This window comes from Streptomyces aurantiacus (genome assembly GCF_027107535.1).
GTDB lineage: Bacteria > Actinomycetota > Actinomycetes > Streptomycetales > Streptomycetaceae > Streptomyces.
The window spans coordinates 9,099,611-9,539,225 of sequence record NZ_CP114283.1 but is presented as its reverse complement, the minus strand read 5'-3'; the positions used below and the strand labels follow the sequence as shown (position 1 = coordinate 9,539,225).

General features: G+C 70.5%; 392 protein-coding genes, 18 tRNA genes, 3 rRNA genes, 1 other RNA gene, 6 pseudogenes and 2 riboswitches (1 of these 422 only partly in view). Of the genes and pseudogenes, 221 read left to right on the top strand and 199 right to left on the bottom strand.

Annotated features, from left to right (window positions below; translation table 11 throughout):
* On the bottom strand, window positions 1-813 hold an 813-nt coding region (locus tag O1Q96_RS44145), incomplete at its 3' end, for a chromosomal replication initiator protein DnaA (protein ID WP_483409990.1).
* A 419-nt stretch (window positions 814-1,232) separates the two neighbouring features.
* On the opposite strand from O1Q96_RS44145, the gene rpmH reads away from it, so the two are divergent.
* The 9 genes from rpmH (at window position 1,233) to O1Q96_RS44100 (ending at window position 8,280) form a co-directional block, all read left to right on the top strand.
* Complete coding sequence (gene rpmH, locus O1Q96_RS44140; protein WP_006381191.1) at window positions 1,233-1,370, top strand: 50S ribosomal protein L34; 138 nt, start codon at window positions 1,233-1,235, stop codon at window positions 1,368-1,370.
* An 18-nt stretch (window positions 1,371-1,388) separates the two neighbouring features.
* Window positions 1,389-1,760, top strand: coding sequence for a ribonuclease P protein component (rnpA, locus tag O1Q96_RS44135; RefSeq protein WP_217457118.1), 372 nt, complete (start codon window positions 1,389-1,391; stop codon window positions 1,758-1,760).
* Entirely contained in the window at window positions 1,757-2,122 is a 366-nt protein-coding gene (gene yidD / locus O1Q96_RS44130; RefSeq protein WP_269253426.1) for a membrane protein insertion efficiency factor YidD, read from the top strand. The genes rnpA and yidD overlap by 4 nt, the downstream gene beginning before the upstream one ends.
* 3 nt (window positions 2,123-2,125) lie before the next feature.
* Window positions 2,126-3,412, top strand: a complete 1,287-nt coding sequence (yidC, locus tag O1Q96_RS44125; protein WP_217457120.1) for a membrane protein insertase YidC — start codon at window positions 2,126-2,128, stop codon at window positions 3,410-3,412.
* 15 nt (window positions 3,413-3,427) lie between these two features.
* Window positions 3,428-3,940, top strand: coding sequence for a Jag family protein (locus O1Q96_RS44120; RefSeq protein WP_221348954.1), 513 nt, complete (start codon window positions 3,428-3,430; stop codon window positions 3,938-3,940).
* 139 nt (window positions 3,941-4,079) lie between these two features.
* Window positions 4,080-4,796, top strand: coding sequence for a 16S rRNA (guanine(527)-N(7))-methyltransferase RsmG (rsmG, locus tag O1Q96_RS44115; protein WP_269253425.1), 717 nt, complete (start codon window positions 4,080-4,082; stop codon window positions 4,794-4,796).
* A 374-nt stretch (window positions 4,797-5,170) separates the two neighbouring features.
* The gene (locus O1Q96_RS44110) at window positions 5,171-6,244 is read left to right on the top strand and encodes a ParA family protein (RefSeq protein ID WP_269253966.1); all 1,074 of its coding nucleotides are present in this window, start codon (window positions 5,171-5,173) and stop codon (window positions 6,242-6,244) included.
* Window positions 6,241-7,338: a ParB/RepB/Spo0J family partition protein gene (locus O1Q96_RS44105; RefSeq protein WP_269253424.1), complete on the top strand. Its 1,098-nt coding sequence runs from the start codon at window positions 6,241-6,243 to the stop codon at window positions 7,336-7,338. The genes O1Q96_RS44110 and O1Q96_RS44105 overlap by 4 nt, the downstream gene beginning before the upstream one ends.
* Before the next feature lie 324 nt (window positions 7,339-7,662).
* Window positions 7,663-8,280 (top strand): GNAT family N-acetyltransferase, encoded by a 618-nt coding sequence (locus O1Q96_RS44100; protein WP_217457124.1) that lies wholly within the window; start codon window positions 7,663-7,665, stop codon window positions 8,278-8,280.
* 131 nt (window positions 8,281-8,411) lie between these two features.
* Here O1Q96_RS44100 and trxA read toward each other — a convergent pair whose 3' ends face one another.
* The 7 genes from trxA to O1Q96_RS44065 all read right to left on the bottom strand — a co-directional run bounded on the left by trxA (window position 8,412) and on the right by O1Q96_RS44065 (window position 18,161).
* A complete protein-coding gene (trxA, locus tag O1Q96_RS44095; RefSeq protein ID WP_122616554.1) occupies window positions 8,412-8,744 on the bottom strand; it encodes a thioredoxin in 333 nt (110 codons plus the stop codon).
* 44 nt (window positions 8,745-8,788) lie between these two features.
* Window positions 8,789-9,757, bottom strand: a complete 969-nt coding sequence (gene trxB, locus O1Q96_RS44090; RefSeq protein ID WP_269253423.1) for a thioredoxin-disulfide reductase — start codon at window positions 9,755-9,757, stop codon at window positions 8,789-8,791.
* 193 nt (window positions 9,758-9,950) lie between these two features.
* The gene (locus tag O1Q96_RS44085) at window positions 9,951-10,910 is read right to left on the bottom strand and encodes an anti-sigma factor family protein (RefSeq protein ID WP_269253422.1); all 960 of its coding nucleotides are present in this window, start codon (window positions 10,908-10,910) and stop codon (window positions 9,951-9,953) included.
* Complete coding sequence (sigM, locus tag O1Q96_RS44080) at window positions 10,907-11,620, bottom strand: RNA polymerase sigma factor SigM (protein WP_269253421.1); 714 nt, start codon at window positions 11,618-11,620, stop codon at window positions 10,907-10,909. The genes O1Q96_RS44085 and sigM overlap by 4 nt, the downstream gene beginning before the upstream one ends.
* 26 nt (window positions 11,621-11,646) lie before the next feature.
* Window positions 11,647-13,374: a protein kinase family protein gene (locus O1Q96_RS44075; protein WP_269253420.1), complete on the bottom strand. Its 1,728-nt coding sequence runs from the start codon at window positions 13,372-13,374 to the stop codon at window positions 11,647-11,649.
* A 118-nt stretch (window positions 13,375-13,492) separates the two neighbouring features.
* On the bottom strand, window positions 13,493-15,706 hold the full coding sequence (gene murJ, locus O1Q96_RS44070) for a murein biosynthesis integral membrane protein MurJ (protein ID WP_269253419.1): 2,214 nt from the start codon (window positions 15,704-15,706) through the stop codon (window positions 13,493-13,495).
* Between the two features lie 46 nt (window positions 15,707-15,752).
* Window positions 15,753-18,161 (bottom strand): DUF6049 family protein, encoded by a 2,409-nt coding sequence (locus tag O1Q96_RS44065; protein ID WP_269253418.1) that lies wholly within the window; start codon window positions 18,159-18,161, stop codon window positions 15,753-15,755.
* Window positions 18,162-18,395: 234 nt separating this feature from the next.
* Between O1Q96_RS44065 and O1Q96_RS44060 the strand changes: the two genes are divergently transcribed.
* Window positions 18,396-19,862 carry a CCA tRNA nucleotidyltransferase gene (locus O1Q96_RS44060; protein ID WP_269253417.1) on the top strand — a complete coding sequence of 489 codons (1,467 nt, stop codon included), beginning with the start codon at window positions 18,396-18,398 and terminating at the stop codon, window positions 19,860-19,862.
* Window positions 19,863-19,975: 113 nt separating this feature from the next.
* Here the strand turns inward: O1Q96_RS44060 and O1Q96_RS44055 are convergent, their stop codons facing one another.
* The 4 genes from O1Q96_RS44055 to O1Q96_RS44040 form a co-directional block, all read right to left on the bottom strand.
* Window positions 19,976-20,431, bottom strand: coding sequence for an LppU/SCO3897 family protein (locus tag O1Q96_RS44055; RefSeq protein WP_269253416.1), 456 nt, complete (start codon window positions 20,429-20,431; stop codon window positions 19,976-19,978).
* Window positions 20,432-20,545: 114 nt separating this feature from the next.
* The gene (locus tag O1Q96_RS44050) at window positions 20,546-21,811 is read right to left on the bottom strand and encodes an MFS transporter (protein ID WP_269253415.1); all 1,266 of its coding nucleotides are present in this window, start codon (window positions 21,809-21,811) and stop codon (window positions 20,546-20,548) included.
* 78 nt (window positions 21,812-21,889) lie between these two features.
* Window positions 21,890-22,972 carry an inositol-3-phosphate synthase gene (locus O1Q96_RS44045; RefSeq protein WP_269253414.1) on the bottom strand — a complete coding sequence of 361 codons (1,083 nt, stop codon included), beginning with the start codon at window positions 22,970-22,972 and terminating at the stop codon, window positions 21,890-21,892.
* 44 nt (window positions 22,973-23,016) lie between these two features.
* Entirely contained in the window at window positions 23,017-23,700 is a 684-nt protein-coding gene (locus O1Q96_RS44040; protein ID WP_269253413.1) for a PadR family transcriptional regulator, read from the bottom strand.
* A gap of 374 nt (window positions 23,701-24,074) precedes the next feature.
* Between O1Q96_RS44040 and O1Q96_RS44035 the strand changes: the two genes are divergently transcribed.
* Together O1Q96_RS44035 and O1Q96_RS44030 are read left to right on the top strand one after the other, a co-directional pair.
* On the top strand, window positions 24,075-26,792 hold the full coding sequence (locus O1Q96_RS44035) for a transglycosylase domain-containing protein (RefSeq protein ID WP_269253412.1): 2,718 nt from the start codon (window positions 24,075-24,077) through the stop codon (window positions 26,790-26,792).
* A 198-nt stretch (window positions 26,793-26,990) separates the two neighbouring features.
* On the top strand, window positions 26,991-28,508 hold the full coding sequence (locus tag O1Q96_RS44030) for a glycosyltransferase family 87 protein (protein WP_269253411.1): 1,518 nt from the start codon (window positions 26,991-26,993) through the stop codon (window positions 28,506-28,508).
* Window positions 28,509-28,605: 97 nt separating this feature from the next.
* Here O1Q96_RS44030 and O1Q96_RS44025 read toward each other — a convergent pair whose 3' ends face one another.
* From O1Q96_RS44025 to O1Q96_RS44015, 3 genes are all read right to left on the bottom strand, one after another.
* Complete coding sequence (locus tag O1Q96_RS44025; RefSeq protein WP_217457137.1) at window positions 28,606-29,637, bottom strand: alanine racemase; 1,032 nt, start codon at window positions 29,635-29,637, stop codon at window positions 28,606-28,608.
* A 65-nt stretch (window positions 29,638-29,702) separates the two neighbouring features.
* Window positions 29,703-30,824, bottom strand: a complete 1,122-nt coding sequence (femX, locus tag O1Q96_RS44020) for a peptidoglycan bridge formation glycyltransferase FemX (protein ID WP_269253410.1) — start codon at window positions 30,822-30,824, stop codon at window positions 29,703-29,705.
* A gap of 197 nt (window positions 30,825-31,021) precedes the next feature.
* Window positions 31,022-31,336, bottom strand: coding sequence for a hypothetical protein (locus tag O1Q96_RS44015; RefSeq protein ID WP_269253409.1), 315 nt, complete (start codon window positions 31,334-31,336; stop codon window positions 31,022-31,024).
* A 274-nt stretch (window positions 31,337-31,610) separates the two neighbouring features.
* Between O1Q96_RS44015 and rpsF the strand changes: the two genes are divergently transcribed.
* From rpsF to rplI, 4 genes are all read left to right on the top strand, one after another.
* On the top strand, window positions 31,611-31,901 hold the full coding sequence (gene rpsF / locus O1Q96_RS44010) for a 30S ribosomal protein S6 (protein ID WP_028804085.1): 291 nt from the start codon (window positions 31,611-31,613) through the stop codon (window positions 31,899-31,901).
* An 81-nt stretch (window positions 31,902-31,982) separates the two neighbouring features.
* Complete coding sequence (locus tag O1Q96_RS44005) at window positions 31,983-32,600, top strand: single-stranded DNA-binding protein (protein ID WP_269253408.1); 618 nt, start codon at window positions 31,983-31,985, stop codon at window positions 32,598-32,600.
* 57 nt (window positions 32,601-32,657) lie between these two features.
* Window positions 32,658-32,894, top strand: coding sequence for a 30S ribosomal protein S18 (gene rpsR / locus O1Q96_RS44000; RefSeq protein WP_003949403.1), 237 nt, complete (start codon window positions 32,658-32,660; stop codon window positions 32,892-32,894).
* 18 nt (window positions 32,895-32,912) lie between these two features.
* Window positions 32,913-33,359 (top strand): 50S ribosomal protein L9, encoded by a 447-nt coding sequence (gene rplI, locus O1Q96_RS43995; protein WP_266760569.1) that lies wholly within the window; start codon window positions 32,913-32,915, stop codon window positions 33,357-33,359.
* A gap of 294 nt (window positions 33,360-33,653) precedes the next feature.
* Here the strand turns inward: rplI and O1Q96_RS43990 are convergent, their stop codons facing one another.
* Entirely contained in the window at window positions 33,654-34,991 is a 1,338-nt protein-coding gene (locus O1Q96_RS43990; RefSeq protein WP_269253407.1) for an MATE family efflux transporter, read from the bottom strand.
* A 459-nt stretch (window positions 34,992-35,450) separates the two neighbouring features.
* Here O1Q96_RS43990 and dnaB point away from each other — a divergent pair, with 459 nt between their 5' ends.
* Together dnaB and O1Q96_RS43980 are read left to right on the top strand one after the other, a co-directional pair.
* Entirely contained in the window at window positions 35,451-36,926 is a 1,476-nt protein-coding gene (gene dnaB / locus O1Q96_RS43985) for a replicative DNA helicase (RefSeq protein WP_217457143.1), read from the top strand.
* Between the two features lie 58 nt (window positions 36,927-36,984).
* The gene (locus O1Q96_RS43980) at window positions 36,985-38,373 is read left to right on the top strand and encodes a serine hydrolase domain-containing protein (protein ID WP_269253406.1); all 1,389 of its coding nucleotides are present in this window, start codon (window positions 36,985-36,987) and stop codon (window positions 38,371-38,373) included.
* Between the two features lie 110 nt (window positions 38,374-38,483).
* On the opposite strand, the gene O1Q96_RS43975 is transcribed toward O1Q96_RS43980, so the two are convergent.
* Window positions 38,484-38,936 carry a GNAT family N-acetyltransferase gene (locus O1Q96_RS43975; protein ID WP_269253405.1) on the bottom strand — a complete coding sequence of 151 codons (453 nt, stop codon included), beginning with the start codon at window positions 38,934-38,936 and terminating at the stop codon, window positions 38,484-38,486.
* A gap of 146 nt (window positions 38,937-39,082) precedes the next feature.
* Window positions 39,083-39,547 (bottom strand): MarR family winged helix-turn-helix transcriptional regulator, encoded by a 465-nt coding sequence (locus O1Q96_RS43970; protein ID WP_269253404.1) that lies wholly within the window; start codon window positions 39,545-39,547, stop codon window positions 39,083-39,085.
* A 139-nt stretch (window positions 39,548-39,686) separates the two neighbouring features.
* Between O1Q96_RS43970 and O1Q96_RS43965 the strand changes: the two genes are divergently transcribed.
* Window positions 39,687-40,898 (top strand): MFS transporter, encoded by a 1,212-nt coding sequence (locus O1Q96_RS43965; protein ID WP_269253403.1) that lies wholly within the window; start codon window positions 39,687-39,689, stop codon window positions 40,896-40,898.
* A 170-nt stretch (window positions 40,899-41,068) separates the two neighbouring features.
* Window positions 41,069-41,488 carry a GlcG/HbpS family heme-binding protein gene (locus tag O1Q96_RS43960; protein WP_269253402.1) on the top strand — a complete coding sequence of 140 codons (420 nt, stop codon included), beginning with the start codon at window positions 41,069-41,071 and terminating at the stop codon, window positions 41,486-41,488.
* 181 nt (window positions 41,489-41,669) lie between these two features.
* Here the strand turns inward: O1Q96_RS43960 and O1Q96_RS43955 are convergent, their stop codons facing one another.
* Window positions 41,670-42,536, bottom strand: a complete 867-nt coding sequence (locus tag O1Q96_RS43955; protein WP_269253401.1) for a GNAT family N-acetyltransferase — start codon at window positions 42,534-42,536, stop codon at window positions 41,670-41,672.
* 5 nt (window positions 42,537-42,541) lie between these two features.
* Entirely contained in the window at window positions 42,542-43,078 is a 537-nt protein-coding gene (locus tag O1Q96_RS43950) for a DUF2269 family protein (protein ID WP_269253400.1), read from the bottom strand.
* Between the two features lie 76 nt (window positions 43,079-43,154).
* On the opposite strand from O1Q96_RS43950, the gene O1Q96_RS43945 reads away from it, so the two are divergent.
* Window positions 43,155-43,787: an HAD family hydrolase gene (locus tag O1Q96_RS43945; RefSeq protein ID WP_269253399.1), complete on the top strand. Its 633-nt coding sequence runs from the start codon at window positions 43,155-43,157 to the stop codon at window positions 43,785-43,787.
* 397 nt (window positions 43,788-44,184) lie between these two features.
* Window positions 44,185-45,675: a globin domain-containing protein gene (locus tag O1Q96_RS43940; protein WP_269253398.1), complete on the top strand. Its 1,491-nt coding sequence runs from the start codon at window positions 44,185-44,187 to the stop codon at window positions 45,673-45,675.
* A gap of 128 nt (window positions 45,676-45,803) precedes the next feature.
* Here the strand turns inward: O1Q96_RS43940 and O1Q96_RS43935 are convergent, their stop codons facing one another.
* The 5 genes from O1Q96_RS43935 to O1Q96_RS43915 all read right to left on the bottom strand — a co-directional run bounded on the left by O1Q96_RS43935 (window position 45,804) and on the right by O1Q96_RS43915 (window position 49,488).
* Window positions 45,804-46,286: an NUDIX domain-containing protein gene (locus O1Q96_RS43935; protein WP_269253397.1), complete on the bottom strand. Its 483-nt coding sequence runs from the start codon at window positions 46,284-46,286 to the stop codon at window positions 45,804-45,806.
* A 66-nt stretch (window positions 46,287-46,352) separates the two neighbouring features.
* Complete coding sequence (locus tag O1Q96_RS43930; RefSeq protein ID WP_269253396.1) at window positions 46,353-47,258, bottom strand: LysR family transcriptional regulator; 906 nt, start codon at window positions 47,256-47,258, stop codon at window positions 46,353-46,355.
* Between the two features lie 215 nt (window positions 47,259-47,473).
* A complete protein-coding gene (locus tag O1Q96_RS43925) occupies window positions 47,474-48,613 on the bottom strand; it encodes a cystathionine gamma-lyase (RefSeq protein WP_269253395.1) in 1,140 nt (379 codons plus the stop codon).
* On the bottom strand, window positions 48,610-49,101 hold the full coding sequence (locus tag O1Q96_RS43920) for a low molecular weight protein-tyrosine-phosphatase (RefSeq protein ID WP_269253394.1): 492 nt from the start codon (window positions 49,099-49,101) through the stop codon (window positions 48,610-48,612). The genes O1Q96_RS43925 and O1Q96_RS43920 overlap by 4 nt, the downstream gene beginning before the upstream one ends.
* Window positions 49,102-49,110: 9 nt before the next feature.
* Window positions 49,111-49,488 carry a phage holin family protein gene (locus O1Q96_RS43915; RefSeq protein ID WP_217457157.1) on the bottom strand — a complete coding sequence of 126 codons (378 nt, stop codon included), beginning with the start codon at window positions 49,486-49,488 and terminating at the stop codon, window positions 49,111-49,113.
* 60 nt (window positions 49,489-49,548) lie between these two features.
* Here O1Q96_RS43915 and O1Q96_RS43910 point away from each other — a divergent pair, with 60 nt between their 5' ends.
* The 4 genes from O1Q96_RS43910 (at window position 49,549) to O1Q96_RS43895 (ending at window position 51,903) form a co-directional block, all read left to right on the top strand.
* The gene (locus tag O1Q96_RS43910; protein ID WP_055610299.1) at window positions 49,549-49,866 is read left to right on the top strand and encodes a cupin domain-containing protein; all 318 of its coding nucleotides are present in this window, start codon (window positions 49,549-49,551) and stop codon (window positions 49,864-49,866) included.
* A 173-nt stretch (window positions 49,867-50,039) separates the two neighbouring features.
* A complete protein-coding gene (locus O1Q96_RS43905) occupies window positions 50,040-50,252 on the top strand; it encodes a DUF5326 family protein (RefSeq protein WP_269253393.1) in 213 nt (70 codons plus the stop codon).
* 397 nt (window positions 50,253-50,649) lie between these two features.
* Window positions 50,650-51,363 carry an IclR family transcriptional regulator gene (locus tag O1Q96_RS43900; protein ID WP_419587095.1) on the top strand — a complete coding sequence of 238 codons (714 nt, stop codon included), beginning with the start codon at window positions 50,650-50,652 and terminating at the stop codon, window positions 51,361-51,363.
* A 99-nt stretch (window positions 51,364-51,462) separates the two neighbouring features.
* Window positions 51,463-51,903 (top strand): SsgA family sporulation/cell division regulator, encoded by a 441-nt coding sequence (locus O1Q96_RS43895; RefSeq protein WP_217457159.1) that lies wholly within the window; start codon window positions 51,463-51,465, stop codon window positions 51,901-51,903.
* Window positions 51,904-51,954: 51 nt separating this feature from the next.
* Here the strand turns inward: O1Q96_RS43895 and O1Q96_RS43890 are convergent, their stop codons facing one another.
* On the bottom strand, window positions 51,955-53,421 hold the full coding sequence (locus O1Q96_RS43890) for a YibE/F family protein (RefSeq protein ID WP_269253391.1): 1,467 nt from the start codon (window positions 53,419-53,421) through the stop codon (window positions 51,955-51,957).
* A gap of 221 nt (window positions 53,422-53,642) precedes the next feature.
* Here O1Q96_RS43890 and thiC point away from each other — a divergent pair, with 221 nt between their 5' ends.
* Entirely contained in the window at window positions 53,643-55,517 is a 1,875-nt protein-coding gene (thiC, locus tag O1Q96_RS43885) for a phosphomethylpyrimidine synthase ThiC (RefSeq protein WP_269253390.1), read from the top strand.
* 713 nt (window positions 55,518-56,230) lie between these two features.
* A complete protein-coding gene (locus O1Q96_RS43880; protein WP_331276099.1) occupies window positions 56,231-56,485 on the top strand; it encodes a DUF397 domain-containing protein in 255 nt (84 codons plus the stop codon).
* 82 nt (window positions 56,486-56,567) lie between these two features.
* On the opposite strand, the gene O1Q96_RS43875 is transcribed toward O1Q96_RS43880, so the two are convergent.
* From O1Q96_RS43875 to O1Q96_RS43860, 4 genes are all read right to left on the bottom strand, one after another.
* Window positions 56,568-57,494: a helix-turn-helix domain-containing protein gene (locus O1Q96_RS43875; RefSeq protein WP_269253389.1), complete on the bottom strand. Its 927-nt coding sequence runs from the start codon at window positions 57,492-57,494 to the stop codon at window positions 56,568-56,570.
* Between the two features lie 382 nt (window positions 57,495-57,876).
* A complete protein-coding gene (locus O1Q96_RS43870; RefSeq protein WP_269253388.1) occupies window positions 57,877-58,749 on the bottom strand; it encodes a hypothetical protein in 873 nt (290 codons plus the stop codon).
* A 183-nt stretch (window positions 58,750-58,932) separates the two neighbouring features.
* Entirely contained in the window at window positions 58,933-60,123 is a 1,191-nt protein-coding gene (locus tag O1Q96_RS43865; RefSeq protein ID WP_269253387.1) for a metallophosphoesterase, read from the bottom strand.
* Between the two features lie 191 nt (window positions 60,124-60,314).
* The gene (locus O1Q96_RS43860; RefSeq protein ID WP_269253386.1) at window positions 60,315-61,427 is read right to left on the bottom strand and encodes a LacI family DNA-binding transcriptional regulator; all 1,113 of its coding nucleotides are present in this window, start codon (window positions 61,425-61,427) and stop codon (window positions 60,315-60,317) included.
* 433 nt (window positions 61,428-61,860) lie between these two features.
* Here O1Q96_RS43860 and hisC point away from each other — a divergent pair, with 433 nt between their 5' ends.
* The 6 genes from hisC (at window position 61,861) to O1Q96_RS43830 (ending at window position 72,289) form a co-directional block, all read left to right on the top strand.
* Window positions 61,861-62,943, top strand: coding sequence for a histidinol-phosphate transaminase (gene hisC / locus O1Q96_RS43855; protein ID WP_269253385.1), 1,083 nt, complete (start codon window positions 61,861-61,863; stop codon window positions 62,941-62,943).
* Window positions 62,944-63,254: 311 nt separating this feature from the next.
* Window positions 63,255-64,760, top strand: a complete 1,506-nt coding sequence (locus tag O1Q96_RS43850) for a cytochrome ubiquinol oxidase subunit I (RefSeq protein ID WP_269253384.1) — start codon at window positions 63,255-63,257, stop codon at window positions 64,758-64,760.
* Between the two features lie 20 nt (window positions 64,761-64,780).
* Complete coding sequence (cydB, locus tag O1Q96_RS43845; RefSeq protein ID WP_269253383.1) at window positions 64,781-65,785, top strand: cytochrome d ubiquinol oxidase subunit II; 1,005 nt, start codon at window positions 64,781-64,783, stop codon at window positions 65,783-65,785.
* A 101-nt stretch (window positions 65,786-65,886) separates the two neighbouring features.
* Window positions 65,887-69,381 (top strand): thiol reductant ABC exporter subunit CydD, encoded by a 3,495-nt coding sequence (cydD, locus tag O1Q96_RS43840; protein WP_269253382.1) that lies wholly within the window; start codon window positions 65,887-65,889, stop codon window positions 69,379-69,381.
* Window positions 69,382-69,479: 98 nt separating this feature from the next.
* Window positions 69,480-71,060, top strand: a complete 1,581-nt coding sequence (locus O1Q96_RS43835) for a GAF domain-containing sensor histidine kinase (protein WP_269253381.1) — start codon at window positions 69,480-69,482, stop codon at window positions 71,058-71,060.
* A 158-nt stretch (window positions 71,061-71,218) separates the two neighbouring features.
* Entirely contained in the window at window positions 71,219-72,289 is a 1,071-nt protein-coding gene (locus O1Q96_RS43830; RefSeq protein ID WP_269253380.1) for a M23 family metallopeptidase, read from the top strand.
* Window positions 72,290-72,311: 22 nt separating this feature from the next.
* On the opposite strand, the gene O1Q96_RS43825 is transcribed toward O1Q96_RS43830, so the two are convergent.
* The 7 genes from O1Q96_RS43825 to O1Q96_RS43795 all read right to left on the bottom strand — a co-directional run bounded on the left by O1Q96_RS43825 (window position 72,312) and on the right by O1Q96_RS43795 (window position 79,898).
* Window positions 72,312-73,181 (bottom strand): Cof-type HAD-IIB family hydrolase, encoded by an 870-nt coding sequence (locus O1Q96_RS43825; protein WP_269253379.1) that lies wholly within the window; start codon window positions 73,179-73,181, stop codon window positions 72,312-72,314.
* A 265-nt stretch (window positions 73,182-73,446) separates the two neighbouring features.
* On the bottom strand, window positions 73,447-74,358 hold the full coding sequence (locus tag O1Q96_RS43820) for an LLM class flavin-dependent oxidoreductase (RefSeq protein ID WP_269253378.1): 912 nt from the start codon (window positions 74,356-74,358) through the stop codon (window positions 73,447-73,449).
* A 283-nt stretch (window positions 74,359-74,641) separates the two neighbouring features.
* Window positions 74,642-75,190: an RNA 2'-phosphotransferase gene (locus O1Q96_RS43815; RefSeq protein WP_269253964.1), complete on the bottom strand. Its 549-nt coding sequence runs from the start codon at window positions 75,188-75,190 to the stop codon at window positions 74,642-74,644.
* 221 nt (window positions 75,191-75,411) lie between these two features.
* Window positions 75,412-76,356 (bottom strand): MerR family transcriptional regulator, encoded by a 945-nt coding sequence (locus tag O1Q96_RS43810; RefSeq protein ID WP_269253377.1) that lies wholly within the window; start codon window positions 76,354-76,356, stop codon window positions 75,412-75,414.
* A 43-nt stretch (window positions 76,357-76,399) separates the two neighbouring features.
* On the bottom strand, window positions 76,400-77,302 hold the full coding sequence (locus O1Q96_RS43805) for a metal-dependent hydrolase (RefSeq protein ID WP_269253376.1): 903 nt from the start codon (window positions 77,300-77,302) through the stop codon (window positions 76,400-76,402).
* The gene (locus O1Q96_RS43800; RefSeq protein ID WP_269253375.1) at window positions 77,299-79,053 is read right to left on the bottom strand and encodes an SDR family oxidoreductase; all 1,755 of its coding nucleotides are present in this window, start codon (window positions 79,051-79,053) and stop codon (window positions 77,299-77,301) included. The genes O1Q96_RS43805 and O1Q96_RS43800 overlap by 4 nt, the downstream gene beginning before the upstream one ends.
* Window positions 79,050-79,898, bottom strand: coding sequence for a M24 family metallopeptidase (locus O1Q96_RS43795; protein ID WP_269253374.1), 849 nt, complete (start codon window positions 79,896-79,898; stop codon window positions 79,050-79,052). The genes O1Q96_RS43800 and O1Q96_RS43795 overlap by 4 nt, the downstream gene beginning before the upstream one ends.
* Window positions 79,899-80,183: 285 nt before the next feature.
* Here O1Q96_RS43795 and O1Q96_RS43790 point away from each other — a divergent pair, with 285 nt between their 5' ends.
* The 6 genes from O1Q96_RS43790 to O1Q96_RS43765 all read left to right on the top strand — a co-directional run bounded on the left by O1Q96_RS43790 (window position 80,184) and on the right by O1Q96_RS43765 (window position 84,665).
* A complete protein-coding gene (locus O1Q96_RS43790; protein WP_269253963.1) occupies window positions 80,184-81,197 on the top strand; it encodes an ABC transporter ATP-binding protein in 1,014 nt (337 codons plus the stop codon).
* On the top strand, window positions 81,187-82,116 hold the full coding sequence (locus O1Q96_RS43785) for an ABC transporter permease subunit (protein ID WP_269253373.1): 930 nt from the start codon (window positions 81,187-81,189) through the stop codon (window positions 82,114-82,116). Before O1Q96_RS43790 ends, O1Q96_RS43785 begins: the two co-directional genes overlap by 11 nt.
* A 49-nt stretch (window positions 82,117-82,165) precedes the next feature.
* Complete coding sequence (locus O1Q96_RS43780) at window positions 82,166-83,077, top strand: ABC transporter ATP-binding protein (protein WP_269253372.1); 912 nt, start codon at window positions 82,166-82,168, stop codon at window positions 83,075-83,077.
* Window positions 83,078-83,090: 13 nt separating this feature from the next.
* Window positions 83,091-83,810, top strand: coding sequence for an ABC transporter permease (locus O1Q96_RS43775; RefSeq protein WP_269253371.1), 720 nt, complete (start codon window positions 83,091-83,093; stop codon window positions 83,808-83,810).
* 146 nt (window positions 83,811-83,956) lie between these two features.
* Window positions 83,957-84,214, top strand: coding sequence for an SGM_3592 family protein (locus O1Q96_RS43770; protein ID WP_269253370.1), 258 nt, complete (start codon window positions 83,957-83,959; stop codon window positions 84,212-84,214).
* A gap of 365 nt (window positions 84,215-84,579) precedes the next feature.
* A tRNA-Ser gene (locus tag O1Q96_RS43765) sits at window positions 84,580-84,665 on the top strand.
* Window positions 84,666-84,933: 268 nt separating this feature from the next.
* Here the strand turns inward: O1Q96_RS43765 and O1Q96_RS43760 are convergent.
* The 9 genes from O1Q96_RS43760 to O1Q96_RS43720 form a co-directional block, all read right to left on the bottom strand.
* Entirely contained in the window at window positions 84,934-85,761 is an 828-nt protein-coding gene (locus tag O1Q96_RS43760; protein WP_269253962.1) for an HAD family hydrolase, read from the bottom strand.
* A 41-nt stretch (window positions 85,762-85,802) separates the two neighbouring features.
* Window positions 85,803-87,080, bottom strand: coding sequence for a serine--tRNA ligase (gene serS / locus O1Q96_RS43755; RefSeq protein ID WP_269253369.1), 1,278 nt, complete (start codon window positions 87,078-87,080; stop codon window positions 85,803-85,805).
* A gap of 528 nt (window positions 87,081-87,608) precedes the next feature.
* Window positions 87,609-88,541: a prephenate dehydratase gene (gene pheA / locus O1Q96_RS43750; RefSeq protein WP_269253368.1), complete on the bottom strand. Its 933-nt coding sequence runs from the start codon at window positions 88,539-88,541 to the stop codon at window positions 87,609-87,611.
* Between the two features lie 69 nt (window positions 88,542-88,610).
* Window positions 88,611-89,984, bottom strand: a complete 1,374-nt coding sequence (gene efeB / locus O1Q96_RS43745; RefSeq protein ID WP_269253367.1) for an iron uptake transporter deferrochelatase/peroxidase subunit — start codon at window positions 89,982-89,984, stop codon at window positions 88,611-88,613.
* Window positions 89,985-89,992: 8 nt separating this feature from the next.
* Complete coding sequence (locus tag O1Q96_RS43740) at window positions 89,993-91,963, bottom strand: copper resistance CopC/CopD family protein (protein ID WP_269253366.1); 1,971 nt, start codon at window positions 91,961-91,963, stop codon at window positions 89,993-89,995.
* Between the two features lie 14 nt (window positions 91,964-91,977).
* Complete coding sequence (locus O1Q96_RS43735) at window positions 91,978-92,499, bottom strand: copper chaperone PCu(A)C (RefSeq protein WP_269253365.1); 522 nt, start codon at window positions 92,497-92,499, stop codon at window positions 91,978-91,980.
* Complete coding sequence (locus O1Q96_RS43730) at window positions 92,496-93,170, bottom strand: SCO family protein (protein WP_269253364.1); 675 nt, start codon at window positions 93,168-93,170, stop codon at window positions 92,496-92,498. Before O1Q96_RS43730 ends, O1Q96_RS43735 begins: the two co-directional genes overlap by 4 nt.
* 116 nt (window positions 93,171-93,286) lie before the next feature.
* Window positions 93,287-94,027 carry a YcnI family copper-binding membrane protein gene (locus tag O1Q96_RS43725; protein ID WP_269253363.1) on the bottom strand — a complete coding sequence of 247 codons (741 nt, stop codon included), beginning with the start codon at window positions 94,025-94,027 and terminating at the stop codon, window positions 93,287-93,289.
* Between the two features lie 128 nt (window positions 94,028-94,155).
* A complete protein-coding gene (locus tag O1Q96_RS43720; RefSeq protein WP_269253362.1) occupies window positions 94,156-94,977 on the bottom strand; it encodes a hypothetical protein in 822 nt (273 codons plus the stop codon).
* A 225-nt stretch (window positions 94,978-95,202) separates the two neighbouring features.
* Here O1Q96_RS43720 and O1Q96_RS43715 point away from each other — a divergent pair, with 225 nt between their 5' ends.
* Together O1Q96_RS43715 and O1Q96_RS43710 are read left to right on the top strand one after the other, a co-directional pair.
* A complete protein-coding gene (locus tag O1Q96_RS43715) occupies window positions 95,203-95,658 on the top strand; it encodes an ATP-binding protein (protein WP_269253361.1) in 456 nt (151 codons plus the stop codon).
* Between the two features lie 241 nt (window positions 95,659-95,899).
* Complete coding sequence (locus O1Q96_RS43710; RefSeq protein WP_269253360.1) at window positions 95,900-96,739, top strand: triphosphoribosyl-dephospho-CoA synthase; 840 nt, start codon at window positions 95,900-95,902, stop codon at window positions 96,737-96,739.
* Here the strand turns inward: O1Q96_RS43710 and O1Q96_RS43705 are convergent.
* The 4 genes from O1Q96_RS43705 to O1Q96_RS43690 form a co-directional block, all read right to left on the bottom strand.
* Window positions 96,714-98,006 (bottom strand): MFS transporter, encoded by a 1,293-nt coding sequence (locus tag O1Q96_RS43705; RefSeq protein WP_269253359.1) that lies wholly within the window; start codon window positions 98,004-98,006, stop codon window positions 96,714-96,716. The two genes, O1Q96_RS43710 and O1Q96_RS43705, sit on opposite strands and share 26 nt — an antisense overlap.
* A gap of 173 nt (window positions 98,007-98,179) precedes the next feature.
* The gene (gene pdxR, locus O1Q96_RS43700; protein WP_269253358.1) at window positions 98,180-99,547 is read right to left on the bottom strand and encodes a MocR-like pyridoxine biosynthesis transcription factor PdxR; all 1,368 of its coding nucleotides are present in this window, start codon (window positions 99,545-99,547) and stop codon (window positions 98,180-98,182) included.
* A gap of 126 nt (window positions 99,548-99,673) precedes the next feature.
* Complete coding sequence (locus O1Q96_RS43695) at window positions 99,674-101,161, bottom strand: aminopeptidase P family protein (RefSeq protein WP_269253357.1); 1,488 nt, start codon at window positions 101,159-101,161, stop codon at window positions 99,674-99,676.
* A 110-nt stretch (window positions 101,162-101,271) separates the two neighbouring features.
* The gene (locus O1Q96_RS43690; protein ID WP_269253356.1) at window positions 101,272-102,783 is read right to left on the bottom strand and encodes a PP2C family protein-serine/threonine phosphatase; all 1,512 of its coding nucleotides are present in this window, start codon (window positions 102,781-102,783) and stop codon (window positions 101,272-101,274) included.
* A gap of 462 nt (window positions 102,784-103,245) precedes the next feature.
* Here O1Q96_RS43690 and O1Q96_RS43685 point away from each other — a divergent pair, with 462 nt between their 5' ends.
* Both O1Q96_RS43685 and O1Q96_RS43680 read left to right on the top strand, forming a co-directional pair.
* The gene (locus O1Q96_RS43685; RefSeq protein WP_269253355.1) at window positions 103,246-103,911 is read left to right on the top strand and encodes a bifunctional DNA primase/polymerase; all 666 of its coding nucleotides are present in this window, start codon (window positions 103,246-103,248) and stop codon (window positions 103,909-103,911) included.
* 55 nt (window positions 103,912-103,966) lie between these two features.
* The gene (locus O1Q96_RS43680; protein ID WP_269253354.1) at window positions 103,967-104,671 is read left to right on the top strand and encodes a hypothetical protein; all 705 of its coding nucleotides are present in this window, start codon (window positions 103,967-103,969) and stop codon (window positions 104,669-104,671) included.
* Between the two features lie 243 nt (window positions 104,672-104,914).
* On the opposite strand, the gene O1Q96_RS43675 is transcribed toward O1Q96_RS43680, so the two are convergent.
* The 3 genes from O1Q96_RS43675 to O1Q96_RS43665 all read right to left on the bottom strand — a co-directional run bounded on the left by O1Q96_RS43675 (window position 104,915) and on the right by O1Q96_RS43665 (window position 107,698).
* Window positions 104,915-105,904, bottom strand: a complete 990-nt coding sequence (locus tag O1Q96_RS43675; protein WP_269253353.1) for a DUF5926 family protein — start codon at window positions 105,902-105,904, stop codon at window positions 104,915-104,917.
* Window positions 105,905-106,120: 216 nt separating this feature from the next.
* Complete coding sequence (locus O1Q96_RS43670) at window positions 106,121-106,750, bottom strand: ATP-binding protein (RefSeq protein ID WP_269253352.1); 630 nt, start codon at window positions 106,748-106,750, stop codon at window positions 106,121-106,123.
* Window positions 106,751-106,885: 135 nt separating this feature from the next.
* Entirely contained in the window at window positions 106,886-107,698 is an 813-nt protein-coding gene (locus O1Q96_RS43665; protein ID WP_269253351.1) for a glycerophosphodiester phosphodiesterase, read from the bottom strand.
* Between the two features lie 277 nt (window positions 107,699-107,975).
* On the opposite strand from O1Q96_RS43665, the gene O1Q96_RS43660 reads away from it, so the two are divergent.
* Complete coding sequence (locus tag O1Q96_RS43660; protein ID WP_269253350.1) at window positions 107,976-109,454, top strand: S1C family serine protease; 1,479 nt, start codon at window positions 107,976-107,978, stop codon at window positions 109,452-109,454.
* Window positions 109,455-109,585: 131 nt separating this feature from the next.
* Here the strand turns inward: O1Q96_RS43660 and O1Q96_RS43655 are convergent.
* Window positions 109,586-109,741, bottom strand: a pseudogene (locus O1Q96_RS43655) (NUDIX hydrolase); the annotation flags it as partial.
* 349 nt (window positions 109,742-110,090) lie between these two features.
* Here O1Q96_RS43655 and O1Q96_RS43650 point away from each other — a divergent pair.
* The 7 genes and pseudogenes from O1Q96_RS43650 (at window position 110,091) to O1Q96_RS43625 (ending at window position 115,259) form a co-directional block, all read left to right on the top strand.
* A complete protein-coding gene (locus O1Q96_RS43650) occupies window positions 110,091-110,858 on the top strand; it encodes a GAF and ANTAR domain-containing protein (RefSeq protein ID WP_269253349.1) in 768 nt (255 codons plus the stop codon).
* Window positions 110,859-110,900: 42 nt separating this feature from the next.
* Window positions 110,901-111,638: a GAF and ANTAR domain-containing protein gene (locus O1Q96_RS43645; RefSeq protein WP_269253348.1), complete on the top strand. Its 738-nt coding sequence runs from the start codon at window positions 110,901-110,903 to the stop codon at window positions 111,636-111,638.
* A 273-nt stretch (window positions 111,639-111,911) separates the two neighbouring features.
* A pseudogene (locus tag O1Q96_RS43640) lies at window positions 111,912-113,081 on the top strand (PP2C family protein-serine/threonine phosphatase); the annotation flags it as partial.
* A 111-nt stretch (window positions 113,082-113,192) separates the two neighbouring features.
* On the top strand, window positions 113,193-113,480 hold the full coding sequence (locus O1Q96_RS43635; protein ID WP_269253961.1) for an ANTAR domain-containing protein: 288 nt from the start codon (window positions 113,193-113,195) through the stop codon (window positions 113,478-113,480).
* Between the two features lie 202 nt (window positions 113,481-113,682).
* Window positions 113,683-113,769: transfer RNA gene (locus tag O1Q96_RS43630), tRNA-Ser, on the top strand.
* Window positions 113,770-114,124: 355 nt separating this feature from the next.
* Window positions 114,125-114,571, top strand: coding sequence for a UTRA domain-containing protein (locus tag O1Q96_RS44720; RefSeq protein WP_419587032.1), 447 nt, complete (start codon window positions 114,125-114,127; stop codon window positions 114,569-114,571).
* A 25-nt stretch (window positions 114,572-114,596) separates the two neighbouring features.
* Window positions 114,597-115,259 carry a histone deacetylase gene (locus O1Q96_RS43625; protein WP_419587031.1) on the top strand — a complete coding sequence of 221 codons (663 nt, stop codon included), beginning with the start codon at window positions 114,597-114,599 and terminating at the stop codon, window positions 115,257-115,259.
* 896 nt (window positions 115,260-116,155) lie between these two features.
* On the opposite strand, the pseudogene O1Q96_RS43620 reads toward O1Q96_RS43625, so the two are convergent.
* Window positions 116,156-116,964 (bottom strand): annotated as a pseudogene (locus O1Q96_RS43620) (IS5 family transposase).
* Between the two features lie 142 nt (window positions 116,965-117,106).
* On the opposite strand from O1Q96_RS43620, the gene O1Q96_RS43615 reads away from it, so the two are divergent.
* Window positions 117,107-118,021, top strand: a complete 915-nt coding sequence (locus O1Q96_RS43615) for a transposase (RefSeq protein ID WP_269253347.1) — start codon at window positions 117,107-117,109, stop codon at window positions 118,019-118,021.
* A 362-nt stretch (window positions 118,022-118,383) separates the two neighbouring features.
* On the opposite strand, the gene O1Q96_RS43610 is transcribed toward O1Q96_RS43615, so the two are convergent.
* The gene (locus O1Q96_RS43610) at window positions 118,384-119,250 is read right to left on the bottom strand and encodes a bifunctional DNA primase/polymerase (protein ID WP_269253346.1); all 867 of its coding nucleotides are present in this window, start codon (window positions 119,248-119,250) and stop codon (window positions 118,384-118,386) included.
* 431 nt (window positions 119,251-119,681) lie between these two features.
* Between O1Q96_RS43610 and O1Q96_RS43605 the strand changes: the two genes are divergently transcribed.
* From O1Q96_RS43605 to O1Q96_RS43565, 9 genes are all read left to right on the top strand, one after another.
* The gene (locus tag O1Q96_RS43605) at window positions 119,682-119,993 is read left to right on the top strand and encodes a hypothetical protein (RefSeq protein WP_217457224.1); all 312 of its coding nucleotides are present in this window, start codon (window positions 119,682-119,684) and stop codon (window positions 119,991-119,993) included.
* A 365-nt stretch (window positions 119,994-120,358) separates the two neighbouring features.
* Window positions 120,359-121,609, top strand: coding sequence for an acyl-CoA dehydrogenase family protein (locus O1Q96_RS43600; protein ID WP_269253345.1), 1,251 nt, complete (start codon window positions 120,359-120,361; stop codon window positions 121,607-121,609).
* A 38-nt stretch (window positions 121,610-121,647) separates the two neighbouring features.
* Entirely contained in the window at window positions 121,648-122,697 is a 1,050-nt protein-coding gene (locus O1Q96_RS43595; RefSeq protein WP_269253344.1) for a bifunctional MaoC family dehydratase N-terminal/OB-fold nucleic acid binding domain-containing protein, read from the top strand.
* 1 nt (window position 122,698) lies between these two features.
* Window positions 122,699-123,763 carry an acyl-CoA dehydrogenase family protein gene (locus O1Q96_RS43590; RefSeq protein ID WP_269253343.1) on the top strand — a complete coding sequence of 355 codons (1,065 nt, stop codon included), beginning with the start codon at window positions 122,699-122,701 and terminating at the stop codon, window positions 123,761-123,763.
* A 17-nt stretch (window positions 123,764-123,780) separates the two neighbouring features.
* Window positions 123,781-124,233 carry a MaoC family dehydratase gene (locus O1Q96_RS43585; RefSeq protein ID WP_269253959.1) on the top strand — a complete coding sequence of 151 codons (453 nt, stop codon included), beginning with the start codon at window positions 123,781-123,783 and terminating at the stop codon, window positions 124,231-124,233.
* Window positions 124,230-125,402 carry a lipid-transfer protein gene (locus O1Q96_RS43580; protein WP_269253342.1) on the top strand — a complete coding sequence of 391 codons (1,173 nt, stop codon included), beginning with the start codon at window positions 124,230-124,232 and terminating at the stop codon, window positions 125,400-125,402. The genes O1Q96_RS43585 and O1Q96_RS43580 overlap by 4 nt, the downstream gene beginning before the upstream one ends.
* A gap of 72 nt (window positions 125,403-125,474) precedes the next feature.
* Complete coding sequence (locus O1Q96_RS43575; protein WP_269253341.1) at window positions 125,475-126,350, top strand: glycoside hydrolase domain-containing protein; 876 nt, start codon at window positions 125,475-125,477, stop codon at window positions 126,348-126,350.
* Between the two features lie 472 nt (window positions 126,351-126,822).
* Complete coding sequence (locus O1Q96_RS43570; protein ID WP_269253340.1) at window positions 126,823-127,368, top strand: SigE family RNA polymerase sigma factor; 546 nt, start codon at window positions 126,823-126,825, stop codon at window positions 127,366-127,368.
* Between the two features lie 153 nt (window positions 127,369-127,521).
* Window positions 127,522-129,180: a long-chain fatty acid--CoA ligase gene (locus O1Q96_RS43565; RefSeq protein WP_269253339.1), complete on the top strand. Its 1,659-nt coding sequence runs from the start codon at window positions 127,522-127,524 to the stop codon at window positions 129,178-129,180.
* Between the two features lie 128 nt (window positions 129,181-129,308).
* Here O1Q96_RS43565 and O1Q96_RS43560 read toward each other — a convergent pair whose 3' ends face one another.
* Window positions 129,309-133,967 carry a PAS domain-containing protein gene (locus O1Q96_RS43560; protein ID WP_269253338.1) on the bottom strand — a complete coding sequence of 1,553 codons (4,659 nt, stop codon included), beginning with the start codon at window positions 133,965-133,967 and terminating at the stop codon, window positions 129,309-129,311.
* 235 nt (window positions 133,968-134,202) lie between these two features.
* Entirely contained in the window at window positions 134,203-134,658 is a 456-nt protein-coding gene (locus tag O1Q96_RS43555) for an SSI family serine proteinase inhibitor (protein WP_269253337.1), read from the bottom strand.
* Window positions 134,659-134,882: 224 nt separating this feature from the next.
* On the opposite strand from O1Q96_RS43555, the gene O1Q96_RS43550 reads away from it, so the two are divergent.
* Together O1Q96_RS43550 and O1Q96_RS43545 are read left to right on the top strand one after the other, a co-directional pair.
* A tRNA-Ser gene (locus O1Q96_RS43550) sits at window positions 134,883-134,973 on the top strand.
* 239 nt (window positions 134,974-135,212) lie between these two features.
* Window positions 135,213-135,285, top strand: a tRNA-Arg gene (locus tag O1Q96_RS43545).
* Between the two features lie 303 nt (window positions 135,286-135,588).
* Here the strand turns inward: O1Q96_RS43545 and O1Q96_RS43540 are convergent.
* Window positions 135,589-136,116 (bottom strand): MarR family winged helix-turn-helix transcriptional regulator, encoded by a 528-nt coding sequence (locus tag O1Q96_RS43540; RefSeq protein ID WP_331276119.1) that lies wholly within the window; start codon window positions 136,114-136,116, stop codon window positions 135,589-135,591.
* A gap of 300 nt (window positions 136,117-136,416) precedes the next feature.
* Between O1Q96_RS43540 and O1Q96_RS43535 the strand changes: the two genes are divergently transcribed.
* The 3 genes from O1Q96_RS43535 to O1Q96_RS43525 all read left to right on the top strand — a co-directional run bounded on the left by O1Q96_RS43535 (window position 136,417) and on the right by O1Q96_RS43525 (window position 138,861).
* The gene (locus O1Q96_RS43535; protein WP_269253336.1) at window positions 136,417-136,872 is read left to right on the top strand and encodes an HGxxPAAW family protein; all 456 of its coding nucleotides are present in this window, start codon (window positions 136,417-136,419) and stop codon (window positions 136,870-136,872) included.
* Window positions 136,872-137,777: a DUF2797 domain-containing protein gene (locus O1Q96_RS43530; RefSeq protein ID WP_269253335.1), complete on the top strand. Its 906-nt coding sequence runs from the start codon at window positions 136,872-136,874 to the stop codon at window positions 137,775-137,777. The genes O1Q96_RS43535 and O1Q96_RS43530 overlap by 1 nt, the downstream gene beginning before the upstream one ends.
* Before the next feature lie 178 nt (window positions 137,778-137,955).
* On the top strand, window positions 137,956-138,861 hold the full coding sequence (locus O1Q96_RS43525) for an amidohydrolase family protein (protein ID WP_269253334.1): 906 nt from the start codon (window positions 137,956-137,958) through the stop codon (window positions 138,859-138,861).
* Between the two features lie 97 nt (window positions 138,862-138,958).
* On the opposite strand, the gene O1Q96_RS43520 is transcribed toward O1Q96_RS43525, so the two are convergent.
* The gene (locus O1Q96_RS43520) at window positions 138,959-140,221 is read right to left on the bottom strand and encodes an outer membrane protein assembly factor BamB family protein (protein WP_269253333.1); all 1,263 of its coding nucleotides are present in this window, start codon (window positions 140,219-140,221) and stop codon (window positions 138,959-138,961) included.
* A gap of 239 nt (window positions 140,222-140,460) precedes the next feature.
* On the opposite strand from O1Q96_RS43520, the gene O1Q96_RS43515 reads away from it, so the two are divergent.
* The 6 genes from O1Q96_RS43515 (at window position 140,461) to O1Q96_RS43490 (ending at window position 149,053) form a co-directional block, all read left to right on the top strand.
* The gene (locus O1Q96_RS43515; protein ID WP_254644338.1) at window positions 140,461-141,201 is read left to right on the top strand and encodes a response regulator transcription factor; all 741 of its coding nucleotides are present in this window, start codon (window positions 140,461-140,463) and stop codon (window positions 141,199-141,201) included.
* Window positions 141,198-142,814 carry a sensor histidine kinase gene (locus O1Q96_RS43510; protein ID WP_269253332.1) on the top strand — a complete coding sequence of 539 codons (1,617 nt, stop codon included), beginning with the start codon at window positions 141,198-141,200 and terminating at the stop codon, window positions 142,812-142,814. The genes O1Q96_RS43515 and O1Q96_RS43510 overlap by 4 nt, the downstream gene beginning before the upstream one ends.
* 14 nt (window positions 142,815-142,828) lie before the next feature.
* Entirely contained in the window at window positions 142,829-144,337 is a 1,509-nt protein-coding gene (locus O1Q96_RS43505) for a bifunctional glycosyltransferase family 2/GtrA family protein (protein ID WP_269253331.1), read from the top strand.
* The gene (locus tag O1Q96_RS43500; RefSeq protein WP_269253330.1) at window positions 144,334-146,571 is read left to right on the top strand and encodes an ArnT family glycosyltransferase; all 2,238 of its coding nucleotides are present in this window, start codon (window positions 144,334-144,336) and stop codon (window positions 146,569-146,571) included. The genes O1Q96_RS43505 and O1Q96_RS43500 overlap by 4 nt, the downstream gene beginning before the upstream one ends.
* A gap of 147 nt (window positions 146,572-146,718) precedes the next feature.
* Window positions 146,719-148,203, top strand: a complete 1,485-nt coding sequence (locus O1Q96_RS43495) for an MFS transporter (protein ID WP_269253329.1) — start codon at window positions 146,719-146,721, stop codon at window positions 148,201-148,203.
* 76 nt (window positions 148,204-148,279) lie between these two features.
* Entirely contained in the window at window positions 148,280-149,053 is a 774-nt protein-coding gene (locus tag O1Q96_RS43490) for a TetR/AcrR family transcriptional regulator (RefSeq protein ID WP_269253328.1), read from the top strand.
* A gap of 7 nt (window positions 149,054-149,060) precedes the next feature.
* Here O1Q96_RS43490 and O1Q96_RS43485 read toward each other — a convergent pair whose 3' ends face one another.
* The 4 genes from O1Q96_RS43485 to O1Q96_RS43470 all read right to left on the bottom strand — a co-directional run bounded on the left by O1Q96_RS43485 (window position 149,061) and on the right by O1Q96_RS43470 (window position 153,569).
* The gene (locus O1Q96_RS43485) at window positions 149,061-149,531 is read right to left on the bottom strand and encodes a PPOX class F420-dependent oxidoreductase (RefSeq protein ID WP_269253327.1); all 471 of its coding nucleotides are present in this window, start codon (window positions 149,529-149,531) and stop codon (window positions 149,061-149,063) included.
* A gap of 48 nt (window positions 149,532-149,579) precedes the next feature.
* A complete protein-coding gene (locus tag O1Q96_RS43480) occupies window positions 149,580-150,404 on the bottom strand; it encodes a YceI family protein (RefSeq protein ID WP_269253326.1) in 825 nt (274 codons plus the stop codon).
* Between the two features lie 103 nt (window positions 150,405-150,507).
* Complete coding sequence (locus tag O1Q96_RS43475; RefSeq protein ID WP_483409993.1) at window positions 150,508-152,997, bottom strand: MFS transporter; 2,490 nt, start codon at window positions 152,995-152,997, stop codon at window positions 150,508-150,510.
* Window positions 152,998-153,095: 98 nt separating this feature from the next.
* The gene (locus O1Q96_RS43470) at window positions 153,096-153,569 is read right to left on the bottom strand and encodes a MarR family winged helix-turn-helix transcriptional regulator (RefSeq protein WP_217457269.1); all 474 of its coding nucleotides are present in this window, start codon (window positions 153,567-153,569) and stop codon (window positions 153,096-153,098) included.
* Window positions 153,570-154,031: 462 nt separating this feature from the next.
* Here O1Q96_RS43470 and O1Q96_RS43465 point away from each other — a divergent pair, with 462 nt between their 5' ends.
* Window positions 154,032-154,223: a hypothetical protein gene (locus O1Q96_RS43465; protein ID WP_217457270.1), complete on the top strand. Its 192-nt coding sequence runs from the start codon at window positions 154,032-154,034 to the stop codon at window positions 154,221-154,223.
* Between the two features lie 21 nt (window positions 154,224-154,244).
* On the opposite strand, the gene O1Q96_RS43460 is transcribed toward O1Q96_RS43465, so the two are convergent.
* The 9 genes from O1Q96_RS43460 to O1Q96_RS43420 form a co-directional block, all read right to left on the bottom strand.
* On the bottom strand, window positions 154,245-155,057 hold the full coding sequence (locus tag O1Q96_RS43460; protein ID WP_269253324.1) for a hypothetical protein: 813 nt from the start codon (window positions 155,055-155,057) through the stop codon (window positions 154,245-154,247).
* Between the two features lie 91 nt (window positions 155,058-155,148).
* On the bottom strand, window positions 155,149-156,048 hold the full coding sequence (locus O1Q96_RS43455) for an RNA polymerase sigma factor SigF (RefSeq protein ID WP_217457272.1): 900 nt from the start codon (window positions 156,046-156,048) through the stop codon (window positions 155,149-155,151).
* 244 nt (window positions 156,049-156,292) lie between these two features.
* Window positions 156,293-157,159, bottom strand: a complete 867-nt coding sequence (locus O1Q96_RS43450; protein WP_269253323.1) for an RNA polymerase sigma factor SigF — start codon at window positions 157,157-157,159, stop codon at window positions 156,293-156,295.
* Between the two features lie 249 nt (window positions 157,160-157,408).
* Window positions 157,409-157,702, bottom strand: coding sequence for a Dabb family protein (locus O1Q96_RS43445; protein WP_269253957.1), 294 nt, complete (start codon window positions 157,700-157,702; stop codon window positions 157,409-157,411).
* A 179-nt stretch (window positions 157,703-157,881) separates the two neighbouring features.
* Window positions 157,882-158,061 carry a hypothetical protein gene (locus O1Q96_RS43440; protein ID WP_217457275.1) on the bottom strand — a complete coding sequence of 60 codons (180 nt, stop codon included), beginning with the start codon at window positions 158,059-158,061 and terminating at the stop codon, window positions 157,882-157,884.
* 171 nt (window positions 158,062-158,232) lie between these two features.
* Window positions 158,233-158,317: transfer RNA gene (locus O1Q96_RS43435), tRNA-Ser, on the bottom strand.
* A 121-nt stretch (window positions 158,318-158,438) separates the two neighbouring features.
* Entirely contained in the window at window positions 158,439-158,870 is a 432-nt protein-coding gene (gene tadA / locus O1Q96_RS43430) for a tRNA adenosine(34) deaminase TadA (RefSeq protein ID WP_269253322.1), read from the bottom strand.
* A gap of 56 nt (window positions 158,871-158,926) precedes the next feature.
* A complete protein-coding gene (locus O1Q96_RS43425) occupies window positions 158,927-159,481 on the bottom strand; it encodes a tRNA adenosine deaminase-associated protein (RefSeq protein ID WP_269253321.1) in 555 nt (184 codons plus the stop codon).
* 357 nt (window positions 159,482-159,838) lie between these two features.
* Window positions 159,839-160,021 carry a hypothetical protein gene (locus O1Q96_RS43420; protein ID WP_217457278.1) on the bottom strand — a complete coding sequence of 61 codons (183 nt, stop codon included), beginning with the start codon at window positions 160,019-160,021 and terminating at the stop codon, window positions 159,839-159,841.
* A 150-nt stretch (window positions 160,022-160,171) separates the two neighbouring features.
* Here O1Q96_RS43420 and upp point away from each other — a divergent pair, with 150 nt between their 5' ends.
* Complete coding sequence (upp, locus tag O1Q96_RS43415; protein ID WP_217457279.1) at window positions 160,172-160,807, top strand: uracil phosphoribosyltransferase; 636 nt, start codon at window positions 160,172-160,174, stop codon at window positions 160,805-160,807.
* Window positions 160,808-160,831: 24 nt separating this feature from the next.
* Here the strand turns inward: upp and O1Q96_RS43410 are convergent, their stop codons facing one another.
* Both O1Q96_RS43410 and O1Q96_RS43405 read right to left on the bottom strand, forming a co-directional pair.
* A complete protein-coding gene (locus tag O1Q96_RS43410) occupies window positions 160,832-161,473 on the bottom strand; it encodes a LytR C-terminal domain-containing protein (protein ID WP_269253320.1) in 642 nt (213 codons plus the stop codon).
* A gap of 283 nt (window positions 161,474-161,756) precedes the next feature.
* A complete protein-coding gene (locus O1Q96_RS43405; RefSeq protein WP_003955420.1) occupies window positions 161,757-162,053 on the bottom strand; it encodes a type II toxin-antitoxin system VapB family antitoxin in 297 nt (98 codons plus the stop codon).
* Window positions 162,054-162,226: 173 nt separating this feature from the next.
* On the opposite strand from O1Q96_RS43405, the gene O1Q96_RS43400 reads away from it, so the two are divergent.
* Complete coding sequence (locus O1Q96_RS43400; RefSeq protein ID WP_269253319.1) at window positions 162,227-163,882, top strand: helicase HerA-like domain-containing protein; 1,656 nt, start codon at window positions 162,227-162,229, stop codon at window positions 163,880-163,882.
* A 55-nt stretch (window positions 163,883-163,937) separates the two neighbouring features.
* Here O1Q96_RS43400 and O1Q96_RS43395 read toward each other — a convergent pair whose 3' ends face one another.
* The 4 genes from O1Q96_RS43395 to O1Q96_RS43380 all read right to left on the bottom strand — a co-directional run bounded on the left by O1Q96_RS43395 (window position 163,938) and on the right by O1Q96_RS43380 (window position 166,116).
* Complete coding sequence (locus tag O1Q96_RS43395; protein WP_269253318.1) at window positions 163,938-164,096, bottom strand: hypothetical protein; 159 nt, start codon at window positions 164,094-164,096, stop codon at window positions 163,938-163,940.
* 59 nt (window positions 164,097-164,155) lie between these two features.
* A complete protein-coding gene (locus O1Q96_RS43390) occupies window positions 164,156-164,512 on the bottom strand; it encodes a hypothetical protein (protein WP_269253317.1) in 357 nt (118 codons plus the stop codon).
* 257 nt (window positions 164,513-164,769) lie between these two features.
* On the bottom strand, window positions 164,770-165,363 hold the full coding sequence (locus O1Q96_RS43385) for an HhH-GPD-type base excision DNA repair protein (protein ID WP_269253316.1): 594 nt from the start codon (window positions 165,361-165,363) through the stop codon (window positions 164,770-164,772).
* 24 nt (window positions 165,364-165,387) lie between these two features.
* On the bottom strand, window positions 165,388-166,116 hold the full coding sequence (locus O1Q96_RS43380) for a siderophore-interacting protein (protein WP_269253315.1): 729 nt from the start codon (window positions 166,114-166,116) through the stop codon (window positions 165,388-165,390).
* 78 nt (window positions 166,117-166,194) lie between these two features.
* On the opposite strand from O1Q96_RS43380, the gene O1Q96_RS43375 reads away from it, so the two are divergent.
* The 5 genes from O1Q96_RS43375 to O1Q96_RS43355 all read left to right on the top strand — a co-directional run bounded on the left by O1Q96_RS43375 (window position 166,195) and on the right by O1Q96_RS43355 (window position 172,791).
* Complete coding sequence (locus O1Q96_RS43375; protein WP_269253314.1) at window positions 166,195-168,489, top strand: penicillin acylase family protein; 2,295 nt, start codon at window positions 166,195-166,197, stop codon at window positions 168,487-168,489.
* Entirely contained in the window at window positions 168,401-169,090 is a 690-nt protein-coding gene (locus O1Q96_RS43370; RefSeq protein ID WP_269253313.1) for a GNAT family N-acetyltransferase, read from the top strand. Before O1Q96_RS43375 ends, O1Q96_RS43370 begins: the two co-directional genes overlap by 89 nt.
* 152 nt (window positions 169,091-169,242) lie before the next feature.
* Window positions 169,243-169,722, top strand: a complete 480-nt coding sequence (locus tag O1Q96_RS43365; protein WP_269253956.1) for a cupin domain-containing protein — start codon at window positions 169,243-169,245, stop codon at window positions 169,720-169,722.
* Complete coding sequence (locus tag O1Q96_RS43360) at window positions 169,719-170,594, top strand: SDR family NAD(P)-dependent oxidoreductase (RefSeq protein WP_419587030.1); 876 nt, start codon at window positions 169,719-169,721, stop codon at window positions 170,592-170,594. The genes O1Q96_RS43365 and O1Q96_RS43360 overlap by 4 nt, the downstream gene beginning before the upstream one ends.
* Before the next feature lie 238 nt (window positions 170,595-170,832).
* Window positions 170,833-172,791 (top strand): copper resistance CopC/CopD family protein, encoded by a 1,959-nt coding sequence (locus tag O1Q96_RS43355; RefSeq protein ID WP_269253311.1) that lies wholly within the window; start codon window positions 170,833-170,835, stop codon window positions 172,789-172,791.
* A gap of 126 nt (window positions 172,792-172,917) precedes the next feature.
* Here O1Q96_RS43355 and O1Q96_RS43350 read toward each other — a convergent pair whose 3' ends face one another.
* Window positions 172,918-173,352, bottom strand: a complete 435-nt coding sequence (locus tag O1Q96_RS43350) for a MarR family winged helix-turn-helix transcriptional regulator (protein WP_269253310.1) — start codon at window positions 173,350-173,352, stop codon at window positions 172,918-172,920.
* Between the two features lie 102 nt (window positions 173,353-173,454).
* Between O1Q96_RS43350 and O1Q96_RS43345 the strand changes: the two genes are divergently transcribed.
* The gene (locus O1Q96_RS43345; protein ID WP_419587029.1) at window positions 173,455-173,922 is read left to right on the top strand and encodes a PaaI family thioesterase; all 468 of its coding nucleotides are present in this window, start codon (window positions 173,455-173,457) and stop codon (window positions 173,920-173,922) included.
* Window positions 173,923-173,965: 43 nt separating this feature from the next.
* On the opposite strand, the gene O1Q96_RS43340 is transcribed toward O1Q96_RS43345, so the two are convergent.
* The 3 genes from O1Q96_RS43340 to O1Q96_RS43330 form a co-directional block, all read right to left on the bottom strand.
* Entirely contained in the window at window positions 173,966-174,586 is a 621-nt protein-coding gene (locus tag O1Q96_RS43340) for a mycothiol-dependent nitroreductase Rv2466c family protein (RefSeq protein WP_269253309.1), read from the bottom strand.
* Between the two features lie 289 nt (window positions 174,587-174,875).
* Window positions 174,876-176,111 (bottom strand): SWIM zinc finger family protein, encoded by a 1,236-nt coding sequence (locus O1Q96_RS43335; protein ID WP_269253308.1) that lies wholly within the window; start codon window positions 176,109-176,111, stop codon window positions 174,876-174,878.
* Window positions 176,108-178,981 (bottom strand): DEAD/DEAH box helicase, encoded by a 2,874-nt coding sequence (locus O1Q96_RS43330; RefSeq protein ID WP_269253954.1) that lies wholly within the window; start codon window positions 178,979-178,981, stop codon window positions 176,108-176,110. The genes O1Q96_RS43335 and O1Q96_RS43330 overlap by 4 nt, the downstream gene beginning before the upstream one ends.
* 557 nt (window positions 178,982-179,538) lie before the next feature.
* Between O1Q96_RS43330 and O1Q96_RS43325 the strand changes: the two are divergent.
* Window positions 179,539-179,787: pseudogene (locus O1Q96_RS43325) on the top strand (DNA-binding protein); the annotation flags it as partial.
* A 217-nt stretch (window positions 179,788-180,004) separates the two neighbouring features.
* On the opposite strand, the gene O1Q96_RS43320 reads toward O1Q96_RS43325, so the two are convergent.
* A tRNA-Ser gene (locus O1Q96_RS43320) sits at window positions 180,005-180,092 on the bottom strand.
* 72 nt (window positions 180,093-180,164) lie between these two features.
* Between O1Q96_RS43320 and ffs the strand changes: the two genes are divergently transcribed.
* From ffs to O1Q96_RS43290, 6 genes are all read left to right on the top strand, one after another.
* Window positions 180,165-180,259: signal recognition particle sRNA small type (ffs, locus tag O1Q96_RS43315), an RNA gene on the top strand.
* Between the two features lie 110 nt (window positions 180,260-180,369).
* Window positions 180,370-182,805, top strand: coding sequence for a DNA polymerase III subunit gamma and tau (locus O1Q96_RS43310; RefSeq protein ID WP_269253307.1), 2,436 nt, complete (start codon window positions 180,370-180,372; stop codon window positions 182,803-182,805).
* Between the two features lie 167 nt (window positions 182,806-182,972).
* Entirely contained in the window at window positions 182,973-184,232 is a 1,260-nt protein-coding gene (gene purD / locus O1Q96_RS43305) for a phosphoribosylamine--glycine ligase (protein WP_269253306.1), read from the top strand.
* 316 nt (window positions 184,233-184,548) lie between these two features.
* Complete coding sequence (locus O1Q96_RS43300; protein ID WP_269253305.1) at window positions 184,549-186,429, top strand: M48 family metallopeptidase; 1,881 nt, start codon at window positions 184,549-184,551, stop codon at window positions 186,427-186,429.
* A 262-nt stretch (window positions 186,430-186,691) separates the two neighbouring features.
* Window positions 186,692-188,212, top strand: a complete 1,521-nt coding sequence (locus O1Q96_RS43295) for a N,N-dimethylformamidase beta subunit family domain-containing protein (RefSeq protein WP_269253304.1) — start codon at window positions 186,692-186,694, stop codon at window positions 188,210-188,212.
* Between the two features lie 96 nt (window positions 188,213-188,308).
* The gene (locus O1Q96_RS43290) at window positions 188,309-189,208 is read left to right on the top strand and encodes a phosphoribosylaminoimidazolesuccinocarboxamide synthase (protein ID WP_269253303.1); all 900 of its coding nucleotides are present in this window, start codon (window positions 188,309-188,311) and stop codon (window positions 189,206-189,208) included.
* A 65-nt stretch (window positions 189,209-189,273) separates the two neighbouring features.
* Here O1Q96_RS43290 and O1Q96_RS43285 read toward each other — a convergent pair.
* The 8 genes from O1Q96_RS43285 to O1Q96_RS43250 form a co-directional block, all read right to left on the bottom strand.
* A tRNA-Gly gene (locus O1Q96_RS43285) sits at window positions 189,274-189,346 on the bottom strand.
* A 23-nt stretch (window positions 189,347-189,369) separates the two neighbouring features.
* Window positions 189,370-189,990 carry a response regulator transcription factor gene (locus tag O1Q96_RS43280; protein WP_269253302.1) on the bottom strand — a complete coding sequence of 207 codons (621 nt, stop codon included), beginning with the start codon at window positions 189,988-189,990 and terminating at the stop codon, window positions 189,370-189,372.
* Window positions 189,987-191,405 (bottom strand): sensor histidine kinase, encoded by a 1,419-nt coding sequence (locus O1Q96_RS43275; RefSeq protein ID WP_269253301.1) that lies wholly within the window; start codon window positions 191,403-191,405, stop codon window positions 189,987-189,989. The genes O1Q96_RS43280 and O1Q96_RS43275 overlap by 4 nt, the downstream gene beginning before the upstream one ends.
* Window positions 191,406-191,478: 73 nt before the next feature.
* The gene (locus O1Q96_RS43270) at window positions 191,479-192,291 is read right to left on the bottom strand and encodes an ABC transporter permease (RefSeq protein ID WP_269253300.1); all 813 of its coding nucleotides are present in this window, start codon (window positions 192,289-192,291) and stop codon (window positions 191,479-191,481) included.
* A complete protein-coding gene (locus O1Q96_RS43265) occupies window positions 192,288-193,373 on the bottom strand; it encodes an ABC transporter ATP-binding protein (RefSeq protein ID WP_269253299.1) in 1,086 nt (361 codons plus the stop codon). The genes O1Q96_RS43270 and O1Q96_RS43265 overlap by 4 nt, the downstream gene beginning before the upstream one ends.
* Before the next feature lie 153 nt (window positions 193,374-193,526).
* Window positions 193,527-193,602: transfer RNA gene (locus O1Q96_RS43260), tRNA-Gly, on the bottom strand.
* Between the two features lie 79 nt (window positions 193,603-193,681).
* Window positions 193,682-193,753: transfer RNA gene (locus O1Q96_RS43255), tRNA-Gly, on the bottom strand.
* 235 nt (window positions 193,754-193,988) lie between these two features.
* Window positions 193,989-194,306 (bottom strand): histone-like nucleoid-structuring protein Lsr2, encoded by a 318-nt coding sequence (locus O1Q96_RS43250; protein WP_217453079.1) that lies wholly within the window; start codon window positions 194,304-194,306, stop codon window positions 193,989-193,991.
* A 360-nt stretch (window positions 194,307-194,666) separates the two neighbouring features.
* On the opposite strand from O1Q96_RS43250, the gene purS reads away from it, so the two are divergent.
* From purS to purM, 10 genes are all read left to right on the top strand, one after another.
* Window positions 194,667-194,930, top strand: coding sequence for a phosphoribosylformylglycinamidine synthase subunit PurS (gene purS, locus O1Q96_RS43245; protein ID WP_009313473.1), 264 nt, complete (start codon window positions 194,667-194,669; stop codon window positions 194,928-194,930).
* Window positions 194,927-195,631, top strand: coding sequence for a phosphoribosylformylglycinamidine synthase subunit PurQ (purQ, locus tag O1Q96_RS43240; protein WP_269253298.1), 705 nt, complete (start codon window positions 194,927-194,929; stop codon window positions 195,629-195,631). Before purS ends, purQ begins: the two co-directional genes overlap by 4 nt.
* On the top strand, window positions 195,628-197,904 hold the full coding sequence (purL, locus tag O1Q96_RS43235; protein WP_269253297.1) for a phosphoribosylformylglycinamidine synthase subunit PurL: 2,277 nt from the start codon (window positions 195,628-195,630) through the stop codon (window positions 197,902-197,904). The genes purQ and purL overlap by 4 nt, the downstream gene beginning before the upstream one ends.
* A gap of 148 nt (window positions 197,905-198,052) precedes the next feature.
* On the top strand, window positions 198,053-198,544 hold the full coding sequence (locus tag O1Q96_RS43230) for an ArsR/SmtB family transcription factor (RefSeq protein WP_269253296.1): 492 nt from the start codon (window positions 198,053-198,055) through the stop codon (window positions 198,542-198,544).
* 33 nt (window positions 198,545-198,577) lie between these two features.
* A complete protein-coding gene (locus tag O1Q96_RS43225) occupies window positions 198,578-199,501 on the top strand; it encodes a M23 family metallopeptidase (protein WP_269253295.1) in 924 nt (307 codons plus the stop codon).
* 136 nt (window positions 199,502-199,637) lie between these two features.
* Window positions 199,638-201,035, top strand: a complete 1,398-nt coding sequence (locus O1Q96_RS43220; protein WP_269253294.1) for a hypothetical protein — start codon at window positions 199,638-199,640, stop codon at window positions 201,033-201,035.
* A 10-nt stretch (window positions 201,036-201,045) separates the two neighbouring features.
* Entirely contained in the window at window positions 201,046-201,843 is a 798-nt protein-coding gene (locus O1Q96_RS43215) for a maleylpyruvate isomerase family mycothiol-dependent enzyme (protein ID WP_269253293.1), read from the top strand.
* A gap of 86 nt (window positions 201,844-201,929) precedes the next feature.
* Window positions 201,930-202,787: an META domain-containing protein gene (locus tag O1Q96_RS43210; protein ID WP_269253292.1), complete on the top strand. Its 858-nt coding sequence runs from the start codon at window positions 201,930-201,932 to the stop codon at window positions 202,785-202,787.
* 83 nt (window positions 202,788-202,870) lie between these two features.
* A complete protein-coding gene (purF, locus tag O1Q96_RS43205; protein ID WP_217453087.1) occupies window positions 202,871-204,397 on the top strand; it encodes an amidophosphoribosyltransferase in 1,527 nt (508 codons plus the stop codon).
* A gap of 52 nt (window positions 204,398-204,449) precedes the next feature.
* The gene (purM, locus tag O1Q96_RS43200; RefSeq protein ID WP_269253291.1) at window positions 204,450-205,520 is read left to right on the top strand and encodes a phosphoribosylformylglycinamidine cyclo-ligase; all 1,071 of its coding nucleotides are present in this window, start codon (window positions 204,450-204,452) and stop codon (window positions 205,518-205,520) included.
* A 222-nt stretch (window positions 205,521-205,742) separates the two neighbouring features.
* Here purM and O1Q96_RS43195 read toward each other — a convergent pair whose 3' ends face one another.
* Together O1Q96_RS43195 and O1Q96_RS43190 are read right to left on the bottom strand one after the other, a co-directional pair.
* Entirely contained in the window at window positions 205,743-205,994 is a 252-nt protein-coding gene (locus tag O1Q96_RS43195; protein ID WP_055613827.1) for a DUF3073 domain-containing protein, read from the bottom strand.
* 301 nt (window positions 205,995-206,295) lie between these two features.
* Entirely contained in the window at window positions 206,296-207,390 is a 1,095-nt protein-coding gene (locus tag O1Q96_RS43190) for a Leu/Phe/Val dehydrogenase (RefSeq protein WP_269253290.1), read from the bottom strand.
* Window positions 207,391-207,623: 233 nt separating this feature from the next.
* On the opposite strand from O1Q96_RS43190, the gene O1Q96_RS43185 reads away from it, so the two are divergent.
* Window positions 207,624-208,490 (top strand): DUF8083 family protein, encoded by an 867-nt coding sequence (locus O1Q96_RS43185; RefSeq protein ID WP_269253289.1) that lies wholly within the window; start codon window positions 207,624-207,626, stop codon window positions 208,488-208,490.
* 489 nt (window positions 208,491-208,979) lie between these two features.
* Window positions 208,980-209,186: a developmental transcriptional regulator BldC gene (bldC, locus tag O1Q96_RS43180; RefSeq protein WP_027749187.1), complete on the top strand. Its 207-nt coding sequence runs from the start codon at window positions 208,980-208,982 to the stop codon at window positions 209,184-209,186.
* A 463-nt stretch (window positions 209,187-209,649) separates the two neighbouring features.
* On the opposite strand, the gene O1Q96_RS43175 is transcribed toward bldC, so the two are convergent.
* The 3 genes from O1Q96_RS43175 to hrpA form a co-directional block, all read right to left on the bottom strand.
* Window positions 209,650-209,841, bottom strand: coding sequence for a DUF6274 family protein (locus tag O1Q96_RS43175; protein WP_269253288.1), 192 nt, complete (start codon window positions 209,839-209,841; stop codon window positions 209,650-209,652).
* A gap of 337 nt (window positions 209,842-210,178) precedes the next feature.
* Window positions 210,179-210,253, bottom strand: a tRNA-Asp gene (locus O1Q96_RS43170).
* Window positions 210,254-210,346: 93 nt separating this feature from the next.
* Entirely contained in the window at window positions 210,347-214,348 is a 4,002-nt protein-coding gene (gene hrpA / locus O1Q96_RS43165; RefSeq protein ID WP_269253287.1) for an ATP-dependent RNA helicase HrpA, read from the bottom strand.
* Between the two features lie 113 nt (window positions 214,349-214,461).
* Here hrpA and O1Q96_RS43160 point away from each other — a divergent pair, with 113 nt between their 5' ends.
* On the top strand, window positions 214,462-215,571 hold the full coding sequence (locus O1Q96_RS43160) for an ABC-2 transporter permease (protein WP_269253286.1): 1,110 nt from the start codon (window positions 214,462-214,464) through the stop codon (window positions 215,569-215,571).
* Between the two features lie 117 nt (window positions 215,572-215,688).
* Here the strand turns inward: O1Q96_RS43160 and O1Q96_RS43155 are convergent.
* The 4 genes from O1Q96_RS43155 to O1Q96_RS43140 form a co-directional block, all read right to left on the bottom strand.
* Window positions 215,689-215,765: transfer RNA gene (locus tag O1Q96_RS43155), tRNA-Phe, on the bottom strand.
* A gap of 27 nt (window positions 215,766-215,792) precedes the next feature.
* A tRNA-Asp gene (locus O1Q96_RS43150) sits at window positions 215,793-215,867 on the bottom strand.
* A gap of 49 nt (window positions 215,868-215,916) precedes the next feature.
* Window positions 215,917-215,989, bottom strand: a tRNA-Glu gene (locus O1Q96_RS43145).
* 80 nt (window positions 215,990-216,069) lie between these two features.
* The gene (locus O1Q96_RS43140; protein ID WP_269253285.1) at window positions 216,070-217,623 is read right to left on the bottom strand and encodes a metallophosphoesterase family protein; all 1,554 of its coding nucleotides are present in this window, start codon (window positions 217,621-217,623) and stop codon (window positions 216,070-216,072) included.
* Window positions 217,624-217,735: 112 nt separating this feature from the next.
* Here O1Q96_RS43140 and O1Q96_RS43135 point away from each other — a divergent pair, with 112 nt between their 5' ends.
* From O1Q96_RS43135 to O1Q96_RS43115, 5 genes are all read left to right on the top strand, one after another.
* Window positions 217,736-218,086, top strand: a complete 351-nt coding sequence (locus tag O1Q96_RS43135; protein ID WP_067435541.1) for a metallopeptidase family protein — start codon at window positions 217,736-217,738, stop codon at window positions 218,084-218,086.
* Between the two features lie 201 nt (window positions 218,087-218,287).
* Entirely contained in the window at window positions 218,288-218,806 is a 519-nt protein-coding gene (locus tag O1Q96_RS43130; protein ID WP_269253284.1) for a hypothetical protein, read from the top strand.
* Window positions 218,807-219,059: 253 nt separating this feature from the next.
* A complete protein-coding gene (locus tag O1Q96_RS43125; protein ID WP_269253283.1) occupies window positions 219,060-221,267 on the top strand; it encodes a DEAD/DEAH box helicase in 2,208 nt (735 codons plus the stop codon).
* A 190-nt stretch (window positions 221,268-221,457) separates the two neighbouring features.
* On the top strand, window positions 221,458-222,999 hold the full coding sequence (locus O1Q96_RS43120) for an amino acid permease (RefSeq protein ID WP_269253282.1): 1,542 nt from the start codon (window positions 221,458-221,460) through the stop codon (window positions 222,997-222,999).
* A 144-nt stretch (window positions 223,000-223,143) separates the two neighbouring features.
* Window positions 223,144-223,216 (top strand) — tRNA-Lys (locus O1Q96_RS43115).
* A 50-nt stretch (window positions 223,217-223,266) separates the two neighbouring features.
* Here the strand turns inward: O1Q96_RS43115 and O1Q96_RS43110 are convergent.
* Entirely contained in the window at window positions 223,267-223,530 is a 264-nt protein-coding gene (locus O1Q96_RS43110; RefSeq protein ID WP_269253281.1) for a GntR family transcriptional regulator, read from the bottom strand.
* 74 nt (window positions 223,531-223,604) lie between these two features.
* A complete protein-coding gene (locus O1Q96_RS43105) occupies window positions 223,605-223,880 on the bottom strand; it encodes a GntR family transcriptional regulator (protein ID WP_269253280.1) in 276 nt (91 codons plus the stop codon).
* Between the two features lie 173 nt (window positions 223,881-224,053).
* Between O1Q96_RS43105 and O1Q96_RS43100 the strand changes: the two genes are divergently transcribed.
* Together O1Q96_RS43100 and O1Q96_RS43095 are read left to right on the top strand one after the other, a co-directional pair.
* The gene (locus O1Q96_RS43100; protein ID WP_269253279.1) at window positions 224,054-224,398 is read left to right on the top strand and encodes a hypothetical protein; all 345 of its coding nucleotides are present in this window, start codon (window positions 224,054-224,056) and stop codon (window positions 224,396-224,398) included.
* A complete protein-coding gene (locus tag O1Q96_RS43095) occupies window positions 224,398-224,721 on the top strand; it encodes a hypothetical protein (RefSeq protein WP_269253278.1) in 324 nt (107 codons plus the stop codon). The genes O1Q96_RS43100 and O1Q96_RS43095 overlap by 1 nt, the downstream gene beginning before the upstream one ends.
* Window positions 224,722-224,783: 62 nt before the next feature.
* On the opposite strand, the gene O1Q96_RS43090 is transcribed toward O1Q96_RS43095, so the two are convergent.
* The 3 genes from O1Q96_RS43090 to O1Q96_RS43080 all read right to left on the bottom strand — a co-directional run bounded on the left by O1Q96_RS43090 (window position 224,784) and on the right by O1Q96_RS43080 (window position 226,590).
* Window positions 224,784-225,191, bottom strand: a complete 408-nt coding sequence (locus O1Q96_RS43090) for a RipA family octameric membrane protein (RefSeq protein ID WP_269253277.1) — start codon at window positions 225,189-225,191, stop codon at window positions 224,784-224,786.
* Between the two features lie 82 nt (window positions 225,192-225,273).
* Window positions 225,274-225,903, bottom strand: coding sequence for a GTP cyclohydrolase II (locus tag O1Q96_RS43085; protein WP_269253276.1), 630 nt, complete (start codon window positions 225,901-225,903; stop codon window positions 225,274-225,276).
* Window positions 225,904-226,074: 171 nt separating this feature from the next.
* A complete protein-coding gene (locus tag O1Q96_RS43080) occupies window positions 226,075-226,590 on the bottom strand; it encodes a MarR family winged helix-turn-helix transcriptional regulator (protein WP_269253275.1) in 516 nt (171 codons plus the stop codon).
* Window positions 226,591-226,673: 83 nt separating this feature from the next.
* Here O1Q96_RS43080 and O1Q96_RS43075 point away from each other — a divergent pair, with 83 nt between their 5' ends.
* The 5 genes from O1Q96_RS43075 to O1Q96_RS43055 all read left to right on the top strand — a co-directional run bounded on the left by O1Q96_RS43075 (window position 226,674) and on the right by O1Q96_RS43055 (window position 231,858).
* Window positions 226,674-227,813, top strand: a complete 1,140-nt coding sequence (locus O1Q96_RS43075) for a dihydrofolate reductase family protein (protein ID WP_269253274.1) — start codon at window positions 226,674-226,676, stop codon at window positions 227,811-227,813.
* Window positions 227,814-227,914: 101 nt separating this feature from the next.
* A tRNA-Met gene (locus O1Q96_RS43070) sits at window positions 227,915-227,988 on the top strand.
* Between the two features lie 206 nt (window positions 227,989-228,194).
* A complete protein-coding gene (locus tag O1Q96_RS43065; protein WP_269253273.1) occupies window positions 228,195-229,322 on the top strand; it encodes a PP2C family protein-serine/threonine phosphatase in 1,128 nt (375 codons plus the stop codon).
* A gap of 306 nt (window positions 229,323-229,628) precedes the next feature.
* A riboswitch (cyclic di-AMP (ydaO/yuaA leader) is annotated at window positions 229,629-229,786 on the top strand.
* An 11-nt stretch (window positions 229,787-229,797) separates the two neighbouring features.
* The gene (locus O1Q96_RS43060) at window positions 229,798-230,847 is read left to right on the top strand and encodes a M23 family metallopeptidase (protein ID WP_269253272.1); all 1,050 of its coding nucleotides are present in this window, start codon (window positions 229,798-229,800) and stop codon (window positions 230,845-230,847) included.
* Window positions 230,848-230,913: 66 nt separating this feature from the next.
* Window positions 230,914-231,858, top strand: coding sequence for an aldo/keto reductase (locus tag O1Q96_RS43055; protein WP_269253271.1), 945 nt, complete (start codon window positions 230,914-230,916; stop codon window positions 231,856-231,858).
* Between the two features lie 113 nt (window positions 231,859-231,971).
* Here the strand turns inward: O1Q96_RS43055 and O1Q96_RS43050 are convergent, their stop codons facing one another.
* The 4 genes from O1Q96_RS43050 to O1Q96_RS43035 form a co-directional block, all read right to left on the bottom strand.
* Window positions 231,972-233,336, bottom strand: a complete 1,365-nt coding sequence (locus O1Q96_RS43050) for a PrsW family intramembrane metalloprotease (RefSeq protein WP_269253270.1) — start codon at window positions 233,334-233,336, stop codon at window positions 231,972-231,974.
* A 179-nt stretch (window positions 233,337-233,515) separates the two neighbouring features.
* A complete protein-coding gene (trmB, locus tag O1Q96_RS43045; RefSeq protein ID WP_269253269.1) occupies window positions 233,516-234,400 on the bottom strand; it encodes a tRNA (guanosine(46)-N7)-methyltransferase TrmB in 885 nt (294 codons plus the stop codon).
* A 340-nt stretch (window positions 234,401-234,740) separates the two neighbouring features.
* Window positions 234,741-235,952, bottom strand: a complete 1,212-nt coding sequence (gene lhgO, locus O1Q96_RS43040; protein WP_269253268.1) for an L-2-hydroxyglutarate oxidase — start codon at window positions 235,950-235,952, stop codon at window positions 234,741-234,743.
* A gap of 197 nt (window positions 235,953-236,149) precedes the next feature.
* A complete protein-coding gene (locus O1Q96_RS43035) occupies window positions 236,150-237,574 on the bottom strand; it encodes an NsdA family TPR-like regulatory protein (RefSeq protein WP_269253267.1) in 1,425 nt (474 codons plus the stop codon).
* Between the two features lie 773 nt (window positions 237,575-238,347).
* Between O1Q96_RS43035 and O1Q96_RS43030 the strand changes: the two genes are divergently transcribed.
* The gene (locus O1Q96_RS43030; protein WP_269253266.1) at window positions 238,348-240,441 is read left to right on the top strand and encodes an asparagine synthase-related protein; all 2,094 of its coding nucleotides are present in this window, start codon (window positions 238,348-238,350) and stop codon (window positions 240,439-240,441) included.
* Between the two features lie 216 nt (window positions 240,442-240,657).
* The gene (locus O1Q96_RS43025; protein WP_269253265.1) at window positions 240,658-244,473 is read left to right on the top strand and encodes an AfsR/SARP family transcriptional regulator; all 3,816 of its coding nucleotides are present in this window, start codon (window positions 240,658-240,660) and stop codon (window positions 244,471-244,473) included.
* 37 nt (window positions 244,474-244,510) lie between these two features.
* On the opposite strand, the gene O1Q96_RS43020 is transcribed toward O1Q96_RS43025, so the two are convergent.
* Both O1Q96_RS43020 and O1Q96_RS43015 read right to left on the bottom strand, forming a co-directional pair.
* Window positions 244,511-246,502: a sigma-70 family RNA polymerase sigma factor gene (locus tag O1Q96_RS43020; protein WP_269253264.1), complete on the bottom strand. Its 1,992-nt coding sequence runs from the start codon at window positions 246,500-246,502 to the stop codon at window positions 244,511-244,513.
* Between the two features lie 390 nt (window positions 246,503-246,892).
* Complete coding sequence (locus tag O1Q96_RS43015; RefSeq protein ID WP_269253263.1) at window positions 246,893-247,672, bottom strand: TetR/AcrR family transcriptional regulator; 780 nt, start codon at window positions 247,670-247,672, stop codon at window positions 246,893-246,895.
* A 378-nt stretch (window positions 247,673-248,050) separates the two neighbouring features.
* On the opposite strand from O1Q96_RS43015, the gene O1Q96_RS43010 reads away from it, so the two are divergent.
* The 3 genes from O1Q96_RS43010 (at window position 248,051) to O1Q96_RS43000 (ending at window position 252,091) form a co-directional block, all read left to right on the top strand.
* Entirely contained in the window at window positions 248,051-249,415 is a 1,365-nt protein-coding gene (locus O1Q96_RS43010; protein ID WP_269253262.1) for an NAD(P)/FAD-dependent oxidoreductase, read from the top strand.
* 124 nt (window positions 249,416-249,539) lie between these two features.
* Window positions 249,540-251,204 carry an ATP-binding SpoIIE family protein phosphatase gene (locus O1Q96_RS43005; protein WP_269253261.1) on the top strand — a complete coding sequence of 555 codons (1,665 nt, stop codon included), beginning with the start codon at window positions 249,540-249,542 and terminating at the stop codon, window positions 251,202-251,204.
* A gap of 56 nt (window positions 251,205-251,260) precedes the next feature.
* Window positions 251,261-252,091, top strand: a complete 831-nt coding sequence (locus tag O1Q96_RS43000; RefSeq protein WP_269253260.1) for a class I SAM-dependent methyltransferase — start codon at window positions 251,261-251,263, stop codon at window positions 252,089-252,091.
* Window positions 252,092-252,169: 78 nt separating this feature from the next.
* On the opposite strand, the gene O1Q96_RS42995 is transcribed toward O1Q96_RS43000, so the two are convergent.
* On the bottom strand, window positions 252,170-253,429 hold the full coding sequence (locus O1Q96_RS42995; RefSeq protein WP_269253953.1) for an MFS transporter: 1,260 nt from the start codon (window positions 253,427-253,429) through the stop codon (window positions 252,170-252,172).
* 159 nt (window positions 253,430-253,588) lie between these two features.
* Here O1Q96_RS42995 and O1Q96_RS42990 point away from each other — a divergent pair, with 159 nt between their 5' ends.
* The 4 genes from O1Q96_RS42990 to rrf all read left to right on the top strand — a co-directional run bounded on the left by O1Q96_RS42990 (window position 253,589) and on the right by rrf (window position 260,059).
* Window positions 253,589-254,137 (top strand): MarR family winged helix-turn-helix transcriptional regulator, encoded by a 549-nt coding sequence (locus tag O1Q96_RS42990; protein ID WP_269253259.1) that lies wholly within the window; start codon window positions 253,589-253,591, stop codon window positions 254,135-254,137.
* Window positions 254,138-254,875: 738 nt separating this feature from the next.
* Window positions 254,876-256,403 (top strand): 16S ribosomal RNA (locus tag O1Q96_RS42985).
* A gap of 315 nt (window positions 256,404-256,718) precedes the next feature.
* Window positions 256,719-259,842 (top strand): 23S ribosomal RNA (locus O1Q96_RS42980).
* 100 nt (window positions 259,843-259,942) lie between these two features.
* A 5S ribosomal RNA gene (rrf, locus tag O1Q96_RS42975) occupies window positions 259,943-260,059 on the top strand.
* Together the 16S, 23S and 5S rRNA genes form the textbook arrangement of a ribosomal RNA operon.
* Before the next feature lie 76 nt (window positions 260,060-260,135).
* Here rrf and O1Q96_RS42970 read toward each other — a convergent pair.
* From O1Q96_RS42970 to O1Q96_RS42930, 9 genes are all read right to left on the bottom strand, one after another.
* Window positions 260,136-260,807 (bottom strand): response regulator, encoded by a 672-nt coding sequence (locus tag O1Q96_RS42970; protein ID WP_269253258.1) that lies wholly within the window; start codon window positions 260,805-260,807, stop codon window positions 260,136-260,138.
* Complete coding sequence (locus O1Q96_RS42965; protein ID WP_269253257.1) at window positions 260,804-262,096, bottom strand: sensor histidine kinase; 1,293 nt, start codon at window positions 262,094-262,096, stop codon at window positions 260,804-260,806. Before O1Q96_RS42965 ends, O1Q96_RS42970 begins: the two co-directional genes overlap by 4 nt.
* A 144-nt stretch (window positions 262,097-262,240) precedes the next feature.
* Complete coding sequence (locus O1Q96_RS42960) at window positions 262,241-263,809, bottom strand: type IV secretory system conjugative DNA transfer family protein (RefSeq protein ID WP_269253256.1); 1,569 nt, start codon at window positions 263,807-263,809, stop codon at window positions 262,241-262,243.
* A gap of 14 nt (window positions 263,810-263,823) precedes the next feature.
* The gene (locus tag O1Q96_RS42955) at window positions 263,824-265,248 is read right to left on the bottom strand and encodes an ATP-binding protein (protein ID WP_269253255.1); all 1,425 of its coding nucleotides are present in this window, start codon (window positions 265,246-265,248) and stop codon (window positions 263,824-263,826) included.
* Window positions 265,249-265,254: 6 nt separating this feature from the next.
* Complete coding sequence (locus O1Q96_RS42950) at window positions 265,255-266,823, bottom strand: SCO6880 family protein (protein ID WP_269253254.1); 1,569 nt, start codon at window positions 266,821-266,823, stop codon at window positions 265,255-265,257.
* Window positions 266,820-268,142 carry a hypothetical protein gene (locus tag O1Q96_RS42945; protein WP_269253253.1) on the bottom strand — a complete coding sequence of 441 codons (1,323 nt, stop codon included), beginning with the start codon at window positions 268,140-268,142 and terminating at the stop codon, window positions 266,820-266,822. Before O1Q96_RS42945 ends, O1Q96_RS42950 begins: the two co-directional genes overlap by 4 nt.
* Window positions 268,132-268,974 carry a DUF8175 domain-containg protein gene (locus O1Q96_RS42940; protein ID WP_269253252.1) on the bottom strand — a complete coding sequence of 281 codons (843 nt, stop codon included), beginning with the start codon at window positions 268,972-268,974 and terminating at the stop codon, window positions 268,132-268,134. The genes O1Q96_RS42945 and O1Q96_RS42940 overlap by 11 nt, the downstream gene beginning before the upstream one ends.
* Before the next feature lie 193 nt (window positions 268,975-269,167).
* Entirely contained in the window at window positions 269,168-269,476 is a 309-nt protein-coding gene (locus O1Q96_RS42935; protein ID WP_217452740.1) for a hypothetical protein, read from the bottom strand.
* Between the two features lie 671 nt (window positions 269,477-270,147).
* A complete protein-coding gene (locus O1Q96_RS42930; protein ID WP_269253251.1) occupies window positions 270,148-271,476 on the bottom strand; it encodes a S53 family peptidase in 1,329 nt (442 codons plus the stop codon).
* 293 nt (window positions 271,477-271,769) lie between these two features.
* On the opposite strand from O1Q96_RS42930, the gene O1Q96_RS42925 reads away from it, so the two are divergent.
* Window positions 271,770-272,138 (top strand): ArsR/SmtB family transcription factor, encoded by a 369-nt coding sequence (locus O1Q96_RS42925; RefSeq protein ID WP_269253250.1) that lies wholly within the window; start codon window positions 271,770-271,772, stop codon window positions 272,136-272,138.
* A gap of 11 nt (window positions 272,139-272,149) precedes the next feature.
* On the top strand, window positions 272,150-272,794 hold the full coding sequence (locus tag O1Q96_RS42920; protein WP_269253249.1) for an SRPBCC family protein: 645 nt from the start codon (window positions 272,150-272,152) through the stop codon (window positions 272,792-272,794).
* A 6-nt stretch (window positions 272,795-272,800) separates the two neighbouring features.
* Here the strand turns inward: O1Q96_RS42920 and O1Q96_RS42915 are convergent, their stop codons facing one another.
* The 3 genes from O1Q96_RS42915 to O1Q96_RS42905 are packed head-to-tail and all read right to left on the bottom strand — an operon-like array spanning window position 272,801 to window position 274,111.
* Window positions 272,801-273,070, bottom strand: coding sequence for a DUF397 domain-containing protein (locus tag O1Q96_RS42915; protein ID WP_269253248.1), 270 nt, complete (start codon window positions 273,068-273,070; stop codon window positions 272,801-272,803).
* A complete protein-coding gene (locus O1Q96_RS42910; protein WP_269253247.1) occupies window positions 273,063-273,254 on the bottom strand; it encodes a DUF397 domain-containing protein in 192 nt (63 codons plus the stop codon). Before O1Q96_RS42910 ends, O1Q96_RS42915 begins: the two co-directional genes overlap by 8 nt.
* An 11-nt stretch (window positions 273,255-273,265) precedes the next feature.
* A complete protein-coding gene (locus O1Q96_RS42905; protein ID WP_269253246.1) occupies window positions 273,266-274,111 on the bottom strand; it encodes a helix-turn-helix domain-containing protein in 846 nt (281 codons plus the stop codon).
* A 314-nt stretch (window positions 274,112-274,425) separates the two neighbouring features.
* Between O1Q96_RS42905 and O1Q96_RS42900 the strand changes: the two genes are divergently transcribed.
* The 4 genes from O1Q96_RS42900 (at window position 274,426) to O1Q96_RS42885 (ending at window position 278,901) form a co-directional block, all read left to right on the top strand.
* Window positions 274,426-275,187 carry a trypsin-like peptidase domain-containing protein gene (locus O1Q96_RS42900; RefSeq protein WP_269253245.1) on the top strand — a complete coding sequence of 254 codons (762 nt, stop codon included), beginning with the start codon at window positions 274,426-274,428 and terminating at the stop codon, window positions 275,185-275,187.
* Window positions 275,188-275,209: 22 nt separating this feature from the next.
* The gene (locus O1Q96_RS42895; protein ID WP_269253244.1) at window positions 275,210-276,955 is read left to right on the top strand and encodes a serine/threonine-protein kinase; all 1,746 of its coding nucleotides are present in this window, start codon (window positions 275,210-275,212) and stop codon (window positions 276,953-276,955) included.
* A 36-nt stretch (window positions 276,956-276,991) separates the two neighbouring features.
* Complete coding sequence (locus tag O1Q96_RS42890; protein WP_269253243.1) at window positions 276,992-277,999, top strand: C40 family peptidase; 1,008 nt, start codon at window positions 276,992-276,994, stop codon at window positions 277,997-277,999.
* A 182-nt stretch (window positions 278,000-278,181) separates the two neighbouring features.
* Window positions 278,182-278,901, top strand: a complete 720-nt coding sequence (locus tag O1Q96_RS42885) for a phosphatase PAP2 family protein (RefSeq protein ID WP_269253242.1) — start codon at window positions 278,182-278,184, stop codon at window positions 278,899-278,901.
* Window positions 278,902-278,991: 90 nt separating this feature from the next.
* On the opposite strand, the gene O1Q96_RS42880 is transcribed toward O1Q96_RS42885, so the two are convergent.
* On the bottom strand, window positions 278,992-280,545 hold the full coding sequence (locus O1Q96_RS42880) for an FAD-binding oxidoreductase (protein ID WP_269253241.1): 1,554 nt from the start codon (window positions 280,543-280,545) through the stop codon (window positions 278,992-278,994).
* 550 nt (window positions 280,546-281,095) lie between these two features.
* Here O1Q96_RS42880 and pstS point away from each other — a divergent pair.
* From pstS to pstB, 4 genes are all read left to right on the top strand, one after another.
* A complete protein-coding gene (pstS, locus tag O1Q96_RS42875) occupies window positions 281,096-282,223 on the top strand; it encodes a phosphate ABC transporter substrate-binding protein PstS (protein ID WP_269253240.1) in 1,128 nt (375 codons plus the stop codon).
* A 103-nt stretch (window positions 282,224-282,326) separates the two neighbouring features.
* Window positions 282,327-283,331: a phosphate ABC transporter permease subunit PstC gene (gene pstC / locus O1Q96_RS42870; RefSeq protein WP_269253239.1), complete on the top strand. Its 1,005-nt coding sequence runs from the start codon at window positions 282,327-282,329 to the stop codon at window positions 283,329-283,331.
* On the top strand, window positions 283,328-284,386 hold the full coding sequence (pstA, locus tag O1Q96_RS42865; protein WP_269253238.1) for a phosphate ABC transporter permease PstA: 1,059 nt from the start codon (window positions 283,328-283,330) through the stop codon (window positions 284,384-284,386). The genes pstC and pstA overlap by 4 nt, the downstream gene beginning before the upstream one ends.
* A 49-nt stretch (window positions 284,387-284,435) precedes the next feature.
* Window positions 284,436-285,212, top strand: a complete 777-nt coding sequence (gene pstB / locus O1Q96_RS42860) for a phosphate ABC transporter ATP-binding protein PstB (RefSeq protein ID WP_269253237.1) — start codon at window positions 284,436-284,438, stop codon at window positions 285,210-285,212.
* A gap of 139 nt (window positions 285,213-285,351) precedes the next feature.
* Here pstB and O1Q96_RS42855 read toward each other — a convergent pair whose 3' ends face one another.
* Window positions 285,352-286,350 carry an inorganic phosphate transporter gene (locus O1Q96_RS42855; RefSeq protein ID WP_269253236.1) on the bottom strand — a complete coding sequence of 333 codons (999 nt, stop codon included), beginning with the start codon at window positions 286,348-286,350 and terminating at the stop codon, window positions 285,352-285,354.
* A 7-nt stretch (window positions 286,351-286,357) separates the two neighbouring features.
* Entirely contained in the window at window positions 286,358-286,978 is a 621-nt protein-coding gene (locus tag O1Q96_RS42850) for a DUF47 domain-containing protein (protein ID WP_151483040.1), read from the bottom strand.
* A 203-nt stretch (window positions 286,979-287,181) separates the two neighbouring features.
* Between O1Q96_RS42850 and O1Q96_RS42845 the strand changes: the two genes are divergently transcribed.
* On the top strand, window positions 287,182-287,553 hold the full coding sequence (locus O1Q96_RS42845; protein ID WP_217452723.1) for a metal-sensitive transcriptional regulator: 372 nt from the start codon (window positions 287,182-287,184) through the stop codon (window positions 287,551-287,553).
* Window positions 287,554-287,657: 104 nt separating this feature from the next.
* On the opposite strand, the gene O1Q96_RS42840 is transcribed toward O1Q96_RS42845, so the two are convergent.
* Both O1Q96_RS42840 and O1Q96_RS42835 read right to left on the bottom strand, forming a co-directional pair.
* Complete coding sequence (locus tag O1Q96_RS42840) at window positions 287,658-287,852, bottom strand: hypothetical protein (protein ID WP_217452722.1); 195 nt, start codon at window positions 287,850-287,852, stop codon at window positions 287,658-287,660.
* Window positions 287,853-288,021: 169 nt separating this feature from the next.
* Window positions 288,022-288,861, bottom strand: a complete 840-nt coding sequence (locus tag O1Q96_RS42835) for an SCO4651 family lipoprotein (protein WP_269253235.1) — start codon at window positions 288,859-288,861, stop codon at window positions 288,022-288,024.
* 131 nt (window positions 288,862-288,992) lie between these two features.
* On the opposite strand from O1Q96_RS42835, the gene O1Q96_RS42830 reads away from it, so the two are divergent.
* The gene (locus O1Q96_RS42830) at window positions 288,993-289,160 is read left to right on the top strand and encodes a hypothetical protein (protein WP_269253234.1); all 168 of its coding nucleotides are present in this window, start codon (window positions 288,993-288,995) and stop codon (window positions 289,158-289,160) included.
* Window positions 289,161-289,208: 48 nt separating this feature from the next.
* Here O1Q96_RS42830 and O1Q96_RS42825 read toward each other — a convergent pair whose 3' ends face one another.
* The 7 genes from O1Q96_RS42825 to O1Q96_RS42795 all read right to left on the bottom strand — a co-directional run bounded on the left by O1Q96_RS42825 (window position 289,209) and on the right by O1Q96_RS42795 (window position 296,567).
* Window positions 289,209-289,622 carry an NUDIX hydrolase gene (locus tag O1Q96_RS42825; protein WP_269253233.1) on the bottom strand — a complete coding sequence of 138 codons (414 nt, stop codon included), beginning with the start codon at window positions 289,620-289,622 and terminating at the stop codon, window positions 289,209-289,211.
* Window positions 289,623-289,666: 44 nt separating this feature from the next.
* Complete coding sequence (locus O1Q96_RS42820; RefSeq protein ID WP_269253232.1) at window positions 289,667-290,770, bottom strand: CHAD domain-containing protein; 1,104 nt, start codon at window positions 290,768-290,770, stop codon at window positions 289,667-289,669.
* A complete protein-coding gene (locus O1Q96_RS42815) occupies window positions 290,751-292,982 on the bottom strand; it encodes an RNA degradosome polyphosphate kinase (protein ID WP_269253231.1) in 2,232 nt (743 codons plus the stop codon). Before O1Q96_RS42815 ends, O1Q96_RS42820 begins: the two co-directional genes overlap by 20 nt.
* Before the next feature lie 297 nt (window positions 292,983-293,279).
* Complete coding sequence (locus O1Q96_RS42810) at window positions 293,280-294,152, bottom strand: hypothetical protein (protein WP_269253230.1); 873 nt, start codon at window positions 294,150-294,152, stop codon at window positions 293,280-293,282.
* Window positions 294,149-295,171: a hypothetical protein gene (locus tag O1Q96_RS42805; RefSeq protein ID WP_269253229.1), complete on the bottom strand. Its 1,023-nt coding sequence runs from the start codon at window positions 295,169-295,171 to the stop codon at window positions 294,149-294,151. Before O1Q96_RS42805 ends, O1Q96_RS42810 begins: the two co-directional genes overlap by 4 nt.
* The gene (locus tag O1Q96_RS42800) at window positions 295,168-296,181 is read right to left on the bottom strand and encodes an ABC transporter ATP-binding protein (RefSeq protein ID WP_269253228.1); all 1,014 of its coding nucleotides are present in this window, start codon (window positions 296,179-296,181) and stop codon (window positions 295,168-295,170) included. Before O1Q96_RS42800 ends, O1Q96_RS42805 begins: the two co-directional genes overlap by 4 nt.
* A complete protein-coding gene (locus tag O1Q96_RS42795) occupies window positions 296,178-296,567 on the bottom strand; it encodes a GntR family transcriptional regulator (protein WP_269253227.1) in 390 nt (129 codons plus the stop codon). The genes O1Q96_RS42800 and O1Q96_RS42795 overlap by 4 nt, the downstream gene beginning before the upstream one ends.
* A gap of 135 nt (window positions 296,568-296,702) precedes the next feature.
* On the opposite strand from O1Q96_RS42795, the gene O1Q96_RS42790 reads away from it, so the two are divergent.
* The 6 genes from O1Q96_RS42790 (at window position 296,703) to O1Q96_RS42765 (ending at window position 301,486) form a co-directional block, all read left to right on the top strand.
* Window positions 296,703-297,251 (top strand): RNA polymerase sigma factor, encoded by a 549-nt coding sequence (locus tag O1Q96_RS42790; protein ID WP_217452713.1) that lies wholly within the window; start codon window positions 296,703-296,705, stop codon window positions 297,249-297,251.
* 32 nt (window positions 297,252-297,283) lie between these two features.
* The gene (locus tag O1Q96_RS42785) at window positions 297,284-298,141 is read left to right on the top strand and encodes a cupin domain-containing protein (protein ID WP_269253952.1); all 858 of its coding nucleotides are present in this window, start codon (window positions 297,284-297,286) and stop codon (window positions 298,139-298,141) included.
* A complete protein-coding gene (locus O1Q96_RS42780; RefSeq protein WP_269253226.1) occupies window positions 298,141-298,317 on the top strand; it encodes a hypothetical protein in 177 nt (58 codons plus the stop codon). The genes O1Q96_RS42785 and O1Q96_RS42780 overlap by 1 nt, the downstream gene beginning before the upstream one ends.
* 84 nt (window positions 298,318-298,401) lie before the next feature.
* Window positions 298,402-299,280 carry an ABC transporter ATP-binding protein gene (locus O1Q96_RS42775; protein WP_269253225.1) on the top strand — a complete coding sequence of 293 codons (879 nt, stop codon included), beginning with the start codon at window positions 298,402-298,404 and terminating at the stop codon, window positions 299,278-299,280.
* A complete protein-coding gene (locus O1Q96_RS42770; protein WP_269253224.1) occupies window positions 299,277-300,818 on the top strand; it encodes an ABC transporter permease in 1,542 nt (513 codons plus the stop codon). The genes O1Q96_RS42775 and O1Q96_RS42770 overlap by 4 nt, the downstream gene beginning before the upstream one ends.
* 5 nt (window positions 300,819-300,823) lie before the next feature.
* Entirely contained in the window at window positions 300,824-301,486 is a 663-nt protein-coding gene (locus O1Q96_RS42765; RefSeq protein ID WP_269253223.1) for an ABC transporter, read from the top strand.
* A 121-nt stretch (window positions 301,487-301,607) separates the two neighbouring features.
* On the opposite strand, the gene mshD is transcribed toward O1Q96_RS42765, so the two are convergent.
* A complete protein-coding gene (gene mshD, locus O1Q96_RS42760; RefSeq protein ID WP_269253222.1) occupies window positions 301,608-302,585 on the bottom strand; it encodes a mycothiol synthase in 978 nt (325 codons plus the stop codon).
* A 214-nt stretch (window positions 302,586-302,799) separates the two neighbouring features.
* Here mshD and O1Q96_RS42755 point away from each other — a divergent pair, with 214 nt between their 5' ends.
* The 4 genes from O1Q96_RS42755 to O1Q96_RS42740 all read left to right on the top strand — a co-directional run bounded on the left by O1Q96_RS42755 (window position 302,800) and on the right by O1Q96_RS42740 (window position 308,212).
* Window positions 302,800-304,611 (top strand): bifunctional metallophosphatase/5'-nucleotidase, encoded by a 1,812-nt coding sequence (locus O1Q96_RS42755; protein WP_269253221.1) that lies wholly within the window; start codon window positions 302,800-302,802, stop codon window positions 304,609-304,611.
* A gap of 91 nt (window positions 304,612-304,702) precedes the next feature.
* Entirely contained in the window at window positions 304,703-305,947 is a 1,245-nt protein-coding gene (locus tag O1Q96_RS42750) for an LmeA family phospholipid-binding protein (RefSeq protein ID WP_269253220.1), read from the top strand.
* Between the two features lie 217 nt (window positions 305,948-306,164).
* Window positions 306,165-306,296, top strand: a complete 132-nt coding sequence (locus tag O1Q96_RS42745) for a hypothetical protein (protein WP_269253219.1) — start codon at window positions 306,165-306,167, stop codon at window positions 306,294-306,296.
* Window positions 306,297-306,415: 119 nt separating this feature from the next.
* Window positions 306,416-308,212 carry an ABC transporter ATP-binding protein gene (locus O1Q96_RS42740; RefSeq protein WP_269253218.1) on the top strand — a complete coding sequence of 599 codons (1,797 nt, stop codon included), beginning with the start codon at window positions 306,416-306,418 and terminating at the stop codon, window positions 308,210-308,212.
* A gap of 2 nt (window positions 308,213-308,214) precedes the next feature.
* Here the strand turns inward: O1Q96_RS42740 and O1Q96_RS42735 are convergent, their stop codons facing one another.
* Together O1Q96_RS42735 and O1Q96_RS42730 are read right to left on the bottom strand one after the other, a co-directional pair.
* Window positions 308,215-310,299 (bottom strand): pectinesterase family protein, encoded by a 2,085-nt coding sequence (locus O1Q96_RS42735; protein WP_269253217.1) that lies wholly within the window; start codon window positions 310,297-310,299, stop codon window positions 308,215-308,217.
* Between the two features lie 156 nt (window positions 310,300-310,455).
* A complete protein-coding gene (locus tag O1Q96_RS42730) occupies window positions 310,456-311,280 on the bottom strand; it encodes an intradiol ring-cleavage dioxygenase (RefSeq protein WP_269253216.1) in 825 nt (274 codons plus the stop codon).
* 241 nt (window positions 311,281-311,521) lie between these two features.
* On the opposite strand from O1Q96_RS42730, the gene O1Q96_RS42725 reads away from it, so the two are divergent.
* Both O1Q96_RS42725 and O1Q96_RS42720 read left to right on the top strand, forming a co-directional pair.
* On the top strand, window positions 311,522-312,199 hold the full coding sequence (locus tag O1Q96_RS42725; RefSeq protein WP_269253215.1) for an RNA polymerase sigma factor: 678 nt from the start codon (window positions 311,522-311,524) through the stop codon (window positions 312,197-312,199).
* On the top strand, window positions 312,196-313,302 hold the full coding sequence (locus O1Q96_RS42720) for a CU044_5270 family protein (protein ID WP_269253214.1): 1,107 nt from the start codon (window positions 312,196-312,198) through the stop codon (window positions 313,300-313,302). Before O1Q96_RS42725 ends, O1Q96_RS42720 begins: the two co-directional genes overlap by 4 nt.
* A gap of 81 nt (window positions 313,303-313,383) precedes the next feature.
* On the opposite strand, the gene O1Q96_RS42715 is transcribed toward O1Q96_RS42720, so the two are convergent.
* The 5 genes from O1Q96_RS42715 to O1Q96_RS42695 form a co-directional block, all read right to left on the bottom strand.
* A complete protein-coding gene (locus O1Q96_RS42715) occupies window positions 313,384-314,022 on the bottom strand; it encodes a hypothetical protein (RefSeq protein WP_269253213.1) in 639 nt (212 codons plus the stop codon).
* Between the two features lie 111 nt (window positions 314,023-314,133).
* On the bottom strand, window positions 314,134-315,573 hold the full coding sequence (locus O1Q96_RS42710; RefSeq protein WP_269253212.1) for a sensor histidine kinase: 1,440 nt from the start codon (window positions 315,571-315,573) through the stop codon (window positions 314,134-314,136).
* Window positions 315,570-316,301, bottom strand: a complete 732-nt coding sequence (locus O1Q96_RS42705) for a response regulator transcription factor (RefSeq protein ID WP_269253211.1) — start codon at window positions 316,299-316,301, stop codon at window positions 315,570-315,572. The genes O1Q96_RS42710 and O1Q96_RS42705 overlap by 4 nt, the downstream gene beginning before the upstream one ends.
* A gap of 105 nt (window positions 316,302-316,406) precedes the next feature.
* On the bottom strand, window positions 316,407-316,595 hold the full coding sequence (locus O1Q96_RS42700; protein WP_269253210.1) for a hypothetical protein: 189 nt from the start codon (window positions 316,593-316,595) through the stop codon (window positions 316,407-316,409).
* A 35-nt stretch (window positions 316,596-316,630) separates the two neighbouring features.
* Entirely contained in the window at window positions 316,631-317,737 is a 1,107-nt protein-coding gene (locus O1Q96_RS42695) for a S1C family serine protease (RefSeq protein ID WP_269253209.1), read from the bottom strand.
* Window positions 317,738-317,976: 239 nt separating this feature from the next.
* Here O1Q96_RS42695 and O1Q96_RS42690 point away from each other — a divergent pair, with 239 nt between their 5' ends.
* The gene (locus O1Q96_RS42690; protein WP_269253208.1) at window positions 317,977-319,737 is read left to right on the top strand and encodes a trypsin-like serine protease; all 1,761 of its coding nucleotides are present in this window, start codon (window positions 317,977-317,979) and stop codon (window positions 319,735-319,737) included.
* Window positions 319,738-319,834: 97 nt separating this feature from the next.
* Here O1Q96_RS42690 and O1Q96_RS42685 read toward each other — a convergent pair whose 3' ends face one another.
* On the bottom strand, window positions 319,835-320,857 hold the full coding sequence (locus tag O1Q96_RS42685) for a LacI family DNA-binding transcriptional regulator (RefSeq protein WP_217453979.1): 1,023 nt from the start codon (window positions 320,855-320,857) through the stop codon (window positions 319,835-319,837).
* Between the two features lie 23 nt (window positions 320,858-320,880).
* Window positions 320,881-321,699 (bottom strand): winged helix-turn-helix transcriptional regulator, encoded by an 819-nt coding sequence (locus tag O1Q96_RS42680; RefSeq protein WP_269253207.1) that lies wholly within the window; start codon window positions 321,697-321,699, stop codon window positions 320,881-320,883.
* A 278-nt stretch (window positions 321,700-321,977) separates the two neighbouring features.
* Here O1Q96_RS42680 and O1Q96_RS42675 point away from each other — a divergent pair, with 278 nt between their 5' ends.
* From O1Q96_RS42675 to O1Q96_RS42645, 8 genes are all read left to right on the top strand, one after another.
* Window positions 321,978-322,883 (top strand): alpha/beta hydrolase, encoded by a 906-nt coding sequence (locus tag O1Q96_RS42675; protein WP_269253206.1) that lies wholly within the window; start codon window positions 321,978-321,980, stop codon window positions 322,881-322,883.
* A gap of 50 nt (window positions 322,884-322,933) precedes the next feature.
* Window positions 322,934-323,188: a MoaD/ThiS family protein gene (locus O1Q96_RS42670; RefSeq protein WP_217453982.1), complete on the top strand. Its 255-nt coding sequence runs from the start codon at window positions 322,934-322,936 to the stop codon at window positions 323,186-323,188.
* A 7-nt stretch (window positions 323,189-323,195) separates the two neighbouring features.
* The gene (locus tag O1Q96_RS42665; RefSeq protein WP_269253205.1) at window positions 323,196-324,584 is read left to right on the top strand and encodes a hypothetical protein; all 1,389 of its coding nucleotides are present in this window, start codon (window positions 323,196-323,198) and stop codon (window positions 324,582-324,584) included.
* A 126-nt stretch (window positions 324,585-324,710) separates the two neighbouring features.
* Complete coding sequence (locus tag O1Q96_RS42660; RefSeq protein ID WP_269253204.1) at window positions 324,711-325,469, top strand: LmeA family phospholipid-binding protein; 759 nt, start codon at window positions 324,711-324,713, stop codon at window positions 325,467-325,469.
* A 277-nt stretch (window positions 325,470-325,746) separates the two neighbouring features.
* Window positions 325,747-325,827: an Ms5788A family Cys-rich leader peptide gene (locus tag O1Q96_RS44715; RefSeq protein ID WP_356537092.1), complete on the top strand. Its 81-nt coding sequence runs from the start codon at window positions 325,747-325,749 to the stop codon at window positions 325,825-325,827.
* Between the two features lie 162 nt (window positions 325,828-325,989).
* Entirely contained in the window at window positions 325,990-326,829 is an 840-nt protein-coding gene (locus O1Q96_RS42655) for a sulfurtransferase (protein WP_269253203.1), read from the top strand.
* A 37-nt stretch (window positions 326,830-326,866) separates the two neighbouring features.
* Entirely contained in the window at window positions 326,867-327,154 is a 288-nt protein-coding gene (locus O1Q96_RS42650; RefSeq protein ID WP_033324392.1) for a DUF1416 domain-containing protein, read from the top strand.
* A 154-nt stretch (window positions 327,155-327,308) separates the two neighbouring features.
* Window positions 327,309-327,566 (top strand): DUF3099 domain-containing protein, encoded by a 258-nt coding sequence (locus tag O1Q96_RS42645; protein WP_269253202.1) that lies wholly within the window; start codon window positions 327,309-327,311, stop codon window positions 327,564-327,566.
* A gap of 22 nt (window positions 327,567-327,588) precedes the next feature.
* On the opposite strand, the gene O1Q96_RS42640 is transcribed toward O1Q96_RS42645, so the two are convergent.
* Window positions 327,589-327,951, bottom strand: coding sequence for a DsrE family protein (locus tag O1Q96_RS42640; protein WP_269253201.1), 363 nt, complete (start codon window positions 327,949-327,951; stop codon window positions 327,589-327,591).
* 231 nt (window positions 327,952-328,182) lie between these two features.
* Here O1Q96_RS42640 and O1Q96_RS42635 point away from each other — a divergent pair, with 231 nt between their 5' ends.
* Genes O1Q96_RS42635 through ygfZ form a run of 3 tightly spaced genes read left to right on the top strand, consistent with a single transcriptional unit; the run spans window position 328,183 to window position 330,247 of the window.
* Window positions 328,183-328,758 (top strand): heme-binding beta-barrel domain-containing protein, encoded by a 576-nt coding sequence (locus tag O1Q96_RS42635; RefSeq protein WP_269253200.1) that lies wholly within the window; start codon window positions 328,183-328,185, stop codon window positions 328,756-328,758.
* A 15-nt stretch (window positions 328,759-328,773) separates the two neighbouring features.
* Window positions 328,774-329,238: a Fur family transcriptional regulator gene (locus tag O1Q96_RS42630; RefSeq protein ID WP_269253199.1), complete on the top strand. Its 465-nt coding sequence runs from the start codon at window positions 328,774-328,776 to the stop codon at window positions 329,236-329,238.
* Window positions 329,239-329,272: 34 nt separating this feature from the next.
* Window positions 329,273-330,247 carry a CAF17-like 4Fe-4S cluster assembly/insertion protein YgfZ gene (ygfZ, locus tag O1Q96_RS42625; RefSeq protein WP_269253198.1) on the top strand — a complete coding sequence of 325 codons (975 nt, stop codon included), beginning with the start codon at window positions 329,273-329,275 and terminating at the stop codon, window positions 330,245-330,247.
* Window positions 330,248-330,301: 54 nt separating this feature from the next.
* On the opposite strand, the gene dtd is transcribed toward ygfZ, so the two are convergent.
* Complete coding sequence (gene dtd / locus O1Q96_RS42620) at window positions 330,302-330,727, bottom strand: D-aminoacyl-tRNA deacylase (protein WP_269253197.1); 426 nt, start codon at window positions 330,725-330,727, stop codon at window positions 330,302-330,304.
* Window positions 330,728-330,887: 160 nt separating this feature from the next.
* Here dtd and O1Q96_RS42615 point away from each other — a divergent pair, with 160 nt between their 5' ends.
* Both O1Q96_RS42615 and O1Q96_RS42610 read left to right on the top strand, forming a co-directional pair.
* Window positions 330,888-331,553, top strand: a complete 666-nt coding sequence (locus O1Q96_RS42615; protein WP_269253196.1) for an RsiG family protein — start codon at window positions 330,888-330,890, stop codon at window positions 331,551-331,553.
* Window positions 331,554-331,717: 164 nt separating this feature from the next.
* Complete coding sequence (locus O1Q96_RS42610; protein WP_269253195.1) at window positions 331,718-332,974, top strand: GNAT family N-acetyltransferase; 1,257 nt, start codon at window positions 331,718-331,720, stop codon at window positions 332,972-332,974.
* A 288-nt stretch (window positions 332,975-333,262) separates the two neighbouring features.
* Here O1Q96_RS42610 and O1Q96_RS42605 read toward each other — a convergent pair whose 3' ends face one another.
* The gene (locus tag O1Q96_RS42605) at window positions 333,263-333,448 is read right to left on the bottom strand and encodes a hypothetical protein (RefSeq protein ID WP_269253194.1); all 186 of its coding nucleotides are present in this window, start codon (window positions 333,446-333,448) and stop codon (window positions 333,263-333,265) included.
* 204 nt (window positions 333,449-333,652) lie between these two features.
* Between O1Q96_RS42605 and O1Q96_RS42600 the strand changes: the two genes are divergently transcribed.
* On the top strand, window positions 333,653-334,564 hold the full coding sequence (locus tag O1Q96_RS42600) for a winged helix-turn-helix domain-containing protein (RefSeq protein ID WP_269253193.1): 912 nt from the start codon (window positions 333,653-333,655) through the stop codon (window positions 334,562-334,564).
* 150 nt (window positions 334,565-334,714) lie between these two features.
* On the opposite strand, the gene O1Q96_RS42595 is transcribed toward O1Q96_RS42600, so the two are convergent.
* Window positions 334,715-334,903, bottom strand: coding sequence for a hypothetical protein (locus O1Q96_RS42595; protein WP_269253192.1), 189 nt, complete (start codon window positions 334,901-334,903; stop codon window positions 334,715-334,717).
* Window positions 334,904-335,181: 278 nt separating this feature from the next.
* On the opposite strand from O1Q96_RS42595, the gene O1Q96_RS42590 reads away from it, so the two are divergent.
* The gene (locus tag O1Q96_RS42590) at window positions 335,182-336,063 is read left to right on the top strand and encodes a GntR family transcriptional regulator (protein ID WP_269253191.1); all 882 of its coding nucleotides are present in this window, start codon (window positions 335,182-335,184) and stop codon (window positions 336,061-336,063) included.
* The gene (locus tag O1Q96_RS42585) at window positions 336,012-336,806 is read left to right on the top strand and encodes an HAD family hydrolase (RefSeq protein ID WP_269253190.1); all 795 of its coding nucleotides are present in this window, start codon (window positions 336,012-336,014) and stop codon (window positions 336,804-336,806) included. Before O1Q96_RS42590 ends, O1Q96_RS42585 begins: the two co-directional genes overlap by 52 nt.
* On the opposite strand, the gene O1Q96_RS42580 is transcribed toward O1Q96_RS42585, so the two are convergent.
* The gene (locus O1Q96_RS42580; RefSeq protein WP_269253189.1) at window positions 336,782-336,982 is read right to left on the bottom strand and encodes a hypothetical protein; all 201 of its coding nucleotides are present in this window, start codon (window positions 336,980-336,982) and stop codon (window positions 336,782-336,784) included. The genes O1Q96_RS42585 and O1Q96_RS42580 overlap by 25 nt on opposite strands.
* 187 nt (window positions 336,983-337,169) lie before the next feature.
* Between O1Q96_RS42580 and O1Q96_RS42575 the strand changes: the two genes are divergently transcribed.
* The 4 genes from O1Q96_RS42575 (at window position 337,170) to O1Q96_RS42560 (ending at window position 343,606) form a co-directional block, all read left to right on the top strand.
* Window positions 337,170-338,108: a winged helix-turn-helix domain-containing protein gene (locus O1Q96_RS42575; RefSeq protein WP_269253188.1), complete on the top strand. Its 939-nt coding sequence runs from the start codon at window positions 337,170-337,172 to the stop codon at window positions 338,106-338,108.
* A gap of 132 nt (window positions 338,109-338,240) precedes the next feature.
* The gene (locus tag O1Q96_RS42570) at window positions 338,241-340,517 is read left to right on the top strand and encodes a phosphotransferase (RefSeq protein ID WP_419587028.1); all 2,277 of its coding nucleotides are present in this window, start codon (window positions 338,241-338,243) and stop codon (window positions 340,515-340,517) included.
* 196 nt (window positions 340,518-340,713) lie between these two features.
* On the top strand, window positions 340,714-341,325 hold the full coding sequence (locus tag O1Q96_RS42565) for a TetR/AcrR family transcriptional regulator (protein WP_269253950.1): 612 nt from the start codon (window positions 340,714-340,716) through the stop codon (window positions 341,323-341,325).
* A 40-nt stretch (window positions 341,326-341,365) separates the two neighbouring features.
* A complete protein-coding gene (locus tag O1Q96_RS42560) occupies window positions 341,366-343,606 on the top strand; it encodes a HelD family protein (protein WP_269253187.1) in 2,241 nt (746 codons plus the stop codon).
* Between the two features lie 55 nt (window positions 343,607-343,661).
* On the opposite strand, the gene O1Q96_RS42555 is transcribed toward O1Q96_RS42560, so the two are convergent.
* Window positions 343,662-344,522, bottom strand: a complete 861-nt coding sequence (locus tag O1Q96_RS42555) for a nitroreductase/quinone reductase family protein (RefSeq protein ID WP_269253186.1) — start codon at window positions 344,520-344,522, stop codon at window positions 343,662-343,664.
* Between the two features lie 649 nt (window positions 344,523-345,171).
* On the opposite strand from O1Q96_RS42555, the gene O1Q96_RS42550 reads away from it, so the two are divergent.
* The 6 genes from O1Q96_RS42550 to O1Q96_RS42525 all read left to right on the top strand — a co-directional run bounded on the left by O1Q96_RS42550 (window position 345,172) and on the right by O1Q96_RS42525 (window position 347,859).
* Window positions 345,172-345,243: transfer RNA gene (locus O1Q96_RS42550), tRNA-Phe, on the top strand.
* Window positions 345,244-345,255: 12 nt separating this feature from the next.
* A tRNA-Ser gene (locus tag O1Q96_RS42545) sits at window positions 345,256-345,329 on the top strand.
* A 76-nt stretch (window positions 345,330-345,405) separates the two neighbouring features.
* The gene (locus O1Q96_RS42540; protein ID WP_269253185.1) at window positions 345,406-345,801 is read left to right on the top strand and encodes a hypothetical protein; all 396 of its coding nucleotides are present in this window, start codon (window positions 345,406-345,408) and stop codon (window positions 345,799-345,801) included.
* A 264-nt stretch (window positions 345,802-346,065) separates the two neighbouring features.
* Window positions 346,066-346,605 carry a helix-turn-helix domain-containing protein gene (locus O1Q96_RS42535; protein ID WP_269253184.1) on the top strand — a complete coding sequence of 180 codons (540 nt, stop codon included), beginning with the start codon at window positions 346,066-346,068 and terminating at the stop codon, window positions 346,603-346,605.
* A gap of 134 nt (window positions 346,606-346,739) precedes the next feature.
* On the top strand, window positions 346,740-347,357 hold the full coding sequence (locus O1Q96_RS42530) for a hypothetical protein (RefSeq protein ID WP_269253183.1): 618 nt from the start codon (window positions 346,740-346,742) through the stop codon (window positions 347,355-347,357).
* A 163-nt stretch (window positions 347,358-347,520) separates the two neighbouring features.
* Window positions 347,521-347,859, top strand: a complete 339-nt coding sequence (locus tag O1Q96_RS42525) for a DUF2516 family protein (RefSeq protein WP_269253182.1) — start codon at window positions 347,521-347,523, stop codon at window positions 347,857-347,859.
* 248 nt (window positions 347,860-348,107) lie between these two features.
* Here the strand turns inward: O1Q96_RS42525 and O1Q96_RS42520 are convergent, their stop codons facing one another.
* From O1Q96_RS42520 to O1Q96_RS42510, 3 genes are all read right to left on the bottom strand, one after another.
* Window positions 348,108-349,556 carry a PP2C family protein-serine/threonine phosphatase gene (locus O1Q96_RS42520; RefSeq protein ID WP_269253181.1) on the bottom strand — a complete coding sequence of 483 codons (1,449 nt, stop codon included), beginning with the start codon at window positions 349,554-349,556 and terminating at the stop codon, window positions 348,108-348,110.
* A gap of 462 nt (window positions 349,557-350,018) precedes the next feature.
* A complete protein-coding gene (locus tag O1Q96_RS42515; RefSeq protein ID WP_269253180.1) occupies window positions 350,019-351,095 on the bottom strand; it encodes a C40 family peptidase in 1,077 nt (358 codons plus the stop codon).
* Between the two features lie 281 nt (window positions 351,096-351,376).
* Entirely contained in the window at window positions 351,377-352,186 is an 810-nt protein-coding gene (locus O1Q96_RS42510; RefSeq protein ID WP_269253179.1) for a class I SAM-dependent methyltransferase, read from the bottom strand.
* Between the two features lie 319 nt (window positions 352,187-352,505).
* Between O1Q96_RS42510 and mshA the strand changes: the two genes are divergently transcribed.
* The 3 genes from mshA to O1Q96_RS42495 all read left to right on the top strand — a co-directional run bounded on the left by mshA (window position 352,506) and on the right by O1Q96_RS42495 (window position 356,214).
* On the top strand, window positions 352,506-353,843 hold the full coding sequence (gene mshA / locus O1Q96_RS42505; protein ID WP_269253178.1) for a D-inositol-3-phosphate glycosyltransferase: 1,338 nt from the start codon (window positions 352,506-352,508) through the stop codon (window positions 353,841-353,843).
* Window positions 353,836-354,345 (top strand): type III secretion system chaperone family protein, encoded by a 510-nt coding sequence (locus O1Q96_RS42500; RefSeq protein WP_269253177.1) that lies wholly within the window; start codon window positions 353,836-353,838, stop codon window positions 354,343-354,345. Before mshA ends, O1Q96_RS42500 begins: the two co-directional genes overlap by 8 nt.
* Window positions 354,346-354,480: 135 nt before the next feature.
* Entirely contained in the window at window positions 354,481-356,214 is a 1,734-nt protein-coding gene (locus tag O1Q96_RS42495; protein ID WP_269253176.1) for a glycosyl hydrolase family 28-related protein, read from the top strand.
* Here the strand turns inward: O1Q96_RS42495 and O1Q96_RS42490 are convergent.
* Entirely contained in the window at window positions 356,193-356,990 is a 798-nt protein-coding gene (locus O1Q96_RS42490; protein ID WP_269253175.1) for a helix-turn-helix transcriptional regulator, read from the bottom strand. The genes O1Q96_RS42495 and O1Q96_RS42490 overlap by 22 nt on opposite strands.
* Before the next feature lie 49 nt (window positions 356,991-357,039).
* Between O1Q96_RS42490 and O1Q96_RS42485 the strand changes: the two genes are divergently transcribed.
* Window positions 357,040-357,561 (top strand): DUF2000 domain-containing protein, encoded by a 522-nt coding sequence (locus tag O1Q96_RS42485; RefSeq protein ID WP_269253174.1) that lies wholly within the window; start codon window positions 357,040-357,042, stop codon window positions 357,559-357,561.
* 50 nt (window positions 357,562-357,611) lie between these two features.
* On the opposite strand, the gene O1Q96_RS42480 is transcribed toward O1Q96_RS42485, so the two are convergent.
* A complete protein-coding gene (locus O1Q96_RS42480) occupies window positions 357,612-358,865 on the bottom strand; it encodes an MDR family MFS transporter (RefSeq protein ID WP_269253173.1) in 1,254 nt (417 codons plus the stop codon).
* A 254-nt stretch (window positions 358,866-359,119) separates the two neighbouring features.
* Between O1Q96_RS42480 and O1Q96_RS42475 the strand changes: the two genes are divergently transcribed.
* Window positions 359,120-359,881 (top strand): phosphoglyceromutase, encoded by a 762-nt coding sequence (locus tag O1Q96_RS42475; protein WP_269253172.1) that lies wholly within the window; start codon window positions 359,120-359,122, stop codon window positions 359,879-359,881.
* Window positions 359,882-359,959: 78 nt separating this feature from the next.
* On the opposite strand, the pseudogene O1Q96_RS42470 reads toward O1Q96_RS42475, so the two are convergent.
* Together O1Q96_RS42470 and O1Q96_RS42465 are read right to left on the bottom strand one after the other, a co-directional pair.
* A pseudogene (locus O1Q96_RS42470) lies at window positions 359,960-360,253 on the bottom strand (tyrosine-type recombinase/integrase); the annotation flags it as partial.
* A 162-nt stretch (window positions 360,254-360,415) separates the two neighbouring features.
* Window positions 360,416-361,306, bottom strand: a complete 891-nt coding sequence (locus O1Q96_RS42465; protein WP_269253171.1) for a MerR family transcriptional regulator — start codon at window positions 361,304-361,306, stop codon at window positions 360,416-360,418.
* A 710-nt stretch (window positions 361,307-362,016) separates the two neighbouring features.
* On the opposite strand from O1Q96_RS42465, the gene O1Q96_RS42460 reads away from it, so the two are divergent.
* A complete protein-coding gene (locus O1Q96_RS42460; RefSeq protein WP_269253170.1) occupies window positions 362,017-362,598 on the top strand; it encodes a DUF4760 domain-containing protein in 582 nt (193 codons plus the stop codon).
* 120 nt (window positions 362,599-362,718) lie between these two features.
* On the opposite strand, the gene O1Q96_RS42455 is transcribed toward O1Q96_RS42460, so the two are convergent.
* From O1Q96_RS42455 to phoU, 3 genes are all read right to left on the bottom strand, one after another.
* Entirely contained in the window at window positions 362,719-363,264 is a 546-nt protein-coding gene (locus O1Q96_RS42455; protein WP_269253169.1) for an HAD domain-containing protein, read from the bottom strand.
* A 320-nt stretch (window positions 363,265-363,584) separates the two neighbouring features.
* Window positions 363,585-363,737, bottom strand: coding sequence for a hypothetical protein (locus O1Q96_RS42450; protein WP_217454024.1), 153 nt, complete (start codon window positions 363,735-363,737; stop codon window positions 363,585-363,587).
* Window positions 363,738-363,932: 195 nt separating this feature from the next.
* A complete protein-coding gene (phoU, locus tag O1Q96_RS42445; RefSeq protein WP_217454025.1) occupies window positions 363,933-364,610 on the bottom strand; it encodes a phosphate signaling complex protein PhoU in 678 nt (225 codons plus the stop codon).
* 289 nt (window positions 364,611-364,899) lie between these two features.
* On the opposite strand from phoU, the gene phoR reads away from it, so the two are divergent.
* Together phoR and phoP are read left to right on the top strand one after the other, a co-directional pair.
* Window positions 364,900-366,228 carry a two-component system sensor histidine kinase PhoR gene (gene phoR / locus O1Q96_RS42440; RefSeq protein ID WP_269253168.1) on the top strand — a complete coding sequence of 443 codons (1,329 nt, stop codon included), beginning with the start codon at window positions 364,900-364,902 and terminating at the stop codon, window positions 366,226-366,228.
* Window positions 366,225-366,905 (top strand): two-component system response regulator PhoP, encoded by a 681-nt coding sequence (phoP, locus tag O1Q96_RS42435; protein WP_189771758.1) that lies wholly within the window; start codon window positions 366,225-366,227, stop codon window positions 366,903-366,905. Before phoR ends, phoP begins: the two co-directional genes overlap by 4 nt.
* A 125-nt stretch (window positions 366,906-367,030) precedes the next feature.
* Here phoP and O1Q96_RS42430 read toward each other — a convergent pair whose 3' ends face one another.
* Window positions 367,031-367,720 (bottom strand): copper chaperone PCu(A)C domain-containing protein, encoded by a 690-nt coding sequence (locus O1Q96_RS42430; protein ID WP_269253167.1) that lies wholly within the window; start codon window positions 367,718-367,720, stop codon window positions 367,031-367,033.
* Between the two features lie 645 nt (window positions 367,721-368,365).
* Between O1Q96_RS42430 and O1Q96_RS42425 the strand changes: the two genes are divergently transcribed.
* The 6 genes from O1Q96_RS42425 (at window position 368,366) to O1Q96_RS42400 (ending at window position 374,920) form a co-directional block, all read left to right on the top strand.
* Complete coding sequence (locus O1Q96_RS42425; RefSeq protein WP_006380568.1) at window positions 368,366-368,848, top strand: CarD family transcriptional regulator; 483 nt, start codon at window positions 368,366-368,368, stop codon at window positions 368,846-368,848.
* A 352-nt stretch (window positions 368,849-369,200) separates the two neighbouring features.
* Window positions 369,201-369,953 (top strand): 2-C-methyl-D-erythritol 4-phosphate cytidylyltransferase, encoded by a 753-nt coding sequence (gene ispD / locus O1Q96_RS42420; RefSeq protein WP_269253166.1) that lies wholly within the window; start codon window positions 369,201-369,203, stop codon window positions 369,951-369,953.
* Complete coding sequence (ispF, locus tag O1Q96_RS42415; RefSeq protein ID WP_269253165.1) at window positions 369,943-370,467, top strand: 2-C-methyl-D-erythritol 2,4-cyclodiphosphate synthase; 525 nt, start codon at window positions 369,943-369,945, stop codon at window positions 370,465-370,467. Before ispD ends, ispF begins: the two co-directional genes overlap by 11 nt.
* Before the next feature lie 188 nt (window positions 370,468-370,655).
* Window positions 370,656-372,056, top strand: coding sequence for a cysteine--tRNA ligase (gene cysS / locus O1Q96_RS42410; protein WP_269253164.1), 1,401 nt, complete (start codon window positions 370,656-370,658; stop codon window positions 372,054-372,056).
* Window positions 372,057-372,178: 122 nt separating this feature from the next.
* The gene (gene rlmB / locus O1Q96_RS42405) at window positions 372,179-373,135 is read left to right on the top strand and encodes a 23S rRNA (guanosine(2251)-2'-O)-methyltransferase RlmB (RefSeq protein WP_269253163.1); all 957 of its coding nucleotides are present in this window, start codon (window positions 372,179-372,181) and stop codon (window positions 373,133-373,135) included.
* A gap of 135 nt (window positions 373,136-373,270) precedes the next feature.
* Window positions 373,271-374,920: a DoxX family protein gene (locus O1Q96_RS42400; RefSeq protein WP_269253162.1), complete on the top strand. Its 1,650-nt coding sequence runs from the start codon at window positions 373,271-373,273 to the stop codon at window positions 374,918-374,920.
* 93 nt (window positions 374,921-375,013) lie between these two features.
* On the opposite strand, the gene O1Q96_RS42395 is transcribed toward O1Q96_RS42400, so the two are convergent.
* The 3 genes from O1Q96_RS42395 to O1Q96_RS42385 form a co-directional block, all read right to left on the bottom strand.
* A complete protein-coding gene (locus O1Q96_RS42395; protein ID WP_269253161.1) occupies window positions 375,014-375,745 on the bottom strand; it encodes a nucleotidyltransferase family protein in 732 nt (243 codons plus the stop codon).
* Between the two features lie 165 nt (window positions 375,746-375,910).
* Window positions 375,911-376,393, bottom strand: coding sequence for a hypothetical protein (locus tag O1Q96_RS42390; RefSeq protein ID WP_269253160.1), 483 nt, complete (start codon window positions 376,391-376,393; stop codon window positions 375,911-375,913).
* A 229-nt stretch (window positions 376,394-376,622) separates the two neighbouring features.
* Window positions 376,623-377,759, bottom strand: coding sequence for an ABC transporter ATP-binding protein (locus O1Q96_RS42385; protein ID WP_269253159.1), 1,137 nt, complete (start codon window positions 377,757-377,759; stop codon window positions 376,623-376,625).
* Window positions 377,760-378,012: 253 nt separating this feature from the next.
* On the opposite strand from O1Q96_RS42385, the gene O1Q96_RS42380 reads away from it, so the two are divergent.
* Window positions 378,013-378,086, top strand: a tRNA-Thr gene (locus O1Q96_RS42380).
* 26 nt (window positions 378,087-378,112) lie between these two features.
* On the opposite strand, the gene O1Q96_RS42375 is transcribed toward O1Q96_RS42380, so the two are convergent.
* A complete protein-coding gene (locus O1Q96_RS42375; RefSeq protein ID WP_269253158.1) occupies window positions 378,113-378,841 on the bottom strand; it encodes an alpha/beta hydrolase in 729 nt (242 codons plus the stop codon).
* 16 nt (window positions 378,842-378,857) lie between these two features.
* Window positions 378,858-380,324: an NAD(P)/FAD-dependent oxidoreductase gene (locus tag O1Q96_RS42370; protein ID WP_269253157.1), complete on the bottom strand. Its 1,467-nt coding sequence runs from the start codon at window positions 380,322-380,324 to the stop codon at window positions 378,858-378,860.
* Window positions 380,325-380,347: 23 nt separating this feature from the next.
* Between O1Q96_RS42370 and O1Q96_RS42365 the strand changes: the two are divergent.
* Window positions 380,348-381,230 (top strand): annotated as a pseudogene (locus tag O1Q96_RS42365) (aminoglycoside phosphotransferase family protein).
* Between the two features lie 41 nt (window positions 381,231-381,271).
* Window positions 381,272-381,748, top strand: coding sequence for a GNAT family N-acetyltransferase (locus O1Q96_RS42360; RefSeq protein WP_269253156.1), 477 nt, complete (start codon window positions 381,272-381,274; stop codon window positions 381,746-381,748).
* Between the two features lie 98 nt (window positions 381,749-381,846).
* Here the strand turns inward: O1Q96_RS42360 and O1Q96_RS42355 are convergent, their stop codons facing one another.
* Window positions 381,847-382,830: a zinc-binding dehydrogenase gene (locus tag O1Q96_RS42355; protein WP_269253155.1), complete on the bottom strand. Its 984-nt coding sequence runs from the start codon at window positions 382,828-382,830 to the stop codon at window positions 381,847-381,849.
* Window positions 382,831-382,887: 57 nt separating this feature from the next.
* Entirely contained in the window at window positions 382,888-384,060 is a 1,173-nt protein-coding gene (locus O1Q96_RS42350; protein WP_269253154.1) for an NAD(P)-binding protein, read from the bottom strand.
* A gap of 191 nt (window positions 384,061-384,251) precedes the next feature.
* Here O1Q96_RS42350 and O1Q96_RS42345 point away from each other — a divergent pair, with 191 nt between their 5' ends.
* The gene (locus O1Q96_RS42345; protein WP_269253153.1) at window positions 384,252-384,965 is read left to right on the top strand and encodes a pentapeptide repeat-containing protein; all 714 of its coding nucleotides are present in this window, start codon (window positions 384,252-384,254) and stop codon (window positions 384,963-384,965) included.
* Window positions 384,966-385,430: 465 nt separating this feature from the next.
* Here O1Q96_RS42345 and O1Q96_RS42340 read toward each other — a convergent pair whose 3' ends face one another.
* Window positions 385,431-385,931, bottom strand: a complete 501-nt coding sequence (locus O1Q96_RS42340; protein WP_217454126.1) for a hypothetical protein — start codon at window positions 385,929-385,931, stop codon at window positions 385,431-385,433.
* Between the two features lie 37 nt (window positions 385,932-385,968).
* Between O1Q96_RS42340 and O1Q96_RS42335 the strand changes: the two genes are divergently transcribed.
* Window positions 385,969-387,366: a M1 family metallopeptidase gene (locus O1Q96_RS42335; RefSeq protein WP_269253152.1), complete on the top strand. Its 1,398-nt coding sequence runs from the start codon at window positions 385,969-385,971 to the stop codon at window positions 387,364-387,366.
* A gap of 13 nt (window positions 387,367-387,379) precedes the next feature.
* Here the strand turns inward: O1Q96_RS42335 and O1Q96_RS42330 are convergent, their stop codons facing one another.
* Window positions 387,380-387,895 (bottom strand): GNAT family N-acetyltransferase, encoded by a 516-nt coding sequence (locus tag O1Q96_RS42330; protein ID WP_269253151.1) that lies wholly within the window; start codon window positions 387,893-387,895, stop codon window positions 387,380-387,382.
* A 109-nt stretch (window positions 387,896-388,004) separates the two neighbouring features.
* The gene (locus O1Q96_RS42325; protein ID WP_269253150.1) at window positions 388,005-388,580 is read right to left on the bottom strand and encodes a TerD family protein; all 576 of its coding nucleotides are present in this window, start codon (window positions 388,578-388,580) and stop codon (window positions 388,005-388,007) included.
* 279 nt (window positions 388,581-388,859) lie between these two features.
* Here O1Q96_RS42325 and arfB point away from each other — a divergent pair, with 279 nt between their 5' ends.
* A complete protein-coding gene (gene arfB, locus O1Q96_RS42320; RefSeq protein WP_217454041.1) occupies window positions 388,860-389,288 on the top strand; it encodes an alternative ribosome rescue aminoacyl-tRNA hydrolase ArfB in 429 nt (142 codons plus the stop codon).
* Between the two features lie 214 nt (window positions 389,289-389,502).
* Here arfB and O1Q96_RS42315 read toward each other — a convergent pair whose 3' ends face one another.
* Entirely contained in the window at window positions 389,503-390,066 is a 564-nt protein-coding gene (locus O1Q96_RS42315) for a flavin reductase family protein (protein ID WP_269253149.1), read from the bottom strand.
* 325 nt (window positions 390,067-390,391) lie between these two features.
* On the opposite strand from O1Q96_RS42315, the gene cdgB reads away from it, so the two are divergent.
* Both cdgB and O1Q96_RS42305 read left to right on the top strand, forming a co-directional pair.
* Window positions 390,392-392,074, top strand: a complete 1,683-nt coding sequence (gene cdgB / locus O1Q96_RS42310; protein WP_269253148.1) for a diguanylate cyclase CdgB — start codon at window positions 390,392-390,394, stop codon at window positions 392,072-392,074.
* A gap of 118 nt (window positions 392,075-392,192) precedes the next feature.
* A complete protein-coding gene (locus O1Q96_RS42305; protein ID WP_269253147.1) occupies window positions 392,193-393,158 on the top strand; it encodes a carbohydrate-binding protein in 966 nt (321 codons plus the stop codon).
* A 123-nt stretch (window positions 393,159-393,281) separates the two neighbouring features.
* Here the strand turns inward: O1Q96_RS42305 and O1Q96_RS42300 are convergent, their stop codons facing one another.
* The 3 genes from O1Q96_RS42300 to O1Q96_RS42290 all read right to left on the bottom strand — a co-directional run bounded on the left by O1Q96_RS42300 (window position 393,282) and on the right by O1Q96_RS42290 (window position 396,539).
* Window positions 393,282-394,211 (bottom strand): 1-phosphofructokinase family hexose kinase, encoded by a 930-nt coding sequence (locus O1Q96_RS42300; RefSeq protein WP_269253146.1) that lies wholly within the window; start codon window positions 394,209-394,211, stop codon window positions 393,282-393,284.
* 172 nt (window positions 394,212-394,383) lie between these two features.
* Window positions 394,384-395,589, bottom strand: coding sequence for an N-acetylglucosamine-6-phosphate deacetylase (gene nagA, locus O1Q96_RS42295; protein ID WP_269253145.1), 1,206 nt, complete (start codon window positions 395,587-395,589; stop codon window positions 394,384-394,386).
* A complete protein-coding gene (locus O1Q96_RS42290; RefSeq protein ID WP_269253144.1) occupies window positions 395,589-396,539 on the bottom strand; it encodes an ROK family protein in 951 nt (316 codons plus the stop codon). The genes nagA and O1Q96_RS42290 overlap by 1 nt, the downstream gene beginning before the upstream one ends.
* A 140-nt stretch (window positions 396,540-396,679) precedes the next feature.
* Between O1Q96_RS42290 and O1Q96_RS42285 the strand changes: the two genes are divergently transcribed.
* Window positions 396,680-397,945, top strand: a complete 1,266-nt coding sequence (locus O1Q96_RS42285) for an ABC transporter substrate-binding protein (RefSeq protein WP_483409992.1) — start codon at window positions 396,680-396,682, stop codon at window positions 397,943-397,945.
* Between the two features lie 141 nt (window positions 397,946-398,086).
* A complete protein-coding gene (locus O1Q96_RS42280) occupies window positions 398,087-398,326 on the top strand; it encodes a DUF3263 domain-containing protein (protein WP_269253142.1) in 240 nt (79 codons plus the stop codon).
* 99 nt (window positions 398,327-398,425) lie between these two features.
* On the opposite strand, the gene O1Q96_RS42275 is transcribed toward O1Q96_RS42280, so the two are convergent.
* A complete protein-coding gene (locus O1Q96_RS42275; protein ID WP_269253141.1) occupies window positions 398,426-399,181 on the bottom strand; it encodes a helix-turn-helix domain-containing protein in 756 nt (251 codons plus the stop codon).
* Window positions 399,182-399,404: 223 nt separating this feature from the next.
* Between O1Q96_RS42275 and O1Q96_RS42270 the strand changes: the two genes are divergently transcribed.
* The 4 genes from O1Q96_RS42270 to otsB all read left to right on the top strand — a co-directional run bounded on the left by O1Q96_RS42270 (window position 399,405) and on the right by otsB (window position 402,998).
* Window positions 399,405-400,076, top strand: coding sequence for a DUF4097 family beta strand repeat-containing protein (locus O1Q96_RS42270; protein WP_269253140.1), 672 nt, complete (start codon window positions 399,405-399,407; stop codon window positions 400,074-400,076).
* Window positions 400,077-400,165: 89 nt separating this feature from the next.
* Window positions 400,166-401,167, top strand: coding sequence for an ATP-binding cassette domain-containing protein (locus O1Q96_RS42265; RefSeq protein WP_269253139.1), 1,002 nt, complete (start codon window positions 400,166-400,168; stop codon window positions 401,165-401,167).
* On the top strand, window positions 401,164-401,955 hold the full coding sequence (locus O1Q96_RS42260) for an ABC transporter permease (protein ID WP_269253138.1): 792 nt from the start codon (window positions 401,164-401,166) through the stop codon (window positions 401,953-401,955). Before O1Q96_RS42265 ends, O1Q96_RS42260 begins: the two co-directional genes overlap by 4 nt.
* A 191-nt stretch (window positions 401,956-402,146) precedes the next feature.
* Window positions 402,147-402,998, top strand: a complete 852-nt coding sequence (otsB, locus tag O1Q96_RS42255; RefSeq protein WP_269253137.1) for a trehalose-phosphatase — start codon at window positions 402,147-402,149, stop codon at window positions 402,996-402,998.
* A gap of 145 nt (window positions 402,999-403,143) precedes the next feature.
* On the opposite strand, the gene O1Q96_RS42250 is transcribed toward otsB, so the two are convergent.
* Together O1Q96_RS42250 and O1Q96_RS42245 are read right to left on the bottom strand one after the other, a co-directional pair.
* Entirely contained in the window at window positions 403,144-404,559 is a 1,416-nt protein-coding gene (locus O1Q96_RS42250; RefSeq protein WP_269253136.1) for an alpha,alpha-trehalose-phosphate synthase (UDP-forming), read from the bottom strand.
* A gap of 78 nt (window positions 404,560-404,637) precedes the next feature.
* Window positions 404,638-405,612 carry a glucosyl-3-phosphoglycerate synthase gene (locus tag O1Q96_RS42245; RefSeq protein WP_269253135.1) on the bottom strand — a complete coding sequence of 325 codons (975 nt, stop codon included), beginning with the start codon at window positions 405,610-405,612 and terminating at the stop codon, window positions 404,638-404,640.
* 186 nt (window positions 405,613-405,798) lie between these two features.
* Window positions 405,799-405,956, top strand: a riboswitch (SAM riboswitch).
* Between the two features lie 17 nt (window positions 405,957-405,973).
* Between O1Q96_RS42245 and thrC the strand changes: the two genes are divergently transcribed.
* The 8 genes from thrC to O1Q96_RS42205 all read left to right on the top strand — a co-directional run bounded on the left by thrC (window position 405,974) and on the right by O1Q96_RS42205 (window position 414,197).
* Window positions 405,974-407,278 (top strand): threonine synthase, encoded by a 1,305-nt coding sequence (gene thrC, locus O1Q96_RS42240; RefSeq protein ID WP_269253134.1) that lies wholly within the window; start codon window positions 405,974-405,976, stop codon window positions 407,276-407,278.
* Window positions 407,279-407,370: 92 nt separating this feature from the next.
* Window positions 407,371-407,646: a MoaD/ThiS family protein gene (locus O1Q96_RS42235; protein WP_217454057.1), complete on the top strand. Its 276-nt coding sequence runs from the start codon at window positions 407,371-407,373 to the stop codon at window positions 407,644-407,646.
* Between the two features lie 452 nt (window positions 407,647-408,098).
* Window positions 408,099-408,305 (top strand): cold-shock protein, encoded by a 207-nt coding sequence (locus tag O1Q96_RS42230; protein WP_007493268.1) that lies wholly within the window; start codon window positions 408,099-408,101, stop codon window positions 408,303-408,305.
* Between the two features lie 391 nt (window positions 408,306-408,696).
* The gene (gene groL / locus O1Q96_RS42225) at window positions 408,697-410,325 is read left to right on the top strand and encodes a chaperonin GroEL (protein ID WP_217454058.1); all 1,629 of its coding nucleotides are present in this window, start codon (window positions 408,697-408,699) and stop codon (window positions 410,323-410,325) included.
* A 220-nt stretch (window positions 410,326-410,545) separates the two neighbouring features.
* On the top strand, window positions 410,546-411,004 hold the full coding sequence (locus O1Q96_RS42220) for a hypothetical protein (protein ID WP_269253133.1): 459 nt from the start codon (window positions 410,546-410,548) through the stop codon (window positions 411,002-411,004).
* Window positions 411,005-411,257: 253 nt separating this feature from the next.
* The gene (locus tag O1Q96_RS42215; protein WP_269253132.1) at window positions 411,258-411,998 is read left to right on the top strand and encodes a hypothetical protein; all 741 of its coding nucleotides are present in this window, start codon (window positions 411,258-411,260) and stop codon (window positions 411,996-411,998) included.
* 246 nt (window positions 411,999-412,244) lie between these two features.
* Window positions 412,245-413,369 carry an NADH:flavin oxidoreductase gene (locus tag O1Q96_RS42210; protein WP_269253131.1) on the top strand — a complete coding sequence of 375 codons (1,125 nt, stop codon included), beginning with the start codon at window positions 412,245-412,247 and terminating at the stop codon, window positions 413,367-413,369.
* Between the two features lie 210 nt (window positions 413,370-413,579).
* Window positions 413,580-414,197 (top strand): hypothetical protein, encoded by a 618-nt coding sequence (locus O1Q96_RS42205; protein WP_269253130.1) that lies wholly within the window; start codon window positions 413,580-413,582, stop codon window positions 414,195-414,197.
* A gap of 69 nt (window positions 414,198-414,266) precedes the next feature.
* Here the strand turns inward: O1Q96_RS42205 and O1Q96_RS42200 are convergent, their stop codons facing one another.
* The 3 genes from O1Q96_RS42200 to O1Q96_RS42190 form a co-directional block, all read right to left on the bottom strand.
* A complete protein-coding gene (locus O1Q96_RS42200) occupies window positions 414,267-415,232 on the bottom strand; it encodes a helix-turn-helix domain-containing protein (protein ID WP_269253129.1) in 966 nt (321 codons plus the stop codon).
* A 222-nt stretch (window positions 415,233-415,454) separates the two neighbouring features.
* Entirely contained in the window at window positions 415,455-415,664 is a 210-nt protein-coding gene (locus O1Q96_RS42195; RefSeq protein ID WP_269253128.1) for a DUF397 domain-containing protein, read from the bottom strand.
* The gene (locus O1Q96_RS42190) at window positions 415,645-416,487 is read right to left on the bottom strand and encodes a helix-turn-helix domain-containing protein (RefSeq protein ID WP_269253127.1); all 843 of its coding nucleotides are present in this window, start codon (window positions 416,485-416,487) and stop codon (window positions 415,645-415,647) included. Before O1Q96_RS42190 ends, O1Q96_RS42195 begins: the two co-directional genes overlap by 20 nt.
* A 106-nt stretch (window positions 416,488-416,593) precedes the next feature.
* On the opposite strand from O1Q96_RS42190, the gene O1Q96_RS42185 reads away from it, so the two are divergent.
* The gene (locus O1Q96_RS42185; RefSeq protein ID WP_269253126.1) at window positions 416,594-416,824 is read left to right on the top strand and encodes a hypothetical protein; all 231 of its coding nucleotides are present in this window, start codon (window positions 416,594-416,596) and stop codon (window positions 416,822-416,824) included.
* Window positions 416,821-417,021, top strand: a complete 201-nt coding sequence (locus O1Q96_RS42180; protein ID WP_269253125.1) for a hypothetical protein — start codon at window positions 416,821-416,823, stop codon at window positions 417,019-417,021. The genes O1Q96_RS42185 and O1Q96_RS42180 overlap by 4 nt, the downstream gene beginning before the upstream one ends.
* A gap of 48 nt (window positions 417,022-417,069) precedes the next feature.
* Here the strand turns inward: O1Q96_RS42180 and O1Q96_RS42175 are convergent, their stop codons facing one another.
* The 4 genes from O1Q96_RS42175 to O1Q96_RS42160 form a co-directional block, all read right to left on the bottom strand.
* Window positions 417,070-417,669 carry a hypothetical protein gene (locus tag O1Q96_RS42175; RefSeq protein ID WP_269253124.1) on the bottom strand — a complete coding sequence of 200 codons (600 nt, stop codon included), beginning with the start codon at window positions 417,667-417,669 and terminating at the stop codon, window positions 417,070-417,072.
* Window positions 417,666-418,130 (bottom strand): HIT family protein, encoded by a 465-nt coding sequence (locus tag O1Q96_RS42170; RefSeq protein WP_269253123.1) that lies wholly within the window; start codon window positions 418,128-418,130, stop codon window positions 417,666-417,668. The genes O1Q96_RS42175 and O1Q96_RS42170 overlap by 4 nt, the downstream gene beginning before the upstream one ends.
* A 178-nt stretch (window positions 418,131-418,308) precedes the next feature.
* Window positions 418,309-419,298 carry an N-acetylmuramic acid 6-phosphate etherase gene (gene murQ / locus O1Q96_RS42165; RefSeq protein WP_269253122.1) on the bottom strand — a complete coding sequence of 330 codons (990 nt, stop codon included), beginning with the start codon at window positions 419,296-419,298 and terminating at the stop codon, window positions 418,309-418,311.
* A gap of 60 nt (window positions 419,299-419,358) precedes the next feature.
* Window positions 419,359-420,282: a MurR/RpiR family transcriptional regulator gene (locus O1Q96_RS42160; RefSeq protein ID WP_269253121.1), complete on the bottom strand. Its 924-nt coding sequence runs from the start codon at window positions 420,280-420,282 to the stop codon at window positions 419,359-419,361.
* A gap of 322 nt (window positions 420,283-420,604) precedes the next feature.
* Here O1Q96_RS42160 and O1Q96_RS42155 point away from each other — a divergent pair, with 322 nt between their 5' ends.
* Both O1Q96_RS42155 and O1Q96_RS42150 read left to right on the top strand, forming a co-directional pair.
* Window positions 420,605-421,015 carry a hypothetical protein gene (locus O1Q96_RS42155; RefSeq protein WP_269253120.1) on the top strand — a complete coding sequence of 137 codons (411 nt, stop codon included), beginning with the start codon at window positions 420,605-420,607 and terminating at the stop codon, window positions 421,013-421,015.
* Entirely contained in the window at window positions 421,012-421,305 is a 294-nt protein-coding gene (locus O1Q96_RS42150; RefSeq protein WP_269253119.1) for a DUF4031 domain-containing protein, read from the top strand. Before O1Q96_RS42155 ends, O1Q96_RS42150 begins: the two co-directional genes overlap by 4 nt.
* Before the next feature lie 55 nt (window positions 421,306-421,360).
* Here O1Q96_RS42150 and O1Q96_RS42145 read toward each other — a convergent pair whose 3' ends face one another.
* The 5 genes from O1Q96_RS42145 to O1Q96_RS42125 all read right to left on the bottom strand — a co-directional run bounded on the left by O1Q96_RS42145 (window position 421,361) and on the right by O1Q96_RS42125 (window position 425,598).
* On the bottom strand, window positions 421,361-422,494 hold the full coding sequence (locus O1Q96_RS42145; protein ID WP_269253118.1) for a GNAT family N-acetyltransferase: 1,134 nt from the start codon (window positions 422,492-422,494) through the stop codon (window positions 421,361-421,363).
* Between the two features lie 18 nt (window positions 422,495-422,512).
* On the bottom strand, window positions 422,513-423,736 hold the full coding sequence (locus O1Q96_RS42140) for a Cmx/CmrA family chloramphenicol efflux MFS transporter (protein WP_269253948.1): 1,224 nt from the start codon (window positions 423,734-423,736) through the stop codon (window positions 422,513-422,515).
* Between the two features lie 114 nt (window positions 423,737-423,850).
* A complete protein-coding gene (locus tag O1Q96_RS42135) occupies window positions 423,851-424,492 on the bottom strand; it encodes an HD domain-containing protein (protein WP_269253117.1) in 642 nt (213 codons plus the stop codon).
* Window positions 424,493-424,562: 70 nt separating this feature from the next.
* The gene (locus tag O1Q96_RS42130) at window positions 424,563-424,775 is read right to left on the bottom strand and encodes a DUF397 domain-containing protein (protein WP_269253116.1); all 213 of its coding nucleotides are present in this window, start codon (window positions 424,773-424,775) and stop codon (window positions 424,563-424,565) included.
* Window positions 424,735-425,598, bottom strand: coding sequence for a helix-turn-helix domain-containing protein (locus O1Q96_RS42125; RefSeq protein WP_269253115.1), 864 nt, complete (start codon window positions 425,596-425,598; stop codon window positions 424,735-424,737). The genes O1Q96_RS42130 and O1Q96_RS42125 overlap by 41 nt, the downstream gene beginning before the upstream one ends.
* Before the next feature lie 168 nt (window positions 425,599-425,766).
* On the opposite strand from O1Q96_RS42125, the gene O1Q96_RS42120 reads away from it, so the two are divergent.
* Window positions 425,767-426,462 (top strand): copper homeostasis protein CutC, encoded by a 696-nt coding sequence (locus O1Q96_RS42120; RefSeq protein WP_269253114.1) that lies wholly within the window; start codon window positions 425,767-425,769, stop codon window positions 426,460-426,462.
* Between the two features lie 270 nt (window positions 426,463-426,732).
* Here O1Q96_RS42120 and O1Q96_RS42115 read toward each other — a convergent pair whose 3' ends face one another.
* Complete coding sequence (locus O1Q96_RS42115) at window positions 426,733-428,847, bottom strand: HelD family protein (protein WP_419587027.1); 2,115 nt, start codon at window positions 428,845-428,847, stop codon at window positions 426,733-426,735.
* 264 nt (window positions 428,848-429,111) lie between these two features.
* On the opposite strand from O1Q96_RS42115, the gene O1Q96_RS42110 reads away from it, so the two are divergent.
* Window positions 429,112-429,300 carry a hypothetical protein gene (locus O1Q96_RS42110; protein ID WP_269253113.1) on the top strand — a complete coding sequence of 63 codons (189 nt, stop codon included), beginning with the start codon at window positions 429,112-429,114 and terminating at the stop codon, window positions 429,298-429,300.
* Window positions 429,301-429,543: 243 nt separating this feature from the next.
* Here O1Q96_RS42110 and O1Q96_RS42105 read toward each other — a convergent pair whose 3' ends face one another.
* A complete protein-coding gene (locus O1Q96_RS42105; RefSeq protein ID WP_269253112.1) occupies window positions 429,544-431,187 on the bottom strand; it encodes a DNA repair helicase XPB in 1,644 nt (547 codons plus the stop codon).
* Window positions 431,188-431,410: 223 nt separating this feature from the next.
* Between O1Q96_RS42105 and O1Q96_RS42100 the strand changes: the two genes are divergently transcribed.
* Both O1Q96_RS42100 and istB read left to right on the top strand, forming a co-directional pair.
* Complete coding sequence (locus O1Q96_RS42100; protein WP_269253111.1) at window positions 431,411-432,142, top strand: TIGR00645 family protein; 732 nt, start codon at window positions 431,411-431,413, stop codon at window positions 432,140-432,142.
* Entirely contained in the window at window positions 432,066-432,743 is a 678-nt protein-coding gene (gene istB / locus O1Q96_RS42095) for an IS21-like element helper ATPase IstB (RefSeq protein ID WP_269253110.1), read from the top strand. Before O1Q96_RS42100 ends, istB begins: the two co-directional genes overlap by 77 nt.
* On the opposite strand, the gene O1Q96_RS42090 is transcribed toward istB, so the two are convergent.
* Together O1Q96_RS42090 and O1Q96_RS42085 are read right to left on the bottom strand one after the other, a co-directional pair.
* The gene (locus tag O1Q96_RS42090) at window positions 432,721-432,969 is read right to left on the bottom strand and encodes a hypothetical protein (protein WP_254643593.1); all 249 of its coding nucleotides are present in this window, start codon (window positions 432,967-432,969) and stop codon (window positions 432,721-432,723) included. The two genes, istB and O1Q96_RS42090, sit on opposite strands and share 23 nt — an antisense overlap.
* A 449-nt stretch (window positions 432,970-433,418) precedes the next feature.
* Complete coding sequence (locus O1Q96_RS42085; protein WP_269253109.1) at window positions 433,419-436,010, bottom strand: helicase-associated domain-containing protein; 2,592 nt, start codon at window positions 436,008-436,010, stop codon at window positions 433,419-433,421.
* A gap of 142 nt (window positions 436,011-436,152) precedes the next feature.
* On the opposite strand from O1Q96_RS42085, the gene O1Q96_RS42080 reads away from it, so the two are divergent.
* Window positions 436,153-437,142, top strand: coding sequence for a hypothetical protein (locus O1Q96_RS42080; protein ID WP_269253108.1), 990 nt, complete (start codon window positions 436,153-436,155; stop codon window positions 437,140-437,142).
* 509 nt (window positions 437,143-437,651) lie between these two features.
* A complete protein-coding gene (locus O1Q96_RS42075; RefSeq protein WP_269253107.1) occupies window positions 437,652-438,284 on the top strand; it encodes an HAD family hydrolase in 633 nt (210 codons plus the stop codon).
* Here the strand turns inward: O1Q96_RS42075 and O1Q96_RS42070 are convergent.
* On the bottom strand, window positions 438,226-438,537 hold the full coding sequence (locus O1Q96_RS42070) for a hypothetical protein (protein WP_269253106.1): 312 nt from the start codon (window positions 438,535-438,537) through the stop codon (window positions 438,226-438,228). The two genes, O1Q96_RS42075 and O1Q96_RS42070, sit on opposite strands and share 59 nt — an antisense overlap.
* Before the next feature lie 164 nt (window positions 438,538-438,701).
* On the opposite strand from O1Q96_RS42070, the gene O1Q96_RS42065 reads away from it, so the two are divergent.
* Window positions 438,702-439,085, top strand: coding sequence for a cold-shock protein (locus O1Q96_RS42065; protein WP_055610283.1), 384 nt, complete (start codon window positions 438,702-438,704; stop codon window positions 439,083-439,085).
* Window positions 439,086-439,210: 125 nt separating this feature from the next.
* Here the strand turns inward: O1Q96_RS42065 and O1Q96_RS42060 are convergent, their stop codons facing one another.
* Window positions 439,211-439,615: the end of a 1,4-dihydroxy-6-naphtoate synthase gene (locus O1Q96_RS42060; protein ID WP_269253105.1), read on the bottom strand. Its footprint extends 471 nt past the window's final position; the window shows 405 of its 876 coding nt (coding positions 472-876); its start codon lies beyond the right edge, outside the window; the stop codon is at window positions 439,211-439,213.

Here is a 439,615-nt window from a genome sequence, read left to right as displayed (position 1 = left end):
CGGGCCCGGGGCGCCGCTGGAGGCGGGCAGCGCCGAGCCGACGGGACCGCCGCGGTGGACGTGCCCCATGTTCGACGGAGACGGCGGCTGCGGGCGCTCACGGCGGTCCGAGCGCTGGTCGTAGTCGGAGCGCGGCTGGTCGTAGTCCGGCCGCTGCTGTTCGTAGTCGGACCGCTGCTCGTACGGCGACCGGTCCGGCTGCTGCCGGTAGTCCCGGGGCGGGGACGCGTAGGGGTCACGGTCCGGGAAACCGAGCCGCTGCTGCTGCCACCCGTAGTCGTCCTGCGAGGGCCTCGGCCAGCCGCCGGGGGCGGGGCGCTGGTAGTCGGGGTACGCGGGGCGGGCCGTCGGGAGCTGGTCCCCGTGGGGCTGCTGCTGGTCGGGGCGGCCCTGGGAGCGGTCGTCCATGCGGTCGTCCGCCCGGTGCCGGCCATACCCCCGGTAACTGTCACGGCTCTGCGCGGACGGGTGCTCGGGCTCCTCATAACGCGACGGGGACTGCTGCGCGGGCGGCGCCGAGGGCGCGGAGGGCTCCCCCACGGAGTCGTCGACGGTGATCGCGATCCGGATCGGGCGGCCGCACTCGCGGCTCAGCGTCTCACTGACGACCGGCGCCAGGCGCCCTTCGAGGACGCCCTTCGCGAACTCGTTCGGGACGGCGAGCAGTGCGGTGTCCGCCACGAGTGCCAGCGGCTGACAGCGCTTGATCCAGTGCTCGTCCCTGGCCTCCACACCCTGTCCGCGGTCCTCACCGAGAAGTTGCTCCAATACGCGTGGCCACACTGCGGCAAGATCGGCAGGTACGTCAGCCACAGGGCACGCTCTCTCGCGGGTCCCACGAACGTGTGATTCCTGGGACGGATCGGGTTTGGAACTCGGTGGGCGGGTGGGCGAGGCCGCTGGAGCGGCCGGAACGAACGAGATGGAGCGGGGAGAAGGGAACGAACCGGAGTCCGGCCACGGTAGTCAGGGCGACCCGTGCGGTTCAAGTTGTTGTCCCCAGCCTGTGGATAGTGTCTCCCGGACAGCGCTGGTTTGACCGGATGGCGTAGCCGCGCGTACCGTGACCAGGTCGAGTTGTCGATGGCTGCTGCCGCCTGCCTCCGATGGGCACAGATCACGACGAGTGATCGGGAAGCGGTGCACTCGGGCGTAATTACGAGCTACTCGTGGGCGCACGGTGACAGCCAGGACGGCACCCCGCAACTACCGATTTCTTCTGGAGCCCCCGAGTGAGCAAGCGCACCTTCCAGCCGAACAACCGTCGTCGCGCCAAGACCCACGGCTTCCGCCTGCGGATGCGCACCCGTGCCGGTCGAGCGATTCTCGCGAACCGTCGTGGCAAGGGTCGCGCCAGCCTGTCCGCCTGATCATTTACAGGTCATGACGTGCTGCCTACCGAGCATCGGCTGAGGCGGCGCGAGGACTTCGCGACCGCGGTACGCCGAGGACGCCGGGCCGGGCGCCCGCTTCTCGTCGTCCATCTACGTAGCGGTGCAACGGACCCGCACGCGCCTGGGGAGAGCGCTCCCCCGACGCGTGCGGGTTTCGTTGTCAGCAAGGCCGTCGGCGGATCCGTCGTACGCAACAAGGTGAAGCGTCGCCTTCGCCATCTGATGCGTGACCGAGTGGCTCTGCTGACCCCCGGTAGCCTGGTAGTCGTACGAGCGCTGCCCGGTGCGGGTGACGCCGACCATGCACAGCTGGCCCGAGACCTGGACGCCGCCCTGGAGCGGCTACTGGGAGGGGGCGCGCGATGAAGTACCCGCTGCTGGCTCTCATCAAGCTGTACCAGTGGACCATCAGCCCGTTGCTCGGGCCGGTGTGCAAGTACTACCCGTCGTGTTCCCGCTACGGGTACCAGGCCATCGACCGTCACGGTGCGATCAAGGGAACGGCACTCACCGCCTGGCGCATCCTGCGGTGCAATCCGTGGTCGCTGGGCGGTGTGGACCATGTCCCGCCGCGCAAGCGTCCGCGGTGGCACGAAATACTGCGCAACGCCTGGCGTGCACGCAAGGGCGGGAACTCCGCCGCCGAACCGGCCACCGAGGGGCACGGTATGTCCAACCATCCCTCGAGCCCGGCCGCCGAGACCCCGTCCCATGCTCAAGGAGCCTGATTAGTGGACACGATTGCCAGTATTTTCAGCTTCATCACGACACCCGTTTCCTGGGTCATCGTTCAGTTCCACTCGGTGTACGGCGCCATCTTCGGCCCCGACACGGGCTGGGCCTGGGGCTTGTCCATCGTGTCCCTGGTGATCCTGATCCGTATCTGCCTGATCCCGCTCTTCGTGAAGCAGATCAAGGCCACCCGGGCGATGCAGACGCTGCAGCCCGAGATGAAGAAGATCCAGGAGCGCTACAAGAACGACAAGCAGCGCCAGTCCGAAGAGATGATGAAGCTGTACAAGGAGACGGGCACCAACCCGCTTTCCTCGTGCCTTCCCATCCTGGCGCAGTCCCCGTTCTTCTTCGCCCTGTACCACGTGCTCAACAGCATCGCGTCGAACGACACCATCGGCGTGATCAACGACCGGCTGCTGGAGAGCGCGCAGAAGGCGCACATCTTCGGTGCTCCGCTGGCCGCGAAGTTCACGGACAGCGACGCCAAGGTCCAGGCTCTGGGCTCCTCGATCACCGACGTGCGCGTCGTCACGGCGATCATGATCGTCCTGATGTCGTTCTCGCAGTTCTACACGCAGCGTCAGCTGATGACGAAGAACGTCGACACGACGGTGAAGACGCCGTTCATGCAGCAGCAGAAGATGCTGATGTACGTCTTCCCGATCATGTTCGCCGTCTTCGGCATCAACTTCCCCGTCGGTGTCCTCGTCTACTGGCTGACCACCAACGTGTGGACCATGGGCCAGCAGATGTACGTCATCCACAACAATCCGACGCCGGGCTCCAAGGCTCAGGCCTCCTACCTGGACCGTCTGCACAAGCGCGTCACGCAGCACGGCAAGACGCGCGGCCGGGGCGAGAAGGCCATCGTCAAGGCCATCGTCGCCAAGGGCCGCGACCGCAACGACTTCGAGCGCAAGTTCATCAACGGTCTGAGCAAGGCGGGCCTGGCGGCGCAGGCCGACGGGACCGTGGTGAAGAGCGAGGCCTCGACCGTGGTCGAGACCGAGGACGGCACGCCGGGCACGGGCGCGGTTCCCAAGCGCCAGCAGCCCAAGCGCCAGAGCAAGTCCCAGCGACAGTCGGGTACGGCGCAGGGCGGTGCAAAGCCGGCGGGCGAGGCCGCACCGAAGACCTCCCTCACCAAGTCCGACGAGCCGCAGGACGCCAAGCCCGGTCCCAAGCCGGCGGGCGGCAAGTCCGCGTCCGGCGGTACCCGCAGCAAGGCCCAGTCAGGACAGCGCAAGGGTCCGCAGCGGCCCAAGTCCCCGTCCAAGAAGTAAGAAGGAGTCCATCCCGTGACGGAAGGCACCACCTCCGCTGCCCCTGAGGGTGGCGACACCCTGACCCGCCTGGAGCAGGAGGGCGAGATCGCGGCCGACTACCTCGAGGGTCTGCTGGACATCGCCGACCTCGACGGCGACATCGACATGGATGTCGAGGCCGATCGTGCGGCTGTCTCGATCATCAGTGATTCCCACAGCCGCGACCTGCAGAAGCTGGTCGGCCGTGACGGCGAGGTGCTGGAGGCGCTCCAGGAGCTCACGCGCCTGGCCGTGCACCGGGAGACCGGGGACCGCAGCCGGCTCATGCTGGACATCGCGGGCTATCGCGCGAAGAAGCGCGAGGAGCTCTCCGAGCTGGGCGCGAAGGCCGCGGCCGAGGTCAGGAGCTCCGGCGAGCCGGTGAAGATGAAGGCGATGACCCCCTTCGAGCGCAAGGTGGTGCACGACGCCGTCAAGGCCGCCGGCCTGCGCAGCGAGTCGGAGGGCGAGGAGCCGCAGCGCTTCGTCGTCGTGCTCCCCGCCTGATCAAGCACGTCGTACTTCCGGCCCCGTCTGTGTTCGCAGGCGGGGCCGAACTTTGTCAGCCTGATAGTCCCCCATAGTTCCTGATAGTCCTGGAAGTCAGCGCGCAGTGCGCTCAAGCGGTACGGAAGGACGGTTCCCCGTGACGGAGGCAGCGGAGCTCCCCCCTGCGCCCGAGCAGGCCCGGGCGGTATTCGGCGATCGCTTCGCGGACGCAGTTCGTTACGCGGAGCTGCTGGCCGACGCGGGAGTCCAGCGTGGTCTGATCGGACCCCGTGAAGTGCCCCGTCTGTGGGAGCGGCACCTGATGAACTGTGCCGTGCTCTCCGAGGTGGTCCCCGAGGGCGTGACCGTGTGCGATGTGGGGTCCGGTGCCGGGCTGCCCGGTATCCCCCTGGCTCTCGTCCGCCCAGACCTCAAGATCACGCTGCTGGAACCACTCCTGAGGCGCACGAACTTCCTCACCGAGGTTGTCGAACTTCTCGGGCTCGACCATGTCACCGTCGTGCGTGGGCGAGCCGAGGAGGTCCTCGGCACGCTGCCGCCGGTCCACGTGGTGACCGCCCGGGCAGTGGCTCCGCTGGACCGCCTCGCGGCCTGGGGCGTCCCGCTGTTGCGTCCGTACGGAGAGATGCTGCTCCTCAAGGGCGACACCGCAGAGGAAGAGGTCAAGGCTGCCGGAGCCGCTCTGAGTAAGCTCGGTGCCGTGGACACCTCTGTGCTGCACGTCGGCGAGGGCATTGTGGAACCGCTGGCCACCGTGGTGCGGGTGGAGGTCGGTGAGAGTCCCGGTGGCGTCCGCTTCGCGGCCAAGCGGGCTAAGGCGGCGCGTACCGGGCGGACCAGGAAGCGTCGCTGACGGCGTTCCAGCGGAAGCGGACGGTTCTCGGCGTGTGCTGTCGAGTGGGGAAGTCGTTCACTGATCCGTCCTGACGACGAGACGTACTCCACACAAGCTGCCAAAACTATGCATGCCGGAGTGTCGCGCCGTGACGGCTCCGCGGGCTGTGCATCGTGTTTCACGTGAAACGTCGCTCACTGCTGCATGGCATCATCGGCCGCGGACGCGCCGCGGCCGAACCCCGCGACCGTAACCCTCTGGGATCCCTGGGATCCTTCGGCAAAAGACCCTCTCCTCGTGACAGCACGTCCCCCGGAGAGGGCACGGAGTTGTCCACAGAGGTGGATTTCTCCACAGAAGCACGGGCCTCGCTGGTTCACGACCCCGAAGACATGGGAGGCTCTGTTCATTGCGAGCCTGAAGTCGAGGAGAGTGAATCCTTGCGGTCCGACGCCAACATCGCGGGACCGATGACCGATCCGGTCCCCGGTCCCCGAACCGAGTCGATGGGGGAGGATGTTTCACGTGAAACACCGCCCCCGATGGACGACACTCCCATCGGTCGTGCTGCCCAACTGGCGGTAGAGGCTCTAGGTCGAGCCGGCGAGGGCCTGCCACGGCCCGAGCAGACCCGCGTCATGGTGGTCGCCAACCAGAAGGGCGGGGTCGGTAAGACCACGACCACGGTCAACCTTGCGGCCTCTCTCGCGCTGCATGGCGGCCGTGTCCTGGTGGTCGACCTGGACCCTCAGGGGAACGCCTCCACCGCGCTGGGCATCGACCACCACGCCGAAGTCCCTTCCATCTACGACGTGCTGATCGACAGCAAGCCGCTCTCCGAGGTCGTTCAGCCGGTTCCCGATGTCGAGGGACTCTTCTGCGCGCCGGCCACAATCGATCTCGCCGGTGCGGAGATCGAGCTGGTCTCCCTGGTCGCCCGCGAGAGTCGGCTGGAACGGGCGATTCAGGCGTACGAGCAGCCGCTGGACTACATCCTGATCGACTGCCCGCCCTCGCTGGGCCTGCTGACCGTGAACGCACTCGTTGCCGGGGCCGAAGTTCTCATTCCGATCCAGTGCGAGTACTACGCCCTGGAGGGCCTGGGTCAGCTACTGCGTAACGTCGACCTCGTGCGGGGGCACCTCAACCCCGACCTGCACGTGTCGACGATCCTGCTCACCATGTACGACGGCAGGACGCGTCTCGCGTCCCAGGTTGCCGACGAGGTGCGCAGTCACTTCGGTGAAGAAGTACTGCGGACGAGCATTCCACGCTCGGTCCGTATCTCGGAAGCCCCCAGCTACGGACAGACGGTGCTGACCTACGACCCGGGGTCGAGCGGCGCCCTCTCCTATCTTGAGGCGGCGCGGGAAATCGCGTTGCGCGGAGCCGGCGTGGCCTACGACGCGCAGCATGCCCACATGGGCGCACACAACGAACAGAGCATGGTGGAGGGGATCCAGTGAGCGAGCGACGGAGGGGGTTGGGTCGTGGTCTCGGCGCACTGATCCCCGCTGCACCGACAGGGGAGAAGGCAGCACCACCGGCGATGGGTGGGGCATCCACGTCACCGGGAGCCGTACCCGTACTGACTGCGGAGCGTGGGGTGGCGGCGGCCAAGGTGGCCACACTCCCACCGCCCCACGTTTCACCTGAAACGGATGAGCCGAGCGTGTTCGGGGAGGCACCGGCGGCGCCCGTGGGGGCGCACTTCGCCGAGCTGCCTCTCGACTCCATCACGCCGAACCCACGGCAGCCCCGAGAGGTGTTCGACGAGGACGCTCTCGCTGAACTCGTCACCTCCATCAAGGAGGTCGGGCTCCTCCAGCCGGTCGTCGTACGGCAGAGCGGCTCGGGGCGTTACGAGCTCATCATGGGCGAGCGGCGCTGGCGGGCGTGCCGTGAGGCGGGGCTCGAGGCCATTCCGGCGATCGTGCGGGCCACGGACGACGAGAAGCTTCTCCTGGACGCCCTGCTGGAGAACCTTCACCGAGCCCAGCTGAACCCTCTGGAAGAAGCTGCCGCCTACGACCAGCTGCTCCAGGACTTCAACTGCACGCATGATCAGCTGGCGGACCGGATCGGCCGATCGCGCCCTCAGGTCTCCAACACCCTGCGTCTGCTGAAGCTCTCGCCGTCGGTTCAGCGGCGGGTCGCCGCAGGCGTTCTCTCCGCCGGACACGCGCGGGCTCTGCTCTCCGTCGCTGACTCGGAGGAGCAGGACCGGCTGGCTCACCGGATCGTGGCCGAGGGACTCTCGGTGCGGGCCGTCGAGGAGATCGTCACCCTCATGGGTTCGCGGCCGCAGTCGACTCCGCGTTCCAAGGGCCCTCGCGCCGGCTCTCTGCTCTCCCCGGCGTTGAGCGACCTTGCGACGCGTCTCTCGGATCGCTTCGAGACCCGGGTGAAGGTCGACCTCGGTCAGAAGAAGGGAAAGATCACCGTCGAGTTCGCCTCGATGGAAGACCTTGAACGGATCCTCGGCTCGCTCGCACCAGGTGAAGGACCGGTTCTGCAGAAGAGCCTCCTGGACGACGACTCCGAAGAGACGGAGTCCTGAGCATCGGTCGGCCGGTCGAGTCCGACCGCCGACCAGTAGAGCGGGCCGTGTCCCGGTGTGCACCGGGACACGGCCCGCTCTTTGCTTTCGGACGGTATCGATGGAATCGCATCGTGGATACGATGCGTTCGGATATGGCGCATTCACCTGGCAGCACCTTCTGTGGGGAGGCGGGGCCATGCGAACGGTGAGCCGCACCGGGCTGGTGAGCGCGGGCTTGGGGCTCGGGGCGGTCGGCGGGTTCGTCGGCAGCCTGCTCAGGGAACGGAGCGCTCTGACAGCCGCTCGCGACGCCGCGGGCGAAGGAAGCGAGGAACTGCCTTCATGGGGCGTCGGCTCGTACCGCTCACGCTGGACAACCTTCAGGACCTTCCCCAGCGCTGTCGTGCGTGTGTCTTCTGGGAGTTGGACCCAGTCAGGGGCCAGGCCGCGGTAAAGGCAGGCACGCCCGACCTCGAGAAGGAAGCGTGGATCTCCGCCGTCCTGCTGGAGTGGGGATCCTGCGGCCGGGTCGTCTATGTGGACGACGTACCAGTGGGCTTCGTGCTGTACGCACCGCCCGCTTACGTGCCACGCTCGACGGCCTTCTCCACGAGCCCGGTCTCACCTGACGCGGTCCAGTTGATGACAGCGTTCATCATGCCGGGCTTCCAGGGGCAGGGGCTCGGGCGCGTGATGGTCCAGACGGTGGCCAAGGATCTGCTGCGGCGGGGCTTCAAGGCCATCGAAGCCTTCGGTGATGCCAGGTGGAAGGAACCGGCCTGCGTTCTGCCCGCCGACCATCTGCTGGCGGTGGGATTCAAGACCGTCCGGCCGCACCCGACGTACCCACGACTGCGCCTGGAGCTGCGGACAACGCTCTCCTGGAAGGAAGACGTGGAGATGGCGCTCGACCGGCTGCTGGGAGCCGTACAGAAGGAACCAGCGCTGCGTCCGCTGTGAAGTCCGCGTGCTGTCCTACGGAGAACCGTCCGCTCGACTGCTGGGCCTACATGCAGATGGGCCAACCCACGCGGGTTGGCCCATCTGTGTTTCACGTGAAACATCGTCACTCACAAGCGACGGTTTGCCGATCAGTCGGCGATGAAGTCTTCGAGGTCCCGCACGATCGCGGCCTTCGGCTTCGCACCCACGATGGTCTTGGCGACCTCGCCACCCTGGTAGACGTTCAGGGTCGGGATGGACATGACGCCGTACTTGGCGGCCGTACCCGGGTTCTCGTCGATGTTGAGCTTGACGATCTCGATCTTGTCGCCGTACTCGGCGGCGATCGCCTCGAGCGACGGCGCGATCTGGCGGCACGGGCCGCACCAGGCGGCCCAGAAGTCCACCAGTACGGGCTTGTCGCTCTTGAGTACGTCCTGCTCGAAAGAGTCGTCGGTCACGTGCTTCAGGGTGCCGGCCACGGCGGGCTCCTTAACTGGTTGGTGCGGTGGGGCGGACGGGAGGGTCAGACGGTGGTCTTCTCGGGTTCTGCTGGCTCGCCGTCCGCGAGCGCGGACAGGAAGCGCTCTGCGTCGAGGGCGGCGGCGCATCCGGTGCCGGCGGCGGTGATCGCCTGGCGGTAGGTGTGGTCGACGACGTCGCCGGCGCCGAAGACACCTGTCAGGTTCGTCCGGGTCGAGGGGGCCTCGACCTTGAGGTAGCCCTCCTCGTCCAGGTCGAGCTGGCCCTTGAAGAGCTCGGTGCGCGGGTCGTGGCCGATCGCGATGAACAGGCCGGTGACAGGCAGCTCGGACGTCTCACCGGTCTTGAGGTTGCGCAGCTGCAGCCCGGAGAGCTTCTGGTCGCCCTGGACCTCGGCCACCTCGCTGTCCCAGATGAACTTGATCTTCGGGTCGGCGAAAGCGCGCTCCTGCATCGCCTTGGAGGCGCGCAGCGTGTCGCGCCGGTGGACGATGGTCACCGACTTGGCGAAGCGGGAGAGGAAAGTGGCTTCCTCCATCGCGGTGTCGCCACCGCCGATGACGGCGATGTCCTGGTCCTTGAAGAAGAAGCCGTCACAGGTCGCGCACCAGGAGACGCCGCGACCGGAGAGGGCGTCCTCCTTGGGCAGGCCCAGCTTGCGGTGCTGCGAGCCGGTGGTGATGATGACTGCCTTCGCCCGGTGCACGGTGCCCACCGTGTCCGTGACGGTCTTGATCTCACCGCTGAGGTCGACCGCGACGATGTCGTCCGGAATCAGCTCGGCACCGAAGCGCTCGGCCTGCGCCCGCATGTTGTCCATGAGCTCCGGGCCCATGATGCCGTCCTGGAAACCGGGGAAGTTCTCCACGTCGGTCGTGTTCATGAGGGCGCCGCCCGCGGTGACGGCTCCCTCGAACACCAGCGGCTTGAGCGATGCGCGCGCGGTGTAGAGCGCCGCCGTGTATCCGGCGGGCCCGGAGCCGATGATGATCACGTTACGGACGTCGCTCACGGCTTGGTTCCTCGTCTCTGGGGACTGCTTCTACGACCGGGGGAGCCTCTCTCAGAACTCTCACCCCACCCAACGGATCCTAAGGGGCGCGCATTCCCGCTGTGTCCGGGCACACGAAGACAAGTCATCGCACAGGGACAGTACGGCTGGCGCGAAGTGTGTCCGAAGGTGGCCCGCGGCGGAGTCGGCCCGCTCAGCCGCGCGGGTAGGAGCGCTCCAGCAGGATCTTGCCGACGGAGATCGACGGCTTGTTCACACAGGCCGAGTCGACGACATAGGCCGTGACCTGTGTGGCATCGGTGGCGGCGGGCAGCACCACGAGATAGGCCTCGGTGCCCCTGTAGGAGCCTTCCTTGGCAGCGATCGGAGCCACGTCACGGTCGATCCCCTGCTTGATGCAGCCGGGCACGGAATCCGTGGGCTTGGTGAGAATGCTCGGACCCTCAGCCGATGCGGTGCCAAGGGGATGGGAGCTGCGAGGGTCGCCGTCCTTCTTCTCCCCTGTGTTGGCATCGGCGAGGAGATCCTTGACCTGGTTCTCCAGCTTCTTTCCGGCGAAGCTGTGCGCGGAGTCGCTCTGTTTCGGAGAGGCCGTCGCGGAGTCGTTCTCCGCGCTGTCGCTTCCCATCGACTGGATCAGGAGGCCACCGAGCCCCAGGGCGGCGGCAGTGAACATGGCACCCAGGACGACGGTCCTGCGACGGCCCCGGCGGGCCCGGCTCACGCGACCGGGTCCGGTGGCCGCTCGGGAATGTCCGGCGGGGCGGTCCGCCACCGTCGGTGTTTCACGTGAAACATGGCCGTCGGCGTTCATGTCGTCGTGCTCGATGTCGGACGTGGCGCGGGAGGCGCTGACGGACGAGGGGATTGAACCCACGGCATCAGTTCCGGGCGCCGTGGCGTCCAGCAGGGCTTCGGCGGCGAGAGCGGCGTCGATGCGTCCCGCAACGTCATCAGGCATGCGCGGTGGGCCCGGCAGTGTGCCGAGCATGCCGCGGATCTCCTCCAGGGAGTCGTACACGTCGGCACAGAGCGCGCAGGCGTCCAGGTGGCGTCGCACGTCCGCCGTACGAGAAGGCGGCAGCAGGCCTTCGGTGAGGTCGGAGATCTCCGCGACCTCCGGGTGCCCGGCCGTGTCGGTCGTTGATGTCACGCTCGCCCACCTCCGCCCTTCACAGCAGCTGAGTCGCTTGGTCCGTCATGTGGTCCCGCTGCGGGTGGGACGGATGTCCCCTGCGTACGGTTCCTTCCCTCGCCCGACTTCTTGCTCGCTCTGTCGCTCCCGCTGTCGGTGCGCAGGTGCTTGAGGAGGGGGAGGAGTCTGGCTCTTCCCCGCGCGCAGCGGCTCTTGACCGTGCCGGTCGGCACATCGAGCAGGCTGGCTGCCTCCGCCACCGGGTAGCCCTGCATGTCCACCAGAACGAGTGCGGCCCGTTGATCGTGAGGCAGGGTGCCCAGCGCTTCCAGCAGCTCACGGTGCAGATCGTTGCGCTCGGCCGGGGCGGAGGCCGACTCGTGCGGCTCCAGGAGCTGCTCAAGGCGCTCTGTGTCATCCACGGGGGAGGTCTTCCGGGACGCCGCCTTGCGGGCGCGGTCCAGGCAGGCGTTCACCGTGATCCGGTGCAGCCAGGTCGTGACGGCCGACTGGCCACGGAAGGTGTGGGCGGCCCGGTAGGCGGACACGAGGGCGTCCTGGACGGCGTCAGCGGCTTCCTCGCGGTCACCCAGCGTCCGCAGTGCCACGGCCCACAGCCGGTCACGGTGACGCCGCACGAGCTCGCCGAAGGCATCGGGATCACCCTCGACGTGACGGGAGAGGAGGTCTTGATCGCTCGCTTCGCTGAATCCGGCGTCGTCCGCCATCGAACCCCCTCCCCCTCGGTGAGTGCTCAGCCGGTGAACTTCACGTCGGTGACAGCCTGCTTGTATCCGGCGTCACTGAACTGGTCGCCTGGCGCGTACGGCAGCGCAGTGAACCACACCAGCACGTACTGGGTCTTCACTTTCTTGTCGACCTTCACCTTCGCGGTGGTACCGCTCGTCGTCAGGGTCCCGAGCTTCTGCATGGAACTCAGCGACGTCGACGAACTCATCGAGTCCGTCGCGTACAGCGTGACCGTCGTGTGGTCACCGGCGAACCGGAGCCCTATCGAGGCGGCCGAGAGCTCCCGCTTCGAGCCCAGGTCATAGACGATGCCGACGCCCGGCTTGTAGGCCGGGTTCATCGCCGGACCGTCGAGGAAGCTCTTGCTCCGCCAGTACGTCGAGCTGTCGCCGTCGTACGTCTTGGCCACATCCTCCGGCGCCTGCGCCGAACCCTTCGCCACGTACTCCTCGGCGCCTTCGATGGAGATCGTCTTGGCCGGCTTCGCCGCCGCGCCGCCCTTGTCGTTGTCCTCCGTCGTCTGGGTGTTGCCCGTCTCGTCGGACTTCCCGTGGTCCATGAGCGCGTCCGCGAGCTGCCAACTGCCCAGCCCCAGTGCGGCGATCAGAAGCGCGGACACGGTCCACTTGAGCGCCTTGCCCGTGCGGGTCTGCAGAGGGGGGAGCGGTGCCGGCGCCGGCTGGGTCGCGCCCGGGTGGGCCGCGGGACGACCGTAGTTGCCCTGCTGGTACGTCGTGCGCTGGTACTCGGGCGGCGCCGTGAACGCCGGCTCCGGGGGCCGGATGCGGGGCATCTCACCGACCGCCTTCACCAGTTCCTCCGGCGTGGTGCACGCAGGCTCCTGGCGCGACGCGGTCGCGCCGTCGTTGGCGAGGGCGCGCATCGCCAGCTCCGACAGGCCCCGGTGCACACCTGCCCGTACCTGGTCGGGTGCGATGAGGCCGACGCCCTTGGGCAGCCCGGAGAGGCCGTATGCGTCGTCCTCGTACGGCCAGCGCTGGGTGAGCGCGGCGTACAGCAGTGCGCCGATCGCCTCCGTGTCCCTGCGCTGCGGGGTGTCGGAACTGATGCCGCGCAGCGCGGCGTTCACCGCGAGGCCGCGGATGCGCCACTGGCCGGACGAGGTGCGCAGCACGGCGCCGGGGGTCAGCTTCAGGTGAGCCAGCCCCTCGCGATGTGCGGCGGCCATCGCCTGGGACACCTGGCTGACCATCTGGTACGCCTCGTGCACCTCCAGCGGCCCGGCGGCCAGAAGCGCCGTCAGCTCCGTGGCGTCCGGCAGCCATTCGTGCACCACGTAGACGAGGTCGTTCTCCTCGACTGCGTCCAGGACCTGGACGAACCGCGGATCGCCCAGCAGGGCCGACGAACGGGCCGCCGCCAGGACGGAGCGTGCTCGTGGATGGTCGGCGGGCAGCAGGTGCACACCGACGGCGCGGCGGAGTTTCTCGTCCACCGCACGCCAACTGCTGAAACCGTCCAGACGGGTGACGCACTCCTCCAGCCGATAGCGTCTGGCGAGTTTGTGACCGCTGTGCAACTCGGGCGGTGAGGTCCTGCCAGGGCTCTCGTTCGCCCCGCTCCCCTGTTCCTCTTCGCTCTCCGAGCTGTCCGTGTCCCGCTCCCGGTTCTGGGCCACCCCGTCGGCCGTGGACTGGTCCGCCTTCGCGGTCAGCGGCTCATCGCCGCTGTTGTCTGCCACGTCGACGGCAGCCGTGCTCCGTTCCGCCACCGTCGTCCCTGCCTCCCCATCCGTTGCACGCCGTCCGACGCCAAAGCCAATTGTGCCCACAGTCCGTCCCTCTGCACGACACGCGGTCGCGGACGATGGTTGTGCGCCTACCCCGCTCTCAGCGCCCAAGGCGCCCGCGGACCATGCCGACCATTCCGTTCAGCTCCTCGATGTGCATCCGCCGCGCCGCGACGTAGAAGACACCGAGCAGTACGACACCACCGCCGAGCAGGGAGGCGAACGAGCCGCCGACGCCCTGGCCCAGCGTGTGGCCGATTCCGTAGCAGGCCGCGCCGGCGAGCAGCGCGGCCGGTACCGCAGCGATCGCGAGTCGCGCGTATGTACGCAGGACGCGGCCCCCGTCCAGGTCGCCGCCCAGCCGCTTGCGCAGGCGGCTCCACGCGACCCCGACGCCGGTCGCATAGGCGAGACCGTACGACGCGGCCATGCCCGCCACCGCCCAACGCGGGGGGAGCAGGAAGAAGCAGAGCGCCGAAGCCCCGGCGTTGACGGCGGCCACGATGACCGTGTTGTAGAAGGGGGTTCGGGTGTCCTCGTACGCGTAGAAGGCGCGGAGCACCACGTACTGCACGGAGTACGGGATCAGGCCGAGGCCGAAGGCCATCAGCATGTAGCCCATGTTCGTCGCCTCGGTGGTGCCGGAGGCACCGAACATCAGCGTGCACATCGGGATGCCGAGGGCGACGAATCCGAAGGAGATCGGCACGATCGCCACGGCCGTCGTGCGCAGGCCCTGGGAGATGTCGTCGCGGACCGCTCCGCTGTCGCCCTCGTGGGCCGAGCGCGAGAGCCGCGGCAACAGGGCGGCCATCAAGGAGACCGTGATGATGGCCTGCGGGAGGCCCCAGATGAGCTGCGCGTTGGCGTAAGCGGCGAAGCCGGTACCGTCGACCGGTGAGTCGCTGCCCGCCGCGGTGGACAGCTGGGTCACGACGATCGCGCCCGCCTGGTTGGCGAGGACGAAGAGCACGGTCCACTTCGCGAGCCTCGCGGACTTGCCGAGGCCGTGGCCCTTCCAGTCGAAGCGCAACCGCAGCCGGAATCCGGTCTCGCGCAGGTACGGGATCATCGCGAGGGCCTGGACGACGAGGCCGAGCAATACGCCGATGCCGAGCAGCCGCTCGCCTTCCGGCGGGATGGTCGTCACCTTCATGCCGGAACTTGCCGCGGTGCCGTACACCCAGATGAACAGTCCGAGCGTCACGATGATGACGATGTTGTTGAGGACCGGGGTCCACATCATCGCGCCGAACTTTCCGCGCGCGTTGAGGATCTGGCCCATCACCACGTGAATGCCCATGAAGAAGATCGTGGGCAGGAAGTAGCGGGCGAAGGTGACAGCTACGTCGTTGGCCGCTGCCTCGCTCGCGATAGGTGCCGACAGCATGCGGACCAGGAGGGGCGCGGCGAGGACCGCAAGCGCGGTGAGTGCGCCGAGAACCATGACGACGAGGGTCAGCAGCCGGTTGGCAAAGGCCTCGCCGCCGTCGTCGTCGTCCTTCATGGCACGCACCAGCTGCGGTACGAAGACCGAGTTGAGGCCGCCGCCGATGGTCAGGATGTAGATCATCGTCGGCAGTTGGTACGCGACCTGGAAGGTGTCACCGAGGGTGCCGACGCCCAGAGCCGCGACGATCAGAGCGGAGCGGATGAAGCCGGTGAGGCGGGACACCATGGTGCCGGCCGCCATCACCGCGCTCGACTTCAACAGACCTGAAGCGCGGCCTCCGGACTTCTTCGTGGGGGCGGGCGCGGGTGCCGAAGGGGTCGCGGCGGCCGGAGCCGGTTCCGCTGCCGGGGAGGGCACACTGGGCGGCCCGGCGGGCGGATGGACGCCGCCCTGCTGCTGATCCCGGAAGAGATGAGCGAACGCGTCCGGCTCGTGGCGCGCCTCGCCGGCCTGGGTTACCAGGTCGTCCACACCCACGAACTGTGTCGTACGCGGGTCGTCCCCGTACGGCAGGTACTGAGTGGGGCCCTCCGGCTCGGGAGCCGGAGTCTGGGCCCACACGCGGGGATCGGGGGCGTACGGGGACTGGGGCGGCTGGGCGTAGAGCGGCGGCTGCGGCTGGTACGTGCCGGGCGGGGGCGGGGGATGCGCGGCGCGGTCGTAGAGGGCCTCGGCGACGGGGTCCTGGGCGGACAGGTCCTGCGCCCGGTAGGGATCCTGGGCGTAGGCGTCCTGCAGGTACACGTCGGCCGGGGGCTGCGGAGGCACCTCGCCGGGCTCCGGCGGGCCCTGCGGCGGGTCGTCGGGGTAGCCGGAGCTCCCCGCGCCCTGACCGCGGTCACCGTCGTACGGCGCGTTCATGGTTACCCCACCTCATCGTCCCCGGGCCCACCGGCCACGACATCGCTCAACGGTCCACTCTCTCACCCGTCCCGGACGGGTCGGTGTTTTCCGGTGCGGTGTCCGGTGAAGGGTCACTCGGGTGCTCCGGGTCATGTGCGCCCGACTCGGCGGCGGACGTCTTCTCTCGACGGTTCCCCCCGTCGGCACCGGCCTCCGCGCCGTCGGCGGGGACGTACTCCGTTTCGTCGTCCCTGGGGGCGTTCTCCGCTTCCTGCGCGGCCTGGCGGGCGGCTTCCCGCTTGCGCTGCGTGTACATCCGGAATCCGGCGAGCACGAGCAGCAGGACTCCGCCGGCGATGACCAGCATCACGGTGGCCGTGATCTCGGTGACCTTCACGTCGAAGGTGACTTCGGGCCCGTATGCCTGGCCGTCCTTCGTGAACAACTGGGCGACCACCTCGGCCCGGCCGTTGGCGTGCGCGTTCGTGGTGAATTTCACGGACTGGCTGTGTCCGCCGGAGACCGCGACCGTCCGCTCCTGGTAGGAGCCGTCACCGATGCTGAGGCGGCTCGGCTGCGTGGACGTCAGACGCAGCACCAGGTGGTCGACGTCCTGGACGAGGTTGTTCTGCACGGTGACGGGAATCGTGGCGCTGCGGCCCGAGAGCTTCGCGTCGGACTTCTTGATCAGCCCGACGCCCTCGGTGAGCCCGACGAGGTACTGCTCGACACTGTTGCGGTACGTCGCTGCTTCGGCGGCCCGCCCGCGCCAGGAAGTGGACATCGCCCGGTCCATGGCCCGGCCGAACGGGGTGACCACACGGGACTTGTCCGAAAGGATCACCTGGAAGCTGTCGAGCTTCTTCTGCGTGCCCTCGATCTGCTCGAAGGCGGACTGCGGCAGAGCCTGCCTGCGCAGCGAGGAGGGATAGGCGGAGGCCGACGGGATCCGGGTGGTGGCGCCCGCGTCCGGCTTGGCCTTGGTGGCCGCGGACAGGTCGGCGGACTGCGACCAGTTCCCGTCCTCGAGGGCGGTCAGTGCCTGAGCCATCGTCTGGGCCTGGCTGCCGGTCGGCATGCGCTGCGGGGCCACGACGACGCTGCGCTGCTTGTCCGGAGCCTGGCGTGTGAGCATCAGGCTCTGGGCGAGGAAGCGCTGCACGGCGAGTGTGGAGTTGCCGGCCACCGTCATGTCGCCCTGGAACGCCGTCGACAGACGGGCGTCCGTGACCACCGCGGTGGTGCCACCGCCGATCGGCCGGGCCGCCGAGGGCGTGTACGGAAGTGCGCCGGTCTCCTCCAGGCTGTCGCTGCGGGAGAGGACCGTGTCGGCGCCGGCCGAGGTCGCGACCTTGACGATCGACGGGTCGATCGCGCCGTTGACGGGCCAGGCGTAGTCCGTGTCGGGCGTCACATGGAGGATGGACTTCACGGTCGTCCCGGCCACGGTGGTGGCGTCCTTGAGGTGGCTCAGCGACCCGGTCACACTCGTGCCGTTGTGAGCCAGTGACGCCAGGTCCGGGTCGGCGAAGGGGAGAGCGACGACTTCCTCGCCCTGGACCGCCTTCTCCAGTTCGTTGAGCCACTCCTTGGCCACAGCCTGGTGCGTGCCGGCCGTGGTGGTGGTGCTGGAGCCGTTCACCTGGACGCGGTAGCTGCGCGTCATCGCGTCCACGGAGGCCAGCAGGTCCGGGTCGACGACCCAGGTGATGTCGAGGTCCTTGCCGAGGCTGAGGAGCTGCTCCAGGCGGCCGCCGGGGGCGATCTCGGCGGCCAGATCGTCGTCGTCCTTGAAGAGCGGGGTCTGCTGCTCGTTCGAACCCGTCTCGGCCGTCATGTGGGAGCCCGAGACCAGTGGCCAGAGGTAGGTCGTCCTGGTCTTCTTTTCCGCGGGCTCCGGCTGCCACGGCAGGAAGGTCCGTTCGATGCCGAGGATCTGGTCGTACGGAGCGGCGGCGGTCCGGCCGGTGAGTGTGACACCCAGCTGGTAGACGCCGTCGGCGCCCAGGTTCAGCTTGTCGACGGGGATGGAGATGCTGAAGGTCTGCGGGACGCCCGGGGCCAGTTTCGCGAACTTCGCCACGTACTTGCTGCCGGCTTCCGTGCCCGTGTACGGGTTGCTCTTCGCGGCGTCGTCGATCGCCGAGCGACCCTCCAGCTTCGGGCCCACCCGCAGGCCGACGTGCGCGTCCGTGACCGCCTGCTTGCCCTTGTTGACGATCCTGCCGGAGACGGTGAGCGTGTCGCCGTCGGAGGGAACACGCGGGCTGAGCGAATCCAGGGAGACGCCGACCGTGCGGGAGCCGGTGACCTCGGCGGGAGCGCTGGACTCCGCCGCGGACGAGGACGGCGACCAGGGCAGCTGGAGGAGACCGGCCAGAAGAGGCGCCCCGGCGAGCAGTGCTCCCGTGCGCCGCAGCCAGCGGCGGGCAGGTGAGGGACTGGTCCCCTGGAAGTCTGCCGCCTCGGCCACGCGCTCGCCCGTCCCTCGTCGTCGTCAGTGGTCGTCGGATTGTGCGTCCACGCATGGTAACGATGCGCGCTGAGGGTAAGTGCCGCGGTCCGCTCCACAAGATCAGGAGAAGAGACCCTGCTGCCCTGCTATGTGGGCTTATCTACGACAGTGTGCCCACGGGGAGGGCGGACGGGCCTGTGCACGTTTAATGAAGGCGCCCTCGGGCGCCGGGGCCACGTACCCTTTTCTGTTGTGTCGAATGCCAACGAAGACAGTCCCAGTGCGCTGAACCAGGTGCAGAGCCGCGCGGTGAGCGAGCTGCTGCGGGTGTCCCCCGTCGCCGATGACCTCGCCCGCCGATTCCAGGAGGCCGGGTTCTCTCTCGCCCTGGTAGGTGGCTCGGTCCGGGACGCCCTCCTCGGCCGGCTCGGCAACGACCTGGACTTCACGACGGACGCCCGCCCCGAGGACGTACTGAAGATCATGCGGCCCTGGGCCGATTCCCTGTGGGACGTCGGGATCGCCTTCGGCACGGTGGGGGCGCAGAAGGACGCTCGCGTCGGAGACGTGGATCAGAGCTTCCAGATCGAGGTGACGACGTACCGCTCGGAGGCGTACGACCGGACCTCGCGCAAGCCCGAGGTGTCCTACGGCGACTCCATCGAGGAAGACCTGGTCCGCCGTGACTTCACCGTGAACGCGATGGCCGTGGCACTGCCCGAGAAGGTGTTCATCGATCCGCACGGCGGGCTCGACGATCTCGCGGCCCGTGTTCTGCGGACCCCGGGCACTCCCGAGTCGTCCTTCTCCGACGATCCGCTGCGGATGATGCGGGCCGCGCGCTTCGGGGCGCAGCTCGACTTCGAGGTGGCGCCGGACGTCGTCGCGGCGATGAAAGCCATGGCCGACCGTATCGAGATCGTCTCGGCCGAGCGCGTGCGCGACGAGCTGAACAAGCTGATCCTCTCCGCGCACCCGCGCGAGGGGCTGACGCTGCTCGTCGACGCGGGGCTGGCCGACCGGGTGCTGCCCGAGCTGCCCGCACTGCGGCTGGAGAGGGACGAGCACCACCGGCACAAGGACGTCTACGACCACACGCTGATCGTCCTGGAGCAGGCCATGGCGCTGGAGGAGGCCGGTCCGGACCTCACACTGAGGCTGGCCGCGCTGCTGCACGACATCGGCAAGCCGCGCACCCGTCGCTTCGAGCAGGACGGGCGGGTCTCCTTCCACCATCACGAGGTGGTGGGCGCCAAGATGACCAAGAAGCGGATGACGGATCTCAAGTACTCCAACGAGCTCGTGAAGGACGTCTCGCGCCTGGTCGAGCTGCACCTGCGCTTCCACGGCTACGGCACCGGGGAGTGGACGGACTCGGCGGTCCGGCGGTACGTCCGTGACGCGGGTCCGCTCCTCGACCGTCTCCACAAGCTGACCCGCTCGGACTGCACGACGCGCAACAAGCGCAAGGCCGCCACCCTCTCCCGCGCGTACGACGGTCTGGAGGAGCGCATCGCCCAGCTCGAGGAGCAGGAGGAGCTGGACGCGATCCGGCCCGACCTCGACGGCAACCAGATCATGGAGGTCCTGGGCGTCGGTCCCGGCCCGGCGATCGGTCAGGCCTACAAGTTCCTGTTGGAACTGCGACTGGAGAACGGGCCGATGGAGTACGACGCGGCGGTGTCGGCACTCAAGGAGTGGTGGGCGGAGCAGAGCTGAAAACGCGCCGACGTCATGTTTCACGTGAAACATGACGTCGGCGCGATGGTGCTGGATACGCCGAGGGCCCGTTGTTTCACGTGAAACAACGGGCCCTCGGCGTCAGCAAGCTTCTACTTGGAGGAGTACTCCGACAGGCAGAGAGTGAAGTCGCTGCTGCCGCCGGTCTCGGTGTACTCGGCGTACTTGGTGCGGTCGCAGCCCGAGTCGTCGGTCTTCTTCTGCTCGACCTTGTACGCGGCCTTGGAGTTGCCGCAGTCCACGACCTCGAGCTCCGGGTCGGTGGTGCTGTCCGGGTTGCCGATGCTCATGCAGTCGCCGACCTTGGCGCTCTGGGCATCGTCACGGCTCGCGAACCAGCCGGCACCGGCGACTATGAGGGCGATGGCCACGATTCCGAAACGCAGGTACTTCTTGAAGTTGCGCTTCGGCGGCTCGGGCGGGACCGGGGCGTACGGGGCGTTGGGCTGCTGCGGGAAGCCCTGCGGAGGCTGCTGCCCGTACGGGTTCCCCTCGGGCGGCTGCCCCTGAGCGAACGGATTCTGGCCCTGGGGCGGCGGAGTGGTCACTTGGGGGTCCCCCTCGAACTAGGAGCGCGTGGCGCGAAATAAGACGGACGTAAGCTACCGGCCCCCACTGACAACTCTGTACTCCAGGGAGTCTCTGTGGCATTGATGTGACACTTACTGGAGCTCAAAGCGGGCCATAGTCGCAGCAACTGCCCCGTAGATAACGGCCACCGTGACCACAAGGGCCACGGAGCGGCCGTCAGGAGGCAGCATCAGGGCGGCCACCGCCGCGGCGCCGACGAAGGCGACGTTGAACAGGACGTCGTAAACGGCGAAGATCCGGCCACGGAATTCGTCCTCGACGGACGACTGGACCAACGTGTCGGTGGCGATCTTCGCGCCCTGAGTGGTCAGTCCCAGCACGAAGGCCGCGATGAGCAGCGGGACTTCGGCGAACGGGAGGCCCAGCGCCGGTTCCAGGACCGCGGCGGATCCCGCGCAGGCGATGATCCAGCCGCCGGGCCCGAGGCGGCTCGCTCCCGCCGGAGTCAGTACGGCCGCGGCGAAGAAGCCCGCGCCGGAGATGCCCAGGGCCAGACCGAGAAGGGCGACCCCGTCGTCGTCCGGGCCGGACGACAAGGCATACCGGCAGAGCATCAGCACCATGACTGTCAGCGCGCCGTAGCAGAACCGCATCAGGGTCATCGCGGTCAGCGCCCAGGCGGCCTCCCGGCGCGGGGGCTCGGCGAGGTGACGGACGCCCGCCGCCAGACCGCGTGCCGTGCCGATCACCGCTGTCCTCAGCCGTGGTCGCACCGACCGGAGGTCGGGTCCGAGCAGTTCCGGAGCCAGTCGCAGCGAGGCGAGCGCGGCGCACCCGTACAGCGCCGCTCCCACGAGAATCACTGCCGCGTCGGAGTCGGAGGCGACGATGCGTACGAGGAAGGCGAGACCGCCGCCGAGGGTCGCGGCGAGCGTTCCGGCCGTGGGCGACAGGGAGTTGGCCATCACCAGGCGCTCCGGGTCGACGACACGGGGCAGGGCGGCGGAGAGGCCCGCCAGCACGAATCTGTTGACGGCGGTCACGCACAGCGCGGACGCGTAGAACAGCCAGTCCGGCGCTCCGCTCAGCATCAGGAGGGCCGTCAGGGAGGCGAGCAGCGCCCGCAGAAGGTTCCCGTACAGAAAGACCTGCCGGCGTCGCCAGCGGTCCAGGAGAACGCCCGCGAAGGGGCCGACGAGGGAGTACGGCAGGAGCAGGACCGCCATCGCGGAGGCGATCGCGGCCGCCGAGGTCTGTTTCTCCGGGGAGAAGACGACGTACGTGGCGAGAGCGACCTGGTAGACCCCGTCGGCGCCCTGCGACAGCAGCCGTACGGCGAGCAGACGCCGGAAGTTCCGGAAGCGCAGGAGTACGCGCAGGTCACCCACGACAGCCATGGGTTACAGCCTCGCACAGGGAAAGGGTCCCCGGAGCGATGCCCCGGGGACCCTCAACAGCCGTGCGAAGGAGGAGCCTTAGCGCTCGACCTCGCCCTTGATGAACTTCTCGACGTTGGCGTAGGCCTCGTCGTCGAAGTACTGGACCGGCGGGGACTTCATGAAGTAGCTCGACGCGGAGAGGATCGGACCGCCGATGCCGCGGTCCTTGGCGATCTTCGCGGCGCGCAGGGCGTCGATGATGACACCCGCGGAGTTCGGGGAGTCCCAGACCTCGAGCTTGTACTCCAGGTTCAGCGGGACGTCACCGAAGGCGCGGCCCTCGAGGCGCACGTACGCCCACTTGCGGTCGTCGAGCCAGGCCACGTAGTCGGACGGGCCGATGTGGACGTTGTTCTCGCCGAGCTCGCGGTCTCGGATCTGCGAGGTGACGGCCTGCGTCTTCGAGATCTTCTTGGACTCCAGGCGGTCGCGCTCCAACATGTTCTTGAAGTCCATGTTGCCGCCGACGTTGAGCTGCATGGTGCGCTCGAGACGGACACCGCGGTCCTCGAACAGCTTCGCCATCACACGGTGCGTGATGGTGGCGCCGACCTGCGACTTGATGTCGTCACCGACGATCGGGACGCCGGCCTCGGTGAACTTGTCCGCCCACTCCTTGGTGCCGGCGATGAAGACCGGCAGGGCGTTGACGAACGCGACCTTGGCGTCGATGGCGCACTGCGCGTAGAACTTCGCCGCGTCCTCGGAACCGACGGGGAGGTAGCAGACGAGGACGTCGACCGCCTGGTCCTTGAGGACCTTGACGACGTCGACCGGAGCCTCGTCCGACTCCTCGATGGTCTCGCGGTAGTACTTGCCGAGCCCGTCATGGGTGTGGCCGCGCTGGACCGTGACGCCCTTGTTCGGGACGTCGCAGATCTTGATGGTGTTGTTCTCGCTGGCGCCGATGGCGTCCGAGAGGTCGAGGCCGACCTTCTTCGCGTCGACGTCGAAGGCGGCGACGAACTCGACGTCACCCACGTGGTATTCGCCGAACTGGACATGCATCAGGCCCGGCACCTTGGCCGCCGGGTCGGCGTCCTTGTAGTACTCGACGCCCTGAACCAGCGAGGCGGCGCAGTTGCCCACGCCGACGATGGCTACGCGAACCGAACCCATTCCGGTTGCTCCCTGTGTGTACTCGGTGAAGCCCTGAGCGGACTTCACGTGGCAGTGTCGTCGGACGGATCCGGCCCGAGGTCGCCCCCGGGCCGGGGCAGGCCGCCCGACTCCCCAGATGTGTTGTCCTGCTGAGCGGAGCCGTCAGGACCGGGACGCCGATGGTCCCGTCCCGCCCGCTCGCTCTCGATGAGCTCGTTCAGCCAGCGCACTTCGCGCTCCACGGACTCCATTCCGTGGCGCTGGAGCTCAAGGGTGTAGTCGTCGAGGCGCTCCCGGGTGCGCGCCAGCGAGGCACGCATCTTCTCCAGGCGCTCCTCGAGACGGCTGCGGCGTCCTTCGAGGACCCGCATCCGTACGTCCCGTGACGTCTGGCCGAAGAAGGCGAAACGAGCGGCGAAATGTTCGTCCTCGTACGCGTCGGGACCCGTCTGCGAGAGCAGGTCCTCGAAGTGTTCCTTACCTTCGGCCGTCAACCGATAGACGATCTTGGCGCGACGCCCTGCGAGTGGTGCCGCGACGGCGTCCTCGGGGGTGCTCCCCGGCTCCTCGATCAACCAGCCGTTGGTGACCAGCGTCTTGAGGCAGGGGTAGAGCGTCCCGTAGCTGAACGCACGGAACACACCCAGTGACGTATTGAGGCGTTTGCGCAGCTCATAGCCGTGCATCGGGGACTCGCGCAGAAGGCCGAGGACGGCGAACTCGAGGATCCCGGAACGCCGGCTCATCGTCGCCTCCTCTCTGCCGCGGCCCTGCCGTGACGGTCTTTATGCCGAGCTGATGTATCGACTCGATACATCAGCACGATAGATCGGACCTCGTCGTGCGACAAGAGGGGGCACGGTGAACGGCGTCACATCACCGATTCGTAGGAAGCAAGTTGCCTGATTTGGGGTGAACTTCGGCCCTAGGCGGGTTTTGACGGTGCGTAGTCTGTGCGCCATGCAAACCACCGGGAACCGTGTGACGCCTGGGGACGTCCTTGTCCTCGGTGCGGTACGGATGAATGTAAAAACGACCGCATCCGTACTTCGGGGGGACCGGAAACCAGCCGCCGTTTCCAGGCGCGCTCAGGTGCGCCTGCCCGAGGAGTAATCGTTCGATGAGCGAGCACCGTCGCAAACCGCCGCAGCCGCAGGGCGGCGGACGTGCCGCGGCCCGACGCGGCCAGACAGGGTCGTCCTCCGGCCGCCGTGCGGCTCCGCGAGGCGCAACCGAATCTCCTTCCGACTCCTATGACTCGGGGGGTGGGGATCGCCCGTTCGGCAGCCGTGCCGAAGCCCGGCGGGCGACACAGAGAAGCAACAGTGGCGGCGGCCGGCGCAGAGCGGCCGACGGCACGGGGACCGGCGGCCACGGTGGTGGCGGCCGACGAGGCGGACCCGGCGGGCCCACCGGCCCCGGCCGGGGCCGCGGGCGTGGCTCCGCACCGCCGCAGAACCGGATCATCGACTACCCGCGCGCGGGCAGGTACGGGGCGGCGCGATGGGTGCCGTCCTGGAAGCTCGTGACCGGAGTGTTCATCGGCTTCTTCGGCAGCATGATGGCCGTCGCGGGAGTCGCGTACGCGCTGGTGGGCATCCCGGACGTCGCCAAGACGGCGGAGGCGCAGAACAACGTCTACTACTGGGCCGACGGCACACAGATGGTCGCGACCGGTGGTGAGACGAACCGGCAGATCATCGACTACTCCCGGATTCCCACGGAGATGCGCTACGCCGTCATCTCGGCCGAGAACAAGACGTTCGAGAACGACCGGGGTGTCGACCCAGTGGGTATCGGCCGGGCCCTGTTCAACATGGCCAAGGGCGGCGAGACGCAGGGCGGCTCCACGATCACCCAGCAGTACGTGAAGAACGCCATGCTGGAGGACCAGTCGCAGACGATCTCCCGGAAGTTCAAGGAGCTCTTCGTCTCCATCAAGGTCGGCGCCAACGTCGAAAAAGAAGACATCATGGCCGGCTATCTGAACTCGGCCTACTACGGTCGCGGCGCCTACGGAATCCAGGCCGCCGCGCGTACGTACTTCGACAAGGACGCCGAGGACCTCGACCCGAGCCAGTGCGCCTTCCTGGCGGCGGTGCTCAAGGGAGCCACGTACTACGACCCGGCCGGCGCGGAGTCGATCGACCCGTCCGCCACCCCCGCCGCCAACCGCCAGCGTGCGGAGACCCGGTGGCGCTGGATCCTCGACGAGATGGTCAAGGACGGGCACCTGACGCAGGCGAAGCGGTCCGAGTACCCCGACTTCCCCAAGCTGCAGAACCCGCGTTCGAACGCACAGCTGGGCGGGCAGGTCGGTTATCTCGTCGACCTCGCCAAGGCGTACATCGTCAACAACAGCGAGAAGACCGGGATCACCGAAAAGGATCTCCGCGAGGGCGGCTACGAGATCCACACGACCTTCCAGAAGAAGAAGGTCCAGCAGCTCGAAGACGCGGTGAAGAAGGTCCGCAAGGAGAACATCAACGCGAAGGCTCGCCCGACGAAGGACAAACACGTCCAGTTCGGCGGGGCGTCGGTGGACCCGAAGACCGGTGCCATCAGGGCCATCTACGGCGGTGAGGACGCGACCAAGCACTTCACCAACAACGCCGACCAGACCGGTGCCCAGGTCGGTTCGACCTTCAAGCCGTTCGTGCTCGCGGCGGCCATGAAGTGGGGCGTTCTCGACCCCGACCTCGGGCCGGCCCAGGCACAGGACGAGCGGATCAAGGTCTCGCCCAAGAGCCTCTACAGCGGCAAGAACAAGCTCAAGATCCAGGAGTACGACGGGTCGGTCTGGACGGACAAGGACGGGAAGGAGTGGCTGCAGCGGAACGACGGTGACGAGTCGTACAACCCGCCCAGCTTCCAGATCGACCTCCGTGAGGCGATGAGGGTCTCCTCGAACTCCGCTTACGTCCAGCTCGGCATGAACGTGGGCCTCGAGAAGGTCAGGGAGTCCGCCCTGGACGCGGGCATCAAGGAAAGCAGCCTGGCCAGCGCCAACTTCCCGTCGTTCTCCATCGGCACCTCCGACCCCAGCGCGATCCGTATGGCCGGCGCGTACGCCACCTTCGCGGCGAGCGGCAAGCAGAACGAGCCGTACTCGGTCGACGAGATCACCAACGAGGAAGGGCTCGTCTTCAAGCACGACACCAGGACGAAGCAGGCCTTCACTTCGCTGGTCGCCGACAACGTCACCGACGTCCTGAAGACCGTCGTGGACGAGGGCACCGGTACCGCGGCGAAGCTGGACGGCCGGCCGGTCGCGGGCAAGACCGGTACGACCGACGGCAACAAGTCCGCCTGGTTCGTCGGCTACACCCCGCAGCTCTCGACCGCCGTCTCCATGTACCGACTGGACGACGACGAGTCCAACAAGAAGCGCGAGTTCCTCGAGATGTACGGAACGGGTGGCCAGGAGGAGATCCACGGTGCCTCGTTCCCGGCCGAGATCTGGCACGACTACATGGAGGACGCGCTCAAGGGCTCGAAGGTGGAGCCGTTCCCGACGCCTGATCCGATCGGCGAGGTCGTCAACGACGTCCCGATCCCGACGGCGACCCCCACGCCCACGGAGACGGAGGAGGAGAGCGTTTCGCCGACTCCCACGCCCACGGAGTCCGAGACCGCTCCCTCGCCCTCCGCGAGTGAGAGCTGCGGCAACTTCGGCGGCTTCGGGTGCGAGGACACCGGTGGAACCAACACCGGCGGGACCGATGCCGGCGGTACGGAGGGTGGCGTGACCTCCTCACCCTCGCAATCCGAGGAGGAGGGCGACCCCAGAGGCAACGCCAACGGCAACGGCGGCCTCTTCGGAGGTGCCCCGGGCTAGCCGGTCGAGGTTTCCCGGACGCGACGTGGTCGCCGGCTTCGGCCGGCGGCCACGTCGCGTTTCGGCGGCCGGAGAGGCGGCAGAAGGGCCTTTCTCCCGCTCCGGGCAGGCACGAGCGGCGGGCAGCGGGCTGCCTCGGCGGGGGCCCGTCCGGTCCGAGCCGCCCGTCCGGGCGTATTCCCAGGCGCGTACGGCAGGATGTGCGGCATGCCCAGTGCAGAAACGACGCGCGCGAGCGTGCACGAGCCAGATCTGGTGCGGCCGACCAAGGAGGACCCGGTCGCCGCGACCGGCAGCGAACTGTTCGGCGGCCCCCTCGGGCGCCGTGCGCTGCTCGGGACGTCCTGGTGGACTCCCGTGCGGGTCATCGCACTCATCGCGATCGGCGTGTTCGCCCTCGGCATGGTGCAGAAGCTGCCCTGCTACGACGGTGCCTGGTTCTTCGGCGCCAGCTCGCAGTACACACATGCCTGCTACTCCGACATCCCGCACCTCTACCAGGGACGGGGCTTCGCCGACGGGCTCGTGCCGTACTTCGACAAGCTCGAAGGCGACATGGAGTACCTCGAGTACCCGGTGCTGACCGGCGTGTTCATGGAGGTCGCTGCCTGGCTCACGCCGGGCAGCGGCACCATCCAGCACCAGGAGCAGGTCTACTGGATGGTCAACGCCGGAATGCTGATGGCGTGTGCCGCCGTCATCGCCGTCTGCGTGACCCGCACCCACCGGCGGCGGCCCTGGGACGGCCTGCTGGTCGCCCTGGCACCCGCGTTCGCGCTGACCGCCACCATCAACTGGGACCTGCTGGCAGTCGCTCTGACGGCCGCGGCGATGCTGATGTGGGCCCGGAGCCGCCCCCTCGCCTTCGGCGTGCTGCTGGGGCTCGCCACGGCCGCCAAGCTGTATCCCATGCTGCTGCTGGGGCCGCTGCTGGTCCTGTGCTGGCGCGCGGGCAGATGGCGTGAGTTCGGTACCGCACTGCTCGGCGCCGTCGGCTCCTGGCTGGTCGTGAACCTTCCGGTCATGCTGCTGGCGCCCGAGGGCTGGTCGAAGTTCTACACGTTCAGCCAGGAACGCGGTGTCGACTTCGGCTCCTTCTGGCTGATCCTCTCCCAGCGCATGGAGACGCCGCTCGTCACCGACACCGTCAACACGATGGCCACGCTGTTGATGCTGGTCTCCTCCGTGGGCGTCGCCGCACTCGCGCTGACCGCTCCGCGCCGGCCCCGATTCGCCCAGCTGGCGTTCCTGATCGTCGCGGCCTTCATCCTCACCAACAAGGTCTATTCACCGCAGTACGTACTGTGGCTGATTCCCCTGGCCGTGCTGGCCCGCCCCAAGTGGCGGGACTTCCTGATCTGGCAGGCGTGCGAGGTCGCGTACTTCCTCGGGATCTGGATGTACCTCGCGTACACGACCAGCGGCGACGCACACAAGGGACTGCCGCAGGAGGGGTACCAACTGGCCATCGCCGTCCACCTGCTGGGGACGTTGTACCTGTGCGCCGTGATCGTGCGGGACATCTTCATGCCGGAGCGGGACGTGGTGCGTCGCTCCGGCGACGACGATCCGTCGGGCGGTGTGCTGGACCGCGCGGAGGACGTCTTCGTCCTGGGCGCCGCGGCCCATCCGCCACGGCACGCCGCGCACTTCGACGGTCCTTACGTGGAGTGGGGCAGTGGCGACGAACCCGGTAGGAATCCGAGTTCGCTCTGAGCGAACAAACCGTGGGTGAGGTACGTGAAAGGCCGTACACGGAGTCCGTGTACGGCCTTTCACGTGTGTACGGGCGGCGGCTGAGGCGCCCGTGCGGTCAGCGCTCGACGACGCGGTCGAACTGCGTGGTGGTGTGCCGCAGGTGGGCCACCAGCTCCTCACCGACCTTTGGCTCCGGGGCGTCCGAGGGCACGAAGAGGATCGAGACCTGCATGTGCGGGGGCTCCGCGAACCAGCGCTGCTTGCCGCCCCACACGAAGGGTGAGAGGTTCCGGTTGACCGTGGCGAGGCCGGCCCGGGCGACACCCTTGGCGCGCGGCATGACGCCGTGCAGCGCCTTGGGAGCCTCCAGACCCACCCCGTGCGACGTACCGCCCGCCACGACGACCAGCCAGCCGTCCGAGGCCACCTTCTGCTGGCGGTAGCCGAAGCGGTCGCCCTTGGCGACGGCGGAGACGTCCAGAACGGCTCCGCGGTACTGGGTGGCGTCGTGGTCCCCCAGCCACAGCCGCGTGCCGATACGGGCGCGGAACCGGGTCTGCGGGAACTGCTGCTGCAGCCGGGCGAGCTCCTCGGCCTTGAGATGGCTGACGAACATGGTGTGCAACGGCAGGCGTGCCGCGCGCAGCCGGTCCATCCACCCGATGACCTCCTCGACGGCGTCCGAGCCGTCGGTGCGGTCCAGGGGCAGGTGGATCGCGAAGCCCTCGAGCCGCACGTTCTCTATGGCGGCGTGCAGCTGGGGCAGGTCCCGCTCGCTCACCCCGTGCCGCTTCATGGAGGACATGACCTCGATGACGACGCGGGCACCCACGAGGCCGTAGACCCCGTCGACCGACGAAACCGAGCGGATGACGCGGTCGGGCAGCGGGACGGGCTCCTCGCCCCGTCTGAACGGCGTCAGCACCAGCAGGTCGCCGCCGAACCAGTCCTTGATCCGCGCCGCCTCGTAGGTCGTGCCGACGGCCAGGACGTCCGAGCCCAGGCGGGTGGCCTCGTCGGCGAGCCGCTCATGGCCGAAGCCGTAGCCGTTCCCCTTGCAGACGGGCACGAGCCCCGGGAACTGCTCGGACACGTGCTTGTGGTGCGCCCGCCAGCGTGCGGTGTCGACGTAGAGCGTGAGCGCCATGGCCGGACCTGGAACCTTTCTCGTGGCAGCGGTGTATCAGAGGTGTGAACACGGATTCTGGTGCGTCAGCGGCGCGACATGTAGATGTCGAGCGCCTTGTGGAGCAGTTTGTTGAGCGGGAAGTCCCACTCCCCGAGGTATTCGGCTGCCTGCCCTCCGGTACCCACCTTGAACTGGATGAGACCGAAGAGATGGTCCGTCTCGTCGAGCGAGTCGGAGATACCGCGCAGGTCGTAGACGGTCGCGCCGAGCGCGTAGGCGTCGCGCAGCATCCGCCACTGCATCGCGTTCGAGGGCCGGACCTCGCGCCCGATGTTGTCGGAGGCGCCGTAGGAGTACCAGACGTGCCCTCCGACGACCAGCATGGTCGCGGCGGACAGGTTCACACCCTCGTGCCGGGCGAAGTACAGTCGCATGCGGTTGGGGTCCTCGGTGTTGAGAGCCGTCCACATGCGCTGGAAGTACGAGAGCGGTCGGGGCCGGAAGTGGTCGCGCAGAGCCGTGATCTCGTAGAGGCGCTGCCACTCCTCGAGGTCCTGATAGCCGCCCTGTACGACCTCGACGCCGGCCTTCTCGGCCTTCTTGATGTTGCGCCGCCAGAGCTGGTTGAAGCCCTTGTGGACGTCCTCCAGCGACCGGTTGGCCAGCGGCACCTGGTAGACGTAGCGGGGCTGTACGTCGCCGAAGCCCGCCCCGCCGTCCTCGCCCTGCTGCCAGCCCATGCGCCGCAGCTTGTCGGCGACCTCGAAGGCGCGCGGCTCGATGAAGTCGGCCTCGATGTCGCGCAGGCGCTTCACGTCCGGGTCCTGGATGCCCTTCTTGATCGAAGTGGCCTCCCAGCGCCGGATGATCACCGGCGGGCCCATCTTCACGGAGAAGGCACCCTGCTGCTTGAGGTGCGCGAGCATCGGATCCAGCCAGTCGGTCAGATTCGGCGCGAACCAGTTGATGACCGGGCCCTCGGGCAGATAGGCGAGGTAGCGCTTGATCTTGGGCAGCTGGCGGTACAGGACGAGGCCCGCCCCGACCATCTCGCCGGACCTGTTGTCGAACCATCCGAGGCTCTCGGAGCGCCACTCCGCCTTGACGTCTGCCCAGGCGGGGACCTGCATGTGGCTGGCCGCGGGCAGGCTCTGGATGTACGCCAGATGCTGCTCTCGGCTGATGGTCCTCAGGGTCAGGCTCATTCGGGGCGCTCCTCGGGCTGGTGTGTCCCCATGGATACAGGGGCTCCGGCTCTCGCGCCGAAGCCTACTGCGCCCTGCGAGCGCCCCTGTCTGGCCGTATGCATCCCGGGCCCCGACCGACGCGGTCGGGGCACCGCGAGGTGTTGTCCTGCCGGGAGTCGGGAGGCCCGGAAGCCGCCCTCGTCCCGGAGCCGCCGTCAGCCGATGACGCCGCCGAAGAGGCCACCGTGTGCCATGCCGAGGAAGAAGCCCAAGGCAGAGGCACCCAGACCCAGGATCAGCCCGAACCGTTCCCGGGTCGTCTCGGAGACGAACTGCCCGTACGCGCCGGTGACGATCCCCACCAGGCCCGCCCAGGAACTGAGCAGATGCAGGTCGTGGAACATCGCGGACACGAAGGCCGTCACTCCGAGGACCAGCGTCACGGCGAGCAGGGTGTCCTGGAGCGGATGGGGCTTGTGGTCGGTGGCGAAGAGGGAACCGGCGGTGTTCGGTCGCAATGCCTGTGCCATGTGGCACCTCCTGCGGAAGGCGGCGCATCGTAGCGCCATACACACCCGATGTGTACAGATTGAGGGTCAGGAGCCCCGGATTTCAACCGGAAGCGGGTGTGCGGGTAGTCTGTACCGTCTGCACCGGTGTCTGCCCAGGCCACGACACGGTCTCCCGCCTAGTTCGCTGAGCGGCGGCCCGATTGTCAGTGGCTGCCGATACCGTTGCTACGCATCACAACCCTCCTGCCACGGAACGACCGTGGCCGCCGAGTCCAAAGGAGGTGGGTTACACATGCGTCACTACGAAGTGATGGTCATCCTCGACCCCGATCTCGAAGAGCGTGCTGTCTCGCCGCTGATCGAGAACTTCCTCTCCGTCGTCCGTGAGGCGAACGGAAAGGTCGAGAAGGTCGACACCTGGGGCCGTCGTCGTCTCGCGTACGAGATCAAGAAGAAGCCCGAGGGCATCTACTCGGTCATCGACCTGCAGGCCGAGCCTGCGGTCGTGAAGGAACTCGACCGCCAGATGAACCTGAACGAGTCGGTCCTCCGGACCAAGGTCCTCCGTCCCGAGACCCACTGAGCCCTCCAGCTCAGCTGATCTCGGACACCGAGTAGCAGCAGCACCAAGCAGCCAGCAGCAAACCCGCCGAGAGGTTCCCCCATGGCAGGCGAGACCGTCATCACGGTCGTCGGCAATCTTGTCGATGACCCCGAGCTGCGCTTCACCCCGTCCGGTGCGGCGGTCGCGAAGTTCCGTGTCGCGTCCACTCCCCGCACCTTCGACCGTCAGACCAATGAGTGGAAGGACGGCGAAAGCCTGTTCCTGACCTGCTCGGTCTGGCGTCAGGCGGCGGAGAACGTCGCCGAGTCGCTCCAGCGAGGCATGCGCGTCGTCGTGCAGGGCCGGCTGAAGCAGCGGTCCTACGAGGACCGTGAGGGCGTCAAGCGCACGGTCTACGAACTGGACGTCGAGGAAGTCGGCGCCAGCCTGAAGAACGCCACGGCCAAGGTCACCAAGACCACCGGTCGGGGTGGCCAGGGCGGTTACTCCGGCGGTGGTGGCGGCGGTGGCGGTCAGCAGGGCGGCGGCTGGGGCGGAGGCTCCGGCGGCGGTCAGCAGCAGGGTGGCGGCGCTCCCGCCGACGATCCCTGGGCGACCAGCGCTCCTGCCAGCGGCGGCAGCGGCAACCAGGCTGGTGGCGGCGGTGGCGGCTGGGGTGGAAACTCCGGCGGCTCCGGCGGTTCCAGCGGCGGCTACTCGGACGAGCCCCCCTTCTAGGCCTCGTGCCGAAGGTGGGCCGTACCCACACTTCTTGATCAAACAGGAGAGACACACATGGCGAAGCCGCCTGTGCGCAAGCCGAAGAAGAAGGTCTGCGCTTTCTGCAAGGACAAGGTCACGTACGTGGACTACAAGGACACGAACATGCTGCGGAAGTTCATTTCCGACCGCGGCAAGATCCGTGCCCGCCGCGTGACCGGCAACTGCACGCAGCACCAGCGTGACGTCGCCACGGCTGTGAAGAACAGCCGTGAGATGGCGCTGCTGCCCTACACCTCCACCGCGCGATAAGGGAAGGGTGACCGACAAATGAAGATCATCCTTACCCACGAGGTCTCCGGCCTCGGTGCCGCGGGCGACGTCGTCGACGTCAAGGACGGTTACGCTCGCAACTACCTGATCCCGCGGAACTTCGCTATCCGCTGGACCAAGGGTGGCGAGAAGGACGTCGAGCAGATCCGTCGCGCTCGCAAGATCCACGAGATCGCGACGATCGAGCAGGCCAACGAGATCAAGGCCCGCCTCGAAGGCGTCAAGGTCCGTCTGGCCGTCCGCTCCGGCGACGCCGGTCGTCTCTTCGGTTCCGTCACCCAGGCCGACGTCGCTTCGGCGATCAAGGCTTCCGGTGGCCCCGAGGTCGACAAGCGCCGCATCGAGCTGGGCTCGCCGATCAAGACGCTGGGCGCCCACGAGACGTCCGTGCGTCTGCACCCCGAGGTTGCCGCCAAGGTCAACATCGAGGTTGTCGCAGCCTGACCGCTGCGCTCAGCAGAGCTGAGAGAAGGGCCGCACCCCGCGAGGGTGTGGCCCTTCTTCACGTGGCTCGGGCCTTGAGGACGCGGTTCAGGCTTTGAGGTCCTTTGCTCCTTGCTGAGCTCGAATCTGCACGAGGTGTGGACTGGGGAGGTCTCGCTCCAGGCCGACCGTTTCTCCGTTTCACGTGAAACGGGCCGGAGCCCGTCAGTCAGCCAGGCGACGAAGTCCCTCGGTCGGGCGGCTTCTCGTTTCACGTGAAACGAGAAGCCGCACCACCGTTTCACGTGAAACAGTTCAGCGTGTAGCGCCGGTCACGATCCAGCGGCCCGAGCGGGTCCGCAGCCACAAGGTCAGCATGCGCACGGTCATCATGAGGGTCATCGCGCCCCAGACCGCGGTGAGCCCGCCGCCGAATACAGGTACGAGAAGCGCCACTGGAGCGAAGACTGCCAGGGTGACCAACATGGCCCGTGCGAGGTAGGGGCCGTCTCCCGCCCCCATCAGTACGCCGTCGAGGACGAAGACGATGCCGCAGATCGGCTGGGAGAGCGCCACCACGAGAAGAGCGGGCAGCGCTGTGTCCTGGACCGACGAGTCACTGGTGAAGAGCGGGAGGAAGAGCGGGCGGCTTGCGATGACCAGACCCCCGAGTACGACGCCGACGGCGATCCCCCACTCGACCATGCGGCGGCATGCCTCGCGGGCTCCCTGGGCGTCGCCCGCCCCCAGATAGCGCCCGATGATGGCTTGCCCCGCGATGGCGATCGCGTCGAGCGCGAAGGCGAGCAGGCTCCACAGCGACAGAATGATCTGGTGTGCCGCGATGTCGGCGTCTCCGAGGCGCGTGGCGACAGCGGTGGCGATCATCAGGATCGCGCGCAGTGAGAGAGTTCGGACGAGGAGAGGTGCTCCGGCCTGGGCACAAGCGCGTATCCCGGCGAGGTCGGGGCGCAGGGACGCTCTGTGCTTGCGCGCCCCGCGGACGACCACATAGAGGTACGCCGTCGCCATACCGAACTGGGCGATGACGGTGCCCCAGGCGGAGCCGGCGATGCCGAGGTCCGCGCCGTAGACGAGAGCCGCGTTCAGGACGGCGTTGGCGACGAAGCCCGCGATGGCGACATAGAGCGGGGTCCTCGTGTTCTGCAAGCCACGCAGGACGCCGGTGGCAGCGAGGACGACAAGCATCGCGGGGATACCGAGCGTCGAGATACGCAGGTACGTGACGGCGTAGGGGGTAGCGGTGTCCGAGGTCCCGAAGAGTTCCACCAGGGCGGGTGCGGTGGGCAGAACGATGGCGATGACGGCGGCGCCGAGCAGCAGGGCGAGCCAGATGCCGTCCATCCCCTGGCGGATGGCGGCTTGCAGATCTCCCGCGCCGACCCGACGGGCGACGGCGGCCGTGGTGGCGTACGCGAGGAAGACGAAGATGCTGACGGCGGTGGCGAGGAGAGCGGAGGCGACTCCGAGACCGGCGAGTTGCGCGGTGCCGAGATGGCCGACGATGGCCGTGTCGGCCATCAGGAAAAGAGGCTCGGCGATGAGCGCGCCGAAGGCCGGGACAGCCAGCGCGACGATCTCTCGGTCGTGCCGACGCCGGGTGGCCTTGGGGGCCACGGGAGCCTGTGTCATGCACATCAATCTAATCTTCCACAGGTAAGAGATGCAAGGGTCCCATGACCCTTACTGGCAATCTCGTGCGACGGGCCGTCACACGCCATTTCCATCGATCTTGGTCCGACCGGGAAAGTTTTTCTTCTGCACAGCCGGTGGACGGGATAAACGCAGGTCAGGGTAGGTGTGGAAAAGAGGCTGAGTGCTTGTTCACAGTCCTGTCCACCGGGTCGTGCACAGGTTTTGCGGAGTTCTCCACAGCATCAGGGCCGTCGTCCACATGGCCTGTGGATAACCAGATTGGCTGACGGTGCCCGCGGGCCTACCGTGGTGCGGCACCCTCTCCCTCCTCCGTCCTCGGAAACCTCGCAAAACCGACGCGTCAGAACCGGAGTTGGGCGTCTCATTTGTCAGTGTCGTGCCGTAGGAATGAGAGGCACGGCGAGGTCCGCTCGGCGGACGGGAGGAGGTGGCCCGGTGAGTATTTCCGAGCCCTTGGACGATCCGTGGGCCGACAGCGGTCCCAGTGACCGTCTGCCCGCCTCCCGCCAGCGCCGCGACGGGGGCCGGAGCCGGGACGACCAGCACGACCGCGGTTCGGACAACAGTGCCTGGGACGGGGCCGGTTCGTCCTTCGAGCGCGTACCACCGCAGGATCTTGACGCCGAGCAGTCCGTTCTCGGCGGCATGCTGCTTTCGAAGGACGCCATCGCCGACGTCGTGGAAGTCCTCAAGGGCCACGACTTCTACCGTCCGGCACACGAGACCGTCTACGGAGCGATCCTCGACCTCTACGCCAAGGGCGAGCCGGCCGACCCGATCACGGTTGCCGCCGAGCTCACCAAACGTGGCGAGATCACCAAGGTCGGCGGCGCGTCCTATCTGCACACCCTGGTCCAGACGGTCCCGACCGCGGCCAACGCCGAGTACTACGCGGAGATCGTCCACGAGCGCGCCGTCCTGCGCCGCCTGGTCGAGGCCGGCACCCGCATCACGCAGATGGGATACGCGGCCGACGGTGACGTCGACGAGATCGTCAACAGCGCCCAGGCCGAGATCTACGCGGTCACCGAGCAGCGCACGACCGAGGACTATCTGCCGCTCGGCGACATCATGGAGGGCGCGCTCGACGAGATCGAGGCGATCGGTTCGCGGTCGGGGGAGATGACCGGTGTGCCGACCGGCTTCACCGACCTCGACCAGCTCACCAACGGTCTGCATCCCGGACAGATGATCATCATCGCGGCTCGTCCCGCCATGGGTAAGTCGACGCTGGCGCTCGACTTCGCGCGAGCCTGCTCGATCAAGCACAACATGCCGAGCGTGATCTTCTCGCTCGAAATGGGCCGCAACGAAATCGCCATGCGTCTGCTGTCCGCCGAAGCACGCGTGGCGCTGCATCACATGCGCTCCGGCACGATGACCGACGAGGACTGGACCCGGCTCGCCCGCCGGATGCCGGACGTCTCGGCCGCCCCGCTCTTCATCGACGACTCCCCGAACCTGTCGATGATGGAGATCCGTGCCAAGTGCCGCCGTCTCAAGCAGCGCGCCGACCTGAAGCTCGTCGTCATCGACTACCTGCAACTGATGCAGTCCGGTGGCAAGCGCTCCGAGAGCCGGCAGCAGGAGGTCTCGGACATGTCGCGAAACCTGAAGCTGCTGGCGAAGGAGCTGGAGCTGCCCGTCATCGCGCTGTCCCAGCTGAACCGTGGTCCCGAGCAGCGCACCGACAAGAAGCCGATGGTCTCCGACCTGCGTGAATCCGGGTCCATCGAGCAGGACGCGGACATGGTGATCCTGCTGCACCGTGAGGACGCCTACGAGAAGGAGTCGCCGCGCGCGGGCGAGGCGGACATCATCGTGGGCAAGCACCGTAACGGCCCGACGGCCACGATCACGGTCGCCTTCCAGGGCCACTACTCACGCTTCGTGGACATGGCACAGACCTGACCGCCACATGGTGACAAATGCGCTCGACGCGAGCTGTCGGGACAGGTGGACTGGGGTCATGACGACGACACCTGGGGAAGATCTGCTTCCCGCCACGCGCCGAACCCTGCTGCACAGAATCGCCACCGCCCAGGCGGACGGGCGGGCGCCGTCGTTGGTCGCGGCGGTCGTGCGGGGCGGGGACACGGTGTGGCACGGCTCCCGTACCTCCGTGGACGGGCACGGGCCCGACGAGAACGTTCAGTACCGCATCGGCTCCATCACCAAGACGTTCACCGCGGTCCTGGTCATGAGACTGCGTGACGAGGGCGCACTCGACCTGGGCGATCCGCTGGAGAAGCATCTTCCGGGCACCGGCGCGGGGGAGGCGACGATTGCCGAACTCCTCGCACACACAGGCGGGTTGGCCGCGGAGTCTCCCAGCCCCTGGTGGGAACGCACTCCGGGATCGCTGCGCCCCGAACTCGCCGATGTGCTGGGCGAGCACCCGCACCGGCATCCGGTCGGCCGGCGGTTCCACTACTCGAACCCCGGCTACACGTTGCTGGGCGCTCTGGTCGAGGAACTGCGGGACGCCCCGTGGGAAGAGGCCCTGCGGAGCGAGGTGCTCGAACCACTCGGGCTGCACAGGACGAGCGGTCAGCCGCAGGCGCCCCACGCGGGTGGCTGGGCCGTACATCCCTGGGCGGATGTGATGCTTCCCGAGCCGACCGAGGATCTCGGCCGGATGGCACCGGCCGGTCAACTCTGGTCGACGAGTGGCGACTTGGCCCGCTTTGCCGCCTTTCTCGCGAAGGGCGACGACCGGGTACTGGGCGCGGATTCCGTACGGGAGATGCGTACGCCCGCTGCTCCGGCCGAAGCGGCGGAGGTGGCAGCCGGTGCCGCGTATGGCCTGGGAATGCAGATCCAGCACTGGGACGGCCGCACCCTCGTGGGGCACGGCGGCTCCCTCCCGGGCTTCCTCGCCGGGCTCATGATCAGCGTGGAGGACGATCTGGCAGCCGTCGTACTCGCCAACTGCACCTCGGGTCCGCCCGTGTCGACGGTGGCAGCCGACCTCGTCCGTATCGTCGCGGACGCCGAGCCCCGGATTCCCGAGCCGTGGCGGCCGCTGCCCGAAGCCGACCGGTCCGTACTGGAGCTGACCGGGCCGTGGTACTGGGGGACGCACGCCTTCGCGCTGCACCTGACGGCCGGCGGGGATGTCACGCTGGGCCCTCTCGCGGGCAGTGGCCGGCGCTCGCGCTTTCGGGCCCGGGAGGACGGGACCTGGACGGGACTCGACGGCTACTACGCCGGCGAGCTTCTGCGGGCCGTGGAGGGCCCCGACGGGGCGGTGAGCCACCTGGACCTCGGCTCGTTCGTGTTCACGCGCCAGCCGTACGGAGAGGGGGCTCCCGTCCCGGGTGGAGTGGACCCCGAGGGGTGGCGCGGGATCAAGTAGCCGTCTCTCGCGGCGCATGGTGAGGTGCATGACGAGGGGCGTCCTGTTTCACGTGAAACAGGACGCCCCTCGTCATGCCGTGATGGGATCCGTCGTCGGCGAGAAGTGCCTCAGAGCTGCAGTTTGAACCCGACGTGCGAGGGCGTGAAGCCCAGACGCTCGTAGAACCGGTGAGCATCTGTCCGGCTGGCGTCGGAGGTCAGCTGCACCAACTGGCAGCCTTCGCTCCGGGACCGGTCCACGGCCCATTCGATGAAATGGGTCCCCAGGCCGCTGCCCCGTTCGTCGGCATGCACGCGGACGGCTTCGATGATCGAGCGCGTCGCTCCCATGCGGGCCAGTCCCGGGACGATCGTGAGCTGGAGAGTGCCGACGACGCGTCCCGCGCGCACGGCGACGACCACATGCTGGTTCGGATCTCCGCTGAGGCGTTCCAGGGCGGCCAGATACGGGGTCAGGTCGTCCGGCGACTCGCGCTGCGCGCCCAGCGGGTCGTCGGCGAGCATCGCGACGATCGCGGGGATGTCGTCCGCGAGAGCGGGGCGTATTTCAAGATCTCCCATGGCGGACAGCCTATGCAGCACGCACGCGGCGTCGAAGGTGCCCGTCGTGTGCCCCTGCGGGCACGTGCGCCCGCCGTCGGCTTCTTCGCGGGGGTGTGTCCGGCGTGGGGCCCCGCTTGGCGCCGTCGGCTCCTGCGTCGATCCGCCTACGCGGGCGCGGGCAGGCTCGCCGACTCGACAACGCGAACCAGAGGGGCCAGCTCGGGCCTCGTGGCCGCTTCGTCCAGCGCCTCGCGCAGCGCTGCGTCGTTGGTGGGCCGAGCTTCCTCCAGAAGCTCGAGCCCTGCCTCGCTGACGTTCGTGTAGATGCCCCGACGGTCGGTGGGGCACAGGTAGCGCGCAAGCAGGCCGCGGTCCTCGAGCCGTGTCACCAGCCGAGTGGTGGCGCTCTGGCTGAGGACGACCGCGTCAGCGACCTGCTTCATCTGCAGATGGCCGCCGTCGCCGTCGTGCTGCCGGCTGAGGACGTCGAGGAGCGAGTACTCGCGCACGCTCAGGCCGTGCCGGGTCTGCAGGGCCCGTTCGATGTGCGCCTCGATCCTCCCGTGCAGCAGGGAGAGGGTGCACCAACCCTGGGCGAGAGCGGTGAGCGCGGGGTCCGTCGCTGTCATGGCAATTCCTCCGTCCCGGAGCGGCTGACACCAGGATAGAGCACAGCTGCAATATCCTGCGCTTGCGCATAGCCCGCGTATGCAACTATTGTGAACGCACGTAAAGCGCTCCTGCAATCTTCTGGGAAGGTTCTCCCCCATGCCTCTCGCGCTTCTGGCCCTCGCGATCGGGGCCTTCGGAATCGGAACCACCGAGTTCGTGATCATGGGCTTGTTGCCCGAGGTCGCAGGTGACTTCGGTGTCTCCATCCCCACCGCGGGTTTCCTCGTCACGGGCTACGCGCTGGGGGTCATGTTCGGTGCGCCCCTCATGACCGTCCTCGGCACCAAGGTGCCCCGCAAGCGGATGCTGATGCTGCTGATGGGACTGTTCATCGTCGGCAACCTGCTCTCCGCCGTGGCCCCCACGTTCTCCGTCATGCTGATCGGCCGTGTCGTCGCGTCGCTCGCGCACGGGGCCTTCTTCGGCATCGGCTCGGTCGTCGCCGCCGACCTCGTCGCCCCGGACAGGAAGGCCGGCGCCATCGCGATGATGTTCACCGGCCTGACCGTCGCCAACGTCGTCGGCGTTCCGCTGGGCACTCTCATCGGGCAGTCGGCCGGCTGGCGGGTGACCTTCACGGCCGTCGCCGCACTGGGTGTCCTCGGCCTGGCGGGCATCGCCAAACTGGTGCCTGACATGCCGAGGCCGGAAGGCGTACGACTGCGTCACGAACTGGCCGCGTTCAAGAACGTCCAGGTCCTGCTCGCCATGCTGATGACCGTCCTCGGCTTCGGCGGAGTATTCGCAGCGATCACCTACATCGCGCCGATGATGACGCATGTCGCCGGATTCGCCGACGGCTCCGTCACCTGGCTGCTCGTGCTCTTCGGCCTCGGCATGGTCGTCGGAAACCTCGTCGGCGGCAGGTTCGCCGACCGTGCCCTGATGCCGATGCTGTACGTCTCACTGGGCGCTCTCGCGGTCGTACTTGCCCTCTTCACCGTCACGGCGCACAACAAGATCGCTGCGGCCGTGACCATCACTCTGATCGGCGCTCTCGGGTTCGCCTCCGTGCCGCCACTGCAGAAGCGGGTCCTCGACCAGGCACACGGAGCCCCGACGCTCGCCTCCGCCGTGAACATCGGCGCCTTCAACATGGGCAACGCCCTCTCGGCCTGGCTCGGCGGCCTCGTCATCTCGGCCGGTCTGGGCTACACCGCCCCCAACTGGGTCGGCGCTGTCCTCGCCGCCGCGGCCCTGCTGCTCGCGATCCTCTCGGCCGCGCTGGAGCGCCGAGCCGACTCCCCGGCCACCGTCGAGGCGGAGCCGGTGCAGTCCTCGAAGCAGCGTGCCCCCGTTCACAACTGAGTCTCCTGCCCGGCCGTCTCGGCCCTGTGCGGGCCCGGCACCACTGTGGTCACTCCGGCCGTGCGCGGCCGGTCGTGAGCAGGCCGGTCCCTGAGCCCGGGTGCGACGCCGACAGGCGGTCGTCCTGCGCACCGCACCCCCCGGCACCACCCCACAAGGAGAATCCCCTCATGAGCACCACCACCGTTGCCCCGCTGACCATCCAGGACGCCGAGGCTCTCGTCACGGCAGCCCGTCGTGCCGCGGAAGCCGGCGACGCCACGGTCAGCGTCACGGTCCTCGACGCGGGCGGTCACCTGCTCGCCTTCCGGCGTGACGACCGCGCGGTGCTGATCTCGGGCGAGACCAGCACGCGCAAGGCCTACACAGCACTGCAGCTCGACACCCCCACCGCGGACCTCGTCGAAGCCGTCCAGCCCGGCGGGCTCTTCCACACCCTGCCGACCGCGCTCGACCGCCCGCTCCTGTTCATCGCGGGCGGTGTCCCGGTCCACCGCGACGGCCGACTGATCGGCGCGATCGGAGTCGGCGGTGGCGCGCCGGAGCAGGACCACTCCATCGCCACCGCTGCGATCAAGGCCCTCGCATAACGAGGCCCGGCACCTGAGGTACCTCAGGAGAGTCAGAGCAGCGAACCGCCTGCCCCGTACAGGACGGACGGTTCACTGTCGGCCGCTCGGCTCGCCCGCCTGCAGCACCGCTCGCGGGTGACCGCACGGCGCAGAGCCGATTTCAGCAGGCAGCCGTCTGTTCAGTCCGTGGGCCACCGGTTCAGCCCGCGGCCACGGTGAGTGGGGCGAAGCGCCGCGTCCAGTCGCCGGGTAGCTCTCCGATGCCGTACGTCATGACCGCGTTGAAGCTCGTGGAGGTGAGCCCGCGCTCCTTCACCCAGGCCAGCAACTCCTCATGCCGTACGTCGATGTCGGTGCGCAAGGGACCGTCCGTGCGGGCCGCCAGTGAGGCGATGAGTGCCTTGGCCGTCTGCGTGTCCCTGGCGATCAGCGGGCCCACGACGTGGGTGTCCATGTTGGGCCAGGCGGCCGCGTACCCGGTGATCCGTCCGTCCACCTCGGCGACACGCAACTGGTCGGCGAAGGCGGGAAGACGCGTGATCATGTGCGTGCGGTCAGGACCGAAGACCTCTTCGTCGAGCCGCAGAATCGCGGGGAGGTCCTCGGCCGTGGCCGGACGGGTGGGGACCTCGGGCTCCGGGCCGCTGGGAGTGAAGTGGCCGCGGACCATCTCGACCCGGCCGACGGCCTTGAAGCCAAGCTCTTCGTAGAGAGGGCGCCCGTACGGTGTGGCGTGCAGGGTCAGTGAGGTGGTCCCCAAATCGGCCATCACTTGGCGCATGAGTCGGCGCCCGATGCCCTGGCGGGCGTGCCGCTCGGAGACGAGCACCATGCCGATGGCTGCGAGCTCAGGTTGGTCCTGAGGCCCGTAGGCGGTCACGACGCACGCGGCGACGAGTCCTCCGCCGGGGTCGTCGATGCCGTACCCCGTGCCGGCCGTGAGCAACAGGCCCCACTTGTGTTCCTCACGGGGCCAGCTCCGGTCCTCGGAGAGGTCGGCGCAGGCGGACAGATCGCGAGTCGTCAGCCGGCGGATGGACAGGGAAGCGGTGGAAGGAGTCGACACGCAGGTCAGGCTGTCTGACGGGTGCCCTCGACGTCCACCGGTTTGCGGGCGGCCGCACGGATCCTCTGCCCGCGTCGGGTCAACCCCCAGGGCTTGAGGATCGAGATGACCGTCATGAAGAGATAGGCGGACAGTGAGACGGCCGGGCCGAACAGGACGTCACCGGGGTCAGGCAGGGGTCCGCCGGCCGACACCGCGGTGACCGCTGAGTCGACCCCGGGGCGCAGCGCGAAAGCGGTGGCGGTCAGCGTCGCCAGGGTCAGCCAGAACTTGGTGTGGACCCATCGATGCCTGGCCAGCCCCCAGGGAGTGCCCAGGGACAGCAGTAGTCCGCTCAGGAGCGTGAGGAACGCGAGGGGGAGCAGGAGCCAGTCGGCGAAAATCTTCATGGCGCGGACGGAGGCTTCCACGGTCGCCACGGACCCGGTGGTGGACGCGGTGACACCCAGAGCGAGCAGCCCTAGCGTGAGCCCGAGCCAGCACGCGGACGCGGCTGCGTGGACGACGAGAGTGGCCCGGCGTGCGGGGCGGCTTAGTTTCACGTGAAACACCGTGCCTGGCGGGAGCGTCTTGGACGTCTGCCGACGGGAGTAACTCCGCGTACTAGCCTCGGCGTACATGGCGAGACTTCATCTCTTCGATCTGGACGGGACGCTGCTGCACAACTCGTCGGCGCCTGTGGAAATCTCCCGGCAGCTGGGGCTGGCAACCGAGGCCGTGGCGCTCGACGAGGCGATCGGAGCGGGGCTCATAGGCCCGCCGGAGTATGCGACGCAGGTGCACGCCCTCTGGGCGGATCTCACGGAGGCTCATGTGGAGGCTGCCTTCGCGGGTGCCCCGTGGCTGTCGGGCATCGAGGACGTCTGGACGCGGATCAGGCGGAACGGCGACTACTGCGCTGTCGTCTCGCTCTCGCCCTCGTTCTTCGTGGAGGGGCTGACAGGGTGGGGAGCGCACGCGGCGTACGGATCACGCTTCCCGGCGGTGCCGTTCACCGAGCCGGTGGATCCGGCAGGAATTCTGAGTGCGGTTGCCAAGGTGCGGATCGCGGACCGGCTCTGCGAGGAGTTCGGGGTGGGGCGTGCCGACTGTGTCGCATACGGCGACTCGATGTCGGACAGGGATCTGTTCCAGGTGGTCCCGGTGTCCGTGGCGGTCAATGCGGACCGGCATCTGACGGGCCTCGCCACCCACTCCTACGTGGGGCGGGATCTGCGGGACGCCTATGAACTGGTCTGCGCTGCCCGGTAGTCGATGAGAACGACGGGTCGGCCATCGCCCGGTTGCTGACGTGAGGGAGGTGAAAACTAGCGCGGCACACAGTGGTCGGTATGGCAGATCCCGGTTTCTGTCCGGCCGAATTCCGTGCACCCCGCCCGGGCGAACGCAGAGCAATGCAGCCTAACGGGACAGAGAGATCGAAGACCCGCATTTCCGGTTATGTGACCGGGTGGTGAAGCTGAGTGGGATGCTTCGATGGCGACAATGCGCCCGATGCCACGCTCTCGGTGTGCTTGTCGTCCTAGGGGAACCGGGATTCCGCGGTTCGCAGTGGCCACGTCGCCGCCGAGGTGGAACGGGGAGAAGCAAGCAGTCTGCGGGGGAAGAGGCATCTTCCGATCGAGGAGGTGCGCGGACCGACCGAAAGATGTTCGAGGCGAGGCACTCCATGGACGTTCCGGCCACCACATCGGCCGACAACGGCGCTTCTGGTGGCGGTGGGGACGACTGGTTCACGTCGCACACACCGCCGGAGCCGCCCGCGGGTGGCGAGCAGGAGACGGCCGAGGGGCGGCGCCCGGCCACGCTGCGTCCCGTCGGCGGGCCGACGCCGGGAGACGGTGACGCGACACGGCGGCCAACGCCCCCGGGCGCGGAGTCCGCACCGGGCGCCGACCGAGCCGAAGCCGGAAGCACTCGCGCGGGAGGCCGCCACGCGGGCTCTCCGGCCGGAGGCTCCACCGGCGCCGGGCCCGCGCCCGCCGACGCCCTCACCGAGAACCTCGCACGTGCCGACGCGCCCGCCACCCCCGACGCCGTCCTCATCCGCCGCACCATGGCCGAGGTGGGGCCCATGGCCGACAAGGTCACCTCGTACTTCTACGCGTTGCTCTTCGTCCGCCATCCCTACCTGCGTCCGCTGTTCCCCGCCGCGATGGACACCCAGCGGGACCGGCTGCTCAAGGCCCTGCTGACGGCGGCCGAGCACATCGACAACACCGAGGTCCTGGTCGCGTATCTGCAGAACCTCGGCCGCGGCCACCGCAAGTACGGCACTCGCCCCGAGCACTACCCGGCCGTCGGAGAGTGCCTCATCGGCGCGCTCAGCCGGTTCGCCGCGCCTGTCTGGGACAAGGAGACGGAGGCGGCCTGGGTCAGGGCGTACACGACGATCTCGCAGGTCATGATCGATGCCGCCGCAACGGACGAACTGCGTGCCCCGGCCTGGTGGTTGGCCGAGGTGGTCTCGCACGACCTGAGGACCCCGGACATCGCCGTCATCACCGTCCGGCCCGATCAGCCGTACCCCTTCCTCGCAGGGCAGTACACGAGCCTGGAGACCCCCTGGTGGCCGCGTATATGGCGGCACTACTCGTTTGCTTCGGCGCCCCGGTCCGACGGACTGCTGTCGTTCCACGTGAAGGCGGTACCGGCGGGTTGGGTCTCCGGTGCGCTGGTGCACCGAGCCCGCCCCGGTGACACCATCCGGCTGGGCCCGCCGACGGGCTCCATGACCGTCGATCACACCACCGACAGCGGGCTGCTCTGCCTGGGCGGCGGTACCGGCATCGCCCCGATAAAGGCACTGGTCGAGGACGTTGCCGAGTACGGACAGAGGCGCGCCGTGGAGGTCTTCTACGGAGCCCGGACCGATCACGACCTGTACGACCTCGACACCATGCTCCGGCTCCAGCAGAGCCACCCCTGGCTCGCCGTGCGTCCGATAGTCGATCGGCAGGCGCATCTTCAGCTGCCCGACGCGGTACGGGACTACGGCCCGTGGAACGAGTACGACGCCTATCTGTCGGGCCCGCCCGGCATGATCCGCAACGGCGTGCACGCGCTCCGGGACATCGGCATCCCGTCGGAGCGGATCCGTCACGACGCGGTGGAAGAACTCGTCGCGACCAGGGCCTGACCCCGGCGGCACGGAGCTCATGGCCGCCGGCTACGGGCCTGGCCCACGGACGACGGGCACAGGGGCCCGCGGCGACGCTTCACGGGCCGTGTGTGCCCGATTCCGGCCCCAACCCGCAGCCGTGCGTCTCAGCCCAGATCGGGCGCGTGCATAGCCCGTACGCCCTCGATGTTCCCGTCGAGATAGTGCCGCAGTGACAGCGGTACGAGATGGACGGAGGCGATGCCGACGCGGGTGAAGGGGATGCGCACGATCTCGTACTCGCCGCAGGGTTCGTCGATCTCGGGGCCGTGGCGCAGCGAGGGATCCATGGAACCCAGACGGCACACGAAGAAGTGCTGGACCTTCACTCCGCTCGCGCCGCCGCCCTCGCCGATGTGCTCGACGGTGTCGACGAAACAGGGCACGACATCGGTGATCTTGGCGCCGAGCTCCTCGTGCACTTCGCGATGGAGCGCGTCGACGACGGTCGTGTCCTCCGGCTCGACCCCACCGCCGGGCGTCAGCCAGTAGGGATCGAGGCCGGGTTTGGTCCGCTTGATCAGGATCAGGTCATCGCCGTCCAGAAGGACGGCCCGGGCGGTGCGCTTGACCACGGGTCGGACGGTCATGGGAGGAATGTGGCCCGGTTGGTTCCACGTGAAACATCGTGGGGCTGACCAGGGGAAGCATCTTTGTCACGCCCAGTCGGTGGCGGCGCGCAGCAGCCACTCGTGCGCCCGCGCAATATGCGGCATGGCCAGTGTGCCGCTGCGTACCACCAGGAAGTACGTGCGAAGCGGAGGCACCGCGGGTTCGGTCAGCGCCACGACGTCTCCCCGCTCCAGGGCCGGTTCGCACAGGTAGCGCGGCAGCACCGCGAGTCCCGCGCCGGTGGTGGCGCAGGCGAGTACCGCGCGCAGGTCCGGAACGATGACGGTGCCCGACGCGGCGGGCAGGGAGTCGAAGACAGAGGCCCAGTAGCGGGTGATGAACGGCAGCGACTCGTGCACCTCCACGACCGGCAGGTTCTCCAGGGCGGGCGCCCCGCTGCGCGGTGCCCTGGTGGAGCCGATACGGGTGGCCCAGCGGGGAGCGGCGACCAGGACATGCTCCTCGTCGCAGAGCGGAGTCGCGGTGAGCAGGGGACCGCGGGGGCGGGCCGTGCTGATGGCCAGATCATGATGCCCGGAGGAGAGTCCTTCCAGCGTTTCCTCGGCATTGCCGAAGGAGGCCCGCAGGGCGAAGCCCTGGCCGTCGTCATCGATCAGCTCGGTGAGTGCGGGCAGCGCGCGCTCAGCGGTGAACTCCGGGGGTCCGGCGAGGTGGAGCGTGCGGATCGAGGAGTCCTCGTCGAGGCCGGTCTCGGTGATCTCCACCAGGGCGTCGAGATGCGGAGCAGCCTTGTGAGCGAGTTCGTCGCCGATGGTGGTAGGGGTCACCCCGCGGGCTTGGCGCAGGAACAGTGGGCGTCCCAGCTGCCGTTCGAGTGTGCGGATCTGCGAGGTGACGGCAGGCTGGGAGAGGCCGAGCAACGCGGCGGCGCGGGTGAAGGAGCCGGCCCGGTGCACGGTCACGAAGGTCCGCAGCAGGGCCAAATCCATGGCGTTCCTTCCCTCTCCAGCTCCTCGGAAGCCCTCAACTATAAATAAGTCGATAGGTCTCTGTCGCTACCGTGATTGGGCACTGACGCAGAGTCAACTAGCCTTGTTCGCGCGGTTCTTCGCGCGCAGAACCGGGACGGTCCGAGCCACGAGGGGGGAGGCTCGGACCGTCCGCCTTCCGTGACCCGCCTACTGACCGGTCGCTCAGCAGGCGTTCACGACGCCGACCGGTCCAGGGCCCGCAGGACATCCGCCACCAGATCCTGGGGGTCCTCGGCACCGACCGAGAAACGGATGAAGCCCTCCGGGACCGCGTCGCCGCCCCAGCGGCCGCGCCGCTCGGCCGTCGACCGCACCCCGCCGAAGCTCGTCGCATCGTCCACCAGCCGCAGCGCGTCGAGAAAACGGTCGGCACGCGCGCGCGTGGGCAACGTGAACGACACCACGCATCCGAAGCGCCGCATCTGCTGTGAGGCGATCTTGTGAGAGGGATCGCCGGGCAGCCCCGGATAACGGACGCCGAGATCCTCGGACCAGTCCCGCAGTGCCTCGGCGATCACCAGCGCGCTCGCGTTCTGCCGGTCCACACGCAGGTGCAGCGTGGCGAGCGAGCGGTGGGCGAGCCATGCCTCCATGGGCCCGGGGATCGCCCCGACGATCTTGCGCCAGCGCCGTACGGAGGCCATCGTCGCGGCGTCGCCGCCCGAGACGTATCCCAGCAGGACGTCTCCGTGCCCGGTGAGCTGCTTGGTGCCGCTGGCCACGGAGAAGTCGGCCCCCAGCTCCAGGGGTCGCTGCCCGAGCGGTGTCGCCAGGGTGTTGTCGACCGCGACGAGACATCCGCGCGCGTGAGCCGCCGCCACGAGGCGCCGCACGTCGCACACGTCGAGCCCCGGGTTAGAGGGGGTCTCGATCCACAGCAGCTTCGCACCCTCCAGGACGTCGAGCTGGGCGTCACCGCCGGTCGCCGCGGTACGCACCTCGATCCCGTACGCCTCCAACTGCCCGCGTACGAGCGGGAGGACCTGGTAACCGTCGCTGGGCAGCACGACCGTGTCGCCGGCGCTCAGCTGCGAGAAGAGGACGGCAGAGATGGCGGCCATACCGGAGGCGAAGACGAACGTCTCGACGTCGTCCCGCCCGGGGGCCTCCAGCTCGCCGATGGCGCGCTCCAGGTGGGTCCAGGTCGGGTTCTCGTCACGTCCGTAGGTGTACGGCCCCGTGGGATCGCCCGGCAGATGGAAGTGGGCGGCGAAGACCGGGCCCGGCAGGGTCGGTTCGTGCTTGACCGGTGCGGGCAGGCCTGCCCGCACCGCGCGCGTACCGTCGCCGGTTTCCTCGAAGAATTCCGTCATGCCGCCCGTCCCTCCACTCGCTCCCGCACCGCGGCGAGCAGACCGGGGCTCGCCGCCTCCACCATCTCAAGGCACTCCTCGAACCCGCCCATGCCCCCGTAATAGGGATTTGGTACGTCGAGATCGTCGCCCGCGGCGGGGTCGTACGAGCGCAGCAGCCGGACCTTCTCGGCATCGGCCGGGGTGGGCGCGAGGCGCCGCAGGGCCCTGAGGTGCCCGGCGTCGAGAGCTATCACCAGGTCGAGCCGGGAGAACCAGCCGGTGAGGAACTGGCGGGCCGCATGGCCGCTTTCGTAGCCGTTCGTCTCCAGCACGGAGACGGTGCGCGGATCGGCGCCGTCACCCTCGTGCCAGCCTCCCGTGCCCGCGCTGTCGACCTCGACGAGGCCGTCGAGCCCGGCCTCGGCCACCCGCGCGCGGAACACGGATTCGGCCATCGGGGAGCGGCAGATGTTGCCGGTGCAGACGAAGCACACGCGATAGGGCATCGGGGTCGCTCAGTCCGTGTCCGGGAGGACGACGTTCAGCGCCCAGGAGACGACCGAGATGATCAGGCCGCCCAGCACGGCGGTCCAGAAACCCTCGACGTGGAAGCTCAGGTCGAGCTTGTCCGCCAGCCACGAGGTGAGCAGCAGCATCAGGGCGTTGACCACCAGAGTGATCAGACCGAGCGTGAGGATGAACAGCGGGAAGGTGAGGACCTGCACGATGGGCTTGACCAGGACGTTCACCAGCCCGAAGACCAGCGCGACCAGGAGCAGGGTGCCGACTTCCTTGCCCGTGCTGTCACCTGTCAGGGTGATCTTGTCGAGCAGCCACACCGCCACTGCCAGAGCGCCCGCGTTGGCGATCGTCTTGACTACGAAATTCTTCATGTGTCTGATCGTGACAGACGAGATCGAACACGAGCAGCGGTGCAAGGGCGGACAAGGGCGATGAAGGCATTCCGGCTGGACGAACTGGAGGCGGAGCGCGCCGCCAACGACGGCGCCTACCTCCAGTTCCTGCGTGAGAAGAACATGTCGGTCGGCCTGTACGCGCTGGACGCGGGCACGCAGGACCCTCAGCAGCCCCACCGTCAGGACGAGGTCTACTTCGTCGTGAGCGGCCGTGCCGCTATCACGGTCGGCATGGAGACGACTCAGGTGGCACGCGGCAGCGTCGTGTACGTACCCGCGGGAGTGGCTCACAAGTTCCACCACATCAGCGAGGATCTGCGGGTCGTCGTGGTCTTCTCTCCGCCGGAGAGCTGACGTCCGCCTCAGGGTTCCCTAGGGGACCGGTCAGGGGAGGACAAGGGGTGCCAGGCCCCCGCAGGCACCCCTGCCGCACCTAGCATCGAGGGCAGGACACGCAGGACCCGTCAGCTTCCGCGAACGGGCACGGACAGCACTCGGAAACGGGCAGAGAGACAAGGAACAAGGCGATGCAAGAGATCTTCGCGGGGATGCCGTGGTGGATTAAGTGGGTCGCGGTGCCGGTCATCGCCCTGGTCGTGTTCGGCGGCCTGATAGCGAGCGTCGTCGGGTTCGTGATCGGCCTGCTCTTCAAGCTGCTGGTCTTCGTGGCACTGGTCGGTGGGCTGATCTACGTGGGACGGAAGTTCATGTCGAACTCCTCGTCGAGGAGCGACTGGTAGGCGGTGGCGGAAGGGGCAGGCGAATCGCCGCCCCTGGTCGACAGGAGCCGGCCGCGGACGTGCCCGCTCCTCGACCGGGTCATCGGCTCGTGGCAACCGATGGACCACCTGTGCGGCAACCGCCGCCGGTAACCAGGAATCGACGGTTCCCTCGGGCGGGGGAAGTTTTCGACGCATGCCGTCGGCGATCGGTGGCAGACGGTTAAAGTCCGGAATTCGACGCGGGGTTGATCCCCGCGAGCGGCGTTCCGAACCCTCCCGTGTTACCCCCGCACGGGCGGCCCCCCTCGCGCTTCGGGAGTGACCCTTGGCCACGGTTGACACCGCACCTGCAGGACCGCAGGTTCCCACCCCCGAGCCGCACCCCACGACCCTCATCGGATCGGTCCAGCGCGCGATGCGCCTGCTGGAGTCCGTCGCGCGCCACGAGTACGGGGCGCCCGCGAAGCAGTTGGCCCGTGAGGCCGGGCTCGCCCTCCCCACGGCGTACCACCTGCTGCGTACCCTGGCGCACGAGGGCTATCTGCGCCGCGAGAAGGGGCTGTTCTTCCTCGGTGAGGCGGCCGTGCGCCTGAGCAGCAGCAGCGCCCAGCAGAAACGTCGCAGCACGGTCGCCGACGCGCTGGGGCGTTGGCGCGATTCGATCGGTGTACCCGTGTACTACGCGGTCTACGCCGCCGGTGAGATCGAGGTCCAGTGTGTCGCCGACACTCCGGCCAATCCGGCGGTCGAGGAGTGGGCGGACTTCCGTGAGACAGGGCACGCGCATGCGATCGGCCAGTGTCTGCTGTCCCAGCTCGACGCCGAGTCGCGCAGGGACCACCTCGACCGCTACCCCATTCAGTCCATCACGCCGTATACGGTGCGTGACGATCACACCCTGATGCGGCGCCTCGAATCGACGCGACGCATGCAGCCCGTGATCGAGCGTCAGGAGTACGCGCTGGGCACGGTCTGCGCCGCGATCCCCATCACAGTGGGCAGTACAGCGGCCACGATGGCCATCTCCATGCCGTCCCACCAGGCCGACCGGCTGATGCCGGCGGCGCGGCGATTGCAGGGCGAGATCGGCAGGCTGCTGGGGACGCTTTCGCTGTCTATCAGCATCTGAAAACTCACTCCTTGTGATCTGGTGTGTACGTTCAGCAAGATGCCTGCAGTGTCAGGTGGATGATTCCCGGCCAGTCGACGGCAAACGACGGGGTAGGCGATGCGCGAGTCGGTAGTACAGGCAGAGGTCATGATGAGCTTCGTCGTCTCGGAGGAGCTCTCCTTCCGTATCCCGGTGGAGCTGCGTTACGAGACCTGTGATCCCTATGCCGTGCGGCTGACCTTCCACCTGCCCGGTGACGCCCCGGTGACCTGGGCCTTCGGCAGGGAGCTGTTGATCGACGGCGTGGGCCGCCCCTGCGGGGACGGGGACGTGCACATCACCCCCGCCGACGCGGAGGGGTTCGGCGATGTCCTGATCCGGCTTCAGGTGGGGGCCGACCAGGCTCTGTTCCGTTGCGGTACGGCGCCGCTGCTGGCGTTCCTCGACCGTACGGACCGGGTGGTCCCGCTGGGGCAGGAGCGCTCGCTCGCCGACTTCGACACCCATCTCGACGAGGCACTGGACCGCATCCTGGCGGAGGAACAGAGCGCGGGATGACGCGAGGACGGTCCGGAGTGATGTGACGCCCCGCGCCGTACGCCGTCCGGTTCAGTGCTTGCGGCGGCGGCCGCTCCCGCGCAGGGGTGCCCTTGAACCGGCCTGAGGCTGCGGCTGCGGCTGCGGTTGCTGCTGTGCCGGGGCGCCGTCGCCCGGGCGGTCCGCCGCGACCACCAGGGCCGCCAGAGCTGTCGTGACAGGCACCGAGGCGACCAGTCCGATCGAGCCGACGAGTGTGCGCACGATCTCCTCGGCCACCAGCTCGCTGTTGGCCACCGTCCCCACGCTGCTCTCCGCGATGGAGAACAGCAGCAGCAGAGGGAGCGCCGCGCCCGCATAGGCGAGGACGAGGGTGTTGACGACGGAAGCGATGTGGTCGCGGCCGATGCGGATGCCCGCCCGGTACAGCCCTCGCCAGCCCATCGTGGGATTGGCCGCATGCAGCTCCCAGACCGCCGAGGTCTGCGTGACGGTGACGTCGTCGAGCACTCCGAGCGAACCGATGATGATTCCCGCGAGCAGCAGACCGCTCATGTCGATGGACGGGTACAGACCGTGGATCAGACCGGTGTTGTCGTCCGTGTTGCCGGTCAGCGCGGCCCAGTCGATGAACAGTGAGCCGAGCAGCCCGATCAGCACCAGGGAAAGCAGTGTGCCGAGTACGGCCACCGACGTCCGCGCTGAGAGCCCGTGGCACATGTAGAGCGCGATCAGCATGATTGCGCTCGCCCCGACCACCGCCACGACCAGCGGGTTCGAGCCCTGCAGGATCGCGGGGAGGATGAAGAACGTCAGGATCAGGAAACTGACGGCCAGCGCGATCAGTGCCATGACACCGCGCATCCGGCCCACCACGACCACAGCGAGGGCGAAGATGCCGGCGAGCAGTGTCATCGGGAGTTTGCGGTTCACGTCGGTGACCGAGTACTGAAGCTCCTTGGGGGCGTCGGGCGCGTACGCCACGATCACCTCCTGGTCCTGCTTCAACTGCCGGGAGGAGTCCGGCTGGACGATCTCCGTGAAGGTACGGCCCTTGTCCTTCCCGGTGTCGACCCGGACCGTCGCCTTCTTGCAGGTGCCCGACGCCTGTTGCTGTGCCGAAGAACCCTCGGCCGTCGAGGTGTCACCGGTCGGAGTCTCGCCCGAGGCGTTCACGGACTTGCAGTCGACCTCGTCGACCTTGGTCACCGTGGCCTGCTGGGTCTGCCGGTCGAAGCCGACACCCGTGCGCTCGTGTCCGGGGGCGCCGCCGGGCCAGAGCACCACGAGGCCCACGACGACCGCCGCGGCGAAAGGAATCAGCACCGCGGCGATGACCTTGCGCAGGTGCATGGAGACGGGGGCCGCGGGGCCATGACTGTGCGAGTGACCGTGCCCGCCGCCGGGCGGGCCGTCGTCGCCGCCCCCTCCGGGGCCGTGGGGTCCGTGTCCGGGTCCGCCCCCGTGACCATGGCCGTCGTGGCCGTGTCCGTGGGGGGGTTCGGACGGCGGAAGTGGGGGCTGCTGCGTCGTGGTCACCGACCGATCATCGCAAGAACGCGAGGGGCCCACTGTTCACCGCGCCCATTGTGACGCTAGCGTGGAAGCACCTTTGCACACGCGGGAGCTCGGAGCACCGGGCTGAGAGGGCGCTGACCTCCGTATCCGCGATGTTTCACGTGGAACATCGCCGGGACGGGAAACGCTGCGTCGACCGCCGAACCTGTTACCGGGTAATGCCGGCGTAGGGAGTAGGTCTCATGACCAACAAGGACGTACGCACGCCTGCCTCCAGCCAGACGATCGGGGCACCCGCCCCGGCCGACAGCACCGAGGTGTCCGCTTCGCCCGAGAACGAGGGGGCAGCAGCCCCGCCCGAGAACGGCGAAGCCGGCAAGTCCATCGGCTGGCACAAGGCGTACGTCGAGGGTTCGCGCCCCGACCTGCGGGTGCCGGTCCGGCAGGTGCACCTCACCAACGGGCAGTCGGTCACCCTGTACGACACCTCCGGCCCGTACACGGATCCGGTCGTCGAGACCGACGTCCGCAGGGGGCTGGCACCCCTGCGCGACAACTGGATCATCACGCGCGGCGACACCGAGGAGTACGCGGGCCGCCCTGTGCGTCCCGAGGACGACGGGATCAAGCACACCTCACCGCGCGGAGGGCTGCGCAACCTCGACGCCGTCTTTCCCGGGCGCCCACGCCTGCCTCGCCGAAGCCGTGACGGGCAGGCTGTGACGCAACTCGCGTACGCGAGGCGGGGGGAGGTCACGCCGGAGATGGAGTACGTGGCCATCCGGGAGAACGTTTCCCCCGAGGTCGTCCGCGAGGAGATCGCGGCGGGCCGGGCCGTTCTGCCGGCCAACGTCAACCATCCGGAGATCGAGCCGATGATCATCGGCAAGCGGTTCCTGGTGAAGGTCAACGCCAACATCGGCAATTCCGCCGTCACCTCCTCCATCGAGGAGGAGGTCGAGAAGATGACCTGGGCGACGCGCTGGGGCGCCGACACGGTCATGGATCTGTCCACCGGCCGCAACATTCACACCACCAGGGAGTGGGTACTGCGGAACTCCCCCGTGCCCATCGGCACGGTGCCCCTGTACCAGGCGCTGGAGAAGGTCGACGGGCGCGCCGAGGAGCTCACCTGGGAGATCTACAAGGACACGGTCATCGAGCAGGCCGAGCAGGGCGTGGACTACATGACCGTCCACGCTGGGGTGCGTCTTCCGTACGTCCCGCTGACCGCGAACCGCAAGACCGGCATCGTCTCGCGCGGCGGCTCGATCATGGCGGCGTGGTGTCTGGCGCACCACAAGGAGTCGTTCCTGTACGAGCACTTCGAGGAGCTCTGCGAGGTCCTCGCCGCGTACGACGTCACGTACTCGCTCGGTGACGGCCTGCGGCCCGGCTCGATCGCGGATGCCAACGACGCCGCGCAGTTCGCGGAGCTGAAAACGCTCGGGGAACTCAACCGGATCGCGAAGCGGTTCAACGTGCAGACCATGATCGAGGGCCCGGGGCACGTCCCGATGCACAAGATCAAGGAGAACATCGATCTTCAGCAGGAGATCTGCGACGAAGCTCCGTTCTACACGCTGGGCCCGCTGACCACGGACGTCGCGCCGGCGTACGACCACATCACCTCGGGCATCGGTGCCGCGATGATCGCGTGGTGGGGCACTGCGATGCTCTGCTACGTCACGCCCAAGGAGCACCTGGGCCTGCCCAACCGGGACGACGTCAAGACAGGGGTCATCACCTACAAGATCGCGGCTCACGCGGCGGACCTCGCCAAGGGGCATCCGGGCGCGCAGGACTGGGACGACGCCCTGTCGGACGCCCGTTTCGAGTTCCGCTGGGAGGACCAGTTCAACCTGGCCCTGGACCCGGACACGGCCCGGGAGTTCCATGACGAGACGCTCCCGGCCGAGCCGGCCAAGACGGCGCACTTCTGCTCCATGTGCGGGCCGAAGTTCTGCTCGATGAAGATCAGTCACAGCATCAACGAGCAGTTCGGTGGAGACGCGGTCAAGGGAGCTTCGCCCGAAGAGGTCGCCGACGGGATGCTCCAGAAGTCGAAGGAGTTCGCCGCCGCGGGCAACCGGGTCTACCTGCCCATGGCCGACTGAGCAGGGGCGGACGCGCCGGCCGCGTTCCCAGGGCCCCGGTCATGACGGCCGGGGCCCGCCCGGAGTACGGCACGAGAGTCCGACGACGGAAGGCACGACAGTCCCACTGCCGCCTCGCTTTGGCGCTGCCGCTCATGAGCTTCGCGGGCAGGAATGGTCAGAGGCAGTCACCTTTGGCCGACCGAACGGCCCTCGTGCTTCGGAGCCGAGGCCCTGGGCAGTGCAATCCAGGACCTCGGTGATCCGGCCCGGTGCCGACGCGCGGATGAGGCCAGTGGTGAGCGAGTGACGCTATTGCTTTTCGAACCACCAGATCAACAGGGAGACTGCTCCGGCCCCAAGAGCCGTGCAAGCTCCCTTGAATACGTTGGCGCCTGCTGAGCGCGCCCACAGCTTCCAGTTCCTTGAGCTGGTCGTGTGCGGTGTGTAGCCCTCCGGGATGGAGTCTGTAGACTCCATGACAGAGCTCCTTTCGGTTTCGCAGACGAGGGTGCTTGGCGAGGGAGTCCGTGACCTGAAGCTTGCCGGCCGGGTCGAGGGCTCCCTTTTGCTGTGTTCATTTTGAACAAGCGCGGTTTCTTTTCGGCCAGCCGTTTGCGCAACGCGGCTGGCCTTTTATTGCGTTTATGATGCATATACCTCCATTTATTGGCATGTGATGGGCGCCGGTGTGCGTCTTGGCAGCCCTGGCGGCGACGCCCATACTGATTTGGATGCCGAAATACCTCGGCATCGCCACTTTTCGTAGGCGAAGACGTGGGGGCTGCATGGAACTCGATGGTGCTGAACTGCGGTGGCGAAAGAGCTCGGCGAGTAACCAGGGAAACTGTGTCGAGGTGGCTTTCGCCGATCACGTGGCCGTGCGGGATTCGCACGACCCCGAAGGGGTGTTATTGGGGTTCAGTGCATATGCCTGGCATTCTTTCCTCGGCGTGGTGAAGGATTCTGGCCCGGAAGCCATTTCCTAGCCGCTCCGACTCCGCCGCTGCAGCTGTTCCTGTTTTACGGCCAGTGACGTTCCGTAACATGCTCCCCAGCTTTTGTTCCGTGTCACTCCTGGCCGAAGAGGAACTCTCGTGTCACCCCAGTGGCAACCCCCCTCTCCACTTCCCAGAAGATGTCGAGATAGTCTGTCGGGCGGCGCTGTGACGTGCGGCCCAAGGCTTTTTCGCTAAGAATTGCCTCACCCTCGGGGTTCTCCAGATAGACGACCATCTCGTCATCGTCGTCAGGGAACTCGAAAAGGGCGTACGGTGATCCGAAGCGTGGGTAGATTCCTGCGCTGAAGGGCACAGTGAATACCGTTACGTTGGTCATTTCATTGATCGTCAGCAGCTTTTCGAACTGCTTGTGCATCGTCTCCAGTGAGCCGACGGTCCTTCGGATCACGGCCTCATCCAGGATGAAAAAGGACTCGGGTCCGTCGGACTGGATGAGGCGGTCCTGGCGCTCCAGGCGGAGCTGTACGAGCTGCTCGGTCTTTTCCGTGCCGAAGTTCAGCCGGTTGAGGACCGTGCGCATGTACTCCTCGGTCTGCAGCAGACCGGGCACCAGGTTCGGTTCGAAGTTCCTGATGATCGACGCGGAGCTTTCGTACCCGAGGTAGGTCTCGAAGTCCTGGGTCACCCAGGCGCGGTACTGGTCCCACCACGGCGGCCGACGCGCGGCCCGTGCCATGTCGGTGAGAGCCTTGACCTGTGCCTGGTCCGTGATCCCGTAGTGCCCCAGCAGCACCCGCACGTCGGTCACCGACACGCCGACGGTGCCGGCCTCGATCCGAATCACCTTTGAGGGTGACCAGTCGAGTTGCTCCGCGACCTCCCGTTGCTTCAGCCCCGCGCTCTCCCTCGCCTTCTTCAGGCGATCACGCAGTCGTGCACGCTGGAATCCGGGCTCTTCCTGTGGCACCGAGGTCTCCGTCCTGACGCGGTTGGCGTTGTAGGTCAGTAGGCTAACGGCCTCGAGGCGGTCGGACACGCCGCTCAGGGCTGCTCGGCGGAGTGCGAAGACACTGCCTGCCGATGACCCGACGGCCTGGCCCCTGTCAGCCACGAGGCCTGCGGCCCGCTGACCTAACGCTGCCATCCTGCCTGCCTGGGTGCGAAGTGCATCGTGATGGATTGCCACATGGCATATAGCATCCTTCGCTCCCCTGGAGAAAACAAGCCCACCTGCGAATCTGTGTAGGTGGGACTATTTATGGTGCTCAGCCATCAGAAGTGGCCTATTGCTCTTTACGTGATGATTGGCAACGTAAGAGACGTGGGCAGCCTTGTCTGGTGACATCGCTGAACGGAATGTAAAAAGAAAAGATCGACGACGGAATTCCGTCGTCGATCAGTCTTGGCAGGCAGGGCCCCTATTCGGGAGCGTGCTCCGGTCCCCCGAAGTCCGGACTGCTGAAGTCCGGGCTCGAGAAACTGGGGCGGGGGCCCGCTGCCGGGCCGCCGTCAGGGCTGCTGAAGCCCGGGCGGTTGTAGCCGAGGTGCGGTATTCGGCTGGTCGGTGCCGCGGGCTTGGCACGGCCGAGGGCCGCCGTACCCGGGTCCGCGAGTGCGTCCCTGAGGAACGGCAGGATGCCGCGCTCCAGGAGGGCGTCGTGCCAGGCGTCCCTGGCCAGGGACGCCTCCTCGCTGCGCTCGCCGTTGGCACCGGCCTGCAGCGAGCTGGAGCCGTTGCGCAGTGCGGCGAGCAGAAGACCGACCGCGGCCACCAGGATCGTGGCCGCGGTGATGGCGCCGAAGACCCACCCCGTGGTGAGGAGGGTCTGAGCGATGCCCGGTTCGGGGTCGAGCATCTTCAATATGTAGCCGACGAGCAGGAATATCGCCGCGGCCGTACCGGCGAGGACGGGGGCGAGCACGGCGGCGACCGCGGCGGCACCCGCCCCGGCGGTCTCGGCGACCTCTCCCATGGTGGTGGCGAGCCCGACAGCGCCCGTGGCCGGATCCGTGGTGCTGGTGGACCCTTCGCGGACGGGAGGGGTGGACGGCGCCGGCTGGCGCAGTTCCTCGCGGACCTTCACGTAGTGCTGGTACTCGGTCGCCGCGGCCGCCGTGATGATCGCGGTGGCGTTGAGCGCCATCGTGCGCAGCTGCTCGGGGTTGAGCCGCTGACCGACAGCGGCGAGTTCCGGACGGTGTGGGGCGGAGCGCAGCGCCTCGTCGAGGATCCGCTCGTACTCTTGGCGGTCCTCGCTCAGCAGGTGCTGCGGAACGCTGTTCATGTGCATCCCCCGATGCTCCGTAGGGCTTGGGGCTCGGCATGCTGACGAGCCGTCGGGCAGAAACGGAGGGGAGCCTGCTACGGATAAGCCGATGGTAGAGCGGCGACGGCACACGGTGACAGGGGGTTTCCAGAAATTGCCCCTGGGTTGCACGTGTCCTCCGTCGGAGGACGCCTGCCCGCTGAACGCTCAGCTATCCAGAGGAAGTTGCTGGACGAGTAGCTTTCCGGCCATGGTCACACCGCCGTCCATGGCGATCGCGAGCTTGTCGGCGTACACGTGCGGTTCGTCGACCACGGGAGTCGAGGGGGTGTCGCCGTCCTCCGATCCGACTTCGCCCCGGAGGTACGGAATGGGGCTGTGACCATGGACGATGCGTGAACCGCCGTACGTCTCCAGCAGGGAGCGCACCGCCTGGGCGCCGCCGTCGTCGCGGAACGCGAAGCGCTTGGTGAACTTGCGGAACAGGTCCCAGCACTCGTCCGCGTCGTTGCGGGTGAGGGTTTCGCGGATGGTGTCGTTGACCGCTTCGATGGAGTCGCCGTAGTCGAGATAGGCGGTCGTGTCGGAGTGCACGAGGAGATGCCCGTCCGCCATCTCCATGGCGTCGAGGCGGGCCATCCACTGCAGATGGTGGTCCTCGAGGCGGTCCATGTCGGACTTCTGGCCGCCGTTGAGCAGCCAGGCGGCCTGGAAGGTGGCGGTCCCCGCGCCGGAGTTGACAGGGGTGTCCCCGAACCGCTTGGCGCCGAGCAGGAGCAGCTCGTGGTTGCCCATGAGCGCCTTGCAGTAGCCGCCGGCCGCCGCTGCCTCCGCGGACAGCCGCATCACGAGGTCGATGACGCCGATGCCGTCGGGTCCGCGGTCGGTGAAGTCGCCGAGGAACCACAGACGCGAGGTCCCGGCGACCCAGCGGGCTTCGGCGTCGATGAGCCCCTTCTCGCGCAGCGCGGCCACGAGTTCGTCGATGTACCCGTGCACGTCACCGACGACGTACAGCGGCCCCGGTCCCTCGTCGGGCTGAGGGACCTGGCCCGCTTCGGGGTCGACCGGCACCTGCAGCGTGTCACCGCGGTTGATCACCGGCAGATCGCGCTCCGTCGGGGTGTAGCCCTCCGGCTCCCGGGCCGGGACGCCGCCCTCGCCGTGCGGCGGGGGCCCGGCGTAGGGGCCGGGCCGGCCGTACTGCTCCGCGGCCCCGGCGTACGGGGCCCCGCTCTGGTCGTACGGGCCGGCGGACCGGTCGTACGGCGGTGAGGGGTGCGCGTGCGGGCCGGGGGGCTGCGCGTGCGGACCGGCCTCGTGCACGTACGCCGGCACGCGGAAGTCGCGCACCGTCGGCGTCCGCATCTCGGGTCCCTGACCGGCCCCCTGAGTCATCGACCCCTCCACCACCATCGCGCCGCATCTGCACCGCGTCGGACTGCCTGGTCGCAGCGGCCCGCGGTGTCGTCCGCCCATCATAGGAATGCGGATCGCGCCATGTGATGACCCAGGGGTGGTGAATCGGAGCAGAACCCCAGTTCACCGTGCTTTTCTCCCGAATTGGGAGGAGCTTTCCGCGTTGGAGGTCACCCCTGTTCCGGTGACCTCGGTGGGCTGACGGTCGTCCGCGGCGACCGTCGCTCGGAGGATGTACGCACGATCAGCTCCGTCGGCATGACCTGCTCGACCGGTTGGTCCGATTCGACCCCCTCGATCGCGTCGATGAGGAGCTGGACCACTGCCGTACCGATTCGTCGTGGTTTGAGAGAGAGTGTCGTGACGGGCGGCTCGGTGTTGGCGTAGACGGTGGACTCGCTGCAGCACACGAGAAGCAAGTCGTCCGGTACGCGCAGGCCGTAGCGCCGGGCCGCCGCGAGGAGGTCGGTGCCGTTCGGGTCGAACAGCCCGTAGACGGCGTCGGGCCGGTCGGGCCGGGCGAGCAGCCGGTCGGCCGCGACCGCTCCCGCGCACGGATCGTGCGCGGGATAGGCCTCGTACACAGGATCCTGGCCCACACGCTCGCACCAGCGCAGGTACGCGGTCGTCGACAAGTGCGTGTACGTGTCGGTCGTCGTCCCGGTCAGGAGACCGATCCGGCGGGCTCCGGCGTCGGCCAGATGGTCGAGGATCCCCAGGACCGCGGCCTCGTGGTCGTTGTCCACCCAGGCGGTCACCGGCAGGGAGCCGGCCGGGCGGCCGTCCGAGACCACCGGTAACCCCTGGCGGACCAGTTCGCTGACGACCGGGTCCTGGTCGGAGGGGTCGATGACGACCGTCCCGTCCAGGGCCACGTTCGACCACACGTCGTGGCGCGAGGTCGCGGGGAGGATGACCAGGGCGTAACCCCGGGCGAGCGCGGCCGAGGTGGCGGCTCTGGCCATCTCCGCGAAGTACGCGAACTCCGTGAAGGTGAAGGGTTCGTCCCCGTAGGTCGTCACGGTCAGGCCGATGAGGCCGGACTTGCCGGTACGGAGTGTTCGGGCCGCGGCGGAGGGGCGATAGCCCAGCCGGTCGGCGACCTCGCGGACATGGCGTCTGGTGGCGTCCGGCAGTCGCCCCTTGCCGTTGAGGGCGTCGGACACCGTCGTAATGGAGACTCCGGCGGCCGCGGCCACGTCTCTGATGCCCGCTCGGCCCGGCCGGCTTCCTCGTCGGGAGGTCTCCGACCGGCTCACCTGGTGCTTCCCTGCTGCTGTCATGGCGAGCCGATAGTAGGGCTCATGCGGTGGGGTAGTGCGGACGCATATGCACTCGTTGACAGGCACGTTTCTGCATGGTCAATAGCGCTTAATTGCCTTGGAAATCAAGGGAGTTGACCGTTTCAATGGCAGGACGTCACTTGTCGGCGCGCATGTGCCTGCCAAATGAGCCATGTTTCGAAGAGGTCTCAACTCACCTTCACGAGGGATGCGCGCCACGGCGCGAGCCACCGGCGCGGGCGCTGAGGTACGGCGCGCCCCCCTCTTTCGTACGCCTTCGTGCGGTGATGCCCGGGAGTGTGTGCGCGGACGCCGGCCGCCGGCCGGGCGGTCGGTCCCGAGCCGTACTCAGCGGTGCCGAATCCTCTTAAGGTGAGGAGTATTGGTAGCCGGTGGTGGTGATGAGCCGGAGACGGTCACAAGGAGGACTGCGGTGAGCGAGACGAGCCCGAAGCTGCGAGCCGAGCTGGAAGGTATCCCCACGTACAGGCCGGGGAAGCCCGCGGCGGCCTCGGACGGCCCGGTGGCCTACAAGCTGTCCTCCAACGAGAACCCCTATCCGCCGCTGCCGAGCGTGCTGGAGAGCGTGAGCGCGGCTGCCTGCGCCTTCAACCGCTACCCGGACATGGCGTGCACAGGGCTGATGAGCGAGCTGGCGGACCGGTTCGGGGTGCCGCTCGCGCACCTGGCCACGGGCACCGGTTCGGTCGGCGTGGCCCAGCAGCTGGTGCAGGCGACCTCCGGGCCGGGCGACGAGGTGATCTACGCCTGGCGGTCCTTCGAGGCGTACCCGATCATCACCCGCATCAGTGGGGCGACGGCGGTCCAGGTGCCGCTGACGCCGGGGGATGTGCACGACCTCGACGCGATGGCGGACGCGATCACCGACCGGACGCGGCTGATCTTCGTCTGCAACCCCAACAACCCCACGGGCACGGCGGTGCGCCGGGCGGAGCTGGAACGGTTCCTGGACCGGGTTCCGGGCGATGTCCTCGTCGTCCTCGACGAGGCGTACCGGGAGTTCGTGCGCGACGTGGAGGTGCCGGACGGCGTCGAGCTCTACCGGGAGCGGCCGAACGTGTGCGTGCTGCGGACGTTCTCCAAGGCGTACGGCCTCGCCGGGCTGCGGGTCGGCTTCGCGATCGCGCACGAGCCGGTGGCGGCGGCGCTGCGCAAGACGGCCGTGCCCTTCGGTGTGAGCCAGCTCGCGCAGGACGCGGCGGTCGCCTCGCTGCGGGCCGAGGACGAGCTGCTGGGCCGGGTCGGGTCGCTGGTGTCCGAGCGCGCGCGGGTGGTCGAGACGTTGCGCGGGCAGGGCTGGACGGTGCCGGACACACAGGCGAACTTCGTGTGGCTGCGGCTCGGGGAGCGCACCGGCGACTTCGCCGCCGCGTGTGAGCGGGCCGGGGTCGTCGTGCGGCCGTTCGCGGGCGAGGGAGTTCGTGTGACGGTGGGCGAGACCGAGGCCAACGACATCTTCCTCAAGACGACGGAGGGGTTCCGCAAGGAGCTCTAGACGAGCCCCGGACCTGAGTTCACGGGCAACCCCGGGCCCCGGCATCCCGCGCTTCGCGGGATGCCGGGGCCCGAGTCCTCTGTGGCGTATGCCACTACACCCCTCACATAGCCGCTGAGCTGGCCCTTTGCGTGTGGAGGGCCCGGGTCCGCATCCAGGTACCCCCCACCCGTCACCGCTCGAACGAGCATGCGGCATAATTGCTTGTGAATGTGAACGCGTTCACAAGCGAGTCCCAGTTGCTCCCGTGATGTCTATGACAAGCGGGACAAACTGCCGCTGTTTCTACGGCGACGTAAGGAGATGACGACGTGGAATTGGCTCTGGCGCCGGAAACCGTGGCCCGATGGCAGTTCGGCATCACCACCGTCTACCACTTCCTCTTCGTCCCGCTCACGATCTCGCTCGCCGCGCTCACCGCGGGCCTGCAGACCGCCTGGGTGCGCACGGAGAAGGAGAAGTACCTCAGGGCCACCAAGTTCTGGGGCAAGCTCTTCCTGATCAACATCGCGATGGGTGTCGTCACGGGCATCGTGCAGGAGTTCCAGTTCGGCATGAACTGGTCGGACTACTCGCGCTTCGTCGGTGACGTCTTCGGAGCGCCGCTCGCCTTCGAGGCCCTGATCGCCTTCTTCTTCGAGTCCACCTTCATCGGGCTGTGGATCTTCGGCTGGGACAAGCTGCCGAAGAAGATCCACCTCGCCTGCATATGGATGGTCTCGATCGGCACGCTGCTGTCGGCGTACTTCATCCTCGCGGCCAACTCCTGGATGCAGCACCCCGTCGGGTACCGGATCAACGAGCAGAAGGGCCGGGCCGAACTCACCGACTTCTGGCTGGTCCTCACCCAGAACACCGCGGTCAACCAGGTGTTCCACAGCTTCTCCGCGGCCTTCCTGACGGGCGGCGCGTTCATGGTCGGTATCGCCGCGTTCCACCTGATGCGCAAGAAGCACATCCCGGTGATGCGGACCTCGCTGCGGCTCGGCCTGGTCACCATGGCGGTCGGCGGTCTGCTCACGGCGATCAGCGGGGACACCCTCGGCAAGGTCATGTACGAGCAGCAGCCGATGAAGATGGCCGCGGCCGAGGCGCTGTGGGACGGCGAGAAGCCCGCGCCGTTCTCCGTGTTCGCGTACGGGGACGTCGACGAGGGGCACAACAAGGTGGCCCTGGAGATTCCCGGCCTCCTGTCCTTCCTCGCCCACAGCGACTTCGACTCGTACGTGCCCGGCATCAACGACACCAACAAGGCCGAGCAGGAGAAGTACGGCCCCGGTGACTACAAGCCCATCGTCCCCGTCGCCTACTGGGGCTTCCGATGGATGATCGGCTTCGGAATGGCGTCCTTCTCGCTGGGCCTGCTGGGACTGTGGCTCACACGGAAGAGGTTCCTGCTGCCGGCCGCCCACCGGACGGGGGAGAACGAGGTACCGCACCTGGTGCTGCTGAGGAAGCCGCTCGGAGCTGGACCCACCCGGCTGTACTGGCTCCTGGCGGTCTGGACGATGGGCTTCCCGCTGATCGCCAACTCATGGGGCTGGATCTTCACCGAGATGGGCCGGCAGCCCTGGGTCGTCTACGGCGTGATGCAGACCCGGGACGCGGTCTCCCCCGGTGTGTCGCAGGGCGAGATGATCACCTCGCTCGTCGTCCTCACGACGATCTACGCGATCCTCGCCGTCATCGAGGTCAAGCTGCTCGTGAAGTACGTCAAGGCCGGGCCGCCCGAGCTGACCGAGGCCGACCTCAACCCGCCCACGAAGATCGGTGGCGACCTCCGGGACGCCGACAAGCCGATGGCCTTCTCCTACTAGGCCCAGGGAGCTGCTGAGTCATGGAACTTCACGACGTCTGGTTCGTCCTCATCGCGGTCCTGTGGACCGGCTACTTCTTCCTGGAGGGCTTCGACTTCGGGATCGGCGTCCTCACCAAGCTGCTCGCCCGCAACCGGACCGAGAAGCGGGTGCTGATCAACACCATCGGCCCGGTCTGGGACGGCAACGAGGTCTGGCTGCTCTCGGCGGGAGGTGCGACCTTCGCCGCCTTCCCCGAGTGGTACGCCACGTTGTTCTCCGGCTTCTATCTGCCGCTGCTGCTCATCCTGGTCTGCCTGATCGTGCGCGGAGTCGCCTTCGAGTACCGGGTGAAGCGACCCGAGGAGCAGTGGCAGCGCAACTGGGAGAACGCCATCTTCTGGACCTCGCTGCTCCCGGCCTTCCTGTGGGGCGTGGCGTTCGGCAACATCGTGCGGGGCGTCAAGATCGACCAGGACATGGAGTACGTGGGCACCCTCTGGGACCTGCTCAACCTCTATGCCCTTCTGGGCGGTCTGGTGACGCTGACACTGTTCACCTTCCACGGGGCGGTGTTCGCGGCGCTCAAGACTCTCGGTGACATCCGGGAGCGGGCACGGAAGCTGGCACTCGGGCTCGGACTGGTGGCAGCCGCGCTCGCGGCGGTGTTCCTCCTCTGGACCCAGGTCGAGAGCGGGGACGGCAAGAGCCTGGTCGCTCTGGTCGTGGCCGTGACCGCGCTGGTCGCGGCGATCGGGGCGAACCAGGCAGGGCGTGAGGGCTGGGCGTTCGCACTGTCCGGCCTCACCATCGTCGCCGCGGTCGCGATGCTGTTCCTGACGCTGTTCCCGAACGTCATGCCGTCCTCGCTCGATGACGAGTGGAGCCTGACGGTCACCAACGCCTCATCGAGCCCGTACACCCTGAAGATCATGACCTGGGGTGCGGTGATCGCGATGCCGGTGGTCATGCTCTACCAGGGTTGGACGTACTGGGTGTTCCGCAAGCGGATCGGTACCCAGCACATCGCCGAGGCCGTGCACTGAGACCGCTGAATCCGAGGGCGCGTTTCACGTGAAACGTGTCCAATGAGAAGAGGGTGTGTTTCACGTGAAACACACCTGTTTGACCCGAGGGTGTGTTTCACGTGAAACCGATCGACCCGCGACTCCTCCGATACGCCCGCGCCACCCGCTTCTTCCTGATGGCGGTCGTCGGTCTCGGCATCGCGGGGGCGGGCCTGGTCGTCGCCCAGGCCATGCTGATCGCCGAGGTGGTGGTCGGAGCCTTCCAGCGTGAACTGTCGGTCGGTGAACTCCGCACGCCACTCGTGTTGTTGGCGGCGGTCGCGGTGGGCAGGGCGCTCGTTTCCTGGCTCACCGAGCTCGCCGCTCACCGGGCGAGCGCGGCGGTCAAGTCGGAGCTGCGAGGGCGGTTGCTGGACCGCGCCGGCGCGCTCGGACCGGAGTGGCTGAGCGGGCAGCGGACGGGATCACTGATCGCGCTCGCCACCCGTGGCGTGGATGCCCTGGACGACTATTTCTCCCGCTACCTGCCGCAGTTGGGGCTCGCGGTGGTCGTCCCGGTCGCCGTGCTCGCGCGGATCGTCACCGAGGACTGGGTGTCCGCGGCGATCATCGTCGGCACACTGCCGCTCATCCCGATCTTCATGATGCTCATCGGCTGGGTCACGCAGTCCCAGATGGACCGCCAGTGGCGGCTGTTGTCCCGGCTTTCGGGGCATTTCCTGGACGTGGTCGCCGGGCTTCCCACGCTGAAGGTGTTCGGGCGGGCCAAGGCGCAGGCCGAGTCCATCCGCCGGATCACCGGGGAGTACCGGCAGGCGACCATGCGGACCCTGCGCATCGCTTTCATCTCGTCCTTCGCGCTGGAGTTGCTTGCCACGATCTCGGTCGCCCTGGTCGCGGTGACCGTCGGGATGCGGCTCGTCCACGGTGAAATGGCGCTGTACGACGGGCTGGTCGTGCTCGTTCTCGCCCCCGAGGCGTATCTGCCACTGCGGCAGGTCGGGGCGCAGTACCACGCGGCGGCGGAGGGGCTGTCGGCCGCCGAGGAGATCTTTTCGGTCCTGGAGACTCCCGTGTCGGCATTCGGGGCGGACGCCGTGCCCTCCTCGGGCCAGCTGAGCTTCGAGGGCGTGACGGTCCGGTACTCCGGGCGGTCGTCCGACGCGGTGTCCGGCGTGTCCTTCGAGGTCCGGCCCGGGGAGGCCGTGGCGCTCGTCGGCCCCAGCGGCGTGGGCAAGACGACCCTCCTGAACGTGGCGTTGGGATTCGTCGAACCCACGGCGGGCCGAGTGCGTGTCGGGGGAGTCGATCTCGCCGAAGCCGACATGAAGGAATGGCGTTCGCGGGTCGCGTGGGTGCCGCAGCGGCCGCATCTGTACGCCGCGTCCATCGCCGAGAACGTCCGGCTGGCCCGGCCGGAGGCGGACGACACCGCGGTGCGGCAGGCGTTGTCCGATGCCGGGGCCCTGGAGTTCGTGGACGCGCTGCCCGACGGCGTGCGCACACTTCTCGGTGAGGACGGTGCCGGTCTGTCCGCCGGGCAGCGCCAACGGCTCGCCCTGGCACGGGCGTTCCTGTCGGATCGGCCGGTGCTGCTCCTGGACGAGCCGACCGCCTCGCTGGACGGGGCGACCGAGGCCGAGGTCGTGGAGGCGGTGCGGCGTCTCGCGGTCGGGCGGACCGTGCTCCTGGTGGTCCACCGGCCGGCCCTGCTGGCCGTGGCGGACCGGGTGGTGCGGTTGGAACCGGCGGCCCCGGACGAGCGACCCGAACGGTCCGCCGACGCGGGAACGACTCACTCCGACGTGGTGGCGGTGGCGCCCGAGCGGCCCGAGGAGGAGGCGCCCTTGCCTCCACGGAGGGGCGGCGGCGTGCTCGCACGCGTACGTGCCATGGCCGGGCCCCGCCGCGGGCGGCTCGTGCTGGCCCTCCTGCTCGGCAGTCTCGCGCTCGGGAGCGCCGTCGGCCTCATGGCCACCTCGGGCTGGCTGATCTCCAGAGCCTCGCAGCAGCCACCCGTGCTGTATCTGATGGTCGCCGTGACGGCCACGCGGACGTTCGGGATCGGGCGGGCCGTGTTCCGGTACGCCGAGCGGCTGGTGTCGCACGACGCGGTGCTGCGGATGCTCGCCGACACCAGGGTCGCCGTGTACCGGCGTCTCGAACGGCTGGCGCCCGCGGGACTGCGTACCGCCCGGCGCGGTGATCTGCTCGCGCGGCTCGTCACCGACGTGGACGCGCTGCAGGACTACTGGCTGCGCTGGCTGCTGCCCGCCGCCGCGGCGGCCGTCGTGTCCGCCGGCTCCGTCGGGTTCACGGCCTGGCTGCTGCCCGAGGCGGGAGCTGCCCTCGCCGTGGGGCTGCTGGCCGCCGGGGTGGGGGTGCCGCTGCTGACCGGCGCCGTCGCGCGCCGTGCCGAGCACCGGCTGGCTCCGGCCCGCGGAGTGCTGGCGACCCGTGTGGCCGATCTCCTCACCGGAACGGCCGAGTTGACGGTCGCGGGCGCGCTCCCCGCACGTACCGCCGAGGCGCGACGGGCCGACACCGAACTCACCCGCATCGCCTCGCGCGCCGCCACCGCCACCGCGCTCGGCGACGGGCTGATCGCCTTGATCTCGGGTCTCACCGTCACGGCCGCCGCGCTCGTCGGTGCCCAGGCGGTCCTCGACGGACGGCTCAGCGGCGTGACGATGGCCGTCGTCGTCCTCACACCGCTGGCCGCTTTCGAGGCCGTGCTGGGGCTGCCCCTGGCGGTCCAGTACCGGCAGCGGGTGCGCAAGAGCGCGGAGCGCGTGTACGAGGTCCTGGACGCGCCCGAGCCCGTACGGGAGCCGGAGCGGCCCGTGAAGGCACCCGAGTCGCCCTTCCCGGTCGTGCTGAAGGGCCTGGCCGCTCGCCATGGGGGACAGCGGCGGGACGCGGTCGCCGACGTGGATCTGGTACTCGAGCGCGGGCGTCGGACCGCCGTCGTCGGGCCGTCCGGATCCGGCAAGACGACGTTGGCGCAGGTGCTGCTGCGCTTCCTGGACGCGCGTGCGGGGACGTACACGCTGGGAGGGGTGGACGCGTCCGGCATGGACGGCGACGACGTGCGGCGCCTGGTGGGACTCTGCGCGCAGGACGCGCATCTCTTCGACAGTTCGGTGCGGGAGAATCTGCTGCTCGCACGGAAGGACGCGACCGATTCCGCGTTGCGGGACGTGCTGGGCCGGGTGCGGCTGCTCGACTGGGCCGACGGGCTGCCCGACGGGCTCGACACGTTGATCGGGGAGCACGGCGCCCGGTTGTCCGGGGGGCAGCGGCAGCGGTTGGCGCTGGCCCGTGCCCTGCTCGCGGACTTTCCCGTGCTGCTTCTCGACGAGCCCGCGGAGCACCTCGATCTGGCCACCGCCGACGCCCTCACCGCCGACCTGCTGGCCGCGACCGCGGGGCGCACGACGTTGCTGATCACGCATCGGCTCGCGGGGCTGGAGGCGGCGGACGAGGTGATCGTCCTGGCCGAGGGGCGTGTGGTGCAGCGGGGACCGTTCGGCGAGCTGCTGCACGCGCGGGGACCGTTGCGGGAGATGGCCGAGCGGGAGAGCCGGACGGAGACGCACGCCGGCGTACGGTGAGGGCACCCCGAGGGTGGGCAGGAGGTCCGGGGGCGGGTGCGGCAACCGCTGACGGCGCTCGACTTTCCCGAACAAATGGGACTAACTAGGCTCGGTGCATGTCAGACGAGCCGGACCCCGGTGCCGCCCCGAACCCGGACGACGTGCCGCGGTTGCTGGAAGCGATGCGGGCGGTGGGAAGCGGGCTGGAACTGCGGTCCGCGCTCGAACGGATCTGTGAAACCGCGGCGGAGCTGGCGGACGCCCGGTACGCGGTGGTCGGGCTGGCGGCGGAGGGCTGGGACGGGCTCGCCGAGCGCGCACGCGAGGACGTCGACGGGGAGAGCATCCGGTGGATCGGACGCCTGCCGGACGGGCACGAAGGACTGCGCCACCCGCCCGCGGCCGGATTCCTGGGCGTCCCCATCCGGGTGCGGGGCGAGAGCCTCGGCACTCTCTACCTCGCTGAGAAGCGCGGCGGTGAGCCGTTCGGCGAGTACGACCTCGACATGGTGCGTGTGCTGGCGCGTGAGGCGGGCATCGCCCTCGGGAACGCGCGACTGTACGAGGCCGCCAAGCGGCGTGAACGCTGGATCGACGGATCCGTGGCCGTCACCACCGCGCTGCTCTCCGGCGGGGACGCCGACGAAGCCCTCCAGGTGGTCGCGGAACAGGCCCGCCGGCTCTCGGACTCCATGGCCGGGCTCGTGCTGCTGCCCGCGACGGAAGGGGGTCTGGAGATCGTCGCCGCCGCGTCCGAACGGCCGTCGAGGGCGCTGGGACTGGTCGTGCCGCCCGAGAACGAGGTGGCGGGCGAAGTCCTCGCGGGGGAAGCCGTGTTCGTCGAGGACGCGGCTGCCGACCCGCGGATGCTCGCCGACCTGGCCCGCGGGTACGGACCCACGATGCTGCTGCCTCTCCGGAGCGGCGGCCGCGTCCTGGGCGCACTCGTCATGGCACGGGCGCAAGGCGCGCGTCCGTTCACGGAGACCGAGCGCACCCTGGCGACGCAGTTCGCCTCGCAGGCCGCGCTCGCGCTGATGATGGCCGAGGCGCAGCGGGACCGGGAGCGGCTCGCGGTGTACGAGGACCGCGACCGGATCGCCCGTGACCTGCACGACCTCGTCATCCAGCGGCTGTTCGCCACCGGGATGCTGCTGGAGAGCGCGCAGCGGCGCTCCGTCCTGCCCGAGGTGCGGCGGGGAGTCGGCAAGGCGGTCGACGAACTCGACGTCACCATCCAGGAGATCCGCACGGCCATCTTCGCGCTCCAGCAAGGGCCGGCGGAGTTCCCGACAGGGCTGCGGACCCGCGTACTGCGCGAGATCAACATGGCCGCCGTACCGCTCGGCTTCAAGCCGTCGTACCAGTTCGTCGGTCCCGTCGACACGGTCGTCGGAGAGCTCACGGCCAAGAACCTCATCGCGGCCCTCCGCGAAGCCCTCTCCAACGCCTTCCGGCACGCGGGGGCGTCCCGTATCGACGTCACCGTGGACGCGACCGTACGGCTGCCGGACGAGGAACCCGGCGTACGCCTGACGGTCGCGGACGACGGGGTCGGCATCCCCGAGGGGGGTCGGCGCAGCGGACTGAAGAACCTCGAACGGCGGGCGGAGTCGCTCGGCGGGGACAGCTGGTACGGGCCGAACCCCGGGCAGGACGGCGGCGGTACGTCGGTGGTCTGGGAAGCGCCGTTCTGAACCAGGCGCGCTGCGTGCAGCCGTGCGCACCGACGAGCCGAAGTGGGGTTCCGGGGACCCCTGTTCGGCTCAGCGCACTGGTCCATCCGTGACGACCGGTCCCCCAGGTGTACGACTTGAACAGGACCGGAGCCGTCCTCGCGCGACACGATCCATTCATGCGCTCACGCCGTCGCCACCCCCCGCTCGTCCTGGTGCTGTTGTGCGCGACGGCCGTCCTGGTGGCCAGGCCCACGACGGCCGCGGGCGATGGCGGTGGCTCCGGTGGGGTCGGCGCCGAGGTCGTGCGGCTGTACGAGGAGGCGTCACTGGCGACACAGCAGTACGAAACCGGCCGCCGCGAGGCGGAGGTGCAGCGGGGCCGGGCGCAGCGGCTGGAGCGGCTTCTCGAACGGGAGCGGCAGGACATCGCCGCACTGCACGGCGACCTCGGCCGCATCGCACGGGCCCAGTACCGCACCGGCGGAGGGCTTCCGCACACCGCGCAGATGCTGCTCGCGGAGAGCCCTGAGGAGCTGATGCGCGGGCAGCGGGCCGTCTGGCAGGCGGATCTGGCGCTCAACAACGCGGTCAGCAAGAGCCGCCGGGCGGAGAACCGGCTCTCCGCCGACGAGGCGAAGGCCGCGTCGGCCTGGCAGGCGCTGGAACGGCGCAACGGCGAACTCGCCGAGATCAAGCGGGGTATCGAGCGGAGACTGGAGGAGGCCCAGTGGACGCTCCAGGGGCAGGCGGACGCCTCGGTCGCCGCCGGTGCCTGCCGGGGTTCCGTCCGGCTCGACCAGCCGCGAACGGCCTTCACCCAGCCGTGGGTCGCGCCGGTGGAGACGTACGGGCTCTCCGCCGGGTTCGGCAGCGGCGGTGACCGCTGGGCGAGCCGGCACACGGGCCAGGACTTCGCGGTGGACATCGGCACGCCGGTGCGGTCGGTGGGTGCAGGGCGGGTGGTGAAGGTGTCGTGCGGCGGCCCGTTCGGCATCGAGGTCGTGCTGGAACATGCGGGGGGCTACTACACGCAGTACGCCCACCTGGCCGCCGCCACGGTGGACCAGGGGGAGCGGGTGGCCGCGGGGCAGTGGATCGGCCAGTCGGGCACGACCGGCAACTCGACCGGACCTCATCTGCACTTCGAGGTGCGCCTGACACCGCAGTTGGGCTCGGGAATCGATCCGCGGGAGTGGCTCGCCCGACGGGGGGTCCAGCTCCAGGGCGTCAGCCCCCGGGGAGGCTGACGGCTGAGGGAGCCGGAGGGCCCTACCGGTGCTCCGCGAGGATCCGTTCGATCACGACCGCCACGCCGTCCTCGGTGTTGGCGGCCGTACGCCCGGACGCGGCGGCGATCACGTCGGGATGCGCGTTGCCCATCGCGTACGACGTGCCCGCCCAGGTGAGCATCTCCACGTCGTTCGGCATGTCACCGAAGGCGACGACCTCTTCGTGCGAGATACCGCGCTCGGCGCAGCACAGTGCGAGGGTGCTGGCCTTCGATACGCCGGGCCCGCTGATCTCCAGGAGGGCGCTGGGGCTGGACCGGGTCACGTCGGCCCGGTCACCGATGGCCAGGCGGGCGGTCATGAGGAAGTCGTCCGGAGCGATCTCGTGGTGGTAGGCGAGGATCTTGAGCACCGGCTCATCGGCACCCGGAGCGTCCGACGCCAGAAGCTTCTCGGCGGGCGCGAGGGCGTCAGGGGCCTCCATGTGCAGCTTCGGGTACGCGGGCTCCTGGTAGAAGCCGTACGTCTGCTCGATGGCGAAGAGGGTGCCCGGAGCGGCGTCGCGCAGCAGCCGCACGGCGTCGAGCGCGTTCTCCCGCGCCAGTTCCCGGACCTTGACGAAGCGGTGGGCGCCGGGGCCGCCGTGCAGATCGACCACTGCGGCGCCGTTTCCGCAGATGGCGAGGCCGTGACCGTGGACGTGATCGCTGACGACGTCCATCCAGCGGGCCGGGCGCCCGGTCACGAAGAAGACTTCGATGCCGGCGTCCTCGGCGGCGGCCAGGGCGGCCACCGTGCGCGGTGATACGGACTTGTCGTCGCGCAGCAGGGTGCCGTCGAGATCCGTGGCGATCAGGCGGGGCGGGAGAGGGGAGGCCGGGGTCCCGGGCCGTCGGGTCGCTGAGGTCACGCCGCCATTCTCGCGTACCCGCGTGCACGGTCGTGCGGCGGTCCGCGCAGGTGAGTGACCCGTGCCCTCACCTGCGCCTTCACGGAGCAGACGACGGCTCTGTGATCTTTCCGAGCGACGACCGGAGCGGCGGTCGGGCACGTCGGGCGGTCGGCCGCGCGGGCAGGTGCTCGGGCGGCCGACCAGGGGGCGCTGTCCGCACCGGAGCGATCCCAGCGAGGCGGCCTCGGGCGCGTGGGCGGACGGACGTGTCCCGGAGCGGGCGTCAGCCGAGCTGGGCTACCGCTTCCATCGCGATGTGCTCGAAGACCTTCTCGTCCGCCGCGAAGTCGGAGTCCGGGATGGGCCAGTGGATCACGATGTCCGTGAAGCCCAGTTCCATGTGGCGGCCCGCGAAGTCGACGAACGCGTCGAGGGACTCCAGTGGACGGCCGCGGTCCGGGGTGAAGCCGGTGAGCAGGACCTTGTCGAGCTCACGCACATCGCGGCCGGCCGTCTCGCAGGCGGCGCCCAGCTTCTCCAGCTGGCCACGAAGGGCATGGAGCGACTGCTCGGGGGTGCCCGACTCGAAGAGCTTCGGGTCGCCGGTGGTCACCCACGCCTGCCCGTGCGCGGCGGCGAGCTTCAGACCGCGCGGCCCGGTGGCGGCCACCGCGAAGGGCAGACGGGGGCGCTGGACACAGCCGGGGAGGTTGTAGGCCTCGCGCGCCGAGTAGAACGTGCCGTCGTACGACACGGCGTCCTCGGTGAGCAGCCGGTCGAGCAGCGGTACGAATTCGGCGAAGCGGTCGGCCCGCTCGCGCGGCGTCCACGGCTCCTCGTCGCCGCGCAACAGTGTCGTGGCGTCGAAGCCGGAACCGCCCGCGCCGATGCCCAGCGTGAACCGGCCACCGGAGATGTCGTCGAGTGAGACCAGCTCCTTGGCGAGGGTCACCGGGTGCCGGAAGTTCGGTGAGGTCACCAGCGTGCCCAGGCGCAGGCGGTCGGTGGCGCCCGCGGCGGCCGTCAATGTCGGCACGGCGCCGTACCAGGGGCCTTCTCGGAACGTCCGCCACGACAGATGGTCGTACGTGTAGGCGGTGTGGAACCCGAGCTGCTCGGCGCGCTGCCAGGTGGAACGTCCTCCCTCGTGCCAGCGGAGGTACGGCAGGATCACGGTGCTCAGGCGCAGACTCATGCCTCAGAGCCTAAGCGCAGCCAACGGGGCACACCGAAGCGGCCGAGGGGCGGCGCCGGGTCCGGCCGGACGGCCGGGGGCGGGCGGGCCGAGCGCGCCGAGACGGCGGGCGCCCGTGCCGGACGGCCGACGTGGCCGGCTCACTGCGGACGGCCGGCGTGACTGCCTCGCCCGGAGCGGCCGACGTGACCGGATCGCCCGGGACAGCCGACGTGACCGGATCGCCCGGGACAGCCGACCGACCGGGCCGTCCAGGACCCGCCGGACTGCCTGGTTCGGCCGGTCAGTGCGTGGCCGGGAACCGCAGGTAGTCCGGAGGCACCGCGGCCGTGAGCCAGACGCCGTTGGCGCTGACCCGGAAAACATGGCCGTCACGGTCCATGGCGCCGGCGTCCACGGAGAGCACGACGGGACGGCCGCGGCGGGCGCCGACGCGGGTCGCCGTCTCGCGGTCGGCCGAGAGATGGACGTCGTGCCGGTTCATGGGCCGCAGGCCCTCGGCGCGGATCGCGTCCAGACTGCGGGCGACGGTGCCGTGGTAGAGGTACGCGGGCGGGGTCGCCGACGGCAGTCCCAGGTCGACCGCCACGGAGTGGCCCTGGCTGGCGCGGATCCGCGTGCCCTCGATCGCGAAGCGCCGCTTGTCGTTGGTGGCCACCACGTGATCGAGCTCGCCGCGGGTGAACCGGAAGCCGTGCGCGGCCGCCGCGGACATCAGCATGCCGATCTCCACCCAGCCGCCCTCGTCGAGCGTGAGCCCGATCCGCTCGGGCTGGTGCCGCAGATGCTTGGAGAGGTACTTCGACACCCTCACGGTGCGCCGCTCGTCCACCCCGCCCCGGCGAGCCCCGCTCGCGCTCCCACCGCCCGGGCTCACTCCGTTCTCGCCCACACCGTTCTCGTCACTGTCGTCGATGTCGCCTTCGTTCATCCAGTCAGATTGCCTGGAGAGACGCTCATCACGCATTTGATTTTGACTCAGAGGTTTGATCCACAGCCAAATGCGTTATCCACAGGGCCAGTTGGAGATTCTGTGGACAACTGGCCGACAGTTCAGGCCGGTTCGTCAATATTGGCCGCCTGCACATGGTTTGCGGCCAGTGCGTCCAACGTCCGGGCCCTGACCTCGCGTTCGGCCGCCAGAGCGATGAACTCGGACGCCTGCTCCGCGCCGACAAGCCCTTCCACGGCGGCCATTGTCGTGGCCGGCACCGACACGGTACGTGTCTCCTCCGCACCCGCGGGGGGTTGTTCCGCACCGAGATGCCGGCGCAGCTGCCGATGGGCGAACAACCGCATGGCCCGCGCCAGTTCGGCGTCCACCGTCTGCCGTGCGAGCGGCCGCAGTCGCCGTACGAGCTCGGCCGCCTCGGCGGCGTCGGTGTCGGTCGGGGGATGTTCGCCGAGATACCGGGCGAAGACGTGCTCGGTGGTGAACTCCAGGAAGCGCGAGGCGATGTGCTCGACCTGGCCCCTCAACTCCCGCAAATGGCCCGAGATCGCCGACAGAGGGACGCCCGCCTCGTACAACTCCGCTGCCACCGCCAGCTCTTGAGGGCTGGGGACGAGAAACATGTCCTCCTGTCCCGGTATCCGTTCGAGCACGCCGAGCTCCACCGCGTCGGCCACCGCCGCGTCGTCCGGGTCGCCACCGAACCGCTCGTCGAGCTCGGCCCGCGAGATACGGACCGCCTCCTCGTCCGTCCACGGCCCGTCGATCTCCGCGACCAGACCGAGCACGCCTCCGAGGCCGCGCCCGGCGTCCCAGGCCTCCAGGAGTTCCTTGATGGAGGCCAGGGTGTAACCGCGGTCCAGCAGGTCCGCGATCTGCCGAAGCCGGGCAAGGTGCGCAGTGGAATAGACGTTGGCGCGACCGCGCCGCTCCGGGCGGGGGAGCAGCCCGCGGTCCTGGTAGGCGCGGATCGTCCGGACCGTGGCGCCACTGTGGTGCGCCAGGTCCTCGATCCGGTACGCCACGCCGGCCGACTCGTCGATCACGGTTCCTGCCCTCCCGGGTCCCCGTCGTCCCGAAGTCCCGTCGCTACGCGATCGCCGCCCTGCCGATCGCCCCCACAGCCGCCCGAGCCGCGGGCGACCGCGCCAGATACTCGGCCGCGCGGCGCATCGAGCCCTCCTGCGAGGGATGGTACGAGCGCCGCAGATAGCGCGGTACGGCTGAGCCGAGCTCCTTCCACGTGGGCAGCAGCCCCTTGCGCACCGCCCGGTTGTGCGCACCGAGCGAATAACGCAGCCGCCCCGCGAGCTGGGGGTCGTTGCGTATCAGATAGGCCGCGCCCCACGCCCACATGTACAGCATCACAGGTGCTGTGACCGCCATGCCCGCCACCCGGCGCGCGTACCGCGGCAGGCCCTCACCGCCGCAGTGCTGGTACATGTCGAAGGCGACCGCACGATGCTCCACCTCCTCGGCGCCGTGCCAGCGCAGCAGGTCGAGCATGACCTCGTCGGACCCGGCGTCGTCCAGCCCCTGGGCGGCCAGCACCCAGTCGCCCAGCACCGCGGTGAACTGCTCTATCGCCGCGATCACCGAGAGCCGGAAGCGCAGCCACTCCCGGTCCGGTATCAGGGCGCCCAGCGGCGGAGCCTCGCCCAGGATCCTCCGGAAGAGGAACTCGACGTGCTTCGTGTACGCGTCCGTGTCCAGCCGCTGCGCCGCCAGGTGGTCCAGCACGTACGAGTGCTGCACGCTGTGCGTCGCCTCCTGGCCCATGAACCCCTTGACGTCCTTGAGGAGTTCGGGGTCGGTGACCAGCGGCAGGCCTTCCTTGAAGACCTTGACGAACCACCGCTTCCCCGCCGGCAGCAGCAGATGCAGCACGTTGATGACGTGGGTCGCGGTCGGCTCGTCCGGTATCCAGTGGAGCGGGGTCTCCTCCCAGTCGAAGGACACCCGTCGGGGTGCGATGGCGTGCTGTTCGGTCACAGCGGTGGCTCCATCCGTGCGATCGCGCGCACTGCCCCGGGAGTGAAACGGGACATGAGACGGCCGCCGCGCGCCTCCGCCGTCACGGGCACCACGGCCTGGTTGCGGACGACGGCCCGCAGGACTGCCTCGGCGACCTTCTCCGGCGGGTAGTTACGCAGCCCGTACAGCCGCGCGGACCTCTTCTGGCGTCGTTTCTCCTCTTCGGCGTCTACTCCCGTGAAGCGGGCGGTGGAGGTGATGTTGGTGTTGACGAATCCGGGGCAGATCGCCGACACCCCGATGCCCTGGCCCGCCAGTTCGGCGCGCAGGCACTCGCTGAGCATCAGTACCGCCGCCTTGGAGGTGCTGTAGGCGGGAAGCGCCTTCGACGGCAGATACGCGGCCGCCGACGCGGTGTTGACGATGTGGCCGCCCTGCCCGCGCTCGGCCATCTGCTTCCCGAAGAGCCGGCAGCCGTGGATCACACCCCACAGATTGACGTCGAGGACCTTCCGCCAGTCCTCCACGGAGGTGTCCAGGAAGGAGCCGGACAGCCCGATCCCGGCGTTGTTCACCAGTACGTCGACCACCCCGTACTCCGCGGCGACCTTCGAGGCGAGTTTCTCCATGGCCTGCTCGTCCGAGACGTCGACGGTCTCGGCCCAGGCCTCGGGGGCGCCGATGAGGAGGGACAGTTCCGCGGTGCGCGCCGCGCTCTCCGCGTCCCGGTCGACGGCCACCACGCGCGCGCCGGCCTCGGCGAACGCGAAGGCGGTGGCCCGGCCGATGCCGCTGCCCGCGCCGGTGACCAGCACGAGCTGCCCGCCGAAGCGGTCGGCGTGCGGGCCGCTCACCGTCGGTGCGGGCCGGCCGCTCTCGGTGGTGGTCACGAAGTCGGTGATCCAGGCGGCCAGCTGGTCGGGCCGGGTGCGGGGGATCCAGTGCTTCGCCGGGAGGGTGCGGCGCACCAGTCGCGGTGCCCACAGCTCCAGTTCGTCATAGAGCTTCTCCGACAGGAACGCGTCTCCGAGCGGCGTGATGAGCTGCACGGGCGCGTGCGCGTACGCGTCGGTGCGCGGCCTGCGCAGGCGCGGCCGGACGTTGTCCCGGTACAGCCAGGCGCCGTGGGCCGCGTCCGCGGGCAGCGACGGGGTCGGGTAGCCGTCCGCGGGAACCTTCTCCAGCCGCCGCAGGAGCTTGGGCCACTGCTTGCCGAGCGGGCCGCGCCAGGCGAGTTCGGGCAGAACAGGGGTGTGCAGCAGGTACACGTACCAGGATTTGGCGCCCTGCCCGAGCAGTTGACCGACCCTGCGGGGTGTCGGGCGGGACACGCGCTTTTTGATCCAGTGTCCGAAGTGGTCGAGGGACGGCCCGGACATCGACGTGAAGGAGGCGATCCGCCCCTCCGTGCGCTTGACCGTGGTGAACTCCCAGCCCTGCACGGAGCCCCAGTCGTGGCCCACCAGATGCACCGGCCGGCCCGGGCTGACCGCGTCCACGACCGCCAGGAAGTCGTCCGTCAGCTTCTCCAGGGTGAACCCGCCCCGCAGCGGCCTGGGCGCGGTGGACCTGCCGTGGCCGCGCACGTCGTAGAGCACCACGTGGAAGCGCTCCGCCAGGCGCGCCACGACCTCGGACCACACCTCCTTGGAGTCCGGATAGCCGTGCACGAGCACCACCGTGGGCCGCTTCGGATCGCCCCACTCCGCGACACACAGCTCGATGCCGCCCGTCCGTACCCAGCGCTCGCGCGCACCGTGAAGGGTCACTTGTCCTCCGCCCAGCGCCGCACGTGCGGCAGATCGTCGTCCAGCCAGAACGCGCTCTGCTCGGGGTCCCTGGAGTCGGTGACCACCAGGATCTCCTCGAACTTCGCGCCCGTGCCCCGGAATCCCAGATGCGGCTCGACCGCCCACAGGCCCGCGTGCGGCGGGTGGTCCGAGAAGCGGTACGGCGACCACAGGGGGGACCAGCCGTCGCGGTGGCCGTGGACCGCGTCGGCCGCCAGGCCCTTGAGCGACTGGGTCCCGAAACCGAACAGGTGCGGCGACCAGCGCCGCTGCCGCACGCGGTCGACCTTGTGGGCGATCACACCGAAGGGGTAGGCCCGATGGCGGTTCGCGTACCCCTGGCGGGCCATGAGCCGGTCCACGTCCTCGTAGATCTCGCGCAGCGGGCGCCGCTCGCGCACCTCGCGCAGGATCAGCTCGCGGTGCGCCTCCAGATCGGCGAGCAGCCTGTCCTGCACCGCGTTCGGTCCCAGTGAGCCGGAGTATCCGATGTCCGCGGTGAAGCCTCTGTGGACCGGCGCCAGGTCGAGGATGAACGGCATGCCCCGCTCCAGCCGCCTGCTCGTGGGGAAGAACTGCAACGGGATCCGGAAGCCCGCGAACGCCGTGCGGTCCCCGAACCAGGCGAAGGGCAGATGGAACCAGTCCCGGACCCCGCGCTCACGCAGCCACTCGCGCTGCATACGTGCCGCCTTGCGCTCGGTCACCCCCGGCTCCAGCCGAGCGGCGACCGCCTCCGCGCATGCGTACGCGAGCCGCTGCACGTCACGGAACCCGCGCAGCTCCGCGGTGAGTTCGCCCGGTGGGGCCACTGCTGAGGTCATGCCACCGTCCGTTCCAAGCCGACTGCCGTACGCGCCCGTAACTTGACACTGATGAATGTGACAATTGTTGGAGGCTGCGTCAAGAGGCGGGCACGCGGCCTGTGGAAAACCGCGTCGATGGGGACAACCCGGTAAGACGGACCGCCGCTCGATGCCGGGCGGCGGCCGCCGGTTGTCCGACCTCAGGGCAACCCCTACGGGCCCGTACGACTGGAGAGTGACGGCGATACAGCTCCCAGGTCTGATGTGTGATGTGGCCTGCGCCACTACCTTCGAATCGTGACTGTGATCGCGACCGAAAGCCTGAGCAAGCGGTTCCCGAGGGTGACCGCTCTTGACCGGCTCTCCGTGGACGTCGGACCCGGTGTGACCGGACTCGTCGGAGCCAACGGAGCCGGCAAGTCCACACTGATCAAGATCCTGCTGGGTCTGTCCCCCGCCACCGAGGGCCGCGCCGCGGTGCTCGGACTCGATGTCGCCACCAAGGGCGGCGACATCCGTGAGCGCGTCGGATACATGCCCGAGCACGACTGTCTGCCGCCGGACGTCTCGGCCACCGAGTTCGTCGTCCACATGGCGCGCATGTCCGGCCTGCCCCCGGCGGCGGCCCGCGAGCGCACCGCGGACACGCTGCGCCACGTCGGCCTCTACGAGGAGCGGTACCGCCCCATCGGCGGCTACTCGACGGGCATGAAACAGCGCGTGAAACTCGCCCAGGCGCTGGTCCACGACCCCCAGCTGGTCTTCCTCGACGAGCCGACGAACGGCCTCGACCCGGTCGGCCGCGACGAGATGCTCGGCCTGATCCGCCGCATCCACACCGACTTCGGCATCTCCGTCCTGGTCACCTCGCACCTGCTCGGCGAGCTGGAGCGCACCTGCGACCACGTCGTCGTCATCGACGGCGGCAAGCTCCTGCGGTCCAGCTCCACCACGGACTTCACGCAGAGCACGGCGATCCTCGCGGTCGAGGTCACCGACACGGACGAGCACCCGGACGGCACCGGCGCACTGCGCGACGTGCTGCAGGCGCGCGGGATCGACACCCACGACGGCAGCGGACTCCCGGGCGCGGGCCACATCCTCCTGCTCACCGCGCAGGGCGAGGAGACGTACGACCTCGTCCGGGACGTCGTCGCCGACCTCGGCCTCGGGCTGGTGCGCATGGAGCAGCGCAGGCACCACATCGCGGAGGTCTTCAAGGACAGCGACGAACAGGCGGCCAGGGACGCCCAGGTGCAGCCGGACCCGAAGAACGGCGACGAACAGCGGAAGGAGGCGGTCGGCCATGGCGGTTGAGCAGCCCCAGGCACAGGCCTCGGCCCAGGCCCCGGCTCGCGCGGGCGAGCAGACCAGGATCCACAACATCGGCTACCGCAACTACGACGGCCAACGCCTCGGCCGCGCGTACGCCCGCCGCTCGCTCTACTCGCAGTCCCTGCGCGGCGCCTACGGCCTCGGCCGCTCGGCGAAGTCCAAGGTTCTGCCGATGCTGCTCTTCGTGGTGATGTGCGTCCCCGCGCTGATCATGGTCGCGGTGGCGGTCGCCACCAAGGCGAAGGACCTGCCCGTCGACTACACGCGCTACGCGGTCATCATGCAGGCCGTCATCGGCCTGTACGTCGCCTCGCAGGGACCGCAGTCCGTCTCCCGCGACCTGCGCTTCAAGACCGTCCCGCTGTACTTCTCGCGCCCCATCGAGACCGAGGACTACGTACGCGCCAAGTACGCGGCGCTGGCCTCGGCGCTGTTCATGCTCACCTCCGCGCCGCTGCTCGTGCTGTATGTGGGCGCGCTGCTGGCCAAACTCGACTTCGCGGATCAGACCAAGGGATTCGCACAAGGGCTCGTCTCCGTGGCACTGCTTTCCCTGCTCTTCGCCGGCATCGGCCTGGTCATCTCGGCGGTCACCCCGCGCCGCGGCTTCGGCATCGCCGCCGTCATCGCGGTGCTGACCATCTCCTACGGAGCGGTGTCCACCGTCCAGGCCATCGCCTACGACCAGTCCAGCACCGACGCGATCGCCTGGCTCGGGCTCTTCTCGCCCATCACGCTGATCGACGGGGTCCAGACCGCCTTCCTGGGTGCCACGTCCGCCTTCCCCGGTGGCGAGGGCCCCTCCGGCGGCGAGGGCGTCGTCTACCTGCTCGTCGTGCTGGGGCTCGTCGCAGGCTGCTACGGCCTCCTGATGCGCCGCTACCGAAAGGTCGGACTGTGACCGCCCGCCCGTCGTCCGCCACCACCCTTCCAAGGAACGGGCCGCGCCCATGAGCACACTCACCATCGACCACGTCTCACGCTGGTTCGGCAACGTGGTGGCCGTCAACGACATCACGATGACCATCGGCCCGGGCGTCACCGGCCTGCTCGGCCCGAACGGCGCCGGAAAGTCCACCCTCATCAACATGATGGGCGGCTTCCTCGCCCCCTCTACGGGCACCGTCACCCTCGACGGCCGGCCGACCTGGCGCAACGAGGAGATCTACAAGCAGATCGGCATCGTGCCCGAGCGGGAGGCGATGTACGACTTCCTCACGGGACGCGAGTTCGTCGTCGCCAACGCCGAGCTGCACGGCCTCGGCGACAAGGCCGCCCACCGGGCGCTCGCCACGGTCGAGATGGAGTACGCGCAGGACCGCAAGATCTCGACGTACTCCAAGGGCATGCGCCAGCGCGTGAAGATGGCGTCCGCGCTCGTCCACAACCCGTCCCTGCTGCTGCTCGACGAGCCGTTCAACGGCATGGACCCCCGCCAGCGCATGCAGCTGATGGACCTGCTGCGGCGCATGGGCGACGAGGGCCGCACGGTTCTCTTCTCGTCGCACATCCTCGAAGAGGTCGAGCAACTCGCCTCGCACATCGAGGTGATCGTCGCCGGACGGCACGCGGCGAGCGGCGACTTCCGCCGGATCCGCCGCCTGATGACCGACCGGCCGCACCGCTATCTCGTGCGGTCCAGCGACGACCGCGCGCTCGCGGCCGCGCTCATCGCCGACCCGTCGACGTCCGGCATCGAAGTGGACCTCCAGGAGGGCGTGCTGCGCATCCAGGCCGTCGACTTCCCACGCTTCACAGCACTGCTGCCGCGGGTGGCCCGCGAGCACGGCATCCGGCTGCTCACGGTCTCGCCGTCCGACGAGTCCCTCGAGTCCGTCTTCTCGTATCTCGTCGCGGCGTAGGAGGCCGAAAAAGATGTACGACCCCACAGTCGCCCGGCTCACCTACCGCGGCCTGCTCGGCCGCCGCAGGGCCCTCATCCTGGGCGCCCTGCCCGTCCTGCTGATCGTCATCTCCGTCGCCGTACGCACCTTCACGGGCGCCGACGACCAGGTGGCCGTGGACGTCCTCGGCGGGTTCGCGCTCGCCACGATGGTGCCCATCATCGGCGTCATCGCCGGCACCGGCGCGATCGGCCCCGAGATCGACGACGGCTCGGTCGTCTACCTGCTCGCCAAGCCGGTCAAGCGCCCCACGATCATCTTCACCAAGCTGATCGTCGCCGTCGCCGTCACCATGGCGTTCTCGGCGGTCCCGACGTTCATCGCCGGGATGATCCTCAACGGCAACGGCCAGCAGATCGCCGTCGCCTACACCGTGGCCGCGCTGGTCGCCTCCATCGCGTACGCCGCGCTCTTCCTGCTGCTCGGCACCATCACGCGGCACGCGGTGGTCTTCGGACTCGTCTACGCCCTCGTGTGGGAGGCACTCTTCGGGACGCTGGTCTCCGGTGCGAAGACGCTCAGCGTCCAGCAGTGGTCGCTCGCGGTGGCCCACAAGGTGTCCGGCGGGGAGCTCGTCACCTCGGACGTGAGCCTGACCACCGGCACGGTGCTGCTGGTCGTGGTGACCGTCGCCGCCACGTGGTTCGCGGGTCAGAAGCTGCGGACGCTGACGCTGGCAGGCGAGGAGTAACCGCCACGGGGAGCCAGGACGGCTCCGCGCGCGCGTGGACCACGACAACGGTCACGCGCGCGTGGAGCCTCTTCTGATCTTGAGATCGGCTTTACGCGCGTAACGGCACACTGGCCCGAGGGGATGCCGGACGAGGAGGAACGGGGATGGCAGCGAAGGCACCGAGGAGCGAAGGGCAGGGCTCCGGCGAAGACCGGAGGGAGGCCGAGGAGACCTGGGACGGCCTCGTCCTCGACGAGGACTTCATACGGTCCGCCGACACGGCCGAGCCGTCCGCGCGTGCCCGAATGCTCGCGGCCCGCTGGCGCGACGGCGGCCCCGACCCGCAGCCCTGGCGCTCCGACGAGCCGCCCGCGGGGTGGTTCTTCAGCAAGGCGCGACGACGCAGGTGGCGTCGCCGCTAGACCCGCCGCCGACAGGCCCCGACGCCCACCGCGGCGGTCCTCGCCCACCGGCCACGGCCCCGCGGCGGTGTTCTCCGCCAGGAGGGTCGGCCCCTGTCGCGGCTTGTCGCCCGCCGGGTGGTCGTTTATTCGGTGGCGTCCAACTCGGCTTACGGGCAGAGTGGTTATGTCCAGATCGCCGGGGTCCAGCCGGCGCCGCAGTCCGGGAGAGGAGCACGACGATGCCCGTCAGAAGCAGTTCGTCGAGCTCCCACCAGGGCAGTCCGCGGACTCCGGAGTAGTTACCCCTCCGTCGAGTCCACCCCACACGGGGAGCTGCCCGGGGCGGCCGCTTCGAGCGCGCACTGTGCGCGGGCCGCCCACCCGGAGGATTGGCCGAGCGGTAAGGCACCGGCTTGCTAAGCCGTGGTCGGGTTCTGAGCCCGCGCGCGTTCGATCCGCGCATCCTCCGCACGACGCTGTCGCCCTGACCGGGCGGGGTTTCACGGGGTGCCGCCTCGCGGCGGAAACCTTCCTGCCCGCCCTGTCCACCCGCCCGCCCTCGTACGCGTGCCGACCGACCCGCGGGTCCGGCGGCGGGCCACCGCCCGTCACCGACACTCCCGGGGAGGCCGCTCGCGGCAGGCGGCGCGGCCCCTAGGTCCTGTCGTCACATTGCCGTCGTCCGCCCGAAGGGCGTGCCAGGCGTCGCCGGGCAGACGGGAATGTGACGACAGGACCTAGCCCAGCAGTCTCTCCAGCACCACGGCGATCCCGTCCTCCTCGTTGGACAGGGTCATCTCGTCGGCCACCGCCTTGAGCTCGTCGTGGGCGTTGGCCATCGCCACGCCGTGTGCCGACCACGCGAACATCGGGATGTCGTTCGGCATGTCACCGAAGGCGATCGTCTCGGCCGCCTTCACGCCCAGGCGGCGGGCCGCCAGGGACAGCCCCGTGGCCTTCGACAGACCCAGGGGCAGGATCTCCACGATGCCCTCGCCCGCCATCACGATGCTCACCAGACCGCCGGCCGCCGCCCGTGCCGCGGACGCCAGTTCGTCGTCGGTGAGACGGGGATGCTGGATGTACATCTTCGTCAGGGGCGCGGCCCACAGCTCGGCCACGTCGGTGAACGGGACCGCTTGCAGCAGGCCCTGCACCCGGTAGCCCGGGCCGATCAGGACGTCACCGTCGAGGCCGTCACGGCTCGCTGCGAGGGCCAGCGGGCCGGTCTCCGCCTCGATCTTGGCGAGGGCGAGCCCCGCCAGCTGCCGGTCGAGGGTCACCGACGTGAGCAGCCGGTGCGCGCCGGCGTCGTACAGCTGGGCGCCCTGACCGCACACCGCGAGCCCCTCGTACCCGAGTGAGTCGAGGATGTGCCGGGTCCAGGCCACCGCCCGGCCGGTGACGACGAGGTGCGCGGCGCCCGCCACGGTGGCCGCGGCGAGCGCCTCACGCGTGCGTTCCGAGACCGTGTCGTCGGAGCGCAGCAACGTTCCGTCGAGATCGGTCGCGACGAGCTTGTAGGGAAACGCCGGAGCAGATCCGGTCGCTTCGGCTCCCGTCACTCCCGTCGCTTCGGTCGGTCCGGACGACCCGGTGGTGCCGGTCACTTGGAGATCGGCTCCAGCACCTCACGGCCGCCCAGGTACGGACGCAGCACCTCGGGCACCCGCACGGATCCGTCGGCCAGCTGGTGGTTCTCCAGGATCGCCACGATCGTGCGCGGCACGGCGCACAGCGTGCCGTTCAGTGTCGCGAGCGGCTGCACCTTCTTGCCGTCACGCATGCGCACCGACAGACGGCGGGCCTGGAAGCCGTCGCAGTTGGAGGCCGAGGTCAGCTCGCGGTACTTGCCCTGGGTCGGGATCCACGCCTCGCAGTCGAACTTGCGCGAGGCGGACGCGCCCAGGTCGGCCGAGGCCACGTCGATGACCTGGAACGGCAGTTCAAGGCCGGTCAGCCACTGCTTCTCCCAGTCGAGGAGCCGCTGGTGCTCGTTCTCCGCGTCCTCGGGAGCGACGTACGAGAACATCTCGACCTTGTCGAACTGGTGCACGCGGAAGATGCCTCGCGTGTCCTTGCCGTACGTGCCGGCCTCGCGGCGGAAGCAGGGCGAGAAGCCCGCGTAACGCAGCGGGAGCTTCTCGGCGTCGAGGATCTCGTCCATGTGGTACGCCGCGAGCGGGACCTCGGAGGTGCCGACCAGGTAGTAGTCGTCCTTCTCCAGGTGGTACACGTTCTCCGCGGCCTGGCCGAGGAAGCCGGTGCCCTCCATGGCGCGCGGGCGGACCAGCGCCGGGGTCAGCATCGGGATGAAGCCGGCCTCGGTGGCCTGCGCGATCGCCGCGTTGACGAGGGCGAGCTCCAGGAGCGCGCCGACGCCGGTCAGGTAGTAGAAGCGCGAGCCGGACACCTTGGCGCCACGCTCGACGTCGATGGCGCCCAGTGCCTCGCCGAGCTCCAGGTGGTCCTTGGGCTCGAAGCCCTCGGCGCCGAAGTCGCGGATCGTGCCGTGCGTCTCCAGGACGACGAAGTCCTCCTCACCGCCGACCGGGACGTCGGGGTGCACGAGGTTGCCGAGCTGGGTCAGGAGGCGCTTGGTCTCCTCGTCCGCCTCGTGCTGCTCGGCGTCGGCCGCCTTGACGGCCGCGGCGAGCTCGCCCGTCCTCTTCAGCAGCTCGGCCCGCTCGTCGCCGGAGGCCTTGGGGATGAGCTTGCCGAGCGCCTTCTGCTCGGAACGGAGCTCGTCGAAGCGGACGCCGGACGACCTGCGCCGCTCGTCGGCGGAGAGGAGGGCGTCGACGAGCGCGACGTCCTCTCCACGGGCGCGCTGGGAGGCGCGAACACGGTCGGGGTCCTCACGGAGCAGGCGAAGGTCAATCACCCCACAAGGCTACCGGTGCGGGGTTCCGGCACACGACCCGGTATTCCGATCTGCCGCTTCTGCCCCTTTTTTGGGGGAATTGTCGATTCACTCGCATCGTGTCAATAACGCGGGCCGGGTTCCCTGGAACGGGGCAGTCGAGGCGTGATGGGTTGACTCGATTTCCTTGCGGGACAAGGGACTTGAGGAGGGGGTTGTCCACAGGGATCCGCACCCGGGAAAAGTTATCCACAGGCTGTGCGAAAGATCTGTGGACATCGGAAGTGGTCATTCCGAAAGCCGCATTCGGGGCAAAGGATTCCCGGGTCAAACCTTCTCTACACCCACGTTCGAGTGGAAATGGTTCGCTCTAAGGGATTGGTCAAGGAAAACGGGTGGACGAAGGGTGACCTGCGGGGCTGTGGACGGAGATGTGGGCTGTAGGCCGATTTGTCGACTGAGTCATGCTTCGTTGTCGACTTGTCCCCAGGTCGAGAAGCGAGCCTGTGGATAACTCTGTGGACGGAGAAAATCTGCAGGTAGGACCGACTAGAAACGGCCGTCCTGGCAGCGCGCCAGCCAGTCGGCAGCCGCCATGAACTCGCCCTCCGACGTACCGGGCCGAGGTGCGGTCACGTCCTTGGGGTCGACGTCGGCCTGCGGATAGGACCCGAGGAACCGCACCTGCGGACAGATCCGCTTGAGCCCCATCAGCGCCTCGCCCACCCGGCGCTCCGAGATGTGCCCCTCCGCGTCGATGGCGAAGCAGTAGTTGCCGATGCCCTCGCCGGTCGGCCGGGACTGCAGCAGCATCAGGTTGACCCCGCGGACGGCGAATTCCTGGAGCAGTTCGAGCAGGGCGCCCGGGTGGTCGTCGCGCTGCCAGATGACCACGGACGTCTTGTCCGCGCCGGTCGGCGCCGCGGGCCGGGCGGGCCTGCCCACCAGGACGAACCGGGTCTGCGCGTTCTCGGCGTCGTGGATGCCCGTCTCCAGGGCCTCCAGGCCGTACCGCGCCGCTGCGAACTCGCCCGCGAAGGCCGCGTCGTATCGCCCCTCCTGCACCAGACGGGCGCCGTCCGCGTTGGAGGCCGCCGACTCCCAGATGACGTCCGGGAGGTTGTTCCTCATCCAGTTGCGGACCTGCGGCTGGGCGGCCGGGTGCGCGCTGACCGTCTTGATCTCGGAGAGCTTCGTGCCGGGCCGGACCAGCAGCGCGAAGGTGATCGAGAGGAGCACCTCGCGGTAGATCATCAGGGGCTCGCCGACGGCCAGTTCGTCGACGGTGGTGGTGATGCCGCCCTCCACCGAGTTCTCGATCGGGACGAACGCCGCCTCGGCCTCGCCGGCCCGGACCGCGTCGAGCGCGGCGGGGACGGACACCATCGGGATGAGCTGCCGGGTGGCCGACTCGGGAAGAGTCCGCAGGGCTACTTCGGTGAAGGTGCCCTCGGGGCCGAGATACGCGTAGCTGGCTGGCATGGCCTCACCCTAATGGGCCTTGTGCCGCCCGGCTCCCGCTTCCGCTTCTGCCGCCCCGGCGAGCGACTCTCACCCCTCGAGCAACTTCTGCCCCACGTACTCCCCCTTCACGGCCCCGCCCGGCACCGCGAACAGCCCGCTCGACTCGTGCCGGATGAACGTGGACAGCGCGTCCCCGCGGTCGAGCTTGCGCTGCACCGGGACGAAGCCGCGCAGCGGGTCCGCCTGCCAGCAGACGAAGAGCAGACCGGCGTCCGGCACGCCGTCCGTGTCGATGCCGTCGTGGAAGGAGAAGGGCCGGCGGAGCATCGCCGCGCCGCCGTTCTCGTCGGGCCGGGTGATCCGGGCGTGCGCGTTGATGGGGACGACCAGTCTGCCGTCGCTGTCGGTCTTCTCCAGGTCCATCGCGGTCGTCTCCGTACCGCCGGACAGCGCCGCCCCGTCGGACTTACGGCGCCCGATCACGCCTTCCTGGTCCTTGACCGAGAGCTTCTCCCAGTTGTCGAGGAGCATGCGGATACGGCGTACGACGGCGTACGAACCGCCCGCCATCCATGCCGGGTCGCCCGCGTCGGGCACGAAGATCCGCTGGTCGAAGTCGGACTCCGACGGCTTGGGATTGCGCGTGCCGTCGATCTGCCCCATCAGGTTGCGGGCCGTCATCGGGTGGGTGGTGGCGCCCGGAGAGCGGTTGAAGCCGTTCATCTGCCAGCGCACCCTGGCCGCCCGGCCCGCGTCCTGCTGGATCGCGCGAAGGGCGTGGAAGGCGACGAGGGAGTCGTTCGCACCGATCTGCACCCACAGATCGCCGTTGCTGCGGGCCTTGTCCAGATGGTCCGAGGAGAAGTCGGGCAGCGGGTCCAGGGCGATCGGGCGCTGCTTCTCCAGTCCCGCACGGGCGAAGAAGCTGTGGCCGAAGCCGAAGGTGACCGTGAGGGACGACGGCCCGGCGTCCCGTGCCACGTCCGTGTCCCCGCTCGCGGTCGGCTCGCCCGCCATCAGCCGCTCGGCGGTTCTCGACCAGCGTCGCAGCAAGGCGGCCGCCTCCTTGCGGCCCGAGCCCGCCGTCAGGTCGAAGGCGACGAGATGGCCGCGGGCTTGAAGGGCGGTCGTGATGCCCGGCTGATGTTTCCCGTGAAACATCACCTCGTCCGCGCCGATCGAACTGAGGAGCGCGGTCCGGTCGGTGGAGGGCGCGGCGGCGTATCCGGCGGCTCCGCCCGCCGCGCCGAGCGCGAGCCCGGTGGCGCCGGCCGTGCCGAGCAGACGCCGCCGGGAGACGACGCCCTTGGAGGCCGGCTGCGGGGGTTCCGGGGAAACGGCCTCCCCAAGAGGCCCTTTTTCGGAACGGGCCTGCTCAGGAGGGGAAGCAGCCCTCTTGGGAGGCGCCTCGTCGAGGGAGACGTCCGAAGGGGAGGTCTCCGGAGTGGACTGTTCAGCCATGGTGTCGTTCAGCCGATCTGCGCGTTCTTGTCCACGGTCACCTGATCGATGTCGGAGGTCCGCACCGTCACCGCGATCTGCCAGTTGCCCGCCATCGGGATCTGCACCCCGCTCGCCGTCCAGTGTCCGGTGGCGATGCGGTCGGGGACCACGGGCAGTGGCCCGATGTCCTTCGCCTCCAGCGTGAAGGCGACCTTGACCTCGGGAATGTCGAAGGCCTTGCCGTTCGGCCGCTGCACGTAGACGTGCATGTCGTTGCCTCCCACGCGGGCCGGGTCGAGCTCGACGCGGGCGATGCCCTTGCCGTCCTCGCCCCCGGTGTCGAACGGCATGTCCAGCGACAGCGCCCCGCCGGGCTGCTCCGAGGCGGCGGCGGTGGCGGCCTTGGCCTCCTCCTCCGTGCGCCCCGGTTCGGTGGACGTGAGCACGGTGGTGACGGCCAGCAGGACGATCGCGACGCCCGCCTCGGCGAACACCGAGCGGCGCAGGCCCGAGCGGAGCGGGTCGGCGTCCCGCAGGCGCTTCTCGCGCGTGGTGGCCACGGCGGCCCGCTGCCGGGCCAGCTGAGCGGCCCGCTTGCCGTCCCCGCTGTCACCGCCTCCGGAAGCCGTCGTCTTCTCGTCCGGGCGGCTCTCGGGCTCCTCGGACTCCCCGGGTTCCGTGGACTGCTTCGACTCCTCGTTCTCCTGCGCCGAGGGGGCCCCGACGGACGCCGCGGGAGCCCCGACGGATGCCTTCACGGGCTCCTCGGCGGGCACCTGCGACAGCTGGGCGGTCCAGCGCCGGGAGATCCAGGCGATACCGACGAGGACGACCACCAGCGCGACCTTGATCAGCAGCAGCTGCCCGTACCACGTCCCGGTGAGCGCCGACCACGTGCCGACCTGCCGCCACGATTGGTAGATCCCGGTCACGACCAGCACGGCCACACTGCCGAACGCGACGCGCGAGAAGCGGCGTACGACGGACGGTTCGATCGACGGCGCGCGGTAGAGCGCCACCAGGAGCGTCGACAGCCCACCGAGCCAGACCGCGACGGCGAGCAGGTGGAGTATGTCCGCCGGCATCGCGATGCCGGTCTGGATGCCGGCCGAGGCGTGCTCGGCCATCGCCCACGTCGCGGCGAGACCGGCCGCCACGACGAACCCGCCGATGGCGAGCCCGAAGGTCAGATCGCCCTTCTCCTCGTCGTCCTCGCGCTTCTCGTACGCGCCGAAGAGCACGGCGATGAACAGCGCGGCCGCGGCGAGCAGCAGCAGCCGCGACACCAGGGCTGCGCCCGTCTTGGTCTGCAGCACCTGGCTGAGGAGGGTCAGGTCGAAGACGTCCCCGACCTTTCCCGTGCCCGTGTACGCCCCGCGCAGCAGCAGCATGGCGAGCGTGGCCCCGGTCAGGGCGAGCCACCCCGACACCACGAGCCGCTGTACCGCCCGCACGCCCGTGCCCCGCGGCCAGCAGGCCAGCACGAAGGCCGCCCCGCCGACCAGAAGGATGAACCCCGCGTACGAGAGGTAGCGGCCGAAGCCGTAGAGCCCGCCCACGACACCGCCGCCGGCCTCCTGGTCGGACACCGCGACGGAGGTCTTCGAGGGAGCGCCGATGGAGAAGGTGAAGGCACCGGCGACGGGGTGGCTGTCGGCCGACACCACCTGGTAGGTGACGGTGAACGTGCCGTCGGGCAGGCCGGAGTGCAGCTTCACGGCGTAGGTGGTGCCGCCCAGCCCGGACGTCTTGCCGGTGTCCACGCGCTTGCCCTTGGGATCGAGCACGCGCACCGAGCCGTCGGACATCGCGACCTGCTCGGAGAAGGTCAGCGACACCTGGGAGGGCGCCTCGTCGACCACCGCTCCCTGCTGGGGGTCGCTGCCGGTCAGCGCGGCGTGCGCGGAGACGGGCACGGCTCCGGCGAGGAGCGCGCCCATGACGGCGAGGAGCAGCAACAGCAGCGTCCGGACCCGGGGAGCGATGGTCTGACTCAACGGTGGTCCCTCCCTCAGTGGTGCGACGTCGTGGACGGTTGCGAGGACGACTGCGAAGACGACTGCGAGGACGAGCCGGTCGCCGCCGGCCGGTAGACGGCGGACTTCACCGGCATCTCGACCTTGAGAGGCCCGGCCTCCGCGAAGTGCAGCTCCAGGGACACCGTGTCGCCCTCCTTCGGCTTGCGCTTCAGCTTCTCGAACATGAGGTGGTCGCCGCCGCTTTCGAGGACGAGCTTGCCGTGGGCCGGGATGTCGAGGTCGTTCACCTCCTCCATCGTCTGTCCGACCGTCCGGTGGATGGTGACCTCGCCGGCGACGTCGCTGGTGACGGAGGACAGCCTGTCGCCGGCGCCGCCGTCGTTGGCGATGACCAGGAAACCGGCCGCCATGGAGCCCGAGACGGGCTGCGGCATGTAGGCCGAGCCGACCGACAGTTCGCCGCCCGACGGGGCCGGGTCCGAGTCGCCGCAGCCCGCCAGGGCCAGCGAGGCGGCCAGGGCGAAGACAGCCGCGGTCGCCGTACGACGGGTCACGGCTTCTCGCCCTTGATCAGCTCGGGGAGGTCCTTGGCGTAGTCGTCGACGGTGGCGTCCTCGCCGTACAGCACGTAACCGGCGTCGGTCTTCGGGGAGAAGGCGATGACCTGCGTGCCGTGCATCGAGGTGACCTTGCCGTTCTTCTCCTTCTTCGGCGCCTCGATGGAGATGCCGAGCGTCCGGGCCCCCGCCTGGATCGTGTCGAAAGAGCCGGTCAGACCGATGACGTCCGGGTCGATGCCCTTGAGCCACTTGCCGAGCGCGGCGGGGGTGTCCCGCTCCGGGTCGGTGGTGACGAACACGATGCGCAGCGAGTCCTTCTCGGCCTGGGACAGCTTCTTGTCCTGGGCCAGCTGCTTCTCGGCGACAGCGATGTTGTTCATCGTCAGCGGGCAGACGTCCGGGCAGTTGGTGTAGCCGAAGTAGATCAGCGTCGGCTTGCCCTTGGTCGCCTCGCGGAGGTCGTACTTCTTGCCGTGCGTGTCGGTGAGGACGAGGTCCGGCTTCTCGAACGGCTTGTCGAGGACCGTGGCGGCCTTGTCCGAGCCGGCATCCGTGGACACCTCGGCGACAGCGTTGCCACTGTCGCCGTCACCGCTGCCGCAGCCGGAAAGGGTCAGCGCGGCCGCGGCGAACAGAGCGGTGACGGCGTACGTCTTCTTGTGCATAGTGCATTCTCCCGGGGACGCCGCACCCGCATTCCACTGCGTGGGCCCGGCCCCCCGGCCGGAGTACGGCCGGGGGGCCGGTGGGGCGTCCGACGTTGGGTCGGGTCGGACCGGACTTACGCGTTGGTACGCCGACGGCCGGCGAGAACGCCGAACGCCACGCCCGCCACACCGACGACGATTCCCACGACGCCCAGCACACGGGCCGTGGTGTCGCTGCTGTCGCCCGAGGCGGCCTCGGTGGTCGAGGTGCTGGCGGCGGCCTTCGCGTCGTCGCCCTCCTCGGTGTCGTCGGAGGCGGCGGCGCCGTGGTGGTCGTCGGTGGCCGCGGAGAGCGCGAGCACCGGAGCCGGCGTCTCGGGCTCCTCCTGGCCCTTCTCCTGGGTCTCGATCCAGCGCACGACCTCCTTGTTGGAGTACGTCTGGATCGCCTTGAACACCAGTTCGTCGGTGTTCTCGGGCAGCGCGCCGATGGAGAGGGGGAACTTCTGGAAGTAGCCGGGCTGGATGCCCTTGCCGTCCGCGGTCCAGGTGACCTTGGTGACGGCCTCGCTGATCTTCTCGCCGTGCAGTTCGAGCGGCTTGTCGAGCTTCGACTTGGTGACCTTGACGTTCCAGCCGTCGACGGCCTGCGGCATCACCGAGGCGAGCGGGTGGTCGGCCGGGAAGTTGATCTCCAGCTTGGTGGTCGAGGCCTTGTCGCGCTCGTTCGGCACCTTGAAGTTGACCGTCGCGTAACCGCCCTTGGCTGCCGTGCCCTCGGGCTGCACGCTGACGTGCGCGAACGCGGGGCCGGACAGGACGAGGACGGCGGAGGCGGCGACGACACCGGTCGCGGCGATACGAGAAGCCTTCATGCGGGAAACACTCCACTTTCAGCACTGGTGCGGTGAAGAACCGGGGATTGCGCGCGCGAAAGAGCGGGCACGCGCGCGTGCCGCACGACGGCACCCCAGGAGTGATACGTCCGAAGTGGTGCGCGGTGTCAGGCGGCGAGGACGAGAGCCCCGCCGGCCGGTGGGCCGCGCCGGAGGACCGAGTGCTGAAGAGCGGTCGTCCGCGGAACCGGTGGCTCGTACTGCCACGCGCGCGGGGCGTCCGGTACCGCAGGACATGCGCCGGGCAGGCCCGCGCGCAGGGCACGTACGAGTGCCAGGGCTCCGCGCAGGGAGACGAGCGGCCCTTCCGTCACCCCGTGGGCCGAGAGCCGTAGGAGGCGCCGCAGGGCGATGTCCCCGCGGCGCAGCAGCCACCCGGTGGCGACGGCGGCGAGAACGTGCCCGAGGAGCATCGACAGCGACGGCATCAACGACGCCGGTGCTGTGACGGCGGCCGGCACGGCGCCCGCCTGCTCGTGCAGGGCGTGAGCGGTGCCCGCGCTGTTCGTGCCGCCGCCGGTGTCGAGCCGCGCGTCGGCGAGGATCCGCTGTGCCTGCGCGGGGCTGAGCGTCGCGACGGACGCGCCGCAGACCAGTCGTGCGGCCCGGGCCACCAGCGAGGTGTCCACGCCCGTGGTCGTGGCGGTCGCCGTACCGTGCTGCCCGAGCCCGAAGAGCGTGTGCAGCACGGTCTGGCCGGTCGCGAGGAGCACGGTGATGCCCGCCAGTGAGCGCTCCCGCCCGGCGAGCGGCGCCGCGACGGCGAAGACGGCGACGAATCCCGCGACGAGCGACCACAGCGGAACGGTGGCGCAGGAGGCGATGGCATGACCGGCCGCGGCCAGCACGACACAGACCGCGGTGAACACCGAGGCCCTCAGGACCCGGAGATCACCTCCGGTGTGCGCGCGCAGGTGGGGGGCAGTCATGGCGGGCTCATCATCGCACTGGCCCCGTCCGCTCCGTACGGCAGGTCCACAAGATGACGTACGGTCCGGAAGATCATGTTCTGGGCCGAGTCGCCCCTCGCCTACACCGGCAGATGGCGCCGGCACATCCCCCGTATGGGCGGCATCACGTCAACAGCACGCTTACGCCCGGCCCTCGGCGGCAATACGTAACGGTATGTCGAGCCGCGGCCAGGAGGCTGGAGCATGAGCATCTGGTGGTCCCTCCATCTCCGGCGTGAGGCGGCGAGCGTTCCGCTCGCCCGGCGCCTGCTGATCGGCACGATGGAGTCGGCGGGGGTGGATCCTGACATCTCCTACGACCTCTCCGTCGCGCTGAGCGAGGCCTGCGCCAACGCCGTCGAGCACGGGGGCGATGCGGTCCGCGGCGAACCGACGGAGGCGTACCGCGTCACGGCGTACCTGGACGGCGAGAAGTGCCGGATCGAAGTGACCGACTCGGGTCCTGGGTTCCCGCCGGGACGTGGCCGGGCACCCGTCCGGCCCGCCCGCAGCGACGCGGAGCACGGCCGGGGCCTGTGTCTGATCGAGGAGCTCGCCGACCACGTCCACATCGGCAACAGCCCCGGCAGGGGCGGGGCGGTGGTCAGCTTCGACAAGATGCTCAAGTGGCGCGAGGGCGTACCGCTGCTGGCTGTCTGACGGCACTCCGGTCCGCTTCAGCTCCTCGGCACTCTCAGGGTGCTCACAGCCTTCCCCCATGTTCCTGACGGGTGGCCCTCCTAGCGTTCCGTTCATGACGGGAACGCACAAGGAAACGAGCATCACGCGGCGGTGCGACGACGGAGGGACACCCCCGAACAGAGCCCCCGGTGACGGCCCGAGTGCCGCTCCGAGCACGTCGGCCGCCTCCACCGACCCCTCGGCGTAGGCGGTCGCGTCGATGAGCAGCCGTGAGGACGAGACGCTGGCCCACGCCGCCGTGACCGCGCTGACCGGGCAACTGGCGCTGGCCCCCAAGCCCGGACTGCCCGACCCACGCGACCTCGGCGCCCGCGCGACCGGAGAGGACCACTGCTCCCTGCGCTGGTCCGCCAAGGCCCTGGCGCCCGGCCTCGCGGCGATGGCGGCGGCGGCCCGCCGCACCGGCTCCGCGACCCCCGGGCTGCGGGCGGAACTCGGGGCGATCGGACGCTGCACCGAACACTCGGTGGCCCTGGCCGGCGGCGGACATCGCGGCGCGCTGTGGGTACTCGGTCTGCTGGTCGCCGCGGCCGCCCTGGAGCCCCGGACCACGGGGTGCGACCTGGCGGCGACGGCCAAGCGGATCGCCGCGCACCCCGACCGGCGGGCGCCGCGCAGGCCCTCACGCGGATCGTCGGTCTCCGCGCAGTACGGCGCGGCCGGCGCGCGCGGCGAGGCGAGAGCCGGATTCCCGCACGTGCGCAGGGCGTTGGAGGCGCTGGCCACGGCCCGCTCGGCGGGTGTCCCCGAGTCGCAGGCGCGGCTCGACGCCCTGCTGACCGTCATGTCGACGCTCCAGGACACGGAGTTGCTCCACACGGCGGGCCCGCACGGGCTGCGACGCGTCCAGGCGGGCGCCCGCGGGGTCCTCGAAGCGGGTGGCACGGCCACCGCGGCGGGGCGCGCGGCCCTGGCACTCCTCGACGACGACCTCCACGCGCGCGCGTGGAGCCCCCGCGGCAGCGGTGGGCTGCTGGCGGGGGCCCTGTTCGCGGACGCGCTTCCCGTGCGGGTCAGTTCGCCGGCACGGGCTGCCTGATCCGCGGCGCGACGGGCCCGCCGGCCGTCGCCCACCGCACCGCGGGCCCCATCGCGTACGAGGCCGCCAGCATCAGCCCGCCGAGAAGCAGCCAGCCCGGAGTCCCCCAGCCCACGAGCAGCGCCGTCAGTACCAGCGGGCCGAGGGTCCGCGCCACCGTCACACCCGTACCGAAGAAGCCCTGGTACTCGCCCACGCGGTCGGCCGGGGCGAGGTCGAAGGACAGCTGCCAGGAGCCCGCCGACTGCTGCATCTCGGCGACGGCCTGGAGCACCGCGCCGACCGTCAGCAGGCCCACCGCCACCCAGGGCGAGACCCCGGCCGACAGGGCGAACACCGCGCACGAGGCCAGCATCACGAGCCCCGAACGCCGTACCGCGCGCGTGGCCGACGCCGCGCCCGTCACCCCGCGGGCCATCCGCACCTGGAAGAGCATCACCGCGCCGGTGTTGAGCACGAACAGCGCGGAGACCAGCCACGTCGGGGCCTCGGTCCGCTCGGCGATCCACAGCGGGATGCCCAGGCTCAGCAGCGGCATGCGCAGCAGGAGCACCGTGTTGAGGAGGGTCACGACGGCGTAGAGCCGGTCGTGCAGGACACCGGGTGTGCCGCCCTTGACGTGCTCCTGGGCGACTCCCGCGCGCGTGTGCGCCGGTGCGACGGCCGGGAGCCGCAGCAGCACGACCGCGCACAGCAGGAAGCTCGCCGCGTCGAGCGCGAACACCGTCAGGTAGGCCGCCTGCGTCCCGGCGTGCAGCGCGAGCCCGCCGAGTCCCGCTCCGACCGCGAGCCCGGCGTTGAGTGTCGACTGGAGGTGCGCGAGAAGGCCCGTCCGCTCCTCCCGGGACACCAGTCCGGCCAGCAGTGCCTGCCGGGCGGCCGCGAGTCCCGACTGCGCGGTGGCGTACGCGCACGCCGCCAGGACGAACGGCACGAAGCCGCGCACGACGAGGAAGGACGCCACGGCGAGGCTCGTGGCCAGCGCCAGGAGCACCGCGGTGCCGCGCGGTCCGCGCCGGTCGGCGAGACGGCCCAGGGGCACGCCCACCACCGAGCCGACCGCCCACGCGATCGTGAGGCCGAGGCCCACGCGCGCGGGTGCGAGCCCGACGACGTGCGTGAAGTAGAGGGCGGAGGTGACGTAGTAGGCACCGTCCCCGACGGAGTTGCTCAACTGGGCCAGCGCCAGGACACGCTGCGGGCCCGCGGGCGGGACCAGACGGCTCGTCCGCGCGGGGGCCTCGGCTGCTGCTGCTCGCTTCCTCATGGTGACGACGCTATGGGCGCAGTGGGCTGCCATACAGGCCCAATATTCGTGCTGTTCTATGGTCCAATTCCGGGCGAAGGCCCGCGAGGGCAGGTCAGTGGGGCCAGGGGGGCCTGTCGGGATGCCTGCTGCCGGTGTCCGGCGGGGCACCCCCGCCCTGCGTCACCCCCGGCTCAGACCTCCTCCAGCACCTTGCCCAGCACTTCCAGCGCCTCCGGGTAGACCCGCTCCCGAGGCGTCCCGTACCCGACCACGAGCCCCTGCGGTCGGCCGTCACCCGGACTGTGCCAGTGCTCGCCCAGGCATCCCACCGCGAGCCCCATCTCCGCGGCCCGCGCCATCGCCGCCCCCTCGTCCGTCACGTCGACCAGCGCGTGCAGCCCCGCGGCGATGCCCCGTACACCGCGCCGCGCGCCCAGCCGGTCCAGCAGCTGGTCCCGGCGACGCCGGTATCGCAGCCGGCACGCGCGCACGTGCCGGTCGTAGGCGTGGCTGGTGATCAGCTCGGCGAGCGCCAACTGACCGATGGACTCGGTGTGGTGGTCGCTGTGCAGCTTGGCGTCGGTGACCGCGTCGGCCAGGTGCGGCGGCAGCACCATCCAGCCGAGCCGCAGCGCGGGCCCGAGTGTCTTGGACGCCGTTCCCAGGTAGGCCACCTGCCCCGGTGCCATGCCCTGGAGAGCGCCCACGGGCTGCCGGTCGTAGCGGAACTCCCCGTCGTAGTCGTCCTCCACGATCACCCCTCCACGCGCGCGTGCCCAGTCCGTGAGGGCCCGTCGCCGCTCCGGGTGCAGGGTCACCCCGGTCGGATACTGGTGCGCGGGCGTGACGACGACGGCCGCCGCGTCACCCAACCCCCGCACGCGCACGCCCCGTTCGTCGACCTCCGCGGGAACCACCGCCCCGCCGTTGTGCCGGACCACGTCCCGGTGGAAGGGCAGCCCGGGGTCCTCCATGGCGATCGCGCCACCGTCCAGTACCCGTGTGAGGAGCGCGAGCCCCTGCACGTATCCCGACGTGACGACGATCCGCTCGGGCGGCGCGATCACCCCGCGCGCCCGCCCCAGGTACCCCGACAGGGCCGTCCGCAGTTCGATCCGGCCCCGCGGATCCCCGTAGTCGTACGCCACGGAGGGCGCGTTCGCGATGGCCCGGCGCAGCGCCCGCAGCCAGGCCGCCGCCGGGAACGTACCGACGTCGGGGCTGCCGGGCCGCAGATCGAAACGGGGCGCACGCGCGCGTGCCGCCGTCCCTGGAGCGGCCGCCTTCGCGGAGGGCAGCGAGGCGACCTGCGTGCCGGCCCCCTGCCGTGCCTTGAGGTACCCCTCGGCGACGAGCTGGTCGTACGCAGCCTTGGCCGTGCCCCGCGAGATCCCGAGCTCGTCCGCGAGCCGCCGTGTCGCCGGCAGCCGCGTCCCGGGGGCCAGCCGCCCGTCCCGCACGGCGTCGCGCAGCGCCCGTTCGAGCCCGGCTCTGCGCCCGTCGGCCGCGTCGGGTTCGAGATGGAGGTCGACACCGACACCGGCCCAGAACGAGTCCACCGATCAGTTCCCCTCACGTGCGACGGGCCCTCGCGGGGGCCATGAGGCCCGCGCGCCGAGCCGCAGGTCACCCGAGGACGAAAAAACGGCCGGGCACCCCACTGGTACCCGGCCATCGGTTTCGTATCAGCCCTTCAGCGAAGCCATCCACGCCTCGACCTCGTCGGAGCGGCGGGGCAGCCCGTCGGAGAGGTTCCTGTTGCCGTCCTCGGTGACGAGGATGTCGTCCTCGATGCGCACACCGATGCCGCGGTACTCCTCCGGCACGGTCAGGTCGTCCGCCTGGAAGTACAGCCCCGGTTCGACGGTCAGGCACATGCCCGGCTCCAGCGTGCCGTCCACGTACGTCTCGGTCCGCGCGACCGCGCAGTCGTGGACGTCCATGCCGAGCATGTGACCGGTGCCGTGCAGCGTCCAGCGGCGCTGCAGGCCCAGCTCCAGGACCCGCTCGACCGGGCCCTCGACGAGCCCCCACCCGACGAGCTTCTCGGCCAGCACGCGCTGCGAGGCGTCGTGGAAGTCCCGGTACTTGGCGCCCGGCCGCACGGCCGCGATACCGGCCTCCTGGGCCTCGTAGACGGCGTCGTAGATCTTCTTCTGGATCTCGCTGTACGTGCCGTTCACCGGCAGTGTCCGCGTGACGTCGGCCGTGTAGAGCGTGTGGGTCTCCACGCCCGCGTCCAGCAGCAGCAGGTCCCCGGAGCGCACGGGGCCGTCGTTGCGCACCCAGTGCAGGGTGCACGCGTGCGGTCCCGCCGCGCAGATCGAGCCGTAGCCGATGTCGTTGCCCTCGACCCGCGCGCGCAGGAAGAACGTGCCCTCGATGTAGCGCTCGCTGGTCGCCTCGGCACGGTCCAGGACCCGCACGACGTCCTCGAAGCCGCGCACGGTCGAGTCGACCGCCTTCTGCAGTTCGCCGGCCTCGAACTCGTCCTTGACGAGGCGGGCCTCGGAGAGGAAGACCCGCAGTTCGGCGTCGCGCTCCGCGGTGACCTTGTCGGTGAGCGCGGACTCGACGGCGGCGTCGTGGCCGCGGACGACACGGACCGGGCCGGTCGCCTCGCGCAGCCTGTCGGGCAGCTCGCGGACGTCCGAGGCCGGAATGCCGTACAGCTGCTCGGCCTCGGTCAGGGAGTGGCGGCGGCCGACCCACAGTTCGCCCTGGCCGGAGAGCCAGAACTCGCCGTTCTCACGGTCGGAGCGCGGCAGCAGGTAGAGCGTGGCCCGGTGGCCGTCCGAGGTCGGCTCCAGCACCAGGACGCCGTCCTCGGTGAGGTTGCCGGTCAGATACGCGTATTCGACCGAGGCACGGAACGGGTACTCCGTGTCGTTCGAACGGGTCTTCAGGTTGCCCGCGGGGATCACCAGGCGCTCGCCCGGGAAGCGCGCGGAGAGCGCGGCGCGGCGGGCGGCCGTGTGGGCGGCCTGCGGGATCGGCTCCAGGCCGTGCAGCTCCGTGTCGGCCCAGCCGGACTTCATGCTCTCGGCCAGCTCGTCGGACACGCCCGGGTACAGGCCGTTCTTGCGCTGCTTGACGGGCTCTTCTCCGTCCGCCTGGTCGGCGGCCTCTTCAAGCACGGCTTCCGGGGTCTCCGGGTTGAGCGCCTCCGACACGATCTGCCTCCTCGATACGACTCTGGACGCCCTCCATCGTACGGTCGTACGGAAGGACGCCCAGGGCCGGAAGACCTGATGACGTGCGGCTCACCCGCGAGACGTGCGGCTCACTCGAACCGGGCCGCGAGGAGTACCACGTCCTCGTCACTGTCGGCGTCGGCGAGGCCGTCGGGCAGCACACTCCGCAGGACGTGGTCGGCGACGGCGCCCGGATCCGCGCGCAGCGCCCTGGGCACGCTCGCGGCGGCCGCGTGCAGCCGCGAGAAGGCCCGGTCCATGGGATCGCCGGTGCGGTGCAGCAGCCCGTCGGTATACAGCAGAACCGTCTCTCCGGCCTCCGCCTGGAACTCCACGCTCGGCGCCTCCCAGCAGGCGAGCATCCCCAGCGGTGCCGAGACCGACGTCTCCACGTACTCGGTGCGCCGCTCGCCGATCACCAGCGGAGGGCTGTGCCCGGCCCCGGCCAGTGTGATCTTGCGCAGCGCGGGCTCGCAGTACGCGAACAGGGCGGTGGCGGAGCGGGCCGGCTCGGTGAGCCTGAGCAGCAGTTCCAGGTCGGACAGGACGGCGACGGGGTCCTCGCCCTCCATCACCGCGTACGCCCGCAGCGAGGCCCTCAGCCGGCCCATCGCCGCGACGGCGCTGGGGCCCGAACCGGTGACGGACCCGACGGCGAGGCCGAGGGCGGCGTCCGGCAGCGGCAGCGCGTCGTACCAGTCGCCGCCGCCGCGCGGACCCGTGCGGTGCCGTGCGGCGAGCTGGACTCCGGAGACGCGGGGCAGCCGGGAGGGAAGCAGCTCCTCCGAGATGGTCGCCATGCACGCGCGCGTGCGCTCCAGTTCCACCAGGCGGGCCAGGTGCTCGGCCGCGTACCCCGTGTAGAGGCCGACCAGGTGGCGCTGCCGTTCGACCGGCTCGGCCGGCTCGTCGTAGAGCCACACGGCGGCGCCCAGCCGGCCGGCCGCCTCCGTGGCCAACGGCAGCGCGTAGCTCGCGGCGTAGCCGAGCCGGGCGGCCACCTCGCGGTGCCGCGGGTCGAGCCCGTCCTCGGAGAGCAGGTCGGGCTGGGCGATCTCGCCCTCGCCCCCGGGGAGTCCGTCGAGGATCTTGCCGTACGACATGGAGCTGCGCGGGACGGTCTCGATGTGGCCCAGATCGGCTCGGGCCAGCCCCAGACCGATCGTCGTGTCCGGGCCGAGTCCGTCGCCCGGTTCCAGCACCACGAGGCCGCGCCGGGCGCCCACGAGGGCGGCTCCGGCGCGCAGCAGTTCCTGGAGTGCGTCCGCCAGTGAGGCGGTGCGTGCCAGCCGCTCGGTGAGCTCGTGCAGAGTGGTGAGATCCGAGACCCAGCCTGCGAGTCTGTCCTGGAGAACGGCACTGGGCGCGTGGGGCGAAGCGGTCGGTTCGGGACCCGTGGTGGCACGTGTAGGCGCGACAGTGTGTGCGGGTGCCGGAACCGTTGAATCGATTCCGGCCACTTTCGGGAGGTGAGGGGCGTTCATGGTGTCCGGCTTTCCGACCGGTGCGTATTGCTCAATAGCATCGCAAACCCCCATGTCATTCTGCGCCGCTGGCAGTGTCTCCACATGTACACGCACTCGTAAGGGGATGTCCAGCATTGTCCTGCCGGGATTCCTGGTGTCCGTGGGGCCGCTGCGGGAATGTAAAGTTGACTGAAAACTGACTCGAGTCTCGGTGCATTGCGGTCGACTGGCCTTGCTCGACAGAGCGTCACAGCGGTCGTGGTGGGTACGTACTCGGTGAAGGCCAGGGGTGGTTGGGATGGTCCCGGAACCTGGCGACGGACCCGGGCGTCTTAACCACTGACGACCGTGCCCCATCCTCCCGTGGCGGAGGCGGCTAGAAATACGCGCGACAGTAAACGCCAGGCGCCGCCACCCCACGCCATGCCCGTGCTTCAGACACACGCAGTATGGACGCGGACGCAGCCAATGATCGGCCCATAGGGGTTCCCCTTGTCTCGGACAAGGGTGTGATGTGCCAGCGGATACGCACAGTGAAGTGATCGACACATGGTGTGATGTGGTTCCTCGGCGTTCAACGGAAAGGAACGAGCGCACATGCGCGAGATCCTCGGAAGGCGACGCAGGCTCCTGTCCAGGCGAAACGACGGGAGGCCTGAGATGCTCAGCGCGGCCCTGACCTTCGCGACCGCATGGGAGTGGCCCGTACTGCCGGGTGTGGCCCCGGACCCGGAGGGGCGGGCCCGATGCGGGTGCCCGGACCCGGAGTGCACGGTGCCCGGTGCCCATCCCTTCGACCCCGGCCTCCTCGCGGCCACCACCGACGAGCGCATGGCGCGCTGGTGGTGGACGAACCGGCCCACGGCGCCGATCATCCTCGCCACCGGAGGCAGGGCGCCCTGCGCGGTGAGCCTGCCGGCACCGGCGGCCGCCCGCGCGCTCGCCGCACTCGACCACACGGGAATGCGCCTCGGTCCCGTGATCGCATCCCCGACGCGGTGGGCGCTGCTCGTGAAGCCGTACTCCCTGGAGCAGTTGGGCGAACTGCTCTACGCAAAGGACTTCGTGCCGGGCTCGCTGCGCTTCCACGGCGAGGGCGGCTATGTGGCCCTGCCCCCGTCCGAGACCGGCCAGGGCGCGATCCGCTGGGAGAGGGCGCCACTGCCCGGTTCGGCCGCCCCCTGGGTGCCCGACGTGGAGGCCGTGGTGGACGCGGTGGTGGAGGCGCTCACTCGTACGGGTGTGAGCGCCCCCGAGTTGTAGGGCACTCGGGCGCGCGGCCCACCGCGCGCCCGCCTTGCTCGTTATCGTCCCTTTCATGCTGCGTCACTCCGGGGGACGGCCCCTGGACCCCCGAAGAGTCCGCCTGATGATGCTCACGGGCATCGTCGTGCTCACGGTCGCGCTTCCGCTCGCCGTGGCCTCCGCGGGGCCGACGGGCGGCAAGGCTCCCGCGTCCGCACACACGTCCGTACACGCCTCCGACGACGCCCTGCGAGCCTCGGGCCACGGAGCTCCCTCCGCGGACCGCGCTCCGGGCGGGCGGACCTCCGGCGGCGGCAGTGACGCGGGAGGCCGTCTCCCCGACGAGGCCCGTGGCGCCGGCCGCACCGACGACCGGGCGCCCGGTTCGCCCGCCGCAGCGCCCGAGGACCCTCTGGCACTGGGTGTGGGGCTTGCCACCGCGGCCCGCTGCGGTCCCGAACTCGCCTCGCCGGGCGGTATCGAGGCACAGACGTGCGTGCTGACACAGGGGCGGGAGACCTGGGCGCGTACCTACTACCGCAACGCGACCGGTGACGATCTCACGTCCGTACTGACACTCATGGCGCCCGGAGACCGCACCGTGCGGATGCACTGCGTGGTGGGCGCGGACGACGAGCCCGGGTTGTGCGAGACGCCGCGGGAACGTACGACCGCGGACGCGCCGTCGTACACGGCGGTCGCTGAGTTCGCGGAGGGTGCCGACGGGCCGCTGCTGCTGCGGTCAGGGAGCAACTCACCTGCGCAGACCGCGCGTTGAGGACTTCGTCGACGGCGGGCCCGCATCCGGAGATGAAAAGACCCGGTTGCTGGCGACGGGGGATGCACCAGCAACCGGGCTACAGAAACGGTAACAAGAGATCGGCGGTTCGCAAATTCGATCTCGGCTATTCGGACACCGATTCGCTTGTGACGGCCGGGAGTTGTGACAGGAGTCACCCGCTCCGCACGCCTGTCGCCCGGCTGACCGGTCGGTCAGCCGGGGCCGGGCGCCCGCTGTGTGTCAGCTGAGGGTGACCTGGCGGTTGGTGAGGCCGCCGCGGGCCCGGCGCTCGTCCGCGGTGAGCGGTGTGTCCGTGGCCAGCGCGGCGGCGAGCCGCTCGGCGAACTCGGACGCGGGCTTCTCGACGTCCTCCGCCGTGACACCTGTCGGCAGGTCCCAGACGGGGACGGTGAGGCCGTGGGCGCGGAAGGAACCCACGAGACGGGTGCCCTCGCCGAGGCTCGACCGGCCCGCCGCGTGCAGCCGCGCGAGGGCGTCCAGAAGCTGCTCCTCCGGGTGCGGCATGACCCAGCGCAGGTGGTTCTTGTCGGGGGTCTCGCACCAGTACGCCGCGTCGACACCGGTGAGCTTCACCGTCGGGATGGCGGCGGCGTTGGCCCGCTCCAGGGAGGCGGTCACCTCCGTGTTCGAGTTCTGCGCGTCCGGAACCCAGAACTCGAAACCCGCGTGCACAACTGGCTCGAACGCGCCTTCGGGGTCGAGGAGGTCCTGGAGGCGCACCCCGTCGCTCGGGGCGCGGCGGCCCTGGACCGGCGTACCGGGCTCGGCGGTGAGCGCACGCTGGAGGGTGTCGGCCAGGTCGCGGCTGATGTCACCGGACGCCGTGTCGTTCTGCAGGCCGATGAGGACCGAACCGTCGTCGCGGCGCAGCGCCGGCCAGGCCATCGGCAGCACCGTCGCGAGCGTGACCGACGGAACGCCCTCCGGGAGGGCCTCCTTGAGATGCAGCTCGACGGTGGCAGCGGGCACCAGCTCGCGCAGCGCGACCCAGTCGCCCTCGCCCGGCAGTCCCTCGAAGGGCCGGTGCACCAGCTCGGTCACGGCGTGCGCGGCGGCGCGGCCGTGACAGGCCTTGTAGCGGCGGCCGCTGTCGCAGGGGCAGGGCTCGCGTGCGCCGACAACCGGCACGTGTCCGTCGGCGCCGGCGGCGCGGGCCCCAGCCTTCGGCTGCGCCGGCTTGGCCTTGGTCTGGGGTCGCTTCTTGGCCATCGTGGATGTCTCCCGGTTACGGCTCGACTCGTACGGGCGCGAGCCTAGCCGCTCGTACGAGGACCGACGGGACCCTGTGGACAACGTGCCGGGTCGTACCCGGAGCGTGGCTTCGGTTCGTCCCGGAACCGGCACTTGCGTCTGCTTCGGGCCCACTGCTGCGCGTGCTTGTGTGTCTGCTTCGGTGCCCGCCCGCTGCCCGTTCCCTGGCCCGGTTCAGTCCAGGCCGTCGAAGGCGTCCCCGAAGTCCAGGTCGGGTATCGCGGACACCGCGGGGGCCGTGACCCGCGTGGCGAAGTCGTCGCGGCGACACCCTGCGTGAGCGTCCTTGTGCACTACCACCCACACCGTGACCTCACCGCGGGCGTCGTCCCGTACGCCCCAGTCGTCGGCAAGGGCCGTGATGATGTTCAGCCCGCGGCCGCCGCGTGCGGTGACCGAGGGCGTGGCCGGAACCGGACGGGTCGGACCACCGCCGTCCGTCACCTCGACGGTGAGCCGGCCGGTCGGTTCGACGCGCCACGCGGCCAGGACGTCGCCGTCCCCGGCCAGGGCGTCACCCAGGGGCCTGCCGTGTCGGCAGGCGTTGCTCAGTAGTTCGGAAAGGATCAGTACGGCATCGTCGATGACCGTTTCCGCCACACCGCCGGTGCGCAGCTGAGCCCGCATCCGGTGTCTTGCCTGTCCCACGCCCGCAGGGCCATGGGGTACGGCCATGCGCGACGACGCGGGCACCTCCTGTGCCACCACCAACGCCACCCCCGAGACCTCCTTTGCCCCACGCCACGGTGTGGATGCCCTCCTGGACTGGACCGGAAACCGGCCAATGCACGTGCAGTGACGCACTCGCAACGATCGAATACGGACCGAACGCGCCGGAGCACTCCCTGTAACCGTATGGCCTGAATTCGACGACTTGGCCGGGATGAGGGGCCCGTGGGTGAAACCCGAGAGTTCTGCGAGGCCTGTGGGGCGGAGGTTTCAGCGTCCGAGCTGGCGCAGTACCGCACGCGGGCGGTTGGTGATGATGGCGTCGACGCCCAGTCCGACACAGAGGTCGACGTCCTGCGAGTCGTTCACCGTCCACACGTGAACCTGGTGGCCGGCCCGCTTCAGGCGCTCGATGTACGCAGGGTGGTTGCGCACGATCCGCAGGGAGGGGCCCGCGATCCGGACGCCCGGCGGCAGCCGTCCGTCACGCAGCCGGGGGGAGACGAACTGCAGCAGATAGACCGTCGGCAACGTCGGCGATGCCATACGGACGCGCTGCAGGGAGCGTGCCGAGAAGCTCATGACGCGAACCGGCGACTCGGCGGGCGAGGGCGGTGCGTCCAGACCGAAGCGCTTCAGGAGGACCAGCAGGCGCTCCTCGACCTGACCGGCCCAGCGTGTGGGGTGCTTCGTCTCGATCGCGAGCCGTACGGGGCGGCCGGCGTCGGCCACGAGTTCGAGCAGACGCTCCAGGGTGAGGACGGACTGCTGCTCCCAGGAGGGGGGCCGCTGCTGTTCCCAGTCGGGTGCCTCGTCGCGGTTCTTCCAGGAGCCGAAGTCCAGGGCGGCGAGATCGGAGAGTTCCAGGGCCGAGACGGCGCCTCGGCCGTTGGAGGTGCGGTTGACGCGGCGGTCGTGGACGCAGACGAGATGTCCGTCCGCGGTCAGCCGAACATCGCACTCAAGGGCGTCGGCCCCGTCCTCGATCGCCTTCTCGTACGCGGCCAGGGTGTGCTCGGGGGCCTCTTCGGAGGCCCCGCGGTGGGCGACGACCTGGGTCAGGTTCTGTCGTGCGTGGGTCACCGCGTCATGGTGCCATCGCAAGTGGGTACGCGTGGGTGGGTGGCGCGGACATGAAATGGTTTTGTCAGACCTGTCCTATATAAAAGAAGTTCCCGGAGTCACAGGTGCCGCTTATGGTGCCCTGACGTCCCGTGGGAAAAGCTGACGGCATACAAAAGCACATGCACAGCTGAATCGTGTCGGTTCCCGAACACGCGTGAGTGAAGTCCTGAACACACGCGACCGAACGTGAGCGGATGCGACCTGAAAGAACAGCCGTGGATCGAGAGGAAGAGCTGTGAGCACCGAGAACGAGGGCACTGCAGTACCCCCGGCCCCGTCTGCACCTCCCGTGCCGGTGGACACTCCCGCTGCTTCCGTGCCGCCGGAGCAGGCGGCTGCGCAGGCAGCGGGCTCCGTGGGTCCCCACCAGGGCACGGCTCAGCCCCAGGGCTCGGCCTCTTTCCAGGAGGCGGGCTCCTACCAGGGAGGCGCGCCGACCGCCACGTTGCCCTCGGGGGCTCCCGCGAACGCCGCCCCCGAGGCGGGTGCCTGGCCGCCTCCTCCGCCGGTCACACCCTCGTACGGAGACGGCGGTGAAAGCGGTACGGGGGACGTGTGGGGCTCCTCGTACCAGCAGCCCGCTCCCCAGCCGAAGTCCGGCGGGCGCGGCGGTCTGGTCGCCGCGGTCCTGGTGGCCGCGCTGATCGCGGGCGGCGTGGGCGGCGGCATCGGCTACTGGGCGGCGGACCGCAACGACTCCACGGGTTCCACGACGGTTTCCGCGTCCCAGAGCGGCGGCGACCTCAAGCGCGACGCCGGCACGATCGCGAACGTGGCCGCCACGGCTCTGCCGAGCACGGTCACCATCGAGGCCGAGGGCAGCAACGGCGAGGGCGGGACGGGCACCGGCTTCGTCTTCGACACGCAGGGCCACATCCTGACCAACAACCACGTGGTCGCCGAGGCGGTCGAGAGTGGCAAGCTGTCGGCCACCTTCTCGAACGGCAAGAAGTACGACGCCGAGGTCGTCGGCCACGCCCAGGGGTACGACGTGGCGGTCATCAAGCTGAAGAACGCGCCGGACGACCTCAAGCCGCTGCCGCTCGGCAACTCGGACAAGATCGCCGTCGGCGACTCGACGATCGCGATCGGCGCCCCGTTCGGCCTTTCGAACACGGTGACCACCGGCATCATCAGCGCCAAGAACCGCCCGGTGGCCTCCAGCGACGGCAGTTCGCAGAGCAAGGCCTCGTACATGAGCGCCCTGCAGACCGACGCCTCGATCAACCCGGGCAACTCCGGCGGCCCGCTCCTGGACGCGCAGGGCTCGGTGATCGGCATCAACTCCGCGATCCAGTCCACGAGCGGTGGCCTGGGCGGCGCCGGCCAGTCGGGCTCCATCGGCCTGGGCTTCGCGATCCCGGTCAACCAGGCGAAGACCGTCGCGCAGCAGCTCATCAGGACCGGCAAGCCGGTCTACCCCGTGATCGGCGCCTCGGTCTCGCTGGAGGAGGGCACGGGCGGCGCGAAGATCACGGACAAGGGCGCGAGCGACTCCGCCGCGGTCACCCCGAACGGCCCCGCGGACAAGGCCGGCCTCAAGCCCGGCGACGTCATCACCAAGCTCGACGACCGCGTGATCGACAGCGGCCCCACCCTCATCGGTGAGATCTGGACCCACCAGCCCAACGACACCGTCAAGCTCACCTACACCCGCGACGGAAAGCAGCGCACGGCCGAGGTCACCCTGGGCCAGCGCGAGGGCGACAGCTGACCCGTTACTCGTGCCCCCGCGCCGATCTCTCAGCGGCGCGACCACGGGAGCTCCTGCCACCGGCCGGCGGATTGCTTCATCCGTGAGGACGTACAGCAGGCCGCCGAGGGATCCGCTGCTCACGATCTCGCGCTGATGAAGCGGTGTCGCCACGTCATCAGCACCTCCTGGCGGTCGTTGACCACGGCGGCCACGGCCAGGTGCCGGAGGCGAACGACGTGGTGCTCCCGCCTGCGCCCGTCAGGCTGTTGGACGTCGGCCAGACACAGATTCACCCAAGGGTGCAATGGCGGCCAGGACTGCCCCGCGGGCGACCGGCCGGTGCGCCGCCCCAGGGTTTGCTGCAGTCGGCCGTTTGGGCGGCAGGACCGAGACAGCGCCGCTACCAGGTTTTTGTGCCCCGAGGAGCGGGGACTCGGCCCCCGGCACCACGAGGAAGCGGAGACAGGTGGACGCGTCGGTCATGGAGGGTCGACGCGCATGGTGATGCGGCGTGACTGCCGGCGGCACGCGACGGGAACGCGGGACGGACGAGGCGGGCGGCACGGAACGCCGCCTGTGTGCCGGACGTTGTGCCGTGGATAGGGCAAGATCGAGTGAAGCCCATGTGGGTGTGTCTGCGGGGAGGTGAGAACGGTGCCCGATGACGACCAGCTCGGCAGCGAAGACGCTGAGCAGGAGACCCTCGTCCGGCGGGCCCGGATCGCCCGCGAACTCATCGACAGCGTGCGAGGGCTGTCACCCGCCAACGTGCCCGACGCGCTGTGCCGTGCCTGTATGACGCTCCTGCCGGATGTCTCGGGGCTGTCGGTGTTCGTCCAGGGCAATGACGTGGACACGGGGGTCGTGCTCTGTGCGAGCGACCGCGTGGCCGCGCGGCTCGCGGAGATCCAGTACACCCTCGGTGAGGGTCCGTGTGCGGAGGCGGTCCGGTTGCGGGCGCCGGTGTTCGCGACGGATCTGACCCGCGCCCCGGATGCCCGTCGCTGGCCACTGTTCTCCGTTCAGGCGGCCAAAGCCGGCGCGGAAGCCGCCTTCTCCATTCCGTTGGCGGGCAGCGTCGGGCAGCCGCTGGGCACCCTTGACCTGTACCGGGACACCGCGGGCTCGCTGAGTGGTGATCATGTGCGCACGTCTCTGCTGGTCGCCGATGCCGTCACGCTGGCCGTTACAGCCCTCGACCACACTTCTATGGGCTCGGAAGGAGTCGTAACGTGGCTTGAGGGGGCTGAGTCCGACCGGGAGGAGATTCACCAGGCCACTGGAATGATCATGGTGCAACTGGGAGTGACTGCCGCGGAGGCCGTTCTTCGTCTCCGTGCCCGGGCCTTCGCGCAGAGCCGCACCTCTACCGAGATCGCGCGGGCCGTCATCGACCGCACCACGGACATGCGTCTTGACTGAACGACAAGCAGTACGTGCGACGACACCGCCGGGGAGGCGAGCATGAACCGTGAGCGACAGCTGGCGAAGGCGTTCGTCGACTTGGCGGACACCTATGCGTCCGAGTTCGATCCACTGCACCTTTTCAACCGCCTGGTGCACACATGCGTAGAACTACTGGAGGTGGACGCGGCGGCGGTGATGATCGCTGACGCGCGGGGCAGTCTGAAGACGATGGCCGCCACCAACGAAGAGGCCGCCTTCGTCGAACTGCTTCAGACCCAGACGGGCAGCGGCCCCTGCATGGACTGCTACCGCACCGGTGAGGCCCACAGCGTTCCCGACATCACCGCCGAGCGTGAACGCTGGCCGAAACTGGTCACCGCCATGACCGACGCCGGCTACCGGTCCCTGCAGACCGTTCCGGTCCGCCTCCATGAACGTCCTCTGGGCGGCCTCACACTGTTGAACACCCGTGCCGGAGCCATGCCCAACGACGACGCCCACCTCGCACAGGCTTTGGCGGACTCCGCAGCGCTGGCCCTGATGCACTGGTCCACCGAACCGACCCGAAGCGACGACGTCATCACCCGCGTGCAGAGCGCCATCGCCGTCAAGGCCATCCTGGAGATCGCCAAGGGCATGATCGCCGAGTACACGGGCGGGACGATCGCCGAGGCCGGGCAGCTCCTGGCCGACTACGCGAGGCGCCACCGGGTCAGTCTCGCCGAAACCGTCCACGCCCTGGTCAGCCGCACCATGGACCCGACCGTCATCCTCAGCGCGCGGGAGCTCAACTGAGCACCGGCGCAACGGCGCGAACGCCACGCCGTGGATAGGTGAGCCGGCTTATGGGCTCCGTCCGGCGCGGAGCCGGCTCATGGGCTCCGTCCGAGATCCGGCCACGAGCATCCGGGTGGCCAACCCGGGGGGATTCCTGAAATCAGGCCCTCAAAACCGTGTACGTCCTGTCGCAACCCGTGAACGAAGCGCGCATGCACGCCGAGGTGTGCGTCGCGTGTGAGACCTGTCGAAGGGGGTGAGAAGTAGAGTCTGCAACCTGGGGAGGCTGACGTGTTGCGTGACCGGATCGGATTGGCCGAGGTGCTGGCAGCGGCTGAGGACGCCGCGCCAATGGACTCCCTCGATGTCGTGGCACGCAACCTGCGTGACCGGTTCGGTGCGCGATACGTGTCGTTCCTGTTCGTCGACGTCGTCGGCCGACGTCTGCTGCGGGTCAGCGAGAACGGGGCTACACATCACGGGCGCCGCGCCGAACAGGTTTCTCTGGCGGGCAGCAGTGTCTACGACGAGGTCCTGCACACGCAGAAGCTGGTGCGGGCTGAGGAGGGTGCGCAGGGGCTTCGGGTGCTGGCCCCTGTCACGAACCGCGGAGACACCATCGGTGTCCTGGAGCTGTTCCTCCCCCAGGTGACGCAGGAGGTGCTGGAGCAGGTCGAGGAGGCCGCGCACGCGCTGGCCTACATCATCGTCACCGACCGCCGCTTCACCGATCTCTACCACTGGGGCAACCGGACGACCTCGGTGAGCTTGGCGGCGGAGATCCAGCGCCAGCTCCTGCCTTCGGCCGCCTCCTGCGAAGCCGCAGAGTTCGCTGTCGCCGGCGCCCTGGTCCCGGCCTCCGACATCGCCGGTGACACCTATGACTACTCCCTCGACCAGGACACGCTGCACCTGTCGGTCACCGATGCCATGGGCCACGACGTCGACGCCTCGTTGATGGCCACCCTTCTGGTCAACGCCTCCCGGGGCGCCCGCCGCGCCGGATTCGATCTGGCCGAACAGGCCCGCCAGACCCACCAGGCCCTCCTCGACCACGGCCGGCGCACCTTCGCCACCGGCCAACTGGTGCGCATCGCCCTGGACGGGACCGGTGCCCGGCTCGTCAACGCCGGCCACCCCTGGCCGCTGCGGCTGCGCGACGGCAGGGTCGAGGAGCTGCGCCTGGCCGTGAACCTGCCCTTCGGGGTCGTCGGGCAGGGTGCCTACACGGTGCAGGACCTCGACCTGCGCCCCGGCGACCGCCTCGTGCTCTACACCGACGGCATGCAGGAACGCGAAGCCGAGACAGTCGACCTGCCCGGCCTCATCCGTGACACCGCCGTCGAACACCCACGCGAGGCCGTGCGCACTCTGATTGCGGCGGTGGACCACGCGTACGGCGGCGGGCAGCCGAGGGACGACGCCACCGTCCTGTGCCTGGACTGGCACGGCCCCCAAGGGCTCTCACGTCCTGTGCGATCTTCGCGTCGCTCGAAGGGGCGTCTCGCTGTACCGATTCTGGGCAGGCGCCCAGGAGAATTTTCCGTGCCGGACCTCACGCGTGACGCTGCAATGGCCGGTCTTGCACAGCAGAACGACGAACTGCGGCAGGCGGTCGATTCCCACGCGACGGTCGACCGGGCCATCGGTGTTCTCGTCGCGGTTCACGGCATTCCGGCGGCCGCCGGCTTTGAGGTGCTGCGCGAAGTCTCTCAGCACACCAACATCAAACTGCATTTGATCGCGGAAGCCTTGGTCGCTTGGGCGTTGGGCGAGTCACTGCCGGAGTCGGTGCGTAAGGAGCTGGACGCATCGGTGCAGCGGCGCTCACCGGGAGACGCGCCGGGCCAGCCCGGCTGAGGGCAGTCAAGAGCTCCTCTGGGTACATCCGCCGCAGCGGTACGCTCCCGTGAACTGCCTGGGGCTGAGCATCGGCCGCTGATCAGAGTGGTGGTTCTGGTGAACGGAACCGACCCAGTGGACTCCGAGTGGACCACGCCCCCCGAGCAGCGTCCGCGCCCGGTAGTCTGTAACCGCTCCGTCCCAGGTGGGCCGGGGCGTAGGTGGGTTGCCCGAGCGGCCTAAGGGAACGGTCTTGAAAACCGTCGTCGCAGCGATGTGACCGTGGGTTCAAATCCCACACCCACCGCGCAGGTCAGACGTTGTGCAGGTCAGAAGGGGTGCCCCTCTCCGGAGGGGCACCCCTTCTGTGTTCAGCCTGTCTCACCCTGGGTCGCCCGTATCCCGGGTTTGACCAGTGCGTATGGGCCATGTGTGGGCCAGGATGAGGAGCTGGTTCGCGCGCACGCGGTCGGCGCCGTGGACATCAACTGCCTGTGGTGAACGGGTGCGGCGCCGAAGGGGCCCGTAGTTCGCCCAGGGGCGCGGGAGCTTTGTGCGGCGCAGCCTGAAGCCAGCGGTTTGGGACTGGTCGGTGCTGGAGTCACGCACCCGTCACACGTCGGACGAGCAAGGCGACCAATGGGCCAGCGTTGTGGCTGAAAGTGGGCGCCAGCCGCGGCAAGAGGTGCGCATATCGATCCGGCACCCCCCCAGCCGAGGTGGCAGAACGCCTAGGGCTGGACCCCGAGAAGGATCTGACCGTCGTACGCGAAAGGATCCGGATCGTCGATCAGGACCCGTACGCCCTGGCCGACTCCTACTTTCCCGAAGAGCTCGTGCGAGGCACGCCCCTGATGCTTCCGGAAGACGTCTCGGCGCCCGGCGGTGTTCTCGCCAGCGTTGGGCTGGTTCAGGCCCGATACCGAGACGAGATCACGGTGTGCATGCCCACGCGTGCAGAGGCCGAGAGGCTCTCTCTGCCTGCCGCGACTCCGGTTGCTGTCCACCTGTGTACGGGCTACGACGAAAATGGTCGGCCCTTACGAGTAATGATCACGATCCTTCCGGGAGACCGGCATGTCATCAGGTACGACGTATCAGCCGAGTGAAGACGTCTCCCAGGAGTGCGTACGCGTGAAAGCCCTGCAATTCATCGACCCGACCATGCCGGACGATCTCAACCCCGAGTGTGTCTGGTACACGTCGTACGGATCCAACATGCACTTGGATCGTCTCGGGTTCTACATCCGAGGTGGCCAGCCGCCCGGCACTACGAAGACTTACCCCGGTTGCAGAGACCCGCGGATGCCTAGCCGCTCGATCCCGGTTGAGCTTGGGGGCGCCCTGTACTTCGCGACCGATTCGCCGGTGTGGGGAGGCGGCAGGGCGTTCTATGACCCGAGGGCTGAAGGCCGGGTTCTGGCGAGAGCGCACCTGGTGACAACGGACCAGTTCTCAGACATCGCGGCGCAGGAGATGTACAGAGAGCCAGGCTCAGAGATCGATCTCACGGAGGTACTGACCCGAGGGACAGCGACCTTGGGTGAGGGGCGATACGAGACACTGGTGTGCGCTGGCCAAGTGGACGGACTACCAGTGTTGACCTTCACCGCCCCCTGGGGCGTGAAGGACGTCCGCTGGAACCCTCCGTCGTCGGCATACGTGCGCTACTTGGCCGCTGGATTGCTCTCCGCGAACGCCTGGGACGTCAAGACAGTCGCTTCGTACGTTGCGGCTTGCCCAGGAGCGGCGGGCTATTGGTCGGAAAATGTGCTCGCCGACTTGCTACAGGGTTAAATCGGAATTCTATGAGATGAGTCGTCTACGTCCCTACGCTAGACGACCCTACATCGCCGCTCGAAACCTCTCAACCAGAAGGGCGGTTCATCGCTATAGGTCACTGGCGTTCGAGTTCTCTAGCGAGTCCTGTGAAGCCCTCACCGCTTAGGCAGGTGGCGTATTCAGATCGCTTATTCCAGGGGTACATCGCTTTTGAGGGTCTCCTCATGGGCTGCACACTTTGGGTCCCGAAGTGCTATAGCGAGACGCTCGGCGCTTTGGATGGCAATTAGTGCCTGAGTGCATTCGATGATGTCCTTCGCGTGGCCCTGTGCTACCCACTCCATAAGAACTCGTAACACGATCTTGCTGGCGTGCCACGGCTGGCCGGGGGTGCTGTTGAGTAGGTTGCCGCTGCCGAGATAATTCACGGGCTACGCCGGAGTCATGCTGGGATGAAGCTCGGCCACCAGGGTGGGACATTGTCCGGGCACAACGGGGCGGGGTAGGAGTCCGGCATGCCGACCCATGTGACAAGGAACCAGGTGAACCACAGGGTGAAGATGAGCCCTGCAATAAGGGCTGTCCTGCGATGACGTCTTCCAATGGTGCTGTGCAGCATCACCCACGAAACCGCAGCGGCGATCCATATGAGAGGGACAAGAAACAGCAAAGTCATGCCATTGGTTACGCCGTTGCCGATGTCACAAGCAGCCCATACGTTCCCAATGGCAGCAGTGGACACCACTGCGGTCAGTCCACCCAAGAGGACACCAAGGCCAGTTCCCCTGAACCAGCGGCTCGGAGGACTCGACGGCTCTGTTCCCACGATCGTCTCCCCACCTCGCCGTAGGCGCGGAGAGTACCAACGTTCTGAAGTAGCCCGCTGGGGCCCTGTCCTGCCCTGACACCGGTCAGTCGTTCTTGTGCTTCCGAAGCCGTCGCCAGCAGATGAGACTGCAGGCCAGGGAGACGAAGGCGTCGTGGAGTTCGGCGCGGCGTTCCCACGGACGGCGAGGCGTTTGAAGTGGTGGAGCAGGGCGAAAGTCTGCTCGCCGACGTAGCGGGCTTGCCCATGCCCTGGATGTTCGGTGATCCCTTGCGGGAGATGACGGGCAGGATCCGTCGGCGACGCAACTCGTCGCGGTGGGCGTTGGAGTCGTAGCCCTTGTCGCCGATCAGGGCTACGGGCCTGCGGCGGGGCCGGCCGGGGCGGCCCGCGACCGGCGGGATGCCGTCGACCAGGGCGAGGGTCTGGGTGACGTCGTTGACGTTGGCCGCAGTCGTGATGACCTTGAGCGGGGTGCCGCGTCCATCGCAGATCAGGTGGTGTTTGCCGCCCGTTTTCCGCCGGTCGACCGGCGACGGACCCGTATCGGCGCCCTCTTTTTCGCGCGGATGTGAGAGCCGTCCACACACGCATGTGACCAGTCGAGTTCGCCGGCCGCGTTCAGCTCCGCGAGCAGGACCCGATGTAGCCGGTCGAAGACTCCTGCTTTCTGCCAATGGTCCAGGCGGCGCCAGCAGGTCTGCCCCGAGCCGAACCCCAGCTCCAGGGGCAGGAGTTGCCGGGCTATGTCGTTGTAGAGGACGAACAGGATGCCCTGGAGGCAGAGCCGATCCGCCACCGGTCGTGGCCCCGGGACCGCTCCGGCCACGGCGGCAGTAACGGCTCGATCAGCGCCCACAACTCATCGTCCACGATCCACGGTCGAGTACCCACACCCCGCGAACGGTCGAATCGTCACCGGTTACGCCTCACCAGCACGCTTCAACAAGATCCTGTTACGAGCTCTAACGAGTTGGTGCGTGATAGCGGGTGAGGCGTCGTATCTGACCGGTGGCATGATCCGACTGTGGCGATCATGGTCAATCGGGCGGTGCTGGCGCATCCGCTGTTCACGGGGATCTCGCAGCATCATCTCGCGCGCTTGGTCGAGGAGTTGGCGGCGCCGTGGCAGGCCGGGCTGGAGGGCCGCCGTCATGCTGCGCGAGGCGGAATCCGCAAGCGGGCCGAAGGCGCCGGCGCCCGCCACCAGCTGGTCTTCGTCGACCGGCTGGTGGCCACTCTGATCCACATACGGCACGACATACCGCATGCGGGGCCGGGCCTGCTGTTCGGCGTCGACCGCTCCACCATCACCCGCGCGATCGCAGAGACACGACCGCTCCTGGCCGCGCGGGGATGCGCAGTCCCCGACCGCCCCGGCCTGCGACTTCGGACGCTGACGGATGTGTTCGCCTACGCCCAAACCGAGGGCATCGAGCTGCGGCTGGATGCCACCGAGATCCAGGTCCGCAGGCCACCGGCCGGCCGCGGCGGACGACGCGCGTTCGTCTCGGGCAAGAAGAAACAGAACACCATGAAGGCCACCGTCATCGCCGACCGGCGGGGCCGCATGCTATGGACCGACGCCCTGCGGCCTGGGCGTATGCACGACGCCACGGCCGCCCGCAACGAAGGCATCGCCGTCTGCTTCCAGCATTTCCCCGACGTCGAGGTCCTCTTGGACGACGGCTGTCTCGGCCTGAGCCGCGACCACCGCGGGCAAGCGATCACCCCGCCGAGAAAACCGCGGCCGGGAGCACCGCCCAGCAGAGTCGAACAGTGGGAACGTGACCGCCACTGGCACTCCTCCGACCGCATCACCGTCGAACACGCCCTGGCCGACCACAAACGCCGGAAGCAACTACTGCGCTGGACCCACCGACGCGACCGCCTGCCCGACACCTACCGCGCCATCGCCAACCTCGTCTCCGACCGCACCATCACCGCCTGAAAACGAGCCACGCCCAGGCCAAACACGCCTCACCCGCTATCACGCACCAACTCGTAAGTGTGGGCCAAAGCGCTGTGGAACTAGATCGCTTGCGACATCCGCGCAGGTCAGGGCTCGGGCCGCCCCGGATGCTGGAACGCTCTTGAAAAGCCGTCGTCGCAGCGATGTGACCGTGGGTTCAAATCCCACACCCACCGCAGTGTGCGAGACAGGGGCGCCCGGAACCGACTGGTTCCGGGCGCCCCTGTCGTTCGTGCGGTGTGCGGGTGGCCGTGTGTTTTTGGGGTGCACGCGTGCGTGCGGCCTTTCGGGGCTCTCCTTTGTGGGGTGCCGGGGTGCCGGGGTGCCGGGGTGGTTCCGGGCTACGGGCGGTGGCTTGTCATGCGGGATGCCGACGTGATCGTCGAGCGGGCCTCGCGTTCGGTGAGGCCCGTGCGGATCGCGGCGTCGACCAGGGCTTCGGTCAGTTCCGGGCCGAGGTCGTTCTCGTACGCGCGGCAGGCCGCCCAGAAGAGGCGGGTGTTGCGCTGGCCCGCGTGGGCTGCGAGGACGAACTGGACGAGGCCCTGGCCCTGTTGGTTCGCCGAGGCGGCCGCGGTGGAGTGGGTGCGGGGCGGTGGCATGAGGATGCGCAGCAGTGAGGTCGGGCAGGGAGCCGGCGCCAGGTGGGCTGTGCCCGGGACTGTGCCGTAGACGCCGTGTTCGGTGCGTGAGCCCGGGCCGACGAGGTAGCCGCCGGCGCCGCGGATGTCGATGCCCGGGGCCAGTCGGCCCGCCGAGTTGGGGACGACGACGTCGGGCGGGCCGCTCAGCCAGAGGTGGCGGCCGCCGCTGGGGGTCAGTACGACGACCGTCTCGGGAATCGTGAACAGGTGGCGCAGGGCCAGTTCTCGTAGAGCCGCGGACGAGTCCGTACCCGACTTGGTGTCCAGGTCTATGCCGATGAGGTGGTGCGGGTCGAGGCCGCAGGCGATGCCGTAGCCGGTGGCCCAGGGGGCGGCGGTGAAGAGTTCGCGTATGCGGTGGGGGTCGGTCGAGGCGTCGTACACCCCGTGCCCGAAGCGGCCGCACTCACCGTGACAGGGCGGTGCCGTCGGGTCGTCGCGATGGGGCGAGCGGAGCGCCGGGAGTTTGGTCCGGGACAGCGGGATGACGGCCAGTCCGCGTTCGGCGGCTGACAGGGCGTGTGCGAGGGCCAGCGTCGTGGCCTGCCGGTCTATGGTGGCCATGACTCTATTTTCGTACGAGTGTTCGAGAAAGGGAAGGGGTGGGGCCGCGCGGGGCAGGGCCTCGTGGGCGGCTCGCCCGCAGGTCGGGGGCCGCTGGGGTGGAGGGTCGAGAGGGTCGGGTGGGGTGCGAAAACCCGCCTGGGGAGATTGGCCGAAAAAGTGACGGAACGCTTCATCTCTTGCGGCGTATGGGATGGGGATGTCCGCACCGTCCTGAACTGCGGTTTCGGGGCGTGAAGGGGGTTTATTGACATGTCCTCACGCTTGCGAGCGAATAGCGGCTTCCGGGGTGGTTCGCCGGGGATTCGGTGGGCAATTCTGATCTCGCGACGTCGTGAACGAACACCGAGGCGGTCGGCCAACTGCCTCAGATCCAGCCGTACTCAGCCGGCCCTGACCGGCATGTACTTCCCGCTTCTGGAGGAACACACATGGCAAGCATCCGTACTGCTCGCGTTCTTGCCGCCGCGGCAGCCCTGCCGCTCGCCGCCGCCCTCTTCTCGGGCGTGGCGGTGGCCGACAACGGCTCGTTCGCGGACAACGGATCGAACGCGGCCGTGGCGACGGTCGGTGGCAGCGGTGTCGGTGGGGACAACTACGGCACCTCGTCCACGACTCAACAACAGGCCGTGGGCTCCGGTGCCTCGAATCAGAGCAACACGGCGCAGGTGAACGGTTCGGCGTTCACGGCCATCGACCAGTCGAACGAGAACATCGCCGTCAACTTCACCCACCTCTGGTGAGTCGGGGGCTGTCGGGGACTGGAGACCCCCGGCGGCCAGTACGCCTCCTGGTGAGGTGTTTTGTGGGGTGGTAACACGTCTGCGCGGCGGTGCTTCGGCATCGCCGCGCAGACGTGTTCGCCCGCCCTTCGAGCCTGCCGAACGGCAGGTGTGACGCACGCCTGGTGCGGCGCGCGCCGGGGTGCGCCGCGCGGTGTGGCCGCCGTGCTGCATGCCCGGTGTGCTGTATTTCCGGTGCGCGGTGTGCCGTCCATTCCTTCCGTCCGCGTCAGCGGGTGCCATGGCCGTCTCGACCTTGACAGCCGGGGGTATCTGACGGACAGTCAGAAACCCTTGTTCGTACGAGGTCCGGGAGGGCCGTCGTCGTGCATCTCGCCCCCACCGAGCGCCAGCGACGACTGCGCGCCGAACTCCGCGCCTACTTCCGTGAGCTGATGCCGGAAGGGCCTTCCGCCACCGGGCCGGACGGACAGCGCGCGCTGTTGCGGCGGATCGGCGCCGACGGCTGGCTGGGGCTCGGCTGGCCTGAGGTGTACGGGGGCCAAGGGCGCGGTGCCGACGAGCAGTTCGTCTTCTTCGACGAGGCCTACAGGGCCGGCGCTCCGGTCTCCATGGTGACGCTGAACACGGTCGGGCCGACGCTCATGAAGTACGGGACCGACGAGCAGAAGGACTTCTTCCTGCCGCGGATTCTGCGCGGGGAGCTCGTGTTCGCGATCGGCTACAGCGAGCCCTCGGCGGGGACGGATCTTGCATCGTTGCGGACGCGGGCCGTGCGGGTCGGCCGCGAGGGCGGCGATGGCGAGGACGCTGGCACGAGGGCGGGCACGGGTGCAAATGGCGGCTCCGGAGGGAGAGATGGGGCGGGAGCCGGCGGCGAGTGGCTTGTCGACGGGCAGAAGGTGTTCACCTCCAACGCCCAGCACGCCGACTGGATCTGGCTCGCCTGCCGCACGGACCCCGACGCGCCGAAGCACAAGGGGATCTCGATCCTGTTGGTCCCCACGGACGCTCCGGGGTTCTCGTGGACGCCGATCGAGACGGTGGGCGGACTGACCACGACGGCCACGTACTACGACGGGATCCGGGTCCCGGCGTCCCGGCTCGTCGGTGAGGAGAACGGCGGCTGGGGGCTCATCACCAACCAGCTCAACCACGAGCGGGTCGCGCTCGCGGCCATCGGGATGCAGGCCGAGGACTTCTACGCGGCCGTACTGGCCGCCGCCCGAACGCCCGATCCGGTGACAGGGCGGCGCAGGGTTGACGAGCCCTGGGTGCGCTCGAAGCTGGCCGAGGTACATGCCCGCCTGGCGGCAACACGCCTGCTCAACTGGCGTTTGGTGGGTGATGTGGGGGCCGGTCGGCTGGCGGCCGGAGACGCCAGTGGCGTGAAAGTCGTGGGAACCGAATCGGCCGTCGCGGTGTACCGAATGTGTCAGGAAATTGTCGGATCGGACGCGCTGGTCCGTTCCGGTTCGCCGGGTGTCTTCGAGGACGGCGAGCTGGAGCGGATGAACAGAGCGGCGCAGATCAACACGTTCGGGGGCGGGGTGAGCGAGGTGCAGCGGGAGATCGTGGCGACGATGCGGCTCGGGATGACCAGGGGGCGGCGGTGAGCGGGAGGGCCGGGTCGAGCGGAAAGGGGGCGGCGCCCGTGGGCGGGGCCGGAGGCGGGTACGAGGACGTGTACGCGCGGTTGAAGGCGTACGAGGGGTGTGCGGCCGCCGTCGGAGGCGTGGGCAAGGACCTGGTCAACGCACCGATGATCCGGCACTGGTGCGAGGCGCTGGGAGACACGAATCCGGCGTACGCGGGAGCGGAGGCCGTGGCACCGCCCACGATGCTCCAGGCCTGGACGATGGGGGGCCTGTCCGGGCACGAGGGACGCTCCGAGGCGTACGACGAGCTGCTCGGGCTGCTCGACGGCGCCGGGTACACCTCGGTGGTGGCCACCGACTGCGAGCAGGAGTATCTGCGGCCGTTGCGGCCCGGGGACCTGATCACCTTCGACGCGGTGATCGAGTCGGTCTCCGAGCGCAAGACGACCAAGCTGGGCACGGGGTACTTCGTCACGACGCGGATGGATGTACGGGCAGGGGGCGAGCCGGCGGGGACGCACCGCTTCAGGATCCTCAAGTACGTGCCCGTTGGGCGGGCTCGGAGGGACAGCCCGGTGACGGGGAGGGCCGAGGCGTCGGAGGCCGGGCCGGTCGCGGCGGCCGGTCGGCGGGCGGCGCAGCCCGGGGCAGACGCGACAACTCCCCGCTCTGAGAGGTCTGGTTCCGAGCGCTCTCTTTCCGAGCGGCCCCGCCCCGTCGTCAATCGTGACAACGCCGGATTCTGGGAGGGCGTGTCGCGGCACCGGCTGCTCATACAGCGCTGCGAAGAGTGCAGGACACTGCGGTTCCCCTGGCTGCCGGGGTGCAACGCCTGCGGAGGCATGGAGTGGGACACGGTCGAGGCGGCGGGCGAGGGGACCGTCTATTCGTACGTGGTGATGCACCACCCGCCCTTCCCCGCCTTCGATCCTCCGTATGCCGTGGGGCTGGTCGAACTCGCCGAAGGCGTACGGATGATCAGCAATGTGGTGGGGGTGCCGCACGACAGGGTGCGGATCGGTATGCCGGTGCGGCTGGAGTTCGAGCGGGTGGACGAAGAGCTGGAGCTGCCGGTCTTCCGGGCCACCGAGGGGAGCGAAGTCTGACATGGACTTCACACCGACGGAGGAGCAGGCGGCGGCTCGTGACCTGGCCGCGCGGATCTTCGGTGACCTGTCCACGCACGAGCGGCTGACCGCCACCGGGACGGACAGCGACGACGAGTTGTGGAAGACGTTGTGTGAGGCGGGGCTGCCGGCCGCCGTCCAGGACACAGGGCTTCTCGGGCTGGTGCTTCTCCTGGAGGAGCAGGGGCGGACGACGGCTCAGGTGCCCTTCGCGGCGAGCTGTGTCTACGGGCTGCTCGCCGTGTCGGCGCACGGTTCGGCGGAGCAGCGGGAGCGGCTGCTGCCGGGAATCGCGGAGGGGACCGTGGTGGTGACCGGCGCTCTGCCCGAGGCCGCCGTACGGGTCGGCCCGCCCGGGAGGCTGAGCGGTGTGGTCCCCGTCGTGCCCTGGCTCCGCGATGCCACGCACGTGCTCGTCGCCGACGACGAGCACCGGTTGTGGCTCGTACGGACCCTCGACGCCCGGTGTGACCCCGTGGAGTTGACGGCCCCCTGGGCCGCCGGACGCCTGACGCTGGACACGTCACCGGGCGAGCGCCTCGGCGACCCGGACGGAAGCGGGAGGGGCGTCTCGGAGAGAGGTGTCGCGGCGTACGACGACGTGCTGGCCAGTGCGCGAACGGCCTTCGCGGGGCTGCAGGCAGGGGTGTGCGCGGGCTCGGTGGCCAGGGCGGTCGAGTACACCAACACCCGCGAGCAGTTCGGACGACCGCTCGCCGCCAAGCAGGGGGTGCAACTCCGGGCCGCCGACGCGTACATGGACACCGAGGCGATACGGGTCACGGCCTACGAAGCGGCGTGGCGACGGGACGAAGGGCTGGACTACGCCACACATGCGCTGACCGCCGCATGGTGGGCGTCGGAGGCGGGGCACCGCGTCGTCCACGCGGGACAGCATCTGCACGGCGGAATGGGAGCCGACCTCGAACATCCCGTGCACCGGCACTTCCTGTGGGGACGGCAGCTGGAGGCGTATCTGGGAGGCGGGAGCGAACTGCTCCAGGAGCTGGGGGAGCTGATCGTGCACGGTGAGGGGGACTCATGACCACCGATGTCGGGCCGGTGCGCGTTGGTGATGCGCTGCCGCCCCTGGAGATCGAGATCACCCGCACACTCGTCGTCGCCGGGGCGATCGCCTCGCGCGACTACCAGGACGTGCATCACGACGCGGAGCTGGCACGGCAGAAGGGCTCGCCGGACATCTTCATGAACATCCTGACGACCAACGGACTGGTCGGACGCTACATCACGGACCATTTCGGGCCCCGGGCCGTGCTGCGGGGGGTGGCGATCAGGCTCGGTGCGCCCAACTACCCGGGCGACACCATGGTGCTGACCGGCAGGGTGGAGGACGTCCGGGGTGACACGGCGACGGTACGGGTCGTCGGCGCCAACGGCATCGGCAGACATGTCACGGGGACGGTCACGGTCACGGTCACGGTGCCGCGGGCGGATACCGGCGCTGCCCCGGCTACGGACCCGGCCGCGGTCCAGGACGCGGAGGGCCGGACATGAGCGTACGGACGAAGGACAGCCTCGGCGGGCGGGCGGCCGTCGTCGGGATCGGGGCCACCGAGTTCTCCAAGGACTCGGGGCGCAGCGAGCTGCGGCTCGCGGTGGAGGCGGTGCGGGCAGCGCTGGACGACGCAGGGCTCACGCCGGGCGATGTGGACGGCATGGTGACGTTCACGATGGACACGAGTCCCGAGATCACCGTCGCCCAGGCAGCCGGCATGGGGGAGCTGTCCTTCTTCTCCCGGATCCACTACGGCGGCGGGGCGGCCTGCGCGACCGTCCAGCAGGCCGCGCTCGCCGTGGCCTCGGGGGTGGCCGAGGTGGTGGTCTGCTACCGGGCGTTCAACGAACGGTCGGGGCGGAGATTCGGCTCCGGGGTGCAGCGGCGGGAGCCGTCGGCCGAGGGCGCCGCACTCGGCTGGGCGCTGCCCTTCGGACTGCTCACGCCCGCGTCCTGGGTGGCGATGGCGGCCCAGCGCTATCTGCACACGTACGGGCTGACCCCCGAGGCGTTCGGGCATGTGGCGGTCGTGGACCGGAAGTACGCGGCGACCAACCCGGCGGCGTACTTCCACGGCAGACCGATCACGCTCGCTGACCATGCCGCTTCGCGCTGGATCGTCGAGCCGTTGCGGCTGCTCGACTGCTGTCAGGAGACCGACGGCGGTCAGGCCCTGGTCGTCACCTCGGTGGAGCGGGCGCGCGACCTGCCGCATTCGCCGGCCGTGATCACCGCGGCCGCCCAGGGCGCGGGGCGGGCGCAGGAGCAGATGACCAGCTTCTACCGGGACGACCTGACGGGGCTGCCCGAGATGGGCGTGGTGGCCCGGCAGCTGTGGCGCACGTCGGGGCTGACGCCGGCCGAGATCGACGTCGGGATCCTGTACGACCACTTCACGCCGTTCGTGCTGACACAGCTGGAGGAGTTCGGGTTCTGCAAGCCTGGTGAGGCCGCGGACTTCGTGGCGGAGGAACGGCTGCCGTTGAACACCCACGGCGGGCAGCTCGGTGAGGCGTATCTGCACGGGATGAACGGAGTGGCGGAGGGAGTACGACAACTGCGCGGTTCGGCGGTGAACCAGATACCGGGAGCCCGTCGCGTGCTGGTGACCGCCGGGACGGGCGTTCCGACGTCGGGGCTGATCCTGGGTTCGGACGATCGGGGCTGATTCCGGGGGCGGACGGATGAACGTGGCGCGTGTCCGGGGCCGACCGCCCGGGCGGGACCGTTGACTCGGCGTATGCGTTGGCTGCGTTCTCACAAGGTGATCGTCGGACTCGGATTCGTGCTGCTCCTGATGGGGCTCACGGCCGCACCCCCCGCGGAGGCGGGGCCATGGGCGCCGGGTGCCCTCGCACCGGCGGGTTCCCACGCCCCGGAGCCGGGCGCGAGACCCGGGCCGCTCGTCTACAAGGGCCGTGCGTTCGACACCTGTCGGGCGCCGTCCGCGGACACCATGCGGCGGTGGCGGGCGTCCTCGTACCGGGCCGTGGGCGTCTACTTCGGCGGTCGCGGACGGGCCTGCCGGGCCCAGCCCCATCTGAGTCACCGCTGGATGCGGACGGTGCACGGCCAGGGCTGGCGCGTGCTGCCGTTGTACGTGGGCTCGCAGTCGACCTGTGTGTTCGCGAAGCACAAGAGGAACGTCCGGATCGGCGGGCATCCCTGGAAGCAGGGGACGGCGGAGGCGCGTGACGCGGTGAGGAGGGCGGCGGCGCTCGGCATCCGTCCGGGGAGCCCGCTCTTCCTGGACATGGAGGCCTATGCGCATCGGAACAAGAGGTGTGCCCGCTCCACGCTCCTGTTCGTGCGCGGATGGGACCGGGAGGTGTCGCGCCAGGGGTATCTGCCGGGCTTCTACAGCAGTGCCGAGTCGGGCGTGCGCCACATCGAGAGCGCGCGGCGGGCCGGTGTGCGGGATCTGCCGGCGGTGATGTGGTTCGCACGGTGGGGAGTGCGGGCCCAGCTCGACAAGGAGCCCGTCCTGCGGAGGACCGCGTGGGCGCCCGCGCGGCGCATCCACCAGTACGCGGGCAACGTACGCGAACGGCACGGCGGCCGCACGCTGCTGATCGACCGCAATGTGATGCACGCGCCCGTCGCGCGCATCGGCTGAGCGGTCGAGCCGGGTTCTCGGCGGCCGTGGGTCCGGCTTTCTGCCGGACCCACGCGTCGCGGCCGCCGCCCAGGCAGAGCGCGGGTACCACGAGCCAGGGGGCGGGTATCGCGGGGTCATGGGCGGAGCAGGCGCGTACCGCAGGGCGTGAGGGCACGTGTGTACCTGTCGGCGGAGGTCGGCGGATCGGGGCGCGTTCGGCAGGCTCCGCAAGCCGTGGTCGTACCGTGCGGCGGGCGCGCGGCCGCTTCCACCCGCTCCGTCCGGAGTGCGCCTCTAGTCCTCCCGCATCAGGGCGGGGAGCGGGCTACTGCGGAAGAAGCCGTCTCTCAGGGGTGAACCCTCAGGGGTCCGGAGCCTCGTGTCCACCTTCAGGAGGTGGGGCCTGCCCCCCTCCTACAACCTGAGGCGGACACGGCTTCGGGACCTGCGGCCGATCCGCTGGAGTAGGGGGCGATCCTAGCGTGGAGCCATGACCACATCCGTCTGCACCAGCGCTTCGAATGCCGCGACGCGGACTCATGCGTACCCGTCGTTCTCCTCGTACGTGAAGGCCCGCCAACCGGTGTTGCTGCGTACCGCGCGCTCGCTGACCGCGAACCCGTGCGACGCGGAGGACCTGCTGCAGACCGCACTCACGAAGACGTACGTCGCGTGGGAGCGGATCGAGGACCACAGGGCGCTCGACGGCTACGTGCGGCGGGCGCTGCTGAACACGCGGACGTCGCAGTGGCGGAAGCGGAAGGTCGACGAGTTCGCGTGCGACGAACTGCCGGAGCCGCAGGCCCCGCCGGCCGGAGACCCGGCGGAGCACCAGGCGCTGCACGACGCGATGTGGCGCGCGATCATGAAGTTGCCCGCGCGGCAGCGGGCCATGGTCGTACTCAGGTACTACGAGGACCTGAGCGAGGTGCAGACCGCGGACGTGCTGGGCGTGTCGGTCGGAACGGTCAAGTCGGCCGTGTCGCGCGCCCTGGGAAAGCTCCGTGAGGACCCTGAGCTGGGCCCAGTGCGCTGATCGGCGCGGCGGGAGCACAGAGCGCTCGTCGGGCAAACAATCCCGTCGTGACGTGATCGATCATCCTGGAGTAGTGACATACCGCGCGGTATGTGAGCAGAATCAGCCCAACCCTTACTACCGCGTAGGCAATGTCGCCCCCGGGAGGACGCCGTGCTGAGCACGATGCAGGACGTACCACTGCTGATCTCGAGGATCTTGACCCATGGGTCGACGATCCACGGTTCATCCCAGGTGATCACCTGGACCGGGGAGAGCGAGCCGCACCGACGCTCGTTCGCCGAGATCGGAGCCCGGGCCGCCCAGCTGGCGCACGCGCTGCGCGACGACCTCGGAGTCCGCGACGACGACCGGGTCGCGACGCTGATGTGGAACAACGCCGAGCACGTCGAGGCGTACTACGCGATCCCCGCCATGGGCGCGATCCTCCACACACTGAACCTCCGGCTGCCTCCCGAGCAGCTCGTCTGGATCGTCAACCACGCCGCCGACCGCGTGGTCGTGGCCAACGGTTCGCTGCTCCCGCTGCTCGCGCCGCTGCTCCCGCACCTCAAGTCGGTCGAGCACGTGGTTGTCTCCGGCCCCGGCGACCGTTCGCTGCTGGACGGGGCGACGGTCCAGGTGCACGAGTACGACGACCTGATCGCGGGTAAGCCGGACAGCTACGACTGGCCCGAGCTCGACGAACGCCAGGCCGCGGCCATGTGTTACACCTCCGGCACGACCGGCGACCCCAAGGGCGTCATCTACTCGCACCGGTCCATCTACCTGCACTCGATGCAGGTCAACATGACGCAGTCCATGGGCCTCACCGACGGGGACACGTCCCTCGTCGTGGTCCCGCAGTTCCACGTGAACGCCTGGGGCCTGCCGCACGCGATGTTCATGACCGGCGTGAACGTGCTGATGCCGGACCGTTTCCTGCAGCCCGCGCCGCTCGCCGAGATGATCGAGAGCGAGCGTCCGACGCACGCGGCCGCCGTCCCCACCATCTGGCAGGGGCTGCTCGCGGAGCTCAAGGCCAAGCCGCGTGACGTGAGTTCGCTGACCCAGGTCACCATCGGTGGCTCCGCCTGTCCGCCCGCTCTCATGACGGCGTTCGACGAGCTGGGCATGCGTGTCTGCCACGCCTGGGGCATGACGGAGACCTCACCGCTCGGTACGATCGCGCGGCCTCCGGCCCACGTGGAGGTGGGTTCGGACGAGGAGTTCGCGTACCGGCTCACCCAGGGCCGCTTCCCGGCCGGTGTCGAGGCCCGGCTGACCGGCCCGGGCGGCGAGCGACTGCCGTGGGACGGCGAGTCCGCCGGTGAGCTGGAGGTGCGGGGCCCCTGGATCGCGGGCGCGTACTACGGAGGTCAGGGCGCCGAAGTCCTGCGCCCCGCCGACAAGTTCAGCGAGGACGGCTGGCTCAAGACCGGTGACGTCGGCACGATCAGCGCCGACGGCTTCCTGACCCTCACCGACCGCGCCAAGGACGTCATCAAGTCCGGCGGAGAGTGGATCTCCTCGGTCGACCTGGAGAACGCCCTCATGGCCCACCCCGACGTCGCCGAGGCCGCGGTCGTCGCCGTCCCGGACGACAAGTGGGGTGAACGCCCCCTCGCCACCGTGGTGTTGAAGGAGGGCGCCAGCGCCGACTTCAACGACCTGCGGTCCTTCCTCGCGGGCGAGGGCAAGATCGCCAAGTGGCAGCTCCCCGAGCGCTGGACGATCATCGAGACCGTGCCGAAGACGAGCGTCGGCAAGTTCGACAAGAAGGTGCTGCGCAGGCAGTACGCGGCGGGCGAGCTGGACGTCACACAGATCTGACGGGGATCGGATCCGCAGCCCTTCCGGGCGCGTTCGGGCCGATACGCGGGTTGGGGCGCTGTTTCACGTGAAACAGCGCCCCAACCCGTATGTGCGTATGTTCAGTTGGTGCCGCCGGCCGAGCAGATTCAGTTGGTGCCGATCCGGGCCAGCAGGTCCACGATCCGGTCCTGCACCTCGGCGCTCGTCGATCGCTCGGCGAGGAACAGCACCGTCTCCCCCGCGGCGAGCCGCGGCAACTCGGTCTGGTCGACGGCGGCGGTGTAGACGACGAGCGGGGTGCGGTTCAACTGTCCGTTCGCGCGCAGCCAGTCGACGATCCCGGCGCGTCGGCGACGCACCTGCATCAGGTCCATCACCACCAGGTTCGGCCGCATCTGCCCGGCCAGCGTGACCGCGTCCGCGTCGGACGAGGCTCGCGCGACCTGCATCCCGCGCCGCTCCAGCGTCGAGGTCAGCGCGAGCGCGATCTCCGCGTGCTCCTCGATGAGGAGTACCCGCGGCGGGTGCTGCTCGCTGTCGCGCGGAGCCAACGCCTTGAGGAGTACGGCCGGGTCGGCGCCGTATGCCGCCTCGCGTGTCGCCAGGCCGAGACCCGCCGTCACCAGGACCGGCACCTCGGCGGCGACGGCGGCCTGACGCAGCGACTGGAGCGCCGTGCGGGTGATCGGGCCGGTGAGTGGGTCCACGAAGAGCGCGGCCGGGAAGGCGGCGATCTGCGCGTCGACCTCCTCGCGCGAGTGCACGATGACGGGCCGGTAGCCGCGGTCGCTCAGTGCCTGCTGGGTCGTGATGTCCGGCGCGGGCCACACCAGCAGCCGGCGCGGGTTGTCCAGCGGCTCAGGGGGCAGCTCGTCGTCCATCGGCTGAGGGTGCGGCTGGTTCGCGACCTCTACCGCGCCGCCCGGTCCGTCGAGCGGCTCGGGGCCCTCGTCGGCGTTCTCGTCCGGGGCTCCTATGGCGTACGACCGGCCGGTGCCCTCGGTGGTGTGGGCGAGCCGGGACTGCTGCCCTCCGGTCTGCGGGTGCTGGCGCGCCCCGGTGTCCGTCTGCTCGGCGACGGGCTCGGGGCGGGTGCCGAGCTTACGGCGCCGCCCGGAGCCGTTGGTCGAGTGCGGGGGAGGCGTGGGCGCCTGGGGCTGCGGCACGGCTCCCGCCTGCGCGGCGGGCTGGGCTTGCGCCTGCATCTGAGCCTGCGCCTGCGGTGCGGGAACGGCCGCCCGGCCCGGCCTGGGCTGCTGGGCGTCGATCATGCGGCGGCCGAACGGGACGCCCTGTCCGAGCGTACGGACGCTGATCGCCCGGCCCTGGGTCGAGTTGGGGTCGACGGGCGGCGCCGCTGCCTCGGCGGGAAGGGGCTGCGCGACACGCGGCTGCTCAGGGGCCACTGCGGGCTCCGGAGCGGCTGCCACCTCGGCCGAGCCTGTCCACGACTGGGCCGCCGCGGCGGCCTCCGGCTGCACGGGCATACCGGCGCCGGAGGGATCGGCCGCGCCGGCCCACGGCTGAGCGGACGCGGCTGCGTTCCCGGTCGGTGCCTCGGCCGCAGGCGCCTGAGGCACCTGGGCTTGGGGCTGAGCTTGCGGCTGCGCGGCCTCAGGAGTGCCCTGGGTCGGCGCGGAGGGCACCGGGACCGCGCCCTGGCCCGCGGAGCCCTCGGGTACGGAACCCGCTGCGGGGCCTGCGAGACCGGCGGGGGCCAGCTGCCCGGGGGCGGCCTGCGGAGGGAGCGCCTGACCGGCGGCGGACTCCTGCGGAGGGAGCGCCTGGCCAGGCATGCCCTGCTGGGGCAGGCCCTGCGGAGGAACGGTCTGCCCTGCGGTGGGAACGGCCGCGGGAGCGGTGTGACCCGGGGCTCCCTGAGCAGGCAGGGGCGCGGCCTGCCCGGGGAAGGGCTGAGCGGGCGCGCCCTCCGCGGGTACGGCCTGCGCGGGGGGCAGCTGCCCCGGCATGGGCTGCTGCGCGGGATCATTCTGAACGGAGCCCGGCTGTCCAGGCATTCCCGGCCCGGGAACCATCTGGCCGGGAGCACCCTGAACGGGGAGTCCCTGCCCGGGGATCCCTTGCCCGGGAACGGGCACGGCCTGGCCGGGCGCACCGGCGGTACCGGGCGCACCCGGCACCGGCGGGGAGGGGTGAGCAGCCTGCGCCGGAACCGGCTGACCGGGAACCCCCGGTGCTCCACCGGCCGCGACATCGCCTTCACCCGAGCTCTGCCGGGCCCGCCGCCGCCCGCTGGGGGCCTGCACCGGATGCGGCTGGGGCGGCGTGTGATCGTCGGCAGGATCGTGCAGGGCCACGTCGTGGCGTCCGTCTGCCGACTGGGCGGGCGCCTGACCGTGGGTCTGGGCGTACTGGGCCGCCTGGGCCGCGTATTCGGGAGAGCGGTCCGCCTCGGCCGGCGGCAGCGCGAACACCGCGCGCGGTCCCGACTCCTGGGCCGCCGCACGCTCCGCCGCGGCGGCCAGCGCACGCCGACGCCGCCCGGTGGGCTGGGCGCCGCCGGTGTCTCCACCCCCACCTCCACCCGTACTCGCGTCCGGAGCGGGAGAGGGGGCCGCGGGCAGCGCGGCGGGCAGGGCCTGCCGTTCGCCGTCCCGTCGCGCACGCCGCCCGCCGGCGGGCGCGGGCATGCCCTGCGGAGGCACGGTCGCCCCGAGCCCCGTCGCCGCGGTACCGGCAGCGTGCTCGGCGGCGGTCACGACCGCACCCTCGGAGACGCCACCGCCCTCGGAGACGCCACCGCCTTCGGCGGGACTCGGCCGCCCACGCCGCCGACCCGATCCGCCGTTCTCCTCGACGCCGCCCTCGTCCGCGGCTACGGCGGAGACCTGAGCCGGAAGCGCCGGCTGTTCCCCGTCCCCTCCGGCGCGCCTGCGCCGGCCGGTGGGCACAGCCGTCTCCGTCGGGGGGCCGACCTCGCTCTCCAGGAACGCGTCGACGGAGGCGCGCCGGGCCCGCCGCCGCCCGCCGCCCTGCGATGAAGCCTGCTCGGGCAGGGCGAGTGCGGAGCCGGCCTCACCGGAGCCCGCTCCCAACGCCGGAGCGCCGTTCGGCGCCCCGCCCGGCCCCGGACCGGAATCCACATCCGCGTCGCCACCCTGGCCGACGGCCGGAACCGACCCGGCCCCGCCCCCGATGGGCACTTCGAGGACGAACGCGCTGCCGCTCATCCCGGGGACCTCGTGCGTCTGCAGCACACCGCCGTGCGCGCGCACGATCCCGCGGACGATCGGCTCATGTACCGGGTCTCCCCCGGTGTACGGCCCGCGCACCTCGATCCGTACGCCCTCACCGCGCTGCGCGGCCGCGACGACGACCGTGTTGTCCATGTAGCCGCCGGCCGAGACCGGCGAGTTGCCCGTGGAGTCGACGCCCGCGACGTCCGCGATGAGATGCGCGAGGGCGGTGGCGAGCCGCTGCGGGTCGACCTCGGCCTCGATGGGCGGCGCGTGCACGGCGAACTGCACCCGTCCGGGCCCGATCAGCTCGACCGCCCCGTCGACCCCGGCGGAGACGACCGCGTCCAGCATCACTTTCGTACGGGTGACGCTCTCGGATCCCGAGTCGAGGCGCTGGTACGCGAGCACGTTGTCGACGAGGGTGGTGATGCGCGAGTAGCCGGCCGACAGGTGATGCAGCACCTGGTTGGCCTCGGGCCACAGCTGCCCGGCGTCGTCCGCGGCGAGGGTGGCGAGTTCGCCGCGCAGCTGGTCGAGCGGCCCGCGCAGGGAGCGCCCCAGAACGGCGAGAAGCTGCTCGTGCCGTGCGGCCAGTGCTTCGTAGCTGTCCTTCTCGCGCTCGGCGAGGGCCGCGTACCGGTCGTCTCCGGCGGCCAGCTCCTCCTCGTGCTGCTCGCGGAGCTCGCCGAGTGCCCGCGCGTGCTCCTCCCGGAGCGAGGCCAGCTCCTCGGCGTGCGCTTCGGAGGCCTGCGCGAGTTCCTCCTGATGGCGCGCGGCCTCGGCGTCCTTCTCCTCGGCGAGCGCGTCGTACGGCCGCCGGTCCGTGAAGGTCATCACGGCCCCGACGAGTTGGTCCCCGTCCCGCACCGGTGCGGTGGTCAGGTCGACCGGCACCTTGTCGCCGCTCTTGGACCACAGCACCTGCCCGCGCACCCGGTGCTTGCGCCCGGAGCGCAGGGTGTCGGCGAGCGGCGACTCCTCGTACGGGAAGGGCTCGCCGTCCGCGCGGGAGTGCAGCATCAGCGGGTGCAGCTCCTGCCCGCCGAGGTCGCTGGCCCGGAAACCGAGTATCTGCGCGGCGGCGGGGTTGACGAGGACGACCCGTCCCTCGGTGTCCGTGCCCACGACGCCCTCGGCGGCGGCACGCAGGATCATCTCCGTCTGGCGCTGCGAACGCGCGAGTTCCGCCTCGGTGTCGACGGTGCCGGAGAGATCCCGTACGACGATCATCAGCAGTTCGTCGGCGGTGTATCCGTAACCGTCGTACGCCTGCTGCCCGTTCTCCAGATGCGCGCTCGTGACCTCGACCGGGAACTCGCTGCCGTCGGTGCGGCGGGCGATCATCCGGGTCGGCCGGGTGCGGCCGCTCTCGTCGACGGTCTCGGGGCGCCGCATCGTGCCGGGGATGAGCCGGGAGTCGAACTGCGGCAGCAGGTCGAGCAGCCCGCGCCCCACGAGAGCCGTGCCCGGGGTCTCGAAGGCCTCCAGGGCGATGGTGTTGGCGTTGACGACCGTTCCGTTGGCGTTGACCAGCACCAACGCGTCGGGTAGCGCGTCGAGTATGGCTGCGAGGCGAGCAGCGCCTCGGGATGGCCTGCTGCTCACGAGACGCTTCCTCCCTGTTACCGCACCTTGCCGACCGCGGAAGCCATCTTGCCAACGGGTCCGCGACGTGTCACGCGAGGGAGTCTACGGGCAGAGGTTGCGCTCGCGATGCCGGATGAGAGGGAGGTCGCACGTAGAGGGGAAGCAGAACGCCCGCAGAAGGCGCGAAGAACCTGTGACCGGCCGGTTCGCGGTTCCGGCCGTCGGCCGAGCCCATGAGACCGCCGCGCACCGGCTACGCGCTCAGTTCCGGAAGGACGGGCACGAGCGCGTCCCAGCGCGCGATCTCGCATCCGTCACCCCGCTGATACGTCGCGTCGACGGGGCGGCCGGCCCAGGTGCCCGTGACCCGCGCGGTGGCAGGACCGCCGTACTGCATCGTGCACATCCCGCCCTCCTGCGCCGGGGCGAACGGGCTCCTGCCCCACGAGGTCTTCTGGTCCAACTGTTCGCAGGCGGCCCGGGCATCGGGGTGGCTGCCGCCCACCGGATGGCAGTCGAGCTCGAACGTCCCGTCCAGGCCGCCGCCCGCCCTGCTCACCGTCACGGTGAGGCGATCGGCGTCGTCCGCCCCGCTCACCGGCGGCGGCATGAAGGGCAGCGACTCGGCGTACGCGGCCGGCGGCGCCGCGGACAGCGCGGCGAGGGACGCGGCGGACGTGACGACGGTGAGGGCGAGGCGGCGCAGCATGGTGGCTCCACGGGGTGCGGGCGGACGGTGGGCGGAGAGAGCGGGTGGAGAGACGGGGAAGAGGGCCACTCCTCTTAACGCCGTCCCCCACCTGACGTTGCGCCGCAGACCGTGCTTTGCCCTCGGGCCTTTCCGCCTAGTACCGTGGGGGGCGATTGGTGACAGCCCGCTCGGCTGTGTCATCATCTGCACGCACCATTCGCGCTGGCGCGGACGGTTGTGCTGGAGGCGTCGCCTAGTCCGGTCTATGGCGCCGCACTGCTAATGCGGTTTGGGACGCAAATCCCATCGAGGGTTCAAATCCCTCCGCCTCCGCAGGATCACGAAGCCCCGGTCACTTCTGACCGGGGCTTCGACTGTTCTTGATCGTTCCAAGCGCTGTGCCGGGCCTCGTCCCGGGTCGCGTCAGGGACCGTATCGAGGCTGTTTTCGCAGGTCAGGCCGGGTCTGACAAACGGATTTCGCCTCACGCCGCCAGTCATGTAATGTTGTTCCCGCAACGCCGACCGGGCCGAAAAGCCCGGAAGGAAGAGCAAACACAACAGAACACACAAGCACTCGTAGCTTAACGGATAGAGCATCTGACTACGGATCAGAAGGTTGCAGGTTCGAATCCTGCCGAGTGCACAGCAGACCAGATGCCCCGTGGAGGAATCCACGGGGCATCTGGCTTTTGCGTTGACGGCAGTGTCTGACGGCAACCGTGGATCGCTCGGCGATGGCGCGTGCGTTCAGGTCGTCGTCCTTCGGCCTACGTCGAGCCCGACGTCGGATCGCCCGAGAACGACGGCAGCGGCGATGGCAGCGGCGGGGGCGGCGGCAGTGGTGGGGGACGGCTAATCGCCAGGGGACAGGGCGGCTGCCCGCCCGGTGGTTGCCGCTCGGTCGCGAGGGCCCGCGCCGAAGCCGTTCCGGCGCCCTGTGTCGTGCTCACGGTGACGGGTTCTGGCGGACCTCGTCCAGGTAGTCGGTCATGAGCTTGCCCGTCCTGGTGAACCAGTCGTTCAGGACCGCGATCTCCGCGGGGGAGTAGGCGCCGAACTGCTCGGCCAGGCGGGCGTAGTAGGGGCCGTAGAGAGCGGTGACGCGGGCGACCGCGGCGGGCGTCGCCGCGATGCGTACGCGGCGGCGGTCGGCCGGGTCCGGGCGGCGCGTCACGTAGCCCGCGCGTTCCAGGCGGTTGACGATGCCGGTCATCGCGCCCGTCGTGACGTGGAGGCGGCTCGCCAGGTCGCCCGCGGTGGGGAGTTCCTCGCCGGCCTCCAGGACATAGCCGAAGCAGGTCAGGTCGGAGACGTTCAGGTTCAGGCGCTGCGCCATCTCCTGCTGGGCGACCATGCTGGTGGCGATGACGTGGTCCATCGCCGACAGGGTTTCCGTCGGCGTGGCCGGGGGGCGGGGGGTGCCGCTCGCCCCGTGGTCCGGCTCATGGCCGTCCACCTTCTCGCTGTCCGCCATCCCGGCGCCCTCGCTGTCCGTCATTCCGGCATCGCACTTCCCCGTATCGGTCTTCCTCGCACCGGTTCTCCCGGCGTCGGCCTTCCCGCACACCCATCCTGCCGTCCGGCCTTCTGCCGTTCTCCCTCTGCTGCGGCCAGTCTCCCTGGTGTCGGGCGTCTGGCCTGCGTCGCACTCCTCGCTGCCGTCGTGACGACCGTCTCCCTGCTTCCTCTGTCCCCCTGTGGCCATTCCCTTAGTTCGTGAGATAAATTCCTTACTTGCTAAGGAATTTTGCGGTCGGCGATCGGGAGGCTGGACATGAGTGAGCATCACCACGACGAAGGGCACACCCTCGCCGGGTGGACCGGGTTCGCGACAGCCGCGGCGGGGACGTCGGTGGCCGGGGCGGGGATGTGTCTGGGGTCGGCGGCCGGGATCTGGCTGGGACTCGGGGTCGTGGCGCTGAGTGCGCTGGTGACCTGGGGACTGCATCTGGCGGGGTGGGGCAAGCCGCCCGGGATCCGGCCGGTCGCCGAGCGGGGGTGGCGGGTGCGGGATCGTGCCGCGCGGCTCGGTCATCCCGGATGCGTCGGGTGCCGATTGGCCGGGCGGGGGCATCGTTCGGCGACGGCGACGGCGACGGCGACGGGGAAGGGGAAGGCGACGGGGAAGGGGAAGGCGACGGCGACGGCGACGGGGAAGGCGACGGGGACGGAGTCAACGGTGGACAGTCCTGGCCCCGCTGTCAGTGTCGGCCTCTACTCTCGTGAGTGATGGCACACGTATGGAAGTGCAGGGGGCTTCGGTGGGACGGGCGGGAGCCCGTGCTGACGTGGGACGGGGGGCGTCGCAGTGCGTTGCCGTGGGGGAAGAGAGTCGCGTTCGCCGTCGTGGGCGGGGGCGAGCGGACGTGTGTCGGGGCACGTGGGCACAGCTGCCCTGTCGTGGCTGCCGTCTCCGGGCGCAGTGTCGGGGCCCGGTGCGAGGAGTGTTCCCGGCTGGACCGGGCGCATTCCGTTGCCGCCGACACCATCGCCGACGATCCAAGGCCCTACTCCGTCTATCTGGCCTGGTTCGGACCCGGGATGGTCAAGGTCGGGATCACCGCCGTCGAGCGGGGGTCGGCACGGCTGCTGGAGCAGGGAGCCGTCGTCTTCACCTGGCTGGGGCGGGGGCCGCTGATGTCCGCCCGGCGCAGCGAGGAGTTGCTGCGTACGGCGTTGGGAGTGCCGGACCGGATCGCGTACGACGCCAAGCGGGGCGTACGGAGTGCGCTGCCGGAGGCGGGGGCACGGGAGGCGGAGGTCCGGGAGCTGCACGCGCGGGCCGTGGGGCTCGACGGGTGGCCGGAGGCCTTGGAGCGGATGCCGTTCGAGGCTGTCGATCACGCGGAAGTGTTCGGGCTCGACGGGCTGCCGGCGGCCGTCGCCGTGGTCGGCGAGCTTGTCCCGGGCGGTGCCGTGAGCGGGGAGCTGGTCGCCGCCGCCGGGCCCGACCTGCACCTTCGGACCGGGCGGGGGGTCGTCGTGCTCGATACCCGGCTCATGACCGGGTGGGAACTGACCGCAGCGGCCGGGTCCGGCGGCGAAGAGCGGGGTGATCGGGGTGAGCGCGGTGGACTGGGGGAAATCACCGTGCCTGTGCGGGAGTTCGGCGGAGTTCAGGACGGACTCTTCTGAACGCTTCTGCCGGGAGAGGGCCGGGAGGGGCAGGGAAGGTGAGGCGGGGCGGGGCGCCGGACGATGGTCGGGAGATCGAGCCGCTCCGGAGGCCCCGGGAGCAGCCCTGGACGTGCTGTGCCGGTGGGGACGAGAGTTGGCGGCATGAATCATCCATCCATCGGTTGCGAGCGTGGGCATGGCTGACCGGGCGTCGGGGCGGGAGGGCGAAGTCGAGGCCGACGACGTACGGCGGTTCTGGGAGGGGCTCGGCCTTCCCGGGCTCGTCGACGTCCACACCCACTTCATGCCCGAGTCGGTCCTGAGGAAGGTCTGGGCGTACTTCGACGGGATCGGGCCCCTCACCGGCGGTGTCGAGTGGCCCAACACCTACCGGGCCGAGGAGAGCGAACGGATCGGCCTGCTGCGGGAGTTCGGCGTGCGGGCCTTCACCGCCATGCTCTACCCGCACAAGCCGGGCATGGCCGAGTGGCTGAACCAATGGGCCGTCGACTTCGCCCGGCGGACCCCTGACTGCCTTCACACGGCGACGCTGTTCCCCGAGCCCGGTGTGGCGGCGTACGTGCGAAAGGCGGTGGAGGAGGGGGCCCGGGTCTTCAAGGCGCACGTCCAGGTGGGGGCGTACGACCCGGCCGACGAACTGCTCGCTCCGGTCTGGGGGTTGCTCGCCGAGGCGGGGGTCCCCGTGGTGATCCACTGCGGTTCGGGGCCCTCGCCCGGCAAGCACACCGGGCCGGAGCCGGTCGGGCGGGTGCTCGCGCGGCATCCGCGGCTGCGGCTGGTGATCGCGCACATGGGCATGCCGGAGTACGAGGACTTCCTCGGACTGGCCGAGCGGTACGGCGAGGTGCGGCTGGACACGACGATGGCGTTCACCGACTTCAGCGAGGGGCTCGCGCCGTTTCCCCGGCGGGCGCTCCCCCGCCTCTCCGGCGTCGGCGACCGGGTCCTGCTCGGCACCGACTTCCCCAACATCCCCTATCCGTACGTCCATCAGCTGCGGGCGCTGGAGCGGCTCGGGCTGGGGGACGAGTGGCTGCGGGCGGTCTGTCACGACAACGGGGCGCGGTTGTTCGGGCTGTGAGGCGACGACCCGTGGGGTGACCGCTCGTGGGACGACGCTCGTGGGGCGACTGCCGGTGAGGAGGACCCGAACAGCCGGGCAAGGAACGGTCTCCGGCTCAGTCGGTGATGACGAGTTGCTCGTCGGTCGACAGTTCCCGCCAGGAGAGACTGAGTGCTCCGTCGGTGACCTGATGGACGTCGAGTTTCATGAAGTGGACGTCGTCGTAGGGCACGCGCATGGCCGGCAGGCGCAGGGTGTGGAGTGTGCGTCCGGTGTCCGCGTCGAGGACGAGCAGCTCGGCCTCCCGGACCCGGTCGCCGACGTTCGACCTGTTCAGGAGCGGCTGACGCACGAGGTACACCCGGCCGTCGGCGATCACGCCGGAGCCGTACTCCTGGCCGGTCGGTGCCTTGAGCCGCCAGGTGAGGTGGCCGTCCTCGATGTCGTAGGCGTGCAGGACGGTGTCGTGGTCGGCGGCGCCGTCGCCCCCGGCGTCGGTGGCCAGCAGCACGGTGCCATCGCCCGCTCCGACCGGATTCCAGGCCTTGGTGTCGATTTCGGCGCTCGGAACGGCCCCCTCCCGGCTCAGGTCGAGCAGCTGGACCGCCGATGAGTTGTCCAGGTCCGGTGGCGGGGCGGCCAGCGTGTGCGTGTCGCCCAGGACCGCCCGGCCGGGGTCACTGATGCGACGCTGCCAGAGGGCCTCCCCCGTCCGGTTGTCGACGCCGAGCAGCAGGTAGTGCTCCTCCTTCTCCGTGGCGGTACTCGACATGTTGCACCGCACGGGGACCGCGCTCACGTGGTCCGGCAGGGCGTACACGGCGTGGACGCTCACTTCGGCGCAGGACCTGGGTGTCCTCACCGTCCACAGGCTGCGGCCGTCGCGCTCGTCGAAGGCGCGCACGGCGCCGGGCGCCGCGGTCAGGGCCTGGCCGGCGCCGAGGCTCACATTGCGGAAGCCATCGGCGTATCCGAGTTCCTCACGCCACAGCTGCCTGCCGGTGCGCAGATCGACTCCGACCAGGATGCTGTCCCAGTAGGCGATCACCACGGTGCGCTCCGACACGTCGAACGACATCAGGACGGAGTCCGTGTCCTGTCGCTCGTAGCGCCAGTACTCCTTGCCGGTCCGCAGGTTCACCACCCGTATGCCGTCCGGCGTCGACGACACGGAAAGGCCGTGCACCAGGACGTCGAAGCCGCTCTTCCGGTGCATGACGTGTTCGGGTGCGACCGGTGCCTCGGGACCGAACGCCGCAGGGAAGGGCCCCTGTGCGCCGGTGACCACGTCACGGTTCTCGTACCAACGGATGAAGAAGAGCACCGGGAGCATGAGCAACACGATGACGAGTGCCACGAACACCGGGTTCTCGCGCATGCGCACAGGACCCGGCTGTCCCAGCAGAGTCACAGGTCTGCCCGTACCACCCGCCACCAGAGCCCCCCTCAGGCCGCGCCCCTGATCACCATGACCGGCGGCGGACGGATCCTCCCCCGCCGCCGTCCGCGGAGGCAAGGAACCGCCAGGGGGTTCCCTGAGAGGTCCCTGTGCGTTTCTCAGGGTATTCACAGCTTCCGGAAAGCGTGCTCTCAGAGCGGCCCAGCAGTGTGTGCGCTATGACCACGACCTCGCCCCAGGGGCGCACCGAACTGCTGAGGCCGGACGGGAGCCCCGTCCGCGTGCTTGTGGTGGACGACGAGCTCTCGATCACCGAGCTGCTGTCCATGGCCCTTCGCTACGAAGGGTGGCAGATCCGCAGCGCGGGCGACGGGACCGGTGCGGTGCAGACCGCGCGCGAGTTCCGGCCCGACGCCGTCGTCCTCGACATGATGCTGCCCGACATGGACGGGCTGACCGTCCTCGGCCGTCTGCGCCGCGACCTGCCCGACGTGCCCATACTCTTCCTGACCGCGAAGGACGCGGTCGAGGACCGGATCGCCGGGCTCACCGCCGGCGGCGACGACTACGTCACCAAGCCCTTCAGCCTCGAAGAGGTCGTGGCGCGGCTGCGCGGCCTGATCCGCCGTTCCGGTGCCGCCGACCGGCGCTCCGACTCCGTCCTCGTCGTCGGTGACCTCACCCTGGACGAGGACAGTCACGAGGTGGCGCGCGCCGGGGACGGCATCCACCTCACCGCGACCGAGTTCGAGCTGCTGCGGTTCCTGATGCGCAATCCGCGCCGGGTGCTCAGCAAGGCGCAGATCCTCGACCGCGTGTGGTCGTACGACTTCGGCGGGCAGGCCAACGTCGTCGAGCTCTACATCTCGTACCTGCGCCGCAAGATCGACGCCGGTCGTGAGCCGATGATCCACACGCGGCGCGGCGCCGGGTATCTGATCAAGCCCGCGACGTCGTGAGCGGGCGACGACAGCTGCGGAGGCAGCGGCGCCGACAGCCTCGGACGCTGCGGACGCGGCTCGTCGTCGCGTCCGTCGCGCTCATCGCGGTGGTGTGCGCGGTGATCGGCACGGTGACGACCATCGCGCTCAGCTCGCACCTGTACGAGCAGCTCGACGACTCGTTGCGTGACGCCGCCATGAGGGCGGCGGGCCCGCTGAATCCGGGCGGTGACCAGCGCGGTCCCGGTGGCGACGACAAGCTGAAGAAGTCGCTGACGGCGTTCGTCAGCCAGGGCCTGCAGCCCAGCGGCACAGTGGCCGCGAAGGTCACGGGCGGCAGCATCACCGAATCCAAGGTCGGCAAGAAGACGAAGGGCGACGACGGCATACCGGACGTCGAACCCCAGTCGCTCACCGCGGCACAGCAGGCTGTGCTCGCGGATGTGCCGCGGGACGGCGAGCCGCACACCGTCACGCTGCCGGGACTCGGTGAGTACCACGTCCAGTACCAGAGCGGCGAGAACGGCTCGTTCTACGTGGGCCTGCCCACCGAGGACGTCACGAACACGCTCAGCACTCTCATCATCGTCGAGGTCAGCGTCACGGCCGCCGGTCTCATCGCGGCCTCGCTCGCCGGAGCCACCATCGTGAGCGTGGCCCTCCGCCCCCTCCGCAGAGTCGCCTCCACCGCCACCCGCGTCTCCGAACTTCCCCTCCACACGGGCGAGGTGACGCTCAACGAGCGTGTTCCCGAGTCCGAGACCGACCCGCACACCGAGGTCGGGCAGGTCGGTGCCGCCCTCAACCGCATGCTCGACCACGTCCACGGCGCCCTGCACGCCCGCCAGGAGAGCGAGACGCGGGTACGGCAGTTCGTGGCGGACGCCAGTCATGAGCTGCGTACCCCGCTGGCGTCCATCCGCGGGTACGCCGAGCTGACCAGACGCGGACGTGAGGAGACCGGGCCCGACACCCGGCACGCGCTGGGCCGGATCGAGTCCGAGGCCGGGCGGATGACGGGCCTCGTCGAGGACCTGCTGCTGCTAGCGCGCCTCGACGCCGGACGGCCGCTGAGTTACGAGCACACCGACCTCTCCCCGCTGGTCGTGGACGCCGTGAGCGACGCCCGTGCCGCGGGGCGGGAGCACGTGTGGCGCCTGGAACTGCCCGACGAGCCCGCGCTGGTGATGGCGGACGCCGCCCGCGTCCAGCAGGTCATGGTGAACCTGTTCGCGAACGCGCGTACGCACACACCACCGGGTACGACGGTGACCGCGCGCGTGCGCCGCCAAGGGCCGTGGGTGTGTGTGGACGTCCAGGACAACGGGCAGGGCATCCCGTCCGACCTGCTGCCGCATGTCTTCGAACGGTTCGCGCGAGGCGACTCGTCGCGTTCGCGGGCTTCCGGGTCCACCGGGCTCGGGCTCGCCATCGTGCAGGCGGTCGTGGCCGCGCACGACGGTGCCGTGACCGTCGACAGCGTGCCCGGGCACACGGTCTTCACCGTGCATCTGCCCGCGCTGGCACCGCAGGAGCCCCATTCTCATGGGGCGTTCATTTCCTCAACGAATTCACAACCGTACTCACAGGCACAGCACAGCACGACCACATGGGTGCAACAGGGCGCTTGACGACAGTCGTTGTCATGCGAACCGAACCTTCTCCCGGCAACTTGCCGGCGCGGGAGCACCTCCCGGCCGGACATGCCGGTACGCCTGTCCTGGACGTAGTGATCCCCGTCTACAACGAGGAGAAGGACCTCCAGCCGTGTGTGCTCAGACTGCACGAGCACCTGGCCCGCACCTTCCCGTACGCGTTCCGCATCACGATCGCGGACAACGCGTCCACCGACACCACTCCGCTGGTGGCGGCGCGGCTGGAGGCGGAGGTCCCCGAGGTCAGGTCGTTCCGGCTGGAGCAGAAGGGACGCGGCCGGGCGCTGCGCACCGTCTGGTCCGCCTCGGACGCCCCGGTCCTCGCCTACATGGACGTCGACCTCTCCACCGACCTCAACGCGCTTCTCCCACTGGTCGCCCCGCTGATCTCCGGTCACTCGGACCTGGCGATCGGCTCGCGGCTCGCCCGCAGTTCGCGGGTGGTGCGGGGCGCCAAGCGGGAGTTCATCTCCCGGACGTACAACCTGATCCTGCGCGGCTCGCTGCAGGCCCGGTTCTCCGACGCGCAGTGCGGCTTCAAGGCGATCCGGCGCGATGTCGCGCAGGTGCTGCTGCCGCTCGTCGAGGACACCGGGTGGTTCTTCGACACCGAGATGCTGGTCCTCGCCGAGCGGGCCGGACTGCGCATCCACGAGGTGCCGGTCGACTGGGTGGACGACCCGGACTCGACGGTGCACATCGTGAGGACCGCGACCGACGACCTGAAGGGCGTGTGGCGCGTGGGACGCGCTCTCGCCACCGGCTCGCTGGCACTGGACCGGCTCGCCCGGCCGTTCGGTGACGATCCGCGCGACCGTGAGATCAGCGGCGTACCGAAGGGTCTCGCCCGTCAACTCGTCGGGTTCTGCGTCGTGGGCGCGCTGTCCACGCTGTTCTATCTCCTGCTCTACAGCGGCTTCCGTACGTTCTCGGGGTCGCAGGTCGCCAACGCGCTCGCCCTGCTCGTCTCGGCGGTCGCCAACACCGCGGCCAACCGGCGCCTGACCTTCGGCGTACGCGGCCGGAGCGGGGCGGTGCGGCACCAGGCGCAGGGCCTGGTCGTCTTCGGCATCGGACTCGCCCTCACCAGCGGCTCGCTCGCCGCCCTGAACGCGGCGACGGACGAACCGGCGCACTCCACCGAACTGGCGGTCCTGATCGTCGCCAACCTCGCGGCGACCGTGCTGCGGTTCCTGCTCTTCCGGGCCTGGGTGTTCCCGGACCGGCACGACGAGTCACCGTCGACCGTCGTCGCCTCTCACACGCCCGCCGTGCCGCACGTGCCGGCCGGACCCGCGTCGCCCGCCCACGCGACGGCCCCGCGGTCCCCGTACAGCACGACGTCCGCCGCGCCCCGCGGCCGGACGTCCGCGTACGGCCCGACGTCCGCTCCGTACGACACGGCCCACACTCCGCTCGACCACCAGACCTGGGGGGACGCGACCATGCGGCTTCAGCCGGTGCGCCCGAACGATCACGATCCGAGGAACGCGCGATGACGACGACTCAGCACGACACGACCCACACGGGAGGTGCCGGCTCCTCCGGGGGCGCGAACCCCTCCTGGGGACCGCCGGGCGAGACGGGCCCGGCCGGGGCAACCGCCGTACAGGAGCCCGCGGTTGGTCCGCCGGCCGCCCCCGAGGACGGCAGCCCCCGGCAGCCCTTCGCGCGCCGCCTGTGGCGCGGGCGGCCCGAGGACCACCGGTGGACGCGTCCCGCGTTCCTCGGCACGCTGCTGCTGATCGGCGCGCTCTACACCTGGAACCTCACGGCCTCCGGGTACGCCAACTCCTTCTACTCCGCGGCCGTCCAGGCCGGCAGCCAGTCCTGGAAGGCCTTCTTCTTCGGCTCGCTCGACTCGGCCAACGCCATCACCGTCGACAAGCCCCCGGCCTCGCTGTGGCCGATGGCCCTCTCGGTGCGGCTGTTCGGCCTGAACTCCTTCGCGATCCTGTTCCCGCAGGTGCTCATGGCGGTCGCGACGGCCGGAGTGCTGTACGGGGCCGTGCGCCGCCGGTTCAGCGCCACGGCGGGCTTCATCACGATGGCGGTCTTCGCGCTCACTCCGGTCGCCGCGCTGATGTTCCGCTTCAACAACCCGGACGCGGCCCTCGCGCTCCTGATGGCCGTCACGGTCTACTGCGTGCTGCGCGCCATGGAGAAGGCACAGACGAAGTGGCTGGTGTGGGCGGGCGCGGCCGTCGGTCTCGCCTTCCTGGTGAAGACCCTCCAGGCCTTCCTGATCCTGCCGCCGCTCGCACTCATCTACGTGATCTTCGCGCCGACGACCCTGCGCAGGCGCATCGGCCAGGTCCTCCTCGCCGGCCTGTCGATGATCGTCGCGGGCGGCTGGTGGGTGGCGATCGTCGAACTGTGGCCCGCGTCCTCCCGCCCGTACATCGGCGGCTCGCAGAACAACTCCTTCCTTGAACTGACCTTCGGCTACAACGGACTCGGCCGGATCAACGGCGAGGAGACCGGCAGCGTCGGAGGTGGCGGCGGTGGCGGTGGCGGCAGCTGGGGCGAGACCGGCTGGGACCGGATGTTCAGCTCGTCCATCGGCGGTCAGATCTCCTGGCTGATCCCGGCCGCGCTGATCGTGCTCGCCGCGGGCATGGTCCTCACCCGGAAGGCGAAGCGGACGGACACGGCCCGTGCCGCGTTCCTCGCCTGGGGCGGCTCGCTGCTGATCACCATGGTGATCTTCAGCTTCATGCAGGGCATCTTCCACGAGTACTACACGGTGGCCCTCGCCCCGTACGTCGCCGCCGTGATCGGCATGGGCGCGAGCGTGCTGTGGGAGGAGCGCGGCCGGATGTGGGTCTCGCTCACCATGGCCGCCGGGATGACGGCCACCGCGGCCTGGGGGTACGTCCTCCTGAACCGTTCCTCCGACTACCTGCCCTGGCTGAAGTGGCTGGTCCTGGTCGGCGGCCTGGTCGCCGCGCTCGGCCTGGTCTTCGTCTCGCGGCTCGGACGCCGGCTCGCCCTCGCGGTCGTGGGGCTCAGCTTCGTCGCGGCCCTCGCGGGTCCGACGGCGTACACCCTCACCACGCTGAACGAGGGCCACACCGGCTCGATCGTCACGGCAGGTCCCGCGGTCTCGGGCGGTCGCGGCGGTCCTGGCGGCGGTGGCGGCATGGGCGGCGGCCCCGGTGGCGGCGGTATGCCGGGCCAGAACCAGCAGGGCGGCACCGGCCAGAACCAGCAGGGCGGCGGCACGGGCCAGCCTCCCACCGGCGGTGTGCCGGGCGGCAACGGCCAGACCCAGCAGAACGGCAACGGCCAGACGGGTCAGAACGGCCGGACCCAGCAGGGCGGCGGCACCGGCGACGGCGGTCGCATGGGCGGCGGCATGGGCGGTCTGCTCAACGGTGCCACGGTCAGCTCCGAGGCCAAGACGCTCCTGGAGAAGAACTCCGGGGACTACACCTGGGCCGCGGCCGCCATCGGCGCGCAGAACGCGGCGAGCTACCAGCTCTCCACCGGTGACCCGGTGATGGCGATCGGCGGCTTCAACGGCAGCGACCCGTCGCCGACACTGGCCCAGTTCAAGCAGTACGTGGCCGACGGGAAGATCCACTACTTCATCTCCTCCGGCTCCATGGGCGGCGGTGGCGGCAGCAGCTCCGGCACCGGATCCCAGATCAGCGAATGGGTGCAGGAGAACTTCAAGGAGGTGACGGTGGGTTCGTCCACCTTCTACGACCTGACGCAGCCGACGAGTTAGCACGACGTGCGGCACGACGAGCCGGCACTCCGAGGACGGCGACGGAAGGAACGGGGACAGAGGGGGCGGTGGCCGGGGCGCGGTGCCCCGGCCACCGCCCCCTCCCCGCGTTGTACGCCGTACAGGAGTTGTTCTACGGTGTATGGCATGCCCCCCTCGCAAGGTCACCCCCAGCGCTGGCCGATCCTCGGTGTCATCTGTCTCGCGCAGCTCACCGTGCTGCTCGACAACACCGTGCTCAACGTCGCGATCCCCTCCCTCACCGAGGAGCTGGGGGCGGGCACCGCGGACATCCAGTGGATGATCAACGCGTACTCGCTGGTGCAGTCGGGCCTCCTCCTCAGCGCCGGCAGCGCCGCCGACCGGTACGGCCGCAAGAAGATGCTGGTCGCCGGTCTCGTCCTGTTCGGCATCGGCTCACTGGCCGCCGGACTCGCCGACACCACCGGGCAGTTGATCGCCGCCCGCGCGGGCATGGGCGTCGGAGGCGCGCTCCTGCTCACCACCACGCTCGCCGTCGCGATGCAGATCTTCACGCCCGACGAGCAGCCGAGGGCCATCGGCATCTGGAGCGCCGTCAACGCCCTCGGCTTCGCCACCGGGCCACTGCTCGGCGGGTTCATGCTCGACCACTACTGGTGGGGCGCGATCTTCCTGGTCAACCTGCCGGTGGTGGCGCTGGCACTGGGCGCGGTGATCGTCCTCGTACCGGAGTCCAGCAATCCGCGCGGCGACCGCCCCGACCTCCTCGGCGCGCTGCTCTCCACGACCGGCATGACCGCCCTCGTGTACGCGATCATCACCGGCCCGGAGCACGGCTGGACCTCCGGCCGCGTCCTCGCCGTGGCAGCCTTGGCGCTCGTCGTCCTGGCCCTCTTCGCGTACTGGGAGAGCCGGATCCCCCACCCCATGCTGGACCTGCACTTCTTCAGGGACCGGCGTTTCACGGGCGCGGTCGCCGGCGCTGTGCTGATCACCTTCGGCATGGGTGGCGCGCTGTTCCTGCTGACCCAGCACCTCCAGTTCGTCCTCGGGTACGGGCCGTTGGAGGCGGGCCTGCGCACGGCGCCGCTCGCCCTGACCGTGGTGGCCCTCAACTTCACCGGTCTGTCGGCCAAGTTCACGGTGAAGCTCGGCACGCCGGTGTCGATCGCGCTCGGCATGGTGCTGATGTCGGGCGGCCTCGTGTCGATCGCGACCCTCGCGGCGAGCGGCTACACGGGCACGCTGCTCGGCCTGCTCCTCATCGGCGCCGGCTGCGCGATCGCCAACCCCGCCATGGCGCACGCCATCATGAGCGCGATCCCGCCGGAGAAGGCGGGCGTCGGCGCGGGCGTCAACGGCACGCTGGCCGAGTTCGGCAACGGCCTCGGTGTGGCGGTCCTCGGCGCCGTCCTCAACGCCCGCTTCGCCGCGCTGATCCCCTTCGCCGCGGCGTCCCTCCCGGCGGCGCTCGCCTCCGCGGAGTCGGCCGGCGAGCGGGCCCGGATCAAGGACGCCTTCTCCTCCGGCCTGGAGACCAGCCAGCTGGTGGGCGCGGTCGCCGTACTCCTCGGCGGACTGCTGGCCGCCGCGTTGCTCCGGCGGGCCGAAGGGGCAGACTCCGCGGTGACGGTGAAGGCGGCGGCCTGAAGCCGCTTAGCATCAGGGCGGGGCGGCCCCGGTGTTCCGGGGGCGCCCCTTGCGGGAGTCACGAGGAAGGTACGCCATGGTGAGGGCAGCCGACCGGGCCGAGCGCCCGGCGCGGACCAGTGTCTGGTTGGACGGCAAGGCCCCGCGCGGCGGCGCCCGGGGCGGCCAGCCGTCCTCGCTCGACCGGGACCGGATCACCGAGGTCACGGTGCGGCTCCTCGACGCGGAGGGACTGGCCAGATTCTCCATGCGGCGGCTGGCCGCCGAGCTGAACGTGACCGCGATGTCCGTCTACTGGTACGTGGACACCAAGGACGATCTTCTCGAACTCGCGCTGGACGCGATCCACGGCGAACTGGAGCTGCCCGATCCGGACTCCGGCGAGGACTGGCGGGACCAGCTCCGCTCGATCGCCTCCGGCTACCGTGCCCTGCTCGTACGGCACCCCTGGGCGTCGCCGCTCGCCGGGACGTTCCTCAACATCGGGCCCCGGGCGGTCGCCTTCTCGCGCACCGTGCAACGGGTGATCCGCAGAACGGGGCTGCCCACGCACCGGCTGACGGGGGCCATCTCCGCCGTCTTCCAGTTCGTGTACGGCTTCGGCACGATCGAGGGCCACTTCACGGTGCGCTCGGCCGAGGCGGGGATGAGCCCGGACGAGTTCTTCCAGCAGTCCCTGAGCACGCTCAGGGAGGCGCCCGAACTCGACGACGTGTTCCAGGAGTCCAAGGAGATCATGCGGGCCCGCGGGGGCAGCACCGTCGAGGAGATGTACGAGCGGGACTTCCACTTCGCCCTGGACCTGGTGATCACCGGTATCGAGACGACGGTGCTCCGCGGGGAGGGGTGAGCCGGGCCTACTCCTGCGGGGTGAGCCCTGCCGGGAAGCCGCCCGTCGCGACCGGACCCCACTTCGCCGGGGTGATCCTGATGATCGACTTGCCCTGCTTGAGCATCGCCGCCCGGTACTCGTCCCAGTCCGGGTGCTCACCCGAGATGTTCCGGAAGTACTCGACCAGCGGCTCGACCGACTCGGGGGAGTCGATCACCTCGGCCGTGCCGTCGACCTGCACCCAGGGGCCGTTCCACTCGTCGCTCAGGACGATGAGGCTGACCCGGTCGTCGCGCTTGGCGTTGCGGGTCTTGGCGCGCTCCGGATAGGTGGAGACGACGATGCGGCCCGAGTCGTCCACTCCACAGGTCAGCGGCGACCCCTGCGGGCTTCCGTCCGCCCTGCGGGTCAGCAGCACGGCGCGGTGCCGGGGCCGTACGAAGTCCAGCAACTCGTCCAGCGAAACAGAGGTGTTCGTCGCGATGTTCGGTGCCATACGGGCAGCTTAGGCGCTCGGCCACGGCTGAGCCTGCTCCTGCCGGGCCTACGCCTGCGGGAGTGTCTCCCCCTGCACGGCCTGGATGTCCAGCTCGACCTTCAGCGTCGTGCCGATGGCCGCGATGCCCGCCTGCACGACCTGGTTGTAGTTCATGGCGAAGTCCTCCCGGCGCAGCTCCGTGCTGGCGCGGAAGGCCGCCCGGGTCCCGCCCCAGGGATCGGCGCCCGTGCCCAGGTAGGCCAGCGCCAGGTCGACCGGGCGGACGACCCCGTGCATGGTCAGCTCGCCGTGGACCGTCCAGCGGTCGGCGCCGGCGGCCGGGGTCACGCCCTTCGAGACGTACGTGATCTCCGGGTGGCGCTCGACGTCCAGGAAGTCCGGCGACTTCAGGTGGCCGTCACGCATGGCGTTGCCCGTGTCGATCGAGTCGGCCCGGATCACCGCCTCCACGCGGGACTTGGCGACCTCGTCGGGGGCGATCTCGATCGATGCGGCGAACTGCGTGAACCGGCCGTGCACGCTGGAGATCCCCAGGTGCCGGGCGACTGCGCCCACGGAGGAGTGGGCCGGGTCCACGGTCCAGGTGCCGGGCGGGGGCAGCTCCGTGCCGCCCTGCCGGGCGAGGGTCACGGTGCCGATCTCTGCCCGGCCGCTCGCGGTGACGATGGCGCTCGACGCGGCGGGCGCGTACCCGACGGCCGTGACGATCACGGTGTACGCGCCGGGCGCCAGGGCGACCGCGTCCCGTACGGCGCCCTCCTCGTCCGCCTCGGCGCGCACCACCTGGGTGCCCGTCATGTCGGTCACCGTGACGACCGCGTGCGACACGGCCCAGCCGTCCCGCGTACGGATCCGCGCGGTCAGTCCCATTGCAAACAACCTCTTCTCATGGAACCGGCCCGTGGAGCGCCTCCGCTCGGAACGCGCTCCACGGGCCGGGGTCTTCGACTACTGGTCGACTGCTGGTCCCCGACTACTCGCCGGGGTGGGCGAGTTCGATGTCGTGGCCGTCCACACCGCCGCCGCTGACGGTCAGTGCCGTGGCCACCGGCGGGTAGCCGGTCGCGATGACCGTGTACTCCCCGCTGTCCAGGTCGGCGAAGGCGTACGCCCCGTCCGACCCGGTGGTGGCGCTGCCGACCACGTTGCCCGCCGCGTCGACGAGCGTGACCCGGGCGTCGCCCAGCGGACCGGCGGGTGCCCGCACGACGCCGCGGAGCTGTGCGCCGGAGGTCAGCTCGACGTCGATCCGGGTGACGCCGGCGCCGCCGACCTCGACGGGCAGGGCACGGGGGCGGTGTCCGGCGGCGTTCACCGCGACGGTCACGGCACCCGGCACCAGCTCGGCGAAGGCGAACTCGCCCTGCTCACCGGTGGTCCCGGTGGCCAGCACGTCGCCGCGCACATCGGTCACGATGACCATGGCGCCCACGACCGGCCGCCCGCCGTCGGCGGCCCGCACCGCACCGGAGAGCCCGCTCGTGCCGCTCAGCAGGATGTCGTACGCGAGCGGCTCACCGTTCACGACGACCGTCGAGGCCTGCGGCTGGAACCCGTCCGCGGAGGCGATCAGCACGTACGAACCCGTGCCGGGCGCGTCCACCGCGTAGGCGCCGTCGGCCTGTGCGACCGAGCGGCCCAGCTGACGGCCCGCGAGGGAGATCAGCGTGACGGCGGCCCGGGGCACGGGCGCGCTCTCGGCGCCACGGACGAAACCGTGGACCGGGATGCCGCCGGAGCCGGACACCGTGCCCCGGTCGGTGCCGGCCGCCAGGGTGGCCACCGCCGAGAGCCGCTGGGTGCCCTCGGGCCCGGGGGCGGTGCCCTCACCGGCGCCGGTGTCCGCGACGGCCCAGCTCGGGACGCGTTCGTCGGCCTCGGCCGGGAAGACGTCCGCAGCCGCCGGGGTGGCCTCGGCGACGGCCGTGACCTCCGCCTGGGCCTCGGCGGCCTGCGCCAGCCCGCCCGACGTACGCAGCGGGACCTCCTTGATGAACAGCGTGACGAGGAGGGCGAGCAGCGCCAGGACCGCCGCGATCAGGAAGACGTCCGCGATGCCGTGGCCGTACGCGCTCTCCATGACCGTGCGCAGCGGGGCGGGCAGCTTGTCCATGTCCGGGATGCTGCTGCCGGAGCTCGAGTCGGCTGCCGCGGCCGCGTACTTGGGGTCGAGCCCGGCGATGCCGTCCTTGGCGTAGTCGGTGATCCGGTTGGCCATCACCGCGCCCAGCGCGGAGACGCCGATCGCGCCGCCGAGGGAGCGGAAGAAGGTCACCGTGGAGCTGGCCGCGCCGAGGTCCTCCGGGGCCACCTGGTTCTGCGTGGACAGCACCAGGTTCTGCATCATCATGCCGATGCCGAGACCCAGCAGCGCCATGAAGACGGCGACCCGCCAGTAGTCCGTGTCGTACCGGATGGTGCCCAGCAGACCGAGGCCCGCGGTGATCAGGACACCGCCGCTGACCAGCCAGGCCTTCCACTTGCCGGTCTTGGTGATGATCTGCCCGGAGACGGTGGAGGAGATGAACAGGCCACCGATCATGGGGATCGTCATGACTCCCGACATGGTCGGGGACTTGTCCCGCGCCAGCTGGAAGTACTGGCTGAAGAAGACCGTGCCCGCGAACATCGCGACACCGACGAAGAGCGAGGCGACGGAGGAGAGGGTGATGGTCCGGTTGCGGAAGAGCCGCAGCGGGATGATCGGCTCCCTGGCCTTCGACTCGACGAGCACGAACAGCAGTCCGAGCGCGATCGAGCCACCGACCATGGCGTACGTCTGCCACGACAGCCACTCGTACTTGTCGCCCGCGAAGGTGACCCAGACGAGCAGCAGCGAGACCGCGGCGGAGATGAGGAACGCGCCGCCCCAGTCGACCTTCACGTCCCGCTTCACGACGGGCAGGTGCAGGGTCTTCTGCAGGACGATCAGCGCGATGACCGCGAAGGGCACACCGACGTAGAAGCACCAGCGCCAGCCGAGCCAGCTGGTGTCGGTGATGACACCGCCGAGCAGCGGACCGCCGACGGTCGCGACCGCGAACGTGGCCCCGAGGTAGCCGGAGTACCGGCCGCGCTCACGCGGGGAGATCATCGCCGCCATGACGATCTGCGCGAGGGCGGACAGACCGCCGACGCCGATGCCCTGGACCACGCGGCAGGCGATCAGCATGCCGGGGTTCTGCGACAGGCCCGCGGCGGCCGATCCCAGGACGTAGATGACGAGCGCCATCTGGACGAGCGCCTTCTTGCTGTAGAGATCCGCGAGCTTGCCCCACAGGGGCGTGGCCGCGGTCATCGACAGCAGCGCGGCGGTGACGACCCAGGTGTAGGCGGACTGGCCGCCGCCCAGGTCGCCGATGATCTCGGGCAGGGCGTTGGTGACGATCGTCGACGACAGGATCGCGACGAACATGCCGAGCAGCAGCCCGGAGAGGGCCTCCATGATCTGCCGGTGCGTCATCGGAGCGCCGTCGGAGGCGGCGCCTCCGTGCTTGGCGTGTGAGCCCCGCACACCGGCTGGTGTGGTCGTAGCCATGGGCTTCCTTTTCTTGTGGTGCGTCATACGGGTGTACGGGTGGTCTGTTCGGCGGGGGGTGCGGCGGGCCGGCAGTCGCCGAAGCTGGCGCGCAGCCGTCCGAGCAGGGCGCCCAGCTGGTCGACCTCGTCGTCCGACCAGTCCGCCAGGTAGTGGGCGAGCGCGTTCATGTAGCGCTCGGAGAGCTCGGCGAGCATGTCCCGGCCGGCGGGGGTGAGCCGCAGGATGCGCGAGCGCTTGTCGGCCGGGTCGGGGGACCGGTCGATCCAGCCGTACTCGGCCACGTGCGCCACGTGCCGGCTGGTCACCGACATGTCGATGGCGAGCAGCTCGGCGAGCCGGCTCATCCGCATCTCGCCGTGCCGGTCGAGGAGCGTGAGCACGGCGGCGGACCCGGCCGGGCACTCGTGCGGGAGGACCCGGCCGAGGCCCCGCTTCACAGCGCCGATGGCACTGAGCTGCTGGGCCAGCTCCTCGTACTGACGTCGCGCGGCCATCGCACCTCCCTTGTTTGTTGCTTCAGGCAACCATAAGAACCGTTGGTTGCTGCAGGCAAATGAAATGGGGGGTCGCGGCGCAAAACCTTGGCAAAGGCAAGTATTGGCGAACGTAAACTTGCAGGTGAGGGCTTTGGGAGGGCGGTGGAGCGGGTCCCGGGCTCGGGCCCGTGCCTGGGGAGAGCGGGCTCCCCTCCCGGCTCTTCGGTTCCCCGACTCCCCGGCCCGTCCGGTGCCGGGCGGAGCGCATGGGTCGGTTCGGGTGTCCGAGTGTCCCAGTGTCCGGCGTTCGGGCGTCCGGACCGACCAGGAGCCCGGGGCCGGGAGCCCGAGGCCCAGGAGCTCAAGGGCTCCCGGGGGTCTGGCCCCCGTGGCCGGAAATCACCAGAAAGGCGCACGCAACACCAGAAGGCGGCACCCGCCGCTTGGGACCGCCGGAGGCACCCGCTAAGGTCCTGCCCCATGGCAAACACCCAGGGCCCCGAGGGCAACTACGACCCCGCGGGTAGCACCCAGATGTTCCGAGCGTTCGTCGACGACCCCCAGAGCCGTCAGCAGCAGGCGGCCGCCAGAGGCCCCCGTGTCGGTCTGATCGTCGGTGTGATCGTGGCTGTCGCGGTCGTCGCCGTGGTCGCCTGGCTCGCGCTCAAGTAGGCGAAGGCGCCGCCGGGCGCGCTAGTCCCACCGGACGGACACGTCCCGTGTCTCGACATGCATGCCGAGAGGTACGCGCCAGGCGTCGACGCACACCGTCCAGGTCTTCTCCTCCCGCGCGCCCGGAGCGATCGGCGTGGGAAGCTCCTCGGTCGACTCGACGGTCGCCCAGTCGATCCCGAGCGCACCGATGACGTGCGTCCCGAGGGTCACCGTGCCCGAACGCACCGCGCTGCCCCCGGTGTTGTGGAACGCGACGGTGACCTTTTCGCACCAGCGCTTTTCGGCGGGCGCCCGCTCGGGTTCGCCGACGTCGAGCACGGCGGGACCGGGCTCCTCGGGTTTCGCGGGACTTCCCGCACCCCCGCCGCTCGGCTGCCCGTCCCCCGAACTTCCGCCCGCGGAGCCGGGGTTGCCTCCCGGCAGGCCGGAGCCGCCCCCGCCCGCCGACGGACTCGTACGACCGTCGCCGTCGGACCCGGACCCGGGCGCGGACCCCGACACCGTCCCGGACGCGGCCGCGTCGCCGCCACCCGCGCCCTCCGAGGCGTCAGCGGGGCCGGAGTGCCCGCCCCCGGAATGCCCAGGACCCGAACTCCCGTCCCCCGTCGCCCCTTCGGACGCGTCGCCCTCCAGCGGCACCAGCTCCACGTCCCCGGTGGGCGCCACCGCCTCGCTGTACGGCGCGGGCCGCTGTACGGCGACGTGACCTTCACCGCCGCCGGTGGTTCCGCAGGCGGCGAGGACCGCCCCCAGACAGACGACGGCCGCCGAGGCGCCCCCAAGGGCACCTCGGCGACCACGAATCGAATCGTGACCCATCCGTCGGCGCATCGCGCCAGTGTGGCTGACGGGTCGTCAATTATGAACCCTCGGTAGGGATCCGGGCCGAGGACGTCCCGGCCGAAGAGCCCACCGTCGGGGCTCAGTCGGAGATGAGACCTTCCCGCAGCTGTGACAGCGTCCGCGTGAGCAGCCGGGAGACGTGCATCTGCGAGATGCCGACCTCCTCGCCGATCTGCGACTGCGTCATGTTGGCGAAGAAGCGGAGCATGATGATCCGCCGCTCGCGGGGCGGGAGTTTGGCGAGCAGGGGCTTCAGCGACTCGCGGTACTCGACGCCCTCCAGCGCCGTGTCCTCGTAGCCGAGGCGGTCCGCGAGCGAGCCCTCGCCGCCGTCGTCCTCGGGTGCCGGTGAGTCGAGGGACGACGCCGTGTAAGCGTTGCCCACCGCCAGGCCGTCGACCACGTCCTCCTCGGACACGCCCAGTACGACGGCGAGTTCGGCGACGGTCGGCGAGCGGTCGAGCTTCTGGGAGAGCTCGTCGCTGGCCTTGGTCAGCGCGAGCCGCAGCTCCTGGAGCCGGCGCGGTACCCGCACCGACCAGGACGTGTCCCGGAAGAACCGCTTGATCTCACCCACGACCGTCGGCATCGCGAACGTGGGGAACTCCACGCCCCGTTCGCAGTCGAAGCGGTCGATCGCCTTGATCAGGCCGATCGTGCCGACCTGGACGATGTCCTCCATCGGTTCGTTGCGCGACCGGAAACGGGCGGCGGCGTAACGCACCAGCGGGAGATTGAGCTCGATGAGTGTGTCCCGGACATAGGCGCGCTCGGGACTGTTCTCGTCGAGTGCGGCGAGCCGCAGGAACAGGGAGCGGGACAGAGTGCGGGTGTCGATCGCTTCCGAGGTCGGGGGGAAGGCCGGGGCTTCCGCGGCCGGGACGGCCGGAACCTCGACAACGACACTGTGAAGCACGTCGGGCGCGGATTCGCTCTTGACGAGCGTGAGCACCTTCGAGCTGCCCTGGTCTGCGGACATGCCACCCCCTTTGGGTCGCGGACGGTCGCGGCGGACGCTCCCGTCGAAGGAACGCAGCCTCCACCTGAATACCGGAGGTGGGGCTGCGGCAAACGCTTCACCGGAAGAATGTCACACGTCGGCAACACGATGTAGTGACATGTCGACACAGGAAGGGTGAATAGGCCCTGGAAAAAGGGGGTCTGACAGTTTTTCGACGAAGAAATGTCGTGAAAAGGCCTTGGGAGCGATTCGCTCCGGAGGGTTACGCCTCGATCCTGTTTGCGGATCGGAGCCGGGCGAAACTGCGGGCGAGCAGTCTTGACACGTGCATCTGTGAAACGCCCAGTTCTGTACTGATCTGCGACTGCGTCAGATTGCTGTAGTAGCGCAGCAGGAGGATGCGCTGCTCCCGCTCGGGGAGCTGGACGAGAAGGTGCCGTACGAGGTCCCGGTGCTCCACGCCGTCCAGCGCAGGGTCCTCGTAGCCGAGCCGGTCGAGGAGGCCCGGCATTCCGTCGCCCTCCTGGGCGGCCTCGAGCGAGGTCGCGTGGTACGAGCGTCCGGCCTCGATGCAGGCCAGGACCTCCTCCTCGGTGATCCGCAGCCGCTCGGCGATCTCGCCGGTCGTGGGCATGCGCCCGAAGGCCGTCGTGAGGTCCTCGGTGGCGCTGTTCACCTGCACCCAGAGCTCGTGCAGCCGGCGCGGTACGTGGACCGTGCGGACGTTGTCGCGGAAGTACCGCTTGATCTCGCCGACGACGGTGGGCATCGCGAAGGTCGGGAACTGCACGCCCCGGTCGGGGTCGAAGCGGTCGATGGCGTTGATCAGCCCGATGGTCCCGACCTGGACGACGTCCTCCATGGGCTCGTTGCGCGACCGGAAGCGGGCGGCGGCGTACCGCACCAGGGGGAGGTTCGCCTCGATCAGCGCGGCCCGTACCCGGCCGTGTTCGGGGGTGCCGGGCTCCAGGTTCTTGAGCTCGCCGAACAGGACCTGGGTGAGGGCCCGGGTGTCGGCCCCGCGGCGGCGCTGTGGACCCGGCTCCTGGGACTCGGCGGGGTCGTCGATCCGTTCCAGGGCCTGCGGCTTCTGCTGGGGAGGTGCTTGAGGCGCGGTACTGGCCGGCACGGTCAACTCCACCTCTGGGTCCGTCAACCCGTGAAAACACAAGTCCGAACGACGTCCGTCAGACACATGCGTCAACTCATCGATCAAAAGCGGTCATAGCATCACAAGACATGTGCACTGTGTGCAAGCACCGCGTGACTCCGTGTTGAGCGTGCGCGGGAGGCCCGGGACGGTTCCTGGACGCGGAACGGACACGGAACGGCCCCCCGCCGTTCGGGCGAGGGGCCGGTGGTCCGTGCGGAGCGCGGCTCAGAACTCGTAGTCGGCGATCACCCACGTGGCGAACTCGCGCCACAGGGCGACTCCCGCCTGGTGGGCGGGGTGCTCGAGGTACCGCTTGAGGGCGTCCGTGTCCTCGACCGCGGAGTTGATCGCGAAGTCGTAGGCGATGGGACGGTCGGTGATGTTCCACTCGCATTCCCAGAACTTCAGTTCGGGGATCTGCCCGCCGAGCGCACGGAAGGCGGCGACGCCCTCGGCGACGCGGGGGTCGTCCCGCTCGACACCTTCGTTGAGCTTGAAGAGGACCAGGTGGCGGATCACGTGCACTCCCAGGGCGAACGGGGATACGGGCGCGACGACGACGGCCGCCGCTCGGCTCCCGACGCCGTCCAGGACGGTCGTGCGGACCGGCCGCGCGGGCCTGGTCGTGCGGGCCTGGTCGTGCGGGCCGTGCGGGTCGGGCCGGTGGCGCCGACCGAGCCCCTGACTCGGTTCCCGGCCTAGTCCTTGGCCCCGTCGGCGACCCACGTCATGAAGTCACCGACGGCCTGAGCGGCGTTCGAGATGCCCTCGAACCCTATCTGGACGTAGTCGGCCGCCTTTTCGGGATCGGTGATGATCACGTACAGCACGAAGACCACGAGTACGTAGACGGCGATCTTCTTCGAATTCACCGCCATCGCGGCCTCCCCCTGTGCCTGCTGCCTGTGCCCGCTGCGCCTGCTGGGACCCGTGTTGCCGGCGGTGAGTGTAACCCCGGGCAGTTGATCTGACGATCTTTCAAGAGCGGCCGGAAGGCCCGAAGCCGGAACGCACGAAGGGCCCCGTCGTGAGACGGGGCCCTTCAGAAGCGGTAGCGGAGGGATTTGAACCCTCGGTGACTTGCGCCACACTCGCTTTCGAGGCGAGCTCCTTCGGCCGCTCGGACACGCTACCGAGAGAGATCCTAGCCCACGATGGGCCGTGCTCTGAAATCCGTATCCGGCCGCCTGCCCGGGCGGGGTGGGGTGAGGTGTGGCGGGGGTGTGGGCGGGGCCTGGTGGGGGCTCGGTGGGGTTCAGCGGCCGCGGAAGAACTCCGTGAGCAGGTGGGCGCACTCCTCGTCGAGCACGCCGTTGATCACCTCGGGCCGGTGGTTGAGACGGCGGTCGCGTACGACGTCCCAGAGGGACCCGGCCGCGCCCGCCTTCTCGTCGCGGGCGCCGTAGACGACCCGGTCCACGCGGGACTGCACGATCGCGCCGGCGCACATCGTGCACGGTTCGAGGGTGACGACGAGCGTGCAGCCGGTGAGCCGCCATTCCCCCGTCGCCGCGGCGGCCCGTCGGATCGCCAGCACCTCGGCGTGGGCGGTCGGGTCGCCGACCGCCTCGCGCTCGTTGTGCCCGGTGGCGAGCACCGTCGTGCCGTCGGGTGCCAGCACGACGGCGCCGACGGGTACGTCGCCGCTCCGGCCGGCCAGCCCGGCCTCGTCCAGGGCGAGCCGCATGGCGGCCCGCCAGGGGTCGCGTACGGGGTCCTGTGCCTCCTGGGTGTTCGGCGGAGTCAGCGGACGGCCTCCAGGACCTCCGCCGCCCCGAGGACCTCGGCGATCTCGCTCAGCGCGTCGGTGCTGTCCAGGGCCAGCAACTCCTTCTCGTTCACCCCGAGATCGACGAGGACCTCGCGGTCTCCGATGGGCCCGGGCGGCACGATCTCACCCTTGACGGGCGGGTCCACGCCGTCCTCCTCGTCGTCCTCGGACCCGTTCTCGGACTCACCGTCCTCCGTGCCGTCGAGGTCGAGGGAGTCCAGGTCGGCGACGGTGTCGTCACCGGGATCCCTTCCGAGCAGTTCGTCCGTGAGCAGGATCTCGCCGTACGAACTGCGGGCGGCGGCCGCGGCGTCCGAGACGTAGATACGAGGGTCCTCCTCGCCGTCCACGCGGACGACTCCGAACCACGCGTCCTCCTGCTCGATGTAGACGAGCACCGTGTCGTCGTCGACCGAGGCCTCGCGGGCCAGGTCGGTCAGATCCGACAGGGTCTCCACATCGTCGAGCTCTGTGTCGCTCGCTTCCCACCCGTCTTCGGTGCGCGCGAGCAGTGCGGCGAAGTACACCGTGACTCTCCCACTGGTCCTAGGTGTGCCGGTTGGGGGTCCCCCCGGCGGAGGCTGTGGGCGGGGAGTGCGTGCTCCGAGTCCCGCCCACTCGGAATCGTGGCAGAAACAGAGCGTTCAGGAGAGGTCTTCGGCTCGCTGTGTTCCGGTCGCGTCCTCACGTCCGGTCGCGCGGCGTGTGCGTCACGCCCCCGCATGGCCTCACCCGGGCGCCCGGCGCCCACCGACAGCGGGATCGTACGCCGCCCGGGCGTCCGCTTCGTACGCGGCTTCCCGAGGGCGGCCCGGCGGATCGCGCGGCGGCCGCCGTACGGGTGCCGCGGCGGGCCCGGGCGGCGGCATCCGCGCGAACACGGGTCACCAGCGAAATGTGCGCATGCGCATGGCGTGGCGCAGCCGGGCCGTCTTCGCCCGCCGTGGCTGCACCCTGTCGCGCAGCTCGCGCGCCTCCGTGAGTTCCCGCAGGAACTGGGCCCGGCGCCTGCGGCGCTGGGCGTCGCTCTCCAGGTCTTCCCGGTTCCCTCGCTCCGGGTCCGGCATCGGCAACACCCCCAGTCGGTCCCTCCCACTTTCCCTCCGACCGGCGGTTTGATGCCAGCGGGGGTTCGCGGGGCGCCGCGGCGAGGTGTTCCTGAACCGGGTGGTGACGTGGGACGGGTGTGCGGGGCGGGCCCGGATACCCTGGTGGACATGCGTCTCCACGTCGTCGACCACCCTCTGGTCGCTCACAAGCTCACCACGCTGCGCGACCGCCGCACCGACTCCCCGACCTTCCGGCGTCTCGCCGACGAGCTGGTCACCCTGCTCGCCTACGAGGCCACACGGGACGTGCGTACCGAACAGGTCGACATCGTGACCCCGGTGTCCTCCACCACGGGCGTCAAGCTGTCCCACCCGCGGCCCCTCGTCGTACCGATCCTGCGGGCGGGCCTCGGCATGCTCGACGGCATGGTGCGTCTGCTGCCGACCGCCGAGGTGGGCTTCCTGGGCATGATCCGCGACGAGCAGACGCTTCAGGCGTCCACGTACGCGACCCGCATGCCGGAGGACCTCTCCGGCCGGCAGGTGTACGTCCTCGACCCGATGCTCGCCACCGGTGGCACGCTCGTCGCGGCGATCCAGGAGCTCATCAGGCGCGGCGCGGACGACGTGACGGCCGTGGTCCTCCTCGCCGCCCCCGAGGGTGTCGAGGTCATGGAGCGCGACCTCGCGGGCACCCCGGTGACGGTCGTGACCGCGTCGGTCGACGAGCGCCTGAACGAGCACGGCTACATCGTCCCGGGCCTGGGCGACGCGGGAGACCGCATGTACGGAGCGGCCGAATAGGCGGATCGGCGGGCCAGACAGGCCCTAGCAGCTCTTCTTCGTCGCGGAGGGCGTCGGTGCGGGCCTGGCCAGGGTGGTCAGGGCCTTGTCGGCGTCCTTCTGCGGTGTCAGGGCCTTGAAGGCCGTGCCGAGGACGAGGTCGACCTCGGCGGGCTTCGCCCGGGTGTCGGTCTTCGTCTCGGCGCCGGCGAGCTGGGTCGCGAGGACGGGGAGGGCGGCGTCGGCGGCCGCCTTCGCACCGAGCACCATGCCGGGCCCGGGGACCTTCTTGTCGTACGCCTTGGGCGCGTTGCCCACCTCGCCGATCTTGAAGCCGCGCTTCTTCAGCGCGTCCGCGGTGTCCTTGGCGAGGCCGGAGCGGGGCGTGGCGTTGAGGACGTTCACCGTGATCTGGCCGGGTTTCGGCAGGGCCTTGACCGGGCTTGCGGAGGGCGAGGGGGAGGCCGTGCAGTCCGCTGCCGGGCCCGCCGCGGACGCCTCGTCACTGCCGCCCGTGAAGACGTCGATGAGCTGCAGCGTTCCCCAGCCGACCAGTCCGAGCGCGGCGACGGAGGCGACGACCGCGAGCGCGATCCTGCGGCGCCCCCGGTTTCTGCGCATCCGTGGGTACTTGTCCCCCGTGATCCGGTACTGGCGGCCCATGCCAGGGGGAGTGAGCATGCTCATGGGCGCAGCGTAGTGCGCCGAGGCGGTGATGCCTACTAGATGATCATTGCCCGGTGCGCAGTCCAACCCGAAAGGGCCAATGCGCCGTGCTCCGCCGGGGGTGTCGCTCGAAGCCGCGGGCCGACGGGGGCCGGCCGTGCCCGCGCGGCCGAGCCGCGGAGTGCGGCGGCGGTCCCGGGCCGCCTGCCTCACGCCGCTCGGCGGGCGTCGCGCCGGACGGACCGGGCTCGGGTGTGCCCGACAGGCCGGTCTTCGGTCTGTCGGACGGGCCCCGGTGTCCGGCTCAGCCCAGTTCGAGGACGCGGGCGTGGAGGACCTGGCGCTGCTGGAGTGCGGCGCGGACCGCGCGGTGCAGGCCGTCCTCCAGGTACAGATCGCCCTGCCACTTCACGACATGCGCGAAGAGGTCGCCGTAGAACGTGGAGTCCTCGGCGAGCAGTGTTTCCAGATCGAGCTGGCCCTTGGTCGTCACCAGCTGATCGAGGCGGACCGGGCGCGGCGCGACGTCCGCCCACTGCCGGGTGCTTTCCCGGCCGTGGTCGGGGTACGGCCGTCCGTTTCCGATGCGCTTGAAGATCACACGGAAAGCCTACCGGTCAAGAGCTTCCGGGCGCAGCCATGGCGGTGGAGTGCGACGCTGGAAATGACGTCGTAAATATGGGCGAACCAGTCATTCTTCCGGATCACCTGCTCGTGATCGGTGTGAAATCGAGTCATGGGCGGGTCCGGGCAAACCGGGAACAGGGGCCTGAAATGACTGACAGCGAAGCACCGCCGGCGAAGACACCCGAAGCCGTGAGCGGCGCTCCCGCCCTTCCCCAGGAGGCCCTGAGGATCGCCTCCGGGTACGCCTTCACGGGTCCCGCGCTCGATCTGGGCGCACTGCTGTGGGACGGGCGGTGCCTGCCGGACGTCCAGATCCGCATCCCGCTGCCGATGCTCAACCGGCACGGGCTGGTCGCCGGGGCCACCGGCACGGGCAAGACCAAGACGCTGCAGCTGGTCGCCGAACAGCTGTCGGCGCAGGGCGTGCCGGTGTTCCTCGCCGACGTCAAGGGAGACGTCTCCGGCATCTCGGCGCCGGGGCAGGAGAACGACCGGGTGCGGGCACGGGCCTCGGAGGTGCGGCAGGAGTGGACGCCGGCGGGTCTCCCGTGCGAGTTCTACGCCCTCGGAGGCATGGGCCACGGCATCCCCGTACGCGCGACCGTCACCAGTTTCGGGCCGGTCCTGCTGTCCAAGGTGCTCCGGCTCAACCCGACCCAGGAGCAGTCGCTCGGCCTGATCTTCCACTACGCCGACCAGAAGGGCCTGGAGCTGGTCGACCTGAAGGACCTGCGTGCGGTGGTGGCCTTTCTGACCTCCGACGAAGGGAAGTCCGAGCTCAAGGGCATCGGCGGTCTCTCCACCGCCACGGCCGGGGTGATCCTGCGCTCGCTGACGGCGTTCGAGGCGCAGGGGATGAGCCCGTTCTTCGGGGAGCCGGAGTTCGACACGAACGAACTGCTGAAGGTGGCCGGGGACGGCCGGGGCACGGTCTCCGTCCTGGAGCTGCCCGCGGTGCAGGACAAGCCGCAGCTCTTCTCCACGTTCCTGATGTGGCTGCTCGCCGACCTCTTCCACGACCTTCCGGAGGTCGGTGACGTCGACAGGCCGAAGCTCGTCTTCTTCTTCGACGAGGCGCATCTGCTCTTCAACGACGCGTCGAAGGCCTTCCTCGACTCCATCACGCAGACCGTCCGGCTGATTCGCTCGAAGGGTGTCGGCGTCTTCTTCGTCACGCAGACCCCGAAGGACGTGCCCGGGGACGTCCTCGCCCAGCTGGGCAACCGTGTGCAGCACGCGCTGCGCGCCTTCACCCCCGACGACCAGAAGGCGCTCAAGGCCACGGTGAGGACCTTCCCCGATTCCGCGTACGACCTGGAGGAGGTCCTCACCGCGCTCGGGACCGGCGAGGCCGTCGTCACCGTCCTCAGCGAGAAGGGCGCGCCGACACCGGTCGCGGCGACACGGCTGCGGGCGCCGGAGTCACTGATGGGACCGGTCGGCCCGGCGGACCTCGACGAGGCGGTCAGGAAGTCGCCCCTGCACGGCCGCTACGCCGAGGCGGTCGACCGCGTGTCGGCGTACGAGAGGCTGACGGCCGCCGGGGAGGCGGGCCCGGGCCCGGACGCGGGAAAGGGGGCGGGGACGGAAGCGGGCGCGAGGGCTCGTGGGGAGTCCGCGGCGCCCAGTCCCGGAGCGGACGGGGGCCGGGGGCGGAGGCGGAAGGCCGAGGAGGGCGACGACTCCCTCGTCGAGCAGGTCGTCGGCAGCGGTGTCTTCAAGTCGCTGGCCCGCAGTCTGGGCACGCAGATCGGGCGCGAGATCACCCGGTCGGTCTTCGGCACGGCCCGTCGCAGGCGGTAGGCCAAAGCCGGTCGGGCTCGGCGGAGGCGGAGCGGCCCCGCCCCCGCCGGACGCATCAGTCGCGTTCGCGGTCCTCGGGCGGGTTCTGCTGCTCCGGGGCCGGCTCAGGGCGCTCCGGAGTGCCCTGGCGGGGGCCGGGGGGCGGCTTCGGGGCGCTGCGGAGGGATTCGGCGCGGACCAGGGCGCGCAGGATCGCGTACGGGTCGTTCGGCATGAAGGAAGTCCTCTCGTGCTGCTGGGGAGGGAGAGCGGTTCCGGTCGGGGCCGGGACTCTCAGCAGCGGAGGACCAGGGAGCGCTGGGCGCGCGGGGAGGGGGCGTACCGGAGCGCGGGAAGGGAGTGGACCCGCAGGCCCGGGCGCTCGACGGCGGGCCTGCGCGCGGGGCGCTGCGGGACGAGGGGGCGGTGGCTCTGGCGGGCGGGTGGGCGCAGGGCCGTGTCCAGCAGGTCGTGGGGGTGTTCGAGACCGGTCTCGGTGGAGACGGCGGCGGGCGGAGCTGTGCGTGTTCCGGTGTGGCCGCCCGCGGAACCCACCGCGCACACCGCGCACAGCAGCGCGGCGAGCGCCACGAGGAACCGCTGCCGGGCGGGCCGGTGCGGAGCGCGCGGGACGAAGCGGTGGGGGCTCACGAGAGGTCATGTCCCCGGGCGGGGCGCCCGGTGCATCGGCGTGCCCCGAGAACCGCCCTCTTGGCGTACGCCCGGGACGTGCTGTCGCCGGTGGCGTCACGTGCCGTCGCCCCGCCCGTGCCGGGAGAGTCCCCGCGACCGGAAGCGTCCCGCGCCGGACCCTCATGCGTGCCTCATACGGGACGCGTGCGTGCCTCATACGGGACGCGTGCGTGCCTCATACGGGACGCGTGCCGCAGGAGCACGCGTCCGCATCTTCACCCGCCGGAGGTCTTCGCCGCCTTGGCCGCCGCCTTCATCTCCTGCTTGTGTGCCCGCACCTTCGCCAGCGACTCCGGCCCCGTGATGTCCGCGACCGAGCGGAAGGACCTGGCCTCGCCGTACGCACCCGCGGCCTCGCGCCAGCCCTTCGGGTCCACCCCGAGCTGCTTGCCCAGCAGGGCGAGGAAGATCTGGGCCTTCTGGGTGCCGAAGCCGGGCAGTTCCTTGAGGCGGCGCAGGAGTTCGGCGCCCGTCCCCGCGCCTTCCCAGACCTTCGCCGCGTCCCCGTCGTAGTGCTCCACGAGGTACTGGCACAGCTGCTGGACCCGCTTGGCCATCGAACCCGGGTAGCGGTGCACCGCCGGTTTCGTGGACAGCAGGGCCGCGAACGCCTCGGGGTCGTACGCCGCGATCTCGTGCGCGTCGAGGTCGTCCGCGCCGAGCCGCCGCGCGATCGTGTACGGGCCCGCGAACGCCCACTCCATCGGAATCTGCTGGTCGAGCAGCATGCCGACGAGCGCGGCGAGCGGGCTGCGCCCGAGGAGCTCGTCGGCCTCGGGCTGCTGGGCGAGGTGAAGTGTGACGTCCATGCCCCGATCATCGCGCGGGCGGCTTCAGGACGCTCGCCAGTACCCCAGCGCGTTCACCCGCTGCTTCGGCAGCGCCAGCTCCTTGCGGAAGTACGCCGCCAGCGACCGGGTCGTCGCCGTGTCGCAGGCGATCCAGACGTACGGGTCAGGGGTGCCCTTCAGGAGGTCCGGTGCGGCCGCCTTCACCTGGGCCACCAGGTGCGCGCCCTCGTCGAGCCGGGCCACCGTACGGACGTCGTGGTGGGCGGAGTCGGCCCGGAGGGGCAGGCCGTCCAGGCCCTCGGTCGACTCGAACCAGATCGTGGTGGGTACCGGACCCACCACATCCAGAAGGGAGTTGAGGGCGGGGAGGGAGGCGGTGTCGCCGATCGCCAGCACGTGGGAAGGCGCCGGGTCCGGATGTGTGAAGCCCGTGCCCTGGACCGTCGCCTCGATCGTGTCCCCCGGCTTCGTGGCCCGCGCCCAGTCGCTCGCGCATCCCTCGTGCAGCGCGAACTCCAGGCTGAAGGTCCCCGCGGCCGGATCGGGGTCCACCAGGGTGTACGCCCGCTGGTGCGGCTTGCCCGCGTGGTCGAACCACAGCCGCACCCACATCGTCGGGTGCACCCCGGTCGCCGCGAGCATGCCGCCGTCGGTGAGGTGCACCCGGCGGTAGTGCTCGGTGACGTCCTCCGCGCCCGTGACCGTGAACGCGAAGTCCTTGCCCCGGAACAGTTTGAGGACCGCACCCTCCCAGCCGTGCCCCTGCCCCATGGCGTTTTCACCCTTCGCGTACGATTCCGACACACCTTACTTAGGTGAGCCTAACCTAAACAGGATGGGAGATGCAGGGTGACTGTCGAGATCTACCGTGACGCCTGGGGCGTACCGCACCTGCGTGCGGGCGACGCGTTCGAACTGGCGCGCGCCCAGGGCTTCGTCACGGCACACGACCGCGCCTGGCAGATCGAGGTCGAACGGCACCGGGCGCGCGGCACGTCGGCCGCGTTCCTCGGTGCCGACGCGCTCAGCTGGGACCGGTTCGCGAGACAGGCCCTGCTCGACGACACCGCGAGACGTTGTTTCACGGCCCTGGAGAGACGGGACCCCGAGACCGCCGCCTGGGTCCGGGCGTACGTCGACGGGGTCAACAAGGGCCTGCCCGAAGGGGCCCGCCGCGCACCGGAGTTCGCGACCGTCGGTCTCGCGCCGGGCCGCTGGAAGCCGTGGACGCCGCTGGGTGTCTGGCTCGCCACGCACATCCTCTTCGCCGGGTTCCCGGCCAAGCTCTGGCGCGAGGAGGTCGTACGCCACCTCGGTCCGGACGCCGTCGGCCTGTTCGCCACCGACGGGCCCGCCACCTCCGGCAGCAACGGCTGGCTCGTCTCGGGCGAGCGCACCGCCACCGGCCTGCCGGTCATCGCGGGCGACCCCCACCGCTTCATCGAGGCGCCGGGTGTGTACCAGCAAATCCGGCTCTCCTGCCCGGAGTTCGACGTCGTGGGGCTGGCCGTGCCGGGCGTCCCGGGGATCGCCCACTTCGGCCACACGGGCACGGTGGCCTGGGCGATCACCAACGCGATGGCCGACTACCAGGACCTGTACCGGGAACGGCTCCGGCGCTCCGGCGAAGGGGAGGGGCAGCAGGTCGAGGCCCTGGGCCCGGACGGGAGATGGCACGCCGCCTCCCGCCATGTCGAGACGGTCGAGGTGGCCGACGGCGACCCCGTCGAGGTCGAGGTCATCGAGACCGACCGCGGCCCGGTCGTGATCAGCGGTGACGTCGTCAACGCCGGCGTCATCAACGGTGACGTCGACAGTAGGGACGGCTGCGCAGGCAGCGACCCCGGCACCGAGGGCTCGGCCGGGCCCATCAGCCTCCGCTATCCGCCCCGGGTCTCCGAGGACCTGGGTTTCGGCTCGCTCCTCCCCCTCCTCCGCGCCCGCCGGGTCGCCGACGTGGACCGCGCCTTCGACGTCTGGGCCGAGCCCGTCAACGTCGTCCAGGCGGCCGACACCGAGGGCGGCCTGCTGCACCGCGTCGCGGGCCGCGTGCCGCTGCGGGACCCGGAGAACGGCGTACGGATCGTCGCGGCCTGGGAGCCCGGCCACGAGTGGCGCGGCTGGTACGGGCCCATGCCGCGCGGCACGGTCGACGACGGCATCGCGGTCATGGCCAACCAGCGCGGACCCGCCACCCCCCTCGGCGTCGAGTTCGCTCCGCCGCACCGGGCCGACCGCCTGCGCACGCTCCTCGACGCGAGGACCGGCTGGTCGGCCGCCGACATGGCCGCCCTCCACATGGACACCCATCTCGCCTCCGCGGGCCCGCTGCTGGACCACCTCGCCGCCCTCGACGGCCTCACCCCCGAAGCCGTCGTCCTGCGCGAGCGGCTCCTGGTCTGGGACCGCCACATGGACGCCGACAGCCGGGAGGCGGCTGTCTACGCGGCGATCCGCAGCGCGGTCGTACGCCGTATCGCGGCCCACCCCGCCCTGGCCCCGCTGACCGGACCCCCGTCCTGCCCCGAGGTGCTCCGGCCGTGGCTCGCGCTCGTCCCCCGCGTTGCCTTCGCCCTCGAAGGCCTCCTCAAAGCGGAGGACCTGTACGGGATCGACCGCGCCGAAGCCGTCAGGGCGGCCGTGGAGGAGGTGGCCGGGGACCCGCCGAAGGGCACCTGGGGCGACACCCACCGTCTCGCCCCCTGGCGGGCGGTGCCGGACCCCGCGTCCGACGACAGGGAGCCGGGGCTCTCCGGCGATCACGACTGTGTGCTGTGCACCTCGGCAGTGCCTGGCCTCACCGACCGGGCCGCGCGGGGCCCCGCCGCCCGCTACGTGTGGGACGTGGCGCGGCGTGAGGACAGCGGCTGGGTGGTGCCGTTCGGTGCCTCGGGCGTACCGGGCTCACCGCACCACCGCGACCAACTGCCTTTGTGGCTCGGGGGAGAGCTGGCCCCCGTGGTCACCGACTGGAACCGGCTCACCAGGAACGACGAGGACAACGACGTCAGTGACGAGGACGACGAAGACCGTGACGAGAACAACGGAACCGACGATGAGCGCAACGGAAGCAGCGACAAGCGCGACGGCACCGACGAAACCGGCGACGGGGGCAGCGACGACGTCGTACACGGTCGGCCGTGACCGCGCGGCGGTCCACCAGGAGACCGTCGACGGCCTCGGCACGGTCCGCATCGTGCCCGTGGACCCCGAGGCCGACCTGGACGTGCTCCACCACTGGGTGACGGCCGAGCGGGCCCGGTTCTGGGGCATGGGCGGCTTCACCAGGGAGCAGGTGCTGGAGACGTACCGGTATCTCGGCTCGCTCGACACGCACCACGCGTACCTCGCCGTCCTGGACGGCGAACCGGCCGCGCTCTTCCAGACGTACGAACCGGAGGCCGACCGGGTCAGCGAGTGCTACGAGGTGGAACCCGGCGACATCGGCGTCCACCTGCTGATCGGACCGGCAGGCGAAGGCGCCGCCCGGGCGGGCTACAGCACCGCTCTGCTGACCGCGTTCACCACGTACGTCCTGCACGTCCTCGACCGGCGGCGGGTGGTGGTCGAGCCCGACACCCGCAACGAGAAGGCCATCGCCCGCCTGCTCCGGCAGGGCTTCGTGCTCGGCCCGCCGATCGTGCTTCCGGAGATCGACCTCCCGGAGGTGTACCTGCCGCAGAAGAAGGCCCAACTGGCTTTCCTCAGGCGGGAGACGGTCCTCCCGGAGACCGTTGTCCCGTAGGCCGTCCGCAAGGAGCCGCTCGGCAAGGAGACCGGCGGTGCCTGCCCGGATGCTCGCGGCGGAGGGCGCCCGACCCCCGGCGCGAGCTTCGGGTGCGGCGGGCGACGCATCGGCAACTCCTGGTGGGGCATGGTCGGTAGGTGGTCCATGACATCACTCCAGAAGCCCTGGTAGCTCACTACCGACTCGAACCCATCCCCAAGGAGGGCGGTCTCTTCCGCCGCACCTGGGCGGGCCCCGAACGGCCGGACGGCCGGCCCGAGGGGTCCGCGATAGTGGTCCTCCTGACCTCGCGGCCCGGCGACTTCTCCGCGCTGCACCGCCTCCCCGCCGACGAGACCTGGCACTTCTACCTGGGAGATCCGCTGGAGCTGCTGCTCCTCTCCCCCGACGGCACGTCCCGCACGGTCCTGCTCGGCCCGGACGTCCTGGGCGGCCAGCACCTCCAGTTCACGGTGCCCGCGCGCACCTGGATGGGCGCGCGGGTCGTCCCGGACGGAGCCTGGTCGTTCTTCGGGTGCACGATGGCGCCCGGCTTCACGTACGAGGGGTACGAGCACGGCGACGCGGCCGCGCTCACCGCCCGCTACCTGGCGGAGGCCGAGCGGATCGCCGCGCTGAGCCGGCCATGACCGCCGTGTCCGGTAGGACTGCTGCTTCCGCTGCTTCTGGTGCTTCTGGTGCGCTCGGAGGGCTGCTCGACGGGCAGGTGGCACTCGTCACCGGGGCCGGGGGCGGCATCGGGCGCGGCATCGCGCTGCGGTTCGCGGCGGCGGGCGCGGCCGTGGCCGTCCACTTCCGCACCGACGCGGAGGCGGCCCGTGACGTCGTCGCCCACATCACGGACTCGGGCGGCCGCGCGGTGGCCCTGCGGGCCGACCTGACCGTGGAGTCCGAGTGCCACCGGCTGGTGCGCGAGGCCGCGGACTGGGGAGGCGGCCTGCTGACCGCACTGGTCAACAACGCGGGCGTACAACCGGTCCAGGAGCTGCCGGGCATGACGGTGGGGGACTGGCGGGCGGTGGTCGACGCCAACGTGTCGAGCGTGTTCGCGTGTACACAGGCCGCCGCCGAACTGATGCGGAACGGGAGCGAGAGCAGTGAAGGGAGGGAGGGGAGGGAGGGGAGGGACGAGCCCGGCGGACGTGTGCGCAGCATCACCCACATCGCGTCCATCGAGGCCACGCACCCCGCCCCGCACCACGCGCACTACTCCGCCTCGAAGGCGGCGGTCGTCATGCACGCGCGCTCGGCGGCCCTGGAGTACGGTCCCTACGGCATCCGCGTGAACACCGTCTCCCCGGGACTGATCGACCGCGAAGGCCTCGCGCAGGCGTGGCCGGAGGGCGTACGGCGCTGGCGACAGGCGGTTCCCACGGGGAGGCTGGGGCGCCCGGAGGACGTGGGTGACGCCTGCGTGTTCCTCGCCTCACCGATGGCCTCCTGGATCACCGGTCACGACCTGGTCGTGGACGGCGGGATCTCCGCACGGCCGACGTGGTGAACGGGGGCGGCCGAGACGGGTGGGCGCGGGCCTGTTGAACAACATGCCGCGTACATCCGTACCCTCACCGAGGCCGCAGACGTACACGCACGACGAGCACCCAAAGCACGACGGGCAGGGCGGGCACGACGAGTGCCGGGCACGACGAGTACGAGAAGCAGGGAGAGGCGACGTGGGCCGAGTGCGCCGCACACACCGGGTCCTACGAGTGCTGCGGGTGTCGGCACCACGCCGGGCTGTGGCCCTCGTCACCCTGCTGGGCACGTTGTTCCTGCTGGGCGGGGCGGCGACCGTGTCCGCCCACTCGGCGGTCCGGGACACCGATCCCCGTGAGGGGTCCGTCCTCAAGTCGGCGCCCCGCGAGGTCACCATGACCTTCACCGAGTCGGTCGGCATCACGGACGACTCGCTGCGCGTCCTCAGCCCCGAGAACCGCCGGGTGAACGCGGGCGACACCCAGCACGTTCCCGGCCGCTCCGACACCGTCCGCGTACGCCTGAACGACGGTCTGCCCGACGGTACGTTCACGGTCGCCTGGCGTGTGGTCTCGGCGGACAGCCATCCCATCTCCGGTGCCTTCACCTTCTCCATCGGCAAGCCCTCCGAGACGACGGTCCCCGTCGCGGTCGAGCCGGCCGTGAACCCCGCCTCGGGCGCCCTCTACGACATCGCCCGCTACGCCGCGTACGCCGCCGTCTCCCTCCTCCTGGGTGTCGCCGTCTTCGTCCTCGCCTGCAGTCCGTCCAGCGCGGAGCCGTTGCGCGGGCTCGTACGCGCCGGCTGGTGGACCCTCCTCGCCACCACGGTCGCCCTCGTCTTCCTGCGCGGCCCGTACGAACGCGGTACCGGACCGTCGACCGTCTTCGACCCGGCCCTCATCGAGAACACGCTGACGAGCAGGCCGGGCTGGGCGCTGCTCGCCCGGCTGGCGCTGCTGGCGGCGGCGGCCGTCTTCCTCGTACGGACGGAGGCGGCACTGCGGCGGTCCGCGGAACCGAAGCCGGCCGTGCTCGCGGCCGGGGGTTTCCTGGCCGTCGCCCTGGCGGTCACCTGGGCCGTCGCCGAGCACGCGTCAGCGGGCATCCAGGTTCCCGCGGCGATGACCTCCTCCGTACTGCACCTGCTGGCGATGGCGGTCTGGCTGGGCGGGCTCGGAGCCCTGCTCACCGTGCTCCACCGGTCGCGCACCCCGCTCGCGGCCACGTCGGTGACCCGTTTCTCACGGATCGCGTTCACCTCGGTCACGGTCCTGGTGCTGACCGGGGTCTACCAGTCCTGGCGGGGACTCGGCTCGTGGGACGCGGTGTCCGGCACCTCGTACGGCCGGATCCTGGTCGTGAAGGTGTGCGCGGTGGTGGGGCTGCTGGCCGCGGCGGCCTTCTCCCGCCGCTGGACGGCCCGCCTGTCGGACGACGTGGAACAGCCGTCACAGAAGCCCGTACCGGAGCCCGCACCGGAGCTGGAGAAGGTCGGAGCGGGCGGGGGCGCGGCCGCCGGGAACACGGTTCCGGCCGCTGCTGAGCGCGGGCCCGCTTCCGTGTCCGCTTCGGCGGCGGGGACGACCGCGGAGACGGCCGCGGGGACGACCGCGGGATCCCCTTCGACTCCGTCCGAGCCTGCAGTCTCGCCTTCGGAATCGGCCTCGGAATCGGCCTCGGCTTCGGCGTCGTCCTCGGCATCGGGTCCCGAGGAGGCCGGTGTCCGGCACCGGTCCCTGCGCCGCTCGGTTCTCGCCGAAGTCGTCGTGGGCGTCGCGGTGCTGGTGATCACGACGGTACTGACCGGCACCCAGCCGGGCCGCGCCGAGCTGGAGACGGCGGCGGCCGAGTCCACCGCGGCCGCGGCCGACGGCCCCACCGCGTCCACGACCCTGATCCCCTTCGACGTCGGCACCCCCGGCGGCCACGGCAAGGTACAGATCGTCCTCGAACCGGGCCGCGTCGGCGAGAACACGGTCGAGGCGGTCATCATCGGCCCCGACGGAGGCGTCGCCACCGTCCCCGAGATCCGTCTCTCGTTCACGCTCGACTCCCAGAAGATCGGGCCCATCGACGCCGGCCTCACCAACAAGGGCGGCTACTGGGGGACCGAGTCCCTCAACCTGCCCCTCGCCGGCACCTGGACGATGAAGGTGACGGTCCGCACGACGGACATCGACCAGGTGTCGGAGACGCGTCGGGTGAAGATCGCCCGCTGATCCGGCGGTGACGGCACGGCCCGGGAGGGCGTGAGCCGTGAGGTGCGTGCGGTGAGGTGCGTGCCGTGAGTCGCGAGTCCTGAGTCGTGAGCAGGGCTCATCGGGCCGGCGGAGAGCCGGACGGGCTCACGACGGGTCCCAGCGGGCGAGCTCGTACAGGGCGGCTGCGGTGCGCGCGAATCCCTCATCGCCGAGCAGGGTGCGCAACTCGCCGTTGAAGCGGTCGATTTCCGGCTGAGCGGCGCGAAGGGCGTCGGCGCCCGCGTCGGTGAGGCTCAGCGTCACGGCCCGGTGCTCGCGGGGATGCGCCCGCTTGACGACGAGGCCCGCCGTGATGAGCCGGGTGACGAGTGCGGTGACGGCGGACTCGCGCAGCCCCAGGGTGCGCGCGAGCTCCCGCTGAGTGACGCCCGGCCGGTCCCGTACGGCGAACAGCGCGCCGAGCTGAGCCGTGGTGACACCGGCGGCGACCGCACAGCGACGGTCGGCGGCCGTACGCAGGCGATGCGCGGCCCGTTGCAGCAGGAAGAAGAGACGCTGGTCGGGCTCTGCCTCGGACATGGACCGATCTTGACAGACCCGACGGACGTACGGGACGGTCACTTCACTAGTGAAGTGAAAGGCGTACGGCCGAAGTCGAGGTGCGATGTGAAGGACTCCGACGTGAGAAACCCTGACGTGAAGGACGCCGGTCCGAAGGACCTCGAGGCGAAGGGCTCCCCGGGTCTGGCCGCCGCCCGGGAGGCGCTGGCGGCCCAGCCCTTCAGCAGCCTGCTCGGCGCCCGGCTGGTGGCGTTCGGCGAGGGCGAGGCGGTGCTGGAACTGGACATCCGCGACGACCTGCGCCAGCAGAACGGGTTCGTCCACGGCGGCGTCCTCGGTTACGCGGCCGACAACGCGCTGACCTTCGCCGCGGGCACCGTCGCCGGCCCTCGGCTGCTGACCTCGGGGTTCACCATCGACTATCTGCGTCCAGCCGACGGCACGCTGCTGCGGGCCCATGCCCGCGTGGTCCGGGCCGGCCGCACCCGAGTCGTGTGCCGCTGCGACCTGTCCACCACGGACGCCGAGGGAGCGCGGACCCTGTGCGCGGTGGCCCAGGGCACCATCGCGGTAGCCGCACCGCGATAGAGCCCTGGACGGCCCGTCCCGTCCCCGGCCCGGCCCTGCCGTGTCAGTCGGCCAGGTCGAACCGCGGCTCTTCGACGCGGGTGCGCTTGATCTCGTAGAAGCCGGGGACGGCGGCCACCAGCAGAAGGCCGTCCCACAGCTGCCCGGCCTTCTCCCCGGCAGGGGCGGGGGAGACGACCGGACCGAAGAAGCCGACCCGCTCCCCACCGGGCCCGGTGACCGACACCACCGGGGTGCCGATGTCGTCGCCGGCCAGGGCGAGGGCCTGCGCGTGCGAGGACCGGATCGCCTCGTCGTACGCGGTGGACCCGGCGGCGTTCGCCATCTCCTCGGGCAGTCCGGCATCGGCCAGGGCCCCCGCGAGGTTCCCCCAGTCGCCCTGGAGGTGGAAGCGGGTGCCCATCGCGGTGAAGAGGTCACCGAGCGCCCGCGGGCCGAACCGCTCCTCCACCGCGGCGCACACCCGCACCGGCGCCCACATGTAGTCCCCCCACTCGCCCTCGGGGTTGTCGTCCCGGTGTTCGTTGAGCACCGACAGACTCATCACCCGCCAGCGGACGGTCACCGGCCGCACCTTGGTGACCTCCACCATCCACCGCGAGGTGATCCAGGTGTACGGACACACGGGGTCGAACCAGAAGTCCACGGTCCGCTGTTCGGTCATCCGGTCGGCTCCTCGCAGGTCGTTCGAGGCGGGCGGTGTGACGATCAGGAACTGTCGGGGGAACGCCGTAGGGAAGACTCAATGCCATTCGTCGGGGTTGAGCGCGGCCGCGACGAAACCGTCCCCCGTCGTGACCACCAGGTCGGGCTGCCCGACCCGGAGTTCGATCTTCTCGCGGTCGCAGAGCGTGTTGCCGTCCCACGTGAAGACGGTGCGTTCGAGGACGGTTTTCCCGTCGCCGCCCAGCCGGAGCTTCGCGGTGGTTCCTGGTCAGCGGGGAACCGCCTCCTTACTCCCTGTTCTGCGACCAGGCCGCGGTGAGCGCGGTGACCGGGTCGCTGTCGGCTGGTGCCGCGGGCCACCATTCGCCGTCGTCATCCTGGCAGTAGGGGTACCAGCGGGCGTCGGGGCCCAGACGCAGCTGGATGCCGTGGTGGGTGAGGGTGAGGCGGTTGCGCCAGGTTCTGAGGTGTGTGGGGGAGTCGGTCATCTCGGTGAGGGCCGCTTCCAGGGCGGTGCGGGTGGCCTTCATCACTGTCGGGTCGGGGGCGTAGGGCTGTTCGGCGACGGTGATGCCCGTGGGGCCGCCGTGTCGCCAGGCGCGGGTGAGGCGTGCGAAGGCAGTGGGTTTGGTGCCGGTGCTCTGGACCAGGTGGTGGAACCACTCGGGTCCGGGGTTGCTTGCGGCGATGCGGACGGCGTCCTGGTGCTCGGTCAGGTGCAGGTCGGCGGTGTCGCCCGCGAGGAGCCGGGCGGCGCGCGCGGTGGCGTGGGCCATGAGGAGTTCCAGGTCCGCGGCGGCCAGGCCGGTGCCGGGTGGCGGGGCGACGGGCAGCGCTGTGGTGTGGGCGGCCGGTTCCGGGAGTTCGGGCAGTTCGGGGGGCTCCTCGGCCCAGCGGGCGTACGCGGCGGCGGCCGGGATGCCGGCCGGTGCTGGTGGGGCGGCCGTCTCCTGTGCTGCCGTACGGAGTGCGCGCAGCTGGGCGAAGACCTCCTCGCGACCGCGGCCGCGCAGCGCGAAGAGCACGAATGGGTCGGTGTCGATGGTGGCTGCGATGGCGTAGCAGAGCGCGGCGGCGTGCTTGCAGGGGTATCCCCAGTCGGGGCAGGAGCACTCCGGATCGAGCTCGGTGGGCAGTGGGAGCAGTGGGACGCCTGCGTGCCGGGCGTCGTCCACGAGTTCGGCGGGCATCTCGTCGTCGAGAAGTGCCGCAAGATGTCCGGCGCGGGCCGCGATGGTGTCGAGCAGGGTGTCCCACTGAGGGTCGGTGAGGACGGGCAGGTGGACCGAGGAGCGGTACGGGCGCGGGCGGCTGCCCTGGACAGCGGCGTTGACCTTGCCCGGAGCGACGGTGACCGGGCCGACCATGCCTTTGCGGGCGTAGGTGCGTCCGCGCGAGAGCCGTCCGGCGTCCAGGGTGGAGTCCTCCAGGGCGGCCACCCATGCCTGGCCCCACCAGGTCGCGGCGAAGGCTCGCTTGCCGCGGGCGGGAGCACGGCGCGGGCCGGGGACAGCGGGGCTCATGACTGCCTTCCCAGGGCGACGAGTTCGGCGAGGTCGGCGTCGGACAGTTCGGTCAGGGCTGCCTCGCCGGAGCCGATGACGGCGTCGGCGAGGGCACGCTTGGCTTCGAGCAGCTTCGCCACCTTGTCCTCCACGGTTCCCTCCGCGAGGAGCTTGTGTACCTGGACGGGTTTGTCCTGGCCGATGCGGTAGGCGCGGTCGGTGGCCTGGTCCTCGACGGCCGGGTTCCACCAGCGGTCGTAGTGCACGACGTGGCTGGCGCGGGTGAGGTTGAGTCCGGTGCCCGCCGCCTTCAACGACAGCAGGAACACCGGCACTTCACCGCGTTGGAAGCGGTCCACCATCTCCTCGCGCCGCGCGACGGGAGTGCCGCCGTGCAGGAAGAGGGTGGGGGTGCCGCGCTCGGCGAGATGCTTCTCCAGCAGAGCCGCCATCTGTTTGTACTGCGTGAAGACCAGCACGGATTCGCCTTCGGCGGTGATGGTGTCGAGAAGTTCGTCGAGCAGGTCGAGCTTGCCGGAGCGGCCCCGCAGGGGAGGGGACTGGTGCAGGCTGTGCTCTTTCAAGTACTGGGCGGGGTGGTTGCAGATCTGCTTCAGCGCGGTGAGCAGCTTGAGTACCAGACCGCGTCGGGCGATGCCCTCCGACTCCGCGATCTTCGCCATGGTCTCGCGGACCTGTGCCTCGTACAGGCCGGTCTGCTCGGCCGTCAGCGGGACGACGTGGTCGGTCTCGGTCTTGGGCGGCAGTTCGGGCGCGATGCCGGGGTCGGACTTCTTGCGGCGCAACAGGAAGGGACGTACGAGACGGGACAGGCGCTCGGCTGCCTCGGGATCCTCGCCCGCCTCGATGACGCGGGCATGCCGGTCACGGAAGCCGGAGAGTGAGCCGAGAAGCCCGGGGGTGGTCCAGTCGAGCAGTGCCCACAGCTCGGAGAGGTTGTTCTCCACGGGGGTGCCGGTGAGAGCGACGCGGGCGCGGGCGGGCAGGGCACGCAGTTCGCGGGCGGTGACGGCGTAGGGGTTCTTGACGTGCTGGGCCTCGTCGGCGGCCACCAGCGACCAGGGTGTCTCGGCAAGCACTTCGCGGTCGCGGCGCAGCACCCCGTAGGTGACCAGGACGATCTCGTCGCCGGCCAGGTCCTTGAGGTGGCGGTCGCCGCCGTGGTAGCGGCGTACGGGGGTGAGCGGTGCGAATCTGGCGGCCTCGCGCTGCCAGTTGCCGAGCAGGGAGGCCGGGCAGACGACGAGGGTGGGGCCCGCGGTGGTGGGGTCGCTCTGGCGGTGCAGGTGCAGAGCGAGCAAGGTGATGGTCTTGCCCAGGCCCATGTCGTCGGCGAGACAGCCGCCGAGGCCGAGTGCGCACATCTCGGCCAGCCAGGCCAGGCCCCGCTTCTGGTACTCGCGCAAGGTGGCCTTGAGAGCGGCGGGCTGGGGCACGGGGGTGCGGGACTCGGGGTCGCGGATACGAGCGACCAGGTCGCCGAGCGCACCGACCGCGGCACAGGGGACCCGGTCACCGTCCCTCCCCCAGCCTCCGGCCGGGGGGACCCCCATCTCGCTTCGCTCGGCCTCGCCTGTCAGCGCGGCGCTCAACGCCTCCATGGGGGTGAGCGGTTCCATCCGGCGGCGCTTGGCGCGGGCCACCAGTTTCGGGTCGGCGACCACCCACTGGTCGCGAAGCCGGACGAGGGGACGGCGTGACTCCGCGAGAGCATCCATCTCGGCCTCGGTGAGCGGCTCGCCGCCGAGGGAGACCTGCCAGCGGAAGTCGAGGAGGGCCTCAGTGTCCAGCAGGCCGCCCGCGGTGGAACCGGGGGCGGTGCGCTGCCCGATCTCCGCGGTCGCGGTGAGTGCCTTGACCAGGTCGCGCGGCCAGTGCACGTCGACACCGGCCGCGCGCAGCGCGTCCGTGGCGTCCCCAAGGAGATCGAAGGCTTCGTCGTCGGTCAACCGGAGCTGATCGGGAGCGGCATCGCCCAGCAGCCTCCGCAGCGGGGGCCAGGCGCGGGCGCCTCGGCGCAGAGCGAGAAGGGTCTCGGTCTCGGCGCGTGGGCCGAGCAGCCGCTCCACTTCGGTCGGCTCGCTCCAGAGTCGCGCGGCTTCGATGACGAGCGCCGGGTCCGCCGCGGTGTGCAGTTGCAGGACGGCCCGGAACTGCCGTCGGCGTCCTTCGGGTACGTCGACGCGCAGGGAGACACTGACCTCGGCGGTGAGCGCCGCCTGGGTTTCCTCGGCCCATTCACGCAAGGTGGGCACAGCGCGGGCCTCGCGCCAGGCGTACGGCAGCGCTCCCATGGCGAGCGGCGCGGCCGGCGTACGGACCAGATCATCGGCGACCGCGTCGCAGAACTGGCGTATCAGCGCAGCCGGTTCGGCGATCCGTATCGGAGCAGGGCCAGGCTCGGGCAGGCAGTGGGCGTGTGGCGGGAAGGCGGCGGCCAGGGCGTCCAGCGTCTGGCGCTGGGCGGCGGTGCAAGGACCCACCTGCCAGGTGTCGTAGCCGGCGGGGGTGAGGGCCGGGTGGAGGCGGCCGTCGGCGAGCAGCCGCAGCGCGAAGCGAGTGGCGGCCTGCCAGGCGGCGCCGGAGGGATGCGTCGGCTCCGCATCGGCCAGGGCGGAGACCGCGACCGCGACAGGCAGCGCGTAACCCTCGACCCTGCGCCGCCTGACCGAGCGGCCGTGCGGCAGGACCAGCTCCACCGCCTCGGTCTCAAGGCCGGTGGGCGCCCTACTGTCTCCGGCTGCTGCCCCGGTCGGCTTCCACAGCAGCAGCCGCCCAAGGCGGGCGGGCGCACCGGGCAGGAACACCGCCGCCCAGCCGGCGCCGAGCAGCTCCCTCGCGAAGGCGGATGTTTCCTGCCGGGCCAGCGGGGGTGCGCTCCTCGCGCCCGTGCTCGGCTCTCGTACGACGACTCGTGCCACTATTTTCCGCCCTGTCGTTCGCCGGACCCTCCCCTGGGCCGCTCACCACCGAACCCCACCAGGCCACGTCACACGCCGGCAACCGCGAGCCTTGGCTTGACTGCCGGCGACGGCGCCGCGACGGATACGCCGCTGCTGAACATACGGTCCTCAACCGTACGGTGCAGCGCCGCGGTGAAGCCTTGAGCACCTGGGCACCAGCCGCGCTGGAGGGGTTACTGGGGGCGTTGAACGAAGAGGCCACCGTCGACGCCTACGGCGAAGATGAGCCCAGCTCACCGGCTCCTGGACCTGCCGCTGCCGGAACCCGCCCCCCAGGGCTCGCAAGGGATCGAGGCATACCGCTACTGGGCCCACTGAACTGGCGCGTTGTACAACTGCCCAGCTGAGCCCCTGTTCGAGAGGGCACTCGCCCCCACTGCCGCTGACCGGACCCACGCGGGGAACAGACAGCACGTAGTGCGCATCTTCGGTACGACGTCGGCCGCCGGCGCGAGCGCCGCGTGAGCGGGCACATTGGGACCGTCGTCCTGGACAGCGAGGGGCTGTCGGCCTGGGTGGCGCAGGACCGGAAGGTCCTGGCGATGTTCCAGGTCTTCCACGACTTGAGAGCGGACCTTGTCGTCAGCGCCAACACCATCGTGGAGGTGAGCCACGCCAGGGTGGACCTGCCCCGACTGCAATGGGTGCTCTCCTGGGTCAAGGTGGAGCCGATCACGGAGGCAGCGGCCAAGGTGGCGGCCCAACTGCTCTATGACCGCGACCGCGACCGCGACCTCGTCCTGGGACCATGAACAGATCCGCTTGGATCCGCCGAGAAAGGATGTGCCCCGGAAGATCGCCGATGCCATCTGGGGACCCCCGCACACACGTCCTGTGGACAAAAACCAGAACAACGAGGCCTGAGAACCGTCGAAGGGCCCCACCGCGAACGGTGGGGCCCTTCAACGTTAGTGCCCGGTGAGGCACTGGCGGAGGATACGAGATTCGAACTCGTGAGGGGTTGCCCCCAACACGCTTTCCAAGCGTGCGCCCTAGGCCACTAGGCGAATCCTCCGCGGCAAACAATACAAGACGTTGAGGAGTGCTCGCGAACTCGTTCCCCCCGGTCGGATCGGGTACTGTGTGCGGAGCCCCTCACGTGGCGCTATCTGACTGAACTCCCCCAGGGCCGGAAGGCAGCAAGGGTAGGTTGGCTCTGGCGGGTGCGTGGGGGGCGTTTGCGTTTGCCGGGCGGGCGGAGCCGCCGGTGTGGCCCGGGCTTCGGCGGGGTGGAGCGGGGTGGCCCCGACGGGCGGTCCCCGTTGTCAGTGGGCGCCTATAACCTCGTACGTGTGTCGTCTCTCGCGCTGTACCGCCGTTATCGCCCGGAGTCGTTCGCCGAGGTCATCGGGCAGGAGCATGTCACCGACCCGTTGCAGCAGGCGCTGCGGAACAACCGGGTCAATCACGCGTACCTGTTCAGCGGGCCGCGCGGCTGCGGGAAGACGACCAGTGCGCGCATCCTCGCCCGGTGTCTGAACTGCGAGCAGGGGCCCACGCCCACCCCGTGCGGGGAGTGCCAGTCCTGCCGGGACCTGGCGAGGAACGGGCCGGGGTCCATCGACGTCATCGAGATCGACGCCGCGTCCCACGGTGGTGTGGACGATGCCCGTGACCTGCGGGAGAAGGCGTTCTTCGGGCCCGCGAGCAGCCGGTACAAGATCTACATCATCGACGAGGCCCACATGGTCACCTCGGCGGGCTTCAACGCCCTGCTGAAGGTCGTCGAGGAGCCGCCGGAGCACCTCAAGTTCATCTTCGCCACCACCGAGCCCGAGAAGGTCATCGGGACGATCCGGTCGCGGACGCATCACTACCCGTTCCGGCTGGTTCCTCCCGGGACCCTGCGCGAGTACCTCGGTGAGGTCTGCGGCCGCGAGGGCGCGCCCATCGAGGACGGGGTGCTGCCGCTCGTCGTACGGGCCGGCGCCGGGTCCGTGCGTGACTCCATGTCCGTCATGGACCAGCTCCTCGCGGGAGCCCGCGACGAGGGTGTGACGTATGCCATGGCCACCTCGCTCCTCGGCTACACGGACGGTTCGCTGCTGGACTCCGTGGTCGAGGCCTTCGCCGCGGGCGACGGCGCCGCGGCCTTCGAGGTCGTCGACCAGGTCATCGAGGGCGGCAACGACCCCCGGCGGTTCGTCGCCGACCTGCTGGAGAGGTTGCGGGACCTCGTGATCCTGGCGGCCGTGCCCGACGCGGGCGAGAAGGGGCTCATCGACGCTCCCGTGGATGTGGTGGAGCGGATGACGGCCCAGGCCGGGGTCTTCGGCGCCGCCGAGCTGAGCCGCGCCGCCGACCTGGTCAACGCAGGGTTGACGGAGATGAGGGGCGCCACCTCGCCCCGTCTCCAGCTGGAGCTGATCTGCGCGCGCGTGCTGCTGCCCGCGGCGTACGGGGACGAGCGGTCCGTCATGGCGCGGCTCGACCGGATCGAGCGCGGGGTGAACTTCACGGGGGCGGCGGCCGGCGGGCCCGCCGTCGGGTACGTTCCCGGGCCCGACGCGCATGCCGGGACGGGTGCGAGGGCGGGGGCGGGCACACAGGGCGGTGGTCCCGTCGGCGGGCCGGTTCCCTCAGGTCCGTCCGGTCCGGCCGGTCCGGCCGTGCAGTCCGTTCCGCCGGGGGGTGGGGCCGCAGCCGCCCGCGCCGCGGTACGGGGAGGCGGGGCGGGAGCTCCCGTCGGTCAGGGCGGGCCCAGTGGTCCCGGTGGCGACGCGGGCCACGGTTCGGCCCAGGGCCCGGCTGTGCCCGCGCACACCTCTCCTCCCGCTCCCGCCGCCCCTGCTCCCATGCCCGCTCCCGTTGCGGAGCAGCCGCCCGTCCAGGCTCCGGCGGCCGACAGCGCGGCCGGCGCCTGGCCCACCGCGACAGCCGCGGGCAGCGGTCGACGGCCCGGCGGATGGCCGACCGCCGCAGCCGCCGGCGGGGGCCAGCCCGCATCCGCACCGCCCGGGGCGCCCGCGCCGGCCGGTGCACAGGGGGCTCCTGCGTCCGCGCACACCCAAGCTCCTGGCTCTGCCGCGTCCGCTGCCCCCGCCCCGTCTCAGGGGGCCGGGGTTCCCGCGGGGGCCTTCGCCTCCGCGGGCGGAGGGCCCGACCCCCGCACCCTGTGGCCGAACATCCTGGAGGCGGTGAAGAACCGCCGCCGCTTCACCTGGATCCTGCTCAGCCAGAACGCCCAGGTGACGGGCTTCGACGGCACGACCCTCCAACTCGGCTTCGTCAACGTGGGCGCGCGGGACAACTTCGCGAGCAGCGGCAGCGAGGAAGTCCTGCGACAGGCCCTGTCCGAGCAGTTCAACGTGCAGTGGAGGGTCGAGGCGGTCATCGATCCCTCCGGCGGCTCGGCACCGCCGCCCGCGCCCGGCTCCGGTTTCGGCGGTGGCGGCGGTTACACGTCCGGCGGCGGTGGCGGCGGATACGCGTCCGGTGGCGCCGCCCCGAGTGCGCCCGGCCCCGGCCCGCAGCAGTCCACGGCTCCGGCTCCGAGAGGTGACGCCCCGGCGTCCCAGAGCCGGCCGGCGTCCGGGGGCGCCGGCTCCTCGTCCGCGTCGCCGCACCCGCCCCGCCCCTCCGCTCCGGAGCCGCCGCCCTCGGTCTCCCTGGAGGACGACATCGCGGCGGACGACGATCCCGACCTCGACGAGTCGGCACTGTCGGGCCATGAGCTGATCGTGCGGGAGCTGGGGGCGACGGTGCTGGAGGAGTTCTCCCACGAGTAGCCGGAGGCGTTCTCGCCCAAGTCGCAGTCAGGCCCAGGTGATCCGCAGGATCGGACTCCTCGAACCGGTCCCGGCCACCGGCCCCGGCACCCCGCCGAGAGCGCGGGCCGCGGGGCGCACGCCCCACCACGTCCGCACCTCCCCACACGACAGCTAGGCTGGCCCCCGTGAAGGTCCTCGTCATCGGCAGCGGTGCCCGCGAACACGCCCTGTGCCGCTCCCTCTCCCTCGACCCCGACGTCACCGCGCTGCACTGTGCTCCAGGCAACGCGGGCATCGCCGATGTGGCCGAGCTGCACCCGGTCGACGCCCTCGACGGCAAGGCCGTGGCAGCGCTGGCCACGGACCTCGGCGCCGAGCTGGTGGTCGTCGGCCCGGAGGCCCCCCTCGTGGCCGGGGTCGCCGACGCCGTGCGTGAGGCGGGCATTCCGGCGTTCGGACCCTCGAAGGAGGCCGCCCGGCTGGAGGGCTCCAAGGCCTTCGCCAAGGACGTGATGGCGGGCGCGGCCGTGCCCACCGCCCGCTCGTACGTGTGCACGACCCCCGACGAGGTCGACGTGGCGCTCGACGCCTTCGGCGCCCCGTACGTGGTGAAGGACGACGGTCTCGCGGCCGGCAAGGGCGTCGTCGTGACCGATGACCTCGACGCGGCGAGGGCCCACGCCAACGCCTGCGACCGTGTGGTCATCGAGGAGTTCCTCGACGGTCCCGAGGTCTCCCTCTTCGCGATCACCGACGGCGAGACGGTCGTCCCCTTGCAGCCGGCCCAGGACTTCAAGCGGGCCCTGAACGACGACGAAGGGCCGAACACCGGCGGCATGGGCGCGTACTCGCCCCTCCCGTGGGCCGACCCGAAGCTCGTCGAGGAGGTCATGCAGACCGTTCTGCAGCCGACCGTCGACGAGATGCGCCGCCGCGGCACCCCCTTCTCCGGGCTCCTCTACGCCGGTCTGGCGATCACCTCGCGCGGTGTACGGGTCATCGAGTTCAACGCCCGCTTCGGCGACCCCGAGACCCAGGTCGTCCTCGCCCGCCTGAAGACCCCGCTCTCCGGCGTCCTCCTCGCGTCGGCCGAGGGCACCCTCGCCGACCTCGCGCCGCTGCGCTGGAGCGACGACGCGGCCGTCACCGTCGTCATCGCCTCGCACAACTACCCCGGCACCCCGCGAACCGGCGACCCCATCGAGGGCCTCGACGAGGTGGCCGCGCAGGACGCCCCGCACGCGTACGTCCTGCACGCCGGTACGAAGCGTGACGGTGACGCGGTCGTCAGCGCGGGCGGCCGGGTCCTCTCCGTCACCGCCAGCGGCACGGATCTCACCCAGGCCCGCACCCGCGCGTACACGGCGGTCAACCGAATCCGCCTCGACGGCTCCCAGCACCGTACGGACATCGCGGCGAAGGTGGCGGAAGCCGCCGGGGAGTAACCCTCGGTTACGGCCTGCCACCTGCACCGTCACCCATCGCACGACCACACCGGGCCCCGGATCCAGCACAGGATCCGGGGCCTTTTCGTCAGCCACCTCTAGCCAAAGCCATTCCATCGAGTGACCGATCCCCCATCCGGCTGACGAGGGCCGGGGCCCCAACTAGGGTGCGGCGCAAGCGTTCCGGCACTTGGCCCACCGGCATTGCGATGTCGGTCGTGGGTGCCACAGTGGGGGAGTGAGCAACGCCATGGACGTCCGTCGACAGCTGCCGGGTACACATGCGCCCGGCGGCCAGTAGGGGGTGACACCGGTCGTGTCCGGTATGGGAGTCGAGGTGGGTGCGCAGGCCGCGCGCTCACGGGCCCTCGCCGTGCTGCGCATCCGCAGCAGGGCCCTGGCCGTCGCCCTGCTGCCCGCGGCCGTCGCCGTCGTCCTGCTCGTCGGCGGGTCGACCGGGCACATCGACGGTCCTGGCTGGGGCGTGGTGCGCTGGACCGTGTCGGGTCTGGCCCTGTTCGTGCTTCTCGCTGCGGTCGGCATCGCGCTGGTCGTCGTCCGTTCCCGGCCCGCCGTGAGCCCCACGGTGCCGGTCGCCGAGGAGTCGGCGCCGGACCTGTACCGCATGGTGCGGGATCTGGCCGACCGCCTCGAAGTGCCCGCCCCCTCCGCGATAGCGCTCACCCCGGACTGCGACAGCTGGCTGGAGGACCGCACGCATCCGGCCCACGGCCCGCCCCGTACGCAGCCCGGGGACGAGATAGAGGGCGTCCGGGGCCTGCCGTCGGCACAGCGGCGTACGCCGGCCGCGCCCGTCCTCGTCATCGGCTCGCCCTTCCTGTGGTGGATGCGGGTCGGCGAACTGCGCGCGGTCCTCGCGCCGGTCGTCGCGGGTACGGGACCGTCCGCGCACCCGGACATAGCCGCGGCCCGTCGCTTCGTACGAGGGCTCGACGCGGCCGTGGCCGTGACGTCGGCGCCCACGCGCGGGCCCCTGGTCCGCGCGGTGCTCGGCGGGGCCGGCTGGGTGTCGAGGATTCTGCTGCGCAGCTGCCGCGGGCACGCGGCCGAGATGGAGCGGGGTGTGGCGGCCGCGGCGGCGGAGCGTGCACAGGCTGTGGACTACGGCCTGCGGATCGTCGCCCAGGAGCAGGTGGGTCTGGCGTACGCGGGCTGGGACCGGCTGCTGACCAGGGTCGCGCTGCCCGCCTGGCGCATGGGGCGGTGGCCGTCCCGGCTCGACGCGGGCGTCGTCGCGGCCCTCACCGAGCTCTCTCGGCGGGACCGGCTCGCCGAGGGCTTCGCCTCCCGGCTCGGCGAGCGGCCCGCCTGCGATCTTCTGGAGGAGCCGGGCGCGATCGACGAGGCGACGTCCCTGCTGGCCGCGCGTCTCTTCCACGGCGGGCCCGCCGAGACCGGGCCCGACTGGGCCCCGGTCGACTGGGCCGAGTATCCGGACGAGGTCGTCGACCGGAAGTGGCGTACGGACGCGGCGCGGCTGCACCGGGTGCTGGACGCGCTCGGTGTGAGCCGTACGTCGGGGCAGGAGGCGCCGGACCCGGAGGGCCCGACGCTGGCTCGGGTGATGGATCACCTGACCTCGGAGACGCCCCCGCTCGCGCGGAACACGAACATCGCGAACACCGGCAGCGGCACCGGCAGCGGTGCGGACAGTCCGAACAGCACGTACGACCCGGCCGACGCGGAGAGCGGAGAGGCGGCAGCGCCGGAGTACGAGGACGACGGCGGGCCGGAGATCGACGAGGACGGCGGGCCGGATACCGAGCGGAGTGCGGAGCTCGCGGCGGTGCTGAGCGCCGAGGTGGCGCGTGAGGAGGCCGCGACGGCTGCCGGGCCGGGGGCGCCGTCGGCGGGGTCCGTGGGCCAGGGCGGCCCCGACCTGGCGCTCTGGGACGACGGCACGCTGCCGCTCTTCCCGCTGCAACCACCGCGGACGGGGCGGGAGTTGCTGGGCGACCACGTGACGGCGATGGTCTGCTGTGCGGCGATGGACACGGCGGGGGCGGTGCCGGGGCTCGACTGGCTGGACGGTCCCTCGCTCCTCGTCGGCGGTGAGCGGTCCGTCGACCTGGGACCACGGGTACTCAGCCTCATCGAGGACGGGGATCCCGCGCCGCTCCGAGCGTGGCTTCTCGACCTCGGCGTACGCCCGGAGAAGCCGGTTCGGCTGGTCTGAAGCGGGGGCGCTCTGCGCCCCCGCCGCCGCACATCCGTCTCATCCCTGCCCGGGGCCCCTTCCGTGCTCCGCCTCCGGCCGGCCGCCTTCGATCGCCCCCCACCCCGAGCCCCATTCATCCCCACCTGCCCCCGTCCCTCCCCGACCGACTGAGGCAATTCGCGACGAACGGTGACCGCGTGCATGCGTAATGTGATGTGCTGGAGTCCGTCACAGGCGTGGCGTGCAAGGGCTGACGGGGGCACGAGGGAGGGAACGTCGCATGGGGTCGGAGCAGATTCGCCGGTGGGAGTCGGGGGCGCTGGCGCATGCCGTCACCGACCCCTTCGGGCAGGGCCCCGTTCCGTGGCTGCGCGGCAGTGAGCACTACTTCGACGACACGGGGCACGTCGTCCCCTGGTACGTGGACCACGCACCGCCGCCCGGCGTCACACCCCCCGGTGATCAGCACCGGAGTAGCGGCCCGCGGATCCCCACCCCCCGCACCACCGCCGGAGACCCCCGCTCGGCCGACGACGTCCACCGTCAGATCAAGGGCTTCGCCTCCACCGGAGCGGCCGCCCCCGGCGAGGCCATCGACTTCCACATCACGGTGGACCCGCCGCAGCAGTTCAGCGTGGACATCTACCGCATCGGACACTACGGCGGCGACGGCGCGAGCAAGATCACCACCAGTCCGCGCCTCTCCGGGATCGTCCAGCCGCCCCCGCTCACCGCGGACCGCACCGTCTCCTGCCACCACTGGTGGCTCTCGTGGCGGCTGCAGATCCCGTCGTACTGGAGCGTCGGCGCGTACGTCGCCGTGCTCACCACCGACGACGGCCATCGTTCCCACATCCCGTTCACGGTCCGCGACGACCACCCCGCCGACCTGCTGCTCCTCCTGCCGGACATCACCTGGCAGGCGTACAACCTCTACCCGGAGGACGGCCACACGGGCGCGAGCCTCTACCACGCGTGGGACGAGAGCGGCCGGCTGCTCGGTGAGGCCGACGCCGCGACGACGGTCTCCTTCGACCGCCCGTACGCGGGCGCGGGACTGCCCCTGCACGTGGGTCACGCCTACGACTTCATCCGCTGGGCCGAGCGCTACGGCTACGACCTCGCGTACGCCGACGCCCGCGATCTGCACGCCGGCCGGGTCGATCCCACGCGCTACCGCGGCCTGGTCTTCCCGGGGCACGACGAGTACTGGTCGACGACCATGCGCCGGACCGTGGACGTGGCCCGCGAGCACGGCACCTCGCTCGTCTTCCTCTCCGCCAACACCATGTACTGGCAGGTGGAGTTGGGCTGCTCGCCGTCCGGCGTCCCCGACCGGCTGCTCACCTGCCGAAAACGCCGCGGGCCCGGAAAACCGGCCCTGTGGCGCGAGGTGGACCGTCCGGAGCAGGAAGTCCTGGGCATCCAGTACGCGGGCCGGGTGCCCGAGGCCCACCCGCTCGTCGTCCGCAACGCCGATCACTGGCTGTGGGAGGCGACCGGGGCCCACGAGGGCGACGAGCTGGAGGGCATGGTCGCGGGCGAGGCCGACCGCTACTTCCCCCGTATCGCGCTCCCCGAGCACCAGGGCCGCATCCTCCTCTCCCACTCCCCGTACCGGGACACGGAGGGAGCGATCCGCCACCAGGAGACGTCCCTGTACCGCGCGCACTCCGGCGCCCTCGTCTTCGCGGCGGGCACCTTCGCCTGGTCCCCGGCCCTGGACCGCCCGGGCCACGTCGACACCCGCGTCCAGCGCGCCACGGCCAACCTCCTGGACCGCATCTGCAAACGCGACTGAGGTCGCCCCGCACGGTTCGCACCCCGCCCCCTGGCCGAGCCCGACCTCCGCATACGGGAGAATCGAGCCATTCAGTCAGAACCACGGGGAGGAACCGTGTCCGGATTCGTAGAAAAGCCCGAGCCCGTCGAGGTTCCGGGCCTGGTGCACCTGCACACCGGCAAGGTGCGCGACCTGTACCAGAACGAGGCGGGCGACCTCGTGATGGTCGCCAGCGACCGCCTGTCGGCGTTCGACTGGGTGCTGCCCACGGAGATCCCCGACAAGGGCCGCGTCCTGACGCAGCTCTCGCTCTGGTGGTTCGACAAGGTCGCCGATCTGCTGCCGAACCACGTCCTCGGCACCGAGCCGCCGCCCGGCGCCCCCGCCGAATGGCAGGGCCGCACCCTGATCTGCAAGTCGCTGCGGATGGTCCCGGTCGAGTGCGTCGCCCGCGGCTATCTCACCGGCTCGGGCCTTGCCGAGTACAACGAGACCCGTACCGTCTGCGGCCTCGGCCTGCCCGAGGGGCTGACCGACGGCTCGGAGCTGCCCGGCCCGATCTTCACCCCGGCCACCAAGGCCGCCGTCGGCGAGCACGACGAGAACGTCGCGTACGAGGAGGTGGCCCGCCAGGTCGGCGCGGAGACCGCGGCCCAGCTGCGGCAGGCGACGCTCGCCGTCTACCGCCGCGGCCGGGACATCGCACACGGACGCGGGATCATCCTCGCGGACACCAAGTTCGAGTTCGGCTTCGACGGCGAGACGCTCGTGATCGCCGACGAGGTGCTGACCCCGGACTCGTCCCGTTTCTGGCCCGCCGACCAGTGGGAGCCGGGCCGCGCGCAGCCCTCGTTCGACAAGCAGTACGTACGGGACTGGCTGACGTCCGCCGAGTCCGGCTGGGACCGCCGCAGCGAGCAGCCGCCGCCCGCCCTGCCGCAGGCGGTCGTGGACGCGACCCGCGCGAAGTACGTGGAGGCGTACGAGCGGCTGACGGGCGCCGCCTGGACCTGAGCCCGGCAGGGGCACGAAGAAGCCCCCGGTCGCGATGACCGGGGGCTTCCTGCCTGCTTACTCTGAGCGGACGACCAGGTTCGAACTGGCGACCTCAACCTTGGCAAGGTTGCGCTCTACCAACTGAGCTACGTCCGCGCTGCGCCGTGGCGCGGGAGCAACTATACCCAACCTCGCTCCCGTGCGAGACGCACCGCCGAGTGACGGTTCTCGACGCCGAGCTTGGACACGGCGGACGACAGATAGTTCCGCACGGTCCCCTGGGACAGCGCGGCCCGCTCCGCGATCTCCACGACGGGCGCGCCATCGGCGGCCAGCTCCAGCACCTCGGCCTCGCGCGCGGTCAGCGGCGAGTCCCCGGCGGAGATCGCGTCGGCGGCCAACTCCGGGTCGACGTAACGGTTTCCGGCATGCACGGTACGGATGATCTCCGCGAGCCGTTGCGCGCTGACCGTCTTCGGGACGAACCCGCGCACACCTGCCGCAAGTGCCCGCTTGAGATGCCCGGGGCGCCCATGGCTGGTCACGATCAGCGCCCGGCAGGCTGGCAGTTCGGTCCGCAGCGATGTGGCCACCCTCACACCGTCGGCCCCGGGCATCTGCAGATCCAGTACCGCCACGTCGGGTTCGTGGGCCCGGGCCATCGCCAGGGCCTCGGGTCCGTCGGCCGCCTCGGCCACCACGAGCAGGTCCTCCTCGAGCCCGAGCAGCGCGGCGAGAGCCCCCCGGATGAGGTGCTCGTCGTCGGCGAGCAGCAGCCGGATGGGTCGTACGGACGTCATGAACCGACCTCTTCACTCACTGAGCGGGGAACGGGAGAAGGTGAGGAGGGGGACGGTGAGGAAGCAGAAAGCTGGGAGGGGGACGGCTGTGGGGACGGCTGGGAGGAGGACCGCTGGGGCCAGGACCGTGCGGGGGAGGACGGAGGCAGTGGCACCTCGGCCACGACCCTGAACAGGCCGCTGTCGACGGGTCCCGCCTCCAGCGTCCCGGCCACCGCGGCCAGCCGCTCCCTCAGTCCGGCGAGCCCGGACCCGCCGCCGAGCTGAGGGCCCCGCCCTGCCGAGGGGACCCCGTCGGGACCCCCTTCGCCCCGCGCACCGGGCTCCCCGGCCCGCTCCTGCGCGCCCCGGTCCACCCCGTCGTTCTCGACGGTGAGGACCACGTGGGTCCCGGCCGGTTCCAGCGAGACGCGACACCGCCGGGCGTCTCCGTGCCGCAGGACGTTCGTGGTGGCCTCCCGTACGACCCATCCCAGCGCCGACTGGACCGCCGGGGGCAGGCCCGTCGCGGAACCGGTCACCGTGCAGTCGACCCCCGCCGCGGTCAGGACGCCCTGTGCGCCGGAGAGTTCGGTGCCGAGGTCCGCCTCGCGGTAGCCGCGTACGACCTCGCGGACCTCGCGCTGCGACTCGTGGGCGATCCGCTGCACCTCGATCATCTGATCCACGGCCTCGGGGCGCTCGCGGCGCGCGAGCTGCACGGCGAGCTCGCTCTTGAGGGCGATCACCGCGAGGTTGCGGCCCATCACGTCGTGCAGGTCGCGCCCGAAGCGGAGCCGCTCCTCGGCGACGGCGAGGCGGGTACGGGTCTCACGGGCCGCGTCGAGCTCGTACACGGCGTTGAGCAGCCACACCGAGAAGACGGAGGTGAAGGCGAGGAATCCGCCGGCGAGCAGTACCGCGAAGGCCGCGCCCAGCGAGGCGGGCGCCGGGACACCCAGGGGGAGCGACACGGCTCCGGCCCCCGCGGCGAAGCCGGCCACGATCGCCAGGGCACGCCGCCGGTCGCGCACCCCCAGTGTGATGGTGCCGGCCCCGAAGGCCAGCACGCCCACGAAGAGGGAGCCCGCCGCCGTGCCGGCGCCCTCGTCGCCCGGGCCGTGCTCGGCGAGGCCGAGCGCGGCCGTCCCGAGCAGCGCGGTGACCACGCCGAGGGCCATGAGCAGGCGTACGGGTTGTTCACGGGTGCCGCGTGTCCAGTCGAGCGCCCGGGACGCGGTCACCGCGCAGAGCAGGGCGTGCCCGCACAGCGGCAGGAACAGCCAGACGGCGAGCTTCAACCCGACGTGCCCGAACAGGGGGAGCCCGATCGCGGTGACCTCCACGAAAGGAAAGAAGTGGAAGGACCAGCGGGTGTACGTCTCGACCTTCGCCGGCGTGCTCTTCCCGCGCCACCAGGCGCTCGGCCTGCGCATTCCCGACCTTCCCGTCGTCATCCCCGACCGTCCCCGTTGCCGTTACCGATGCCGTGCGCTGTGGCGGCCCTGGTCAGCGCCGCGGTTCCCAGCGGAACCACCTCTGCACAGCAAACACCGCGAGCACGGTCCAGGCCAGCGCGGTGGCGACGGCGCCCAGAGCCTCGTACGCGGAGAGGTTTCCTGTCCAGCCGCCGCGGATCAGCGTGATCACCGGCGACAGCGGGAGCAGTTCGCAGAAGGAGGCGAGCCGGTCGGGCATGACCTCGAAGGGCACGAAGGCGCCGGAACCCATCATCGACACGAGCAGCAGCGGCATCGCCGCGACCTGGGCGCCCTCCACGCTCTTGCTGAAGCTCGCGGTCACCGCCGCGAGCGCCGGCCACATCACGAGCCCCAGGAGGAGTCCCACCACGGCGAGGTGGGGTGCCTCGGGCGCCCCCACGTCCAGGAGCGCCGCGCAGGCGGCCGTCAGGAGCAGGCACTGCACCAGGCCGACGAGGACCGACGGCAGGGCGGCGCCCGCCAGGATCTCCGCGTCGCGCAGCTCGCCGGTGCGCAGCCGCTTGAGGACGAGCTCCTCACGGCGGGCGGCGTAGACGCTCACCAGCGAGCTGTAGACGGCGAAGAGGAGGGAGAAGCCGACGGCGGAGGGCAGGATGACCGATCCGACCGAGAGCCCCGCCCCCTTGAGGTCCATGTCCTCGACCACCGAGCGGAGGCTGAACGGCATGACCAGCGGCACGAACACCGCCGCGAAGAAGGTGGCCCTGCTGCGCCCGAGCAGGGTGAGTTCGGCCCGGGCGAGGGAGGCCATGCGCCCGGCCGCGGTCACGGTCGTGGCCGTGCCCGCGGGTGCGTTCCTGGTCCCGGTCACCGCGCTCATGCCACGTTCTCCTTCTTGGAGTTCTTCGAGTTCTCGGCGTTCTCGGCGTTCTTGGAGTCCTGTGACTTCTTCGAGGTCCAGAGGCTGCCACGCGTCCCCGGGGCTCCTGCGGCCCCGGAGCGCTCCGGGTTCCGCGCCTGCTCCGCCCGTGCGTCCCGCTCCGACACGTCACGCGCGATCCGCAGGAACGCCTCCTCCAGGGACCCGGACCGCACATCGAGCCCCCGCAGCTCGACCCCGATCCGCTCGGCCCACACCAGCAGCCCGGTGGCGGCGCGCTGCAGTTCGTTCGTACGCAGCCGCAGGACGCGCCCGTCGAGCTCGTGCCCGCTGATGCCGAGTGCGGCGAGCGGCGGCAGGTCGCCGGGGTGGTAGCCGTCGGGCAGCTCGAAGGAGATCCGCGACGGCTGGGAGGCGGTCACCTCGGCCGGGGTGCCGGAGACCGCGAGCCGGCCGGCGTGCATGATCGCGAGCCGGTCGGCGAGCCCCTCCGCCTCCTCCAGGTAGTGCGTGGTGAGCAGCACGGTCGTGCCCGACCGGCGCAGCTCGCGGACCAACTCCCAGGTCTCCTGGCGCCCTTCGGCGTCGAGGCCGGTCGTCGGCTCGTCCAGGAAGAGCACCTCGGGCCGCCCGAGGAGCGCGAGTGCCAGGTCCAGACGCCGCTTCTCGCCGCCGGACAGCTGCTTCACCCGTACGCCGGCCCTGCGGGTCAGGCCGACCAGTGACAGCGCCTCGCTCTCCGGCCGGGCCCCGCTCGTGCAGCCCGCCCACATCCGTACCGTCTCCGCGACGGTCAGTTCGGAGGGGAAGCCACCCTCCTGGAGCATCACGCCGATGCGTGGGCGGACCAGCGCGCGTTCGGTGTACGGGTCGTGTCCGAGGACGCGGACCCGGCCGCCGGCCGGCGGTGCGAGGCCCTCGATCAGTTCGACGGTGGAGGTCTTGCCCGCGCCGTTGGTCCCGAGCAGCGCGAACAGTTCGCCCCGGCCGACCGTGAAGGACACCCCCCGTACGGCTTCGAACTCGTCCCCGTACACGCGGCGTAGATCAGTGACCTCAATCACGTGTTCATTCGTGTTCATGAGACAAGCGTCCCCGCCGTCGGGAGCGTCCGGCAGTGCGAGCTGTCATCGCCGTACATGACAAATGTCAGACGGCCCACCCGGTTGCGGATGCAGGCATACGAGAAAGGCCCCGGTCGCGACGACCGGGGCCTTTCTCGTACTGCTTCTCACTGGAGCGGACGACCAGGTTCGAACTGGCGACCTCAACCTTGGCAAGGTTGCGCTCTACCAACTGAGCTACGTCCGCATTGCCTCCGACCGGCTCTCACCGATCGGCGCGGGCACCAGCCTACCTGATCCAAAGAGCGACCAGGTCGGTGATGCAGAGCGGGTGACAGGAATTGCACACTGCGCCTTCCCCCTGGAAGGGGGATGTTCTGCTACTGAACTACACCCGCGTGACTCCGTGAGCCGGGCCTTTCGGCCTTGCCCCTCGGCGTGCTCCAGACTCTAGCTGATCGGCGGGGGTGCAGCGCAAGTCGGCTGTCCCCAGGGCCCGATGGCGGGCCCCGGTGCCCGGTGCCGAGGACCTGACCGGCCCGTACGCACCCGTGGCCCGAGCGCGTCCCCCGGCCCGCGGGGGCCGCGCCCGGGATCCGGAGGACTCGCCGCCCCTCCGCGGGACGGCTCCGCTCACTGAGCCGCGGTGAACGCCTCGTAGACCTTCTTGGGGATGCGTCCGCGGGCGGGCACCTCCAGCTTGTTGGACTGGGCCCAGGCCCGTACGGCCGCCGGGTCGGGGGCCACCGCCGTCTGCCGGTAGGCCTTGCCGGAGCGCGACCGCTTGCGGCCGGCCTCCAGGTACGGCTCCAGGGCCTTGCGCAGTTTCTCGGCGTTGGCCGGATTCAGGTCGATCTCGTACGACTTGCCGTCCAGACCGAAGGCGATCGTCTCCGCCGCTTCCGAGCCGTCGATGTCGTCGAAGAGAGTGACTACGACACGCTGCGCCACGAATATCGGTCCCTTCGTGCGGCACCTCTCCAACGACGCGCGATGACGTGCGGAGATGCCGACTGTCCGACTGCTTTTATGAGTGATTGGGCAAAGTATCGGCTATTGCCAATTCATTTGTACAGTGCCCGGCAATCCAATGTGAAGCTCGACTAAATCTGTTGGCGTGTCTCCAAGGCAATAGGGAGCCTGGTCTCGATCCGGATCTTTCCCAGGATTTTTCGTGAAGGCAGGCCGAGGTTAGGCCGTAGATGCGGAATCGTGATGGCCGTCACGTAGATTCCTACGAATCTACTCGCGTAGAAATTTTGTACGGGTAGTCTGAACGAACCTGCTCAGCACCACACACCGGGAGTGCCAGTGGCACGCGTCGTAGTCGACGTCATGCTCAAGCCGGAGATCCTCGACCCCCAGGGCCAGGCGGTGCAGCGTGCACTGCCGCGCCTCGGTTTCGAAGGCATCTCCGACGTACGTCAGGGAAAGCGATTCGAACTGGAAGTGGACGGACCGGTGGACGACGCCGCCCTCGCCCGCATCCATGAACTCGCCGAATCCTTCCTCGCCAACACCGTGATCGAAGACTTCACCGTCAAGGTCGAGGAAGTCGCGGAGGCCGGAAAGTGACCGCTCGTATTGGCGTCGTCACTTTCCCGGGAAGCCTCGACGACCGGGACACGCAGCGCGCGATCAAGCTCGCCGGTGCCGAACCCGTCGCTCTCTGGCACAAGGACAAGGACCTCAAGCAGGTCGACGCGGTGGTGCTGTGCGGCGGTTTCTCGTACGGCGACTATCTGCGCGCCGGATCGATCGCGCGCTTCTCGCCCGTGATGGAGACCCTCATCGAGCAGGCGAAGTCGGGAATGCCGGTACTCGGCATCTGCAACGGCTTCCAGATCCTCACCGAGGCCCATCTGCTGCCCGGCGCGATGCTCGGCAACGACCACCTGCACTTCATCTGCCGTGACCAGAAACTGCGGGTGGAGAACGCGGCGACCGCCTGGACCGCCGACTACGAGTCCGGCCAGGAGATCAACATCCCGCTGAAGAACATGGACGGGCGGTACGTCGCCGACGAGCACACCCTCGACATGCTGGAGGCGGAGGGCCGGGTCGCCTTCCGTTACGTGGTCGACGGCGACTCGGCGGACGGCTACGGCAACCCGAACGGCTCGCTGCGGGACATCGCCGGCATCTCGAACGAGGCCGGCAACGTCGTCGGTCTGATGCCGCACCCCGAGCACGCGGTCGAGCCGCTCATCGGGTCCGGCCGCACCGACGGCCTCCCCTTCTTCACCTCGATCCTCAAGAAGCTGGTCAACGCATGAGCCGGACGCCTCTGGACACGGTCGAGCACGCGGCCGGGACCCCCGACGTCGAGCTGCCCTGGGCCGAACTCGGCCTGAAGAAGGACGAGTACGAGAGGGTCGTCGAGATCCTCGGCCGCCGGCCCACCGGCGCCGAGCTCGCCATGTACTCCGTCATGTGGTCCGAGCACTGCTCGTACAAGTCCTCCAAGGTGCACCTGCGCCAGTTCGGCGAGAAGGCCCCGCAGAGCGACGCCCTGCTGGTCGGCATCGGTGAGAACGCCGGTGTCGTGGACGTCGGCCAGGGCTACGCGGTCACCTTCAAGGTCGAGTCGCACAACCACCCCTCCTACGTCGAGCCCTACCAGGGCGCGGCCACCGGCGTCGGCGGCATCGTGCGCGACATCATCGCCATGGGCGCCAGGCCGGTCGCGGTCGTCGACCCGCTGCGGTTCGGCGCCGCCGACCACCCCGACACCAAGCGCGTCCTGCCGGGTGTCGTCGCGGGCATCGGCGGCTACGGCAACTGCCTGGGCCTGCCGAACATCGGCGGCGAGGTCGTCTTCGACGCCTGCTACCAGGGCAACCCGCTGGTCAACGCCGGTGCCATCGGCGTCATGCGGCACGAGGACATCCACCTCGCGAAGGCGTCCGGCGCCGGCAACAAGGTCATCCTGTACGGGGCCCGCACGGGCGGTGACGGCATCGGCGGCGCGTCGATCCTGGCTTCCGAGACCTTCGACGACGCCAAGCCGTCCAAGCGTCCCGCCGTCCAGGTCGGCGACCCCTTCCAGGAGAAGCTCCTCATCGAGTGCACCCTGGAGGCCTTCGCCGAGAAGCTGGTCGTCGGCATCCAGGACCTCGGCGCGGCCGGACTGTCCTGCGCCACCAGCGAGTTGGCGTCCAACGGCTCCGGCGGCATGCGCGTCACGCTGGACGACGTACCGCTGCGCGACTCCACGCTCTCGCCCGAGGAGATCCTCATGAGCGAGTCGCAGGAGCGCATGTGTGCGGTCGTCGAGCCGGAGAAGGTCGACCGCTTCCTGGAGATCTGCGACAAGTGGGACGTCATCGCCACCGTCATCGGTGAGGTGACCGACGGCGACCGTCTGGAGATCTACTGGCACGGCGGCAAGATCGTCGACGTCGACCCGCGTACGGTCGCGCACGACGGCCCGGTCTACGAGCGCCCCTACGCCCGTCCCGAGTGGCAGGACGCCCTCCAGGCGGACGACGCCAACAAGCTGGCGAGGCCCGCCACTTCGGAGGAGCTGAAGAACCAGGTCCTCCAGCTGGTCTCCTCTCCGAACCAGGCCTCCAAGTCCTGGATCACCTCCCAGTACGACCACTTCGTGCAGGGCAACACGGTGCTGGCCCAGCCCGAGGACTCGGGCATGATCCGCATCGACGAGGAGTCCGGCCTCGGTGTCGCCATCGCCACGGACGGCAACGGCCGCTTCGCCAAGCTGGACCCGTACCACGGCGCCCAGTTGGCCCTGGCGGAGGCGTACCGGAACGTCGCGACGACCGGCGCCAAGCCGCTCGCCGTCTCCGACTGCCTGAACTTCGGCTCGCCCGAGGACCCGGCGGTGATGTGGCAGTTCGCGGAGGCCATCCGTGGACTGGCGGACGCCTGCCAGCAGTTGGGCACCCCGGTGACCGGCGGCAACGTCTCGCTCTACAACCAGACGGGCGAGGCGGCCATTCACCCGACCCCGGTCGTGGCCGTGCTGGGCGTCATCGACGACGTCTCCCGCCGCACCCCGGTCGCCTTCCAGGAAGAGGGCCAGCTCCTCTACCTGCTCGGCGACACCCGTGAGGAGTTCGGCGGTTCGGCCTGGTCGCAGGTCGTCCACGACCACCTCGGCGGGCTGCCCCCGCAGGTCGACCTGGAGCGGGAGCGCCTTCTCGGCGAGATCCTGATCTCCGCCTCCCGCGACGGCATGATCGACTCCGCGCACGACCTGTCCGACGGCGGTCTGATCCAGGCCGTGGTCGAGTCGGCGCTGCTCGGCGGCAAGGGCGCGCGACTCGTCGTACCCGACGGGCTCGACGCGTTCACGTTCCTCTTCTCCGAGTCCGCGGGCCGCGCGGTCGTCGCGATCCCGCGCTCCGAGGAGCTCCGCTTCAACGACATGTGCGGGGCGCGCGGCCTGCCCGCCACGCGCATCGGTGTCGTGGACGGCACCGTGGCGGACGCGAGCGCGGTGGTGGAGGTGCAGGGCGAGTTCACCCTCTCCCTGGCCGAGCTGCGCACGGCGCACGAGGAGACGATCCCGGCGCTGTTCGCGTAGGTAGTCCGCCGGTTCCGCGGCAGTCGTACGCGGTAGTGGGCCCCGTCCGGATCTCCGGGCGGGGCCTTCCGCGTGCCCGCGCGGGCGGCGCCCCGACGGCCTTCCAACTCCTCTTGCTCATTATTACGTAATTACGTAATCTCGACGCATGGATCTGGAGCAACGCGTCGCGGAACTGGAGCGGCGTCTCGACGCCCTGGAGGACGGGCCCTCCCCGCGCGTGGGCGCCGGCGACTTCTGGGCTCTCGAGGGGCTCAAGACGCAACTGGCCCACGAGGCGGACGGCGGAGTGCTGTTCACGGGCTCGGTACGGCTGCCGACCGAGGAGCGGTACGAGTGGCAGTACGGCCTGCTCACCGGGCAGTTGCTCGACGCCGACTGGAGCGAGGCGGCCGAGGCGTTCGCCGCGCTCGGCCACGCCATGCGGCTGCGGCTGCTGCGCGAGATCCTCGGCGGCCGGCGCACGGCCACCGAGCTGGCCGGGCTCGACGACGTGGGGACGAGCGGCCAGATCTACCACCATCTGCGGCAGTTGACCGCGGCGGGCTGGCTGCGTCAGGCGGGGCGCGGGCGCTACGAGATTCCGGGCAGCCGTGTCGTGCCCCTCCTCGTGGCGCTGGCCACGGTGCAGCCGGTCTGAGGCAATCGACCACTCTCGGCCCATGGGGGAGCCATGACCGTCCGCAAGACCGCGATGATCCTGTACCGGTTGCTGCAACTGACCTTCTTCGGCATGGTCCTGGCCGACGCCCTCGTGCCCGGCTACCCGATCGACTGGGCGTGGGCCTTCGTGCCCCTCCTCGTGTCGTTCGCCCTCGGGCTGGCCGTGAGCCGGACCGGGCCCCGGCGCGAGTCCGCCGACCGCGCCCCGGTCGAGGTGGAGCCGCCGGTCAGGGGCCGTTGGGCCGCGCTGAACAGCCCGGCCACCAAGGTGCCGAGCCATGGCACGCACGCCTACGGCCAGACGTACGCGATCGACATCGTGGCCGAGCCCGCCGAGCCCGCCGAGCCCGGCGCCGCTCGCGCAGACGGAAGGAGGCGGCCCGCCTTCGCCATGCTCTGGCCGGTCGTCCGGCACGGTCGTGCCTTCCCCGCGTACGACGAGCCGGTGTTCGCGGTGGCGGACGCCACGGTCGTGCACGCGTCCGACCGGATGCGCGACCATCTCAGCCGCAACTCCCTGCCGGCGCTCGCCTACTTGATGCTGGTCGAGGCCGCGGTCAGGGAGACCGGCGGCGCGTCCTGGATCACCGGCAACCACGTCGTACTCGACCTGGGCGACGGGGTGTACGCGATGTACGCGCACCTGCGGCGGGGCTCCGTCACCGTCCGGCCCGGCGACCGTGTCAGGGCGGGACGGCAGATCGCCCGCTGCGGCAACTCGGGCAACTCCACCGAACCCCACGTCCACTTCCAGCTGATGGACGGTCCGGACCCGGACTCGGCCCGCGGTGTCCCGTTCACCTGGCGGGGCATCGGTGTTCCGGCCGACGGCGAGACGTTCACGGCTTCGGACGTGCCGTCCGCGGTGCCTGGGGTGACCGGGGTGAGCGGGGTGAGTGAGGGAACGCCCACCGCCGCCCGCGAGGCCTGCTGATAACTTCGGCGAGGTTTTGAGGGGGAGGGGCGGTGCCGGTCCCGCATGGCGGTCGGCCCACTCCCCACCCGCGTCGGGCGCACCTTCCCGGCCCGTACCGCATTCGTCGACCGCCCGACCGCTCGAAGGGCAGCGCGTGAATTCCCAGTCCGAGCGCACCCCGGACTCCGCCCGGTACGTGCCATTCCCGCGCTCCCGCCTGCTGACCCCCGACCGGGGCAGCCGGCCGCGCAACGTGCTCAACCAACTCGTCGCCCTGACAGCGGTGTTCGGCATCGGCGCGGGCGGCTGGGGGCTGTGGCTGGAGGTCTCCGACCTGCGGGACCGGGCCGCGAGCCGGGAGCGGGTCAGCGAGGCGTGCGGCGGTCTGGTCGACCCGGACAAGGTGCTCGACCTCAACGGCGGCACGCACCGGGCCCGCGCGGGCACCGACGCCGACGACAGCTTCACGGTCGGCTCGCTGCCCGGCACCTGCGTGATCTACCGGGTCGACGAACCGGGCACCTCGTACGGGCACTTCGTGCTGACCGTCTACACGAACCCCAGCGACCGGTACGCCAACATCGTCAGCGGCTGGACGCGCGACCCGTTCGACGAGCGGATACGCGAGACCGACGGCGACCTGACCCGCGAGGCCGACGAGGCGCCGGAACACCCGATCGAGGACGCCGAGGTGGACGAGGGCGCACTCGGTCACTACGACGACAACAGCGCCACCGTGAAGGCCCTCTGCACGACGGGCGAAGGGACGGACGAGGGGACGGGTGAAGAGTCGGGCGAGGGGACGGGCGGAGGCGCCGGCAAGGGCGGCACCACGTCCGTGAACGTCATGGCCGAGGGCTACTACGACGACATCACGTTCCAGGACCGTCAGGCCCTGATCGAGCTCGCCCACGACGCCGCCTTCAAGGCCGCCCACGAACTGGGCTGCACCGCCGAGAAGCCCGTGCCCGTCTCTTTCCCGAGGCTCTACGTCCCGCACCCCCGGCTGGTGGACTCGGCGAAGGCCCGGGGCACCTGCCGCTGGTTCCGCGACTTCACCGCACGCGAGGGCCGGGGCCGGCTCCCCGACCGCGCCCTCGACGCACCGGTCGGCGAGCAGAGCTTCACCGAGAAGTGCCTCCTGGCGGTGAGCGAGAAGCAGGTCAGGAGTGTCCTGCCCGGCCTCACCGAGGATGAACACCGCGGCGCGACGTTGCGGGACGTGCTGCGGGTCGCGCCCTGGTGGATGGAGAGCGCGTCCTTCTTCGGCGACGAGGCCCGGGAGGTCGTCACCGAGGACGGCCTCGGCGACGACCAGACCCAGGTGCGCCCCGGCACCGCGGGCCGCGACCGTGCCGCGGGCGTGTGGTGGGCCTCCTCCACCTGCGGGGGTGAGCCGGCCCTCCACACCCTGAGCGTCGACTACCCGTACGACGAGATCGTCGAGAAGCGCCTGAAGGCCCTCTTCCACGCCTACGTCGACGACATCACCGCCCGCCGGAACTGCACCGACGTGAAATATCCCGAGCCCTCCGCGTTCCGCGCGGACTAGGCTCACCGCCATGCCCCCGGCCAAGAAGCGCACCCGTACCTACGACCCGGCGAAGACACGAGCGGCGGTCCTCGCACAGCTCGGGAACGTACGGGCTGCGGTACAAGGCCTGACCTCCGAGCAGCTCGCAGGGCCGACGAGGCTCGGCGACTGGACCGTGCGCGAGCTGGCCGTGCACCTCGCCATGGCGGCGGAGGCCGTGAGCCGGGGCCTCGACCAGGACGAGCCCGCCGGGCCCGCGTTCGCCCTGCTCGACTGGCCGTTCGCCACCGCGCCGCGAGCCGGTGAGATCGACGACGACGTACGTACGCTCGCCGCCGCCGAGCCGGACCTGGACGCCCTGTACGAGCGCACGTCGGCCCGCCTCACCGAACGCCTGCCGGACGCCCCGGCCGGGCGGCTGCTGGTCACGCGGGTGGGAGCGATGACCCTGACCGACCATCTCGTCACCCGCACGGTGGAGCTGGTCGTCCACACCGACGACCTGAACGCGGCCGTCCCGGGACTCGACGTGCCGTACGACCGGCAGGCCCTCGCCGCGTGCACCCGCCTCCTCGCCGACGCGCTCGCCGCGAAGGCGCCCGGCGCCTCCACGGAGGTGCGCGTGCCGCCGTACGCCGTCGTGCAGTGCGTGGCGGGCCCGCGCCACACCCGCGGCACCCCGCCCAACGTCGTCGAGACGGATCCGCTGACGTGGATCCGGCTCGCGACCGGGCGCACCGAGTGGAAGACGGCCCTCGACGGCGCGAAGGTCAGCGCGAGCGGAGAACGCGCCGACCTCGGCGGACTGCTTCCCCTCATGAGCTGAGCTCCGCTTCCGGGCCCCGGTTCGGCCGTTGCGCGGCCGTTACCCGTCGAGGGAACCAAGCACCCCACCCGTCCCGTCAAAGCGGCATGCACACGCAGCGACTCAACCTCAGCGTCCTCAGCACCCGAGCCGGTCTCAGCGCCCTGGCGGTCACCGGACTCCTCGCCACAGCCGCCTGCGGCACGGAGAGCGGCGGCAAGGACTCCGGTTCCGGTTCCGTCGGCACCCGGCAGGCCACCGGGATCACCGGCAAGCAGTGGAACGTGGAGAGCGTGACCGTCGACGGCACCAAGCACGACGCCCCGGCCGGCGCCCACGTCGAGTTCGCCAAGGACGGCAAGGTGGGCGGCAACTACGGCTGCAACCGCTTCGGGGCGAGCGCCGAGATCAAGGGCGACACGATCACGATCGGCGACGACACCATCAAGACCAAGATGGCCTGTACGAGCGAGGGGGCGATGGACTTCGAGTCGCAGCTCGGCAAGGCCATCTCCAACAGCACGATCAAGGCCGCGGTCGACGACGACAAGCTGACGCTCACCACGCAGGACGGGACCACCGTGAACCTCACCGCCGACAAGCCGGCCGAACTCCAGGGCACGAAGTGGAACGTCACCGCCATGGTGAAGGACGCCTCGAAGGGCGGATCCCCCGTCGCCCTCTCCTCCCAGGCCGACGGCAAGGTCCATCTCACCTTCGACGAAGGAGCCGTCCGCGGCCAGCTCGGCTGCAACAAGGTGACGGCGAAGGCCACGGTCGGCGACGGCAGTATCACTCTGGGCACGGCGGGCACCACCCGGAAGATGTGCTCCGACTCACTCATGGACACCGAGCGGGCCCTGCTGAAGCTCTTCGGCAGCACGGTGAAGTACCAGCTGAAGGGCAGCACCCTCACCCTGACCAGCGAGAACGGCATGAGCGTGGAAGCAGTCGCCACGAAGTGATCCCCGTCGGCGGCGCCCCCGCGGCGCCGCTCGGGGGGTTCCCCAATTCGGACCAGTGGTCGATCTCGCCTACACTCGGTGGCGTGCCACGTGGTGACGGTCGACTCAGTCATGATCTGCTCCCCGGCGAGAAAGGACCCCAGGACGCTTGCGGCGTCTTCGGAGTCTGGGCTCCCGGTGAAGAGGTCGCCAAGCTCACTTACTTCGGGCTCTACGCCCTACAGCATCGAGGCCAGGAGTCCGCGGGTATCGCGGTCAGCAACGGCTCACAGATCCTCGTCTTCAAGGACATGGGCCTTGTGTCCCAGGTCTTCGACGAGGCGTCCCTCGGTTCCCTGCTCGGTCATATCGCGGTCGGACACGCCCGCTACTCGACCACCGGGGCCTCCACCTGGGAGAACGCCCAGCCGACGTTCCGTGCCACCGCGCACGGCTCGATCGCGCTCGGCCACAACGGCAACCTGGTCAACACGGCGGAACTCGCCGGAATGGTCGCCGACCTCCCCAAGCAGGAGGGCCGCACCCCGCGTGTGGCGGCGACCAACGACACCGACCTGCTCACGGCCCTGCTGGCCGCCCAGGTCGACGACGACGGCAAGCCGCTGACCATAGAAGAGGCCTCCGCGAAGGTCCTCCCGCAGGTCAAGGGCGCCTTCTCCCTCGTCTTCATGGATGAGCACACCCTCTACGCCGCCCGTGACCCGCAGGGCATCCGCCCGCTGGTCCTCGGCCGCCTGGAGCGCGGCTGGGTCGTCGCCTCCGAGTCCGCCGCCCTCGACATCTGCGGCGCCGCCTACGTCCGCGAGATCGAGCCGGGCGAGTTCGTCGCCATCGACGAGAACGGCCTGCGAACCTCCCGATTCGCGGAAGCGAAGCCCAAGGGCTGCGTCTTCGAGTACGTGTACCTGGCCCGCCCGGACACCGACATCGCCGGCCGGAACGTGTACCTCTCGCGTGTCGAGATGGGCCGCAAGCTCGCCAAGGAAGCTCCGGTCGACGCCGATCTGGTCATAGCGACCCCGGAATCGGGCACGCCCGCCGCGATCGGTTACGCGGAGGCCTCCGGCATCCCGTTCGGTGCCGGTCTCGTGAAGAACGCGTACGTGGGCCGGACCTTCATCCAGCCTTCACAGACCATCCGCCAGCTGGGCATCCGTCTGAAGCTGAATCCGCTCAAGGAAGTCATCAAGGGCAAGCGCCTGGTCGTCGTCGACGACTCGATCGTCCGCGGCAACACCCAGCGCGCGCTGGTCCGCATGCTCCGTGAAGCGGGCGCGGCGGAGGTCCACATCCGGATCTCCTCGCCCCCCGTGAAGTGGCCCTGCTTCTTCGGGATCGACTTCGCGACGCGCGCCGAGCTGATCGCCAACGGCATGAGCATCGAGGAGATCGGCACCTCGCTCGGCGCCGACTCCCTTTCGTACATCTCCATCGACGGCATGATCGAGGCCACCGCCATCGACAAGCCGAACCTCTGCCGTGCCTGCTTCGACGGCGAGTACCCGATGGACCTCCCGGACCCGGAGCTGCTCGGCAAGCAGCTCCTGGAGACCGAGCTCGCCGCGGGTCCCGCGGCCACGGCCGCGGCCGACGCGATCCGCCGTCCGTAGGCAGCCCGTTCCACCTGCTCACCTGCAGTACGACACGAAAGTTCTCACCGTCATGTCTGAGACAACTGGTGCCAGCTACGCGAGCGCAGGCGTCGACATCGAGGCGGGCGACCGCGCCGTGGAGCTCATGAAGGAGTGGGTGAAGAAGACGCAGCGCCCCGAGGTCCTCGGCGGCCTCGGCGGTTTCGCCGGCCTCTTCGACGCCTCCGCCCTCAAGCGGTACGAGCGCCCGCTCCTGGCCTCCGCCACGGACGGCGTGGGCACGAAGGTCGACCTCGCCCGGCAGCTCGGCGTGTACGACACGATCGGCCACGACCTGGTCGCGATGGTCATGGACGACATCGTGGTGTGCGGCGCCGAGCCGCTCTTCATGACCGACTACATCTGTGTCGGCAAGGTCCACCCGGAGCGCGTGGCCGCCATCGTGAAGGGCATCGCCGAGGGCTGTGTCCTCGCGGGCTGCGCCCTCGTGGGCGGCGAGACGGCCGAGCACCCCGGTCTGCTGGGCCCGGACGACTTCGACGTCGCCGGCGCCGGTACGGGCGTGGTGGAGGCCGACCGGCTGCTGGGCGCGGATCGTATCCGTAAGGGTGACGCGGTGATCGCCATGGCGGCCTCCGGCCTTCACTCGAACGGGTACTCGCTCGTCCGGCACGTCCTCTTCGACCGGGCGAAGCTGAAGCTCGACCAGCACGTCGCCGAGTTCGGCCGCACGCTCGGCGAGGAGCTCCTGGAGCCCACCAGGATCTACTCGCTGGACTGCCTGGCGCTGACCCGCACGACCGACGTGCACGCGTACTCGCACGTCACGGGCGGCGGACTGGCGGCCAACCTGGCCCGCGTGATCCCGGACGGCCTGCACGCCATCGTGGACCGCGCGACGTGGACCCCGGCCCCCGTCTTCGACCTCGTCGGCACCACGGGCCGGGTCGAGCGCCTGGAGCTGGAGAAGACGCTGAACATGGGCGTCGGCATGATCGCGATCGTGCCGGAGGAGTCCACGGACGCGGCCCTCGCCACGCTCGCCGACCGCGGCCTGGAGGCCTGGGTGGCGGGCGAGATCACGGCCCGCGACGACCACGAGACGGGCGCGGCCCTGATCAACGACTACGCGCCCCGCTAGGCGCGACGAGCCACTCGACGAGGGCGCCCCACCAGGGCGCGGGAACCCGCGCAGCCTCAAAGGGGCGCGGGGAACGGCGCGACCAGCCACGGCGAACCCGCAGTCGGACAAGCCCCCGCAGGGGACCCCGCAACCAGCGGAGCGACCACGCGCAAAACCCGGTCCGGTGAACTGCCCCGGACCGGGTGAAGCGCAGTTAGAACGACATGCGCAGCTAAAGCGTCAAGCGCCGCGGCGTTGCGACGTGGGGCCGGACTCGTCGTCCTCGTCCTCGTCGTCGTTGTAGAGATCCGCGTACTGGGCGTACGGGTCGTCTTCCTCGTCGTCGTCCTCGAACGGCTCGCCATTCGGCGGCTGTTGCGAAGTCGAAGCGCCCAGCTCATTGGCCAGACGCGACAGATCAGTCCCGCCGCTGCTGTACTTCAGCTGGCGGGCGACCTTCGTCTGCTTGGCCTTTGCCCGGCCGCGCCCCATGGCTCGACCCCCTCGGATACGGGGCTCGACGGCCCCAGAGTCTTGACACGCGTTCATGGTCGGGAACGGGCTCTCCTTGGAGAGACCGGTCCGTAGGGCTTCCACGGTACCTGAGCCCACGCCCATACGGTACGTCGCCCGCAGGACGCGCCTGTGCCCAGAACCCGCGAGGTGCCCTGTCCTCGCTGGTCAACCGCGATTTTAACCTCTTCTTGGCGAGCGACCCGCCGACGAACGTGAGAGTTCTCTCCCGCACCCGCCGACAGGTACCCCGCGGGACGTTCCGGACGGCTTCCGGACGTCAGGGGCGGGGGGCCTCCGCCATGCGCTGCTCGGCGATCCGGTCGGCCGCGGCGGCCGGCGGAATGCCGTCCTCCTTCGCACGAGCGAATATGGCCAGCGTGGTGTCGAAGATCTTCGCGGCCTTCGCCCTGCACCGGTCGAAGTCGAAGCCGTGGAGTTCGTCGGCGACCTGGATGACACCGCCCGCGTTGACCACGTAGTCCGGTGCGTAGAGGATTCCGCGGTCGGAGAGGTCCTTCTCCACGCCCGCGTGCTCCAGCTGGTTGTTCGCCGCGCCGCAGACGATCCGGGCGGTGAGTACCGGCACCGTGTCGTCGTTCAGGGCGCCGCCGAGCGCGCAGGGGGCGTAGATGTCCAGCCCTTCCACCCGGATCAGCGCGTCGGTGTCGGCGACGGCCGTCACCCCGGAGGGGTGCCTGTCCAGGATCCGGCGCACGGACGCGGCCCGTACGTCCGTGACCACGACCTCGGCGCCGTCCTCCCGCAGATGCCCGACCAGGTGGTGCCCCACCTTGCCGACCCCCGCGACACCGACCGTGCGGCCGCGCAGCGACGGGTCGCCCCACAGGTGCTGGGCGGAGGCCCGCATGCCCTGGAAGACCCCGTAGGCCGTCAGGACGGACGAGTCGCCCGCGCCGCCGTTCTCGGGGGAGCGCCCGGTGGTCCAGCGGCACTCGCGCGCCACGACGTCCATGTCCGCCACGTAGGTGCCGACATCGCACGCGGTCACGTAGCGCCCGCCGAGCGAGGCCACGAAGCGGCCGTACGCGAGGAGCAGTTCGTCGGTCTTGATCTGCTCGGGGTCGCCGATGATCACGGCCTTGCCGCCGCCGTGGTCGAGCCCGGCCATGGCGTTCTTGTACGACATCCCGCGGGCGAGGTTCAGCGCGTCGGCGACGGCCTCGGCCTCGCTCGCGTACGGGTAGAAGCGGGTGCCGCCGAGGGCCGGGCCCAGGGCGGTCGAGTGGATGGCGATGACGGCCTTGAGGCCGCTGGCTCGGTCCTGGCAGAGGACGACCTGCTCATGTCCCCCCTGATCCGACCGGAACAGGGTGTGCAGTACGTCGTCCGCGCTGCTGGTTACGTCGGTCACTGTGGTGACTCCCAGGTAATGAGCGGCGGTCGGGGCGGCCCCCGTACGGGTGGCGGGGGGTCCGTGTGGCACGAGATTAGAGCCTGTGCGGGACCGTCATCCGCCCAGTGGTCAGGATCACCCTCCCCCGGAGTACGGTCCCGGGGGGACGTGGGACGATTTGCAGGGGTTTCCCGCGCGCCCGCACGCAGGTCCCGCGGTTTTCCGGCGGGTCCGCGGGGGAGGGAGCAAGCGTGCCCAAGGTGTCCTCGTTGATCGTCCCGTACGCGTCCTATCTCCGCGTGTACGAACCGCTCGCGGCGTTCCCGGAGCCGGAGCGCGGCCACTGGGCCCGCTACGCGCGCCGACCTGAGCGTCCCTCGTACCAGGACGAGCTGCGCCGGTCGCTGGCCGACCTGCTGCCCACTCCGCCGGTCCTGGTGCCGGTGCACGAGAGCGGCGACGCGTTCGTCGCGGACGTGGACGGCGTGCTGGTCGTGTGCCCCTGGCGGACCCGGCTGCGGGGCTGGCAGGCGCTGGAGGACCTGGACGAGGAACTGCCGCAGCCCGTCCTGGACGCGGCGCTGCCGCAGGTCGTACGCCGTCAGGCGGCCCAGGACTACGAGCGCTGGCTCACCCGCAATCCCGACGCCCGGCCGTGGATCCGCACGGCGGTCTGGCAGGTGCCGCTGAACTGGTTCGTGCTCGTCTCGGACGAGGAGCGCGAGTACGACAAGGGCACCGGGTCCGGGGACGGTTCGCGGGCCGAGGAGGACGCGCCCGTGCTCCGCTACCGCACGCCGATGGTGCAGGCGCGGCGGCGGGTGGCGCGGGCTCTGCGGACCCTGCGGGACACCCTCGACGAGGGGCCGCTCATCGACGGCCTGGAGGACGTGGGGCGTTGGCTGGAGGAGTTCCACCCGCGCGCGCTGGTGGAGCTGGACTACGGCGGTCTCGTGCACGTCCTGCCGGCCGGGGAGCTCGACGGCGATCACTCCGCGGCGGATGTCGCCGAGGGCATCGAGGCGTTGCGCACGGGAGACGGGGCCGGTGCCGGGGAGGCGTACGGTCGGCTCGTGGAGCGGTGGCGGTCGGTCCTGGACCGCCGCTCGGCGAACTGAGGCCGCCCGCCGGGGTGACGATTCCTGTGCGTCACGGGATCTGACAGGACGTAAGTCCCGATCCGGGTCGTACGGGGTAAGCGTGACGGACGGCACTAACGCGGACCTTGCGCCGAACGCCCCTCCTCATGCCAAAATAGGACAAGGAGTCCGGGGAGGGCTCCTTCTGCCCACATATGGGTGGAATCTCAGCATTGCACGCTATGGGGGGTCTCGTGACTCCTGATCGCTCTGTGACTGATCGTCACAGTGGCGTGACTGTCCGCTATGGCATGGTCCATCGGCTTCCGTCGCTGATGAACACCTGGGAGGGCAATTCCATCGGTTTGGCCGACGCGGCTGGACGGATGGTGTAGTTGTAGTGCCGAGGACAAGCCGTTCGTCCTATAACCGACTCGACCCGCATCCGCCATTTCGGGCAACGCGGGTCAAGGTGCAGAATTTAGAGGAAAGAACCGAGAAGGTTCGGTTCTCCCGAGGAGGCCGCTCATGACCGCTCGCACCCCTGATGCCGAGCCGCTGCTGACCCCGGCTGAGGTCGCCACGATGTTCCGCGTGGACCCGAAGACGGTTACGCGGTGGGCGAAGGCCGGCAAGCTCACTTCGATCCGCACGCTCGGCGGCCACCGCCGATACCGCGAGGCCGAGGTTCGTGCACTGCTCGCGGGCATTCCGCAGCAGCGCAGTGAAGTCTGAACAACAACTCCATAGCAGGGCATTCCGGCAGGTCCCCCACTTGTCGGTACGCCCGAACCCAAGCTCCGAGCGACGCGGATCCTGCCCCAACGGGGTCCACGCCCGAGTAAGAACCACAAGCAGCATGGGTGCGTCGTAGATCGCGCTGGACTCCGCCGGGTCCAGCGCGATCTTTTTTGTGCGCTGGTCATGGGGTGTCCGCGCCGGTGAGGTCGCTCTGTGAGCGGCCTTGTCGCAGTCTGGGGGAGGCTGTGGGATCAGCTGTGGGTCACCCTCGATGGCTGGTGCAATTGCACATATTAAATTGACCAGTTGTAGGTGAGGGGTAAGTTCCGTGGGTTTGAAAACTTATGCAGTGACACCCGTCACGTGTCCTGCTTCTTGTTGCGCGTGACGTTTCTGCGCTAGAGGAGGCTGCGCTCATCTGGGGCCGCGCGAGGGGCAGTTGGTGCGCGGCGGTCGTTCACGCGGAGGGGCGCTCGTCCTCCGTGGCGTCCTCGGGGTCCTCCGGGGCGGTGGTCGGAGCGGACTCCGTGACCAGTCGCAGGAGCCGGTGGCAGATCGGGCAGTGTCTCGTCCGATGGCGATGGCCGGAGGCGGCCGACAGGTGGGCGCGGAGCAGGGCTCGCGTCTCATGCCGAGCGGTCGCCGCCATGGTCACCTCCGGTGGGGTCTGTCGGCTCCGGTGAGGGCTCTCGGCCCTGGTTTCTAGGTACTGGCGGAATGTGACGGCGTCAAGACCGTGCGGCGCCGTACGGGGCTGTGGAGGGCCTGTGGGGGCGGTGTTGACCGGGTGCCGGTGCCGGCGCTTTGCCGGCGGGCTCGTGGCGTGGGGTCGGCCGCCGACCGGTGAGGGCCGGCCGCGCAGTTCTCCGCGCCCCTGGAGGGCGCGTCCGCGCTGAGCCGCGGAGGGAGGGGGCGTGCTCCTCGCTGGAACGCGGTACGAAGAAGGCCCCGCATCCTTGCGGATGCGGGGCCTTCTTCGACTGGTGCGGTCCTGACGGGATTTGAACCCGCGGCCTCCACCTTGACAGGGTGGCGAGCACTCCAAACTGCTCCACAGGACCAGGTTTCGCAGTGCGATCTTGCGTTGCGCTGCGAGACAGGACTCTACAGGAGGGTGGGCCTCCCGAGCGAACTCACCCCGTGTGCGGACGCCGTCACGGAGCGGCGGCGTCGATCGCCTTCACGATGCGCTTGTCGGAGACGGGGTACGCCGTGCCCAGCGCATGCGCGAAGTAGCTGACCCGCAGCTCCTCGATCATCCAGCGGATGTCCAGGACGGAGGAGGGGACGGGGCGGCCCTGCGGCAGTTGCTCCAGCAGCCAGGCGTACTCGTCCTGCATCTCGTGGACCTTCTCCATCCGGCTGGTGTCCCGCTGGACGTTCGTCGGCATCTGCTGGAGCCGGCGGTCCGCCGCCACCAGATAGCGCATCAGGTCCGGCAGCCGCCGCAGTCCGGTCGCCGTGACGAAGCCGGGCCTCACGAGGGCGTCCAGCTGCGTCCGTACGTCCGCCAGGTTCGCGAGGAGCACAGGGCTGCGCACGCCCTTCAGGCGGCGCTCACAGGCCTGCCAGGCGGCCAGCACCTGCTCCACCCGGCCGACCGTGCGGACGGTCGTGTCGACGATCTCCGCGCGCACCTTGTCGTACAGCTTCCGGTACGACTCCTCGTCCCAGGCCGGGCCGCCGAAGTCCCCGATCAGTTTGTCGGCGGCGGCCATCGCGCAGTCGTCGAACAGGGCCTGGATCGACCCGTGCGGGTTCGCGGACAGGGCCAGCTTCTGGGCGTTCGTGAGCTTGTCCGACGCGAACTTCGCCGGATTCACCGGGATGTTGCGCAGGATGAGCCGCCGCGTGCCCTTCCACATCGCCTGCTGCTGCTCGGCCTCGGTGTCGAAGAGGCGTACGGAGACGGTGTTCGCCGCCGGTCCGTCGTCGACCAGCGCCGGGTACGCCTTCACCGGCTGGCCGGCCCGGCGCGTCTCGAAGACGCGGCTGAGGGAGCCGATGGTCCAGTCGGTCAGCCCCGTGCGCTCCAGGGCCTCCCCGCCCTGCCGCTCGGCCGTCTCCGCCGCGGCCTGCGAGATCGCCTCGCGCGCCTTCGGCTTCAGCCGCAGCTTCAGGACCTCCAGGTCCTTGTCCTCGGCCAGCTTCCGGCGCCGTTCGTCGACGATCCGGAAGGTGATCCGCAGATGGTCGGGGAGCCTGGACCAGTCGAAGTCGTCGGCCGTGAGCGGCACGCCGACCATGCGCTTGAGCTCGCGCGCCAGCGTCGCCGTCAGGGGCTCCTGGAGGGGCACCGCCCGCTCCAGGAACCGCCGGGCGAAGTCGGGGGCCGGTACGTAGTTGCGGCGGATCGGCTTCGGGAGGGAACGGATCAGCTCGGTCACGACCTGCTCCCGCAGACCGGGGATCTGCCACTCGAAGCCCTCGTCCGTGACCTGGTTCAGCACCTGGAGCGGGACGTGGACGGTCACACCGTCCGCGTCGGCGCCCGGCTCGAACTGGTACGTGACCCGGAACTTCAGCCGCCCCTGCCGCCACGCGTCCGGATAGTCGTCCTTGGTGACCGCTCCGGCCGTCTCGCGGATGAGCATCGAGCGCTCGAAGTCGAGGAGTTCGGGCTCCTCCTTGTGCTTGTGCTTCCACCAGGAGTCGAAGTGGGCGCCGGACACGACGTGTTCGGGCACCCTCTCCTCGTAGAAGTCGAAGAGCGTGTCGTCGTCGACCAGGATGTCCCGGCGCCGCGCCCGGTGCTCCAGCTCCTCGACCTCGGTGAGGAGCCGGCGGTTGTCGGAGAAGAACTTGTGGTGCGTACGCCAGTCGCCCTCGACGAGTGCGTTGCGGATGAAAAGCTCGCGGCTGGTCTCGGGGTCGATGCGCCCGTAGTTGACCTTGCGCTGGGCGATGATCGGCACGCCGTACAGCGTGACCTTCTCGTACGCCATCACCGCCGCCTGGTCCTTCTCCCAGTGCGGCTCGCTGTACGTGCGCTTCAGCAGGTGCTCCGCGAGCGGTTCGATCCACTCGGGCTCGATCCGCGCGTTGACACGGGCCCACAGCCGGGACGTCTCGACGAGCTCGGCGGACATGACGAAGCGCGGGGGCTTCTTGAAGAGGGCGGAGCCGGGGAAGATCGCGAACTTGGCGTTGCGGGCGCCCACGTACTCGTTCTTCGTGGTGCTCCTGCCGCCCTCGCGACCGCTGTCCTTCCCGGTCCCGGTCGCGCTCTCCTTCACGTCCTTCATGCCGATGTGGGAGAGCAGCCCGGCGAGGAGGGACAGGTGGACCTGCTGCTCGGGTGCGTCGTCCTCGTTCGGATGAATGCCCATCTGTTTTGCGACGGTCCGCAGCTGCGTGTAGATGTCCTGCCACTCGCGGATCCGCAGGAAGTTCAGGTACTCCTGCTTGCACATGCGACGGAACGACGACGAGCCGCGCTCCTTCTGCTGCTCGCGCACGTACCGCCAGAGATTGAGGTACGCGAGGAAGTCGGACGTCTCGTCCCTGAAGCGGGCGTGCTGCTGGTCCGCCTGCGTCTGCTTCTCGGCCGGGCGCTCGCGCGGGTCCTGGATGGAGAGCGCGGCCGCGATCACCATGACCTCACGGACGCACCCGTTCTTGTCGGCCTCCAGGACCATCCGGGCCAGGCGCGGGTCGACGGGCAGCTGGGCGAGCTTGCGGCCCGACGGCGTGAGGCGCTTGCGCGGGTCCTTCTCCGTCGGGTCGAGGGCGTTCAGCTCCTGGAGGAGCTGGACGCCGTCGCGGATGTTGCGGTGGTCCGGCGGATCGATGAAGGGGAACTTCTCGATCTCCCCGAGCCCGGCCGCGGTCATCTGGAGGATGACGGACGCCAGGTTCGTACGGAGGATCTCCGCGTCGGTGAACTCCGGCCGGGCGAGGAAGTCGTCCTCGGAGTAGAGGCGGATACAGATGCCGTCGCTGGTACGGCCGCAGCGGCCCTTGCGCTGGTTCGCGCTGGCCTGTGAGATCGCCTCGATGGGGAGGCGCTGGACCTTCGTGCGGTGGCTGTATCTGGAGATGCGGGCGGTGCCCGGGTCGATCACGTACTTGATGCCGGGGACGGTCAGGGAGGTCTCGGCGACGTTGGTCGCCAGAACGATCCTGCGCCCGGTGTGCGCCTGGAAGACGCGGTGCTGCTCGGCGTGCGAGAGCCGCGCGTAGAGAGGGAGCACCTCGGTGAACCGGTACTTCTTCTTCTCCAGGGCGTCGGCGGTGTCCCGGATCTCCCGCTCTCCCGACAGGAAGACGAGGATGTCGCCCTTGCCCTCGCCCTGCAGTTCCTCGACGGCGTCGCAGATCGCGGTGATCTGGTCGCGGTCGGAATCGTCGCCCTCCTCCTCCAGGAGCGGGCGGTAGCGCACCTCCACGGGATACGTGCGCCCGCTGACCTCGACGATCGGGGCGTCCCCGAAGTGCCGGGAGAAGCGCTCGGGGTCGATGGTCGCGGAGGTGATGACGACCTTGAGGTCCGGACGCTTCGGCAGCAGCTGCGCCAGGTAGCCGAGCAGGAAGTCGATGTTCAGGGACCGCTCGTGGGCCTCGTCGATGATGATCGTGTCGTACGCGCGCAGCTCGCGGTCCGTCTGGATCTCGGCGAGCAGGATGCCGTCCGTCATCAGCTTGACGAAGGTGCCGTCCTGGTTCACCTGGTCGGTGAAGCGGACCTTCCAGCCGACGGCCTCGCCCAGCGGGGTGTCCAGCTCCTCGGCGACCCGCTCGGCGACGGTACGGGCGGCGATACGGCGGGGCTGGGTGTGCCCGATCATGCCGCGGACGCCACGGCCCAGCTCAAGACAGATCTTCGGGATCTGGGTCGTCTTTCCGGACCCGGTCTCACCGGCGACGATGACGACCTGGTGATCACGGATGGCGGCCGCGATGTCGTCCTTCTTCTGGCTGACGGGCAGTTGCTCGGGGTACGAGACGGCCGGCACGCGGCCGCGGCGCTCGGCCATGCGGAGCTCGGCCGCGGCCACCTCCGCCTCGATCTCGGCGGTGACAGCGGCGCGGGCCTCTGGTTTGCGGATCCGGCGCGCGCCCTCGAGTCTGCGCCCGAGCCGGTGCGCGTCGCGCAGTGACAGCTCGGCCAGACGGGGGGCGAGATCGCCGAGGGCGGGGGCAGGATGCGTAGACATACGCGGCCCAGGATCTCACCTCGGGGAAACGAGGGGCGAACGCTTTTGCGCTGCGGGACGGTCGGGGCGCCCACGACGGAGAAATATCCCTTCCGCGGCCTTAGCGTGTGCGTATGTCCGAGATGCCGCACGGTGCCCATGGCCGGCCGCCCACGCGTCGCGAACGCTGGGGCTCCTTCAAGGCGTCCCCCTTCCTTCCCGCGTCGGTGCTGGTGCTGATCCTCGCCGCGGCGGCGGGCCTCTTCGCCGGCTCGTACACGTATTCCATGGCGAACCCGACCCCGCGCCACGTGCCGACCGCGACGGTGGGCGCGTACGACGAAGGGCGGGGCAAGGCCTTCCTCGCCGGGATGGAGAAGGCGCTCGACGCCTCCCTGGAGATCCACGCCTACGACAGCGGGGCGGCGGCCGTCGAGGCGATGAACGACCAGGAGGTGTTCGCGATCCTCGATGTGCGGGACTCCGGCCGGGCGGTCGTCCTCGACGTCTCCGGGGCGTCCGGGGCCTCGGTCGCGGAGCTGCTGGAGAAGACCGCGCCGGCCGTCGGCAGGTCCACGGGGGTGGCGGTCACGGTCCGGGACATCAATCCCTTGCAGGAGGGCGATCCGCGCGGGCTCGCGATCTTCTACATCTCGCTGGCCGCCGTGATCATCGGCTTCGTCGGGGCGATCCAGCTCAGCGTGCACGCGCGGGAGCTGAACCCGCTGGAACGCATCGGGTTCACGGCCGCGTACGCCCTGCTCGGCGGTTTCGTGATCGCGGCGGTGGTCGACTGGCTCCTGAACGCCCTGGATCTGCCGTTCGTCGAGTCCTGGATGATCCTCTCGCTGACCATGTTCACGTCCGGCATGGTCTTCTCGATGTTCAACACCCTGTTCGGGCGCTGGGCGATGCTTCCCACCTGGGGCCTGATGGTCCTGCTCGGCAATCCCTCCTCGGGCGGCGCCGTCTCCTGGCCCCTGCTGCCGTCGCCGCTCGGAGTGATCGGCCGCTGGCTGCCGCCCGGGGGCTCGGTCAACGCCCAGCACACGGCGGTGTACTTCGCCGGTCACCAGCACGTGTTCCCGTTCCTGGTCCTCGGGGGCTGGGCGCTGGTGTCCTGCACGGTCTTCTGGATCTGGCGACACCGGCACCCGGGCGGCAGGGAGGAGGACCCGGCCCACGCGGCGGGCTCCCCGGCCGTCCCGTCCCGAGAGACCTCCGGGGGCGGGGCGGCGGCCTGAGTTCCGCGTCGATGCCTTTGAGGGGTGCGGGGAACTGCGCGACCAGCCCCACGAACCCGCGGCCGAACAAACCGGGGAACGGCGAAGACCCCGCCGGTGGGGGCGGGGTCTTCGGGGTGGTGGCTGGGGCCGGGATCGAACCGGCGACCTATCGCTTTTCAGGCGATCGCTCGTACCAACTGAGCTACCCAGCCACGCAGCTCACCGAAGTGAACTGCAAGCGGTCCTGACGGGATTTGAACCCGCGGCCTCCACCTTGACAGGGTGGCGAGCACTCCAAACTGCTCCACAGGACCCAGCTGTTGTGCGCGAGCGAGCGAACTCAGTCTCGCACACGGTGTTGCGTGCCCCCAACGGGATTCGAACCCGTGCTACCGCCTTGAAAGGGCGGCGTCCTAGGCCGCTAGACGATGAGGGCTATCGGCCCGCCTGGGCGCTTCGCAGCGCGTCGGGGACGTCAGAAGCATATGGGATGTCGGGAGGGATCGCCAAAACGGTTTACGGGGCGGAGGTGGAAGGGGTGGGGGAGGCGGGTGCGCCGGGTCGGTTCTCCTTGGGGAGGTGGCGGCTGACCTCGGCCGTGGTGAGGCCCAGACCGCCGAGTTTGATCTCGTCCCAGGCCTGGAGACGACGGGTGTCACGGTCCAGGTAGAGGATCGAGGTCTCGATCGGGTCGGGGTTCTTGCCCTCGACCGCGCGCAGACCGCTGCCGCCCGTCGAGCCCTCGATGCGCAGCCGCGTGCCGTACTTCATGACCTCCATCTCCTGGTGGTGGACGTGGCCCGCCAGGACCAGGGGCACGTCGCCGTCCGTCTCACGGGCGGCGTCCGGGTTGTGCGCGACGGCGATGTCGACCGGGGTGCCGGCCGCCTCCTGGTCACGGAGGGACGAGGCCAGGCGGGCGCCCGCGAGCACCTCCGAGCGGGCGCCCCCCACCTCGGCCGAGCGGTCGGGGGTGAACTGCGGGTCGCCGATGCCCGCGAACCGCAGGCCCGCGACCGACACGGCCCGGCCGTCGTCCAGGACGTGCACGTTCTTCATGCGTTCCAGGTAGCGCTGGGTGATCCGCGAGTCATGGTTCCCGCGCACCCAGACATAGGGGGCGCCGAGGTCGGCCGCCGGATCCAGGAAGCCGTTCTCCGCCGCCGTCCCGTGGTCCATCGTGTCGCCGGAGTCGACGATGACGTCGATCTCGTACTGCTTCACGAGCGAGGCGATGATCTTCCAGCTCGCCGGGTTGAGATGGATGTCGGAGACGTGCAGGACCCGGATGGTGGAGGGGTCCGGCGCGTACGCGGGGAGCGTGGACGTGACGTCGTACAGCTTCGTCACGTTCGTCACCAGGCGGGCCAGCTCCTTCTGGTAGACGTCGAACTCGCTGACGATGCTGCGGGCGTTGCCGACGACCGAGGGGGCGGAGGAGAGCAGGCCCGAGAACTTCGGTTCCAGGACCGAGTCGGGCTTCCAGGTGGCGAAGGCCGTCGCCCCGCACGCGGCCAGCAGGGTCAGGGCCAGGCCGCCCGCCGCGAGGGCCCGGCGGGGGCGGCGGTAGACCGCCAGGCCCAGGGCCGTCGCGCCGGAGACGACGGCGACGCAGGAGCGTACGGCCAGGTCGAGGGTGCCGTCGCTGACGTCCTGGGCGACCTCGTCCTGGAGGCCGGAGAGCCGTTCCGGGTGGTCGACGAGGGCCTGGGAGCGGACGGGGTCGAGCTGGTCGACGTCCACGTCGAGGCGGAGGGGGGCCGTGTGGCTGTGCAGTTCGAGGGCGCCGAGCGGGGAGACGTTGATCTTCGTCCCGCCGGTGAGGGAGGGGCGCAGGGTCATCGTGGTGTCCATGGGGCCGACCGGCGCGCGGACGTTCCCGACGATCAGCAGGCCCAGCCATGCGCCGAGCAGGACGACGGCGACGAGTCCGAGCGCGCGGACGTACGGATGCGGCTGGTGGACGAGTTCGACGACGGGGTGGGTACGGCGGGAGCGGTAGTGGCGTACGAGGGTGCGGGGTGCCTTTCGCACGCGGAGCAGAGCGGCGGCAGCGGGGACGCGAACCATTGGGCCCGTATGCCCAACGGTTGGGGTGGATATGCGGTAAGGGCCGGCCTCCCGTCCGGCGCCCGGACGCGGCGGCTGAACCGTTCGGGCGTCCGTACCGGACAATGGCGGGGTGCTGGAGATGACGCGCGAGGAGTTCGAGGAACTGGTCGCCGAGGCGCTGGACCGGATCCCGCCGGAGCTGACGCGGCTGATGGACAACGTGGCGGTGTTCGTCGAGGACGAGCCGCCCGCCGACGATCCCGAGCTGCTCGGGCTCTACGAGGGGACGCCGCTGACCGACCGCGGGGAGTGGTACGCCGGGGTGCTGCCGGACCGGATCACGATCTACCGGGGGCCCACGCTGCGGATGTGCGGGTCGCGCGAGGAGGTGGTGGCCGAGACCGAGGTGACCGTCGTGCACGAGATCGCCCACCACTTCGGGATCGACGACGCGCGGTTGCACGCCCTCGGGTACGGCTGAGGCACGTCCCGCACCCGAGGCCGCTCGCCGGTGACCGCTCCTACCGCCTTCTGGTCACCGGCTGACCGCTTGGCGCTCTCCGCGCGCGGTCGCGTGTCCTCTTGCGTGCGGCGGGAGTTGGGCAGGGGGACTCCTCATACTCTTCCCCGCGCTCCCGGCTCCGACCGGGCAGGGGAGACCCCCTTCCGGAGGTAGCTGCCCGTGCGCGCCATGTACGTACCCGTCCGTCTGGCCGCCGCGGCCCTGACCGTCGCCGCGACCGCCGGCTGCATGAGCGTCGGAGACGACGAGGGGAGCCGGGCCAAGCCCTCGCACTCGGCGGGCCGCAAGGGCGGTGAGGCGCCCGACGGGGGATCGGCGGTGAGCGGCGGGGGCGGCGGCCACTACGGAACGGGTGACGGAAAACACGCGGCGGCGAAGCCGAGCGGGTCCGCGTCCGGGTCGGCGTCGCCGTCGGCCGGGGAGAGCGGGTCGGCCGCGACGAAGAAGCCGGGCAAGGACGACACCGACGGGAAGAAGCCCAGGCCAGGGGCGTCTTCGCCGACGAAGGCGCAGCCCACGCCGACGCGTCAGGACCCGGAGCCGACGCCCACCAAGGAGACGCCTCCGCCGTCGCCCGACCCGACCACGGCCGAGCCGTCGTCCTCGGCCCACCCGGAGCCCGAACCGCAACTCGTCGAGCGTCGGGAGCCGGCGCCGGCGGCCGGGATCGAGGCCTGAGCGAGGTCCGGCCGAGCGTCCCCGAGGACTTGCGCACGTCTCTGACCTGGGAAGTCGGACTCAGTTTGCCTTGGGAGGCAGGGGGTGCGTATGGTAGTAGATCGTTTGATACCAATTGCCCGGCGCCAAAGCAGAGAGCGCCGCGTGGCGCGTACTCTCCCTTGCCGTGGCTGACCGCATTGAGGCGGTCGTTTGCGAAATCACGGAGTTGACGGGCGCGTGCCGACGAGACTCCGGAAGGTTTCGCATTCGCATGTCCATTTCCAGTACTGATCACATCGTCGTGCCCGAGAACAGCGGGGACGTTGTCGACGAGACCGCCGCACCCGCGGCTCCCGAGGTCACCTTCACCGACCTCGGTCTGCCCGAGGGCGTCGTGCGCAAGCTCGCGCAGAACGGTGTGACCGCCCCCTTCCCGATCCAGGTCGCGACCATCCCGGACGCCCTGGCCGGCAAGGACATCCTCGGCCGTGGCCGCACCGGCTCCGGCAAGACCCTCTCGTTCGGTCTGCCGCTGCTCACGCAGCTCTCCGGCGGACACACCGAGAAGAAGAAGCCCCGCGGCATCATCCTCACGCCGACCCGTGAGCTCGCGATGCAGGTCGCGGACGCCCTCCAGCCCTACGGCGACGTCCTCGGCCTGAAGATGAAGGTCGTCTGCGGCGGTACGTCGATGAGCAACCAGATCTACGCCCTGGAGCGCGGTGTCGACGTCCTCGTCGCCACCCCGGGCCGGCTGCGCGACATCATCAGCCGCGGCGCCTGCTCGCTGGAGAACGTCCAGGTCGCCGTCCTCGACGAGGCCGACCAGATGTCCGACCTGGGCTTCCTGCCCGAGGTCACCGAGCTGCTCGACCAGATCCCCGGCGGCGGCCAGCGCATGCTGTTCTCGGCCACGATGGAGAACGAGATCTCCACGCTGGTCAAGCGCTACCTGACCAACCCGGTCACGCACGAGGTCGACAGCGCCCAGGGCAACGTCACGACCATGTCGCACCACATCCTCATCGTGAAGCCCAAGGACAAGGCGCCGGTCACCGCCGCGATCGCCTCCCGCAAGGGCCGCACGATCATCTTCGTCCGCACCCAGCTGGGCTGCGACCGCATCGCCGAGCAGCTCTGCGACTCCGGTGTGAAGGCCGACGCGCTGCACGGTGGCATGACGCAGGGTGCCCGCACCCGCGTCCTTGAGGACTTCAAGAAGGGCTACGTCAACGCGCTCGTCGCGACCGACGTCGCCGCCCGCGGTATCCACGTCGACGGCATCGACCTGGTCCTGAACGTGGACCCGGCCGGTGACCACAAGGACTACCTGCACCGCTCCGGCCGTACGGCCCGCGCGGGGCGCTCCGGCACGGTCGTGTCGCTCTCCCTGCCGCACCAGCGCCGTCAGATCTTCCGCCTGATGGAGGACGCGGGCGTCGACGCCTCGCGCCACATCATCCAGGGCGGTGCGGCCTTCGACGCGGAGGTCGCGGACATCACGGGTGCCCGCTCGATGACCGAGGTCCAGGCCGAGTCCGCGGGCAACGCGGCGCAGCAGGCCGAGCGTGAGGTCTCGCAGCTCACCAAGGAGCTGGAGCGTGCGCAGCGGCGTGCCGTCGAGCTGCGCGAGGAGGCCGACCGGCTGATCGCGCGGTCCGCGCGTGAGCGCGGCGAGGACCCGGAGGCGGCGCTGGCCGAGGCGGCCGCCGTCGTCGAGGCCGCCGCCGTGGCCGTGGCCGCGGAGCCGGTGGCCCAGGCCGCCGCAGAGCCGGTGCGCGAGGAGTCGCGTCAGCGTCGTGACGACCGTGGCAACTACGAGCGCCGTGACCGTCGTGACGAGCGCCCCTCGGGCGGTTTCCGCCGGGACGACCGCCGTGACGGCGAGCGTGGTGGCGACCGTGGCGGGTTCCGTCGTGACGACCGTCCCTCGGGCGGCTTCAACCGTGACCGCCGTGACAACGACCGTCCGTCGGGCGGCTTCAACCGTGACCGTCGTGACGACCGTTCGTCCGGTGGCTTCAACCGTGACCGTCGTGACGAGCGTCCCTCCGGCGGCTTCCGCCGGGACGACGAGCGTGGCGGCCGTTCCTTCGACCGTCGTGACGAGCGCCCCTCGGGCGGTTTCCGCCGGGACGACCGCCGTGACGGCGAGCGTGGTGGCGACCGCGGCGGGTTCCGTCGTGACGACCGTCCCTCGGGCGGCTTCAACCGTGACCGCCGCGACGGCGACCGTCCGTCGACCGGCGGCTTCCGCCGGGACGACCGTCCGGCCGGCCACCGTGGCAGCGACCGTCCGTTCAACCGTGACCGGCAGGGCGACCGCCCCGCGGGCGGCGGCTTCCGCTCCGGCGGCCACGACCGTCCCTACGGCCGTCGTGACGACCACCGTGGTGCCGGCTCCGGCTCCGGCTCCGGTTCTGGTTCCGGCTCCTCCTTCCGCCGCGACGACAAGCCGCGCTGGAAGCGCAACGGCTGACAGCGGCTGCCCGACGGCTGACACGGCCTGAGCGGCCACCGCACCGCAGCACCTCATACGAAGGGCCCGGACGACCTCGGTCGGCCGGGCCCTTCGGCATGTGATCGGTACTGCTTTCGGCCAGGATTTCCGGCCAGTTGCCACACTCTGTGGCGCATGTCACACCCCGGGCAGGGGAATTGCTGGGGGCATGACAGATGACGCCAGAGCAAGTGGGAGTGGGCTGTCGGACGAAGAGCGGCTGGCCCAGCTCGGATACACCCAGGTTCTCGCCCGCCGGATGTCGGCGTTCTCCAACTACGCGGTCTCGTTCACGATCATCTCCGTCCTGTCGGGCTGCCTGACGCTCTATCTGTTCGGCATGAACACCGGCGGGCCCGCCGTGATCACCTGGGGCTGGGTCGTGGTCGGGCTCATGACCCTGTTCGTCGGGCTCGCGATGGCCGAGATCTGTTCGGCGTACCCGACGTCCGCGGGCCTGTACTTCTGGGCCCACCGGCTGGCACCGCGCCGGACGGCCGCCGCCTGGGCGTGGTTCACGGGCTGGTTCAACGTCCTCGGCCAGGTCGCGGTGACCGCCGGCATCGACTTCGGCGCGGCCTCGTTCCTGGGCGCGTACCTGAACCTGCAGTTCGACTTCGAGGTCACTCCCGGCCGCACGATCCTGCTCTTCGCCGGCATCCTCGCCCTGCACGGCCTGCTGAACACCTTCGGCGTACGCATCGTCGGCCTCCTCAACAGCGTCAGCGTGTGGTGGCACGTCGTGGGTGTGGCGCTCATCGTGGGCGCGCTGACCTTCGCGCCGGACCACCACCAGTCGGCGTCCTTCGTCTTCACGGAGTTCGTGAACAACACGGGCTGGGGCAGCAGCTTCTACGTGGTGCTGCTCGGCCTGCTGATGGCGCAGTACACCTTCACCGGGTACGACGCCTCGGCGCACATGACGGAGGAGACGCACGACGCGTCCACGGCCGGACCCAAGGGCATCGTCCAGTCCATCTGGACGTCGTGGATAGCGGGCTTCGTCCTCCTGCTCGGCTTCACCTTCGCGATCCAGTCGTACGACAGGGCCCTCGGCTCGCCGACCGGGGTGCCGCCCGCCCAGATCCTCCTGGACGCGCTGGGCGCGACCGCGGGCAAGCTCCTCCTGCTGGTGGTGATCGGCGCCCAGCTGTTCTGCGGCATGGCGTCGGTGACCGCCAACTCCCGCATGATCTACGCCTTCTCGCGCGACGGGGCGCTGCCCTTCTCGCACGTCTGGCACACCGTGAACCCGCGCACGCGCACGCCCGTCGCGGCCGTGTGGCTCGCTGCCCTGGGCGCGCTGGTCCTCGGCCTGCCGTACCTGATCAACGTGACGGCGTACGCGGCGGTGACGTCCATCGCCGTGATCGGCCTCTACATCGCGTACGTCATTCCGACGCTGCTGCGGCTGCGCAAGGGCGAGGACTTCGAGCGGGGGCCGTGGCACCTGGGCCGCTGGTCCCGTCCGATCGGCGTCGTGGCGGTGGTGTGGGTGGGTGTCATCACGGTCCTCTTCATGCTGCCCCAGGTCTCCCCGGTCACCTGGGAGACCTTCAACTACGCCCCCGTCGCCGTCCTGGCCGTCCTCGGCTTCGCCGCGGCGTGGTGGTTCGCCTCGGCCCGGCACTGGTTCCTCAACCCGGACCACGAACGCACCCGCACCCGCGAGGCGGTCCGCAAGGGCGCCCCGGATCCGGTCGATCCGTGACGTCAGCCACCCGGCGACGCGCCTCGCGCCGCCCCTCGGCGCGGCCGGGTCACCGATACCCGATCGGAGTCCCGGCCGCGTCCGGCTATGCTCGTTCCTGGCATCGACGCGGGTCGGTGCGTGTACCGGCGCAGGTCGGTGCACGGACCCTTAGCTCAATTGGCAGAGCAGTGGACTTTTAATCCATTGGTTGTGGGTTCGAGTCCCACAGGGTCTACGCGAGAGCCCCCAGCTCAGAGGTACTTGGAGCTGGGGGCTCGTGTTGTTTCATGGCGCCTGACGGGCGTCGCCCTCGCCGGGCTCGTCGGCGGGCGGCTGTACGGCGACGAAGGATCCCTTGCCGCGCACGGTGACGATGAGCCCGCGCTCGCGCAGTTCCTGGGCGGCACGTCGTGCGGTGAGCCGGGCCACCCCGTACTCGTCGGCGAGGTGGTTCTCCGAGGGGATGGGCCGGTCGGGCGCCAGCTCGCCGGACGCGATCTTCCTGGAGATGACGTCGGACAGCTGCATGTAGAGGGGTCTCGCGCTCATCGGGTCCAGAGCGGTCTCCGGTTCTTCACGAAAGTCGAGCCCGTGAACCGGCGGTCCGGGACGGCTGTGCTTGCTCACTCTTGGGGCCCGTCGCCGGATGGCTGCTCGGGCCGCACGAAGGTGCCCTTTATGGGGACCGTGATGACGAGCCCCTGATCGCGAAGTTCGCGCGTGGCCCGGCGGACAGTGTTGACGGCCACGCCGTACTGCTCGGCGAGATCGCGCTCAGCGGGAAGTCGCGCACCGGCGGGCAGGCGTCCTGTGCGGATCTGTTCGGCGATGTGGTGCACCACCTGGAGATACACGTAGACGTGACTTGCCAGGTCAGGTGTCCACTGGTCATTAGCCATGGCCGCACGCTAAGGCGACTCGTAGCGCCGCACCACATGCGGCATCGTCAGGGCGCAACCTGATGCTTCCGGTTGCTACCTATTGCAACCTAAGGCAAAGTGGACGCTGAAGACCCCGGCGAGGTGGACAAGACCTCCCGGGGCATGGCCAACGCTGCAATAGGAGCGTCAACGTGTACGACCTTATCCGCCGCACCCTCGAATGGATGCGACTCCTCTTCTGTCCGGGCACGGGCAAGCGGCGCCGCACCCGCCACCGCACCCACCTCTGCCTGCACTTCACCGCCGCACGGCACACCGCCGCGTCCCTGCCGCCAGGGCTCCTCCGCCACCGCTCCCCGTACGGCCTCGTCACCCCTCTCGACGGCACCGACTCCGCCCTCGTGCGCCCCTACCTCGCCGCCCACGACAAGGAAGCCGTCCTTCAGCAGCGCCGACGCCTCGCTCTCGTACTCGCCGCCGATCTGGGGATCGACCTCGACCGGCACCTGGTCGGCGCGCAGGAGGTGGCCGCCTGATGGAGCACCTGAACGGCACGCCCTCGCTGGCGCCGCGCCTCCTGCCCTGGCCGTCCCTCGACGGCAAGCCCTGCTACCTGGTCACGGACGGCGGCGGGTACCTGTCCCGCCTCGCCGACGAGCTGGAGGCGGTCCAACTCGCCACGGGGGCCGACGTACTCGCCCTCGCCCGTCCGCTGCTGGACGACCCGGCGTCGCCGCACGGCGAGGTCCGCTTCGCCGGTCTCCGGCTCGCCGAGTGCCTGACGGACGCCCTGCGCGTCGCCGGGTCCCGGGGCATGCGCCTGCCCGCACCGGACACCGAGGACGGCGAGACCCCGTAGGCACGCGTGGGCCTCCGCCTCAGATCGTCCGGGGCGGAGGCCCACGCCGTGTTCCGGGCGGCTCACGTGACGAGCAGCAGGGCCGTCCACATCACCACGGCCAGTGACGGCAGCAGGTAGGCGATCAGCACGATCGACAGGCCTCGTCTGCGGCCCGTCCAACTCGCCCACGTGGCGGCGTACTCGGGCAGGCGTTGCATCGCCCGCCGCTGTACGTGCTGGTAATAGAGACGGTGCCGGTGGCCGACGAAGAGCCAGGTGAGGGCCAGTACGAGGCCGAAGGCGGCCAGGACCCGCGCCGCCGTGCGGTGTTCCTCCGAGGTGAGGAGCGTCGTGTACGCCACGGCGAAGAGCGACTGGCCCACCAGGAAGAGATTGCCCCGCTGGAACAGCATGGTGTTCTCGTGCAGCGTGTGCTGCCAGAGCCGGCCGTCCTCCGCGATGCGCTGGGCCCCACTGTCGTCCGCCATGCCACCGTCCTGCCCAGTCCTCCCGCGGAGCCACCGCTTCCGCGTGAGGTCCGGCCGCCGCGCCGGCCCGCGGACGGACGCGTCAGCCCGCGGTGAGCTCCGCCAGCGGCAGCGTGTGCTGGGTCTGGAGGACCTTCGCCCGCAGGTAGCGGACGTTGTGGGGCGTGGTGAACACGCCCGTGGGGACGCGGTGTTGTACGGCGACGCCCAGGGAGCGGAGCTGCTCCGCCTTGTCGGGGTTGTTGGAGAGGAGGTCCAGCTCCGTGACGCCGAGGGCCGTGAGCATCTGTGCCGCCGCCGTGTAGTCGCGGGCGTCCTCGGGGAGGCCGAGGGCCGTGTTGGCGGCGTACGTGTCGAGGCCCTCGTCCTGGAGGGCGTACGCGTCGAGCTTGTTGTAGAGGCCTATGCCCCGGCCCTCCTGGCGGAGGTAGAGGAGGACGCCGCCGCGGGTCGCGATCTGTTCGACGGCCTCGCGGAGCTGGGGGCCGCAGTCGCAGCGGGACGAACCGAAGGCGTCGCCCGTCAGGCACTCGGAGTGCAGGCGGACCAGCGGCGTGCTGCCGGCGGGGTCGCCGAGGATCATCGCCACGTGTTCCCGGCCGTCGGTCAGGCCGTGGAAGGTGACCAGCTCGGCGTCGACGCTGTAGCCGTCGTGGAAGCGCAGCGGCACCCTCACGCGCGAGCGCTGGGTGGCGGCGGGGTAGTCGGGCATGCGGTACTCCGGTCCACGTTCCTCACCTGCTTCAGATTTGAAGCAGATCCTCGGAACGAGACCCTACCGCATGCTTTAAAGTTGAAGCAACGGATTTTCGTGGTGAGGGAGTGGCGCTGGCCTCAGGCGGGCGGACCCGCCGTCCCGGCCGTCAGGAGGGTGCGGGCGGCCTCACGTGCAGGAGCCGGACGAACGGCGGCGCCACGGCACGTCGTCCGGGGTGGCCTGCGGGTCGTCGCCCTCCAGCCCGCGCGCGACCGCCGCACAGATCTCCTCCAGCTGCCCCACCTGCCCCGGCGTGAGGTGGTCGAAGAGGGTCGCGCGGACCGTCTCCACATGGCCGGGAGCCGTACGCTCCAGCAGCTCCATCCCCTCGTCGGTCAGGACCGCGATGCTGCCCCGCTTGTCCATACGGCATCCCTCACGGCGCACCGCCCCGTCCTTCTCCAGGCGGGTCACCGCGTACGTCAGCCGACTGCGGGTGATCTTCGTCCGTTCGGCGAGGTCCGTCATGCGCAGGCCGCGCTCGGGCGCCTCGGAGAGGTTGGCGAGGATGGAGTAGTAAAGGTGGGGCATGCCGGCCTCCTGCTGGAGCTGCCGGTCGATCGCGTCCTCCAGGAGATGGGAGGCGGCGATGTAGGCGCGCCAGGCGCGCTGCTCCTCGGGGGTGAGCCAGCGGGTCGTCATGCCTCCAGTGTAGGTTTGCTTCAAACTTGAACCAAGCCCGGCTCCGGTCGGCCCGAACCCTGCCTCCGAAAGAGAGCGCGTCGATGCCCCACCCCCACGTCCTGTTGTCCGCCGCGGTCTCCCTCGACGGACGCCTGGACGACACCGGCCCCGAACGGCTGCTGCTCTCCGGGCCTGCCGACTTCGACCGGGTCGACGAGGTACGGGCCGGGTCCGACGCGATCCTCGTGGGCGCGGGCACCCTGCGCGCCGACAACCCCCGGCTCCTCGTCAACTCCGCCGAGCGGCGCGCGGCCCGCGTCGCCGCCGGCCGGCCGGAGTACCCGCTGAAGGTCGCGGTCAGTGGCAGCGGCGACCTCGATCCCGGCGCCAACTTCTGGTCCACGGGCGGCGAGAAGATCGTCTACACGTCCGACGAGGGGGCCCCGAGAGCGAACGAGGCGCTGCGCGGGCTCGGCGTCGACGTTGTCTCCGTGGGGCCCGCCCTGGACTGGCGGGCCGTACTCGCGCACCTCCACGACGAACGCGGCGTACGACGGCTCATGGTCGAGGGCGGCGGCCGCGTCCACACCCAGCTCCTCCAGCAGGGCCTCGCCGACGAACTGCAGCTCGCCCTGGCACCGCTCGTGGTGGGCGAGCCGGACGCGCCACGGCTCTTCGGGCCCGGGGAGTACCCCGGCGGCGCACGGAACCGGATGCGGCTGATCGAGACCCGGCCCGTCGGAGACGTCGTGCTCATGCGGTACGTCCCCACCGCGCCCGGCACCGGCTCCGTCCCCTCGGCGGCCGACCACCACTGGCTGGAGCTCGCCTGCGGCCTCGCCGCCGAGTGCCCGCCCTCCCGGACGGCCTTCAGTGTCGGCGCGGTCGTCGTCGCGGCAGACGGCACGGAACTGGCCCGCGGGTACTCCCGTGAGTCCGACCCCCTCTCGCACGCGGAGGAGGCCGCGCTCGCCAGGATCGAGCCGGGCGACCCGCGGCTCGCGACCGCCACGGTCTACAGCAGCCTGGAGCCCTGCGCCCGCCGCTCCTCGCGGCCCGCGCCCTGTGCCCGGCTGATCCTCGACGCGGGGGCGCGCCGGGTCGTCACCGCGTGGCGTGAGCCCGACACGTTCGTGGCGTCGGCGGACGGGAACGGCCTGCTGGCGGCGCACGGCGCCGACGTCCTGGTGCTCCCGGAGTACGAGGACGCGGCCAAGGCGCCCAACCGCCACCTCGGCTGACCTCGCCGCGCGCCCGCCGGAGAGTTGCCGGAGGGTTGAGGGAGGGCGGCGTTAACCCGTGTGCCAGGGGTCCCGCAGATGGCGTACACTGGTTTCAACGACGCGGGGTGGAGCAGCTCGGTAGCTCGCTGGGCTCATAACCCAGAGGTCGCAGGTTCAAATCCTGTCCCCGCTACTGAAGACCTGGGGCCGGAATCCAACGGGATTCCGGCCCCAGGTGTTTTCCACGAGGTTCGCGAGACCTCCGAGGCCCCCAAGGTCCGCGAGGTCCATCACGGCCCGTGCCGGACGGGTCGGCGCTCACCCGCCCGGCTCCCGCCGGCTCGCTCCCCACCCCCGCTCCCGGGAATCTGGACAGAGCGCGGGAAGGGCAGGAGTCACGTGGCCGGGCGTCGTGAGGTGGAGAAGTGGGCGCCGGGGCCCGTCGAGCCCGAGCGACGGACCGTCTCCTACGCCCACACCCGCACCCTCGTCCGCCTGCTGCCCGCGCTGCTGATCGCCGCGGGAGTCTGTTACGACCTCCTCTCGCCCAAGGACTTCACCGCGGCCCCCTTCTTCACGGCCGCCGCGCTCGTGGCCGCACCGCTCTTCTCGCTCGGCGCCACCGTCTGCACGGGCATCGTGGGAACAGCGGCCATGGCCCTCGTGCACCTCAGGTTCGCCTTCGACGTGGGCGCGGTCACCGAGGTCGTCACCGTGGGAACCGTCGCCGGCCTGGCGATCGTCATCAACCGGCTGGTGAGCCTCGGCAACGCCCGCCTCGCCTCGGCGCGGGAGATCGCCGAGGCCGCCCAGCGGGCCGTACTGCCCGAACCGGCCGGGCGGATCGGCGGGCTCGACATCGCGGCCAGATACGTGGCGGCGCAGGCGGACGCGTTCATCGGGGGCGACCTGTACGCCGTGCAGGACACCCCGCACGGCGTACGGCTCGTCCTGGGAGACGTGCGGGGCAAGGGCATGGGGGCGGTCGGCACCGTGGCCGTCGTCATCGGGGCCTTCCGGGAGGCCGCCGAGCACGAGGCCACTCTGGAGGCGGTCGCCCAGCGACTGGAACGGGCACTGGCGCGCGAGGGCGTCCGGCGGGACAGCGTCGAGATCTTCGAAGGCTTCACCACCGCCGTCCTCGCCGAGATCCCGCACGGCGCCCAGGTCGTACGCCTCGTCAACCGCGGCCACCCCGGGCCCCTCCTCCTGCACGGCGACGGAACCGTCCGCACACTCGCCGCGGCGGATCCCTCGCTGCCCCTCGGGATGGGGGAGCTGGGCGGCCGGCCCGACCGCGCGCAGGAGGAGGCGCTCCCGGGCGGGGCCGTGCTGCTCCTCCACACCGACGGGCTGTCCGAGGCCCGGGACGAGCGGGGCGTGTTCTTCGATCCGGTGGGACAGCTGTCCGGGCGGGTCTTCGCCGGGCCCGACGAACTGCTCGACGAGCTGGTGGACGACGTCCACCGGTACACCGGGGGCCGGTCCACGGACGACATGGCGCTGCTCGCCGTGCGACGGCCGTAGCGGTACGCCCTTCCCGCGCCCTTCCCGCGACTTTCCTGTGGGGATCCCGCGACCTGTCCGCGAGCATCCAGGGTCCATATCACCTGCAGTAGTCGAATGACGCCCCTGCGCACAACAACTGACGCACCGTCAACAGATCCGACACCGGTGAATGGCGATCAACTCGCCCGATTTACCCCGCTCATGACCTGTAAGTCCAGGTCAAGAGCCTTAACGATCATCAAGAACAGCTTGGAATCCAGTGCCCGCGTCTATTAACGTTCGATAACGCAGCGCGGTCGTCCCAGCCGTCACAAGAGATGGCTCCGTGCGCACGCGCCGAATCCCGCAAGGGAACCGGGGAACCACCTACATGGGGTGAATCGCGTGTCTTTCGCGGTGTTTGACACCGTGGTTGACGCGCGTAGGAGACCTTCCTGCTCCGAACCCGTCAGCTAACCCGGTAGGCGAGAAGGAAGGAAAGGAGCGCGCCCACGTGGCGTCCAACAGGCCTGCCCCCGCACCCTCGTTCGTGCCGAATGAGTTCACGGGGGACACCTCGGGTGACAAGAAGCCCGACACCTTCGCCTACGGCGCTCGTAAGGACGAGGAGACCTGGGAGGTCTGGAATCCCAGCGCGGACACCGTCGTTCCCGTCCGCGGCCGGCACCGCGTCTCCAAGCAGCGCGGCGGAGGACTCGCCCGCAGCTCCACCGTTCTGGGCGTCGGTGTCATAGCCGCCGTCGGCGCGGGCGGCATGGCCACCGCGCAGACCGGCAAGCCGCCGGTGTCGATCTCGATCCCCGACCTGCCGAACGTGGGCTCGCTGATCTCGGACGAAGAGGCCCCCGAGGGCTCCAGCACGCCGCTCACCGCCGCCGGCCTCACCACGGCCGACGCCGAGCAGGGCAGCGCGGACGCCGGTGAGGCCCTGCGCACCCGCATCATGCTCCAGGCGGAGCTCCAGCAGGACCAGGTCGACCGCGAGGCCCAGGCGGCCGCAGAGGCCGCCGCCGCGAAGAAGGCCGCCACGCTGGCGGCCAAGGAGCAGGACGCGGCGAAGGCCAAGGCCGCCGCCGCCGAGCAGAAGAAGAAGGACGAGGCCAAGAAGAAGGCCGAGGCCGCGCGCCTCGCCGAACTCGCCACGCAGTACACGCTGCCCACCTCCTCGTACACGATCACCTCGACCTACGGGCAGTCCGGCTCGCTGTGGTCCTCGGGCCAGCACACGGGTCTGGACTTCGCCGCTCCCACGGGTACCCCGATCAAGGCCGTTCACAGCGGCACGGTCACCGAGGCGGGCTGGAACGGCTCGTACGGCTACCGCACGGTCCTCACGCTCGACGACGGCACCGAGGTCTGGTACGCCCACCAGTCGTCGATCGGGGTCAGCGTCGGGCAGAAGGTCGGCACGGGCGACGTCATCGGCCGCGTGGGCGCGACCGGCAACGTCACCGGGGCGCACCTGCACCTGGAGGTCCACACCAGCGGCGGCAGCGGCATCGACCCGATGGCCTGGCTGCGCGGCAAGGGCCTCAACCCGTAGGCCGCTCGCGGTCCGGACGCCCGTAGGTACGGAATACGGCCGTCCGGTACGGCCGTTGACGTACCCATGACTTCTCTTCGCAAGCTGGGTTCGTCCGACCTGGAGGTCTTCCCGCTCGCCCTCGGCGGCAACGTCTTCGGCTGGACCGCCGACGAGGCCAGGTCCTTCGCCGTGCTCGACGCGTACACCGCCGCCGGCGGGAACTTCGTGGACAGCGCCGACACGTACTCGGCCTGGGCGCCGGGCAACGAGGGCGGTGAGTCCGAGACCGTCCTCGGCGACTGGCTGACCGCGCGCGGCAACCGCGCAGACGTCCTCGTCGCGACCAAGGTCGGTGCCCATCCCCGGTACAAGGGCCTGTCCGCGGCGAACATCAAGGCGGCCGCCGAGGCGTCGCTGCGTCGTCTGAAGACGGACCACATCGACCTCTACTACACGCACTTCGACGACCCGTCCGTCCCGGTCGAGGAGATCCTCGCGGCCCTGGACGAGCTCGTGCGCGCCGGCAAGGTCCGCGCGATCGCCGCGTCCAACCTCTCTCCCGAACGGCTCCAGGAGTCCCTGGACTTCTCCGACCGCGAGGGCCTCGCGCGGTACGTGGCGCTCCAGCCCCACTACAACCTGGTCTCCCGCGACACGTACGAAGGACCGCTCCAGGACGTCGCCTCGCGCGGCGGACTGGCCGCCGTGCCCTACTCCGCGCTCGCGGCAGGATTTCTCACCGGCAAGTACCGGGCGGGCGCCCGCATCGACAGCCCCCGGGCCGGTTCGGCGGGCAAGCACCTGGAGACGGAGCGGGGGCAGCGGGTCCTGGCCGCGCTCGACGAGGTCGCGCAGGAACGCGGGGCCGAGATCGCGACCGTGGCCCTGGCCTGGCTCGCGTCCCGCCCGACGGTCGCCGCGCCGATCGCCAGCGCCCGTACGGTGGAGCAGCTTCCGGCGCTGCTGAAGGTGGCGGAGCTGACCCTCACGGACGCGGACCTCACGAAGCTGACCAACGCCTCCGCCTGAGGCGCCCGAGTCCCGCGCCTGAGAGGTTCACCGGGGCCGGGGCCTGCGCGGGTTCCGGGCCTGGTTCCGCAGAGGGGTCCGGAGGGTTCCGCGGTGATTGCCGCGGCAGTGGCTCAGGTCCGGTACGGGTTGTACGTGGGATGCGGCGCCGAGGTCGGGTGCGGAGCAGGATGCCCGTGTCGGTCCCCGTTGGGGTGTTCCGCGTGCTGATGTCCCGTGTATGGGTACCCGTGTCCCGGCCAGAGTGGCGGCGCCGGGGGCGGGGCCGTCGCTCTGGCCGCGTACGCCAGGGCCGGGCGGGCCGGCTCCCGGCGGGCCCACAGCTCGTGGAGCAGCTCCCGTTCCCGTACGACGAAGTCCGCGCCCGCCCGGCCGCGGCGGCCCCGGTGACGCAGGAACGCCAGCGACGTCGCGTACGCCTCGTACTCCGCGACGGCCCGGCCCGCGTCCCGACCGCCGTGGTGGGTGGCGTACTCGCGGGCCAGCCGCCGAGCCTTCATCGAGCCGAGGACGAACGGCTCGGGTGCGGCGATCCAGCCCGCCATGGCGTACGGGGGAAGTTCGTCGCGGACCGTGCCCAGTTCGCGCTGGCGGGTCCAGACGGCCAGCCAGGTGAGCAGCCCGAACGACGGCACCATGAAGGCCGCGTAGACCGCGAAGAAGCCGTAGTCGCCGAAGCTCGACGAGCCGTTCCACATCGCGTGCATGCCCATCGCGAGCAGCAGCCCGGTGATCGGGAGGAGCACGCGGCGCACCCGCTGGCGGTCCGCGGCGCGCGCGGCGATGCCGAAACCGATCCCGGTCAGCACGGTGAACAGCGGGTGCGCGAAGGGCGACATGATCACGCGTACGAAGAAGGTGGCGGCGGTGACGGAGAAGATGCCCGTGTCGCCGGTGAGCTGGTCGGTGCCGAACGCGGTGCCCAGATAGAGGATGTTCTCGGTGAACGCGAAGCCCGTCGCGGTGACCCCGGCTATCACCACGCCGTCGACGATCCCGGTGAAGTCCCGTCTGCGGAACAGGAAGACGAGCAGGACCGCCGCGGCCTTCGCCGACTCCTCGACGACCGGCGCTATGACGGTCGCGCCGAGGGTGTCGGCGTGGGACGGGTCGGCGGTGGCCGTCGCTATCCACTGGGTCGCGAAGCTGTTCGCGACGATGGCTATCAGGGCGGCCGCGCAGGCGCCCCACGCGAAGGAGAAGAGAATGTTTCTCCAGGGCCCCGGATCGACCCGGTCCAGCCAGCGGAACGCGGCGACGAGGAGCGGGACGGGCAGCACGGCCAGCCCCAGGCCCACCAGGAAGCCCTCGGTGCCGGTCTGTTTGCGGACGAGCGCCAGGATCACGAGGCCCGAGAGGGTGAGCAGGGCGGTCAGCGCGCCGTAACGCACCCACTTGCGCTGCCACCAGCGCGCGCGCCGACGGACGCCTCCGGCGGGAAGGCCGGGGGGTGCCGGGGGTGGAAGGCTGGTGGCCATGACAAAAACCCTAACGAGGGAGGGGCGTGGCCCGCGAGAGTGCCCCCTCGGGGGCGTGGGGCCGTGGCTTCGTGCGGCTCCGCCGTGTGGGTGCGATCAGCCCTCCGTGTTCTCCTCGTCGCGGGTTGCGGTGCGCGGTCCGCGCCTCGCACGTCGCTCGCCGGACCCCACACGGGGGCTCAGCCGCCCGTGCTGTCCGCAGTAAGCGGTACGCGGCGGAACAGCAGATCGTTCACTGCGTGACCCTTGTCCAGGCCCTGGCCCTCGAAACGCGTCAGGGGCCGGAAGGCGGGACGTGGCGCGAAGCCGCCGTCGGGCCGGGTGTTCTCGAAGTCCGGGTGCGCGGTGAGGACTTCGAGCATGACCTCCGCGTACGGTTCCCAGTCCGTCGCGCAGTGCAGCAGTGCGCCGGGGCGCAGGCGGGACGCGGCGAGTGTGAGGAACTCCGGCTGGATCAGGCGCCTTTTGTGGTGGCGCTTCTTGGGCCACGGGTCCGGGAAGTAGACCCGCAGGCCGGCGAGGGAGTCCGGCGCCAGCATCTCGCGCAGCAGGATGATCGCGTCGCCGTTGCCGACGCGGAGGTTGGACAGGCCGGCCCGGTCCGCGAGGTTCAGCAGGTTGCCCTGGCCCGGGGTGTGGACGTCGACGGCGAGGATTCCGGTGCCCGGGTCCTCGGAGGCCATCACGGCGGTCGCCTCGCCCATGCCGAAGCCGATCTCCAGCACGACCGGGATGTCGGCCCCGAACAGCTCGGCGAGGTCGAGGGTCCGCTGTCCGTCGATGTCCAGGCCCCACTTCGGCCACAGACGCTGCAGCGCGTCCTCCTGGCCCTGGGTGACGCGGCTCCGGCGTGGCTGGAAGCTGCGGATCCGTCGCTCGAAGTGGGAGCCTGCCGGGTCGGCGCGGGGGCCGTCGGGGAAGCGGGGCTCGCCCTTTGGGCGGGGGGTACGGGGGGTGCCGGCGGGGGCGTCGACGCGGGCATCGACGGGCGGGCCGTCGGGTGCGGTGCGGGGCGGGGCGTCGGGGTGGCCGGAGGGTTCGGGGGTGAGGGGTGAGTCAGACACAGTGGGTTGATTTTACGGCGTGTGGGGTGGCGGGGGCGCGGTGTGGGGTGGGGGTGTGGGGTGGCGGGTACGCCGTGTGGGGGTGTCGCGTTCGTGGTGGGTCGGGGCCGTGCCGGTACGTCGAGTCCGCCGCGGCCGGGCGTACTGCCCTCTGCTGCCATGGTGAGCTCCGTGAGGAAGAGCTAGGCGGCGGACTGCGACGTACCGGCACGGCCCCTTCCGTGAGGACGGAGGCCGCGGCCCCTTTCGTGAGGACGGAGGCCGCGGCCCCTTCCGTGCGGGCGGCGCGGCGTCCGTCGTGGGGTGGTGGTGGCGTCGGTGCGGGGTGCGGCCGGGCTCTTCAGGTGTTTGCGAGGGCCTTGAGGGTTCGGCGGGCCACTTCTCGGCCGATGGGGAGTGAGGCCGTGGCCGCGGGGGAGGGCGCGTTCAGTACGTGGACCGTGCGGGGGCCCTCCTGGATCAGGAAGTCGTCCACCAGGGTGCCGTCACGCAGGACCGCCTGGGCTCGGACGCCCGCGGACGCCGGGACCAGGTCGTCGGGGGTCACCGCGGGCAGCAGGCGCCGGACCGCCTGGGTGAAGGCCGTCTTGGAGAGCGAGCGGCGCAGCTCCCCGCCGCCGTAGCGCCAGTGGCTCCGGGCCATGTGCCAGGAACCGGGCCAGGCCAGGGTCGTGGCCAGCTCGCGGGGGCGGACCGTACGCCAGTCGTAGCCCTCGCGCGCCAGCGCCGGGACGGCGTTCGGACCGATGTGGACGCTGCCGTCGATGCCCCGGGTGAGGTGGACGCCGAGGAAGGGGAACGCGGGGTCGGGGACGGGGTAGACGAGGCCGTTGACCAGGTCGGGGCGGGCCAGGGTGTAGTACTCGCCGCGGAAGGGGACGATCCGCATCTCGGGGTCGTCGCCCGTCAGGCGGGCCACGGCGTCGCAGTGGAGGCCGGCGCAGTTGACCAGCACGCGCGCGCGGACGACCGTGCCGTCGTCCGTGCGGACGGCCACTCCGCGGTCGGGACGTCGGTCGATGTACGCGACCTTCGCGCCGTACCGGATCCGGGCCCCCGAGGCGTCCGCGAGCTGTCGGGCCACACCCACGAAGTCGCACACCCCTGTCGTGGCGACACGGATCGCGGCGAGGCCCCGCACCTCGGGCTCGTACTCGCCGATCTGGGAGGCGCCCAGCTCGCGGACCGCGATGCCGTTCTCCCGGCCCCGCTGTACCAGTGCGTGCAGGCGGGGGAGCTCGTCCCGCTCCGTGGCGACGATCAGCTTGCCGGTCACCGCGTGCGCGATGTCGTACTCCGCGCAGAACTTGACCAGCTCGGCGGCGCCCCGCACCGCGAACCGGGCCTTCAGCGAGCCCGGGCGGTAGTAGATCCCGCTGTGGATGACCCCGCTGTTGCGTCCCGTCTGATGGCGGGCCGGGCCGGGCTCCTTCTCCAGCACCGTCACCCGCGTGCCCGGAGCGGAACGCGTGATCGCGTAGGCCGTCGACAGACCGACGATCCCGCCCCCGATCACGAGCACGTCACAGTCGTGAGCGATCTCCCGCACCATTCGTCCGTCCACCTCCCGCCTTCGGCTTTCACCTCCGACTCGCATCTCCGATAGTGCACTGCGCCACTGACAACGGCCTCAAACCCCAGGAACACGGGGGATGCGCGGTCCCGGTAGCGCTTCGTGGTGCCGGTCACCTCTGCCGACCGGCACCGGTGGTGCTTCCTGTGACGGGTACCGGTGGTGCTTTCCTGCCCCTAGGCCGGGGCCATGAGCAGCGGCCTGGCCCGCTCGCGCAGCTCCACGACGCGTGGCTCGTCGCCGTACGGCTCCAGTCGGTGGAGGAGATCCTTCACGTACTCCGTGGTGCGGGCCGAGGAGATGCGCCCGGCCACCTCCACCGCCCGTACGCCCTGCTCGCACGCCGCGTCGAGGTTGCCCGACTCGAGCTCGGCGACCGCCGACACCACCAGACGCAGCCCGTGGGACCGTACGAACTCCTCCGTCGGCTTCGACAGGGCCTGCTCGGTGAAACGGCGGACCTGCCGCGGAGCCTTCAGATCGCGGTAGCACTCCGCCGCGTCGGCCGCGAAACGGTCGTACGAGTAGAAGCCGAGCCAGGACGGGTCCTGGTCGCCGTCACGAGCCCGCTCCAACCAGCCCTCGGCCGCCTTCAGGGCGCCGCCGGCCGCCTGGGCGTCACCCGCGCGCGCGTGGGCCCGGGCCTCCACCAGGCGGAAGAAGCTCATCGTGCGGGCGGTGGCCAGGCCGCGGTTGCGCTCCAGGGCGGCCTGCGCGAGGTCCACGCCCTCGTCGCCGAAGCCGCGGTAGGTCGCCTGGAGGGACATGGAAGCCAGTACGTAGCCCCCTAAGGGCACGTCCGCCGCCGCGCGGGCCAGGCGCAGTGCCTGGATGTAGTAGCGCTGTGCGGCCTCCTGCTGGCCCGTGTCGAAGGCCATCCAGCCCGCCAGGCGGGTGAGTTCGGCGCTCGCCCCGAAAAGGGCCCGGCCGACCTCGTCCGAGTACGAGCCCAGGAGCAGCGGTGCCGCCTCGACCCGTAAGCACTCCGGCACCATGGACGAACGCCAGTCGCCGCCTCCGTACTTGGAGTCCCAGCGCCTGGCGTCCTCGGCGGCCTCCCGCAGCTTCTGCACGTCGCTGTGGCCGACTTTCAGCGGTGCTCCGGAGCCCTCCGCCGGGTTCGCGTCGCGTGCAACCGAGCTGTCGGCCGGTGTTATCAGCCACCTGGACGCGGGAGTCGCGTACGCGCTCACCGCGAACGATCCGGCGAGAGACTGCCAGATGCCGCCCGAACCTGCCCGGCGCCCCGCGAGGTCGAGCCGGTAGAGGTCCGTCGCGGACCGTACGGCCTGTCCCACGTCTCGGGGGAAGGCGAGGCCCACCTCGGGCGCGGGATCCGCGTCCGCCAGACCGATCTCGTGGAGCGGGACCGGGCGGCCGAGTTTCTGGCCGATGGCGGCGGCGATGAGGTGCGGCGCGGCGCCCTGCGGCACCATGCCTTTCGACACCCAGCGCGCCACCGACGTCTTGTCGTAGCGAAGAGTCAACCCGCGTTGAGCGCCAAGATCGTTGACGCGACGCGCGAGTCCTGCGTTGCTGATTCCCGCGAGGGCGAGAACGGCGCCGAGTTTTTCGTTCGGCCCGCGTTGCTCCCTGGACATGCGCCACCCCTCGACACAGACGGCTGCCGCGCGGGTTCAGCCACGCGGCATTCGTGCTGCGTCTTCCCGGGTGCCAACCCCTGGAACCCCACCCGCAAAAGCACGTGGCCGAGCCCTCAGGAATATGCCTCCCGCGAAAACACAGGCAAACACAGGGTAGTTCGCCGCATCCCAAGCGTTAAGGGGCATTGTTCCGGATGGCGGGATTGTGGTCCGCGGGCAAGCACGGAGCGTCGTGTCGTGCTCCCGTTGTGTGGCCGTGCGCCTGTCCGTGCGCTCTTCTCCGGCCACCGGGGGAGCGCTTGCATGGATCGTGCGTGGGTCGGCCCGCTGTACTGGATCCAGTGGGCTGGGGGACACCGCCGCCTACATCCCCGCGGGCGGCGGACCGGTCCGGGAGGCGGACTCCGCCTCCCGGACTGTGCGTTGCGCACAGCCTGTACGGAGCGTGTGCAACGCCCTGCGTCCATCCCCGATTTGGCTGAATATCGCCCCCTCCGTCCGAGGGCAAATACCGCTCCCACCACGGAATTTGAGGGCGCGTTGGGTGCCTTGGGGGAGCGTACCGGGGGCGCATTCAGGTCGTAGCCGCAGGGGCAATTCTCCTCGATCGCCTCTCCCCGTGCGTGCGTCGGCCTCGGACGGGGCATCTCCCAGGGGCGCACTCCGGGGAGCACAAGCGGCCTCGCCGGCCCTCCGGTGCGCATTCTTCGTGGCAGCATGGTGACCGGTTCGTGCGGTGCACTGGTTGTCCACAGCCTGTGGAGGCGGCGATGCGATGGTTGGTGGGATGGAGCAGCACCGTCGCTCGCGCGCCTGAGGCCGGTTCGGCGGGCGCGACCGGGAGCGACGGAGAGACGGTTCACCCGGTCGGTTCCCAGCTCCTGTGGGGCGACCCCGATCCGCTCTGGGCGGTCGGCGACTGGCGCCCCGACGAGGTGCGCGTCATCAAGGCCGACGACCAGAACCGCATGGCGGTGCTCGGCACCTGCGGTGCCTCCGACGAGGAACTGCGCGTGGGCCTGTTCGCCGCGCGCGGCGGGGCACTTCGGCATCTGACGGCCTGGCCCGGCAGTTACACGGCCGTCGTCCAGGTGGGCCGCCGGGTCATGGTCTGCGGCGATCTCGCGGGCGCCAGGCCGGTGTTCTACACGCCCTGGGCGAGCGGCACGGCCTACTCGACCGCGGCTCTGCCCCTCGCCGACCTCATCGAGGCCAACCTCGACTTCGGACATCTGGCGGCCCTGCTCGCCGCTCCCGACGTACCGGCCGCTCTCCACGACACGACCCCCTACGAGGGCGTGCGGCGCATTCCGCCGGGGCACGCGCTGATCCTGCGCGCGGGCGCACGGGAGATCGCCGGCTACGAGGCGGTGGCCTCCCTCGCCGTCGCCGCCCCCATCGCCGACGCCGTCAGTGCGGTGGACGGCGTCCGGGACGCCCTGGTGGAGGCCGTGCGCGCGCGGCTCGCCGCCCCCAGACACGTACCGGGAGCCGACATAGACCCGGGACCCGTACCCGGGATGGGGCCCGCCGAGCGGCGCGCGGCCCGCGGCATGCCCGTGCCCGGTATTGGAGCCGACCTCTCCGGAGGCCCCGCCTCGGGCACCCTCGCCCTCCTCGCCGCCGGTCTGCCCGGCGCACCCGGCACCGTCCTGGGGCACGGCACGGGCGCCGGCGAGCGGCTCCTCGCGGTCACCTTCAACGACCTGGCGGTGAAGGGCCGGGAAGCGGAACTGGAACGGGCCGGGACGCTCGCCGCCAACCCGCGACTGCACCACGTGGTGGTCGCCGGGGGCGAGGAAGTGCTCCCCTACGCCGAGTTGGAGGGCCCCCTGACGGACGAGCCGGGCCCGTCCCTGGTGACGGCCGTCCGCCATCGCGCCCGCCTGGCCTCGGGCAGCGCGGACCACTTCACGGGGTACGGGGCCCGACAGGTACTGGACGCCCACCCGGCCCGCCTCGCGGACCTGCTCATGGACCGCAAGCGGCGCCATCTGGTGCGCCCGGTCGCGGCGTTGGCCAAGGCCGACGGCTCGGTCATGGTCCCCGCGCGCGTGTACGGCGCGGCCCGCAAACTGGCCCGTACGCCCTACCTGGTCGGTATCGAAGGGCTGGCCGACCGGCTGCTGCACAGGCGGTTCGAGGAGCCGGGAGGTGCCGTGGGGGCGTCTCTCGCCGCGCTCACGTGGGCCAGACCGGGACCCGCCGCGCGCTGGCTGACGGGCGAGGCCCTCGCTGAAGTATCGGTTCGTCTGACGGGCTCGGCGACCCGCGCGAGCGTCGGCCCCGGCCAGCGGCCGGGCGACTTCCGGGCCCGCACCGCGCTGGCCCGGCACGCCGCCGACCTGCGCATCCTGGAACAGGCCGCGGAGGTCCGCTTCCAGCGTCTGCACGCCCCCTTCCTCGACAACCAGGTCGTACGCGCCTGCCGCGCCCTCCCCGAAGCACTGCGCGTCCAGCCCGGAGCGCGGGCCGCCATACTGCGTACGGTCCTGGAGGGTGCCGGAGTGGCCGACCTCCCGCCCGGCTGGGGCGCACCCTCCCACGCGTCCTCGGCCGCCGCCGCGCGCACCGGGCTCCGCGTCGCCGTGGACGAACTGGTGGCCCTCTTCGACACGCCTCTCCTCGCCCAGGCGGGCCTGGTCGAGGCCCGCGTCGTCCGCAAGGCCCTGCGGGCGGCGGCCGACGGAGAGCCCCTGCCCCTGGAGGGCCTCGCGGACCTGGTCTCGCTCGAACTGTGGCTCCGCCGCCTCCTGGACCGCCGCGGCACCTGCTGGACGGGCACCCCGGCCCGCCAGCGCGCCGTCCCGGCGGGAATCCGGCCCCAGAGGGGGGCACTGGGCGCGGGCGCGCGGAGAGGCTAGACGGGCACAGGAGGGCGTAGGCATGCGAGGGGCCCGGCCGGGCTGCGTTCTTATGTTTTCAGCCCCTCAGGCGTTCGAGGGACGAGGGCTCAGCGGCCGATCCTCTGAAGCTGGTCCCTGAAGGAGACGGAAAGGGCAGGGTTCCGGCGGCAAGGGAAGGTGCGGCGGGGACGGAAAAGCCCGGCCCCGCCCCAGCACACCGGCGACAATGGCCCCGTGCGGTACAGAATCCTGGGCGTCACCCAGGCGGCGGACACCCAGGGCAATGACCTGCCCCTGGGAGGCCCCCGCCTCCGCGCGCTTCTCACGGCCCTTGCCCTGAGGACCACCCGCACCACGTCCCCGGAGACCCTCATCGACGAGGTCTGGCCGGACGATCCCCCGCACGACGCCCCCGCCGCCCTGCAGGCCCTCGTGGGCCGCCTGCGCCGAGCCCTCGGCCGGGACGCCGTCGCCTCGGAGCCCGGCGGCTACCGCCTCGACGCCACCCCGGAGGACGTCGACCTGTTCGTCTTCGAACGGCTGGTCCGTGAGGGCAGGGCCCGCCTGGACGATGATCCGGCCACTGCCGCCCGCACTCTCAGGGAAGCCCTGTCCCTGTGGCGGGGCCCGGCCCTCGCCGACCTGCCCGACCGCGCCGCGGCGGCGGCCCGCCCGGAGTCCCTCCGTCAGGAGGCGACACGCGCGCGCGTGGAGGCGGACCTGTGCAACGGCCACGCCCACGACGCCGTACCGGAGTTGAAGGAGCTCACCGGTCTCCACCCGTACGACGAACCGCTGCACGCCCTCCTCATCCGGGCCCTGCGGGACACCGGCCGCCGGGCGGACGCGTTGGCGGCGTACGAGACGGTCCGCCGTGCCCTGACGGACGGTCTGGGCACGGACCCGGGCCCGGAACTCCGCGCCCTGCACGCCGAACTGCTGACTCCACGGCCCGCACCCGCACCCGCGCCTGCGTCCGCACCATCACCTGCGTCTGCGTCTGCGTCTGCGTCTGCGGCGGAAGCGGGTGGGTCCGTGTACGGCCGCGGGCCCGCGGGTACCCCGGTCGCGTCCACGCGCGGTCCTGCACCGGCGTCCACGCACGGTTCCGGACCGGCGTCCACGTACGGTCCCGCGTTCGCCCCGAGCCCGGCTGCGGGGCCCCGTTCCAGCCCGCCCGCGACGGTGCCGATGCGGGTGCCGGTGCCCCCGAGCCCGTACGCGGCCGTCGCTCCCGCGGAACCCGAGCAGTCCGGCAACATCCGCCCCCGTCTGAATTCCTTCGTGGGCCGGGAACCCGAACTCGACGCGATCCGTTCCGAATTGCACAGGGCCCGTCTCGTCACCCTCACCGGACCGGGCGGCTCCGGCAAGACCCGCCTCGCCGAGGAAGCCGCCGCCGGGCATCCGCAGGCATGGCTGGCCGAGCTCGCCCCGCTCGACCGGCCGGAGGCGGTGCCCGGCGCGGTGGTCAGTGCCCTCGGTCTGCGCGAGACCGTGCTGATGACCCACGAGATGACGGTGCAGCAGGACGACCCGGTCGCCCTGCTCGTCGAGTACTGCGCCCCACGCAGCCAACTCCTGATCCTTGACAATTGCGAACATGTGATCGACGCCGCGGCCGAGCTCGCCGAGACGCTCCTGACCCACTGCCCGGGGCTCACGATCCTGGCCACCAGCCGTGAACCCCTGGGTGTCCCCGGCGAGTCCGTGCGTCCGGTCGAGCCCCTCCTCCCCGGCCCCGCGCACCGCCTCTTCCTGGAGCGCGCGGCAGCCGTCGGCCCTGGCGCCGGTGTCACCGACGACCCCGCCGCCGTCGACGAGATCTGCCGCCGCCTGGACGGTCTGCCGCTCGCCATCGAGCTGGCCGCCGCCCGCCTGCGGATGCTCACCGCTCGTCAGATCGCCGACCGCCTCGACGACCGGTTCCGCCTCCTCACCTCGGGAAACCGCACGGCCCTGCCCCGCCAGCAGACTCTGCGCGCGGTCGTCGACTGGTCCTGGGACCTCCTCGACGAGTCCGAGCGGACCGTCCTGCGGGAGGTCTCCGTCTTCGCGGGCGGCTGGGACCTGGAGGCCGCGGAGGCCGTGTGCAGCGGTCCCGTCGCCGAGGCCGTCGGAGCGCTGGTCGACAAGTCACTGGTCGTCGCGGCTCCCTGCCGGAGAGGCGCCGGTGGCATGCGCTACCGCATGCTGGAGACCATCCACGAGTACGCCGCGGAGCGTGCCGCCGTAACGCCCGAGCTGCGTACCGCGGCCGAGCGGAGACACCGGGCGTGGGCCCGCGCGCTGGCCGAGGAGGCGGACCCCCTGCTGCGGTCCGCCGACCAGCTCCGGTGGATCCAACGCCTGGAGACCGACATGGACAACATCCGTGCGGCGCTCCACCGCAGCGTTGTCGCCGCCGACGAGCCGGAGGCCGGCGCCCTGGTGCTCGCCATGGGCTGGTTCTGGTGGCTGCGCAACTTCCGGCGGGAGGGCGCTGCCTGGACCGGCCGGGTCGTGCGCCTGGGTGCGGCGCTCGACGCTCGGCGATCGCCGGACGCACCGACTGCGGACGCACCGACTCCGGCCGCCGCTGCTCCGGCCGCGGGGGCACGGGCGGAAGTCCCGGAGCGCCCGGAGCGGGCATGGCCGCGCCGCGGGACCTCCGGCGTGATCAGGACCGGAGATGTCACCAGCCCGGCGGGGGCCGACAACGCCCCCGGTCCGGTCGGGGTCCGGGATGTCACCGACCCGGTCGGAGCCGGGGACGACACCACAGGCATGAGCGGGGCCCGGGGCATCAGCGACGACGACCCCTTCGGAGTCCGGGGCACCAGCGACCCCTTCGGGGCCGGCTTCGATCCCGGCCCCGGCCCCGGCCTCGACCTCGACTCCGAGGCCGAGAGTGACCACCCCCTGCACAGGCTCCGTACCAAACTGCGTCTGTTGCAGTTCTTCCTGGCGGCGGAGCTCGGTCAGGGCCCGCCGATGGACGAGCGGACCGTGGAGTACGTCACGCGCCTGCGGAACAGACTGGCGCGCGGCGGCCCGGACGCGGCGAGTTTCCCCGGCATCATCTGGCCGCTGATCGGGTTCTTGATCGGCAGCGACGACGTGCGCCGGTCCATGGAGATCTCGCTGGCCAACTGCCGTGTGTACGGCGGCGACTGGGAGATCGGCGCCGCCCTGCTGTTCCGTGTGCACGTGGCCGTCGACACGCCCGGCGGCATGGAGGGCATCGACGAGTACCTCGCGGAGCTGGGGACGGTCTCCCGGCGCGTGGGTGACCGCTGGATGCGCGCCCAGGTGTGCAGCGCGGGCGGCGAGGCGGCCATGGTGCGTGGACGGCTCCAGGAGGCCAAGGGGCAGTACGAGGAGGCGCTGCGGCTCGCCCACGAGGTGGGGGCGTACGCGGAGTCGCCGTTCCTGATCGCCCGGCTCGGTGAGATCGCCTACCGCGAGGGCGACCGGGCCGGCGCCCTCACCGCCCTGGACGAGGCGACGGCCGCGGCCGACCGCTACGCGGTGCCGGACTCGCGGGCGTTCGTCCTTCTCATGCGGTCCCAGATGGCCATCGACGACCGGGACCTCACCCGGGCACGCGAGCTGTGCGAGGCAGCCCGCGCGGAGACCCGCCGGGGCACGCCGCCGCCCCAGTTCATCGCCGCACTGAACGGCATCGACGCCCTCCTCACGGCGACGGAGTCGGGCCCCGGGCCGGGGCTGCGCGGACTGGCCGTCGCCCTGCGCGAAGCCGCGTCGGAGCGGTGCGCGGAGGCGGTCCTCGCGGCGTTGGCCGAGCGGTCGGCGGGAGTCCTGTCCGGTATCGGCGACCACGCGCGCGTGGTCCGTGTTCTCGCGGCCGCCTCCCGATGGCGGGGTGGTCACCCGCGCCCGATGCCCGAGTGCGAGGTACTCGAACGGGTCGAGGCCACGGCCCTGGCCGGGCTCGGCCGCGCCGCCTACGAGACCGAGCGCGCCACCGGCGCCACGCTCACCCCGGACGACGTCCGTAGGGAACTGGCCGAGGCATCGGCCGAGGCCCCGGCCACCGCGAGGCCCTGACCCGCCCCGGCCGTACCCCGTCCTCCGGGGGATTGCGTCACTGGCACCGGAACCGTGAGTCGGCCCAGTCCGCCAGGGACGCCGAGTCGAAGGCGGAGTGCGGCTCGACGACCAGACGGATCGTCTTCCTGCCCGTCAGGTCCACGTGCACGGGCACCGCGGCATGGCCTCCCCGCACCAGCCCCGACTGCCACATCCGGGCGCCGTCGGCGAACACGGAGAAGCGCACCTGGCCGAGCCCCATGACCATGTCGTCCACACCGACCATCGCGTCGTACGAGGAGCACGTGCGGTTGAGATCGATGGTGACCGAGGACGCGCCGTGCACGGTGACACCGTTCGCGTACCGCTTGTCGCCGATGGACATGCCGTACCGCTGCCAGACCCAGCTGCTCTCGCCGAGCCGCATCTCGGGCCGGGTGCCGTCCCCGATGACGCCGTACTTCAGCTCGTTCCACTGGAAGACGGCCGGGGCGGGTGGCGGCGGGGAAGGAGGCGGCGCGGGCGTCGGCGTCGGCCTGGGGGTGGGGGTGGGTACCGGCGTGGGTGTCGGCTTCGGCTCGGGGGCGGGTTCGGCCGGCGGCTCGGGCGTACGGGGCGGCTTCGGGGTCGGCTTCAGCGACGGCGCGACCGCCGGTACGACCGGCACGGGCCCCGCCTCGGGCGGGTCCGGTGACGGCGACGGTACGCGCGGCTCGACGACCGGAGCGGGCGGGCGCGGCACGGCTTCGGGCTTCTTCGCCGGTGCGTCGTCGCCCACCAGCGCGAGCGCCACCGCCGCCGCGGCCACCGCGACGACACCGGCCGCGATGCCGGCCTTCGCGGGCGCCCCGAGCCCTTCCGCCGCTGCCCCGCCACCGGCCCCCGCGCCACCGGAGCCGCCGCCCACCGCGGACGCGGCCCCCGCGGCGCCTGCCGCACCCGCACCGGCCCCGCCGGCGATGAGGGCGGCCGCCTTCGCGTAACCGGCGGCACCGAACCAGCCGATGACCGCGACCGGCACCACGGCGGGAATCCCGCTGGCGACCTCCTTGATCTGACCGGCGGCGAGCCGGCACTTGGCGCACTCCTCCAGGTGCTTGCGCAGCCCGCGCTCGGCACGCGTGCGCAGCCCGCCGCGCGCGTACGCGCCGAGCCGGTCGGCATAGCGCGCGCACTCCTCGTCCGTGGTGAGCGTGGCGCTCACATGCGCCTGCAGATAGGCCTGCTTGAGGCCCTCACGGGCCCGACTGGCCAGTACGCGCGTGCCGTTGGCGTCGAGCCCGAAGAGCGTGGCGACCTCGCTGGGCGACTCGTCCTCGACCTCGGTGTGCCACAGCACGGCCTGCCAGCGCTCCGGAAGCGACCGGAACGCCTGCATGGCCATCGACTGTTCGGCCTCGTGCATCGCCCGTACGTCCGCGCCCAGGTCGAGGCCCGCTCCGAAGGAGCCGGACGCGGTGTCGTCCGACATCTCGGCGCCGCGCGCGGCCTGTGCCGCGAACACGGCGAAGTCGTCGACCAGGTGCTCCCGCCGCGCCGACTTCGTCCAGCCCGCCGCGACGCGCCGGACGGTCGTCAGCAGATAGGCGCGTACGGAGTGCTCGGGGCCGCTGCCGCCGCGTACGGCCTGGAGCATGCGGGCGAAGACCTCGGCCGTGAGGTCGTCCGCGGTGTGGGCGTCCCGGCAGCAGGTGCGGGCGTACCTGCGGACGGCGTCCGCGTGGCGCCGGTACAGCTCCTCGTAGGCGGTGTCGTCGCCCGCGCGCATCCAGGCGATCAAGTCGGCGTCGGCGGGCGGCAGTTCGACCGGGGGAGGCAGCACACCGCTGTCGCGCCACTCACGCCGGTCATACCGCTCGCGCTGCGGCGGAACGCTGGCTTCCGGTTCGGTGCCGCCGGCCGGTACGGCCTCCGGGGCCGCGGCCGGAACGTCCCACGCGGACCCTCCCTGGCCCGGCACCTGCGGCGACGGAAGACCGCCGGTCTCCGTGCCCCCGGTCTCCGTGCCCCCGGCACCGGGTGACTCGTCCCGACCGTCAACGCTCATTGCGGAAAGCCCCCGCCTGCACACTCGGACCCGAACACCGGGAAAGAGTGACACACGGACCCATCGCTGTTACCCGGAGGAACGGCGCAACCACTCGTCCGAGGGAGTTTGCCGAATTGGAGAACTATCGTTCACCCGAACGGGGAAGCTTCAACCGCCCTCGCCGGGAAGCCGGTTGACGACAGGACCCGTGCCTCGCCAGGGACGCCGGGACGGCACAGCCGGTCCTCGGCGCCGCGCACCCGGTCCGCCATCACCGACGCGCACCCGGCCGGTCCTCGCCGACGCACATGCGTCCGGGGGTACTTGCCCCGCCCAGGAGCCCGCGCACCCGGCCGGAAGCAACCGCGGCTCACGCCGCACCCGCTCCCGGCCGGAAGCACTCTCGGCTCAGGCCGGACGGGACCGCAGCCCCTCCAGCAGGATGTCCAGCAGTCGCGCCGAAGCCGCCGCCTGCTGAGCCGCGTCGGGCAGCGAGGGCGCCGCCGTGGCTATCACCAGCAGTACGTCCGACACCGTCACGTCCGGACGCAGCTCGCCCGCCTCTTGTGCCCGGTCCACGAGCCGGCCCACGACCTCCAGCAGCTGGGCCGCCCCGGCGTCGTCCTCGTCCGCCACGGCCTCCCCGAGGGGGGCCGGCCGCTCCACGAGCCGCAGCTCGGGCCCGGCGGGCTGGGACCGCTGCTGCGGCACCCGCGCCTCGTCGAAGACCGTGCCCTCACCGCCCTCGTCGGCGACTCCCACCCGCAGCACCTGCGGCGGCAGCAGCCGCCCGGCACCCGAGGCCACCGACGTCCGCAGGAAGCGCGAGAGCGCCGACCACGGTTCGTCCTCGTGCCCGAGCGCGGAGCGCGCCTGGTCGGTCAGCCGGGAGGTCTCCTCCTCGGCTATGCGCCGGACCAGGACGTCCTTGCTCGGGAAGCGCCGGTACACCGTGCCGACGCCGACCCGCGCGCGCCGCGCCACGTCCTCCATGGGAGCGCCGTACCCCAGCTCGCCGAAGACCTCGCGTGCCGCGCGCAGTACGTGCTCCAGGTTGCGCTGTGCGTCCACTCGCAGTGGTGTGGTGCGCGATACATCCGCCGCGCGTCCGTTCCCCGCCACCGCGCCGACCGCTCCGCCCGTTGTGAGGGCAGACGCAGAAGTCCAATGAGTGTCCTGAATATGCATATGTGTTCCCCCGGTAATGACGTCTCCCCCCGGAGACTCTCCCCGCCATCGACAGCCGGAGTCAGCGGAACAGCCTTGGCCGTACGACCCCGCCGTACGGACCCGTCGAGCGAATCCCCCTACACCCCGATGACACACGAACATAGTTGAGTGGGGGTCAATTCAGAAGGGGGAGGTTCCGCACAGAGCGCCCCCCGATCGGAGTACGGGCCGGTTACGTCCCGGTTGCGCCCCCTACTGCCACCCCGCTCGCACCCGCTGACCTGCGGTCCTTCCCCGCGCCCCGGCGAATCGGCTGAGTCCGCGCGTCTCGGTCGGGCGGTCACACAAATTGACGGGCCTGTGGACAAACGCCGGTCGCCGTTGCGTCATGGGTGAGTGAAGGAACGTGCGCGCATTCTCGTTGTCGGCGGCGGCTACGTCGGGATGTACACCGCCCTGCGTCTCCAGCGGAAGCTCAAACCGGAGCTCGGGCGGGGCGACGTGGAGATCGTCGTGGTCACCCCCGACCCGTACATGACCTATCAACCGTTCCTGCCGGAGGCCGCCGCGGGCTCGATCTCGCCGCGCCACGTCGTCGTGCCCCTGCGCCGCGTCCTGGACCAGTGCCGCGTCGTCATCGGCGAGGCCGAGTCCATCGACCACGCGAAGCGCACGGCCACCGTCGTCACCCTCGCCACCGAGGAGGAGGGCACCGGCCCCGACCAGATCTCGTACGACGAGCTGGTCCTGGCCCCCGGCTCCGTCTCGCGCACCCTCCCGATCCCCGGTCTCGCCGAGTACGCCATCGGCTTCAAGACCGTCGAGGAGGCCATCGGCCTGCGCAACCACGTCATCGAGCAGATGGACATCGCCTCCTCCACCCGCGATCCCGCCATCCGCGACGCCGCCCTGACCTTCGTCTTCGTGGGCGGCGGCTACGCGGGAGTGGAGGCGCTCGGCGAGCTGGAGGACATGGCCCGCTACGCCTCGCGGTACTACCACAACGTCAAGGCCGACGACATGAAGTGGATCCTCGTCGAGGCCTCGAACCGCATCCTCCCCGAGGTCGGCGAGGAGATGGGCAGGTACACCGTCACCCAGCTGCGCCGCCGCAACATCGACGTGCGCCTGGAGACGCGCCTCGACTCGTGCTCCGACCGCGTCGCCGTCCTCAGCGACGGCGCCCGCTTCCCGACCCGGACGGTCGTGTGGACCGCCGGAGTGAAACCGCATCCGGTTCTCGCGGCCACCGACCTGCCGCTGAACGAACGCGGCCGCCTGAAGTGCACCGCCCAGCTGACCGTGGACGGCACCCCGCACGCGTGGGCCGCGGGCGACGCCGCCGCCGTACCCGACGTGACCGCGCCGGAGACCGGCACGGAGACGGCCCCGAACGCCCAGCACGCCGTGCGCCAGGCCAGGGTCCTCGGCGACAACATCGCCCACTCCCTGCGCGGCGAGCCGCTGGAGACGTACGCGCACAAGTACGTGGGCTCGGTCGCCTCCCTGGGGCTGCACAAGGGCGTCGCGCACGTCTACGGGCGCAAGCTGAAGGGTTACCCTGCCTGGTTCATGCACCGCGTCTACCACCTGAGCAGGGTGCCCACCTTCAACCGCAAGGCCCGCGTGCTCGCCGAATGGACCCTGTCGGGCCTCTTCAAGAGGGAGATCGTCTCCCTCGGTTCGCTCGAACATCCCCGTGCGGAGTTCGAACTCGCGGCCGGTGGAAAACCTCCTCGGGACCCGAAGGGGTCGTCCTGACCGGAGGCAGGAACTCCGTCCGCGGGGCCGGCGTCTGACGGATGTCGGTCCGGTCGGACACACTGGTCCACGACCATGGGCGGGCCGACCGCTCGCCCTTCGATCCCACGAGGCCTGTCCCACAGTGAACTTCACGCGCTGGAGCGCCCGGCTCCCCGGAACGCAGCGCCGCGCCGCAGCGCGGACCGACGGATCGCCGACCGCGCTCCCTTCGGAGGGCTCCGTGCCCGCGGCCCGCGCCGAGCGGCCGACCGCCGATGACGCCCAGGCCGCGCCCGCGCCCGCCGTGGACGAGCTGCCGGTCCGCGAGGTCCTGGACCGCATCCCGGCCCTCGTCGCCCTTGTCCACGGCGCGGAGCACCGCCTCGCGTACGTGAACGACGCCTATGTGGCGGCCTTCGGCGTCCGCCCGGTCGGTGAGCCCGCGCGCGACGCGCTGCCGGAGCTGGCCGAGGTCGGCCTGCTGCCGCTCCTCGACCAGGTCCTGCGCAGCTCCAAGCCGCGTACGGTCAAGTCCCGCAAGGTCCCCGGCGGCCGCTCGTACACGTTCACGTGCACCCCCGTCCCCGTCGACGCTCCGGCCGCCCCCCAGGAGGGCGGCGTACTGATCTTCGCCGCGGACGTCACCGACCACGCCGAGGCCGCCGAGCGGCTGCGGGCCAGCGAGCGCCAGCAGCGCGAGACCGCCGTCACCCTCCAGCGCTCCCTGCTGCCCCAGGAGCTCGAAGAGCCGGACGACCTGCGGGTCGCCGCGACCTATCACCCCGGTGGCACGGAGACCGCGGTCGGCGGCGACTGGTACGACGTGATCACCCTCGGCGGCGGCCGTACCGCCCTCGTCATCGGTGACGTCATGGGCCGCGGAGTGCGCGCGGCGGCCGTCATGGGCCAGCTCCGCACGGCGGTCCGCGCGTACGCCCGCCTCGACCTGCCCCCGCACGAGGTCCTGCAGCTCCTCGACGGCCTCGCCATGGAGATCGACGCCAACCAGATCGCCACCTGCGTGTACGCGGTCCACGACCCGAACGAGGGCCGCCTGGTGTACGCCTCCGCCGGCCACCTCCCGATCCTCGTCCGCGACGAGAGCGGCACCGTCCTGCGCGCCGACGAGCCCACCGGCCCCCCGCTCGGCACGGGCGGCTGGATGCACTCCTCCGGCTCGGTGCCCCTCGGCCCCGGCTCCACCGCCGTGCTCTACACCGACGGCCTGGTCGAGCGCCGTGACGCGGACCTCGACGAGGGCATCGCGTCCCTGGCGCAGGCGCTCGCCGGCGCCACGGGCACGCCCCAGGTGGTCTGCGACCGGCTGGTCCGCTCGGCGGGGGTGAAAGCCGACCACGACGACGACGTGGCGGTCCTGGTCCTCCAGCACCCGGCGCGTACGGGCCCCGACAGCGACCTCTTCCGCAACGCGGCCCTGGAGCTGCTCGGCGGCGTGGAAGCGGCTCCACGCGCGCGTGCGTTCGCCTCCGGCGTCCTCACCAGCTGGCGTTTCCCGCCCGACCTGCACGACCTCGGCGTGCTGGCCGCCAGTGAGCTCGTCGCCAACTCCCTCCAGCACGGCACCCCGCCGATGCGTCTGAGACTCCGCCGTACCGACCGCCGCCTGATCGTCGAGGTCACCGACGGCGACGACCACCTCCCGCGCCGCCGCCGCGCCGAGCCCGCCGACGAGTCCGGCAGGGGCATCTCGATCGTGGCCACCATCGCCTCGAACTGGGGCTCGCGCCGTACTCCCGGTGGTGGCAAGGCGGTGTGGTGCGAGTTCGCACTTCCGCGCACCACCTGACCCAGGGGCCGCGCGGCATCTGGTCAGTCACGCCCCGCGGTGCTAGTAGCTCACCCATGGCTAGCTCACCGCAGGCAGACGAAACGGGCTTTCAGCTCAAAGGCAGCGCTCCCGAGCGCTACGAGGAGTACAGCGCACCGATCATGGCGCCGTTCGTGGAGGCGCTGCTGGACGCCGTGGACCTGTGTCCCGGCCACCAGATCCTCGATCTCGCCGCCGGCACCGGCTTCGTGGCCCGCGCGGCCGCCGCCCGGGTCGGACCCACGGGCCACGTCGCGGCCGCCGACTTCAGCGAGGCGATGCTCAAGGTGGCCGCCGCCAAGGCGCCCCGCATGTACCCGGACATCGAGTTCACCGTGGCACCCGCCGACCGGCTCCCCCACCCGGACGGCAGCTTCGACGCCGTCCTGTGCCAGCAGGGCGTGCAGTTCTTCCCCGACCTCGGCGCGGCCCTCACCGAGGTGTCCAGGGTCCTGCGTCCCGGCGGCCGGTTCGCCGCCACGGCGTGGGCGGCCCGGGACCGCTCCCCGTACTTCGCCGTCCAGTCCCCGGTCGTCGCCGAGTACGGCGGCGCGGCGGCCGAGGCGTACTTCGCGGCGGCCTTCTCCTGCCCGGCCGAGCGCCTCACGGCCGCTCTCACGGAGGCGGGCTTCCGCGAGGTGGTCAGCCACGAGGCGACCTTCGGCATCACCCTGCCCCCGCTCAACGACTTCGTCCGCGGCCACCTCACGGCCGTGCCCTGGGGCCAGGCGATCGAGGACGCCGGCGGCCCCGACCGCCTGGTCCAGGCCGCCGACGCGGTCGCGACGGCTCTCGCCGCCCACACGAACCCGGACGGCACGGCGACCGTCCCGTTCACGTCCGCCCTGGTGACAGCGGTCCGCTGACGCCTCCGACCGGAAACAGGAGACGGCCGTCACCACATCCGTGGTGACGGCCGTCGTACGTGTTCGCGCGGGCCCCTGTCAGGCAGCGGCCTGAACGGGCTCCACCGGAGCCCCGCCGCGCACCACGACCCGGCTCTTCGCCAGAGAGGGCTGATTCTGCACAGGAGTGAGCTGCCGCCCCAGCCGCACCGCCAGGAACGTGATGCCCAGCGAGAACAGCAGGAACGTCACGATGTACGGACCCGGCAGCGAGGCACCCATCGGTCCGCCCACCGCCGGCCCGACCGCGAGGGCGAGCTGTTTCACCAGGGCGAAGGCGGAGTTGTACTGCCCGGCCATGCCGCTCGGCGCCAGATCCGCGACCAGCGGCGCCACGGTCGGCGACAGCATCGCCTCACCGAGCCCGAACAGCGCGTACGTCGACACGAACGCGGCCGTCGCCATGGCCTGGCTGCCGTGCCCGAGCCCGGCGTATCCGGCGGTGACCCAGGCGAGCGCCCAGATCAGCCCCACCGCGCCGATCACCCGGGACCGCTTCCGCCGCTCGACGAACTTCAGCACGGCGAACTGCGCGACGACGATCATCGCGGTGTTCGCGGCGAGCGCCGTCCCGAGCGTGGACGTGGAGATCCCCGCCGCCTCGACGCCGTACGCGCTCAGCCCCGACTCGAACTGTCCGTAGCAGGCGAAGAACAGCACGAAGCCCAGTACACACAGCTGCACCATGGCGCGGTTGCCGAGCAACTGCTTCCAGCTGCCCCGGGCCTGCCCCGGCGCACCGTCGACCCTGGGCGCCCGCGGCATCCGTACGGTCGCCATGACCACCACGAGCAGCAGGAACATCGCCGCCTCGATGGAGAACAGCAGCGTGAACGAGCTCGCCCGCGAGGCGTCCACGAGGTGACCGCCGATGAGGCCGCCGACCCCGAGGCCGAGGTTCTGCAGGAAGAACTGCGTGGCGAAGGCGCGCGACCGGGTCTCGGCCGTCGAGCAGTCGACGATCATCGTCGCCAGGGCGGGCTGCATCACGGCCTGTCCGGCGCCGAGCGCGGCGGCGGACAGCAGGACGGCCGTCGAGCTGCTCGCCAGCCCCAGACTCAGCGCTCCGGCGGCGGCGGTGAGCAGGGCGAGGACCAGCACCGGCAGCGGACCCCGCCGGACGATGGCCCGCCCGGCGAACGGCAGCACGACGAGCGCGGCCACGGCGAAGACGGCGAGCACGAGACCCGCCGTCATCGAACCGAGGTCCCGTACCTGCGCCACATAGACGTACAGATACGGGACGGTAAAGCCGAGCCCGAACGCGCTGAGTGCGTTGCCCACATGGATCCGGCGCATCTCCGCGCCCCTCGCCCTGGTCACTTTCACCTGCCTTGATCGAGAAGTCTTACGGTTGCCTCAGGAGTTAGAGGTGAAGACTTCGAAGCTAAAGTTCGAAGCTAAACAGTACATCTCGAAGGACTTCAACGCCAAGCGGGTGCGTGCCATACTGCGCCCATGGGTGACACCCCGGCCGTGAACGAGCCGACGCTGGACGAGCAGATCGCCGCCTACCAGCGCGAGTTCCAGGACCTCGACCCCCAGGTCGAGCAGATCGTCTCGGCGCTGGGCCGCCTCAACCGCCGTATGAACGTCGCCTACGGCCGCCAGACCGCCACCCTCGGGATCAGCAACGCCGAGTGGGAGGTCCTCAAGGCCCTCGTCCTGTCGGGATCGCCGTACCGCCTGGGTCCGAGCGAGCTGGCGAAGCGGCTCGGTCTCACCCCGGCGGCCATGACCCACCGGATCGACCGGATGGTGGCGGAGGGTCTCGTGACCCGGGAGCGCGACGAGTCCAACCGGGTCCGCGTGATCGTCGAACTCACGGTCGAGGGCCGCGAGAAGTGGCTGGAGGCCATGCGCCTGGCCACTGTCTTCGAGGAGGACCTGCTCCAGGACCTCTCACAGCAGGAGCGCGGGACCCTCGGAGAGGTGCTGACCAGGCTGCTGCGCAGGGTGGAAGATGCCCAGCCGGACGCCGGCGGCCGGCTCACCGACCTTGACTGAGACCTGAGTTGGGCTCAGACCACGACCCGGGCCGAGTACGGGCCAAGGGTTTGCCGGATGGCCGCCTGGGGGAGACTTGACACTCCCCTCGCAGATGCGTAGGGTTCTTCGAGTTGCCACGGAGCCGGAACGGTTCTGCGACAGCACCTCCGCCGCAAGTGCGGCACATCCAACCACCAGCACGATCTCCCAACGGGATTCAATTCGGCATGCCCGAATTGATTTCGATTTGGGGCCGACAGCTCCGATTAGGAACTGCCGAGAGGATCCGCTAACGTTTGGGACGTCGGAACGGCCCAACAGCCGCGAAGACACAGCACCAATCCCCGTTAACGCGGGGGAAGTTGACTGGAAGTCAGGCCCGAAAGGATCTGGTAGAGTCGACACCGCCGGAAAGGGAAACGCGAAAGCGGAAACCTGGAAAGCACCGAGGAAATCGGATCGGGAAACGGTCTGATAGAGTCGGAAACGCAAGACCGAAGGGAAGCGCCCGGAGGAAAGCCCGAGAGGGTGAGTACGAAGGAAGCGTCCGTTCCTTGAGAACTCAACAGCGTGCCAAAAATCAACGCCAGATATGTTGATACCCCGTCCATCACTTTGTGGTGGGTGGAGGTTCCTTTGAAAAAGTCCTGCCGGGCATTGTTCCGGTAGGCGCATCAGCGAGGACGCTGTGAACAGTCTTCCTTATTCCGGTTGACTGTTCCGCTCTCGTGGTGTTCTCCCGATTACGGGAATACATTCACGGAGAGTTTGATCCTGGCTCAGGACGAACGCTGGCGGCGTGCTTAACACATGCAAGTCGAACGATGAACCACTTCGGTGGGGATTAGTGGCGAACGGGTGAGTAACACGTGGGCAATCTGCCCTTCACTCTGGGACAAGCCCTGGAAACGGGGTCTAATACCGGATGATACTTCCACTCGCATGGGTGGGGGTTGAAAGCTCCGGCGGTGAAGGATGAGCCCGCGGCCTATCAGCTTGTTGGTGAGGTAGTGGCTCACCAAGGCGACGACGGGTAGCCGGCCTGAGAGGGCGACCGGCCACACTGGGACTGAGACACGGCCCAGACTCCTACGGGAGGCAGCAGTGGGGAATATTGCACAATGGGCGAAAGCCTGATGCAGCGACGCCGCGTGAGGGATGACGGCCTTCGGGTTGTAAACCTCTTTCAGCAGGGAAGAAGCGAAAGTGACGGTACCTGCAGAAGAAGCGCCGGCTAACTACGTGCCAGCAGCCGCGGTAATACGTAGGGCGCAAGCGTTGTCCGGAATTATTGGGCGTAAAGAGCTCGTAGGCGGTCTGTCGCGTCGGATGTGAAAGCCCGGGGCTTAACCCCGGGTCTGCATTCGATACGGGCAGACTAGAGTGTGGTAGGGGAGATCGGAATTCCTGGTGTAGCGGTGAAATGCGCAGATATCAGGAGGAACACCGGTGGCGAAGGCGGATCTCTGGGCCATTACTGACGCTGAGGAGCGAAAGCGTGGGGAGCGAACAGGATTAGATACCCTGGTAGTCCACGCCGTAAACGGTGGGAACTAGGTGTTGGCGACATTCCACGTCGTCGGTGCCGCAGCTAACGCATTAAGTTCCCCGCCTGGGGAGTACGGCCGCAAGGCTAAAACTCAAAGGAATTGACGGGGGCCCGCACAAGCAGCGGAGCATGTGGCTTAATTCGACGCAACGCGAAGAACCTTACCAAGGCTTGACATCGCCCGGAAAGCATCAGAGATGGTGCCCCCCTTGTGGTCGGGTGACAGGTGGTGCATGGCTGTCGTCAGCTCGTGTCGTGAGATGTTGGGTTAAGTCCCGCAACGAGCGCAACCCTTGTTCTGTGTTGCCAGCATGCCCTTCGGGGTGATGGGGACTCACAGGAGACTGCCGGGGTCAACTCGGAGGAAGGTGGGGACGACGTCAAGTCATCATGCCCCTTATGTCTTGGGCTGCACACGTGCTACAATGGCAGGTACAATGAGCTGCGATACCGCAAGGTGGAGCGAATCTCAAAAAGCCTGTCTCAGTTCGGATTGGGGTCTGCAACTCGACCCCATGAAGTCGGAGTTGCTAGTAATCGCAGATCAGCATTGCTGCGGTGAATACGTTCCCGGGCCTTGTACACACCGCCCGTCACGTCACGAAAGTCGGTAACACCCGAAGCCGGTGGCCCAACCCCCTTGTGGGGAGGGAGCTGTCGAAGGTGGGACTGGCGATTGGGACGAAGTCGTAACAAGGTAGCCGTACCGGAAGGTGCGGCTGGATCACCTCCTTTCTAAGGAGCATCTAGGCCGCCAAGCTTGCTTGGTGGTCCAGGGCCATTACGTCGGCACACGTTCGACGGTGGTTGCTCATGGGTGGAACGTTGATTATTCGGCCGGATGTCACGGGTCGGAGGCTGCAAGTACTGCTCGCAAGAGTGTGGAAAGCATGATCTCCGGACGGGATCTGGTCGGGCACGCTGTTGGGTGTCTGAGGGTATGGCCGTATGGCTGCCTTCAGTGCCGGCCCCAGTGCACTCGCCTGTGAAGGCGGGGTGATGGGTGGTTGGTCGTTGTTTGAGAACTGCACAGTGGACGCGAGCATCTGTGGCCAAGTTTTTAAGGGCACACGGTGGATGCCTTGGTACCAGGAACCGATGAAGGACGTGGGAGGCCACGATAGTCCCCGGGGAGCCGTCAACCAGGCTTTGATCCGGGGGTTTCCGAATGGGGAAACCCGGCAGTCGTCATGGGCTGTCACCCACATCTGAACACATAGGGTGTGTGGAGGGAACGCGGGGAAGTGAAACATCTCAGTACCCGCAGGAAGAGAAAACAACCGTGATTCCGGGAGTAGTGGCGAGCGAAACCGGATGAGGCCAAACCGTATGTGTGTGAGACCCGGCAGGGGTTGCGCATGCGGGGTTGTGGGATCTCTCTTTCACAGTCTGCCGGCTGTGAGACGAGTCAGAAACCGTTGGTGTAGGCGAAGGACATGCGAAAGGTCCGGCGTAGAGGGTAAGACCCCCGTAGTCGAAACATCAACGGCTCGTTTGAGAGACACCCAAGTAGCACGGGGCCCGAGAAATCCCGTGTGAATCTGGCGGGACCACCCGCTAAGCCTAAATATTCCCTGGTGACCGATAGCGGATAGTACCGTGAGGGAATGGTGAAAAGTACCGCGGGAGCGGAGTGAAATAGTACCTGAAACCGTGTGCCTACAAGCCGTGGGAGCGTCGCTCACAGAGTTTACTCTGTGGGTCGTGACTGCGTGCCTTTTGAAGAATGAGCCTGCGAGTTTGCGGTGTGTTGCGAGGTTAACCCGTGTGGGGAAGCCGTAGCGAAAGCGAGTCCGAATAGGGCGATTCAGTAGCGCGCTCAAGACCCGAAGCGGAGTGATCTAGCCATGGGCAGGTTGAAGCGGCTGTAAGAGGTCGTGGAGGACCGAACCCACCAGGGTTGAAAACCTGGGGGATGACCTGTGGTTAGGGGTGAAAGGCCAATCAAACTCCGTGATAGCTGGTTCTCCCCGAAATGCATTTAGGTGCAGCGTCGTGTGTTTCTTGCCGGAGGTAGAGCACTGGATAGGCGATGGGCCCTACCGGGTTACTGACCTTAGCCAAACTCCGAATGCCGGTAAGTGAGAGCGCGGCAGTGAGACTGTGGGGGATAAGCTCCATGGTCGAGAGGGAAACAGCCCAGAGCATCGACTAAGGCCCCTAAGCGTACGCTAAGTGGGAAAGGATGTGGAGTCGCACAGACAACCAGGAGGTTGGCTTAGAAGCAGCCACCCTTGAAAGAGTGCGTAATAGCTCACTGGTCTAGTGATTCCGCGCCGACAATGTAGCGGGGCTCAAGCGTACCGCCGAAGTCGTGTCATTTCAGCATATAGGGCCAACGCCCGCTGGGATGGGTAGGGGAGCGTCGTGTGCCGGGTGAAGCCGCGCCGGAAGGCAGTGGTGGACGGTTCACGAGTGAGAATGCAGGCATGAGTAGCGATACACACGTGAGAAACGTGTGCGCCGATTGACTAAGGGTTCCTGGGTCAAGCTGATCTGCCCAGGGTAAGTCGGGACCTAAGGCGAGGCCGACAGGCGTAGTCGATGGATAACCGGTTGATATTCCGGTACCCGCTGTGAAGCGTCAAACATTGAACCAGGCGATGCTAAGTCCGTGAAGCCGTTCCGGACCCTTCGGGGAAAGGAAAGTGGTGGAGCCGACGGACCAGACCTGCAGTAGGTGAGTGATGGGGTGACGCAGGAAGGTAGTCCATCCCGGGCGGTGGTTGTCCCGGGGTAAGGGTGTAGCCCGTGTGATAGGTAAATCCGTCGCACATCAAGGGTGAGACCTGATGCCGAGCCGATTGTGGTGAAGTGGATGATCCTATGCTGTCGAGAAAAGCCTCTAGCGAGTTTCATGGCGGCCCGTACCCTAAACCGACTCAGGTGGTCAGGTAGAGAATACCGAGGCGTTCGGGTGAACTATGGTTAAGGAACTCGGCAAAATGCCCCCGTAACTTCGGGAGAAGGGGGGCCATCACTGGTGATAGCACTTGCTGCTTGAGCTGGGGGTGGCCGCAGAGACCAGCGAGAAGCGACTGTTTACTAAAAACACAGGTCCGTGCGAAGCCGTAAGGCGATGTATACGGACTGACGCCTGCCCGGTGCTGGAACGTTAAGGGGACCGGTTAGTCAAACTTCGGTTTGGCGAAGCTGAGAACTTAAGCGCCAGTAAACGGCGGTGGTAACTATAACCATCCTAAGGTAGCGAAATTCCTTGTCGGGTAAGTTCCGACCTGCACGAATGGCGTAACGACTTCTCGACTGTCTCAACCATAGGCCCGGTGAAATTGCACTACGAGTAAAGATGCTCGTTTCGCGCAGCAGGACGGAAAGACCCCGGGACCTTTACTACAGTTTGATATTGGTGTTCGGTTCGGCTTGTGTAGGATAGCTGGGAGACTTTGAAGTCATGGCGCCAGCCATGGTGGAGTCGTCGTTGAAATACCAGTCTGGTCGTGCTGGATGTCTAACCTGGGTCCGTGATCCGGATCAGGGACAGTGTCTGATGGGTAGTTTAACTGGGGCGGTTGCCTCCTAAAGAGTAACGGAGGCGCCCAAAGGTTCCCTCAGCCTGGTTGGCAATCAGGTGTTGAGTGTAAGTGCACAAGGGAGCTTGACTGTGAGACCGACGGGTCGAGCAGGGACGAAAGTCGGGACTAGTGATCCGGCGGTGGCTTGTGGAAGCGCCGTCGCTCAACGGATAAAAGGTACCCCGGGGATAACAGGCTGATCTTCCCCAAGAGTCCATATCGACGGGATGGTTTGGCACCTCGATGTCGGCTCGTCGCATCCTGGGGCTGGAGTCGGTCCCAAGGGTTGGGCTGTTCGCCCATTAAAGCGGTACGCGAGCTGGGTTTAGAACGTCGTGAGACAGTTCGGTCCCTATCCGCTGTGCGCGTAGGAATATTGAGAAGGGCTGTCCCTAGTACGAGAGGACCGGGACGGACGAACCTCTGGTGTGCCAGTTGTCCTGCCAAGGGCATGGCTGGTTGGCTACGTTCGGGAGGGATAACCGCTGAAAGCATCTAAGCGGGAAGCCTGCTTCGAGATGAGTATTCCCACCAACTAGATTGGTTAAGGCTCCCAGTAGACGACTGGGTTGATAGGCCAGATGTGGAAGCCCTGTAAGGGGTGAAGCTGACTGGTACTAATAGGCCGAGGGCTTGTCCTCAGTTGCTCGCGTCCACTGTGTTGGTTCTGAAACCACGAACAATCCCATACCCTTGTTTGGCCACGGGGTATGGTGCCGCAGTTTGAGTGTTTCATAGTGTTTCGGTGGTCATAGCGTGAGGGAAACGCCCGGTTACATTCCGAACCCGGAAGCTAAGCCTTACAGCGCCGATGGTACTGCAGGGGGGACCCTGTGGGAGAGTAGGACGCCGCCGAACGTATATTGCTGATAGCCCCCGCACTCCGGTGCGGGGGCTATTTTGCGTTTAGGGGGACTTTCAGTTCGGGTTCCTTTCAGGACGGCTGGACCAGATTCGTGTCGTACGCCAGGATCACTGCCTGGATCCGGTCCCGGGAGCCGGTCTTCGCGAGGATGCGGCCGATGTGGGTCTTCACCGTCGACTCCGCGAGATGCAGGCGTGCGGAGATCTCCAGGTTCGTCCAGCCCTTTCCCACGACGGTCAGGATCTCGCGTTCGCGGTCCGTCAGGGCGGTGAGACGGGGGTCCATGGCAGCGGGGGCGGTGTCCGAGGTCGGCGTGGGGAGGTGCTCGGCGTAGGCGTCCAGGAGGCGGCGGGTCAGGGCCGGGGCCACGACCGCGTCCCCTGTGGCGACCGAGCGGATACCGGAGAGGAGTTCCTCGGGCTGCGCGTCCTTGATGAGGAAGCCGGAAGCTCCTGCCCGCAGGCCGGCGTACGCGTACTCGTCCAGGTCGAAGGTCGTGAGGATGAGGACGCGGGTCCGATGGCCCGTGGTGACGATGCGGCGGGTCGCCTCGATGCCGTCGAGGCCGGGCATGCGGACATCCATCAGAGCGACGTCCGGGTGGAGTTCCGCCGTCATGCGGACCGCCTCAATGCCGTTGGACGCCTCGCCCACGACCGTCATGTCGTCCTGGCTCTCCAGGAGCATGCGGAAGCCGAGGCGCTGGAGCGGTTGGTCGTCGGTGATGAGGACGGTGGTCACGAGGTGGCTTCCTCCGGTACGTGCAGATGGACCCGCCAGCCGCGGTCGGGCAGCGGGCCTGCTTCAAGTGTCCCGTCGTACAAGGCTGTTCGCTCGTGCATGCCGGTGAGGCCGCGGCCCGGTGCGCCGGCCGGGGGCGGGCCTCCGCGACCGGTGTCGGTGACCGTGACCGTGACGGCGCCCCCTCCCTTGTACGACACGGAGACCTCCGAAGTGGCCCCAGGGCCGCCGTGTTTGAGGGTGTTCGTGAGCGCTTCCTGGATGACTCGGTAGACCGTGAGCTGTGTGCCGGCGGGGACGGAGTGGGCGGGGCCGGCGATCTTCGTCAGGACGGGGAGGCCCGCCGCCCGTACGCCGTTGACGAGTTGGTCGAGGTCCGTGAGGGACGGCTGGGGTGCGAGCTCCGCCGCCGCGGAGGCCTCCTCCCGTAGGACGTCGAGGAGGCGGCGGAGCTCGGTGAGGGCCTGACGGCTGGTGGTGCCGATGGCGGTGAGGGCCTGGGCCGCGCTCGCCGGGTTCTTGGCGGCGGCGTACGAACCGCCGTCCGCGAGGCTCGTGATGACCGAGAGGTTGTGGCCGATGATGTCGTGCATCTCGCGGGCGATACGGGCGCGTTCGGCGGCGGCGGCGAGCTGGGCCTGCTGGTCGCGTTCCACCTCGAGCCGGCGGGCGCGGTCCACGAGCGAGGCCAGGTACTCCTGGCGGGTGCGGACGGCGATGCCGCCCATCGCCGACAGGGCGAGGCTCATCGCGGTGGGGACGACGTTCTGGTCGAGGCCCTGCTCCGCGGGATAGCGGGCGCCGGTCACCAACAACGGGACCACCGTCAGGGCGTACGACCACAGGAGGGTGCGCAGGCGGGTGCGCAGGGCGATGTTGAAGAGGACGACGAGCAGGATCATCGAGGCCTGGAGGAGGGCACCGGACCAGGCGTTGACGACGGCGACCGGGAACGTCACCAGGAGTACCGCGAAAGGGCGATCGCGGCGCCACAGCAGTGGGACAGAGAAGCCCAGGGACATCGTCCAGAGGAGCCAGGTCGCTGTGCCGGGGTTCTCGGTGACGTGCCGCCAGCCGCCGCTGGAGACGTCGATGGCGCAGGCGATCACGTAGAAGCCGGTGAGCAGGGCGTCCCACAGCAGCGGGCTGCGGCGGTCGAAGGCGCGTGCCCGCTGCCAGACGCGGTGGAACTGGCGAGTGAGAGGCTGCCCGTTCGGCGTCCAGTCGCCCTGCCAGTCCTGCTCGCGTGTTGCCCCGGCGGTTGCCTCGCCGGATGCTTCGCGGGTCACAGGCCCATCCCCGTAGTCATGTTCCTGATACTCCGCCGGGGGGAGGGGCGGGGCGTCGGACGACGGAGGTATAGGAGGTGAGGTCCGTAGTACTCCGGTACCACGGGACGCCCGCGTGCCATGGCAAGTGGTCCTGGCCGGGAGTCACGCCGGGAGGTCGTGGTGGGGCCAGCGGGAACGGGCCTGTTCGCGGGAGCGGAGCAGGGCCAGGGTGGGGAGGCCGCGGTCCGCGTCCCTGGACGCCGCCAGGAGGTCCGGGAGCTGGGGCAGCGGGGCCACCGCGGCGACGTCGTCCAGGACGAGGGTGAGTGGTGGGTCGAGGCGACCGGAGGATGACCGTTCGGCCATGCGCCGGCCGCGCTCGACCACGCTTGAGGCGAGGGCCGTCAGGAGGGGCATGGCGCCGGGATTCGACCTCGGGTCCTCGATGGGTTCACCGACCACATACAGCGTGCCCCCTTCGTCGACGAAGGAATCCAGGGTGAGGGTGTCGGTTCGGTTCGCGGTGCAGGCTTCCCGGACGTTGACCGTGAAGAGGGCGGAGAGCGCTCGGGCCGTCAACTCCTGTGCGATGTCCCGGCGTTCGGGGTGCGAGGTGAGGGCGGCTTCGAGTTCGCCCGCGGAGCCGGAGGCAGCCTTGGGGTTCGTACGGAGGATGCGTACGGCTTCCTGGACCTGGGTGCCCTGGGCCCAGCGGTGGACGTGGCGGATGGTGCGGCCGTCCACGGCGGCGGCGTGGAGGTAGCTGCGCAGCAGGGTCTCCGCGGTGTCGGCCACCGCCTGGTCGATCCTGGCGGTGGGGCGGACCGGGGCGAGGAGGGCCGCGGCCCGGGCCCTGGCGGTGTCCTTGGTCTCGCAGCCGGCGGACGGGGACCAGTGGAGGCGGGCCGGGGTGTCGCAGAGGTGGGAGGGGTCGTAGAGGAGGACGGGGCCCAGCTTGGCGCGGGCGTCCTTCGTTTCCGACCAGAGTGCGGGGTTGGAGGTGATGACGAGGGCGGCGCCGTCCGCGTCCCGGATCGCCTGGACGGCGAGGGGGTGGCGGGTCTCCGGTGGGCCCAGGACGACCGGGCCCCGCGGGGTGGGCACCGTCAGGGCCGTGCTCTCCGCGTGGATGCCTTCCCAGGGGCCCATCCGGTCGGCGGCGGCCACGGAAGGGGCGGACTCCATGGGTGGGGCGGACTCCGTCGCCGGTACGGGGTCGGCCACCGGTACGCGTTCCGTCGCGGGGTGCGGGGCGGTCTCGCGTGGCCCGTTTCCGGGGCGCGGTGCCGCCTTCGGCTCCGGTTCCGGCTCGGGCGTGGGTTCGGGCGCCGTGGAGACTGACGCAGTCGCGGCCCGCGTTCTGCGTCTGGTCCTGCCCGCCTTCCATCTCGCCACCGTCCCCAGCACGAACACCGTGAGGACGACCAGCACCATCACCTGGCCGATGAACAGGCCCCAGAAGAGCCCGTACCCCGACAGCTGAGCCGCCGGTGTGTCCGGCCAGGCCCCCGGGATGTCGTGGGGGGTCTCGACGAGGTGCCGCATGGCCAGGGGCGTACGGCGGAAGGTGACCTCGGCGGGCCAGGAGCCGTGGGCGAAGAGGCCGGCGAGGCCGGTCGCCGTCCACACCATGACGCTCATGCCGAGGACGAAGGCCAGGAGGCCGAGCAACAGCCCGTCGGGGATGCCCCCTTCGCCGCCGCGGTGGCGGTCGCGATCGTCCGGTCTCATCTCGGGCCGCTCCTCTACGCCACCGTGGACTCGGACGAGTCGTCGAGGTCGCTCAGGTGTTGCTCCATGAACGCCGCCGCCCGCTCCTCGGCCTCCAGTTCGGCGGCGCGCAGGGCGTCGTCCGCGAGGTGGTCGACCGACGACTCCGTCATGGCGCGGTCGGTGAAGACGAGTGGCCGTTCCGTCTCGGTGATCAGGTGCTTGACCACCTGGACGTTGCCGTTGACGTCCCACACGGCGATGCCCGGCGTGAGGGAGGGGATGATCTCGACGGCCCACCGGGGCAGGCCGAGCACCCGGCCCGTCGATCTGGCCTCGTCCGCCTTCTGGGCGTAGATCGTCCTCGTCGAGGCCATCTTCAGGATCGCCGCGGCTTCCTTCGCGGCGGCCCCGTCCACGACGTCCGACAGGTGGTGGACCACCGCCACGAACGACAGGCCGAGCCGTCGTCCGAACTTCAGCAGGCGCTGGAAGAGCTGGGCGACGAAGGGGCTGTTGATGATGTGCCAGGCCTCCTCGACCAGGAAGATGCGCTTCTTCCGGTCGGGGCGGATCCAGGTGTGCTCCAGCCACACGCCGACGATCGCCATGAGGATGGGCATGGCGATGGAGTTGCGGTCGATGTGGGACAGGTCGAAGACGATGAGCGGGGCGTCGAGGTCGATGCCGACCGTCGTCGGGCCGTCGAACATGCCCCGCAGGTCACCGTCGACCAGCCGGTCGATGACCAGGGCGACGTCCAGGCCCCAGGCCCGTACGTCGTCTATGGCGACGTTCATCGCCTCGGCCGACTCCGGCTCGGGGTGGCGGAGTTGCTCGACGATGTCCGTCAGGACGGGCTGGCGGTCGACGATCGACTCGTTGACGTACGCGTGCGCGACCTTCAGGGCGAAGCCCGAGCGCTCGTCCAGGCCGTGGCCCAGCGCGACCTCGATGATCGTCCGGAGCAGCGCGAGCTGGCCGGTCGTGGTGATCGCCGGGTCGAGCGGGTTGAGCCGGATTCCCATGTCCAGGGCGGCGGTCGGGTCGAGCCGGATGGGGGTTATACCCAGCTCACGGGCGATGAGGTTCCATTCGCCGTCCCCGTCCTCGCCCTGTGCGTCGAGCACGACGACCTGGCGGTCGCGGAACCTCAACTGGCGCAGGACGTACGTCTTCTCCAGCGCCGACTTGCCGTTGCCGGACTCGCCGAGGACCAGCCAGTGCGGCGCCGGGAGCTGCTGTCCGTACAGCTGGAAGGGGTCGTAGATGTAGCCCTTCCCGGAGTAGACCTCGCGGCCGATGATGACGCCGGAGTCGCCGAGGCCGGGGGCGGCGGTCGGCAGGTAGACGGCCTGGGCCTGGCCGGTGGACGTGCGCACCGGGGGCCGGGTCGTCTCGACCTTGCCGAAGAGGAAGGACGTGAAGGCTTCCGTGAGGACGGTCAGCGGATCCCGCATGAAGTCCTACCTCCGGATACCGGTCGCGAACGGGAGCGTGTTGACGAAGGCCCGGTGGTGTTCGCGGTCGCACCACTCCAGCTTCAGATACGACTTGCCGGCCGAGGCGCGGATGGTCCGCTTGTCGCGGGCGAGCGCCTCGGGGTTGCGGGAGGAGACGGTGATGTAGCCGACGAGGTTGACGCCGGCGGCGCCGCTCGCGAGGTCCTCGCCGCGCTGGTCCATGCGGTTGTGCGAGGCGACGTCGCGGGGGTCGACGGTCCGGTTCATCTTGGCCTGGCGGCTGGCCTCGGCCTCGTCGTTGGTCTTCTCGGTCAGCATCCGCTCGATGGCGACCTCGGTGGGTTCGAGGTCCATGGTGACGGAGACCGTGCGGATCACGTCCGGGGTGTGGACGAGCAGCGGCGCGAGGAAGTTGACGCCGACCGGGGTCATCGGCCATTCCTTCACCCAGGCCGTGGCGTGGCACCAGGGGGCGCGGGTGGAGGACTCGCGGGTCTTCGCCTGGAGGTAGGTCGGCTCCATGGCGTCCAGTTCGGCCGGCCAGGCGTTGCGCTTCGTCATCGCCTGGATGTGGTCGATGGGGTGGTCCGGGTCGTACATCGAATGCACGAGGGAGGAGAGCCTGCCCTGGCCGAGGGGCTGGCGTACCCGGATGTCGGCCTCCTGGAGCCGTGAGCAGATGTCGGTGAGCTCGCGGGCCATGACGACGGCGAGCCCGGCGTCCTTGTCGAGCTTCTTGCCGCCCTTGGGGCGGGCGGCGCGGGCCATCGCCTGGGCCTCCGCGGCCAGTTCGCGGGAGTAGTGCATGCAGGCGACGAGGTAGGCGCGGTGCTGTTCGCTGCTCGTCGACACCATGGACTGGAGCTGGTCGTACGACTGCTGGAGCCAGCCGGGGGACCGCTCGTCGCCGCGTACGGCGACGTCCTTGGCGTGGGCGTCCGGGTCGGCGGGGAGTGTGCGGGCGAGGATCTGGAGGCGGGTGACGAAGCCGTCGCCGTTCGCGACGTGCTTGAGGAGGGTGCCGAAGCGGTCGACGAGGGCCTCCTGGTCCTCGCTGTCGCGCAGGCCGACGCCCGGGCCCTCGATCTCGATCGCGGCGGTGACGGTCTTGCGGTCGGCGTGCAGGAGGACGGCGATCTCGTCCGGGCCGAAGGGGGCCGCGAGCCAGGTGATGCGTCCGATGCCCGGGGGCGGGCCGACCTCGACCTCGCGGCCGTCGATGCGGGTGCCGGACTCCATGACGTCGCTGCGGTAGGCGGTGCCCGCGCGCAGGCTGCGCTTGTAACTGCGGTTGATCTCGAACCACTTGTAGAAGGTCCGCCGCTTGTACGGCACGTACACGGCGGCCAGCGCGATGAGCGGGAAGCCCATGAGCAGGACGATGCGCAGTGACAGCACGGGGACGAGCAGGCCGCACATCATGCCGAGGAACGCGCCCGCGATGATCAGTGTGATCTCGCCGGACTCGCGGTTCCGGCCGACGATCGCGTTCGGCCGGGCGCGGCCGATCAGATACGTACGGCGGGGCGTGACCGGATGGGACGCATGGGCCACATGTGAGTCGGTCGTCAACGCCCTTCACCTCCCGTGCGGTTGTTGCTGCTGTTGCGTGTGTTGGCGGCGTGGGGGGTGTTGACCGGGCTGCTGCGGGGCGGGGGTGCGGCGGAGGGGACGGATCCGCCGCCGCCGGACGAGCCGCGTGAGCTGTGGGCGGCGACGCCGCCGGAGGCCGGGTTCGAGGGGCGGGCGCCGCTGTTGCCGCCGCCTCCGCCGTTGTTGTCGGCGCGGGTGCTGTGGGTCTTGATGCCCTGGGCGACGAGGGTGGCGGGGGAGCTGATGACGGCCGCGGCCTTGCCTTCGGCGCCCTGCATGATGCGGTTGTTGCGGGAGCCGGCGATCTCGTCGCCGAAGCCCGGTACGAAGCGGTAGATCATCGCGCTCGCGAAGATGGCGAGCAGGATGATGGCGAGGCCGGAGACGACGGCGGAGAACGCGTCGGGCCCGTCCTCGGCGGACAGGGCTCCGGCCAGGCCGAGCACGATCACGATGACCGGTTTCACGAGGATGACGGCGATCATGATGCCCGCCCAGCGGCGGACGTGGCCCCAGAGGTTCTTGTCGACCAGGCCGGCGTAGACGACCGTGCCGAGCAGCGCGCCGACGTAGAGGAGCGCGGCGCGGATGACCAGCTCCAGCCACAGCACGCCCGCCGCGAGGATCGACACGAGGGACACCACGATCAGCATGATCGGGCCGCCGCCGATGTCGGTGCCCTTGTTCAGGGCGCCGGAGAAGTTGCCGAAGAAGGTGTCCGTCTGGTTGCCGGTCGTCTTGGCGAGGACCTCCGCGACGCCGTCGGTCGCCGATACGACGGTGTAGAGGATGAGCGGGGTGAAGGCCGAGGCCAGGACGGTCAGCCAGAGGAAGCCGATCGCCTCTCCGATGGCCGTGCTGAGGGGGACGCCCCGCACGGCCCGCTTGGCTACGGCGAGCAGCCACAGGAGGAGGGTGAGGATCGTCGACGCGGCGAAGACCACCGCGTACTGCTGGAGGAACGTGCTGTTGGTGAAGTCGACGGTCGCGGTGTTCTGGACGGCGTCGCTGAGCTTGTCGATGGTCCAGGAGGCGGCTTTGGCGCAGCCCTTGGCGAGGGAGGCGAGGGGGTCGAGGGTGTCGCTCACGCCGGGGGCGGTGCCGGGTCCCGTGCTGTCGCCGGTGTCGTTCTCGCAGATCCGCTTGGCCTCGCCCGAGAGGAGGCCGCAGTTGTCGTTGGACGGCGTGGGCGTGGGCGTCGGGGCCGCGGCGGCACGGGTGGCGAGAAGAACGGCGGTGGTCTGTACGGCTGCGAGGGCCGCCGCGACCGTGCGCACGCGGTGTGGGCTACCGGGCATACGTGAACCCTCCGTACTCCTCGACGGCCTTCGAGATCTCTTCGGATGTCGAGACCTTGTTGTCGCCGTTGACCGGCGCGGGACCGTCCTTCTGGGTGAAGGTGTCGATCTTCCAGTCGTCGTCGGCCCAGCGCATCTGGAGGGTCATGGTGAACCAGTCGCTGGTGACCGGGTCGGTCGAGTTCTCCGCCGCCATCCCGAAGACGCCCGCGCACCAGACCTGGACGGTGGTCGTGCTGTCGGAGTAGCTCGTGACCTTGGTGCCGACCGGCATCGTGCGGGAGACGTACGTGCTGCCGGTCGGCGCGGTGCCGTTCTCGTCCAGGCCGATCTTCTCCAGGAAGGCCTTGTCGTAGGTCTTGTCGAGTCTGTTCTCCAGTTCGGAGACCTTGTCGGCGGCGAACACCTGCTGGACGATCTCGCCGCGTCGTGCGGGCTTGAGGATGTCCGCCGAGACCAGCACCACCGCGTAGTTCGCGGCGGCGGACTCCGCCCCCTGCCGGTCGTGCGCGAACCCCGAGGGGATTCCGCCCGCCTTCGTCTTCACCGGCTGGTTGCCGGAGGCGGCCGTGGGCGCGCTCTCCGCCTTGTCGCCGTCCGCGGCCGCGCCGGAACCGGAATCGTCGCCGCCACGGTTCGCGAAGGCGATCGCCGCGATCAGGAGCACGACGACGCCCACGACCGTCACGAGGCTGCGTGACGACGAACGGCCGCCGCGTCGTGCCCCGCCGTAGACGTCACCGGCACTGTCGGGCAGCCGCGTGCGCGTCTGGCCGGTACCTCCGTACCCGCCGTCCTCGCCGCGTGCTCCGTGCTCGTCGCCGAGACTCATGCCGCGTACGCCCCCTCAACCTCTTGCTGAACCGCGTAGTACGACGGTAGCCCCGCTGGTTCCCGCGCGGACGCGGTGTGGTGACTCGACATCAGGGAAAAGCAACCTCAGCCGGTGGGCACGACGGACGGGTGGGGTGGGGGAGGGACCGGGTGTGCCCGGCCGGGTCGGAGGCCGCCGAGCCGGCGGCCGCCTAGACGGCCATGCCGTACACGATGGTGAAGAGCGTGCCGAGTGAACCGATGATGAAGACCCCGGTGAGACCCGCGACGATCAAGCCCTTGCCCTGCTCCGCGCTGAACGTGTCGCGCAGGGCCGTGGCACCGATGCGCTGCTTCGCCGCACCCCAGATCGCGATGCCGAGGCACAGCAGGATGGCGACCGCCATCACGACCTCGATCATGATCCGTGCCTCGTTGCCCAGGCTGCCGAACGGGCCCCAGTCCGGGGCGATTCCGCCGATGATCGTGTTGATGTCGCCCTTTTCGGCTGCGAAAAGCATGGTAAGTCACCGCCCCTAGTGGGTTGTTCTGCACCCCCTGCCACTCTGCGCAGAGGTCAGGGTCATTCTCGCTGACAAAGACGCTCTCGCATGTCGACTTGGCGTCATTGATTGGCGGGTTTCGTACGAATCTCTTGTGACCGGCCCTCGCGGGACCCTTCCGGGCGCGGGGGACGGTGTGTGAGAAGGCGTATGGTCACTCTGTGTATCACGGCAGGTCACGCCGGGCAATGAAGTCGAACCGGAACCTGTGGTGTGGTTCCGTCGTTAGCCCCTCTTACGCGACTACCGCTTCGTGGGGGCCGACTCCGCCCGTCCACCGAGCCCGACGCCGTCCCATGTGCGCCGGTCCGTCGTGCCGATGTACTCCGGGCCGGACGTCTCCTGGTGAGTAGACGCCGCCCGCTGTCCGCTCGGTGAAGGCTATCCCGGGTGGGGCGGTGCGATGTGCCGGGGTGTCAGGTGCGGGCCCTCTCATGGTCCTTCGTACGGTCCCTCCTGCCGGGGGCGGCCGCCGGGAACGGCCATGGGCCGCGGCGGATGCCGCGGCCCATGGGTCCGGTCGTTCGGAGGTGACGGTCGGTTGTGATCGCTCGACGTGGCGGTCGGCTCCGGTCGCCGCCTGTGCTCGCCGGCGGTGATCGCGGACGGTGACGGCCGGGCCGTGACGGTCAGCCGGTGAAGGCCGCGAGGCCCTGGGGGGTGCCCAGGCCGGTCGGGCCGTCGTAGCCCGCCCTCGCCGTGCAGAGGTAGGCCGTGGCGCAGGTGCCGTTGCTGCCGCTCGTCACGTCGTTGAGGGAGGACGTGCCGGCCGCCGTGTACGGGAACTTCGCCGGGTAGGAGCTGGCGGTGGGGGTGCCGGCGAGGGCGTACACACCCGCGATGACCGGGGCCGAGGCGCTGGTGCCGCCGAAGGTGTACCAGCCCGCGGTGACGCCGTAGGAGTCGTAGACCGAGACGCCGGTCGCCGGGTCGGCGACCGCGGACACGTCCGAGACGGCGCGCTTGGCGCAGCCCGTGTCCGTCTGCCAGTTCGGCTTCGTGTCGTACGCGGAGCAGCCGGAGCCGGTGCCCTCGGTGCTGCTGGTCGACCAGACCTTCTCGGTCCAGCCGCGGCCGGAGGAGTCGGAGGAGAGGGCCGTGCCGCCGACCGCGGTCACGTACTGGGAGGACGCCGGGTACTCGGCGCCGTAGCCGCTGTCTCCCGCGCTGACCGTGATCGCGACGCCGGGGTGCTTGAAGTACGAGGTGTCGTAGGAGGCGTCGGAGGACGACTCGCCGCCGCCGTAGCTGTTGGACACGAACTTCGCGCCGAGGGTCACGGCCCTGTTCACCGCCGTGCCGAGGTCGGCCATGGAGGACGACTTGGCCTCGACGAGGAGGATGGCGCAGTTCGGGCAGGTCGCGCTCGCCATGTCGAGGTCGAGGGAGATCTCCTGGGCCCAGCCGCTGTCGGCGGTGGGGAGGGAGGTCGTGGAGCCGGTCTGGCCGACCTTCCTGAAGCAGCCGTTGGCCGTGGTGCAGGCGGAGAGGCCGTAGTGCGAGCGGTACGTGGCGAGGTCGGCCTCGGCGTTCGGGTCGTCGTACGCGTCCACGATGGCGATCGTCTCGCCGGAGCCCCTGGAGGCGGCGGCGGACGTCAAGCCGTACGCGTTCTGGAGGTCGCCCGGGCCGTAGCCGGAGGGGGTGGAGGCGTCCGCGGCCCTGGGTGCGACGCCGTCCGTCCTGGCCTCGGCCCTTTGGAATGCGGTCGTGCCGCCGGTGACGCGCAGCGCCTTGCAGGCCATCAGTCCCTTCCGGGGTGTGGCGCAGGCGCGGCTCCAGGTCACCTTGCCGGCCGTCGGTTTGGCGGGGGCGGCCGGTGCGGCGGCCGCGTGGCCGGCGGCGCCGAACCCGGCGAGGAGCAGTGCGGCGGTGGCGACGGAGACGGAGCCGAGGCGGCTCCATCTGCCGCATATGGAGCGTCTGTTCGAGGTGGTGTGGGGGGTGGTGGTACGCAACGGACAGCCTCCTGGGCGTGGTTGACAGGAGCAGCGCGGGTGCGGTCCCGCCGGTGCGGTGTCCCCGGCGGAGGGCCGAGCGGCCCGCGGACGACCATTCCTTGTTGGGTACGTGACAACAAGGAGCGTTCTGGAATCCTGACCTCCGCCTTACCGAACCCGGCCCGCGCCTTACTGATCAATGGCTGTGCGATGGCAAGGCGCTGGCTGTGACTTGACCGGACTCACAGGGTCGGCGGGCCGCAGCAATATTCGCACGTGCTTATATAAGTCAAGGCTGATAGCTTGGGGTCGTGCACGCATTCGACGTACTCGGCGACCCCGTACGCCGCCGCATCCTGGAGCTGCTCGCCGACGGGGAGAAGAGTTCCGGGGCGGTGAGCGAGGTCATCAGGGACGAGTTCGGGATATCGCAGCCCGGTGTCTCGCAGCACCTCAAGGTCCTGCGGGAGAACGGCTTCGCCACGGTCAGGCCGGAAGGCACCCGTCGGCTCTACGCCGTGAACTCCGATCCCCTGCGCGACATAGACGCCTGGCTCGACCGCTTCCGGCGTTTCTGGACGTCCCACCTGGACGCCCTGGCCACCGAGGTGGCCCGGGGCAAACGCGAGCGCCGGCTCGGCGAGCGGTCCGGCGACGGCGACGACCGACCCTCACAGTGAAGGACACCCCCATGATCGACGTCACCCATCAGATCAACGCCGTGCGGCGCCATGTCGGCAGCCGTGTCATCGAGACCGGCGAGGGACACGTGGTGACCCTGAGCCAGACGTACGACACGACCGTCGACGATCTCTGGGACGCCTGCACCAACCCGGTGCGGATCCCCCGCTGGTTCCTGCCCGTGTCAGGCGACCTCCGGCCCGGCGGCACGTACCAGCTGGAGGGCAACGCCAACGGCACCGTCGAGCGGTGCGACCCGCCGAAGGGTTTCTCCGCCACCTGGGAGTTCGACGGGAACGTCAGCTGGATCGAGGTCCGGCTGACCCCGGCGGCGGACGGCGGCGCGCGGTTGGAGCTGGACCACATCGCACCCGACGACGACGAGAAGTGGGCGCAGTTCGGGCCCGGCGCGGTCGGAATCGGCTGGGACATGGCCCTCATCGGGCTCACCCTGCACCTGGCCTCCGGCGCGGCCGTGGACGCGCAGGAGGCCATGGCCTGGTTCGGGAGCGAGGAAGGGCTCCGGTTCGTCACCCTGAGCAGTGAGCGCTGGTACGCGGCGAGTGTCTCCGGCGGCGAGGCCGAGGAGGTCGCCCGGGCGAAGGCTGACCGCACGACGGCCGCGTACACCGGCGCCGACGCCGAGTCCGACTGACGTCGGTCAGGTCGTGCCGTCCCCGTCCCTGTCCCCGGCGCCGGGCCCGTCGATGTCGACGCCCTCGACGAAGTGGTCGAACTCGCCCGCCTGTACGCCGAGTACGAAGGCGTCCCACTTCTTCCGGGTGGTCGTGACGACGGTCTCGGGGTCGCTGGTCTCGCGGATGTAAACGAGGTCGCCCGGGCCGAAGGCCAGCTCGATCCAGGGGCCCGGGCCGGTCGCCTCCGGCGGCGCGGCGCGTTCCCAGGTGAGGTCCGTGGGGAGGTCAGACATGGGCCGGCTTCTCCTTGAGCACGCGGACGAGGGCGGCGAAGGCCCGTGGGGAGGCCCCGAGCACGGAGTGGGCGGGGTCGCCGCTCTCGGTGAGCCGGACGGCGCCGGTGGGGGAGGCGGCTATGTGTACGCAGGAGTTGCCCTGGGCACAGAAGGACGACTTCTGCCAGGTGGGCTCGGGCATCTTGGGATTCCTCACAGGTGCTGGACGACTTTGTGGATGAAGTCCCGCGACTGCGCGGGCGGCAGTGCGCTCGCCTCCATGCGGTCCAGCAGTACGCGGTACATGTCGAGCTGGGCCTCGGAGTCGAGGAACGCCGGGCCGTGGGACTGGTCGAGGTTCACGGTGTCGAGCTGCGGCACGGGTCCGTCGGAGTAGTAGATGGACTGGCCCGACCCCGGGAAGGTACCGGCGTCGAACGGGATCACGTGGAGGGTGATGTGGTCCCGCTCGCCCATGTCCAGCAGGTGTCGGAGCTGGGTCCGGGTCACCGTCGGGCCGCCGAACTTCATGCGCAGGGCTGCCTCGTGGATGATCGCCTGGTGCGGGGTGGGTGAGTCCCGGTGGAGCACGGCCTGGCGCTTCACGCGGAAGGACACCCGGTGTTCGATGTCGGGCGGGGACATCTCAGGTACGTCCTGGCGGAAGATCTCACGTGCGTAGTCCGTGGTCTGGAAGAGGCCGGGGATGTGCACGGTGACGGCGGTGCGCAGCCGCGTGGAGTGGTGCTCGACCTCGGCGAGGTCGAGCAGTACGGCGGGCAGGAGTTCCCGGTACTCCTCCCACCAGCCGCGCGCCCGCCCGGCCGCCATGTCGCTGAGCGCGTCGACCAAGTCCTTGTCCCCGCAGTCGTACTGGCAGGCCATGGTGCGCACTCGTTCCGGGCTGACACCTGTGCGCCCGGCCTCCACGTTGCTGATCTGGTTCTGCTGCACGCCGAACAGTCGGCCGGCCTGGGTGGACGTGAGGCCCGCCCGCTCCCGGAGCTTGCGCAGCTCGGTGCCCAGACGGAGTTGACGACCCGTCGGGTTGCTTCTCACGGGTTGCCTCGCCTCCTCTTCACTCACACGAGTGGTTGATCAGAGCTTCCTGAGGATTCGAGTAAGAACGTACTCAGGTGCCGCTACCTACTGCTGGCCAACGCCCACCTTCACACCCACGGCCCCTACGCCCTGCATCTGCGTACCGCCGAACCCGGGCGGTACCTGCGTACCGCCGAACCCGGGCGGCTCCGCATCGGTGTGTGGGACTCCGACCCTGCCGTCCCCCGCGGCTTCGACGACCTGGTGGTTCACACGGGATTCTCAGACGGGTCCGGGGTTTCTCTCACTCCGCCGGGCAAGGCTCTTCCGCGATGAAGCGTCCCACCCGTCTCCCCTTCCTCGTCGCCGTCGCGCTGCTGGCCACCGGGTCGGTTCCCGTGGCGGCCGCGCACACCCGGGCGCGTACGCCCGAACGGCTCGGCGTCACCGCGACGGCTCCCGCGACCGCCGCCGACGCCCGGGTGGGCGTGCTCGTCAGCGGCGGGGAGCACTACTGCACCGCCTCCGTCGTGCACAGCCCGCGGCGGGACCTCGTCGTCACGGCCGCCCACTGTCTGAGCGGGGGCGGGGACATCGTCTTCGTGCCCGGATACCGGGGCGGGGAGGCGCCGTACGGGAAGTGGACCGTGACGCGGACGTACCTCGCCGACGGGTGGAAGGAGAGCCAGGACGAGGACAGCGACGTGGCGTTCGCCCGGGTCGTCCCCACGGGCGGCCAGAAGGGCGGTTCGAAGGGCGGCGCCGAGGTCGAGGACGTCGTGGGGGCCGACCGGCTGCTCGCCGGGCGGGGCCGGAGCCCGGTGGGCGGGGCGGTCACCGTCGTCGGGTATCCCAAGGTGCGCGAGACGCCCGTGAGGTGCACGGCCACGTCCACCGCGTACGGCGGCGGCCAGCAGCGCATCGAGTGTCCGGGATACAGCGGGGGCACCAGTGGCAGCCCGTGGACCGACGCGCGGGGGCGGATCGTCGGAGTGCTGGGCGGGTTCCAGGAGGGCGGCACCACCGACGACGTCTCGTACAGCGCCGTCCTCGGGGCCGAGACCGCCGCGCTGTATCAGGAGGCGACGAAGTGACCTGTGTGAAAAGGTCAGTTCGGTGCAGGCACTGAGAGAACGGGACCCCGCTCACATAGGCGCGTACACGCTGCTCGCGCGGCTGGGCGCGGGCGGGATGGGGCAGGTGTACCTCGGGCGGTCGCCCGGTGGGCGGCTCGTGGCGATCAAGGTGATCCGGGACGAGATCACCGACGATCCGGAGGCACTGGCACGGTTCCGGCGCGAGGTGGAGACCGCGCGGGTGGTGCGCAGCGCGTACACGGCGAACCTGATCGACGCGTCGCTGGACGCCGCTCCCCTCTGGCTGGCCACCGAGTACGTGCCGGGGCCGACGCTGAGCGCGGCGGTGGCCGGGCGGGGGCCGTTTCCCGCGGACAGCGCGCGACGGCTGTTCGCGGCCCTGGCGGAGGCGCTGGCGAGCGTGCACGGGTACGGGGTGACGCACCGGGACCTGAAACCGCAGAACGTGATCCTCTCGCCGCAGGGGCCGCTGCTCATCGACTTCGGCATCGCGCGGGGCACGGCGGACACGGGGCTCACCCGGACCGGACTCACCCCGGGCACGCCCGGATTCACCGCGCCGGAAGTGCTGCGGAGCAACGAGGTGGGCCCGGCGGCGGACGTGTTCGCGCTGGGCGCGACGATGGCGTACGCGGCGACCGGCCGGGCGCCCTTCGGGGCGGGACACGCGCACGCCGTCTCCTACCGGGCCGTCCACGAGGACGTCGACGTGACCGGTACCGAAGCGGGACTTGCCGCGCTGATCCGGGAGTGCGTCGCGAAGGAGCCGGCCGGACGGCCCGCCCTCGACACGGTCATCGCCCGCTGCGCGGTCTCGGCCGCGCTCGCCGACGACCCCTTCTACCGGCCGCTGGCCGACAGCGGCGACACCGCGCCGCCCGACCTCCCGGCGGCCGTCGCCGCCGGGCTGGTCCCCGCCGGGCACGGGACGGCGACTCCGCCGGCCCACCGGCCCACGGTCGGGCCCGGATACGTACCGACGGCCGTGCCCGGATACGTACCGACGGTCGTGCCGGCCGCCGCCCCGCAGGCGTCCGCGCGGGCGCGGCGTACCCGGCTGGTCGCGGGGGTCGTGGGCGCCGTGGTGCTGGGCGCCGGGTCGATCGTCGCCTGGCAGATGCTGCCCGACGGCGGCGGGAACGAGGGGGGCGGCGGCGGGTCGTCGGCCTCTCCGTCGGGCTCGGCGGGCGCCGGGGCGCGGAAGGTCCCGGCGTACATCGAGGACAACAGGATCTCCCGTGACATATGGACGCTCTCCGAGAAGCCGGACGAAGCGGCACGCGGCATCGGCCAGTGCGCTCAGATCGGCGCGGTCCCTCCGCCGGAGGAACTCCAGTACAGCGCGCGCGACGCGGACCAGCCCACGCGCGCCGATGTGAGCGGCAGGGCGAAGATCTCCTTCCGCTTCAAGTACGCGGAGCTGAAGAACAAGGCGCCCGAGCCGTACTACGTCTCGGTCGGTGTGAAGCCGCCCCACGACATCGACCCCGACACGGGCCGGCCGTACGTGGACGTGATGGGCCCCAACAAGACGATCGGCTACACCAGCAAGCCCGTGGACATCTACCGGCAACGGCGCAGCGGCGGGTACGTCGAGCTGACCTATCCCGACGACTTCCGGCAGCACCGGGCCGGTCGGACCGAGGACGCGATCCCCGTCACCAACGACCCGGGCGACTGGACCGCGGTCTTCTATCACGTCGGGGGAAGTTCCACCGACTACGAGAGCATCGGTTGCACCGGCTTCCGGGTGGGAAGCTCCTAGACTGGTGTCGGCGAATTCCGGAGCTGCGGAGGGCGGTTGACGGTGCGTAAGGCCTGGATCGTGGCGGCCGCTGCCATGGGGGCGGGGCTCAGCTTCGTCATGGTGCTGGTCGTCGGGGTCTACATGGTCGCCGGGAACCTCGCCAACGGCGTGGGGCCGGGGGCCGTCGGACTGGCCAAGGGGGCCGTACCGGCGGCGTACCAGTCGCTCGTGCGGAAGTGGGGCAATCTGTGCAGCGCGATCAACCCGGCGCTTCTCGCCGCGCAGTTGTATCAGGAGAGCGGGTTCAATCCCACCGCCAAGAGTCCCGCCGCCGCGCAGGGGATAGCGCAATTCATCCCCGGTACGTGGGCCACGCACGGAATCGACGGCGACGGCGACGGTGACCGCGACGTATGGGACCCGAATGACGCGATTCCGTCGGCCGCGAAGTACGACTGCACGCTCGCCAAGTACGTCAAGGACGCACCCGGGGACCCGACGGCGAACATGCTCGCCGCGTACAACGCGGGGGCGTACGCCGTCATCAAGTACGGGGGCGTTCCGCCGTACAAGGAAACGCAGAACTACGTGAAGACGATCACGACGCTGGAGCAGAGTTTCGCCGCTCCGGTCGGTCGTGTGCAGCCCTCGCAGCAGGCCGCCGCGGCCATCCACTACGCGCAGCAGAAGCTCGGGACGCTGTACCTCTGGGGCGGTAACGGCACCGCTGACCAGGGAGGACGCTTCGACTGCTCGGGGCTGACCAAGGCCAGCTACGAAAGTGTGGGGATCACGCTGCCCCGGGTGGCGAACGACCAGTACAACGCCGGGCCGCACCCCAAGCGGAGCGAGCTGCTGCCGGGGGACCTGGTCTTCTTCTCGGACGACCTCACCAACTCCCGGGCCATCCGGCACGTGGGCATCTACGTCGGGGGCGGGTACATGATCAACGCGCCCCGGCCGGGTGCCGTGATCCGGTTCGACCCCATCGACACCCCCGACTACTTCGGGGCGACCCGCGTGACCGAAGATGGCGCGAAAGCATTGCCCACCTCTGTGTGAAACCCTCCCCTGAGCTGCAGCGATGTATCTCTCTTAGATAACGTCTGAGTGATCATTCGGTGGAGGGTGGAACGTATTGAAGGGGAGTGTGCGTTCCTGTTCCTGTAGCCGACGACGGGGGTTGTGGCGCGGCGCATCCGGTGGGGTGCGTCGGAAAGATGACGACGAAGGGCCGTTGCACCATGGCTGGACTCGCCGATTCCGGGTCGAACCCAGACGTCGACTTGCTCTATGACATCAATGGTCTCGCCAAAGACGCGCCGCACTGGTTCGACCGCGTCATGGAGTTCGTGGGCGAGTGGGGGCTCCTGCTCGTCATGGTCCTGCTGGTGCTGTGGTGCTGGTGGGGCGTGCGACGGCGGGGCGGAGAAGACGCCGCCTCTTCCGTGGCCTCGCTGATCTGGGCGCCGCTGGCGGCCGCGGTCGCCGTACTCGTGAACGTGCCGATACGGGGCTTTGTCGAACGACCCCGGCCCTTTGTGGACCACGAGGGCCTGGAAGTCCTTATCGGCGGCAAGAGCGACTATTCGTTCGTGAGCGACCATTCGACTCTCATGATGGCGATGGGTGTCGGGCTTTTTGTCGCGAACCGGAAGTTCGGGCTCGTCGGGATAGGGCTCGCGCTGTTCGGCGGCTTCTGCCGGGTTTATATGGGCGTGCACTATCCGACGGATGTCATCGGCGGATTCGCTCTCGGCACCGCGGTGGTTCTGCTGCTTTCACCGCTCGCCATGGCTTTGCTGACGCCGGTCGTGAGAGCGGTGGAGAGGTCGCCCCGGGTGGGGTGGCTGGTCCGGGCGCGTGGCTCCGTGAAGAGCTCCGCGAAGAGCTCCGCCGGGGAGCAGGGGGATGTGCTTCCCGGGGCTCGGAGCGAAGCTGAGCAGCGGGATCTTGCGGCGTAGCCAGGGCTGCCGTGTTCGTTGCCGGGTGCCGCTCGGTGGGGGCCGGTCGCGCAGTTCCCCGCGCCCCTGACGGGGCGGGGTGGGGCGGGCTCATAGTGACTGGGGGAACTTGAAGAAGTTCTGGGGGTCGTACTGGGTCTTCACGGTCTTCAGGCGGGGGGCCGCCTGGCCGTAGTAGGCCTTGCGCCAGTTCGTGAGGGTCGGGTCCGTGTAGTTCTGGTAGGCCGCGCCCGAGGCGTGGGGGCGCATCGCCGTGTGGGCCTGCGCCAGCCAGGACCGGGACGCCGTGCCGGATGTGCCCGGACGCCAGGCCGCGATGTACTGGGCCAGCAGGCGGGAGCGCCGGTGGACGAACGCCGTCGCCGAGGGGTCGACGCGGTTGACCGCGCCGCCCAGAGCGGTGAGCGCGATGCTGCCCGTACCGCCCCGGACCCCGGATATCCGGGAGAGCAGGGCCCGCACACCCGCCGCCGGGATCGAGCGGTCGAAGAAGTCCGAGCGCGCCGCGTACGTCTCGCGGCCCAGCGCGCCCTCGGGTGAGCGGCCCGGTGTCGCGCCCGGCAGGTGGCACTGGGCGTCGTCCGGGAAGGTCGAGCAGCCCGCGTACACCTCCATCGACTCCTCGTACGACCGGCGCTCGAGCGAGACACTGCGGGCGGGGGCGCCGATACGGGCGGCGAGGCGGTCGACGGCGTTCTGCAGTTCGCCGTACGTGCCGAGGGAGAACGCGGACACAGAGACCGTGGGGGTGCCGCCGGCCGTGTTCGCGAAGTGGCACGAGGACCAGATCTCGTCCGGCTGGTCAGGGCCCCACTCCTGCCAGGCCCCGAGGACCGCGGCGGCCCTGGACCACGGCCAGGACATGAACGCCGAGACACCGCGCGGGGCGGGATGCGTCCTGAAGCGCAGCTCGGTGACGATGCCGAAGTTGCCGTTGCCCGCGCCGCGCAGCGCCCAGAACAGGTCCTTGTTCTCGGTCGCGTTCGCGGTGAGCTGCCTGCCGTCCGCCGTGACCAGGGTCGCCTGGGTGAGGCTGTCGCAGGTCAGGCCGTACGCCCTCGACACCACCCCGTGGCCGCCGCCCAGTGTCAGACCCGAGACGCCCACCGTCGGGCAGGAACCCGCCGGAATCGTCACGCCCTTCGCGGCCAGCGCGCGATAGACGTCGATCAGCTTGGCGCCCGCGCCGACCACGGCCCCGTCGCCGGACGCCCGGACCTGGGAGAGCTTCGACACGTCGACGATCAGGCGGCCGTCCCCCGAGGACCAACCGGCGTACGAATGACCGCCGTTGCGGATCGAGACGCGCACGTCGTGGGCGCGGGCGTACGAGAGAGCCGTGCGGATGTCGTCGGCGTGGGCCACGTACGCGACCGCCGTCGGCTTCAGTGAGTCGTAGCGGGTGTTGTAGAGCTGCCGGGCCGCCGCCCAGTCGGTGTCGCCCGGGCGGACCAAGGGCCCGTCGAGGTCACGGGCCAGGGACTTCAGGCCGCCCGCCGCGGCTCCTTCGGCCGTCCTGCTCGATGCCCCGGACGTACGCGCCCCCTCACCCGGCAGCGACCCGGAACCCCCGCCGGAACACGCTGCCGAAACCGCCGTGGCCGTGACCGCGGCGCCGCCACCCATGAACGTACGCCGTCGCATGTGCGCCTCCCGTTGTTCCCGTGAAGCGAGACGGGCTCACGGGACGGCGGGTTCCACGGGCGGCGGCGGGGAATCGCGTCGGCCCGCGGGGGTGAGGTGAAGGACAGGCGCGCGGACGGATCCGGCGGCCCACCCCGGTGTTTTCGGCCAGGAGACCGGGAGACCGCCGGGCGCGGGGGCGCGGGGACACCGGGAAGGAGTCGGCAGAGGCGGACGGGGCGGCGGGGACGCCGGAGGCGGGTGCAGGGGTGGCGGCCGTTCCGAAGGAGGAGCTTCCGGTAGTCGGGACCCTCACGTGTTCTACCCGTAAGCGTTCCGTGACCTCACCGCACTGACGGCAGGGGTTCACCCTGCGTTCACTCACGGCCATCGGCGGCTTCACCTGTTCTGCCTAATTTCAGCCTTACACGGTGCGTGGTGCGGACAGAAGCGAGCTCGCGTGCCGGTCGATGAACAACAGCATGACAGCGGTCTCGTCCGGACGAAGAGGCCGCACCACGACATCGCACGCCGCCACCAGACGGCGGCTCCTGGAAGGAACCTCCGAAAAGTGAAGCTTCAGCGCAAGAACCGGCTTCGCGCCCTCTCCCTCGGTGCTGTCGCCGTCTCCGGCGCCCTGGCGCTGACGGCGTGCGGCTCCGACGACACCGGCGGCAGTGGCAGCGACCCCAGCTCGACGGCCGGCGCCAGCTCCATCAAGTGTGACGACGCCAAGGGCCAGCTGCTCGCCGACGGCTCGTCCGCGCAGAAGAACGCGATCGACGCGTGGGTCAAGCAGTTCACGGCCGCCTGCAAGGGCGTGCAGATCAACTACAAGGGTGGCGGCTCGGGCGCCGGCATCACGGCGTTCACCCAGGGCCAGGTTGCCTTCGCCGGCTCCGACTCCGCGCTGAAGCCCGAAGAGGTCACCGCCTCCAAGGAGGTCTGCACCGGTGGCCAGGGCCTCAACCTCCCGATGGTCGGTGGGCCGATCGCCGCCGGCTTCAACGTCCCGGGCGTCGACAAGCTCGTGCTGGACGCTCCGACCCTCGCCCAGATCTTCGACAGCAAGATCACGAACTGGAACGACAAGGCGATCGCGGACCTGAACCCGGACGCGGAGCTGCCCGACCTCAAGATCCAGGCGTTCCACCGCTCGGACGAGTCCGGCACCACGGACAACTTCACCAAGTACCTGAAGGCCGCGGCCCCCGACGACTGGAAGTACGAGGGCGGCAAGGCCTGGCAGGCCAAGGGCGGCCAGGCCGCGTCGGGCTCCTCCGGCGTCGCCCAGCAGGTGAAGCAGACCTCCGGCGCCATCGGCTACATGGAGCTGTCCTACGCCAAGGACGGCGTCAAGCCGGTCAGTCTCGACACGGGCGCCAGCGCCCCGGTCGAGGCCACCGTCGAGAACGCCACCAAGGCCATCGCGGACGCCAAGGTCGTCGGCACGGGCAAGGACCTCGCGCTCGAGCTGAACTACACGACCAAGGCCGACGGCGCCTACCCGATGGTCCTGGTCACGTACGAGATCGTCTGCGACAAGGGCAACAAGGCGGAAACCCTTCCCGCCACCAAGGCCCTCCTCACCTACATGGCGAGTGAGGACGGCCAGAACCTGCTGGCTGACATCGACTACGCGCCGATGCCCGCCGAGATCATCGCCAAGGTCCGCACGACCGTCGCCGGTCTGAGCTGACCCGAGTGCGCGGTCCGGCCCCCACCGCGGGGCCGGACTTCGCACCGTCCGGTGCACCGCCGCCTGGAGCCGCCCGCAACGGCTCCGCAGACCGGAGACCCTGATGGATATATCCACTCAAGACGTAACCCCGCCTCCCTCCGCCCCCCCGACCGAGACCGAGCTGAAGCGCGCGGCCCGTGGCGCCACCCGCCCCGGTGACCGGGTCTTCCTCGCGCTCTCCCGCGGGTCCGGCATCTTCCTGCTGGTGGTCATGGCCGCGATCGCGGTCTTCCTCACCTACCGCGCCTCCCTCGCGATCAGCAAGAACGAGGGCAACTTCCTCACCACCTTCGAGTGGAACCCCACGGCGATCCCGCCGGACTTCGGCATCGCCGTCCTGGCCTTCGGCACGGTGGTCTCCTCGATCATCGCCATGGCCATCGCGGTGCCGATCGCGGTCGCCATCGCGCTGTTCCTCACGCACTACGCCCCGCGCAGGCTCAGCGGCCCCATCTCGTACGTCATCGACCTGCTCGCCGCCGTGCCGTCCATCGTCTACGGCCTGTGGGGCGCCCTCATCCTGGTGCCGCACATGAACGGCCTCTTCAGCTGGCTGGACGAGTACCTCGGCTGGACCGGCATCTTCGAGTGGCAGGGCGGTGCCCCGCGCTCGATGCTCACGGTCGGCATCCTGCTCGCGATCATGATCCTGCCGATCATCGTCAACGTGAGCCGCGAGGTCTTCCGCCAGTCCCCGCAGATGATCGAAGAGGCGGCCCTCGCCCTCGGCGCCACGCGCTGGGAGGTCATCCGCATGGCCGTCCTGCCCTTCGGCCGCTCCGGCGTGATCTCGGCCGCGATGCTCGGCCTCGGCCGCGCGCTCGGCGAGACGATGGCCGTCGCCACGGTCCTCTCCCCGACCTTCGAGATCCAGGCCAGCCTGCTCGACCCGGGCGGCGGCACCTTCGCCCAGAACATCGCCAGCAAGTTCGGTGAGGCCACCGAGCAGGGCCGTGACGCGCTCATCGCCTCCGGCCTGGTCCTCTTCGTCATCACCCTGCTGGTCAACGGTGCGGCCCGCGCGATCATCGCCCGCCGCAAGGAGTACTCGGGGGCCAACGCATGAGCACCGCCGTCACCGACAAGCGCCCCAGCACGCTGCGTGGCGCCAGCCTCCCGAAGTGGTCCGGATGGGCCATCGCCGCGGGCTCCGTCGTCGTCGCGATCGGCATCGGCCTGGCCGCCGGCCTGCACAGCCGCATCCAGTGGGGCCTGATCGCCGCGATCCTCTTCGTCGTCGGTACGTACGTCGTCGCCTCCCGTGTCGAGGGTCCCCGCCAGGCCAAGGACCGCATCGCGACCGCCCTGGTCTGGGTCGCCTTCCTGCTCGCCGTGGTGCCGCTGGTCTCCCTGGTATGGACGACCGTCAAGCGCGGTGTGAAGGTCCTCGACGTCTACTTCCTGACCCACTCGATGGGCGTGGTCGCCGACACCGAGGCCGGCGGTGGCATCTACCACGCCATCATCGGCAGCCTGGAGCAGGTCGGTCTCGCGACGGTGATCGCCGCGCCGGTCGGCGTGCTCTCCGCGATCTACCTCGTGGAGTACGGGCGCGGCAACCTCGCCCGGGCGGTCACCTTCTTCGTCGACGTGATGACCGGCATCCCGTCCATCGTCGCGGGCCTGTTCATCCTCAGCCTGATGCTGATGTTCGACATGCAGCCCTTCGGCTTCGCCGGCTCGCTCGCCCTGGCCATCCTGATGATGCCGGTCGTCGTCCGCTCCACGGAGGAGATGCTCAAGCTCGTACCGAACGAGCTGCGCGAGGCATCTCTGGCGCTGGGCGTGCCCAAGTGGCGCACTATCCTGAAGGTGGTCCTGCCGACCTGTCTCGGCGGCATCACCACCGGCGTGATGCTGGCGGTCGCCCGTATCGCGGGCGAGACGGCACCGGTGCTGCTGCTGGTGTTCGGCAACCCCTTCATCAACACCGATCCCTTCGAGGGTGCGCAGTCCTCGCTGCCGCTGTACATCTACCAGCAGTACGCGAACAGCGCGGGTTCGGGCGCCGCGTACGACCGTGCCTGGGCGGCGTCGCTCACGCTGATCGCCTTCGTGATGATCCTCAACCTGGGGGCTCGCGGTATCGCCCGCTGGAAGTCCCCGAAGACCGGTCGCTGACGCGGCCACAAAGCGACCAGTCTCCCCCTCGAAAGAAGCAGTGATTCACATGGCCAAGCGAATCGACGTGAGCGGCCTGACCGCTTACTACTCAGCCCACAAGGCGATCGAAGACATCTCGATGACCGTCGAGCCGCGCTCGGTGACGGCCTTCATCGGTCCCTCCGGCTGCGGCAAGTCCACGTTCCTCCGCACGCTCAACCGCATGCACGAGGTCACGCCCGGCGGCCGGGTCGAGGGCAAGGTGCTTCTCGACGACGAGGACCTGTACGCGCACGGGATCGACCCCGTCTCCGTGCGGCAGACCATCGGCATGGTGTTCCAGCGGCCGAACCCGTTCCCGACCATGTCGATCTTCGACAACGTGGCGGCGGGGCTGAAGCTGAACGGCTCGTACAAGAAGTCCGAGCTGAGCGACGTCGTGGAGAAGTCGCTGAAGGGCGCGAACCTCTGGAACGAGGTCAAGGACCGGCTGAACAAGCCCGGTTCGGGGCTGTCCGGTGGTCAGCAGCAGCGGCTCTGCATCGCCCGGGCGATCGCGGTGGAGCCTCAGGTGCTGCTCATGGACGAGCCCTGCTCGGCGCTCGACCCCATCTCCACGCTGGCCATCGAGGACCTCATCGGTGAGCTGAAGGAGCGCTTCACGATCGTCATCGTGACGCACAACATGCAGCAGGCGGCGCGGGTCTCCGACCGGACGGCGTTCTTCAACCTGTCTGCGGTCGGGCAGCCCGGGCGGCTCATCGAGATCGACGACACGGAGCGGATCTTCTCCAACCCGTCCGTCCAGGCGACCGAGGACTACATCTCGGGGCGCTTCGGCTGAGCCGTCGCCCTCGCGTTCTCCTGAAGACCCCTCGCGGTGCTGCATGGCGGTGCCACCGCGGGGCCCAATAGGGCCCGCCCCCGGTTTCCTGGGGGCGGGCCCGTTGGCTTTTTTCTCCCCCGCGGGGCGGGAGAACGTCCTACAGGAACGCCAGGTTCACGATCCAGAAGCAGGTGGCCGCTACGAGGGCGGCGGCCGGCATGGTGATGAACCAGCCGAGGATGATGTTCTTGGCGACGCCCCAGCGGACGGCATTCACGCGCTTGGTGGCGCCGACGCCCATGATGGCGGACGTGATGACGTGGGTCGTCGAGATGGGGGCGTGGAAGAGGAACGCCGAGGTGAACATGATCGAGGCGCCGGTCGTCTCCGCGGCGAAGCCCTGCGGGGGATCCAGCTCGATGATCTTCCGGCCCAGCGTCCGCATGATGCGCCAGCCACCGGCGTAGGTGCCCAGCGACAGCATCACCGCACACGCGATCTTGACCCAGACCGGGATCGGGTCGCCCGCGTCCTCGACGTCCGCGATGACCAGGGCCATCACCACGATGCCCATCGTCTTCTGGGCGTCCTGGAGGCCGTGGCCGAGAGCCATCCCGGCCGCCGACACGGTCTGCGCGATACGGAAACCGCGCTTCGCCTTGTGCGGATTGGACTTGCGGAACATCCACAGGATCGCGCACATCACCAGGTAGCCGGCGACGATGCCGACGATCGGGGAGATGAACATCGGGATGACGACCTTCTCCAGGACGCCGGACCAGATGACACCGATGCCGCCGGCGAGCGCGGCGCCCACCATGCCGCCGAACAACGCGTGCGAGGAGGACGACGGAAGGCCGAAGTACCAGGTGACGAGGTTCCACACGATCGCGCCCACCAGCGCGGCGAACAGGATCCACATGCCCCTGTTGCCGTGCGGCGTCTCGATCAGGCCTTCACTGACGGTCTTGGCGACCCCGCTGCCCAGGAAGGCGCCGGCGAGGTTCATCACCGCGGCCATCGCGAGCGCCACACGCGGCGTCAGCGCGCGCGTGGACACGGAGGTGGCGATGGCGTTGGCCGAGTCGTGGAAGCCGTTGGTATAGGTGAATCCGAGCGCGACGCCGATGGTCACGATCAAGGCGAAGGTGTCCATGGAGGGGTCAGGACTCCTTGACCGCGATGGTCTCCACCGTGTTGGCCACGTGCTCGAAGGCGTCGGCGGCCTCTTCCAGCACGTCCACGATCTGCTTGAGCTTCAGTACCTCGATGGCTTCGTACTTGCCGTTGAAGAGCATGGCCAGCAGCTTGCGGTGGATCTGGTCGGCCTGGTTCTCGAGGCGGTTGACCTCGATCCAGTACTCGGTGAGGTTGTCCATCGTGCGGAGGTTCGGCATGGCCTCGGCGGTCAGCTCCGCCGCCCGTGCCAGCACCTCGATCTGCTGCTCGACGCCCTTCGGCAGATCCTCCACGTTGTAGAGGACGACCAGGTCGACGGCCTCCTCCATGAAGTCCATGATGTCGTCGAGGGACGAGGCGAGGTTGTAGATGTCCTCGCGGTCGAACGGTGTGATGAACGAGGAGTTCAGCTGGTGGAAGATCGCGTGCGTGGCGTCGTCACCGGCGTGTTCCGCGGCCCGCATACGCTCTGCGATCTCGGCCCGGCCGGACGAGTCCGCCCCGAGCAGTTCCATCAGGAGCTTCGAGCCCGTGACGATGTTGTCCGCGGATGCGGCGAACATGTCGTAGAAACTCGTCTCCCTGGGGGTCAGACGAAATCGCACGTGGGGTCCTCGGATTGCTTCGGTTTCGGTCAGGCTGATGCTAGGCGCATCATCCGGCCACGGCTAACCGGCCGCCCTCCAGTGTCGCCCATCGGGCAGAGTGATCAGCACGGGGTCCCGCAAGGGTGTTGGCCAAGGGCCCTATACCCAGCAAAGTTCGTTACCATATACCCGGTAGGGGTATCAGTCAGCAGGAGGACGGGATGACGACCACCGAGGCCGGCGCCACGGCGCCCTCCGGGGGGACCGAAGAGGCCGGTGTCCACGAGACCGTGACCGACCACGACCGCGGGATCCACGGCTACCACAAGCAGAAGGACGAGCACCTCAAGCGGCTGCGGCGGATCGAGGGCCAGGTCCGCGGCCTGCAGCGCATGGTCGACGAGGACGTCTACTGCATCGACATACTCACCCAGGTCTCCGCCTCCACGAAGGCCCTGCAGTCCTTCGCCCTCCAGCTGCTGGAGGAGCACCTCCGTCACTGCGTCGCCGACGCGGCCGTCAAGGGCGGCGCGGAGATCGACGCCAAGGTGGAGGAGGCGACGAAGGCGATCGCACGGCTGCTGCGTACGTGACCCTCCGGGGGTGAGCCGATTGCAGAGGCCCGTGTGTTGTCCGCGGGGCGTCGTGACTGGTCGCGCAGTTCCCCGCGCCCCGAAGCAGTCGGGGCGCGGCCGTGCTACTTGTCGGTCTTCTCGCCGTGCTCTTCCAGGAAGCGCTCTTCGGCCAGTTTCAGGACCTCGTCGATGCGGTCGGGGCTGAGCCGGTCCTCGCGGGCGGTCGAGGCGGCGATGATCAGGTCGCCGCACAGCTCGATCTCGGCGAGGGCCACGTGGTCCTGAACTGCCGTACCGCGCGCCGGAGCCACGTGCATCACCTCTTCCTGCCGTCACCGACTTCCTAGAGTAGGGAGCGGTCCACGGACAGCGCATGGCACCAACGGACCATTTCCGGCCCTGCACATTCCGGCCTTCCACCGTCCCGCCCGCGGCACCCCCCGCCCGGCCGGTCCGTCATACCTTCGCCGCTCCTCCACCGTTCCGTCACTCGGCGATCCGCCCGGCGAAGATGTCCCGCGCCTTCGGCAGGCGTACGTCGACGGCGGCGCCGAAGTCGTACAGCAGCGTCGTCGAGGACACGGCGACCGTGTCCTTCCGCTGCCCGTTCACGAAGCTGAAGCGGTGGCGGACCTTGCGGATGCGGCCCTCGTCGTCGAGATAGGCGTCGAAGGGGACCGTCGCCGTGGCGAAGCCCTTCGCCGCCGCCCGCAGGGTCGCCCGGTTGCCCGCCGAGGCATAGCGCGCCGCCGTCGTGAGGTCCGCGGTCCCGCGGTAGTGCCGTACGGGCGTGCCCGCGACCGACGTCTTTCCCACGTACGTCGCCCGTCGCGTGCCGCGCAGCAGTTCGGCGGCGGCGAACGGGTCGGTCGCGCCTCCCGTGACCAGGTTCCCGTCGGAGAGCGTGGCCGTGTCGACGCGCACCCACTTGTCGGCCGGCACGCCCGCTCCGCGGTTCTTCATGTAGAGGGCGCCCGGTGCGAGGAGTTCGGTGATCGGGCGGTGGTTGCCGGTGCCGGCCGGGTCCTGGGGGAGGAGCACGTCCAGCCGGCCCCTCCGGTCCGCGAAGTCGTAGACGCCCTTGCCGCGGATCGTCACGCGGGTGCCGCCGGTGGCCATCTCCATCGACGTACGGGCCTTGGAGGTGCCGGCGCGGACCAGGTTCCCCGCTGCCCGGTGGAGCACCGCGACCGGGTCCTCGGCCGCCCGGGAGTCCTCGGCGACGGCCCCGCTGCCCGAGCAGCCGACGGCGCAGAGCATCAGCCCCGTCGCCGCGGCGGTCAGGGCCACCGACCCGTCCCTGCGCCTGCGCTGCCGCTCCACCATCGCCTGCTACCCCCAGCCGGGACGTCCTTGGGCGGTGCTCCTGTTGTTCCGCCTAACGACGGGTGGGGGGTGTTGTCACGCCGGTGCGGGCCATGGGGAAACGTTCACCGGGGATCGGTACCGTGGGTCGCGTGGCGCAGCAGGAAGAGATCGGCTCCCAGGAACACCGGACGACGACGGTCGAGCAGGGCCGCTTCTGCCTGGCTCGGTGCACCTGCGGTTGGAGAGGGCCGGCCCGCCGGGCCCGCAGCAGCGCCCGCACGGACGCGCAGACCCACACGACCGAGGGCACCGCCTGAGAGAGTCCTGCCTGAGAGAGTCCCGCCGGGAAGCGCCCGTCAGCGGTGCTACACGCGGCGGAGCGCCGCGAGCAGTTCGTCCACCAGGTCGCGGTCCCGGAGCTGGGTGAGTCGTTCGCGGGCCGCCGCCGGGGCCAGCCAGAGCACGCGGTCCACCTCGCTGTTGGCCGTGAAGTGGCCCCCGGTCGCCTCGGCGGCCCAGTAACTCACCTGCTTGGGGCGGTCGTTGGCCATGTAGTGGACGGTCGCCAGGCGCGGGCCGGGCGTGCAGCGGTGGCCGGTCTCCTCCTCGACCTCGCGGAGCGCCGCGGCGAGTGCGTCCTCGCCGCGCTTGAGCTTGCCCTTCGGATGCGACCAGTCGTCGTACTTCGGCCTGTGGACCAGGCAGATCACGAGTTCGCCGTCGGCCGGCGAGCGGCGCCACAGTACGCAGCCCGCGGCGAGTACGGGGTCTTCGTTCATCGCGTGCACCGGCCTCTCAGCACTCGTAGGGGGCCCTCCGCCGGTCACGGAGTGCCGACCGTCTCCCTCAGCCAGGCCCGTTGAAACGCGAACCTGGCCGCTTCCACCTCGTGTCGCTGGTCCGCGTGGAGCACTCCGAGCGCGTAGGCCGTCGCCGGGGCGATCCGCGGGGTGCGGGCCGCGGAGGCGGCCGCAGCGGCCGCCTCCGCCGCGTCGCGGTGCCGGTCCAGGGCCTGACCGGCGTTCAACAGGCGTACGTCGACGAGGGCTTCGTCGCCGGACAGGACCTCGCGTGCGTAGCGGTGCAGGCGCAGCAGGAAGCGGACCTGGTGCCAGGGGGCGTCCTGGGGCTGGGGCGCCGTGTCGGCGGAGAGCCCGTGGACGAGGGCCTGTGAGTTGTAGGGGTGGCCCGCGGCGATCAGGGGCAGTCCGGCGACGGCGTCGCGGAGGCGTTCGTCCGCGGCGGCGGCCAGTGGTTCGAGCCCCGTGGTGGTGGTCGCGGACGGCGACAGCGGGACCTCGCTGGCCAGCACGGCGACGTTGTCGGCGACGGCGTGGAAGCGGCTGGAACCCAGCGCCTGGAGTGCGGCGGAGTGGGCTCTCGTGCGGGCCAGGGTCAGCTGGCGCTCCAGCAGGGCCCCTGCTTTGGCCGCGCCGACGGTCAGGTTGCTCCGCTCCGGGGAAGGCCGGGTCCGCGGGCCGGTGCCTTCGGGGTCCGCGGTCCTCGGGGCGGACCCCGCCGCCTGGGCGGGGAGAGCCGACGAGCCCGACAGCCGGTGCAGCGCCGCGAGCAGCCGCTCCAGGCGTGCCCCGTACGCGTGTTCGCGGGCCAGCGTGCCCGACAGCCAGGCCAGTTCGGGGCGCATGCCCTCCGACCAGCTCTCGTCGAGCAGGGGGAGGAACGTGTGCAGGGTGCCGCTGATGCGGCGGGCCGAGCGGCGCAGGGCGCGCGCCGCGTCGACGGTCTCCTTCGAGCCGTTCTCCCCCACGCTCGCATACGCCCGCGCGGGGGTACCCGCACCCGCGCCGCCGGTCTCCCGGTGCTGGCGCAGCGCGCGGAGGAACTCCGTGGCCTGGGCGCGGAGGTAGTCCGCGAGGACGTCCCCGGCCACGGGGCCGGCCGTGGGGTCAAGGTGTCGCTGTGCCACGCCGGCGCCTCCGGGCGTCTATGAGCATCTCCTGGACGTTGCGCAGGGGGCGGCCGTCGGTGTCGGTCGCGTGCCGGGTCCAATCGCCGTCGGGGCCCAGGTGCCAGGAGGAAGTGGTGTCGGACATACCGGTCTCGAACAGTCGGTTGAGGGCCGCCCGGTGGGCCGGGTCGGTGATCCTGACCAGGGCCTCGATGCGCCGGTCGAGGTTGCGGTGCATCATGTCGGCGCTGCCGATCCACACCTCGGGCTCGCCGCCGTTGCCGAAGCCGAAGACCCGCGAGTGTTCGAGGAAGCGGCCGAGGATGGACCGTACGCGGATGTTCTCGGACAGGCCCGCGACCCCCGGCCGCACCGCGCAGATGCCGCGCACCCACACGTCCACCGGCACACCCGCCTGGGAGGCGCGGTAGAGGGAGTCGATGAGCGCCTCGTCGACCATCGAGTTGACCTTGATGCGGACGTAGGCGGGGCGGCCGGCACGGTGGTGCTGGACCTCCTTGTTGATCCGCGAGATCAGGCCGTCGCGCAGGGACTTGGGCGCGACGAGCAGCCGACGGTAGGTCTCGCGGCGGGAGTAGCCGGAGAGCCGGTTGAAGAGGTCGGAGAGGTCCGCGCCGACCTGCGGGTCGGCGGTCAGCAGACCCAGGTCCTCGTACAGCCGGGCGGTCTTCGGGTGGTAGTTGCCCGTGCCGACGTGGCAGTAGCGGCGCAGGGTCTCGCCCTCCTGGCGCACCACCAGCGACAGCTTGCAGTGGGTCTTGAGGCCGACGAGCCCGTAGACCACGTGACAGCCGGCCTCCTCCAGCTTGCGCGCCCACTTGATGTTGGCCTGCTCGTCGAAGCGGGCCTTGATCTCGACGAGGACGAGGACCTGCTTGCCGGCCTCGGCGGCCTCGATGAGGGCGTCGACGATGGGTGAGTCGCCCGAGGTCCGGTACAGGGTCTGCTTGATGGCCAGCACGTCCGGGTCGGACGCGGCCTGCTCCAGGAAGGCCTGCACGGAGGTGGAGAAGCTGTCGTACGGGTGGTGCAGGAGGACGTCGCGCTCGCGCAGGGCCGCGAGGATGTCGGGCGCGGACGCGGACTCGACCTCCGCGAGGTCCCGGTGGGTGCCCGCGATGAACTTCGGGTACTTCAGCTCGGGACGGTCGAGGGCGCCGATGCCGAAGAGGCCTGTGAGGTCCAGGGGACCCGGCAGGGGGTACACCTCCGCCTCGGAGATCTTCAACTCCCGTACCAGCAGGTCCAGTACGTACCGGTCGATGGACTCCTCGACCTCCAGGCGCACCGGCGGCCCGAGGCGGCGGCGCATGAGCTCCTTCTCCAGGGCCTGGAGGAGGTTCTCGGCGTCGTCCTCCTCGACCTCCAGGTCCTCGTTCCGGGTGACGCGGAACGCGTGGTGCTCCAGGACCTCCATGCCGGGGAAGAGCTCCTCCAGATGGGCCCCGATGACGTCCTCGATGGGGACGAAGCGGCTCGGGGAGGCCTCCAGGAAGCGGGACAGCAGCGGCGGGACCTTCACGCGCGCGAAGTGGCGGTGGCCGGAGACCGGGTTCCGCACGACGACCGCGAGGTTCAGGGACAGACCCGAGATGTACGGGAAGGGGTGCGCCGGGTCGACCGCGAGGGGGGTCAGGACCGGGAAGATCTGGTGGCGGAAGAGCGTGAAGAGGCGGGCCTGTTCCTTCTCGGACAGTTCGCTCCAGCGGACGAGGTGGATGTCCTTTTCGGCGAGCTGGGGCGCCACGTCCTCCTGGTAGCAGGCGGCGTGCCGGGCCATGAGCTCGCGCGAGCGGGCCCAGATCATCTCCAGCACCTCGCGGGGCTGGAGGCCCGAGGCCGAGCGGGTGGCCACGCCGGTGGCGATGCGCCGCTTCAGGCCGGCCACGCGGACCATGAAGAACTCGTCCAGGTTGCTGGCGAAGATCGCCAGGAACTTCGCCCGTTCGAGGAGGGGAGTGCTGGGGTCCTCGGCGAGTTCGAGGACGCGCTCGTTGAACGCGAGCCAGCTGCGCTCCCGGTCGAGGAAACGGCCCTGCGGAAGCTGGACACCGTCCTGCACCGTGTCCTCGTAGGAGTCGAGGTCGGCGTCGAGGTCGGGCTCGAGGTCGGAGACGTTCGCCGCCACGGTGTGCGGGCGGTGCGCGGCTATGGAACCGACGGAGGGCTGCGGGTGCTGTACCTGCGCCTGGGCATTGGGCTGGCTCATGAACCCATTCTTCCGCGCCGGGCCGGAAACGGGCGCGTCGGAGAGAGCGGGCGGGAGCGCCGCGAGGGTGCGAGGGATCCCGTTCTCCTTTGGAGGGGAGGGCTCGTGCTCCGGCGGAGGTGAGGGCTCGGGCGGGGCGGGGTTCATTGACCGAGGGTCGCAAGCCTGTCTGAATCGCTGGTTACGGAGACATGACGTGCGGGATAGCGGGGGGAGGCTCCCGGGGGCCGTGCGGCCGGTCCGTACGTCCCTCCCCCCGTAGGAAAGGACGTACGGACCGGAGTCCGTTCGGTGCCGCTAGGCCGTTCGGCGGCGCAGGAGCCAGAAAGCCGTTCCGGTGGTGAGGAGGGCGACGGCGAGGACGATGCCGGTCTCGACGAGATGCAGCGGCCAGTAGTGGGACTCCGGGTGGAGGGTGCCGTCCGGGAGCTCCCAGGTGTCGCGCGGGCCGCCCTCGGGGTCGGCCGTGCCGGACGTCGGCCACAGCTGCGCGCGGTGCTCCTCCAGGTTGTGGTTGATCAGGTACATCGCCACGCAGGCGACACCGAGGGCGGGCAGCGACCGGCGCAGTACGACCCCGGCGAGGGCGCCCACACCCAGCCCGCACAGCCCGTACGCCACCAGGGCGGGACCCCGTGCGGCGAAGATGTCGGTGTGGGTCCAGTCGTCGCCCATCAGGTCCCGGTGGGCCGCCCAGGCCCACCGGAACACGAACACGAACACCGTGCCGCCGACCGTGAGCAGCAGGGCGGGCACGGCGAGCTTGGCGGCCAGCCAGCGCGTCGGCGAGACGGACTGGGTCCAGGCGAGCTGCGCTGTGCCGTTCTCCAGTTCGCGCCCGATGAGGGCCGCGCCCGCCCAGGCGGCCACGGCGAAGAAGCTGTAGTAGACGAGAGTGGCGGCCCAGCTGACGGTCCCGCTGTAGTCGACCAGGGCCTGGATACGGCACAGGCCGGGGTCCTGGTCGCAGGAGGCGATCCGGTTCCGCACGGACTCCGCGGTGACCTCGACCTCCCAGACCAGCGCGGCGACGGCGGCCAGCAGGAAGGCGCTCCACGCGATCAGTGCCGCGCGGTGCAGGCGCAGCACGGCCCACGGCAGCCCCGTGACCGGTCCGTCGTGCGGCCCGCCGGCTCCTCCGGTTGTTCCCTTGACGGCGAAGGTACTCATACGGCGGCTCCTGTGGCAGCGGTACGGCGGTGGAGCAGGACGAACGCCGCGGCGACCGTGAGGGCGGCGACGCCGAGGACGATCCCGGTCTCGGCGAACTGCAGAGGCCAGAAGTGGGAGTGCGGGTGGTACGTGGCCCAGATCTCGCTGAGCTCGTTGCTGTCCAGGCAGCGGCGGAGACCGGCCGCGCCGTCGGCGTCGGTGCAGGCCATGTTGTTGGCGATGCGGACGCCCTCGTCGGTGAGCACGCCCCTGTCGAGCAGGAGGGCCTTGTCCGGCAGGGTCAGGGCCTCGGCGCCGGTGACGGTGACCGTGGGCCACAGGCTCATGCGGTACTCGTTGCCCAGGGTGACGACGGCGAGGACGGCGGCGACGGCGACGCCCAGGGCGGGCAGCGCGCGGCCCACTACCAGGCCCGCCAGGACGCCGACGGCCAGGCCGCACAGGGCGTAGGCGAAGGTGACGGTGCCGTTGGAGCGGAAGCCGTCCTGGCCGGACCAGTCCGTCCACAGCAGATCCTGCCCGGAGTACCACATGAGGTGGTGCACCGGGACCAGTACGGCCATGCCCGCGGTGATGAGGAGCGCGGGCACGGTGAGCTTCGTGGCGAGCCAGCGCGCCGGCGGGACGGACTGGGTCCAGGCGAGCTGTGCGGTGCCGTTCTCCAGTTCGCGGCCGATGAGGGCGGCGCCCGCCCAGGCGCCGATCAGGAGGGGGAGGTGGGCGAGCGCGAGGGTGGTGAAGTAGACGGCCGAGTCGTACTTGCCGAGCCAGGTGCCGCCGGGGAAGTAGCAGTCCTCGGCGTTCTCCCGGCACCGCCCACGCAGGTCCGCGACGGCGGCGTCGAAGCCCGGACCGTACGCCCACAGCATCGCCACCGTGACGGCCACCACCAGCAGCAGCCAGCCCCACAGCGCCACCCGGTGCAGTCGCAGGACGGACCAGACGAGGCCGTGGGCACCCGGCGCGGAGGTGGTGCGCGCGGAGGCGGCACGCGGGGAGGTGAGAGGAGTCGTCATCCGCGCGCGCTCCCCTCGGCAGCCCCGTTCGCGGCCTTCTCGTCGCCCTTTCCGCCGTCACCCTTCCTGGCGTCGTCGCTCACCCCGGGCTCCCCGGACCTCCCGGACTCGCCGGTGACCAGGTCGGGGGCGTCGGGATTGCGCAGGTGTGCGAGAAGCACCTCCTCCAGGGACGGCGTGGCGGTCTGCCAGTCGTCGGACAGCGGACTGCCCGGGCGGATCAGCGCGGTGAGCTGACGGCCCGTGCCGCGCGACTCGACGACGGTGTGGCCCGTGAGGTCGCGCACCGGGCCGGTGATCAGGGTGTGCGCGGCGATCAGGCGCTCCGGGTCGCCGCCGAGCCTGATCCGGCCGCCGCCCATGAGGAGCAGGTGGTCGCAGATGCCCTCCAGTTCGGCGACGACGTGCGAGGACATCACGATGGTCGTGCCGTGCTCGGCGGCCTCGCCCAGCAGGGAGCCGAGGAGTTCGCGCCGGGCCAGCGGGTCGAGGTCGGCCATCGGCTCGTCGAGCAGCATCAGTTCGGGCCGCTTGCCGAAGGCCAGGGCGAGGGCGACGCGGGTGCGCTGGCCGCCGGAGAGGGAGCGGATCCTGGCGGCGGGGTCGAGGGCGCCCTCCCTGGGCGCTCCGGAGGTGTCGTGGCCGTACGCGATCCGTTCCGCGGACGCCTGGTCCCACCGGGCGCGGTTCAGCTCCGCGCCGAGACGGAGGGTGGCGGCCACCGTGAGCTGGGGCGGCAGCGGCTTGGCCTGGGCCACGTAGGCGAAGCGTTCCCGGGCCTGCGCGGGGGTGGTGCCGAGGACCTTCACCGCGCCCGCAGTGGGGCGGATCAGGCCGGCCGCCAGCTGCAGGAGGGTCGACTTGCCCGCGCCGTTCGGCCCGACCAGGGCGCAGATCCGGCCCGCGGGCAGCCGGAAGGCGCAGTCCCGCAGCACGTCGGCGCGCCTGCGCCAGTACCGCTTGCCCAGCCCGGCCGCTTCCAGTGCGATCTCTTCTTTGTCCCTGCTCACAGCTCCCCCTCAGGGCACTTCTCGTCCAGTACGGAGGTGAAGAGCGCGGAGATGTCCTCGCGCTCCAGACCTTCCTTGCGTGCCTCGTCCAGCCAGGCGGTCAGCCTCGAACGCAGGGCGGTGTGGTCGGCGGGTGCGGCGCCCAGGGAGCGCCGTACGAAGGTGCCGAGGCCTCGTCTGGCCTCGACCAGGCCTTCGCGCTCCAGCTCGCGGTAGGCCTTGAGGACGGTGTTCGGATTGATCGCGGTGGCCTCCACGACCTCGCGGGCCGTGGGCAGCTTGTCGCCGGGTTCGAGGACGCCCAGGCGCAGGGCCTGTTTCGTCTGCTGGACGATCTGGACGTAGGTGGCGACACCACTGCGCCGGTCGATGCGGTACTCGACCACTCGACAACACCCTTTCACTAATTGAGTAGTGAAAGGGTGATGCAATGTGAGGGTGCATGTCAAGGCGAACGCGGGGTTCCGGAAACTTCTCGTGGATGCGTGAACCGATCGACGGGGCTCGTGCGATGAAGGGGCGTGAGGGAATCGAGAAGCGACGGAGAGCTGCTGCGGGCCATCGCGGCGGACGGTGACCGGCGCGCCTTCGAAGAGCTGTACCGGCGGTACGCGCCATGGCTCAGGGCGAGGCTGCGCGGTCGCTGCGCCGACGCCGGGATCGTCGACGACGTCGTGCAGGAGACGTTCCTCGCGGTGTGGCGGGGCAGTGCCCGCTACCGGGAGGAGGGTGCCCCGGACGCCGCCGGCTGGCTGTGGCGGATCGGCTCGCGGCGGCTGATCGACGCGCTGCGGGGCGACGGAGCACGGGGCCGGCTGCGGCAGGCGCTCGGGCGGCTTCGCCACCGGGACGAGGCGTCCGCCGAGGAGCGCGTACTGGCGGGAGTCGAGCACGGGGACCTCGCGGGCGCACTGGTCCGGCTGTCGCCCGAACTGCGGGCGGTCCTCCAGGCCACGGTCGTCGACGGGCTGACCACCCGGGAGGCGGCCGTCCTGCTCGGCATCCCGCCGGGGACGGTCAAGACACGGGCCCTGCGGGCCCGCAAGCAGCTGCGGGAGGAGTTGGCATGAGTGACACAAGCGATGTCCGTGACGCGAGCGGCATGACCTGGCACGTCGGCGAGGACGACCTCCGGGCGTACGCGCGGGGCGAGTTGACGCCGCCGGTGCTCTGGTCGGCCGACACACACCTCGCCGCCTGCGGGCGCTGCCGGGCGGTGCTCGCCGAGGTGAGCGACCCGGTCGCCCTGGACGCCGGATGGGAGCGGCTCGACGCCGAACTGGACGTGCCGCGACCCGGGTTCCTGGAGTCGCTGCTGGTCAGGACGGGCGTGGCCGACCACACCGCGCGCCTGCTCGCCGCGACGCCGGTGCTGCGCCGGTCCTGGCTGGGCGCGGTCGTCGCCGTGCTGGCCATCACGGTGTTCGTCAGCAACGCGGTCCGCACGGCCGAGTCTCCGGCGATGTTCCTCGCGCTCGCCCCGCTGCTGCCCCTCGCCGGAGTCGCGCTGTCGTACGGGCCGGCGCTCGACCCGACGTACGAGATGGCGGTGGTGTCGCCGACGCACGGGTTCCGGCTGCTGATGATCCGCACCGTTCCCGTGCTGGTCATGGTCCTCGTCCTGAACGGCCTCGCGACCCTCGCGCTCCCCTCGTACGGACTGCGGGCGCTGGGCTGGCTGCTGCCCGCGCTCGCGCTCACCGCGACCGGACTCGCGCTGACGCCCCGCCTGGGGCCGGTCCTCGCACCCTCCCTCGTCGGCGGGACCTGGGTCGCCCTGCTGGTGCTGACGCAGCGGACGACCGAGGGGACCCTCGCGCCCTACACGGCCGCGGGACAGGGCGTCGCCGCCGCGGTCGCCGCGCTCGCCGCCGGGCTCTTCTACCTCGGCCGCGACCGATTCGACTCGACCCCCGCGCGCACGCCGTTCGCGGGCTTCCACGACGGAGGTACAGCGTGATGTCCGACGCCACCCGCAGGAGGCTCAGGCTGATCGAGGCAGGGCTGCTGATGACCGCCTCGGTCGTCCTCCACGTGCTCCACTTCGTCGCCCTGCTCCTTCCGAGGTCCTCCGGCGGCCGGAGCTCCGCCTTCTCCTCCGGCTCTTCCGGCTCTTCCGGCGGGGACGGCGAATGAGGGCCGGCACCCTCCCTCCGGCGCCGGTGTCCCGTCCCGGCCGCCGCCTCCCCCCGCCTCCGCTCTCTTGCTCAGGAGTCACGCATGTCTGACCTTCCGACGACGCCGACGGTGTCCGCCTCCGGGCTGACACTCCGCTACGGCAGGACGGCCGCCCTCGACGACGTGTCGGTGCGGCTCGGCACAGGCGTCACCGGACTGCTCGGGCCCAACGGGGCGGGCAAGACCACGCTGTTGCGGGTCCTGGCCACCGCCGTCCCCCCGGACAGCGGAGCGTTCACCGTGCTCGGGAACGACCCCGGCACGACGGCCGGACGCCTGGAGGTGCGGCGCGCGCTGGGCTATCTGCCGCAGACGCCCGGATTCCACCCCGACTTCACGGCCTTCGAGTTCGTCGACTACGTGGCGATCCTGAAGGAGCTGACGGACCGCACCGCCCGCCACCAGGAGGTGCGGCGGGTCCTGGACGCCGTCGCGCTGTCCGACGTACGCAGCAAACGCATCAAGAGGCTCTCCGGCGGGATGCGCCAGCGGGTCGCGCTGGCCGCCGCCCTCGTCGGCGACCCCGGACTGCTGATCCTCGACGAGCCGACCGTCGGCCTCGACCCCGAACAGCGCATGCGCTTCAGGGAGCTGATCGCCCGGGCCGGGGAGGGGCGGACCGTCCTGCTGTCCACCCACCAGACCGAGGACGTCGCGATGCTCTGCCACCGCGTGATCGTCATGGTCCGCGGCAGCGTCCGCTTCGAGGGCACCCCGGCCGAGCTGACCGCACGGGCGGCGGGCCGGGTGTGGAGCAGCACCGAACGCGACCCGGGCGCCTGGGCCGGATGGCGCACCGGCACGGGCTCCTTCCGTAACGTCGGCGAGCCCCCCGAGGGCGCCGAACTCGTCGAACCGACCCTGGAGGACGGCTACCTGCTCACCCTCGACGGAGAGTCCTCGGAGGTGACGGCCGTATGAGCACCGTCCTTGAGACACCCGCCCGGACCGTGGAGCCGACGCGGCCGCCACGCCCCTGGGCGGCCGTGTTCGCCCTCGCCCGCTTCGAGGCGCGCGAACTGCGCATGACCGTGTCCTTCCTCGCCTTCGCCGTCCTGTACGTCGCGTGGATCGTGTGGCAGACGACGCAGCGCCAGGGCGACTACCCGGTTCTCCAGGACGTCGACCGGGACACGCAGGGCATGCCGGTGCTCGTCGGGCTGGCCGTCATGCTGGGCGTCAACCGTGCGGTCCTGCGCTCCCACCGGCGCGACACGGACCGCCACTTCGGCGTGCTGGTCGTCGAGCCGTGGCGGCGTACGGTCGCCCACGTACTGTCCGTCGTCCCGGCGGTGCTGTTCACGGCGGTGTGTGCCGGCGTCCAGTTCACCTGGGCCGCGCTCAAGTCCGGCGCGGTCGGGCACGGTTCGCCCGCCGAACTCGCCGTGGGCCCGCTGACGGTCCTGCTGTTCGGCGTGTTCGGTGTCCTCGTCGCCCGCCTGGTCCGCTCGGTGTTCGCCGCGCCGCTCCTCCTGGTCCTCCTGCTCTTCGCCCTGCTCTTCGTGGCGAGCCCGTCCGGCACCGCCTGGGCGAGCTGGCTGGGCCCCGTCGTCACCGAGAGCGGCTCCACACCGCTCCCCTCCGACCTGCTGGAGCGCCCCGCCGCCTGGCACGCCCTCTACCTCGGCGGGCTCTGCCTGTTCGTGGCCGCCGTCGCGGTGCTGGTCAGCGGTGGGCGGACGACAGTCGTCAAGGCCGTCGTCGCGGGGTCGCTCGCGCTGACCCTGGTGGGAGTGGCCGGCCAGTCCGGGGGGACTCCGCCCGGGTCGACGCCGGCCCGCGACCGGGCGACCCTCACTCCGGACAAGGTCCAGTCGTGTCTCACGCACGACCGGTCCACGTACTGCGCCTATCCCGAGTGGACGGGCCGCACCGCCGACTGGGCCGCGGTCGTCGACCGGGTCCAGAACCTCGCGGGCGGCCGGGCCGGCGGCGAGCGGCTGACCGTGCAGCAGCGCATCGACGCCCGCCACGGGCTGGGGTCCCAGGCCGTGCTCTCCCCGTTCGGCGAGCCCGGCCGGGTGAGCGTCGGCACGACCTGGGGCGGCAACCGCGTCCCCGAGTTCGCGACCGCCGTGGCCTCGGTGCTGGTGCTGGGGAACGAGAAGGCCGCCCTCGAACCGATCTGCGACGCCCGCGTGGTGACGATCATGTGGCTGGCGCTGGGCGCGGACCCCGACCCGATGGCCGCACTGCGCGATGTCCGGGTCGACGACAGCGTCTCGGGCTCCGCGATCGTCCTCAGCCCCACCGAGCCGTTCTCCATGAGCGCCGAACAGACCAGAATCGTACGGGAGTTGCTCCAAAAGCCCCGCTACAGCGTCATCCCCAAGGTCAAGGCCGGGTGGACGGAGCTCACCTCTGCCGGGACGACGACGGCCGAGGCGGCACGGCTGCTGGGCGTGCCCGCCGCGTCCGGGGCGGAGACGGGCACGGGCGGTGGCCCGTGCAAGGAGTGACGGCCGTGACCCGTGCTCTCGTCCGGCCCGTGTGGCGCACGCTGCCCCGGCGCGCGCTCGCGGCCGCCGCCGCCACCGGGCTGCTGCTGGCCGGTGTCCCGCGCATGCAGTCCGGGGCGGCCGACCCGGTGCTCGGCCTCTACGCGCTGCGGGGCGCCGCCCTCGCCCTCGCCCTCGGTCTCGCGTTCCTGCTGGACGATCCGGCCCGGCACGTCACCTCGGCGGTGCCGGCCCGGCGCCCGGTGCGGATCGGCCTGCGCGTGGCGCTCGTCGCCCCGTGGGCCGCGCTCTGCTGGACGGCCGCGCTGCTCCTCGTACCGAGGGAGGCGCGGCCGCCGGTGGGTGCCGTCACCCTGGAGGCGGCCGTCACCGCGGTGTTCGCCCTCACCGCGGCCGCCCTGGCCGTACGGCGCCCGCAGGTGACCGAGCCGGGTGTCGCGGTGTCGGCCTGGCTGCTGTCCACCGCGGTCGCCGCGGCCCTGCTGCCGCACGGCGACTGGGCACTTCTGGTGGTCCCGGACGATCCGCGCTGGGACAGCAGCCACGAACGCTGGGCGGTGCTGCTGGCCCTGGCGACGGCGCTGGGCGCGCGGGCGTGCGTCGAGCCGCTGAGGGCGGGGTGGCGACCACCGCTCCTCAAGCGCCAGGCCCCGGCGGCCCCTCAGTAGGGGCGCAGCCCGCTGCTGAGGGGCGCGGGGAACTGCGCGACCAGCCCCACCGCCCCGCACCTTCGGGACGGTCCGCCGCATCCCGTCGCCCGCCCGGCGAGGCCCTCGTTCAGGCCCTCGTTCAGGACTCCGTCCGGTACATCAGATCCGTCTCGTGCGTGACGAACCCGAGCCGCTCGTAGACGGCCACCGCCGCCTTGTTGTCGGCATCGACGTACAGCATCGCGGTCGGCACCCCCCGCTCCGCCAGATGCCGAAGGCCGACCGTGGTGAGGGCCCTGCCGAGGCCGCCCCCCTGCGCACCGGGCCGCACCCCGACGACGTACACCTCACCGAGGGCGTCGGCCCCGGCCTCCGCCTCGTGGACCTTCGTCCAGTGGAAGCCGACCAGTTCGCCGCCGCGGAAGGCGAGGAAGAAGCCGGCCGGGTCGAACCACGGCTCGGCCTTGCGGTCGTCGAGGTCGCGCTGGGTGAGGGAGCCCTGCTCGGGGTGGTGGGCGAAGGCGGCGGCGTTCGCGGCGAGCCAGGCGGCGTCGTCCTCGCCCGGCACGAAGGCCCGTACCGAGACGCCGTCGGGCAGCTTCGGCCGGGGCAGCTCCAGGTCGGTCAACGGCCGCCGCATCTGCCGCAGTTCACGGAAGAGCGTGAGACCGAGCACCTGGGCCAGATGGCGGGCCGCCGAATGGCCGCCGTGGGCCCACACGCGCAGCCGCTTGCCGGACTCGGCGAGGAGCGCGTTGCCCAGCGCCCGCCCGTGACCGTGGCCGCGGTGCTCCGGGTGGACGACCAGTTCGGCGGCCGGCGCCTCGACGGGGTCCGTGTCCTCCAGCTGCGCGTACCCGACGAGCCGGTCCTGGACGTTGAGCAGCAGATGCCGGACTCCGTCCCGCGCGCCTCCGCGCAGCTGCAGCCGGCCCTGCTCGGACACCGCCTGCTGTCCGTCCGCCCGCGCGGCCGCCGCGAGGAGCGCGAGCACGGCCTCGGTCTGCTCGGGGCGCAGCGCGGCGAGGGTGTCGAGGGAACGGGCCGGGGGGCTGCCGCCCTGGTCGAGCGGGCCCGGGAGGCCGGGGGCGGCCGGTGCGGTGTCGTCGCTGGTCATGGATACGAGAGTACGGCGCGTCCGGTTCATGGCGAAGTGGCCCGACAGGTGAGTGTGCGACCGGGGCGTGACGTTGCGCGGCCTGTCCGGTTCGCGCCGAAGTGCCCCGGACGGCAACCAGTCCGTAACCACGAACCCCCTGTCGCGCTACGCGCGTTGACCTTAGGCTGCGCCCGGACGGGGCCCACATTTCAGCCGACCCACAGGGGGGCACATGTCAGCCACACCTCATCCGTACCGCCGCAGACGCCGTACGACCCGCTTCCTCGCGGTGACCGCGGGCGTCGCCACCGTCGGTGCCCTCGTCGCCGCGATGCCGGCGTCCGCGGGCGAGACGGGCAAGGGGAAGCCCGGCCACCAGAAGCCGGGCCGCTACCAGGACGTCCAGCTGCTCTCCTTCAACGACCTGCACGGCAACCTGGAGCCGCCGGCCGGCTCCTCCGGCCGGGTCACCGAGATCCAGCACGACGGCACCACCAAGACGATCGACGCGGGCGGTGTCGAGTACCTGGCGACGCACCTGCGCCAGGCCCGCACGGCCAACAAGTACTCGGTCACCGCGGCGGGCGGCGACATGGTCGGCGCCTCCCCGCTGATCTCGGGCCTGTTCCACGACGAGCCCACCATCGAGGCGCTGAACAAGCTCGACCTCGACGTGACGAGCGTCGGCAACCACGAGTTCGACGAGGGCGCCAAGGAGCTCGGCCGCCTCCAGAAGGGTGGCTGCCACCCCACGGACGGCTGCTATGTGAAGGGCGAGAAGTTCAAGGGCGCCGACTTCCCGTACCTCGCGGCGAACGTCCTCGACGAGAAGACCAAGAAGCCGGTCCTCAAGCCCTACTGGGTGTGGAAGAGGAACGGCGTGAAGGTCGGCTTCATCGGCGTGACCCTGGAGGACACCCCGGGTGTCGTCTCCGCCGAGGGAGTGAAGGGCCTCAAGTTCAAGGACGAGGTCGAGACGATCAACAAGTACGCCAAGGAGCTGGAGAAGCAGGGCGTCAAGTCGGTCGTCGCGCTGATCCACGAGGGCGGACTGCCGGCCTCGGCCGCGTACAACTACGACTGTGACTCGCCCGGTGGCGGCGACGGCATATCCGGCCCCATCGTGGACATCGCCAAGAACATCACGCCGAAGGTCGACGCGCTGGTCACCGGCCACACCCACGCCGCGTACGCGTGCACGATCGCCGACCCGTCGGGCAAGCCCCGCACGGTCACCTCGGCAGCGTCCTTCGGCCGGCTCTACACCGACACGACGCTGACGTACGACCGCTGGACCGGCGACATCGCCCGGACCGCCGTCGCCTCCGCGAACCACGTGGTCACGCGCACGGTGCCCAAGGCGCCGGACATGACCGAGCTGATCACCAAGTGGAACACCCTCGCGGCGCCGATCGGCAACAAGGCCATCGGGTACATCTCCGGTGACATCTCCAACGTCGGCACCGAGTCCCCGATCGGCGACCTGATCGCCGACGCGCAGCTCGCGTACGGCAAGGAGCTCGACGCGGAGACCGACCTCGCGCTGATGAACCCGGGCGGTATCCGGGCACCCCTCACCTACGCGGCCAAGGGCACCGAGGGCGACGGCGTGGTGACCTACGCCGAGGGCTTCACGGTCCAGCCGTTCGCCAACACGGTGAACCTGCAGAACTTCACCGGCGCCCAGCTCGTCCAGGTGCTCAAGGAGCAGGTCACCGGAGTCAACGCGACCGTGCCCAAGGTGCTCCAGGTCTCCTCGGGCCTCACCTACACGCTCGACCTGACGAAGACCGGCGCCGACCGTGTCGTCACCGACTCGATCAGGCTGAACGGCGCCGCGATCGACCCGGCCGCCACCTACCGTGTCGCGACGAACAGCTTCCTCGCGGGCGGCGGCGACGGTTTCACCACCCTCGGCCAGGGCACCGGCGACCTGGTGGGCGACGACGACCTCGCGGCCCTGGAGAAGTACCTTCTGGCCAACTCGTCGGCCACGAAGCCGATCGCGCCGCCCGCGGCCGACCGGATCACCGTCATCAAGTAGCCGCCCGGTAACGGCGAACTGTCCGTGAGGTAGATCGCAAACCGCTATTTCGAGTTGCGGGTGGGGTTGGTACGCATGGTCGAATCACACGATGCGTACCCCCCATCCCATCGCGGCGCATGCCCCTCCGAACCCGTACGAGGATCTCGCCGCCCTCGACGACGGACCCCTTGAGGACTTCCTTCACGACGAGGAGCCCGCGGTCGCCGACGCCGCGAAGGAGGAGGAGTGGGCACCGCCCAACCACCGCAGGGGTTCCGCAGCGCGCACGCGCCGCCGGACTCCTCGCGGCCGGACCCGCCGGCGCCGGCGAAGTCCCTTCCTGGGGCTGTCCCTTGCCGTCAAGGCCGTCATCGCGGTGCTCGTCCTCGCCGCCTTCCTCGCCCTCGGTGACCGCTGGGCGCTCCTGTACGCCGAGCGCACGGCCGCCGAGAAGGTCAGGGACCAGCTGAAGCTGAGCGCGGCGCCCGAGGTCGAGATCGACGGCTTCCCCTTCGTCACCCAGGTCCTCGACAAGCGGATCGACTCCGTGTCGGTCACCGTCCCCGACGTGGCGGCGGACCGTGTCTCCCTCGCCAAGGTCTCGGCCACGGCCACGGGCATACGCATCGACGGCGGCCTCACCTCCATACGTGGCGCGAGCATTCCGCGGCTGGACGGGGAGGTACTGCTGTCCTTCGACGACCTGAACCGTGAACTCGGCGCCTCCCAGGTCACGTTCAGCGGCCACGGCGGCGACGAGGTACGGGCGCGCGGCACCCTGCCCGTCGCCGGGCACGACCTGAAGCTGCGGGCCGACGCGCGGATCCGGCGGGACGGCGACCGAGGCATCTCGACGGAAGTCGGCGGCATGCGCCTGGACATCGGCGACCTGGCCACCTTCCGGCCCGGCACCCGCGAGTCCGAGGGCCTGCACCTGACCCGCAAGTCCGCCGCCCGCCTCGCGAAGGAGAAGAAGAAGGCCAAGGAACTGCTGTCGGTGCCTGCCATCGCCAAGCGGCTCGGCGTGCCCGACTCCGCGGTACGGGCCGCGCTGCGTGACGACAACGACTTCGCCGAGTTCACCGGCTCGCCGGAGTTCGTCCGCCAGCTCATGAAGGTCAACCTCATCGACCTCGCCGTGGACAACCCCGAGATCCTCAAGCGACTCGGCTTCGACCTCGCCCTCCTCGACGGCCTCTCCCGCCTCACGCGCCCGGCCCTCGTCGACCGCCTCTCCATCGGCTTCCGGCTTCCCGAGCCGCCGAGCGGCGACCTGCGGCTGCGGGACGTACGCGTCCAGAAGGACGGGATCCGGGTGCGCGTGACGGGCCGGGACCTCGCCGTCGGCAAATAAGCCCCGGGTATAAGTTCCGGGTGAGCGGCGTAATAAATCCTGTGTGAACAGGGATCCAGTTCCCCATTCCGACTGAAAAACAGTCTCAGCTTCAATTAATCGAGGTCTCAGGGAAATTGGCGAATTCCACTTCTGCGCTCCCGTAGTGTTTTCCATGTCGAAGCCGAACAGGGCTTACGGCGAAAGGGAATCAACCGCAGAGGAAAGAGGGAATCCCATGAGCTTCCACAAGGTCGCCCCGGTCAAGAAGACCCGCAAGGCCGCCCCGGCCGCCAGGAAGCAGTCGCCGGCGCCCGCTCCGAAGCACGGTGCGAAGAAGCAGCGCCGCCGTCCGGTCGGCAAGAAGTAGGCGATGCCACGAGGCGGGGCCCCGGATTCGTTCCGGCGGCCCCGCCTCGGCCATTTCCCGGCCCGGGAGACGGGGAAAGCACGGGACGGAATACGGGCGGAAAAAGGGAGTTGAACGGAATGCGGGAAGTACGGGAGGCGTTCGCCCGCTTCTGGCCGCTGACACACGGCGACCGCAGATGGCTGCTGCTGGTCGTCGCCTGCGTGATCGGGGCCGCGCTGACGGAGACGGCCTCGATCCTGCTCTTCGCGGAGCTCACCGACCACGCGCTGAAGGCCGGTTCGCTCGCCGCCTTCTGGGGCCCGGCGGGCGCCTGGCTGGCCGCGGCCGTACTCGGCGCGGTCGTCGGGTATCTCGGCAACTCCCTGGCCGTCCGGACGGCCGAGAGATTCGTGCTGCGGCTGCGCGCGAGCGTGTTCCGCCACGTCCAGGACCTGCCCCCGCACTTCTTCCAGAAGCACCGCCGGGGCGACCTGGTCGAGCGGCTCACGGGTGACGTCGAGGCCATCGAGCAGATGGTGGTGTCGGGTGTCGTCGGAGCGGTGTCCGCCGTCTTCTCGGCGCTCTTCTACTCCGCCGCGGCCCTGTGGCTCCGCTGGGACCTCGCCCTGGTCACCTTCCTCCTCGCGCCGCTCTTCCTCGTCGCGGCCCGCCGCTTCGCCGGCCGCATCAGGACGGCCGCCCAGGACGAGCGGACCGCCGACGGCGCGATCACCTCGGTCGTCGAGGAGTCCCTCGGCAACATCGTGCTCACCCAGGCGTACAACCGGCGCCGGGCGGAGGAGAAGCGGCTCGACCGCGAGGCACGCGCCTGGCTGCGGGCGAGCGTGCGGGGAGCCCGCGCGAGCGAGATGTACGAGCAGTTCGTCGAGGTCGTCGAGACACTCTGCGTCCTCGCGGTCATCGGGCTCGGCGCCTGGGAGATCTCACAGGGCCGTATGTCCCTGGGGCAGCTCCTGGCCTTCGCCGCCTTCCTCGGCTACCTCTATCCGCCGGTCCGCGACCTCGGACAGCTGGGCCTGACCCTGACCGCCGCTACGGCCGGAGCCCGGCGGCTCCAGGAGATCCTCGACGCCGAGCCCGCCGTCACCGACCCCGCCGAACCGGTCCGGAAGTGGCCCGTACGCGGCCGGATCTCCTTCCACGGCACGTCCTTCCGCTACCCGGGCGCGGAGCGCGACAGTCTGCGCGAGGTGACCTTCACCGCGCAGCCGGGCGAGTTCGTCCTCGTCACCGGCCCGAGCGGCGCCGGAAAATCGACCCTTTCCAGACTTCTCACCCGCTTCTACGACCCCTGTGCGGGCTCGGTCCGCCTGGACGGCGTCCCGCTCCCGGACATGCCGCTGGAGTTCCTGCGCGAGAACGTCACCCTGCTGCCCCAGGAGACCCTCGTCCTGCACGGCACGATCCGCGAGAACATCGCGTGCGGGCGGCCGGGCGCGACGGACGAGGAGATCGAGCGGGCCGCACGCGACGCGGACGCGCACGACTTCGTCCGGGCGCTGCCCGAGGGGTACGGGACGCTGATCTCACCCGGCACGGCTGTGCTCTCCGGCGGGCAGCTCCAGCGGGTGGCCATCGCCCGCGCGATGCTCCGGCCCGCCCGCGTCCTCGTTCTCGACGAACCGACCGCCGGGCTCGACGCGCTCGCCGCACGCAGGGTCGTACAGCCGCTGCGGCGCCTCGTGTCCGGCCGTACGACCGTCATGATCACCCACGATCTGACCCTCGCCCCGGACGCCGACCGGATCCTGGTCGTGGACGGCGGACGCCTGGTGGAACAGGGCACGCACGAGGAACTGACGGCACGCGGAGGGACGTACGCGCAGCTCGCGGGCCCGTTGCCGGCGGACGTGCCCGGCTGGGGAGCGGCCCTCGGCTCGCGCTCCCCAGCCGGACGGATGCGACCGGCCTGACGTCAGGCGGTCGGGTTCCAGGTGCCCAGCCAGTCGGCGACCTCCTGGCCGCCGGCCTGGGCGTCGGTCAGCTGCGGTCGGTTGCCACTCGCGGCACCCGAGCCGGGCCCGGTGTTCTTGTACTCCGCGAAGCGGTCGTTCTTCCAGGAGAAGCCGCCCATGTCCGACCACGGGGTCGACTTGATCGCGGCGCTGAGCGTGGAGTTGCGGACCGTGGCCTGCGGACGCAGGGCCGCGTCGCCGCCCGCGTGCCAGTTGCGCCCGAGGAAGAAGCTTCCGGCGGAGACGTCACCGTTCACGACCGTGCGGTTGATGAGGATGCCCTTGCGGTCGGCCGTGGTGCTGGGGGCCACGATGTAGCCCGCCGAGCTGCCGTCCCAGCGCTTCTTCAGGGTGATCACGGACTGGTCGATCACGGCGGTCGCGCGGCCGAAGACGAAGTCGACGTTCCCGCTGATGTAGGAGTTGGTGACGTAGACCCGGCCGAGTTTGTCCTTGGCCGCGGTGTCCAGCAGCAGGGTGTCCTGGTCGCCGTCGGTGATGATGCCGTCGAGGAACACCTTGTCGGCGGCGGTGCGCAGCGCCACGGCCTGGTGGCCGTTCAGGCTCTGGTTCCTGCCCTCGTCGAAGTCGTTGTTGATCGACAGGTTGCGGGCCTGGAAGTCGTCGGCCTCGACGGCGACGGTCGCGCTGCCGCCGGTGCCGTACGTGCCGCCGCCGGGCTTCGGCGTACCGGACGCGTTGTTGAAGACGATGACGGTGTCCTTGCGGCTGCCGCCCGTGCCCTGGATGGTCACGTGCGGCTTGTTCGAGGGGACCTTGACCGTCTCGCGGTACGTGCCCGGCTTGACCTGGATCACCACGCGCGAGGGGTTGTTCGCGGGGACGGCGTCGACGGCTGCCTGGACGGTCCTGTACTGCCCCGAGCCGTCCTTGGCCACGGTGAGCGTGGCGGCCCTGGTGCTCGCGGTGCTCACCGCGTTCGCCGTGCCGATCGACGTGCGCGGGCCGGTGCCGGCCTTGAGCAGCGCGGGCACGTCCGCCGTCCTGTCGAGCGTGTACCCGTAGAACGACTTGGGGTCGAAGGCCGTGCCGCCGCTCTCGTTGCGGCCGCTGGTGCCGGAGAAGGTGTTGCCGCGCTGGACGACCGCGGCCGTGGCGTCCTTGGTGACCGGGTTGTTCATGCCCTGGAAGTAGCTGTTCTCCAGGACCATCTTGGTCCTGCCGCGCGAGTAGTTGCCGTAGGACGACTTGACGGCCGTGCCCGCGACGTCCTCCAGGTAGTTGTTGTAGAGGTGCGCGTGGGCCGCGTTGTCCGTGGACGGGTTGCGCTGTTCGGTCTCGCGGATCCAGTTGTGGTGGATCGTGATGTCGGTGAGGACGTTCTCGGTCCAGCCGATGCCGAAGGTCTTGTTGTTGTCGCTCAGCCTGTTCCAGGACACCGTGACGTTGGTGCTGTCCTTGCGGACGTCGATGAGTCCGTCGGCCATGTGGCGCAGGTCGTTGTGGTCGATCCACACGTGGTGGGCGCCGTCCATCTGGACCGCGTCGAAGTCGTGGTCCTTGTCGTTCCAGACGCCCTGGTAGGAGTCGCGGATCGTCAGGTTCCGGATGATGACGTTGTGGACGCCGGTGCCGAGGAAGAAGCCGCCGCCGACGATCTGCCCGGACGTGCCCCGGCCCACGATCGTCTTGTCGGACTTGACCTTGATCTCCTTGCCGACCGGGTTCATGTCGATCGTCGCGGCCACGACGATGACGTACGGCTCCTCGGCGGTCGCGTACTTCTCCAGGTCGGCGAGTGTCTTCACGGTGACGGTCCGGCCGTCCCGGCCGCCGTACGTGCCCTTCTGGCCCTTCGCGTCGACCGAGGCGAAACCGTCGGCGACGTCGGCGGCCCAGGCGGGAGCGGCGGCCGACGCGTTCGCCACGGTGGCCGCGGAGGCCTTCGGCGACGCGTCCTCGCCGAAGACACCGAACGCCGTGCCGTAGGCCATGACACCGGCGGCGCCCAGGGCGAGCGGGACACCGGCGGCCACGGCGGTCCTGCGCCTGCGGTGGCGGGCCTTGCTGCGATTCACACTCACGGCGGCTTCCGTTCAAGTCCGGGGAGGGGGGAGTCGGTTGCTGGTCGCCGCCCGCGGAGGAAAGGTTGCCGTGACACCGGAGCGCCTCCGTCCCGGGGGAGGGGGACGGAGGCGCGTGCCGGGGTGGGAGTGGGGGGAGTGCCCGGGGGCCGGTTGCTACACCGGCACCGTGAGGGTGGCCGTGTAGCCCTTCTCGACGCTGCCTTCCGTCGTCGCCAGCTGCTGGTCGTAGCCGTCGCTGAAGATCATGTCGGTCTCCAGGGAGAGCCGGCCCATGTTCTGGACGCTGCTCTCGTAGCCGTCCGTCGCGTACACGGTGTCGCAGACGTCCTTCGGGAAGGCGAGCTGCGAGGTGGCCGTGATGGACGTGGCGCCGGTGGCGTCCTCCAGGCTGCCGTACACCTCGAAGTGGATGTGGGGCCAGCGGCCGGTGTAGCAGCCCGGGAAGATGCTGGTGAACGTGACCTGGCCCTTCGCGTCGGTCTCCTGGACGCCACGCAGGTAGTTCTCCTCGGTGACGCCGTCCGAGTAGAGCGAGTAGTTGCCCTCCCGGTCGCAGTGCCAGAGGTACACGGCGGCGCCCTCCTTCGGCGTGCCGCAGCCCGAGTCGGCGTCGACGACGGTGAGGGTCACGGTCAGCGGTACGCCTTCCGCCTTGCCGCTCGCCGACCCGAAGCTGGAGGTGATGTCCTTGCGGACGACACCGCTCTCCTTGAGTACGTTCACGCCGTTGGAGCCGTCACCGGGGTAGGGGCCCGCGGTCTCGCCGGGGATGGTCTCGCACTCGGCGCCCCCGGCGGAGGCCGAGGAGGAGCCGGACGACGAGGAGGCCGAGGAGGTCGCGCCGTCCGAGTCGTCGCTGCTGCATCCCACCAGCGGCACCAGGCCGACGCCGGCCAGCAGCCGGATCATCTTCCGCCGGTGGAGTGTCGGCAGGTCGAAGGAGAGACCTCTGTCGTGGTCGTGCAGTTCTTCGCTCATGGCCGCTCTCCTGATGCCTGTCGGTGGCCGCGTCCGCGTCCGCCCGCCCGCTGCTTGAAAGTGACAGTAGGCGCATTGCCTGTGGGTCATCCATGGGAAGACTGTTCACCGGCTGAGGGGACGGACCGGCCCGCTCCTTGCGGGCGAACCCTCCGGCCCGCACCCGACTCCCCTGTCCTGTGACGTAGGTCATGGGAAGGCGGCCCCCGGTGCCGTACAGCTCCTAGGAGTGACCACTCATATGCGAACCCGGGTACGGGCCGGGGATTCGAGCGCTTTCGCCGAGCTCTTCGACACGTACTCCCGTGCGGTCTACAACCACGCGTTCCGGCTGACCGCGGACTGGTCGACGGCCGAGGACGTGATGGCCGCGACCTTCATGGAGGCTTGGCGGCTGCGGGACCGGGTCGACCCGGAGGGTGGTTCCCTGCGGCCCTGGCTGCTGGGCATCGCCACGAACACGGCCCGCAACCAGTACCGCAGCAACCGGCGTTACCGCCGGGCCGCGAACGCCGCCGCCGCGGCCGAGCTCTCGGTGCCCGACCACGCCGAGGAGGTCGCCGACCGCGTCGACGACCGGCAGCGCCTCGCCACCGCGCTCACCGCGCTGGCTGCCCTGCGCCGACCCGAGCGCGAGGTCATCGCGCTCTGTCTGGGCGAGGGCCTGGACTACGAGTCCGCGGCCGGGGCGCTGGGCATCGCGGTGGGCACGGTCGCCTCCCGCCTCTCCCGGGCCCGTAAGAAGCTGCGTACCGCGGCTGAAGCCCAACTGAGGCTCAACACAAGGCAGTTGATCCGTCCCGCTCCGGAAGTCGCGCTCAGAAAAGTTCACGGAAATCGGGAAGGACCCCGCCTCGTGCGACAGACAAGAGGCGATCACGCAAACGCGATCCGGCCCGCGCAGGAAGGAAACCGATGAACACGAACACGTCCCGGCAGGACTCTGCCGAGTGGGAGCAGGACGCCCAGCTCCTGTCCCAGACCGCTCGTGACCTGCCGACGGGCCGTCACCAGTTCCACAGGGAGCGCATGATGGCCCAGATCCAGCAGCTTCAGGAGTCCCAGCAGGACGAGCGCACGACGGGGACGGCCACGGCGCGTACGCGCCGCCTCCGGCTTACGCGCCCCGCCTTCGCGCTGCCCGCGCTGGCCGCCGCCGTGGCCGCCGCGGTCGTCGCCGGAGTGGTGATGAACGACGGCGGCGGGGTCGGGGACACCGGCGTCGCCACCGGACCCGCCCTGACCACGGACATCGGTGCGGTGACCACCAAGGGCGCGCCCCAGCTGCTCGACCGGATCTCACTGGCGGCGGCGGAGGGGGGCCACCCGACCGTCAAGCCGGGCCAGTACATCTACGTCGAGTCCAAGACCGCCGGGACCTTCCTGAAGACCGTCGACGACAAGACCACCCTGGCCAGCGAGGAGCTGCACCGCCGCCAGGTCTGGAACTCCCCCGACGGCACCAAGGGCTGGCTCATCGACCCCGCCGTCAACGACAGCCCCGAGGGGGAGACCCTGAGCCTCCCCGACGAGCAGGGCAACATCCCCGAGCAGAGCCTGAACCACCCCAGCTACGACTACCTGGCCAAGCTCACCACCGACCCCGACAAGCTCCTGTCCACGATCTACAAGGAGACCGAGGGGCAGGGCAACTCGCCCGACCAGCAGGCCTTCGCGACCATCGGGGACCTGCTCGGTGAGAGCTATCCGCCGGCGGAGCTGTACTCGGCCCTGTTCAGGACCGCCGCGAAGATCCCGGGTGTCGGCGTCGTGGAGGACGCGGTGGACGCCGCGGGCCGACACGGAGTCGCGGTGGCCCGGCTGGACGAGACCAGCGGGCAGCGCGAGGAGTGGATCTTCGACAAGAAGACCCATGTCTTCCTGGGGGGGCGCATCGTCCAGGTGAAGAAGAACACCGGCGTGGACGCTCTCATGAAGCCCGGCACGGTGGTCCATACCAGCGCCGTCCTGAACCGGGCCGTCGTCGACGGCATCAAGCAGACACCTTCGCAGGCCGGCTGACACGGCACGCATGCCCCGCCGGAAGAACCGGCGGGGCATAGGTGAGGAGACGCGGGCAGGACGCGAGGCCGGCGGTGCCGGTCAGGTCCGGTCCGTGTCCATGATCAGCAGAACACCCGCGAGGATCAGCCAGACCCCCAGGAGCAGGGGCGTGCCCCAGGCGGTGAAGGGGCCGCCCAGGCTGATGACGGCGATCGCGAAGCCCGTCCAGGTCAGCCAGGCGGGCAGGACACCGGCGCGCCAGACCGCGAACAGCAGGACGGCCGCGCCGAGCATGGCGGCGATCATGGCCCCGTACGCCACGTCGATGAGGACCATCGACAGCAGGGCCGTGCTCGGGACCACCACGAAGTCGTCCGAGTGGTTCGCGGTGATCGCGAAGACGTTGCCGGCCAGACCCGCGAGCATGATGCCGATCGTGAAGACCGTGCCGCCGACCAGCACCAGCGTGGACCGGGTGTTCGAGCGCCGGGCCAGGTCGGCGAGGAACCACAGGAAGAGCAGGCCCGCGGCCAGCAGGAACAGGACGGTGACCTCGGAGAGGGTCTGGTTGCCGTCGTCGCGGTAGTACCGGACCAGGTCGACGACCGCGCCGCGGGAATCCGTCTCCGGTGTGCGCCAGAACAGCAGCTGGCCGGCGATCAGCAGGCCGCCGGAGAGCGCTCCGGCGATGCCCGGCCAGAGCACGCCGACTCCGGCCTTCGGTGTGGGAGCCGTCATCGTGGCCTCCTTGGGGGACCCCCCGAAGGGCACCCCCCTCCTCACCAGTGTGGCGGCATATCGGCGGGTATGTCGCGGCGGCGTCGGTCCCGCCCCTGTTCCCGCTCGGCGTCACTCCTGGCCGGGCAGGTCCGGAGGCGGTGTGGGAGCCCCCGGCAGCCGTACCGTCGCCTCCGTGCCGCCACCCTCCGCCGGGTGGAGCGTCACCTCGCCGCCCGCCTGCTGGACCGTACGCGCGACGATGGACAGACCGAGGCCCGAACCGGGCAGCGCCCGTGCGCTCGGCGAGCGCCAGAAGCGGTCGAAGACGTGCGGGAGCTCGTCGGCGGGGATGCCCGGGCCGTGGTCCCGCACGGTCAGTTCGCCGCCCTTGAGGGTCACGTCGATCGCGCCGCCCCGGGGACTGAACTTCACCGCGTTGTCGAGGATGTTCACGATGGCCCGCTCCAGGGCGGTGGGTTCCGCCCGCACGAACCAGGGGTCCACGGCGGCCGTGATCGTCAGCTCCGGGCCGCGCAGCCGGGCCCGGCGCAGGGCCGCCTCCACGGTGTCCTGCAACGCGACCACCTGCACACGGTCGGCCGGCGTGCCCGCGTCCGACCGCGACAGCGTCTGCAGGTCGCCGATCAGCGCGGCCAGTTCGGTCATCTGCGCCTTGACCGAGGCGAGCAGCGCCCTGCGGTCCGCCTCGGGGATGGGCCGCCCCGTCTCCTCGCTGCGGGTGAGCAGCTCGATGTTCGTACGCAGGGAGGTGAGGGGGGTACGCAGTTCGTGACCGGCGTCGGCGATGAGCTGCTGCTGCAGCTCACGGGAGCTCGCGAGCGAGGCGGTCATCGAGTTGAAGGACCGGGAGAGCCGGGCGATCTCGTCCTCGCTGTCCTCCTCCACGGGGATGCGGGTGGTCAAGTCCTCGGTGCGAGCCACGTTCTCGACGGCCTCGGTGAGCTTGTCGACGGGACGGAGGCCCGCGCGGGCGACCCAGAGGCCCGCGGCCCCGGCTCCCACCACCCCGATGCCGGAGACGACGAGCAAAATCCAGGCCAACGAGGACAGAGGTTTCGTGACGTCCTTCAAGGGCTTGGCGATGGAGACCGCAATGCCCCTCTGCACCTGCCCGGTCTTGCCGTCGAGGACCTGCTGGCTGAAGACGCGTACGTCTGTACCGTCGTCGGCCGTGGCGGAGTGCGTGGCACTACGAGCCGTGCCCTTGGCCACCTCCAGGTCCGCGTCCTGCACCGGGACGGTGGGGTTGATCGGATTCGTGCAGGTGGACCCGTCCGAATAGAAGATCGTGACGATGGGGGAACTCGGCGGTTGCTGGAGATCCTGGGGATCTGACAGCTGACAGTTGCGCAACATGCTCTGGAGCAGCGGCGGTGAGACCTGCGCACTCTGCAGCTGTTCGTCGACCTGCTTGTACAACTGGTCCCTGACGATGAACCAGCACGTCACGGAGACCGCAGCCACGGCGAACGCGACCGCCGCGGCGGTCAGCAGTGACAGTCGTGACCGGAGCGGCAGAGCACGCACCAGCCGGGCGACCTTCCTCACTCCGCCCCGCCCGACCGCAGCACATACCCCACGCCCCGCACCGTGTGCACGAGGCGCGGCTCGCCGCCCGCCTCCGTCTTGCGGCGCAGGTACATCACGTACACGTCCAGCGAGTTGGAGCTCGGCTCGAAGTCGAAGCCCCAGACCGCCTTCAGGATCTGCTCCCGCGTGAGGACCTGGCGCGGATGGGCCAGGAACATCTCCAGCAGGGTGAACTCGGTGCGGGTCAGCTCGACGGGACGTCCGGCCCGGGTGACCTCCCGGGTCGCGAGGTCCATCCGCAGGTCGCCGAAGGTGAGCGCGTCGTCCGCCGGGACACCGACCGCCGCGGCGGCGTACGAGCTGCGCCGCAGCAGTGCCCGTACCCGGGCGAACAGCTCGTCCAGTTCGAAGGGCTTGACCAGGTAGTCGTCGGCGCCCGCGTCGAGTCCGGTGACCCGGTCGCCGACCGTGTCGCGGGCGGTGAGCATCAGGATGGGCGTCGTCGTGCCCGCGCCCCGCATCCGGCGGGCGGCGGTCAGCCCGTCCATCCGCGGCATCTGGATGTCGAGGACGACCAGGTCGGGCTGGTACGCGATGGTCTTCTCCAGCGCGTCCGCGCCGTCGACGGCGACCTCCGTGCCGTACCCCTCGAAGGCGAGGCTTCGCTGGAGTGCTTCGCGCACGGCCGGCTCGTCGTCGACGATCAGGATGCGCTGGGGTTCACGGTCGCCTTCGGCGGGGCTCATCGCGGTCAGTTCCTCGGGTGCGGTGGGACGTGCTCAGGGCGTTTTCAGCCTCGCACGTTTCAGGGCTGTTCTCGTAGAGCTGCCGGGCCCGTGATCCGGGAGGGATCAGCCTCGTGCGGCACGGCGGGTGCGGGCCGCGGAGCCCCGGCGGGCGGCGCCGCGCTGCGACGCGGCGGCTGCCACCTCGGGCGCGCGCGGCGCCGGGGCGTGCAGCTCGTACGCCACTTCGAGAGCCAGGGCGAACGCGGCCGGGTCGGTGTCCGCGACGGTGCGGGAGACGTTCCTGATCTTCATGACGACCTCCGGGGTCGGCTCGGGGTGAGCTCGGGTCAGCTGTCGGAACCACCGGCCCGGAGCGTGTCCAGGTCGGCCTTGACGGTGTTGATCGGGATGGCGAAGCCGAGACCGACGCTGCCGGCGGTCGACGAGGTGGCGTCCGCGGCCGAGTACATGGCGGAGTTGATGCCGATGATGTTGCCGTTCATGTCGATCAGCGCGCCGCCGGAGTTGCCCGGGTTGAGGGACGCGTCGGTCTGGAGGGCCTTGTACGTCGTCGTGGACGAGCCGGTGTCGCCGTTGAACTGCTGACCGCCGAACTCGAACGGCCACTGACCGCCGCCACCGCCCTGCTGCTGTTGCTGCTGGCCCTGGCTCTCGTCCGTGGAGACGGTGACGTCTCGGTCGAGCGCGGAGACGATGCCGCTGGTGACCGTGCCCGTCAGGCCCTCCGGGGAGCCGATCGCCACGACCTGGTCACCGACCTTGACGGCGTCGGAGTCGCCGAGCGTCGCGGCCGTCAGGCCGGACGGGGCGTCGTCCAGTTTGATCAGCGCGAGGTCCTTCTTGCTGTCGGTGCCGACGACGGTCGCGGTGTACGACTTGCCGTTGCTCAGCTGCACCTTGATCTGGGAGGCGCCGGAGACCACGTGGTTGTTGGTGACGATCTCGCCGCCGGTCGTGATGATCACGCCGGACCCGGTCGAGGAGCCCGCGTTCGAGGCCGCGCTGATCTCGACGATGCTCGGGCTGACCGACTCGGCGACCCCGGCGACCGTGCCCTTCTTGCTGGCCGGCACGACGCTGGTGCTGGTGCTGCTGCTCGCCACGGTGTCGCTGCCGGTCAGCTGCTGGAAGGCGTACGCGGTTCCGCCGCCCACGGCCGCCGCGGCTATCGCCACCGCGGCCAGCAGCGCCAGCGGCCCCTTGGCACGCTGTCGGGGAGCGGCGGGGGAGACGGGCTCGGTGAGGAGAGCCGTGGGAGCGGCGCCCGGCTGCGTCGGCTCGTACGCCGGCGGGGGCGGCCACTCCGGGTTCACGGAGGAGGTCGTGGGGTTCTCGGGAGAGGCGTACGGCTGCGCGTACGGCTGCTCGGAGTACGCGGACTGCTGGTGGTCGCCCTGGGGGTACTCGCCGCTGCGGCGGAAGCTCTCGGTCATGGATCAGACTCTGCAGCCCCACCATGAGAGCTCCCTGAGTGCTCCCTGAGAAGCCCGACAGAACCGCGTATGCCCGATATAAAGCCGTCGGGGCCGGTGAAACAGGGGGTTGCGGCACGGTGATGTCACGGAAGCGGCGGACGAATACTTGTCGGGCCGCTGTGAAGTGCGTGTACGGGGAGGTTTGCGGGCGGCAGGCTTGGCGGGTTCACGAACCTCACCCACCTCAGGAGCCCTGAGTGATACGTGCCCTGCGCAGCCGCCTGAGACGCCCCGGCACGGCGTTTCCCGCGGCCGCTCTCGCGCTGGCGCTGAGTTGCGCCGGTGCCGTCGCGGCCCAGCCCGCGACCGCGGCGGACGGCCCCACCGGGGGTCTGCCCGACGCGGGCCTCGCACAGCCCGCGAAGCCGGCCGCCTCCGCCGAGGAGCTGCGCGACCGGATCGTCGAGGCCGCGAAGGCGACGGGCGAGACCCCGGAGAAGGCCTCGCCCGGCAAGTCCCCGTTCATCATCGGCGGCGGCGAGACCACCATCGCGAGTGCCCCGTGGATGGTCCAGCTCGGCTACTCCGACCCGGCCACCGGCGACGGCTACTTCTGCGGCGGCACCCTCGTCGCCCCGAACAAGGTCCTCACCGCCGCCCACTGCGTGGCCGGCCTCGACTGGGTGGGCAACGGTGCCGTCCTCGCGGGCACCACCGACCTCGACGACTACACGACCGGCACGGCCGCGGGCGTGTTCCGCCAGTGGACCCACCCGCGCTACAACGCCGACACCACGCAGAACGACATCGCGGTCCTCACCCTGGACCGCCCGCTGCTCGACCGGCCGACGCTGCGCCTGGCCGCCTCCGACGACAGCACCCTCTACCGGCCCGGCACCACCGGCACCGTCTACGGCTGGGGCCTGACCTCCGGGGCCGAGGACGCCACCCTCTCGACGAAGCTGAAGAAGGCGAACCTGCCGCTGGTCGCCGACGCGACCTGCAAGAGCGCGATGGCGTCGGTCCTCGACGGCGACTACTTCGTCGCCGGTTCGATGGCCTGCGCGGGCACTCCCGCGAGCGGCGCCGACGAGGGCACGAACAGCCCCTGCAACGGCGACTCGGGCGGCCCGCTGGTCGTCGGCGGCAAGATCGTCGGCATCGTCTCCTGGGGCGTCGCGGGCTGCACCGCCAAGGGCGCCTACCCGGTGTTCACCAAGGTCAGCTCCTACACCTGGGCGGCCCAGCCGCGCATCGACGACGCCGACCTGTCGTACGACGGCCGCGCCGACCTGCTCGCCCGCACGCCCTCGGGCGGGCTCTTCCAGCAGAACAGCAAGGGCACCTCGCTCGCGCAGCGCGCCTACCAGGGCAGCGGCTGGCAGAGTGCCACCTGGGCCCTGCAGGCCGACCTGGACCGGGACTTCCACCAGGACCTGATCATCCGCGACAAGAGCGACGGCAAGCTGTACCGCAGCTACATGGACCACTCCCTCGGCGACTGGACCTGGATGCAGGTCAGCTCGGTCTGGGGCGGCTACAAGTCCTACGCGATCCCCGGCGACCTGACGGGTGACGCCCGCCCGGACCTGGTCGCGGTGGACGCCGACGGTTCGGTCTACCTCTACCCGGGCCGGGGCAACGGCCAGTTCTACGGCAAGGTCAAGGTCGTCAGCGGCGCCTGGAAGGGCGTGAAGGTCTTCGGCCGCGGCGACCTCTCCGGCGACGGCAGGCCCGACCTCCTGGTCCGCTCCACGGACGGCACGCTGTGGCTCTACCGCGGCACCGGCAAGGAGAAGACCCCCTGGTCGGCCCGCATCAAGGCCCGTACCGGCTGGAACTTCACCTCGTACGTCTCCAACGGCGACGTGACGGGCGACGGAGTGGCCGACGTCATGGCCCGCGACTCGGCCGGCACCCTGTGGCTCTACCGCGGCACGAACAAGGCGTCCGGCGACCTCTTCGCCACCCGCACCAGCCTGGGCACGGGCTTCAACCAGTACAACCTGCTGTTCTAGAACATCAGGAGCACGCGTCGGCCCTCGCCACCGAGCGAGGGCCGGCGTTTTGTGCTTTCAGGGGCGCCGCAGCCGGTGAACCGACCACCCGGTGGAGCTACCCGCAGCCACAGGAGCGCCGCACGACCAGCTGGGACGGGAACAGCTTCAGCCGCTCCCGCCGGGCCCCCGCGACCCGCAGCCCGTCATCGAGCACCAGATCCACCGCGGCCCGGGCCATCGCGGACCGGTCGGACGAGATCGTGGTCAGCGGCGGATCGGTCAGCGCCGCTTCCTTGATGTCGTCGAACCCGGCGACCGCCAGCTCACCCGGCACATCGATCCGCAGCTCACGGGCCGCCCGCAGCAGGCCGACCGCCTGGTCGTCGGTGGAACAGAAGATCGCCGGCGGCCGATCGGGCCCGGCCAGCAGTTCGAGGCCCACCTTGTAGGCGTCGTAACGGTTGTAGAGCGCCTCGAAGAGGCGGCCCTCCGTGGAGCGCCCCGCCTCGTGCATCGCGCGCCGCCAGCCCTCCACGTGGTCGGAGACCGGGTCACCGACGGTGGGGGTCTCCGCGACACCGCCGAGGCAGGCGACGTATTCGTAGCCGTGCTCGAGAAGGTGGCTGGTGGCGAGCTGCGCGCCGCCGACGTCGTCCGTGACGACCGCGACGTCGTCGATGGCCTCGGGCCGCTCGTGCAGCAGCACCACCCGGGCGTCCCACGCGTCGATCTCGGCGGCGGCCAGGTCGTTCAGCGCGTGGCTGACGAGGATCAGCCCCGAGACCCGCATGCCCAGGAAGGCCCGCAGATAGTGGACCTCGCGCTCACCGACGTAGTCGGAGTTGCCGACGAGCACCATCTTTCCGCGCTCGGACGCGGCCTGTTCGACCGCATGCGCCATCTCCCCGAAGAAGGGCTGGCGCGCGTCCGGCACGATCAGGCCTATGAGGTCCGTACGCCGGGACGCCATGGCCTGGGCGACCCGGTCCGGCCGGTAGGACAGCTCCTTGATCGCGGCGAGGACACGCTCGCGCGTGGCCGGGGCGACCGGCCGGGGTCCGTTGTTGATGACATAGCTGACGACGGCGGTGGAAGTACCCGCCAGTCGCGCCACGTCATCCCGAGTCACCTTGGCCACGCGCGGAGTCTACGCGGATGGACCTATCGCCGGGCAGGCCGTACTGCTTCTTCCTGCGCCTTCGCGGTCGTCTCCACGGCGGCCGCCGCGTCCGGGTGGGCCGTCTCGTCCGCATCCTCCGGCTTTGGCTGGGCCGCCTTGGCCTTCGTCTCGTCCGCCGCCCGGTCCGCCTTCTCCGGCGTAACGAATCGATAACCGACGTTCCGGACGGTCCCGATCAGCGACTCGTGCTCGGGGCCGAGCTTCGCGCGCAGCCGCCGTACGTGGACGTCGACGGTCCGGGTGCCACCGAAGTAGTCGTAGCCCCAGACCTCCTGGAGGAGCTGGGCGCGGGTGAAGACGCGGCCGGGGTGCTGCGCCAGGTACTTCAGGAGCTCGAACTCCTTGAAGGTGAGGTCGAGGACCCGCCCCTTGAGCTTGGCGGAGTACGTCGCCTCGTCGACCGACAGGTCGCCGTTGCGGATCTCCATGGGGGAGTCGTCGTTGACGATCTGCTGGCGGCCCATGGCCAGCCGCAGCCGCGCCTCGACCTCGGCCGGGCCGGCGGTGTCGAGGAGTACGTCGTCGATGCCCCAGTCGGCGGTGACGGCCGCGAGGCCGCCCTCCGTCACGACGAGGACGAGTGGACAGCCGGGCCCGGTGGAGCGCAGCAGCTGACACAGGCTGCGGACCTGCGGGAGGTCACGGCGGCCGTCGATGAGGATGACGTCGGCACCGGGGGTGTCGACGAGAGCGGGGCCCTCCGCCGGAGCCACGCGCACGTTGTGCAGCAGGAGGCCGAGGGCGGGAAGCACCTCCGTCGACGGCTGGAGGGCATTGGTAAGGAGCAGCAGAGAGCTCATCGCGCCCCACCTGCCTGGGTCGTCATACGGTCACGCATGGTTCGCTCGCCCATAACGTCTGGTTCCTCCTCGGTCCCTGCGAGGACGTTTGCGGCACTGCTTCGTAGTGCTTGCGGCTCCCGCGCCCCCGGGCGCCGCAACTGCGCGTTCACGGCGCATTTCTCATGCCGTTCTCGAACCGGAACCTCGTATACAGCATTCGTATACAACGCTCCAGAAAGCGCAAAAGGACCCGGGGGCTACGCTGCCCGAGTCCTCTGCCCAGCAGAATAGCCCACATGAGCCAAGGTCCGGCAGGTCATGTGACGCGATCTTTCATTCGTCCAGAACCTGAGACGGCGGAGAGATGTACGGAGAGTTCTCCGGAACGAACTCCGGAACGATCTCCGCGAGGGGCGACGCGAAGGTTTCTGCGCACCGCCGACGGTGTCACGATCGACGCCGCGTACCGGCCCGGAACCAACGCGTCCGACACCTCCGGTGACCTCGTCATCGTTGTCGCGCACGGCTTCACGGGCGACCTGGAACGACCCCACGTCCGGCGGGCGGCCACCGCCTTCGCGCGGTACGCGGCGGTCATCACCTTCTCCTTCCGCGGACACGGCGCCTCCGGCGGGCACTCCACGGTCGGCGACCGTGAGGTCCTCGATCTGGCGGCGGTGGTGGAGTGGGCGCGAGAGCTCGGTCACACCCGCGTGGCCACCGTCGGATTCTCCATGGGCGGCTCGGTGGTGCTCCGGCACGCGGCCCTGCACGCCAAGAGCGGCGAGGAGCACGAGGGGCGCACGGGAGCGCATACGGACGCGGTGGTTTCGGTCAGTGCACCCGCCCGCTGGTACTACCGGGGCACGGCCCCTATGCGGCGCCTGCACTGGCTGGTAACCCGGCCGGTCGGCCGCGTGGTCGGCCGCTACGGACTGCGTACCCGGATCCATCACCGCGAGTGGGACCCCGTGCCCTCCTCCCCGGTGGAGTCGGTTCCCCTGATCGCGCCCACACCGCTGCTGATCGTCCACGGCGACAGCGACGGCTATTTCCCGGTGGACCACCCGCGCATGCTGGCCGCCGCTTCCGGGGACCACGCGGAACTGTGGCTGGAGCGGGGGATGGGCCACGCCGAGAACGCGGCGGACGACGAACTCCTGGCCCGTATCGGGGAATGGGCCGCCGCCCACGCGGGCTAGCCTGGCGGTGTCCGTCACCCGTTTCTTCCACCGTTGATCGAGGACATCAGATGGCAAAGGGCACGGTGCGTTACTGGGCCGCCGCCAAGGCCGCCGCGGGAGTCGCCGAGGAGCCGTACGAGGCGCAGACCCTCGCCCAGGCGCTCGACGCGGCCCGCGAGCGACACCCCGGCGAACTCGTCCGCGTCCTGCGGCGATGCTCGTTCCTCATCGACGGCGACCCCGTGGGTACCCGCGGACATGAGACGGTACGGCTGGCCGAGGGCGGCACGGTCGAGGTGCTCCCGCCGTTCGCAGGAGGGTGACGGGACCATGAGCAACCAGCCGTACGAGGGGAACGGGCCGTACGAGGGGTACGACCCGTACCAGCAGCAACCCCAGCCACAGCAGCAGGACCACCAGCACCAGCAGGCCCCGCAGCAGCCGTCCGGGTGGACCGGGCAGCAGCAGTACGACGAGGCCGCGGCGCAGCAGCAGTACACCCAGCAGTGGGAGGGCCGGACCTGGGAGACACAGGTCCAGCCGCCGGTCGCGCCCGCCGCGGACACGGCGTATCTGCCCCAGCAGGGCCCGGGAGAGGGCGCGTACGGGGTTCAGCCGCCGCACGCGGCCCGGTACGGCGTCGTGGGACAGCCGATGCCCGCGGAGACCGGGGCGGGCTGGAACCAGGCCTCGCAGCCGCAGGGCCAGCCGGGCCAGGGTCAGCCGGGCCAGGGCCGGCCAGGACAGGGCCCGCAGCACGCCCAGGGCGCTCATCGGGCCCAGGACGGCCCGTACGCCCAGGCCGCCCACTACTCCCAGGGCGGGCAGCAGGCCGAGGGCGGCGGTAACCCCGTACCCGCGCCGGCGGCCGGGCCCGTCCCCACGCCCGCCCCCGGCGCCTTCGCCTCCGACCCCGCGTCCGCCTCGGGCTACGGCCCCGCCACGGTCACCGGCAACACCCGTGTGACCGACGCCCAGCGGGCCCGCGCCGAGGGCCGTTCGCCGGTCATCGAGCCCGGCGCGCAGCCTGCCGTGCTGACGGCGGTCCTCGGACTGCTGCTCGCCGGGGCCGCCGCGGTCGGGCAGTACGCGCTGGTCGTACCGCTGGTGATCCTTCAGGCGGTGACCGCGGCGGGCTGGTTCCGGCTGAACGGGATGTGGCCCGCCCGGCAGGGCATCGCACTGGCCTTCGCGGGTGCCCTCACCGCTGACGTGGCGCTGCTCGCGGCCGGGCGGGACAACGCCCCCGCCGCGATTCTCGGCACGCTCGGTGTCTGGGTCCTGCTGACCCTGGTCCTCCAGCTGCGCAGCCACGCCGGACCCGACGAGCGGATGTACGGCCTGATGGCCACGGTCGTCTCGGCGGCCCTCGCGATCGTCGCGACGGGCCACCTGGCGGCGGACGCGGACGCGGTGACGGTGGGCGGGGTGGCGGTCGCGGCGGCGGTTCTGGCGCGGGCGCTTCCCCTGCCGACGATCGCCTCGGTGGTCGTGGCGCTGCTGGCCGCGGCGGGGGCCGGAATCGCCGTCGGCGGGCTCACCGATCTCGGCGAGGCCGGGGCGGTTCTCGGGGCCGGGGCCGGCGTCTGCGCCCTGATCGGACACCGGGTCGCCAGTTACGACTATCCGTCGCGGTTCGTCCACTTCACCGCGGGAGTGGCCCTGCCCCTCGCGGCGGCGGCCCCGGCCGTCTACCTGCTGGGCCGAGCCCTGGCCTGAGGCCCCGGAACCGGGGCGCCCCCCTGTCACAGCTGATCGACAACCCACCCCGTCCCCCCGGCCGGAGGGACCGTCAGGGTTACCCTCGCGCTCAGGAGACCGCCTAGGTGGGGGAACACGGAAAACATGCGAGCACTGCGAATACTTCTGATCGTGACCGTCATCCTGGGCGGCCTCTTCGTCATCGCCGACCGCGTCGCCGTGGGCTTCGCCGAGGACGAGGCCGCGGACCGGCTGAAGACCAACGAGGGCCTGGCCACCACCCCTGACGTGTCGATCAAGGGCTTCCCCTTCCTCACCCAGGTGGTCGGCGGCGAGCTGGACGAGGTCGAGGTCGGGATCAAGGACTACGAGGCCGACACGAGCGGCGCGACGGGCGGCACCAGCGGCGGCGCGCCCGCCAAGATCCGCATCGACAACCTCAACGCCCGGATGCGGGGCGTCGCGTTCTCCGGCGACTACAGCTCCGCGAAGGCCGCCTCCGCCACCGGCACGGCCACGGTCTCGTACGACGAGCTCCTCAAGGCCGCGAAGGCCGAGCCCGTGGACGTCGCGACCGGGGTCACCGCCAAGGTGGTCGGTCTCTCCGACGGCGGCAACGGAAAGATCAAGGTCGAGGTGGAGGCCACCGTGCTCGGCACGAAGCTGCCCCGCCCGGTCTCCGTGCTCAGCTCGGTGAGCGTCAAGGGCGACACCGTCGAGGTGCACGCGGACTCCCTGCCCAACCTGGGCGTCCAGCTCGCGGAGGACCGGGTGCGCCTGATCACCGACTTCCGGCAGAAGATCGACGGCCTGCCGGGCGGCATCAGGATCGACAAGGTCGAGGCGGCCGACAAGGGTGTCGACATCGGGGTGAAGGGTTCCGACGTCAGCCTCGTCGGGTAGGACACAGGGCGGCCGGGACGGCCGGATGACGGACCGCCGAGCCGGCGGCGGCCTCCGACCACCGTCCGGGCGGCGTGCGGATCACCCGCGCCGTCCGAAAGGCGAGACGGACCAGTCCGTACAGCAGATGCACGAGTGATGTGACGAGGGCTACGGAGGCCCGCGGGGCGTGCGGGAGTTGGTTCCGCGCCCTCCGCATCCCACATCGCGGACGATCGCGTCTCAGCATGCGACACGCCGGTGACATGTCCGGCTTTCCGTCCCTACGATCGACGGCATGACGCAACAGGCGGACCTCACGAAGCGGCGGGCAGTAGACCTGTGCCGCGTCGCCGCCATGCTCTGTCGCACCTTCTGAGCGGAAGCGTCCGTACTTCCGCGAGCCGGGCCCTTCGACCTCTCTTGTCGGGGCCGTCCCCGCGCCGCGTACACCTCGCAGCCATGGCCGCCGAGCCCGTACGTGCCCCGCACCCCTCACTTACGCAACGCCCCGCCGCAACTGCCCCGGAGGAGAACGAGCATGAGCCGCAGCGACGTCCTGGTAGACGCCGACTGGGTCCAGGACCACCTGGACGACCCGAACGTGGCCGTCGTCGAGGTCGACGAGGACACGTCCGCGTACGAGAAGAACCACATCAGGAACGCGATCCGGATCGACTGGACCAAGGACCTCCAGGACCCGGTCCGCCGTGACTTCGTCGACCAGGAGGGCTTCGAGAAGCTCCTGTCGGAGAAGGGCATCGCGAACGACACCCTGGTCGTCCTCTACGGCGGCAACAACAACTGGTTCGCGTCCTACGCCTACTGGTACTTCAAGCTCTACGGCCACGAGAACGTGAAGCTCCTCGACGGCGGCCGCAAGAAGTGGGAGCTCGACTCCCGCGACCTGGTCGCCGAGGTGCCCACCCGCGCGAAGACGGACTACAAGGCCAAGGCCCAGAACACCGCGATCCGCGCCTTCCGCGACGACGTCGTGGCGGCCATCGGTTCGCAGAACCTGGTCGACGTCCGGTCGCCCGACGAGTTCAGCGGCAAGCTGCTCGCGCCGGCCCACCTGCCGCAGGAGCAGTCGCAGCGCCCGGGCCACGTCCCGTCCGCGCGCAACATCCCGTGGTCGAAGAACGCCAACGACGACGGCACCTTCAAGTCGGACGACGAGCTCAAGGAGCTCTACGCCGACGAGCAGGTCGACCTCGCCAAGGACACCATCGCGTACTGCCGCATCGGTGAGCGTTCCGCGCTCACCTGGTTCGTGCTGCACGAGCTCCTCGGTGTCGAGAACGTCAAGAACTACGACGGCTCGTGGACCGAGTACGGCTCCCTCGTCGGCGTGCCGATCGAGCTCGGCGCCAACAAGTAACCCTTAGGCCCGCAGTACTGAAGGACGGAATCGAAACATGTGTGGAGCGAAGGCAGGCGGCCCCGACGCCTCGACGATCAAGCCCGGTGAGACCACCATCCAGGGTCAGGTGACCAAGGACGGCGAGCCGGTGGTGGGCTACGTCCGCCTCCTGGACTCGACCGGCGAGTTCACCGCCGAGGTCCCCACCTCGGCGACCGGACAGTTCCGCTTCTACGCGGCCGAGGGCACCTGGACCGTCCGCGCCCTCGTTCCCGGCGGCACGGCCGACCGTACGGTCGTCGCCCAGACCGGTGGCCTGGCCGAGGTGGCCATCGCCGTCTGAACCGTCTGACGGTTCGCACCGTATGAACGGCCGAAGGGCCGCACCCCCGGGGGTTGGACGCTTTCCGGTACGGGGTGCGGCCCTTCGGCTCGCCCGCGGCGCTCCGGGGCCCGCGGGGCGAGCTTTCGCGCCGAGGGCGCTCTACGCTGGACGTATGTATGCGCGAAGGCGTCACGTCTACTTCGCCATGATGGGGACGTGCATCGGGTTGTTCGTGCTGGCCTGGGGCGTCGTACGGCTCTGGTCGGTCCCCGTGGCCGTCGGCATGTGCGTGGTGGCCATGCTGATCCCGCCGGTAGCGGCGATGACGGCCAACCGGCGCGGCCCCGACGACCGCTGGTGGGACGACCCCTCGGGCGACGCCGGGTCCGACGAGTGGTGGGACGAGCTGGACGGCAAGAAGCGGCCCTAGAGGCCGCCGGGCGACCGCCGGCTCAGTAGACGAGCGCCTGCGTGTCGTCCGCCAGTGCCTCCTGGACGAAGACCTGCGCGCCCGCGATCCGTACGCCCTGAAGGACGTCCTTCTCCGAGATGTCACGCCGGGCGGCGCACTGCGTGCAGAGGGTGACACGGCCACCGGCCAGGACCGAGGCGAGCAGGCCGGGAAGCGGGGCCGCGTGCGGGAGCTCGAACTCGGCGGCGCGGCCCGGCAGCGCGAACCACGCCGACTCGCCGGTCAGCCACAGCGAGACGTCCACACCACTGGCCACGGCGACCGCCGCCACCGTGAAGGCCTGCGAACAGCGCTCGGGAGAGTCGGCCCCCGCCGTCACTTTGATCACTAGCTTCTTCGCCATGCAGCGCATCGTAGGGCCTACCTCATGAAGAGCTCGGGTTCCGGCCCGACTAGAGTGGAAGCGGCTCTGTACTGCCCACCACCGCGTCACCCGAGGAGCACCCCGTGCTTGAGTACTTCTTCGAAGCTCTGCTGATCCTGGTCTGTGTCGGCGTTCTCGCCTTCACCGGGCTCGCCGTGAAGAAGCTGTACCAGGGCCAGCGCTGACCCCCACCAAGGAACTGCCGACCTCATGATCGAGATCCCGTCCGACCTGCACCCGGACCTCGTCCCCCTCGTCTTCCTGCTCGGCGACTGGACCGGCGCGGGCGTCCACGACTTCCCCGGCGACGAGAAGTGCAACTTCGGCCAGGAAGTCAGCTTCACCCATGACGGGCGCGACTTCCTCGAGTACCACTCGCACACCTGGGTCCTCGACTCCGAGGGCAACAAGGTGCGGCCGCTGGAGTCCGAGTCGGGCTTCTGGCGCATCGACAAGGACCGCAAGGTCGAGGTCGTGATGGTTCGCGACGACGGCGTCGTCGAGGTCTGGTACGGCGAGCTGGCCGCCAAGAAGCCGCAGATCGACCTGGTCACGGACGCGGTGGCGCGCACGGCCGCCTCGGGCCCGTACAACGGCGGCAAGCGGCTGTACGGCTACGTGAAGAGCGACCTCATGTGGGTCGGCGAGAAGCAGACCCCCGAGATCCCGCTGCGCCCGTACATGTCGGCGCAGCTCAAGAAGGTCGTCAGCCCGGAGGATGTCGAGCGCTGGGCGAAGGCTCTGCCGGACGACATGCCGGACGACGGGATCGCTTTCTTCAAGTAGTTCTAGACTTTCGGTGTGGTGAGCACCGGAAGCAGCACCGAAGGCACGGACTGGAAGAGCGATCTGCGGCAGCGCGGCTACCGCCTGACCCCGCAGCGGCAGCTCGTGCTCGAAGCCGTGGACACCCTGGAGCACGCGACTCCCGACGACATCCTCGTGGAAGTGAGGAAGACGGCGTCGGGGGTCAACATCTCCACGGTCTACCGGACCCTGGAGCTCCTGGAGGAGCTCGGGCTGGTCTCCCACGCGCACCTCGGGCACGGCGCGCCCACGTACCACCTCGCGGACCGGCACCATCACATCCATCTGGTCTGCCGCGACTGCACGAACGTCATCGAAGCGGACATCGAGGTCGCCGCCGACTTCACCGCCAAGCTGCGCGAGACCTTCGGCTTCGTCACCGACATGAAGCACTTCGCGATCTTCGGGCGCTGCGAGGACTGTGCGGCCAAGGCCGGCACCGGCGGTGCCGGGAAATAAAAACGGCAACCACTCGGTCGTAGGCTGTGTGGATATGAAAAGCCCTCTGCTGTCCCTGCCCGGTGCCGTGCCCGCCGAGGGCGTCGACGAAGGTGTCGCCGCCCACTACGGCGACCTGTTCCGTGAGCAGCGTGCCCTCGCCGAGGGCACCGGTTTCGTGGACCTCTCGCACCGCGGGGTGGTCGCCGTCACCGGCGACGACCGGCTCAGCTGGCTGCACCTGCTGCTCACCCAGCACGTCAGCGATCTTCCGGCGGGGCAGGCCACCGAGGCGCTGATCCTCTCCGCGCACGGTCACGTCGAGCACGCGCTGTACCTCGTCGACGACGGGACGACGACCTGGGCCCACGTGGAGCCCGGCAGCCAGGACGCGCTGATCGCGTACCTGGAGTCGATGAAGTTCTTCTACCGCGTCGAGGTCACCGACCGGAGTGCCGACTTCGCGGTCGTGCACCTGCCGGCCGGCTCCATCGCCGAGATCCCGGACGGCGCGGTCGTCCGCGAGACCCCGTACGGGCGAGATCTCCTTCTTCCGCGGGCGGACCTGGAGTCGTACGCCGCCGACGTCGACAAGCACGGTCCGGCGGTCGGGCTGCTGGCGTACGAGGCCCTGCGCGTCGAGCACCACCAGCCGCGGCTCGGCTTCGAGACCGACCACCGCACCATCCCGCACGAGCTGGGCTGGATCGGCAGCGCGGTGCACCTGCAGAAGGGCTGCTACCGCGGCCAGGAGACCGTGGCCCGGGTCCAGAACCTGGGCAAGCCGCCGCGCAGGCTCGTCTTCCTGCACCTGGACGGCAGCGAGGTCCACCTGCCGCCGCACGGCACCGAGCTGCGTCTCGCGGACGACGGGCCCGAAGGACGGAAGATCGGCTTCATCACGACGTCCGTACGGCATCACGAGCTCGGCCCGATCGCGCTGGGCCTCGTCAAGCGGAACGTGCCCTTGGAGGCCCGGCTGCTGGCCGACACGACGGCCGCGGCGCAGGAGGTCGTGGTCGAGCCGTAGGGCCGTGGGGCGGCTGGTCCCGGGGCGCCTCGTCGTGAGCGGCGGCCCCGGGGCTCACACGTCGAGCAGCACGGTGAACGGGCCGTCGTTCGTCAGGGAGACGCGCATCTGCGCGCCGAACCGGCCCGTGGCCACGGTCGCCCCCAGCGAACGGAGTTGGGCCACGACCTCGTCCACGAGGGGCTCGGCGACATCGCCGGGGGCCGCCGCGTTCCAGGTGGGGCGCCGGCCCTTGCGGGCGTCCCCGTAGAGGGTGAACTGGCTGATGACGAGGAGCGGCGCGTCGATGTCGGAGCACGACTTCTCGTCGGCCAGCATCCGGACGGACCAGAGTTTGCGGGCCAGTTGGGCCGCTTTCTCCTTCGTGTCCTCGTGGGTCACCCCGACGAGGACGCACAGTCCCTCGCCGTTGATCTCCCCGACCGTCTCGCCGTTCACGACGACGCTCGCGCCGTCCACCCTCTGCACCACCGCACGCATACGGACCATCATGCCGTGCGCCGGACCGGCCTCCGTACGGGGCCTTTCTTATTGATCCTTAACCGTCCATCTGGGGCCGATCGGGGGCACTCGGTCACATAGCGGCCACTTGGGGTGGCACGATGCTCACACGCGCCGGTCGAGGGGACGGTTGAGGCACATGAGCACACCGAGTACGGGGCAGTCACCCGGGTTCGTTTCACTGAGCCGGGGGGAGCCTCCGTCACCGCAGCCGTCACCGACAGCGGGGCGTCCGGTCACGACGCGTCCGCCCACCCAGCGAACGGACAGTCCGATGCCGGAGCCGGCGCCCGATCTGGGCCTCCTGCGGCTGCCCGAACTGCGCACCCTGCGGCGGGACGCGCAGCGGGACGAAGCCGATCTCAGTTACGTACGGCGCCTGTTGCAGGGGCGGATCGACATCCTGCGGGCCGAGCTGGGGCGGCGCACGGAACCTCCGAGGGGCCGGGCGGGCGACCGTGAGACCCCGGCCGCCGAGGAGGCGTCCGTCGTCGACCGGCTGTCGGAGATCCTCACGGACGCGCCCGCCAGGCACCGTTCGTCGGCGCGGCACCTGACCGTGGGGACGCCGCACAGCGAGGAGTACCGGCGGCTGGCCGCCGACATGCTCGCCGAGGTCGAACTGTCCGACCTGGAGGCGCGTACGGATCCGGAGCTGAACGCCGCGATGGGGCGGCTCGTGCGGTACGAGCAGCAGGTTTCGCGGCGGCGGCAGCACTTGCAGCGCACGGCCGACGACTGCAGCGCGGAGATCGCCCGCAGGTATCGCGAGGGCGAGGCCCAGGTCGACGACCTGCTCGTGTAGAGCGCCCGGTCAGGGTGCTTCCACGGGTTCGGCGCGGCGCGGGCGTGTGTGGGGGCCGGCCGCCCGGTCCCCGCGCGGGCGCCCCGTCCGGTCGGCGGCGCTCCGGTCGGCGGCGCACGAAAATCCGCACGACACCTGCCGGGCCGTATGCCTAGCGTGGGCGCATGAGTTCGCGCGAGGACATCGACGTACGCCCCGTCCGTGACGGCGAGATCCCGGAGTGGATCCGCGCGCTGAACACCGGGTTCCTGCGGCCGCCGAGCGTGTCGGAGTCGGAGGTCGCGGACCGCCGGACCTACATCGAGCCGGAGCGGACGCTGGGAGCGTTCGACGGGGAGCGGTGCGTGGGGACCTTCCGGTCGTTCCCGCAGGAGATCACGGCGGTGGGCGGTGCGACCGTGCGGGCGGACGCGATCTCGAACGTCACCGTCACCTCGACCCACCGCCGACGCGGGATCCTCACACGGATGATGGCCCGGGACCTCGCGGCCGCGAAGGAACGCGGCGACGTCGTGGCGACGCTGATCGCCGCCGAGTACCCGATCTACGGGCGGTACGGGTTCGGGGCGGCCACCTCGGCCGCCGAGTGGACGATCGACGTCCCGCGGGCGGGGCTCGACCCCCGCTGGGCCGGCCCTGACGACGGCGGCCGTATCGACCTCGTCGACGCCGACGACGTACGGAAGACCGGACCCGAGCTGCATGAGCGGCTCAGGCGGGCGCAGCCGGGCGCGATCGACCGGAACGAGCGGTGGTGGCAGGTCGCCACCGGCGCCGTGGTCCTGGACCGGGCCCCGTGGACCGAGCCCTTCCACGCGGTGTACCGCGATGCGCGGGGGGAGGCCGAGGGCCTGCTCACGTACACGGTGGACGACCGCTGGGGGGATGCGAAGCAGCCGCTCGAAACGGCGAAGGTCAGGGATCTGATCGCCGTCTCGCCGGCCGCGGAACGCGCGCTGTGGCAGTACGTCTGCTCGGTCGACTGGGTCACGGCGGTCAGGACGGGTTGGCGGGCTCCGGACGACCTGCTGCCGCATCTGCTGCCGGACCCGCGCGCGGCCGCCATCACCTCGCAGGCGGACTGGCTGTGGGTGCGGATCCTGGACGTCGTCGCGGCACTCGAGGCGCGTGCGTACGCGGCGACGGGCGCCCTCGTCCTGGAGGTGGTCGACGGGAACGGGCCGGCGGCGGGGCGGTACCGGCTGGACGCCTCACCCGAGGGCGCGAGCTGCACCCGGACCGGCGAGAGTGCCGAACTCACGCTGCCCGCAGCAGAGTTGGGGGCGCTGTGGCTCGGGGACCAGTCCGTGGTCCGGCTCGCGGCGCTGGGGCGGGTCCGGGAAGAACGAGCGGGCGCCGCCGAGGTGGCCGACGCCCTGCTGCGCACGTCCAGGCGGCCGTGGTGCCCGGACATCTTCTGAGTCCTGCTTCTGACTTCTTACCTCTGCTTCTGACCTCTGCTTCTGACGCCGGCCTGTGGCCGGGGCTTCCTCCGTTCCGTTTCGGTTGATCCAGTGGTGGGTTGATCTTGTGATGCGTCGATCCGTAGCGATTCAGTTGTGTTCCGGTACTGCCGTACGGCCGGTCGTTCTGTTCTGCCGTACTTCCGCGGACGTGGAACCTGTCCGCGGTGGTGCGGACCGACCGGGCTCCCGGCTCCCCTCCGGAAGGGAGCCCGGTCGGCCGGACTGCCGGACGGTGGCGCCCGATCAGCCGGACTGGGCGAGCAGCACCACGAGGATCACTGCCCCGATGCCGCCGATCATTGAGTTCTTGGCCTTGATGCCGACGGCGAGGGCGACGAAGGCGATGACGCCCATCACTCCGTACTTCACCTGGAGCAGTTGCTCGAGGGCGATGACGAGGGCGGCGACGACGATGGCGATGAGCGGCATGCGGTCCCTCCTTGGGGACGGGAGACGGACCCCCGCTGGGACCGATCCACCTGGTCGACGCTTGCGACTCTGGCGGCCAACCCCTGGGAAGTTTGACCATGTTGCTCAAGTTGGTGACCAACTTCAATGAAGTTATCTCCGCTTGGATGCGTCTCATAACCACCTTCTCTGTAACTGCCCAAAGATGGCGCGAAGTTGTAGTGTTTGGTCGTGGACCCGGAACACGTCGCCGTCAATGGGCGGAAGAGGTCACAACGGCCACAGAGGTCACACCGAGAGGTGGCCGACGAGCTGCGCAGCCGGATCAGGTCCGGTGAACTGCGGGCTGGAGAGCGCATGCCCACGCAGGCCAGGCTGGCCGACGAGTTCGGTGTCGAGCGCGGGACCGTCCGCCAGGCGCTGCGCATCCTGCAGACGGAGCACCTGCTGTCCAACGTGTCCAAGGGGAGCCCGGCGACCGTCGCGCAGGACGCGGACAGGGCCCTGACCGGGCCGGAGGCTCCGCCGCAGCCCACCATGGTGGCACTGGCCTCACGCATCACGGACGCCTTCTCGGCGCCTCACGTGGAGATCGACGCGCTGTGCCTGACGGCCGTCTCCCTCACGCTCGCGATGGGCGAGCCGTTGCGTCTCATCCACGAGGGGCGAACAAAACCAGCCAGGATCGACGTCCGGGTGCTGCTGCCGTCCCGCGACATCGACCTCGCCTTCCCGGCGGCGGTGGACGCGGCGGAGGACGGTGACCGGATCCAGCGGCGCTGGCTGGCCCAGCGCAACGCCCAAGGCCAGGTCCTCAGGCACAACCTGCTGGCGTTACGGGCGACGCACGGCATCGACGTACACGTCACGTTCCGGGCTCTGCCGTTCACGCCGCCGGTGAAGTTGTACCTGCTCAACGGGGCGGAGGCGCTCTTCGCCTACTACACGCTGTCGCGGCGCGGCGAGGAGATCGACCACGAGTACCTGGAGATGTACGACGCGGAGGGGACGCAGTCGATGCTGTTCCCCTTCGAGCAGGGTGAGGGCCTGCGGGCCATGACGTTCGTGGAGCAGTCGCATCTGTGGTTCAACGCGCTGTGGGAGACCATCAGCTCGGAGCTGGTGCTCACGCGCTGAGGTCTCCCACATGTCCGGTCCGGAGCTTCTCCGGATCCTCCGGTGGATCGTCCTCGCAGATCACGCCGCTGGTGCGGGCGGTGCCGCCCGAGCGGCCTGCGCGGGTCGTGCGGATGGTGCCGGTCCTGCGGATCGGGCGGTTCTCGCAGGTCACAGGGCCGGCCCCGCGAACATCAGGGCGAGGACGACGGCTCCGACCGAGCTGCACGTGGGGCTCTTCGTCTTGAGACCCACAGTGAGCAGCAGCAGTCCGAGGACGCCGCTCGGGCCGTACCGCCACTCGACGAACTGCTCGAAACCGACGACGAAGAGGGCGGAGAGAAGGGCTAGGGCGGGCATGGTGGATCCTCCTTCGGGTCTTGCGGGGGCGGGCGGGAGGAGTGCGATGGTGCTGTGGTGCGGTGCGGAGCCGTGGTGCGGCGCCGTAGTGCGGGAGTGAAGTCCTGGTGCTGGGGAGGTGCGAAGCCTTCCCAGCTGCCAACTACAGGCGAGAGGAGGTAAACCTTCCGCCATCTCCACCAAGTTGGCAACCAACTATGGTTAAGTTATCCCCAGTTGGTCCCTAGCTATAAACAACTTCCAAACAACTCCCCTTAGATGGGCCAAAGTTGTAGCGTTTGGTCGTGACCCAGGAGAACGTGGCAGTGAACGGCAGCAGAAGGCTCTCGCCGCAGGAGATCGCCGACATCCTGCGGGACCGCATCCGCGCGGGCGACCTGCGCGCCGGCGACCGCCTGCCCACGCAGGCCGAGCTCGCCGAGGAGTTCGAGGTGGAGCGGGGCACGGTCCGCCAGGCCCTGCGCGCGCTTCAGGACGACGGACTGCTCAGCAACGTCAGCAAGGGAAGCCCGCCCCGGATCGCGGAGGTCACCCCGACCCGGGACGAACCCCAGCCGACGATGGTGGGGCTGGCGCCGCGGCTGGTGGAGGCGTTCGCCGCGCCGCACGTCCGGGTGGACGCCGCGTGCCTCACGGCCGAGACCCTGATGCTGGCCCTCGGCGAACCGGTCCGGCTGATCCACGAGGGCAAGCTCCGTCCGGAGTCGATCGACGTCCGCATCCTGCTCCCCTCCCGGGACATCAACCTCGCCTTCCCCGTCTCGGTGGAGGTGCAGGAGGGCGGCGAGGACCCCGTCCACCAGCGGTGGCTGGAGATGCGCAACGCCCAGGGCCACGTCCTGCGCCACAACCTCAGGTCCCTGCGCTCCTCCCACGGCATCGACGTCCGGGTGACGTTCCGGGCGCTTCCGTTCACCCCGCCGGTGAAGCTGTACCTGCTCAACGGCATCGAGGCGCTGATGGCGTACTACATGATCGCCAGGCGGGAGGAGGCCGGAGACAGCGGCATGCTCGACATGTACGACGCGCTCGGCTCCAAGTCCCTCCTGTTCTCCTTCGAGGAGCGGGCCGGCCAGCGCGACGCCGCCTTCGTCGAGCAGTCCCAGAAGTGGTTCGACGCCCTCTGGGAAACCATCACGACGGACCTGACACTCTCCTAGTGACTAGTGATACGGCGCAGACTGAACAGGTGACAGCGGAGACAGAGAAACTACGAGAACTGATCAAGCTCGCTCGTTACGTGGCCTTCGACTTCGACGGGCCGATCTGTCGGCTGTTCGCGGGGCACAGGGCGGAGCTGATCGCCGACGAGCAGGTGCGGTGGCTCGGGGACCGGGGGCTGTACGGCCTGCTCACCCCGGCCGAGCGGGTTGATCCCGATCCGCATGTCGTTCTCCGCGCGGTGAACGAGCGTCACCCGGGCAGCGACCTGGCGGCCGAGCTGGAGGAGAGACTCACCCAGCACGAGCTGAGGGCCGCGGCTTCCGCCATGCCCACGGCCTTCGCCGATCCGCTGATACGGACCTGGACCGCCGTGGGAGCCCGGCTCGCCATCGTCACCAACAACTCCGCGCGGACGGCGTACGCGTATCTCGCCGGCCGAGGGCTCACCTCGTGCTTCGACCCGCATGTCTACGGCCGTACGCAGGAGCTCCACCTGATGAAGCCGGATCCGTACCGGCTCAACCAGGCGCTGAGCGCCATGGGGGCCGCACCTTCGTCCTCGCTGATGATCGGCGACGCCCCGTCGGACTACGTGGCCGCGCAGGCCGCGGGCACCCACTTCCTGGGCTACGCGCGTAACGAGCGCAAGTACGAGGCGCTTCGGAAGGCCGAGGTGGAGCCCGCCCACATCGTCACCTCGCTGGAGCCGGTGCTTCACCTGCTCAGGGCGCACCCTTGAAGCATCAGCATCACGAAGAGGAGCAGTGGCGCCCACCACGCCTGGCGCAGCTGTCCCGCTCGTACGGCCACCACGGCGAGCGCCACGAGCAACAGGCCCAGCAGGCCCAGTCTCTGGTGCACCAGCTCCGTGAGGATGAAACGGACCGCCATCCCGATCAGTTCGTAGAAAACCATTCGCCCACCCCTGTCAGCTTCCGGCCAACCGACCAACCGACCAACCGGCCAACTAGCCATCCAATTGGGCTGGTTGACTCCTATTGGTTATGCCCACCCGGTCTGATCCCTTAACTGGCAGTCCAGTTGGGCCGGCCACTTGACCGGAAGGGGTTTGTTCGTGGACTGAAAGCGGTACGGTCGCCCTGTGACTGAAGGGCGGGCGGTCGACGGCGGTGGCAGGGAGTTCGAGCGTGTTCTGGAGGCGCTGCGGGCTCGTATCGCCGACGGCTCCCATCCGCTCGGGTCCCTGCTGCCTCCCCAACGTCAGCTCGCCGAGGACTTCGACGTCTCCCGTGACACCGTGCAGCGCGTGCTGAGGGAGCTGCGGAACAACGGGTTGATCGCCTCGCGGCAGGGCAGCGGATCCCGGGTGGTCAAGGTCCCGCCCGTGTCCGCGGCGGCGTCCGTGTCCGCGCCTGCGTCTTTGCCCGCGCAGGCGCAGGCCGAGACGGAGACGCAGGCGCCTGGGGAGCGCGGTGGCCGGCCGCATGAGGAAGTGACCCTGCGCCCCCTCATCAGCGAGGCCTTCGAGCGGCCCGACGTCACCCTGGACGTCTACACCCTGACCTCGGAGTCCCTGGACGCCCACATAAGGCTGCAGGAGGAGCGGATCAGGCGGGGGGCGATCACCCCTCAGAGCATCACCCTGCGCCTGCTGCTCCCCTCCGACGACGTGGACCTCCCGTACCCGCGGAACGCCGACGACCCGAGCGATCCACGACCGCGCGAGCGCCTTCGCGAGATCACCGGCCGGCAGACCGCCTCACTGAACGCCGTCTTCCGCGACCTGCGAGTGGACGGCCTCGTCCCGTCCTGCGACATCCGGATACGGCGCGCGCCCCTGGCGCCCGCGTTCAAGCTCTACCTGCTCAACGGTGTCCAGGCGCTTCACGGCGTCTACCAGGTGATGCCACGGCCCATCGAGTTCGAGGACGGCGAGCGGATCGACGCCCTCGACGTCCTCGGACTCGGCGCCACCTTGTCGCGCTTCGACGTGGACGACGACCCGGGCTCCCACCACTCCGTCTACGTGGCCGGCATGAAGGCGTGGTTCGAGTCCGTCTGGACGCACCTCTCCGAGTGACCGACGCCGTACGCCACGCGCGTCCCGCGAGGTGTCCTACACCTCATTGAGACCTGGGATCCTCCGACTCCGGTCGTGAGGGGTTCGTGCGCGCACTAAGGTGTGCACACCTTCCAGCTCCAGGAGTGGCCCGTGGGCGCACATCCTGCTTCCGGGCCAGTCTCACGGGAGCGACGTGCCGCCGATGACGCCTACGACGAGTTCGTACGGCGGGCGAAACAGTTCGGAGTGATGAGCCACGGCCATCACCACCGCAATTACGTGCTGCCCCTGACGGAGGCCATGGCGCGGTACGTCGACGCCGAGGCGGGCACGCCGGTCGTCGTACGGATCCGCAGGCCCGAAGCCCTGCCGGTCGTGGTCAGGACCTGGCGGCACGAGGCGCGGATCCTCGACGCCGCGCGCGGCATCCTGCCGCAGGTACCGCGCTGTCTCGCCACGCGGAGGGACTCGGCCGTCCACAGTCACGTGGAAGGCATCCCGCTCTCCCGGCTGTGTCCCAGCGGCAAACCGGTCGACGGCATCACGATGGGCGCCCTGGCCGAGGTCCTGGCCCGGATGTCGCAGGTGCGCAGGGAGGCACTCCCGCCGCTGCCTGCCGACTGGCCGCGCAACGACAAGGACAGCCAGGGCTTTCTGCGCATGCTGACGCAGCTTGCCGACCGCCAGATCCGTCAGCCCAATTGGGCTGCTTATGGTGGGCTCTTCGCCGCCCTGGGTGTCCCGGAGGACGCCCTGACCAGGTTGGCCGCGCGGGTTCCCGCCATGGCCCGCAGGCCGTACAGCCTGCTCCACGCCGACCTGCACCGGGACAACGTGGTGGTGACGACCCACGGAGACCCCCATCTGGTCTGTGTCGACTGGGAACTGGCCACCTACGGCGACCCGTTGCACGACCTCGCCACGCACCTGGTGCGGATGCGGTACTCGGACTGGGAGCGGGACGAGGCGATCAGCGCCTGGGCGCAGGCCATGCAGACGATCAAGCCGACGGCGACCAACGGCCTCACCAGGGACCTGCGTCACTACATCGCCTTCGAGCACGCGCAGTCGGTCTTTCCGGACGTGATACGGGCCGCGAGGTCGCTGCAGGACGCGCACGACGACGAGCGGCTGACCGAGGCGGTGGCCACGGTGCGCCGGGCGCTGGCGTCCGCGGCGGAGCCGCTCGGGCTGTCGGCCGTGCCGGAGGAGCTCGAGGTTGAGCGGGTGCTCCACCGGTGGCAGACGTCATGGCGTCAGCGCGGGGGGCAGCCGGTCGTCCGCTGGAAGCGGGACAGGCGCGTCGAGAGGCACCCCGGGTTCCCTCCGGCCGCGGTGCACGACGCCCTGGTCGCGGAGGGCGCCGCACCCACGGGCCGGGTGTTCAAGGGCACGGCCCACCTCAACACGGTGGTCCGAGTCCCGGACGTCGACTTCCCGGTCGTGGTGCGCCGCAAGATCGTGTCCCCGGCACGCCGTGAGCCGCGCTTCCTCAGTGAGCACGCGGTGCTCCGGGCGATCGAGCGGTCCCGGGTGGCGGTGACGGCTCCGCGCGTACTCGCGCTGGGCGAGAGCCATCCCGAGGACCTGTTCGCCATCCACACCTACGTGGGGCCGCTGAACAGCGACCAGCCCCCCAACCATCCGGTCCTCGGCCTCCTCCCGCACGAGGCGGACGGTCTCGTGGGCCAGCTCGCCGCGCTGACGGACGTCGATTTCAGCGAGCTGGATCCGACGGCCCGCGAGGCGGACTTCCACCACTGGCTCAGTGACCAACTGGTCCTGTTCGTCGCACAGTTGCCGAGCGAGTCGCAGCAACTCGCCCGGACGATGGGTCTGCCCGACGCGGCCCGGCTTAAGGAGATCCTCGCCAGGCACGAGTTGACGTTCCGGGAACCGACACTGCTGCACGGCGACCTGAATCCATGGAACCTCGTCCGCCGGGACGACGGCTTCGCGCTCACCATCATCGACTGGGAGATGGCGATGGTCGGTGACCCCCTGTACGACCTGGTCCGGCATCTGCATCTGACCCCCACGCGGCCGGAGATCCGGGACCGCCTCTTCCGGGCGTGGGAGAAGCTACTGCCCGCCACGCATACGCGCGACTGGCGCAAGGACTGGCGGGTCTACCGCTGGATCGAGCTGGTCCGCTCCGCCTACGTGGATCTCGACCGCATGGTCACCGGGGCCGGCCTCGACGCCCCCAACGTCCGCCGGGCGGTGGACTCGTACGCGATGACTCTCCGAGCCGCCACAGCCTCGCTCGGCCTTCCGCTGCGTCCGTCGCCCAGGGCCGGGGGCGGCCCGGGGCCGGAGAGGCGGGACCGCGGTCCCGCCTCAGGGGGCGGGCGGCCGGTCGAGGCCGTGCCCGCGTCCTCGGTGGCGCCCCTTCCGCCGGCCGGCCGTTCCCCGTCACCGCGGTGAGTTCCGCGCTGATCGCCGCGGTGCCGTCGTGGGCCCCGGGACCGCGGTCCCCGTCCGCCAACCTGGCCGGGTCCAAGGGGAGGGCGGGAGTCCGGAAACTGCGTAGGCTCGGGGCATGGGCGAGACGGGTGCGAGAGGCGCGGCTGGTGCGAGCCGCGCGGGTGAGGTGAGAGCCGTGGTGGGCGCCGCGAACGCCATGGGGCTGCGGGAGCGCAAGAAGCTGCGGATGTACCAGGACGTCTCCGACGTCGCCATCCAGCTCTTCCTCGCGAAAGGGTTCGAGAGGGTCTCCGTGGCCGAGGTCGCCGCCGCGGCCGAGATCTCCAAGCCGACCCTCTTCCGGTACTTCCCCGCGAAGGAGGACCTCGTCCTGCACCGGTTCGCCGATCACGAGACCGAGGCCGCGCGGGTGGTCGGGGGGCGGGCACCCGGGCAGTCCGCGATCGACGCGCTGCGGCTCCACTTCCTGGCCGGGATCGAGCGGAGCGACCCCGTGACCGGCGTCAACGGCGACCCCCACATCCTTGCCTTCCACGAGCTGCTGTACGGGACCCCGTCCCTGGTGGCGCGGCTGTACGAGTATCTGGAGCGGTCCGAGGCAGCGCTCGCCGCGGCGCTCGGCGGGAGTCTCGGAGCGCGGCTCGCCGCCGGGCAGGTCGTCGCGGTGCAGCGGATCCTCGCGATGGAGAACTGGCGGCGGATCGCCCGGGGCGAGGACGTCGCCAAGGTGCGGGAGGATGCCGTCGAGGCGGCGGAGGGCGCGTTCGCGAGGCTGGGGGAAGGCCTCCCGGAGTACGCGACAAAGTAAGAAATTTAACTCGGTTGCATTTTCGGGTATTCTCGGCCGAATGACGTCAGCCGACCCCTCCCGCGGCTCCTCCCCGCCCCCGGCCCCTTCCGCCGCGGCCTCCCGGGACCGCTCGCCCGACCGCTCACTTGACGCGGTCCTCCGACGCGAACGCGACTACCACGACGTCTGCCGTGCCGCCCTCGCCGCGATGGTCGAAGGAGCGCAGGAACACGTCGTCTCGGGGGAGGACGTGTCGGCGTCCGGTGCCGACGCCGAAGTCCTCGGGTACCGGCTCCGCAGCCGGGCGAAGGAGATGCGCGAGCTGCCCGAAGGCCCGCTGTTCTTCGGGCGGCTGGACCACGGGAGGGACCGCCCGGCCGCCGGTGACCATGCCGGGCAGAGCTATCACATCGGACGGCGGAGGATCAGCGAGCACCCCGCGGCCCCGCCCCTCGTCGTCGACTGGCGTGCGCCCGTCTCCCGCGCCTTCTACCAGGCGAGCGCCCGCGATCCACAGGGTGTGGACGTGCGGCGGCGGTTCGGCTGGGCGCCGGGCAGCCGAGGGGACTCCGCCGACCTCACCGGGCTGGAGGACGAGCGCCTCGGCGGGGACGAGCACCTCGGCGGCAACGAGCGCCCGAGGAGCCCCCGGAAGGGGAGCCGCATTCTCGCGAGCGAGATCGAGCGCCCCCGTGTCGGCCCGATGCGCGACATCGCCGCGACCATCCAGCCGGACCAGGACGACCTCGTACGGGCGGACCTCGCCGTGTCCGTGTGCGTCCAGGGCGCGCCCGGCACTGGCAAGACGGCCGTCGGGCTGCACCGGGCCGCGTACCTGCTCTACACGTATCCGCAGCGCATCCGGCGCGGGGGACTGCTGATCCTCGGGCCGAACCCCACCTTCCTCTCCTACATCTCGGAGGTGCTCCCCGCGCTCGGCGAGACCGGCGTGCGGCAGTCCACGATCGCCGACGAGATCGGCCGGCACCCGATCAGGGGCGAGGACGACGAGACGGCCGCCGTCGTCAAGCACGACGCCCGCATGGCGGAGGTGCTGCGGCGCGCCCTGTACGCCCGGGTGAACCCGGCCGTCGCCGACGACCTGGCCGTGCCCGACGGTTCGTACCGCTGGCGGGTGCCCGCCGGAGCGCTCGCGCGGATCGTGGCGGACGTACGGGCGGAGGAGCCGCCGTACGCCGTCGGACGGGAGCGCGTACGGACCCGGGTCGTGCGGCAACTGCAGGCTCAGGCGGAACTGCGGGCCGGGCCCCCGGCGAACGCCTGGCTGCAGAAGGTCTCGCGGGCACGGCCCGTGAGCGCGTACGTCGACGCCGTGTGGCCCAGGGTGCGGCCGGAGGAGGTCGTCGCGGAGCTGCTCACCGACCCGGACGCACTGGCCGCGGCGGCGGACGGGGTACTGGACGCGGACGAGCAGAAGGCGGTCCTGTGGGCGCGGCCGCCCCGGTCGTGGAAGTCGGCCCGCTGGTCCACCGCCGATCTGGTGCTGCTCGACGAGGTGGCCGGACTGGTCGAACACCCCGTCGGATACGGACACTTGGTCATCGACGAGGCGCAGGACCTGTCGCCGATGGAATGCCGTGCGATCGGCCGGCGCGCCACCTTCGGGTCGGTCACGGTCCTCGGCGACCTCGCCCAGGGGACCACACCGTGGGCCGCGCGGGAGTGGGGCGAGCTGCTCGCGCACCTGGGAAAGCCCGAGGCGTCGGTCGTGCCGTTGACCATCGGGTTCCGGGTGCCCGAGGCGGTGGTCGGGCTGGCCAACCGGGTACTGGCCCGGCTGGACGTGCAGGTGCCTCCGGGGCAGTCCCTGCGCAAGGACGGCGAGTTGAGGATCCTCCCCACGGACGACGTGCTGCGCGAGACGGTCGACGCCGTCCGCCGGGCGCTCGCCCACGAAGGGTCCGTGGGGGTCATCGCGGCCGGCCCGGACGTCGAACGGGTGCGGGAGGCGCTCGCCGCCGCCGGGATCGAAGTGGCCGATGTGGACCAACTCAGGGCTCGAACCACCGTGTTGCCGGCCGGAGCCGCGAAGGGACTCGAGTACGACCACGTCGTCGCCGTGGAGCCGGCGACGATCGCGGACGGGCCGGTAAGTGAAGGAGGCCGGGGGCCGGGCCGAGACAGCGAGCAGGGGTGGACGCCGGGACAGCAGGGAGACGGGCAGGGGCAGGTGACGGGACCGGGGTGGGGGCGGGGGCTGAACCAGCTGTACGTCGTCCTGACACGGGCCGTGTCCAGGCTGGACGTCGTCCACGCGCGGTCGTTGCCGTTCGAGTGAGGGCCGTGGCCGCGCGTGGGTCGCCTTCGGTGAACGGCATTCCCCGCCGACCGGGCTAGGGGGCGTCGCCGGACCCTGCCGGAGCGTCGAGCACGGGGATCAACTGCTCCTCCTCGTAGGTCAGATGCGCCTCCAGTGCGGCGGTGAGGCGCTCGACCTCCTCGCGTACGTGTGCGGGGTCCGCCTGAGCCGTACCGATGACCTGCTTCAACTCCGCGGTCAGGGCGGCGATCTGTACGTGTTCCTCGCGCAGGCGGTCCAGGGCGGGGGAGAGCTCCGGGTGGTGGTCGGCCAGGAAGGGGAACATGGCGAGGTCCTCGCCGGTGTGGTGGTTGTGCAGGCCCTGGCACAAGGTCAGGCAGTTGATGCGGAGCTGGGCGCCGAGCGTGGGACCCGCCTCACCGATCTCCTTGCGGATCAGGGTGAGTTCGCGGCGGAACGCGTCATGGATCGCCTTGACCGCCTGCCCCATCGAGGAGGCGTTCACGTTCGGCGGGCCGTCGCCGGCGATCTCGTGGAGGGCGACGACCGGGATCACGCGACGGGTACCGGCCTGGTATTCCGCCCAGCCGGAGTCGGCCTCGACCGCGCGGGCGAAGGCCTCGTCGCGTGCGGCGCCCGTCAGCACCTCGGCCTTGGCCTCGTACGTGAACACCCCTGTCTCCACGGTGACTTGGGGTCGCGCGACGAGATTGTGGTACCAGTCCGGGTGCTTCGGCCCGCCGCCGGCCGAGGCGATGACCAGCACGCTGCCGCCGCCGTCGGGGTAGTAGCCGAGAGGGGTGGTGCGGCGCTCGCCGGAATGGGCCCCCGTGGTGGTGAGCAGGATCAGCCGGGCGCCCTCGAAATAGCCGCCGACCTCCCCGGCGTTGGCGCGGAATTCTTCGATGACCTGCTGGTTGAAGTCGTTGGGCATTCTCTTCTTTCTTCTCGGTGGATTCCGGATCAGGGCATGGGGAATCGCCACGCGGCGAATTTGACCCCGCCCGTGTCGGGGTGATGGAACGGTGAGCGCTGGAGTGGGGAGCGGCGTGGATGCCGACGGTGGCGAGACGCGCGGGCGCGCGGAAACGGGCCGTACGAATACGCGCGAGCGGACCGTGCGGACACGTGGACGCACGCTGTACGCAGGCGTGGTCGCGTCGGTGTGCCCAGGGGGCGACACGTGGATGCGCGTACGTGGCAACGGGGCACGTGGGTACGCGGATACAGTGCGCTCGGCCAGCCTGGCGCGCCTTGGCGTGTCGCGGTGCGGCGCTCGCTACGCGTGCTCGGCACGCGCGGGGGAAAGGGCGGCCCTCTGGCCCGCCCGGGCCTCACTCGGAGGCCGGGAACCCTACTGATTCTTGGCACATGGCCGACCCGGCAGTCACGGAGAAGATATTAGGGGAATGAGCACGTGCGGGCAATGCCTTGGCTTTCCTGGTGCGTGATATCGGCAGCGCTCGGCGAAATCAATCCGGTGGAACCGTCGGGCGTCGGATGTCAGCCTGGTGCGCATGTCCGTGAACCGCATCGGAAACCCTTTGACCCGTAAGGGAGTCAGTGGCTCGGATCGGGACAGCGACGGGGAAGCTCAGCGGTGGAGCGGCCGGCTGAAATCCGGTTGGACGCGGGTTCGAGCCCTGCCTCCGTCGTTCGTGCCACGGGCACCGGGAAGCTCTGCGGCGGAGCGCCCGGCTCGAGACCGGGTGGACGCAGGTTCGAATCCTGCTCCGGTGCCTGTGGGACGGCCGGACCCCGTGCCATGACCGGTGCACGGTGGACCGTCGGCACCTGTCCGTGGTCGACTCCCTGCCATGAGTCTGTCGGTCGATGTGTACGTGCCCCGTGCTGAGGGCGGCATCGAGGTGCTGGACGTGCCGCCCGGATGCTCCGACGCGGCGGGCGGGGAGCACTGGCGCACCGAGGTGTGGGGGTCGGAGCCGGTCCGTTCGCTGGGCGCGCGGTTCCTTCCGCGGCTGGCCACTGAGGACCTCACCGTGGCGCCGGACGAGATGCCCGCGTTCCTCGCCGAGTGCGACCTCGTCCGTGCGCACCTGACGCGGATCGCCGAGCACCTGGGCCCGGAACAGGAAACAGGCCCGCCGAGATCCCCCTCCGAGCACGCCGACGACGTGGGCCGCCGCCTGGACAACATCGTGGACGCGGCCCGGCGGGCGCTGGACATCGGCGGCGGGGTCATCATCTGGTAGCCGGGGCCGCGACCGCCGGACAGGGCCGCCACCGGGACTGCAAGCGTCTCTTGAGCCGCACTTCGGTCGGTGCCTGGCGGAATCCTGTGTCCACGTGCAGGTGCGCGTCCTCGCAGTGCGGCCACGCCCCCCATCCGGCCCCGGTGACAACAGGCATGCCTGTGCGGCAACTGTCGCGCCTCGGCTCGGTGTCCCGGAGTGGCGTAGCGCACTTTTGCAAGCACGTGCTTGCAATAGTTAGCAAGGGTGGTGCAGGGTGGGGGCATGGCATCGCTCAACGTCGGCAATCTTGGTGAGTACCTGCGGGACCAGCGGCGCAGCGCGCAGTTGAGCCTGCGGCAGCTCGCCGAGGCCGCCGGGGTGTCCAATCCGTATCTGAGCCAGATCGAGCGCGGGCTGCGCAAGCCGAGCGCGGAGGTGTTGCAGCAGGTCGCCAAGGCCCTGCGGATCTCCGCCGAGACGCTGTACGTCCGTGCCGGGATCCTCGACGCGGAGCGCGACCGGGACGAGGTGGAGACGCGTGCGGTCATCATCGCGGACCCGACGCTCACCGAGCGGCAGAAGCAGGTGCTGCTCCAGATCTACGAGTCCTTCCGCAAGGAGAACGGGTTCGAGATCAAGACCGTCGAGGACGCTCTGGACGTCACAGGCGCCGACACGACAGGCGTAACGGACGTAACAGGCGTAACGGATGGTGGGGGCACCGTCGTTGACAGGTCCCGCACGGCCGACGGCAGCGATGCCGCACAGAATGACCCGCATGACCCGCATAGCCCGCATGACAAGCATTCCTCCGCGAGCTGACCGAGTTCCGGCGCGACCGGGCGCGGCACGGCCGAGTCCGGTTCGGACCGGCCCGATCTGCCCGGTCGGCCGCGGAGTACCGACAGACAAACCCTCACGCTCCACGCCTTAGCGATTCCGGGAGGACCGCCACCATGGCCATCACCGACGACCTGCGCAAGACCCTCAGCGACCCGACCCCGCTCTACTTCGCCGCAGGCACGGCCGACCTGGCCATCCAGCAGGCCAAGAAGGTGCCCGGCATCGTCGAGCAGCTGCGTGCCGAGGCGCCGTCCCGTATCGACGCCGTCCGCGGCATCGACCCGAACGCCGTCCAGGAGAAGGCCTCCGCCCGTGCCAAGGAGGCGCAGGAGACCATCCAGACCCGGGTGAGCGGCTTCATCACCAACCTGGACACCGACCTGAAGAAGATCGGTGAGTCCGCTCAGGACCTCGCCCTGCGCAGCGTCGGCGTCGCCGCCGAGTACGCCGTCAAGGCGCGCGAGACGTACGAGAAGGTCGCCGAGCACGGCGAGCAGACCGTGAAGACCTGGCGCGGCGAGGCGGCCGAGGAGATCGAGGAGCTGGCCATCGCCGTCGAGCCGAACACGGCGCCGGTCGAGGTCAAGGACGAGAAGCCCGCCGAGGTCAAGGCCGCGCCCGCCCCGGCCAAGAAGCCCGTGGCCAAGCCCGTGGCCAAGAAGGCCCCGGCCCGCAAGACCACCGCCGCCACCAACGCCACGGCCAAGAAGACGACGCCGCCCGCGAAGTAGGCGCGAGCTCGGACTGAAGTGAGCGGCAGGGGACACAAGCCGTAACAGTGGACCCGTGTCACGCGAACGGGCCGGGGACTCCGGGCACTATCGGAGTCCCCGGCCCGTTCTGCGGGTACGGTGACCGCGTAGGGACGACGACTCGACTCGGGTGGTGGGCAAAGTGCTCTTGACGGCATTCGGCGGCCTCATGTGGCTGCTCTTCACCGCCATGCTGGTGCTGGCGGTGGTGGCGCTGGTCATGGCCGGTCTGGCCCGCGACGACGCCTACCGTGCCGCGAACAAGCAGAGCAAGATGTTCTGGCTGGTCATCCTCGGTGTCACGGTGGCCGTGAACCTGCTGGTCCCGATGGTCTTCCTGCAGATCGCGGGCCTCATCGCCACGATCGTCTTCTTCGTCGACGTCCGGCCCGCCCTCAGGCAGGTCTCGGGTGGCGGCGGCCGTCGCGGCGGCGGCAGCAGCAGCGACGGTCCGTACGGTCCCTACAACGGCGGGCGCTGAGCCCGCCCCGGAAGCCGAATGTCGGAAGCCGGGCGTTCCGGAAGCCCCGGGGGCAGACGGACGGCATCAAGCATTTGGGCGCCGGACGCTCGGCACCGGAAGGACGGGCCCGGAGGCCGGAAGCCCGGAGGCCGACGCCTGGCATCAGGCTCTCGGCCCCGGACACTCGGCAGCGAGTCCTCGCGCCACGCCCCTTGCCCGGGCGGTGACGGCCCCGGACCGGACGTACCGGACGCCGCGCCCTGCGCCTACGCCATACGGTCCAGCAGCAGTACCGCCACGTCGTCCGTCAGCTCCCCGCCGTTGAGGTCGCGCACCTCGTTCACGGCGGCGCGCAGCAGGTCCTCGCCGCGCAGGCCCTGGGCCAGCTGGCGGCGGACCATGTCCACCATCCCGTCCTGGCCGAGCCGCTCCCTGCCCTCGCCCGTCCGGCCCTCGATCAGGCCGTCCGTGTAGAGCATCAGACTCCACTCGCCGCCCAGCTCCACCTGCTGGCGCGGCCACCGGGCGTTCGGCAGGAGACCGAGCGCCGGGCCGCCGTTCTCGTACGGCAGCAGCTCGGCGACGGGGGGTGCATCGGTCACGCCCGTCCCGTCGGCGCCCGCCAGAGCCCGGGAGCGGGCCGGGCGCGAGATCAGCGGAGCGGGGTGGCCCGCCAGGCACAGACCCGCGCGGCGGCCGTCGGGTGCGATGTCCACCGTGCAGAGCGTCGCGAAGATCTCCTCGCTGTCGCGCTCGTGCTCAAGTACCTGCTGGAGCGTCGACAGCAGCCGGTCGCCGCACAGGCCCGCCAGCGTCAGCGCGCGCCACGCGATCCGCAGCTCCACGCCGAGCGCGGCCTCGTCGGGGCCGTGCCCGCAAACGTCACCGATCATGGCGTGCACGGTGCCGTCGGGGGTGCGGACGGTGTCGTAGAAGTCGCCGCCGAGCAGCGCGCGTGAGCGGCCGGGCCGGTAGCGCGCGGCGAACCGCAGCGAGGAGCCCTCCAGGAGTGGGGTGGGCAGCAGACCGCGCTCCAGCCGCGCGTTCTCCTGCGCGTGCAGCCTGGACTCGGTCAGCCGCCGCTCGGCCCGGTCGGAACGCTTGCGTTCGACCGCGTAGCGGATCGCGCGGCTCAGCAGCCGGCCGTCCAGCTCGTCGCGGAAGAGATAGTCCTGGGCGCCGACGCGCACGGCTTCGGCGCCGCGCTCGGTGTCCTCGGACGCGGTGAGCGCGAGGACGGCGTGCCGGGGCGCGAGCCGCAGCACGTGCTTGAGCGTGGCCAGCTCGTCGTCCGCCTCCTCCGCCGTGGCCGCCGGGCCGGGGGTCCGCAGCGCGAGGTCGAGCAGGATGCACTGGACGTCGTCGGTGAGCAGCCGCTCGGCCTCGGTGAGGTTGCGTGCGGTTCGGACGCGGATCTGCTTGCCGGCCGCGTCCCGCAGCTCGGGCACGGTCAGCGCGCCGGCCGGGTCGTCCTCGATCACGAGCAACGTCAGCGGGGCGGTGCCGGTGACGGCACCGCCGTGGCCGGTCTCGCCGTGGCCGGTGTCGGTGTCGGTGCCGCGCCTCGTCGAGGGCGGCGCCTGGCCGGACCGCTCGCCGAGCGCGGGTACGGGTGCGGGCGCGGCCTGCGCCGGTCCGCCGGAAGAAGACGCGGCGCGAGCCTGACCACCTTCCACGGCGGGGATCGCTCTCTGCCGCGGTACGGGTACGGGCATCGTCTTGGGTTCCTTCCCTCCCCCCGAGGGCATGGCGGGCCGAGGGACCTCGACCCACCGACGGGGACCATAGCGTCAGGCGCCGCCACATAGGAATGGCGTAAGGCTGCACGTGTCGAATGCAGCCACCGTCATATGCCGCATCCTGTACCGCAATTGGGCAGGATGTGCGCTTGTACGGGATGACGTACATCACGCCCCCGTGGTTGAGCGGCGGCCCGGAACGTGCCGCGCATCACGTGCGGCAGGTCACGCGGGCGCGACACACGGACGGGCCCGGCACGGCACGAATGCGACAAGCCTCGCCCGACGGGACGTATCCCCTCGCACGGTCGGCCGCCCGGCGTGGAGCCCGATGGAGCCGGGTCGGCCGAGTGGCCGTACCGGTGTGGCGCACAGCGACTTCGGGGCCGGTCGGTGCGCCTGGCGCGAGTGCGCTCCCGCCGGAGCGGGCGGGCCCCACTAGTCGGGGCGCACCACTCCGAGTATCGGCATCGAGCCCGCTCCCGCGATCGTCACCGTACGACCCGGCCGGGGTGCGTGGATCATCGCGCCGTCGCCTATGTACAGCGCGACATGGCTGGCGTCGGAGTTGTAGATGATGAGGTCGCCCGGGCGCATGGCCTCGACGGCGACGCGGTCGAGCTGCTTCCACTGCTCCTGCGAGGTGCGGGGGATGCCCTGCCCGGCGGCCGCCCACGCCTGGGAGGTGAGACCGGAGCAGTCGAACGTGTTCGGTCCCTCGGCGCCCCACTGGTAGGGCTTGCCGATCTGTGCCGTCGCGTACTCCACGGCCTTCTTGCCCTGGGTGGTGGCCTTGCCGCTGATGTCGTCCATGACGCCGGAGCTCAGCCAGTCCGTCTGCGCCTCGTACGCGGCCTGCTGCTCCAGCTTCGCCAGGCGCTGCTTCTCTTCCTTCTCCAGTGCCGACTCGACCTTCTCGGCGGCGGCGATCTGCTTCTTGACCTTCTTCTTGGCCTTGGCCTTCGCCTCGCGGTTGGCCTCCAGCTTCTTCCACTGGGCCGCCGCGTCGCGCGCGTACTGCTCCAAGTCGTCCTGGGTGCGGCGCATTTCGGCGAGCAGGCCCTTGGTCGCCTGCTGGCCCTGGCGGACCCGGCCCGCACCGTCCAGGAATTGCCGCGGGTCGTCGCTGAGCACCAGCTTGGCCTCGTCCGGCAGGCCGCCGCCGCGGTACTGGGCGCGGGCCGCGGCGCCCGCGCGGTGCTTCAGCTCGTCCAGCCGGGCCTTGCCCTCGACGATCTCGCGGGCGAGGCCGACGATCTGCGTGGACTGTTCCTCGGTGCGCTCCTCGGCGAGGTTGTACGCGTCCGTGGCGACCGCCGCGTCGTGGTAGAGCGTCTCCAGCTTCTTGCGGACCGCTTCAAGGTCCGCGTTGCTCGCGGGCGTTGAGGCCGGAGCCGGGGTGGGTGTCGGCGTGGGTGTCGGGGCCGCGTACGCCACACCTGGCGCGGCCAGGATGGTAGCCGCGCAGGCCAGGGCCATGGCCGTAGTGGTCAGGCTCCGCACGCCGGATCCCATGGACCGACCCCCAAACTGATTTACCGTCAGTAACTTACGAACGCCTCGGGGATCGTGCCATGTCGGCGCGCATTACGACAGAGGCGGGCAAGAACTCCCTCCCCCGTACCGCCCGTTCCCTCCCCCTCACTGCCCACCGGGCGGTGATCTTCCTCGCGCTCCCCGTCGATGTGACGAACGACTCAGCGAGATCGTTCCCGTCCCGCCCCATCGGGTCCCGCCCCGCCGGGCCGAGTCCCGTCGCGCCGGGTTCCGTCCCGCCCCTGGCCGCGATGGCGGGTCTACGCGGTCGGAGCCAACGCCTCCCACCGCACGGTCACTTCACCCTGCCGCCAGCGCGAGACCCCGTCCGTGACCGGCCAGTCGGCCGACAGGTCGCGGACCGACCGGGTCCAGCGCTGCCGGGCGCCGTACGAGGCGTACGGCGCGGCACTGGCCCACGCGCGGTCGAAGTCGCGCAGGAAGGCGTGCACCGGCTCGCCCGGGACGTTGCGGTGGATGAGGGCCTTGGGGAGGCGTTCGGCCAGGTCGGACGGGCGGTCCAGGGAGCCGAGGCGGGTGGCGAACGTGACGGTCCGCGGGCCTTCGGGGCCGAGCGCGACCCACACGTGCCGACGGCCGATCTCGTCGCACGTGCCCTCGACGAGGAGCCCGCCGCGCGAGACGGCGTCCGCCGGTGCCAGGCGGGCGCACAGCCGGGCCCACACCGCGGCGACCTCGGCCTCCTCGTACTGGCGCAGGACGTTCGCCGCGCGGATCAGGGACGGCCGCTCCGGCAGCGGGATCTCGAAGCCGCCGTGCCGGAACTCCAGGCCGTCCCGCTCGTACGGCTTCGCCGCCGCGACCCGGGCCGGGTCGATCTCGACGCCCACCACGCGCGCGCGTGGAGCGGCGGTGCGCAGGCGCTGGAGCAGTTCCAGCGCGGTCCAGGGAGCCGCGCCGTATCCGAGGTCGACCGCCACGGGGTCGCCGGACCGGCGCAGTTCGGCGCCGTGGGTGGCCGCGATCCAGCGGTCCATGCGGCGCAGGCGGTTCGGGTTGGTGGTCCCGCGCGTCACCGTCCCCACGGGGGTCGCTGCGCGGGCTCTCATGGGGACAAGGGTAGGCGGTGCCTCCGGACGGAGCCGCGCGCAGGTGGGGCCCGCTGCTGGTGGTGCCCAGGCCCCGCTCATCGGCCGGACGGCCCCGTCCTCCTGAGCCGGACGGCCTGCCGGGATGCGGGCCCACGCAGCCGAGGGTCGAACGGTTGAGCGACTTCCGGCAATGATTCGGCAAAGAGGAAATGGAGCAGAGTGCGTCGGCGTTCAAGCAGCTGGAGGGCGCTCCACGTCCTCCGTCAGGCGTGCCCGCAACACGGTCCGTGCAAGCGCGGCAAATTCGCAGCAAGTCCGCAGCAAGGAGGAACGCCACGTGAGCCAGTACGTGAGCAGGCTCGGGCGCCGCTCGCCGGCGGCCCCGTCGAGGCTCCGGCTGCACCGCAGGCCGCGCCGCGTGGCGATGCTCTCCGTGCACACCTCGCCGCTGCACCAGCCGGGCACGGGTGACGCGGGCGGCATGAACGTCTACATCGTGGAACTGGCCCAGCGCCTCGCCGCGATCAACATCGAGGTCGAGATCTTCACGCGCGCGACGACCGGGGCCCTGCCGCCCAAGGTGGAGCTCGCGCCCGGCGTCCTGGTCCGGCACGTCGACGCGGGCCCCTACGAGGGGCTCGCCAAGGAGGACCTGCCCGCCCAGCTGTGCGCCTTCACGCACGGCGTGATGCAGGCCTGGGCCGGACACCGTCCCGGCTACTACGACCTGGTGCACTCGCACTACTGGCTCTCCGGCCACGTGGGCTGGCTGGCCGCCGAACGCTGGGGCGCTCCTCTCGTCCACGCGATGCACACCATGGCGAAGGTCAAGAACGCCGCCCTGGCCACCGGCGACACCCCGGAACCCGCTGCCCGTGTCATCGGCGAGACCCAGATCGTCCGCGCCGCCGACCGTCTCATCGCCAACACCGCGGAGGAGGCCGACGAGCTCGTCCGGCACTACGAGGCCGAGCAGGACAAGGTCGCGGTCGTCCACCCGGGAGTGAACCTCGACCGCTTCCGCCCCGCCGACGGCCGCGCTGCCGCCCGCGCGCGGCTCGGCCTCCCGCAGGACGCCCTGATACCGCTCTTCGCGGGCCGCATCCAGCCGCTGAAGGCCCCGGACGTGTTGCTGCGCGCGGTCGCCGTCCTCCTGGAGGAGCGTCCCGAGCTCCGTTCGAACATCGTGGTGCCCGTGGTGGGCGGCCCGAGCGGCAGCGGCCTCGCCAAGCCCGAGGGCCTGCAGAAGCTCGCCGCGAGGCTGGGTATCGCCGACGTCGTGTGCTTCCGGCCTCCGGTCGACCAGGACCAGCTCGCGGACTGGTTCCGGGCCGCGTCCGTCCTTGTGATGCCGTCCTACAGCGAGTCCTTCGGGCTCGTCGCCATAGAGGCGCAGGCGGCCGGTACGCCGGTGCTCGCCGCCGCGGTGGGCGGCCTGCCGGTCGCGGTCCGCCACAAGGAGACGGGCTTTCTGGTCCCCGGCCACAATCCCGTCGACTACGCGCGCGTGCTGCGTGACTTCGCCGACAACCGCGCCCTTCCGGACCGGATGGGCGCGGCCGCCGCCTGGCACGCCAAGTCCTTCGGCTGGGACACGGCCGCCACGGCCACGGCCGACGTCTACACGGCGGCGATGCACGAGCACCGTCGTCACGTACGCTCCCACCATGGCTGAGACGGCGGACGTGGAGCAGGCGGCGGGGACCGTCGAAGAGGTCCTCAAGGACGCCGAACTGGAGTGGGAGAGCCCCGAGCCCGGTCACTTCGTGGTGAAGCTCCCCGGCACCCGGAAGCTCTCCACGACCGTCTCGCTGATCGTCGGCAGACACTCCCTGTCGCTCAACGCCTTCGTGATCCGGCACCCGGACGAGAACGAGGCCGGAGTGCACCGCTGGCTCCTGGAGCGCAACCTCAAACTCTACGGCGTGGGGTATGCCGTGGACCCGCTCGGCGACATCTACGTGGCGGGCAGGCTTCCGCTGGCCGCCGTCACCGCCGAGGGGATCGACCAGCTGCTCGGCTCGGTCCTGGAGGCCGCCGACGGCGGCTTCAACACCCTCCTGGAGCTCGGATTCGCCTCCGCGATCCGCAAGGAGTACGCCTGGCGGGTGTCGCGCGGCGAGTCCACGCGCAACCTGGACGCGTTCAGTCACCTGACTCGGCGTTCGACCGACTGATCCAGTGGTCCGTACTAACTAACCGTTGCACGACCCCTTCCCGGTGCAAGGGTGTCGTGCCATGCTCACCGCCGACGCACATCTGAACTTCGTTCATATCCATGGAAGTCCCCCTCCTTGGAAGGCGGTTCGGACATGAGTGACCGTTGCGCGGGCATCACCCGACGGGCCCTGCTCGGCAGCGCGACAGCCGTGGCGGCGGTCGCCGCGACCGGCTCACCCGCGAGGGCAGCCACCTCCCGGCCGGACACGGCCACGGTGTGGGACAACGGCCCCCGGGCCCGTACGGGGTCCGACGCGGGACCCGGCCAGGTGCCCGGCCTCTGGCGGGAGTTCACCCGCACCCCCTTCACCCACCCGCAGATCCCGTACGTCGGCAGAGCCGGCCACCGCGCCGGGGCGGCGCACTTCCCCCGCCGCCCCGTCGTGGCCGACGTCCGCGCGTACGGCGCCAGGGCGGACGGCTCGGCCGACTCCGCACCCGCGATCAACCGTGCCATCGCCGCCGCCGGAAGGGCCGGCGGTGGCACGGTACTCATCCCGCCCGGCACGTACCGCCTCGACGGACTGATCCACATCGGCCACTCGGACGTCGTCCTGCGCGGCGCCGGCAGCACCCGTACGAAACTGCGGGCCACCAGGAGCCTCACCGAACTGATCGGCGTCTACGGCTCGCGCTACGGCGGCGACAAGTCCTCCTGGTCCTGGGCGGGCGGCCTCGTCTGGCTCTGCCCCACCGACCGCTTCACCGGCCTGACCGCCGCCATCAGGGCGAAGGAGTGGCCCTTCGAGGGCTGGACGGGCAACAAGCGTGACGAGTGGCGGACCCTGACCACGGTCGAGCCCGCCCGCCGGGGCTCCTGGTCGGTGACGGTGGCGGACCCGGCCGGACTCACGCCCGGCAGACTCGTCCTCCTGCGCCTCGCCGACGACTCCGCGCACACCCTCCTGGAGCACATGGCGGGCGGCGGGCCGGGCCCGGAGGCATACCAATGGGACGACAAGACAAAGTTGACCAGCTACGTCCCGTACGAGTGGCCCGTGCGCATCGCGCGCGTGCGGGGCAGGAAGGTCACCCTGGAGCGCCCGCTCCCGCTCGACGTACGCCCGGAGTGGGAGCCGCGCCTGACCACACACGTACGGGCCCTGACGGGGTCCGGCGTGGAAGGCCTCACGCTGGAGGCCGTCGAGACCCCGCAGTCGCCGCACCTCCTGGACCGCGGCTTCAACGGCGTCACCTTCCAGTGCGCGTACGACTGCTGGGCCGACGACGTAGTCGTGCGGCACATGGACAACGGCTTCGGCCTGGTGGCCGCCTCGGCCTGCACCCTGCGCGACACCCGGGTCGCGGGACGCGGCTCCCACCACCCGTACTTCTGCCGCGAGGGTTCCCACGACAACCTCGTCGACCGCTTCACGATCGAGGAGCGCACGACACCCGCCCCCGCGGGCACCCAGCTCCACGGCATCAACGTCGAGGGGCTGTCCTCGTACAACGTCTGGTCGCGCGGCGACATGCGCATGGGCACCTTCGACTCCCACCGCGGCATGCCCTTCGCGAACGTCCGCACCGACATCACCGTCACCAACAACGGCCGCCACGGCGGCGACGCCGTCGCGGGGCCCCTCTTCGGCGGCCGCTTCGCCCACTGGAACATCCGCGTCACCAACGCCCGCGCCGGCCTGATGAAGATCGACGGCCTCGCCCCGTACAGCGCCACGGTCGGCATCAACGAGGTGACGGAGTTCGACCAGATCGACGTGCCCGACTTCTCCGGGCCGCTGCACTCCCGCCTGGAGCTGTACGGGACGACGGACGTCGTACGCCCCCGGAACCTGTACGACGCTCAGCGCGAGCTGACGCGGTAACGCCCGGGAGCCACCCCGACCAGCCGCTTGAAGTGCCGGTTCAGGTGCGACTGGTCGTAGAAGCCGGTCTCGGCCGCCACCTCGCCCGGCGCGCGGCCCTCCAGCAGCAGCCGCCGGGCGTGCTCCACCCGACGCGACATCAGGTACTGGTGCGGCGGTATGCCGAAGGCGCCGCTGAACGCCCTGACCAGGTGGGCGGGGTGCGCGTGCACGAGAGCGGCGGCCTCCTGGAGGGTCACGCCCCGCAGGAGGCGTTCGTCGAGGAGCTCGCGCAGGCGGTGGGCGAGCGGGTGGTCGGCCGCCAGGGTGTCCGGGGCGGGCCCGGGCCTCAGATGCCCGCGCAGCCGCTCGCCGATCAGGGTCAGCCTGCTCTCCGCCTCCAGCTCGTCACCGGGCTGGGCGAGGGCGGTGTGCAGCTGCCCGACGCGCCGGCGCAACACCGGATCGAGGAGCTCCGGCGTGTCCACGGCCGCGCCGATGTACGTCTCGTCGAGCCTGCTGAGGTCCAGGTACAGGACGCGTTTGCGGAAGCCGTACGGGGTGACCGGCGAGCCGTTGTGCGGAACGTGCGGCGGGAGCAGCGAGACCGTGCCGTCGGGGGTGCCGTGCTCGTGCCGGTCGAGGTCGTACCGCACGGCTCCGGCGTCGACGATCAGCAGCGTCCACGCGTCGTGCACGTGCATCGGATACGCGTACTCCGTGAAGTGGGCGTGGAAGACCTCCACGACACCCGGCACGCGCGGGCGCCAGGCGGAGACTTCTCGCTGGGCCACCATGCAAAGAACGTACAAGACGAGGTCGTACGGGGGTCGGCAGTCTCGAAGCATGAACGCCGACGCCTCGCGCACCGAACCCGCCGCCTCCGCCCCCGCGCCCACCGCCTCCGAATCCGCAGCCCTCGAATCCGCCGGCCCCGAAACCACCGCTCCCGGACCCGTCCGTTTCGACACCAAGATCGCCGTCCTGCTGCGGGAGGACCTGGAGCCGTGGCAGCGGCTGAACGTGACCGCGTTCCTCGTGAGCGGGCTCGGCACGGCGGTGCCCGAGGTGGTCGGAGAGCCGTACGAGGACGCCGACGGTGTCGGCTACCTGTCGATGTTCCGCCAGCCGGTCCTGGTCTTCGAGGGCACGAAGGAGACGCTGACGGCGGCCCACACGCGCGTGCTGTCCCGGGCGCTCCCCAGAGCGCTCTTCACCTCCGACCTGTTCACCACGGGCAACGACCGCGACAACCGCGCGGCGGTACGGGCCGTACCGACCGCCGACCTGGACCTGGTCGGCCTCGCGGTGTACGGCCCCCGCAACGCGGTGGACAAGGTGGTGAAAGGTGCACGGATGCACCACTGAGACGCGAGGACGGCCTGCGGGGCCGAGACCTACGAGCGGTGGGGACCGGTCTACGCCGGGCTGACCTCGGGCTTCGCGGCCAGGGGCACCTCGGCGAAGGGCTCCTCGTCCGGCAGTCGCCGCATCAGCATCCCGTACCCCACTCCGGCCACCGTACCGACGACCGCGCACATGCCCCACAGCCACTGCGCCCCGTACCGGTCGATGACGACACCGGACATCACGGGCGCGACGAGAGCGGCGACGGACCAGGACATCGTGTACATGCCCTGGTAGCGGCCGCGGCCGTGCGTGGGGGAGAGCCGGACGACGAGGCCGGTCTGGGTGGGCGCGTTGACGATCTCGGCGAGGGTCCACACGCAGATCGTCAGCGCGAAGACGCCGACCGAGCCCGCGAAGGCGGTGAGCCCGAACCCGTACCCGGCGAGGAGGGACGACACGACGAGGAGACGCCGTGGATCCCGGTGCTCTATGAAACGGGTGACCGGGATCTGCAGGACGACGATCAGGACGCCGTTGACCGCGATCGCCATGCCGTAGTCGGCGGGCGTGAACCCGGCCTCGCCCATCGCCACCGGCAGCCCGACGAACCCCTGCTGGAAGATCAGCGCGACGAGGAAGGACAGCCCGACGACGCCCATGAAGCGCCCGTCACGCAGGACTGTGCCGAGGCCGACATCGGGTTCGTCGGCCGCCTTCGGAACCCGCTCGGGCCGCGACTCGGGCAGCTTCGCGAAGATGACGATCGCGCAGGCCATCGTCATCCCGGCCTCGATGAGGAACCCGGCGAGGTAACTGGACTGCGCGATGAACCCGGCCGCCATGGAGGAGACGGCGAACCCCAGGTTGATCGCCCAGTAGTTGAGGGAGAAGGCCCGGACGCGGTCCTCGGGCCGGACGATGTCGGCCATCATCGCCTGCACGGCGGGCCGGGAGGCGTTGCTCGTCATCCCCACCAGGAAGGCGACGGCGGCGATGGCGACCGGGTGGTGCATGAAGCCGAGCAGTGCGACGGAGACCGCGGTGGAGGACTGGGCGATGAGCAGGGTCGGCCGCCGTCCGAGCCGGTCCGTCATCACGCCCGCACCGAGGGAGGACACGACTCCGCCGAGCCCGTGCAGCGAGGCGACGAGTCCGGCGTACGAGGCGGAGTAGCCGCGCTCCAGCGTGAGATAGAGGGCCATGAAGGTGGCGACGAACGCGCCGAGCCGGTTCACGAGGGTGCTGGTCCACAGCCACCAGAACTCGCGGGGGAGCCCGGAGACGGTCTCACGGGCAGCACGTCTCAAGGACGTGAGTGACATCGGGACCCCCAGGTACAGGTGAGCGGAGCGACGCAAGCCGTGTAAGTGGCTCGGGCGGTGAGCACAACTTACGAGTACGGCTTCGGCAGGGGCCACTCAATTAACAGAACCTGTCAACTGACGGCGGGTGGTGGGCGGTGGGTGGTGGTCGGCGGTGGCGGCCGTGCCGGTAGCGGTGCCGGTCGGCTTCCGTCGTCTGTCCGACTCCCGGGCAGGCGCGCGGGCGATCTGAGGCTTCGATTACGCTCGGGGCCATGGCCGACGCACCGTACAAGCTGATCCTCCTCCGCCACGGCGAGAGCGACTGGAACGCGAAGAACCTGTTCACCGGCTGGGTGGACGTCAACCTGACGGAGAAGGGCGAGAAGGAGGCAGTCCGCGGCGGTGAGCTGCTGAAGGACGCCGGCCTGCTCCCCGACGTGCTGCACACCTCGCTCCAGAGGCGCGCCATCCGCACGGCGCAGCTCGCGCTGGACTCCGCGGACCGCCACTGGATCCCGGTCCACCGCTCCTGGCGCCTGAACGAGCGCCACTACGGCGCCCTCCAGGGCAAGGACAAGGCGCAGACCCTCGCGGAGTTCGGCGAGGAGCAGTTCATGCTGTGGCGCCGCTCGTACGACACCCCGCCGCCCCCGCTCGAGGACGGCACGGAGTTCTCCCAGTCGGACGACCCGCGCTACGCGACGATCCCGCCGGAGCTCCGCCCCCGCACGGAGTGCCTGAAGGACGTCGTCGTCCGCATGCTCCCGTACTGGTACGACGGCATCGTCCCGGACCTCCTCGCGGGCCGCACGGTTCTGGTCGCCGCCCACGGCAACTCCCTGCGCGCCCTCGTCAAGCACCTCGACGGCGTCTCGGACGAGGACATCGCGGGCCTGAACATCCCGACGGGCATCCCGCTCGCGTACGAACTCGACGCCGCGTTCAAGCCCCTGAACCCGGGCGGAACTTACCTGGACCCGTCGGCGGCGGCGGCCGCCATCGAGGCCGTGAAGAACCAGGGCAAGAAGAAGTAGGAATAGCGATCACGCCCCTGACCTGCGCACGTGGTGCAGATCAGGGGCTGTCGTTTGCACTGGGCCCACTGTGGGCCCTCAGGGCGGAGGATCGTCCGGCCGCAGAGCCTTGCCGAGAGCCTTCCTCGCCCGGTCGCTACTACTGGGCATGAGGTGGGCGTACACCTTCAGCGTGAGTCCCGGATCGGAGTGTCCGAGGTACTCACTGACGGCCTTGATGCTCTCTCCGGCATCCAGGAGAACGGACGCGTAGAAGTGCCTGAGCGCGTGCATGCCGTGCTCCCGAGCGGCGGCATGCTCGCGGCTCTTCGCCTTGGGGATGACGCCGACCTTGGCGAGTGCGGGCTTCCAGTGGTCCTCGTTCAGCGACGTACAGGGCGCAGCGGTGTCAGCGGCCAGTTCGGGATCCCCACGTACGGCCAGTTGTGATGTCACTCTTGGTTACGGCCCGGGTTCGACGTCTGACCCGACCGGTCACATGCGGATGGACGCGACCGGTTGTCGGGCCACCACGTCAGTGCCAGGCACAGGCGATCAGCTGTCCGCGGAGTGGGCGTCGGCAAGGGCCTCGCCGAAGAGCCGTCCGGCGAGTTCCACGCAGCGCATCCGGGCAGGAGAGAAGTCGTAAGGCATCTTGGTGATCGCTGTGGCGGCAGTCATCTCTGTGCCCTCCTCCCCTTTCAGGTCGGCGTCGTAGATCTCGAAGAGCTTCTCCTCGGCCGCGTCGAGGCCAGCTGCCTCGATGGCCTGATTCAGGGACATTAGGTGAGCGCATCGCTGTACGGCGAGATTGTCGACGCGCGGGTCGTCGGGATCGACGCCGTCGTCGAGAGCGGCCTCGGCCGCCTCAAGACGGTCCTCCTCGGCCCGCAGGTCGGGGTGGGTGGCCAGCACGATGAACGTGCCGGCCTGGATGGCGGCGCCCAGCGGCCCGAAGATCCGTTCCGTGACCAGCAGGGCGTCCAGATCGGAGGGGCGCAACGCTCCCGGGGGCAGGTGGCTGAGCCGGTCCGTGACCAGTTCGGAGAGCAGCCCCAGCGGGCTGCCCACCGCCTGCAGGCGCTGGACAGCCGCGCGCCGACGTTTGATGGCGGCCTCCTGCGCCGCCAAGGTTTCCTCCAGCCTGCTCAGGACCGACTCGATATCCGGGGCTTGGTCCAGGGCTTCGTCTCCAGCTTCGTCCCGGGCTTCGCCGAAGGCGGCCCGCATGTCGTCCAGGCTGATACCGGCATCAGCCATCTTGCGGATCCACAGCAGGCGGGTCATGTCGTCATAGCCGTAGCGGCGGCGGCCGTCCCCACCGCGCTCGGGTTCCGGCAGCAGACCGATCTCGTGGTAGTGGCGGATGGCGCGTGGGGTGATCCCGGCGAACGCAGCGGCATCACCGATCTTGACCTGCCGGGGAGGCGTGAGGGAGGGATACATCGCAGACAGAGCCTTTCGTGCTGTGATGCCCCGACCCCACCACATGCCGCTACGGCATGTGCAACAACCCCATCCAGGTGCCACCGGAGCCAGGCCCTGGCTGCCGCCGGGACCGATCAAGAACGACGAGCCATCCGGGAACGCAGAGTGACCACCGGCGGCCAGTTCGCTCCCCGCCAAGGGGCCGCCGCTGGGGAATTCCCACTGACCGCCGACACAGCGGATCTTTGAGGGCTACTGCCTACTGGCTACTGGCAAGCCAGACGTCTCGCAGGCTCGCTACTGGCTGATGAGCCGCTTCAACTGGCTAGTGGCAAGGTGGCCAGTGGCCAGTAGCCCGGTCGGCAGCCCGGCCGGCCGCCACTCCGCCCGATTTGCGACGGTTGATGCCGTCGGTTGCGTCGATAGCGCCTGTTGACCCCCTGCAGCCGGCTCTGACCTGCGAGTTTCAACGACCGGCAATGACCATCCAACCGCAGGTCAGTTGGGGTGCGCGGTTCGCTGACCAGGGGCGAAAAACGGGCCCGCCAGACCCAGGGCAAGAAGAAGTAACGAGGCACGAACAAGCCCCCTACCTGCGGGTTGTCCGCTGGTAGGGGGCTTGTTCGTGCCTCGGCTCAGTAGCGACGCACTCCCTGCAAAAGCGGACAGGAAGGGGCCAGTTGTGCGCATCCGGCTTGTCGGATGCGGCTCCTGCCTAGCTTGAGCGGATGCTCAAGGCGTTCCTCATCAACGTGTTGCCGGTCGTCATCGCCGTGGTCGCCATCGCTGTTCCCACCTGGATCAGTGTCCGGCAGACGCGGATCAGCCGGCACGTGAACAACATCCAGGCGATGATCAACCTGCTGGACGAGTTCCGGGCGGCCACGTTTCACGACCAGCACGACTACGTGTGCAACCAGCTTCGGCAGGAACACGACCCCGCCGAGGGGGTGCGCGGGCTTCCCGGTGAGGCGAAGGCGGCCTTCTGCAACGTCGTGTACTACTACCAGTCCTTCGCCACCCTGACCATCTTCCATCTCGTGGACGAGGACTTGTTCCTTCCGGTCCTGCGTCACCGGATCCGTGACGTCTGGAGGGCCGCCCAGCCGTACGTGGAACGAGAACGCGAGCTGCGAGGAAGTGACAGTTCCTATCTCTCGGCGTTCGAGGAACTCGCCCATCGGTCGGCCGCGCTGCCCCACACGTACATCCACGACCGCATTCTCGACACCCGGCGTACCCGGCGCACCTGGCGCAGGTGGCTCCCCCTCTGGGCAGGCCGCCGACGTTCCACACCGGACGGCCTGTGATCCGAGGCCGGCAAAGGCAACGACACCGATACCGATACCGATACCGATACCGACAACAGCCACGCCCACGCCCAAGCCCACGCCCACAACCACTCTGAACCCGCGGCCCACAAGCTTTCGTCACATGTCGCCCCGGCCGGCCGCCCGCCGCAGCCACGTGTCGAGGGCGACGAAGTCCGGATCGCCGAGGCCCTGGCGCGGATCGACGCGGTGGAGCAGCGCGTGCCCTTCGTGGTGGGCGGAGACCCAGGCCCGGTCCGTTTCGGTGATCTCGTCGTCGACCCAGGCGAACGAGCGGCCGGCTGCCAGGTCGACGAGGGCCCGGGTCTTCCAGTGCAAGCCGTTCCGCTCGTCCCGCTCGTCCCGTTCGTCCATGTCGGACGGATCCGGCCAGGTCACCACGGGCAGTTGGGGGAGGCCCAGGCGTGGCGCGACGCACTCGTTCGCGTCGGCCATCCATGTCGTGGCCCAGACCAGCTCGCACGGCGGCGCTGCCAGCCGGGGCCCGAGCTCGGGATCGATCCTGGCCAGCAGCGGATTCGAGCCGCTTTCCCACCGCTCGGGACCGGTCGGATACGTCCGGTACTGGTGTGGCGCCGCCCCGAACGGGATGAGTGGTCCGTCGACATCGAGGAACAACAGTGGGCGTCGCGGAGAGCCTGTCACGGCAGCACTTTGACATGCTCCTCGGGTTGAAGCCCGATGCGCTACGAAATGAAACCTCGGTAGCGGCTCTTGCCGCATGTGCCCCGGCTCGATGCGGCACGGACGGGCCGCGAACCTGAAGCGGGTGCGCGGGCAGTGCGCGCGCAATCCGGTCAGCCGGTCACCCGCGCAGGGAGCAGCAAGCGAAAGGGCCCCGCACCTGAAGCGGGGCCCGTTCGCGGTCGTGTGCCGCGGTTCGCACGCCACATCTCGGTGGCTACCTCAATGGTTACCGCGGTGGCACGCCGGTGTCGTACGGCGTCACTTCTCGCTGCGGCGCGTCAGCCGCACTGGCAGGGGTTGCCGGACTGGCACCCGCATCCGCAGCCCGAGCCGCAGCCGCAGGCGCCGAAGAGCGGCAGGCTCTTGATCTCGGCGGGCTGCTGCGTCTCGCGCTCCTGGGTCGGGTCGGGCGTGGTGGGGGAATCAGCCATGGGTCCCTCCTCGAAGGCTTGTGCCTACGCCCATTGCATGCCCACCAGGTCGGGCGCATCAACGGCGCACAGAGGCTCGTACGCCCCTGCGGGAAAGCCTCGCGCCCCCCATACGGGCGGCACGAGCCGCGGCGAACGCGGTGCTCGCCCGCCCGCCCGCGCCCCGACCGCCTGCCCGGCCCAGGGCCCGGAGGCCTACGCCCCTTCGACCTGCGGTGTGGTCTGGAGACCGTCGGCGTGTTCGCCGGTCACCAGGAACACCACCCGGTTCGCCACCGACACCGCGTGGTCCGCGAACCGCTCGTAGTAGCGGCCCAGCAGCGTCACGTCCACCGCCGTCTCGATGCCGTGCTTCCAGCGGTCGTCCAGGAGGTGCTGGAAGAGCGTGCGGTGGAGGAGGTCCATCGCGTCGTCGTCCTGCTCCAGCTGGAGGGCGAGGTCGACGTCCTTGGTGACGATGACCTCCGCCGCCTTGGCCATGAGCCGCTGTGCGAGCTGGCCCATCTCCAGGATCGTGGCGTGCAGGTCATGCGGAATGGCGCGCTCCGGGAACCGCAGCCGCGCCAGCTTCGCCACGTGCTGGGCGAGGTCGCCGGAGCGCTCCAGGTCGGCGGACATACGGAGCGAGGTGACGACGATCCGCAGGTCCGTGGCGACGGGCTGCTGCCGCGCCAGCAGGGCTATCGCCCGAGCCTCGAGGTCGTGCTGGAGATCGTCGACCTTCTGGTCGGCCGCGATCACGCTCTCCGCGAGCTTCAGGTCGGAGTCGAGGATCGCCGTCGTGGCGCGACCGATCGCCGACCCGACAAGGCGGGCCATCTCGACCAGGCCCTCGCCGATCGAGTCAAGTTCCTCGTGGTACGCGTCCCGCATCAGGATGTCCCTTTCCTACGTCTGCTTCGGGGGGCTCACAGGGGCTCGTGAACCCCACGCTCCCACGGTCCGGCCTGAACGCGTCGGTTTCCGACCCCTCAAATGAACCATCACCGGCACCCAGGTGAACTCTGGGCGACGCCGTCTCCCCTCCCCGGTGGAAAGGGTGCCCTGCCCGCTCGTACGAAGTGAACCAGCACGGTCCCCAGGGTGAACTCTGGGCGACGAGTGTTCGAGTCCACCCTCGTACGGCTGTGACCCGGGCGTACGGCGTGCCTAACCTGGAGCCATGGACGTGAACGCGGCGGTCGCCGCAGCGGCAGCGATCGCCGGTGTGCTCACCGGCGCCATCGCCGTGCTGGCGTTCCGCTGGAGCGAGCGGGAACAGAAGCGCCCCACCCGCACCTCCCTGCACACGGACCCGGTCCTGCCGCCGGGAGTGGACACGGTCCTGTCCGTGCTCCGCTCCTCCGCCGTCGTGCTCGACGAGGCCGACGCCGTGGTCAAGGCCAGCTCGGCCGCGTACGCCCTCGGCCTTGTGCGCGGCGGGAAACTGGCCGTCGAGCCGATGATCCAGATGGCCCGTGACACCCGCAGGGACGGTGAGATACGCCAGGTCGAGCTGGATCTGCCCCGGCGGGGCACCGGCCGGGGCGACGCCCTCGCCGTGTCCGCCCGGGTGGCGCCGCTCGGCTCCAGGCTCGTACTGCTCCTGGTCGAGGACCTCACCGAGGCCCGCCGGATCGAGGCGGTTCGACGCGACTTCGTCGCCAACGTCAGCCACGAGCTCAAGACCCCGGTCGGCGCGCTCTCCCTGCTCTCCGAGGCCGTCATGGGCGCCTCGGACGACCCGGAGGCCGTGGAGCGCTTCGCCGGGCGGATGCAGATCGAGGCCACCCGCCTCACCAACCTCGTACAGGAGCTCATCGACCTCTCCAGGGTCCAGAACGACGATCCGCTGGAGGACGCCGAGCCCGTACGCGTCGACGAACTGGTCGCCGAGGCGATCGACCGCTGCCGCCACCAGGCCGGAGCCAAGCAGATCACCATGGCTTCGAACATGAGGCCGCCCGAAGGACTGGATCCGGACGGCGGCGGGCGGCGGGCGGGCGGCACCGCCGATCTGAGCATCTGGGGCAACCGGGGTCAGCTGGCCGCCGCGCTGGGCAACCTGGTGGAGAACGCCGTCAACTACTCGCCCGCCCGCACCCGGGTCGGCATAGCCGCGCGCCGGGTGACCACACCCGGCGGAGACCTCATCGAGATCGCCGTGACCGACCAGGGCATCGGCATCTCCGACAAGGACAAGGAGCGTGTCTTCGAGCGCTTCTACCGCGTCGACCCGGCCCGTTCCCGCGCCACAGGCGGTACGGGGCTGGGGCTCGCGATCGTCAAGCACGTGGCCGCCTCGCACGCCGGGGAGGTCACGGTGTGGAGTTCCGAGGGTCAGGGCTCCACCTTCACCCTGCGGCTGCCGGAGGCGGGCCCGGCCCGCGACCGGCAGACCGACGACCGGACACCCGGCCTCGACGAAGACGACGAGACCGGTCAGACCGACGGGACGACCACCGTCTCATCCCCGTACGAACCCTTTTCCTCCCCGGAGGTCCTTCCGTGACCCGAGTGCTCGTCGTCGAGGACGAGGAGTCCTTCTCCGACGCCCTGTCCTACATGCTCCGCAAAGAGGGCTTCGAGGTCGCCATCGCGACCACCGGGCCCGACGGTCTCGACGAGTTCGAGCGCAACGGCGCCGATCTCGTCCTCCTCGACCTGATGCTGCCCGGGCTGCCCGGCACCGAGGTGTGCCGCCAGCTGCGCAGCCGTTCGAACGTCCCGGTGATCATGGTCACCGCCAAGGACAGCGAGATCGACAAGGTCGTGGGGCTGGAGATAGGAGCCGACGACTACGTGACCAAGCCCTTCTCGTCGCGTGAGCTGGTCGCCCGTATCCGGGCCGTCCTGCGCCGCCGCGGCGAGCCGGAGGAGGTCAGCCCGGCCGCGCTGGAGGCCGGTCCGGTCCGTATGGACGTCGACCGCCACGTGGTCACCGTCTCCGGCTCCAAGGTCGACCTCCCGCTCAAGGAGTTCGACCTCCTGGAGATGCTCCTGCGCAACGCGGGCCGCGTCCTGACCCGTATGCAGCTCATCGACCGGGTGTGGGGCGCCGACTACGTCGGTGACACCAAGACGCTGGACGTCCACGTGAAGCGCCTGCGGGCGAAGATCGAGCCGGACCCCGGTGCGCCCCGCTACCTGGTGACGGTCCGCGGCCTGGGATACAAGTTCGAGCCGTAGACCGACCGCCTCTCCCGCTCACAGGGGTCATGACGAAGGGCGGGACTCCCGGAAACGGGGTCCCGCCCTTCGTCATGCGCTCGTACGCGGTTCTCCCGTACGGGAGAACGGTGGCAGTGGGCCGCTCAGTGGCCCGCGGCCGGCTGCGAGGACGACGCGCTCGCCGACGCCGCGTCCGTGGGCTTGGCGCCCGCCTCGCCCGACTCCTCGGCCTGGCCCGAGGCGCTCCCGGAGGGCGACCCGGACGCCGCGCCGGACTCCGGCGTGGACGCCGAGGGCTCGGTGCTCGGCGCGGCCGGGGCCTCGGTCGGGCCCCAGTCGGAGTAGTAGCCCTCGGCCGGCACGACGAACGCCTCCAGCTTCACGGCACCCGTCTTGCTGAAGGTGAAGGTGACCGGCTGCGCGTCGCCGTCCTTGAAGGCCTCGCGGCTGCTCTCCAGCACGGCGGAGGCATTGTCCTTGCCACCGAGGATCAGCGAACCGCCGGCCGGGACGGTCACCTTCCCCGAGCCCTTGGCGGGCTTGAGCTTCGCGGGCCGGTCGATGCCCTCGACCGTGACGGATTCCAGGGTCTGGGCGGTCGACCCGCTGTTGAACAGCGTCGCGGAGACCACGGCCGGTCCCGTCGACTCCAGTTCGGCCTGGGTGATGACCACGGCGTTCTGGATCTTGATGTCGCCGACACTGACGGCGGCGTTGTCCGGCTTGACCTCCAGGGTCTGGGCCTTGTTGCCGGCACCGCAGGCGGCGAGCGAGGCGATCGAGAACGCGATGGCGGCGGCGGCGAGGGCGCCGCGTCGAAGGCTGCTGCTCACGGCGGCGGCAACTCCTTGAACGTGGGCGAAGCAGAGCGGCTCCTGTGTAAAGCCGCTCTAAGGGTCTGTCAGCGGCCTTAGGTTACCGAGCCGTTCCCGTGCCGCCGCACCCGACCCGCCTCTAGGGCTCCTCGGGCACGGCCGGACGCCGGTTCTCGTTCTGCCCGTCACTCACGTCACGCGCTGTACATGCACACTCCATGGACCTGATGGGCCACGCGCTCGTCCGTCTTTCACATAAGAGCCCTCGGTAAGCCTCCGGCGCGGACTTGCGGATTTCCCGTAAGGAATGCACGGCGGTCCGAGAAATTGATCTTCGGGCGATCTCCGGCCCGCGTGATCAATTCCGGATTCGTCTCGTACGTGACTCCGTGCACCGAACGGAGTAGCGGAGGATCGGCCCCCGGAACCCGACAAATCCGGACGTTCAGGCACGTGAGCGGGCCTCCTGGATGTTGTAACGTGCGCGTTTCGCCCCGCTCGGAGAGCCGCTCCGACCTGCGAATACCGTCTTCCGCCGCCCCTTCGCAGCACGTTCCTGTTGCGATTGTCAAGCCCCGAGATGTGCCCTGACCTGCGAAAACGCCATTCAGAACCCGCAGTTTCCGTGTTACTCTGGATAGCCACGGAAGGGGTACCTGTCACATGACGTTCAAGGTTGGCGACACCGTGGTCTATCCCCATCACGGGGCCGCGCTGATCGAGGCTATCGAAACTCGCCAGATCAAAGGCGTGGACAAGACCTACTTGGTGCTGAAGGTCGCCCAGGGTGATCTGACAGTGCGTGTGCCAGCGGACAATGCGGAGTTCGTCGGCGTACGTGATGTGGTCGGTCAGGAAGGGCTGGACCGGGTCTTCGAGGTGCTGCGCGCGCCGTACGCCGAGGAGCCCACGAACTGGTCCCGTCGTTACAAGGCAAATCTTGAGAAGCTCGCCTCCGGCGATGTCATCAAGGTGGCGGAGGTAGTCCGTGACCTGTGGCGTCGTGAGCGCGAGCGTGGACTCTCCGCCGGCGAGAAGCGCATGCTCGCCAAGGCCCGCCAGATCCTGGTGAGCGAGCTCGCCCTCGCGGAGAACACGAACGAGGACAAGGCCGAGGCCCTGCTCGACGAGGTCCTCGCGTCCTGACGCCCGTCACACTCTGATCGCTTTCTGACCTGAGGCGAAACGAGCGGTTCGGCGCAATGAAATGCCGCGGTGCCCGATGACGTATCCATTGTCGCCGGGCGCTGCGGCATGTCCGTACCCGGAAACCGTGCACTCCCGGAAACCCGAGACGCGGGAACCGCGCACTCTTCGGACCTCTGAACAATTCAGGAATCCGATACTAGGTGTGCCGGGCCCGTGCAGCCTGCTCGACCGGATGTCACGGAAGGGTCCGGTCGGGGCGTCGCGCCCGGCACACCCCCGAACTCTGTGAGCCGGGGGTACGCCCAGGCCATACCCATGTCGGCCGAGCACACAAACCTGACAGGAACCGATGTCTGACGATTCGCGCCCCTCGCCTTCGGGGGCCCGTACGGCGGCCGTGATTCCGGCCGCCGGCCGGGGCGTACGCCTCGGCCCGGGCGCTCCCAAAGCGCTTCGCGCGCTGAACGGCACTCCCATGCTCATCCACGCGGTGCGGGCCATGGCCGCGTCGCGTGCCGTCTCCCTCGTCGTCGTCGTGGCTCCGCCCGACGGGGCCGCCGAGGTCAAGACACTCCTCGACGCGCACGCGCTGCCCGAGCGGACCGACTTCCTCGTCGTGCCAGGCGGCGAGAGCCGGCAGGAGTCCGTGCGACTCGGGCTCGACGCGCTGCCGCCCGGCATCGACATCGTGCTCGTGCACGACGCGGCGCGCCCGCTCGTGCCCGTCGACACGGTCGACGGCGTCATCGAGGCGGTACGCGACGGCGCTCCCGCCGTCGTCCCGGCACTGCCGCTCGCGGACACCGTCAAGCAGGTCGGGCCCCCCGCGGCGCCCGGGGCGCCCGAGCCCGTGGTCGATACGCCGGAGCGGGCGCGGCTGCGTGCCGTCCAGACCCCCCAGGGCTTCGAACGCGACACCCTCGTACGGGCCCACGCGACGGTCACGGACAACGTCACCGACGACGCGAGCATGGTCGAGCAGCTCGGGCTCCCGGTCGTGGTCGTGCCCGGCCACGAGGAGGCGTTCAAGGTGACGCGTCCGCTGGACCTGGTGCTCGCGGAGGCGGTTCTGGCCCGGCGGAGGATGAACGATGGCTTCTGAGGCACCCCCGTCCGAGACGCCCCCGTCCGAGGCGCCCCTGTTGCCGCAGGTCGGCATCGGCACCGACATCCACGCCTTCGAAGAGGGCAGGGAGTTGTGGTGCGCCGGGCTGAAGTGGGAGGGCGAGGGGCCCGGGCTCGCGGGCCACTCCGACGCGGACGTCGTCGCGCACGCCGCGTGCAACGCGCTGTTCTCCGCGGCGGGGCTCGGTGACCTGGGACAGCACTTCGGTACGGGACGGGCCGAGTGGTCCGGGGCGTCCGGGGTGACCCTCCTGACGGAGGCGGCCCGCATCGTCCGGGCGGCGGGGTTCACGATCGGCAACGTCGCCGTGCAGGTCGTCGGCCCCCGGCCCAAGATCGGCAAGCGGCGGGACGAGGCGCAGAAGGTTCTTTCGGAGGCGGTGGGGGCGCCGGTGTCGGTGTCCGGGGCCACGACCGACGGCCTCGGGTTCCCCGGGCGCGACGAGGGGCTGATGGCGGTCGCCACGGCGCTGGTGGCGCGGGTGGCCTGAGCGGGGGACCCCTCAGCCTTGCTGCTCGGGGCTCCGCCCCGCGATCCCCGCCCCTCGCACGCCGCAGGGGCCGGAATCCGGGGCGGAATCCCATGGGCGCGGCGACCGCGGGACGCAGATGTCACGAATCGTGCCCCATGTGCCGGAAGGGTCGCGGGGCACTGCCCACCGCCCACTACCCTGGTGGGGTGACTATTCGGCTGTACGACACCAGCGCCCGGCAGATTCGCGATTTCACCCCGATCACGCCGGGTTGTGTCTCGATCTACCTGTGCGGCGCCACGGTGCAGGCGGCCCCGCACATCGGGCACATCCGGTCCGGGCTGAACTTCGACATCATGCGCCGCTGGTTCGAGCACCGCGGCTACGACGTCACGTTCGTCCGGAACGTGACGGACATCGACGACAAGATCATCAGGAAGTCCGCGGAGCAGAACAGGCCGTGGTGGTCGATCGGCTACGAGAACGAGCGCGCGTTCAACGACGGCTACGCGGCACTGGGCTGCCTCCCGCCGACGTACGAGCCGCGGGCCACCGGTCATGTGACCGAGATGGTCGAGATGATGCGCACGCTCATCGAGCGCGGTCACGCGTACGAGGCCGACGGGAACGTCTACTTCGACGTGCGGTCCCTGCCCGGCTACCTCTCCCTCTCCAACCAGGACCTGGACGAGCTGCGCCAGCCCGCGGAGGACGGCGAGACCGGCAAGCGGGATCCGCGGGACTTCGCCATGTGGAAGACGGTCAAGCCCGGCGAGCCCTCCTGGGAGACGCCCTGGGGGCGCGGCCGGCCCGGCTGGCACCTGGAGTGCAGCGCCATGGCGCACAAGTACCTGGGCGCTGCCTTCGACATCCACGGCGGCGGCATCGACCTGATCTTCCCGCACCACGAGAACGAGATCGCCCAGGCCAAGGGCTTCGGCGACGAGTTCGCGCACTACTGGGTGCACAACTCGTGGGTCACCATGAGCGGCGAGAAGATGTCGAAGTCGCTCGGCAACTCCGTGCTGGTGAGCGAGATGGTCAAGGCGTGGCGGCCCATCGTGCTGCGCTACTACCTCGGCACCCCGCACTACCGCTCCACCATCGAGTACAGCGAAGAGGCGCTGCGCGAGGCCGAGTCGGCGTTCGCGCGGATCGAGGGCTTCGTGCAGCGCGTGGTGGAGAAGGCCGGGGGCGCCGTCGAGCCCGCGGCCGAGGTGCCGCCGGCGTTCGCCGAGGCGATGGACGACGACCTGGGCGTCCCGCAGGCGCTCGCGATCGTCCACACCACGGTCCGCCAGGGCAACAGCGCCCTGGCCGCCGACGACAAGGAAGCGGCCGTCGCCCGGCTCGCCGAGGTCAGGGCGATGCTCGCCGTCCTCGGTCTCGACCCGCTCGACCCGCACTGGGCGGGCGAGAGCGACCGCGGCGAGGACCTGCACGGGGTCGTCGACACGCTCGTACGGCTGATGCTCCAGCAGCGCGAGTCCGCCCGGACCCGCAAGGACTGGGCCACCGCCGACGCCATCCGCGACCAGCTCAACCAGTCCGGTCTCGTCATCGAGGACGGCCCCCAGGGCCCGCGCTGGACCCTCGGCCCGCGCTGAGCGTTTCCTTGATCGATTGTGCCGTCCGGGTCTCCGGGCGGCACACTCGTAGACGCACGGCATTTCACAGACACGTACACCAGAGGCGTACACGCGTACGTCCGCGCACAGACAGGTAGGTCATGGCCGCTAACAACCGCCGCATGTCCGGCAAGAAGGGCGCGCAGGTCGGCAGTGGCGGCCAGCGACGCCGGGGCCTGGAAGGCAAGGGCCCGACCCCGCCCGCCGAGGCGCGCAAGGGGCACAAGAAGAACCGCATCGCCAACGCCAACGCCAGGGCCAACGCGAAGCAGACCGTGCGTCGTCCCTCGCCGCGCGGCGGCCGGGGCGGCAAGGGCACGTCCGAGATGGTCGTCGGGCGCAACTCCGTCGTCGAGGCGCTGCGCGAGGGCGTGCCCGCGACGATGCTGTACGTCCAGCAGTTCATCGACAACGACGAGCGGGTGCGCGAGGCGCTCCAGCTCGCCGCGGACCGCGGCGGCATCCACCTCATGGAGGCCCCCCGCCCCGAGCTCGACCGCATGACCAACGGGCTCAACCACCAGGGACTCGTCCTCCAGGTCCCGCCCTACGAGTACGCGCACCCCCAGGACCTCGCCGCCGCCGCGTACGACGAGGGCAGGGACCCGCTGATCGTCGCGCTCGACGGTGTGACGGACCCGCGCAACCTCGGAGCCGTCGTCCGGTCCGTCTCCGCCTTCGGCGGCCACGGCGTGGTCGTGCCCGAGCGCCGCGCGGCCGGCATGACCGCCGGTGCCTGGAAGACCTCCGCCGGCGCGGCGGCCCGTACGCCCGTGGCCCGTGCCGCCAACCTGACCCGGGCTCTCGAGTCCTACAAGAAGGCCGGTCTCGTCGTGGTCGGTCTCGCCGCGGACGGCGAGGCCGAGGTCGGCGACCTGGAGGCGCTCAGCGGTCCCGTCGTCATCGTCGTCGGCAGCGAGGGCAAGGGCCTGTCTCGACTCGTGGGTGAGACCTGCGACTTCCGGGTGCGCATCCCGATGCCGGGCGGCACCGAGTCGCTGAACGCCGGTGTGGCCGCGGGAGTTGTGCTGTACGAGGCCTCGCGGCGCCGGGTCTGACAGCGTTTCGCCGGACCGGGGGCGGTGCGAAACACCGTCCCCGCGGGGCGATCCGGACGGGCTGGTTGATCTTGACGCGGTCCGGACAGATCGGCCCGGTCAAAGCAGTGTCCTAAACACACGTCACTCGGTTAGATGAGTGTGGACACCAGAACACCCCGCACACCCACGGGGGACCGCTCGTTGGGATTCGACGACGCTCCCGCGCTGAGCATGGTGAAGGTGCCGAGCGATCCGGCGCAGGTCATCGTCAATCATGCGAGCTTCCGCGTGCAGCTCAACACCGCGCCGCGGGCCCAGTCCCCGCGTGCCGCGCGGCACTTGGGCCAGGGCGACGACACAGCACGCATCCCCGCCGTCGGAACCGCCGCAGGCACCCGCCGCCGCGCGCCCGTCGTCTGGAGCGGGAAGTCCGCCCCCGACGACACCGGCGCCACCCGGCTGTTGCAGGCCGTACGGAGTACGAGTCTGGGGCACGGCGCCGAGGAACCGGCGGGCGAAGGCGGTTCGACCCAGGTCATTCCGCGTGTCGACGGCGGCGGCCCCGCCGGGTTCGACGTCGACGCCACCGTCGAGACCCCCGCCGTCCGCGGCCCCGAGACCCGCCTCCTGCCGCAGCAGATGCGCAGTGCGGGCAGCGCGTACGAGGAGCTCGACGAATCCCCGTACGCCCAGGGCGAGTTCGGCGACGACTCCTACGACGACGAGTACCGGGACGACGGCTCGGAGCTCAAGCGGCACGGCGCGGCCCCCGTCCGGCACGGGTACTACCCCGGCCGCCGGATGAACCTCGGCGTCGTCCTGCTCCCGCTCCGCGTCTTCCTCGGCTTCATCTCCATCTACGCAGGCATGGGCAAGCTCTGCGACCCCGTCTACTTCGACGGCGGCAAGCGCGGCTCCATGGTCAAGTGGCTCAACTCGCTGCACCCGTGGGAACTCGCCGAGCCCCTGCGCGAGTTCGCCCTGCAGCACCCCGTCGGCGCCGGACTCCTCATCGCCTTCTTCCAGGTGATCGTCGGCGTTCTCACCGTCCTCGGCCTGTGGCAGCGGGTGGCGGCGGTCGTCGGCGCCCTGCTGTCGGCGGCGCTGCTGCTCACCGTCAGCTGGAAGTCCGTCCCCGCCTACGACGCGCCCGACATCATCTACCTGGCGGCCTGGTCGCCGCTGATCATCGCGGGCGCCCCCGTCTACTCCATCGACGGCCGTCTCGCGGGCGAGGCCTGGCGCACGCTCGGGCCGCGCGCCGAGATCTGGGAGCTGCGCCGCCGCGTACTGCGGCGCGGCGCGCTCGTCGCGGCGATCGTCGTCGGGCTCACCCTGCTCATCGGTTCGCTGCTCGGTGGCGCCGTCCGTGACGCCGACCGCGTGGTCGTCCCCGGCCCGGGTGAGGCTCCGCGCAACGAACTGCCCGGCTCCCCGCTCCCGGAGGAGCCCGGCCAGCGCCGCGACAGGCAGAGCCCGTCGGCGTCCAACTCGCCCACCCGGGGCGCGGCGTCGGCAAGCCCCTCGGGCGCCGCCGCGACCACCCCCGGCGCCGCGGCCCGCGAGACGGCCGGCGCCGGTGCCGGTCAGCCCAGCCAGACGCAGGGCTCCGGTCAGGCCCCGCCGCAGCAGTCGGCCCCGCCGCAGGCGCCCAGCACCAGCGCGGGACCGTCCTCCTCGGGCGGCACCACGGGCGGTACCGGCTCGGGCGGCGGCAGCGGCTCCGGAGGCGGCTCGGGCGGCAGCGGCGGCTCCGGAGGCTCCGGCGGCGGCTCCGGGCTCGTGGGCGGTCTGCTCGGCTGAGGAACCCGTACGACGCCGATGGGGCCCCGCACCACTCAGGTGCGGGGCCCCATCGGCGTGTGGGACAGGTCTACGGGCGGAGGCGGGTGGGCCTCAGCGTCCCAGTGCCGCCAGCTCCTTGGCCGCCTCCGTGAGGTCCTTGGCGGTGTCGATGGCGCGCCAGTACGCGCCCTGCGGGATCGGGTAGCCGGCCAGGCGGCGCTCGCGGGCCAGGCGCGGGAACGTGGAACGCTCGTGGTCACCGAGGGCGGGAAGCAGGTCGGCGAACTCGGGGGAGAAGACGTACACGCCCGCGTTGATGCCGTACGCGGTCGGCGGGGACTCGATGAAGTCCGTGATGTGACCGAAGTCGTCGGTCTCGACGGCGCCCCACGGGATGCGGGGGCGGGCCAGCGCGAGGGTGGCCACCGCGTCGCGCTCGGTGTGGAAGTCCGCCATCTCGCGCAGCGAGAAACGGGTCCAGATGTCACCGTTCGTCGCGTACCAGGGGCGGTCGGGGTGGGGCAGGTGCTTGGCGGCGAACTTGAGGCCGCCACCACGGCCCAGGGGCTCCGACTCGACCACGGTGGTCACGGAGACGGGCAGGTCCGCCGACTCCAGCCACTGCTGGAGCACTTCGGCGAGGTGACCGCACGAGACGACGACGTCGGTGACGCCCTCCTCGGCGAGCCAGGCCAGCTGGTGGCCGATGATCGGGGTCCCGGTGCCGGGGATCTCGACCATCGGCTTGGGACGGTCGTCGGTGTAGGGACGCAGCCGGGAGCCCTGGCCGCCGGCCAGGACGACGGCTTGAACGGGGCGCGACGCGGCGTTCGGATCGGTCATGCCCGAACTTTACGTGGCGCCCCGCGGGTTTCGCGGATGGGTGGCTGCGGGCTGCGCGGGCGGGCGTCCGCGGGACGGTGGGGGCTGGGCGCGCAGGTACCCGCGCCCCTTCGGGGCTGCACCCCTGACGGGGCACAGCCCCCGCCGACGGGGCCGCTGTCCGCCTCAGGTGTGCTGGGCTGCCACGCCCGTGGCGAAGGACGTGTCGCAGACCGGGCGGGCGAACGACTGGGCGCGGGTCGGACCGTACGCGCGGACCGCGGCGCGGCCCAGGGCACGGGCGATGGACGCGCAGTGCTTGCCGAGGGAAGGTCGGTCGTTCACGGCCTCCTGGAGGTGGGTGAGGGCCACGCCCGGGTTCTTCTCCTGGAGTTCGATCAGGAGCTGGTCGCGCAGCACGTCCTGCGGAGTGCGGGACGGGGCGCGCTGGGAGACGTCCGCGGCCGACGCCGCGAGCGCCGACGTGGAGGAGTCGTTCCCCGACCAGTTGACTCGGGTGACCGCGAGCGTCCCGGAGAGCACCAGGACGACGGGCAGAACGAGGGCGAGAGTACGGCCGATCCGGCGGGCCGGGCCGCGCCCGTGCCGTGTCGGTCGGTCGGCGGGGCCGCGGCCGTGTCGCGTCGAGTGGTTAGTGGAGTGCTTCACGCGAGTGAGGGTAGCGCGGGGTGATGATTTGGCGACATTTAGTAATCAGTTCGGGGGACGGGGGAATCCTCGTTTTCGAGTTTGACGTTGACGGACAGGTGTCGAAATGACCGGTCTGCCGGGGTATTTGTCGACAACGAAGAAGGCCCCGCAACTCTCTGCGGGGCCTTCTTCGTCAACTCGGGTGAATTATCCGGGATCCGCCCGGCCGGTCGGGGGAGTTGCGCGATCAGTCGGTGAGGCGCTCACCGGTGGAGGTCGAGAACACGTGGGTCTCGCCCGCGCGCGGCACGACGTGCAGGGTGGCGCCCTTCTCCGGGACCGCGCGGCCGCTGACGCGGACGACCAGGTCCTGGATGTTGTCGTCGAGCTTGGCGCTGCCGTAGACGTAGCCGTCGGCGCCGAGTTCCTCGACGACGTTCACGGTGACGGCGAGGCCGGCCGGAGCGTCCGCGGTCTCCTTCGACAGGGTCGACGCGGCGGTGCCGCCCTGCTCGACGATGTCGAAGTGCTCGGGACGGACGCCGACCGTGACCGTACGGTCACCCTTGTCGGAGGCGGCCTTGAGGGCCTCGCGGTTGACGGGCACCACGCTGTTGCCGAACTTCACGCCGCCGTCGGTGATCGGGACCTCGACGAGGTTCATCGCCGGGGAGCCGATGAAGCCGGCCACGAAGAGGTTCGCCGGGCGGTCGTACATGTTGCGCGGCGAGTCGACCTGCTGGAGCAGACCGTCCTTGAGGACCGCGACACGGTCGCCCATGGTCATGGCCTCGACCTGGTCGTGGGTGACGTACACCGTGGTGATGCCGAGGCGGCGCTGCAGCGACGCGATCTGCGTACGGGTCGAGACGCGGAGCTTGGCGTCGAGGTTCGACAGCGGCTCGTCCATGAGGAACACCTGGGGCTCACGCACGATGGCGCGACCCATGGCGACACGCTGGCGCTGACCGCCGGAGAGGGCCTTCGGCTTGCGGGCCAGGTAGTCCGTGAGGTCGAGGATCTTCGCCGCGTCCTCGACCTTCTGGCGGATCTCGGCCTTGTTGATGCCGGCGATCTTGAGGGCGAAGCCCATGTTGTCCGCGACCGTCATGTGCGGGTACAGCGCGTAGTTCTGGAACACCATGGCGATGTCCCGGTCCTTCGGCGGCAGGTGCGTGACGTCGCGGTCACCGATGTGGATCGAGCCGGCGTTGACGTCCTCGAGACCCGCGAGCATGCGCAGGGAGGTGGACTTTCCACAGCCGGAGGGACCGACGAGGACGAGGAACTCGCCGTCCGCGACGTCGAGCTCGAGCTGGTCGACGGCGGGCTTGTCGCCACCCGGGTAGATGCGGGTCGCCTTGTTGAACGAGACAGTGGCCACGGTGCTGGGCCCCCTTCACCGGCAGGAACGTGCCGGACGATCCGTTGTAAAGGTGGTGTGACCGCTACGGAACGGTCCGTAGTGGTGTAGTCCACATGAGCGAACTGGGTCAGGACGCTACCCCGCGTTCACACGTTCTGTCAGTACTCCGAGGGCGATGAAGTTCGAGGAAATTTTCGACGGAGCCCCTCTGTGACGTGGGTACACTGCTCGGGCGTGCCCGCGGGTACGCGCAGAGCACGCCCGCGTGCAGGCCTCCTTAGCTCAGCTGGCCAGAGCAACGCACTTGTAATGCGTAGGTCGTCGGTTCGAATCCGACAGGGGGCTCCGGATGCAGTGCCGAAAGGCCCAGGTCACTTCGTGGCCTGGGCCTTTTGCCTGGGTACGCCCGCTGCTTGGGCGATGACCCGGGCCGTGCGCAGGCCCTCGCGGTGGGCCGATCCGGAGTGGGCGGGGCGGCAGCGGCCCCACTCGGGGGAGTACTCGGCCATCACCGCGCCCGGGTGGTCCGTGGTGAGCTCCGTGAGGGGTGCCGGGCGGCCGCACTCGGCCAGGACGCGCTGGAACTCGCCCGCGTTGGCGAAGTCGCACACCGTGTCCTGCGTGCCGTGCACCAGGTGGATGGGCAGCGGCGGGGCGGAGGCGCAGACGTCCATGGGGGAGGGCAGGCCGAGCAGCGGCTCGGGCTGGTTGTAGCGGGCGGCGATGCCGACCACGGCGGCCGGGCGCCAGCCCTCCGGCGGGTCCGGGCGCAGGGCCGTGGCCATCGCGGCCCGGCCGCCCAGGGACCAGCCGACGAGGACGACCTCGGCCGGGTCCCGTACGAAGTCCCAGGTGAAGCGGAGGGACGCGGCGAGCTGGGGGCGGCCGCCGTCGGGGGCGTCCGGGTGCCAGTCGGGGACTATGACGGTGGCGCCGAGGCGGGCGACCTCCGCGGCCAGCGCGCCGAGGACGTCCCGTTCGGCGGGGCCGCGGCCGTGCCAGAGCAGGACCGTCGGGGCGTCCGGGGCGGCGGCGCGGTGGATGTCGAGGAGCTGACCGTCGGACGAGTAGCGGACGGTGTCCATGACTGCGGTGCTCATGGGGTTCCCCTGTCTCTCAGCGGCCCGCGACCCGGTCGGCGATGCGCGCGATCCGGGACGACTGTGCGGCACGGGTGGTGACTTCGCGGCGGTCGGCGGCTCGATACGTCGCGTACATGCCGTGTACCCCGAGCCAGCGGAAAGGCTCGGGTTCCCACTTACGGACCTTGTGTTCGACCCAGGGGAGGGTGGTGAGGTCGGTCGCGCCCGACTGGCCGGAGTCGCGCTGGACCAGGTCCCGCAGGGTGCGGGCGGCGAGGTTGGCCGTCGCGACGCCGGAGCCCACGTAGCCGCCGGCCCAGCCGAGGCCGGTGGAGCGGTCGAGGGTGACCGTGGCGCACCAGTCGCGCGGTACGCCGAGGACGCCCGACCAGGCGTGGGCCACGGCGACGTCCGTGAGCTGGGGGAAGAAGCGGACGAGCAGTTCGCGCAGTGCCTCGACCGTCGAGGCCCGGGTACGGCCGTCGTTGTCCGTGCGGGAGCCGAAGCGGTACGGGACTCCGCGGCCGCCGAGCGCGATGCGGTCGTCGGCGGTGCGCTGGGCGTACATGTAGGCGTGCGCCATGTCGCCGAGGGTCTCGCGGCCCTCCCAGCCGACGGACTCCCACTGGGCGGGGGTCAGGGGCTCGGTGGCGATCATCGAGGAGTTCATGGGGAGCCAGGTGCGCTTGTGGCCCTTGAGGGAGGCCGTGAAGCCCTCCGTACAGCGCAGGACGTAGGGGGCGCGGACCGTGCCGTACGGGGTGACGGCGTGCTTGGGTCTGATCTCGGTGACGGGGGTCGACTCGTGGATCGTGACGCCGAGTTCCTCGACGGCCGCCGCGAGGCCCTTGAGGAGCTTGACCGGGTGCAGGCGGGCGCCGTGCGGGGTCCAGGTCGAGCCGACGGCGTCCGCGACCCGGATGCGGTCGGCGGTCTCGCGGGCGCCGTACAGCTCGCGGTCCTTCTCGCCGTACGAGAGTTCCGTCTCGTGGAAGGCCTTCAGGCGGGCGAGCTGCGCCGGGGTGTACGCGACTTCGAGGACGCCGCCCTGGTGGATGTCGGCGTCGATGCCTTCCTCGCCGGCGACCCTGACCACCTCGTCGACCGTGGCGTTCATGGCCTCCTGGAGGCGTACGGCGGCCTCGTGGCCGTGCAGGCGCGCGTAGCTGTCTCGGCCCGCGATGCCGTTGTAGAGCCAGCCGCCGTTGCGCCCGGAGGCGCCGTAGCCGCAGAACTTCTGCTCCAGGACGGTGATGCGCAGGAAGGGGGCGGCCTTCTTCAGGTAGTAGGCCGTCCACAGGCCGGTGTAGCCGCCGCCGACGATCACGACGTCGGCGCTCGCGTCACCCGCGAGCGGCTCGCGGGGGGCGGGGAGGCCGTCCTGCGCGTACCAGAACGATATGCCACCGTTGACGACGGTGCGGGGCGCGTGGGGCGCGTGGGACGCCTGGTCCGTACCGGCCGCGCTGTCCGCGTGCTCCGCGTTCTCCGTGCTGCTCATGCGCGGGACGTTAGCTTCTCGAGGTGGCGGGTGTCTCCTTCGGATTTCGTGGTTCTCGTGAAGGTGGGCGTGAGGGTGGAGTCGATGGCCGGGTACGGACGACTGCTGGAGCGGGGCGGACTGTTTCTGGAGCGGTGGGGACTGCGGCAGCAGGGGGCGCCGATGAGCGGGCGGGTCTCGGTCGTGCTGCCCGTGGTGTGCGGGGACGGGACGCCGGCCGCGCTGAAACTGCAGGACGTCGACGAGGAGACGGCCGGTGAGGGGCTCGCGCTGCGGACCTGGGGCGGAGACGGGGTCGTACGGCTGCTGGACGAGGACGCGGAGACCGGCACGCTGTTGCTGGAACGGCTCGACGAGGACCGGCCGTTGGCCTCCGTGCCGGACGTGATGGAGGCGACGGCGGTTCTCGCGGAACTGCTGGCGCGGATCTCGGCCGTACCGGCGCCCGCGGGCCTGCGGCGGCTCGACGGAGTCGTGGCGGGCATGTTCGACCGGTTGCCGCCGGTGCTGAACTCCCTTGCGGCGGAGGGCGACCGGCGGCTGCTGGCGGACTGCGCGGCGGCCGTGCGCGAGGTCGCGGACGAGCCCGGGGACCGGCTGCTGCACTGGGACCTGCACTTCGAGAACGTCCTCGCGGCCGAGCGTGAACCCTGGCTCGTCATCGACCCGAAGCCGCTCGCCGGGGACCCCTGCTTCGAACTGCTGCCCGCGCTCTGGAACCGGTTCGACGAGGGCCGGGTGACGCGCCGCTTCGACCTCATGACGGAGACGCTGGGCGTGGACCGGGACCGGGCGCGTGCCTGGACGCTGGGGCGGGTGCTGCAGAACTCGCTGTGGAACGTCGAGGAGGGCGGGGCGCCGGACGAGGAGCAGGTCGCCGTCGCCCGGCTGCTGCTGGGGCGTTGAGCCCTTCCGGCCCCGGTCACGGGCTGTCGTAGCCTGCCCGCATGATTCGTACGGCGACGCCCGCTGATGTGCCCGTGATCCACTCCATGATCCGTGAACTGGCCGAGTACGAGAAGGTGGTGGACGAGGCGAGGGCCACCGAGGAGCAGTTGCGGGAGGCGCTCTTCGGGGAGCGGCCGGCCGCCTTCGCGCACATCGCGGAGTCCGCGGAGGGCGAGCCGGTCGGGTTTGCGCTGTGGTTCCTGAACTTCTCCACGTGGCGCGGGGTGCACGGCATCTACCTGGAGGACCTGTACGTACGGCCTCAGGCGCGGGGCGGCGGTCACGGGAAGGCGCTGCTCGGGGAGCTGGCGCGGATCTGCGTGGAGCGGGGCTACGAACGGCTGGAGTGGACGGTCCTCAACTGGAACAAGCCGTCGATCGACTTCTACGAGGCGATGGGCGCGCGGCCGCAGGACCAGTGGACGGTGTACCGGCTGACGGACGGGGCGTTGGCGGAGCTGGGGTCGGGGAGCTGACCCGGACGCCGCGAGGGCCCGTCAGCCGGTGCGGGGCCGTGCGGTGCGTGGGGTGGGGGGTGTGGGGCGCGAAGTGGTGTGCCGGGAGGTGTGAGGGGTCACGGTTCCAGGACTACTTTTCCGATGGTCGCCCTCGTCTCCAGTGCGCGGTGTGCCGCGGCCGCTTCCGCGAGGGGGAAGCGCTGGACGGCGGGGACCAGGCGGCCCTCGGCGGCCTCGGTGAGGGCACGCAGTTCCAGGGTGCGGATCGGGCTGGGGCCGCCTGCCTTCCGCATCATGGGGGGGCCGAGCACCGACTGTGACACGCCCTCGACGAGATACGGGCTGCCGTCGAGCAGGCCCGCGCCGGACCAGCCGAAGACGAGGTGTTTGCCGCCCGGGTCCGCGAGCAGGGCGACCGCCTCACGGGCCGTGTCGCCGCCCACGCCGTCGAGGACGATGGTGGCCGGGCGGTCGCCGAGGAAGCTCCTGACCCGGTCCGGCCAGTTCGGGTCCTTGTAGTCGACGGCCAGGTCGGCACCGTTCTTCTCGACATGGGCGACCTTCTCCGGGCCGCCCGCGAGGCCGATCACGGTGGCGCCCGCGTGCTTGGCGTACTGCACGAGGAGGGTGCCGATGCCGCCCGCCGCCGCGGGGACCACTGCCACGGAGTCGGCGGTGAGGTCGGCGAACTGGAGGATCCCCATCGTCGTACGGCCCGTGCCGATCATCGCGACGGCCTGGGCGAAGTCCAGGTTCGCGGGTATCTCGTGCAGACGGTCGACGTCCGTGACCGCGAGCTCGGCGTACCCGCCGGGGCTGAAGCCGAGATGCGCCACGACGCGCTTGCCCAGCCACAGGTCCGCGACGCCCTCACCGAGCGACTCGACGGTGCCGGCGACCTCGCGGCCCGGGACGGTGGGCAGGGCGGGCAGCTCCGGCAGAGGGCCCTGGACGCCCGTCCGGAGCGCGGTGTCGAGGAGGTGCACACCGGCCGCGGCGACCGCGACACGGACCTGGCCGGGGGCGGGCTCGGGGGCGTCGGCCCGCTCGTACGTGAGGTTCTCGGCGGGGCCGAAGGCGTGGAGGCGGATGGCGTGCATGGGGTCCCCTGGGTGTCGTGCCGCTGGGTGGTGTGGCTCGTGCCCAAGCGTTCAACCTCAGGCATGCTTGAGGTCAAGGCCTGCCCGGCTGCGGATCCCGAACGCCAGGGACACCGCTTCCAAGGCGCTGTTGAAGGACACCTCGGACAGCACGCCCGGGGCTGCCACCTGGTCGCCCGCGAGGTAGACGTCGTCGCCGCGGTCGATGGCCGGGCGGTCGCGCCAGCTCGTGCCGGGGAGGTCGACCGCGCCCGTGCGGCCGTTCGCGAGGGCCTCGCGGCGGTACGTCACGCGGTCGCGCCAGTCGGGGAAGGCGAGGTCGAGCAGTTCCTCGGCGCGGGCGATGCCTGCCGCACGGGACTCGTGGGGTGCGATCGGGATCTGGCCCTGGAGCAGCTGTTCGCCGGCCGGGGCGAGGGTGCGGTCCTGGGCCGTGAACCGCTCGATCCAGCCCGGCGCGTCCAGGTCGGAGACGGCGAACGCGTCGCCCCGGCGAGTGCGGACGGCCAGGTCGAGCAGGGCCGTGCGACCGCTCGGCCACGTCAGCGAGCCGTCCTTGAGGAGGGCGCGGGCCGCGTCCAGGGAAGTGGCCACGATGACGGGGCCGTGGTCGGTGGGGAGCGCGTCGACGCGGGCGAGCGTTTCGACACGCACGCCGAGATTCCAGGCCCTGGCCGCCATGCGGTCGATGACGCTCGCCCAGCCGCCGCGCGGGTAGTGCGCCTCCGGAGGGATTTTCGTGGCGCGGCGCAGGCGTTCCTGCACGAAGGCCGCGGAGAGGGCGCCCGGATCGTGGTGGAAGAGGGCGACCGCGGAGTAGTGGGCCGCGGCGATCGCGCCTTCGGGGCCTGCGACGTTCGTGGCCCAGGTCCTGAAATCCTGGTCCACCGGGGCCTGTTCGGCTGTTCGGCGCAGGAGCTTGAGCATCGGGAAGGGCGGAGTACGGCGGAGGGTGCCCTTGTGGCGGAGGCGCAGGCGGGCGGCTTCCAGGGGCGGGAGCGGGGCCAGCTCGCCGATCAGATCGCGCTGCTTCAGCCAGGTCCAGTGAGTGCCGCCCTTGTACAGCGCGTGCGGGCCCTCGTTCGTTCTGTACGGGCCCTCGGTGGTGCGGGCGCGGCCGCCGAGGGTGTGGTGGGCTTCGTACACGGTGACCTGGGCGCCCGCCTCCGCGGCGGTGATGGCGGCGGTGAGGCCGGCGAAGCCGCCGCCGACGACGGTGATGCGGTGCATGGCTGGGTCTCCCTCTGCTGCGGGGTGTTCTGTACGGCTGTTCTGTACGGCTGTTCTGTTCGGGTGTCGGTATCGGGGCGGCAGTGTTCTGCGCGACTCCTCTTATGACTCGTCGTGCGGCCCGGGATGTGACATCGGGGGATTCTTCGCAGGTCGGGGGCACTGTCGGTGGTGGGGTGCAGGATGGGGGCATGGCGAGCAGAGCGGCGAGGACCGGGGCGAGGACGGGCGCGGGGGCCGGCGCGGGGGTGAAGGGGGCGCGGCGGCCTGAGATGCGGCTGCCGCCGCTCGTGCCGTACGAGGGCGGTGAGCTGGAGCCCGACGGGGACTACGACGGGCTGCGGTTCGACGAGTTGGACTTCGTGGGGCAGGACGGTGGGGGTGCGCGGTTCATGGACTGCGTGCTGACGGGGTGCGCGGTGGACGAGACGCGGCTGCGGCATGCCCGTGTGCTGGACTCCGTGCTCACCGGGCTGCGGGGGGTGGGTACGGACCTCGGCTCGGTGACCTTCCGGGACGTGGAGGTGGTCGACGCGCGGCTGGGCGGGGTGCAGATGCACGGTGCCGTGCTGGAGCGGGTGGTCTTTCGCGGGGGGAAGATCGACTACCTGAATCTGCGGGAGGCCCGGATCAGGGACGTGGTGTTCGAGGGGTGCGTGCTGGTCGAGCCCGACTTCGGGGGCGCTCGGCTGGAGCGGGTGGAGTTCGTGGACTGTGTGCTGAAGGGGGCGGACTTCAGTGGGGTGTCGCTGACGGATGTGGATCTGCGGCGGGCGGCGGCGGTGGAGTTCGCGCGGGGGGTGGACCGGTTGGCGGGGGCTGTGATCAGTCCGGCTCAGTTGTTGGATCTGGCGGCGGTGTTCGCTGCCGAGGTGGGGGTTCGGGTGGTGGGGGTGGACGTGTGACCCTGCTGTCCGCTCCGCCGTCTGACGTTCGCGCCGGCTGGGAGGGGGGTCGGGGCCGTACCGGCGTGTCGAGTCCGCCGCAACTGGGTGTCCTGCTGTGGGTTTGAGGGTGAGGTTTCCTGGAGGAGCCCTACGCGGCGGACTGCGACACACCGGTACGGCCCGCTCCCGTGGGATGGCCCTCACGGGCGGAGAGCGGCTGGCCTCGGGCTGGATCTTCGGGCTCGGGTGCGTCCCCTCAGCCTGTCCGGCGACGAGCCCAGCATGGGTTCTCCAAACCCGGCCGGTGACGACCACCGTGGCCTCTCCGAGCCCGGTCGGCGATGGCCCTCACGGGCGGAGAGCGGCTGGGCCTCGGGCCGGATCTTCGGGCTCGGGTGCGTCCTATCAGCCCGTCCGGCGGTTGAGGGGGACGCCGTTCCGGCCGGTACTGGGGGGGGGTGGGGGTGGGCGGAGTCCCAGGGGTCAGGGGAGTCTGGGGTAGCGGGCTTCCAGGGTCCAGATTGCTGGGTTCTCCCGGAGCGCCTCGTGGAGGTCCGTCAGGTCCGCCAGGAGGTCGTGGAGGAAGTCGCGGGCCTCGCGGCGCAGTTCGGAGTGGGAGAAGGTGAGCGGGGGCTCGTCGCCGGGCATCCAGTCGGACTCGATGTCGACCCAGCCGAAGCGGCGCTCGAAGAGCATGCGGTCGGTGGACTCGGTGAAGTCCAGTTCGGCGCGCTGGGGGCGGGCGGCCCGGCTGCCCATGGGGTCCTGGTCGAGTTGCTCGACGATGTCGCACAGGGCCCACGCGAAGTCGAGCACCGGCACCCATCCCCAGGCTGTGGACAGCTCCCGGTCCGCCTTGGTGTCGGCGAGGTAGACGTCCCCGCAGAACAGGTCGTGGCGGAGCGTGTGGACGTCCGCGCGGCGGTAGTCGGTCTGCGGGGGGTCCGGGAAGCGGTAGGAAAGGGCGTAGCCGATGTCGAGCACGTGGGTGATGGTGTCACGCCGCTCTACGATCGTCGGCATGGCCCGATCCGTCTTCTTTGTTCCCCTGCTGGTGTGTGTCCTCGTCGCCTGTGACGGAGGCGTGCGGGGCACTGCGGGGGCTCCCGGGGTACGGGATCCGTACTTTCCCCGGTCGGGCAACGGCGGGTACGACGTCACGCACTACGGGCTCACCCTCGACTACGACCCGAGGACACGTCGGCTCACGGGTGAGGTCGCGATCGAGGCGCGGGCACTGCAGGACCTCAGTGCGTTCGACCTCGATCTCAAGGGCATGGAGGTCGAGTCCGTGGAGGTGGCGGGGAAGGCCGCCCGGTTCAACCGCAGCGGTGGTCATGAGCTCGTCGTCCGCCCGCGTGACGATCTGGACAAGGGGGCCGTCTTCACCACGGTGGTCCGGTACTCCGGGTCTCCGGAGACGATCACCGATCCGGACGGCTCACAGGAGGGCTGGCTGCCCACCCGAGACGGGGCCCTGGCCCTCGGTGAACCCACCGGGTCCATGACGTGGTTTCCCGGGAACCACCACCCGAGCGACAAGGCCGCGTACGACATCACGATCGCCGTGCCCGAAGGTCTGCAGGCCGTCTCGAACGGGGAGTTGCGGAGAGAGGAGACGAAGGGCGGGCGGGCCGTCTTCGACTGGCACGTCGGCGAGCCGATGGCGTCGTACGTGGCCACGGTCGCCATCGGTGACTTCGAGACGCGCCGTTCGACGACCGCTGACGGGCTGCCCGTTCACATCGCCGTGGATCCGGCGCAGGTGGCGGCGAGCCGTGACGTGCTCGACCGGATTCCCGAGATCGTGGAGTGGGCCGAGCGCACCTTCGGTCCGTACCCCTTCTCCTCGACCGGGGCGATCGTGGAGCGGGAGGGCGACGCGGGATACGCCCTGGAGACGCAGAACCGGCCCGTGTTCCCCGGCGCCCCCGGCATCGGCCTCCTCGTCCACGAGCTGGCCCACCAGTGGTACGGGAACTCCGTCACCCCCGAGTCGTGGCGCGACATGTGGCTCAACGAGGGCTTCGCGACCTACGCCGAGTGGCTCTGGGAGGAGGAGCACGGGGGCGACACCGCCCAGGACGTCTTCGACGCCCTCTACGCGGGCGACCACTACGACAAGAAGGCGGACAGCGACGCCGTCTGGGCCTTCCCGCCCGCCAGGCCGCCGAGCGCCGCGCACATCTCCGACAGCCCCGTGTACGAGCGGGGCGCCATGGTCCTGCACCGGATTCGTCAGACGGTCGGCGACAGGACCTTCCGCGCCATCCTCCGGGGCTGGGCCGCCCGGCACCGTCACGGCAACGCCGACACGGACGACTTCACCGCCTACGTGGAGAAGAAGGCGCCGGACCAGGATCTCTCGGGTGTCTGGGACGACTGGCTCTACGGGGATGGTCGGCCGGGCTCCCTCTGAAGCTGTTCCGGCGCTACCGCAGGATTTTGCGCAACACCGCGCACGGGCGGTTCAGCTGGCGGTCCCTGCGGTGTCCGATCGTCTCGTACCCGATGGTCGTCCAGAAGGTGAGGGCCGCGGGGTTGTTGTCCAGGGCGGCCAGCCGCAGGGCGTCCCGGCCCGCCTCTCGGAACCGGTCCTCGACGTGCGCCGCCAGCTGCCGTCCGTACCCCTTGCCCTGCTCCGCCGCGTCCACCAGCAGCAGGCCGATCCAGGGGTCCGGGTCCGCCGGGTCGGGGTGGTGCGCGAGTGTGATCGCGACGGCGACGAGCCGTCCGGCGCTCCGGGCCTGGAGGATCTCCACGTCCGGATTCGCCAGCTCGTCCGCCAGCGCCCTCGCCACCTGCTCGGGCCGGATGTCGTACGGGTCCGGGAAGTCACCGCTCAGGGCGTAGAAGGCGTGGTTCGAGGCGTAGAGGGCGGTGAGTTCCGTGAGGAGCGGGCCCGGCAGGTCGTGGTCGGGAGTGAGGGCGAGCGGTTCGAGGATCACGCGGGGCAGGGTAGCCGTCCGGGTGATCCGGGACGGGTCGGGAACGGACGAGGGGCCCCGGTCCGGCCGCAGCCGGGCCGGGGCCCCTCGATCGTCGTGCGGGTCGGACTCAGACGTTGACGCCGAAGTCCTGGGCGATGCCCGTCAGGCCGGACGCGTAGCCCTGGCCGACCGCGCGGAACTTCCACTCGGCGCCGTTGCGGTACAGCTCGCCGAAGACCATGGCCGTCTCGGTGGCCGCGTCCTCCGAGAGGTCGTAGCGTGCGATCTCGGTGCCGCCGTCCTGGTTCACGATGCGGATGTACGCGTTGCGGACCTGGCCGAAGTTCTGCGAGCGGGTCTCCGCGTCGTAGATCGAGACCGGGAAGACGATCTTGTCGACGTCGGCGGGGAGGCCCGCGAGGTTGACGTTGATCGCCTCGTCGTCGCCGGCGCCCTCACCCGTCCGGTTGTCGCCCGTGTGGACGATCGTCTGGTCCGGGGTCTGCTTGTTGTTGAAGAAGACGAAGTGGGCGTCCGAGTAGACCTTGCCCTCGGGGTTGACCGCGATGGCCGAGGCGTCCAGGTCGAAGTCGGTTCCCGTGGTGCTGCGGACGTCCCAGCCGAGGCCCACGGTGACGGCGGTCAGGCCCGGAGCCTCCTTGGTGAGCGAGACGTTGCCACCCTTGGACAGGCTTACAGCCATTGTTGGGAGTCCTTCCCTCGTTTGACGTACGTACAGGTCGTGCGGTGCTGCGCGTCGGGCTTCGTACGGGACGAAGCTACCGCCAACCCTAAGAACGCCGATGGGGGTCCCCAGGGTTCCGCTCCTCTTTACTTTCTTTACCCGGGCCCGGGAGCGGGGTTCGCAGACGGTCGGCGTACGGGTCGTGCGAGGTCGTGCGAGTACGCGGGCCGGGGTCCGCGCGGGGACCGGTACGAAAAGTGGGTGACGTGGGCCGGACGGACAGGGGACCATGGGGGCATGTCCGGTCCCTACGTCATCCGTGGCTCCGTCTCGCTTCCCGAGGCCGAGCTCATGTGGCGTTTCTCGCGTTCCTCCGGGCCGGGCGGGCAGCACGTCAACACGACCGACTCGCAGGTCGAGCTGCGCTTCGACCTCGCGAAGACGGAGTCGCTGCCGCCGGTGTGGAAGGAGCGGGCGCTCGCCCGGCTCGCCGACCGGTTGGTCGACGGGGTCGTCGCCGTGCGCGCCTCCGAGCACCGGTCGCAGTGGCGGAACCGTGAGACGGCGGCCGTCCGGCTCGCCTCCCTGCTCGCCGAGGCCAGCGCACCGCCGCCGAGGCCCCGCCGGGCCACCCGCATCCCCCGGGGGATCAACGAGCGCCGGCTGCGCGAGAAGAAGCAGCGGGGCGACACGAAGCGCGGCCGTTCCGGGCGCGACTGGGGATGAGGGGCGGGTCCTGGAGAGCGGTCCTGAGGGGTGGCCTTGAGGGCCGTCCGGGATGGGCCGTCTTGAAGGGCCGTCTCGAAGGGGCGTCTTGAAGGGTGGCGCTTTCGCTTTCGTCCGGTTCCCGCAGGCCGGAATGAATTCCTGGTGCTGAAGAAAAGCCGGAAGAAAAGCTGCCTGCCCGCCGTCGGGTCTCCGGGTCCGTCGGGCCGCGGTGCTAGCCCAACTGCCGGTAGCGGCCCCGGAAATACGTGAGAGGTCCGCTGTCCGCGCCCGGCAGTGAGGACGTCAGCACCCGGCCGACGACCAGCGTGTGATCGCCCGCGGGCACCCGCTGCTCGGTACGGCATTCCAGGGTCGCCAGAGCGCCGGTCAGCAGTGGCGCCCCGGACACCTCCCCGCGGACGTACGGCACGTCCGCGAAGAGGAGGCGGTCGGAGATGCGGTTCTTCATGGCGAAGCGGCCCGCGATCGAACCCTGGTTCTCGGCGAGGAACGAAACCGCCCACAGGGGCTGTTCGTCGAGCAGGTCGTCCATGCGGGAGCCCTCACGCAGCCCGATGAGGACCAGGGGCGGATCCAGGGACACGGACATGAAGGATGTCGCCGTCATGCCCACGTCCTCGCCGCTCGGACCGTCCGGGTCGGACTGCGCCTCGTGGGCGGTCACCAGGACCACACCCGCGGCCAGCCGGGACATGGCGGCGCGGAACTCGTCGTTGCTCACCCCATCAGCATGCACGGACGGGACGGAAGGAGCGGCAGAGAAAGTGTTCAGCACGGGGAGACGCTATTCTCCGGCCGGCGTTCGTCGCATCCGACCAACGTCCCAACCGGGTCCTAGGACTCGAGAGGGAGCGTGACTCACGCCTCTCATCAGGCGCGCGCACATGTTCCACAAATTTACGTTCAGTAAACGCACGGCGAAAACACAGAAACTCTACTCAATTGTTCATCTTCGCCTGTGACTTGAGTCACAGGTGCCATATTTTGTTGACCCTGTGTACCGAGTGAGCAGCGCGCTGTGATTCAGTGGCGGGAAGATGGCAGGGGAGTAGGCCGGAGAGAACCCTGGAGTTGCTGCCGAGGTCTCGAGGGGAGGTCGGATGGAGACCGAGTCGGAGCCGTACGTCCGTCTTGCCACCCTGCGGCAGTTGCACCAGGTCATGGCGGACATGAACACGGCCCGCAGTCTGGCCGACACGCTGCAGACCGTCGCCGACGGAGTCGTCACCGGCCTCGGCTACGAACTGGCCTGCGTCAACCTCGTCCGTGCCGACGGCGACCTGGTGGTCGCCGCCCTCGCGGGGAACTCCGCCGCCGAGGCGCTCATCACCGGCCGCACCGGATCCCGTGCCTCCTGGGACCGCCGGCTGAGCATGGGGGAGGCGTGGGGCGACCTGCGCTTCATACCGCACACGGAGGGCTGGGTCCTCGACGAGGACGACGTCCCGCAGTGGTACACCGACGGCCCCGCACCGCGCTTCGAGGACGAGTGGCATCCTGCCGACCGCCTCTTCGCGCCCATGTACACCCCAGGCGTCCCGGGGGGCTCCTGCGGCGAGCTGATCGGCGTCCTGTCCGTGGACCGTCCGCGCAACGGCCGCCGGCCCGGCGCGTGGGGCCGCGAAGCCCTCCAGATGTACGCCTTCCAGGCCGCCATCGCGATCAGCAACGCCCGGCTCAGGGGCAACATGCAGCGCGCGCTCGTCCGCCTCGAGCGGGAGCAACAGGCGCTGCGCGCCAGCGAGGAGAGCTTCCGGCAGGCCTTCGAGTACGCCCCGTCCGGCATGGCCATCGCCGAGATGGGAGGCGACGAGCACGGCCGGATCCTGCGGACGAACGACGCGCTGTGCCGGCTCCTCGGCCGCCCCGCCTCCTCGATGCGCCGCTACTCCTTCTCCGACCTCGTCCACCCCGAGGACATCGGCACCCTGCTCAGGACCTCCGCCGAGGGCGGACGGGCCGAGCTGAGACTCTGCCGCCGCGACGGCACGTACGTGTGGGTGTCGCTGCGCAACAGCGTCGTCGCGGACGCCACCGACGGGCCGCGCTTCCTGCTCACCCACGTCGAGGACATCGAGGAGCGCAAGCGCCGCGAGCTGCAGCTCGCCCACCGCGCCTCGCACGACTCGCTCACCGGGCTGCCCAACTCCGCGGAGCTGCGCTCCCGGCTCTCCGCCCGCCTGTGCGCGCGCCCCGCGGCGACGGAACCCGGCGTGGTCGACACGATCGACGCGGCGTACGGGCAGGTGGTGGCCGCTCGCAAGGCGAGCGGTGTGTACGACGCGAACGGGCACGGCTTCGACTACAAGCCGGTCCCCGACGCCTTCGACGCCTACGACCACCATGTGCACGCCGTCGCACCCGAGGGGGAGCGGGACGACGGGACGAAGGGCCTCGCGGTCCTCTTCTGCGACCTCGACGGCTTCAAGTCGATCAACGACCGTTTCGGGCACAACGCCGGGGACGCCGTGCTGATCGAGGTGGCCCGCAGGCTCGGCAGCGCCGTGCGCGACGGGGACACCGTCGCGAGGCTCGGCGGCGACGAGTTCGTGGTGCTCGCCGACGGGCTCGGGCGGGCCGACGCGCAGGACCTCGCGGTGCGGCTGCGCAACGAGATCATCCAGCCCATCAGGGTCGACGGCCGGGTCATGCGGGTCGGCGCCAGCTTCGGTATCGGGTGGGCGCACTGCGGGATGACGGCGGACGCGGTCCTGCAGTCGGCCGACGAGCGTATGTACATAGAGAAACGTTCTCGTCCCAAAGCGCACAGGCGTGCGGGCTGATCCGCAGGTCAGGGTTGCCATGCGAGCTGAGTCACCCGTTTGGGGCAGCCGGAGCGGGTAGGCTCGTCTTTCGATCCCCTGTACCGCATCTGAACCGCACCCGCTAGGAGACCAAGGGATGACGCCCGGCAACAACGGCGCGAGCACGCCCGAGGACGACGACCCGTTCGGCTATCTGTACGCCGACGGGCAGGCCGCCGGAGCCCAGCCGCCGAGCGGCGCCGGTGGCTACGGCTACCCCGGCTCGGTCAACCGGGTGCGGCCGGTCGGCGAGCGCCAGTACGGCCAGTCCGCCGCGCAGACCGCCCCCACCGCGCAGTACGGACAGGTGCCCCAGCAGCAGAGCACGTACGGTCAGCCGGGCGCGAACCACTCCACGGCCGAGAGCTTCTCCGGCGGTGCCCCCACGACCACGCACCATCAGGCGCCCGACAGCAGGCACGGCGGCAGCCGGGGCCGCGGACCCAACACCAAGGGACTGCTGATCGGCGCCGTCGCCGTCGTGGCCGCCGTGGTGCTCGGCATCGGCATCGCGATGCTCGGCGGGGACTCGGACAACGACAAGGGCGACGACACGGCGGGCCCGACCCAGTCGGCCGGCCAGAGCGCCGAACCGAGCCAGGACCCGACGAAGCAGGCCGCGAACCCGGCCGACCTTCCGAAGATCGACGCGAAGGCCATGAAGCTGGGCCCCGGCGTGACGACGGCGTCGGACGTCCAGGGCGCCCGGTCCGCGGGCGGCATCTACGTCTCGGGCCTCAACCAGGTCGGCGCCGAAGTCACCTGGACCGTCAAGGACATCCCGAAGGCCGGCACCTACACCGTCTTCTCGCGGTACAGCGTCGCGGGCTCGGACGCCAAGATGACGCTCACCGTGAACGGCAAGGAGTTCGGCAGCAAGCTGAACATGGGCAACTTCGCGCGCGCCAAGGACGGCGAGTGGGAGAAGGGCTGGACTGAGACCTACTCCTGGCCCACCCTCACCAAGGGCACCAACACGATCTCCGTCTCCTGCCAGGAGGGCGACGACTGCAACGTCCTCCTGGACCAACTCCGCCTGAAGGCGGGCCAGGTCAAGGACTGACCGCCGTGGTGTTCGGGGGCGCTCCGCGCTCCTGAACAGGGGGCGGTGTGGTGTGCGGCGGCCGGCCCCGACGCACCCGCACGGGACGTTCGGTGTGCTGCTCCTCCGCCCCGAGCGGAGCGCTCACGCCGCGACGTCCTCGCCCGTCACCGAGACCCGGCCCAGCAGCTCCTCGTACGCCGAGCGGTCGAACTCCCCCGCCACCGGCGCGAGTACCGTCGCCGCCGACAGGGCCACCGCGCGGGCCAGCCGCTCGGGCCACGGCAGGCGCTCCACCAGGCCCGACAGCAGGCCCGCCACCGCCGAGTCGCCCGCGCCCGTCGGGTTGCCGCGCACCGGGCGGGGCGGAGTGGCCCGCCAGAGGCCGTCGGGCGTGCGGGCCAGCAGGCCCTTCGCTCCCAGCGATGCCACGACCACGTGCGCCCCGCGCCGACGGGCGTCCCGGGTCGCCCGCACGGGCTCGTGGGCGCCGGTGAGCTCGGCCAGCTCGTCCGCGTTGGGCTTGACGATGTCGGGGCGGGCCGCGATGCCCCGCCGCAGTGGCTCGCCGCTGGTGTCGAGCAGCACCGGGACGGCCAACGCCCGTGCGGCACGGATCAGTTGGGCATACGCGCCGACCGGCACCCCGGGAGGCAGGCTGCCGCACAGGGCCACCGCCGAAGAGGCCCGCAGCAGGACCTCGTACGCCTCCTGGAAGGCGGACCACTCGGCGGGGGTGATCACCGGGCCCGGTTCGTTGAGCTGAGTCGTGTCACCGGTGGCCGTGTCGACCACCGCGATCGTGCGGCGGGTGGAGCCGCTCACCGGGAGCAGCGCGTCGATGACGCCCGGGGTGGGGGCGAGCTGGTCCCGCAGGGCCCGTCCGGTGGCGCCGCCCACGAAGCCCGTCACCGTCACCTCGTGGCCGAGGGCCGCGAGCACCCGGGCCACGTTCAGCCCCTTCCCGCCGGGCCGTTCGGTCATGTCGGTGACCCGGTGGGAGGCGTGCGGGCGCAGCCCCCGCACGCGGTACGTGATGTCGAGAGCGGTGTTCAGCGTGACCGTGAGGATCACCTGGGCCGACCTCCCTCGATAGGAACGCGCTCACGGAACGCGTCCGTCCGAAGGACCGATCATGTCAAAGACGACGGCGGTCGGCCCAGCCCCCCGGTCGGCGGGCACGGCCAACAAGGGGGAGAACCGGCCGGGTTGGGATCCGCACGGCCGGGATCCTCCCAGGTGGGACTCAGCCGGTCGGGGGTCCGGCCAGCCATTCGCCCCGGCGCATGACGCCCACGACCTCGAAGCCGGAGTCCAGGACCACCAGGTCGGCGTCCTTGCCCGGCTCCAGCGAACCCACCCGGTCGTACAGGCCCAGCTGTCTGGCCGGATTGGCGGAGATGGCCGCCACGACGTCCCCGATCGGCAGCCGGTCCACGGTCACCGCCCGCCGGAAGGCCCGGTCCAGCGTGAGCGTCGAGCCCGCGATGGAGCCGCCCTCCACCAGGCGCGCCACACCGTCCGCGACCTCCACCTCCAGCGGGCCGAGCATGTACCGGCCGTCGCCGAAGCCCGCCGCGTCCATGGCGTCCGTGATGAACGCCACCCGGCCGCCGCCCGCGTGATGGAAGGCCAGCTGGAGGGAGGCCGGATGGAGGTGGACGCCGTCGTTGATCAGCTCGACGGTGATCCGCTCGTCCTCCAGCAGGGCCGCGATCGGTCCCGGCGTGCGGTGGCCGAGCGCGGGCATCGCGTTGAACAGGTGCGTCGCCACGGTCGCGCCCGCGTCGATGGCCTCCACCGTCTGCTCGTACGTGGCGTCCGTGTGCCCGATCGCCGCGATCACACCGTGTTCGGCGAGGAGGCGTACGGAGTCGATGCCGCCCGGCAGTTCGGTGGCGAGCGTGACCATGCTGGCCCGGCCGCGGGCCGCGTCGACCAGCTTGCGGACCTCCGCCGGGTCGGGGTCGCGCAGCAGCGCCTCGGAGTGCGCTCCCTTGCGGCACGGGGAGATGAAGGGGCCCTCGAAGTGGATGCCCGCGATGTCGCCCTGCTCGGCCAGCTCGGAGAGCAGGCCGGCGCGGTGGGCCAGCCCGTCCATGTCACCGGTCACGGTCGAGGCGACGAGGGTCGTCGTGCCGTGCAGGCGGTGGGTGCGGACACCTTCGAGGATCTCCTCGACCGTGCCCGACGTGAAGGAGGCTCCGCCGCCGCCGTGGTTGTGCATGTCGACGAAGCCGGGCACCACCCAGTGGCCGCTCAGGTCCACCGTGGGGGCGCCCTCGGGAGCGCTTCCGGCGATGCGGGTGTCCTCGACGATGACTCGGCCGCCGGTCACCGTTCCGGTGGGGAGTACGACTTTGGCACCGGTGAGGACCACGACGTGCGGGTCGGTGGGGGCTGGTCGCGCAGTTCCCCGCGCCCCTGAGGGGGCGCTGCGCTCAGTGGCCATCAGGTGGTTACCTCCGAGAGGGCAGTAGGTGTGGTGCCCAGCAGGTCCCAGGCCAGGAGGCCCGCGCCCAGGCATCCGGCCGAGTCCCCCAGTGCGGCGGGGACGATGGACGGCAGTTTCTGGAAGGTGACGCGTCGCTCGACCGCGGTGCGCAGCGGTGTGAACAAGGTTTCCCCCGCCTCGGCGAGACCGCCACCGATGATCAGGGTTCGCGGGTCCAGCAGAGTGAGCGCGGTGACGAGTCCGTCGGCGAGCGCGTCCACGGCGTCCTGCCAGACCACCAGGGCCCGCGGGTCCCCGGACTCGACGGCCTTCGCGCAGTCCGCCGCGTCCGCCTTCGGATCGCCGGACACCCGTGCCCAGGCCTCGCTGACCGCCGCCGCGGACGCGAACCGCTCAAGACAGCCGCGCTGCCCGCACGGACACGGGGCGCCACCGGGGCGTACGACGATGTGGCCGATCTCGCCCGCGAAGCCGTGCGCACCCGCCTCCACCCGGCCGTCGATGCCGATGGCGCCTGCGATGCCCGTGCCCAGCGGTACGAACAGGAAGCGGTCCGCGCCCCGGCCCGCGCCGATGCGGCCCTCGGCGAGGCCACCGGTGCGCACGTCGTGGCCGAGGGCCACCGGCACTCCGTGCAGCCGCTCGCTGAGCAGGACCCGCAGCGGCACGTCGCGCCAGCCGAGGTTGGCCGCGTAGGCCGCGATGCCGCGGTCGGTGTCCACGATGCCGGGGACGGCGACGCCGGCGGCCGCCGCGGGCTCGCCGAAGTGGCGCTCGCCGTGGGCGCGCAGGTCGGCGGCGAAGGCGAGGATCGACTCGACCACGGAGTTTGGGCCGCGCTCGCGGCCCGTCGAGCGGCGGGTCCGGTGCAGCAGCTCGCCGTCCGCCCCGACGAGGGCGGCCTTCATTCCGGTGCCGCCCACATCGAGGGCGATGACGTGTCTCACGGGTACAGTGTCGCCCCTTACCCCGTGAGAGGTCTAGTCCACTTACGTGGTGTAGACCTTAGAGCGAAAATTGCGAATCGAAATCATGGGATCGCATGAGCGAATCCACGGACATGACGACAGGGTTGGGGACGGCAGCAGTGCAGCGGCGAGTGACAGGTCTGATCGCGGCGGTGTCCGCACTGGGTGTGACCGCGGCCCTCGGTGGCTGTGGCGGCTCGACCGAGTCCGGGAACGTCACGCTGAGACTTGTGGCAGCCGACTACGGCGACTCCTCGGCGAACAGCTCCAAGAAGTACTGGGACAAGCTCTCCAAGGCGTACGAGGCCAAGCACCCCGGCGTCGACGTCAAGGTCAGCGTCTACTCCTGGAACGACGTGGACGCCAAGGTCAAGGCGATGGTCGACGACGGCAACCCGCCCGACCTGGCCCAGATCGGCGCGTACGCCGACTACGCCGCGGCGGGGCAGCTCTACCGGGCCGACGACGTGCTCTCCATCGACACCCAGTCCGACTTCGTGTCGCGGCTGACGGTGGCGGGCGAGATAAACCGCACGCAGTACGGCATGCCCTTCGCCTCCTCCACCCGGCTGCTCTTCTACAACAAGAAGCTCTTCAGCGACGCCGGCCTCACCCCGCCGCAGAGCTGGAGCGAGCTCGCGTCCGACGCCGAGGCCCTCAAGGCCCAGGGCGTGAAGTACCCGTACGCGCTGCCCCTCGGGCCGGAGGAGGCACAGGCCGAGACCATGATGTGGCTGCTCAGCGGCGGCGACGGGTACACGGACACGGTCGGCTCCTACAGCCTCGACTCCAAAGAGAACATAGAGACCTTCACCTGGCTGAAGGAGAAGCTGGTCGACAAGGGCCTCACCGGTCCGGTCGCGCCCGCGAAGCTCAACCGTGCCCAGGCCTTCGCGGCGTTCACGCGCGGCGAGGTCGGCATGCTGAACGGCCACCCGACGCTGATGAAGGCCGCCGCCGCGAAGGGCGTGAAGTTCGGCATGGTGCCGATGCCCGGTGTCGACGGCCGGTCCAAGGCCACGATGGGTGTCGCCGACTGGATGATGGCGTTCAAGAAGAGCGGGCACGCCGAGGAGATCGGTGACTTCCTCGACTACGTCTACAGCGAGAAGAACGTGCTCGAGTTCTCCCGCGAGTACGACCTGCTGCCCGTGACGACGTCCGCCTCCGAGGCGATGGCCGCCGACAAGGACGACGCGGACCTCGTCGAGTTCCTCGGCGAACTGCCCAACGCCGAGCTGTATCCCGTGTCCCAGACGTCCTGGGCGACGGTCAGCGCGGACATCAAGCAGCAGATCGGCAAGGCCGTGAGCCCGAAGGGGAATCCGGCGGCGACGCTGGGACAGCTGCAGCGGGCCGCCGCCGCGGCGGAGGGCGCGGGATAACTCCCCGCCGGCCCGCTCCGGGGCCGGGCGCGCCCCGCGGCGGAGCCGCGACCGTCATGGTCCCGCACCCCTCACCGTGCTGCGCCCCTCACCGTCCCGCTCCCGGCGGGGCTGTCGGTGGCAGCCGTTAGCGTGGCGGGTATGGACGACGAAGGGCTGACGGCTCAGGAGCGTGCCGTCCTCGCGCTGGAGCGGCGGGGATGGGCGTCGCCGGGGGCCAAGGAGCGGGCGATACGGGAAGAGCTGGGGCTCGCCCCGGTCCGCTACTACCAGTTGCTGAACGCCCTCCTGGACGCGCCCCGGGCCCTGGCCCACGACCCGGTGACGGTCAATCGGCTGCGACGGGTGAGAGAGGTCCGCCGGACCGAGCGCGAGGCGTGACTCGCTCCTTGGGCGTCGGGGGACGAGGGGGCGGGGAGCGGGCTTCGGGAGTGGAGCCCCGCGAGCGGGCAGCGGCGGCCCGACCGTCGGGACGGACGGCTACCCGCGGTCCGTGGGCGGCTCGGCGGTGTCGCCCGAGGCCGCTTCGGCTCTCGTGTGGAGGAGCTCGCGGGCCTGCTCCGCGGCATGGGTGATGCTCTCGCTGACGAAGTCGATGAAGCGGGCGATGTTCTCCAGTCGGGCCGCGGCCGGGGTGTCGCGGCCGAGGACGCCGACCCCCTGCCGCGCGGTCTCGGCGAGCAGGGCGTTCGACCGGGCGCTGGCGATCATGCCCTGGTAGAAGACGTCGTCGTCGACGATGTAGCGCTCACGGCGGCGGTCGTCCCGCTCCCGGCGGACGAGGCCCTGGCTCTCCAGGAACGTGACCGCTTTGGAGACGGACGCCGGACTGATCTGCAGTCGCTGGACGAGTTCTGACGCGGTGACACTGCCCGCGTCGGTGGTGTAGAGGCAGGTCAGCACCCGGGACGTCATCTTGGGCAGACCCTGCTGCATGAGCAGGGTGGTGAACGTCTCCTCGTACTCGCGTACGGCTTCGGCGTCGCGCCCGTGGGCCTGCGGGGGCGCCTGTGCCCCGCGGGGCGCGGCCTGCCTGCGCCGGTGGGTGCGGTGCTCCGTGGCACGGTGGGCCAGGTCGGCGCGGTAGGCGGTGGGCCCGCCGTTCCGCATCACCTCGCGCGTGACGGTCGAGGTGGGGCGCTCGAGCCCCCTGGCGATCTCCGCGTAGGCGAGCCCGTCGGCCAGCCCCAGCGCGATCTGCTGGCGTTCCTGCTGAGTGAGCCTGCCTCCCGGCATCGCGGTCCCCTTCGTAGGCCTTGGTGCCTCCACCATAGCGTTCGCTTTTCATTCATTGCAACGACTCACCTGGCCACTGTTGCGTTAGAACGCAATTCATTGCAACGATTCTCCGGCTCTGAGCTGGTGGTTTTGCAATCAAGCGCAACGATTGCGTTGTCAAATCTATGAACGCAACGTAGCGTTTCCGTTGTCAGAAACCAGCAGGCCCAAGGAGAGCACCGTGCAGAAGTTCGCCACCACCGCCCCCGTCTCCGCCGTCCTCGACATCCCCGCGGGACGCATCCGGTTCATCGCCGCCGACCGGGCCGACACCACGGTCGAGGTCCGGCCGGCGGACGCCTCGAAGGGCCGCGACGTGAAGGCCGCGGAGCAGATCACGGTCGAGTACACCGAAGGCGTCCTGCGGATCGGGACCCTGCCGCCGAAGAACCGGATGCTCGGCCACCACGGCTCCGTCGAGGTGACCGTCCGGCTGCCCACCGGCTCCCGCGTCGAGGCGAAGGCGGCCGGCGCCGACTTCCGGGGCGTCGGACGGCTCGGCGACGTCGCCTTCGAAGGCGCGGAGGGCACGGTCAAGCTCGACGAGGCGGCGAGCGCCCGCCTCGCCCTCCTCGCCGGTGACGTCTCGGTCGGCCGGCTGGGCGGCTCCGGAGAGGTCAGCGTGCAGAAGGGCGACATCAGGATCGCCGAGGCCGTGCGCGGCAAGGTCGTGCTGCGCACCGAGGCCGGTGAGATCTCGGTCGGCGCCGCCCGCGGAGCCTCCGCCTCCCTGGACGCCGGCACCGCCTACGGCCGGGTCCACAACGCGCTCATGAACACCGAGGGCGCCGCCGCCGGCCTGAACATCCACGCGACCACCGCTTACGGCGACATCACCGCCCGCAGCCTGTGACCCGCAGCCCCTGCGACCCCCGGCCCCACGACTCCCAGCCCCACGACCCCCGGCTTCTGTGACAAGCAAGCTCTGAAGGAGCACCCATCATGACCGACCTGGCCATCGCGGCGTACGGGCTGCGGAAGTCCTACGGTGACAAGACCGTGCTCGACGGCGTCGACCTGGCCGTCCCCGCGGGAACGATCTTCTCCCTGCTCGGCCCGAACGGCGCCGGCAAGACCACCGCCGTCAAGATCCTCTCCACTCTCGTCTCCGCCGACCCGGGCACCGGCGCCATCCACATCGGCGGCCACGACCTGGCCGCCGACCCCCAGGCCGTGCGGGCCGCGATCGGCGTCACCGGGCAGTTCTCCGCAGTGGACGGTCTGATCACCGGCGAGGAGAACATGCTCCTCATGGCAGACCTGCACCACCTGTCCAGGAGCGAGGGACGGCGGACCACCGCCGAGCTGCTGGAGCGCTTCGACCTGGTCGAGGCCGCGAAGAAGCCCGCCTCCACCTACTCCGGCGGCATGAAACGCCGTCTCGACATCGCCATGACCCTGGTCGGCGGACCGCGGATCATCTTCCTCGACGAACCGACCACCGGCCTCGACCCCCGCTCCCGTCACAACATGTGGCAGATCATCCGCGAGCTCGTCTCCGACGGCGTCACCGTCTTCCTCACCACCCAGTACCTGGAGGAGGCCGACGAACTCGCCGACCGCATCGCCGTGCTCCACGACGGCGGGATCGCCGCGGAGGGCACCGCCGAAGAGCTCAAGCGGATCGTCCCGGGCGGCCACGTCCGGCTCCGCTTCTCCGACCCGGCCGCGTACCGGACCGCCGCCGCGGCGCTGCGCGAGGCCGCCCTTCCGCAGGCGCCCGGCTTCGCGCCGGCCGGGGGCACCTCCCACGACGAGGCGCTGACGCTGCGGATTCCCAGCGACGGCACCCAGCGCGAGCTGCGCTCCATCCTCGACTGGCTGGACGCCGTCGGCATCGAGGCCGACGAGCTGACCGTGCACACCCCCGACCTCGACGACGTGTTCTTCGCCCTGACCGGTGGCACCGACGTGCCCAGCCAGCCCAAGGAGGCTGTCCGATGAGCTCCCTCTCCCTCGCCGTGCGCGACTCGTCCACGATGCTGCGCCGCAACCTCCTGCACGCCCGGCGCTACCCCTCCCTCACCCTGAACCTGCTGCTCACACCGGTCATGCTGCTTCTTCTCTTCGTCTACGTCTTCGGCGACGTGATGAGCGCCGGAATCGGGGGCGGCGGGGCGGACCGGTCCGAGTACATCGCGTATGTCCTCCCGGGCATCCTGATGATGACCATCGGCGGCACCGCGATCGGCACCGCGGTGTCCGTGTCCACGGACATGAGCGAGGGCATCATCGCCCGCTTCCGGACGATGGCCATCCACCGCGGTTCGGTGCTCGTGGGGCACGTCCTCGGCAGTGTGCTGCAGTGCGTGATGAGCGTGGTCGTGGTCGGGGCCGTCGGGGTGGCCATCGGGTTCCGGTCCACGGACGCCACCCTCCTGGAGTGGCTGGCGGCGTTCGGGCTGCTCGTGCTGTTCGCCCTGGCGCTCACCTGGATCGCGGTCGGGATGGGCCTGGTCAGCCCGAACGCCGAGGCGGCCAGCAACAACGCCATGCCGCTGATCTTCCTGCCGCTCATCTCCAGCACCTTCGTCCCGGTCGACGCGATGCCCGGCTGGTTCCGGCCGGTCGCCGAGTACCAGCCCTTCACACCCGCCATCGAGACCCTGCGCGGGCTGCTGCTCGGCACGGAGATCGGCCACAACGGGTGGCTCGCGGTCGTGTGGTGCCTGGCCCTGACCGCGCTCGGCTACTTCTGGTCGAAGGCATCGTTCGACCGTGACCCGAAGTAGGCGCCCTGACAGTGCGGGCCCGCCTCCCGCGACTCCGCCCGAGGGCGGCGCACTCCGACACCGCGTCGGCGTACGCCGCCCCCGTTCGCGTTCGCGGCACCGGCACGCGCCCGGCACCGGCTCCGGTGTCGAGAGCAGGCGCCGAGGCCGGCGGGGGCGTAAGACCGGACCCTCGCGGATAGGGTCGCAGCATGGCCAGTCACCCCGACTCAGCGTCGATGCCGAACCCCGTGACCCCGGCGGGCCGGGACGGTCTCGACGCCATCATCGCGAGGCCCGAGAGGGCCGTGCTCGCCTTCGACTTCGACGGCACACTCGCCCCGATCGTCCCGGACCCCGAACAGGCCCGCGCCCATCCGGACGCCGCGGCCGCCCTGGCGGCGCTCGCGCCCAGGGTGGCGTCGGTGGCCGTCGTCACCGGACGGCCGGCGAGCGTGGCCGTGCGGTACGGCGGTTTCGCCGGAGTCCCCGGTCTCGAACACCTCGTCGTGCTCGGTCACTACGGGGCGGAGCGCTGGGACGCCGTCACCGGCACCGTCCGGGCTCCCGCCGCCCACCCCGGCGTCGCCGCCGTCCGCGCCGAACTCCCGGGCTTCCTCGACGGCATCGGCGCCTGGCAGGGCACGTGGATCGAGGAGAAGGGCAGGGCCGTCGCGGTCCACACCCGCCGTGCCCAGGACCCCCAGGCCGCCTTCGAGGCACTGCGCGAACCCCTCACCCGGCTCGCCCAGAAGCACGGCCTGATCGTCGAGCCGGGAAGGATGGTGCTGGAGCTGCGCCCGGCGGGCATGGACAAGGGCGTCGCCCTCAGCGAGTACGTACGGGACGTCGGCGCCGAGTCGGTCATGTACTGCGGCGACGACCTGGGCGACCTGCCGGCCTTCGCCGCCGTGGACAAGCTCCGCTCCGACGGCGTACCGGGCCTGCTGGTCTGCAGCGGCAGCAACGAGGTGACGGAACTGGCCGACCGCTCCGACCTGGTGGTGGACGGCCCGGAGGGAGTGGTACACCTCCTGACCTCACTGGCAGCGCAACTGAACTGACAGCCCCGCGCCCTTCAGGGGCGCGGGGAACTGCGCGACCAGCCCCCACCGGCCCGCGGCCGACGATCGACATGCGCTGCCGCAGCGCCCCGCCCCGCGGAGGCCGGCAGACCGTCCGCGGGGCGAACCGCAGGCGTCACCCGGCCTACCGCGCGGAGCGCACCGCGCGCAGCTGGTCCAGGAACCACTGCGCCGGAGGCAACGCGGTGGCGGCCACAGCCAGCCGCTTCGTCCTCTCGGCCCGCTCACCCACCGGCACGCTCAGCGCCTCGTGCAGCGCGACGGCGGTGCCCGACACGTCGTACGGGTTCACGGTGATCGCGTCCTCGCCCAGCTCCTCGTACGCCCCCGCCTCCCGCGACAGCACCAGCACGCAGCCGTCATCGGACACGACCGGCACCTCCTTCGCGACGAGGTTCATGCCGTCGCGGATCGGGTTGACGAGAGCCACGTCGGCCAGTCGGTACGCCGCCAGCGAGCGCGCGAAGTCGTCCTTCACGTGCAGCACCACCGGCGTCCAGCCGGTCGTGCCGTACCGGGAGTTGATCTCGTCGGCGACCCGCTGCACCTCGGCCGTGTAGTCGCGGTAGACCGCCAGGTCCTGGCGGGAGGGGTAGGCGAACGCCACGTGCACGACCCGCTCGCGCCACTGCGGCCTGTCCTCCAGCAGTTCCCGGTAGGCGAGCAGCCCGCGCACGATGTTCTTGGACAGCTCGGTCCGGTCCACCCGCACGATCGCCTTCCGGGCGCCGCCGTCGGGGGCCACGCCGATCTGCTCCCGCAGCGCGGCCATCCGCTCGTCGACGTCCGGCCGGTGCGAGCGCTCGCGCAGGAAGTCGGCGTCCGCGCCGAGTCCGTGCACGCCGATCCGCGTCTCCGCGGCGACCCCGGGGCCCAGTACGGCGTGACAGCACTCGGTGAAGGCGTCCGCCCACCGCTGGGTGAGGAACGCGGCCCGGTCGGCTCCGAGGATTCCGTCGAGCACCTGCGCCGCGATGTCGTCGGGCAGCAGCCGGAAGTAGTCCGGCGGAGCCCACGGCGTGTGCGAGAAGTGGCCGATCCGCAGGTCGGGGCGCAGTTCGCGGAGCATCCGCGGCACCAGCGTCAGGTGGTAGTCCTGTACGAGGACCGCGGCACCCTCCGCCGCCTCCTCGGCCAGTGCCTCGGCGAAGGCACGGTTGTACGTCTCGTAGGCCGCCCACTGCCGCCGGAACTCCGCGTCGAAGACCGGCTCCAGAGGCGTCTGGTACAGCATGTGGTGGACGAACCACAGCGCGGAGTTCGCGATGCCGTTGTACGCGGCGGCGTGGGTCTCGGCGTCGATGTCGAGCATCCGCACGCCCTGTTCGCCGACTCCGCGCCGGACCGCCTCGCGGTCGTCGTCGCTGAGGGCCGAGCACACCCACAGGGCGCCCGCGTCCGGGCCGATGGCGGAGAGCCCCGAGACGAGACCGCCTCCGCCGCGCTTGGCGGTGAGCTCGCCGGTGCTGTCCAGGGTGTACGAGACCGGGCCGCGGTTGGAAGCGACCAGGATGTCGTGGGTGGCGCGGGTGGAAGCCATGACTCGAAATCTAGCCCCAGGTGTAAACGCTCAAACGTTCCCACCCGCCGTATACGGGGTGTTGTCGAGCACCCCCGCCTACGCCGCCCGGCGTTTCACGTACTCCTCGATGTCGATCATCGGGGGCCTCTCCTCGACGTCCACCGAGTACGTGCGGGGTTCGAAGCCGTGCTCGCCCCGTTCGAACTGGGTCAGGGACGGGCGGACCAGGTGGCCGCGGGCCAGGCGGAGCTGGGCGGTGCGGTAGATCGCGGCGGACATCCGGCCGAGCGCCTGGCCGTCCTGGTGGCGGTGCTTGCGGACGCCGACGTCGACCTGGGCCAGGGCGTCGAGGCCGGCCAGGTGCAGGGCGTCGACCAGCATGCCGAGCTCCACGCCGTAGCCGACGGGGAACGGGAGCTGTTCGAGGAGGGAGCGGCGGGCCGCGTACTCCCCGCCCAGCGGCTGGACGAAGCCGGCCAGCCGCGGCCAGTGCATGTTGAGGAGCGGGCGGGCCATGAGTTCCGTCACCCGGCCGCCCTGGCCCGCCGAGGTCGTGCCGGAGGCGGAACCGTCGGACACCGTGAGCGGGCGGTCGTACATCGCCTTGACGAGGTCCACGCCCGGGTCGGTGAGCAGCGGGCCGACGATCCCGGAGACGAAGTCCGCCGAGAACTCCTTCAGGTCCGCGTCGACGAAGGCCACGATGTCCCCGCCGGTGACGAGCAGCGAGCGCCACAGCACCTCGCCCTTGCCGGGGACGGCCGGGATGCGGGGCAGGATGTCGTCCCGGTGCACGACCCGGGCGCCCGCGGCGGCGGCGACCTCGGAGGTGCGGTCCGTCGAGCCCGAGTCGATCACCACGATCTCGTCGACGAGCGGGACCCTGACGGTCATCAGCTCCCGGCGGATCACGGAGACGATCTCGCCGACGGTCGCCTCCTCGTTGAGAGCGGGCAGTACGACGCTCACCGTGGAGCCGGTGGCACGCTTCGCGGCGACGATCTTCTTGAGCGGGCGGTCGTCAACGGACCAGGAGCGCGTGCTCAGCCAGCGCTCGACGTCTTCCAGCACGTGCGGCTCTCCCTTGCGTTCATCGGGACACGTGTGCCCGCCGCGACATGGGCCGGTGTGAGGGGCATCTCGCGGTTCGGACGGCTTTCTCCACCATCCAGGCCTTCGGTTACAGTCTTGGACAACGCTGATGACCATCGCATGTCGGGGGTCGTCGCGCGGAGAACGAAAACCACAATCGAATACCGCTCATCCAGAGGGGCAGAGGGATACGGCCCGTTGAAGCCCCGGCAACCCTCCAGCCGGTCTCGTCCTGATCATTGCCGATCAGCGCAGCGAGGCTCCCGGCTCGGGAAGGTGCCAAATCCGTCTCACGGCGAAGTGCGCCGTGAGGAAGATGAGGAGAAAGGGCCTCGCCTCCATGGCTGCGCAGACAGTTGCAAGCACCACGAACTCCCCCACCACCGCGAACGCCGTCGATCTCGGCCCCGCCGCCGCGCTCTCCTGCCGCGAGTGCGGCCACCGCGTCCCGCTCGGCCCGGTCTTCGCCTGCGAGGAGTGTTTCGGCCCGCTGGAGATCGCGTACGACTTCTCGGACTACGACACCGAAGAGCTCCGCAAGCGCATCGAGGCGGGCCCCGCGAACATCTGGCGCTACGCGCCGCTGCTGCCCGTCCCCGCGGACGTGGCGGACAAGCCGAACATCAACCCCGGCTGGACCAAGCTCGTCAAGGCCGACAACCTGGCCCGCGAGCTGGGCGTCGACGCGGGCAAGCTCTTCGTCAAGGACGACTCCGGCAACCCGACGCACTCCTTCAAGGACCGCGTCGTCGCCCAGGCCCTGGAGGCCGCGCGCGCCTTCGGCTTCACCACCCTCTCCTGCTCCTCGACCGGCAACCTCGCCGGTGCCGTGGGCGCCGCCGCTGCCCGTGCCGGCTTCCGTTCCTGCGTGTTCATCCCACACGACCTGGAGCAGGGCAAGGTCGTCATGGCCGCGGTCTACGGCGGTGAGCTCGTCGGCATCGAGGGCAACTACGACGACGTGAACCGCTTCTGCTCCGAGCTGATCGGCGACCCGGCCGGCGAGGGCTGGGGCTTCGTCAACGTCAACCTGCGGCCGTACTACGCCGAGGGCTCCAAGACGCTGGCGTACGAGATCTGTGAGCAGCTCGGCTGGCGGCTTCCCGACCAGCTGGTCGTGCCGATCGCCTCCGGCTCCCAGCTCACGAAGATCGACAAGGGTCTCAAGGAGCTGATCGAGCTCGGCCTCGTCGAGGACAAGCCGTACAAGATCTTCGGTGCCCAGGCCGAGGGCTGCTCGCCGGTGTCCGTCGCCTACAAGGCCGGGCACGACGTCGTACGGCCGCAGAAGCCGAACACGATCGCCAAGTCGCTCGCCATCGGCAACCCGGCGGACGGTCCCTACGTCCTCGACATCGCCCGGCGGACGGGCGGAGCCGTGGAGGACGTGAACGACGAGCAGGTCGTCGACGCGATCAAGCTGCTGGCGCGGACCGAGGGGATCTTCGCGGAGACCGCCGGCGGTGTGACCGTGGGTGTCGCGAAGAAGCTGATCGACAATGGTCTGCTGGACCCCAGCCTGACGACCGTCGTCCTCAACACCGGTGACGGTCTGAAGACCCTGGACGCGGTCGCCTCCGACACGGGGCTCACCGCGACCATCCGTCCCAGCCTTGATTCGTTCCACGAGGCCGGCCTCGCGTAAGAGGCCGTTGTCCGTCTGCGGGCCGGTGGAGGGCTGGTCGCGCAGTTCCCCGCGCCCCTTCGGGCGCGCCACCTGACCGGAGGTCGAAAGTCATGAGCGTTTCCGTCCGCATCCCCACCATCCTGCGTACCTACACGGGCGGTAAGGCCGAAGTGGCCGCCGAGGGGGCGAATCTCGCCGAGGTCATCGCCGACCTGGAGAAGAACCACACCGGTATCGCGGCCCGGGTCCTGGACGACCAGGGGAAGCTGCGGCGGTTCGTCAACGTGTACGTGAACGACGACGACGTCCGCTTCGAGCAGGGGCTGGAGACGGCGACGCCGGACGGCGCCGGGGTGTCGATCATTCCGGCGGTCGCCGGAGGCTGAGCGGCCCTCTCGCGGCGGTCGATCATTACCCTCGGTAATGCCGAACACGCAGAGTTCATCGAATTGCCCCCTCCGTGAGAGAAGCGGAGGGGGCAATTCTGTATGGTTGAGCGCGCTACAGTTGGGGAACTTGCTTCGCTCCGCTTGTCCGGCACCTATGAGTCCCCGTCCGGAGCCCGATAAGAAGCAGCCAAAGTACCCTGTCATTTTCAGCCGTTTATGGCATTTGCGGGGTCCGACTTGCCCTGAATCTTCGTGAATCCTTCACATATTCCCGATCAGTCGTGCCCGGAATTCTCGTCGGATTGACCTGTTGCAGACGGCAGTTGGACGGATACATTCAGCCGCGGTCGACGCGTTCCGGCGCACACCCCCAACCGTTGGGGGGTGAGGTCTGACCCGGATCCGCGAAGTGCGGATCTGTGCAAGGGCCAGTAATAGGGGAGTTAGGCATGGCTCAGGGCACCGTCAAATGGTTCAACGCGGAGAAGGGGTACGGCTTCATCGCGGTCGACGGTGGTGCGGATGTTTTCGTCCACTACAGCGCGATTCAGATGGACGGCTACCGCACCCTGGAAGAGGGTCAGCGGGTCGATTTTGAGATCTCGCAAGGCCAGAAGGGGCCGCAGGCGGACATGGTCCGACTGGCGACCGGCTGAAGCACGCGCCGACTAACCGCAGCGACGTTCTTCTCTCGAAGGGCTCGCACCTCATGGGTGCGGGCCCTTCGGCATGTCCGAGGGGGCTCTTCGGTGTGGCCGCGAGAGGTCTCCGCATGTCCGTCGGGGGGTTCCATGGTCACTCGTGCCCCTCTGACCCCACCTCCTCGCACCCGCTCCCACCTGCGGATCATCGGGAGTCGCTTGCACTCGCATGGGTCGAGTGCTAATCATTGGCGTTAGCACTCTGAAGGTGAGAGTGACAACGAGGACCGGGTCGGTGAGGCCCGCAGGCCAGGTGGGGCAAGGAACCACGAGGCAGGCAGGCCGTCCGTCGCGGGCGCCAGCGCGGTCCGGAGCAATCCACCCCAGTCCGGGAGGACCACTTCACATGGCCAAGATCATCGCGTTCGACGAGGAGGCACGGCGCGGTCTCGAGCGCGGGATGAACCAGCTCGCCGACGCCGTCAAGGTAACCCTCGGCCCCAAGGGCCGCAACGTCGTCCTCGAGAAGAAGTGGGGCGCCCCCACGATCACCAACGATGGTGTTTCCATCGCCAAGGAGATCGAGCTCGAGGACCCTTACGAGAAGATCGGCGCCGAGCTGGTCAAGGAAGTCGCCAAGAAGACGGACGACGTCGCCGGTGACGGTACGACCACCGCGACCGTCCTCGCCCAGGCGCTCGTCCGTGAAGGCCTTCGCAACGTCGCCGCCGGCGCCAACCCGATGGCTCTCAAGCGCGGTATCGAGAAGGCCGTCGAGGCCGTCTCCGGTGCCCTGCTGGAGCAGGCGAAGGATGTCGAGACCAAGGAGCAGATCGCTTCGACGGCCTCCATCTCCGCCGCCGACACCCAGATCGGCGAGCTCATCGCCGAGGCGATGGACAAGGTCGGCAAGGAAGGCGTCATCACCGTCGAGGAGTCCCAGACCTTCGGTCTGGAGCTGGAGCTCACCGAGGGTATGCGCTTCGACAAGGGCTACATCTCGGCGTACTTCGCCACCGACATGGAGCGTATGGAGGCCGTCCTCGACGACCCGTACATCCTGATCGCGAACTCCAAGATCGCGAACGTCAAGGACCTGCTCCCGCTCCTCGAGAAGGTCATGCAGGGCGGCAAGCCGCTGCTGATCATCGCCGAGGACGTCGAGGGCGAGGCCCTGTCGACCCTGGTCGTCAACAAGATCCGTGGCACCTTCAAGTCCGTCGCCGTCAAGGCTCCGGGCTTCGGTGACCGCCGCAAGGCCATGCTGGCCGACATCGCGATCCTCACGGGCGGTGAGGTCATCTCCGAGGAGGTCGGCCTCAAGCTCGAGAACGCGACCGTCGACCTGCTCGGCCGCGCTCGCAAGGTCGTCATCACCAAGGACGAGACGACGATCGTCGACGGTTCGGGTTCGGCGGACCAGGTCGCCGGTCGCGTCAACCAGATCCGTGCCGAGATCGAGAACAGCGACTCGGACTACGACCGCGAGAAGCTCCAGGAGCGTCTGGCGAAGCTGGCCGGCGGCGTGGCCGTCATCAAGGCCGGTGCCGCCACCGAGGTCGAGCTCAAGGAGCGCAAGCACCGCATCGAGGACGCCGTTCGCAACGCGAAGGCGGCCGTCGAGGAGGGCATCGTCGCCGGTGGTGGCGTGGCCCTGCTCCAGGCCTCCTCGGTCTTCGAGAAGCTTGAGCTGACGGGTGACGAGGCGACCGGCGCGAACGCCGTGAAGCTCGCCCTGGAGGCTCCGCTCAAGCAGATCGCCGTCAACGGTGGTCTCGAGGGTGGCGTCATCGTCGAGAAGGTCCGCAACCTGCCCGTCGGTCACGGCCTCAACGCCGCGACCGGTGAGTACGTGGACATGATCGCCGAAGGCATCATCGACCCGGCGAAGGTCACGCGCTCTGCCCTGCAGAACGCCGCCTCCATCGCCGCGCTGTTCCTCACCACCGAGGCCGTCATCGCCGACAAGCCGGAGAAGGCCGGCGCCGGCGCCGGCGCCGGTGGCGGCATGCCGGGCGGTGACATGGACTTCTGAGTCCACGGCCGATCCGGCCAAGGCTCAAACAGTTCATCGCAGTACGTGGACGAGGGCGGCACTCCATTCCAGGGGTGCCGCCCTCGGGCGTTTTCGTCGGCAACAGGCCGCTCGAAATTAAGAAGTTGAAAGTGCGACATGCTTCATTTGTCCTCTTGACCCATTTTCGATCATGGAAATATCCTGCGGATCGCCTTTATGGCCAGTGACAGGGGGAAGCATGAGTATTTCCAAGAAGGTGGCGGCCGTGGGCGTCGCCGCCGCTCTGGTATCGGTCGCCGGTGTCACCCAGGCCAGTGCGACCGAGTACAGGGGGAGTGCCTGCGATGGCCTCTTCCCGTGCATCTCGATGTACTTCAATTCCAACCAGCAGGGCTCGCACTCCTCCTTCGCCGGATACGGAAAGATCAACTTCGAGGGATACAGCTTCGCCTCGGCGTCCAACGGGCAGGGCCAGCCCGTCAAGAACAATGCCGCGTCGGCCTATTTCAGGGCGAAGACCTCGGACGAGAGTGCAGTCATCTACTTCTACAGCAACCAGGCCGGTCCCTGTGACTGGCTCTGGGCGCAGGGTGACAAGTTCTCCATTGCGAATCGCCTGAACAAGACGTACAACGAGAACGCCTCACTCAAGCTGGTTGACGGCAGCCTGAGTGTCGGCGAGTGCTACCAGTTCTGAGTCGGTCTGAAAGTCGGCGGGTGCCGGACGCGAGCGTGACGCGTTCGGCACTTCCTTTTTGTGCGGGAGGGGATCGATGTCCGGGCGTCGTGGAATGCCGACGCGTGTCGGCGCGCTGGCCTGCGTCTTGCTGGTCGGAGCGGTGGGCTGTGGTGGGGGAGGGGGCGGGGGTGAATCCCCGGCTCAGCCACGACCGGCGCCGACCACCACCGCCGGTGGTGACGCGATCGAGGCCTCGCCCCTGGAGGGCCAGATGGAGCTTCCCATCGGCGCGTACGCGTTCAGCCGCGAGGAGCTTCGGGTGATCTCCTCGGCCGAGAACAAGCTCACGGGCGCCTGTATGCGGAAGTACGGACTCGTGTATCGCGCCGGAGCCGCCGAGGGGCCCGCGGAGTACCAGCCCGGAACCAATCGGCGTTACGGCGTGCTGAACCCCGCCGTCGCGTCGCGGTACGGCTATCACTTCCCCGAGCCGGTGTCCGCCCCGAAGCCGGAGACGCCCACCGAGAAGGAGCTTCTGGCGCTCAACGGCAGCCCCGCCGGAACCGCCGAGGTGAAGGGGAAGCGGGTCCCGGAGGGGGGCTGCATAGGGCAGTCCAAGGCGAGGATCCGGGGTAAGTACACCTATGCGAAGGGCGCCGAGGTGGCCGGTTCCATCGCCACTGACAGCTTCACCGAGTCCCTGAGGTCGCCGGAGGTGGTGAAGGCGACCGGGGCCTGGGCCCGGTGCATGAAGGAGAAGGGGTTCTCCTACGGGAGTCCGATGCAGGCGATCGGGGCGGAGGAATTCTCCGGACAGGACGTCACGAAGCGGGAGATCTCCGTCGCGGAGGCGGACGTCGACTGCAAACTGTCCACCGACCTGGTGAGGATCTGGAGCGCCCAGGAGTCCGAGATCCAGAAGTCCTTGATGAAAAAGGCCCGGAAGGATCTCGGCCGCCTGGCCTCGTCCCACCGGAAGGTCCTCAAGGAGGCGCGCTCGGTGACCGGATGACCGCCAGGCCCGTCGACGAGTGCGAGTGCGAGTGCGGGGGCGGGCGGGCGCGGGCGAGGGCGCGGGTCCTGGCGCCGGTAGGGGTGCCGGGCGTGTCCGGGGTCACAGGGATGCGCGGTGATCAAGCGGAATGCGCGGGCCCGGTTGAGTGGTTGCCCCGGGGGGCGGGTTGATGCATATGCACATACCAACCGGGATCCGCCCTGATCGCTCGATGTCGTACCGACCTCTCCGAGGAGCACCTACGTGACTGCCACCGCCTCCGCGTCCCGCGCGGCCCAGATCCTCTCCCGGCCCGTCTCCCTGAACGGTCTGACCGTTCCGAACCGGATCGTGATGGCGCCGATGACCCGGGAGTTCTCGCCGGGAGGCGTGCCCGGGGAGGACGTGGTGTCGTACTACGCGCGCCGGGCGGCGGCCGGGGTCGGCCTGATCGTCACCGAGGGCACGTACGTGGGGCACGACTCGGCCGGGCAGAACGACAACGTCCCGCGCTTCCACGGCGCGGAGCAGCTGGCGGGCTGGGCGAAGGTCGCCGACGCCGTGCACGCGGCGGGCGGGAAGATCGTGCCGCAGCTGTGGCACATCGGGAGTGTGCGCAGGGCGGGCCAGCCGCCGTTCGTGGACGCCCCCTCGGTCAGCCCGTCCGGCATCCACACGGCAGGCGCCGAGGTCACCGGCAGGGCCATGACCCAGCAGGACCTGGACGACGTCATCCAGGCCTTCGCCGAGGCCGCCGCGGCCGCCGAGCGCATCGGCTTCGACGGGGTCGAGCTGCACGGCGCGCACGGATACCTGCTCGACCAGTTCCTGTGGGCCGGCACGAACCGCCGCACCGACGCGTACGGCGGCGACCTGGTGGCCCGGACGCAGTTCCCCGTGGAGGTCGTGGCCGCGGTGCGCGCCGCCGTCTCACCGTCGTTCCCGGTCATCTTCCGCTTCTCACAGTGGAAGCAGCAGGCCTACGACGCGCGTCTCGCCGAGACGCCGGAGGAGCTGGAGGCCCTGCTGACCCCGCTCGTCGCGGCCGGTGTGGACGCCTTCCACGCCTCCACCCGCCGCTACTGGCGCCCCGAGTTCGACGGCTCGGACATGAACCTGGCCGGCTGGACGAAGAAGCTCACGGGCAAGCCCGTCATCACCGTCGGCTCGGTCGGCCTCGACGGCGACTTCCTGAAGGGCTTCCAGGGCGAGGGCGCCCCGGTCAAGGGCATCGACGACCTGCTGGACCGCCTGGAGAGCGACGAGTACGACATGGTGGCCGTGGGCCGCGCGCTGCTCCAGGACCCGCAGTGGGCGGCGAAGGTGCTCGGCGGGCGGTTCGGCGAGCTGGGTGCGTACGACGCGGCGGCGCTGAGCTCGCTGAGCTGAGCGTTCGCCGAGGTGGCGGTGTGAGCGGGGTCTCCGCGGCCACCCCTGTTGCCCGGCGGTGACATTCCGGACGTATCCGTAGCGTGGCGGAGTACAACGGGTGGGGGTGGTGGCGGGTCAAATCAGGTGTTGCGGGAAGGCCGGTGGTTCACAGCCGACGAGCCGGCCCGCCGCGATCGACATCCTGAACGACCGACACGGGGGAAGACCATGAACGTTCGTACCCGCAGCACCCGACTCGCTCTCGCCGCCCTGACGGCCCTGGCCGGTGTCGCCGTGGCCGCTGTTCCGGCGGCCGCCGGTACCGCCGCCTCCGACACGCCCCGGTTCCTGAAGCCGAGCGAGCTGCCGCCGCACCCGACGTCTCCCTGGACCGCCGGACCGGTCACCGCCGGCCAGCCCGACCCGCTGCCGATGTGCTTCGGCGAGGTGCTGCCGTCCATCACCAGCCACCGCAGGTTCGGTACCGAGTACGACACCAGCGCCCTGCAGGCCACCGTGGTGGAGCGGGACGAGCAGCGGGCCAAGGACTTCGCGGCCCTGCTGCGCAAGAGCCTCACGGACTGCGCGCAGAAGCTGATGGAGCAGGACCCCGACATCACCGCGACGCAGAAGTACTACGGCAAGCTGAACGTCGAGGAGGGCGCCCATGTCTACGGCATCCGCACCGCGTCCTCGTGGGGGTCCTCCGACATCGGCCTGTTCTCGGTCGGCCGTGACGGCCGGACCGTGACGGTCGTGCAGTGGGGCCAGATGGGCAACTTCCAGCACGCCCAGGTCGCCGACTTCAAGAAGACCACGGTCACGGCCGTCAACAAGCTGTACTGACCGGCTCCGCAGGTCCGAAGGGTGTGTTCCCCGGCTGACGCCGGGGGCACACCCTTCGGTGCGTCCCCGTCACAGGCGTGCTCGCTCGTGCCGGTCGACCATCGCCGCGCGGGCCGCCGCGGCGTGCGCGTGGACGGCCGCGGACGACAGGGGGACGGACGGCGGGCGTGGCGCGGGCCCGCCCGAGCAAGGGCCGCAGACGCCGCCCGGCAGGGCTTCCGGACGCCCTGGTGTGCCGCACTTCGCACACTCCAGTACGCGGAGGGGCGGGCGCGGGGCCCGCGCCGGTCCCAGCGCCGGTTCCGGACCCGGACCGGGCGCCGGTTCGGGTTCCGGTGGGAGCTTCGCCGTCAGGCGGTTGCGGACGAGGGCGGCCGGGCTGTGGACCGGAGTGGGGAGGCCTGCCGTCAGGGCCCGGAGTACGTGTTCGTCACTCGCACCCCTCGCGAACCACTCCGTGACGAGCGGGGCGAGTTCGGCGCACGCCCCGGCGGAGAGCGACAGGGCCGGGGCCGTGCGGCCGAGGGCCGCGAGCAGGATGTACGCGCGGGAGCGGGTGGGGCCGGTCGGCCAGGTAGGGCCGGTGGGGTGGCTGGGGCTGAGCTGTCTGTCGGGAGGCTCCGGCGCCTCCTTCGGTACGTCACCTCGCGTGAACGCGGCCCACCACGCGTCGTCCCGTGCCGTTCGCGAGAACCACGTTCGGGTGATCCAGCGTTGGCTTCCCGAGTCGGCCAGGTGTTCGCGTCCCCGACGCAAGTGGCCAGCCCGTTGGAGGTTGTTGAGGGCCGTGCGGAGGGCGCACTGGCCGTACGGGAGCGTCTTGGCCAGCGTCTTCACGGAGATGTCGGCGCCGTTCGAGAGCCGGTCGATGTACGCGGCGACGGCGGCCTCGCGGGGTGGAAGGTGCGCGAAGTCGTGCGCGGCGCGGGGGTGTTGGTCCGGTGCGCCGCGTTTTCCGTAACCCGGATTGGCCATCGGGTGGGGCGCGGTCGCGTGCGCGGGCGGGCAGGCGGGACTAGGCTTGGCGTCAGCCATGGGATCGACTCTCATTCGATCTTGTTGGTCAAGCCCCCGCAGGTGTTCCAGCACCTAGCGGGGGTTGTTCGTTATCCGGGCACGCTAGACCCATGTGACTGTCCGTGGCAAACCGGTCGCTTCGAGTCAACTGGCGGGGAGGGTGGGTGGGTTGAGACCCACCACCCAATCCTGACAAGCAGGGCTCGGAGCTTGGCGCTTGAGCTTCGGGACGGCTGTGGGCTAGTCCTGCTTGAGGTGTGCCACGAACGCCGACCAGGCCTCGGCCCGGAACGCGAGCTTCGGGCCGTCGGTGTTCTTGGAGTCGCGCACGGGGATGTGGGTGGGGTGGCCGGGGGCCACTTCTAGGCAGTCGCCGCCATCGCCGGCGCTGTAGCTGGACTTGTGCCAGATGGCCACGGTGGGGCCGCACTCAGGGGTGTTGGTCTCCATGCTCGTAATTCTGCGCCACCGATTCGATGAAGGTCAGGGAATCCTCGGGTGGCAGTGCGGCGGCCTGGAGGAGGCTGAACGTCAGGGAGTTTCGGGCAACCGCGGCTGGGTCGTCCAGCAGTTTCCCCGTGTCCAGTGCCTCGACGAAGCAGAGAGGCGGCGCGTCTGCGAACTCCATGATCTTCAGGGCGCCGCCCATCGCGGCATGCGTTCCGGCGCTGAACGGCAGAACTTGCACGATGATCCGGTGCTTGCGAGCCATACCCAGTACGTGACGGAGAGCGCCTGCCATCACACCGGCTCCGCCGACCGGTCGGCGCAGCGCGGCTTCGTCGAGGACCACCCACAACAACGGGGTTGTTGGATCGGCCAGGAGACCGGCGCGTTCCATACGGGTCGCCACCAGTTCCTCGATTACGGTATCCGGGGCTGTGGGGCGGTAGGTGCGGAACAGTGCGGCAGCGTATGCCGGGGTTTGCAACAGGCCGGGGATCAACAGCGGGAGGTAGTGCCTGATCGCCGTAGCGGCAGCCTCCGCCTCCGCGGCCTCTGCGAAGTGGTCCGGGTACTTGGACTTGGCAAGCGCCCTGCAGTTGCGCTCGAAGAAGCCGTTCGTGTCGAGGATCTCGTCTATCTGGACGGCGTATTCGAGGTGCAGGCGTCGCGTCCCTGCTTCCAATTGGCCGATGAACGAGCCGCTGACGAACAGCGGCTCGCCCAGTTCGCTCTGGCTGAGCCCTTTCGCTTCGCGAGCGTGACGCAACTCGGCGCCGATCAGGGCGCGGGGCGAGGAGGACGGGTCGAGGGCCTTCGGGCCTGGCATGCGCAACTCCCTGTCACACAGGCGTTGTTGTTGGACGCCGACTATGGCCAGGCTAGAGGCCGAATGGCCACTCTGTGTGGCGAACGCAAACACGCAGAGTGGAGGCATGTCGGTGGTGGAGATGACGTCGGGTGAGCGGGTGCGGTCGACCGAGGACGCGGTGAAGTGTTTGAGAGCGGCCCTCGCGAGAGCCGGTGTCGTCCTGCCGTCGCTCGGCGTCGATCCGGTGACCGCGGCGACCGGGGAGCCGTTCGCCCTGGTCGAGCTGGGGCGCTGCAACGTACGCACGGCCGAGCGCCTGGCCACCGCGCTGCGCGAGGCGGGCGGGGAGGCGTGAGCGCGCGGTACGTGATCGACGTACGGGACGGTCGCCTCGGCCAGGTCATGGGGCACGAGGGAGGTTACGTACAGCTGAGGCCCGTGGGCGGCGGGCGGGAGTGGGACTGCCCACCGGACGCGGTGGGCGAGGCCCCTCCGGGCGAGGTGCTGCGGGCACGGGTGCGCCGGATCAACGAGGAGGGGCGGCTGCCGTGACGTGGGGTGTGACGCGAGGGCCGGGCGGGACCGGGTGGCCCTCACTCGTCAGAGATTTCCCATCGGCTCGATGTCGATCTTCACCGGGGTGCCCCAGATCCGCAGGACCTCGTAGTCCGTGAACTCGTGGATCAGGCGGTAGGCCATGCTCGGGCGGGGGCCCCGGCGCTGGGCGGCGAGATACAGCTCCGCCTCCTGCTTGTCGCGGCGGGGGGTGCCGCAGAGCTGCCAGGCCTGGCCGGTCCACATCTCCGGGAGCCAGCGCTGCTGGGGCTCGGGGCGATCGCCGCGGACGCCGTAACGGGACTTCGTGCGCTCTCCGCTCTCGTCCGGGGCGGACGGCCTGCCCTGCGGGTAGGAGTCGTGGAACGAGTCGTTCACCTTCGAGCGGCGCGAGAGGCGGCGGCGGGTCTCGCAGAGCAGGCAGAGGTCGGGGGCGTCCTCGTCGACCGGTCCCGTGGGGTGCTCGGAGCATCGCGTGGTGGGCGCCGCCGTCGTGACGGTCTCCTCCAGGAGGTCCAGGGCCCGCTTCAGATCGGCCTTCACCTCATGCAGCTTCGCGTCCGGCGTCTCGCCCGACAAGGCGTCCCCATGCTCCCCGAGCACTCGCAGGGCACGCCCCAGAGCGGTCAATTGCGCGTGATTCACGACGCTCCTACTCCTTCCTCTCGACACCCCCCACCCTCCCACGCGCCACTGACAGCCGGTTCCGCCCGCAACCGCTCACACACCTCGGCCACGGCCGCCGCGTCCGGGACGGCCCCGTCCGCGAACATGGCCGTCTGCAGCGCGGGCCCGTAAGCCCCGTACCGTTCGAGATCGGCCGTCAGCGCGGGCTGCACCACGAAGTGGATGTGGCCCGGGACAGCGCCGGCGTGGGACCAGAGGCAGACGTAGACCTGTTCGGGGCAGGTCACCGCCGTGACGGCGGTGCTGACGCGGCGCAGGAGCGGGCCCAGCTCCGCGGACTCGTCCGGCGTCAGGTCGGCCACGTGGAGGACGTGGCGGAGCGGCTTGACGACGAGGGTGCCGAGCGGCAGCGGGCCGACGCAGTGCTCCACCACCCACAGCGGGGTACGGAGGACCGTCCCGCCGGGGAGGACGTCCATTCCGGCGGTGAGGCGGCACGCCGTGCAGGTCCCGTCCGTGCCCGGCGCCGGAGGCCCTCCGGTTCGGGGTTCGTCGGGTCGGGGTTCGTCGGTTCGAGGTTCGCCGGGTCGGGGATTCTCGGTCAACGGCTTCTTCGCGCCTCCTGACGGGGTCGGGCCCTCCCGCGGAACCTGCTGGTCAGCGGGGTTCGGCTGCCAGTGCGGCGCGCAGGTGGCCGCCGCTCTCCCGCAGCAGGCGGGCGGCGGTGGGGCCGTCCACGCCGCCGAGAATCGTGAGGATCGCGTTCTTCACCTCGCCGTCCGTCTCGGCCAGTGCCGCCTCGATCTCCTCGTCCGAGGCGCCGGTGGCGAGCGCGACGATCCGGCGGGAGCGGGCCCGCAGCTTCTCGTTCGAGGCGCGTACGTCGACCATCAGGTTCCCGTACGTCTTGCCCAGGCGGATCATCGTGATTGTCGAGAGCATGTTGAGGACGAGCTTCTGTGCCGTGCCCGCCTTGAGGCGCGTGGACGCCGTGAGCAGTTCGGGGCCCACCACGACCTCGATACCGTGATCCGCCGCGGCCCCCAGCGCGCTGTCCGCGTTGCACGACAGGCCGACGGTGAGGGCGCCGAGCGATCGGGCGTGCTCCACCGCTCCGATCGCGTACGGCGTGCGGCCCGAGGCCGAGATGCCGACGACCACGTCGTCCGCCGTGATCCTCAGCGCCGACAGGTCCTCGACGGCCAGTTCCGCGGAGTCCTCCGCGCCCTCGACCGCCGTCCTGATCGCGGCCGGACCACCCGCGACCAGGCCGATGACCTCGGCCGGATCCGTGTTGAACGTCGGCGGGCACTCCGACGCGTCGAGCACACCCATCCGCCCGGCGGTGCCCGCGCCCGCGTAGACCAGACGGCCGCCCCGGGCCATCCGTGCGGCGATGGCGTCGATCGCGGCCGCGATCCGCGGCAGCTGCGCGGCGACCGCGCCCGGCACGGTCGCGTCCTCGCCGTTCATGAGCTTCGCGATGTCGAGCGTGGACAGCTTGTCGATGTCGGAGTGCTCGGGACGGAACCTCTCCGTGGTCAGGGTCTCCAACTCGGCTTGCAGATCCCGGTACTTGGTGGGTTCCGAAGCGTCGGGGACATCGGGCGTGTCAGGGGCGTCGGTGGCGTCGGAGCTGGAGGTCATGTGCGACGGCTCTTTCCGGTACTGGGCGTTCTCGTTCGGGTGTACTCGTTCAAGGGGTGGCTATCGCGAAGCGCCCCGGTGCCGATGCCGGTGCGCCAATGCCTCGTACGACGCGGACAGCGCGGGCGCCGCGGTCTCGTAGGTCCGCTGTGCGACCCCGACGAACAGGCAGTCGACGACCAGTAGTTGACTCGTGCGGGAGGACATCGCCGCCGGGCGCAGCTCGCTCTCCCGGGCCGTGGAGGTGGTGAGGACGTGGTCCGCGTACTGGGTGACGGGCCCGTCCGGACGTCCCGTGATCGCGATCGTCGTGGCCCCACGCTCGAACGCCACCCGCAACGGCTCTATGACGTCCCCGGTCGACCCGGAGTGCGTGATCGAGACCGCCACGTCCTTGGCGCGCAGCTGCACGGCGTTGGTCACGGCGAGGTGGGGGTCGCTGTGTGCCTGGGCTATGAGCCCGATCCGCAGCAGCTTCTGCGTGAGGTCCTGGGCGACGAGTCCGGACGCCCCGACGCCGTACACGTCGATGCGGCGGGCCGCGGCGAGTGCTGCCACCGCCGCGCCGAGCTGGACCGTGTCCAGTGCGGCCGCCGTGTCGGCGAGGGTCTGCTGTTCGTCGTACGCGAGCTTGGCGACCACGTCCGCGATCGGGTCGTCCACCGCGATGTCGGCCGTCACGGTGGGGGCCCGGCCCGACTGCTGCTGGGCGGCGAGGCCGGCGAGGGCGAGCCGCAGGTCCCGGTAGCCGGGGTAGCCGAGGAGGCGGGCCGTGCGGACCACGGTGGCCTCGCTGGTGCCGGTCAGCTCCGCGAGGCCGGTGACCGTGAGGGCCGCGCAGCCTGCGGGGTCGGCGGCCACGGCCTCGGCGACCCGCTGCATGGAGCGGGTCATCGACGGGGCGAGGGTGCGGACCTTGGCGGCGAGGGCTGCGGGGGCCGGTGGGGCCTCACCGGCGAAAATTTCCTTCACTTGGTGGGTCACATGTGAAAGATATTTTCACTTCGGGGGAGGGTCAAGGGGTGAGGGGGCGGGGAGCGTGCGGGGGCGGGGTGGGTGGAGCGGTGGTGGTCGGCTGCGGGTGGGTGGGGGCTGGTCGCGCCGTTCCCCGCGCCCCTTGAAGGATTGCGCCGTGCCCCGCGCCCCTAAAAGACTGCGCCGTTCCCCGCGCCCCCGAAAAAGACTGCGCCGGGCCCCGCATTCCCGGGTGGCCTGCGGCCCCGGGCGACCTGCGGCCCCGCACGGCCGCGGCCCCGGGCACGACGCGGCCCCGGAGGGCGATGTGCGGGTGGCGCACAATGGACGTATGGATTCTCCGGGCTCTTCTCATCCCGTCCGCCCCTTGGAGCGGGCGTTGCACGCGGCGCGGGCGCTGGTGCTTGCTGATCTTGTCGCGGGTGAGGTCGCGGAGGCCGATGTCGTGTCGATGGTCGAGGAGTCCGTCGTACAGCGGCGCTGGTGGGTGGAGCAGTGGCCCGAGGGGGTCGACTACGTGGCGGGGCTGATCGCCCAGGACGTACAGGACGCGCTGCTGGAGAAGTACGGACGCTGGCCGCTGTGTCCCGTCTGTAGTGCCGGTGATCCCCATGCCCTGGAGGTGGAGCCCGAGTTGGGGCCCGACCCGCACTGGGTCTGCCACAAGGCGGGTGTGCGGGTCTCCGCGGTGGGCGCGCTCCGGACGGCCACGGGTGGCTCCGGCGGGACGACCTCGTCGTGACCGTCTACATAGACCCGCCGGACTGGCCGGGGCACGGCCGCATGTGGTCCCACCTCGTCAGCGACGTCTCGTACGAGGAACTCCACCTGTTCGCCGAGCGGGTGGGCGTGCCGAGCAGGGCCTTCGAGCGGGATCACTACGACATCCCCTCGCACCGGTACGCGGAGGTCGTGCGGGCCGGCGCGGTGGAGGTGCGCAGCCGCGAGATCGTACGCCTGCTCGTCGCGTCCGGACTGCGCAGGCCCAAGGGGCGTACGCAGAGCGGGAGTTCGCAGAGCGGGAGTTCGTAGAGCGGCGGGTTTCCGGACCCGGCGGGGCCCCGCTCGGCCGGGTCGCGGTCGGCCCTCAGCCGGTCCCCGGCCGGCTCGTGGCCGGGGCCCGGTCGCGCCGCAGCTCGTACGCGTACTGGCCGCCGCTCTTCCCGTTCTCTCCGTCCCCTTCGTCCTCCCCGACCCTGGTGAAGCCTGCGCGTGAGACCACGCCCTGGGATGCGGAGTTGGCCCGGTCCACCGTCGCGAACAGGTACGTGAGGTCCTCGCGGGCCAGGGCCCACGCGGACAGGGCGCGCAGGGCCTCGGTGGCGTAGCCGTTGCCGCGGGCCGACGCCGTCAGGTCGTAGCCGACCTCTGCGCGGCCCTCCTCGTCCGGGGCGCCGTGAAAGCCCATCCCGCCGAGCGCACGGCCGTCCTCGCGCCGGACGAGGACGAACATGCCCCACTCCGGACGGTGCACCCCGGCCTCGTACGCCTTGACCACCATGCCCGCGGCGTCCCGCGTGCCCTCGAAGGGGCCGTCCTCGATCCACACGAAGCCCCCGGTGCCGCCCGCGCGCAGGTCGGCGGCGGCCGCCGGGGTGACGCCCTGGAGGGTGAGGCGGTCGGCCGGTACGACGAGGTCGGTGCTCCAGTGCCAGGTGGTGAGGGGTGCGCGGCCGGGCAGGGTGCCCCGGCCCGTGGCCCACAGCAGGGTCCGCCAGTGGTCGGGGCCGGGCTCCGGCCGGACATGCGGGAAGATCCGGGTCAGTACGTCGGCGCAGAGCGCGGCGGGTGGCTCGTAGGGGATGCCCAGTCCCTCGGCCACGTCGTGCGCGTGCACCAGCACCTCGGTGACGCCCATCGCGGCGAAGCCCTCGCGGTCGGCGTCACCGAAGGGGAACGGGTGGAAGGCCCGCACCTCGCGCGGGGTGGTGCGCACGGCGGCCGCGAGGAGGGCCCCGGCGGTCTCGACGACCTGGAGGACGTCCTCGGCGTCCGCACACTCCTCGAAGGTGATGCCGAACGGCGCCGACCGGTCGGCGGACCGGCCCGCCAACTGGCCCGCGTACCCGAGAAGGCCCGAGGCGACGTGCTCCAGCGTCCCGCGGCAGCTCCAATCGAGGAGCCCCGCCCTGACGCTCCAGTCCCGGCCGGTCCCGCTCCGCAGGGTGGCCACCGCGCCCGCGACGGCCTCTTCCACCTGGTCCCCACCCATGGCTCGCATGCCGGTGAGGATAAGTGATCAGTTCGCGGACGGTGAGTGGTCCACCGCTTCGCCGGGCACCAGGGCGTGGGCTCCGGTGACCACCCGCGACGCCGCCGTACGCCGGTGCAGACGCAGCGAGACCGCGGTCACCACGCCCGCCGTGACGGTCAGGCCCGCGCCGGCCCAGGCCGGGGAGGCGAAGCCGAGTCCCGCGTCGATGACGGCGCCGCCGATCCACGGGCCGCCCGTGTTGCCGAGGTTGAAGGCGGCCGTGGTGGTGGCGCCGGCCAGGGTGGGGGCAGCGGCCGCGACGTTGAACATCCGGGCGTTCAGGGCCGGGGCCGTGTAGAAGGCGGAGACCCCGAGCAGGAAGGCCAGGGCGGCGGCGACGGTGGCGTACTGCCCGAGCAGCGCGAGCGCGACGAGCAGGACCGACGAGGCCGCGATGCCCGAGAGCAGCACCCCGAAGAGGTGCGCGTCCGCGATCCGGCCGCCGATCGCCGTCCCGATGAGGGCGCCGATCCCGAACAGCGCGAGCACGGCCGGCACCCAGCCCTCGTCGAGCCCGGCCACGTCCGTGAGCAGCGGGGCGAGGTAGCTGAACGCGCAGAAGACGCCGCCCGCGGCGAACGCGATCAGCGAGATGGAGAGCCAGACCTGCCGGTCGCGGTAGATCCGCAGCTCGTTCCCGAGGCGGGGCTTCTCGTCGGGGAGCGGGATACGGGGGATGAGGGTGGCCACCCCGACGAGCGCGACGGCGGAGGCGCCGCCGACCGCCCAGAACGCGGAGCGCCAGCCGAGGCTCTCGCCGAGGAAGGCGCCCGCCGGGACGCCGAGGACGTTCGCGATCGACAGGCCGCCGATCATCACGGCGAGCGCCCGGGCGCGGGAGCTCACCGGCACCATGGCGACGGCCACGGCGGCGCCGACCGCCCAGAAGCCGGCGCACGCCAGTGCGCTGATCACCCGGGAGGCGAAGAGCACGGCGTAGTTCGGGGCGAGTGCGCCCGCGAACTGGCCGAGGCCGAAGACGGCGATGAGCGCGATGAGGGTCGTACGGCGGGGCAGCCGGAGTGTCGCCACGGCCAGCAGGGGCGCGCCGACGACCATGCCGACCGCGAAGGCCGATATCAGCAGGCCGGCCCGCGGAATGGACACGCCCATGTCGTCCGCGACCGCCGGCAGCAGTCCGGAGAGCATGAACTCGCTGGTGCCCAGTGCGAAGACGGAGAGCCCGAGGACGTAGACGGCCAGGGGCATGCGCGTACGGGTGCGAGGGGAGGGGAGGGCATCGGTGCTGGTGCTCTTGCGCGTGGGGACGGGCATATCAGGTGCCAACCTCGACGGGGGGCAGGCCATTCCATCGGCTGTGGTTCAGGCCGTCAACCGGTCCAGCTCGGCCGTCAGGTTGTGGCGGGCCGGGCCCTCCCATTCCCTTGTGCCGTACGGGGTGTGGAAGAGGCGGGGCAGGTCCAGGAGCTGCCGGAGGATCGCGGCGCGGCCCTCGCGGAAGGCGTCCGGCGGCACGAAGGCGTACTCCTCGCGGACCGCGGCCGTGTAGGCGGCGTACGCGTCGGCGGACGAGGCGAGGACCGCCAGGTCGGCGTCGCACAGGACCTGGCCGTTCGCGTCATCGGCGGCCGGGGCGTGCGTGACCGTCAGCCGGACCAGGCGGGCGACCTCGGCCGTGGCGGTGGCGGACAGGCCGGCCTCGGGGAGCGCGCGCTCGGCGAGACGGGCCGAGCGTTCCTCGTTCTCGGAGCGGTCGGGGAGGTAGACCGCGTCGTGGAACCACGCGGCCAGCCGGACCAGGTCCGGGTCGTCCGCGGCCTTCTCCAGCACGTCGACGTGGTCCAGCACCGCCGTGAGGTGATCGAGGGTGTGATAGCGCCGCTGGGGCTCGGACCAGCGGGCGAGGAGGTTGTCCGCGTAGGGCGCGGGGTCGGGGGTCGCCGTCCCACGGCTCCTGTCGAGCGCGTGGGACCAACGGGTGCGGAGGGCGTCGGGGTCGGCCATGGACCCCATTGTCCGCCCGCCGCCTCCTGCCCTCCGTGCCGGCCGCCTCCCTTTCCTCCGTCCCGGCCGGTTACCGGTCGTCCTTCGTCACGGCGGCCGCCGCGACGAAGGACGACCAGGCGGCCGCACCGAATATCAGCACGCCTCGGGAGGGGGCCTTGCTGTCGCGGACGGGGACGATGCCGGGGAGGTCGTCGCGGACCTCGACGCACTCGTTGGCCGTGCCGCCGCTGTAGCTGCTCTTACGCCAGGTCGCGGTCCTCGGATCGGGCGCGGTACGCATCTTCGTGCTCCTCGGCCGCCTGCTCGATGAGGGCGAGAGACGCGGCGGGCGACAAGGCCGCGGCCCCGAGCAGATCGTAGGTGAGTGTGCAGCGGGTGACCACAGCCGGATCGTCCAACAGGCGGCCCGTCTGGACGCCTTGGACGTATGCGATGGGCGGGGCGTCGTCGAAGGTCATCAGCTTGAAGAGACCGTCCATCCCGGCATGGGCGCCCTCCGAGAGGGGCAGCACCTGGACGATGATCCGGTTGCGGCGCACCAGCGCGGCGATGTGGCGGAGCTGCTCGGCCATGGCGTGCGGGCCGCCCACGGGACGTCGTGCGACGACCTCGTCCAGGATCGCCCAATAACGGGGTGTCGCCGGGTCGTCGAAGATGTGTGCGCGCGCCTGCCGGGACACCATCCGGTCCTCGACGACCTCGTCCGCCACCACCGGGTCGTACGCCCGGATCACGGCCCGCGTGTACGCCACGGTCTGGAGCAGGCCGGGGACCAGGTCCGGCGCCCAGTCCTTGATCGACTGCGCCAGCCCCTCGAACTCGACGACGTCCGCGAAGTGATGCTCGTAGGGCGATCTCATCGCGGCTGCGAGGTTCCGCACGAAGAACCCGTCCGTCTTCAGGATCTCGTCGGCCATCTGCGCGTACTCCGGCTGCATCCGGCGGATACCGGCCTCCAGTTGCCCGACGAACGAGCCGCTGACGAACATGCGGGTGCCCAGCTCCTCCTGGGAGAGGCGGGCCTCCTCGCGCTGGTGGCGGAGCTCGGCGCCGTACAGCGCGCGGGGGGACTGGGACGGGTCGAGTCGCTTCGACTGAGACATGGGGGCAACTCCCTTTCGCGCGGCTGACGTTGTCGGACGGCGCCAGGTCGAGAGTAGTTGCACACAGTGACGTTGCGCGTGCGAATGGTGATATCCGTGGATCTCCGTCGGCGGGCGCGTAGGCTGACTATTGGACTAGACCTGTAGCCGCCCGAGGGAAGAGGTCCTATGAGCAAGCGTGCAGTCCTGGAGGTGATCGCGCTCGACCCCGAGGACGCGGTCGCCGCCGAGGCCGGAGGCGCGGACCGGCTGGAACTGGTCGCCGACATGGCCGCCGACGGGCTCACCCCGCCGGTCGCGGCCTTCGCCGGGATCCGGGACGCCGTCGGTATCTCGCTGCGCGTGATGCTGCGGCTCGCCGACGGATTCGGGGCCGGGGACGTACGGGGGCTCGTACGGGCGGCGCGGGAGCTGCGGGCGGCCGGGGCGGACGAGTTCGTGCTCGGGTTCCTGGACGAGACCGGAGAGCCCGATCTGCCCGCGCTGGAGTCGGTGCTCGCCGAACTGGACGGCTGCCGTTGGACGTTCCACCGGGCGATCGACCGCGCGGCCGACCGTGACGCCCTGCGCAAGCGGCTCTCCGACCTTCCCGGTCTGGACACGTATCTCACGGCGGGGTCTGCGGCCGGCGTGGACGAGGGTCTGCCGACGCTTCTCGCGGAGGCGGCGAGGCGGGGTGAGCCCGGCTACGAACCGTGCCTCCTCGTGGGCGGGGGCCTTCGCCTCGGCCACGTGCCGCGGCTGCGGGCGGCGGGGGTCGACGCGTTCCACATCGGCGGTGCGGCCCGGCCCGGCGGCTGGGCGGCCCCGGTCTCCGCGGAGGCGGTACGGGAATGGCGAACGGCGCTGGACGCTGCCGCCTGAGCCCCGGCCTCCGGCTCCCGGCCCCGGCCTTGGCCTGGCCGCCCCCGGCCCTGGGCGTCTCGATCGCGGCTGCGGGCCGGTGGGGGCTGGGTGCGCAGTTCCCCGCGCCCCTGAGGTGGTGGGGCGGCGGGGCTGGTTGTCGGGTGCGGGTCCGACGTGGCTGGTCGCGCAGTTCCCCGCGCCCCTGAGGTGGGCGCGGGGGAACTGCGCGATCGGCCCCCCGGGCTCGCAGACGGCTCACGCAGGTGGCGCCCGGCAGGGAGCCGGTGCTTACGGCGTGGCCAACTGCGCCGGCAGGGCCGTCGCGTGCGTCACGATCAGACCCGACACCGCTCGGGTCAGCGTGACGTACAGACGACGCAACCCCGTCCGCTCGTCCGGCTCCGCGTCCACGACGGCCCGGGGCTCGTCCAGCACCACGTAGTCGTACTCCAGGCCCTTGGCGAGGGAGGCCGGGACAAGCGTGAGCCGGGCGGCGGCCGTCGTCTCCTCGCCGGGGGCGAGGTGGGGCAGGCCCGCCTCCGCCAGTGCCTCGGCCAGCAACGGCACCCGCACGTCGGCCGCGATCAGACCCACCGAACCCTCGTGGCGCAACAACTCCTCGCAGGCCGCGACCACTTCGGTGTCCGCGCCGATCCCGCGGACCTCGAAGAAGCCCGGATTCTCCCGCACCGACGCCACCGGCGTCAGGCCCGGCGCGATGTGGGGCAGCAGCCGGGACGCGTACGTGATCACGTCCGTCGGCACGCGGAAGCCCGCCGTCAGTTCCTCGACGACCGCTTCCGCCTTGCCCAGATGGGCCAGCGCCTCGTCCCAGCTCCGCGTCGCCCAGGGCGTCGTGCCCTGCGCCAGGTCACCGAGCACGGTCGCCGAGCCGGTCGTGCAGCGCCTGCCCACCGCCCGGTACTGCATGGGGGACAGGTCCTGCGCCTCGTCGAGCACCACATGCCCCAACGAGTGCGTGCGCCGGACCAGGTCCGTGGCCTCGTCCACCAGCACGGCGTCCGCGGCCGACCACCTGACCGACCTGAGCGACCGCGCCGGCTTCGCCCACAGGATCGTCTTCTGCTCGTCCGCCGTCAGGACACCCTCCGCGTGCAGGGACAGGAAGTCCGCGTCGGAGAGCAGCCGGAACACGAGCTTCGGTGGATCCACCGGCGGCCAGAGTGCCTTCACCGCCGCCTTCACCGCGGGGTTGCGGGCGACGGCGTCCTGCACGCGGTCGTCCGGTGCCTCGCCCGACCGCTCCATCTGCACCAGCACCGCGTGCGCGATGCGCTGCGGCAGGGCCTCGCGGGCGGCCCCGTACCGGATGTCCCGGTCCAGCAGCTCCTGCACGATGTCCGTGAGTTCGTACGCCGGTACCCGCCAGCGCCGGGAGCCCCGGACGACCACGACGGGCTCGGTGGGCAGGGTCACGTGCGCCCGGACGGCCCGGCGCAGCACCTCGGCCATCCGGGCGTCGCCCTTGACGACCGCGGTCGTCGCGTCGTCCGCACCCCGTACCTCCACGTGCGCGACCAGGTCGTCGACCGTGGCCTGCTTGACCTCCAGCTCGCCCAGCGCGGGCAGCACCTGCTCGATGTAGTGGAGGAAGGACGCGTTCGGTCCGATGACGAGGGTGCCGGTGCGGGCGAGCCGCTCACGGTGGGCGTAGAGGAGGTACGCGACCCGGTGCAGGCCGACGGCCGTCTTCCCGGTGCCCGGACCGCCCTGCACGCAGACCGTGCCGCCGAGACCGGACCGTACGATCTCGTCCTGCTCCGGCTGGATCGTCGCCACGATGTCGCGCATCGGGCCCACGCGCGGGCGCTCGATCTCCTGCTGGAGCAGCTTGCTGGTGGCCGCGGCCTCGGCGGGGTCGGAGAGATGCTCGTCCTCGTACGCGGTGAGGTCGCCGCCCGTGTAACCGAAGCGGCGGCGCAGCGCGATGTCCATCGGGGACTTCTTGGAGGCCCGGTAGAAGGGCTGGGACACCGGGGCCCGCCAGTCGATCACCATGGGGTCGCCCCCGGCGTCGTGGACGTGCCGGCGGCCGATGTAGAAGCGTTCCCCCTGCGCGCCCTCCGCCCGGTCGGCGCCGGGGGCGTGCAGGTAGTCGAGGCGGCCGAAGAAGAGCGGGGTGTGGGAGAGGTCGGCGAGGGCCTTGATGCGCTCGCCGATCTGGCGGCTCAGGACCTCCGCGTTGACCCAGTTCGCGGTGACGTCCCGGATGTCGAGGGACTGCACGTCCTCCCGCATCGAACGCAGCGCGGCGCGGGAGTGCGAGAGGTGGGCCCGCTCGCGGGAGAGAGGGTCGTCTGACGGAACGGCGCCGGGCACGGCGGAGTCGGGCGGGGTGGACACGGGCGTTGCCTCCGAGGCCTGCGAGAGCTGCCGGGGCATGGTGAGCCCCGCAGAATGGCGGTGGGCCGACCGGTTTCCGTCCGGACGGCGGCGCTCCACGACGGGAGGCGGGCAAGAGCGGAGATCCTAGGCGAGCCGGGGCGGTCGAGGCCAACCGTTTTCCCGTGCGCCCGTCGCCGTCCCCTAGGGGATGCCGTCCCACTCCCTACGGGGTAGGGGAGGGCCCGGAGTCGTACGAGGGGACGACGGAGGTTCGGTCCCGAGGCCGATGAAAGCGGGGTGCCCGGATCGCACTATGGATACATGAGCGCAGCGACCTTCACCCCAGCCTCCGTCCGCCCCCGGCCGCCGTCCGGCGCGACCGCCCTGCAGGGCAGCCACCGGCACCGACTCGGCGACGCCCTGCGCGCCGTCAAGGTCTTCGCCGGCGCGGCCCTGGGAGTGGTCCTCCTCGGCGAGTACGGCGAGGAAGCGGGCGTACACCGCCGGTAGGGACCCCGTCCCGGCCGCGATCCTCGTCAGGGTCGCGGAGCTGTGACACCTGCGCTCCACCGCGCGGCCGCGCCCCGCCCACGGACCCCGTCAGGGGCGCGGGGAACTGCGCGCCCAGCCATGACGAACCCGGCAGCCGCACGGCCTTCCTTCGGCCCCCTGGCCTTTCCTCGGCCCCCTGGCCTTCCTCGGGCCCCGGGCCCCCGGCCCGGCTTTTCCCCCGCTACCCGCGGAGCGCTCCGCTCAGTTGTCCGCCAGGAGTTCGTCCGCGTCCACGATCCGGTAGGCGTAGCCCTGTTCGGCCAGGAAGCGCTGGCGGTGGGCCGCGAAGTCCTGGTCGATGGTGTCGCGGGCCACCACCGAGTAGAAGTGCGCCTGGTGGCCGTCGGCCTTCGGGCGCAGCACCCGGCCGAGGCGCTGGGCCTCCTCCTGGCGGGAGCCGAAGGTGCCCGACACCTGGATGGCGACCGTGGCCTCCGGCAGGTCGATGGAGAAGTTGGCGACCTTGGAGACCACCAGGACGCTGATCTCGCCCTGACGGAACGCCTCGAAGAGCTTCTCGCGCTGCGCGTTCGGCGTCTCACCCTTGATGACGGGTGCGTCCAGGTGCTCGCCCAGCTCGTCCAGCTGGTCGATGTACTGGCCGATGACGAGCGTCTGCTGCCCCGCGAAACGGCGGACCAGCGCCTCCGTGACCTTGCGCTTCGTCGCCGTCGTCGCACAGAAGCGGTACTTCTCCTCCGTCTCGGCGGTCGCGTACGCGAGCCGCTCGGAGTCGGTGAGGTTCACCCGGACCTCGACGCAGTCGGCCGGCGCGATGTAACCCTGCGCCTCGATCTCCTTCCAGGGCGCGTCGAAACGCTTCGGCCCGATGAGGGAGAAGACGTCCGACTCGCGGCCGTCCTCGCGCACCAGCGTGGCCGTCAGACCGAGCCGGCGGCGCGCCTGGAGGTCGGCGGTGAACTTGAAGACCGGGGCGGGCAGCAGGTGCACCTCGTCGTAGACGATCAGCCCCCAGTCGCGGGAGTCGAACAGCTCCAGGTGCGGGTAGACGCCCTTCCGCCGCGTCGTCAGCACCTGGTACGTGGCGATGGTGACCGGCCGGATCTCCTTGCGCGTACCGCTGTACTCGCCGATCTCCTCCTCGGTCAGACTCGTGCGCTTCACCAGCTCGTGCTTCCACTGCCGGGCCGACACGGTGTTCGTGACGAGGATGAGGGTGGTGGCCTTCGCCTCGGCCATGGCGCCCGCCCCGACCAGCGTCTTGCCGGCGCCGCAGGGGAGTACGACCACTCCTGATCCGCCGTGCCAGAAGTTCTCCACCGCCTGCTTCTGGTACGGCCGCAGGGACCAGCCGTCCTCGGCGAGGTCGATGGTGTGCGCCTCCCCGTCCACGTACCCGGCGAGGTCCTCGGCCGGCCAGCCCAGCTTCAGCAGCGTCTGCTTGATCTGCCCCCGCTCCGAGGGGTGCACGGCGACGGTGTCCGGGTCGATCCGGTTGCCCACGAGCGGGATGATCCGCTTCGAGCGCAGGATCTCCTCCAGGATGGGCCGGTCGGTGGTGGTGAGGACGAGGCCGTGGGCCGGGTGCTTGCTCAGCGTGAGACGGCCGTAGCGGCCCATCGTCTCCGCGATGTCGACCAGCAGCGCGTGCGGCACCGGATAGCGGCTGTACTGCACGAGTGCGTCCACGACCTGCTCGGCGTCGTGCCCGGCCGCGCGCGCGTTCCACAGCCCGAGCGGGGTCACCCGGTACGTGTGGATGTGCTCGGGCGCGCGCTCCAGCTCGGCGAAGGGCGCGATGACCCGGCGGCACTCGTCCGCCAGCTCGTGGTCGACCTCCAGGAGCAGGGTCTTGTCGGACTGGACGATGAGTGGACCATTCACGCGCGCGTCCCCTTCTGCACAGCCGTGCGAAGTGCACGGCCAAACGTCCAGTGTGCCTGATCGCCGACCGCTCACGCCGTGGTCCGCCGCAGCGCCGCTCCTGTCCTACTGGATGTCTATTCATTCCAATGAGTGGTGTGAATTCAGATTTACGGTCCTGGACCCGAAGAATGGCGATCCCGCAGGTCACTGCCCCAGGTCGCCGCCCAGGGAGAGCTCACCCTTGCCCGGTCACAGCCATGCCCCGCCGCCCGTACCGCTGCCCGCCGTCTCCCAGCCGACCACGACGCTCGGATACGCCCTCTTCGCCACCCGCTGGCTCCAGGCCCCGCTGTACTTCGGACTGGTGGCCGCGCAGGGCGTCTACGTCTACAAGTTCTTCAACGAGCTGTGGAATTTAATCCTCCGGTGCGTGACCGGCCAGGCGAACGAGACGTACGTGATGCTCGCCGTGCTGAAGCTGGTGGACGTCGTCATGATCGCCAACCTGCTGATCATGGTGATCGTCGGCGGATACGAGACGTTCGTCTCGCGCATCGGTCTGCAGGGCCACCGTGACCAGCCGGAATGGCTCTCGCACGTCAACTCCAACGTGCTGAAGGTGAAGCTCGCCACCGCCATCGTGGGCATCTCGTCCGTCCATCTGCTCCAGATGTTCGTGGACGTGCACCACACCTCGCAGCACTCGCTGCTGTGGGGGACGGTCATCCACATGGCGTTCATCGCCTCGGCGGCGATCCTGGCGTACATGTCGGGGCCGATGGCGGAGCACGGGGACCGCCCGCACAAGGGGCACGGACAGGGGGGCGGGGCTCGCCGGGGAGGCGGCCTGGTCCGGGGCCGCCGTCTCGTCCGTACCGGCGGAGTTCGCGCTCCCGGTGGCCGCCCCGGCCGTCGCGTGGGCCGCCGTCCCGGTCCCGGCTCAGACGGCCACCGCCCCGTACGACTCCCATGACACCTACGGCTCGTACGAGACGGGCGCCGAGGCCCGGATCCGGGACGCAGGGTTTCCCGCCCGGAAGCTGCTGGAGGAGTTCGACGAGGAGCATCCCCGGGGCTTCGACCGGGAGACCGTGGCGCGGCTCGGCAAGCTGGACTTCGTCGCGGCGCGGCGCAACGTGGTGTTCGTCGGCCCGCCCGGCACCGGGAAGACGCATCTCGCCGTCGGCGTCGGGATCCGGGCCTGCCAGTCGGGGCACCACGTCCTGTTCGCGACCGCGGCGCGGTGGGCCGCGCGGCTGACCGCGGCACGGACGGACGGCCGGCTCGCCGACGAACTGGCGGCACTCGACGCCCACCCGCTGCTGATCGTCGACGAGGTCGGCTACACCCCCTTCGACGCCGACACCGCCCACCTCTTCTTCCAGCTGGTCGCGCACCGCTACGAGCGGGGCTCCCTGATCGTGACCACCGACCGCCCGCTCGGCCGCTGGGACGAGGTCTTCGGCGGCGCCGCCCCCGCGCTGGTCGACCGCCTCGCCCACCACGCGGAGATCGTCCGCCTCGAAGGGGACAGCTACCGCATGCGCCGGGCTACTTCAGCGTGGGCAGAGTGATGTTGTTGACCAGCGGCCCTTCGACGGTGACCCCCTCGGTGACGAGCGGTTCGAGGGCCGCCGCCGGGAGGGGCAGCGGCAGGGCGGCGGCCTGCGGGGCCAGGACGCCGATGAGCGCGGCCGACGCGAAGAGGGCGGCCGTGGCGGCGGAACGCGTGTGCGTGCGGCGCTTGGGACGCACGGGAATCGCGGCGTGCGCGGGCTGCGTGGCGCGGGTGGGACGCATGAGGACTTCGGAGCCTTTCGGAAGCTGCTGAGCCGGGGTGGGGCCCACGGAGGGGACGGGCCGGACTCGGACGCCGAGTCCGGCCCGCGGGGCGTGCGGGGGGCGACTCAGAGCGTCAGACCCCCGCCGAGATCGATACCGATCGCCGCGGCCTGTGACGCGAGTGCGCCGAGCAGCGCGGCGGTACCGATCAGCACGGTGGCGACACGACGAGCAGTACGCATGGGACTACCTCCAGGTCGGTGTGATCAGGCCGTTGCGTGATCACCACCCACTGGCTGCCCCACGACCCGCGCCCCGATGCGGGAGGCCCCGCAAGGTCCCTCATGGGTGGGAAGCGCCCGGCGTGGCGCGCATGAACCGCCACGTACACCCGGACGAGTGAGACCGTGGCGGCCCGCTGCGGCCCGCTGCGGCCCGGCGCGGATCGGCCCGGCGCGCGCGCGGGCTCAGGCCTGCTCGTCCGCCAGTTCCGCCACGCCCGTCACCCGGTGCAGGGGGTACGTACGGACCTCGTCCGCGGTGTGGTCGTACGCCGTGACGAAGCCGCCCTCCACCCGCACGGGCGCGATGACGCGCTGGCTGGCGGAGCCCTCGGCGTTCACGTAACCGATCCAGAGGGTGCCGCCGGTGAGGACGGCGGCCTGCATGGTGGCGAGGGTCTCGGCGGAGGTGGTGCGGGGCAGGGCGCCGTTCCGGCCGGGCGCGGAAGACGGCTTGCGCGGGGCCGTGGACGCCACGTCGCCCGCACGGATGGCGCGGATCGCGGCCCCCAGAAGGGTGGTGTCGGGAGACGGCGGCCCGTCGGGAACCGGCTCGGGCGCCGTGCGCGGGGGCGTGCGATGGGCGTGGGCGCGGGTGATCAGCACGTCACCCTCGGCGGACTCGGCGGCCGGGGCGAAACCCATCGCGCGCAGGCCGTCGAGAAGCGTGGCCGGGTCGGTCTGGGCGGCCAGGACCGTGGGCGCGAGGCGGCGCAGCCTGAGCCCCTGCGACCGTTTGTCGGCGACGATCTCGTTCAGCAGCGCGTCGTCGTCGCAGCGGACGTACGCCGAGGCCGCGCCGATCCGCAGGTGGCCGTGTCGGCGCGCCACGTCGTCGATCAGGTAGGCGAGCGGTTGCGGTACCGGCGTGCGGGAGTGGGCGGTCAGGAACGCCTGCAGGTCGGAGGCCGAGCGGCCCGCGTCCAGGGCCCGGCGGACCGAGCCCGGCGTGAAGCGGTACACCGTCGCCCCACCCTTCGACTCCACGTCCGCGAGGACACCCAGCACGTCCGCCAGGGGGCGTCGCAGCGGGCCCGGGGCCACCGCCGTCAGGTCCGCCTGGAGAAGGACGTGGTCGAGGGGCTCCGGAAGGAGGGGCGCCAGGAGACGGCCGGCCCGGGAGGCGGCGGCGGCCACCTCGGCGGGGGAACGGGGCTCCGGCGGGGGCGCCGGGTGGTGATGCCGGTGGTGGACGGGGAGCTTGTCGCCCGGACCGGCGGCCCGCTCCGGGGCGGGCGGGCGCGGCGCCGCCGCTCCCATGAGCGCCCGCCCGTGCGCGGACAGCGCGCCCCTGCCGGTGATCCCCAGCGACTCGGCCTCGGTCAGCGTCCACCGGGCGAGCCGGGCCCGCAGGTCGTCCGAGGAGGCGGTGCCGCGCAGGGCGCGCTCCCAGTGCAGTCGGGCGACGAGGGAGTCGGGGGACGCGGAGCCGCCCTCGGGCAGCGCGGCGAGCAGCGAGAGAACCCGGTGACGGACCTCGGGGGCCGCCGAGCGGTCCAGGCCGGGGCCCAGGGCCGACAGGGTGCGCTCCTTGGCGTCCCGGCCGCCGACCACACCCGCCGTGCGGGTGGCCGACAGCCACGCCGTGGCCAGCCGCGTCCAGCGCTCGGCGGCCGGCAGGTCCAGCCACTCGTCGTACGCGGGCGTCGCCGCGTACCGCTCGTCGGCCGCGCCGTCCGAGGCCAGCAGGCCCGCCGCGTAGGCGAGTTCCACCCAGAACGCGGCGACCGGCTCCGGCACGTCCAGGGCCACGGCCGTCCGCTTCAGATCCCGCACGCTCAGGCCGCCCGCGCGCATCACGGACGGGCCGCCCTCGTCCCAGTCCTTCAGCAGCTCCTCGACGGTGGCGAGCGCCGTGTACGCCTGGCCGGCCGCCGTGGCGTCCACAACCTGTGGACGGTGCACGGCCGTGGGCTCGACCGGCGGAGGAAGCGGTTCCGTCGTGCGGTGCGCCCGTCCCGCGCGCAGATGGAGGGCGACCTCGCGGGGCAGCACGACCGTGCCGGGTGCCGTCGGCAGGAGCAGCCCGCGGTCCAGGAGCCAACGCAGACGGGACGCCGGATCGGCGGTCACCTGGCCGTACGGCGGCCCCCAGACCAGCCGCGAGAGAACCTCGAGGGACTCCGGCGGGGCCGAGTCGAGCAGGGCGGACATCCGGGCGCGGTCGGTGAACAGTCCCGTGAGCGACTCCACCGCCGACACCGCGTCGTGGGTCGTGGCCAGCCCGGCCGCCGCGAGGATCTCCTGGATACGGCCCGGGGACATGCCCGCCGTGGCCTCCGCGACCGTCGGACCCAGCCCGGTCGGGGACGGGTGCTGCGGCGAGGGCGCGAGGAGTTCGCGGGCCGTGCGGACCAGCCGGAGCCGGTCGTCCGCGCCCCACACCAGCGCCTGCTCGCGCAGGACGGCCACGGCGTGGGGAAGGGCCTCGGTGACCGCCAAGTCGCCCGCGTCGCCCGCCAGCAGCTCCAGCAGCGCGCCGTACGGAGCCGGCTCCGGGGCCACGGCCAGTGCTTCCGCGCTCTGGAGGGCGAACCGGTCCAGGCGCTCGAGGGCACGGATCACGGAGGCGCGCGTACCGGCCCGGGTGGCCAGCTGGGTGAGGTCCGTCGGTACGGGAGTGATGAGGTCCGGGCGGGCCCGCAGCAGCGCGGACAGGGAGGAGTCGTCGCGGGCCCGCAGGTCCTCCGCGAGCGAACGAGGGTGTGCCCCGGCGGGAGCGGGCTCCTCTGCGGACACCCCGCCGGGCTCCTCTGGTGACTGCTCCTGGGCGCTCATCCGATCCACGGTAGCGGGTGGGCGGCCGCCGCCGTTCCCGTTGGTGTGAGCCACTGACGTGCCGGGGCCCGTCACGGGCGGCGGGCGCGGTACCGTCGTTCGCGCGGGGACATTTCAACGCGGGCGCCCCGGAGGGGACTTCGTGGGGATCGAGAGCGACCAGCTCGTATTCGACTATCTGAGCCGGGTCGGCGACCTGGCCCAGCAGAGGCAGCTGCCGTCCGGGACGCGCATGCGGCTCGTCACGGAGCTGCGTGGCGAGATCGACCGGCGCCGGGCCAAGGCGGTCGTCGACAGCCCGGCCGCGGTCCGCCGCATCCTCGACCGCCTGGGCACCCCCGAATCGGTGGTCTCGGCGGCGAACGCCACCGGTGGAGCGCAGGACCCGGCACAGCCGCGGGCCGCCGTCCCCACCCAGCGGGCCGAGGAACCGGAGCCCCGGCCGAAGGTCCGCCGCAGGGTCCCCCGGCCGCGCCCGGCGGAGCCGCGGGCCGCCGAGACGGCCGACGCCGCGCCCTCCCCGCCGCACCTCGCGAGCACGGAGGAGCTCGGCACGCACCAGCCCGACTGGTGGCGGGTGGAGAGCGGACCGCTCGGGTCGATGGACAGCGTGCCCGGGTTCGTCGGGGGCATCGAGATCCCCGAACTGCTCAGGCCGCCGCCCGGCGAGGAGGCCGACGAGCCCGAGCCGAAGCCCGTGACGGCGGTCGTCGAACCGGTGGCACCCGTCGAGGCGGCCGGCCCGGCCGGGCAAAGACGCCGCCGGTTCGTCCCGCGCCTGCGGCCCGTCGGCGGAGGCTGGACCAACCCCCTGCTGCTGCTCGCCGCCGCCCTCCTCGTCGCCGGCGCGGCCATCGGCAACCTCGTCATGCTGGGCCTCGGCTGGCTCATCGCCTACCTCTCGCGCCGCCTGAGCCCCACCGAGTCGAAGTGGGCGGTCCTCGGCGTGCCCGGCCTGGTCGTCTCGGCGGGTGTCGTCTGGCTCTGGGGCCGCACGGAGGGCCGCTGGGGCACACCCGTCGCCCAGGGGCAGATGAGCGACGCGGTCGCCGAGACCTGGCCGTGGGTCCTGCGGGGCGCGGCTATCGCTTCCGCGCTGTATCTGGTGTGGAGGTCGCAGCGCCGGAGTTGACTTGCTCCTCGCCCTGAATGGCGGGGATTCCGGCCTTCTCGATCGTTGCTGTGCCGCTACGCGGCACGGCTTCCGGTCGGGAATCGGTGGCTTCCTGTTTCTTCGCGCTGTGCCAGAACGAGTTCTGGTCCTACCCGCGCTCCGCAGGCCGATGCCGCCAGTGCGGCCGCCCGTCCGGCTTGCATGGGCTGGGGTTCCGGAGGCTGAAGGGCCGGCCGGTTCGGTAGGGCTCGGCTGAACCTATGTGGCCGATCCGGGCTGCTCGCCGGGTGCGGGTGCGGGTGCGGGTGCGGGTGGGCCGTGGCTGAGCGCGCAGTTCTCCGCGCTCCCGGAGGGGTGCCACCTGACGTCGTGACGTCCGCCGCAGGCCGTCATGGGCCGATCGCACAGTTCCCCGCGCTCCTGGGTATGCGGGTGCCGGAGCCGTCCGGACGGTTCGCCGCAGGTCCGTGCCCGGGAGCGCGGACGCTCACCGGAGCATCACAAGTGGGTCGTCTTCGCTGGGCACAATGGCCCATATGACTTCTCGTGCGCTGACCGTCGGGTTCGACCTGGACATGACCCTCATCGATTCCCGTCCCGGCATCCACGCCTGCTACCAGGCGCTCTCCGCGCGGACGGGGACGTACATCGATGCCGACCTGGCCATCACACGGCTCGGACCGCCGCTCGCGGACGAGCTGGTCCACTGGTTTCCGGCCGAGCAGGTCGAGGCCATGGCGGACGTCTACCGGGAGATGTATCCCACACATGCCATCGCGCCGACGCCCGCGATGGCCGGCGCCCGTGAGGCGATAGCGGCGGTACGGGCGGCGGGCGGGCGCGCGATCGTCGTCACCGCCAAGTACGAGCCCAACGCCAAGCTGCATCTCAGCCATCTCGGCATCGACGCCGACGCCGTCATCGGCGGCCTGTGGGCCGAGGGGAAGGCCGAGGCCCTGCGCGAGTACGGGTCGGGTGTCTACGTCGGTGACCACACCGGCGACGTACGGGGCGCCCGCAGCGCGAACGCCCTCTCGGTCGCCGTGGCCACCGGCCCGTGCGACGCGGACGAACTGCGCGCGGCGGGCGCCGACGTGGTGCTCAAGGACCTGACGAAGTTCCCGGGTTGGCTGGCGGGTCACCGGGGCGCGCTCCGATAAGCGTCCGGGAACCCGCGCGCGCCTCCCGACGCCCGCGGGCGATCGACTGGAACACCCCCGCTCCCGCGATGAGGAATCCGACTCCCATCAACATGCTCAGTCCGAACATGTACGTGGGAAAGGGCGTCGTACCCAGGAGCAGGGGGGCAACGGTGACCAGTGTGGCCGCGGCGCCGACGAAGAACACGATGGCACCGGCACGGATCAGTCCGTCTCCGGCCGCGGCGGAATTCGGTGGGGTTTTGTCACGCACCCGACCAGGGTAGTTCGGAGCCTCTGTCCTCACCGGGCGGGGCTCAGTCCTGTTTCCGGGCGTGATTAAGCCTGTGTGTCGTTGGGGAGAGCCTCGGTAGGCTGTTCAGCGGCATTCTGACTAGCGTCCGGCCCCGTCCGGGACCGATCGAGGGAGCGTGTGCTTTGCCGACTGGCAAGGTCAAGTGGTTCAACAGCGAGAAGGGCTTCGGCTTTCTCTCCCGCGACGACGGCGGCGACGTCTTCGTCCATTCCTCGGTCCTGCCCGCCGGAGTCGATGTTCTCAAACCGGGTCAGCGTGTGGAGTTCGGTGTGGTCGCCGGGCAGCGCGGTGACCAGGCGCTTTCGGTGACGATTCTGGACCCCACGCCCTCCGTCGCGGCGGCCCAGCGCCGCAAGCCGGACGAACTAGCGTCCATCGTCCAGGACTTGACGACCCTCCTCGAAAACATCACGCCCATGCTGGAGAGGGGCCGCTACCCCGACAAGGCCTCCGGCGCGAAGATCGCGGGCCTGCTCCGCGCGGTCGCGGACCAACTGGACGTCTAGTCGGCAAAAGACCGAGCCCTGCGTCCCTTCAAGGGCGCAGGGCTCAGTCTTTTTCCGGGGGCGCGCGGAAGTGCGCGAGCAGCCCTCACCGGGCCGCACTCCGCGAACGACCCCCATCGCACCCCCTACGCGGGAAACTCCAGCGCCCCCGGCGCGAGAGCCGGCACCAGTCCTTCCGCCGCGGCCCGGGTGAGCAGGCCGCGGACCGCCGCGTACCCGTCCTCGCCGAGGCCGGCGGTGAACTCGTTGACGTACAGCCCGATGTGCTGGTTCGCCACCGACTCGTCCATCTCCTGGGCGTGCTCCATCACATACGGCCGGGACGCCTCGGGATCGTCCCAGGCCGCCCGCACGGACGCCCGCGCGCTCTCGGCGAGCAGCCGCAGCGTGGCCTCGCCCAGCGACCGCCTGGCGATGATCGCGCCCAGCGGGATCGGCAGCCCCGTCGACTGCTCCCAGTGCTCGCCCATGTCCGCGAGCTTGTGCAGCCCGTAGTTCTGGTACGTGAAGCGGGCCTCGTGGATGACGAG

Bases quoted from the DNA above. Each gene is read 5' to 3' on its own strand.
- yidD (WP_269253426.1), top strand. From the start codon at position 1,757: ATGAAGTACCCGCTGCTGGCTCTCATCAAGCTGTACCAGTGGACCATC.
- O1Q96_RS44110 (WP_269253966.1), top strand. From the start codon at position 5,171: ATGGGAGGCTCTGTTCATTGCGAGCCTGAAGTCGAGGAGAGTGAATCC.
- O1Q96_RS44100 (WP_217457124.1), top strand. From the start codon at position 7,663: ATGGGGCGTCGGCTCGTACCGCTCACGCTGGACAACCTTCAGGACCTT.
- sigM (WP_269253421.1), bottom strand. From the start codon at position 11,620: ATGGCGGACGACGCCGGATTCAGCGAAGCGAGCGATCAAGACCTCCTC.
- murJ (WP_269253419.1), bottom strand. From the start codon at position 15,706: ATGAACGCGCCGTACGACGGTGACCGCGGTCAGGGCGCGGGGAGCTCC.
- O1Q96_RS44050 (WP_269253415.1), bottom strand. From the start codon at position 21,811: ATGGCTGTCGTGGGTGACCTGCGCGTACTCCTGCGCTTCCGGAACTTC.
- O1Q96_RS44045 (WP_269253414.1), bottom strand. From the start codon at position 22,972: ATGGGTTCGGTTCGCGTAGCCATCGTCGGCGTGGGCAACTGCGCCGCC.
- O1Q96_RS44040 (WP_269253413.1), bottom strand. From the start codon at position 23,700: ATGAGCCGGCGTTCCGGGATCCTCGAGTTCGCCGTCCTCGGCCTTCTG.
- O1Q96_RS44035 (WP_269253412.1), top strand. From the start codon at position 24,075: ATGAGCGAGCACCGTCGCAAACCGCCGCAGCCGCAGGGCGGCGGACGT.
- O1Q96_RS44030 (WP_269253411.1), top strand. From the start codon at position 26,991: ATGTGCGGCATGCCCAGTGCAGAAACGACGCGCGCGAGCGTGCACGAG.
- O1Q96_RS44025 (WP_217457137.1), bottom strand. From the start codon at position 29,637: ATGGCGCTCACGCTCTACGTCGACACCGCACGCTGGCGGGCGCACCAC.
- femX (WP_269253410.1), bottom strand. From the start codon at position 30,824: ATGAGCCTGACCCTGAGGACCATCAGCCGAGAGCAGCATCTGGCGTAC.
- O1Q96_RS44015 (WP_269253409.1), bottom strand. From the start codon at position 31,336: ATGGCACAGGCATTGCGACCGAACACCGCCGGTTCCCTCTTCGCCACC.
- rpsF (WP_028804085.1), top strand. From the start codon at position 31,611: ATGCGTCACTACGAAGTGATGGTCATCCTCGACCCCGATCTCGAAGAG.
- O1Q96_RS44005 (WP_269253408.1), top strand. From the start codon at position 31,983: ATGGCAGGCGAGACCGTCATCACGGTCGTCGGCAATCTTGTCGATGAC.
- rpsR (WP_003949403.1), top strand. From the start codon at position 32,658: ATGGCGAAGCCGCCTGTGCGCAAGCCGAAGAAGAAGGTCTGCGCTTTC.
- rplI (WP_266760569.1), top strand. From the start codon at position 32,913: ATGAAGATCATCCTTACCCACGAGGTCTCCGGCCTCGGTGCCGCGGGC.
- O1Q96_RS43990 (WP_269253407.1), bottom strand. From the start codon at position 34,991: ATGACACAGGCTCCCGTGGCCCCCAAGGCCACCCGGCGTCGGCACGAC.
- O1Q96_RS43980 (WP_269253406.1), top strand. From the start codon at position 36,985: ATGACGACGACACCTGGGGAAGATCTGCTTCCCGCCACGCGCCGAACC.
- O1Q96_RS43975 (WP_269253405.1), bottom strand. From the start codon at position 38,936: ATGGGAGATCTTGAAATACGCCCCGCTCTCGCGGACGACATCCCCGCG.
- O1Q96_RS43970 (WP_269253404.1), bottom strand. From the start codon at position 39,547: ATGACAGCGACGGACCCCGCGCTCACCGCTCTCGCCCAGGGTTGGTGC.
- O1Q96_RS43965 (WP_269253403.1), top strand. From the start codon at position 39,687: ATGCCTCTCGCGCTTCTGGCCCTCGCGATCGGGGCCTTCGGAATCGGA.
- O1Q96_RS43960 (WP_269253402.1), top strand. From the start codon at position 41,069: ATGAGCACCACCACCGTTGCCCCGCTGACCATCCAGGACGCCGAGGCT.
- O1Q96_RS43945 (WP_269253399.1), top strand. From the start codon at position 43,155: ATGGCGAGACTTCATCTCTTCGATCTGGACGGGACGCTGCTGCACAAC.
- O1Q96_RS43940 (WP_269253398.1), top strand. From the start codon at position 44,185: ATGTTCGAGGCGAGGCACTCCATGGACGTTCCGGCCACCACATCGGCC.
- O1Q96_RS43935 (WP_269253397.1), bottom strand. From the start codon at position 46,286: ATGACCGTCCGACCCGTGGTCAAGCGCACCGCCCGGGCCGTCCTTCTG.
- O1Q96_RS43930 (WP_269253396.1), bottom strand. From the start codon at position 47,258: ATGGATTTGGCCCTGCTGCGGACCTTCGTGACCGTGCACCGGGCCGGC.
- O1Q96_RS43925 (WP_269253395.1), bottom strand. From the start codon at position 48,613: ATGACGGAATTCTTCGAGGAAACCGGCGACGGTACGCGCGCGGTGCGG.
- O1Q96_RS43920 (WP_269253394.1), bottom strand. From the start codon at position 49,101: ATGCCCTATCGCGTGTGCTTCGTCTGCACCGGCAACATCTGCCGCTCC.
- O1Q96_RS43915 (WP_217457157.1), bottom strand. From the start codon at position 49,488: ATGAAGAATTTCGTAGTCAAGACGATCGCCAACGCGGGCGCTCTGGCA.
- O1Q96_RS43910 (WP_055610299.1), top strand. From the start codon at position 49,549: ATGAAGGCATTCCGGCTGGACGAACTGGAGGCGGAGCGCGCCGCCAAC.
- O1Q96_RS43905 (WP_269253393.1), top strand. From the start codon at position 50,040: ATGCAAGAGATCTTCGCGGGGATGCCGTGGTGGATTAAGTGGGTCGCG.
- O1Q96_RS43900 (WP_419587095.1), top strand. From the start codon at position 50,650: ATGCGCCTGCTGGAGTCCGTCGCGCGCCACGAGTACGGGGCGCCCGCG.
- O1Q96_RS43895 (WP_217457159.1), top strand. From the start codon at position 51,463: ATGCGCGAGTCGGTAGTACAGGCAGAGGTCATGATGAGCTTCGTCGTC.
- thiC (WP_269253390.1), top strand. From the start codon at position 53,643: ATGACCAACAAGGACGTACGCACGCCTGCCTCCAGCCAGACGATCGGG.
- O1Q96_RS43880 (WP_331276099.1), top strand. From the start codon at position 56,231: ATGCCGAAATACCTCGGCATCGCCACTTTTCGTAGGCGAAGACGTGGG.
- O1Q96_RS43870 (WP_269253388.1), bottom strand. From the start codon at position 58,749: ATGCACATGAACAGCGTTCCGCAGCACCTGCTGAGCGAGGACCGCCAA.
- O1Q96_RS43865 (WP_269253387.1), bottom strand. From the start codon at position 60,123: ATGACTCAGGGGGCCGGTCAGGGACCCGAGATGCGGACGCCGACGGTG.
- O1Q96_RS43860 (WP_269253386.1), bottom strand. From the start codon at position 61,427: ATGACAGCAGCAGGGAAGCACCAGGTGAGCCGGTCGGAGACCTCCCGA.
- cydB (WP_269253383.1), top strand. From the start codon at position 64,781: ATGGAACTTCACGACGTCTGGTTCGTCCTCATCGCGGTCCTGTGGACC.
- O1Q96_RS43835 (WP_269253381.1), top strand. From the start codon at position 69,480: ATGTCAGACGAGCCGGACCCCGGTGCCGCCCCGAACCCGGACGACGTG.
- O1Q96_RS43830 (WP_269253380.1), top strand. From the start codon at position 71,219: ATGCGCTCACGCCGTCGCCACCCCCCGCTCGTCCTGGTGCTGTTGTGC.
- O1Q96_RS43820 (WP_269253378.1), bottom strand. From the start codon at position 74,358: ATGAGTCTGCGCCTGAGCACCGTGATCCTGCCGTACCTCCGCTGGCAC.
- O1Q96_RS43795 (WP_269253374.1), bottom strand. From the start codon at position 79,898: ATGACCTCAGCAGTGGCCCCACCGGGCGAACTCACCGCGGAGCTGCGC.
- O1Q96_RS43785 (WP_269253373.1), top strand. From the start codon at position 81,187: ATGGCGGTTGAGCAGCCCCAGGCACAGGCCTCGGCCCAGGCCCCGGCT.
- O1Q96_RS43780 (WP_269253372.1), top strand. From the start codon at position 82,166: ATGAGCACACTCACCATCGACCACGTCTCACGCTGGTTCGGCAACGTG.
- O1Q96_RS43775 (WP_269253371.1), top strand. From the start codon at position 83,091: ATGTACGACCCCACAGTCGCCCGGCTCACCTACCGCGGCCTGCTCGGC.
- O1Q96_RS43770 (WP_269253370.1), top strand. From the start codon at position 83,957: ATGGCAGCGAAGGCACCGAGGAGCGAAGGGCAGGGCTCCGGCGAAGAC.
- pheA (WP_269253368.1), bottom strand. From the start codon at position 88,541: ATGCCAGCCAGCTACGCGTATCTCGGCCCCGAGGGCACCTTCACCGAA.
- efeB (WP_269253367.1), bottom strand. From the start codon at position 89,984: ATGGCTGAACAGTCCACTCCGGAGACCTCCCCTTCGGACGTCTCCCTC.
- O1Q96_RS43730 (WP_269253364.1), bottom strand. From the start codon at position 93,170: ATGCACAAGAAGACGTACGCCGTCACCGCTCTGTTCGCCGCGGCCGCG.
- O1Q96_RS43725 (WP_269253363.1), bottom strand. From the start codon at position 94,027: ATGAAGGCTTCTCGTATCGCCGCGACCGGTGTCGTCGCCGCCTCCGCC.
- O1Q96_RS43720 (WP_269253362.1), bottom strand. From the start codon at position 94,977: ATGACTGCCCCCCACCTGCGCGCGCACACCGGAGGTGATCTCCGGGTC.
- O1Q96_RS43715 (WP_269253361.1), top strand. From the start codon at position 95,203: ATGAGCATCTGGTGGTCCCTCCATCTCCGGCGTGAGGCGGCGAGCGTT.
- O1Q96_RS43710 (WP_269253360.1), top strand. From the start codon at position 95,900: ATGAGCAGCCGTGAGGACGAGACGCTGGCCCACGCCGCCGTGACCGCG.
- O1Q96_RS43705 (WP_269253359.1), bottom strand. From the start codon at position 98,006: ATGAGGAAGCGAGCAGCAGCAGCCGAGGCCCCCGCGCGGACGAGCCGT.
- O1Q96_RS43690 (WP_269253356.1), bottom strand. From the start codon at position 102,783: ATGCTGGACATCCCCTTACGAGTGCGTGTACATGTGGAGACACTGCCA.
- O1Q96_RS43685 (WP_269253355.1), top strand. From the start codon at position 103,246: ATGCGCGAGATCCTCGGAAGGCGACGCAGGCTCCTGTCCAGGCGAAAC.
- O1Q96_RS43680 (WP_269253354.1), top strand. From the start codon at position 103,967: ATGCTGCGTCACTCCGGGGGACGGCCCCTGGACCCCCGAAGAGTCCGC.
- O1Q96_RS43675 (WP_269253353.1), bottom strand. From the start codon at position 105,904: ATGGCCAAGAAGCGACCCCAGACCAAGGCCAAGCCGGCGCAGCCGAAG.
- O1Q96_RS43645 (WP_269253348.1), top strand. From the start codon at position 110,901: ATGAACCGTGAGCGACAGCTGGCGAAGGCGTTCGTCGACTTGGCGGAC.
- O1Q96_RS43635 (WP_269253961.1), top strand. From the start codon at position 113,193: ATGGCCGGTCTTGCACAGCAGAACGACGAACTGCGGCAGGCGGTCGAT.
- O1Q96_RS43615 (WP_269253347.1), top strand. From the start codon at position 117,107: ATGGTCAATCGGGCGGTGCTGGCGCATCCGCTGTTCACGGGGATCTCG.
- O1Q96_RS43610 (WP_269253346.1), bottom strand. From the start codon at position 119,250: ATGGCCACCATAGACCGGCAGGCCACGACGCTGGCCCTCGCACACGCC.
- O1Q96_RS43605 (WP_217457224.1), top strand. From the start codon at position 119,682: ATGGCAAGCATCCGTACTGCTCGCGTTCTTGCCGCCGCGGCAGCCCTG.
- O1Q96_RS43590 (WP_269253343.1), top strand. From the start codon at position 122,699: ATGGACTTCACACCGACGGAGGAGCAGGCGGCGGCTCGTGACCTGGCC.
- O1Q96_RS43580 (WP_269253342.1), top strand. From the start codon at position 124,230: ATGAGCGTACGGACGAAGGACAGCCTCGGCGGGCGGGCGGCCGTCGTC.
- O1Q96_RS43575 (WP_269253341.1), top strand. From the start codon at position 125,475: ATGCGTTGGCTGCGTTCTCACAAGGTGATCGTCGGACTCGGATTCGTG.
- O1Q96_RS43570 (WP_269253340.1), top strand. From the start codon at position 126,823: ATGACCACATCCGTCTGCACCAGCGCTTCGAATGCCGCGACGCGGACT.
- O1Q96_RS43555 (WP_269253337.1), bottom strand. From the start codon at position 134,658: ATGCTGCGCCGCCTCGCCCTCACCGTCGTCACGTCCGCCGCGTCCCTC.
- O1Q96_RS43540 (WP_331276119.1), bottom strand. From the start codon at position 136,116: ATGGCGGACAGCGAGAAGGTGGACGGCCATGAGCCGGACCACGGGGCG.
- O1Q96_RS43535 (WP_269253336.1), top strand. From the start codon at position 136,417: ATGAGTGAGCATCACCACGACGAAGGGCACACCCTCGCCGGGTGGACC.
- O1Q96_RS43530 (WP_269253335.1), top strand. From the start codon at position 136,872: ATGGCACACGTATGGAAGTGCAGGGGGCTTCGGTGGGACGGGCGGGAG.
- O1Q96_RS43525 (WP_269253334.1), top strand. From the start codon at position 137,956: ATGGCTGACCGGGCGTCGGGGCGGGAGGGCGAAGTCGAGGCCGACGAC.
- O1Q96_RS43520 (WP_269253333.1), bottom strand. From the start codon at position 140,221: ATGCGCGAGAACCCGGTGTTCGTGGCACTCGTCATCGTGTTGCTCATG.
- O1Q96_RS43515 (WP_254644338.1), top strand. From the start codon at position 140,461: ATGACCACGACCTCGCCCCAGGGGCGCACCGAACTGCTGAGGCCGGAC.
- O1Q96_RS43505 (WP_269253331.1), top strand. From the start codon at position 142,829: ATGCGAACCGAACCTTCTCCCGGCAACTTGCCGGCGCGGGAGCACCTC.
- O1Q96_RS43500 (WP_269253330.1), top strand. From the start codon at position 144,334: ATGACGACGACTCAGCACGACACGACCCACACGGGAGGTGCCGGCTCC.
- O1Q96_RS43495 (WP_269253329.1), top strand. From the start codon at position 146,719: ATGCCCCCCTCGCAAGGTCACCCCCAGCGCTGGCCGATCCTCGGTGTC.
- O1Q96_RS43490 (WP_269253328.1), top strand. From the start codon at position 148,280: ATGGTGAGGGCAGCCGACCGGGCCGAGCGCCCGGCGCGGACCAGTGTC.
- O1Q96_RS43485 (WP_269253327.1), bottom strand. From the start codon at position 149,531: ATGGCACCGAACATCGCGACGAACACCTCTGTTTCGCTGGACGAGTTG.
- O1Q96_RS43480 (WP_269253326.1), bottom strand. From the start codon at position 150,404: ATGGGACTGACCGCGCGGATCCGTACGCGGGACGGCTGGGCCGTGTCG.
- O1Q96_RS43475 (WP_483409993.1), bottom strand. From the start codon at position 152,997: ATGACGCACCGGCAGATCATGGAGGCCCTCTCCGGGCTGCTGCTCGGC.
- O1Q96_RS43470 (WP_217457269.1), bottom strand. From the start codon at position 153,569: ATGGCCGCGCGACGTCAGTACGAGGAGCTGGCCCAGCAGCTCAGTGCC.
- O1Q96_RS43465 (WP_217457270.1), top strand. From the start codon at position 154,032: ATGGCAAACACCCAGGGCCCCGAGGGCAACTACGACCCCGCGGGTAGC.
- O1Q96_RS43460 (WP_269253324.1), bottom strand. From the start codon at position 155,057: ATGCGCCGACGGATGGGTCACGATTCGATTCGTGGTCGCCGAGGTGCC.
- O1Q96_RS43455 (WP_217457272.1), bottom strand. From the start codon at position 156,048: ATGTCCGCAGACCAGGGCAGCTCGAAGGTGCTCACGCTCGTCAAGAGC.
- O1Q96_RS43440 (WP_217457275.1), bottom strand. From the start codon at position 158,061: ATGGCGGTGAATTCGAAGAAGATCGCCGTCTACGTACTCGTGGTCTTC.
- tadA (WP_269253322.1), bottom strand. From the start codon at position 158,870: ATGCGGCTCGCCCTGGACGAGGCCGGGCTGGCCGGCCGGAGCGGCGAC.
- O1Q96_RS43420 (WP_217457278.1), bottom strand. From the start codon at position 160,021: ATGCCGGACCCGGAGCGAGGGAACCGGGAAGACCTGGAGAGCGACGCC.
- upp (WP_217457279.1), top strand. From the start codon at position 160,172: ATGCGTCTCCACGTCGTCGACCACCCTCTGGTCGCTCACAAGCTCACC.
- O1Q96_RS43410 (WP_269253320.1), bottom strand. From the start codon at position 161,473: ATGAGCATGCTCACTCCCCCTGGCATGGGCCGCCAGTACCGGATCACG.
- O1Q96_RS43400 (WP_269253319.1), top strand. From the start codon at position 162,227: ATGACTGACAGCGAAGCACCGCCGGCGAAGACACCCGAAGCCGTGAGC.
- O1Q96_RS43395 (WP_269253318.1), bottom strand. From the start codon at position 164,096: ATGCCGAACGACCCGTACGCGATCCTGCGCGCCCTGGTCCGCGCCGAA.
- O1Q96_RS43385 (WP_269253316.1), bottom strand. From the start codon at position 165,363: ATGGACGTCACACTTCACCTCGCCCAGCAGCCCGAGGCCGACGAGCTC.
- O1Q96_RS43380 (WP_269253315.1), bottom strand. From the start codon at position 166,116: ATGGGGCAGGGGCACGGCTGGGAGGGTGCGGTCCTCAAACTGTTCCGG.
- O1Q96_RS43370 (WP_269253313.1), top strand. From the start codon at position 168,401: ATGAGCGCAACGGAAGCAGCGACAAGCGCGACGGCACCGACGAAACCG.
- O1Q96_RS43360 (WP_419587030.1), top strand. From the start codon at position 169,719: ATGACCGCCGTGTCCGGTAGGACTGCTGCTTCCGCTGCTTCTGGTGCT.
- O1Q96_RS43350 (WP_269253310.1), bottom strand. From the start codon at position 173,352: ATGTCCGAGGCAGAGCCCGACCAGCGTCTCTTCTTCCTGCTGCAACGG.
- O1Q96_RS43340 (WP_269253309.1), bottom strand. From the start codon at position 174,586: ATGACCGAACAGCGGACCGTGGACTTCTGGTTCGACCCCGTGTGTCCG.
- O1Q96_RS43335 (WP_269253308.1), bottom strand. From the start codon at position 176,111: ATGAGCCCCGCTGTCCCCGGCCCGCGCCGTGCTCCCGCCCGCGGCAAG.
- O1Q96_RS43295 (WP_269253304.1), top strand. From the start codon at position 186,692: ATGGGGTCGGAGCAGATTCGCCGGTGGGAGTCGGGGGCGCTGGCGCAT.
- O1Q96_RS43280 (WP_269253302.1), bottom strand. From the start codon at position 189,990: ATGACGTCCGTACGACCCATCCGGCTGCTGCTCGCCGACGACGAGCAC.
- O1Q96_RS43275 (WP_269253301.1), bottom strand. From the start codon at position 191,405: ATGCGCAGGCCGAGCGCCTGGTGGCGCGGGAAGAGCACGCCGGCGAAG.
- O1Q96_RS43270 (WP_269253300.1), bottom strand. From the start codon at position 192,291: ATGAGCGCGGTGACCGGGACCAGGAACGCACCCGCGGGCACGGCCACG.
- O1Q96_RS43265 (WP_269253299.1), bottom strand. From the start codon at position 193,373: ATGAACACGAATGAACACGTGATTGAGGTCACTGATCTACGCCGCGTG.
- purL (WP_269253297.1), top strand. From the start codon at position 195,628: ATGAGCCGGACGCCTCTGGACACGGTCGAGCACGCGGCCGGGACCCCC.
- O1Q96_RS43230 (WP_269253296.1), top strand. From the start codon at position 198,053: ATGGATCTGGAGCAACGCGTCGCGGAACTGGAGCGGCGTCTCGACGCC.
- O1Q96_RS43225 (WP_269253295.1), top strand. From the start codon at position 198,578: ATGACCGTCCGCAAGACCGCGATGATCCTGTACCGGTTGCTGCAACTG.
- O1Q96_RS43215 (WP_269253293.1), top strand. From the start codon at position 201,046: ATGCCCCCGGCCAAGAAGCGCACCCGTACCTACGACCCGGCGAAGACA.
- O1Q96_RS43210 (WP_269253292.1), top strand. From the start codon at position 201,930: ATGCACACGCAGCGACTCAACCTCAGCGTCCTCAGCACCCGAGCCGGT.
- purM (WP_269253291.1), top strand. From the start codon at position 204,450: ATGTCTGAGACAACTGGTGCCAGCTACGCGAGCGCAGGCGTCGACATC.
- O1Q96_RS43195 (WP_055613827.1), bottom strand. From the start codon at position 205,994: ATGGGGCGCGGCCGGGCAAAGGCCAAGCAGACGAAGGTCGCCCGCCAG.
- bldC (WP_027749187.1), top strand. From the start codon at position 208,980: ATGACCGCTCGCACCCCTGATGCCGAGCCGCTGCTGACCCCGGCTGAG.
- O1Q96_RS43175 (WP_269253288.1), bottom strand. From the start codon at position 209,841: ATGGCGGCGACCGCTCGGCATGAGACGCGAGCCCTGCTCCGCGCCCAC.
- hrpA (WP_269253287.1), bottom strand. From the start codon at position 214,348: ATGTCTACGCATCCTGCCCCCGCCCTCGGCGATCTCGCCCCCCGTCTG.
- O1Q96_RS43160 (WP_269253286.1), top strand. From the start codon at position 214,462: ATGTCCGAGATGCCGCACGGTGCCCATGGCCGGCCGCCCACGCGTCGC.
- O1Q96_RS43140 (WP_269253285.1), bottom strand. From the start codon at position 217,623: ATGGTTCGCGTCCCCGCTGCCGCCGCTCTGCTCCGCGTGCGAAAGGCA.
- O1Q96_RS43125 (WP_269253283.1), top strand. From the start codon at position 219,060: ATGTCCATTTCCAGTACTGATCACATCGTCGTGCCCGAGAACAGCGGG.
- O1Q96_RS43120 (WP_269253282.1), top strand. From the start codon at position 221,458: ATGACAGATGACGCCAGAGCAAGTGGGAGTGGGCTGTCGGACGAAGAG.
- O1Q96_RS43110 (WP_269253281.1), bottom strand. From the start codon at position 223,530: ATGAGCGCGAGACCCCTCTACATGCAGCTGTCCGACGTCATCTCCAGG.
- O1Q96_RS43105 (WP_269253280.1), bottom strand. From the start codon at position 223,880: ATGGCTAATGACCAGTGGACACCTGACCTGGCAAGTCACGTCTACGTG.
- O1Q96_RS43095 (WP_269253278.1), top strand. From the start codon at position 224,398: ATGGAGCACCTGAACGGCACGCCCTCGCTGGCGCCGCGCCTCCTGCCC.
- O1Q96_RS43090 (WP_269253277.1), bottom strand. From the start codon at position 225,191: ATGGCGGACGACAGTGGGGCCCAGCGCATCGCGGAGGACGGCCGGCTC.
- O1Q96_RS43085 (WP_269253276.1), bottom strand. From the start codon at position 225,903: ATGCCCGACTACCCCGCCGCCACCCAGCGCTCGCGCGTGAGGGTGCCG.
- O1Q96_RS43080 (WP_269253275.1), bottom strand. From the start codon at position 226,590: ATGACGACCCGCTGGCTCACCCCCGAGGAGCAGCGCGCCTGGCGCGCC.
- O1Q96_RS43075 (WP_269253274.1), top strand. From the start codon at position 226,674: ATGCCCCACCCCCACGTCCTGTTGTCCGCCGCGGTCTCCCTCGACGGA.
- O1Q96_RS43055 (WP_269253271.1), top strand. From the start codon at position 230,914: ATGACTTCTCTTCGCAAGCTGGGTTCGTCCGACCTGGAGGTCTTCCCG.
- O1Q96_RS43050 (WP_269253270.1), bottom strand. From the start codon at position 233,336: ATGGCCACCAGCCTTCCACCCCCGGCACCCCCCGGCCTTCCCGCCGGA.
- lhgO (WP_269253268.1), bottom strand. From the start codon at position 235,952: ATGGTGCGGGAGATCGCTCACGACTGTGACGTGCTCGTGATCGGGGGC.
- O1Q96_RS43035 (WP_269253267.1), bottom strand. From the start codon at position 237,574: ATGTCCAGGGAGCAACGCGGGCCGAACGAAAAACTCGGCGCCGTTCTC.
- O1Q96_RS43030 (WP_269253266.1), top strand. From the start codon at position 238,348: ATGCGATGGTTGGTGGGATGGAGCAGCACCGTCGCTCGCGCGCCTGAG.
- O1Q96_RS43020 (WP_269253264.1), bottom strand. From the start codon at position 246,502: ATGAGCGTTGACGGTCGGGACGAGTCACCCGGTGCCGGGGGCACGGAG.
- O1Q96_RS43015 (WP_269253263.1), bottom strand. From the start codon at position 247,672: ATGCATATTCAGGACACTCATTGGACTTCTGCGTCTGCCCTCACAACG.
- O1Q96_RS43000 (WP_269253260.1), top strand. From the start codon at position 251,261: ATGGCTAGCTCACCGCAGGCAGACGAAACGGGCTTTCAGCTCAAAGGC.
- O1Q96_RS42995 (WP_269253953.1), bottom strand. From the start codon at position 253,429: ATGCGCCGGATCCATGTGGGCAACGCACTCAGCGCGTTCGGGCTCGGC.
- O1Q96_RS42990 (WP_269253259.1), top strand. From the start codon at position 253,589: ATGGGTGACACCCCGGCCGTGAACGAGCCGACGCTGGACGAGCAGATC.
- O1Q96_RS42960 (WP_269253256.1), bottom strand. From the start codon at position 263,809: ATGAGACCGGACGATCGCGACCGCCACCGCGGCGGCGAAGGGGGCATC.
- O1Q96_RS42955 (WP_269253255.1), bottom strand. From the start codon at position 265,248: ATGCGGGATCCGCTGACCGTCCTCACGGAAGCCTTCACGTCCTTCCTC.
- O1Q96_RS42945 (WP_269253253.1), bottom strand. From the start codon at position 268,142: ATGCCCGGTAGCCCACACCGCGTGCGCACGGTCGCGGCGGCCCTCGCA.
- O1Q96_RS42940 (WP_269253252.1), bottom strand. From the start codon at position 268,974: ATGAGTCTCGGCGACGAGCACGGAGCACGCGGCGAGGACGGCGGGTAC.
- O1Q96_RS42935 (WP_217452740.1), bottom strand. From the start codon at position 269,476: ATGCTTTTCGCAGCCGAAAAGGGCGACATCAACACGATCATCGGCGGA.
- O1Q96_RS42920 (WP_269253249.1), top strand. From the start codon at position 272,150: ATGATCGACGTCACCCATCAGATCAACGCCGTGCGGCGCCATGTCGGC.
- O1Q96_RS42915 (WP_269253248.1), bottom strand. From the start codon at position 273,070: ATGTCTGACCTCCCCACGGACCTCACCTGGGAACGCGCCGCGCCGCCG.
- O1Q96_RS42910 (WP_269253247.1), bottom strand. From the start codon at position 273,254: ATGCCCGAGCCCACCTGGCAGAAGTCGTCCTTCTGTGCCCAGGGCAAC.
- O1Q96_RS42900 (WP_269253245.1), top strand. From the start codon at position 274,426: ATGAAGCGTCCCACCCGTCTCCCCTTCCTCGTCGCCGTCGCGCTGCTG.
- O1Q96_RS42885 (WP_269253242.1), top strand. From the start codon at position 278,182: ATGGCTGGACTCGCCGATTCCGGGTCGAACCCAGACGTCGACTTGCTC.
- O1Q96_RS42880 (WP_269253241.1), bottom strand. From the start codon at position 280,545: ATGCGACGGCGTACGTTCATGGGTGGCGGCGCCGCGGTCACGGCCACG.
- pstC (WP_269253239.1), top strand. From the start codon at position 282,327: ATGGATATATCCACTCAAGACGTAACCCCGCCTCCCTCCGCCCCCCCG.
- pstA (WP_269253238.1), top strand. From the start codon at position 283,328: ATGAGCACCGCCGTCACCGACAAGCGCCCCAGCACGCTGCGTGGCGCC.
- pstB (WP_269253237.1), top strand. From the start codon at position 284,436: ATGGCCAAGCGAATCGACGTGAGCGGCCTGACCGCTTACTACTCAGCC.
- O1Q96_RS42855 (WP_269253236.1), bottom strand. From the start codon at position 286,350: ATGGACACCTTCGCCTTGATCGTGACCATCGGCGTCGCGCTCGGATTC.
- O1Q96_RS42845 (WP_217452723.1), top strand. From the start codon at position 287,182: ATGACGACCACCGAGGCCGGCGCCACGGCGCCCTCCGGGGGGACCGAA.
- O1Q96_RS42840 (WP_217452722.1), bottom strand. From the start codon at position 287,852: ATGCACGTGGCTCCGGCGCGCGGTACGGCAGTTCAGGACCACGTGGCC.
- O1Q96_RS42835 (WP_269253235.1), bottom strand. From the start codon at position 288,861: ATGGTGGAGCGGCAGCGCAGGCGCAGGGACGGGTCGGTGGCCCTGACC.
- O1Q96_RS42825 (WP_269253233.1), bottom strand. From the start codon at position 289,622: ATGAACGAAGACCCCGTACTCGCCGCGGGCTGCGTACTGTGGCGCCGC.
- O1Q96_RS42815 (WP_269253231.1), bottom strand. From the start codon at position 292,982: ATGAGCCAGCCCAATGCCCAGGCGCAGGTACAGCACCCGCAGCCCTCC.
- O1Q96_RS42810 (WP_269253230.1), bottom strand. From the start codon at position 294,152: ATGAGTACCTTCGCCGTCAAGGGAACAACCGGAGGAGCCGGCGGGCCG.
- O1Q96_RS42805 (WP_269253229.1), bottom strand. From the start codon at position 295,171: ATGACGACTCCTCTCACCTCCCCGCGTGCCGCCTCCGCGCGCACCACC.
- O1Q96_RS42785 (WP_269253952.1), top strand. From the start codon at position 297,284: ATGACCTGGCACGTCGGCGAGGACGACCTCCGGGCGTACGCGCGGGGC.
- O1Q96_RS42780 (WP_269253226.1), top strand. From the start codon at position 298,141: ATGTCCGACGCCACCCGCAGGAGGCTCAGGCTGATCGAGGCAGGGCTG.
- O1Q96_RS42775 (WP_269253225.1), top strand. From the start codon at position 298,402: ATGTCTGACCTTCCGACGACGCCGACGGTGTCCGCCTCCGGGCTGACA.
- O1Q96_RS42770 (WP_269253224.1), top strand. From the start codon at position 299,277: ATGAGCACCGTCCTTGAGACACCCGCCCGGACCGTGGAGCCGACGCGG.
- mshD (WP_269253222.1), bottom strand. From the start codon at position 302,585: ATGACCAGCGACGACACCGCACCGGCCGCCCCCGGCCTCCCGGGCCCG.
- O1Q96_RS42755 (WP_269253221.1), top strand. From the start codon at position 302,800: ATGTCAGCCACACCTCATCCGTACCGCCGCAGACGCCGTACGACCCGC.
- O1Q96_RS42750 (WP_269253220.1), top strand. From the start codon at position 304,703: ATGCGTACCCCCCATCCCATCGCGGCGCATGCCCCTCCGAACCCGTAC.
- O1Q96_RS42745 (WP_269253219.1), top strand. From the start codon at position 306,165: ATGAGCTTCCACAAGGTCGCCCCGGTCAAGAAGACCCGCAAGGCCGCC.
- O1Q96_RS42740 (WP_269253218.1), top strand. From the start codon at position 306,416: ATGCGGGAAGTACGGGAGGCGTTCGCCCGCTTCTGGCCGCTGACACAC.
- O1Q96_RS42730 (WP_269253216.1), bottom strand. From the start codon at position 311,280: ATGAGCGAAGAACTGCACGACCACGACAGAGGTCTCTCCTTCGACCTG.
- O1Q96_RS42725 (WP_269253215.1), top strand. From the start codon at position 311,522: ATGCGAACCCGGGTACGGGCCGGGGATTCGAGCGCTTTCGCCGAGCTC.
- O1Q96_RS42720 (WP_269253214.1), top strand. From the start codon at position 312,196: ATGAACACGAACACGTCCCGGCAGGACTCTGCCGAGTGGGAGCAGGAC.
- O1Q96_RS42715 (WP_269253213.1), bottom strand. From the start codon at position 314,022: ATGACGGCTCCCACACCGAAGGCCGGAGTCGGCGTGCTCTGGCCGGGC.
- O1Q96_RS42705 (WP_269253211.1), bottom strand. From the start codon at position 316,301: ATGAGCCCCGCCGAAGGCGACCGTGAACCCCAGCGCATCCTGATCGTC.
- O1Q96_RS42700 (WP_269253210.1), bottom strand. From the start codon at position 316,595: ATGAAGATCAGGAACGTCTCCCGCACCGTCGCGGACACCGACCCGGCC.
- O1Q96_RS42695 (WP_269253209.1), bottom strand. From the start codon at position 317,737: ATGACCGAGAGCTTCCGCCGCAGCGGCGAGTACCCCCAGGGCGACCAC.
- O1Q96_RS42680 (WP_269253207.1), bottom strand. From the start codon at position 321,699: ATGAGCTCTCTGCTGCTCCTTACCAATGCCCTCCAGCCGTCGACGGAG.
- O1Q96_RS42675 (WP_269253206.1), top strand. From the start codon at position 321,978: ATGAGCCAAGGTCCGGCAGGTCATGTGACGCGATCTTTCATTCGTCCA.
- O1Q96_RS42670 (WP_217453982.1), top strand. From the start codon at position 322,934: ATGGCAAAGGGCACGGTGCGTTACTGGGCCGCCGCCAAGGCCGCCGCG.
- O1Q96_RS42665 (WP_269253205.1), top strand. From the start codon at position 323,196: ATGAGCAACCAGCCGTACGAGGGGAACGGGCCGTACGAGGGGTACGAC.
- O1Q96_RS42660 (WP_269253204.1), top strand. From the start codon at position 324,711: ATGCGAGCACTGCGAATACTTCTGATCGTGACCGTCATCCTGGGCGGC.
- O1Q96_RS44715 (WP_356537092.1), top strand. From the start codon at position 325,747: ATGACGCAACAGGCGGACCTCACGAAGCGGCGGGCAGTAGACCTGTGC.
- O1Q96_RS42655 (WP_269253203.1), top strand. From the start codon at position 325,990: ATGAGCCGCAGCGACGTCCTGGTAGACGCCGACTGGGTCCAGGACCAC.
- O1Q96_RS42650 (WP_033324392.1), top strand. From the start codon at position 326,867: ATGTGTGGAGCGAAGGCAGGCGGCCCCGACGCCTCGACGATCAAGCCC.
- O1Q96_RS42645 (WP_269253202.1), top strand. From the start codon at position 327,309: ATGTATGCGCGAAGGCGTCACGTCTACTTCGCCATGATGGGGACGTGC.
- O1Q96_RS42640 (WP_269253201.1), bottom strand. From the start codon at position 327,951: ATGGCGAAGAAGCTAGTGATCAAAGTGACGGCGGGGGCCGACTCTCCC.
- O1Q96_RS42635 (WP_269253200.1), top strand. From the start codon at position 328,183: ATGATCGAGATCCCGTCCGACCTGCACCCGGACCTCGTCCCCCTCGTC.
- ygfZ (WP_269253198.1), top strand. From the start codon at position 329,273: ATGAAAAGCCCTCTGCTGTCCCTGCCCGGTGCCGTGCCCGCCGAGGGC.
- dtd (WP_269253197.1), bottom strand. From the start codon at position 330,727: ATGCGTGCGGTGGTGCAGAGGGTGGACGGCGCGAGCGTCGTCGTGAAC.
- O1Q96_RS42615 (WP_269253196.1), top strand. From the start codon at position 330,888: ATGAGCACACCGAGTACGGGGCAGTCACCCGGGTTCGTTTCACTGAGC.
- O1Q96_RS42610 (WP_269253195.1), top strand. From the start codon at position 331,718: ATGAGTTCGCGCGAGGACATCGACGTACGCCCCGTCCGTGACGGCGAG.
- O1Q96_RS42605 (WP_269253194.1), bottom strand. From the start codon at position 333,448: ATGCCGCTCATCGCCATCGTCGTCGCCGCCCTCGTCATCGCCCTCGAG.
- O1Q96_RS42595 (WP_269253192.1), bottom strand. From the start codon at position 334,903: ATGCCCGCCCTAGCCCTTCTCTCCGCCCTCTTCGTCGTCGGTTTCGAG.
- O1Q96_RS42580 (WP_269253189.1), bottom strand. From the start codon at position 336,982: ATGGTTTTCTACGAACTGATCGGGATGGCGGTCCGTTTCATCCTCACG.
- O1Q96_RS42565 (WP_269253950.1), top strand. From the start codon at position 340,714: ATGGGGCTGCGGGAGCGCAAGAAGCTGCGGATGTACCAGGACGTCTCC.
- O1Q96_RS42560 (WP_269253187.1), top strand. From the start codon at position 341,366: ATGACGTCAGCCGACCCCTCCCGCGGCTCCTCCCCGCCCCCGGCCCCT.
- O1Q96_RS42555 (WP_269253186.1), bottom strand. From the start codon at position 344,522: ATGCCCAACGACTTCAACCAGCAGGTCATCGAAGAATTCCGCGCCAAC.
- O1Q96_RS42540 (WP_269253185.1), top strand. From the start codon at position 345,406: ATGAGTCTGTCGGTCGATGTGTACGTGCCCCGTGCTGAGGGCGGCATC.
- O1Q96_RS42535 (WP_269253184.1), top strand. From the start codon at position 346,066: ATGGCATCGCTCAACGTCGGCAATCTTGGTGAGTACCTGCGGGACCAG.
- O1Q96_RS42530 (WP_269253183.1), top strand. From the start codon at position 346,740: ATGGCCATCACCGACGACCTGCGCAAGACCCTCAGCGACCCGACCCCG.
- O1Q96_RS42520 (WP_269253181.1), bottom strand. From the start codon at position 349,556: ATGCCCGTACCCGTACCGCGGCAGAGAGCGATCCCCGCCGTGGAAGGT.
- O1Q96_RS42515 (WP_269253180.1), bottom strand. From the start codon at position 351,095: ATGGGATCCGGCGTGCGGAGCCTGACCACTACGGCCATGGCCCTGGCC.
- O1Q96_RS42510 (WP_269253179.1), bottom strand. From the start codon at position 352,186: ATGAGAGCCCGCGCAGCGACCCCCGTGGGGACGGTGACGCGCGGGACC.
- O1Q96_RS42500 (WP_269253177.1), top strand. From the start codon at position 353,836: ATGGCTGAGACGGCGGACGTGGAGCAGGCGGCGGGGACCGTCGAAGAG.
- O1Q96_RS42495 (WP_269253176.1), top strand. From the start codon at position 354,481: ATGAGTGACCGTTGCGCGGGCATCACCCGACGGGCCCTGCTCGGCAGC.
- O1Q96_RS42490 (WP_269253175.1), bottom strand. From the start codon at position 356,990: ATGGTGGCCCAGCGAGAAGTCTCCGCCTGGCGCCCGCGCGTGCCGGGT.
- O1Q96_RS42485 (WP_269253174.1), top strand. From the start codon at position 357,040: ATGAACGCCGACGCCTCGCGCACCGAACCCGCCGCCTCCGCCCCCGCG.
- O1Q96_RS42480 (WP_269253173.1), bottom strand. From the start codon at position 358,865: ATGTCACTCACGTCCTTGAGACGTGCTGCCCGTGAGACCGTCTCCGGG.
- O1Q96_RS42475 (WP_269253172.1), top strand. From the start codon at position 359,120: ATGGCCGACGCACCGTACAAGCTGATCCTCCTCCGCCACGGCGAGAGC.
- O1Q96_RS42465 (WP_269253171.1), bottom strand. From the start codon at position 361,306: ATGTATCCCTCCCTCACGCCTCCCCGGCAGGTCAAGATCGGTGATGCC.
- O1Q96_RS42460 (WP_269253170.1), top strand. From the start codon at position 362,017: ATGCTCAAGGCGTTCCTCATCAACGTGTTGCCGGTCGTCATCGCCGTG.
- O1Q96_RS42450 (WP_217454024.1), bottom strand. From the start codon at position 363,737: ATGGCTGATTCCCCCACCACGCCCGACCCGACCCAGGAGCGCGAGACG.
- phoU (WP_217454025.1), bottom strand. From the start codon at position 364,610: ATGCGGGACGCGTACCACGAGGAACTTGACTCGATCGGCGAGGGCCTG.
- phoR (WP_269253168.1), top strand. From the start codon at position 364,900: ATGGACGTGAACGCGGCGGTCGCCGCAGCGGCAGCGATCGCCGGTGTG.
- O1Q96_RS42425 (WP_006380568.1), top strand. From the start codon at position 368,366: ATGACGTTCAAGGTTGGCGACACCGTGGTCTATCCCCATCACGGGGCC.
- ispD (WP_269253166.1), top strand. From the start codon at position 369,201: ATGTCTGACGATTCGCGCCCCTCGCCTTCGGGGGCCCGTACGGCGGCC.
- ispF (WP_269253165.1), top strand. From the start codon at position 369,943: ATGGCTTCTGAGGCACCCCCGTCCGAGACGCCCCCGTCCGAGGCGCCC.
- rlmB (WP_269253163.1), top strand. From the start codon at position 372,179: ATGGCCGCTAACAACCGCCGCATGTCCGGCAAGAAGGGCGCGCAGGTC.
- O1Q96_RS42400 (WP_269253162.1), top strand. From the start codon at position 373,271: ATGAGTGTGGACACCAGAACACCCCGCACACCCACGGGGGACCGCTCG.
- O1Q96_RS42395 (WP_269253161.1), bottom strand. From the start codon at position 375,745: ATGACCGATCCGAACGCCGCGTCGCGCCCCGTTCAAGCCGTCGTCCTG.
- O1Q96_RS42375 (WP_269253158.1), bottom strand. From the start codon at position 378,841: ATGAGCACCGCAGTCATGGACACCGTCCGCTACTCGTCCGACGGTCAG.
- O1Q96_RS42370 (WP_269253157.1), bottom strand. From the start codon at position 380,324: ATGAGCAGCACGGAGAACGCGGAGCACGCGGACAGCGCGGCCGGTACG.
- O1Q96_RS42360 (WP_269253156.1), top strand. From the start codon at position 381,272: ATGATTCGTACGGCGACGCCCGCTGATGTGCCCGTGATCCACTCCATG.
- O1Q96_RS42355 (WP_269253155.1), bottom strand. From the start codon at position 382,830: ATGCACGCCATCCGCCTCCACGCCTTCGGCCCCGCCGAGAACCTCACG.
- O1Q96_RS42350 (WP_269253154.1), bottom strand. From the start codon at position 384,060: ATGCACCGCATCACCGTCGTCGGCGGCGGCTTCGCCGGCCTCACCGCC.
- O1Q96_RS42345 (WP_269253153.1), top strand. From the start codon at position 384,252: ATGGCGAGCAGAGCGGCGAGGACCGGGGCGAGGACGGGCGCGGGGGCC.
- O1Q96_RS42335 (WP_269253152.1), top strand. From the start codon at position 385,969: ATGGCCCGATCCGTCTTCTTTGTTCCCCTGCTGGTGTGTGTCCTCGTC.
- O1Q96_RS42325 (WP_269253150.1), bottom strand. From the start codon at position 388,580: ATGGCTGTAAGCCTGTCCAAGGGTGGCAACGTCTCGCTCACCAAGGAG.
- arfB (WP_217454041.1), top strand. From the start codon at position 388,860: ATGTCCGGTCCCTACGTCATCCGTGGCTCCGTCTCGCTTCCCGAGGCC.
- cdgB (WP_269253148.1), top strand. From the start codon at position 390,392: ATGGAGACCGAGTCGGAGCCGTACGTCCGTCTTGCCACCCTGCGGCAG.
- O1Q96_RS42305 (WP_269253147.1), top strand. From the start codon at position 392,193: ATGACGCCCGGCAACAACGGCGCGAGCACGCCCGAGGACGACGACCCG.
- nagA (WP_269253145.1), bottom strand. From the start codon at position 395,589: ATGGCCACTGAGCGCAGCGCCCCCTCAGGGGCGCGGGGAACTGCGCGA.
- O1Q96_RS42280 (WP_269253142.1), top strand. From the start codon at position 398,087: ATGGACGACGAAGGGCTGACGGCTCAGGAGCGTGCCGTCCTCGCGCTG.
- O1Q96_RS42275 (WP_269253141.1), bottom strand. From the start codon at position 399,181: ATGCCGGGAGGCAGGCTCACTCAGCAGGAACGCCAGCAGATCGCGCTG.
- O1Q96_RS42265 (WP_269253139.1), top strand. From the start codon at position 400,166: ATGACCGACCTGGCCATCGCGGCGTACGGGCTGCGGAAGTCCTACGGT.
- O1Q96_RS42260 (WP_269253138.1), top strand. From the start codon at position 401,164: ATGAGCTCCCTCTCCCTCGCCGTGCGCGACTCGTCCACGATGCTGCGC.
- otsB (WP_269253137.1), top strand. From the start codon at position 402,147: ATGGCCAGTCACCCCGACTCAGCGTCGATGCCGAACCCCGTGACCCCG.
- O1Q96_RS42250 (WP_269253136.1), bottom strand. From the start codon at position 404,559: ATGGCTTCCACCCGCGCCACCCACGACATCCTGGTCGCTTCCAACCGC.
- thrC (WP_269253134.1), top strand. From the start codon at position 405,974: ATGGCTGCGCAGACAGTTGCAAGCACCACGAACTCCCCCACCACCGCG.
- O1Q96_RS42235 (WP_217454057.1), top strand. From the start codon at position 407,371: ATGAGCGTTTCCGTCCGCATCCCCACCATCCTGCGTACCTACACGGGC.
- O1Q96_RS42230 (WP_007493268.1), top strand. From the start codon at position 408,099: ATGGCTCAGGGCACCGTCAAATGGTTCAACGCGGAGAAGGGGTACGGC.
- groL (WP_217454058.1), top strand. From the start codon at position 408,697: ATGGCCAAGATCATCGCGTTCGACGAGGAGGCACGGCGCGGTCTCGAG.
- O1Q96_RS42220 (WP_269253133.1), top strand. From the start codon at position 410,546: ATGAGTATTTCCAAGAAGGTGGCGGCCGTGGGCGTCGCCGCCGCTCTG.
- O1Q96_RS42215 (WP_269253132.1), top strand. From the start codon at position 411,258: ATGGAGCTTCCCATCGGCGCGTACGCGTTCAGCCGCGAGGAGCTTCGG.
- O1Q96_RS42205 (WP_269253130.1), top strand. From the start codon at position 413,580: ATGAACGTTCGTACCCGCAGCACCCGACTCGCTCTCGCCGCCCTGACG.
- O1Q96_RS42200 (WP_269253129.1), bottom strand. From the start codon at position 415,232: ATGGCTGACGCCAAGCCTAGTCCCGCCTGCCCGCCCGCGCACGCGACC.
- O1Q96_RS42195 (WP_269253128.1), bottom strand. From the start codon at position 415,664: ATGGAGACCAACACCCCTGAGTGCGGCCCCACCGTGGCCATCTGGCAC.
- O1Q96_RS42190 (WP_269253127.1), bottom strand. From the start codon at position 416,487: ATGCCAGGCCCGAAGGCCCTCGACCCGTCCTCCTCGCCCCGCGCCCTG.
- O1Q96_RS42185 (WP_269253126.1), top strand. From the start codon at position 416,594: ATGTCGGTGGTGGAGATGACGTCGGGTGAGCGGGTGCGGTCGACCGAG.
- O1Q96_RS42170 (WP_269253123.1), bottom strand. From the start codon at position 418,130: ATGGACGTCCTCCCCGGCGGGACGGTCCTCCGTACCCCGCTGTGGGTG.
- murQ (WP_269253122.1), bottom strand. From the start codon at position 419,298: ATGACCTCCAGCTCCGACGCCACCGACGCCCCTGACACGCCCGATGTC.
- O1Q96_RS42155 (WP_269253120.1), top strand. From the start codon at position 420,605: ATGGATTCTCCGGGCTCTTCTCATCCCGTCCGCCCCTTGGAGCGGGCG.
- O1Q96_RS42145 (WP_269253118.1), bottom strand. From the start codon at position 422,494: ATGCGAGCCATGGGTGGGGACCAGGTGGAAGAGGCCGTCGCGGGCGCG.
- O1Q96_RS42140 (WP_269253948.1), bottom strand. From the start codon at position 423,736: ATGCCCCTGGCCGTCTACGTCCTCGGGCTCTCCGTCTTCGCACTGGGC.
- O1Q96_RS42135 (WP_269253117.1), bottom strand. From the start codon at position 424,492: ATGGCCGACCCCGACGCCCTCCGCACCCGTTGGTCCCACGCGCTCGAC.
- O1Q96_RS42130 (WP_269253116.1), bottom strand. From the start codon at position 424,775: ATGCGTACCGCGCCCGATCCGAGGACCGCGACCTGGCGTAAGAGCAGC.
- O1Q96_RS42125 (WP_269253115.1), bottom strand. From the start codon at position 425,598: ATGTCTCAGTCGAAGCGACTCGACCCGTCCCAGTCCCCCCGCGCGCTG.
- O1Q96_RS42120 (WP_269253114.1), top strand. From the start codon at position 425,767: ATGAGCAAGCGTGCAGTCCTGGAGGTGATCGCGCTCGACCCCGAGGAC.
- O1Q96_RS42115 (WP_419587027.1), bottom strand. From the start codon at position 428,847: ATGCCCCGGCAGCTCTCGCAGGCCTCGGAGGCAACGCCCGTGTCCACC.
- O1Q96_RS42110 (WP_269253113.1), top strand. From the start codon at position 429,112: ATGAGCGCAGCGACCTTCACCCCAGCCTCCGTCCGCCCCCGGCCGCCG.
- O1Q96_RS42090 (WP_254643593.1), bottom strand. From the start codon at position 432,969: ATGCGTCCCACCCGCGCCACGCAGCCCGCGCACGCCGCGATTCCCGTG.
- O1Q96_RS42085 (WP_269253109.1), bottom strand. From the start codon at position 436,010: ATGAGCGCCCAGGAGCAGTCACCAGAGGAGCCCGGCGGGGTGTCCGCA.
- O1Q96_RS42075 (WP_269253107.1), top strand. From the start codon at position 437,652: ATGGCCCATATGACTTCTCGTGCGCTGACCGTCGGGTTCGACCTGGAC.